This window comes from Pseudofrankia inefficax, assembly GCF_000166135.1.
GTDB lineage: Bacteria > Actinomycetota > Actinomycetes > Frankiales > Frankiaceae > Pseudofrankia > Pseudofrankia inefficax.
In genome coordinates, this window is the sequence record NC_014666.1 from 4,476,226 (window position 1) to 4,932,161 (window position 455,936).

A 455,936-nucleotide genomic window follows, 5' to 3' on the forward strand; every position below is an offset into this window, starting at 1 on the left:
GAGCGGCTGGCCGTGCTGCGTGGCGAGGACCGTCAGGCTAGCTGAGCCTGGGCGAACCCGCCTGGGGACGAGGACGCGAAAGAGGGGCACGGCCGTGGCCGTGCCCCTCTTTCGCGTCCGGTGCTGTGCCGGCGAAGGTCGGCCCGTGGGGTGATCGCCGTCTTGGCCCTCGAGTGGTCGCGATTCGGGTCTTTTCGTCACCATTCGGGGGCCAGGACGGCGATCATGTTCGAGGTTCGGCGCGGGCGGGCGGGACCGGGAGGGCCGGCGTTAGCTGTCGCCGGTGGCGGTCTGCTGGACGGGTGCGTCGACGGTGGTGGCACCGTTGGGGCTGGCGCCGTTGGCCGTTGTGGGTACCGCGGCTCCCCCGGTTGGTGTGGCCTTGGTCACCTGTGGGGCGGGCGCCGTCGGGGTGACGAGGGCCGGCTCGGGGGTCGGTGACGGTACTTTCACCGGCGGTGGCGGCGTGGGGCGCAGCGTTCCCGGTCCGCGGCGGCCGGAGGCGACGGCCCACAGGGCGGTGCGCCAGAACGCCTCGACGATGATGGAGCGGCTCATCTTGGAGGCGCCGCGTTCGCGTTCGACGAAGGTGATGGGGACCTCGGCGACCTGGAAGCCCTGGCGCCAGGCGGTCCAGGCGAGGTCGACCTGGAAGCAGTAGCCCTGGGACTGGATCTGGTTGAGGTCGCGGGCGCGCAGCACGTCGGCGCGGTAGGCGCGGTAGCCGGCGGTGGCGTCGCGCATCGGGATGCCGAGGGCCGCGCGGACGTAGAGGTTGGCGCCGCGGGACAGGATCAGGCGGCTGCGCGGCCAGTTGCGGACCTTGCCGCCGGGGACCCAGCGGGAGCCGATGACGAGGTCGGCGGTGGCGAGCCGGGCGAGCAGCCGGGGCAGCTCCTCGGGCTGGTGGGAGCCGTCGGCGTCCATCTCGACGACGACGTCGTAGCCGTGGCGCAGCGCCCAGGAGAAGCCGGCGACGTAGGCGGAGCCCAGGCCGGACTTGCCCGCGCGGTTGAGGACGTGGATCTGGGGGTCCTCGCGGGCGAGCTCGTCGGCGATCTGGCCGGTGCCGTCGGGGCTGTTGTCGTCGATGACGAGCAGGTCGACGGTGGGGTTGGCCTCGCGGAGCCTGCGCGCCGTACGGGTGAGGTTCTCCCGTTCGTTGTACGTCGGCACGCAGACAACTACCCGGTGGGCGTCCACGCCGTTCCTTTCCTGTCCGCGGCCGTCGGGCCGGTGGCCTGTCCGCGGGTCGGCCTGGGGCCCGCGCGCGTCGTGCCGCGCGGGGGAGGCGTCTCGCGGGGTGCCGTCGTGGTCAGGGCCGGTGTGCCGCGGACCGGTGGTGGTCGCTGGCCGTGGGCGCCGGCGCCCGGTGGCGATTCCAGCAATAATGGCCGCCGCTCCCAGGGCGGTCGCGACCGCCTCCGGGATGGCGCCGACCCGGTCGGCGAGGGTGCGGGCGGTGCGTAGTGGCAGTGCGGCGGAGAGTATGCCGGGTTCGTAGAGGCCGGTCTGCGCGAGGACGGTGCCGTCGGGGTTGATGATCGCGCTCTGGCCGCTGGTGGAGACCTGGATGGTGGCGCGGCCGTGCTCGACGGCGCGGATCCGGGTCATGGCGAGTTGTTGCTGGCTTTCGCCCTTGCGGCCGAAGGAGGCGTTGTTCGTCTGGACGACGAGGAGGCGGGCGCCCTGGTCGACGGATGCGCGGACGTTGCCGTCGTAGGCGACCTCGAAGCAGATGACGTCGCCGATGACGGTGTGGGCGGCGGGCAGGACGGCGGGGCCGGTGCCGTGGACGAAGTCGTTGGGCATCTCGTCGGCGAACCGTTTGATCAGTTTCTGCAGGACCGACCGGCCGGGGAGGTACTCGGCGAACGGGACGGGCCGGTGCTTGACGTACATCTCGCCGCTGAAGCCGGTGGGGGTCCACAGGAGGCCGGCGTTGCGGACGTGGCCGCGGCCGGGGCCGTCGAGGACGGCGCCGACGAGGACGTCGGTGCCGACGGCCTGGGCGGCCTCGTTGAGGAGGTTCGCGGCGTCGGGGTTGAGGAACGGGTCGACGTCGGAGGAGTTCTCGGGCCAGACGACGAGGCCGGGGGCCGGGATGTTCCCGGCGCCGACCTGGGCGGCGAGTTTCAGGGTCTGGTCGACGTGGTTGCTGGTGACCTGGAGGCGCTGGCCGAGGGCGTCGTAGCCGCCGGGTTCGTGGACGCCGCCCTGGATCGCGGCGACCCGCAGGGTGCCGTCCTGGGCGCCGGTGGGCAGCGGGACGGCGAGGCCGGCGACGGCGAGGGCGAGGATGCCGACGACCGGCAGGAGGGCGCCGAGGGCGATCAGGCGGCCCGTCGGCCGGGCGGCGGGCGGCTGGTCGGCGGGGGCGGAGCCGGGGACGCCGAGGTGGCGGGTGAGTGCCGCGCGGCCGGTGGCGGCCAGGGTGGTGAGGGTGAGGGCGAGCAGGGCGCCGGTGGCGGCGACGGCGAAGGTGAGGGTGGGGGCGCCGGCGACGGCGGCGAGGGGCGTGTAGGGGCTGTGGGGCTGGCTGAACGCGAGGCGGCCCCAGGGGAAGCCGCCGAACGGTTCGCGGCCGCGCAGGGCTTCCTGGCCGATCCAGACGCAGCCGACGGCGGCCCAGGCGTACCGGGGCTTCAGGCGCAGGGCGAGGGTCGTCGCGGGTCCGACGATCGCGAGGATGGCGGCTTCGCCGGCGGCCAGGACGATCAGGGCGTCCAGGCCGACGTAGTCGACGAACCGCAGCAGTGGCAGGAAGAACCCGAGGCCGAACAGGACGGCGAGGCCGTAGGCGCCGCGTAGCCGGCGGCCGCGGACGAGCAGGGTGAGCCCGGCGACGGCGACGGGGGCGAGTGGCCAGGCGCCGACCGGGGGGAAGGCGAGGTAGAGCAGGAATCCGGCGGCGAGCGCGGCGGCGGCGCGCAGCGCGGTGGCCGGGTGGGGTGGCCGCGGCCGGCGGCGTCGGGTGCGTGCCGGGCCGCCGGGGTCTGGGCCGTCCGCGGGGAGGCCGGGGGCCGGCGGCGCGCCGGGCGCGGTGGCGGCGGGGGTCGGGCCGGTGGGCGCTGGGGCTGCGGACGGCGGTGTCACGGGTCCCAGTTTGCTAGAGGCGGGGCCGGCGGTGTGCCGGAGTGTCCGTCCTGTCCGCGCGGGCCGGTCGCCGGTGGGCGTGGATGTGCCTGGGGGTGTTGCTGTGGCGCCCGGTTCGCCGGGTCGGGGTGGCCTTCGTTACCCGGGCCGGGTCCCGCTGGTCAGGGGGACGGTGGCGCAGTGGACGAGCGGACGCCGGGATGATCGGCGGGCCGGTCAGGGGGTGGGGTTGTCGTGCAGGACCGTGCCGGCCAGGACGGTGCGGACGCAGCGGGGGTCCGGGCCGGTGAGGTCGGGCAGGGCGGGGTGCGCCGGCGGGCCGGTGAGGCCGGTGGGCAGGCGCCAGACGGCGAAGGTCGCGGGCTGGCCGGCGGTCAGGGAGCCGTCGGTGCTGGCGCGGGCCGCGTGCCAGCCGCCGCGGGTGGCGGCGTCGAACGCGGCCGCGAGGTCGAGGCGGGCGGTGTGGGTGTGGTGGCCGGTGGCGGCGCGGATCGCGCCCCAGGGGTCGAGCGGGGTGACGGGGGCGTCGGAGGACAGTGCGACGCCGACCCCGGCGGCGACGAGGCCGGCGAGTGGGTTCATGGCGGCGGCCCGCGCGGTGCCGAGCCGTTCGGCGTACATGCCGTGCGGGCCGCCCCAGAAGGCGTCGAACGCGGGCTGGACGGCGGCGACGGCTCCGAAGCGGGCGAGTGCGGTGATCTGGTCGGGGTGGACGAGCTCGCAGTGCTCGATCCGGGGCCGGGCGGCGATGACCTGGGCGGGCCCGGCCGTGGTGGCGGCGGCGGCCAGGCCGGCGAGGACGGTGTCGACGGCGGCGTCGCCGATCGCGTGGAAGCCGGGCTGGCGGCCGGTGGCGACCGCGGTCAGTACGACGTCGCGGACGGCCGTGGCGTCGAGCATGGGCGGGGGACGGTGGCCGGGCCGGTCGGCGTAGGCGGCGCGTAGGGCTGCGGTGTGGGAGCCGAGGGAGCCGTCGACGAACAGGTCCCCGCCGACGCCGACGGCGAGCCGCCCGTCCGGGTCGAGGTCGGCGAGGTCGGCCGGGTCGCCGGCCCAGTAGCCGGCGATCACGGGGCCGGGTTCGGCGGCGGCGTGGGCGAGCAGCGCGGCGAGGTCGTCGGCGGAGGACACCTCGGGGCCGGCCATCTCGTGCAGCGCGACGAGCCCGAGGCCGGCGGCGGTGGACCGCAGCCGCCGCCACGCGTCCTCTCGCTGGCCCGGGGTGATCGTGTCGTAGGCGTGGACGCGGGCGGCGTGGTGGGCGTCGTCGCGGACGAGGCCGTCGCCGAGCCAGCCGGGCTGGCCCGCGGCGCCGGCCGCCGCGGCGAGCGGGCCTGAGATGACGGCGGTGTGGCCGTCGACGCGGGCGAGGTAGACCAGCCGGCCGGGGGCGGCGCGGTCGAGTTCGGACGTTGTCGGCGGGCGGCGCTGGGGCCAGCGGGTCTCGTCCCAGCCGGTGCCGAGCAGGGTGGTGGCGGCGTTCGCCCTGGCGGCGGCGCTGACCGCGTCGAGCGCGGCGCCGAGGGTGGGGGCGGCGGCGAGGTCGAGGCCGCCGAGCGCGAGGCCGGTCGCGGTCGCGTGCAGGTGGGCGTCGACGAACGCCGGGGCGACCCAGGCGCCGGCCAGTTCGACGACCTCGTCCGCGTCGCCCGGGGCGACGCCTGCGTCGGTGCCGAGCCAGGTGACGCGCCGGCCGACGGTGAGCAGCGCGGTGGCGCCGGGGACGGTGGGGCTGTGGACGTGGCCGCCGCGGTAAAGCACGGCCCGTTCCCGGTCCGGGTGGATCGGCGTCGGGTGGATCGGCCGTGGTGGGCGGTGTGGTGGGCGGCTCACGGCTGCGAGTCTGCCGAACGGCCGGCCGGGATCCCCGCCCACCCGCGCTGGTCGGCGCCTCCCGGCCGGTCCGCCCGAGGCGGATCGGCCGGCGTCTCATCGTGCGCCGGAACCTGGGCGTCTGGACTGAGCACGGGTGCGGTGGTTCCGGCGAGGGTGCGGAGGCGAGGGTGCGGGCGGATGACGAACGGGCGTTCGAGGAGTTCATGGCCCGGACGGCGCGGCGGCAGCTGCTGCGCGCGGTCCTGCTGACCGGCGGCGACTGGGCGTCCGCCGAGGATCTCGTCCAGGGCGCGTTCGAACGTATCTACCTGCACTGGCGCAAGATCGAGGAGGGCCGCCAGGAGGCGTACCTGCGCCGGACGCTGGTCAACGGGGCGACGAGCCGCTGGCGACGGCTGCGGGTGCGGGTCGACGAGGTGCCGTTGCTCGTCGACGGCGAGTGGACCGTCGACGAGCCCGAGGCGGCCGTCGACGCCGCCGACCGGCTGGCCCAGCGCGACGGCCTGCTGCGGGCGTTACGGGCGCTGCCGCCGCGCCAGCGCGCCGTCATCGTCCTGCGTTACGTCGAGGACCTCTCCGAGGCCGACGTCGCCGCGGCGATGGGCTGCTCGGTCGGCTCGGTGCGCAGCCAGGCCTCCCGTGGCCTGGCGAGGCTGCGTGACAGCGAGCATCTGCGCGATCTCGACCCCTACAACCGTGGCGCCGACCCCGCGGCGGGTCTCGACGCCGGGGCGCTGGACGTCCTGACCAACGAACCGCGGTCGCGGGCCGCGGCGGCGGCGTGGGAGGAGACGCGATGAGCCTCACCGACAGCGATCTGCGGACCTGGCTGCGTGCCCTGCCCGACGAGCTGCCGCAGCGGGACTTCGGACCAGGCCCGGACGCGGTGCGGTCCGGGGCCCGGCGCCGGCGGGCGCGGGCTCGGGCCGCGGGTGTCGTCGCGCTGGTCGTGCTGGTCGCCGCCGGGGTCGGCGTCCCGGTCGGCCTGCACGCGGCGGGAGGTGACGGGAACAGCCGGGTCGTGTCCGCGCGGCCGGCGGTGTCGACGGCCGGGGGTTTCACCCTGACCTGGCTGCCCGACGGGCTGACGCACTCCGGTGACGCCGCCGCCTCCCGCGCGGGCACGTCGGGCTTCGACTGGGGTCTCGTCGACGGGGCGGGCAGGCCGCTGCCGCCGGGGCAGGCCGCGAGGACACCGTTGCGGCTGCTGAGCCTGCTCGCCGCGAGAACGGACCCGACGAAGTTCGGCGCCCTGTTCACGGCCACGGGCGGCCATGCCAATCCGTCAACGGTGACGGTGACGGTGACCTGGCAGCCGACGTACGCGATGAACATCGACGCGCTGCGCGCCAACGTCACGCCGCAATCGTTGAGCGGCTACGGGCCGGTCGGCGTCACCGCGGACACCGTCGGTGGGCGCCCGGCTCTCGTCCTGCGCCACGACACCGCGACCGACCAGGGCGACGGCCTGACGGCGCCGGCGGTTCCGGCCGCGGCGCGCTACCAGCTGGCGTTGCTGTGGGTCGACGCGACGGGCGTGGTCCTCACCGTGGACCTGGCCGGGCCGAGCCCGCCCGACGTGGCGGTGGCGCACCGGATCGCCGGCGGCATCGTCCTGGGCACGATGCCGCCGTTGGTGGGCTACACCCCGCCGGGCGTGGCGCCGGCCCCGGTCGACGCGGTGACGGCGGCCGCGGTCACCGCCGCGATCGACACGGCCTACACCGGCGGGGTGCCGGATGACCGGTGGGCGGCCGCGGTGCAGGACGGCCCGCGGCTGGTCGCGGTCCGCGCGAAGACCAGGCAGCTGTTCCCGGGGCTGATGGCCACGTTGCAGCCGGCCGTCGACACCCTCAGCCGGGTCGACGCGAACACGGTCCGGGCGTCGGTGGCGCTGGCGTTCAGCGATCCGAACGTCTCGATCGCGGCCGCCCCGGCCGGGCTGCGCTTCGCCGTGACGGTCGTCCACACGGCGGCCGGTTGGCAGGTCACCCGGGCCAGCTACTGCGCCAACGTCGACCAGCTCGGGGTCTCGGCGCTGTCGCTGGCCTGCTGACGCCCAGGCGGCCGGGGGACAGCGAGCCGGGCGGCGTACGGCTACGTCGCGGGACCGGGATGTCACGACAGAAGGGGACAACGAATGTCAGACAGGGACGCGCCTGCCTCTCACGCCGGCCTGTCCGCCGGTCGCCGCCGGCGGCGGGTCGGCGTGAGGGCTGTGGTCGCGCTTGGGTGTGTGGCGCTGGCCGGCTGCGGCACGGGTACGGGCCAGGTGGTCGCCGCCGGGACCAGCCAGCCGGCGGCGACGGCGGCGGCACCGGCGGGCCCGCCGAAGGTGATCTACGGGGCGACGGTCGGCTGGTGGCCCGACGGCTACGTCGTGGTCGACGACCAGTTCCAGAACGTCCGCATACCCGTCGGGCTGGCCACGATGAAACCCGGGGCGACGGGCGCGCCGCCGATGGTGTGGTCGGGCTACACCGAGCAGTGGGTCGGGGTAGCCGGCTCGGCGGATCTCGCGGCGGTCCGCGCCGCGGACAAGCCCTATCTCGACGGGCCGCGGTACATGGTCGACGTCAGCCGCGGCCAGGTACGCACGATCGCGGAGATCAGGGCCGACGCGGCGAGGATGAAGATCGACGAGACCTTCCAGGACGTCACCGTCGCCGGCCATCCCGCGACGCTGGAGCACATAACCGGGGGGCAGAACCCGGCCAAGTGGGCCCTGATCTGGACGAGTGGCGCGGACACCTCGGTGGTGGTGAACGGGCCGGACGAGGCGGTCGTACGGCGGATCGCCGAGAACATCACGGTCGGCGCGCCGCCGGCCGGCCCGGCCGGCCCGGCCGCCGCGACCGCGCAGGTCCGGGCCGCCGCGCACACCGCGTTCCAGGGGACGACGGGTCTGGGCATGCTCGACGCCGTCGACGACCCCGAAGGGCTCGCCCGCCGGGCGGTGACGAAGTACCTGTCCGAGGACCCGAAGACCGGGGCCACCGTGCGGCTGGACAGCGTCGGCGACATCGTCTTCCTCGGCCCGACCGAGGCCGGCACCGAGGCGACGGTCCTCATCCCGGAGAAACCCGTGGGCGAGCTGCGCAGCGCCGTCCGCCTCACCCGGACAGCGGGCGGCTGGAAGGTCAGCAGGGAGAGCTTCTGCCTGGCCATGTCCACCGTGTTCCCCGGCTGCCCGACCATTCCCTGACGGGCGTCACAGGGCCGGGGGGCGGCCCTCGTAGGGGGTGGACAGGACGACGAGGGTGCGGGTGGAGACGTTCGCGGCGGCGCGGACCTGCTGCAGCAGCGTCTCCAGGTCGGCGGGTTCGGCGACGCGGGCCTTCAGCAGGTAGGACTCCTCGCCGGCGACCGAGTGGCAGGCCTCGATCGCGTCGAGGTGCGCGAGCCGGTCGGGCGCGTCGTCGGGCTGCGACGGGTCGATCGGTTTGATCGAGATGAAGGCGGTCAGGGGCAGTCCGACCTTCGACGGGTCGACCTGGGCGCTGTAGGAGGTGATCACGCCGCGTTGCTCGAGCCGGCGGACCCTCTGATGGACCGCGGAGACGGACAGGCCGGTGGCGCGGGCCAGGTCGGTGAAACTCATCCGCCCGTCCGCGCACAGCAGCCGGACAATCTGCCGGTCGAGATCTTCGAGCACAGCCCGGAGATTATGGCCTGATCACCGACCGGTTCCGGAGTGATCGGCGTAGTTGTGCGCGGGACTGGTCACTGATCGCGTCGGTATGCCGGACCGGCGCGGGAAGGACCACAGCCGAGTGGCACGAAGGGGCCCTGTTGCCTGGCTGTGGGCCTGGGAGTGGGTAACGGTGGCCGTTTCCTGCCGGTCCGGGGGCGTGTCGGCCGCCTGTTGCCAGTCCGGGCGGCGGTGCGGCGGGCCGGGCCGGCGGCCGGGACTGTCGGTGGGCCGTGCCAGGGTGGGCGGGTGAGCGCAGGAACGAGTGAGACCGCGTCCGAAGGGCCGGCGCGGCCGGTCCGCGAGCAGCCCGGGGCGGCCGGGCCGGGCGGCGGGCTGCTGCTGGTCGACACGCCGTCGCTGTACTTCCGGGCGTTCTACGGGGTGCCGCAGTCGGTGACGGCGCCGGACGGGATGCCGGTGAACGCGGTGCGCGGGCTGCTGGACGTCCTCGCCCGCCAGATCGCCGACCTGCGCCCGGCGCACCTGGTGTGCTGCTTCGACGGGGACTGGCGCCCGGCGTTCCGCGTCGAGCTGGTGGAGTCGTACAAGGCCCACCGGGTCGCCGACGTGCTCGACCCGGCGGCCGTGCCACCGTCGGTCCCGGTCTCGGCGGCGGCCACGCCCGGGCCGGCCGGCACCACCGAGGGCGTCGCGGCGGGCGCGGTGGCCGTCGAGGAGGTCCCCGACGAGCTGACCCCGCAGCTGCCGGTGATCGACGCGGTGCTGGACGCGTTCGGGATCTGCCGGGTCGAGGCGGCCGGGTTCGAGGCCGACGACGTGATCGGCACGCTGGCGACCCGGTTCCCGCACGGCGACGCCGCCGGCTGGGCGGCCCAGGACCGCGGCGAGGCACCCGCCGGCGGCGGCCCGTTCGCCGGGCCGGTGGAGATCCTCACCGGCGACCGGGACCTCTTCCAGCTGGTCCGCGACGACGTGCCGGTCCGGGTGCGGTACTCGGTGGAGAAGTTCGCGGCGATCGACGAGGCCGCGGTCAGCGCCCGCTACGGCGTGCCCGGCCGGGCCTACGGGGACTTCGCGACGCTGCGCGGCGACCCGTCCGACGGGCTGCCCGGCGTGGCGGGCATCGGGGCGAAGACGGCGGCCGCGCTGCTGACCCGGTTCGGGTCGCTGGCCGGCGCGCTCGCGGCGCTCGACGCGGGGCAGACCGACGGTTTCCCCGCCGGGGCGCGCCGCCGGCTGGAGGCGGCCCGCGACTACCTGGACCGGGCGGAGGTCGTCGTGCGGGTCGTCCCCGACGTGCCGCTGCCGGCGCTGGCCACCCGGCTGCCGGCCACTCCGGCGCACCCGGACGAGGTGCTCGCGCTCGCGGAGCGGTTCGGCCTGGCCGGTGCCGCGACCCGGCTGACCCGCGCCCTGACGGCGGCGGCCCGCCCGGCGTGACCCGCCGGGGCGCCAGGGCCGTCCCCGGGACCGGGGCCGGGCGGCGGGGTGCCGGCGTCGCCGCGGCCGGGAGATCTGGCCCACATCGGGGCAAAGCCGGCCGGGCGGGCGCCGACGCCGTCGCCGGGCGAGGCGGGCCTCCCGGACGGCCGGGCGGCGACGGTACAGACTGCGGGTGCTGGGCTCGTCGGCGGCCGGTACCCGGGCGGTCGCCAGCGGCCGGCCGGTTCGCCCCGGCCGGGCGCTGGCCGCGCCAGATGGCCGAGCCGGTAGTTTGACCAGTCATACTCCGGCCTGGGCAGCGCGTACGCGTGAACGTTTCGGCCAGGACACCGCTGTAGGTGTCCGGCCGTCGCCTACCGTTGCCCAGCGGATGTCAGTGGTGTAGTGGTCGCGGAGGTGGACGGGTGGGGCTGCGGGAGCGGCTCGCGGGCAGGCGTGTGTTCCTGACCGGGGTGACGGGGTTCGTCGGGGAGGCGCTGCTGGAGCGCCTGCTGTCGGACTTCCCGGACACCCGGGTCGTCGCGCTGGTGCGTCCCCGCGGCGGGCAGGACGGAGCGGCGCGGTTGCGCCGCCAGCTGCGCAAGCCCGCGTTCGCGGCGCTGCGGGCGTCGCTCGGCGACGGCGCGGTGGACCAGCTCGCGGCGCGGGTGGAGGTGCTGGCCGGGGACCTGGCGTCGATGCCGGACCTGCCGTCCGACATCGACCTGGTGATCCACTGCGCGGGTGAGGTGTCGTTCGACCCGCCGATCGACGAGGGGTTCGCGACGAACCTCGGCGGTCTGCAGGAACTGCTGCGCGCGCTCCGCGCCGGTGGCGCGTCGCCGCACCTCGTGCACGTCTCCACGGCCTACGTGGCGGGCCTGCGGTCGGGCCACATCGCCGAGGGCCGTCTGGCGCACGACGTCGACTGGGCGGCCGAGCAGGCGTCCGCGGCGCGGGCCCGCCAGACCGCCGAGGACGCCTCGCGCGCCCCGGAGCAGTCGGCGGCGTTCCTCGCCGACGCGCAGGCCAAGCACCTGCGGGCCGGCGCGCAGACGGTGTCGCGGGACGCCGAGGACCGCCGCCGCGAATGGGTCCGCGAGCGGCTGGTGCGCGCCGGGGCCGAGCGGGCGCAGGTGCTGGGCTGGACCGACAGCTACACGTTCACCAAGGCCCTCGGCGAGCGGTACCTGGAGGACGAGCACGGCGACCTGCCGCTGACGATCGTCCGCCCGTCGATCATCGAGTCGGCGCTCAACCGGCCGTTCCCGGGCTGGATCGAGGGCTTCAAGATGGCGGAGCCGCTGATCCTGGCCTACGGCCGGGGGGAGTTCCCCGACTTCCCCGCGTCGCCCGACGCGGTCGTCGACATCATCCCGGTGGACCTGGTCGTCAACGCGATCCTCGCGGCCGCGGCGGCGACCCCGCCCGTCGAGACACCCGCCTACTACACGGTCTGCTCCGGGTTCCGTAACCCGCTGCTGTTCCGGGAGCTGTTCGAGCACGTCCGCGCCTACTTCCGGGCGTTCCCGCTGCCGAAGCGGGGCCGCGGCGACATCGCGGTGCCGGACTGGCCGTTCGCCGGCGCGCGGGCCGCCGAGGCGAAGCTGCGCAACGGCGAGCGGGCGGCGGCGGTCGCCGGCCGGCTGCTGGAGCACGCGCCTCGGTCGGAGAAGGTCCGCCGGTGGGCGACCGAGTTCGACCGGTTCGAGTCCCGCGTCGGGTTCCTGCGCCGCTACTCGGACATCTACCGGGCGTACACGAAGGCCGAGCTGGTCTACGTCGACGACGCGACGAAGGCGCTGCACGACGCCCTGTCGGACGCGGACAAGGAGCTGTTCGGCTTCGACCCGGCCTGCTACGACTGGACGCACTACCTCGAAGAGGTCCACTTCCCCGCGGTCACGTCGATCCTGCGCAAGCCGCGGGACCCGGCGCCGGCCCGGCGCGCCGGGGTGAACCTGGCCGCGAACCCGGCGGCGCTGGCCGTGTTCGACCTGGACGGCACGCTGGTGACCTCGACGGTCATCGAGTCCTATCTGTGGCTGCGCCTCGCCGACGAGGCGCCGGGCGGGCGGGCGCGGGAGCTGGCGGGCCTGGCCGCGAAGCTGCCGAGCTACCTGCGGGCCGAGCGCACCGACCGGGGGCATCTGATCCGCTCGGTGTACGGCCGTTACGCGGGCGCGGACCCCGAGGAGCTGGCGCGGATCATCGACGAGGTGGCGGGGGACATCCTGCTGCGGCGGGTCAAGCCGGCAGCGATCCGCCGGGTCCGCGCGCACCGCGACGCGGGGCACCGCACGGTGCTGCTGACCGGGTCGGTGGACTTCCTGGTCCGCCCGCTGGCGCCGCTGTTCGACGAGGTCGTCGCGTCGCGGCTGACCGTCGGCGCGGACGGCCGGTTCACCGGGAAGCTCGCCGCGTCGCCGCTGGTCGGCGACGCGAGGGCCGCGTTCCTGGACCACTTCGCCGGCCGCGTCGGCGCGGACCTGTCCGCGTCGTGGGCGTACGGCGACTCGCAGTCGGACATCCCGATGCTGCGCGCGGTCGGCAACCCGGTGGCGGTCAACCCGGACCTGGCGCTGTTCCGCACCGCGAAGGCGAACGGCTGGGCTGTCGAGGAGTGGCCGTCAACGCCGGGGGAGCCACGCGCGGTCGCGCCGTCGCTGCGGGAACGGGGCCTGTTCCACGCGGCCCGTACCGCGGCCGCCCAGACCCGGGCGGCCGTCACAGGTGTGGGAGGTGCGCGGTGACCCGCGGGCTGGAGCTGTACCGGTCGGTGCCGCGCTACGCGGCGGCGCGGGTGCTGTCGAGCAGGCTGCCGTCGCTGGCGGGTGCCGCGGCGACAGCCGCCGCGCCGCTGCGCCTGGTCGACCACGGCGACCCGGCGCTGCCCGGGCCCGGCTGGGTGACGGTCCGCCCGAAGCTGTCCGGGATCTGCGGGTCGGACCTCTCGACGGTCACCGGCCAGTCGTCGTTCTACTTCTCCCCCCTGGTGACGATGCCGTTCACGCCGGGCCACGAGGTCCTCGGCGTGCTGCAGTCCGACGCGGCCGCCGCCGACGGGACCCCGCTGCGCGCCGGTAGCCGGGTCGTCGTCGATCCGGTCCTCGGCTGCGCGACCCGTGGGCTCGAGCTGTGCGGGAACTGCGCGGCCGGGCACCCGTCGCGCTGCGACCGGGTGACGGTCGGGCACGTGGCGCCGGGCCTGCAGACCGGTCACTGCAAGGACGTCGGGGGTGGCTGGGCGCGGGCGATGGTCGCCCATCACAGCCAGCTGCACCCGGTGCCCGACGACCTGTCCGACGAGCGGGCGGTGCTGGTCGAGCCGCTGGCGACCGCGGTGCACACCGCGGGCCGGGCCAGGGTCGCCCCCGGTGACCGTGTGCTGGTCATCGGCTCCGGTGCCATCGGCCTGTTCACGCTGCTGGCGTTGCGGGCGTACACCCCGGCCGCGCACATCACGGTCGTCGCCAAGTACCGCCGGCAGGTCGAGCTGGCGAAGGCGTTCGGCGCCGACGAGGTGCTGTCCCCGTCGGACACGCTCGGCGGGGTGCGTCGCGCGACGCGGGCGCTGCGGGCCGAGCCGGAGTTCGGCGGGTCGTTCCTGCTCGGCGGGGTGGACGTCACGCTGGACTGCGTCGGGTCGTCGTCGTCGCTGTCGACGGCGCTGCGGGTGACCCGCGCCGGTGGGCGGGTCGTGCTGTCCGGGGTGCCGTCGGGGGCGGTCGACCTGTCGCCGCTGTGGTACCGGGAGCTGGAGCTCGTCGGCACCTACGCCTCGTCGGGGCGCGCCGTCCAGTCCGCGGGCGAGGCGGCGCGGCCCGGTCTGGAGCCCGCCGGTTCGGCGCCGACGGCGGGCCTCGACGGGCCGTCCGGCGCGCGGTCGGACTTCGGCCGGGCGTTCGAGCTGGCCGCGTCCGCGCCGCTGGACGGCGTCGTCTCGGCGGTCTACCCGTTGGGCCGGTGGCGGGAGGCGCTGGACCACGCGCTGTCCGCCGGCCGCCTCGGCGCCGTGAAGATCGCGTTCGACCCGACCCAGACGACATGATCGTTACAATGGGCGGGGGTGCCGCGATGGACATCGCGGGCGCCGCCGCGTACACCACCACCAGGCCTGCCTGTCCGCGGGTGCGCGGCGCGGCCGGGGTGGGCAGGGCAACCGCAACGGCAACAGCCCGCGACGGCGAAGCACCGTCCGGGCCCGCGACGAGGGGAACGTGGCTGTGAGACCGGGGTTCGTGCTCGAGGTCGACGAGCGGACTCCCCCGCTGCTGGTGCACCAGGGTGAGGGCCTTCTGCTGGAGCAGTTCCCGCTGGGGACGCGGGTCGTCTACCCGCCGGAGTCGCTGCCCGGGCTGCCGGACGTCGACGCGGCGATCGCCGACGCGCTGGAGCATCCGCAGAACAGCGAGCCGCTGCGGGAGCTGCTGTTCGCCGGGATGAAGCTGACGATCGCGTTCGACGACCTGTCGATCCCGCTGCCGCGGATGCGCCGCCCGGACATCCGCCAGCGGGTCATCGAGCAGGTGTTGACCCTGGCCGCCGAGAAGGGCGTCGACGACGTCGAGCTGATCGTCGCGACGGCGCTGCACCGGCGGATGACGGCCGCGGAGATCGAGTACGTCGTCGGGGAGCGGGTGTTCCGGTCGTTCTGGCCGGACCACCTGTACAACCACGACGCGGAGGACAAGGACAACCTGACCCACGTCGGGCTGACCGACCACGGCGAGGACGTCGAGGTCAACCGGCGGGCCGCCGAGTCGGACCTGCTCGTCTACGTGAACGTCAACCTCGTCGCGATGGACGGCGGCCACAAGTCGGCCGCGATCGGCTTGGCGTCGTACAACTCGCTGCGCCACCACCACAACAGCCACACGATGCTGCACTCGACGTCGTTCATGGACCACACCCGCTCTGCGATGCACTCGTCGGCGTGGCGGATGGGCCGGCTGCTCAACGAGCACGTCAAGGTGTTCAACATCGAGTCGACGCTGAACAACCAGGCGTTCCCCGAGAAGTACGGGTTCCTGACCAAGCGCGAGTGGGAGTGGACGCGCAAGGACCAGGCGATGGCGTACGGCACGACGACGGCGCTGCCGAAGCTGCCGAGCCGTCAGCGGCACAAGTTCTTCCAGGGGATCGTCGCCGACTACCAGGTCACCGGCGTCCACGCCGGCGAGACCGAGGCCGTGCACGACAGGACGCTGGAGACCGTGCACCGCCAGCAGCTCGTCGAGGTCGAGGGCCAGTCGGACGTGCTGGTCTTCGGGCTGCCGTACCTCGGGCCGTACAACTCCGACGCGGTGATGAACCCGATCCTCGCGACCTGCATGGGCCTGGGCTACTTCTTCAACATGTACCGGGGCAAGCCGCTGGTCCGGCACAAGGGCGCGCTGATCCTGTACCACCCGGTGACGCCCGAGTTCACCCAGCTTCACCACCCGTCGTACGTCGACTTCTACGAGGAGGTCCTCGCCGAGTCCACCGACCCGGCGACGATCGAGGCGAAGTTCGAGAAGCAGTACGCGACCGACCCCTGGTACATCCACCTGTACCGGACCTCGCACGCCTACCACGGGGTGCACCCGTTCTACATGTGGTACTGGGCGACGCACGGCATGGACCACGTCGGGGACGTCGTCTGGGTCGGCGGTGACCGCAAGGCCTGCGCCCGGATGGGGTTCCGGGCCGCGTCGACGCTCGCGGACGCGCTGGAGATGGTGTCGGGGTCGGTCGGGCGCGACCCGTCGATCACCTATCTGCACTCGCCGCCGCACGCCATCGCGGACGTGCGGTGAGCGGCGTCGCCGGGAAGTCCGGCCGGGCGCTGCGGGTCGGCTCGGCCGCGCCCGCGCGCCGCCACCCGGGCCTGGGCCTGGGGGAGGTCGCCCGTGGGTTCCGCTGGACCGGGCGGCCGCTGGTCCCCGCGTCGGCGCAGCCGTTCCGCCCGCCCGTGGCGGGCCGGGAGTTCCCGACGGCGTGGGCGCGGGGCCCGGTCGCGCGGGCGACCCGGGCGGCGTTCCTCGGTGGGATCATGGACCCGTTGCTGCACTCGCAGCTGACCTGGCGGGTCGAGGGCGCGCAGGTGTTCGAGGACCTCGGCGAGCCGGCGCTGATCGTCGCGAACCACGCCTCGCACCTGGACGCGACGGTGCTGCTGTGCGCGCTGCCCGCCGCGGTGCGGGAGCGCACCGTGGTGACCGCGGCGGCGGACTACTTCTTCGAGTCGACGTGGCGGGGCCTCTCGACGGCGCTGGCGTTCGGCACGGTGCCGATCGACCGCAGCGGCGGCGCGCCGTCGACGACCCCGGTCGACCTGCTGCGCGAGGGCTGGAACCTGGTCATCTTCCCGGAGGGCACCCGCTCCGCGGACGGTGCGCGCGGCCGGTTCAAGCTCGGCGCCGCGTTCCTCGCGCTCAACGCCGGGGTTCCGGTCGTGCCGGTCGGCCTGCGGGGCACGTTTGCGGCGATGCCCCGCGGCCGGTCCTGGCCGGTGCCGGGCCGCCCGGAGGTGTCGGTGCGGTTCGGCCGGCCGCTGCGCCCCGGCACCGGCGACGACGTGCGCGGGTTCACCGCGAAGCTGGTCAGCGAGGTCGACCGGCTGGTCGCCGAGGGGGAGACGTCCTGGTGGGCGTCGCTGCCGCGGCCGGACGGCCCGACGGTGTCGGCGCGGGCGGCCCGCCCCGCGGCCGGCGGCGGCGAGCCGGCCCGGTGGCGCAAGGTGTGGGCGGCGACCGAGCCGCCCGCGCCCAGCCACCCCCGCTCGCCCTGGTCGTAGCGGCGCCCGGGCCCGGCCTTTCGGGGTCGGGCGCCGGGCCTGGGGGCTGGTCATGCGTTGTGGTGGGTTCGGGGTAGCTCAGTGGGTCCGGGGTAGCTCAGGCGACCGCAGATCCACCCGATCATGAAGGTCGGGCCCGAGGTCCGGACACGGTCTGTCAGCATCGGGTGGGTGCGTGGGCGTGGCTCGGGGAGCGGCTCTGCCGCTGTCCGGCGTCCCCGGTTCACCTCGACCGCCAGTGTGAGATGGGTCACATCAAGATCAAGATGTGGATAAGCCTGTCCACGACACGGTGGGTAACCGGGCGGCGGCTGGGGACCGCGGTGGGTACGGCTGGGGATTGCCTGTGGGGCGGGCACAACCCCGCCGACAGGCCGAAAGTCAAGGCATTGAAGGACGCCCGGCGGTAGGTATCACTGGGTGCATGGCCCTCCTGCACAGGCTCCGCCGCCCCGACGAGACGTTCGCCGACGACGTGGCGGCCGGCGTGACCGTGACGGCCCGTGACCTGGCTCCGGCCGGGTTCGCGTCCGCCGCGCCCCCGCCGGCCGGACGCGCGCCGGCGGGGACCGCCGCCGGCCGACCGGTCCCGACGCGGCCGGCCGGCGGGTCGCCGGCCGCCGTCGACCGAGCGGTGATGGCGCGGCCTGCCGCCGACCGGGGGCCTGCCGCCGTGCGGCGGGACGCACCCGCGCTGCCGCCCAGCGTGGCCCGGGTCGCCGCCCGGACCCGGCTGTCGGCCGAGCTGCTCGCCGCGATCCTGGAGGTCGACGCCCGGCAGCGGGCGACCCTCGACGACATCGAACGCGCCGACGCGCTCGCGCAACGGCTGCTCGCCCGCCGCGCGGACCGCCAGCGCGCCGCCGCCTCGGGCCGACCCGGCTCCCAGCCACGCGCCCGCCACGGCGCCGAGGTCCGGCTCGCCGGCTGACAGCGGCGCCCACGTGCCCGGGTCCCCGCCCGGGCGGACCGGTGCGACCGGCCGGGGTGGGCACCCGCTTCGGGACCCCTGTGGACGGGGCCGTGCTGTCCACAGCGGCGACCAGCCGCCGGACAGGCCGGCCGGCTCGGGTGACGCTCTGTTCCGCCTGCTGGGCGCGGCCAACGCCGTCCGCGGCCAGGAGGCTCCGCCGGGCAGGCGGCGGTGACGGACCAGGGCGAGGGGACTCGGCATGACGGACTGGAAGCGGCGCGGCGCGCGCCACACCCTGGGCAGGGGTGCGCGGTGAGCGCCGCCGGACTGCCACCCGAGACGGTGGGCGGTGTGGCACGGCGCCCGGCGGCGACGGACGAGGGCCCGGCCGACGTGCTGCACCTGAAGGTCGAGCAGGACGCGACGCCGGCCGGGGTGTCGCTCGGCCAGGGCAGGGCGCTGCTCGCCGGGATGGCCCGGCTGCTGCAGGCGGCGGCGATGGCCGTGATCGGCCCGGCGCCCCGGTTCGCCGGCCGGCGGCCCGACGTCGTGAAGGCGTTCGTCGAGCAGGACGTCCGATTCGCGCACACCGACGCGGCCGGCTCCCTGCTGGCCGTGTTCGTCCGCCTCGACGACGACCCGCCGGCCGCGCCCGACGAACCGGGCCGGCGGTCCGCCGGGAGCTGGCCCGCCGGCCCCGCGGCGGTGCGGCTCGCCCCGTTCCAGCGCCGCGCCGGTGTCCTGACGGCGGGTGCCCTCGTCGCGGTCGCCGAGGCGGTCGGCGAGCATCGCGCCGGGCGGCGACCCGCCCCGCCGGCGGGTCCCACCACCCCGACCGCGCCCGCGCCGGGCGCGGAGGCCGCGGGGCGGCGCGCGGAGGCGCTGCGCCCGCTGGTCGCCCGCGGAGTCAGCGCCGACCTGTGCGACGCGCTGCTCGCGATGGTGACCGCGCCACGGGTCCGGACGCTGGAGTTCTCCTTCTACTGGGCGCAACGCGCCGGGCTCGACACCCCGGCGGTCGTCCGGGCCGCCCTGCACCGCGCCGACGCCGACGCGCTGGCGCGGCTGCGTGACGAGCTCGCCGCCCTGCCCGAGCCTCGCCACCCGACCGCCGTCTACGGCCAGGTCACCCGGCTTGACCGCGGCGACGATGGCGAGGGCGGGGTCGCGACGATCCACGGGGTCGTCGGGCGGTCGACTCCGCGCACCGTGCAGGTCGCGGTGTCCGGACCCGAGTACGACGACGCGATCCACGCCTACCGGACCCGGACTCCGGTCGTCGCGACCGGCCGGCTGCTGCGCCGCCGTGGCGGCATCCACGTCCTGACCGGCCGGTTCAGCGTCGCGACCGCGATCGTCGGCGCTGGCCCGTGACCGCTCAGCCGGGCAGGCCGACCCGTTCGAGGGAGTAGTCCCACAGCTCGCGGGCCAGCCCGGGGTCGTTGGCCTGGCGGGCGGTGAACAACCGCTCGCCCTGGTGGAACCGCATCCGGAAGGTGCCGTTGAGGGCCTGCGGGTTGGGGCGCGTCGCGAGGTCGACCAGGGGCATGGCGCCGCTGTCCGAGGACCTGGCGCCGAAGACCTTCAACGGCCGCCGGTAGAAGGTCCGCACGAACCAGCTGTCCCGGCCGAAGCTGCTCAGCACCACTCCCGGGTGCACGGCGGTCGCGGTCGGACCGTCCGGGTAGCCGCGGCGGGCAAGCTCCTTGACGAAAAGGATGTTCGCCAGCTTGCTCGTCGAGTAGGCGACGAAGGGCCGGTAACGCCGGTCCGCGCAGCCCGGGTCCGTTTCCAGGCCGGTCAGGTCGATGCGGCCCTCCAGGTTCATGAAGCTGCTCGTCACGATCACCCGGGAGCCGGGCGTCTCGCGCAGCCGGGGCAGCAGCAGGCTCGTGAGCAGGAACGGAGCGAGATGGTTCACCTGGAACGTCAGCTCGTTGCCGTCCTCGGTCACCACCCGGTGCGGGAACAGCCCGCCGGCGTTGTTGACCAGCACGTCGATCCGCGGGCACAGCGCGGCCACCTCGGCGGCGGCGTGCCGGACGTCGGAGAGCCGGGCGAAGTCGGCGACGACCGGGGTCGCGCCGGTCTCCGCGGCGACCGCGGCCGTCTTCAGCGGCGACCGGCCGAGGGCGATGATCCGGGCTCCGAGCGCCGCCAGCTGGCGGACCGCCGCGGCGCCGATGCCGGCGCTCGCGCCGGTGACGACGACCGTCCGGCCGGCGAGCGGCTGGTCGTTCCCCGCGTCCCCGACCACCGGTCCCGGTGGTATCCGGGGTGCCGGCACCAGCGCCGGCAGCTGTTCCTCGTGTACCGGCCATGGGGTCTCGTCGACCAGCTGGCCCGTTCTCTCCTGCTGTCGTGCCACGCTTCCTCCGCCGTCGTCCCGATCGCCGCGCACGGGGCCGCGCGATCATCGCACGACTCGACGCGGCGCGCGCGGGTCCATCGGGTCCCGTACCGGTTCGGGACAGCCCGTCGCGAAAGCCCGCGGTTTCCAGGCAATCTTGACGGCGATCGGGGCGGGCGGAATGTCGTTCCGACGACAGGGACGGTCACCCGACAGCGGCCCGCCCCGGCGCCGGGCGGCCCCGGCGACGGAGCCGAGCCCAGCCCGGCAGGCTCGGCCGCGCGGTTGCGGGCAGGGGGAGGGCGACGGGGGCTGCCGGTCGGCTGGCCGCGGCTGGCAGCCCCACGGCCCTACCCCGGCAGGGCGGCCGGGTCGCGGGTCGTCTGCGCCTGGGCCGCTGGCCGGGTGGGGACTACGGCCGGGTCGGCCGGTGCGGGGACGCCGCCGGTGGCGGTCGAGCCGTGTGGGCCGACGACCAGGTAGACGACGACCGCCGCGGCGGCGAGGAAGCCGGCGCCGACGAAGCTCGCGACGTTGAACCCGTGCACGACCGCGGCCTGCGCGAGCGCCCGGGGCCCGCCGGCCGCGGCATGGTGGGAGCCGAGGTAGCCGGTCGTCGCGGTGCCGGCGATCGTGCCGAGCAGCGCCAGGCCCAGCGACGCGCCGATCTGCTGGAAGGTCATCACCGCGCCGCCGGCGACGCCCGCGTCACGGCCGGCGCCCAGGGTCGCGATGCTGTTCGCCGGCATCATGACCCAGCCCATGCCGAAGCCGAGCACGACCAGCGCGGGCAGCGCCCCCGCCCAGTAGGAGCTGTCCGGCCGCAGCAGGCCGATCAGTGTGAGTGCCGCGGCCGCCGACACGAGCCCGGTGACGAGCAGGTTGCGGATCGCCACCCGCACGATCAGCCGGCCGACGATGCGCGCCCCGGTGACGAGACCCGCGGTCAGTGGCAGGAACGCCACCCCGGTGCGGGTCGGCGAGTAGCCGAGCACCTCCTGCAGGTAGTAGGTGAGGAAGAAGAACCCGGCGAAGACGGCGACGCCGATCGCGAGCGTCGCCAGGTAGGAGCCGCCGCGGCCACGGTGCAGAACCACGCGCAGTGGCAGCAGCGGGCTCGGGACCCGCGCCTCGACCAGCACGAACGCGACGAGCAGCACGGCCCCGGCGACGAGCGAGGCGACCGTCCCCACCGAGGCCCACCCGTCGGTCTGGGCCCGGGAGAACCCGAACACCAGCGCCATGAGCCCCACCGTCGCGAGCAGCGCCCCGGCGACGTCGACGCGGCCTCGGCCGGGCCCCGCCGCGGCGGCACCGGGGGCGGCGGCCGGCGTGGAGCGGGGCACCGCGCTGACGGTCACGGCGGCCGCGACGAGGGCCAGCGGGACCGCGATGTACATGCTGTAGCGCCAGGACAGGTACCCGGTGAGCACCCCGCCGAGGATCAGGCCGATCCCCGAGCTGGACCCCATCACGGTCCCGAAGATCGCGAACGCGCGGGCCCGCTCGGCCGGGACGGTGAACGTCGTGCCCAGCAGCGCCAGCGCCGCCGGGGTGAACAGCGCCCCGAACACGCCCTGCAGGCCGCGGGCGGCCAGCAGCATGCCGGTGTCGACGGCCGCGCCGCCCAGCGCCGACGCGGCCGCGAAACCGGCCAGGCCGATGAGCAGCGCGCGGCGGCGGCCGAGCAGCTCGCCGACCCGGCCACCCAGCAGCAGGAAGCCGCCGTAGCCGAGCGCGAACGTCGTCAGCACCCACTGGCGGGTCGGATCGGACATGTGCAGGTCACGCTGCGCCGACGGCAACGCGATGTTCATGATCGTGAGGTCGGCGGCGACCATCAGCTGGCCGAGCGCCGCCGCGGCCAACGCCCGCCAGCGCCGGCTCTCGGCGCCGCCGGGTACCGCCGCGCCACCGGCGGCGGTCGCGGCCGGCGCGGGCGGGCCGCTGGCGGGACCTGGGCTGTCTGTCGTCATGGGTGTGCCTCTCCCGCCTGGCGCCGCGCGGGGCGGCGCCGGGGCCACGGTGTGGCTCGGTGAAACGCCCAGGCCACACCAGATTCATTGGACCGGCCAACGTTGGTGGCGCCAACAGTAACAAGATTTGTGGGTCGTGCCAACGAAATTGTTTAGACTCCGGAGCGTGGATCGCAGGCGGAACGTGACACCGAGCCCGGACGGCGGCCCGGACGCGGTGGCCGGGGCATGCGCCGACCCCGGTGAGCCCGACTGGGCGGCGCCGGGCGTCGCGAACTACGTGGCGACGTGGCCGACCCGGCTGAGCCGGCTGGCCACCTGGCTGGTGAACAAGACGGCGGCGCACTCCCACCGGCTGACCGCCGAGGCCTTCGCGGGCACCGGCGGCCGTCGCTACCACTACGCGCTGCTGGCCTCGCTCGCCGAGTTCGGCGCGTCCAGCCAGGCGAGCCTCGGCCGGCGGTGCGGCTTCGACCGCAGCGACGTGGCCGCCATGGTCAACGAGCTCGCGACGGCCGGCTACGTCGAGCGCACCCAGGACCCGGCCGACCGCCGCCGCAACATCATCGCGATCACCGGGGCGGGCCAGGCGCGGCTGGCGGAGTTCGACGTCATCGCCGAGGCGATGCAGGACAGGCTGCTCGCCCCGCTGTCACCCGCCGAGCGGGCCGAGTTCGTCCGGCTGCTCACCCGGGTGCTGAACCACCAGGCCGCCAGCCACGGCCCCAGCGGCGAGCCGATCATCCACCAGACCTGAGCCGGCGGCGCCCCTGAGCCGGGTCCGGCGGCGGGCCGGTCAGCCGGCGGTAGAGGCGAGCCGGGCCCCGATGCTCCACAGGACGGCTGTCTTGCCGGCGCAGGCGGCGGCCAGCAGCGCCCCGTCGCGGGAGAAGGCCAGGCCGTTGACGGCGCCGTAGCCGCTGGACAGCGCGGCGAGACGGTTCGGCCGCCCGGGGGAGGTCACGTCCCACAGCGCGACCGTGCTGTCGGCGGCGCCGGTCGCGACCCTGGTCGCGTCGGCCGTGACCGCCAGCGCCGTCACGGCCTTGCGGTGGCCGGTCAGCTCGGCGACGGGCTCCGGGTGGGCGGGGCTCGTGATGTCCCACAGCCGCGCGGTCCGGTCGGCGCCCGCGGTCGCCAGCAGCGTCGGCGTCACGAACCGGACCGCGTGGACCGTGTCGCGGTGCGCGGCGATCGTCGCGGTGCGGGTCGGGTGCCCGGGGTCGGCGACGTCCCAGAGGATCACCGTCTTGTCGTCGCCGCCGGACGCCAGCCGGCGGCCGTCCGGGCTGAACGCGACCGACCGCACGCCCTTGCGGTGGTCGGTCAGCACCGCGAGCACGCTCTGGCGGCCCGAGCGGCGCGCGTTCCACAGCGCGACGGCCTTGTCCTGCCCGCCGGTGGCGACGACGGAGGCGTCGGGGCTGAGCGCCACGGCCCGGATGTAGTGCTTGTGCCCCCGCTCGCTGAACACCAGCTCGGGTGCCGCCGGGTCGGCGAGGTCCCACACCGCGACCTGCATCGCGTCACCGACGACGGCGAGCCGGGTGCCGTCGGCGCTCGTCGCGAGGTCCCGGACCCACTCCTGGCTGTACCGGGCGCCGTACTCGATCTCGACCATCGTCGTCGGCCGGGCGGGCTTCGCGAGGTCGAACAGGCGGACCTTGCCGTCCTGCGCGCCGGTGACGAGCAGCCCGCCGGTCGCCGGGAACACCACGGCCCGCACCGGAGACGGGAACCCGGCCAGCTCGGCGAGGACCTCGACGCCGTCCTCGCCGGCCTGCGCCGGCACGACCGCGGCCACGGCCGGGACAGCCGCCGGGGGCGCCTCGGCCGCCGGGGGAGTCGTGGCCGGCGGGGCCGCCGCCCCCGCGGCGGCGGGCTCGGCGCGCAGCACGGCGAGCTGGCGGCGCAGCCACTCGCGGGCGACCGGCCGCTCCAGGCCGAACAGGTCGAAGGACACGACCCGGCTGAACCGGCCGGGCCGGCGGCAGTCCGCGACCCGGACCGCGACCAGCCGTCCGGCCGCCGCGTCGTCCAGCGTGTCCGCCGCGGCGCCGACCGCGGCCAGGTAGTCGTCGGACAGCACGACCAGCACGTGCTCGGCGTGGCCGGTCGCGGCGGCCAGCGCCGGGGCGGCGTCCTCGCCCGCGGCCGGGGCCAGCGGCGGCTCGGCGATCGCCCGCACCCCGGCGTCCTGCAGCTGCCAGACGAGCCAGTCGGCCCAGCCGCGGTCGGCCTCGACGAACGACACCGTGAAATCCCACCGGACGCCGTCCGGGGATCCGCCTGCCACGCTGGGGGTTGTCACAGGTCGAGACTGCCACGTCAGGACGGGCGTGGCCCAGCCGGCCCCACCTGCGTGCCCGGCGGCTACAGGCCGACCTGGCTCGACGGGTTGTCCCGGTCGAACAGCCGGCCGGCGCGCACGTAGCTGTCCAGCGACGAGGCCGACCGCCACCGGCCCTGGCGCATGATCGCCCGGTCGGAGGCGCCGGCGCGGGCCGCGGCCGTCGCGAAGCCCGAACGCAGCGAGTGGCCGGCGAAGTCGGCCGGGTCCAGCCCGGCCGCCCGCGCCCGGCGCTGCACGATCCGGGCCACCGAGCTGGTGTGCAGCCGCCCGGCGCCGACCTGGCCGTGCCGGTTGATGCCCCGGAACGCCGGCCCGTCCTCGACGCGGGCGGCCGCCGTCCAGGCCTGCCAGGACCGCACCGGGCAGGTCGGCCGGTAGGAGCCGTACGCGACGCCGACGAGCGCGCCGGCGGCCTGCTGGTCGGTCTTCGACGAGCGGACCGACAGCACCAGCCCGTCAGCGGTCACCTCGACGTCGGCGACGTCCAGGCCGACGAGCTCGGAGCGGCGCAGGCAGCCGGCGAACCCGACCAGCAGCAGCGCCCGGTCCCGGACGGCCGCGAGCGCCGCCGCCGGGCCCGCCGGCTCGGCCCCGGTGCCGTCCGGCTCGTCGAGCGCCGCGAGGACCCGGGTGAGCAGCGTCGTCTCCAGGGCGGCCTTGCGCTCGGGGCGGACCCCGTGGACCCGGCGGATGCCGTCCCACACGGTCGCGACCTCGACGGAGGCGGCCGGGTTCACCGGCGCCTTCGCGAGCTGGTGGGCGACCGAGAGCGCGGCGAGGCGGCGGCGGATCGTCGACGGCTTGTAGCCCGCGTCGGCGAGCGCCGCGAGGTAGCCGGCGACGGTCAGCGCGCTCGCCGGCACCGCGACCGGCGTGCCCGGCTGCGCGGCGCACCAGGCGCGGAAGTGCCGCAGGTCGGCGTCGTAGGCCTTCCACGTCGACGCCGCCCTCGCCGCCCGGGCGTAGTCGGTCACCCGGCCGGTCAGCCACGCCGTGAGCTCACCGTCGTCGGGGTCGCGCTCCCGGGGCACGGGCAGCGCGGCGCCGGCCGGTGCCGCGCCGGGCTGGCGCGACCGCTCGGGGCCGGCGGGGTCGACGGGGCCGACGGCCGGGCCGGGTCCGCTGGGCATGGTCGGAGTGTTCTCCCGCCTCTCACCTGGCGGCACCGACCTGGCCGCCGCTGTGGACAGTATGATGCCTGTCAGTTCAAACTGACAGCGTGAACGTTGACGCCCTCCTGGACCGGGTCCGCGCCGGCGACCCGGCGCTGGGGCTGCGCGCGGTGGGCGCGCTGCACCGGCTGGCCGAGCAGGTCGAGTCGGTCGCCGTCGTCGCCGCCCGTGACCGCGGCTGGTCGTGGGAACAGATCGGCGACGCCCTCGGGGTGTCACGCCAGTCCGCGCACGCCAAGCACGGCCGGTCCGCCGGCTAGCGGCGGCCGGGCCGAACACGGAGGGGGGAGGGGCGGATGCGACCGCGGTTCGGCCCCGGTGCCCGCGAGGTGATCGGCTCGGCGGTCGCCGAGGCCCGGCTGCGCGGCGACCGCCGGATCGGCACCGAGCATCTGCTGCTCGGGGTGCTGCGCCACCCGGACACCGCCGCGGCCCGCGCGCTGGCGGTGGACCTCGCCGACGCCCGCGCCGCGCTGGGGGCGCTCGACCGGGAGGCGCTCGCGGTCCTCGGCATCGACGTGAGCCCCGGGCTTCCCGCCCCCGCGGGCGGGCCGTGCCTGGCCCCCGGCGACCCGTGGGGATCCCCGGACGAGGAACCCGCCGCCGGCCGGCTCTTCGGCGGGCACCGGGCCCCGCCGAGCCCCGAACAGGTCGCGCGGCTGCGGGCGGCCCTGAGTTCGGGTGCCCGCGCGGTGCTGGCCGGCTCGATCGGCGCCGCTCCGCACGACCCGGCCGGACGCGTCACCCCGGAGCTCGTCCTGGCGGCGCTGCTCGAGCGGCAGCCACCGGACCCCGCGGCCGCGCTGCTGGCCCGCCTCGGTGTCGACCCCGCGGTGGCCCGCGCCCGGCTCACCGCGCCACACCCACGCCCACCCAGCGGCTGAGCCCGGCGCCCGGCCCAGAAAACGCTTTGACCTGAAGTGGAGTTGAGCTCGTAGTGTCCTCCTACGCCGACGGCGAGACACCCGGAGACCGGCGCCGTCCGGTCCTGGCCTGTCACGGCCGTATGGCAGCCTTGCTACCGCCGTCCGCGCCGTCGCCGAGAGGGATCACCGCCGCATGCTGATCCGAGTCCTGCGGGCCCACCTCGGGCCCTACCGCGGCCAGATCGCGGCGCTCGTCGTGCTCCAGCTGGCCGCCACCTTCGTCATGCTCTACCTGCCGACACTGAACGCCGACCTGATCGACCACGGCGTCGTCGAGGGGGACACCGGCTACATCGTGTCCATCGGCGGCATCATGCTCGCGCTCACCTTCGGGCAGGTCGTGTGCGCCTGCGGCGCCGCGTTCTTCAGCGCCCGCACCGCGATGGCCTTCGGCCGCGACGTCCGCGCCTCGGTGTTCAACCGGGTCCAGTCGTTCTCCGCCCGCGAGATCGGCCACTTCGGCGCCCCGTCGCTGATCACCAGGGCGACGAACGACGTCCAGCAGGTCCAGATGCTCGCCCTGCTGTCCGGCACGATGATGATCTCGGCGCCGTTCATGTGCATCGGCGGGATCGTCCTGGCGATCAACCAGGACGCCAAGCTGTCGCTGCTGCTGGTCGCCGTCGTCCCGATCCTCGGCATCGTCATCAGCCTGATCATCCGGCGGATGCACCCGCTGGGCCGGGCGATGCAGGAACGGCTCGACACGGTCAACCGGGTGCTGCGCGAGCAGCTGCACGGCCTGCGGGTGATCCGCGCGTTCGTCCGCGACACCCACGAGCGTGACCGGTTCGCCGTCGCGAACGCCGAGCTGACCGACACCTCGGTGCGCTACGGCCGGCTGATGGCGCTGATGTTCCCGTTGGTGTTCGCCGCGGTGAACATCTCCTCGATCGCGGTGATCTGGTTCGGCGCGCACCGGATCGACTCCGGCGGCATGCAGATCGGCGCGCTGACCGCGTTCCTGTCCTACCTGATGCAGATCCTCATGTCGGTGATGATGGCGACGTTCATGTTCGCCATGATCCCGCGCGCCGCGGTGTGCGCCGAGCGGATCTGCGAGGTCCTCGACACCGAGACGACGCTGCTCGCGCCGGAGAACCCGGTCACCGAGCTGGACCGCCACGGCGAGCTGGAGCTGCGCGGCGTCGGGTTCCGCTACCCGGGCGCCGAGGCGTCCGTGCTGCGCGACATCAGCCTCGCCGCCCGGCCCGGCCAGGTCACCGCGATCATCGGCTCCACCGGCGTGGGCAAGTCGACGCTGATGTCCCTGATCCCCCGGCTGTCCGACGTCACCGAGGGAACGGTGCTCGTCGACGGCGTCGACGTCCGTGACATCGACCCGGCGCTGCTCGCGAAGACCGTCGCCCTCGTGCCACAGAAGCCGTACCTGTTCTCCGGCACGGTCGCGTCCAACCTGCGCTACGGCGACCCGGACGCCACCGACGACGAGCTGTGGCGCGCGCTGGAGACCGCGCAGGCGAAGGGGTTCGTCGAGGCGATGCCCGACGGGCTCGCGACGTCGATCTCCCAGGGCGGCACGAACGTCTCCGGCGGGCAGCGCCAGCGCCTCGCGATCGCCCGCGCGCTCGTCCGCCGCCCCGAGGTCTACCTGTTCGACGACTCGTTCTCAGCGCTGGACTACGCCACCGACGCGGCGCTGCGCGCGGCGCTGGCCCGGGAGACCGCCGCCGCGACCGTGGTGATCGTCGCCCAGCGGGTCGCGACGATCCGCGACGCCGACCAGATCATCGTCCTCGACGCCGGCCAGATCGTCGGCGTCGGCACCCACCACGAGCTGATGGCCGACAACGAGACCTACCGGGAGATCGTGCTGTCCCAGCTCACCGAACAGGAGGCGGCCGCATGACCAGCCCGAACGGCCGGCCGGGCGGCGCGCCGGCGCAGCGGGCACCGGTGGGCGGGCCGCCGATGGCCCGGATGATGATGCAGGGCGGCAACGTCGAGAAGCCCACCGACTTCAAGTCCTCGACACGCCGGCTGCTGCGCCTGCTCAGCCCGCAACGCCACCTCGTCATCCCCGCCGTGGTCCTCACCGCCCTCGGCGTCGCGCTCAACGTGTCCGGCCCCCGGCTGCTCGGCCACGCGACCGACCTCGTCCTGACCGGCCTGCTGTCCAAGCACATCCCCGCCGGGGTCAGCAAGGCGCAGGCCGTCGCGCAGCTGCGCGCCCAGGGCCACGGCACCCAGGCCGACCTGCTGTCCTCACTGAACGTCCGCCCGGGCCACGGGATGGACTTCGACGCGATCGGCCGGGTGCTGGCGATCGTCCTGGCCGTCTACCTGGTCGCCCTCGTCTGCAACATCCTGCAGGCCAGGCTCATCAACGCCGCGCTGCAGCGGATCCTGTCCGACCTGCGCACCGAGGTCCAGGCGAAGATCACCCGGCTGCCGCTGCGGTACTTCGACCGGGCCCAGCGCGGCGAGGTCCTCTCCCGCGTCACCAACGACATCGACAACCTCGGCCAGAGCGTCCAGCAGTCCCTCTCGCAGCTGATCCAGTCCGTCCTGCTGATCATCGGCGTGCTGTCGATGATGTTCTGGATCTCCTGGCTGCTCGCGCTGATCGCGCTGGTCACCGTCCCGCTGTCGATGCTCGTCGCCGCCCGGGTCGGGAAGCTGTCCCAGCCGCACTTCGTCAACCAGTGGCGCACCACCGGCCGGCTCGGCGCCCACATCGAGGAGATGTACACCGGGCACTCCCTCGTGCGGCTGTTCGGCCGCCAGGAGGAGGCCGCGGCGACGTTCGCCGAGCAGAACCAGAAGCTCTACGAGGCCAGCTGGCGCGCGCAGGCCCTCGCCGGGCTGATGCAGCCCGCGATGATGTTCATCGGGAACCTGAACTTCGTGTTCGTCGCGGTCGTCGGCGGGCTGCGGGTCGCCTCCGGGGACCTCTCGATCGGCTCGGTGCAGGCGTTCATCCAGTACTCCCGGCAGTTCTCCCAGCCGCTGACCCAGGTCGCCTCGATGGCGAACCTGGTCCAGTCCGGCGTGGCGTCCGCCGAGCGGGTGTTCGAGCTGCTCGACACCGACGAGCAGAGCCCCGACCCCGAGGTCCCGGCCCGCCCCGAGCAGCCCCGCGGCCGGGTCGCGTTCGAGCACGTCGCGTTCCGCTACGAGCCCGACAAGCCGCTGATCGAGGACCTGTCCCTGGTCGCCGACCCCGGCGACACGGTCGCGATCGTCGGCCCGACCGGCGCCGGGAAGACCACCCTGATCAACCTGCTGATGCGGTTCTACGAGCCCACCAGCGGGCGGATCACCCTCGACGGCGTCGACATCGCGACGATGACCCGCGACGAGCTGCGGGCGACGACCGGGATGGTGCTGCAGGACACCTGGCTGTTCGGCGGCACCATCGCGGACAACATCGCCTACGGCGCCCAGGGGGCGACCCGCGAGCAGGTCGTCGAGGCCGCGAAGGCCGCCCACGTCGACCGGTTCGTCCGGCTGCTGCCGCACGGCTACGACACGGTCCTGGAGGACGAGGGCACCGGAGTGTCCGGCGGTGAACGCCAGCTGATCACGATCGCGCGGGCGTTCCTCGCCGACCCGCAGATCCTGATCCTCGACGAGGCGACCAGCTCGGTCGACACCCGCACCGAGGTCCTCATCCAGCGGGCCATGGCGCAGCTGCGCTCCGGGCGGACCGCGTTCGTCATCGCCCACCGGCTCTCGACGATCCGCGACGCCGACACGATCCTCGTGATGGAGCACGGCTCGATCGTCGAGCAGGGCTCCCACCACGAACTGCTCGCCGCCGACGGCGCCTACGCGCGCCTCTACCAGGCCCAGTTCGCCCAGGCGGTCGCCGAGGTCTGACGGTCCTAGCGGGGCCCCGGCCCCGCGTGCGCTGGCCGCTGGTCGCCGTTTCGGCCCTGGCGTGGTTGTGATCTGGCTGGCTTCACGACCATCCGAGGGCCGAAACGGCGATCTCGGCACGAAGGTGCCGCCGGTCGGGCCGGGGCCGGCGTGGCGCGACGGCGGGCCGCCGGTCAGCGGTCCGGTCCAGGCCGGCCGATGGGAGGCCGTCCCGCGGCCACGGCCAGCAGCAGGCAGGGGAGCGCGGCCGCGGCGAACAGCCAGCGGGGGGACAGCCACGCCGAACCGGCCGCGTAGAGGCCGAACGTCAGGATCGCGACGGCCTCCATGGCGGCGCCGGAGATCGAGCTGACCGTGGCCCGGACCGAGTCGTCGACCCTGTCCTGCAGCCGGGCGTCCGCCTGCGCGAGCGCCCAGTAGAAGATCCCGAACGCGGCGGCGACGCCGACGATCCCCACCGGCAGCCCGGTGCCCGCTCCCACCGCGAGCAGGACCGCCGCCGCCGCGAGCGCCGGGCCGAGCCATCGGACACCCCGACCGGCGAGCAGCCCGCCGACGGTCGACCCGGCGGTCACCGCGAGCACCAGCAGCGGCACCAGGCCCTGCCCGGCGCCGGTACCGCGGGCCAGCAGCGGCAGGTACTCGTCCAGGGCAGCGACACCGGTCAGCGTGGCCGTCAGCAGCAGCACCCGCCGGACCACCGCGGACCGCCGCACGACCCCGAGGCCAGTACGCAACGTCGCGAGCTGACCCCGCTCGCCGTCACCCGCGCCCTGGTCGTCAGAGCCCTGGCCGTCCGGCGCCGGCTCGGCTGGCCCGCAGGTCCCGCGCCGGGGGGTTCCGGGCAGCGCCCGGCCGGCCGCCGCGCAGGCCAGCAGCGCCAGCACGCTGCACACGCCGACCAGCCGGTTGCCGCCGGCGGCGATCAGGGGGGCGGCCAGCGCGGTCGCGAACAGCTCGGCGGCACCACCGAACGCCTGGGCGCGCCCGGACAGCCGGGCATAGGCACCAGCCGCGCCGATCCGGTCAAGCTCGGCGTAGACAAGCGCCTGCAACGTGCCGGACCGCAGCGCGGTGCCCGCCCCGAGCAGCACGAACCCGGCGGCGAACGACCAGAACTCCGGAACGATGATCCACAGCGCGTAGCCGGCCGCCTCCAGCAGCGGGGCGAGGATGACCAGCAGCCGCCTGGACACCACGTCCGCCCACACCCCGGACGGGATCTCCACCAGGAACGACGCGGCCGACCACAGCGCGAACAGCGCCGAGATGCCCGCCGGCGACACCCCCGCGTCCGCGAACACCAACGCGTACACCGGGTAGAACGGCACACAGTCGGCGAGAAACGCATATGTATACAGCCGTCCGGCCAGGGCCCGCTCCGGGGCCGGCCGCGGCTTGCCGCCACCGCTCGATCTGCCGGTGGTGGATCAATGTCGCCAGGTCACACCGGCAGGCTACGGCCTTCCGCCCGCCTCCGCACCGGATTTCGCCCGCCCGCACGGGTCTGGGGGAGCCGGGTCGCCGGCCGGTGGCGTGAATCCGGCGACATCTGGCATTTCCGCCAGGGTCGGGGCGGCCCGCGGGTGCATAGCGTCCAGGACGCGGCCTTCGTGCTGGTCGAAGGCCCACCGACGTCCCCGGTTCTGGGCCGGGACTCGGCCCTGTCCGTCCACGGAAGCCGGAGCGACCCACTCGTGACCAAGATCCTGCTCAGCCTGCACGTGCTCGCCGCGATTCTCACGGTCGGCCCGGTCGCCGTCGCGGCGAGCATGTTCCCGCGGTATCTGCGGCTCGCCGCCGATCCGGCGGCCAGCCCGGGGGAGAGCGCCCCGCTGACGGTCGCCCGGACACTGCACCGGATCTGCCGGGTGTACGCGCTGGTCGGGCTCGCGGTGCCGTTCTTCGGGCTGGCGCTCGCCGGCCCGCTGCACGTCTTCGGCCAGGCCTGGGTCATCGTCTCGATCGTGCTCACCGCCGCCGCGGCCGCGCTGCTGGCGGCCGTCGTGCTACCCGGCCAGAGCGCCGCCCTCGCCACGCTGAGCCACCCCGTCGCCTCGCCGGCCGGGAGCGTTCCGGCCGTGCCGGACTCCGCCACCACGTCCGAGCCTGGCGTGGGCGCGCGGCTCGCTGGCCGGCTGGCGATGACGACTGGCATGTTCAACCTGCTCTGGGCCGCCGTCGTCATCATCATGATCGTCCGACCCGGGTCGACCACCGGCGTCTGAGCCCGGCGGCCGTCCTAGGCCGCCTCTCGCGGACCAGCGGCCAGTCCTTGATCACCGTTTTGGCCCTGTCGTGGTCGTGACCTGGCCGTTTCTGTAACCACCCGAGGGCCGAAACCACGATCACCAGCACCAACGGGCCGACGCGGGCCCGGGCACCCCGTTCACCGGCATGATCCGGCGCCATGGACCGACCTGAAGATCTAACGCCTACGCCGCGCGGGCGGCCTCGGGGGAGCGGAACGCGCGGCGGTAGGCCTGCGGGCTGGTCCCGACCAGCCGGCGGAACCGGTCACGGAACGCGGCGGGAGAGCGGAAACCGACCCGGGCCGCGACCCACTCGACCGGATGGTCCGTCGACTCCAGCAGCTGCTGGGCGCGCCGCAGCCGGGCCACCGCCAGCCACTGCGCCGGAGTGGTGCCGGTCTGCTCCCGGAACCGGCGCGACAGGGTCCGCGTCGACAGAGCGGCCTCCCGGGCCATCTCGACGAGGGTCAGCTCCTCGTCGAGATGGCCGGTGAGCCAGCGCAGCAGCGGCTCCAGCGACACCCCGTCCGGCGCCGGCGGCTGGTGCGTGATGAACTGCGCCTGCCCACCGGCCCGCTCCAGCGGCATCACCGACAGCCGGGCAGCGTCGGCCGCGACCGCCGACCCGAAGTCCGCCCGGACCAGGTGCAGGCACAGGTCCAGCCCGGCCGCCGCGCCCGCCGAGGTCAACACCCGCCCGCCGTTGTCGACGAACAGCACGTCCGGGTCGACGTCGACCGTCGGGTAGCGGGCGGCGAGCTGCGCCGCCCCCAACCAGTGCGTCGTGGCCCGCTGGCCGTCGAGCAGGCCCGCCGCGGCCAGGATGAACGCCCCCGAGCAGATCGACGCGACCCGCGCCCCACCCCGGCCGTCCGCCCCGGCCGCCGCCGCCCGCAACGCGTCCAGGACAGCCGGATCCACCGGGGCGCCGACGTCGCCGGTACCGGGGACGACCACCGTGTCCGCCGCGGCGAGCACGTCCAGCCCGTGGCGGGCGCGCAGCGTGAAGGTCCCCGCGTCGACGTCGGCCCCCGGCCGGGCCGCGCAGACGACAACCCGGTAGGCCGCGCTCCCGTCGGCGAGCCGCGCCCGGCCGAACACCTCCACCGGCACCGCCAGGTCGAACGGAACCACCCCGTCGACCGCCAGCACCGCCACGAGCCGCGAGGCCGCTCCGGTTGTCATGGCCGAAATCTAGGCCACCGCCGGATTCCCGCCACCAGGGACCCAGGCAGACTCCCACCCGAGCCACCACCTCCAGCGCGCCCGCCGGTGGTTCGCGCAAACCGTCCAACCCGGGCAACCCCGGACCGACGGGGCAGCGTCTGTAGGGCGGGAGGTCACATGGGACCAGCGGACGGCGACGACGGGTTCGTCGCCTACTTCCAACCGCGCACCGCGGGACTGCTGCGGTTCGCCTACCTGCTCACCGGCGACGCGGGGGAGGCCGAGGACCTGACCCAGACGACGCTGACCCACGTCTACGTCGTCTGGCGCCGGGTGTCCGGCCACGCCCGGCCCGACGCCTACGCCCGCCGGGTCATGGTCAACGCGAACGTGAGCCAGTTCCGCCGCCGCCGCGTCCACCACGTCCTCGTCGAGCGGCCACCCGAGACCGCGCAGGCCTCGGCGCAGCTCGCCGCCGTCGAGGATCGCGCCGAGCTGGCCAAGGCCCTCGCGGCGCTGCCACCCCGCCAGCGGGCGGTCGTGATCCTGCGCTACTGCGAGGACATGCCGGAAGACGAGGTCGCGGCGCTGCTGCGCTGTTCGACGGGCACGGTGAAAAGCCAGGCGTCGAAGGGCCTCGCGAAACTGCGCGCGGACCCGGCCGTCGCTGCCCTTGGCCCACCGACGCTCGCGACGACACCACCGGGCCGGGTCACCCTCAGCAGCGCCGCCCGCGGGAAGGAGACCCCGTGAACCCCACCCGTCACCCCTCGGACCACCGCGACGACGACGCCGACCGCGCCACCGCCGACTGGCTGCGCACCGCCGCGGGCCAGGTCCACGCCACCGCGCCCGACAGGCTGCTGACCCGGGCGCTGGCCGCCGCCCCGGCGGCCCGGCGCCGCCGGCGCCTCGCCGTCGCGATCCCGGTGACCGTCACCGCGTTCACTGTCGCCGCGGTCGTCGCCGCGACGGTCCTGCTGACCGGCGGTGGTTCCGCGGTCAGCCACGTCTCCCAGCCCCTCGCGGGCCGGCCCGCCGGCACCCTCCCGCCGACCCTCACTCCCGGCATACCGGCGATCGTCGCGAGCGTGGGAACGAGCCCGCCGACGGTCGCGCCGACCCAGCAGGGCCCGCACACCACCGTCCCGCCCCCGGCGACAGCACCCCCTTCGCTGACCACGGTGCCCAACGTGGTCAGCAGAAACGGCACCGACGCGACGGCCACGCTGCGGGCCCTCGGCTTCACGGTGAGCCAGACGTCGGTGTGCGGCTCCACGGACAGCCCGGCCGGCCAGGTCCTCGCCCAGCAGCCCGCCGCGGGAACCCGGGCGGCCGCGACCGCGACCATCACCCTGCGGGTGGCCGCCGCATGCGCCGACGTGCCCAACCTCGTCGGAACCACCCCGGCCACGGCGAAGACCACCCTGGAGGCCGCCGGCTTCCAGGTCTGGCTGGACGGCCCGTGGACCTGCTCCACCGGCTACGGCAGCGTCACGGCCCAGAGCCCCACCGCCGGCACCCGCGCCGCCCGGGGGAGCACGGTCAGCATCACCTACGCCTGCGTGCCCCCAGCGTCCGTCGCCGCCAGCCCCTGACCGGTCACCACCTCGCTCGCCCTGTCCTGTCATCCCGCCTCTCCGGCTGACAGGACAGGGCGAGCCCCGCCCAGCTGGCGGGACGGCCACACAGCCAGCGGGCCGGTCTTGTTACGGTGCGGGAGGCCGCTACTGGCGCGGGTGGGTCACCACCGGGGAACGGCCGCGTGACCGTCGACGCCGACCGCCTGGGCCCGCGACGCGAAGGAACCCTTTCGCGTGAGGTGGGCGATGAACCTGCGGTACGGCATGAACCCCCATCAGCGGCCGGCGACGGTCGAACCCCTCGACGGCACCGCACCCGTCCGGGTCCTGCACGGCGAGCCCTCCTACATCAACATGCTGGACGCGCTCGGTGGCTGGCAGCTCGTCCGCGAGGCGGCCGGGGCCCTCGGCCGGCCCGCCGCCGCCTCGTTCAAGCACGTCTCACCGGCCGGAGCCGCGCTGGCCGGAGCCCTCGACGCGGCCATGACCGAGTCCTACAGGCTGGGCCCAGGGCCGGCCGGGGCGCTGACCAGCGCCTATGTGCGGGCCCGCGACACCGACCCGAAGAGCTCCTACGGTGACTTCGCCGCGGTCTCCGCGCCGGTCGACGCCGAGCTGGCCGACCTGTTGCGGCGGCTGGTCTGCGACGGGATCGTCGCGCCCGGCTACGAACCGGGCACCGTGGCGACGCTGTCCGCGAAGAAGAACGGCGCGTTCGTCGTCCTCGAAGCCGACCCGGCCTACCAGCCACCCACCCAGGAGGTCCGCGACGTGTGCGGGCTGCGTTTCGTCCAGCCACGGGACGACGCCGTCCTGGACCGGACGACGCTCGCCGACGTCCAGGTGGGGACGGTGCCCGACGGCGCGCGCGACGACCTGCTCCTCGGCCTGATCGTGGTCCGCCACACCCAGTCGAACTCGGTCGCCTACGTCCGCGACGGGATGACCCTCGGAGTCGGCGCGGGCCAGCAGTCCCGCGTCGACGGTGTCCGCCTCGCCGGCGCGAAGACCGACACCTGGTGGCTGCGCCGCCACCCCCGCGTCCAGGCGCTGACCACCGGCGGCGACCGGAAGATCCAGGACCGGATCAACGACCAGATCAGCTACCTCGACGCGGACCCCGCCATGCGTGAGGACGGCACCGGCCCGGTACCGCTGACCGGCGCCGATCGCGCACGCTGGCTGCGCCAGCTCGACCAGGTCGCGCTCGCCTCCGACGGTGCCCTGCCGTTCCCGGACAACATCGACCACGCCCACCGCCACGGCGTCCGCTACATCGCCGAACCCGGCGGGTCCACCCGCTCGGCCGACGTCGCCGCCGCCTGCCAGGACCGGGGGATCGCGCTCATCCACACAGGCCTGCGCCTGTTCCGCCACTGACCTTTTCCGCCACTGACCTTGCCAACGCCGCGCGCCGCGTTCCGCCGCTCCCGGCACGCCGTGATCGGGGTAGCTCTGGCTACCCCGATCACGGACGTGATCGGCCCAGGCCGGTTGCCAGCCGGGACCAGGCTTCATGATCATCGGGCGTGTGGGGGAGCGGAAGGCTCAGCGCCGCGGCCGTCAGCGGCTCGGCGGCCCCCTTGATCCCCGTTTTCGCCCTGGGGTGGCCGCGAAACATGCTCGGCGACGACCACCAGAGGGCCGAAACGGCGATCATGGGGACGCCGAAGGCGAGCGGGGCCGGCGTCAGCCGGCGGTCTGGGCGAGCTGGGCGGCGAGCGCGTCGGCGTGGCGTTCGGCGCGTTCGGCGCGGGACCGGGCGTCGGCGCGGGCCTCGGCCAGCACCGCCATCCGCTCCTCGGCCGCCGCCCGGTCGGCCTCCCGCGCCGTCGCCGCCTCGGCCCGGATCCGGCCGACCTCGGTGTCCGCCGCGGCCCGCACCCTGGCCAGCTCCTCCCGGCCCCGGCCGAGCTCGTCGGCGGTCTCCCGGCGCAGCCGGTCGGCCTCGGCCGCCGCCTCGGCCCGGACCCGGTCGAGGGTGGCCGCGGCACCAGCCCGGTCCGCCGACGCCGCCTCCCGCAACGCGGTCAGCTCGGCGCGCAGCTCCGCCTGCGCCTCGGCCGCCGACGCGGCGTCACGGCGGGCGCCACCGAGCTCGGCGTTCGCCGCGGCGAGCTGACCGCGCAACGTCGCCATCTCCCGTTCCGCGGTCGCCCGGATCGTCGCCAGCCGGGCCGCCGCGTCCGCGCGCGCCGACTCGGCCCGCTCGTCGGCCTCGGCCCGCGCGGTCGCGACCTCGGCCCGGGCCTGGGCCCTGGCCGTTTCGACCTCCGCCGCCGCCTGGGCGCGGATCTGGGCGATCTCCTCGGCGGCCCGGCGTTCGGCCTCTCCCGCGGCCTCCCGGGCGGCGAGCGCCGCGGCGTCGGCCACAGCGAGGCGTCGTTCCAGCTCGTCGAGCGCGGCGGTCGCCTCCGCGGTGACCGCCTCCGCGTCCGCCCGCGCCACGGTCTGCTCCCGGGCCGCCGCCTCGGCGCGGACCGCGCGGGCGGTCGCCTCACCCACCCGGCGGGCCGCGTCCGCCTCGGCCGCCTCCACCTGCGTCTCCGCCGCGGCGACGTCACCCAGCCGGCCCAGCGTCGCGGTGAACGCCTCCAGCGTCCGGCCGAGATCGGCGGCCAGCGTCCCGACGTGGGCGGCGAGCTCGTCGGCGCGCAGCCGGGCCACCGCCACCGGCCGGGTCTCGGACCGCCCGGGCGCACGGCTGGCCGGCACGCCCCCTCCGGCGGTCCGGCGCGGGCCGTCACCTGCCTCCGGCCCGCCGTCGGCCGCGGTCAGCGCGGCGATCTCGCGGCGGCGGCGGTAGGCCGACAGCCGGGTGTGCGCCGGGTCGTCGCAGTACGCGGGCGGCCGGCCGGGCCCGTCCGCCGGCGCGCACGGCCGCCCACACCCCGGATAGCCACACACCGCCCCGGGCACCCCGTCCGACGCGTCCCGGAGCGCGACGAGACGGCCGGCGTCGTCAGTGACGCCGGCCGCCTGACCGAACTCTCCCCCGACCTCCGCCCCCAAATCCCCACTGTTGTCCCGTGTCGCCGCCGCTTCCACCTTCGCGCCCCCTCCACCAGTTTCGTAACGTCCAGACCGTAGCAGAGACGAAACGCTACGACGGAACGAAACGCTATTGATCGGGAGACGAAAAGTCTGACGCGCGATAAGCTTCGATTCTCGGGCGTCAGAATCTGGACCGGGGGAGCAGCTTTCAGCCGCGCTGCGGACCGCACGGCGGCCAGGGCCCGACCAGTCGAGGTCGCGGCGATCGTCGCGGTCGTCGGTCATGTGTCGGCGCTGCTGGGACTATGGCTGCGCCTACGATCACGGGCACGTCAGGCCGACGCGCACCGGCGGGTGCGGACCAGGTCGCCGAGCGCGGTGCGACCGCGGTCGATGAGGATCTGGTCCTGGTTGCGCAGGCCGGTGGTCAGGTAGGACACGGCCAGCCGGGCGGTCAGCAGGAGCAGCAGCCGCTGCTCATCGTCGGTCAGGGGGCGGCCGTAGCCGTCGAGGTACGCCTCGCGCAGGTGCGGCTGGCTGGGCCACAGGGCGCCGCGGAGCCAGATCATGTCCTGGACGGCGAGGCCGTGTTCGGCGGTCTCGAAGTCGATCAGGGCCAGGGTGGTGGTGACCTGGTCCCAGAGCCAGTTGCGCGGTGCGGCGTCGCCGTGGAGGTAGACCAGCGGGAGGCCGGCGGCCAGGGCGACCAGGTCGTGGGCGACCTCGGCGACCAGTTCCCGCTCGTCGGGGTGCAGCAGTTCCTCGGTGGCCTTCAGGCACAGTGCCGCCTCGGCCGCCTGTGCGGTCATCGAGGCGGTGACCTCCTTCCGGGCGCCCTCGGGTGCAGTCTCGGGGTGGTCGTGCCAGCCCCGCAGCAGGGTGCCGCCCAGGTGGTGGACCCGGGTCTCGATATCGGGGTCCAGCGGCAGCCCGCGCACCACGGCGCCGGGGACCGCGGTGGTCAGCAGGGCGAGGGTGCGGGTGTCGTAGGCGATCAGGCGGGGGGCCGCGGTGGGGGGCAGTGCCGCCCTGGCGTGGCGGTGGGCGTGGATCTCCCGCTCGAAGGCGCGGCGTGAGGGGCTGATCTTGGCATAGACGCTGGTGCTCTCGCCGTCCACGCGCCAGACCTGGGAGGTGCCGCGCGGCCAGGAGGTGTCGGTGGCCCGGGTGGCGCCGGGCAGGTGCTGCTCGGCCCAGCGGTGCAGGTCCTCGGGGATCGGCGCGGCGGGGGTCAACAGGGTCTCCAAGGGTGCGGTCGATCAGCTGCTCCGGAGTCCACTCCAGCCGCACGCCGGCCACCCTAACTGGACGATCACGGCAGGTTAGACGCCAATCACCCAAACGGGCCGAGCGTTCGAGATGTCACTCAGAGCTACTTTGCGGCTGGTGACACGCACCCGAATCCCGGGCCGTCAACACAGCCATCTGAGGGCCGAATCGGCGATCAAGGCAGGCGGCTGCCGCGCGCCGGGATGCAGATGGCGTGTCGTGACGTCAGGGCCTCGGGGCGGCCAGCAGCTCCAGCTCGGCCGCGGTGAGCCGCAGGCCCGCGGCGGCGACGTTCTCCTGGAGATGCCCGGGGTCTCCCGTTCCCGGGATGGCGAGCACGTGCGGTCCCTGCGCCAGCGTCCAGGCGATCCTGACCTGGGCCGTGGACACGCCGTGGGTCGCGGCGACCCGGCGCACCGCCTCGTTGTCACCGCCGGCCGCCCTGGCACCGGCCGGGCCGCGAGCGCCGGCTATCGAGAAGAACGGCACGAACGCGATGCCCAGCTGGGCGCAGCGGCGCAGGACGTCCTCGCTGTCCCGGACCTCCAGGCCGTAGAGGTTCTGGACACAGACCACCGGGGTGATCGCCCGCGCCTCGGCGAGGTGCTCGACGGTCACGTTGGAGACGCCGATGTGACGGATGAGCCCGGCGTCGCGCAGCTGCGCGAGTGCGCCGACGTGCTCGGCGATCGACTCCTGCGAGGACCGGCGGAAGTTCACCACGTCGAGGTGGTCGCGGCCGAGCTGGCGGAGGTTCTCCTCGACCAGCCCGCGCAGCTGGGCCGGGGTCGCCGTGTACCACTCGCCCCACGGGTGGCGGCCGCCGCCGACCTTCGTCGCGATGACCAGGTCGTCCTGGTAGGGCGACAGCGCCGTGTGGATCAGCTCGTTCGCCGAGCGGAGCGAGGAGAAGTAGAACGCCGCGGTGTCGATGTGGTTCACACCGAGTTCCCGGGCGAGCCGCAGGACCTTGATGGCGGTGTCCCGGTCGCTCGGTGTGCCGAGGTCGAACGGCGCGCTGCCCGTCAGGCGCATGGCCCCGAAGCCGAGGCGGTGCACGGTCAGATCGCCGAGGCGCCAGGATCCGGCCGCCGACGCGTCGACGCTGGCGGTCATCGATGGGCCTCCCAAGGGTCGCGGTAGCCGTCGTCGCACAGGATCCGAGCCGGCCTCCCCTGGGCCGCGCGCTCAGAAGGCGGTGTTGGCGAGCCAGCCGGTCCAGAGGCCGTCATCGCCGACGATCTCCAACGAGCCGTCGTCGGCGGGCAGGCGGCGCAGCAGCGCGAGCAGCAGGTCGGCCGCGGCCGCGCGGACGGCGGTGTCGCCCTTGCCGTGGCCGTGGTCCCAGGTGATCCCGCCCGGCCCGCCACGAACCGTCCATTCCCCGTCGGAGCCGAGGCCGCCGTCGGTCGCGTGCAGGTGCAGCGTGGCGCCGTCGCGCAGGGCGGTGCCGTCGGGGCGGGCGGCGAGAAGGCCGAGCCATTCGGACACCCCGTCCGCCGCGAGCGCCGGCTCGACGGTGTAGCCCGTTCCCAGCGCGAGGGCGGCGTCGACGCGGTGGACGACCGCCTCGTAGAGCCGTCGCCGGACCCACCAGTGGGCCGGCCGCGGGCCGGTGAACGTCCACACCGGCGCGTCGGGATCGACGGCGACCGCGTCGAGCAGCAGCGCCGGGCTCTCACGCAGCCAGGCCACCGCGCCGTCGGCCGGTGGCTTGCCGCCCGCGACCGTGCGTGGGTCGATGATGTCGACGGCCCGTGCCTCGACCATCGCCGCGGCCCAGCGATGACCACGCCCGACGTGGCGCATCAACTGGGTCAGGTCCCAGCCCGGGCAGGTCGGAACCGGCGTGGCCAGATCGGCGTCGCCGAGCAGATCGGCGAACAGGTCGTTCTGCTCCACCAGAGCGGCAGCGTGGTCCACGACTGGCACCGTACGCCGATCAGGCATCCGGACACGCCGCGGGCCAGCCGGACTCGACGGGCCCGACGCGAGATGTCGCAAGGCCCGGGCGGTTAGAGAAGGTCCTCAAGCCGGGTCGCGACCTGGCGGTAGCGGCTGACCGGGACGAGGTGCACACCGGCGAAGGCGCCGCTGTCGCGCAGCCGCAGCACCTGGTCGCAGGCCGCTTCGACCCCGGCCGCCCGGTCCCGTTCGACCGCCTGGACGAGGTCGTCGGGGATGTCGATGTCGGGGATGGTCGCGGCGAGGCGGCGGGCCATCCCGGCGCTCGCGAGGACCATGACGCCCGCGTAGACCGGTAGTTCGACCGGATGGGCGTCGCGCCAGCGCAGCAGGGCGTCCACCGAGTAGCTGACCTGCACGAACAGGAAGTCGGCCGCTCGTTTCCAGGTGGGCAGTGGACGCAGGCCGGCCGCGGCGCCGACCCGGAACGCCGGCGTGTCCGCGAACACCGGGTCGGCGCTGGCCGCGCGGGCCTCGTCCATCATCGCGCGCACGGTCAGGTCGCTGGTCCGGTTCCCGGCGGTGGGTTTGTCGCCGTGGACGAACAGGAACTCCTCGACGCCGTAGGCAGCGGCGGTGAGCAGGTCGCGGCGGAAGCCGAGCAGGTTGCGGTCGCGGGAGTTCACGCACGCGATGCTGCGCCCGCCCATCGTCGCCACCTCGTGGGCGACGGCGATGCTCGACACCGTCGCGCGTCCGATGTGGTTGTCGGGAATCAGGAACGCGTCGGTGACGGGGCTCAGGACGCCGATCTGGTGTCGGGCGTGGGTCAGGTCCGGCCGGGTCGGCGGCTCGATCTCGCAGATCAGCTCGAAGCCGCGCTCCGGACGTTCGTGACCCGCCGTGGATTCCTGCACCCGGACAGGATAAGGCGCCACGATCCGCCCACCGGCCACGGCCACGGCGAGCCGGGCAGCGACTGCCGGTGCAGGCGGCCCGTGGCTGTTCCCCGCGCCGGGCCCGGACGGGTTCACGGGTCCCTCAAGGCCGATCCGGCCGACATCCGCGCCACTGTCGACGAGCTGCTGGCCAAGGGACTGCTCGTCACGCAGGGCCCGCACATCCGGCCCACGGACGCGGGGCACGCGCTGATGGCCACCGTCACCGCGGAGACCGCCCCGGTGACCGCCCGCGTCTGGGGTGGGATCTCCGCCCGGGAACATCGGTGCCGCCATCGGCATGATCGCCGTCTTGGCCCTCGCATGGTTGTGGGAAGACCCGATTCACGACCACCAGAGGGCGAAAACGGCGATCACCGCGTCGGGCCGGCCTTCCGCTCCGGCCGGAGGAGTCGTTCTCAGGTCCGGGTGAGGACGCAGAAGTCGTTGCCCTCCGGATCGGCCAGGACTGTCCACGGGACGTCGCCCTGCCCGACGTCGGCGGGCGTCGCGCCGAGGGCTGTCAGTCGGGCTACGTCCGCCGTCTGGTCGTCGCCGGGGTAAGGCAGCACGTCGAGGTGAACGCGTCCCTTCCAGGTCCGCGCAGCCGGCGTGCGGAGGAACTCCAGATAGGGGCCGACGCCCTGGGCGGCGCGCAGCCGGGCGTGGGCGTCGGTGATCTCGTGCACGGTCCAGTCGACCGCCTCACCCCAGAATCGGGCCAGGGCACGCGGATCCGCGCAGTCGACCACCACCGCGGCGATCGGACCGGTGTCCCGGTAGATCTCCCGAGGTTCCAGCACGCAGAACACGTTGCCCTCGGGGTCGGTCAGGACCGTCCACGGGACGTCGCCCTGGCCTATGTCGGCGGGCGTCGCGCCGAGCTCCCGCAGGCGGGCGACCAGCTCCGTCTGATGGGTGGCGGAGGTGGTCGCGAGATCGAGGTGCACGCGGTAGTTCACCGTCTCGGGGTCCGGGACCGTGACGACATCGACGCAGACCGCCTCAGGGTTCGGCCAGGTGAACCCCAGGGGTTCGAGGTTGGTCACCCCGGGTCCTTCGCTGGACATGCCCCAGCCAAGCGCCGCTGCCCAGAACCGGCCGAGCGCCGCGTCATCGCGGGCCTTGACGTTCACCTGCACCAGCCGCAGCGCCATGCCCTCGACCCTAGTGCCGCCTCCGACCGGGTTCGCCTCGTCCCGAGGCCGGCTTGATCGCCGTTTTCGCCCTCGCATGGCTGTAGTGGGCGCTCAGGGGTGGCCGGTCTCCGGGAGGTCGACGGTGTTGCGGCGGTACTGGATCTTCCAGCCGTCCGGGGTGCGGACGTGGCGGCTGTGGTGGTGGCCGAACCAGACGACGCGGGTCAGGCCGTCGTCCTGGGTCCGGCCGACGCCGTAGAGCATCGTGGAGCTGGCGGTGTCGCCGTCGAGGGTGATCCGCGGGTTCATCTCCATGTGGACGACGGCCGGCGGGTTCTTCGCCATCACGCTGGCGAGCATGTCCTTGATCGCGGCCCGGCCCCGGGCGACCCGGCCCGTGCTCATCTCGAACTCGCCGTCCTCGGCCCACAGCTCGGCCCAGGCATCCAGGTCACGGGTGTCGAGCAGCTCGCCGTAGTCGACCAGGCTCTGCGTGATCTCCGCCCGGTCCTCCAGTAGCCGCACACGCTCGTCGAGGCTCAGCTTGCTTGTGGTCATGGCGACCAGCTTGCCGAAAAAATTTGCACTCAGTCAAGAAATCGCGCAGGTCTCGGGTTCGTTCCTCTACTCCCCCGGGCGTTCGCCTAGATGATCTACGGGAGGGACCTAGCCTTGACGGTGGAAGGCGTCCGAGCCGTGAGGGGAAGCACCTGTGCGCAAGCTGACGAGCCAGGGCGAGCAGGTGGTCGCGGATCTCTCCGCCAGATACGGAGTCAGCGCCGACGCGGTGCGCGCCATGCTGGAGGCGGTCCGGCTCGGCAACGGCACCATGGCCCAGTTCTCCCACCCGGAGTTCGGCGGGCGCGGGCAGTGGATGGCTGGCGGCATGACCATGGTCGCCGACATGTTCAACCAGCGCCTGCAGGCGCTGGTCAGCGGCCTCGCCAGTGAGCTCGCGAGCCAGCTCGCCGCGGCCCCGCTGTACGCACCGGCTCCGGAGGCGGGCCCAATCCACCAGGCCAACCTGGAGTCCTGGTGGCCTGGCGAGCTGGGCCGGCCCGGGTCCAGCGGCGGCCAGAACGACTCCCGGTACGCCGTGTTCCCCCAGGCCAGGCGGCTGGCCGTGCAGAGCGGCGGCGGGCCTGTCCGCGTCCACGACACGCTCGACCATGTCATCGGCGGCGTGCAACAGCAGCAGGGCGCGGTACCGGGCACCTTGTCGTTCACCAGCCAGCACGGCACCTTCACCGTGGAAAGCCTGCCGCTGGCAGCCCCAGCCGCGGCACGGGCCGCGGCGGCGCCCGAGCCCGCCATGCCGCCCGCCCTGGCGGCCTCCGCGCCGGTGTCCGACGCCGACGCGGTGCTCGCGACCCTCGACCGGCTCGGCGACCTGCACCAGCGTGGCGTCCTGACCGACGAGGAGTTCGCCGCGAAGAAGGCTGAGCTGCTCGCCCGCCTGTAACCGCCACCCGGCGGGCGGTCGTTCGAGACCAAGGCTTCGAGACCAAGGCCATGCGGGCGCCCCACGCGGCCGGGTTTCCAGGCACCGTGGGGGCATGAGAGACGACTCGCCGGGTCCTGACCGGCCCGTGACCAGCCCGCGGCCGGTCTCGTCGAACGGTGGGACGGCGCCCGGCGCCGCGGCCTCATGACCTCGGCGGAGTCGCCGGACCCGGAACCCACCCGCGGCGGGCTGCGCGGGCGGCTGCGCGGGCTCGCGGTCGACACCCGGCCGCTGGCGATCCCCGCGTTCCGCCGGACCTTCCTCGGGCAGGGGACCGCGATCATCGGGACGATGGTCACGGAGGTCGCCGCCCCGGTCCAGATCTACGACATCTCGGGCTCGTCGTTCGCGGTCGGCCTGACGGGGCTGGTCGGGCTGGTCCCGATGGTCGTGTTCGGCCTGTACGGCGGGGCGGTCGCCGACGCGGTCGACCGGCGGACCCTCTACCTGTCGTCGTCGCTGCTGACCTGGGCGGTGACCCTCGCGCTGCTGACGCAGAGCCTGCTGGGCGTGCGGTCCGTCGCGCTGATCCTCAGCCTCGTCGCGGTCCAGGCGGCCGGTTTCGCCGTGTCGTCGTCCACAAGGGGTGCCGTGGTCCCCGCGCTTGTCCCGGTCGAGCTGGTCCCCGCGGCCAACTCGTTGAACTACACGGCGTTCACCGCCGGGGCGGTGATCGGGCCGCTCGTCGCCGGTCTGTTGCTCGGGTTCGACCACGGGTTCAGCTACGCCTACGCCGCCGACGCGGTCCTGTTCACCGCCGCGCTCTACTCGACGTTCCGGCTGCCGTCGCTGCGCCCGACGGTGTCGGCGGGGCGGCCTGGGCTGCGGTCCGTGCTCGACGGGCTGCGGTTCATCGGCGGGAACCCGGTGCTGCTGATGTCGTTCCTGGTCGACATCGTCGCGATGGTGCTGGCGATGCCGCGGGCACTGTTCCCACAGGCGGCCGCGACCCGGTTCCACGGCGGCGTCGGCCTGCTGTACTCGGCGATCGCGCTCGGGTCGGTGCTCGCCGGGCTGAGCAGCGGGTGGATCGGCCGGGTCCGCCGCCAGGGCGTCGTCCTGACCGTCGCGGTCCTCGGCTGGGCCGCCGCGATCAGCCTCGCCGGGTTCGCCCACGTGTACTGGCTGGCGATCGTGCTGCTCGCGTGCGCGGGCGCCGCGGACCTGGTCAGCGCGGTGTGCCGGCAGACGATCCTGCAGACCTACGTGCCCGACAACATGCGGGGCCGGTTGCAGGGCGTGTTCACCGTCGTCGTCGCGGGCGGCCCGCGGCTGGGAGACCTGCGGGCGGGCGCGATGGCCGCGGCGACGACGCTCACCATCGCCTGGTCGGGTTCGGCGATCCTCTGCGTCGTCCTCGTGCTGATCGCCGCCGTCGCGGTCCGGCCGTTCTGGCGCTACGACACCGCCGCGACCCTCACGGCGGCGCAGGTGGCCGACGCCGTGCCGGCGCCGACGCGGCCGGAGGACCGGGTCGAGACCGGCCTCGGCGCCTGACCCTCACCGCCGCCCTCGGCCAGCCGGCGGTGAGGGTCAGCCGAGGATGCCGCGCTGGTAGGCGACCGCCACGGCGGCCGCGCGGTCGCGGACCCCGAGCTTGTTGTACAGGTGGATCAGGTGGGTCTTGATCGTGGCCTCGCTGACGAGCAGCGCGCGGGCGGCGGCCTGGTTCGTGGCGCCGGCCGCGACGAGGCGCAGCACGTCGAGCTCGCGGGGGCTCAGACCGCCGGGTTCGCGGGCGCCGACCCGGCCCATCAGGGTGCCCGCGACCGACGGGGCGAGCACCGGCTGGCCGGCGTCGGCGGCGCGGACCGCCCGGATCAGCTCGTCGCGCCGCGCGTCCTTGAGCAGGTAGCCGGTGGCGCCCGCCTCGATCGCGGCGACGACGTCACGGTCGGTGTCGAAGGTCGTCAGGACCAGCACCCGGGCCGGATGGTTGCGTTCGCGCAGCCGGGTGATCGCCTCGACGCCGCTGGTCCCGGGCATCCGCAGGTCCATGAGGATCACGTCGACCTCGACGGTCTCGGCGACCCGGACGGCATCAAGGCCGTCGGCGGCCTCGGCGACGACCTCGAAGTCCGGGTCGCCGGCGAACACGCCCCGCAGGCCGTCGCGCACGATCGGATGGTCGTCGACGATCAGCAGCCGGATCGGCCCCGCCTGGGCGCGGCTCACCGGGCCACCTCTACCGACGCCGTCTCGCGTGCCGCTCCCCCGGTGCCCGGTGTCGCCTCGGCCGGTGTCGGCGTCAGCGGGAACACGGCGTTGACGGTGGTGCCGTCGCCGGGCGCGGACTCGATGCTCAGCGTCCCCGCGACGGACTCGGCGCGCCGGCGCATCCCGGTCACGCCGAACCGGGCCGGCGGCGCGCCCGCGCCCGGATGGAAGCCGGCCCCGTCGTCGGCGACGTCCAGCAGAAGCGTGTCGTCAAGGTAGCTGAGCGTGACTCGGGCGCGGGTGGCGTGGGCGTGCCTGGCCACGTTCGCGAGTGCCTCCTGCGCGATGCGGAACACCGCCATCTCCGTCTCCGCGGGGGCCCGGACCGGCACGCCCGTGGTCACGGCCTCGGCGGGGACCTGGGTGCGCCGTGACCAGTCCCGGGCGAGGTCGGCGAGCGCGTCGGACAGGCTGGCCTGCTCGAGCTGCTCGGGGCGCAGCGCCCGCACCGAGCGGCGGGCCTCGGTGAGGTTCGCGCGGGCGAGCCCGTCGGCGAGCTCGATGTGGCGGGACCACTCGGCCGGGTCGGCGTGCGCGCGCCGCGCCGCCTCCAGCTGGGTGAGGATCCCGGCGAGGCCCTGGGCGAGGGTGTCGTGGATCTCGCCGGCGAGCCGGCCGCGTTCCTCGGCGACGCCGGCCTCGCGGGCCTGGGTCAGCAGCTGCGCGTGCAGGCCGGCGTTCTCGTCCATCGACGCCTGGAGCTGGCGGTTCGTCTCGGCCAGCTCGGCGATCATCCGGCCGCGTTCGGTGTTCTGTTCCATGACGCGGTTGGTCAGGTTGACCATGAGGAGCACGGCGACGACGTTGAACGCCGCCATGATCAGGTAGGTGACGGTGTGGGCGTTCGAGCCGTTCGGGTAGCCGGCGGCCTGGGAGGCTGCCGACACGAGCGCGACGGCGACGAACCCGACCCGCCGGGCGTGGCCGCCCAGCTCGTCGGCGAGGAAGTAGCCGGTGAACGCGAAGACGCCGTACCAGGGGTTCAGCCAGACCAGCGTCGCCGCCAGCGTGAGGTGCACGCCGAACACCAGCCAGCGCGACCGCGGGGGCACACCGGTCACCGGGTAGCGGATCAGCCCGGTCGACCAGAGAGCGGCGACGGCGACCACCGCGACGCCGATCTCGACCCGGGTGTGCTGGGTGCGCACGGCCGGCAGCGTGATCACGGCCAGCAGGGTCGAGATGGCGAGCATCGGCAGCATCAGCAGCCGGGCGAGGCGGTCTGAGCGTTCCTGCCAGGTCACCTCGCCGGTCTGCCCCGCGGCCCCGCACCCCAGCGCGGCCCCCGGGCCGACGGCCCGCTCGGGGAGGTGGACGCCTCTCATGACGGTCATCGTGTCACTGCCAGCGGAAGCGGCGCGCCGCGATCGCGCCACAGACGGCGGCCCAGCCGACGAGGACCAGCAGCGCGGACGCGGCCGGCCAGTGCCCGTCCAGCGAGCCCCCGACCGCGCGGACCCCGGCGCCGAGCGGGCTGTAGTCGCTGATCGTGCGCAGGACGTGGTTCATCTCGGGGCGCGGGATCCACAGCCCGGCGAAGAAGATCAGCGGGAAGAAGGCCAGCATGCCCGCCGCGTTCGCGGCCCGGCTGTTCGGGACGAGCGCGGTGATCAGCAGGCCGATCCCCAGGGTCGCGGCGGCCACGAGCAGCAGGGAGAGCGCGAAGCCGACGGGCTGGCGGGGCGCCGGCGCGCCGAAACCGATCCCGATCACGAGGATGACCACGTCGATGGCGACGCCGAGCGTCAGGTAGATCAGCGCCTGCGCGCCGAGCAGCCGCGCCGGTGGCACGGGCGTCGTCGCCAGGCGGCGCAGGATGCCCTTCTCCCGGTAGCCGGCGAGCACCTCCGGCAGGAAGTTCACCGACGCCATGACGAACACGTACATCATCAGGATCGGCAGGTACACCTCCAGCCAGCTGCGGCCGTCGAACGAGGCGCTCGGGTGACGGGTCGCGGGCACGGCGCCGAGCACGACGACCGCCGCGATCGGCAGCAGCGCGGTCCACAGGATCGAGCCGACGGACCGGGCGAACAGCAGCGCCTCGACGCGGGCCAGCCGCCAGAACGGGTGACGGCGGGCCGGGACGGTGGCGGTGAGCGACGTCATGGCCTTCTCCTCGGTGGTGGTCGCGGCGGTGGGGTTCATGGCCGGGCCGGCGGCGGGGTGCGGGCGGTGAGCGCGAGGTAGGCGTCGTCGAGGCTGGGCTGCTCGATCCGCAGCCGCCGCGCGAGAACCCCTGTCCTTGCCAGGTGCGCGGTGAGGACCGACAGCGCGTCGTCGTCGCCGACGACGAGCAGCTCCTCGCCGTGGCGGCTGACCGACTCGACGCCGGGCAGAACGGCCAGCTCGTCGGCGCCGAGCGGCCCGGACGGGATGAAGCGGATCCGCTGGCGGGTGCCGAGGCGGGCGGTCAGCGCCGACGGCGAGTCGCAGGCGACGACCTGGCCGGCGTCGATGACGGCGACCCGGTCACAGAGCCGTTCGGCCTCCGCCATGAAGTGGGTGACGAGCAGGATCGTCACGCCCCGGTCGCGGACCGCCGCGATGAGCTCCCAGGTGTCGCGGCGGGCGGCCGGGTCCAGGCCGGTCGTCAGCTCGTCGAGGATCGCGACCTTCGGCGTTCCGACCAGCGCCAACGCGATCGAGAGCCGTTGGCGCTGGCCGCCGGACAGCTTCCCGAACCGGGTGCCGGCCTGCGCGGTGAGGCCGAGGGCGTCGAGCAGCTCGCCCGGGTCGGCCGGCCGCGGGTAGAAGGAGGCGAACAGCTCCAGCGCCTCACCGACCCGTAGGTTCGGCTGCAGCTCGCTGTCCTGCAGCTGGACACCGAGGCTGGCCGTGACCGCGGCCCGGTCCCGGGCCGGGTCGTGGCCGAGTACCCGCACCGCGCCGCCGTCGGGTGTGCGCAGCCCGGCGACGCACTCGACCGTCGTCGTCTTCCCGGCGCCGTTCGGCCCGAGCAGGCCGAAGATCTCCCCTTCCGCCACGGAGAACGAGAGGTCGCGGACCGCGACCCGATCCCCGTAGGCCTTGCGTAGCCGGGTCACCTCGACAACCGTCACCGGTCCGTCCCTTCCCTGCGAGCCCTTGTGCGGACGGCTCTGACGATCTCGCGAGGGCAGGGTGTGCCACATCGCCCCGGCGGCTACATCCCGGCCGCCGTGCGGTGGACGCGGCGCATCCACCGATCGGTCGATGCGGCGCCCTCGTGGGTGGGCTGTCACGATCGGGAGGGCACGGCCGCCTTGGCGGCGCGCCGAGGCGGGGCCGGGAGAAGGGGACGTCGTGGGCGAGGCACCAGAAAACGAGGCCGGCGCGGACGGCGCCGAGGTCCGGGCGGCCGGCGGGGTGGTCTGGCGGCCGGCGGCGGGCGGGGGCGTCGAGATCGTGCTCGTGCACCGGCCCAGGTATGACGACTGGTCGCTGCCCAAGGGCAAGGTCGACGGCGACGAGACGTGGCTGGCGGCGGCGGTCCGGGAGGTCGACGAGGAGACCGGGCTCGCCGTCGAGGTCGGGGTCCTGCTCGGTGACGTGACGTACCCCGTCCGCCGGCACGGGTCGGCGGACTCGCCGCCGGCGACGAAGGTCGTGCGGTACTGGGCGCTGCGCGTCACCGGGGGTGCGTTCACGCCGAACGACGAGGTCGACGAGCTGCGCTGGCTCCCGCCGGAGCAGGCAGCGGGGCTGCTGTCCTACGACCTCGACCGCGACGTCGTGGACCGGTTCCTCGCCCGCGGGAGCGGGGCCGTCGAGGAAGGGCCGGGCGGGGGCGCGTGACCGGGCCGGGGGCGGGTGGGCCGCCGTTCGTCGACGAGCACGACGTGTTCGTCGCCGCGCCGGCCGCCGCCGTCTGGGACGTCCTGGTCGCGCCGCCGCGGCGACGGCCCGGCGGTGCCCTGCTGACCCGGGCGCTACGGCTCTCGGACCCCGAGGCGCCCCGGCCGGGGTTCGCGGTCGCCGAGTCCGACCCGCCGCGCCGGCTGCTGTTCGCCGGGCATCACCGGTTCTCCGACTACACGCTGGAGTGGCGGCTTTCGGCGCGCGACGGCGGGACGGTCCTCGCGGCCAGGACCTGCGCCGCGTTCCCCGGCTGGCGCGGTCGGGTCTACCGCGCCCTGGTCATCGGTTCCGGTGGTCACCGTGTCGTCATGCGGCGCTGGCTGCGCGCGCTGCGCGACCAGGCCGAACGCGCCCCGGCGGACCGGAACACGCCCCATGACTGACGTGATCATCGCCGGGGGCGGGCCGACCGGTCTGATGCTGGCCGCCGAGCTGCGGCTCCACGGCGTGCGCGTCGTCGTCGTGGAGCGGGACGCCGTGCCGACGAGCCGGGCCCGGTCGCTCGGCCTGCACGCCCGCGGTGTCGAGGTGCTCGACGCCCGTGGCCTGCTGGACCGGCTCCTGCCCCACGGCACGCGCCACCCGCTGCGCACCTCGTTCGCCGGCCTCGTCCGGCCGGCGCCGGGCGTCCTGGACACCGCCCACCCGTACCTTCTCGGGATCCCGCAGCCGTCCGTCGAACGGATGCTGACCGAGCACGCCACCAGCCTGGGCGCCGACCTGCGCCGGGGCAGCGCACTCGTCGCGCTCAGCCAGAACGACGAGCGGGTGACCGCCGAGCTCGCCGACGGCACCCGGCTGGCGGCCCGCTACCTGGTCGGCTGCGACGGCGGCCGCAGCACGGTCCGGAAACTGGCCGGTATCGCGTTCCCCGGCGAGCCGGCCCGCCGCGAGACGCTGCTCGGCGAGGTGGAGATCGCCGTCCCCGAGCAGACCCTGATGGCCGTCGTGACCGAGGTCTACAAGACCCACAAGAACTTCGGCGCCGTGCCCCTCGGGAACGGGCTGTACCGCCTCGGCGCGCCCGCCGCCGGCCTCGCCGAGGACCCCACGGTCCCGCCGACTCTCGACGAGCTGAAAGCACAGGTCCGGGCCCTGGCCGGCACCGACTTCGGCGCGCACTCGCCGCGGTCGCTGTCCCGGTTCGGTGACGCCACCAGGCTCGCCGAGCGGTACCGGGCCGGCCGGGTGCTGCTGGCCGGCGACGCGGCGCACATCCACCCGCCGAACGGCGGGCAGGGCCTCAGCCTCGGCCTCCAGGACGCGTTCAACCTCGGCTGGAAACTCGCCGCCGAGATCAACGGCTGGGCGCCCGAGGGGCTGCTGGACAGCTACCACGCCGAACGCCACCCGGTCGCCGCCGCCGTGCTCGACAACACCCGCGCGCAGGTCGAGCTGACCTCGCTGGAGCCGGGCCCCCAGGCGGTCCGGCGGCTGCTGGCGGAGCTGATGGACTTCGACGCCGTGAACCGCCGCCTGATCGAGAAGATCACCGGGATCGGGGTCCGTTACGACCTCGGCGCTGGTCATGAGCTGCTCGGGCGGCGGCTGCGCGACATCGCGCTGAGGAGCGGCCGTCTCTACGCGTTGACGCACGCGGGCCGGGGCCTGCTGCTCGACCAGACCGGGCGGCTGTCGGTGGCCGGCTGGGCGGATCGGGTCGACCACGTCGTCGACGTCAGCGACGAGCTGGACGTACCCGCCGTGCTGCTGCGGCCGGACGGCCACGTCGCGTGGGTCGGCGACGACCAGGACGACCTGGGCGAACGGCTGTCCACCTGGTTCGGCGCGGCCCGCTGAGCGGCAGGTCTCCCAGTGGGGCGACGGGTGGTCAAAGCGCCTTGACGTACTCGCGGCGCGTGGACGAGATGGTGTTTACCTCGTACGGGGTTGCTGTGCCGGTCGGTACGAAGCCGCCTCGATCGAGGAAGGTCTGGCCCGGCTGTCCGAATGTTTCGATCAGGCCGGTCACGGCGTGCGTGCACTGCGGTTGTCGGCTCGCGGCGAGCTTTACCGAGAATTCGAGCAAATAGGTGCCCAGGCCCTGGTGTTGGCACTCGGGATCCACGAGAACGTAACCGATGTAGCACTGGCTCTGCTCCGGAAACCTCAGGATCAGGTCGGAGTAGCCGACGAGGCGACCGTCGGCGTCGAAGGCGCCTATGGGGAGCTTGTCATCCGGTGTGGAGGACGGCGGGCGGGCGATGAGGGTGCTGTGCGCCTCGGCGGGACCTGGCGGAAATCCGATCGTCTTCTCGCAGTACGAAGGCAACAATTCGAAAAGCCGCTGGAGGTTCGTGACGTCCTCGTCCGAGGCGAGTGCCCGCGCATGCGTCACGCGGCCGTCGCCGAGACTGAACGCCCAGTTCGGCTCCTGGATTCTCACCGATTCAGGCTACAGTCGCGCGCGTGTCCAGATACGGCACTAGTCGGACGCGGTGAACGCGCCGTCGGTGAGGACCGGGACGGCCTGGTCGACGTCGAGCGCGGCGGCGGCGGCGATGTCGTCGTCCCAGCCGAGGGCCAGCAGCTCCCGGCCGGACGCCGACGCGCGCAGGTCGGCGTGCAGGTCCGGTTCGGCGGCGAGGAACGCCGCCATCGCCGCCCGGGCCTCGGCGGAGAGCCGGTCCCTGGCCAGGCCGGCGGCCCGGACGGTGCGCGCGATGACCGCGCCGGCGCCGAGCAGGTCCTCGACGGCGGGGCGCAGCGGGCCACGGTGCGGGTCGCCGTACACGTCGGGCCAGCGTTCCCCGGAGGCGATCACCACCAGGTGGCCGCCGCCCGCGAGCGCCGCCGCGGCGGCGCGGCCGACCGCGGCCGCGTTGCGCAGGCAGCCGGCCAGCAGCCGGGACACCCCAAGCTCCAGAGCGGCGGCGGACAGGGTCGCGCCGTTCGGGGACGGCAGGACCAGGCGGGTACCCGGGGGGATCGCCGCGAGGTCGGTGGGGGACAGCGACCACGGGGCGTCCGGGTCCTCGCGGCGGCCCCCGAGCAGTGCGCCCCGCTCGGCGGCGAACCGGGCCGCGGCCTGGTCCCGCCAGCGGTGCGGCAGGACGTGGGCGCCGCGGCTGACGGCGACCGACACGGCGGTGGTGAACCGCAGCACGTCGACGATCACGACGACGTCACCGCCGGGCGCGAGCGCGGCGAGGTCGTCGGGGCCCCAGCCGAACCGGACCGCGAACGGCGCCTGGTCGGTGAACGCGCCCACCCGTTCATGATGCGCGCCGCACCGGCCGTCACGCCCGGTTCGCCGGGAACGTGGGCGCCGCTACGGTCCGCACGCCGGGGCCAGGCCGTCAGCGGCCGTCCAGGAGGTGGCGCAGGTAGCGGTCGGGGGCGGCGAGGAAGTCGCGGGTCATCCGGACCGGCAGCGCGTCGTCGTAGCCGACCGGCCCTATCGCGCCGTCGGCGTCGATCTCGTAGATCGTGGCACCGGGCAGCGCGAGCAGCACCGGCGAGTGGGTGGCGACGATCAGCTGGCAGCCGGCGGCGGCCAGGTCCGCGAACCGGGCCAGCAGCGCCATCGCGCCGCGGACCGACAGGGCGGCCTCCGGCTCGTCGAGGATGTACAGCCCGTCGGGGCCGAACCGGTGGGTGGCCAGGTCGAGGAACGACTCGCCATGGGACCGCTCGTGCGGCGACACCCCGCCGTAGGAGTCCAGCAGCCGCGTCGGCCCGTCGCTGTCGAGGCGTTCGATCTCGCTGGCGACGTTGTAGTACGACTCGGCGCGCAGGAAGAACCCGGTGCGTGGCTTGCGGGCCTCCCAGCTGAGAACCAGGTGGTCGCCGAGCGGGGACTCGGTGGCGCGGGTCGCGAACCGGAAGTTCTGGCTGCCGCCCTCGGGGTTGAACCCGGCCGCGACGGCCAGCGCCTCGACGAGCGTCGACTTGCCGGTGCCGTTCTCCCCCACCAGGAACGTCACGCCGGCGCCGAGGCGCAGCCCGTCGCCGCGGGCCAGCCACGCGACCGCGGGCAGGCTGAACGGGTAGCCGCCCGCGCCGGACGGAGCCGGCAGCCGTACCTCCCGGATGAAACGCCGTTGCGTCGCCACCCCCTGATCCTCCCGGCGCGCGGTGCCGGGTGGTCACGACGACCCACCCAGACCAGATACACAGCCGCACCTGCACAGGTGGAACTGGACAGTCTGGACTGTCGGTTTTAGGGTGGCGTCCGTGGCTGAGACGCTCAGAGACGACGGCACCGGCCAGCCGGACGGCGAGGCCACGGACGCGGCGCTCGCCGCGTCCGCCGTGACGGCGGCGCGGGACGTGCGGGTCGTGATCGGCCGGCTGCGCCGCCGGCTGCGCGAGGTCGCCGACGGCACCGCGGGTGGTGACCTGTCCCCCTCCCAGGCCTCCGTGCTCGCCCAGCTGTCCAGGGTCGGCGCGGGCACCGCCAGCGGGCTCGCGGCCAGCGAGCGGATCCGGCCGCAGTCGATGGCCGCGACCCTCGCGGCGCTCGACGCGGCCGGGCTGATCCGCCGCGACCCGGACCCGACCGACGGGCGCCGCCAGCTCGTCACCCTCACCGAGGCCGGCGTGGCCCGCGCCGAGGGCAACAAGAACGCCCGCCACGAGTGGCTCAACCGGGCGCTGCACGACCACTACACCGAGGCCGAACGCCAGACCGTCATCGAGGCGATGGCCCTGCTCGACCGGCTGGCCCAGCTCTGACCGACCCGCGGCCGTCCCTACCCCCTGGAGGGTTTTCATGACCGTCACCCGCACCGCGACCCTGGAGCCGCTCGCGACGAGCCACGCCTGATGGCCGCCCCGTACACGGCTACCCCGAACAACGCAGCCTCCGCGCCGGCTCGGACCGCGCCCGATCCGTACCGGTGGGTCGCGCTGACGAACACGACCGCCGCGGTGTTCATGTCGGCGCTCGACGGGTCGATCGTGCTCATCGCCCTGCCGGCGATCTTCCGCGGCGTGCACCTGGACCCGCTGGCGCCCGGGAACATCGCCTTCCTGCTGTGGATGATCATGGGTTACCGGCTGGTGCAGGCGGTGCTCGTCGTCACCGTCGGCCGGCTCGGGGACATGTACGGCCGGGTCAAGCTCTACAACGCCGGGTTCGCCGTGTTCACCGTCGCGTCCGTGCTGCTGTCGTTCGACCCGTTCGACAAGGCCCACGGGGCGATGTGGCTGATCGTCTGGCGGCTGCTGCAGGCCGTCGGCGGGTCGATGCTGACGGCGAACTCGGCGGCGATCCTCACCGACGCGTTCCCCGCCGAACGGCGCGGGTTCGCCCTCGGCGTCAACCAGGTCGCCGCCCTGGCCGGCCAGTTCGTCGGCCTCGTCGCCGGCGGGCTGCTCACCGCCTGGGACTGGCGGGCCGTGTTCTGGATCAACGTCCCTGTCGGGATCTTCGGCACGGTCTGGGCGTACGCGAAGCTGCGCGAGACCTCGGCCCGTGGCGGCGGCCGGATCGACTGGTGGGGCAACGTCACCTTCGGGGTCGGCCTGTCCGCGGTCCTCGTCGGCGTCACCTACGGCCTGCAGCCCTACGGCGGGCACACCATGGGCTGGACCCGGCCGCTGGTCGTCGTCCTGATCGCCGGCGGCGCCGCGCTGCTCGTCGCGTTCGCCGTCGCCGAGGGCCGGGTCACGGCGCCGATGATCAACCTGGGGCTGTTCCGCAATCGGGCGTTCGCCGCCGGGAACATCGGGTCGCTGTGCGTGTCGATCGGCCGCGGCGGGATGCAGTTCATCCTGATCATCTGGCTGCAGGGTGTGTGGCTGCCGCTGCACGGCTACGACTTCGCCGACACCCCGCTGTGGGCCGGCATCTTCATGCTGCCGCTGACGTTCGGGTTCCTCGTCGCCGGGCCGGTCTCCGGGATGCTGTCCGACCGGTTCGGCTCCCGGGGGATCGCGTCGGCCGGGGCGATCCTGTTCGGCGGCAGCTTCGTCGGGCTGATGCTGCTGCCCGTCGACTTCTCCTACTGGCCGTTCGCCTCGTTGCTGCTGCTCAACGGCATCGCGTCGGGCATGTTCGCCTCGCCGAACACGTCGTCGATCATGGGTTCGGTGCCGGTCGCGCAGCGCGGGGTGGCGTCCGGGATGCGCGCGACGTTCCAGAACACCGGGACGGCGCTGTCGATCGGGGTGTTCTTCTCGCTGATGGTCGCGGGCCTGGCCGGGAGCCTGCCACGGGCGCTGTCCGGCGGTCTCGCCCGGCAGGGGGTGCCGGCGGACGTCGCCGCGCAGGTCGGGCACCTGCCGCCGGTCGCGTCGCTGTTCGCCGCCCAGCTGGGCTTCAACCCGGTCGAGCACCTGCTGCCGTCGGGGACACTCGCGCGGCTCACCCCCGAGCAGCGGGCCACGGTCACCGGCCACGAGTTCTTCCCCGACCTGATCTCCGGGCCGTTCCACCACGGCCTGGTCATCGTCTTCGCGACGGCCGCGGTCCTCGCCGCCGTCGCCGCGGTGGCGTCACTGCTGCGCGGCGGGCGTCCCGACCCGAGCCCGTCCCTGGCCGCCGGCTCCGGTGTGGCCGCGGCGCAGGAGCCCGGCGAGCCGGCGGCCACCGTCGAGGCGACCGAGGCGCCGTCCCCTTCGTAGCCATCCGAGGGCGAGAACGGGGATCGCGGCCGGCTAGCGTAGGCCGGCCGCGTCCAGGAGGGTCGTCGCGGTGGCGACGGCGAGGCCGTCGAGTGGTCGGGCGAGGACGACGGCGCGGGCGCTGGACCCGTCGTAGACGATCGTGAGCGCGGCGGCCAGGCCGTCGGGGTCGGCGGCGCCGCCGCGGCGGGCCTCGGTGGCGAAGAAGCCGGTGAGGGCCTCCTTGTGCCGGCGGGCGACGACGGCGGCGGGGTGGTCGGAGTCCTTGACCTCGACGGCGGCCGCGACGAACGGGCAGCCGCGGAACTCCGGGTCGCCGCTGGCCGCCTCCAGGGCCGCGAAGACCGCCAGGACCCGTTCGCGCGGCCCGCCCGGGTGGTCGTCGGGCGGCCACATGAGCGCGCGGATCGTGTCGGCCCACTGGTCGAGGCCGGCGGCGATCACCTCGTCCTTGCTGGCGAACAGCTGGTACATCGTGCGCTTGGAGACACCGGCCGCGCGGCACAGCGCGTCGACACCGGTCGCGACGCCCTCCCGGTAGAACAGCGGCCCGGCCGCCGCGACCAGCCGGGCGGCGGGGTCGGAGCGGGCTTCGGGCGCCGTGGCATTGCTCACCCCACGAGCGTAGCCCCAGACCTTGCCGGTGGAAACCGATCGGTTTACCGTCGGGACCGACCACGAAAACCGATCGGTTTCCGGGTGTCGGTGGCGGGAGCCGCCGCGACGGCCCGGGGCAAGGAGCTGGCCATGACCTCTCTCGAAGGCGCCGTCGTGCTCGTCACCGGCGGCAGCCGCGGGCTCGGGCGCGCGTTCGTCGACGCCGCGTTCGACCGGGGCGCCGCCAAGGTCTACGCGACCGCCCGCGACCCGCGCACCGTCACCCACCCGCGGGCGATCCCGCTGGCCCTGGAGGTGACCGACCCGGCCGCCGTCGCCGCGGCGGCGGCCGCGGCCGGTGACGTGACGATCGTGGTGAACAACGCCGGCGGCTACCTCGGCGTGCCGTTCCTCGACGGCGACCTGGCCGACGTCCGCCGCGAGTTCGAGACGAACTTCTACGGCCCGCTGCTCGTCACCCGGGCGTTCGCCCCCGTGCTTGCCGCCAACGGCGGCGGTCATCTGCTGAACGTCGCCTCGGTGCTGTCCTGGTACGCGCAGGGCGGCTCGTACGCGGCGTCGAAGGCCGCCCTGTGGTCGCTGACCCAGTCGCTGCGCGCCGAGCTGCGGCCCCGCGGGATCGCGGTGACCGCCCTGCACGTCGGCTACATCGACACCGACATGGCCGCGAACGTCGACGCCCCGAAGGCCGACCCGCGCGTCGTCGCGGACCTGGCCCTCGACGGCGTCGAGGCCGGCGCGTTCGAGGTCCTCGCCGACGACACGACCCGCCACGTCAAGGCCGCCCTCTCGGCGGACCCGTCGGTCCTCTACCCGGAGCTCGCCGCGTAGCCCGCACCCGGGTCTGGTCGGAGCTCAGCGGACCGTAGCCAGGGTGCTCAGCGTTTGACGCGGTTGCGGACGGCGAGCAGGGAGAAGCCGAGAAACAGCGGTCCCAACAGCCGGGCGGAGATGTCGATGTACCGGCCCGCCGTGGTGAGCTGGTCGTCGGAGTCGCGGAAGATGGCCGCGTTCAGAGCGATCTCGACGGCCATCCCGATCCGGTCGCCGAACTGCGTGGTGGGGTCACGCTGGTGGATCGTCACCGCGATCGGCCGCGGGCCGGACTGGGTGGTCAGCGTGCCGTCGACCTTCAGGTCGACGGCCTGGGCCGGGAATCCCCACACGACGAGCGCGACGATCGTGGCGGCGATGACGAGGGCCAGGCAGCCGAGCGCGCGGCTGGCGCGCAGCGCATAGCCGGAGGTCGCCCAGTAGGCGTTCAACAGCCACCGCTCCAGGCGCCGTCCCCGCCGGGCGGCGGCGCGCCGCATCTCCATCTCGCCGTAGTAGAAGTCGGCCGCCCCGGGCTCGTTCCTGGTCTCCTCGAACGCCTTGCGCAGCTGCCGGTAGAGGACCTGCAGCCGTTCGGGTCCCACGACCTCGACACCTGGCGGCGCGGAGGCCCAGCGTGCGGCGCGCCGGCCCGGCTGGGCGTTTCGCCAGTGGTGTTCCTCGGCGAGGACCTGCCTGTTCCCGGCCGGGTCGGCGGCGAACACGCACTCACCGTCCAGCTTGATCAGGTCCAGCCGCTGGATCCCGGCGAACTGGCATTCGGACAGATCCACATCGGTCATCACCAGCCGCTCGGCGTCCACGCCACGCAGCGCCGTCACCTTCACGCCGTGGGCCTGGCCCGGTCGCCGGCGGCCCTGGATGGCGATCGGCCCGGTGAACACCGACTCCGAAAGATCCACCCGCGCTTCTTCAAGGTTCAGCGCCATCCGGCCCGGTACGCGCATCCCCGTGCCAGCGAGAGCGCCGACGGCGCCCTCGACCAGAAGCTCCCCCTGCACCTCACACCTGGTGAAGTCCAGCGACCCGGCAGCGCCCGACAGGCGTAAGACCCTGTTGACTTTCGTGTCCTCGAAGACGGCTCCCTGCTGGAAGGCCGTGTCCTGGAAGAAGGCGTTCTCGCGGAAGGCCGTGCGACGAAAGATCGCGTCCTGGGCGAACGTCGCGCCGCCGAACCAGGCTTCGCCGCCGAAGTCCACGGCGGCGAAGTAGGCGCCCTCGACGAAGGTCGCGCCAGCGAAACGCGCCTGGCCGTCGAAGGTGGCCGTGGTGAACACCGCCGGCTCTACGAAAGCCGCGTCGCTGAAGTCGACGTTGCGGAAACGTGGTCCCAGCTGGGTTCCTGGCGAACAGGCCCGCAGGAAACGCTCCAGAAGCCCGCCGGTGAAGGTCACTCCGCCGGCGTTGACGTCGGAACCCGGGCCGAGCGTGGCGAGGTAGGCGTCCAGGTCGGCGGGCGCCAGATGGGCCCAGCAACGGTCGAACGGCGGGTACACCGTGGCGCCGCACGCCCGCCCCGCCTCGGCCGCCGGGTTGAGCGAGGGATGGGAACACGGCGGGAGGCGGGTCTGGATGGGGAAGCCGACCATGTGGCCCACCTTCGGTCCTCATGCGCACGCCGCCGTCCGCCGTCCGCCCGCCCCTCGGGGAAACTACCCGGCGCCCTGATGGCACGGACCCGAACTCGAGACCGCGGCTACCGATCCTTACCGGAACTTATCGTCCGTTGGGGGGCCGGCCCGGGCCGGCGGACGGGTGGGGTCCTGCCCGATTCCGGGCAGGATCCTGGACTTCACCCGGGCCGGGAGGCCATCGTGGGCCGGGTGCCCGCGCCGCTGCCCGCCGACCTCGTCGACCATCTGGTCCGCACGACGGACCTGACGCCCGCCGAGGCGGCCCGGGTGGTCGCCGACGTGCTCGCGTACTACGACGAGTCGCCGCGGGCGTGGGTGCGCCGGCGGCACGGCGAGCTGCGCCGCCAGGGCCTGACCAACGACGCGATCTTCGAGCGGATCGGCCGGGAGCTGCCCGAGCACCGTTTCCGCGCGGAACCGCGCACGCCGCGCCAGCTGCGCCGTGTCGTCTACGGCTGACCGTCCGGAAGGACCGTCCGGCCAGAACGGAGCTGTCCATGTGCGGCATCGTCGCCTACGTCGGTCGCCGGCCGGCCGTCCCGCTCGTCGTCGACGGGCTGCGCCGGCTGGAGTACCGCGGCTACGACTCGGCGGGCCTCGCGATCCCGTCCAAGGACGGCGGGCTGACCGTCCACCGGGCCGCCGGCCGGGTCGACGAGCTGGCCGCCCGGCTGCCGAAACGCCTCGCCGCGACGACCGCGATCGCGCACACCCGGTGGGCGACGCACGGCGCGCCGAGTGACCGCAACGCCCACCCGCACCTGGACGCGGCGGGCCGGGTCGCGCTCGTCCACAACGGCATCATCGAGAACGCCGACCAGCTGCGGGCGAAGCTCGCCGCCGACGGCGTCGTCATGGCCTCCGACACGGACACCGAGGTGCTCGCGCACCTGATCGGCCGGGAGCTCGCGGCCGGCGAGACCGACCTGGCGAACGCGGTCCGGGTCGCGCTCGACCAGATCGCCGGCACCTACGGGATCGCCGTCCTCGACGCGGCGAACCCCGGCGAGGTCGTCGTCGCCCGCAACGGCAGCCCGCTGCTGCTCGGCGTCGGCGAACGCGAGGTGCTGGCCGCCTCCGACCTCTCCGCGCTGGTCGCGCACACCCGCCAGGTCGTGCACCTGGAGGACGGCGACCTCGCGACGCTGCGGGCCGGCGGCTACGAGGTCAGCCGCGACGGGGCGCTGACCAGCCGGGCGGCCGAGGTCGTCGACGTCGCGCCGATGGCCTACGAGCTCGGCGGCTACCGGCACTGGATGCACAAGGAGATCCACGAGCAGCCCGCCGCCGTCGAACGGGCGATCAGCGGCCGGATCGAGGACCGGTTCGCCACCGCGCACCTCGGCGGCCTGGACCTCTCACCCCGGGACGCCCGCGCGGTCCGGCGCGTCGTCGTCCTCGGCGCCGGGTCGGCCTACCTCGCCGGCCGGCTCGGGGCGCAGCTGATCGAGGAGGTCGCCCGCATCCCGGCCGTCGCGGAACCGGCGGCGGAGTTCCGCTACCGCAACCCGGTGATCGAGCCCGACACGCTCTACGTCGCGGTCAGCCAGTCCGGCGAGACCTACGACACCCTCGCCGCCGTCCAGGAGGTCCAGCGCAAGGGCGGCCGCGTCGTCGGGATCGTCGGGGTCGTCGGCAGCGCGATCGCCCGCGCCGCCGGCAGCGGGATCTACCTGCACGCGGGGCCGGAGGTGTCGGTCACCTCGACGAAGACCTACACCGCGACGGCGGTCTCGTTCGCGCTGCTCGCGCTGCACCTGGGCCGCGTGCGCGACCTGTCCCCCGCCGACGGGCGGCGCCTGCTCGGCGGGCTGCGCGCGCTGCCCGGGCAGATCGCCGAGATCCTCGCGGCCGAGGACGACGTCGCCGCGGTCGCCGCCCGCTGGTCCGCGTACAGCGGGATGCTCTACGTGGGCCGGGTCCGCGGCGCGGTCGTCGCCGCGGAGGGGGCGCTGAAGCTCAAGGAGGTCGCCTACATCCACGCCGAGGCCTACCCCGCGTCCGAGCTCAAGCACGGCCCGCTCGCGCTGGTGTCACCGGAGCGGCCGGTCGTCGTGGTCGTGCCCGACGACGAGCTGCGCGAGAAGAACCTCGGGACGATCGCGGAGATCAAGGCCCGCGACGGCCGGGTCCTCGTCGTCGGCCACGACCGGGCGCTGGCGGCGGTCGCCGACGAGGTGCTGGTGGTGCCGCGCAACGAGCCGGAGCTCGACCCGATCCTGCTCGGCATCCCGCTGCAGCTGTTCGCCTACCACGCCGCCGTCACGCTCGGCCACGACGTCGACCGCCCGCGCAACCTCGCCAAGTCGGTCACCGTCGAGTAGCGGGTCACGGGCCGCCCACGCCGGGGGCCCGCACTGGCGGGCCCCCGGCGTGGAGACAGGCTCAGCGGACGGAGAGCTTCGCGCCCTGGCGGGCCAGCTGCGCGCCGAGCGCCGCCTTCGGCTTCGAACCCTGGCGGAACGTGACCGTGACGGCGTTGCCCGCGGCCGTCGAGCCGTTCGGTCCGACGACGACCCGCACGGTGCCCAGGTTCGCGGGCCGGTTCGCGTTGGCCGCCCTCAGCGCCGAGATGTCCAGCGTCGTCCCGACCGGGACGGTGACGGTCAGGTGGGTGACCGCCCGGGACCGGACCGGGAACACCCCGACCACGGCGCCGGTCGTCGCGTTGCGGACCAGCACCGCCGTGACCGCCGCCGGGACGGGCTCGACGGTGATGTCGACGCGGACCTCCCGCTGGGCGGGCGCGCCGTGGACCGCGCTGGCCGGCCGCGTCGGCGCGGAGGTGGCCGCGCTCGCCGGCAGCGCCGCGGCACCCACGACGGTCACGCCGGCCAACGTCACGGCAAGGGAACGACGCAGATTCCTGGAAACGCGCACGGGATTTCTCCTCGATATTGTCGGGCTCGTTGGAAGCCGGTTCTCCGGACCCCTTTCCGCGGCCGCGACCGGGATTTGTCGTAAGGCGTTTTCCCAGGTCAGCCGCGTGGCCGTAACGCTAGTGAGTGTTTCTTGGGATGGGCCGTGGGAATCCTGTGCGCGGATAGGGGAACGCTGTGCGCCCGCTGTGCCGGCCGGCGCCACCCCCGCCACCGGCGGCGATCCCGGGGCCGGGCGGGGCGCGTCGCTACGATGGGGGTGTGAGCAGCCGCACGTACCGGGTGACCGTCCGGGGCATGTTCGACCAGCTGACCGAGCCCCAGCGGGCCGAGCTCCTCGCGGCCGCCGCCGAGCACGACGTGTTCCGCGCCGAGTTCACCGAGGCCGGCAACCTCACCTACGACCTCGCGGCCCGCCCGTTCTTCACGTTCCGCTACCTGGTCACCGCGACCGGCGGCGCCGACACGGACCTGGCGGCCGAGCCGGTGTCGGCCGCCGCCGACGGTGCCAGCGCCGCCGCGGCGTGGCTGGCCGAGCGCGGCTACGGCCACAAGAACCTGCGCGCCTCCGCCGACGGCGTCCCCGAGGCCCCGCTGGGCGCCCGCGCCCGCCGCCAGGCCCGCCGCGGCTGATCCCCGTCAGGACACGGTCTTACCGGCGATCACCGAGCCGCACAGCGGGTCGGCCCCCTGGACCAGGTGGAACGAACTGCCCTCGAACCTGGTGAACCACAGGCAGTTGTCCGAGCCGACTCCGCCCTTGCCCCGGTCGGCCATCGCGAAGGACATGGTGTGGCTGCCGAACAGCCCGGCGCCGTCGTAGTCGGAGATGCCGAGCATGGCCGTGATCAGTGAGGCCTGGGTCGGCCTGTCGCCCGCCTTCTTCAGACCGGCCACGAGGGCGTCGACGGAGAGGTACGCGATGTACTCGTTGAGGCCGCCCGGCTCGGTGAACCCGGCGTACTGCCTGAGTGCCGCCTGGAACTTCTCCGTGGCCGGCGTCCCCATCTCGGCGGGCTCGAAGGGCAGCTGGAAGTAGGCGCCCTGGGCGTCGCGCTGGGCGCCGGGACCGGCGTCGAGCAGGTCGGCGCCGTAGCCGCCGGTCAGCAGCGGAGCCTTCAGCGCCGCGCCCTGCTGGCCGAGGCCCTCGATGACGGCGAACGCGGTGTTCTGCTGCAGCAGGAAGATCGCTCCGTCGACCTTCGCGGACTTCATCGCGAGGACCATCGGGCCGACGTCGGTGCTCCCGAGCGGGACCTGCGCGTTGAGATAGCCCGTCTTCAGGCCGGCGGCGGTCGAGGACACCGCGGTCGCCTGGGCGGAGAGCGCGGCGCTGGGGACGACGCCGTAGGCGATCGCCCCGATGGTGGTCGCGCCGACGAGCTTGAAGAACTGGCCCGTGGTGGTCTCGACCTTGGTGTAGTCGGGGTAGCCGAAGACCGAGAACATGTTGCGGCTCGTCAGCCACTCCGGGCCGTCGATGTCGCCGCCGAAGACGGGCACGCCCTTGGCCGTGAGGAACGGCGCGGCGCCGTACCCGAGGTTGGAGATCAGGATGACCGCGAACACGTGGTCCTGGTTGACCAGCTTCTGGGCCGCCGTCCCGGCGCCGGCGGCCGTGGACTGGGTGTCACCGGTGACATACTGGATCTTGTAGCCCTCGGTGCCGGCGACGCCGATGCCGGCCCGGACCGCGGCCAGCACCTTCTTGCCCAGCGCCGACGACGGGCCGGTGATGTCCGTGAGGACACCGATCTTGTAGGTCTTCGTCGTGGTGGCGGTGGCGGCCTTGTCCGAGGAGCCTCCGCAGGCCGTCGCGACCAGTAACAAGGCCGCCAGGAGCACCGTGGCGCGCAGTCTCAGCCGGGTCGGTCCGCGCCTGACGGCGTCGGCGAGGGAGCCAGTGGGCATCTTCTTCTCCTTGTGTCGGATCCGCCGCTGCTGGTCGAACGGCTACGGATGGGCGATCTCGGGCCGAGGCAGCCCGAACTGACCGAGGACCTCGTCGGTGTGCGCGCCGAACCGCGGCGCCGGCCCCCGCGGGTCGACCAGGGGCGGCTCGCTGTGCAGCGGCGAACCGGGCAGGGTGTCGCCGGGCCGGGCCGTCACGAAGAAGCCGCGAGCGCGCAGGTGGTCGTCGGCGAGCAGCTCCGCGGGGCCGAGCACGGCGAACGCCTCCAGCCCGGCGTCCTGCAGCAACGCCGCCGTCCGGTGCTTGTCGCGGGTCGCCGTGTAGCCGGCGATCAGAGCCTCGGCGGCGGCGTCGTCGCGCGGCCCGGTCCTCGCCGCGCGGGCGAGCCCGTCGAGGCCGGTGACCTCCGCCAGGCGTTCCAGGTCCCGCCGGCCGGCCAGCCGGACGGCGATCCACGCGTCGTCCCCGGCGCACCGGAACACACCCTGCACGCCGCCGTGCCTGGAACGGTTGCCGATCCGCGGCGGGTCCTGCCCGGTGAGCGAGGCGGCGAGGATCTCCTCGCCGCACAGGGCGGCGTAGACCTCCAGCTGGGAGACGTCGAACCAGCCGCCCCGCCCGCTCGCGTCGCGGTCACGCAGTCCGCGCAGCGCCGCCAGCGCGCCGGCGAGGCCGCCGGTCGCGTCGGGAAGGGTGTGGCCCAGGCGCAGCGGCTCGCCGCCCGGATAGCCGGTCCGGCCCTCGACCGAGGACGCCGCCTCGATCGTGGGGCCGTAGGAACGCCGCGCCGCCCACGGGCCGCTGGCCCCGAACCCGGACAGTGACACGTAGACCAGTTCGGGATTCAGGGCGCACATCTCGGCCGGGCCGAGGCCGAACGCGGCCATCACCCCGGGCCGGAAGTTCTCGACCAGGAGGTCGGCCTCGGCGGCCAGCCTCCGCGCGGCCGCGCGGCCGGCGGCGGTCTTCAGGTCGAGCAGGACGCTGCGCTTGTTGCGGTTCATCTTGCGGTGGAAGACCCGCATGACCTCCGCGGTGAGATCCTGCGTGGTCCCGCCAGGCTCGGCGCGCGAGCCGGGCCGCTCCACCCAGACGACGTCCGCGCCGAGGTCGGCGAGCCACCGGGTCGCCAGCGGACCGGCCCAGAACGCCGTGAAGTCCAGCACGGTCAGGCCAGACAGGGGAAGCGCCCCGCGGTGGCGCGCACGACCGGCGCGGCGCCGGTCGGACCGGGGCGAGGAGCCGAGGGTCACGCCCGCCGGGACCGGGTCTCCCGGCATCCGCCCGCTGCCGCCCCGACCGGCCGGCTGGCGCCAGAAACCGCGGTGGGCGAGCTGCGGGTTGCGCAGGACCTCGTACGGGCCGACGACCTTCGCCGCGGCCACGCCGTGCTCGACCAGCACGGCCACGGCCTGCTCGGCGGTTCGGGCGCCGAGGAACGTGTCGAGCTCGGTGTCGAGCGCGTCGCGGTGCGCCCACCGGGCGGCCGCGTCGGCGAACCGCTCGTCGGCCGCGAGCTCCGCGCGCCCGACGGCGATGGCCAGCCGGTCGAACTCGGCGTCGGTCACGACGCCGAGCGAGACGTACCCGTCCAGGCACGGTCGGACCACCAGCGGATACACCTCCGTGTACCGGCCGGTGCGCTCCCGGACGATGCCGACGGCCAGCCGCGAGAACGTCGACTGGTGCACGCTCAGCATCGATTCCATCGTGCTGAGGTCGACCCGCTGGGGCTCGCCGGTGCGGGCGCGGTGGCGCAGCGCGGCCTCCGCCGCGATCGCCGCCGTGTAACCGGCGACGTAGCCGCACAGATGCTCCGGACCGATCAGCGGGGGCCGGTCCGGGTCACCGGTGATCCCGAGGTAGCCGCCGGCCGCCCAGTCCGCCAGCGGCCCCCCGCGCCAGGTCCGGTACGGCCCGGTCGTCCCGAAGCTGCTGGTCGTCACCCGCACGCAGCCCGCGGGCAGGTCCTCCACGGTCCAGCCGGCCGGCAGGCCGATGTAGGCGCCCCGGTCGAAGGTCAGGAACACGAGGTCCTCCGCGTCGACGAGCCCGGACGGCGACGCCGGGCACGGTAGGTGCTCCTTCCCGGCGTCGAGGTAGACCCGGAGAAGGTCGTCGCCCGTCGGGACCGGGGGGCCGCCGCCGCGTGGCCTGACGACGCGCAGCCCCGACCCGCCCATCAGCCTCGCCGCGAAGCCGCCGGCGACGTCGACGCTCAGATCCACGACCTTCACGCGACACGACCGGTGAGCGCGCGGCGAGGGCCGCGGGCGGGCCCGTCGGCGCCCGGCCGACCGGACCTCACGGCGCCGACCCGGCCGCACGGTCGCCGAGCGGCCCGTTCAGCTGCTGGAGGACCGCCAGGATCCCGGCCCTGGGCACGGTCGCCAGGTCGGTCGCGATCTGGACCGCCGTCGCCAGCTCCGCGCCGTCGGGCACCGCCCGGTTGGCGAGCCCGATCCGCACGGCCTCCTCGGCGCCGACCCGTCGGCCGGTCAGGAGGAGCTCCTTCGCGACGAGGCGGGACGTCAGCTCGGGCCAGACCAGGCGCAGCGCCGGCGAGGGCGCGAGGCCGTACCGCGCGTGCGGCTCGCTGACATAGGCGGACGCGGCCATCACGACGATGTCGCACATCGCCAACAGGGCGGCCCCGAAGCCGATCGCCGGCCCGTTCACCGCGGCGACCACGGGCAGCTCGCGGCGCAGCATCAACGTCAGCAGGTCCTCGTTGATGGTCGCCAGCTCGTCGGCGAGCCGGTCGTTGCCGGCGGCGAGCTCGCGGACGACGGCGAGGTCGCCGCCGGCGCAGAACGCCGTGCCGGCACCGGTCAGGACGGCGGCGGCGGCGGAGCCGTCCGCGAGGATCGCCCGCAGCGTCTCGAGCAGCCCGCGCTGCATCGCCGGGTCGGCGGCGTTCAGCTTGTCGGGACGGTTCAGCCGCACGACGCGGACCCGGCCGCGGGTCTCGGTCGTGACGCGGTCAGGCGCCATGGGACGGCCCGCCGGCCACGGGGACGGCGCACGGGCCGGCTACTCGGATGAGGGCCGAGGGCGGCACCCACGGGTCGTGATCGCCGCCGTCCGCCGCGTCTGAGCTGTCCTCGCGCTGGGTCACAGATCCTCCCGCTGCTCCTGGCAGCGGGACTGTAATGACGACCAGAACACCCGTCAAGCAGGAACACGAGCATGTACGGGCTACCAAGACACATGTTCGGTCCAGCCGCGCTGATAGCCTGCTGGCGTCCACGGGGTCTCGGCCCGTCGGGCACCGTGCCGTCCGCACCAGCCGAGGGTCTGGAGATGGGACATCGTGACGGCTTCCGCGAAACGCCAGGAGGGCGCGGTCCGCCGACCGCGGCTCGACGGTGTCGAGTTCGACGACCTGTCGACAGGCGCCCAGTTGCGTGAGATCGCGCTGGGCCTCTTCGCCGACCACGGCATTCAGGCCACGTCGATCCGGATGGTGGCCGCGGCCGCCGGCGTGTCCCCCGGCGCGATCCTGCATTACTACCCGTCGAAGAAGGCGCTGGAGTCGGCCGTCCGGGAGGAGGTCCTGCGCCGCGTCTTCCACCGGGCGCAGGCGGTGAGCCCGTCCGACGCCCCGCTCGAGGCGTTGGCGAACCGCTTCCGGGCATACGCCGAGGTGGTGCAGAGCCAGCCCGCGCTCGCCCGCTACATGCGCCGGGTGTTCATCGAGGGCGGCGAGGAGAGCGTCGAGCTGTTCCGGACGCTGGTCGAGGCACTGGGCGCCGAGCACTCGGCCCGGGTCGCCGCCGGCAGGGCCCGGGAGTTCGAGGACCCAGAGGTCGGCATCGCCCTGTACTTCCACCTGGTCAGCGCCCAGGTGCTCATCGGGCCCCTGCTCGAAGCGGTGGTCGGCCTCAACCTCGAAGATCCCGAGGATGTCGCCCGGCTGAACCGTGCGCTGATGGACCTGCTCAGCAGGGCGCTCTTCTCGCAGTAGGCCGGTCCTCGGCCCGACGGCCGTCCGGTCCCGCGCGGTACTTCGCGGCCCCCTGTCAGCTCAGCGGGTGAGGGCGCCGAGGTCGACCGACCGCAGCCGGTCCGGGCCCGACCAGGCGTCGATCGCGACGATCTGGCCCGCGAGGACGGTGAACGCCATGACCGCCGCCGGCTCGCCGCCGACCGTGACGACGACCCCGGTGGTGCCGTTGACCAGCACCGGGTGCAGCGTCGAGCGCGGGTTCGCGAACCGCAGCGCCTGGCGGGCGATCGCGTCGGCGCCGTGGCGGACCCCGCCCGCGGCCGCGGGCGCGCCGGTCGCGGCGCCGACGTCGGCGCGCAGCACGGCGTCCGGCGCGAGCAGCGCCAGCAGCCCGTCGAGGTCACCGCCGCGGGCGGCGGCGAAGAACGCCTCGACGACCGCCCGGCGCCGGGCGTCGTCACCGGCCACCACCCCGTCGCCCCCGTCGCCCCGGGCGTCCCCGGCGGCGCCGCGGACCCGGCGCCGGGCCCGGCTGGCGAGCTGGCGGGCCGCCTGCGGGGACCGGCCGACCATCGGCGCGATCTCGTCGAACGGCACGGCGAACAGGTCGTGCAGCACGAACGCGAGCCGTTCCGGCGGGTCCAGCGTGTCGAGGACGACCAGCAGCGCGACCCCGACCGCGTCGGCCAGCAGCGCCTGCTCCTCGGGGCCGGGCGCCTCGTCGGGCCGGGACACGACCGGATCCGCCAGCGTCAGCTCGGCCGGCTCCTCCCGGCGCGCCGCCCGGGCCCGCAGCGCGTTGAGGCACACCCGGCCGACGACGGTCGTCAGCCAGGCCCGCAGGTTCTCGATCGCGCCGGCGTCCGAGCGGGCCAGCCGCAGCCAGGCCTCCTGCACGGCGTCGTCGGCCTCGGCGCGCGAGCCGAGCATCCGGTAGGCCACCGACCGCAGGTAGGCCCGGTGCTCCTCGAACCGCCCCGCCAGCCACTCCCCGCCGCCGGCCTCCCCCCGGCCGGGCTCTCCAGGACCGGGCTCGGGCGGCAGGGGGCTGGTGGGACTGGTGTGAGGGCGGTCATGGTCGGGCATCGGTCACGTTCCTCCGTCCGGTCGGGTCACCGGACTGACCGTCCACGCCAGGCAGATGTGACCGTGCCTGGCCGGTGCCAGGAGGAGACCCATGCAATCGCGGATGAAGCACCCGGTGTACGTCGTTCCCGCCGCGCTGTCGGCGCTCACCGCCCTCGGTGACGCGGTGAAGGCGACGGGCCTCTCGGAGACGACGATCGAGCTGGTCAACCTGCGGGCCAGCCAGCTCAACGGCTGCGCCTGGTGCCTGAACATGCACGCCGGCGCGCTGCGCAAGGCCGGGCAGAGCGACGAGCGGATCGACACGGTGGCCGGCTGGCGGGACGCGCCGTACTTCACCGACGCCGAGCGGGCCGCGCTGGCCCTCGCCGAGGCGGAGACCCGGCTCGCCGACAGCCCGGACCCGGTCCCCGACGCCGTGTTCGCCGAGGCGGCCCGCCACTTCGACGAGACCCAGCTCGCGGCGCTGATCCTGACCGTCGCCCAGATCAACCTGTGGAACCGGCTCAACGTCACCACCCACCACGTCGCCGGCGCCTACTAGGCCGACGCCGGGCCCTCCGGACCGTCAGGGTCGCGGGTTCGACCCGTCTTCGCGAGATCGAAACGACCAGACGTCTAGCTAAGCCGAGTACTTGACACTGCCAAGTACTCGGCTTAGTTTTTGCCCATGGCACCGGCGCACGATCCGCAGCTCCTCAAGGGCGTCCTGTCGTTGCTGCTGCTCCGGCTGCTCGCCGAGCGCGAGTCCTACGGCTACGAGATCGTCCAGCGGCTGCGCGAACTCGGGCTCTCGGACATCAGCGAGGGCAGCGTGTACCCGGCACTGGCACGCCTGGAACGCGAGGGCCGGGTCCAGACGCGCCTCGTCGCCTCCCGATCCGGCCCGGCCCGCAAGTACTACCGGCCGACCGCGGCCGGTAGTCAGGCCCTGGCGGAAGGCACCGCGAGCTGGCTGTCGTTGGCCGCGGTGGTCCATCCCGTGCTTGTCCGAGGCCTCCCCGACCCATCCCCCGCAACGGAGGACACCTGAGATGGCCCTGCCACGGATGACTCTCGACCGGCTCCGTATCGAACGCGCCGTGTGGGCGGTGGACGCCCGGTTGCAGGACCTGCCGCGCAGGTCTCGGATCGCCAGGCGGCGGGAACTGCGCGCCAACCTGCTGGACTCGGCCGAGGACGTCGGGGCCCGTCAGGCCGTGCGTCAGCTCGGTGACCTGCGCGTCCTCGCGGCCGGCTTTCTCGCCGCCGAGTACGGCGAGCTGACGCCACGACCGTCCTGGACGGCCACCGTCGCCACACTCTTCCTCGTCGAGGCTGTCATGACGCTGCTCGAGCACACCGGCAGGGCCGCGTTCGACGCCGGGATCACCACGACCACCCCGCGTGCCACCGGCACCTTCCACTGGACCGGCGTCCCCTATCTGATCAGCGACGAGACCTTCGCCTACGTCAACGGAACCCACACCTCCGTTGGCGGAGCCTGGACCCCGCTCGTCTACGTCCTCATGTTCGCCGGGGCGTTCGTCACCGGCCGGATGTGGCGGCTGATACCGGCCCGGCGGCGGCACCAGCTGTCTTCGGCCGTCACCGAAGAGGGAGCAAGCGGTGGTCGGTCATGACCACACGACCCGGAAACCCTCGCGAACGAAAAACCGGCACCGCTCTCCCGGTCGCGGCGTTTCTCGTGACCGCGATGCTGGTCCCGTCCCTGCTGGCGGGGGCCGCGCCAGCCCTGGCCGGCCCGGCGACGCCCCGGGTCACCGAGTGGGACCCTGCGGCCAGGATCGACCCCGAGCTGCGCACCCTGCTGGACGGCGTCATCGCCGCCGGCGTCCCCGGCGCCCTGGTCCGGGTGGGGGACCACGGCCGGATCCACCAGGCCGCCGCGGGGGTCACGGACCTGGCCACGGGCGCGCCGTTGCGACCGCGGGCCCGGGTACGCGTGGGCAGCGTGACGAAGACGTTCGTGGCCACCGTGGTGCTCCAGCTCGTCGGGGAGGGCCGCCTCGCCCTCGACCGGCCGGTGGGACGGTGGCTGCCAGGCCTGCTGCGCGACGGCGACACGATCACCGTCCGGCAGCTGCTCAACCACACCAGCGGGCTGTTCGACTACACCGCCGACCCCGCGCTCCTGGCGGGCATCGTCCAGAACCGGGTCTTCGACCCGGCGGAGCTCGTGGCCCTCGCCGAGACCCACCCTCGCTCGTTCCCACCCGGGACCGGCTGGGAGTACTCCAACACCAACTACATCGTCGCCGGCCTGCTCATCGAGGCGGTGACCCGCCATCCGCTGGGCGAGGAGCTCCAACACCGGATCCTGCGGCCACTGGGCCTGGCCGACACGTCCTTCCCCGCCACCACCGGGGACCTGCCCGGCTACCACGCGCACGGCTACGTCCCGCCCGACCTCGTCCCCACGGCCGGCGGCAGGCCGTATGACGTGACCGGGCTCAATCCCTCGCATGCCTGGGCGGCCGGCGCCCTCGTCTCCAGCGCCAGGGACGTGTCCCGCTTCTACCAGTCCCTGATGGGCGGCGAGCTGCTGCGCGCCCCGCTGCTCGCGCAGCTGAGGACCACCGTCGCGGAGAATCCCGCCGCGCCGGGCTTCCGCTACGGCCTCGGCATCGAACGGGTCCAGGACCGCTGCGGCGTGAACTGGGGCCACAGCGGCGCCATCTTCGGCTACCAGACCATGGCGTTCTGGAACGAGGACACCGGCCGGATGGTCGTCATGGCCAGCACCCTCGACCCCGCGCCCGCCGCCGCCGAGGCCGCGCTCGCGAAGACGGCCGACGAGGTTCTGTGCGGGCCGTCCTCTCCCTGACGCCCACCGGCCGGCGACGCACCCGGCGCCAGGCCGGTCAGGTGGCGCAGAACTCGTTGCCCTCGGGGTCGCGCAGGACCCACCAGTGGCCGGCGGGGCCCTGGTCGTGCTCCCGGACCCGGGTCGCGCCGAGCGCCTCCAGCCGGGCGACGAGGGCGTCCCGGCCACCCGCCTGCGCGTGGACGTCCAGGTGCAGCCGGTTCTTGACCGTCTTCGGTTCGGGGACGTCCTGGAACAGCAGCCGCCGGCCGGCCCCGACACCACTGACCTCGTCGAACGGGTCGTCGGGATGGCGGACGGCGGCGAAGCCGCGGAACGTCCGCCGCCCGGCCCGCTCGGTGACGGCGTCCGGGGGTAGCTGCCCGGCGGCCAGCAGCCGCTCGACAAGGCGGCTCGGGTCCTCGACCACATAGCCGAGCGCCGCCGCCCAGAACTCGGCGAGCGTGGCCGCGTCCCGGCTGTCGACGACAAGCTTCCAGTGCAGAGGCGTCATACGGCCAGTGATACCGCCCGCCTGTGACAGTCCGCCGCCGCGCGGCCCGGGCGCCGCCGACCTCAGAGCCCGGCGAGGGCGGTGCGGGCCATCGCGACGAGGGGGTCGCGCGCGGCGGACGGGGTCTTCGCGGCCGAGGTGACCGACAGGTCGAGGACCTGGGTGCCACGGACCTCGACGACCCAGATCGTCGCGAACGTGATCCCGGCGAGGCTGGGCGTCGTGCCGTACCGGGCCGCGTCCCCGAGGCCGGTCACGTCCTGGGAGGCGCCGCGGCCGTACTCGCTGGCGCTGACGCTGTCGTCGAGCTCCTCGCGGGCCGACACCCCGGTGCGGCCGGCGTCGCGGACCCCGACGGTCAGCGCGCCGACCGGCACGAACCCGGCGGTGAACGCGCAGCTCAGGAACGTCTGCCCCTGCTTGGGCGCGGACATCGCGACCGAGCGCGGCGCGACCGGAGACCGGCCGGTGAGCCGCTCGACCGCGGCCATGTCAGCCAGGTCACACGCCGAGCGCGGCAGCCGGAACGTGGCCGGCCGCGCCGCGCCCGACGGGCCGGTGCCCGCAGTCCCGGCGCTCCCGATGGCGGTGGGTGTGCTCGCCGCCGCGGACGGGGCGCGGGTCGGCTGGTCGCTGGTGGAGACCGCGGAGCAGGCCGCCACGGCCAGCGCGCCGGCCAGCCCGGCCGCGACAGGCAGCGTCCGCGTCCTCAGGGTCTGTGTTCTCACGGTCCGCGTCCTGGCCGTCCGCGTCCACACAGTGGCACCTTAGCCGGGCCTGATCAGCCCGCGGGAAAACGAGTCGGCCGCCCGACAGGACCGTCCCCGATGTGCCGGTGTGTGCTGCGAGAGCCGTGTGCTCCCAGGCCGCTGCCCGCGGCCGCGTCGCGCCCGGTCACCCGGACACCCGGTCCAGGATCGCGGCCTCGACGGCCGGGTCGATGCCGACCGGCGGCCGGTCCGGCCGCCGCGGCGCCGGCCCGCCGAGGCCGCGCAGCCACGCCCAGGTGTCCGCGGCGGTGTCGGCGACCGGGCGGACCCGCAGGCCGGCGCCCAGCGCCCGGGTGACGTCGATGCCGTTGACGTAGTCGTACATCTCCCCGGGCGGCAGCCACATCGGCAGACCGGTCCAGGGACGCACCCCGGCGGCGAGAATCGGCTCCGGGTCGCTCCACACCAGCTCGGCCTCCGACCCGGTCACCGACAGGCAGGCCGCCAGCAGGCCGGCCATCGTGACGTGCCCGGGCGGGCAGACCACGTCGTACGCCCCGCCGGCCCCCGCCCCGGCGACGCCGGCCGCCGCGGTGTCCAGCAGCCAGGCGGCGAGGTCACGGACGTCGATGAACCGGGTCTCCAGGTCCGCCGGGCCGGGCGCCAGGACCCGCCCGCCGCGGGCGACCCGGTGCAGCCACCAGGGCAGCCGGCCGATGTTCTCCCCCGGGCCGAGGATCAGCCCGGGCCGGGCCAGCAGCGTCCGACCCTCCCCGAACGCCCGCAGCGCGGCGAGCTCGCCGCCGCGCTTCATCCGGTTGTACCCGGCGAGCCCGCCGTCCTCGGTGTCGTCCGGGTCGCCGTCCAGCAGCGGCCCGTCCTCGGCCGCGCCGGGCACCCCCGGGTAGGCGTAGACCGACCGGCTGGAGACGTAGGCGAACCACCCGGCCCGGTCGGCGAGCAGCGCCGCGGCGTCGCGGACCGCGACGGGCGCCCACGACCACGTGTCCACGGCGATGTCCCAGTCGCCCGCCGCGCCCGCGAGCGCGTCGAGCCCACCGGGCGCGGTCCGGTCGCCGCGCAGCACACCGACCCCGGGCGGCGCCGGGTGGCTGCCCCGGTTGAGGACCGTCACGTCCCAGCCGCGGGCCAGCGCGTCCTCGACGACCGCCGTGCCGACGAACTCCGTCCCACCCAGCACCAGAAGCCGCATACCGCGACTATCCCCGCCCGCCGCCACCCCGGGAAAGCTCCGCCTGCTGACGGCAGAACCCCGCGACCGGCCCCACCGCCTGGCGGGGGCCGGTCGCCCTCAGGCCGGCGGGCAGGTCAGGTCAGGCGCGCCCAGCGCGGAGATGCTCGAGCAGTAGCTGTCCCTGCTGACCTTCCAGCCGGTCGCCGTACGGACCGCCGACGCGGACGTCGAGTAGTCGTAGCGGGAGGTGGTGCCGATCAGGGCCGGGATCGTCGGGTCGGTGAACGACATCGTCAGGTTGGCGATCACGTGGTCGGGGCTCATCGGGATGAGGCTCCCGACGGTGACCTCGATCGTGTCGGCGAGCCGCGGGAAACGGGCGAGCACCTTCGCGCGGGTGGCCGTCAGCGCCGGGCCGTCCTCGGTGGCCGCGGCGAACGCGGCCGCGGTCGTGCCGTGGGTGAACACGGTGTGGAACACGGCCCGCACCGCCGCCGCGGTCGCCTCGTCCGGCGGGGCCAGGGTGTTCGCGACCGGTCCCGCCGACCAGGGGACACCCGGCGGCTGCGCGCCGACGGTCGTCCCGTCGGCCCAGGGCCCTGACCGCGCCGCGACCGCCGGCGCCGCGCCGCCCCGACCGGTCGCGAGGCTCACCGGCAGGCCGACGCCGAGCGCGACGGCGACGACGAGGGCCGCGCCACCGGCGATCCTGATCCGGGCCCGGCGCCGCCGGGCCCGGGCGCGGACGATCTCGGGGAACACGGTGCCGACGCCGCGGCGCGGCATCTCGGCGCGCAGCGCCCGCAGCTGCGCCCGCAGGTCCTGCTCGGCGCCGCTGCTCAGTTCGTCGGCCCACCGCGGCGCCGCCGCGGCGCCCGAGAAGGGGGAGCTCGGCACGTGGCCGTCCCCGCCGGGGGTACCCGGGCCGGTGGCACCGGCCAGGACGCCCGGCCTGGACAGTCCGCGTCGCCTGCGTGGCCCTGCGCTCACAGCGACCTCTCCCTCACCGGACGCGCCGCGTCGAAGGCCGGTGCCGCCAGCGGCGCCAGCGGGGACGGGACGCGGTCCTCGTCCCCGGTCTCGTTGGTCAGGACGTCGAGCCCGCCGGCGGGGGCCGGGCCGCGGGCCCGGGGCCGGCCGAGCCCGCGGATGTGCTCGCTCTCGCGCAGCCGCGCGAGGCCCCGCGACGCCTGGGAACGCACCGAGCCGACCGAGCAGCCCAGCGCGGCCGCGACGTCGGCCTCCGGCAGGTCGTCGAAGTAGCGCAGCACCAGCACGGCGCGCTGCCGCGGCGGCAACGTCCGCAGGGCGCGGACCAGGCCGTCGCGCTGGGACATCCGGTCGGCGTGGTCGAGGCCGTCCGCGGCGAGGTCGACGGTCCACTGGCCGTCCACGACCAGCGGCACCTCGCTGACCCGCGCCCGCAGCCGCCGCCAGCGGCTCGTCGCCGCGTTGACCAGCGCCCGGCGCACATACGCCTCGGGCTGGCCGTCGGCGATCCGCGCCCAGTGCCGGTAGGTCCGTTCGAACGCCCCCTGCAGCAGGTCCTCACCCGCGGCCCAGTCCCCGCCGACGAGCAGCACCGCGCTCAGCAGCAGCCGGTCGGCGGCCCCGGCGACGAACGCCTCGAACGCCAGCTCCTCATCGGCGCGCACCCTCGCCCCTTCCATGTCTGGCCTGTCCCAGTCGAAACGCAAGCGCCCCCCGCCACGATGAGCGGCCACCCCGGGCGGCCCCCGCGCGGGGCCGATTGACACCGCGCCGGGCACGAGTTAGAACCAGTTCCAGTTCTGTGGCGTGGCTCACGACCGGGACGGCCGGCCGCCCCGCGGCCGGCCCCCGAGGCGGACACAGCGGAAAGGGCTCGGCGTGCAGGCACAGGAACGCGACCCTGAGTTAACCCGGACCCGGCTCGCCGGCTGGCTCGCCCCCCGGCTCGCCGCCGGGGCCGGCGGCGTCGACGTCGGCCCACTGACCAGCCCCGAAGGGCTCGGCTTCTCCAACGAGACCCACCTGTTCGACGCCACCTGGGGCGACGGCACGGCCCGCACGACCCGCCGCCTCGTGCTGCGGATCGCCCCGACCGTCTACCAGGTGTTCCTGGAGGCCCGGTTCGCCGAGCAGTACCAGGTGATGGCCGCCCTCACCGGCGCCGACCCCGGGCTGCCCGTGCCCGAGCTGTTCGGCTACGAACCCGACCCCGCCCTGCTCGGCGCCCCGTTCTTCGTCATGGGCGCCGTCGACGGCCGCGCACCCAACGACAACCCGCCCTACCACGTCGGCGGCTGGCTACACGACGTCACCCCGGCCGACCGGGCCGCGATGTGGTGGGCCGGCGTCGACGTCCTCGCCCGCATCCACCGCCTCGACCCGCACGCCCTCGGCCTGGGCTTCCTCGACAGCCCCGAACGGGGCCGCACCGGGATCGACCAGCAGCTCGCCTACTACGAGCAGATGCTCACCTGGGCCGGCGCGACGGTGTTCGACACACCCCCCGAGCCCCTCGCCTCCGCCCGCGACTGGCTGCGCGCCCACCAGCCCGACGAACCCGACCCGCCCGTGCTCCTGTGGGGCGACGCCCGCATCGGCAACATCCTGTTCGACGGCGAGTTCCGCGCCGCCGCGGTCCTCGACTGGGAGATGGCCGAGCTCGGCGCCCCCGAGGCCGACCTCGCCTGGTTCCTGTTCCTCGACCGCCACCACTGCGACGGCTGCGACGCCCCCCGCCTCGACGGCTTCCCGTCCCGCGCCGACACCGTCGCCCGCTACGAGCAGCTGCTCGGCCGGCCGCTCCGCCACCTCGACTACTACGAGGTGTTCGCCGCCTACCGGTTCGCCGTGATCATGCTGCGGATCCTGGTGATGTTCGTCGAACTCGGGATGATGGACCCCGCCACCGACATGATCACCAACAACACGGTCAGCCGGATGCTCGCGACGCTGCTCGACCTGCCCGCCCCCGGCGCCCCACCCGACCGCGACACCCCACGGACCGCGCCCGCCGGCGCCCCACCCGCCGCCGGCTGAGACCTCCGCCCGGCCAGCCGCACCCGCGTCGCCGACGAACCCCAGGAGCACCCCGTGCTGTCGCCGCTCGACGACTACCCCGTCCACCAGACCGCCGCGCCGATCCGCGAGGTCGCCACATCGGACCGCAACTTCTACGACCGCTACTACTTCAACTGCGGCTCCCACAGCGGCGAGGAGTTCCTCGTCTTCGGCCTCGGCCAGTACCCGAACCTCGGCACCGCCGACGCGTTCGCGCTGCTGCGCCGCGGCAGCGAGCACCGCGTCGTGCGCGCCTCCGCCGAACTCGGCACCGACCGGCTCGACACCACCGTCGGCCCGCTGCGCGTCGAGGTCCTCGAAGGCCTCAAGAAGCTCCGGTTCGTCCTGGAGCCCAACGACTGGGGCCTGTCCGCCGACCTGACGTTCGACGCCGCCATGCCCGCGACCCTCGAACCCCGCCAGATCATCCGCGGCGCCGCGAACCGGATCATCATCGACGCCTGCCGGCTCGCGCAGACCGGCCGCTGGACCGGCAGCTTCACCGTCGACGGCCAGACCACCCAGGTCACCCCAGACACCTGGTGGGGCACCCGCGACCGCTCCTGGGGCATCCGCCCCGTCGGCGAACCCGAACCCCCCGGCCGGCCAGGAGAGTTCCACACCCTGTTCTGGCTCTACCTGCCGATCCAGTTCCCCGACCACTCGGTCATCGTCATCCTCCAGGAGGACGAGGCCGGTAACCGCGCCCTGGAGGAGGCACTCCTCGTCTGGCCCGAAGCGACCGGCCGGCCCGCCGAACAGCTCGGCCGCCCCGACGTCACGATCACCTTCCAACCCGGCACCCGCGTCCCGACGAGCGCGACGATCCGGTTCACCCGCCGCGACGACAAGATCCCCGAGATCACCGCCGAGGTCCAGCTCGCCGCCCACCTCGGCGTCGGCACCGGCTACGGCTTCGACCCCGGCTGGAAACACGGCATGTACCAGGGGCCGCTGACCGTCGACGGCGAGACCGTCGACCTCACCGACCCCGCCGTCGCCAGCCGCCTCGTCGGGATCACCGACAGCCTCGCCCGCTTCACCCGCGACGGCCAGGTCGGCTACGGCCTCTTCGAGCTCCTCGCGATCGGCCCCCACCGGCCCACCGGCCTCACCGGCTTCCTGTAGGATCACCCGGCGGGGGACCACACCACCGCTGGGTAGCGTCAGGGCCGAAGGCCACCCGACCGGGCGGCCCGCCGAGGAAGCCGCCTGCCTGCCGTGGACGTCGCCCGCTCCGCCGCCCTGTTCGCCCTCGCCGCCGTCTTCGAGATCGGCGGCGCCTGGCTGATCTGGCAGACCGTCCGCGAACACCGCGGCTGGGGCTACGCCGCCGCCGGCGTCGCCTCGCTCGCGCTCTACGGCTTCGTCGCGACCCTGCAGCCCGACGGCCACTTCGGCCGCATCCTCGCCGCCTACGGCGGCATCTTCGTCGCCGGGTCGATCCTGTGGGGCGCGCTCGCCGACGGCTACCGGCCCGACCGGTTCGACCTCGCCGGCGCCGCCGTCTGCCTCGCCGGCATGGCGATCATCATGTTCGCCCCCCGCGGCTAGAACCTCACCGGCGCTCTCATCGCACACCGCCCCGGCCGCGTCAGAACAGGAGCATTTCTGACATTCCGAGGAGGCGAGGGGTGCACGCAGATGAGGAACAGACCTTCGAGAAGTTCGTCGCCGCCGTTGCCGACCGGCTGCTGATGAGCGCGATCCTCCTCGTCGGCGGCGACCGGGCCGCCGCCGAGGACCTCGTCCAGGGCGCGTTCGAACGGACCTACCTGCGCTGGTCCCGGATCACCGACGGCCACCAGGAGGCCTACCTGCGCCGCGCCCTCGTCAACGGCGCGACCAGCCGCTGGCGACGGCTACGCGCCCGCGTCATCGAGGTACCACTCCAGGACGACGGCCCCTGGACCCTCGACGTCGCCGCACCGGCCGTCGACCACGCCGACCAGCTCACCCAACGCGCCAGCCTCATCCAGGCACTCGCCACCCTGCCACCGCGCCAACGCGCCGTCGTCGTCCTGCGCTACGTCGACGACCTGCCCGAAGGCGACGTCGCCGCCGCGCTCGGCTGCTCCGTCGGCTCGGTGCGCTCCCAGGCCTCCCGCGGCCTGGCCCGGCTGCGCGACAGCGAACACCTGCGCGCCCTCGGCCGCCCACCCCGCGGCCCGGACATCCTGACCAACGGCATCCGCCGCCACCAGCCCACCCCGTCGTACGCGGCGGCCCCCCAGCCCGAGGGAGAGCAGCGGTGACCCTCCGACGACCAGCCACGACCCTCACCGAACCCGAACTGCGCTCCCATCTGCGCGCCCTCGGCGACGGGCGGCCCACCCCGGGTTTCGGCCCTTCCTTCCCCGACCGGATCCGCGACGGCGCCCACCGCCGCCGCACCAACAGCCGGCTCGCCACCGCGTTCCTGCTCGTCCTGCTCGTCGTCGGCATCCCCGTCGGCCTGCTCGCCACCACCCGCGGCGGCCTCAACGCCAGCCCCGCGGCAGCGACCGCGACCCCCACCGCCGCACCCTCCGCCGTGGCCTCCTACGGCGGGGTCAGCGCCACCTGGCTGCCCGACGGCCTGGCCCACACGGTCGACAACGCCGTCGTCCCCGACACGTCCCCGCAGCAGGGCCCCCTCGGCCCGATCCGGCTCTACCGCCGCGACGTCGCCACACCGGGCCTCACCATCCACGGCGTGACCCTCGCCCCCGGCATGTTCCTCAGCCAGTTCACCGCGACCCACACCCCCGCCACCACGCCACCCACGACCGCGACGCCCAGCCCACCGCCCCTCGGCGCGGCCGCCGAGCCAGGACCCGACCTGCTCTGGATCACCGTCTCGTGGGCGCCCCCCGCCGGCGGCCTGAACACGCTGACCGACGCGCTGAAGAACTCGACGCCGCCGCACAACTACCTCGACAAGATCACCACCACCGCGCGGACCGTCAACGGCCGGCCCGCGGTCCTCGCCACCGACGACGCCCCGGGCCTGCCCGGCTGGATCTCCGGCCAGGGCTACAACCACGACGCGCTGCTCGGCTGGACCACACCGTCCGGCGCCATGCTCACCGTCGAGTCCATCACCGCCGGCCCGACCGACCTGGCCGCACTGCAACGCGTCGCCGACGGCCTCGTGCTCGGCACCCGCCCGCCGAACCCGACAGCCCCACCAGCGCCCGACGCCGCCACCACGACCACGGTCCTCGGCGTACTCCACGACGCGTTCACCGACAACGTCAGCGCCGACCGGTTCGCCGCGGCCGTACAGGGCGGCGACGCGCTCACCGCCACCCACACGGCCCTGCTCACCGACAACCCCCAGTTCGGCGGCCAGATCGAACCCCCGACCGACGCCGAGGCCGGGCGGGTCGAGCTCGTCGACCCGAACACGATCACCGCGATCTTCAACCTGGACTACGGCATCCAGATGCCCCTCTCGACCGCCCCGGGGGCCCCCACCCGCACCGAACGGGCCCACTACTACGGCAACGCGACCATCATCCATACCCCCACCGGCTGGCAGGTCAGCAGAGACACCTTCTGCGACGCGGCCAGCTCGATGGACGTCGAACCGGCCTGCCCACCGGCCTGACCGAACCCGCCCACCAGCCCGCCTGCCGGCTACGCCCACCCGCGTACCCGGCCGGCGGGCCTTTCCCGAACAAGACCCACCACGCCGGCCCCGTCAGCGGCGCCGGGACCCCCGGCCGAGCTGCGCCTGCCGGGCCGCGAAACGCGCCCGCGACACCTCCTGCCGAGCCTCCCGGCAGGACCGGCACTGCGTGTCCTCGGCCGGCACCGCACCGCACGTCACACACAGCACCACCCCGTCGCCGCCCGCCAGCGCCTCCGCGCGGAACTCCTCGACGCCACGCCGGCAGTAGCAGCCCAACGCCGGACCAGCCAGACCGGCCACCACCGGCAGCGCCGCCCCATCTACCGAACCAGACGACAGCCCGGCCGCCTCGCCGGCCCCCTCGGGCACCGCACAGCAGGTCACCCACACCGCCGTCGGCCCACCACCGAAATGCGCCGACCAGGCATGGCCACACAGCGAACAGCACGCCCGCTCACCACGGGACCCCACCTCCGGCTCGGCCACCCGCCCAGTCGACCACGCCGACCGGCCCACGCGCACCACCCCGCGCCAACCGCCAGCCCACCAGCCGTCACCCCCCCTTCCGCAGGGTGAACGTGCCGCACCGCTCGCCCCGGACCCGGCCAGTCAGCTGCTGGACCCCACCCTGCGACGTCGCGTAGGTGCCCGTCAGACCGACCATCAGATAACCGAACGGCCGCGACAGCCACACCTCCCCGTCGAGCACCACCTGGTCACCCACGAACGACCCCGACATCGTGTACGCCCCCGCCTGCACCCCCGGGTTGTCCGGCGGCGCGCTGAACGTGAACACCGCCGTCACCAGGCCCGGCGCCCCCACCACCGACAGCACGTCCAGCTGCAGCGCGGTGGCACCCTGCCCACAGCGATACGTACCGGCCCACCGGCCGGCCAGCCGGTCCACGACACCGGGACTCGCCGGCAACGACACCCCCGCCGGCGCACCGGACGTCGCGGCGAGCGACGCCACCACCGGCGTCGGCGACCCGCCCACCCCCGCCGCCGGCCCGCCGCCACCCCGGGTCGCCACCGCCGTGACCCCGGCACCCGCCAGCCCGGCGGCCAGCAACGCCACAACCGCCACCGCCACCCACCAGGACCGCCGCCGGCCCGGCGCCACCGCCGGCCCCGCCCGACCCCCGGCACCAGAGCCACCACCCACCGGCCAGGGCCCGGCCGGGATGGCCACCGGCGTCTCCCACCCGACACCACCACCCGGCCCGGACACCGCCCACGGCGACGGCCCCGGCCCGGCGACCGCACCGTGCACCACCCCCGGACTCCACAACCGGTCCAACACCCCGACCGTCGCCGACACCGGATCCACCACGTCCCCGACCAGGCCCGCCAACAACGCCCCCGCCGCCGGCCGCCGCCCCGGATCCCGCTCCAACGCCGCCCACAGCACCGGCAGCAACCGCTCCGGCACCCCCGCCAGATCCGGCGCCGCGTACATCGACCGGTAGACCAAAGCCTCCGCCGTCCCCGACCCGAACGGCGCCCGCCCCGTCGCCGCGAACCCCACCGTCAACGCCCACGCCCACACATCCGCCGCCGGCCCGACCCGGCCCCCGAGATCCGCCTGCTCCGGCGCCAGGAAACCAGGGGAGCCGACCATCGCCCCCGCCCGCGTCACCTCCGCCGCCGTCACCTCCCCCGCCCCCGGCAACGGCCGCGCCATCCCGAAATCGATCACCTTCGGCCCCGCCGCCGTGACCAGCACGTTCGCCGGCTTCAGATCCCGGTGCACCACCCCGGCCGCGTGCATCGCGACCAACGCCTCCGCCAGCCCCACCGCCAACGCCTCCACCGACGCCGCCGGCAACGGCCCACCCAGCTCCACGACCTCCGCCAGGCTCGGCCCGGCCACGTACTCCATCGCCAGCCACGGCCGCGCCGCCTCCGGATCCGCCGCCAGCACCCGGGCCGTACACGTCCCCGCCACCGCCCGCGCCGCGGCGACCTCCCGGCGAAACCGAGCCCGGTAATCCGGCAACGCCGCGATCCGCGCGTGCACCAGCTTCACCGCCACCAGCCGGCCAGCCTCACCCGACAAGCCCGGCCCCAGCTCCACCACCGCCGGGTCCTCCGCCACGCCGAGGAACACCACCCCCATCGCCCCGGCCCCCAGACGCGCGGTCAGCCGAAAGCCACCCACCCGCGTCGGATCACCCGCCTGCAACGGTCCCAGCGGCACAGGGCGCTCCCTCCGGCCATCGACCCAGCCCCCCGGCCACGACAGGGGCAGTATGTCCGGTCCCGACCCATACGCCGGCAACCACACACTTCATACCGCCACCCACCGACAAGCCCAGGCACCCCGACAACCACTGGCAGGATGGGGCACGCGTCCGACCAGCCCGGTCGCCGACCGCCAGCACCGACCACAACCGGCCGCACCGACAGCCCGGGAGGCGCCGCGATGCGCGACGGAGCGCTACAGATCGACGGCCTGTCCAAACGCTACGGCCACGTCACCGCGCTACGGGACATGACCTTCGAGGTCCGCGCCGGCGAACTGTTCGGCTTCGTCGGCTCCAACGGCGCCGGCAAGACCACCACCATGCGCATCGTCCTCGGCGTCCTGACCGCCGACGCCGGCCACGTCCGCTACGACGGCCAGCCCCTCACCATCGACACCCGCCGCCGGATCGGCTACATGCCCGAGGAACGCGGCCTCTACCCGAAGATGCGCGTCGGCGAACAGCTCGAATACCTCGCCCAGCTCCACGGCCTGACCGCCAGGGCCGCCCGCGCCGCCACCCACGCCTGGGCCGAGCGGCTCGCGATCGCCCACCGCCTCGGCGACGACGTCCAGGCCCTCTCCCTCGGCAACCAGCAACGCGCCCAGCTCGCCGCAGCCCTCGTCCACGACCCGGCCGTCCTCGTCCTCGACGAACCCTTCTCCGGCCTCGACCCGATCGCCGTCGACGTCATGAGCGACGTCCTGCGCGAACGCGCCGCCGCGGGCGTCCCCACCGTCTTCTCCTCCCACCAGCTCGACCTCGTCGAACGGCTCTGCGACCGCGTCGGCATCGTCTCCGCCGGCACCATGGTCGCCATCGGCTCCGTCGACGAGCTGCGCGCCGGCGGCGAGTCCGTCCTCGTCGTCGACGCCCCCGACGCCCCCACCGGCTGGGCCGACACCCTGCCCGGCGTCCAGGCCACCCGCCGCGACGACCGCGGCCGCACCGAGCTGCGCCTCGCCACCGGCACCGACGACCAGGCCATCCTGCGCGCCGCCCTCGCCACCGGGCCCGTCCGCGAGTTCGCCCACCGCCGCCCCACCCTCGCCCAGCGCTTCCGCGAGGTCGTCACCCACCAGCCCCCCGAAGCCGAACCCCCCGCCCGCACCCGCGGCCGGCGACGAGCCATCCCCACGCAGCTGGCCCGCGGCACGCGCCGACCGGCAGCCGCCGAGGACGGTCACGCATGAGCGACACCCTCGAACCCGACGACGACCAGCCCACCACCGACCCCGTCATCCCACCCGGCTCCGCCCGCGTGCTGTGGCTCATCGTCCGCCGCGAGATCACCACCCGGTTCCGCTCCCGCGTCTTCCGGATCATGACCCCGCTGTTCGTCGTCGCCCTCCTGCTCGGCATCGGCGCCGACGCCCTGTTCAGCGCGACCGGACCGACCCGCGTCACCGTCGGCCTCCTCGCCACCGACGGCCCCACCGCCACGGCCCTCACCGCCACCGGCAAGACCGGCGGCCTCGACGTCCACACCGTCACCATCACCGACCCCGCCGACGGCGAACGCCAGGTCCGCGCCGGCACCCTCGACGCCGCCGTCACCGCCACCGGACCCACCGGCCTGCGCGTCGTCGTCCGCCACAGCCTCGACGACCTGTCCACCGCCGTGTTCACCGCCGTCGCCCGCCAACAGGCCCTGCGCGCCCAGATCACCACCCTCGGCGGCGACCCCACCCAGATCGACACCACCGTCGCCGCCGCCGGCATCCACCTCGACGTCCTCGAACCCACCGACCCGCACGCGAACTCCCGCATCGGCCTCGGCGTCATCACCGGCATCCTCATCTACATCTCACTGCTGATCTTCGGACCGGCCGTCGCCCAGGGCGTCATCGAGGAGAAGTCCAGCCGCGTCGTCGAGCTCCTGCTCGCCACCGTCAAACCCTGGCAGCTCATGGCCGGCAAGGTCCTCGGCATCGGCACCGTCGCCCTGTTCCAGCTCGCCCTCTACGCCGCCATCGGCGTCCCGTTCGGCCTGCGGACCGGCGTCCTCAACCTGCCCGCCGCGATCGCCGCCAGCTCCGCGCTGTGGTCGCTGCTGTGGTTCCTGCTCGGCTTCGGCCTCTACGCCCTGCTGTTCGCCGCCACCGGCGCGCTCGTCTCCCGCCAGGAGGACGCCGCCGGCGTCACCACCCCACTCGTCATGATGATCATCATCCCGTACGTCATCGGGATCTCGATCCTGCCCGGCAACCCCCACTCCGGCCTGCTCGCCGTCCTGTCCGTCGTCCCGTTCACAGCCCCACTGATCATGCCGATGCTCATCGCCGCCGGCACCGCCGCGGGCTGGCTCATCGCCCTGGCCGTCACCGTCAACGTCGCCAGCATCGTCGTGCTCGTCCGCGTCGCCGGCCGCGTCTACGCCGGCGCCGTCCGCCGCACCGGCAGCCGCGTCCGCCTGACCGAAGCGCTACGCGCCCGCTGACGGGCCGCACCGCCTCACGACGAGTCCAAGCCCCGGTTTGTGGGGGCTGTCTTCAGTCCTTATGTTCGTGTTGTGATCTGCAAGATCAAAAAGAGAGTCTTGGCGCGTCAACATCGTTGACTATCTTGTGGTCGGCGCGGCGGGCTTTCACCTGACCGTCACGTTGGAGTCCGCCGCGGACCGGTCCGCGGCGGACTCCAACGGTCAGCCGGCCACCAGGCAGAACGGGTGACCGGCCGGATCCAGTAGCACCCGCCACCGGTCGCCGCCCGGCTGGTGGTCCGGCCTGACCGCGCCGAGCCCCAGTGCCGCCTTCTCCGCCGCGTCGAGGTCCTCGACTTTGAGATCCAGGTGGAACTGCTGCGGCATGTCCTGACCGGGCCACCGCGGCGCCCGGTATCCGTCGACCCGTTGGAAGCCCAGGTCGCAACCCGAACCATCGGTCAGGGCGACGAACCCGTCGGTGTCATAGCCGAGCTGCCTGCCTGTCAGCTCCTGGTAGAACCGGGCCAGAGCCCGGGGATCGGCGCAGTCCAGGGTCACGCCGCGCAGCGTGGCGATCGGCATCGTCCGCTCCTTAGTCATCCATGTTCAGTCATCCGTTTCGCGGGCCGGGCCAGGCAGGAGCAGCCGCCGGGCGGTCACGCCCCGGAGTCCGCCGCGGTCGACATGGGGAGTCCAGGCAGGCCGAGAGATCATGAAGCATCGTTCAGGTGCCGGGCGAAGAACCGGGTCCCCTCCTCCCCCTCGAACCGAGGGACGCCGGTGTGGCCACCCAGATTGGCGTGCAGGGTCTTCTCCCGGGAGCCGAAGGCGTCGAACAGGTCCAGGGCGGCCTGCCGGTCGTTCCCCTCGTCGTCCCACTGCAGCAGGACCTGCAGCGGGATGGTGACCCGCCGGGCCTCCTCGAAGATGACGCGCGGCACGAAGCTCCCGGCGAACAGCAGGGCCGCCGAGATCCGCGGCTCGACCACCGCCAGGCGGACGCCGATGGAGATCACCCCTCCCGAGAACCCGACCGGGCCGCCGATCTCGGGCAGCGCGAGCAGGGCGTCCAGGGCGGCCCGCCATTCCGGGACCGCCCTTTCGACGAGCGGGAGGACAAGGCGGTCGACGATCTCGGCGCCGACCGGCTCGCCGGCCTGCACCGCCCGGCGCAGATCGGCGCGGGCCTCCTCGGCGGCGGCGGACCGAGGCCGGTCACCGCTGCCGGGGAGTTCGATGGTGGCCGCGGCGAAGCCCGCGGCCACGGAGTCCCGGGCCCGGGACACCAGCCGGGGGTACATCATGCCCAGTCCGCCGGGGTGGCCGACCAGAACCAGCGGCACCGGCGCCGACGCGGCGGTGGGCGTCCACAGGATTCCGGGGATCTCGCCGAGGGTGAACGCACGTTCGAGGACGCCGTCGTCGAGACGCTGTTCGGAGGTGAATCGCATGGTCGTGCCTTCCGGGAGCGCTCAGGAACGGCGCTCCCGGACGACCTGTCGCCCGACCGTGACCCCGAAGAGGAGCACCCACGTCGATACTGCGATCACGGGTACCACCTCCTCGTCTCTCGCACGGCCACCGGCAAGCTAGCAGCGGCCGCCGCGATCCACCAACAGGTTTTCCTCTCCCCCGGTCAGGCCCGGTGCGCGCCTCGGCGGCGACGCCGCTGACGCCCTCGGCGGGTCACCAGGACGAACCCGGTCAGCACCACCACGGCCCCGCCACTCGCCGACAGGACGACGAGCAGCACCGACGGGCCCAGACGCAGCCCGGGGTGCTCGCCGGGACTCGCCGGGAACAGCAGCCTGACCGTCGCCGAGTGGTGCACCAGGCCACTGGACAGCTCCAGGTGCGCGGTCCAGGGGCCGAGCGGCAGGCTCGCGGTCACCGGGATCACCAGCCGGGCCGAGGCGCCCTTGCCGATCGTCCGGCCGCTCGGAACCGCGACCACCGGGGTCGTGAGGCCGGCGGGACCGTCGGCCAGGCGCAGGGTGCCGAGCATGTCCAGGGCCCGCTCGGCGGTGTTGCGGACGGTCGCGGCGACGTACAGCCCGCCGTCCACGCCGCGGCCGGCGGCGACGTCCGAGATCGCGAAGTCGGTCGGTGGTTCGCCGCCGGGGCCGATGTCCAGGTAGAGGCGCACCCCGACCCGGTTCACGACGGTCACCTGGCCGGGCAGCGCCGGCGGAGCGGGCTCGGCCCACACCACGCCGAACCGCTCCCCCGCCGTCGCCCGCCTCGGCACGCGCACGGTGACCGTGACCGTCGCCGCGGTCCGCGCCGGCACCTCGACCGCGCCGGGCGCGACCGTCACCCACGACGTCAGCTCGTCGCCGGTCCGCCCGGGGTCGACGTCGAACCCGTCGCCGTCGACCCGCGCGCCCGCCGCGTACATCGACACCCGCTGCGGGGCGGTCGTCGTGTTGGAGACCTCGACGTGGCGGACGATGGTCGCGCCGGGAGCGAGGTGGTCGACGATGTAGACGTGCGCCCGCGGGTCGTCGGCCCGGTCGGTGGGCGCGTCCAGCAGCCGGACCCCGATGCCGCCCGGCCCCCGCGTCGGCGGGGCCACCGGCCGGATGGGCACAGGCGGCGCGGACGTCACGGCCGCCGGCACCGGCGTGTCGACGGGCCCCGGGGCGCTCCCGGGCCGCGGCACGCCGACGGCGGCGGCCGGGCTGGCGGCCAGGACCGCGGGCAACGCCAGCACGATCACGAGGGCGCGACCGGGGCGCCGCGGCCGGCGGGCCGGCCGGGCGGGCGGCCTGCGCGCGCAGGCCGGCACCGGCCCGCGCACGGCGCCACGGCGCTCGGCCGGACCGCCCGCGGCGGACCGGCCGGCGGTCGTCGACGGCCGGAGCACGGTGGTCATGGACAGGTCGCCCGCCTACCTGTCAGGCGACCGAGTGGGTGACGGTGCCGGTGTAGGTACCCGCGACGGCGGCGGAGGGGATGTTCACGACCAGCGTCGGGTTCCACGTCGCCGTGTTGTTACCGACGATCGCGGTCGCCGAGAACGCCGTCAGGCCGGGCGCCGTCGTGCCCAGCGGGGCCGCGAGCCCCACCGTCGCCTGCCCGGGCGTGAACACCGCGGTACCCGTCGTCGACGTCGCGGTCAGCGACGCGTAGTTCACCGCCGTCGCCGCGATCGTCTCGCTCGGCGTCCCACCACCGGTGGTGAAGTTCGTGGAGAACACCGAAGCGGTCCAGGTGCCGAGCAGCGCGCCACGCGCGTCGGTCACCGTCACCGCGCCCAGCGAGCCCGACAGCGTCGCCGTGCCCACCGCCGCCGTCCCCAGGTTCGCGGTGGCCGGCGCGCTGATCGTGAGCGCCCCGCCGGTCAGGGTGAACGTCACCGTCGTCGTCGCCGCGTCCGCGGGCACCGCCGTCAGCAACGCCAGCCCAGCCGCCGTCAACACCGCCGGAACGATTCTCGGATTTCGTACCGTCCGTACCCGCACCGTCGTTTTCCTCTCACTGTGCGGCAGTATTTCGCCGCAGCCGTCCACTCGACCGCCATCCGTTTTTTCGGCGAGAACGCCGGGCGACGAACGCAACCTTAACCACGGGTAGTGGCGCCGCACTTGTGGTGACACGCCGCGGGCCGGGCGGCATAGGTCCCTTCGCGGGACACCGGGCCAGGCGCTTTCCGCGACATCGTCACCCGACCGGCGCCAGCCGCGGGAAAGCCGGCCAGCACGGTCACCCGGGAGAACATTCCGATCGGAACCCGAACCTGACAGGTGAGCCGCGACCGGAGAATTCCCCCGGCCTCCCGAACCGGCAACGGGCGACTCAGGAGACCGAGTGGGTGACGGTGCCGGTGTAGGTGCCCGCGACGGCGGCGGAGGGGATGTTCACGACCAGCGTCGGGTTCCACGTCGCCGTGTTGTTACCGACGATCGCGGTCGCCGAGTAGGCCGTCAGGCCGGGGGCCGTCGTGCCCAGCGGCGCGGCGGCAGCCAGCGTCGCCTGCCCGGGGGTGAACACGGCGGTACCGGTCGTCGACGTCGCGGTCAGCGAGGCGTAGTTCACCGCCGAGGCGGCGATCGTCTCGTTCGCCGTCCCACCGCCGGTGGTGAAGTTCGTCGAGAAGACCTTCGCCGTCCAGGTGCCGAGCAGCGCGCCACGCGCGTCGGTCACCGTCACCGCGCCCAGCGAGCCCGACAGCGTCGCCGTGCCCACCGCCGCCGTCCCCAGGTTCGCGGACGCCGGAGCGGTGATCGTGAGCGCCCCACCCGTGAGGGTGAACGTCACCGTCGTCGTCGCCGCGTCGGCCGGCACCGCCGTCAGCAACGCCAGCCCAGCCGCGGCCAACAACGCCAGGCCGACCTTTGGATTTCGTACCGTCCGTACCCGCACCGTCGTTTTCCTCTCGGTGTGCCGCGTCATTCGCCGTAGCCGTCGCGCCAACCGTCATCCGTTTTTCCGGATGCGCGTCGGGCACCCCGCCCCGCGTCAGCAAAAATGCAGGGACTGGGGACGCCACGGCCTTTCGACGAGCACGCCGGGCGACGAACGCAACCTTAGCCGCAGGTGCCGCGGGTAGGGCCGCCACCGGTGCCGTGACACGCCGTAGGCCCCGGGCCACAGGTCCTACTGGTCACGAGCGGCAGTCTGCGCCGGAATTTGCGACATCGCGGCGGAGAGGGCGCCACCGGCGAGGAAGCCGGGCGGCACGGACAATCGCGGAATCGGCGGAAAACCGCCGGCGCGGACGGCAGTTCCCCTGAGTATCGAGCGCAACCGGACGGTTCTCTGGAAATGTGTGCCGCATTCGCCGAGGTGGGCCTCGCCCCGCGTCCCGCGACAAAGCAAGATCGCCGAGTCCGCCCTCGCATGGCTGTAACCGCGCCAGTTTCGCGACCACGCGAGGGCCGAAACCGCGATCAAGCCGGCGGGCCGATCTCGCCAGGCCCCGGCATTGGCCGGCCTTCTCGCCGGCGGGACGCCGTGGGAGTCGGCACTCGCGGGCTCACGCGATCGGCAGAGATCAAGATCCTTAGCGGCGCCGAGTGGACGTCAACAGCGTGGACAACGGCGTAAGCGCGAGAGACGTGGAACCGGTCAGGACCGCGGCGGCGGGACGGTCCAGCCGGTGCCGGCCGCCCACGGCCGGGCCCGGGCGGTGATCTCCGCGATGATGGTCGACTTGGCCGCCGAGTAGTGCTGCGTGCTGGGCCAGTCGACGACCGCCAGGGCGCGTTTGGCCGCCTCGTAGGCGGCACGGTCGGCCGGGTCATGGCGCAGCCAGTCACGGAACAGCAGGTGGCGGTGCTCCCAGTCACCGCCGGCGGCGCACAGATGGACGTGCACGTCCTTCTCCGGCGTGCGGAACATCCAGTGCTCACCGCGCTCGCGCACCCGCACGACATAGCCGGCGGCGACCAGCCGCGGCACGAATCCCTCGTCGTCCGCGATGTCCGGCACGGCAACCAGAATGTCCACGATCGGCTTCGCCCCGAGGCCCGGCACCGACGTCGACCCGACGTGTTCGACCCGCACCGCCGTCGAACCGAGTGCCGCGACGATCCGGTCACGTTCGAACGCGAACCGCTCCACCCACTCGGGCCGGTACGCGGCGATCACGATCCGCCGTTTCTCCGGCCCGCCGATGAACACTTCCTCCTCGGTCAGAACCTCGCCGCCAGCCATCGGCCTCGTCTCCGCCACAGCTCCGGCCACCATAGGCCGGCGCGAACCCGTTGACCCCGGAGCATTCCGGGCCATCTCCCCCGTCACCTGCCCATTCTGCGCCGTGAGAAGACCACGGGCTGTCGCGAACATGCCTTTCCCGGTGCGCGACGACGACCAGTCCGGGCCCGCCGGACCGGTCCGGACCGGTGATTCCCCACGTCCGTCGGCGAATCCCACCGGCGGAAGGGGGCGTAGCCCCACCCCCGGTTCGGGGCCCAGCGCCCGTGTCCACCTGACGACAGGCCGCGACGATCGATCCCGACGCCAGTGCGACGCGACCCCGGGAGGTCCCCCGTCATGCCCACCACCACCGCCGCCCAGCCGGCGCCCAGCCGGCCACCCGCCCGGTCGCCCGCCACCAGCGGTGACCCGGCGATCCGGGCGCGCGGCCTGCGCAGGTCGTTCGGCGACGTCACCGTGCTCGACGGCGTCGACCTCGACATCGCCGCCGGCAGCGTCCACGCGCTGCTCGGCGCCAACGGCGCCGGCAAGACGACACTGGTCCGGATCCTCGCCACGCTGCTGCCCGCCGACGCCGGCACGGTGACCGTCGCCGGCCGGGACGTGCGCCGCGAGCCCCGCCGGGTCCGGGAGGTCATCTCGCTGACCGGACAGCATGCCGCCGTCGACGAGCTGCTCACCGGGGTGGAGAACCTGCGGCTGGCCGCGCGGCTGTTCCGGCTGCCCCGCGCCGACGCCCGCCGCCGGGTCGACGCGCTCATCGAGGCGTTCGACCTGGCCGGCTTCGGCGGCCGGCTGGTACGGACCTACTCCGGTGGCCAGCGCCGCCGCCTCGACCTCGCCGTGGGCCTGGTGGCCGACCCCGCGGTCATCTTCCTCGACGAGCCGACGACCGGCCTGGACCCACGCAGCCGCCAGGGCGTCTGGGACGTCGTCGCCCGCCTCGCCGACAGCGGGGCGACGGTCCTGCTGACCACCCAGTACCTCCAGGAGGCCGACGAGCTCGCCGACAGGATCTCGGTGCTGCACGGCGGCCAGATCGTCGCCGAGGGCAGCGCCTCCGACCTGAAGGCTAGCCTCGGCACCGAACGCGCCGAGCTGACCTTCCCCGACGACGACGCCTACACCCGCGCCCTCGACCGCCTACACGGCCCGCTGCAGCGCCCGACCACATCCGGCGCGGCGGCGCCTGCCGGGCTCGACGTGGACCGGGCCGCCCGCCGGGTCGGCGTCCCTACCGACGGCAGCGCGGGCGCGCTGCGCCGGCTGCTCACCGACCTCGCGGACGCCGGCATCGAGGTCACCCGCGTCGAGCTGCGCACCCCGACCCTCGACGACGTCTTCCTCACTCTCACCAGCGGAAAGGACCTGGCATGACGACCGCGGCCCCCGCCCTGCCCCACCCGCGGCCCGTCGCCCGCGGCCGCTTCGGCGCGGACTCGCGGGCGCTGATCGGGCGCAGCCTGCGCCGGCTGCCCCGCCAGCCCGACACCCTGATCATCTCGGTCGCGCTCCCGGTGATGCTGCTGCTGCTGTTCGTCTACGTGTTCGGTGGTGCCCTCAACACCGGCGGGCGCCACGCCTACCTGACCTACGTGGTCCCCGGCATCGTCGTGCTGGCCTCCGGCTGGGGGGCCGCGTCGACCGCGGTCGCCGTGGCGAGCGACCTGACGACCGGGATCGTCGACCGGTTCCGCTCGATGCCGGTCCGCGGCCCGGCGGTGCTCACCGGCCACGTCGTCGCGAGCCTGGCCGCGAACGCGGTCGCGACCGCCCTGGTCATCGGGATCGGGATCGGGATCGGGTTCCGGCCGCACGCCGGGGTCGCGGGCTGGCTCGGCGCCGTCGGCGTCCTCGCGTTCTACGTGCTGGCGATCACCTGGCTGTCGGTCACGCTCGGCCTGCTCGCCGGCGGGCCCGAGGCCGCGAACGGCATGACGTTCTTCATCCTGTTCCTGCCGTACGTGAGCAGCGGGTTCGTCCCGACGAGCACGATGCCCGGCGCGCTGCGGGCGTTCGCCAACCACCAGCCGCTGACCCCGGTGATCGACACCGTCCGCGGGCTGCTCGTGCACGGCAGCGCGTCGCGCGGCACGGCGGCGGTCGCGCTCGTCTGGTGCGCCGGCATCCTGGTGGTCAGCTACGTCGCCGCGGCGGCGCTGTTCCGCCGCCACACGGCCCGCTAGGCGCCCCCGCGGCCCGGCTCAGTCCATCGAGTAGGCGACGACGCCGCGGCGGACCGCGTCCATCGCCTCGCGGGCGGTGGCGCGCAGCCGCGAGCCGGGGGCGGCGACCTGGGCGAGCTGGTCCAGCAGGTCGAGCAGCTGGCGCATCCAGCGGACGAAGTCCCCCGCGGTCAGCTCGGTCGCGTCCTCCCCGAGGATGCGTTCGAGCGACCGGCCGTTGGCCCACCCGTACGCCGCTGTGACGAATCCCAGCTCCGGTGCCCGGACGAACCCGAGCCCGTGGCGGTCCTCGAGCGCGGACAGCGTCAGGTAGGCCTGCTGGGTGGCGGTCAGCGCCGTGCGCAGCGCCTCGTCGCCGGGCAGCGACGGCAGCGCCGAGTCGTCCCCGCGCGGCTCGAACACGAGCGCGGAGACGGCGGCGGCCAGCGCCGGGGCGCTCAGCGGCTCCCAGACCTCCTCGTCGACGCACACCGCGACGAGGAGGTCCTGCTCGGTGTAGATCCGGGCCAGCCGGCGGCCCTTCGCGGTCACCTCGTCGCCGTCGAGATAGTCGAGCTCGGCGAGGACCCCGCGGACCCGGTCGAACGTGCGGGCGACGGTGTTCGTCCGGCTCTCGACCTTGCGGGTCAGCTGCTCGGTCTCGCGGCCGAGCCGGGCGGCCCGCTCGGCTTTGCGCAGGTGCTCCTCGCGGCGCGGGCAGTCGTGCACCGGGTGGGCGCGCAGCGCGCGGCGCAGCCGGGCGAGCTCCACGTCGTCGGCCGCGGCCGAGCGGGCCCGGTCCCGGCGGCCGGGCTCGGCGCGCAGCTCCGCCGCGTGCAGCGACGACGCCAGGTCCCGGCGGGACCGGGCGTCGCGCGGGTTGAACGTCCGGGGCACCCGCACCCGCCCGAGCGGTTCGACGGCGACCGGAAAGTCGATCATCGACAGCCGCTTGACCTGATGGTCGGCGGTGAGCACCACCGGGCGCGGCTCGTCGCGGGCGTGCGGGTCGAGGTCCACGTTCAGCACGACCGCGAGGCCCATCCGCCGGCCAGCCGGAACCCGGACCACGTCGCCGGTGCGCAGCCGGGCCAGCGCCGCGGCCGCGTCGGCGCGGGTCTGGGCCGCGCCCTCCCGGGACAGCCGCTTCTCCCGGTCCCGGATCTGGCGGCGCAGCTGGTCGTACTCGAGGGCCGAGCCGCGGTCGCACTCGACCTCGGCGGTCAGCTCGTCGAGCGCCGCCTGGTTGCGCCGTACCTGCCGGGCCAGCCCGACGACGTTGCGGTCGGCCTGGAACTGGGCGAACGACGATTCCAGGACCGTGCGGGCCCGGTCGCCGCCGAGCCGGCCGACGAGGTTGACGGCCATGTTGTAGGACGGCCGGAACGACGACTTCAGCGGGTAGGTCCGCGCCGACGCCAGGCCGGCGACGGCCAGCGGGTCCAGGCCCGGCTGCCAGATCACCACCGCGTGGCCCTCGATGTCGATGCCCCGGCGCCCCGCCCGGCCGGTCAGCTGGGTGTACTCCCCCGGGGTGATCTCGGCCCGCTCGACGCCGTTGAACTTCGAGAGCCGTTCCAGGACGACGGTCCGCGCCGGCATGTTGATCCCGAGAGCCAGCGTCTCGGTCGCGAACACGGCCCGGACCAGGCCGCGGACGAACAGCTCCTCGACGACCTCCTTGAACGCGGGCAGCATCCCGGCGTGGTGCGCGGCGATGCCCCGCTCCAGCCCGTCGAGCCACTCCCAGTAGCCCAGCACCCGCAGGTCGGCGTCGGGCAGCTCGGCGGTCCTGGCCCGCACGTGCGCGCGGATCTCCAGGGCCTGCTCCGACGTCGTCAGCCGCAGCCCGGCCGCGACGCACGCCGCGACCGCCGCGTCACAGCCGGCCCGGCTGAACACGAACGTGATCGCGGGCAGCAGGCCCTCACGGTCCAGGCGCTCGATGACCTGCGGCCGGCTCGGCACCCACATCCGCCGCGGCCGGCCACCGGGGCGCCCGCCGGCCCGGCGCGGGCCCGACCAGTCCCCGCCGGAGCTCTCCAGCCGCGCGAGGCGCACCAGCTCCGGGTTGACCGGACGGCCGTTGGCGGAAGCCGGGCCAGCGGCGGCCTCGCCACCGCCGTCCCTCCCGCCGTCCTTCGCGGCGAACCGGTTGTCCCGCCCCGGCCGGCTGGAGGCCGGGCCGCGTCCCGGCCGGGCCGACCGGTCGGCGCCCGGCCAGCCGGGCGGCGCGTACCGCCCGCCGCCCGCGCGCCGGTCGTCGGCCGGCTCCAGCGCCCGCCCGACGCCCAGCGGGCCGCCGGGCAGCGCCGCCGCGTCCTCGACGAACAGGTCGTAGAGCGTCCGGTCGGCCAGGACGTGCTGCCACAGCGGGACGGGCCGGTCCTCCGACACGATGACCCTGGTGTGGCCGCGGACGGTGACCAGCCACTGGGCGAACTCCTCGGCGTTGCTCACCGTCGCCGAGAGCGACACCACCTGCACGTGCGCCGGCAGGTGGATGATCACCTCTTCCCAGACGGCGCCGCGCTGCCGGTCGGCGAGGTAGTGCACCTCGTCCATGACGACGTAGGCGAGGTCGTCGAGGCGCCGGCTGTTCTCCGGGGTCGCGTAGAGCATGTTGCGCAGCACCTCGGTGGTCATCACGACCACCGGCGCATCACCGTTGCGGGACGTGTCGCCGGTCAGCAGGCCGACGTTCGCGGCGCCGTGGGCGGCGGCCAGGTCGGCGTACTTCTGGTTCGACAGTGCCTTGATCGGCGTGGTGTAGAAGCAGCGTCGCCCGGCGCGCAGCGCGAGGAACGCGGCGAACTCCCCGACGATCGTCTTGCCGGCCCCGGTCGGCGCCGCCACCAGAACGCTCGCGCCTCCGGCGAGCGCCTCGCACGCCCCGACCTGGAACGGGTCCATCCCGAAGCCGTACCGGCCCGAGAACGCCGCGAGCGCCTCGGCCGGGTCCGGGACGACCAGCCCGGCCGGGCCCTCGTCCTCGGGCTCCAGTACCTCGGCCAGGTCGTCCGCGCCCGGCTCGGCCGCGCCGACGTCGGCCAGCTCGCCGGAGAAGGCGAACTCGTCGGGATCGCTCAGCTCGTCCGCGGCCGGGTCACGGTCGGGCGCCGTCATCTGTCAACCTCGTTCGTAGGCCGCGTTCGGAGGCCGTAGCCAGGCTCGTGAGCCAGCGGGACGGTCGGGCCTGCCCGGACTGTCACCCGTTCAGGTTACGGCGCTGGTCCGACAGTCCGCCGGGCTCACCACGGCCGCCGCGCCCAGGGCCCGGGCCGGGCCGGAGGCCCGCGGCGCTCAGGTGATGTCCGCCGACGAGCCGCCGGTGCCGCCCGCGTCGTCGCCGGACTGGGCCTGGGCCATCGCGGCGAGCTGGGCGCGGGCCTTGCGGCCGGCCCGGTCGTCCTGCTGGGCGCGGGCCGCGAGCGCGGCGCGCCGCGCGGTCTCACCGGAGTCGTCGAAGTCCAGCGGCGAGGCCTCGTCGTCGGCCAGGTCGCTGTACGCGGACGAGTCACCGCGGTTCTTCTTGCGCCGGTCGTTCAGCCAGCCCACGAACAGCGCCACCTCGTACAGGATGATCATCGGCAGGCCGAGGGCGAGCATCGTGAACGGGTCCTGGCTGGGTGTCACGATCGCGGCGAACAGGAACGTCAGGAAGATCTCCGAGCGCCGCCAGGCCCGCAGCTTCGCCGTCGGAACGACGCCGGCGAGGTTGAGCAGACAGACCAGCAGCGGTATCTCGAACGACGCCCCGAAGATCAGCACCATCGCGATGACGTAGCTGAGGTACTTGTTCGCGTCCAGGACGGAGACGATCCCGTCGCCGCTGAAGCCGAGCAGCAGGTTCAGCCCGGTCCGCAGCGTGATGTAGGCGAAGCAGGCGCCGACCGCGAACAGGCCCAGCGAGAGCGCCACGAACGTCAGCGACCAGCGCCGCTCGTGGCGGTGCAGGCCCGGGGTGATGAACGACCACAGCTGGTAGAGCCAGACCGGCGACGAGGCGATCGCGCCGGCGATCGCCGAGATCTTCAGCCGGATCATGAACGGGTCCAGGATGCCGAACACGTACAGCTGGCAGGTCTGGCCCTGGAAGCTGGCCCGTTTGTGCGCCGGCAGCGAGCAGTACGGGTGCATCAGGAAGTTCAGGATGTGCTGTTCGAAGAAGAAGCACACGATCGTCGCGAGGACGAACGCGATGAGCGCTTTCGCTACCCGGTTACGCAGCTCCCGCAGATGCTCGGTGAGCGGCATCCTGCTGTCTTCCACCGTGCGGGTGCGCCGTTGGTTGACATTGTCGGCGACCCGCCGCGGCGAGGGAATGCGTGGCACGGGGCTACGGCTCCTGGTCAGGGTCGGAAAGGTCTCCGGCGGGCGCGGCAGGCGGCCGCCGGAGGACCATGGGAGGCCCGGTTACGCGCGTTGGGGCTAGAGGGTCTTCTCGGCGTTGACGGGGGCGACGCCGTTCGAGGTCTGGGCCGGGGGGGCGGGGGCGATCGCCGGGGGCGCCGCGGCGGGGGCCGGGGACGCCTCGTCGTCGCGCAGGCCCTTGGTCTCCGACTTGAGGATCCGCAGCGAGCGGCCAACGGAACGCGCCGCCTCGGGCAGCTTCTTCGACCCGAACAGCACCAGCACGACGACCGCGATGATGATCAGCTCTGGCGTACCCAGGTTCGGCATGGCAGACGTCCTCCGGTGGTCGATGACCGGTACCACGACCGGTGCGAGCCTGATGCTACGTCGCGAGCATAGGTCGGAACAGACGTCGGTCATGTATCGCGCAGATGACGTCATCGCGCGTCATCGGATTCCACCAGGCGAATTGTCGGACGGGCACCGGCCCGGACCTGGAGGAACGGCTCAGCTCGCCCGGTCGGCGACCCGGGTCATGACCTCCGCGGAGTCGAGCCGGGCCGACAGCGCGGCCGTCTCCGCGGACAGGCCGGAGACCCGCGCGGACAGCTCCTTGGCGGTCGCCCGCACCGTCTTGACCTTGCGCCACAGCCCGACGGCCAGCGCCGCGAACACCAGCAGCGCCACGACGATCACGGCGGTGTCGACCAGTCCCCAGTGCATGGCCGCTCAGCCTACCGGCGGAGGCGCGGCGTCGTAGCCGGCCAGCGCCTTGCCCGCCGCCGCGTGGATCTCGGTGACCAGCGCCGGCGGGCCGACGACCCGGGCGTCGCCGCCGAGGCCCAGCAGCAGCCGGCGCAGCCACGCCGTCCCCGTCGCGTACAGCGTCACCCGCAGCCCGCCGCCGGGCAGCTCGTCGGCGGTCTCGACCGGGTAGTGGTCGGCGGCCCAGCGGGCGGCGGCGGCCAGGTCGACGATGGCGAGCAGGTCACCGGGGCCGGGGGTGAACACCCCGGCGCTGAGGTCGCGGACGGCCGCGGTCGGCGGCGGGGAGGCCGCGGCGGCGAGCACCGTGACGCCCGCGGCGCCCCCGACGATCGAGTCGAGCCGGAACATCCTGGTCGCCTCGGCCCGGTGGCACCAGCCCTCCAGGTACCAGTGGCCGTCCAGCGACAGCAGCCGCATCGGGTCGACGTCGCGTTCGGTGAGCTCGTCCCGCGACCAGACCAGATAGCGCAGGTGGACCCGCCGCCCGTCCCGCAGGGCCCGCTGCAGCAGGGTCAGCACCTCGTTCGGCGGGTCCAGCTGCACGCCGACCTGGTCGGCGGGGCGGCTGCCGATCGCCCGCTCGATCCGGGTCACCGCCTGCTCCAGCGCCTCCCGGCCGGCGAGGCCCGGCAGGTCCGCGAGCGCGCGGGCGGCGACGACCAGCGCGGTCGCCTCGTCCACGGTCAGCCGCAGCGGCCGGTCGAGGGTCTGCGGGTCGACGACGGTGATCTGCCCGCCCTCGTAGCTGATGTCGATCAGGTCGCCGGGCGCGCCACCGGGCAGGCCGCACAGGAACAGCAGCTCCAGGTCGTCGCGCAGCTGCCGGGCGGTGATCCCGAACGCGGCGGCCGCCGCGTCGACGGACACACCCGGCCGGGCCCGCAGCCACGGGACCAGCGCCAGCAGCCGGGACAGCCGGTCGTCCGACGGCGAGTCCTGGCGGGCCCGGCCGACCGCGGACCGGTCCGGCCCGGTCCCGTCAGGGCGGCGGCGACCGGCCGGGTCGCGCCCGGTGAGGTCACCGGCGGTCGACGGGACCGGGCCGTCTCCCGCCGGCCCGCCCAGGGTGTCCGGGGCCACGCCGGCCGACGGCCCCTCGCCGGCGACGGCGGACAGCCTGCGGACCACCTCGGCGCGCAGGTCCGGCGGGCCGAGCACGACGACGTCGGCGCCGTAGCCGGCGACCCAGCGGGCCATCCGCTCCGGGTCGACGAAGCCGATCCGGAGCACGTCCATGTCCGAGCCGGCCCCCGGCTGACCGTCGCCCGCGGCGGGGGTGACGGGACCCCGCGTGGCCGCGTCCGACCCGTCGGCCGGGAGCGGGCGGCCGCGGCGGCGCAGCGCGTGGCCGGCGCCGACCCGGACCGCCAGCGTCGCCGTACGGACCCGGTCGGGACTCGACGAGGTCGACATCGTGACCATCGACCGCAGGTCCACGCCGGCCGGCACCGTCACCGCGCCGGCCGGGCCGACCGGCCGCACCGGGCCGGCGACCCGCGACAGCCGGAACACCCGCGGCGCGCCCCGGCGGCGGTCGTGGCCGGCCAGATACCAGCGGCCGCGCCAGGACAGCACGCCCCATGGCTCGACCAGCCGGTCGGCCGCCTCCGGCTCGCCCGGCTTGCGGTACGGGAACCGAATGGCCCGGCGCTCCTGCAACGCCGCCAGGCAGGGCTCGAACGCCGGCTCGGCCGCGTCGACCCTCGGCTCCAGGCCGTCCAGGCCGAACAGCTCCGCGGGCCCGGGGCCCGGCGCCGTCCCGTCGCCGGTGGCGCGGGTTCCCAGGCCCGGGCTGGTCGCCGCGCCGCCCGCCGAGAGCTTGCGCAACGCGCTCGCCGCCGGCGCCGCGAGCGAGGCCGTCGACCAGAGCCGGGCCGCCAGCGCGAGGGCCGCCGCCTCGTCGGGGCTCAGCCGGATCTCCGGCAGCGCGTAGTCGTCACGGCGGATCCGGTAGCCGACCTCGTCGCCGTACCCGTCCTGGCCGGTCTCGAGCGGGATGCCCAGGTCCCGCAGGTACTGCTTGTCGCGCTCGAACATCCGGCGGAACGCCTCGTGGGCGTCGTCGTCGTGCCCGGGCTCGTAGCCCTCGACCATGTCCCCGATCTCGGACACGGTGAGGAAGCGCGATGTCGCCATGAGGCACATCGTCAGATTGAGCAGCCGCTCCAGCCGTCGCCGGGACACACCCAGTGAGGGTATCGGTTGGGCGGGCGAAGGGCGCTGGCGCGCCCTCTTCCGCCCAACTGGGCCGGGCCCCCAGGGGGCCCGGCCCGGCGCTGGACCGAGGTGGACGCGGATATCGGGGGCTGGCGCCGGTCCAGGGTCAGGACCCGTGGTTGGGTACAGGACCTCGGCTGGGCTCCGTACGCCGGCCGCGGACCGTGAGACGCCCGCCGGCCGCATCCGCCGGGAGCTTCGCCCGTTCTCGCCGTCCCCATGATCGCCGGTTCAGCCCTCAGGTGCTCGTTGCCGCCGCCTGTTCACGACCACCCGAGGGCGAAAACAGCGATCAAGACGACGGGCGGGCTCCGGCGGGCGGGACTAGCCGTTGGCCGCGGCCGTGCTGGTGGGGGTGGCGCCGGTGGGAGCTGTTCCGGTGGCCGCGGCGGTCACGTCCAGCAGGTCGACGACGAAGACGATCGTGTCGTCGGCCTTGATCGAGCCCTGGCCGCCCTGCGGGCCGTAGCCGAGCGCCGGCGGGATGACGATCTCGCGGCGGCCGCCGACCCGCATGCCAGCCACGGCGTCACTCACGCTGCCCGCGATGCCCTGGGCGAACCCGGGGATGACCTGGTCGAGCGGGAACGTCGCCGGCTGGCCGCCCGTCCAGGAGGCGTCGAACGTCTTCCCGGTGTTCCACAGCACGCCGACATAGTTGACCGTCACGGTCGCCGACGAGGTCGCCGGGGTGCCGGTCCCCGTGACCAGGTCCTTCACGACGAGCTTGGTCGGCGGCAGGCCCTGGCCCGCGCCGACGGCCGGCTGGACGGTCAGGTTCGTCGGGTTGCCGACCACCGGCAGCACGGTCGCCGGCACGGCGGCCACCGTCGGCGAGGGCACCGGAGCCGCGGCCGTGCCGTCGGGAGCGGTGCTCGAGCTGCATCCCGCGGCCGCGGCGACGAGCAGCACCACGGCCGCCGCCGGCACGGCGAAGGCCATCCGCGCGTGCGCACCACGGCCGCCGGTGGGCACGGACGCAAGCAGGGACACGGGACGAAGACTCCTGGTCACGGGCACGGAGGTCCTTTGGGGGAAGGCGACAGGACGGGGCGTCCGGGCCGCGCCGGACCGGCGACGGGGTTGCGGCTGGCTCGACGAGGTCGACCCGGCCGGGCCGCGAGCGGACCCGGGACGCGCTGCGACGATCAGCACGCATCCTCGCAGAACGACCGGCCGCCGCATGTCACCGTCCGCACCGCCCCGCGCCACCCCCGGACAACATTCGCCCGCCTCACCCACAAGCCCCCGCCCACCCGCGTGGTGGGCCCGCTGCTTGATCGCCGTCTTGGCCCTCGGACGGTCCTGTTCCCGCCCCGTCGACAACCACCCGAGGGCCAAAACAGTGATCAAGCGACCGCCAACGCACCGGAAGACGGGCGCTCTGCGCCCGTCAGACGGTGGCCGGCAGGGCTCGCGCCAAACCCGCGCACCAACGCGACCCATGGTCCCGACCATCGACCGCGGCCAGCCACCGTCATCCACACCAACCACGATCCAGCGTGAGACGGGCGCTCAGCGCCCGTCAGACGAATGCCGGGGAGGGCGCTCCGCGCCCTTTCCCCGGCATTCGTCACATGGAGGCGATCAGCTTGTCGACGCGGTCGTCGACGGAGCGGAACGGGTCCTTGCACAGGACGGTCCGCTGGGCCTGGTCGTTCAGCTTCAGGTGCACCCAGTCGACGGTGAAGTCGCGGCGCTTCTCCTGCGCCCGCTTGATGAACTCGCCGCGCAGCCGGGCCCGCGTCGTCTGCGGCGGCTTCGACTTCGCCTCGAAGATGTCCAGGTCACGGGTCACCCGCTCGACCAGGCCGGCCTTCTCCATCCGGTAGTACAGGCCGCGGTCGCGGTGGATGTCGTGGTATTTCAGGTCCAGCTCGGCGATCCGCGGCGACGCCAGCGACTCGTTGTGCCGCGCCCGGAACCGCTCGATGAGGACGTACTTCGTCACCCAGTCGATCTCCCGGGCGACCAGCTCCAGGTCGTCGGTCTCGATCGCCAGCAGGGTGCGGCCCCACAGGTCGAGCACCCGCTTCGCGACCGCGTCGCCGCCGCGGCGGTCGACGAACTCGACGGCCTTCGAGTAGTACTCCCGTTGGATGTCCAGCGCGGAGACCTCGCGGCCGTTCGCGAGGCGGATCTTGCGCTGGCAGGTCATGTCGTGGGAGACCTCGCGGATCGCCCGGATCGGGTTCTCCAGCGTCATGTCCCGCAGCACGACCCCGGCCTCGATCATCCGCAGCACCAGGTCCGTCGAGCCGAGCTTGAGCAGCATCGTCGTCTCGGACATGTTCGAGTCGCCCACGATGACGTGCAGCCGGCGGAACCGCTCGGCGTCCGCGTGCGGCTCGTCCCGGGTGTTGATGATCGGCCGCGACCGGGTCGTCGCGCTCGACACGGACTCCCAGATGTGCTCGGCCCGCTGCGAGATGCAGTAGACGGCGCCGCGCGGGGTCTGCAGGACCTTCCCCGCGCCGCACAGGATCTGGCGGCTCACCAGGAACGGCACCAGCACGTCCGCCAGCCGGGAGAACTCCCCGTGCCGGCCGACCAGGTAGTTCTCGTGGCAGCCGTAGCTGTTCCCGGCCGAGTCGGTGTTGTTCTTGAACAGGTGGATGTCGCCGGCGATGCCCTCCTCGCGCAGCCGCCGCTCGGCCTCCACCAGCAGGCCTTCGAGGATGCGCTCGCCGGCCTTGTCATGAGTGACCAGGTCGGGCACCGAGTCGCATTCCGGCGTGGCGTACTCGGGATGGCTGCCCACGTCCAGGTAGAGACGAGCCCCGTTCTTCAGGAACACGTTGGAGCTGCGGCCCCAGGACACGACGCGGCGGAACAGGTACCGCGCCACCTCGTCCGGGCTCAGCCGCCGCTGGCCGCGGAACACACAGGTGACGCCGTACTCGTTCTCGAGCCCGAAGATGCGGCGATCCACTCCTTGACCCTATGCGCGTCGGCGCTCTCGCGCGGCCGGACGCACGCGCCGCCCCGGGTAATTCGCCGCCGCCGGCCCCTCCACGTCACCTACGGCCAGAAGCAGGGCCAATCCGGCTACACCCGGCGACCATCCGGCAGGAACCGGTCCTGCGCCCCGGCCGCCGAGCCCGGTGCGACGCCGGGGGCCGCCGGGAACGTCGGCTCAACCGGCAGCGGGATGCCCGGGAAGCCGGCCGAGCTGGTCGGGGCCTCGCTCACCGGAACCTCACCGCGCCGGCCCCGCGGCCAGGGCCGACCATGCCAGCCCCGGGTGTCGCCGACCATGATCAGTGCCACCCCGAGCGCCGCCCACACGGTCAGCACCGCGGCCGCGTCCCCGCCGCCGGAACCGCGGAAGTAGGCCGCCGACCGCAGCAGCGTCACCCCGGCCCCCGGCGGGGCCAGCTGGCCGAGGGCCCCCCACGGCCGCGGCATCAGCTCGGGGGCCGACGACCACGCCGACAGCGCCGCCGCCACCACGAAGAACACGAACCCGCCGGTCAGGCCCACGGTCCCGGCCCGCGCGCCCAGGCCCAGCACGGTGCCCGCGACCGCCACCCCCAGCAGGGTCAGCACCCCCATCGCCGCCCAGTAGGAACCGGGCAGCACGACCAGGACGTAGCGCAGCGCCGCCGCGCCCGCCGCGCCCGCCGTCAGCGCCAGCCCCGCGAGACCGGCCAGCCGCGCGCCCCGGCGCGCCGTGGTGCGCGACAGCAGCACGCCCCCCACCGCGACCACCAGCACCAGCGGCAGGTAGCCCGCCGACAGGCCACCGCCGACATGGTCGGCCGGCGCGTTCGGGACCACGTCGACGACCGGGATGTCCGCCGTCGGCATCACCTGCGCGATGCCGCGCTGCATCGCCTCCGACACCGCCGGGCTCGCCGCCGACGCCACGTGCAGCGACAGCCCGCTGGGCCCGATCACGAACGCCGCGTAGGCCTCCCGCGCCCGCAGCGCCCGGTCGGCCGCGTCCCCGTCGGCGACCACCCGGACCCGCAGCGTCCCCGGCTCCGTCGTCGTCAGCTGCTCGGCCAGGGCCCGCGCCGGGCCCGACGGACCGGCGGCGAGCACCGGCAGGCCGTACGGGCGCAGGCTCGTCACGGTCCACCCGTACAGGCAGGTCAGCACCCCCACCAGCAGCGCCACCCCGACGACGACCACCAGCAGCCGGCGGGTCTCCCCCGCCGGCCGGCGGTCTCCGGCGCTGATCTCGTCCGTCTCGCCCGAGTCCGCCGACCGGGCCGCCGTCGGCGCCGAGCGCGGGCCGGTGATCCGGATCCGCGGGCCCGTGCCCCGGCCGACCGCCCGATGCCGGGCCCCGCCGCTCCCGGACGTCACCGCGTCCCCGTCCTCGCCGCCGTCGGAGACACGCCGCTCGCTTGTCAGCACCGGTGCTCCCGCTCCGCGGTGCGCGACCACCCCACCCAGGCGCCCGCTGCCACCACTATCCGTGACCGTCCGGGCCGATCCTGTGGCAGCCGGCCGGCGACTGCACGCCTGGCCCGGCGTGTCGCCGACAACCCGCGGCAGAGTCCCGGCAGAGGCCCGGATAGCGAACCGAGCCGCGCGTAGCCCGCCTACGCCGGCCTTCGCCGGGCAGCCCGGACGACCCGCGACACCGCAGCGCCAGGACGGCGAGGATGAGGGGCATGTCCCAGGTCCCCACCTCAGCCGTCGACCTCACGGCGGCGGACGGCACGCCGCTCACGGCCTGCCCCCCGGCCGGCGAGCGCCACGGCGGCGTCATCGTGATCCACGACGCCCGCGGCATCACCCCGTACCTGCGCTCGGTCTGCGAGCGGCTGGCCGCCGAGGGCTGGCTCGCCGTCGCGCCGCACCTCTACCACCGGCAGGGCTTCGCCGAGACCACTCGGGACGACAGCTGGGCGAGCGCGGCGACCGACATGCTCAGCCTCGACGGCACCGAGATCAGCGCCGACGTCGACTCCGCCCGCGGCTATCTGGCGACCAGCGAGGTCGGCGGGGCCAACACCGCGATCATCGGCTTCTGCATGGGCGGCACCGTCGCGCTCGCCACCGCCGCCCGCGCCTCGCTCGCCGCCGCGGTGTCGTTCTACGGCGGTGCCGTCAGCACGCCGTACTGGGCGGGCGTCGCGCCCCTCGTCGAGCTGGCCCCGGCGCTGCGCGGGCCGTGGCTCGGCCTCTACGGCGACGAGGACGCGCTGATCACCCCGGCCGAGATCAGCGCCCTGCGCGCCGCGGCCGCCACCTCCGCCGGCCCGACCGAGCTGATCTCCTACCCCGGCGCCGGCCACGCCTTCCACAGCGACGACCGCCCGGCCGTCTACCGCCCCGAGGCCGCGGCCGACGCCTGGGCCCGCGCCCTCGCGTTCCTTCGCCAGCACGCGGGCATCCAGGCTTGATCATCCCGCCGGCGCCGGCGGGTCAACACCGTAGACAACGCCGCGTTCCCATGACCGGGGCCAATGTCGTTCGTAGGTCGCCGCCCGCTGGTGGTCGTGGCCTTCCACGACCACCAGCGGGGCGCGACGGCGGCCGTCAGCGTCGGCACGGCCGCCGGGAGGCGGACTAGGCGCTCGCCGCCGTCTCGGCCAGCAGGCCCTCCAGCTGCGGGCCGGTGACCCGCTTGAACTGGCGGCGCGGGCGGTTGCGGTCCAGAACCGCCACCTCGAGGTTCCCCGCCGACAGCACCCGCTCACCGTTCTGCGCCGCGGCGCCCGGCGCCCCCGGCTGCGTGCCGGCACCCAGCGCCCGCACCGCGACCCGCAGCGCCTGAGCCAACGGCTCCCCCGCCGTGTGGTGCTCCCGCAGCGAGGCGTTCACCTGCTCGGACTGGCCACCGATCGCGACGAAACCCCGCTCGTCCGCGATCGAACCGTCATAGGTCAGCCGGTAGATCTGGTCCGACTCGGGCGTCGAGCCGACCTCGGCCACCACGATCTCGACCTCGTACGGCTTGATCGACTCGGTGAAGATCGTGCCGAGGGTCTGCGCGTAGGCGTTCGCCAACGCCCGGCCGGTCACGTCCCGCCGGTCGTAGGTGTAGCCCTTCATGTCCGTCAGCCGGATCCCGGCCGTGCGCAGGTTCTCGAACTCGTTGTACTTCCCGACCGCGGCGAACGCGATCCGGTCGTACACCTCGCTGATCTTGTGCAGGGTCACGGACGGGTTCTCGGCCACGAACAGGATGCCGTCCGAGTACGTCACGATCACGACGCTGCGGCCCCGCGCGATGCCCTTGCGGGCGTACTCCGACTTGTCCCGGACCCACTGCTCCGGACTTGCGTAGCCGCCGAACGGCATGGTCACGTCATCCTCCTGGGTTCGTCAGCCGGTCGGCGACAAGGGCGTCCACCACGGCCCCCACCTCGTCGTCCGCGTACCGCCGGAACCCGTCGGTGGTGACGGCAGCGACGACCGGGAAGATCCGGCGGGCCATGTCCGGGCCGCCGGTCGCCGAGTCGTCGTCCGCGGCATCGTAGAGCGCGTCCAGGCTGATCCGGACCGCGTGTTCCTCGGACAGGTCCGCCCGCCACGTCTTCTTCAACGCGCTCTTGGCGAACACCGAACCCGAGCCGATCGAGTGGAAGCCCTGCTCCTCCGAGCGGGCCGCGGCGATGTCATACGAGAAGATCCGCCCGACCCCCCGGTCGAGGTCATAGCCCGCGAACAACGGCACCACCGCCAGGCCCTGCAGCGCCATCGGCAGGTTGCTCTTGACCATGAAACCCAGCCGGTTCGCCTTCGCGTCCAGCGAGAGGGTGTCACCCTCGATCTTCTCGTAGTGCTCGAGCTCGACCTGGAACAGCTTGATCAGGTCGGCGCCGACGCCCGCCGTGCCGGCATAGCCGACCGCCGAGTACTCGTCGGCGTGGTGGACCTTGTCCACGTCCCTCGTCGCGATCAGGTTCCCCTGCGTCGCCCGCCGGTCACCGGCCATGATCACGCCGCCGGGGAAGGTCACCGCCACGATCGTCGTCCCGTGCGCCACCTCGATCGCCGGGCCGGGCAGCTGCTGGCGGTTGCCCGGCAGCAGGTCCGGCGCCGCGAGCGACAGGAACTCGGTGAACGACGACGTTCCCGGCCTCATGAACACAGACGGTAGACGTCCGGCCACGCTAGATGGATCTGGCACGCATCCCCCTTCAAGGTCACGCGGCGAGCAGCTGATCCCACGCCAACAGATAGTTCAAAGCCCCGTACACCCGGTCCAAGTCGTCGCCGAAGCTTCCCAGCCCGGTGTTGCAGCCGGAACACAAGATGCCACGAACCGCACCGGTCAGGTGGTCATGGTCGACGTGTTCCGCCGGGCCCGTCAGGCAGATCACGCACACCCCGCGCTGCACCTCCAGCATCTCGGCCAGCCTCCGCTCAGACAGGCCGTATTTGCGTTCGACATGCCTGAGAGCGTGCGCGCTGCGCCCGGTCGGAGCCGAACGCGGCTCGCCGCTCGGCAGCGTCGGCCGTTCCGGCAGAGGACCTGTCGGCAAGGGCTCTAGCGTGCGAAGCAGGTACAACGCAGCGTTGCAGATGACGGCCAGGTCGTCCCGGAGCTGACCAAGTCCGACATTGCAGGTGAAGCAGAGGAGCCCGCGGACCTCACCGGTCGCGTGGTCGTGGTCGACGTGCTCAGCGGGCTTCTCCCGACAGATCGCGCACCGGCCACCCTGATCCGCGATCAGGGCATCGACTTGCTCGGACCTCAGGCCATAGCGCACAAGCATGTTGCGGTTCCGCATCGAACCGTGAAGACGATCGACGCTTGCGTACGCGCGGACGTTGTTGCAGGGGCGGCAATAGGTGTGCAAACCGTCGGACGCCCGCCGCCTCGCGGCAAACTCCGAGGCCGGCTTGCGCTGCCCGCAGTCCGGGCAGGTCCGGTAGCCGTCAGGCTCCAACGGACGAGTCCGCCGGTTGTCCCGCAGGTCGCCTCCCTTCCTCCGGTGGTACCGCTCGCGGTTACGCCGCCGATAGCACTCGATGCAGTAGTTGTGCCGCCCGTCGGCCATCTGCGGGTGCGGGTGGAACTGGTCGAGCAGCTTCTCGACGCCGCAGTCGCGGCAGACCTTCCGACTCATGCACCCTGTCTACTCCGACAGCCCAGGCGTCTCGGTCAGAGACCCAGCCCGGTCGTTTGACAGAAGCGCACAACGCGTGGTACGCTAGAAGGTTATTCCCCTCCCTTCTGTATGTAGCCCTTGACAAACTCCTCGGCGTTTTCCTCGAGAACGTCGTCGATCTCGTCGAGGAGGGAGTCGACGTCCTCGGAGAGCTTCTCGTGGCGCTCCTTGAGGTCGGAGCCGGTGCTCTCCTCGACCTCGGCCTCTTCGGTCTCGTTGTCGCGGCGGCTGCCGTGGGTCTGGCCGCCACTGTCCCTGCTCGGCATGTGCCCTCCTGTCGTCTCGGGCGGCGTCGCTGGACCCCGCCCGGCCAGGCAACCGCCACGCCGGGTGCGGGCCGGGAAGCCGTGGAACACGGCCCCTCTGGCCTGCGCCTCAGGACGCTGCCTTTGATCACACTATCCCGGCCCACCGACAGCTTCTGGCAGTTCGGGACAGCATTACTCCACCACGACTCCATCACGAACGCCCGGCCACGTCGCCCCGTCCGCCGTCAGCGGAACGCGGATCACCAGGCCAAGGCGGCCGCGACCAGGCCCGCACTCACGCGGGATCCCCCGCGGCCATGGCTCCGCTACTCGCAGGAGGAGGCCAGTGTGGCCTGGCTCGGAAGCAGGCCAGTGTGGCCCGGCGCGGGCTCCGCGCTCGTCGGGAGTCGCCCTCGGGGTGCGCGCCCTCGGGCTTCCCCCGGTCAGGCACACCCGTCCGGGCCAGCGGACGCCAAGGTGGCGGCGCGGGCTCCGCGGTCGCCGAGGGTCCCCCAACGGCGCGCCACCCCGGGGCTCCTTGTCTGGGTCAGCCACACCGGTCTGGGTTCCCGCACGCCGGGGAACCGCATCCCGGCGCCACACTCGAGGCCTTGATCATCCCAGCAGCACCGTCAGGCCTTGATCGACGTCTTGGCCGTGCCGTGGTCGCATCTCGGCTCGAAACGCAGCCACCCGAGGGACCAAACCGGCGATCAACGACACCCCAAGGCCGACGCCGATCCCGAATCAGCGGGCGATGCAGCCAGCCGCAACGCCACCAAGCCCGGCCCGAGGGCCCGCCCTCACCAGCGCGACGCAACCAGGCACGACACCCCAGACCCGCCGAGGCGACCACGAACCCAGCCGCCAACGAGCCCACCCCCGGGTATCCACCCCAGCCCCGATACAGCGCAGGGAGGGCGCTCAGCGCCCGAGGCGGCCGGGGTCCCTGCCGGATCGGCGAAGCCGATCTGGGAGATCAGCAGAGGCGCGGAGCGCCGTCTCTGGCCCGCGCCTTACTTGCCGGAGAGGGCGTCTACGAGCTCGGCGGCGGTGCGGCACCGGTCGAGCAGAGTGCCGACGTGGTTCTTGGTGCCGCGCAGCGGTTCGAGGGTCGGGACGCGCTGCAGGGAGTCGCGGCCGATGTCGAAGATGACCGAGTCCCAGCTCGCCGCGGCGACCTGCTGCGGGTACTTGGCGAGGCAGCGGCCGCGGAAGTAGGCCCTGGTGTCCTCGGGTGGCTCCGTCATGGCCCGGGTGACGTCGTCCTCGGTGAGGAGCCGTTCCATCCGGCCGCGGGCGACGAGGCGGTTGTAGAGGCCCTTGTCGAGGCGGACGTCGTGGTACTGGAGGTCGACGAGCTGGAGCCGGGGGTCGTTCCAGGGCAGGTTGTCCCTGGTCCGGTAGCCCTCGGCGATGGAGAGCTTGGCGACCCAGTCGAGCTCGCGGGCGCAGCTCATCGGGTCCTGCTCGAGGCGGGTCAGGACCGACTCCCAGCGGGTGAGGATGTCGGTGGTCTGGGCGTCCGCGTCGGCGCCGAACCGGTCCTCGACGTACTTGCGGGCCTGCTCCAGGTACTCCATCTGCAGCTGGATGGCGGTCATCTTGCGGCCGTCGCGCAGGGTTACCTGGTGGCGCAGCGTTGGGTCGTGGGAGATCGCGCGCAGCGAGGCGACCGGCATGTCGACCGAGAGGTCGACGGTGAACCAGCTGTCCTCGATCATCGACAGGACGAGGGCGGTGGTGCCGACCTTGAGGTAGGTGGCGATCTCGCTCATGTTGGCGTCGCCGATGATGACGTGCAGCCGGCGGTACTTCTCGGGGTCGGCGTGCGGCTCGTCGCGGGTGTTGATGATGGGCCGCTTGAGCGTCGTCTCGAGGCCGACCTCGACCTCGAAGAAGTCGGCGCGCTGGGAGATCTGGTAGCCGGCGGTGCGCCCGTCGACGCCGACGCCGACGCGGCCGGCACCGCAGTAGACCTGGCGGGTCACGAAGAACGGCGTCAGGTGGCGGACGATCTCCCCGAACGGGGTGGAGCGGGCCATCAGGTAGTTCTCGTGGCAGCCGTACGAGACGCCCTTGTTGTCGGTGTTGTTCTTGTACAGGTTGACCGGGTGGCTGCCGGGGACCTGCAGGGCGCGCCGGGCCGCCTCGGCCATGACCCGCTCGCCGGCCTTGTCCCACAGCACGACGTCCCGGGGGTTGGTGACCTCGGGGGCGGAGAACTCGGGGTGGGCGTGGTCGACGTAGAACCGGGCGCCGTTGGTCAGGATGAGGTTCGCGAGGCCGAGGTCGTCCTCGTTCGCGGGGGCGCTGGGGTCGACGATGGGTTCCCGGGGCGTCTCGAAGCCCCGGGCGTCCCGCAGCGGCGACTCCTCCTCGAAGTCCCATCTGGCCCGGCTGCCGCCGCTGGCCGTGCGATTGGCGTAGGAGTTCACCACCAACGACGAGGCCAGCATCTGGTTGGTGTTGGGCTGGCCAGGCACCGAGACCCCGTACTCGGTCTCGACTCCCATGATCCGGCGAACGCTCACTCCCTCAGCGTAGGCGGTCAGGCGCCACTTGGACGCCCGGACGGGACCGTTGTTCCTCTGTCGCTGGTTCGCTCTGTTTCTGGTTCGCTCCGTCCGGGCGCGGCGCTCCGCGGCCGTCCTCGCCTGGCGCCGACCTCCCAGATCGACTTCGTCGATCCGGCAGGGACCCTGCGGACGACCACTCCGCGCCGCATCCTCCTCCGCTGTGACATCGGTTCGCTCCGTCCGGGCGCGGCGCTACGGCCCCTCACTCGCTTCGCTCCCGAGGGACCTCCGCGCCGCGTCCTCCTCCGCTCACGTGCCCTCCGGCGACCTCCGCTGCGGCTCGCCCACGTCGCTTCGCTCGTGGGCGTGCCTCCGCGCAGGCACGCCTCCGGGCCGCACGGTCGCCCGCCGCTGCACGTCACCCACCCGCCGGAACCTCCTCCGGGGGTGTCCCTCGCTCCGCTCGGAGACAGCGATCTGGCCCCTAGCACCTGGCGAGCGAGCAACTGGCCGCAACGGCCGAAAAGCCGGCCTCCCCGGTGGGGAGAGGCCGGCTTCGCGGTCTTGGCTGTCTTACAGGTACTGGCCGGTGTTGGCGATGGTGTCGATGGAGCGGCCGGCCTCGGTGCCCTTGGTGCCGGTGACGAGCGTGCGGATGTAGACGATCCGCTCGCCCTTCTTGCCCGAGATGCGGGCCCAGTCGTCAGGGTTGGTCGTGTTCGGGAGGTCCTCGTTCTCCTTGAACTCGTCCAGGCAGGCCTGCATGAGGTGCTGCATCCGGATTCCCTTGGCGCCGCCCTCGATGAACTCCTTGACGGCCATCTTCTTGGCCCGGGCCACGATGTTCTCGATCATGGCCCCGGAGTTGAAGTCCTTGAAGTACAGGACTTCCTTGTCGCCGTTGGCGTAGGTGACCTCGAGGAAGCGGTTGTCCTCGCTCTCGGAGTACATCCGCTCGACGGTCCGCTGGATCATCGCCTGGACGGTGGCCTCGCGGTTCTGGCCGTTCTCGGCGAGGTCGTCCGGGTGCAGCGGGAGCTCGGCGAGGACGTACTTGGCGAAGATGTCCTTCGCCGCCTCGGCGTCGGGCCGCTCGACCTTGATCTTCACGTCGAGCCTGCCGGGTCGCAGGATCGCCGGGTCGATCATGTCCTCGCGGTTGGAGGCGCCGATGACGATGACGTTCTCCAGGAGCTCCACGCCGTCGATCTCGGCGAGCAGCTGCGGGACGATCGTGTTCTCGACGTCGGAGGACACGCCCGAACCGCGGGTGCGGAAGATCGAGTCCATCTCGTCGAAGAACACGATGACCGGCATGCCCTCGGACGCCTTCTCGCGCGCCCGCTGGAAGACCAGCCTGATCTGCCGCTCGGTCTCGCCGACGTACTTGTTGAGCAGCTCGGGGCCCTTGATGTTGAGGAAGAACGCCCGGCCCGAGCTGCCGCCCTGCAACGCCTCGACCTTCTTGGCGAGGGAGTTGGCGACGGCCTTGGCGATGAGCGTCTTGCCGCAGCCGGGCGGGCCGTAGAGCAGCACGCCCTTCGGGGGCTTGAGCTGGTGCTCGACGAAGAGGTCCTTGTGCAGGAACGGCAGCTCGACGGCGTCCCTGATCATTTCGATCTGGCCCTTGAGGCCGCCGATCTGCTCGTACCCGATGTCGGGGACCTCTTCGAGGACGAGCTCCTCGACCTCGGACTTGGGGATCCGCTCGAACGCGTAGCCGGATCGCGGCTCGATGAGCAGCGAGTCGCCCGCGCGCACCGGCCCGTCGAGCAGCGGCTGGGCCAGCATGACCACGCGCTCCTCGTCGGTGTGCCCGATGACGAGGGCCCGGTCTCCGCTCTCGAGTACCTCCTTGAGCAGCACGATCTCGCCGTGCCGTTCGTAGGCGCGTATCTCGACGACGTTGAGGGCCTCGTTGAGCATGACCTCCTGGCCTGGCCGCAGTCCGTCGACGTCGACGTTCGGCGACACGGTCACCCGGAGCTTTCGGCCCTGGGTGAACACGTCGACCGTGCCGTCGTCGTACGGGTGCAGGAAGATCCCGTACCCGCTCGGCGGCTGGGCCAGCCGGTCGACCTCCTCCTTGAGCGTGACGATCTGGTCACGCGCCTCGCGGAGGGTGGCTACCAGCTTCTCGTTGTGCGCCGAGGCGCTCGCCAGGTCGGACTGGAGCTCCGCCAGACGTTCCTCGAGTACCCGAACCTGTCGGGGCGACTCGGACAGCCGCCGTCGCAACATGGCCACTTCCTCCTCGAGGAAGGCGACCTGGGTCGTGAGTTCGTGGACTTCTTTCTGGTACGCCGACGTTCGTGCCGTTTCGGCGTCTCCAGGACGACCCGAGCTCTCATCGGAGCCAGAGCCCGAAAGGGGACCGGACACCGCGCCTCCACCTCCCCCGTGCTGACCGGGACGCACCCAACACTACCGTTGTGACCGCTGCTTTCAGGCAAGGTCCGCAAGGACGGCCCGGCTTGGCCGTAAACAGCGGGTTACGGTGCCATGGTGACAGACGATCGGAGCGGCGTGGCAACTCCAGCGAACTCCAGTGTTTCGGGTGGACTCCGGGTCCGGGTCGACCAGGCCGCGTGCACCGGTGACGGTCTGTGCGTGACGCGTGCGCCGTCCGTGTTCGAGCACGACATCGACGGCCTGGCGTATGTGAAGACCGACACGGGTGAGCTGCTGACGCAGCCCGGCGCCAGGGTGATCGTGCCGCTGCCGCTGCTGGACGCGGTGATCGACGCCGCCGACGAGTGCCCCGGTGACTGCATCTACGTCGAGCGCCCCGACGGCACGCTGGAGGCCGGCCCTGGGTCGTGACCCGAGGGTCTCCCGGCCCCGGGCGGCGGCCGGCCGCCCCGGGCCGCTGGGCCCGGGCAGGGGACGTCCGCGTGTCGGGGTGGCCGGCATGAGTCTCTACTCTGCCGTGGCAGGTGTTCCGCCGCCATCCGAGTCCGCGGCGGCCTGGATGACCGCCGGGGCGGACGCGGCCAGGGTGTCGAGCGGTTCGGCGCCGGCGGGTCGCGGCGCGGCGGTCGGCGTGTCCACGGCGTCCGTGGCGGGCTGGCCGGAGGCCTCGGGGCCGACGGCGTCAGCGCTGGGGGTGTCGGTCTCGCCGTGGGCGCCCTTGGCGGGACGCCGCCGCCGCGGCGGCGCGGTGACGCCGTCGGCGAGCCTGCGGGCGGTGACCAGGAAGCCGGTGTGGCCGACCATCCGGTGCTCCGGGCGGACCGCGAGCCCGTCGAGGTGCCAGTCGCGCAGCATCGTCTCGAAGGCGTGGGGCTCCGCGAACGCGCCGTGCTCGCGCAGCGCCTCGCAGGTGCGTGACAGCTGGGTCGCGGTGGCGACGTAGGCGCACAGCACGCCGCCGGCGACGAGCGCCGCCGCGGCCGTGGGCAGCACCTCCCACGGGGCGAGCATGTCGAGCACGACCCGGTCCATGTCGGTCTCGGTCGACTCGGCGAGGTCGCCGACGTACAGCCGGTGGGCGGGGTGCGGGCCGCCGAAGAAGGTCTCGATGTTGCGCTGGGCGACGGCGGCGAAGTCGTCCCGCCGTTCGTAGGAGACCAGCAGGCCGCGCTCGCCGACGGCGCGCAGCAGCGAGCAGGCGAGCGCCCCGGAGCCGACCCCCGCCTCGAGCACCCGCGCCCCGGGGAAGATGTCGGCATAGCCGACGATCATCGCCGCGTCCTTCGGATAGACGACGGCGGCGCCGCGCGGCATCGCCAGCACGAAGTCGGCGAGCAGCGGCCGCAGCGCGAGGTACGGGGTCTTCCCGGTGGAGCTGACGACGATGCCCTCGGGCTGGCCGAGGAGCTCGTCGTGGGCGACGGCGCCGCGGTGGGTGTGGAACTGCTTGCCGGGCTCCAGCACGACGGTGTGCTTGCGGCCTTTGGGGTCGGTGAGCTGTACCCGGTCCCCCTTGGTGAACGGCCCCCGCCGTCGCGCCGCCTCCCCCGTCGCGGGCGGGATGGCCGGCTCGGCCGCCCCCTCCGGGTGCTCGTCGAGGGCGCGGTCGATCTCGTCGGGGGTCACGCTTTCCGGGGTCCTTCCAGGCAGGTGGGAGTCCCGGGTGGCCACCGGCCGGTCCGGGCGAAGGGCGAACGGCGCGACAGTTCGGGCGTTCGCCGTCTCGGCAGGTTACCGGCTCGCGACGCGCCGCCGTCGCCGCGGAGCAGCCAGCGGGCCGTCGAGCCGTCGGCACGGCCGCGCTACCGGCAGGCGGGACGTCCGGCGGGCCGCCGGGGCGCGGGTTCCGCTACTTGCGGGCCATCCGCGTCGCGGCGCTGCGGTTGAGGCGCGCGACGAGGTCGACCAGCACGAGCACCCCGACGGGACGGCCGTCCTGGACGACGAGGTACTCGGGGGCCTGGTGGCGCCGGACGTGCTCAAGCAGCTCCTCGCCGGCGAGGTCGGCGTCGAGGATCATCGTGGGCTCGATGGTCCGGCTGACGTCGGCGATCCCGACCCAGGGCCGGCGGTGCTCGGGCAGCGCGTCGACGGACGCGCCGTTCATGACCATCTGCGGGTTGCCGGTGGCGTCGACGACCGCGATGGCGGTCGCGCCGGCCTCCTGGGCGGCCCGCAGCGCCTCCGCGAGCGGCACCGAGCTCTCCACCGGCAGCGTCTTGCGGATCAGCCGGCCGGCGCGCAGCTCGGGCAGCTTCTCCCGCAGGTCGGCGGCGCGCAGCGACTGGTAGGCGCCGAAACCGACGAACGCGGCCAGCGCCAGCATGTACAGGTTGCTGAAGCTGTTGGCCGGCCGCAGGACCGTGTAGCCGACGATCGCGGCGGCGACGACGAAGCCGCCGTAGGCGCCGGCCCGCAGCCCGCGCACTCGGTTGCGGGTGACGCCCCAGACGGCGGCGACGACCACCCCTCCGCCGTCGAGCGGCAGCCCTGGCGCGAGGTTGAGGACGAACAGGCCCAGGTTGAGCAGGCCCAGGTAGAGCAGCACCGCGCCGAGGGAGGTGTGCGCCGAGACTCCCTGCAGCACGCCGAAGCACACGCCGGCGAGCAGCCCGTTGACGAGCGGCCCGGAGAACGACACGACGAACTGCCGGCTCGCGGTCTGCGGCTCCTTCTCGTGCTCGGTGAAGCCTGCGAAGCCGTGCACGGTGACCGAGCGGACCCGCAGGCCGAACCGGTCGGCTGTCACCGCGTGCCCGATCTCGTGCAGGATGATCGAGCCGACGTAGCCGACGGCGGTGATCACCGCCAGCAGCAGGATGTGCGAGTCGCTGGCGTCGGGCAGCTGGTTGCGCTGCCAGTTCTGGGCCAGCGAGGCGATCAGGATGCCGAAGACGAGGGCGAGCGGCGAGAGGTAGATCGGGACGCCGCGGACCCGCCCGATCCGCAGCCCCGGCGCGCGCGTCGCCGGTGTGTTCGGGCCCGAAGGGTCCGACTGGTCAACCATGACCCCGATGCTACGGACAGTTTCGAACACAATCCCGCCGCTGCGACGGATCCTTAGCATCCACTCAGCCCCTGGCGGCCCGTTTGTCGGACCTGGCCCCTAGGGTCCGTGACATGACGACCACAGCCACCGGCGCCGTACCCCGGGCCGACGGTCAGCCGGCCGACGGTCAGCCGGCGTCACCCGACGCGGTCGAGGACGCGGCCCTGGGCGCCTCGCCCACCGGCGAGGGGGCCTCGGGCGAGGGTGCCGTGGGCAGCGGGCCGGCCGCGCCCGGTGACGCGTCGGTGCCGGGCCAGCGGTTCGTCGGGTCGTTGTCGCCGTCCCGGGCGGCCGACTTCGTCAGCTGCCCGCTGAAGTACCGGTTCCGGGTGGTGGACCGGCTGCCGGAGCCGCCGAGCCCCGCGGCGACCCGGGGGACGATGGTGCACTCGGTGCTGGAGCGGCTGTTCGACCTGCCGCCGGCCGGCCGGACCCCGGAGGCCGCGGTGGAGCTGCTCCCGGCGGCGTGGGCGGACCTGCTGGCGCGGGAGCCGGAGCTGGCCGCGATGTTCCCCGACGGCGAGGCGCTGGAGGCGTGGCTGGCGTCGGCCCGGGAGCTGCTGGCCGGCTACTTCGCGCTGGAGGACCCGCGCCGGCTGGCGCCGGCGGCCCGGGAGCTCTACGTCGAGCACGTGCTCGGTTCGGGGCTGCGGCTGCGCGGCTACGTCGACCGGCTGGACGAGGCGACGACGCCGGACGGCCTGGCGCTGCGGGTCGTCGACTACAAGACGGGCCGGTCCCCCGGGCCGGCGTTCGAGGGGACAGCGCTGTTCCAGATGCGGTTCTACGCGCTGCTGCTGTGGCGGATCCGGGGCGTGGTCCCCCGGGAGCTGCGGCTGTACTACCTCGGGGACCGCACGTGGCTGCGGGTGACGCCCGACGAGTCGGACCTCCTGGCGACCGAGCGGCGGGTGCAGGCGCTGTGGGCGGCGATCGACCGGGCGCACCGGACCGGTGACTGGCGGGCCACCCCGAGCAAGCTGTGCGGCTGGTGTGACCACCAGTCGCGCTGCCCCGCGTTCGGCGGCACGCCGCCGCCGCTGCCGGTGGCCGTGGGTGCCGGCGGCCCGCTGGTCGACGACGCCGACCCGGCCGTGTGCGAGGCGGCGGGCTGACCGCGAGCGCCGGCAGCTCTTGGGTTGGGTCAGGCACGATACGTAGGTGTCGTGTGCCCTGGACCTGCTCGTCGGAACTGTCCGACGAGCTGCGTTGACTCACGGCTATCACCCTGAGGGGCGCTTCGCGACCGTCGGTGGCGTCGCGCCGACGCGTGCTGGATCATGCGGGTTGCCCGCTACGGCCGCGCGCGCCCAGAGCCGGGCGGGTGTGGAGCTTTTGGCGGAATCGGGCACGATGCGTAGATATGGCAGCGTCTCGTCGCACCGGCGCCGGCCGCCGACGGTGACCGTCCAGGCGGCGACCGGCGGCGGCCGTGGCATCCGTAGGCCAACCAATCGGGAGAGCGGCGCGTCCGACAACCTGGCGGTTCTCGTGTCGGTGGGAAAGGAAGATCGATGAGCCCCTTGCGCGGACGGGCCGCCGACGACCGGGGCGGCGGTCGCTCCGGTCAGTCGGACCTGGCCGCGCGAGCGGAGCGGGTCACGAAGATGTACGGCGCCGGCGACACCGAGGTCGCGGCGCTGCGTGGCATCGACCTGGACTTCCCGCGCGGCCGGTTCACCGCGATCATGGGCCCGTCCGGGTCGGGCAAGTCGACGCTGATGCACTGCCTGGCCGGGCTGGACACGATCTCCGGCGGCCGGGTGCTGATCGGCGAGGTGGACCTCTCGCGGCTGTCCGACCGGCAGCTCACCCAGCTGCGCCGCGACCGGATCGGCTTCATCTTCCAGCAGTACAACCTGCTGCCGACGCTGACCGCGGCGGAGAACATCACACTGCCGTTGGACATCGCGGGGCGGCGGCCGGACAAGAAGTGGATGAAGGTCGTCGTCGACGCGGTGGGCCTGGCCCCGCGGCTGAACCACCGGCCGACGGAGCTGTCGGGCGGCCAGCAGCAGCGGGTCGCCTGCGCCCGGGCGCTGATCACCCGGCCGGACATCATCTTCGGCGACGAGCCGACCGGCAACCTGGACAGCACGTCGGGCGCCGAGGTGCTGTCGTTCCTGCAGGACTCGGTCCGCGAGCTCGGCCAGACGGTGGTCATGGTCACCCATGACGCGAAGGCCGCCTCCTACGCCGACGAGGTGATCTTCCTCGCGGACGGCCGGATCGTCGACACGATGCTGCGCCCGACGGCGGACGCGGTGTTCGACCGGATGAAGAACCTCGACCGGCCGGCCGGTCGAGGCGCCCGGCGGCCCACGATGCCGCCGCCGCGCGGCGCCGACCGGGAGCCCGGCCGGGACCGGGGCGGCTGGGACGACCCGGACGGTGGCCGGCGGCGGGTGCCGACCGGGCCGGGTGGGCGGCGCGCGACGGCCCCCGGCGCGACGCGGGTGCCCACCGGCGGCCAGCCGGCGCGGCGGCGCGGCACCGACGGCGAGGCCATCGGGGGTCGGGGCGCCTACGGGGCGGACGGCGCGGCCGCGACAGGCGGCCGGGGCGCGCCGGGGCGGCGCGACACCGGCGGCACCCGCGGCCAGCGGCCGGTGCCGGCCCGCGACGGCGGCTACCCGGCGGACGAGACCGGTGAGCTCCCGCCGGCGCGGCGCGACACCGGCGGCTACCCGCCCCGCCGCGACACCGGCGGGGCGGCACCGCGCCGAGGGACCACCGGCGGCACCGCGGCGCGGCGCGGCACCACGGGAGGCGTGCCGGCCCGCGGCGCCCAGCCTGTCGCCCCCTATCCGGCGGCCGACGAGACCGGGGAGTACACCGCCGTCCCCGGCGGCTACCCTGCCGCGCGCGACGACCCGGGCGATGCCCCGCGCGGCTACCGGCGCGCCGCCGACGGCTACGACCCCCCGGCCGCCGCCCGCCGGTACGCCGACGGCGGGTACGCCGACGACGGCCGGTACGCGGACGGCGGGTACGGCGGCACGCCGGCGGGCGCCGGGGGCTACCCGGCGGACGGCTACGCCCAGGAGCCCGACCGGTACGGCCCGGCCGTCGAGGTGACCGGCGGCTACGACCAGCCGAACGGCTACCACTCGCCCGAGGGCTACGACCAGCCGAACGGCTACGACGCGCCGAACGGCCACGGCGGCGCCCGGCGGGGACGCGGGGCCGGCGGGTGGCGCGACGACGAGCCCGACGGCGACTACGAGGCCGGCGGCTACCCGACCGGCAGCTGGAGGTAGCCGATGCTGCGCGCCACGCTGCGCAGCCTGTTCGCGCGCAAGCTGCGGCTGCTGCTGTCCGCCCTGGCCGTCGTGCTGGGCGTCAGCTTCGTCGCCGGCACGCTGGTCCTCACGGACACGCTCAACGCGACGTTCAACTCGTCGTTCGCCGCGCAGACCAAGAACGTCGCCGTCGCCGTCCGCGGGATCAACCACGTCTCCACCGCCGACACGGACGACCGGGCCCTGCTGCCGGCCGCCCTGGAGACCACGCTGAAGACGAAGGTGGACGGCGTGGCCGACGCCGTCGGCCAGGTCAGCGGGTCGGCGCGGCTGATCGGCCCGAACGGCAAGCTCATCGAGGCCGGCACGGCGGCCCCGCAGGGGATCAACTGGACCGGTGACCGGCCGACCTCGGCAGAGACGATCGCCGACGGCCGCGCGCCGAAGGCGACCGACGAGATCGCCGTCGACAAGGGCACCGCCGACCGGGCGAAGCTGCGGGTCGGCGACCACCTCTACGTGATCACGACGGGGCAGCAGACCAAGGACCCGAGCGAGCGGTTCACCCTCGTCGGCACGTTCCGCACCGGCGGGCAGGACAGCCCGTCGGGAGCGATGGTCACCGCGTTCTGGACGCCCGACGCGCAGCGGCTGCTGCTGACCCAGCCGGACACGTTCACCGCGATCTACCTGGCCGCGAAGCCGGGGGTGACGCAGCAGGCGCTCGCCGCGAAGGTCCAGGCGTCGGGGGTGCTGCCGCAGGGCGTCGAGGCGATCACCGGCACGGCGCTCGCCGCCAGCCACGAGGACACGGTCAAGCAGTCCCTGTCGTTCCTGTCGACGATGCTGCTGATCTTCGCGGGGATCTCGCTGTTCGTCGGCGCGTTCATCATCTTCAACACGTTCACGATGCTGGTGGCGCAGCGGGTCCGGGAGCTCGCGCTGCTGCGGGCGCTCGGCGCGAGCCGGGCCCAGGTGCGGGTCTCGGTGCAGGCGGAGGCCCTGCTGGTCGGCATCGTCGGCTCGACGATCGGCCTGGTCGCGGGGGTGTCGCTCGCGCATCTGCTGCACGCGGCGATGGGGGCGTTCGGGGTGGTCCTGCCGCCTGGCGGGACGGTGTTCCGGGCCCGGACGGCCGTCGTCGCGTACGCGGTCGGGGTGCTGGTCACGTCGGCCGCGGCGGTCGTCCCGGCGTACAAGGCGGCGACGGTCCCGCCGATCGCGGCGCTGCGGGACACGTACACGATCCCGTCCCGGTCGCTGCGGACCCGCGCCGCGGCGGGGGTGACGGGCGCGGCGCTGGGCGCGGCGCTGGTCGTCTACGGCCTGTCGAAGTCGGGCGGGGCCGGGCTGGTCGGCGGCGGCGCTGTGGCGATCTTCCTGGGGATCGCGGCGCTGTCGCCGGTGGTGGCCCGGCCGGTGACCCGGGTGATCGGGGCGGGCCTGCCCCGGTTGTTCGGGGTGACCGGCCGGATCGGCCTGCAGAACGCGATGCGCAACCCGCGGCGCACCTCGGCGACCGCGTCCGCGCTGATGGTCGGCCTGGCCCTGGTCAGCGCCTTCGCGATCTTCGGGCAGTCGATCAAGGAGTCGGTGCGCGTCACCGTCTCGGACAGCCTGCGCGCCGACTACTTCCTCAACCCCACCAGCACCACCGACCAGATCAACGACTCGGTGGCCCAGACGATCGCCGGCCTGCCCGGGGTGGCGAAGAACGGGGTCGTGCCGATCCGGGGCGGCCTGATCACGATCGACGGGATCAAGGGCCCGGTGAGCGTGCTGGCCGCGGACCCCCAGGCCGTCGCGTCGGTGTTCGAGCTGCGGACGACCGGCGGGAAGCTCGCGCTCGGCGACGGGCAGATCGCGATGGACGAGGCCCAGGCGTCCAGGCTGCACCTGGCCGTCGGGCAGCCGGTGCACGTCACCTTCGGCACGACGGGGGCGGCGACGCTGACGCTGGCCGCGACGTTCACCGGCAGCAGCGCGCTGGTGAAGTTCCTGGTGTCGACGTCGGAGTGGGCCAAGCACACCCCGTCGACCGCGGACGCGATGGTGCTGGTGAAACGGGCGCCCGGCGCCGACCCGGCGACCGTCCTCGCGGCGTTGCAGAAGGTCGTCGAGCCCTTTCCGAACCTGCTGCTGACCGACCAGACCGGGTTCGTCGCCCAGCAGGAGAAGACCGTCGACCAGCTCATCGGCCTGGTGTACGTGCTGCTCGCCCTGGCTGTGATCATCGCACTGTTCGGCATCGTGAACACGCTGGCCCTCTCGGTGATCGAGCGGACCAGGGAGATCGGGCTGCTGCGCGCGGTCGGGCTGCGCCGCGGCCAGATGTGGCTGGTGATCGTGCTGGAGTCGGTGGTGATCGCGCTGTTCGGGGCGACGCTCGGCGTCGGCGTCGGCAGCTTCCTCGGCTGGGCCCTGGTCTCCGCGCTGAAGAGCCAGGGCATCACGACGTTCGCCTACCCGGTGACCACGATCGCCGGCGTTCTGATCATGGGCGGCATCCTGGGGGTCGTCGCGGCGCTCGCCCCCGCCCTGCGGGCAGCAAGGATGAACGTCCTGCACGCCATCTCGACCACCTAGGCGGGTCGGCCTCAGCTGCCGGCGGAGCCTCGGCGGCGGAGGTAGCGCTCGAACTCGCGGGCTATCGCGTCGCCGGAGGCCTCGGGCAGCGCGGTCTCGGGCTCGCGGGACTCCAGCGAGCGGACGTACTCCGCGACCTCGGTGTCCCCCGCGGCGAGCTCGTCGACCTGGCGCTCCCACTGGCGGGCCCGCTCGGGCAGGTCCCCGAGCGGGATCTCCAGGTCGAGCAGGTCCTCGACCCGGCGCAGCAGCGCGAGCGTCGCCTTCGGGCAGGGCGGGTTCGCGACGTAGTGCGGGACGGCCGCCCAGAACGACACGCTCGCGAGCTCCGCGCGGGCGCAGGCGTCCGAGAAGACCCCGACGATGCCAGTTGGGCCTTCGTATCGGGACGCCTCCAGGCCGAGACGGGCCGCGGTCGCCGGGTCGCCGGCGGTGCCACTGATCGGCACCGGGCGGGTGTGCGGCGAGTCGGCCAGCAGCGCCCCCAGGGTGACGACCATGTCGGCACCGAGCGCGTGCACCGCCTCGATCAGCTCGTCGGTGAAGCCCCGCCACCGCATGTTCGGCTCCAGGCCCCGGATGAGCACCAGGTCGGTGTCCGACTTCGGCGGGCGGGCCACCGACAGCCGGGTCGTCGGCCAGGAGATCTTCCGGGCCATGCCCTCGACGCCGCTCACGGTCGGGCGGTTGACCTGGAAGTCGTAGTAGTCGTCCGGGTCGATGGCGCCGATGACCCTGGCGCCGAAGATCGTCTCCAGATGCTCCACCGCCGCGGAACTCGCGTCGGCCGCGTCGTTCCACCCTTCAAAGGCGGCGACCACGACCGGCGACCGGAGCTGCCCGACCCCGGAGAACTCGATCACCTACCACCTCCCGCCGCCAGGCCGGCGGCTCTCGTGACAGAGCCACCGTACGTCTTCCCGGCTGATCTGCCCGAGGAGAGGTCAGTATCCCCCCGGATCGGACGAATGCACCCGCTGGCGGGCGTTTCTGGCCGCGGCGCGCCGCGGTGTGGCCGGCGCCCCGGTCAAGTCTGCCGCGCCGGGCGCGGTCGCGCCGCACCGACAGCCCGGTATGGCTGGCTCCTCCCCCCAACCCGCCCGAGAAGTCCCGGATGTCCGTCCGCCGGGCCGCGAGCCCGGGTGCCGTCGATAGGCTCGCGAGGTGCGCCCCACCCTGGCTGACGCCCAGTGACCGCTGCCGAGACGCCTGCCACCGAGACGCCTGCCTGGCCGGCGGCCGTGCTGCTGGACATGGACGGCCTGCTGGTCGACACCGAGCACCTGTGGACGATCTCCGAGGAGGAGCTGGCCGCCCGGTACGGCCGGGAGTTCACACCGCGGATGAAGCAGGCGATGGTCGGCCACGGCATCGACACCGCGGTGCCGCTGATGCTGTCGATGCTGGGCGTCGACGCGGACCCGGCCGACGCGGGCCGGTTCCTGGTGGAGCGCACCGTCGAGCTCTTCCGTACCCCGGGCCTGGTCGAGCGGCGGCCGGGGGCGCCCGAGCTGCTGGCCAGGCTGGCCGAGGCCGGGGTGGCGACCGCGCTGGTGTCCTCGTCGTTCCGGTCGCTGATGGACCCGGTGCTCGACACGCTCGGCCGGGAGTTCTTCACCGTCACCGTCGCCGGTGACGAGGTGGCGCGGCGCAAGCCGTACCCCGACCCCTATCTGATCGCCGCGGCCGCGCTCGGCGTCGACCCGGCCCGCTGCGTGGTGCTGGAGGACAGCACCACGGGGGCGCTCGCCGGTCTGCGGGCCGGCTGCGTGACGGTCCTGGTGCCGTCGATGCCGAACCTGCCGACCCTCGCCGAGGTCGCCGCCAACACCGAGGCCGCGCTGGCCGCCACGGCCGCGCCTGGGCCCGGGTACGCCGACACCGTCGAGCTGGCGGACCGGCTGCTGCGCGCCGAGACGCTGCACGACGTGACGCCGGGCTTCCTCGCCGGCCTGGTCCCGGCCGCGACCTAGCGCCGCCACCGGCAGGTTCTCCCGTTCCGCCCGTTCCATGATCGCCGTTTCGGCCCTCTGACGGTCGTCACCGGGCCTGTTTCGTAGCCATCAGAGGGCGACAGCGGTGATCAAGGGACGCGCGGATCTTGGTGGTGGCGGCACGAGGCAGCCCGCCGCTAGCTAGGCGGGCCCTGGGCGACGGGCGACGGTCAGGGAGCTGGATCGCCGTCGGCGACGATCTCGACGTCGATGATCTCCTGGTCCGCGGCGCGGGGCGGTCCCGCCGGCGGGCTGACCGGGGTGGCCTCGACCGGGTACAGCTCGCCGTCCAGGACGTCAGCGCCGGCCGGGAACGTGCCGTGCGGCGCGCGCCGGCGGCCACCGGATAACGGGCTGCCGCCGGCGGCGGCGCGGCGCGTCGACCCGGCGCCGGGCGGCCCGGACGGCGCCGATCGCGGCGGCGGGGCGCCGGCGGGTCCCGGGCCGGCAGGCGCCTCGCCGGCCGCGCGCGAGCCGGCGGCGCCGTTCGGGCTGGCGCCGTTCGGGCCAGCCGCGTTCGGGCCGGCGGTGGCGTGTGAGCCGGCCGCGGGGCGCGACCCGCCGGCCGCCGCGTCGGCGGCCCGCGGGTCGGCGCCGGAGCTGGCCAGCTGCGCGACCGTGCGCTCGAAGTCGCCGGAGCCGACCATGCCGCGCAGCCGCAGCAGCGCGCCGAGCAGCTCGCCCTGCTGGCGGCGCACCGCCTCCAGCGTCGCCGCCGCCTCGACGATCTTCGCCTCGAGGTCCTCGTGCCGTTCCTGGGCCAGCCGGCGGGACTCCGCGGCGGCCTCGGCGAGCAGCTTGTCGGCCTGCTTGCGGGCCTCCTGGACGATCGGATGCGTCGCGCCGGCGTCGCGGACCGCGTCGTAGAGGGTCTGCTCGGCGGTCAGCCGGGCACCGCCGACGATCTCGTCGGACATCTGCTGGGCGATCGCGAGCATCCGCCCGATCCGGACGCCGGCCTGCGCCGGGTCGGTCAGGTCGCCCGCGGAACGCCGGTCACGCTCGTGGCGCAGCGCGGCCTCCGCGGCGGCGACCCGCGCGGTCAGGTCCGCGCAGTAACGCCACAGCGCCTTGATGTACCCGTCGACCTGTGCGGGGTCGTACCCACGGGCGACCAGGTCGAATTCGGCGCGCGGCGCGGCCGGCCCGTCCCCGGGCGGGTCGCGGTGACCCTGCGCCATCGTCAGCTCCCGTTCGTCTCCACTTTTCCAAGGTCTACACCGAGCAGCGCATCGACGAGCAGGCGGGTCAGCTCAGGCGCGGCCGTGTCGCCACCACCGGTGCCCGCGAGTGCCGTGGCGGCCCAGCGGTCGACGGCGCCGAGCGCCGTCGGCGTGTCCAGGTCGGAGGCCACGGCGGCCCGCACCTCGGCGAGCAGGCCGGTCGCGTCCGGGCCGGCGGGCAGCGCGACGGCCGCGCGCCAGCGGCCCAGCCTGGCCTCGGCGGCGGCCAGCTCGCCCTCCGTCCACTCCCAGTCGTCGCGGTGGGAGTGGGCCAGCAGCGCCAGCCGGATCGCCGCCGGGGCGACGCCGCGGGCGCGCAGCCGGGAGACGAGCTCCAGGTTGCCGCGCGACTTCGACATCTTGTGCCCGTCCAGACCGACCATGCCGGTATGGACGTACCGGCGGGCGAAAGGGTTGTGGCCGGTGGCGACCTCGGCGTGCGCCGAGGAGCACTCGTGGTGCGGGAACACCAGGTCCTCGCCGCCGCCCTGGACGTCGATGACGTCGCCCAGGTAGCGCCGGGCGATCGCCGAGCACTCGATGTGCCAGCCGGGCCGGCCCGGGCCGAACGGCGACGGCCAGCTCGGTTCACCGGGCTGCTCGGCCCGCCACAGCGGCGGGTCGAGCGGGTCCTTCTTGCCGCGCCGGTCCGGGTCGCCGCCGCGCTCGGCGGACAGCGCGCGCATCGCGGCCGCGTCCAGGCCGGAGACGTAGCCGAACCGGGGGGCGGCGGCGACCGAGAAGTAGACGTCGCCGTCGAGGGTGTAGGTCGCGCCGGCCGCGACGAGCTCGGTGACCATCTCGACGATCAGCGGGATGGCCTCCACGACGCCGACGTAGTGGTCCGGCGGCAGTACCCGCAGCGCGGTCATATCGGTGCGGAACAGCTCGGTCTCGCGTTCGGCGACCTCGGTCCAGTCGACGCCGTCGCGGGCGGCCCGCTCCAGCAGCGGGTCGTCGACGTCGGTGACGTTCTCGACGAACCGGACCTGGTAGCCGGCGTCACGCAGCGCGCGGTTCAGCAGGTCGTAGGTGACGTAGGTGAACGCGTGACCCAGGTGGGTCGCGTCGTACGGGGTGATCCCGCACACGTACAGCGACACCGACGGCCCGGCGGTGCCTGCCGCGGCGGGCAGCTCGGGGCCGACCGGCTCCAGCCGGCCGCGCGAGGTGTCGAAAAGGCGTGGCCGCTGACCCCGTCCGGGGAGGGTGGGAAGGGGACAGGCTGGCCAGGACCGCATGTCAGCCAGCGTAACCGGGGCCAGGAGCTGCCCGGGGCACTCCGGACAGGCACGATCAAGCCGGCGTTCGGGTGGATTCCCACCGGTCCCGGACTGGCGGGCCGCCGTGGTGCCCGGCCGGGCCGGGCACGGTCGGAACCGCCCCGGCCCGCGGACCCGGTCGGTACGGTGAGGGCCCCGGGCGGCCCGCGGCCGGGGCGGACCGGACTCGGGAGGCACGCGGTGACGACAGTGCTGCTGGTACGGCATGGGCTCACCGCGCTGACGGGCAAGCTGCTGCTCGGCTGGACCCCCGGCGTGGGGCTGGACGAGCGCGGCCTGGCGCAGGCGAAGGCGGTCGCCGGCCGGCTGGCGAAGGTGCCACTGGACGCGGTCGTCTCCAGCCCGCTGGACCGCTGCGCGCAGACCGCCGCCGAGATCGCCGCCGTCGGCCCCGACGGCGCTGCCCGCCCCGCCGTCGCGCTGGACGACCGGATCGGCGAGTGCCACTACGGCGACTGGACCGGCCAGGAGCTGGCGACGCTGGCGAAGGACCCGCTCTGGAAGGTCGTGCAGGCCCATCCGAGCGCGGTGACGTTCCCCGGCCCGCAGGGCGAGGCGCTGCGCGACACCCAGGCGCGCGGTGTCGCCGCCGTGCGCGACTGGAACGCCCGGCTCGGCCCGGACGCCACCTGGCTGCTGTGCTCGCACGGGGACGTGATCCGGGCGATCGTCACCGACGCGCTGGGCATGCACCTGGACATGTACCACCGGGTCAACGTCGACCCCTGCTCGCTGACGGTGATCCGGTACACCGAGACCCGGCCCTTCGTGCTGCGGGTCAACGACCTCGGCGGGACCGTCGACGACCTGCTCCCGAAGCCCAAGGAGGCGGCGGCCGAGGACGAGGCCGGCACCGAGGCGGCCGACGGCGCGGCGAGCGAGTCGGTCGTCGGCGGCGGCGCGGGCGTCTTCACCCCGGCCTGAGCCGTGACCGGCGGTGGCGGCGCGCGGAGTGCGTCTCGTCACAGCTGTGAAGATCCCCAGGCGGGGGCGGGAGACTAGGACGGTGGACCCAGCTGTGAGCGGCCCCACCTCCGCGGCCCACGGTGGCGGCGGAGGCCGCGCTCCTGACGTGACGGCCGCCCCGGGCCCGGCCCTGCCGGCCGCGCGGGGCGGGCCCGCCGGCCGGTCGTGCCTGGAGCCCAGCGACGCCGGCGGGCTGGACGCGGCCGGCGCGCTCGCGCTGCTGCGGACCGGGGAGCTCTCGATCGAGGGCCGCCTGGTCGAGGCGAGCAACGCCACCCTGTTTTGCGCGATCAGCGGCGGCGGCGTCGAGGCTCGCTGCGTGTACAAGCCGGTGCGCGGCGAACGGCCGCTGTGGGACTTCCCGGACGGGACGCTCGCCGCCCGCGAGGTCGCCGCCTACGCGCTGTCCGAGCAGCTCGGCGCCGGCCTGGTCCCGCCGACGGTGCTGCGCGACGGGCCGTTCGGCACCGGCATGGCCCAGCTGTGGATCGACGTCGACGAGACGGTCGACGTCGTCCGGCTGGTCCAGGGCGGCGACCGGCGGCTGCGCCGGATCGCGCTGTTCGACGCGGTCATCAACAACGCCGACCGCAAGGGCTGCCACCTGCTGCCCGCCCCGTCCGGCCGGGTCTACGCGATCGACCACGGCGTGACGTTCCACGGCGAGGACAAGCTGCGGACCGTGCTGTGGAACTGGCGGGGCAAGCGGTTCGACGCCGCCGAGCGGGCGCTGCTCGACGAACTGGCGGCGGCGCTGGCCGGCCCGTTCGGCGACCAGCTCGACGACCTGCTCACCCGCGCGGAGGTCGCCGCCCTGCGCGCCCGGATCGACCGGCTGCGCGCCGGCGACCGCTTCCCGCAGCCGTCCGACGACTGGCCGCCGATCCCCTGGCCGCCGTTCTAGCGGTCCTCCGGTGGGCCGCGTCGCCTCGCGGTCGTGGCTCAGATCGCCGCACAGTGTCGCTGGATGCACAGTGCCGCTGGTTACGCTTCGGGCATGCCGGAGGCGTCCTCACCTGTCCCTGACCCGCTGTTCGCCGCGTTCTGCGCGGCGGGGCTGTGGCCGGGGCTCGGGCGGACCAGCGCCGAGCGGCTGCCCGCTGCGGGAATCCGCTCCCCCGCCGACGTCGACCTGGCCAGGCTGTCGGCCGTCGAGGGGATGACGGGGCCGCGGGCCCGCCGGCTGCTGGATTCGTTCCGCGCGTCGACGGGCCGTTACGAGGTCGCCGGCCTGCTCGCCGACGCCAGCCTGCCGGTGCGGCTCGCCCGGGGGGTCAGCGACGAGCTCGGCGCCTCGGCGGCCGACGAGCTGCGCGCCGACCCGTGGGCGCTGCTCGCCGGCGGCGAGGCGGACCTCACCCACGCCGACCGGCTGGCCCGCTCGATGGGCCTCGGCCGCGACGACCCGCGGCGCGGGCCGGGGGTGCTCGTCCACCTGCTCACCCAGGCGGCGTCGCGCGCCGGTGACACGGCCGGGCCGGTCGAGGCCCTGCTGACGGGCGCGGGCCGCGAGGGCGTGCCCGACCCGGCGGCGGCGCTGGAGAGCGCGGTCGAGGACGGGCGGCTGCTGCCCGTCGGCGACCGGGTCGGGCTGGAGCGCTACGCGATGGCCGAGCAGGCGGTCGCCGACGGCGTGGAGCGGCTGCTGGCCACGGCCGAGCCGCTGCGCCCCGGCGAGCCACGGCGCCGCCGGGCGAAGCCTCCGGGCGTGGCCGCCCAGGCCGGCACCGACGCGGCGGCCGACGACGACGAGAGCCACCAGGCCGCCGAGCTCGATTTCGGGCTGGGCGACGACTCCGCGGACGAGGCCGACCACGAGAGCGACGAGGAGCTGGCCGGCGGCGCGCAGGGCGCGGATGGCGGCCCGGCGGCGCTGGCCGACCCGTCACCCGCGCCAGGCGGTGACGACGGGGTGGACGAGGCCGTCGCGGGCCTCGACGAGGTGCAGCTGGCGGCGGCGCGGCTCGCGCTGGAGTCCGGCGTCAGCGTGCTCACCGGCGGACCGGGCACCGGGAAGAGCCGGACCGTCGCCGCCGTCGTCCGGCTCGCCCAGGCGGCCGGCGCCGAGGTCGCGCTGGCCGCGCCGACCGGCCGGGCCGCCAAGCGCCTCGAGGAGCTGTGCGACACCCCGGCCAGCACGCTGCACCGGCTGCTGGGCGCCCAGGGCAAGGGCGGCGGGTTCGCCCGCGGCGAGCACTACCCGCTCGACGCCGAGCTGGTCGTCGTCGACGAGGCGTCGATGGTCGACGCGGAGCTCGCCGCCGCGCTGATCGAGGCGCTCGCCGACGGCACCCACCTGCTCGTCGTCGGCGACCCGGCGCAGCTGCCGAGCATCGGCCCCGGCCAGCTGCTCGCCGACCTGATCGAGTCCGGGGTCGTGCCGGTCACCGAGTTGAGCCGGCTCTACCGGCAGTCGGCCGGCGGGGCGATCGCGCAGCTCGCGACGGCGGTGCGCGGCGGCGAGCTGCCACCGCCGGCCGGCGGGGAGGACCGGGAGGTGGTCGTCGTCGCCGCGCGCTCGGCCGCCGAGGCCGCGCACCGGGTCGTGCAGCTGGTCACCGACTCGATCCCGCGGGTGCTGGGGATCGTGCCGGCCGACGTGCAGGTCGTCACCCCGGTGCACGCGGGCCCGGCCGGCACGGTCGCGCTGAACGCCGCCCTGAAGGACCGGCTGAACCCGGGCCCCGGCAAGGTCAGCGGCTTCGACGTCGGCGACCGGGTCGTGGCGACCGCCAACCACCTCGACGTCGGGTTCGCCAACGGCGAGATCGGCGTCGTCACGAAGCTCGCGGACCGGGGCGGTTTGCTCGTGACGTTCCCGGGAGGGACGCTGGAGGTGCCGGCGACCGCGCTCGGCGACCTGCGCCACGGCTGGGCCGTCACGGTGCACCGGGCGCAGGGCAGCGAGTGGCCGGCGGTCATCGCCGTTTTCCCACCGGAGGCCGGCCGGATGCTCAACCGCCCGTTGGTCTACACCGCGATCACTCGCGCCCGCGGGCACCTGTCGGTCGTCTGCGTGAACGGCCCCGCGCTGCGCCAGGCGGTGCGCTCGGCGGGCGGGCGACGGCGGGTGACGTTGCTCGCGCCGCTGCTGGCCGGCGCCGAGCTGGGCGAGCCCGACGGCGACGACGACGAGCGGGACGCGGCGGGGGCGCCCCTGCGCGAGACCGAGCCGGTCGGGTGAGCGGCGACGCGAAGGCCGCGTCCCGGCCAACTGGACGCGGGCAGGGATGGCGGGAACGTTGGGGCCGGTGGGGCCTGGGTAGCGTGCCTGGGGTGACCATCGACCCTTCCACCCCCCCGGCCCTGTTCTCGTCGGGTGACGAGCCGACGCTCGACCCGGACGCGCCACGCGCGGCGACCGCCACGGTGCCCCGCCAGGCGGCGCCCGTCGACCCCGACCCGGGCACGGCGCTGCCGCTGGTTCCGGCGCTGCCCGACGACCTCGGCCTCGGCGATCCGGCGCCCGACGCCCGCGTCGAACCACCGAGCGCGGACGCGGCCCCCGGCGGGTGGCCGTGGGCGGTCCCCCGCCCGCTGGCGCCGGTGGAACGGCTCGCCCGGCGGGTCGCGGCCAGCCCGCTGGCCGCGCGGGCCTGGCGGCACGCGCCGGTCGTGCTCATCGCCCTCGCGGTCGCGGTGGGCGGGGTGCTGCGGTTCGCGACCCCGAGCCACCTGTGGCTCGACGAGGCGCTCACGGTCGAGATCGCGCGGCGGCCCGTCGGCGGGCTGCTCACCGCGCTGCGCCACGACGGCTCACCGCCGCTGTACTACCTGCTGCTGCACGTCTGGATCAAGATCTTCGGTGACGGGGACGTCGCCGTGCGGGCGCTGTCCGGGGTGCTGTCGCTGGCGACGCTGCCGCTGGCCTGGCTCGCGGGCCTCCGGGCGGGGGCGCTCGCGACCGCGCACGGCAACGGCGACGCCGGCACGCCACGGCGGGTGGCCCGGGCGACGCTGCTGCTGTTCGCCAGCTCCCCGTACGCGATCCGGTACGGCAGCGAGACCCGGATGTACTCGATGGTCGTCCTGCTGGCGCTGGCGTTCGGGCTGGCGGTGGTGCGGGCGCTCGAGAAGTCGTCGGTGCGGCGCCTCGCGCTGGTGACGCTGGCGACCGCGGCGCTCGTCTACACCCACTACTGGACGTTCCTGCTGGTCTTCACCGTCGCGGCGTTCCTGCTGCTGCAGTCCCGGCGGCGGGCGGCCTACCGGCGCCCGACCCTGCGGGCGTTCGCCGCGATGGCCGCGTCCGCGATCCTGTTCGCGCCGTGGATGCCGTCGTTCCTGTTCCAGATGCTGCACACCGGCACCCCGTGGGCGCCGCGGGTGCAGGCCCAGGTCCTGCTGGACACCGTGTTCGACTGGGCCGGCCCGCAGTCGACCGGGGCGCTGCTCGGGCTGCTCCTGCTCGGCGGGGCGCTGCTGGGCCTGACCGCGCGGCCGAACGGCCGGGAGCTGGCCGTCAAGATCTCCGGGCGGATGCCGGGGCGCTACCTCGCGGCCGTGTGGCTGGTGCCGCTGACCCTGGCCTGGTTCGTCAACATGTTCGGCGGCAGCGCCTACACCGAGCGCTATACCGGCATCTCGCTGCCGGCCTGCCTGATGCTCGCCGCGCTGGGGCTCTCGCTGCTGACGTCACGGCGCTGGCGCAGCGGGGTCCTGGTCGTGGCGACGGCGTCGGGCCTGATCGGCGGGTTCCAGCTGTCCCGCGTCGAGCGGACCCAGGCCGGCGAGATCGCCGCGGCGATCGCCGCCCAGGCCCGGCCGGGTGACGTCGTCGCGTTCTGCCCGGACCAGCTCGGGCCGGCCGTGTTCCGGGCGCTGAACCGGCTCGGGGAGACCGACCTGCGGGAGTACTCCTACGCCGACACGAGCGGCCCGGCGCTGGTCGACTGGGTCGACTACGCCGCCCGGATGCAGCGGGCCAACGGCGCCGACTTCGCCCGGCAGATGAACACCGTCGCCGGCCCCGACCACGCCATCTTCCTCGTGAAGGCCGACGGCTACCGGTTCCTGGAGAGCTCGTGCAGCCTGGTCTCCGAGCAGCTCGGCGTCGTCCGGGACGGCAGCGTCCTGGTGAACAAGCTCCCCCTGTTCGAGGGCGCCGGCCTGGAACGCTTCTCCACGCTCCGTTAGAGAAGGTCGGTGGGCCCTAGTCCTGCGTTGTGGTTGATTCTGCCGTGTGGGCTGCGCCATGGCGCAGGACTGAAGGAGCCTGCCCGGCCGGGCTGTCGCCGCGGCCCAGCGTTGTCGCGGTGGCGAGGATGAGCAGGGCCATGGGCAGGGTGTAGTGGTTGAAGAAGGACTGCTTGTTCAGCTCGACGACCGTCAGCAGGACCAGCGCGCCGCCGGCCGCGAAGCCGGTGGCGTCGCCGCGGGCCCGCCAGGCCAGCAGGTAGGCGACGGCCAGGGCCACGGCGGTCACCCCGAAGCCGACGTGGATGCCGTAGTGGTCCGCCCAGCCGGGGACCGACAGCGAATGGTCGAGCACCGGGTAGTCGAGGTTCGCGCGGACCGCGTCGTGGAAGAACGCGGCCGGGTCGTCGAGCACCCAGGGCGCGACGATCGCGAAGCCCAGGCCGCAGGCCGCCGCCGTCCGGCGCGGCCCGAACGCGGGCCACAGCGCGGCCACGGGGACGAGCAGGGCCACGTGCTGCTTGGTCGCCAGGGCGACCGCGAACGCGACGACGGCGAGCGCGCCCCGGCCCGAGCAGGCCGCCCACATCATCACCGCGAGGCAGCCGACGAGCAGCGGCTCGGTCCAGGACTGCTCCAGCGCGTAGCAGTACGACGGGAAGATCAGCACGAGCAGTGGCAGCACCGGCATCCAGGGCGCCGAGGCCGCGCGCGGGGCCAGCGCCCGGGCCGCGCAGACGGCGACGACGAGCGCGGCGAGCAGGCCGTAGCGGACGTCGCCGACCAGCAGCCGGAAGGGCGCCAGGAGGATCGACGTCGCCGGCAGGTACGGGTAGACGTCGGTCAGCCCGCCGTGCAGGTCGCCGGGCCGGCCCGTGGCCCAGACCTGGTGGTACATGTTGACGCCGTCGCCGAGGCCGGCCGAGGACTCCTGCAGCAGGTGGAAGACGTCGATCCGCGGATCGGGCGCGGCGAGCACGGTCGCGACGCCCGCGCCCGTGGCCAGCAGCAGCACCGCCGTGAACGCCCGCCGGCCGCGCAGCGCCGCCCACACCCAGGCCGCCGCCGGGCTCGCCGGGCGGGACGGCCGGGCCAGCGCCGCCAGGACGCCCGCGGCGGCGAGCAGGCCGGCGGTGATCTGCAGCCACTTCGCGACGCCGACGAACTCACCGTGGCCGTAGTAGTGCGGGTGGCGCAGCGGCGGGCCCAGGCCGACGAGCAGGGCGACGGCGACCCAGGTGACCCGCCACGACAGCCACGGGGTCGGACGGCCCAGCCGCCGGGCCGCCAGCCGCACCGGCCGGCCGAGGACGCTCGCGGCCGAGCCGTTGCCCGCGAGCAGCGCGACGGTGGCCGCGACGACGGCCCACCCGACGAGCACGGCCGTCATCGCGTAGCCGCCGTAACGACCGTCCTTCGCCGCGATCCCGACCGAGAGCGCGGCCCAGCCGGCCAGCAGCCCGGCGACCCGCGCCGCCACCGGCGCGGCCAGTTCGCCCCCAGGCTCCCTCTTCGGCCCGGTCGGCTCGCTCACCGGCGCACGCGGCTCGGCGCCCTGCTGGGCCCCGTGCTCGGCCAGCGGCTCGGCCGGCTCAGGTGGCTCGGCCGCCGGGCGCAGCGGCACGCTGCGCGCCTCGGGGACGGGAGTGGCCATGACGGCACCATGCCAGACCCGGGCGGAACCGGCCGCGACCGGGCGTCTCGCCACTCCGCCGCCGAGACCACCACCGACCCCGTCACGGACACCGCGACCGACACCCCGGCCGACACCGGCCGCCGGCCCGGTCGCGGTCGGCCCAGCCCCCGGACGCACCCGAGGCGACGGGGCGATCACGACTGGTACGGAAGGACTGCGTACCGCCCCGACCAGGCAGGGCCCGGCCGTGTCGCGTTGGCGACGCATGCGAGACTGGGCGCGCACACCGGCCATCGCCGGTCGCGCCACCGCGCCCTGCCGCTCGGGCCCCGACGTCGGCAGACGCGGCGGCGCGTCAGGGGGGACGCGGGCCGCGGTGAGACGCCGTCGGCACCAGCGACTCTGCGGGACTCAGTGACTCGGCGGGACCAGTGACTCGGCAGGACCAGCGGGTGGCGCACGCCCCCGACGGACAGGGACGGAGAGGACTGACCGTGACGGACGTCGCGGTCCGGCCGGCGGAGCGCATCCCCGAGCCGGTCGACACGCCGAACAGGCGCCCCACCCGGGCGGACCGGATCTTCCAGGCCGTGATGCTCGTCATCCTGGCCGCCGCCGTGCTCGTGCGGTTCTCCGCCAGCCAGGACCTGTGGCTCGACGAGGCGCAGAGCGTCGCGATCGCGAAGCTGCCGCTGACCGGCCACGGGCCGACGATGTTCACCGGCCTGCGCGAGGACGGCTCCCCGCCGCTCTACTACCTGTTCCTGCATTTCTGGGTCAGCGCGTTCGGGACCGGCAACGTGGCGGTGCGGACGCTGTCCGCGCTGTTCAACCTGGCCGCCGCCGGGCCGCTGTTCCTGCTCGGCCGCCGCCTCGTCGGGACCAGGGCGGCGCAGGTCTCGGTCGTGCTGTACATCACCTCGCCGTTCGCGCTGCGGTTCGCGACCGAGACCCGGATGTACAGCCTGATCGTGCTGCTGACCGCGCTCGGCGGCCTCGCCGTCGAGCGGGCGCTGCGCAGGCCGTCGCTGCTCTCCGCCGTGTACGTCTCGCTGTGTGCCGGTGGGCTGGCGCTCACCCACTACTGGTGTCTGTACCTGCTGCTCACGGTCGGCGGCTGGCTGGTGCTGCTGTGGTGGCGCCCGCCGTTCCTGTTCCGCGCGGACCGGGCCAACGCGGCGCGCGCCGCCGCGGGCGGGCCAGGCGTCGACGAGGCGACCGAGGACGCCGTCGCCGACGCGCTGGAGCTCACCGGGCTGCCCACCGACCCGAGCCTGCTCACCGCCGTCGGCCCGCCCGACGCGGCGGCCCGCGCCGCTCGGCACTCGGCGATCGCCAGCGCCTCCCGCGACGCGGCCGCCGGTCTTCGGCCACGGTTCCCGGCCGGGGGCCGCCGTGGGGCGTTCACCGCGCTGGCCGGCATCGTCGGCGGCGCGATCGTCTTCTCGCCGTGGCTCTCCGAGTTCCGCTTCCAGTCGAAGCACACCGGCACCCCGTGGGGCGAGCCGGCGAGCTACGCGGCGATCTCGCACGCCTACGGGCAGTGGGCCGGCGGCCCGTCGACCGTCGGGCGGATCCTGCTGCTGTTCGTCACCTGCCTGGTGGCGCTCGGCATCGCGGGGCGCGGGCTCGGCGGGCGGTTCGTGCTGTTCGACCTGAAGGGCTCCGAGCCGGCCCGGACGCTGTTCTTCCTCTCGACGGGCACCCTGTTCGTCGCCGTCACCGCCGGGCAGGTCGTCGGCAACGCCTGGGCCGACCGGTACACCGCGACGGCGTTCGTGCCGTTCCTGCTGGTGATCGGCCTGGGCGCCACGGTCGTGCGCAGCGAGCGGTTCTTCCGGGTCACCGTGGTGATCTGCGCGTTGGCCGGCGTCGTCGGCGGCTTCAGCGACGTGAGGATGCAGCGCACCCAGGCGAACGAGGCCGCGGCGCACCTGCGGATCGACGCCAAGCCCGGTGACGTGCTGCTGATCTGCCCCGACCAGCTCGGTCCCGGCCTGGCCCGCACGATCCCGGCCGGGCTGAAGGCCCACCTGATCCCGACGTGGGCGCCGCCGGACCGGGTCAACTGGGTCGACTACGAGCAGCGCAACAAGGCCGCCGACCCGGTCGCCCTCGCGCAGCGGGCCGTCGCCGAGGCGGGCCCGGACCACCAGATCTTCCTCGCGGACTCGAACAGCTACCGGACCTACGAGACGCTGTGCGTGGACATCCAGGACAAGCTGCGCGCCCTGCGGCCGAAGGCGACGCTGGAGATGGGGCAGGGCGAGCCGGCGAAGGTCTACGAGAACTACCAGCTCGTGCGGTACCAGCCGTAATGCCCGCGCTGCGGACCGGGCAGCCGGGCGCGCACCGGGCGGCCCGCCGGCCCGCTGACGACGCCGACACCACCGTCGGCGCCGTCAGCGCACCCGCCGACCCGCCGGACGGCTCCGGGCCGCCACGGCGCCAGGGCCTGACCGGTCCCGGGCCGGAGGGCAGCCTCGCGGACCGCTGGTACCTGCGGGAGGCGGCTGCGGCGTGGGTCGGCGGCCGGATCGTCGTCGCCGCCGCGCTCGGGCTGGTGCACTTCCTGGTCGGCTCGGTCGCCGACAACCACGGGGTGCTCAAGCACACCGGCCTGCTGGGCTGGGACGCCGGCTGGTACCAGGAGATCGCCACCCACGGCTATGGCGGCGCCGGCGAGGAGAGCCGCCGGTTCTTCCCGCTGCTGCCGATGATCGGGCGGGTGCTCGGAGCCGTCGTCGGGCACCAGGGCGCGATCCTGCTGGTCGTGGTGAACGCGCTCGCGTTCGCGTTCACCGTGCTGCTCGCGCGCCTCGCCAGCCAGGAGGGCTTCGACGACGCGACGGTCCGCCGGGTGATCTGGCTGTCGGCGCTGGCCCCGCCCGCGTTCGTCCTGGCGATGGGCTACGCCGAGGCGCTGGCGCTGACGCTGTCCGTCGGGGCGTTCCTTGCCGCCCGTAACGGGCGGTTCGGGCTCGCCGCCGTGGCCGGCCTGCTGAGCGGGCTGTGCCGGCCGCTGGGCCTGCTGCTGGTCGCGCCGATGGCGATCGAGGCCGCCCGCGGGGCCCGTGGCGCCGGGCCGCGCGGCTGGCTGACCCGCCTGGCCGCCGCGGTCGGGCCGGCGGCCGGCGCCGGGATCTACCTGGCCTGGTCGGCCGCCACCTACCATGACGGGCTCGCGCCGCTGACCATGCAGCGCGACGCGGCCCGCCACGGCGCGACCGGCAACCCGGTCTCCGTCGTCTGGCACGCCGCGACCGGTGCCCTGCACGGCAACGTCGGCACCTCGCTGCACGTGCCGTGGCTGCTGCTGGCGATCGCCGGCCTGGTGGTGATGGCCCAGCGGCTGCCGGTCAGCTACACGGCGTGGTGCGGGCTGATCCTGCTGACCGTGCTGACCGGCTCGAACCTGGACTCGACCGAGCGCTACCTGCTCGGCGCGTTCCCGTTCCTGTTCGTCGCGGCCCTCATGACCGGTCACCGCACCGTATGGCCGCTCGTCCTGACCGCGTCGACCGCGATGATGACCGTGTACGCGACGCTCGCCTTCACCCTGGCGTACGTGCCGTAGCCGACCACCCTGGCGTACGGGCAGTAGCGACGGGCCGTGACGGGGCCGCCAGCCTGGGCGGACACCACACCGTGGGACGCGTCACCGGTTCGTCGAGTGCACCCGAAACACGCCCCGGCGGGCTACCCGGCCGTTACCGTGTCGACACCGACTACCCCGCCGGTCCCGGTCAGCCCCCGTTGGGCCCGGCGGCCGGCAAGGACGCGGCCTCACCTGGAGGCGTCCGTTCCCCTCGGAGGATGCGGATGGATTTGGAGTACCAGCGGCTGTACATGCCGGCGGGCACCGACCGCCGGACCGCGCAGCAGGTCCTGACCATGCACGCCGAGTTCGGTGACTGGGAGCTGCACCGGCTGCGGCTGTTCCCCGACGGCTCCCGGCGCGTGGTGCTGCGCCGCCGTCGGCGCCCGGGCAGCCTCCCCGGTTACCTGCCGACCTAGGGGGCCACGGCCGGGTCAGGCCGAGATGCGGGTCGCCACGTACTCCAGGGCGTCGCCCGCATGGCCACAGGCCGCGGCGATCTCGTCCAGGGAGATGCCGAGGACGGCGCCCAGGGCGGCGACCGTGAAGAACGCCGGGGTCGGGATCCGGCCCGACTCGATCTTGCGGATCGTCTCGGCCGACACGCCGGCCAGCTCGGCGACGCGCACCATGCTGCGGTCGCCTCTCGCCGCCCGCAGCAGAGCCCCGAGCCGCTCCCCGCGCGCCCGTTCGTGGCTGGTCAGCGGTGTCCGCACCATGCGACGCATCCTAGTCCCGTGATAGTTATCCCGCTTCGCGCGCCGGCCCCGTTAACACGACCGTTGCATGACCCCGACGGGCACCCTCGCGGCGCCGACCGGCGGCGGCCGGACTCTGGGCCCGTATACATGGCGCGTATACATGCTATGTATAGTCCGTCGCATGTCGATCGGACACACGCTGCTAGGTCTGTTGGAGAGCGGGCCCCGGCACGGCTACGACCTGAAGCGCGGCTATGACGAACGGTTCGGCCACGACCGGCCGCTGCACTACGGCCAGGTCTACGCGACCCTGTCGCGGCTGCTGAAGAGCGGCCTCGTCGAGGTCGACGGCGTCACCCCCGGCGACGGGCCGGACCGCAAGCGGTACGCGATCACCGCCGCCGGCGTCACCGACGTCGAGCAGTGGCTCGCCCAGCCCGAGCGTCCGGAGCTCTACCTGCAGAGCGGGCTCTACACGAAGCTCGTCATCGCGCTGCTCACCGGCCGGCCGGCCGCCGACATCCTCGACCGGCAGCGCGCCGAGCACCTGACGGCGATGCGGGCCCTGACCCGGCGCAAGCTCGACGGCGACCTGGCCGACCAGCTGGTCTGCGACCACGCGCTGTTCCACCTGGAGGCCGACCTGCGCTTCCTGGAGACCGCCGCCGCCCGGCTGGACGCCCTCGCGGCCGAGATCAAGGAGGCGCGGCCATGACCGCCCCCGAGCACGCTCCGGCCGTGACGCTCGCCGAGGCGCCCCTAGCCGGCCCTGGCGCGCTGCTGGCCGCCGTCGAGGTGCGCAAGGCGTTCGGCGCGACGACGGCCCTGGCCGGGGCGAGCCTGCGCGTCGACGCCGGCGAGGTCGTCGCGCTGATGGGGCCGAGTGGCTCCGGCAAGTCGACGCTGCTGCACTGCCTGGCCGGGATCGTCCGTCCGGACGCCGGCGAGGTCCACTACGGCCCGCACCGCCTCTCGGCGCTGTCCGAGTCGGCCCGCAGCGCCCTGCGCCGCGGCGACTTCGGCTTCGTCTTCCAGTTCGGACAGCTCGTCCCCGAGCTGACCTGCGCCGAGAACGTGGCCCTGCCGCTGCGCCTGGCCGGGGTGGGCCGGCGGGATGCCCGTGCCCGGGCGCTGGCGGCCCTGGGCCGGCTCGGCGTCGAGGACGTCGCCGCGAAGCGGCCCGGCGAGGTCTCCGGTGGCCAGGGGCAGCGTGTCGCGGTCGCCCGGGCGCTGGTGACCGAGCCGAAGGTCGTCTTCGCCGACGAGCCGACCGGGGCGCTGGACTCGCTCAACGGCGAGCAGGTGATGCGGCTGCTCACCGAGGCCGCGCGGGAGACGTCCGCCGCGGTCGTGCTGGTCACCCACGAGTCCCGGGTCGCGGCCTACTCCGACCGGGAGGTCGTGCTGCGCGACGGCCGGACCACGGACGCCGCCTCATGAGCACGGCGACCGCCCCCACCCGGCCCGTAGGCGACCTCACCGGTCCGGGCCCGCGCGGCTGGCTGACCGAGCTGCTGCTCGGCGCGCGGCTGTCCCTCGGCGGCGGGCGAACCGCGTGGCTGCGCACCGCGATGACCGGCCTGGGAGTCGGGCTCGGCGTCGCGCTGCTGCTCGTCGCCGCGGCGGCGCCGTCGATCCTCGCCGACCGGGACCACCGCCGCGACGCCCGTACCTGGATCTCGAACGCCACCGCCGCGCGCACCGACGCCACCGTGCTGATCCGCGCGTACGAGACGCGGACCCACGGGAAGATCATCGACGGCGCCGTCGTCGCCGCGGACGGGGCGCACCCGCCGGTACCGCCCGGCCTCGCCGCGCTGCCCGGGCCGGGGCAGATGGCCGTGTCCCCCGCGCTGGCCCGGCTGCTGGACTCGCCGCGCGGTTCGCTGCTCGCCGAGCGGCTGCCCTACCAGCGGGTCGCCGAGATCGGCCGGGCCGGGCTCGCCGGGCCCAACGAGCTCTACGTCTACCTCGGCGCGGCCCCTGGCGCCCTGCCCGACCCCGGCCCGGCCGGCGAGACCGCCCGGATCGACCACTTCGGCACCCCGCCGGCCTCACAGCCCGTGCCGCAGGCGCTGACGGTGCTCATCGTCGTGATCGCGGTGGCGCTGCTGATGCCGATCGGGGCGTTCACCGCGACCGCCGTCCGGTTCGGCTCGGACGCCCGCGACCGCCAGCTCGCCGCCGTCCGCCTGGTCGGCGCCGATCCGTGGATGGCGCGGCGGATCGCGACCGGCGGCGCCCTCACCGGGGCGTTCGCGGGCCTGCTGGCCGGCGCGGCGCTGTTCGCGGCCAGCAGGCCGCTGGCCGAGCACGTCATCCCGTTCAGCACCGGGGTCTACGCCGGCGACATCCGGCCGAGCCTGACGCTGGCGGTGATCGCCGTCGCCGCGGTGCCGCTGGCCGCCGTGGCGGTCACGTTGTTCTCGCTGCGCCGGGTCGTCATCGAGCCACTCGGCGTGGTGCGCCGGGGCCGTCCGGCCCGCCGCCGGGTCGCCTGGCGGGTGCTGCTGCCCCTGCTGGGCCTGGCGCTGCTGTGGCCGGTGCACGCCACCGGCACGAGGGCGATGTCCGGGACGACGACGGCGCAGCTGGCGGCGGGCGTCGTGCTCGTCCTCGCCGGGGTGGCGGTGCTGCTGCCGTGGGTCGTCGAGGCGGCGCTGCGCCGGCTCGGCGGCGGGCCGCCGGCCTGGCAGCTGGCCGTCCGGCGGCTGCAGCTCGACAACGCGACGACGGTCCGGGCGGTCGCCGCGATCTCGGTCGCCGTCTCCGGGGCGATCGCCCTGCAGATGGTCTTCACCGCGGCCGAGCACCGCTTCACCACCCGCGCCGACACCACGATTCCGACCGGCGCCGAGCCCGGCACCACGCGGCTGCTCATCCAGACGGACACCCCCGGCTCGACCGCCACCCGGCTGGGCCAGCGGCTGGCCGGCGTGGCCGGGATGAGCCGGGTTTGGTCCTTCGCGTCGGGGACCGTCAGCGGCGCCGACGGCGACGCGGACAGCGGGCCGAGCGGGGGCCTGGCCGTCGCCGGCTGCGCGACCCTGCGGACGCTGGCGACGCTGCCCTCCTGCGCCGACGGCGACGTCTTCCTCGCGGCCGAGCCGGTCACCGGACCGCGCGGCGCGATGCCCGGCGCTCCCCCGCTGAGCGCCGGCCCGGCCGCCGCGGGCTGGATCCCGGCGCCCGGCGGGATGCTGCCCGGCCCGGGCACCCGGGTGACCGTGGGGACGCCCGGCGCCGAGTCGCTCGGCGCCTGGACGATCCCGGCCGGCGCGCGGACCGTGCCGGCACTGCGCGAGACCCCGAGCTACACCGCGGTGCTCGCGACCCCGGGCGCGCTCCCAGCGGGGGTGCTCGACGCGCTGACGGTGACCGCCTACGCGGACCTGCCGGACGACCTGCCGGACGGCCTCGACCGGGTCGAGAACGCCGTCGCCGCCGTCGACCCGTTCGCCACCGTGTACGGGCGGGACGCCGACCTGGTCCTCCCGCTGTTCGGGCAGGTCCGCATGGTGATGTACGTCGGGATCGTCGCCGTCCTGGCGCTGATCGGCGCGAGCCTGCTGGTGGGCATCGTCGAGCAGCTGCGCGAGCGGCGCCGGGTGCTCGCCGTGCTCGTCGCGTTCGGTGCCCGCGGCCGGACGCTGGCGGCGTCGGTGCTGTGGCAGACGGCGGTGCCGATGGCGCTCGGGGTCACCGTCGCCGTCGGCGTCGGGATGGGGCTCGGGTCGGCGCTGCTGCGCCTGGTCGGGCTGCCGACCAGCTTCGACTGGGCGAACATCGCGACGGTCGCGGCGACCGCCGCCGGCGCCGTGCTGGTCACGACGGCGGCGAGCCTGCCGGTCCTGCGCCGGCTGATGCGCCCGGACGGCCTGCGCACCGAGTAACGGCGAAGCCGGCCCCGGGCACCGCGGCGGCCAGGAAAGGGCCTGAAGGTCACGTGGCTTGGCGGCCGGCGGGCGGGTATCACCCAGGCGGCCCGCCGGCACCAGGCGACGGCGCCAGGGACGCGGCCCGGACCGTCCGCGCCGCCGCGCCCGCCGCCGACCATCGCACCGGCCGCCGCCAGCCACCGCCCGCGACCCGGCCACTGGCGTCCGGCCGGAGCCGTCCAGCAGAGGAGCCACATGACCACCGCACGCGACATCATGCACCGGGACGCCACCTGCATCGGATCGACCCAGACGCTGCTCGACGCCGCCCGCAAGATGCGGGACCTCGGCGTCGGCGCGCTGCCGATCTGCGGCGAGGACGACCGGCTCCAGGGCATCATCACCGACCGCGACATCGTCATCCGGTGCCTGGCCTCCGGGGGCGACCCGGGGACGACGCCGGCGAGCGCGCTCGCCCAGGGGACCCCGCTCTACGTCGACGCCGACGCCAACCTCGACCAGGTGCTGGCCCGGATGAGCGAGAAGCGGGTCAAGCGGGTGCCGGTGATCGACAACCACCGGCTCGTCGGCATGATCAGCGAGGCGGACCTCGCCTCCTGCGGCCGGCTGTCCGAGTCGCAGCTCGGCCAGCTCGTCGAGGCCGTCAAGTCCGGCCCGGCCGACCGCCCCCTCTGACCAGCGCGGCGAGGCCCGCCGTGACGGCCGCCCGTCCCCCGGGCGGCCTCGCCGTCCGGGACCACCCCGCCGTCGAGGGCCATCAGGGCGAAATGTCGGCGAGGTAGGGTCCGGCGCGTCATGGCCGATCTCCTGCTGCACTCCGCCGCCGCCGTGGTCACCATGGACGGCCCCGCCGGGACCGGCCGCGGCGTGCTCGACGGTGGCTGGGTCGCCGTCGACGGCGGCCGGATCGCCGCCGTCGGCGGCCCCGGCGACCCTCGGCCCGACGCGCGCGAGGCCGTCGACCTGACCGGGCACGTCGTGCTGCCGGGGCTGGTCAGCGCGCACCAGCACTCGATGGACTACCTGCTGCGGGCAAGCACCGCCCAGCCGGCCGACTTCCCGGGCTGGCTGTTCGGCGTCTACTACCGCGGCGTCGCCGCGATGACGCCGGACGACGCCCGGCTGGCCGCGGCCCTGTCGGCGCTCGCCAGCCAGCGGGCCGGCGTCACCACTGTCTGTGACAACTGGGGGGTGGCCGGCGGGGCCGCGCCCGGCCACGTCCTGGACTGCGCCGACGCGACACTCGACGCCTACCGCCAGGCCGGCGGCCGGGTCGTCCTCACCCGGATGCTCGGCGACGTCGTCCCGTCCGCGCTCGCCGAGGCCGCCGCCGCCCACGGCGTCGACCCGTCGGTCCTGGTCGCCCCCGCCGGCCGGGTGCTCGGCGAGCTGCGCGCGCTGATGGACCGGTTCCCGGCCGGCGGGCGGGTCGTCGTCTGCCCGGCCCCCGAGCTGCCGGAGATGGCTTCTCCCGGGCTGCGCACGGCCGTCGTCGAGCTGGCCCGGAGCCGGCGGGTGCCGTTGTGCACCCATCTGGCCGCGTCGCCGCCGAGCGCGGCCGCGGCGCCGCTGGCCGAGCTGGACGCCGCCGGCGTGCTGGGGCCCTGGCTGCTCGGCGCGCACGCGGCCGCCGTCGACGCCGAGGACGTCGCGCTGCTGGCCCGCCGCGACGTGCGGGTCGCGCACTGCCCGACGGCGTCGGCCGCGCTCGGCGGGCCGGTGACCCCTGTCGCCACGCTGCGCCGCGCCGGCGTCACCGTGGGCCTCGGGGTCGACAACCCGAGCCTCAACCCTGACGCCGACCTGATCGCCGAGGCGCGCTGGGCGGCCCGGCTCGCCCGCCTGCGTGCCGGCGACCCGCGGGCCGGCGGGAAGCTCGACGAGACGGCGCTGCTGCGGATGATGACCGTCGACGGCGCCCGCTGCCTGGGCCTCGATGACGAGATCGGCCGGCTGCGCCCCGGGCTGCGGGCCGATGTCGCCGTCCTCGACGCGTCCGGCTCGCACTGGTGGCCCCGGGTCGCCGACTGGCCGGCGGCCGTCGTGCGCCACGCCCGCGCGTCCGACGTCCGCCACGTGCTGGTCGACGGCCGCTGGGTGCTGCGCGACGGCGCCCCGACCTGGCTCGGCGGCGCCGCGCTGGGCGCGCTGCGGGCCGACGCCGACCGGGCGGCCACCGGCCTGCTCGCGCGCGCGGGACTGACATGACGGCACGGCCGTGGCGAACCGACGAACAAGTGATGAGGGAGCAGCCGAGATGGCGGACGAGCGGGCGACCTACCGCGCGACGGTCGGGTCGCAGGAGATCGAGCTGCCGCTCACCCGGATCTCCGAAGACCTGACCGTCGCGCTGCTGATGACGATCGACGTCGGCGTGGCGTTCCTCCAGCGGGCGGGCACCGACCTCGCGGCGCTGCTGGCCCCGAGCCGGCCCCAGGTCGTCGTCTCGGCGGCCACCCTGGGCATCCCGGTCGCGATCGAGGTCAGCCGGGCGCTCGGGCTCGACGACTACGTGATCCTGCAGAAGACGCCGAAGGCGCACCTCGCCGACGCCCTCGCCGAGCCGCTCCAGTCGATCACGACCGGGGTGCCGCAGCGGCTGCTGCTGGACCGGGCCCGGGTGCCGGCCGTCGCCGGGCGGCGGGTGGCGCTGGTCGACGACGTCATCGCGACGGGCGGCTCGATCGCGGCGTCGCTGCGCCTGCTGCGCGCCGCCGGCGCCGACGTCGTCACGATCGGCGCGCTGCTCGTCGAGGGCGCCGCGTGGGGGCCCGCGCTGGGCGCGGACGCGGCGCTGGTCACCGCCCTCGGCCGGATCCCGGTCTTCCGCCCGACGGCCACCGGCGGGCTCGCCGAGGACTGGGACTGAGCCCCGTGCGCCAACGCCGGTGGCGTCCGACGGTCAGCGCCGGACGACGAGCAGGGTCTTGCCGACGGTGGCGCGGGCGGCGATCGCGACGTGGGCCGCGGCGGCCTCCTCCAGCGGGAAACGCTGCCCGATCAGGGGGCGCAGGCCACCCGCCGCGGCCGCCGCGAGCGCCGCCCGCAGGTACCGGCGGTTGTCGGCCGGACTCGGCCGCCCCCGCACGACCGTGACCCCCCGCTCCGCCGCCTCCTCGTCGGTCACCGCGGCCCAGCTGCCGCTGGTCAGCCCGTAGCAGAGCAGCCGCCCGCCGGGGGCGAGCAGGTCGAACGCGGCCCGGCCGACCGCCCCGCCCACGCCGTCGAGGGCGACGTCGACGGCGCCCACCGCGTCGCGCACCTCGTCCGGCCAGGCCTCGCGCAGGTAGTCGACGCCCACCTGGGCACCGAGATCCGCGGCCAGCGCCACCTTCGCGGCACCGCCGGCCGCGGCGACGACCGTCGCTCCGGCCGCCCGGGCCAGCTGCACCAGCATCGAGCCGACCCCGCCCGCCGCGCCGTCGACCAGCACCCGCTCGCCGGGGGCGACCTTCGTCGCGTCCAGCAGCCAGCTGGCGGTCCGGCCGTCGGCGAGCACCGCGGTCGCCACGTCGACGCCGAGACCGTCGGGCACCTCGACCAGGCTGTCGACGTCGGCCGCCACCCGTTCGGCGTAGCCACCGGAACCACCCAGGCTGGCGACGACCGGGCGGCCCAGCAGCCCCGGGTCCACGCCCGCGCCGACCTCGGCCACGACACCGCCGACCCCGTTGCCCGGGATGACCGGCGCCGTGACCTGGAACGGACCAGGGGCACCCGAGCGGATCAGCGTGTCGAGGAACGTCACGTTCACCACCTCGACCTGGACGACGACCTGGCCCGGCCCGGCGACCGGGTCCGGCGCCGTCCCGGCCACGAGCATCTCGGGGCCACCGAACTCCCGCAACCACACCGCGCGCATGCGTCTCCCTCAGGTCGGCCGGCCCTACCGGCCCAGTCGACAACCTCAAGCCCGGATGAGGTCAACGGGCCGCGCGCAGAAGTTGTCGGTGGCCTTGGTGACAATGTCGGCGGCGGAGCACCGGCGGGCCGGCGACGCGGGCCGGCGACGGCTCGCGGCCATGGCGCCGGGTACGCGGCGCACGGCGAGGGAGGTCTGGCGATGGCGTTCGACGCGGAGCTGGCGGAGCGGGTCCGGGACGTGCTCGGGCCGCGAGCCGGGCTGGCCGAGAAGCGCATGTTCAGCGGGCTCGCGTTCCTGCTCGACGGGAACATGGTGTGCGCCGTGATGTCCAGGGGCCTGATGCTGCGCGTCGGCCCCGACGCCTACCCGACCGCGATCATCCAGGACGGGGTGAGCCCGTTCGAGATGCGGGGCCGCGCGATGAACGGCTGGGTGCTCGTCGACCCCGCGGCCGTCGCCGGCACCGACGCGCTGATCGACTGGCTCGACCAGGGCGTGCGGTTCGCCGGCGGCCTCCCGCCCGGGGGCACCGCCAAGAAGAAGGCGAGCAGGCGGACGGCCCGCGGCGCGGCCTCGTAGGTCCGGACGCCACCGCGCGCCGGCACCGCTCAGACGCGGGCAATTCAGCCCTTCGCGACATAGCGCAGTAATATGCGCGCCACAGTTCTTGCACCTCCCGCGAGGTCCGGCAGGCCGGGCGACGTCACCGTGACGCGCGCCCGCGGCCCGGCCGGGCTGACGCGCGGCCCAGCCGTGGCGACAGACAGGTGGACCGGGAAACACCCCACCGGCCGCGGGGACGGCGCCGACCGGCACCAGCCGGATGAACCAGGACATCCGGGGCGCTACCGTCCCGGCGCCCGACCGGGGCGCCGCGCCCCGGGCCGACGAAGGGGGAGCCGTGACAGACGACGTGGCCGAGGACCCTGACGCACCGGGCGAACCGCGGCCGGGCCGCGCCCGGCGCGCCAGGAAGGGCCAGGACGACGACCCGTTCGCCGACCTGGTGCTGGACGAGTCGTTCGTCAAGGGCGCGTCGGTCTACGAGGCCCCGGCCCGCACCCGCGCGGCGGTCCGCCGCTACTCCGCCGACGGGCCGGCCACGTCCGGGACCCGCCGCCGGACCCGGCGGACGAAGACGCCGGCGCCGGCGACGTCTCCCCGTGACTGGAGCCCGGCCGAGGAGCCCCGCTCCAGGCGGCGCGGCCGGCTGCTGATCGGTGTCGGCACGGTCCTGGTCCTCGTGCTGGGCGCCGGATACCTGCTGTTCGGCGACGTCCTGCACCACTCGCCGCGTTCGGCGCCCGCGGCCGCCGCCACCCCGGCCGGCACGCTGACCGCGAGCCCCACGGCCGCGACGGACCCGCCGGCCGAGCTGGCCGACCGCGCCTACCAGCGCGGGCACTGCTACCTGTGGGACCAGACGGCCGACCTCGCCCGCGTCGACGAGGTGACCTGCGACAGTCCACACCTGTTCGAGGCGGCGGCCGACGGGACCGTCAGCATCGCCGACGAGTTCCCCCTGCGCGCCGGCTACCCGACTGAGGACCAGTGGCAGGACATCGAGAAGCGCTACTGCCTGGCGACCGTGGAGAAGTTCCTCGGCTACCCGCTGGACCCCCACGGCCGGTTCCACAACGGGGCGATCCGCCCCGCCGAGGACAGCTGGCAGGCCGGGCGCCGGGTCCTGCACTGCGGCCTGAACGGCTCCGTCCCGGGTCAGGTGGTGACGAACGGCGACCAGCAGCTGTTCTCCGGGAAGATCGAGGGCGCCGACCAGGCCTGGGTCTACCCCGTCGGCACCTGCGTGTCCGCGCCGGACGCCAGCCAGACCACCCATGTGGTCCCCTGCGCCGAGCCGCACCGGTCGGTCGCGATCGGGACCGGCCGCCTGCCCGACACCCCGGACGGCGCGCCGCCGTCGCTGGCCTCCTTCGTCCAGCAGGCCGCGGCGCGGTGCGCGGCCGTCGCGCGCGGCGCTCTCGGCCAGTCGTTCCGCGAGACGACGACCGAGCGGATCGGTTTCTACCCGATCGACCCCGAAAGCTGGCGGGCCGGAACCCGGGAGTTCACCTGCACCATCGACTACACAACTGCGGCAAACCAGCCACGGACGGTGACAGGCGACCAACTTCACCCCGCGCAGGGCGTCCTCGCCTGACGAATCTGGCAAGACTAGGACCGGTGGCCGCGTCCCGGCCGCTCCCCCGTTCACCGCCGAACAGAGGTTGAGAACCAGGTGACTGACTGGAAGCCCTGGCGACGGTCGTTCTGGTGGGGGCGGGGCGCGGTCGGGCTGGACGTGGTGCTCGTGCTCGCCGCGGTCACGGTCGGCGTGCTGGCGTTCGGCCCGACCGGGCGGCACGACGCGACCACGGCCGGCGACGACGGAGCGGCCACCGCGACGACGGCGCCCGAGCCGACCGCCACCGGCGACGTCACCCTCGACCACCTCGACTTCCGGCGCGGCGACTGCTACCGCTGGGCCCAGGGCACGGCTCGCGACGGCGCCGCCGAGCACGTGCCGTGCGCCGAGCCGCACCTGTTCGAGGCGGTGTCGACCGCGACGCTCGACCCCGGCCTGTACCCGGCGGGCGGCGCCTACCCGACGGAGACCGGCTGGGCCACGATCACCGACAGGCTGTGCGCCCCGGCGGCGTCGGAGTTCCTCGGCTACCCGCTGGACCCGGACGGCCTGTTCGCGACCGGCGCGGTCCGGCCGTCGACGAGCAGCTGGGACGAGGGTGACCGCGGCCTGGTCTGCGGGCTGCGCAAGCGCTCGCTGGTCGCCGACCCGGCGGCGGGCGAGCTGCCGGCGTTCACCGGGATCGTCGAGGGCGCCGACCAGTCGCTGGTCTACCCGGCGGGCTCGTGCCTGGCCGAGACCGCCGACGGGGTCCGGGGCACGGTGCCCTGCGACGCCCCGCACCAGGGCCTGGCCGTCGGCGCGATCACGCTGCCCGCGCGGCCCGGCGAGGTCGCCCCCGACACCAGCCAGTTCCAGCTGCTCGCCGAGCCACGCTGCATGGCCATCGCCAAGACCTACCTGGGCCAGGACTTCCACGACTCGCCGACCGCGCAGACCGGCTGGGTCTGGATCTCGGCGGCCAGCTGGAAGGCGGGCTCCCGGTCGTTCACCTGCACCGTCGACTACCGGACCGCGACCGGCTCCCCGCGGACGGTCACCGGCGCGCCGACGGGGCCGGCCCTGCCGGCGAACCCGGCGGCGCCGCCGGGCGCGCTCACCGGCACCCTGGCGGCCTAGAACCGCCTGCCGGCGCGCGCCCGGATCGCGCAGGTGGCACGATCACGGCGTCCGGCGCGCCGAGTCCGGCGAGCCGGCCGACCACGCCCGCCCGTCGGTGTCGGCCGACAGCCGGGCCGCTCGGTGGCAGGCACGGATCTCACGGTGGAGGGGCGATGGACTTCGCGCGGTACCGGTCGCTGGACGCGACGGCGATGGCCGAGCTGGTGGCCGGCGGCGAGGTGAAGCCGGCCGAGCTGCTCGCCGCGGCCCGCGACCGCGCCGCCGCCGTCAACCCACGGCTCAACGCGATCATCCGGCCGATGGACGACCTCGCCGACGCCCGCCTGGACGAGGAGCTGTCCGGCCCGTTCGCCGGGGTGCCGTTCCTACTGAAGGATCTCGGCCAGGACTACGCCGGTGTGCCGACGTCGGCGGGGTGCCGGGCCCTGAAGAACTACATACCGACCGAGCACGCGACGGTCGTCCAGCGCTGGCTCGACGCCGGCCTGGTGATCTTCGGCAAGACCAACACCCCCGAGTTCGGCTCCAAGGGCATCACCGAGCCCGCGCTGTGGGGACCGACCCGCAACCCGTGGAACCTGGCGCACACACCCGGCGGGTCCTCCGGCGGCTCCGCGGCCGCGGTCGCCGCCGGGATCGTGCCGGTGGCGGGCGCGAACGACGGCGGTGGGTCCATCCGCATCCCGGCCGCCTGCTGCGGCCTGTTCGGCCTGAAGGCCGGCCGTGGCGTCGTCCCGCACGGCCCCGCCGAGGGCGACGGCAACGCGATGTCGGCGCAGGGCGTGGTCTCCCGCTCGGTCCGCGACACCGCCGCGATGCTCGACGTCCTCGCCGGCGCCGACCCGTACGCCCCGTCGCTGCCGGCCACCCTGCCGCCCGGCAGCTACCTGGCCGAGGTGGGCCGCGAACCGGGCCGGCTGCGGATCGGGGTGCGCACGACGTCCGCGCTCAACCCGACGCCGTCCCCCGAGGCCGTCGCCGCGCTGGACGACGCGACCGCGCTGCTGCGCGAGCTGGGCCACGACGTCGAGGCCGTCGAGCAGGTCGTCGACGAGAAGGCCCTGGCGACGGACTTCCTGACCGCCTGGTACGTGAAGACCGCGCATCTGGTCGCCCAGGCGCGGGCCGCCGGCGGTGACGGCTTCGAGACGGACACGTTGATCATCGCGGAGCTCGGCCGGACCACCGACGCGCTGTCCCTGGAGCTGGCCCGGTCGCGCTGGCACGGCTACACCCGGGCGCTGGTGGACTTCCACCGCCGCTACGACCTGCTGCTCACCCCGACGCTCGCCCGCGAGCCATTGAAGGTCGCCGAGGTCACCACGTCGGCGCTGGAGACGGCCGCCGGCATGGCCCTGGTCCGGCTGCGGGCCGGCACGCTGCTGCGCCGGCTCGGGGTGATCGAGAAGGCGGTGCTGGCGAACCTGAGCTGGGTGCCGTTCACCCAGCTGGCGAACCTGACCGGGCGGCCCGCGATGAGCGTTCCGCTGTACTGGACCGCCGGCGGCCTGCCGCTCGGTGTGCAGTTCGTCGCCCCGCTCGGCGGCGAGGGCACGCTGCTGCGCGTCGCCGCCCAGTTGGAGGCCGCCCGTCCCTGGTTCGACCGGGTACCCGACCTGGCCTGATCATCCGGGCAAGATCATCGAGCCGGTCGGCCGTGGCTCGTCAACGGCGTGGACAACGACGTTAGAACAGAAAAATGAGATGCGACGGACGCCGGGGCCGGGCGATCCTTGTTCTCATGCACACCGAGACCGAAAGAGCTGGGTCGCGCGGGCCCTGGCGAAAACGAGCCAGGGCCCGCGGCCGCCGGGCACGCGCGCGGCGTCCGGTAACGGCGGACGGCCTGGCCGGTGCTCTCGCGTCCACGCCCGGTCCGCAACCAGCCGGTCCACAATCAGCCGGTCCACAATCAGCCGGAAATGCCCGCACACCCGGCCAGCCGGCCGTGGACGGTAAGCCCGTCCAGTCGGGCGGGCACGCGGGCCTTCGTTCCTATCTCCGCTTCATGTGGACGTTCCGCCGGTCGGTGCTCGCCGTCGTCGCCGTCTTCGTCGTCGCCGACATCGCGCTCGCGGTCATTCCGCTGTTCATCGGCCGGTTCGTCGCCGCGCTGGCGAGCACCCCGCACGGCCATGTAGTCGCCTTCACCACGGCGCTGATCGCCTGCAGCGTCTGCCACGACCTGTTCTGGCGGTCCGCCGAGCTGATGTACATGAAGTGGCTCAACCCGCGGGGCTACGACTACCAGAACCTGCTGTTCCGCCGGGTGATCGACCAGGAGTACCCGTACTTCGCCGGCCGGGCCACCGGCAAGGTGAGCGGCTACGCGCGCACGCTGGGGCAGGAGTTCCGGGACTTCCTGGACAATGTCTGCTTCAACTACGTGGAACTGGCCGTCAAGCTGCCGTCGATCGTGCTGATCATGTTCACGGTGAACCTGCCGACCGGCCTGCTGTTCAGCGCGGCCATTCTGGTGATGCTTCTGGTCGGGCGGCGGACGGCGGCCCGTTCGGCCCGGGAGGAGAAGCGTTCGACCGACGTCAACGCGGAGATGGAAAGCTACATCATCGACGTCGTCGCGAACTTCGTCAGCGTGAAGTCCTTCCGCCGGGAGAATGACGAGCACCAGCTGGTCGTCGAACGCCGCCGGGACGTGGTCAGCGCGTCCAACCGGTCGATGTTCTGGGCCATCATGTTCTGGGGCTCGATGAGCCTGGTCGTGCGTTACCTGGTCTGGCCCGGCGCGCTTCTGCTGAACCTCTACCTCTATCTGCACCACGAGCTGACGATCGGCCAGCTGACCACCTTCCTGTCGGCGCTGCTCATCTTCTCGGACTTCATCTGGGGCGCGATCTGGGAGACCTCCCAGCTCAACCTGCGGCTGGCCCGGGTGGAAGAGGCGTACGCCTACCTGTTCGGCGACCGGGACGTGCTGGACGACGACGCGTTCCCCGACCCGGACGCTCCGGGCCCGGAGGAGATTCCGGCCCAGGTGGCGGCGGACGTCCCCCGCCCGCCGGTCGCCGCGGTCCCGGCCCCGGCCGGGGGCGGCTCGCGGCCGCTGGGCCGCCTCGAACTGCGCGACATCACGTTCGCCTATCCGGACAACCCGGCGATCCGGGTGCTGGACGGGGTGACGCTGACGATCGAGCCCCGGGAGAAGGTCGGCGTCGTCGGGCGGTCGGGCAGCGGCAAGACGACGCTGCTCAAGCTGCTGCTCGGCTACTACCGGCTGCCGCTCGGGACGGTCGCGCTGGACGGCCGGACGATCCCGAACCGGCGGCTGGCCGCGGCGATCTCCTATGTGCCGCAGGACATCTCGCTGTTCCACCGGTCGATCCGCGACAACATCACGTACGGGGCGCCCGGGGACCTCGAGGACGCCGACGTGCACGAGGCGGCCCGCCGGGCGCACGCGCACGAGTTCATCGTCCGCGCCGCGCAGGGCTACGACACGCTGGTCGGCGAGCGGGGGATCAAGCTGTCCACCGGCCAGCGCCAGCGGATCGCGATCGCCCGCGCGCTGCTCGACCAGAAGCCGCTGCTGGTGCTGGACGAGGCGACGAGCGCCCTGGACAGCGAGAGCGAGCGGCTGGTCCAGCACGCCCTGGAGGGTCTCTGGGCGGACCGGACCGTGATCGCCGTCGCGCACCGGCTGTCCACGCTGCTGCGGATGGACCGCATCGTCGTCGTCGACAACGGCCGCATCGTCGAGCAGGGCAGCCACCAGCAGCTGCTGGACGCCCGGGGCGACTACCACCGTCTCTGGCAGCAGCAGTCCGGCGAAATGCTGGTCAGCGACTGACCGAGTCAGCTTCCCGGCCCCGGCTATTCATCGTTAAACTGCGGTGTTTCCAATAGCCGGGGTATCGGGGGGCCGAAATGACCGGGTCAGGAACTGGCGGGACGGCGTCATCGAGCCAGCCGGGTGGCAGCGCGCCTGCCCAGGACGTCAACGCGGACGGCGCGGTCTCGGCCATCGAGATGATGAGCGGCTGGATCAACAACGCCGACGGCAAGATCGGCATCCTCGCCGCGGCGCTCGCGGTCCTCGGCGGCGCGGTGGCGAAGGACAAGGACACCATCTTCCGGATGTTCGGCGATCTGACCGGGCATGGGCACGGCGCCTTCGCCGTCCGCAACGGCCTGGCCGTGGCCTTCTTCTGCCTCGGCGTGATCGCGCTCGCGGTGGCCGCCTACAGCCTCTACCGCGGGATCCGGCCGCGCACGCCGAACGACGGCCCGAGCCGCTTCTCCTATCCCCACCTGTCGACCATCACCGTCCAGGACGCGCTGGCGCTGTCCCCGGCGACCCAGCGCGAGGAGGCGTGGCGGCAGGCCCACACGCTCGCGGTCATCGCCATGGCGAAGTTCGGCAACTTCCGGCGCGCCCTCACCTTCGCCGGAATCGCCGCCCTGCTCTTCCTGGTCTGGATGTTCGTCCTGCCCAGCTGATGCCCCGGTGACCGCGACCGGGCCGGTCGTGCGCGCCGGTCCGGCGGTCAGTGGCCCCGGTCGAGCCAGCTCTGCCTCGCGGGAGCCTCCGCGCCGATGGTGGTCGCGCGGCCGTGGCCGGTGCGGACCGTCGTCGTCGCGGGCAGGCCCAGCAGCTGGCTCGTGATCGAGTCGATGATGGTCGGGAAGTCGGAGAACGACCGGCCGGTCGCGCCCGGGCCGCCCTGGAACAGCGTGTCGCCGGTGAACACCGTGTTCAGGTCGGGCGCGTGGAGGGACACGCTGCCCCAGGTGTGGCCGGGCGTGTGCAGGGCGGTCAGGGTGACCGCGTCCGCGCCGGTGCCGACGGTGAACGCCTGGCCGGCCTCGATCTCGTGGTCGGGGGCGCGGCCGGGGTGGGTGCGGTCCCACAGCTCGCGGTCGGCCGGGTGCAGCCAGATCTGGGCGCCGGTCGCGGCGGCGACCGCCAGGGCCGCGTCGACGTGGTCGTCGTGGGCGTGGGTGCACAGGATCGCCGCGAGGTGGCGGTCGCCGACCGCGGCCACGATCGCCTTCGCGTCGTGCGGGGCGTCGAGGACGACGCACTCCTCGTCATCGCCGATCAGGTAGACGTTGTTGTCCACGTTCCACCGGCCGCCGTCGAGCGAGAAGACCCCCGAGGTGATCAGGTGGTCGATCCGGACCCGCCCGCCCGGCTGCGCGCCGTGCGCCGTACGGGCCCAGGCGACCGTGCGCGCCGAGTCGCCCGCCTCCGGCGCGGCCTCGGCCCCGTTCGAGGCGGCATCGCGGGCGTCGGGGCTCCCGTCGGCCGACACGGCGGCGGACCCGTCGGCGCCGCGCTCCCCCGGGGCGCACATCAGAGCATCACCACCGAGCGCAGGACGTCGCCGCGCTTCATCGCGTCGAAGGCGGCCTCGACGTCGGTGAGGGCGATCTTCTCGGAGACGAACGTGTCCAGCGGCAGCCGGCCCTGCAGGTAGAGGTCGATGAGCATCGGGAAGTCGCGGTCGGGCAGGCAGTCGCCGTACCAGGAGGACTTCAGCCGGCCGCCGCGGCCGAAGACGTCGAGCAGCGGGAGCTCCAGCGTCATGTCCGGCGTCGGGACGCCCACGAGGACGACCGTGCCGGCGAGGTCGCGGGCGTAGAACGCCTGCTTCCAGGTCTCCGGGCGCCCGACCGCGTCGATGACGACGTCGGCGCCGAAGCCACCGGTCAGCGCCTGGATGGCGGCCACCGGGTCGCCGCTGCGTGAGTTGACCGTGTGGGTCGCGCCCAGCGTCGTCGCGAGGGCCAGCTTCCGGTCGTCCACGTCCACCGCGATGATCTTCGCGGCGCCGGCGAGACGCGCGCCGGCGATCGCGGCGCCGCCGACGCCGCCGCAGCCGATCACGGCCACGCTGTCGCCCCGGCCGACCTCGCCGGTGTTCATCGCCGCCCCGAGGCCGGCCATGACCCCGCAGCCGAGCAGGCCGGCGACCTCCGGCGGGGCGGCCGGGTCGACCTTGGTGCACTGGCCGGCGGCGACCAGCGTCGTCTCCAGGAACGCGCCGATCCCGAGCGCCGGCGACAGCGCGGTGCCGTCCTCGAGGGTCATCTTCTGGGTGGCGTTCGCGGTGTCGAAGCAGTACCAGGGCCGGCCCCGCTGGCAGGCGCGGCACTGCCCGCAGACGGCGCGCCAGTTCAGCACCACGTAGTCCCCGGGCACGACGTTCGTGACGCCAGGGCCGACCTCGCTGACGACCCCGGCGGCCTCGTGGCCGAGCAGGAACGGGTAGTCGTCGGAGATCCCGCCCTCGCGGTAGTGGAAGTCGGTGTGGCAGACCCCGCAGGCCTTGACGTCGACACTCACCTCACCGGGGCCGGGATCCGGCACGACGACGGTGCGCAGCTCGACCGGCGCGCCCTTGCGCATCGACACGACGCCCTTGACCTGACGGCTCACCGCTCGTCCTCCGCTCGCCTCGACCGCGTGATGGCGTTCACCCGGTCCTTGGTCATCGTCACGTGCTGGCCACGCCGAAGCAACGTCCGCGTGTCCCGCGGCGCGAAGTCGGCCGTGCCCCGAGGGCCCCAGTGCCGGGAGTGGACGGTGCTCGGCGCGGACGGGCGCCGAGGCGGCCGGTCCGCGCGTGGCCCGGCGTCGACGGGCCCGGCCGGCCGGGCCCAGATTACGCAAGATCGGCCTGAAACAATAGAGCAGTATTCCCATCAAGTATGTTGACAAACAACTGACTTAACTGCTTCAGTGGGCACGTCAAAGCGCCGGCCGATCCGTCGGGCGCATTCCCCCAGCCGCGCCGGGGCGCCGCGCGGTATTCCACCCCTCCCAAGGAGTCCCGTGGTCACGCCTGCCCTCCGGGCCGGCCGAGGCCGGTTCGCGCCGGCCGTTTTCCGGCCTCGGCACCCAGCCAGGCCGGCGGCGGCCCGGCCGCGCCGCGCCGTCGTCCTGGCCGCCCTCGGCGCCTTCCTCGCCGTCACCGCACTGGCCGCCTGCGGCTCCAGCTCCGGCTCCAGCGGCTCGGGCGGCGCCTCGGCGGCCGCGACCAGCTACCCGACGGCCATCCCGGCCGGGACCAGGCTGCGCGTCGGCGACCAGAGCCAGCTGAAGCCGGCGCTCGACCTGTCCGGCCAGAGCGCCGGCACGCCGTACGCGCTCAGCTGGTCGACGTTCGCGTCCGGCCCGCTGCTGCTGGAGGCCTTCCGCGCCGGCGCCGTCGACGTCGGCTACGTCGCGGACACCCCGCCGGTGCTCGCGGCGGCCTCCGGCCAGGACCTCGCGGTGATCGCCACCTGGCACAACCCGCCGGGCCAGCTGGTCCTCGCCACGAAGCCGGGCAGCGACATCCACTCGGTGGCGGACCTGAAGGGCAGGAAGGTCGCGATCACCACCGGCACCATCCTGCAGGCCTACCTGCTGCGCTCGCTCGACGCGGCGCACCTGGCCCAGAAGGACGTCAGCCCGGTCAACCTGGCGATCACCGACATCTCCAGCGCCCTGGCCCGCGGCGACGTCGACGCCGGCGTCGTGCCCGAGCCGCTGGCCAGCACGTACCTGAGCGCCAACCCGACCGCCCACAAGGTCACCGGCGCCGACGCGTCGCCGGTCACCCAGTACCTGATCACGACCCACAAGGTGCTGTCCGACCCGGCGAAGGCGGCCGCGCTCGGCGACTTCGTGGCGCGCTGGGTGAAGGCCGCGGGCTGGCGCGACGGCCACACGTCCGAGTTCATCCAGAAGTACTACGTCGACCAGCAGAAGGTGCCCGCGGCCACCGCGAAGGTCCTCGTCGGCACCGGTGTGCCGTCGGCGTTCGTCCCGATCGACGCGACGAGCGTCGGCGCCGCCCAGAAACTCGCCGACCTTTTCTTCTCCAGCGGGGTTCTCCCCAGGAAGGTCGACATCTCCAAGGTTTTCGACGCCCGTTACAACGCCGCGGTCAAGGAGGCCCAGCAATGACGCTCACCCAGGAATCCGCCACGTCGGTCAGCCTCGACGTGCGGCCGTTGTCCGGGTACATCGGCGCCGAGATCCACGGCGTGGACCTCACCCGGCCGCTGGCGCCCGAGGTCGTCGCCGAGATCCGGGCCACCCTGCTGAAGTGGAAGGTCGTCTTCTTCCGCGACCAGCACGTCACCCCGGCCCAGCAGATCGCGTTCGGCCGCCAGTTCGGCCAGGTCACGCCGGGCCACCCGACGCTGCCGACGCTGGAGGGCCACCCGGAGATCTTCCCGCTGGACAGCAAGAGCTACGACGCCGCCGAGGGGATCAGCGTCAAGAGCCTCTGGCACACCGACGTGACGTTCGTGCACAACCCGCCGATGGGCTCGATCCTGCGCGGCGTCGTCATCCCGCCGTACGGCGGCGACACCCAGTGGACGAACCTGGTCACCGCCTACGAGACGCTGTCCGAGCCGCTGCGCGCGTTCATCGACGGCCTGCACGCCGTGCACGTCAACCAGCTGCACCTGGAGCACGGTGATGGCGCGAAGCTGCTCGCGATGTTCTCGAAGAAGTCCTTCGAAAGCATTCACCCGGTGGTGCGGGTGCACCCGGAGACCGGCGAGCGGGCACTGTTCGTCAATCCGAACTTCACCCAGCGGATCGTCGAGCTGAGCAACACCGAGAGCGCGCAGATCCTGAGCCTGCTGTACCAGCACCTGGCCACGCCGGCCTTCACGGTCCGGTTCCGCTGGGAGCCGGACAGCGTCGCGTTCTGGGACAACCGGGCCACCGCCCACCTCGTCCCGACCGACTACGGCCACCTCGGCCACGAGCGGGTCATGCACCGGATCACCCTGGCCGGCGACATCCCGGTCGGCGTGCACGGCGAGCAGTCCGAGACCCGCGAGGGCGGGTCGTTCGCGTGACGTCGCTCGCCCTCGACGGCTCCGGCCGCGCGGCGCCGGCCGGGCCGGCCGGCGCCGCGGCAGGGGATCCGGCGGCGGCCGGCCCGGCGGCGGGGCTGGTCGAGATCGCGCTGGCGGACCCGCTGCGGCCGGCCCGCCGGCCGGTGCCGAAGTCGCTGCGCCGGCTGCTCGGGCCGGTGCTGCTGGTCGCGTTCTGGCAGCTCGGCTCGTCGACCGGGCTGATCCAGCCGGACATCCTCGCCGGGCCGTGGACCGTCCTGCACACCGGCTACTCGCTGGCCGCCGACGGCACGCTGGGGCACAACCTGGCGATCTCGCTGCGGCGGGTCGCGCTCGGCCTGCTGTTCGGGGTCGCCGCCGCGGTGGTGCTGGCAGTCGTGGCCGGGCTGTTCCAGCTCGGCGAGGACCTCGTCGACGCGCCGGTGCAGATCCTGCGGGCCGTGCCGATCCTCGGCCTGGTGCCGCTGGCGATCCTCTGGTTCGGCATCGGCGAGCACGTGAAGGTCTTCCTGGTCGCGCTCGGCACCGCGTTCCCCGTCTACATCAACACGTTCGCGGCCATCCGCGGCGTCGACGGGCGGTTCGTCGAGCTGGCCCGCACCGTCCGGCTCGGCCGGCTCGCGCTGATCCGCCGCGTCGTGCTGCCGGGCGCGCTGCCCGGGTTCCTGGTCGGCCTGCGGTTCGCGTTGACCATCTCGTGGCTGATCCTCGTGGTCAGCGAGCAGATCAACGCCTCCAGCGGCATCGGCTACCTGATGGACCAGGCCCGCACGTTCGGCCAGACCGACGTGATCGTCGTCGGCCTCGCCGTCTACGGCGTGCTCGGCCTGCTCTCCGACGCGCTCGTCCGCCTGCTCGAACGCCGCGCGCTGGCCTGGCGCCGAGGCCTGGAGGCAACATGACCACGCAGACGACGTCCCGCGCGCCCGCCCTCGCCGTCGTCCCGGCGCCCGCTCCCGCACCAGCCGCCGCGGCCGGTGACCCGGAGGGGCCCGCGGTGCGGGTCCGGGACGTCCGCCGCGAGTTCGGCGGGCGGGTCGTACTCGACGGGATCGACCTCGACATCGCGGCGGGCGAGTTCGTCGCGCTGCTCGGCCGGTCCGGCTCGGGCAAGAGCACCCTGCTGCGGATCCTCGCCGGCCTCGACGCCGGGGCGACCGGGCGCGCGACCGTGCCCGAGCGCAACGCGGTCGTCTTCCAGGACCCACGGCTGCTGCCCTGGGCGCGGGTGGCCGACAACGTGACCCTCGGTCTGAAGGGCCGCGAGGCCCGCGGCCAGGCCCGGGACGCGCTCGCCGAGGTCGGCCTCGCCGGCCGGGAGCGGGACTGGCCGGCGACGCTGTCCGGCGGCGAGGCGCAGCGCGCCGCGCTCGCCCGCGCGCTGGTCCGCTCCCCCGGCCTGCTGCTGCTCGACGAGCCGTTCGGCGCGCTGGACGCGCTGACCCGGATCCGGATGCACCGGCTGCTGCGTGACCTGTGCCGGCGGCACCGCCCGGCGGTGCTGCTCGTGACCCACGACGTCGACGAGGCGATCCTGCTCGCCGACCGGGTCGCCGTCCTCACCGACGGGCGACTCTCCTACGACGAGCGGGTCAGGCTCTCACATGACGAGCAGGGGCGGCTCTCACACGACGAGCAGGGGCGGCTCTCCGGACCGCGCCACCGGTCCGACCCGGAGTTCGCCGCGCTGCGGGCCCGGCTGCTCGCCGAGCTCGGCGTCACCGACGACGAGGCCGAGAGCCGCCCGGGCGCCGCACCCGGCGCCGCGGCGGAGATCGGGGACGCCTAGGCTGCGGGACGGGTTAGCGACAGGCGCGCCCGCCGGCGATCCGGAGCGGACCGTGACCGACACGTCGAGGGCGACGCCGCGCGCCGAGGGCCGCCCGCGCGCCGGGCGCCCGCCGGCCGCCACGGCCGCGGACGACCCGGCGGCCGCCGGGCAGCGGTCGCGGGAGGCCAGAGAGCGGCTGCTGCTGACCGCGGAACAGCTCTACGCCGAGCAGGGCATCGCCGCGGTGTCGCTGCGCCAGATCTGCCGGGCCGCCGGCAACGGCAACAACAACGCGGTGCAGTACCACTTCGGCGACGAGCGCGGGCTGTTCGAGGCGATCATCGCGCACCGGGTCCCGCGCCTGGACCGGCGCCGCGCCGAGCTGCTGGCCGCGGCCCGCGCGGCCGGCCTCGACCAGTCCGTGCGCGGGCTGGTGGACGTGCTGTTCCGGCCGCTCGCCGAGGAGGCGCGCCGGCTGGACAGCAGCTACGTCGGGTTCCTCGGCCGGTTCGTCTCGGCGCCGCCTGACCGCCACCCGTGGTTCGCCGGCGGCGAGCCGGCCGGGCCGGTGGGCCACGAGGTGTCCCTGGCGATCCTGGACCGCCTCCCGCAGGCCCCGGCGGCGCTGCGCGGCCTGCGGCTGCGGCACGTCGTCGAGCTGTGCCTCGCCGCCCTCGCCGGGTTCGGCCAGCTGCCCGCCACCAGCGGCAGCGAGGCCGTCGCGTACGACCTCTTCGTCACCGACCTTTTCGACATGGCGGCGGCCGCCCTGACCGCCGCGTCCTCGGCCGTCGATTCCCCCTCTCACGGGGTCGCCGAAAACAGTTGACTTAACAGTGGTCGGCGCCATGCTGGGGTGACCAGGGAGGCGCAGCCGTGACAACTGTGAACGAGAACTCCGACGCGACCGAGGCCCGGCCGGGGCCGACGGCCACGCTGGACGTCCGGCCGATGTCCGGGCACATCGGTGCCGAGATCTTCGGCGTCGACCTTTCCGAGCCGCTCGCCCCGGCGGTCACCGCCGAGATCCGGGCCGCACTGCTCGCCTGGAAGGTCATCTTCTTCCGCGACCAGCGGCTGACGCCGGACCAGCACATCGCCTTCGGGCGGCTGTTCGGCGAGGTCGGCCCCGGCCATCCGACGCTCCCCACCCTGGAGGGCCACCCGGAGATCCTGGCGCTGGACACCCGCGCGTACGCCGGCCTGGACTCCTCGGGCGACCGGCGCGGCGACGGCGGCATCCGGATCAAGAGCCTCTGGCACACCGACGTGACGTTCCTGCGCACCCCGCCGATGGGCTCGATCCTGCGCGGCGTGCTCGTCCCGCCGTATGGCGGCGACACGAACTTCCTGAACCTCGTCACCGCCTACGAGACGCTCTCGGCGCCGCTGCGTGACCTCGTCGACGGGCTGCACGCCGTCCACGTCAACCAGCTTCACCTCGACCGGGGTGACAGCAGCAAGCTGTCCGCCCTGTTCGCCAGCTCGCCGCTGGAGGCGGTCCACCCCGTGGTCCGGGTCCACCCGGAGACCGGTGAGCGGGCGCTGTTCGTGAATCCGACCTTCACGACCCGGATCGTCGAGCTGACGAACACCGAGAGCGCCCACGTGCTGAATCTGCTCTACCAGCACATGACGAACCTGGAGTTCACCTGCCGGTTCCGCTGGCAGCCCGGCGACCTGGCCTTCTGGGACAACCGGGCGACAGCGCACCTGGTGCCCACCGACCACGGGACCGCCGGGTTCGACCGGGTGATGCACCGCATCACGATCACCGGCGACGTCCCCGTCGGCGTCGACGGCGTCGAGTCGACCGTGCGGGACGCCAGCGCCCTGACCTGAGGCTCAGCGCCCTGACCTGAGGCTCAGCGCCCTGACCTGAGGCTCAGGCTTCCGGGCGGCCGATGCGGACGTCGACGCCCGGGGAGTAGTGGACCAGCGGCTCGCCGGCCGGCGCCGGCAGGCCGGCGGCGGTCAGCAGCGCGTCGTCGAGGTCGAGCAGCTCGGCGCTGTGCAGCGGCCACGGCAGGTGCCAGGCACGGGCGGTGCGCGGGGCACCCGACCGGACCGGGCTGAACAGCCGGAACCGCGCGGTGAGGAAGTGGTCGCGGTCGTCCAGCCGCGCCGGGGCGATCGGCTCCCCCGGCCGGACCACCACCCGGCTCGTCGCGTCCGCGCGGCTGGCGGCGCCGCCGGGCCCGGGCCAGCGGCGCCGGCAGGTGTAGGTCGTCGTGCCCGCCACGGCGTCCCCGTCGGGACGGTCCTCGTCGAGGCGCATCGCGGACCAGAAGTACGGCAGCCGGTAGGTCGTCCTCGCGGTGGCGACCGCGCCGAACCGGGCCGCGTCCAGCGAGAAGAACCAGATCCCCGGCCGGCCCTGCTCGTCGCGCACGTACGTCCGGACGTTGGTCTCCGGGAAGTACGACGCCCACGGCACCCCGAGGCCGCGCCGCCCGGTCGTCACCCGCATGAAGAACGGCACCAGGCTCACCCACGCCGCCCCGGCACAGGTCTCGGCCTCCAGGCCGGCCGGCAGCAGCGCCTGGACCGCGGCCGGCTCGTAGGCCCAGTGCAGGAACGTCAGCCGCTCCCAGCGCTGGCGCATCACCGGCCGCTCGACCGTGAACGGGCACTCGCCAGGGCCGGCCCCCGCGGGCACGCTCTCGACCGTCATGGGGCCATCCTCCGCCGTGACGGTCGGCCGACCAGCGCCGGGACCGGGACCGCCGGCACCGGCCGGGCGGCTGGTCGGTCCCGGACCACAACGAGGGTCACCCCGGCCCCCGGATATGCCGACAAGAACCGAGTGCTGCCGTTACGGTCGGTAAGGACGCGCCGGGGCTGACGACCGGCGCGCCACCACCGCGCGTACCCGGGGGGAACGTGACCGTCGCAGTCGTCCCCGAGGCGCGGGCCTGGTGGGCCATCGCGGCGGCGAGCGCCCGGTCCCACGTCGCCTACCGGGTGACCGTCGCCGCCTCGGTGCTGTCGAACGTGACGCTGACGGTGCTGCGCGGCTACATCGCGCAGGCCGTGTGGACGGCCCGGCCGGGGCTCGCCGGCTACGACGTGACGCGGGCCGTGACCTTCGTCGTCCTCGGGCAGGCCCTGACCTCGACGTTCGCCGTCTTCGGCGGCATGATCGACGTCCCGTGGCGGGTCGAGAACGGCGCGATCGCCGTCGACCTCGCCCGGCCGTTCGGGTTCCTGCGCTGGTGGCTGGCCCGGGAGATCGGCCGGGCCGGCGTCTTCCTGGTCAGCCGGGCGGTGCCGGCGGGGCTCGTCGGGCTCGCGGTCTTCGGCGCCCGGCCACCGGCGTCGACGGCGGCGGCCCTGGGGTTCGCCGCGAGCCTGCCGCTCGCGCTGCTCGTCGCGTTCGCCCTGCGTTACCTGGTGGCGCTGACGGCGTTCTGGATCACCGACGTGCGCGGCGCGCTCGCGGTCTCGTCGCTGGCCCTGATGTTCTTCTCGGGCGCGGTGCTGCCGTTGACCATCTTCCCCGGCGCCTTCGGGGCCGTCGCCCGGGCACTGCCGTTCGGCGCGGTCGTCCAGGTGCCGATGGACATCTACCTGCGCCCGACCGGCGGTCCCGGGATCGGCCACGAGCTGGGGTTCCAGGCGGTGTGGGCCGTCGCCCTGCTGCTGGGCGCGCGGCTGGCCACGGGGCGGGCGCTGCGCCGCCTGGTCGTGCAGGGCGGCTGAGCGATGCCTCCCGGGAACCCCGGCCCGCCCACGTCCGGTCTGGATTCGCCCGGTGGCGTCGACCATGACGTGCGGACCGACTGGCTGGTCGGGCGCGGTCGCCTCCTGCGGGACGAGACCAGGGCCTACCTGCTGCTGGTCCGGGTCGCGTTCCGGGAGGCGGGCCAGTACCGGGCGTCGCTCGCGCTGCGCTCGCTGACCGAGGCGGCCGCGACCGTGCTCGACCTGGCCACGATCGGGATCATCTTCGCCCAGCTGCCGAGGCTCGCGGGCTTCTCGCTCGCCGAGGTCGCGTTCCTGTACGGCACGTCGGCGCTGGCGTTCGCGCTGGCGGAGGCGTTCGTCGGCCCGCTGGACCGGCTGGGCTGGCACATCAGCGACGGCCGGTTCGACATCGTGCTGATCCGGCCGGTCAGCGTCCTCGTCCAGACCGCGACCATGGCCTTCGCCCCGGCGCGGGTGGCCCGGGTCGTGCAGCCGCTCGTCATCGTCGTCGTCAGCTGCGTCGCCCTGCCGGTCCACTGGACCGCGGACCGCGTGCTGCTGGTCCCGGGGATGATCGCCTGCGGGGCGGTCATCGCGACCGGCGCGTTCGTCGCCACGGCCGCGGTCCTGTTCGTCGCCCCGGACGCGACCGTCGCCGTGTCGGCCAGCACGCAGGGCTCGGCGCTGGCCGCCCGCTACCCGCTGACGATCTACGGCCACCACCTGGCGCTGCTGCTGACCGTCGTGCTGCCGATCGGCTTCGTCAGCTGGCTGCCGGCGCTGCACGTGCTCGGCCGGCCCGACCCGCTCGGCCTGCCCACCGCCCTGCGCTTCGCCTCCCCGGCGGTCGCCGCCGCGACCAGCGTGGTCGCGGCGCTCGCCTGGCGGGCCGGGGTCCGCCGCTACCGCAGCACCGGGAGCTGAGCCGCCGCATGACAGCCGACGAGGACGGTGACCGGCCGGTCGTCATCGAGGTCGAGGGGGCGACGAAGACCTTCGTCCAGCGCCGGCGGGTGACGCGGCGGGGCCTGCGGCGCGAGCGCCTCGACGTCCACGCGGTCCGCGACGTGTCGTTCACCGTGCGGGCCGGCGAGATGGTCGGCTACCTCGGGCCGAACGGCGCCGGGAAGAGCACCACGATCAAGATGCCGATCGGCATCCTGACGCCGACGACGGGCCGGCTGCGGGTCGCCGGCCTCGACCCCGCGCGCCAGCGGCTCGCGCTGGCGCGCCGGATCGGCGTGGTGTTCGGGCAGCGGTCCACGCTGTGGTGGGACCTGCCACTGCGGGACAGCTTCGAGCTGGTCCGTCACCTCTACCGGGTCCCGGCCGACCGGTACCGCGCCAACCTCGACCGGTTCGTCGACCTGCTGGACCTCGGCCCGTTCCTGGCGACCCCGGTGCGGCAGCTGTCCCTCGGGCAGCGGATGCGCGGCGACCTGACCGCGGCCTTCCTGCACGACCCGGCCATCGTCTACCTGGACGAGCCGACGATCGGCCTCGACGTCGTCTCGAAGGCGGCGGTGCGTTCGTTCCTCGCCGAGACGAACCGGGAGCACGGGACGACCATCATGCTCACGACCCACGACACCGCGGACATCGAGCAGCTGTGCCGACGGGTGCTCGTGATCGACCACGGCCGCCTCGGCTTCGACGGCGACCTCGCGACGCTGCGCGACCGCCTCGGCGGCGACCGCATGCTGATCGTCGACCTGCCCGGCCCCGTTCCCCCGGTCTCCGTCACCACGCCGGGCGCCCGGGTGGTCCGCGTCGACGGCCCCCGCCAGTGGCTGTCGTTCCCGGCCACCGCGAGCGCCGCCCCGCTCATCGCCGAGGTCGCCGCCCGCTACCCGGTCGTCGACCTCTCGATCCGCGAGCCCGCCATCGAGGACGTCATCACCCGCCTCTACACCAGCGGCCCCATCCCCACGGCCCGCCAGCCCACGACCCCGACCGACCATTCCAACGCCTCAGCGGTCGGCGAACCGTGACCGCGCGAGCGCCCTCTATTGGCGCCGGTTCCGGCGACGCCGGTCCGCCGGCTTGATCGCCGTTTCCGCCCTCCCCTGCTCACAAAACCGCCGCAGTTACAGCCACCCGAGGGCGAAAACAGCGATCTTGCCAGTCGGTGGCCCGGTCGCCACCTGATCGCCACCCGGGTGTAAACCGTGCGTCGCCGGTCGGCGCGACAATGTCTCTTCTTCGACAGCGCAGTGGGAATTCACTGCTACACGCCAGTGGAAATGACGCCGGTATCGCCCGGGTGGCGCGTTGATTTGTCGCCCGTCTGACATTCAGGGCGCGACCGGTCGCCACGGCACGGAGCCACCACCTAAAGTGCGATACCGGCTCACTGCGCATTGGCCGGCTTCCTGGAGGTTCGCTGTGAGATGGGTCGCGCCACGAGCGGCCAGGCCGTGAACGACGCCTCCAAGCCAACGGCGCCCAAGCCGACGGGGCCCGAGCCCACCGCGCCCAGGCCGACGCCGACCATGGGCGCCGGTCGCGTCGTCGTCATCACGGGCAGTGTCGGCGCGGGCCATGACGGTGCCGCCCGGGAATGGGCCCGGCTGCTGCGCGACCGCGGCTACGAGGTCGAGGTCCACGACTTCCTGGACATCCTGGGCCGGGTGCTCGGGACCGGGATGCGCTCGGCCTACGAGACGATGCTGTTCCGCGCGCCCTGGCTCTACAGTCTGATCTTCTGGGTCGCGGCGGTCCCACGCGGGGTCTCGCTGCTGAGCCGGACGGTGCTCGCGCCCTTCCGGCCCCGGCTGCTCGCCCTGTTGCCCGCCGACACCGTCGCGGTGCTGGCGACCTACCCGCTGGCCGGCCAGCTGATCGGCCGGCTGCGCCGCAAGCGCCTGCTGCCCGTGCCGGCGTTCACCTTCCTGACCGACTTCTCGGTGCACCGCCTGCTGGTCGCGCCGGGCATCGACGCGCACTACGTGCTGCACGACGTCAGCGCCGCCCAGGCCCGGGCGCTCGGCGCCGCCGGGATCGTGGTGACCGGCCCGGTGGTCTCGCCGCGGTTCGGCCCGGCCTCCGCGGCGGGCCGCGCCGAGGCCCGGGAACGCTTCGGGCTGCCGGCGGGGGGCCGGCTCGCCCTGCTGGTCGCGGGGTCGTGGGGTGTCGGCGACGTGGAGCGCACCGCCGCCGAGATAGTCGCGACCGGCGCCGCCACCCCGGTGATCGTCTGCGGGCGCAACGAGGCGCTGCGGGCCAGGCTGTCGCAGGCGGGGCTCGGCCACCCGCTCGGCTGGGTGTCCGACATGCCGGGGCTGATGCGGGCCGTGGACGTGCTGGTGGAGAACGCCGGCGGGCTCACGTCGCTGGAGGCGATGGCCAGTGGCCTGCCGGTCGCCAGCTACCGGTCGATCCCCGGCCATGGCCGGGCCAACGCCGCCGCGCTGCACGCCGCCGGCGTCTCGTACTGGATCCGCCGCCGGCGCGAGCTGGGGCCGGCCCTCGCCGAGCTGGTCGACGGTCCGCGCGGGCGCCGGCAACGGACCGCCGGGCTCGCGTTGTTCCAGGACGACCCGTCCGACCTGGTCGGGCGCGCGATCGAGGACGCCGCCGCGGACCGGCCGGCCTCGCTGGACCGGGCCAGGGTGTCCCGGGCGCTCGCCGCCGAGGGGCGGCGCCGCTGGCCCAGGCGGGCGGCGTTCGCCGCGGCGACGGTCGGCTTCCTCGGCTGGAACGCGACGTTCGGGACGTCGATCGCGGTCGCGCACGGCCTCGACTCGGCCCGCCCGGCGCGGCCGGAGGCGATCTACCTGGTCGTCCACCCGAACGAGCACACCGACGTCACACCGGCGACACTGGCTCTGCTGCGCGACGCGCACGCCGCCGTCGCGATCGACGCCGAGCTCATCCGCCACGACCCGGCCCTGGCCCGGCTGCTCGCCACCTCCGGTCTGCAGGTGGTGAACGCCGGCGGGGGGACGCCGTACCGGACCGGGCTCGTCGGCGGGCGCACGGCGATCGGGCACACCGCGTTCGCGATCCACCGCCTGGGCGGGCCCCGGCCGGTGTCGTTCCTGAGCAGCGGCGACCTGGACGCCGTCGACCTGGCGACCGTGTCGTACCTCGACGAGACGATCGTCGTGCCCAACGCACGGGTCCGGGGCGGGGCGCCGATACCGCCGCTGGGCCGAGGGGGGACCGTGCTCATCGAATGCCCGGCCGCGCCGGACTGCGGCCTGACCGTCACGCTGGCCCAGCGAGACGGCCTGATCGTCGGCCAGAAGCTGCGGGCTGGCACGCTGAGCAGGCACGAATGAGCGGCCGCAGGCCCGGCACCGTGATCGTCACCCGGAGCCGGGGCCGCCGGGCCGCGACCGCGGGCGGGATCGCCGCCGCCGCGGCGGTGGCCGCGGTCGCGGCGGGCTACGCGAGCCCGGCCGTGACGTCCTGGCCGCTGCTGCGGGCCCGGCTGCTGCCCGGGCTCGCCGGCCTCGGCGAGCCCGACCACGTGGCGCTGACGTTCGACGACGGGCCGGACCCGGCGTCGACCCCGGCCTTCATCGCGGCCCTCGCGGAATCTGGGACGAAGGCGACGTTCTTCCTGCTCGGCTCGATGCTCATACACGCCCCGGAGGTCGGCCGCGAGCTGGTCGACGCCGGCCACGAGGTCGCGGTGCACGGCTGGGAGCACCGGTACACCACGTTCCGGACCCCGGCAGCGCTCTACGACGACCTGGCGCGCGCCCGCGACCTGATCGCCGACGTGACCGGGCGGCAGCCGGTGTACTTCCGCCCGCCCTACGGCGTGCTCAGCGCCGGCTCGCTGTCGGCCGCGCGGCGCCTGGGGCTGCGGCCCGTGCTGTGGACCGCCTGGGGCCGGGACTGGGAGGCGCGGGCGACGCCGGAGTCGGTGCTGGCGACGATCCGCAAGGACCTGGCCGGCGGTGGCACCGTCCTGCTGCACGACTCGGACTGCACGTCGGCGCCGCTGTCCTGGCACGCGGCGCTCGGCACCGTACCGCTGCTGCTGGCGGAGTGCGCGGGCCGCGGGCTGAGGGTCGGGCCACTCGGCGAGCATTTCGCCCCGGCCGGGGCCGGCTCGGGCCGCGGGTGAACTGGCCGGCGATCCTGCTGGCGCTGCTGGCGGCGGCCACCTTCGGCGCCACCTCGGCCCTGCAGCATCACGCCGCCAGCCAGGAGGAGCGGCACGGGGCGCTGGACCCCCGGCTGGTGGCCCGGCTGGCCCGCCGGCCGCTGTGGCTGGCCGGGGTGATCTGCGACGGCGGGGCCGTGCTGCTGCAGACGGCGGCGCTGGCGCTGGGCCCGCTGTCGCTGGTCGAGCCGCTGCTGACGGGCGGGCTGTTCCTCGCGGTCCCGTTCGAGGCAGCGCTGGACCGGCGCCGGCCCCACCCCCGGGACCTCGCGGCGGCGGCGGTCGCGACGGTCGGGCTCGTCGGGTTCCTGCTGGCGGCGAACCCGCGCGGCGGCGCGTTCACGCCGTCCGCGCGGACCTGGCTGCCACCGGCGGCGGTCCTCGGCCTGCTCGTCGCCGCCGCGCTGGCCGCCGGCCGGGGCGCGCCGCCGACCCGGCGGGCGACCTGCCTCGGCCTCGCCAACGGGCTGATCTTCGGCCTGACCGCCGGGCTGCTCAAGGCCTGTACCGACCTGCTGGCGAGCGACCCCTGGCGGCTGCTGACCAGCTGGCCGCTCTACGCGCTGGCCGTGCTCGGCGCCGTCGGGTTCGTCCTGAGCCAGGCGTCGTTCCAGGACACGCTGACCGCCCCGCTGATCGCGATGACGCTCACGGAGCCGGTCGTCGGCCTGGCCCTGGGTGTCGCGGTGTTCCATGAGCACCTCGCCGCCACCGGCCCGCGCGCCGTCGGGCTGGCCCTGGCCGGCGTCCTCATGGCCGTCGGGACCTGGCTCGCCGTCACCTCGCCCGCCCGCGCCGCCGAGCCTGGGCAGACCCTCCCGGGAGGGCCCGCCCAGGCCGCGGAGGTCTGATCCGCGGCAGGCACGAGGGTCAGGCGGCGGCGCGCTCCAGGATGTGGACGCCGCAGGCGTTGCCGAGGCCGATCACGTGGGCGAGGCCGACCTTGGCGTTCGGCAGCTGGCGGTCGCCGGCCTCGCCCCGCAGGTGGGTCGCGATCTCCCAGACGTTGGCGATCCCGGTGGCCGCGATCGGGTGGCCCTTCGACTCCAGGCCGCCGGAGACGTTGACGGGGGTCTTGCCGTCCCGCCAGGTCGCGCCCGAGTTGAAGAAGTCGACCGCGCCGCCCTCCTCGCACAGCCGCAGGTTGTCGTAGTGCACCAGCTCGGCGGTGGCGAAGCAGTCGTGCAGCTCGACGAGGTCCAGGTCCGCCGGGCCGATGCCGGCCTTCTCGTAGGCCTGGTTCGCGGCCTGGCGGGTCAGCGTGTTGACGTTCGGCAGGACCTGGCAGGCCTCCTCGTACGGGTCGGTGGTCAGGATCGACGCGGAGATCTTCACCGCGCGCCGCTGCTGCTCCAGCGAGAGGGTCTTCAGCTTGGCGCCGGAGACGAGGACGGCGGCCGCCGCGCCGTCGCAGTTCGCCGAGCACATCGGCCGGGTGTTCGGGTAGGCGATCATGACATCGTTCATGATCTGGTCGAGGGTGAACCGCTTCTGGTAGGAGGCCAGCGGGTTCAGCGTCGAGTGCGCGTGGTTCTTCTCGGAGATCTTCGCGAACAGCTCGAAGGACGTGCCGCCGTACTTGTGCCCGTACTCCAGGCCGATCTGGGCGAACACGCCCGGCATCGTCTCGGTGCCGATCCGGCCGTCGATCGGGCCGACGGCGCCGAACCGGCCGGAGGGCTGCCAGGTGTTCGCGTCCCCGCCACGGCTGCCACCGGCGAGCAGGCCCGCGCCGGCCAGCTTCTCGACGCCGACCGCGATGCCGTAGTCGACCTCGCCGGCCTTGATCGCCATGTTGACGACCCGGATCGCGGTGGCGCCGGTCGCGCAGGCGTTGGAGACGTTGTAGACCGGAATCCCGGTCTGGCCGATCTGCTTCTGCAGGCTCTGGCCGGCGACCCGGCCGAGCAGCGAGCCGAACGCCATCACGCCCATCTCGCGCATGGTGACGCCGGCGTCGGCGAGCGCCCCCATCGTCGCCTCGGCCGCGAGGTCGATCACGTCCTTGTCGGGGTGCTTGCCGAACTTGGTCATGCTGATGCCGAGGATCCAGACGTCGTCGCTGGCCATCTCCGCCGCTCCGCTTCTCGTGTCGGGGTGAAAGTCGTTGAGGGGCGCCACCCGCTCCTGGGCTGGCGCCGCGTCGTGGCCGCCGGGCGGCCTGGGCTCAGCGCTGGGGCTCGAAGCCGAAGTTGACGGCCTCGGTGCCGGCCTCGTCGGTGCCGACGGACTGCAGCGCGAAGCGGACCTTCATGCCGACGTGCACGGCGTCGGGGGTCGCCTCGACGTTGATCAGGTTCGCGCGGACGCTGGTGCCACCGCAGTCGACGGTCGCGGAGACGAACGGGACCGGGATGCCGGGCGCGGCCAGCGAGACGATCGTGAACGCGCGGACCTCACCCTCGGTGGCGACGTCGACCTTGCGGAACTCGGTGCCGAAGCAGCCCGCGCAGGCGTTGCGGCGGTCGAAGAACCGGGCCCCGCAGGTGACGCACTCGTTCGCGACGAGATGCGGGCTGTCGCCGAGAACGAGGTAATCGACGAACGGAATCGACTGCGACACTTCGCGCGCTCCTAGACGGTGAGGCCCCGGTGGCCCGGCTCCGGGCTCGGGGCCGGTCGGGACTCGGGGAGAACAGCAGGGTCAGCGGGACGGTGGATGCCGGCTCGACGGGGTGGCCTCGCCGAAAGCCACCCGATGGTCGGCCCAGCCGGGCCTTGCGGAAACCTGCTTCTAGTCCCGCCCCCGACACGGTCCGCCCGGTTCCGGCGCCCCCTTGATCGCCGTCTCGGCCCCGCGGTGGTCGTAACCAGGCCTGTTTCGTAGCCACCAGAAGGCGACAACAGCGATCAAGGGGCGGTCAGAGATTGACGGTCACGGCTTCTAGTCCGGCGTATCACTCCGCTCAGCCCGAAGGCAACCGTTCGAGGGCCGGTACGACCACCCCATATGAGTTCATATCTCGAACTCAGATCGTGGCACAAGCGGCGGGCCTGTGAGATCCGCCGCCGGCTCCGGGCCGGGCCGACGGCGCGCGGTGGTACCGGTTCAGCGGTCGGCGCGGCAGGCGGCGATCAGCCTCGCGCGGGCGGCGGCGGCCTCGGGGATGGGCGCCAGCGGGTAACAGTGCGGGAGGCCGGGCGCCTCGTGATAGTCGATCACCAGGCCGGCCTCGGCGGCGAGGCGTCGGCTGTCGGGCAGCAGGACGTCGTGGGTGCCGCACAGCACGGTGAGCGGCGCGAGGCCGGCGAGCGGGCCGTTCAGCGGGCTGACGAGCGGATCGGCCGGATCGAGCGGGCCGGCGTAGCAACGCCCCGCCTCGGCCAGGCCGTCGATCCGCAGCATGTGGTCGTGGCGGGCGATGGCCGGCTGGTCGGGGTGGGTCATCGTCACGTCGAGCCACGGGGAGATCAGCGAGATCCGGTCGGGCTGGGGACGGCCGCGGGCACGGGCCGCCTGCGCCGAGGCGAGCGCCAGCCCGCCGCCGGCCGAGTCGCCCATCAGCACCAGCCGGCCGCCGGCCGCGCGGGCCTTGCCGAGAAGCTCGTCGAGAAGATCGGCCACGCCGGACACGACGTCCGCCGGGAGCCCCCACCCCGCCAGGGGGTAAAGCGGCATGACCACCCGGGCCGGAACATCCCGGGCCAGCCGCGCGACCAGCAGCCAGTGCCACGCCACCGGCTCGGCGATGTAGCCGCCGCCATGCAGGTAGAGCACGGTGACCGGCCCTGAAACGGCGCCGGCCGGCCCGGCGAGCGGGGTCAGCTCGTGGACCGGCCAACCGGCATGCTCGGCGACGGTGTGCCGGGCGAACCGGCCCAGCCACCCCGGCGCCCGGACCACCGCCGGGCGCGCCGCCTGGGCCGCGACCCGGGCGCGCACGTCCTGGGCCGTCCACGACCGCCCCCGCAGGATCGGGAGGGCGACCGTGTCAAGAAGCCGTGCCCGCAGGCTCGGCATGCGATCAGAACGCGATGAAGAGGATCTCGTCGCGGCCGTAGTCGAGATCGGGGTGCTTCTCGCGCAGGTGCGCCTGGGTCTTCTCGACGAGCTCGTCCTCGTCCTTGCCGACGACTCGGGTCCCGCACGGGCAGTCGAGGGTCGTCTTCATGCCGCCTCCTGTGCCAGCTGTGGCCATCCGCGGCCCGGGGCCTCGGGGTGGGCCGTGTCCTCTCGGCCAGACGCGGGCGTTATTCCCACCGGCCAGATCGTTACTGGCCGGTGCCCGCTGGCCGCCGAAGCCGGCCAGGAGCCCGGCCACCCGGTGGGCCGCGCCTGTCACGGTCATCCTAGTGCGGGGCGATGTCGCCAGGCAGCAATCGTTTGCGGTAGAAAACGCGCTCGAGCCCGTCTTCGCCCCGGCGTTCGGTCTCGACGTAGCCGCGCGCTTCGTAGATCCGCTGGTTCTCGGTCATCGAGACGTGGGTGAACAGCCAGACCGACGTCGCGCCGAGGGCCACCGCCCGTTGTTCGGCCAGGTCCAGCAGCAGCCGGCCGAGGCCGCGTCCCTGCTCGGACGGGTCCACGGCGATGTTCTCCAGCAGCAGCTCGCCGTCGCCCGGGACCAGCACGACGAAGGCCAGCACCGCGCCACCCGGTCCGTCGATCACCCAGACCTCGTCGTGGCGGACGGCGTGGGCGTAGTCGGCATCCATCGGCCCCGGCCGCCTGCCCGCCATCCTGGCCAGATACGGCCGATAGGCGCGGTCCGCCAGCCGAGCCAGCTCGGGAACGTCACCCGGCCGCGCCCGGCGTGGCTTCTGTTCGGTCACCCGGTCAGTGTCACCCGGTGCGGGGCAGTGGGCTCAGGCCGAGGTGGTCGCGCAGGGTGGTGCCGGTGTACTCGGCGCGGAAGACGCCGCGTTCCTGGAGCAGGGGGACGACGGTGTCGGCGAACTCGTCGAGGCCGCCGGGGACGAGGTGCGGGACCAGGATGAAGCCGTCCGAGGCCTCGTCCTGGACGAACCGGTCGATGGTCTCGGCGACGGTCGCCGGAGAGCCGACGAACGACTGCCGGCCGCTGACCGCGATGACGAACTCGCGAATGGAGAGGTTCTCGGCCTCGGCCCGCTCCCGCCACTCCTTCGCCGTCTTCAGTCGGTCGCCGAACATCCGGGTCTGCGCGCGGCCCTTGACGACGGTGTTCTCGCCCTCGACCGGGTCGACGCCGGGCAGCGGGCCGTCGGGGTCGTAGCCGGACAGGTCCCGGTTCCAGACCTGTTCGAGGAACCGCAGCGCGGTCTGGCCGCTGGTCTGCTGGCGGCGCACGACGTGGGCCCGCTCCTGGGCGTCCGCGTCGGTGTCGCCGAGGACGTAGGTGGCGGCCGGGAGCACCTTGAGCGAGTCCCGGGACCGGCCGTACTTCGCCAGCCGGCCCTTGACGTCGGCGAGGAAGGCGCGGCCGGCGTCGTAGGTGGCGTGGCGGCTGAAGATGGCGTCGGCGGTGGCGGCGGCGAACTCCCGGCCGGCCTCGGAGTCGCCGGCCTGGAAGATGACCGGCCGGCCCTGCGGGCTGCGCGGCACGTTGAACCGGCCGGAGATGTCGAAGTGGTCGTCGCGATGGGCGAACGTGCCCGCGGCCGGGTCCTTGAGGAAGACACCGGCTGCCTTGTCGGCGGCGATCTCGTCACCGTTCCAGGAGTCGAACAGCTCCCAGGTGGTGCGCATGAACTGCTCGGCCCGGGAGTAGCGGTCGGCCTCGGCGAGGAAGCCGCCGCGGCGGAAGTTCTCCCCGGTGAACGCGTCCCACGAGGTGACGACGTTCCAGGCCGCGCGGCCGGCCGACAGGTGGTCGAGGCTCGCGAACTGGCGGGCCACCTCGTAGGGCTCGTTGAACGTCGAGTTGATCGTGCCGGCGAGGCCGAGACGGTCGGTGACGGCGGCGAGCGCGGCCAGCACGGCGAACGTGTCCGGGCGCCCGACGACGTCGAGGTCGTAGATCCGCCCGGCGGACTCGCGCAGCCGCAGGCCCTCGGCGAGGAAGAAGAAGTCGAACTTGGCCCGTTCGGCGGTGCGGGCGAGATGGGCGAACGACGAGAACGCGATCTGGCTGCCGGACTCCGGCTCGCTCCAGACGGTGGTGTTGTTGACGCCGGGGAAGTGCACCGCCAGGTGCACCTGCCGCCGGCCGGTCGGGTCGCTCATCGGGAACCTCCGGAGACGGGAAACCGCCGAGGACGGCGTCAGGCGGCCTGGGCCCAGGCCTTGGCGAGCAGCTCGTAGGACCGCACCCGGTCGGCGTGGTCGTGGGTGATCGTGGTGATCAGCAGCTCGTCCGCGCCGGTCGCGGCGACCAGGGCCCGCAGGCAGCGCACGACGGTCTCCGGGCCGCCTACGAACTGGCTGTCGACCCGGTCTGCGACCAGGGCGCGCTCGGCGTCGGTCCACACCTTGGCCGCCGCCTCGGCCGGTGACGGATAGGGCATCGCGCCCTCGCCCGCGCGGATCGACAGCACCCAGGCGCCGTAGCCGCGGGCCAGCTCGGCGCCGTGCGCGTCGTCGTCGCCGACGACGACGTCCGCGGAGACGAGCACGTAGGGCCGGTCCAGCTCGGCGGACGGGCGGAAGGCGGCGCGGTAGGCGGCCACCGTGTCCAGGACGCCCCAGGGGGCGACGTGGTAGTTCGCGCCGAGCGGCAGGCCCAGCTCGCCCGCGGTCCGCGCGCTGTCGCCCGGGGACGAGGCGAGCACCCAGATCCGCGCGTCCGCGCCCTCGGTGGCCGGGGAACGCAGCAGCTGGCCGTCGGAGCCCCGGGCGTCGCCGCGGAACAGCGCCTGGATCGCGCCGATCCAGGCCGGGTAGTCCTCGCCCTCGTCCTCCCGGTGCCCGACGAGCTTCGCCTGCTCCAGGATCCGCGGCAGGCGCTCCGGGGTGAACATCCCCTTCGGCTGGGTCGGGATGAGCAGGCCGTCGACGATCCGGCCCTTCCCGTCCGGCGCCGGCACGCCCGGCGGCTCGGCGGCGGGGGTGGACGGAGCCGGGCCGGCGGGGGCCGAGCCGGCGGCCCAGCGGCTTGCCAGCTCGGCGAGGCGGTTGAGGTTCGAGCGCCCGATGCCCAGGTCGATCCGGCCGGGATGCAGGTGGGCCAGCAGGCCGAACTGCTCGGCGACGCCGACCGGGGTGTGGTGTCCGGTGAGCACGGCACCGGAACCGACCCGGATCCGGGCGGTGGCGGTGGCCACCGCGCCGATCAGGACCGACGGCACGGCCGACGTCACGCCAGGCGTCAGATGGTGCTCGGCCAGCCAGAACCTGGTGTAGCCGAGCCGCTCGACCTCGCGGGCCAGATCCAGGCAGTTGCGCAGGGCCTCGGCTGGAGTCGAGCCGGAGACCAGCGGAGCCAGGTCGAGGACAGAGAGCGGGACAGAGACGTCGGGAACGGCAGAGACGTCGGGAGTGGCAGAGACATCGGGAGTGGCAGAGACATCGGGAACGGCAGGGGCGTCGGGAGTGGGCACGGTGGCGCCACCTTTCGCGGTGGTCACGGGCAGCGGCCGGTGGGGCGCTGGCGAACCAGGCCGACGCTCACCGACAGCGGCTGGCCGCCAGGTGCCCGAAGTCGAGGTAACGCCGACGCGTCAGCCACGAGTACGACCGCATGTCACCGACTTTGCGCAGGCGGCCTTGTCCAGTCAAGCAGTGAACAAAGGGTCTGGCTCACAAGTCGGCCTTTTCGGCCAGCGCCGGCCAGCGGGCCGGGCGGCACGGCCCGCCAGGGCATCGGCCACCGGAGCTACGGGCCCCCGGGCCGGCGGCCGACCGAGATGGCTGGTCCCAGCCCTGCCCGAGGCTCGGCCGGATGTCGCACAGACGACCGCGCGGGCCCGGAACCAGGCCGTCCGGCCGGCCGTTGGGCGAAGTGCGAGCTGCCCGACCCCCTGTCCCGGGCCGGTCCCCCGGGTCCTCCCTCCCGGAGAAAGACCCTCGGCCCGCCGCCGCGACTCCCCCACCGTGGCGGCGGGCCGGGCTTTCGGGGCCGAACGCTCGCCGCGCCCGTCAGGTCGCGCGGTACCCGTCGGCGGTGCCGACCCGGTCGCGCGGGAGCCGCGGGCTCAGCGTCCCTGGTCCGGCCGGGCCGCGCGGGTGATCGTCGCCACCGTGTACGGCTTGCCGGCGGGCCCATGGGACGTGACCCGGTAGACGGACAGGGCGCGGCCGCGGTGGACCACGCTCGCCGTGAAGATCACCGGAGCGGTCAGCACCGCCGGGCGCAGCAGGTTCATCCGCACCGATGTGGAGTAGTCCGCCGCCGGCGAAGACGTCAGCGCACCGGCCAGCGCCGCCGCGGCGAGATCCGAGCAGGTCAGCAGCAGGCCACCGTGCATCGTGCCGCTCGCGTTGCCGAAGGCCTCGACCGGCGGCACCGCCAGACTGGCCACCGACGCCTGGAGCACGGCGACGGCGGCCCCCGCCGAACCGTTGGGCCGGGCGGCGAGCGGCGGGGCCTCGGCGCTCGGCCTGGGCGCCGGGATCGGGGAGACCGCGTGCTGGCGAGCGATCTCCGCGTCGGCCGTCAGATCGGGGTCGAAGGTGAGCGCCCCCGCCAGGTCGGCGACCCCGAGGACCTCCAGCAGGTCGCGGTGGTCGGCGGGCGTCACCCGTGGCGGCGGGTCCAGCTCGAGCGCGGCGGCGGCGGCGTGCATGCCCTCGGCCGGGACGAACCGGCTGCGCCCGGTGCCGATGGCCACCAGCTGCCCGTCGCCCGCCCGGATCTCGGCCCGGGACACCCCGTCGGCCGGGCCGACCCCGGCCACCCGCGAGGTCGCCAGCAGCTCGGGACCCGACCAGGGCGGTGGGACGATGATGTCCAGGGCCAGCTCGGTGGTGACCGAGTGGGTGCCGGCGGGGCGGTGGTTGTGCACCTCGACGCCGACCGCGTCGTCGAGGATCACTCCGAGCGACCCGGCGGTCGGCACGCCGTCCGGCCCGTTCATCCAGGGGCCGACGAGCATCGACACCCGCAGGCCGTCGCCCCGGATCGTGGGGCCCACCCGCATCCTGGTCTCCGGGAACTCCCTCGCTTCCGGGTGCTCCCTGGCCGCCGCGCGCGCCACGCCGTGCCTCCCCGCCCACCCCGGCCCGCGCCGATCGCCCGGGACTCCCAGTCGATCATGCCCCGAGTTCCGCCGAACCGGCCGGCCTTGTGCCCAACGACTCACCTGACCAGCCCGAATCTCCCCACGGCTGGCCTCGGCCGACGGGTGGCCTCGGCGGGCCGGCCGGGCGCGCCCCACCCGGCCGGTGGCGCTCAGCCGTGGTGCGTGGCGCAGTAGCGGTCCCGGGACGCGGCCAGGCCGGCGTTCAGCAGTGGCGGGTAGCCGAAGGTCGTCTGGACGGAGCGGGCCAGGACCACGGACTCGGTCTCGATGCTCGCCGCGACCGCGGACCGGGCGGCCGGGGTCCGCGCGTCGACGAGGCGCTGCGCATTGAGCCAGGCGTTCTCCCGCCAGCCGACGATGATGGCCATGAACGCGTCATAGGTGATGCCGAACGGGCTCTTCAGGTCGTTGACCGTGGGGTCGAACCTGGCCGCCTCCTCGTCGAGCAGCGAGGTGACGATCATGTTCAGGAAGACGTTGACCTTCTCGTGGTCGGAATGGCGGCTGGTGCCGTCCGGGGCGACCAGGCCGAGCCCGGCGAGGATGTAGGGCAGGTCCCTGTTGATGTGGGCGTTCATCCCCAGCAGGATGTCGCCGAGGCCCGACATGGTCCTGTCCCGCGCGGCACCGAAGGCGATCTGCCAGGCCTGTGGCACGGCCGCCGGGTCGCCGGCATTCCAGTGGTCATACGCGCTGAAGAAGTACGCGGCGAAGAACGCGTCCTCGACGTTGACGAAACGCGGGTCCTGGAAGAAGCCCGGCTCGGCGGCGACGGTCTGGTACTCCTGGGTGGTCCGCAGGTAGGCGAGCGCGAACGGCGCCAGGTGGTCGCAGGCGGCGGCCCGCGCGTCGAGGATCGCGCTCATCCGGCCGATGGTGACCGGGACGCAGTCGTCGCTGCCCGCCAGGCAGTCCTCGACCTGGTCGGGCGTGTACCAGGGTGCCAGGGACGGCTGGTAGTCCGCCAGGCCGGTGAGCGGCACCGGGCCGTCCGCCCGGGCCGGCGAGGCGGCGAACGTCACCGTCGCCGCCACGGTGACGCCGAGAACGAAAGCCATCGACGTGGCGGCGGGCCGCCGCGCCGGTGCCCGGTGCCTGCCCACACTGCGTATTTGCCTGTTCGAATCCCCCATTGCGCCACCCTAGGACCGCGCCGGGCCGATTCACGCCTACGGCGCGGAAGGACAACGCGAGGCCACGTCCGCGCAGGTCGGCCGGCTTTCCCGCGACCGGGAGACCCGGCCCTCCCATTCCTCGCGGACCGTCCGTCGAATACCCTCGGCCGGCCCTCGGTGTGAGGCCTTGGCCGCGCGTGGCGAACCCGGGAGGCGCCGTGAACGCGTCACGTCACCGGCGACGGCACGCCGGGAATGACGCGGCCGCGGAATTGTCCGCGTTACCCATGACCAACTGGCAGGTTTTCGACGCGGGATATCGCGGGACCTGCGCGCCAAGGCGGGCCGCGCCCGGGACAAGCCTTCCCAGACGCGGCCCCAAGGTGCGAACCGGGTACGCGCGGGCACGGATCCGTCCAGCGTCGTGACGACGCACACGGCGAGCGCGTACGGTGTCGAAACGGTATCGAGCCGCGCACCGTTCTGCGCAGGCGTTCCGGGCGGGTCCGCGCGCGGTCTCGCCGGCGCCGGTCGATGCCAGAGGAGGCGGGGACGGCGTGGGCATGACGGACGCGGTGGGACCCGGTTCCGGGCGGGCGGACCCAGGCGCCGCTCACCGGGGCGACGGGACGGACGCGAACGGCCACCCGCCCGCGCGCGACGCCGCCGGGCCTGGCCACCCGACCGGCCCCGGTCCGGACCAGGACGGCACCGGCCCCCTCCCGACCGCCGGGTTCGGCGCCTGGCGCGCCGCGTTCGCCGAGCGCAGCGACGGCCCGGCGAGCCCCGACGACCACCCGGGCGCCGGCTCGCCCGCCGCGCCGTCCGGCCCGGTCCCGCTCGGCTACACCCCGCCCGCCGCCCTCCCGCCCGCGCCCCGGCCCGCGGCCGGTTTCGCCCCGCTCGGCTACACCCCGCCCGCCCAGGGCCCGGTGAGCAACGGTCTCGCCGGCCAGCTGGTCGGCGCCCCGCTCACCCGGCCACCCCAGAACGGCACCGGGCGCTCTCCGAGCCCGCCGGACGACGACGCCACGCGAGCGGACTTCCCGCCGCCGCGCCAGCTTCCGGCCGCGCCGGCCAGCCCCGGCGTGCCGCCCGTGGCGTCGACCTCGCTGGCGACGGCGGCACTGAGCCCGGTGCGCCTGGCGCCCCCCGCCTCGCGCCCGCCGGCCAACCAGCCGGACCCGCCCGTCGACCCCACCGGGCCGCTGTCCGTCGGGCTCGCCGCGCTCGACCTGCTCGACACGCTCGCCGAGGTCGTCTTCCGCACCGACGCCGAGGGCCGCTGGACGTACCTGAACCCGGCCTGGACCCGGCTCACCGGGTTCGACATCGACGCCAGCCTCGGGAACCGGTTCATCGACTACGTCCACCCCGAGGAGCTCGAGCACACCATCGCCCTGTTCATGGCGGTAGTCGTCGGCGGCGCGGACCACTGCCACCACGAGACCCGGTACCGCACCGCCGACGGCTACCGGCGGGTCCAGATCCGGGCCAAGGTGCTGCGCGACGACGCGGGCGAGGTCGTCGGCAACATCGGCACGATCATCGACGTCACCGAGTCCCGGTTCGGCGCGGAGATGGCCACCGAGCAGGGCGCGCTGCTGGAGCTGATCCCGACCGGCGGCCGGATCGACGACCTCCCGGTCGGGATCGTCATCTACGACCCCGACGACACGGTGCGCCGTGCCTCCCGGGTGGTCGACCGGCTCGCCGGTGCCCGCACGCAGGTCGGCGACGCGCTGGACGCGCTCACCGCCCACGTCCGCCCCGCGGTGGTCGGCGGCCCCGCGCTGGACGGCCCGTGGGGCCTGGTCGCCACCGCCCGGCGCACCCAGACCGCCCAGATCGGCGACTTCGACGTGCTGTCCGGCGCCGGCGCGGCCGCCGTCGCCGAGACCGGGGCCGCCGGCCGGCCCGAGGAGGCGCGCGCCGCGCTCGGGCCGCGCCGCTCGCTGCGGGCCACCGTCATCCCGATCGAGGAGAACGGCGAGACCCGGGTCGCCGTCATGCTCTCCGACGTCACCGACCTGCGCCGCGCCGAGCGCCAGCAGGCGGCGCTCGCCTACCTAGGCCAGCGGGCGCTGACGACCCTGGACGTGCCGGCGCTGCTGCGCGAGGCCGTCGAGCTGGTCGCGACCACTCTCGGGGTCGAGCGCTGCGACCTGATCGAGTGCGTCGAGATGGCGTCGGCCCGCGGCCAGACCCGCCGGCCCACGTTCGACGGCGCGGGCGGCGTCGTGGTCGCCCGCCCCGGCCCGGACGGCGGCGACGTCGAGGAGGGCAAGTCCAGCGGCGGCGTCTACGCGCACGTGCGGACCTGCTACGGCCGTCACGGTGGCGCCTGGGCCGCCGGCGCGGTCTCGGCGGCGGCCGACTCGTTCGTGTCGCAGGTGCTGTCGTCCTGCCAGCCGCTCGTCATCGACGACCTGCCGGGCCGCGCCGACCTCAGGCTGGAGGGCTGGCTGCAGGGCGACGGCGCGGTGGCGACCGTGGGCGCGCCGATCGGCGTCGGCAGCCGGGCGTTCGGCGTCCTGACCGCGCACAGCCACACCCACCGCCGGTTCACCCGCGACGAGGCGCACTTCGTCCAGTCGGTCGCCAACGTCGTCGCCGCGGCCGTCGAGCTCGCGCAGATGCAGGAGGACCGGGCCCGCCTCGCCGTCTTCGAGGACCGCGACCGGATCGCGTGCGAGCTGCACGACCTGGTCATCCAGCGGCTGTTCTCGGTCGGCCTGCGGCTGCAGTCGCTGGTGCGGCAGGTGCCCGAGCCGGGCGCGGTCCGGATGTCGACCGCGATCTCCGATCTCGACGAGACCATCGACGAGGTCCGCCGCACCATCTTCGACCTCCGCCCGCCGCACGCGTAGCCGTCGGGGTGGCCCGGCCCGAGCCGGGCCGTACGGCGGTCAGCCGAGTCGAACGGACACCCGGAACCAGGTGGTCGAGCATCGGATGTCCGTTGTGGCGCTACCGGGGCCGGACGAGGATGATGCACGCTGTGACAATCTGGGCGAGCCAGGAGCTGCGTGAGTCCTCGCGGCGATTCGGGCGGGCGACGCCCGGACGCGGCCATCGACCTGCGGCTGTCGGGCTGATCGCGGCGCTCGTCGCGCTCGCCGTCGCTGGCTGCCAGCCCACGACGCTGGTCGGATTCAACGGCTCACGGGTGGCGCTGTACGAGGACCGGGACGTGGCGTATGCGTCGGTTTCGCCCGCGCAGCGGCTGGACCTCTACCGGCCGCTACACCCGGACGGCAAGCTGCCGGTCGTCGTCCTCATCCACGGCGGCGGCTTCATCGGCGGCGACAAGTCGGACCTCGACGACACGGCGGCGTCGCTCGTCACGCACGGATATGCGGTCGCCAACGTGAACTACCGACTCGTGCCCGAGGGAGTCTTCCCGGCGCCCGTCGTCGACGTCAAGGCGGCGATCCGCTGGCTGCGCGCCAACGCTGCCGGCTACGACCTCGACCCTGCCAGGTTCGGCGCGCTCGGCGAGTCCGCCGGCGCCTACCTCGCCGAGATGGTCGGTACCTGGGGCCACGTGGCGTCGCCCGACGACGCGGCATTGGGGAACATCAACGTCCCGAGCACGGTCAGGGCCGTCGTCGACCTCTTTGGCCCGGTCGACTTCACGGCGATCGATGGTCAGCTGCGAGCGGACGGATGTCCGGCCAGCGCCCTGACCCACGACAGCCCGAGCGGCTACGAGTCGAGGCTGCTGGGCCACCAGATCACCACGGTTCCCGGTCTCGTGTGGCTGGCCAACCCGCTGACCTATGTCGGTTCCGGTCAAGTGCCTCCGCCGTTCGACATCGAACACGGCCAGGCCGACTGCACGGTCCCGTATCAGCAGTCCGAGGAGCTTGCGAACGGGCTGCGCGCCGCCGGCGGCCAGGTCGACCTGACCGTCGTGCCGGGCGCTGGGCACGGCGCGAGCTACCCGCGGGGTGACCGATTCCCGGCCATCGTCGCCTTCCTCGACAGGTACGTACGCTGACCGACCTGGCCCAGGGCCTCCACCGGCCCGGCTGTTCCGTCTGGTAGCCCAAGATCAATACTGGCCCGCGCGGGATGTCCTGTCGGGGAGTCGTACCGAATCTGGTCCGCGAGCCTCGATAGCGACAACCCGCCGGCCAGGTCGCCATGACGCAACCATGCGCGACGAGACGGACACCGGCCGCGGCCCCCGCTTCCGCCGGGGCCCAAAGTGGTTGACAACGATTAGTCAGGACTGGATAGTTACTACTGACGGATCGTGGCGCGGGCGCCGACAAGGCAGGATGGGAGGTGACAAGGGTGTCGGAGGGAGAACGGGTTGGCCGCGCGGCGCAAGGTCGGCAACCTGCTGGGGCTGGCGGTCCTGGCCTACCTGAGCCGCGCCCCGATGCACCCGTACGAGCTCAGCCGGACCCTGCGCGACCACGGCGACGACCGCAGCATCAAGTTCAACCACGGCTCGCTGTACATGGTCGTTCAGCAGCTGGCCAAGGCCGGCTTCATCACCGAGCTGGCGACGACGCGCGAGGGCCAGCGTCCCGAGCGGACCGTCTACGCCATCACGCCCGCCGGGCGCGACGAGCTGCACGACTGGCTGCGGGAGCTGGTCGCCCGGCCGGAGCACGAGTACCCGAGCTTCGTCTCCGCGCTGTCGCTGGTCGGCGCGCTGCACCCGGACGACGTTGTCGAGCAGCTGCGCGCGCGGCTGACCGGCCTCGCCGCGCGGCGGGCCGAGATCCAGAAGATGATCGACGACTCGCTCGCCGAAGGGGTTCCCGAGCTCTTCCTGATCGAGGAGGAGTTCCGGGCCGCCCAGCTCGACACCGAGGCCGCCTTCGTCGAGCGCCTGATCACCCGGATCGCCGACCCGGACGTCGGCTGGGGCCCGGCCTGGGCCGCGTTCCACACGGCCCTCGCGGCGGAGACGCCGGCCCAGCCGAACGCCTGACAACCATTCCGTGCTCTAGAACCCTTCGCTTGCTCTAGAACCCCCCGGCGTCAGAACCCTCTGCCAGCCTGAGAATCCTCAGCCGGCCTGAGGCCGCTGCGCCGTCGCGCCGCGAAGTTGACGCCCACCTCGGACTGCCGGGTACCCCGCGATCGGCCAGGCTTTCGCCTGCCGCCGACCCGGCGTAGCCGCCACGAGCCGGTCACCCGGCTGACCACCATCACCCACTTTCAGGGACGGCGACTCCCTGGGCCGTGCCTTGCCCTGCTCACAACCGGGCGACGGTGCCCGCCGAGAGGGGTCCGCCGGCCTGCCCCCGCTCGCTCTGCTGCTGTGAAAGGCGGATTCACCATGTCCACAATCAGGAGCGCCATCGTCGTCGGCGGTGGGATCGCCGGGCCGGTGGCCGCGCTCGCCCTCGGCCAGGCCGGCATCGAGGCCACCGTCTACGAGGCGTACGACACGACCGCCGACGGCGTCGGCGGCACGCTGAGCATCGCGCCGAACGGCCTGGACGCCCTGGCCGCGGTCGGCCTGGGCGGCATCGTCGAGGAGCTCGGCTCCCCGATCACCTCGATGGTGATGCGCAACGGCAAGGGCCGCCGGCTGGCCACCCTCGGCTCGCCCGCCGGCCTGCCTGCCCAGCGGCTGCTGTGGCGCCCCGACCTCTACCGGGCGCTGCGGGACGCGACCGCCAGCCGCGGTGTCCGCGTCGAGTACGGCCGGCGGCTGACCGCCGTCGACCAGGACGCGGACGGTGTCACGGCCGTGTTCGCCGACGGCACCACGGCCCGCGCCGACGTCCTCGTCGGCGCGGACGGCATCCGGTCCCGGGTTCGGTCACTGCTCGACCCGGCGGCGCCCGCGCCCCGGTACGTCGGCCTGCTCGGCTTCGGCGCGCGGCTCGGTCCCGGCCCGGTCGACGCCAGCCGGATCGGGACGACCGGGTCCGAGATGCACTTCGTCTTCGGCCGGCGGGCCTTCTTCGGCTATGTGCTCGACGAGGACGGCTCGGGCGGCTGGTTCGCCAACCTGCCGCGGGCGGCGTCGACGACGGCGGCCGAGGCGCGCGCCACCGAACCCGCCGGCTGGCTGAGGCTGCTGCGCGAGACGTTCGCCGGCGACGGGCTGCGGATGGACGACCTGATCGCCCGGACCGACCCGGCGGACCTGATCTGCGTCGGCGGCATGGAGGACCTGCCGACCGTCCCGGTGTGGCACCGCGGCCGGGCGGTCCTCGTCGGCGACGCCGCGCACGCCACGTCGCCCAGCTCCGGGCAGGGCGCGTCGCTCGCCCTGGAGAGCGCCGTCGAGCTCGCCCGCTGCCTGCGCGACCTGCCCTACCAGGAGGCGTTCGCGGGCTACGAGAACCTGCGCCGCGCCCGCGTCGAGAAGATCATCAAGATGGGTGAGCGCACCAACAGCGACAAGGCCGCGGGGCCGGTGGCCCGGGTGCTGCGCGACCTGATGATGCCGGTCGCGATGAGGCTCATGAACCCCGAGTCGTTCTCGTGGCCGATGCGCCACCACATCGACTGGGACGCCCCGGTCGACGGCGCCGCGGTGACCGTCCAGGCCCCGGCCAGGGCCGGGTGACCCGGCCGGCGCGGCTACGACAGCGTCGCGATCTCGAGGTGGCTCACCCCGCCGGTCAGGGCGAACTCGTAGCCGGCCGAGTCCTGGCCGATGGTCTGGGTCAGGGAGCCGATCGGACCCTGCCGGTGGCCGTCGACGACGACGTCGCTCGCGCCGCCGCGAATCCGCAGGCTGACGGACACGCCGGCGGGACGTTCGAGGCGCAGCGACTTCGCGCCGCCGGTCAGCGAGACCCGGGCGCCGCGGGCGGGCGGGCCGAGGCGCAGCCTCAGGTCGTTGGCGCCACCGGTCAGCGAGAACGACCGCGTGGTGGCGCCGGCGAGGTCGACGGCGAGGTGCTGGGCGCCGCCGCGGACGTCGACGGCCCAGGCGACCCGTGGGTTGAGGGTGAGCGTCGAGGCTCCCGCGCCGGCCCGCCAGAGCGTCCGGCCGCGCCGGCCGAACTGGACGCGTACCTCGGTCTCGTCCGGGCGCACGAGGACCTCGCTCGTCGGGGCCGCGCCGGCGAAGTCGCCCTGGTAGAGGCTGTCGGCGGGGAAGTCCTTACCGCCGGCCACGACTCGCAGCTGCCTCAGCCCGCCGGCGAGATGCAGCCGGGCCTGGGTGGCCGTGCCCAGCGGCGCCCCCAGGGTCACCGGGGTGGCGCCGACCCCCGGATCGTCGCGCAGGGTGTCGGTCTGGTCGCGCAGCATCTCGGTGGTCGCGACCAGGAACCGGGCGACGGTCGCCTGCTCGGCGGGGCTGAACTTCGCCTGGATGGCGGCCGCGGCCTCGGTCATCGGCCCGAACATGACGTCGAGCGCGGCGAGGCGCTCGGCGACGGCCGTCACGACGACCCGGCGCCGGTCGCCGGGATCGGGCAGCCGGGTGACGTAGCCACGCCGCTCCAGGCCGTCGAGCACCCGGGTGATCGCGCCGGTCGTCAGGTGGGTCGCCACGGCGAGCTGCCCGGCCACCCGGGGGTTGGAGCGCACGATCGCCAGCACCGCGAGCTCGGTCGGCGTGAGCCGCGCCCGCAGCCCGGCCGCCGACTGGAACAGCTGCGCGGCGGACACCAGCTCCCGCAGCAGCGCCTCCAGGTCGACGTCGGCGTCCCGCGTCTGCCGCTCCATCACCGTTACCTCCCTGCCGGACCGGGTGCCGACGCCGTCCGGTCCCACCCGGTCGGGCCAGTGCGATCCGGGCACGCCGCGCGGACGCGGCGAAACCGGGCCTTGACACCGTGACCAACGCTATCTCACTATCGCATTGCCTTACTCACTCAGACAAGTTCCATGCAGGAAAACGATCCGAAACGGACGCCACATGATCACAACCCAGGCGCTGCGCCGGGAGTTCCGCCGGTCCCGGCGCGCCGACCCGGTCGTCGCCGTCGACGGCATCGACCTGGTCGTCGACCGTGGCGAGGTCTTCGGCCTGCTCGGCCCGAACGGCGCCGGGAAGTCGACCACCATGCGGATGCTGACCACCCTGCTGCCGCCGACCTCGGGCACGGCCCTCGTCGCCGGCCACGACGTGGCGAAGGAACGGGCCGCGGTGCGCCGCCGGATCGGGTTCGTCGCGCAGGGCGGCGGCACCGACTCGGCCGAGACCGCCCGCGCGGAGCTGGTCATGCAGGGCCGGGTGTTCGGCATGTCCAAGACCGACGCACTGACCAGGGCCGACGACCTGCTCGCCCGGTTCAGCCTCACAGACGCGGCCGACCGGCGCCTCGGCACCTGGTCGGGCGGCATGCGCCGCCGCCTCGACATCGCCGTCGGGCTGGTCAACTCACCCGAGCTGCTGCTGCTCGACGAGCCCACGACCGGGCTGGACCCGGCGAGCCGAGCCGAGGTGTGGGCCGAGCTGCGGGCCGTCCGCGAGGCCGGGACCACGATCCTGCTCACGACCCACTACCTGGAGGAGGCCGACGAGCTCTGCGACCGGGTCGCGATCATCCACCAGGGCAAGGTCGCGCGGACCGGGCCACCGGACGAGCTGAAGAGCCAGGTCGCCGGCGACGGCATCGTCGTCACGCTGCCCCCCGGCGGCCCCGAGGCGGTCAGCCCGACCGTCCGCGAGCAGCCCTGGTGCCGCGACGTCGAGGCCGTCGACGACAGGACCCTGCGGGTGTACGTCGAGGACGGCTCCCGCGCCGTCACCGACCTGCTGCGCCTGCTCGACGGCCTGTCGACCCCGGTCCTCACGCTCACGCTGACCCGGCCGAGCCTCGACGACGTCTTCCTGACCGCCACCGGCCACCCGCTCGCCGCCGCCGGCGTCTGACCAGCGCGGACCGGTCTCACCGCCGGGTCACGGCCGCCCACCCGGGTGGCCACCCCGGCCCGCCCACGTTCGCTCGACTTCCTGACTCCTCGACTGGGAGCCCCTCCATGCGTTTCTTCTCCGACGTCCGGCTCACCTACGCCCGCGCCGTGCGCGCGGTGCTGCGGGAACCGAGCTGGATCATCATCGGGCTCGCGCAGCCGCTGTTCTACCTCTACCTGTTCGGCCCGCTGCTGAAGAACGGCGGCGTCACGCGCGGCCTGCCGGCCGGGACCAGCAGCTGGGACGTGTTCGTGCCCGGCCTGCTGGTCCAGCTCGTCCTGTTCAACTGCGCGTTCAACGGGTTCGCCCTGCTGTCCGAGATGCGGGCCGGGGTGCTGGAACGGCTCTCGGTGACGCCGATCAGCCGGCTGGCGCTGCTGCTCGGCCGCGCGCTGCGCGACGCCACCCTGGTCGTCATCCAGGGCGCGATCCTCGTCGGCCTGGCCGTGCCGCTCGGGCTGCACCTGCACGCGGGCCTCGTCGTCGCCGCCGTCGTGCTGATGGCGCTCGGCGTCGGCCTGTCCTGCCTGGGTTACGGCCTCGCGCTGGTGCTGCGCAGCGAGGACGCGCTGGCCCCGGTCATCCAGGGCTTCTCGCTGCCGCTGCTGCTGCTGTCCGGGATCTTCCTGCCGCTGTCGTTCGCCCCGACCTGGCTGGACGACACGGCCGACGCCAACCCGCTGCGCCACACCACCGACGCGGTCCGGGCCCTGATGCTCGGCCACGGCCGGTCCTGGGTCGGGATCGTGGTCACCTGCGCGTTCGCCGTGCTCCTCGTGATCTTCGGGACCCGCCGCTTCCACAACACCGAGGACCTGCGCATCACCTGATCTGGGCGGATTTCGCGGCCACCCCGCCGGACCGGTCCCCCGACCGGCCCGGCGCCGGCAGAATGCGACCCATGAGCGAGGCGGCACCGGTGAGCCAGTTCCACTTCGACCCCGAGACCTACCTGGCGATGGTGCTCAGCGAGGTGCCCGACTACGAACGGCTCCAGGACGAGGTCGCGGCGGCCAGCGCCGGCCGGGCCGTGGCGCGCGCGCTCGACCTGGGCGCGGGCACCGGCGAGACGAGCCGGCGCGTCCTCGCCGCCCACCCGGCCGCGGCCCTGGTCGCCCTCGACGAGAGCGACGGCATGCTGGCCGCCGCCCGCGAGCACCTGCCGGCCGACCGGGTCGACTTCGTCGTCGGCCGCCTGGAGGACCCCCTGCCCACCGGCCCGTTCGACCTGGTCGTGTCCGCGCTGGCCGTCCACCACCTCGACGGCCCCGGCAAGCAGGAGCTGTTCGCCCGGGTCGCCGGCGTGCTCGCCCCCGGCGGCCGCTTCGTCCTCGCGGACGTGGTCGTCCCCGACGACCCGGCCGACGTCGTCACTCCCGTCGACGACGAGTACGACCAGCCCAGCCGCCTCCCCGACCAGCTCGCCTGGCTCCGCCAGGCCGGCCTCTCCCCCACCGTGACCTGGCACCACCTGGACCTGGCCGTCCTCACCGCCGACCACCCGGCCTGAGACAGCGGACGGCCACCTCCGAAGACTCCTTGATCGCCGTTTCGGCCCTCCGGTGGTCGTACGCGGGCCTGATTCGCAGCCACCAGAGGGCTGAAACGGGGATCAAGGCGACGGGGCCGGCCGTGGCGGTCACGGGTAGTGGCGCGGTTGGGGGGTGTTCGACGGTGGGAGGGCGGCGCCGGGGTTGAGGATGTTCAACGGGTCCAGGGCGTTCTTGACGCGCCAGCTCAGGTCCAGGACGTCGGGGCCGAGCTGGTCGGACAGCCAGGGCAGCTTGAGGCGCCCGACGCCGTGTTCACCGGTGATCGTGCCGTCGAGGCGCAGCGCGAGGGCCATGATCTCTCCGAACGCCAGGTCCGCGCGCCGCGCCATCTCCGCGTCGGTCGGGTCGACGACGATCAGCGGGTGGGTGTTGCCGTCACCCGCGTGCGCGACCATGGCGATCGTGACGTCACGAGCGGCCGCGATCGCCTCGACTCCGGCGACGAGCTCGGGGAGGCGAGGGAGCGCGACCCCTACGTCCTCGAGCAGGAGCGTGCCCAAGGGCTCCAGCGCGGTGATCACCGCGCGCCTGGCGGCGACGAAGGCCTCGCCCTCGTCCGGGTCGTCGGTCGCGACGACCTCGGTGGCTCCGGCCTTCTCGCAGGCCTCGACCATGACGCGCAGCTCGTCCGCGCCGGACTGATGCTGGGCGTCGGTCCGGGCGACGACCAGCGCGGCCGCGGACCGGTCCAGTCCCATCCGGAACAGGTCCTCGACCGCGTTGATCGAGGTCCGGTCCATGAGCTCCAGCATCGCGGGCCGCAGCTGGGCGGTGATCGCGAGGATGGCGGCGGTCGCGGCGGCCATCGTGGGGAAGGTCGCGACCAGGGTGCAGGTCGGCGGTTGCGCGGGAAGCAGCCGCAAGGTCGCCTCGGTGACGATCCCGAGGCTTCCCTCGCTGCCGACGAACAGCTTCGTCAGCGACAGCCCGGCGACATCCTTCAGCCGGGCGCCGCCGAGCCGGACCGCCGCGCCATCGGCCAGGACGACCTCGAGGCCCAGGACGTAGTCCGTCGTCACCCCGTACTTCACGCAGCACAGACCACCGGCGTTCGTCGCCACGTTGCCGCCGATCGAGCAGATCTCGAACGACGACGGGTCGGGCGGGTACCACAGCCCGTGCGTCGCCGCCGCGGCCTTGACCTCGACGTTCAGCGCCCCTGGCTGGGCTACCGCGACCCTCGTCACCGGGTCGACGTGAACGGACCGCATCCGCTCCAGCGACAGCACGATCCCACCGTCGACAGCGGTCGCCCCGCCGGACAGGCCGGTGCCGGCGCCGCGCGCGACCACCGGCACCCGGTGCCGCGCGGCCCAGCGGACCGCGGCCTGGACCTGCTCGGTCGTCTCGGCGCGCACCGCCGCGAGCGGGGTTCCCGCGTTCGGGTCGGCCGCCCGGTCGCGCCGGTACTTCTCCAGCAGCTCCGGCTCGGTCGCGACGACCCCCGCCGGCAGCGCCCCCACCAGTTCCGCCAGCATCTCGTGCACGCCGCCTCCACCGCCCGCCTCGCCACATTCCACCCGGCGACCCACCGTAGGCCGAGTTCGACGGCCTATGCAGACGATCCGCCGCCCGGTAGCCCGGGGTTGGGCGACGGAGCTGGCTCCGGGACACTCTTGCCGGGGGGCCTGATCAGTGTGGAGAGGGCATGGGATGAGCGGCGAGACGAGGTCCGGTCCGGGAAGTCCGGTCGGCTACCTGTGGATTCCGGCGACCGACCTGGCCGCGGCGGCCGCGTTCTACCGGGACGTGTTCGGCTGGAGGGTCGACGAGCCGGGCCCGGGCGCCGGCGCGGTCGGCTTCCAGGCACCGGGCCTGATTGGCCAGCTCACCACCGATCTGCCGGTCGGACCGGGCGGGCCGCTGCCGTGGCTGATGGCCGACGGCCTCTACCGGACGCTGGGTCTGGTCGAGGCGCGCGGCGGCCGGGTGCTCGGCCGGCCACGGCTGCAGGGAGGCGTCCGCTACCTCGTCCAGGTCACCGACCCGGCCGGCAACCGGCTGGGCATCGCGGTGCCGGCCGGCCCGGCTCGGCCGCAGCCGCTGGTCGTCGCGGGGGACGTCGAGGCGTCCAGCCGGTGGTACCAGGAGCTGCTCGGGCTGCGTTCCGACCACGGCGGCCCCGACTACGAGCGGCTCGTCACGGCCGATGGCGCTCTCGTCCTGCAGCTGCACCGCCGGGAGGTCGAGCACGGCCACGGCCAGCTCGCCGATCCGGACGTGCCGGTCGGCAACGGCGCCGTGGTGTGGTTCGGCGAGTACGCCGACTTCGACGGCGCGGTCGAACGGGCCGGCCGGCTCGGCGCGACCGTCGTCCACCCGCCGATGCGCAACCCACCCAGTGGCCAGGGCAACGGGCCCGGGCACCGGGAGATCTGGCTGAAGGACCCCGACGGCTACACGGTCGTGATCGCCAGCCCCGACGGCGAGGACTTCGAGCCGAGCTAGGGCCGGGCCAGCGCCCACGCGGACCCCGAACGGAACGCCGACGCCCCCGGCCGCTGGGCCGGGGGCGTCGGGACGCAGGAGCGGTCAGTGCGCGGCGACCGCGCCCAGGACCTCGTCCATGCAGGCGTGCCGGTGGTGCAGACCGGGCTCGTTGCGGCCGAACGTGAGGTTCGGCCGCGCGCCGGACTCCATGTTGGCCTGGACCTTGGCGGCCAGGGGGTAGTCCTCGTCACGGACGCTGGAGTGCGCGTACTCGAAGATGTCGTCCGCGCCCTTGCGCCCGGCCTCGTCCGAGACGTCCAGCGTCGTCGCGTTCTGGTGCACGGTGATCGAGTGGCCGGCCTTCTCGCCCGGGTAGACGCGGAAGATCTCACCGTTGATGAAGGTCACCGACATCACGATGTTCGGGAAGATCGCGTAGATCACCACGAAGTTGTGCAGCGGCTCCCACTCGCTCTCCGGCTTGTCCGCGAGCTCGGTGATGTTCTGCAGCGGGAAGATCAGCCGGTGGTGCGGGCCGTAGGTGTCGAACAGCGCGCAGTTGCTGCGGGCCAGCAGCGCGAAGGTGTTCTGGTGCACCGAGGCGAAGTGGTAGTTCTCGCCGAACGTGTCGAGCGCGAGCTTCCAGTTGGCCGGCGCGTCGAGCACCTTCTCGCCGACCGAGTTCCAGTCGCCGATGCCCCAGGACGCGAGCTCGGGGCCGAGGTCGCCGAGGTGGGACGCGATGTCCAGCGGCCCGCCGTCCGGGTCGAGGCCGACCCAGAGGAAGCCGGCGTGCTCGGCGGCGGGCAGCTCGGTCAGCCCGGCACCCTTCATGGCGGTCGGGAAGCCGTCGCGGCCCGGGGCGCTGACCAGCGCGCCCACCTTGTTGTAGCTCCAGGCGTGGTACGGGCAGGTGAACCGCTCGGCGACACCGCAGCCCTCGGCGACCTTGGCCTGCCGGTGCGCGCAGACGTTCTGGAAGGCGCGGACGGCGCCGTCGTCGTCGCGGGTCAGCAGCACCGCGACGTCCATCACCTGCTTCGTGGTGTAACTGCCGGGCTCGGGCAGCTCGGAGCGGTAGCCGACGAGCTGCGGGGCGCGGCGGACATACTCGCGCTCGCGCTCGAACAGCTCCTGGCTGGTGTAGATAGCCGCCGGCACGATGCGCTCGCTGGGCATCATGTCGGTCGTCTTGTCCATCGAGATCTTGAGCGCTCGCCGCGTGATGTCGATGAGCTCGTTGCGGTCGATCGGAGGCCTCCCTGGCGCGGCGGTGCTGGCGTTCTGTCAGCAAGCGAGCGGACAAGGCCGCCGGCGCCGCCGGCGAGCCTGACTGGGCCTTGGCTGGCGTGTACCCGGCGTCAGCACGCTTGACTCGGCAACGCCCTTGTGTCGGCGGCGTCCCGCGGCGGCCTCTTTGCCCCCCTACGACCTACCTTAACGTGCTGCCAGAAGCCCCGATTGACCCCATTGGGGTCCGCTCGCCGACACCTTCGGCCATGTCCGTTAGGTCCGATGGCCCAGGTCGGCGCGAACCCCAGCGGCCGCAGGCCTCCAGGCCCCGGAGGCCGGGCACGGGCGGCCGGGTGGACGGGAGCGGCGGCCGCCGCCGTGACGTGCGCCGCACGACCGCGGGCCGCCGCGACTTCAGCGCGACGGGGCTGGCCGCCGGCGCCCGTCGGGCAACGAAAAACCGGCTGTCCGGCGCGGTACGGGGGGAGCCGCGCCGGCGCAGCCGGCATTGGGTTCTATGATGGCCGATCGCCCGCGAAATGTCGATTGGTTGGCCAGTTTTTGTCCACTTGACCTACTCGCCGGTAGCGCCCCCGGGTCCTGGGCCGGTGTCGTCGCCGGGCCGGGCCGGGGCGGCGACGGGGGTGAGGTAAGTCCACGGCGTGACCGCCGGGTCCAGCGGCATCGGGACGTGGACGACCGTCGGGCGGCCGGTGGCCAGCGCCCCCGCGACCGCGTCGCGCAGGCCGTCGGGGCTCTCAGCCCGCACGCCGTCGGCGCCGAACGCCTGGGCCAGCGCGACGAAGTCCGGGTTGCGCAGCACGGAGCCGACCTCCCGGCCGAACAGCCGGTCCTGGTCGGCCTTGACGTTGCCGTAGGCGCCGTTGTCGAAGACGACGGTGACGACGCCCAGCCCGTGCTGGACGGCGGTGGCGAGCTCCGCCGCCCCGAACAGGAAGCCGCCGTCGCCGGTCACCGAGACCACCGCCCGGTCCCGGTGCGCGGCCTTCACCCCGAGCGCGGTCGGGAAGCCGAAGCCCAGCGTGCCCTGGTGACCGGCCGTGACGAAGTGGCGCGGCGCGTAGACCGGGAAGGCGAACAGCGAGGCGAAGCCGACCTGGGAGATCTCCTCGACGAAGTAGCCGTCCTCGGGCAGCGCGGCCCGGATCGCGGCCAGGTAGTCGGCGTGCGGGCGCAGCCGGCTCGCGACGTCGGCACGGAACCCTTCCTTGACCGCCGCGAACCGCCTCGCCCGGGAGGCCCGTGGCGCGGGCGGCGCCGGCTCCCCGGCCGCCCGCTCCCCCGGGTCGGCCCCGCGCGGGGCCTGGCCTCCCGCGTTCCGGTCCCGCAGGAGGCCCACGAGGGCGGCCGCCGCGTCGCGGGCGTCGGCGGTGACGGCCACCGCCGGGGCGCGCCAGACGTGCTGGCGCGGGTCGATGTCGATACTCACCAGGCGCGGGCCCGGGGTCCGCTCGGGCCAGCGGAACCAGGTCAGCTCGCCACGGGTGCCGAGCATCAGCAGCACGTCGGTGTCGGCCCACCGCGCGAAACCGGCGGCGCCGGTGAAGGCGTACGGGTCGTCGTCGCGCAGCACCCCGCGGCCGCCGCGCTGCGCCACCACCGGCGCCCCGAGCAGCTCGGCGAGCGCCCGGACCTCGGCGCCGGCGTGCCGGGCGCCGCCCCCGATCATGATCATCGGGTCGCGTGCCGCGGCCAGCAGGTCCGCTGCGGCGCGCACGGCGGGCTCGTCGACGGGTGGCGGCGGGTCCGGCGGCCGGACCCGCGGCGCGGGAACCTCGGCCGCCATGCCGAGGACGTCCCAGGGGGCCTGCAGCACCACCGGGCCGGGCCGCCCCGACACCGCCCGGGCGAACGCCTCGGCGAGCAGGGCCGGTGCCTGCGCCGGGTGGCGGATCGCCTCGGCCCATTTCACGAACGAGCGCACGGTCGCCAGCTGGTCGGGCATCTCGTGCAGATGGCCCATGCCTCTGCCTGCGTAGGCGGTCGGCACGTCCGAGGTCAGGCAGACGACGGGGGTCCCGGTGCCGGCCGCGGTCAGCAGGCCGGCGGCGGCGTTGAGGATGCCCGGGCCCGGGACGACGGTGCACACGCCCGTCCGCCCGCTGGACTGCGCGTAGCCGAGGGCCATGTACGCGCAGGCCTGCTCGTGGCGGGCGCCGACCAGCGCGATCTCGGCCGACCGCTCGCCCAGCGCGTCGAACAGCGCATAGGTCTGCACCCCTGGCAGCCCGAACACGGTGTCCACGCCATGGGCGAGCAGCCCGTCGACCAGCGCCTGCCCGGTCGTGCGCCGCTCGCCCATGCCGTCACCGTAACCGTCAGGTCACCAGAACCGCCTGGCGCGAACCGGTCTGGGCCCGGCCCTCGCGGTGGCGGGGCGAGCCACGATCAGGCCGTCACTCGGCCGCCGCGGCGACGGCGTCACCGGTGCCGGGCTCCAGGCGCAGCGCACGGGCGGGCGGGGCCGCAGGGAACGGCCGGCGCGGCTCCCGGACGCCGGCGGAACCGCCGCCGGCGCGGACCCACAGGCGGACCGTCGCTCCGGCGTCGACGCGGGCGCCGGCCTCCGGGGCCTGGCTGGAGACCACCGCGCCCGGCTCCGGCGTGATCGCGACCAGCGGCGCACCGGGCCCGTCGCCGAGGCCGACCGCGACGCCCACGAACCCTGACTCCGCGAGCTTCCGGCGGGCCTCGTCGATCGGCAGGGTGACGACGTTCGGCACGATCGACGTCCGGTACCGCCGGCCTCGGCGCTTCGTGCCGGACCCGGGCGGGTCCTCGCCGGCAGCGTCGGACGGCAGCGGTCGCGGGCCGCCGAACGCCTCGGCCGCGTCGTCCCGCAGGGACCGCTCGGCGAGTTCGCGGGCCCGCCTGGCGATCTCGGCCCTGGCCGCGTCGTTCAGCACGGCCGTCTCGACGTCGTCGCCCGGCGCCGGTGTCCGCTCCGGCAGGTCCTCGTCCAGGTCGCGCCATCGTTCCCAGGCGGACTGGCGGGTGACGCCGAGCCGGGTCGCGATCTCGGCCCAGGAGCGTCGGTGGCCGCGGGCGGTCCGCACCGCCGTCAGCTCCGCCTGGTCCAGCAGCCGGCGCAGCGTCCCGACGTCGCTGAGCGCGTCCAGCGCCGCGTTCCCGAGGTCGGCGTCCCCGGCGCGACCGCGCCGGTCGCGCCAGCGCTCCAGCCGCTCCCAGGCCCGGCGGCCCTCGGGCCACGGCCCGTCCTTGTCCCCCGCGGCGTCCCCCGCGGCCCAGCCCCTGGCCATCCAGACCACCCCTGTCCGAGCGCCCCGCGTCCCGAACGCTCCCGCCGGAACGCTTCCTTCTGTCAGGATAGCCTGACGGCGCCCGAACTGCGACATACGCGGATACCAGGGGCGCAGACAGGTGGCTGACCTCGTCACGCCGACGGGCGCCCACTGCCGATGACCTGCCGGACATCCGGGCGACATCTACTCGGAAATGGCCGTGGTGCGGTCACCGTTCCGCCGCATGGTCAACGCCGCCGGTTCACCGAGCGTTCAGGCGTGCCCGCGATGGTCTTGGTTCGTGAACGAACGCCGGTCCGGGTGGGGGGCCGCCGCAGCGGGTGACCGGGCGACACGGCCGGCGGGGCTCCCGCCGACGAACGCCGCCGTGAGGACGCCCGGCCGCGTGCCGCCCGGCGCGAACTGGGGGCCTTAGAGCCCACGGCCCGGGCCGTGGCGACGCCGCCCGGCTCTCCGCCCCGTACCGCTTCGTCCCAGCACTGCCTGCTCGCCCTGCCCGGCCGACCAGCCCGGCCACCTTGACCAGCCCGCCACCAGCGGGCCGGCGCCACCTGACCCAAAACCCACTAAACCGGTTCCTGAGGGGGAAATCGAAGTGATCAGAAGGCTCCGTACCTCGGCGATGATCGCCGGTGTCGCCGCGCTGTCGCTCGCGGCTGTCGCCGCCTGTGGCTCGTCCGACGGCGGCAGCACCACGGCCGCCAGCTCCTCCAGCCCCGCCGAGACGGGCACCTTCGCCGACAGCCCGGGGACGATCGTCTTCGCGACCGTGCCCGACCAGGCCGGTTCGGACTCGAACTGGAAGCCGCTCGAGGAGTACATCGCCAAGCAGACCGGCTACAAGGTCAAGTTCTTCCCGACCAGCGACTACACCGCGCTCATCGCCGCCGCGGTCGCCGGCAAGGTCGACGTCGCCGCGTTCTCGGGCCTGACCTACGTCAACGCCACCAACAAGGGCGCGAAGCAGCAGGTCGTCTCGGCCGTCATCGCCTCGGCCGGCCTGACCGACCCGGGCTACTACTCGGAGGCCATCGTCCCCAAGGGCTCGGACATCACCTCGGTGGCCGGCTTCAAGGGCAAGACGGTCTGCTTCGTCTCGAAGAGCTCGACCTCGGGCTTCCTGTTCCCGATGCTCGCGCTCAACAAGGCCGGCATCAACATCGAGGCCTCGGGCGCGGACGCCAGCGGCAACCCGACCTTCGCCGACTTCAAGGCGTCCTTCGCCGGTGCTCACGACAAGTCGGTCCAAGCCGTCGCGTCGAAGCAGTGTGACGCGGGCTTCGCCGAGGACTCCGAGGCCGAGGCCGCCGCGAAGGACGGCTCCGTCACCGTCCTGGACAAGCAGTACGTCCCCGGTGGGCCGATCACCATCTCGACCGCGCTGCCCAAGAGCGTCCAGGCCAAGCTCACCTCCGCCCTGAGCAGCGTCACGCTTGACCAGATCTCGGCCGCGGGCATCACCGTCACCGACGGCTTCAAGAGCAGCTTCCAGGCCGCGAAGCCCGAGACCGACGCCTACTACGACACGATCCGCAGCATCTGCACCAAGGTCACCGCCGCGAAGTGCGCCAAGTAGCCGAAACCAGCCCCGAGAAAAGTAGGTAGCGGGACATGAACAGCGCGGCGGCCTCCCCGGTCATCTCTGTCAGTGGCGTCACCAAGAAGTTCGGCGCCACGCAAGCACTCCACGACGTCAACCTGACCGTGGAACCCGGGGAGGTCGTCGTGCTGCTCGGGCTTTCCGGCTCGGGCAAGTCGACCCTGCTCCGGCATCTCGACGGCCTGGAGTTCCCCACCTCGGGCACGGTCGAGGTCCTGGGCAGCAACGTTCCCAAGCTGCGGCCCAAGGCCCTGCGCGCGCTGCGCGGGCGGGTCGGCATGATCTTCCAGCAGTTCGAGCTGGTGCCGTCCCTGACGGTGCTGGAGAACGTGCTGACCGGCGCGCTCTCACGCCTGACCGGCCCACGCCTCGGGATCTGGGCGTACCCCAAGAGCTTCCGGCTCGCCGCGCTGAACCACCTGGACCGCGTCGGCCTGCTGGAGAAGGCCTATCAGCGGGCCGACCAGCTCTCCGGCGGCCAGCAGCAGCGCGTGGCGATCGCCCGGGCGCTGATGCAGAATCCCGAGGTCCTCCTCGCGGACGAGCCCGTCGCGAGCCTCGACCCCGAGTCCAGCGGCCAGATCATGCGGCTGATCCGCGAGATCGCCGCCGACGACGGCCTGACCGTCGTGTGCAGCCTGCACCAGGTCGACCTCGCGCTGGACTGGGGCGACCGGATCGTCGGGCTGCGCCGGGGTGAGGTCGTCCTGGACACCCCGACCGAGGGCCTCGGCAAGGCCCAGGTGATGGAGATCTACGGCCGGGTGACCACGTCGACCGCCGAGCTGAACGCGATAGAGCGCGAGCTGACCGGGGTGCCGATCGAGGTGCCCACGCAGGAGGACGGCACCGCCGAGGCCGCGGACACCTCCGTGCCCGTTCAGGACGGCACGGTATGACCACGATCGAGGCGCCGCGGGCGGCGGGCCCAGGGCCTGGGCCGGGGTCCGGCGTCACGGAGCGGGCGCCCCGCCGTCCGGTCCCGGTCGCCAAGATCTCCGGTGGCGTCCTCATCGTCGCGATGCTCGGCTTCTCGGTCTACTCCCTGACCACGCTCGACTTCTCGTGGCACAACATCGTGTCGAGCGCCCGGAACGCCACGAAGGTGTTCCACCAGATGGACCCGCTCAGCATCCCGGGCCCGAAGGACCTGTTCTACCTGATCGGGCTCACGCTGGGCATCGTTCTGCTCGGGACGCTGATCGCCGCTCTCATCTCCGTCCCGGTGGCGTGGATCGCGGCCGAGAACACGACTCCGGCCCCCTGGCTGCGCCCGGTCGGCCGGGCGATCGGCGTCGTGACCCGCGCGATCCCCGACGTCGTCATCGCGCTCGCGCTCTCGCTGATCTTCGTCCTCGGCAGCCCGCTGCCCGGCATCGTCGCGATCGGCATCCACTCGATCGGCATGATCTCCAAGCTGTTCGCCGACGCGATCGAGCAGAGCGACGACGGCCCGCGTCTCGCCATCCGCGCGGCCGGCGGGTCGCGGGCGCAGGAGTTCTGGTCCGGCGTCTTCCCGCAGGTGCTGCCGTCGTGGATCGCGACCGTTCTGCATCGTTTCGACATCAACCTTCGCGGCTCGGCCATCCTCGGGTACGCCGGGGTGGGCGGCCTCGGCTACGCGATGAGCATCGCCTTCGAGGACTTCCCGCAGGGATACGGCCGCGGCCTCGGCATCGCGCTCGTCATCTTCGTGCTCTGCGTCGTCCTGGAGATCATCTCGTCGACGATCCGCCGCAGCCTGCTTGGCATCCAGCCCGTCGGCAACAGCCTCGGTGACCGCATCGGGCGGGCCCGGGCCAGGAACCGCCCCGCGCCCGAGCCGACGGCCAGCAGTCAGGTCATCGCCGCCAGCGTCGAGTCGATGACGAAGCGACCGTGGACCCGGGACCGGGTCCGCAACACGAGCTGGCTGCTCGCGGCGCTCGCGCTCGCCGTCGGCAGCTACTTCATGGCGCACGTCAACTTCGGCGACATCACCTGGAGCTACGTCCGCCCGACGCTCAAGAGCTTCTGGCCGCCGAACTTCGGCAACCACGACTTCAGCGAGTTCGCGAACGCGCTGCTCATCACCATCGAGGTGGCGTTCAGCGCCGCCGTCCTCTCGCTCGTCTTCGCGCTGGTCTTCGGCTCCCTCGCCGCCCGCAACGTCGCTCCGAACGGGCACGTGCGCAGCGCCTTCCGGGTGCTTCTCGTGATCTTCCGCGGGGTGCCCGAACTGGTGCTCGCGATCTTCCTGATCATGGTCACCGGCCTCGGCAACCAGGCGGGGGTCGTCGCGCTGGCGTTCGGCGGGGTCGGCCTGCTCGGCAAGCTCATCGCCGACTCGTTCGAGGAGGTGCCGGCCGGGCCGGAGCGCGCGCTCACCGCGGCGGGCGCGACCAGGGGCCAGCGCTACCTCGCGGCGACCTGGACGCAGGGTCTGCCGTCGTTGATCAGCAACTCGCTGTACCTGGTCGACACCAACATCCGGGCGGCGACGATTCTCGGCATCGTCGGCGGCAGCGGCGTCGGCTTCTACCTGACGAACGCCTCGCCCGTGCTGAAGCTGCACGGCCAGGTGACGACCCTCGTGATCATGGTGTTCGTCACCGTGCTCGTCGTCGAGGGCATCGCCACCTGGCTGCGGCGGGTCTTCCGCTGACCGGCGGCGCGGCCGGGCGAGACGCCCGACCGCGCCTAGCGACCACTCCCGATCCGCCCGGCGGCTCGCCCCAGCCGCCGGGCACTGCCGTCTGTCCGGCCGCCGCCGCCACCGCCCAGCCCGGCCGGCGCGCGGCGCCGGATGGACGCCCCCACCGGCCGATGCGCCGGGAATTTACGTACGCGCAGGTCTGGCGACTGGAAGTTAACGCCGCCGATCCGGGAATGCGACACGTCCGCTCCATGATCCTTCCAATACCTGTCATCTGACAGGTATCCTTGATCATGGGAGGTGACGTGGTGAGCACGTCGGAGGTCGTCGCACCCGGCGACATCATCGGCCAGCTCGGCTACAAGCAGGAGCTCCATCGCGGTGTCGGGACCTTCGCGTCCTTCGCCGCGGGCTTCTCCTTCGTCTCGATTCTCACCACCGTCGTCCAGCTGTTCGGGCTGGGCTTCGGCATCGGCGGGGCGTCGTTCTTCTGGACCTGGCCGATGGTGTTCGCCGGCCAGCTGCTCGTCGCGCTGTGCTTCTCCGAGCTCGCGGCCCGCTGGCCGATCTCGGGCGCCATCTTCCAGTGGTCCAGCCGCCTCGGCGGCACGACGGCCGGCTGGTTCATCGGCTGGACGATGATCATCGGCCAGATCCTCACGGTCGCCGCGGCGGCGATCGCCCTGCAGGCGGCGCTGCCGGAGATCTGGTCGGGCTTCCAGATCGTCGGCGGCTCGCACGCCGACCCGACGCTCGTCTCGACCACCGGCGCGCAGAACGCCGTCCTGCTCGGCTGCCTGCTGCTCGTCGTCACCACGATCGTCAACATCCTGGGCATCCGGGAGACCGCGCGGGCGTCGAGCATCGGCGTGATCTGCGAGATCATCGGCGTCGCCGTCCTCGTCATTGCGCTGTTCTGCCTGCCCAAGCGCGGGCCGGAGATCCTCGTCCACAACACCGGCTGGCCGGGTGGCGGGCACTACCTGCCGGCCTTCCTCGCCTCGTCGCTGATGGCCGCGTACGTCATGGTCGGCTTCGACTCGGCCGGTGAGCTGTCCGAGGAGACGCTCAGCCCGCGCAAGACCACCCCGAAGACGATCCTGCGGGCACTGGTCACCTCCGGCATCGGCGGCGCGCTGCTGATCATCTCGGCCCTGATGGCGGCGGCCAGCGTGGACGACGGCAAGCTCGCCTCCGGCGGCCTGGCCTACGTGCTGACCGACCGGCTGGGCAGCGTGCTCGGCCGGCTGCTGCTGTGCTTCATCGCCGTCGCCGTGTTCGCCTGCACGCTGGCCTGCCAGACCTCCGGGGCCCGGATGATGTACTCCATGGCCAGGGAGGGCGCGCTGCCGTTCCACAAGTACCTCGGCAAGGTCTCGCCGCGCACCGGCACGCCGATCATCACCTCGATCGTCGTCGGCGTGCTGGCCGCCGCGGCGCTGCTGGTCAACATCAACCAGTCGGCCATCTTCCTGGCGCTGTCCAGCCTCTGCATCGGGATGCTCTACCTGGCGTACCTGGGCGTGACCCTGCCGCTGCTGGTCGTGCGGATCAGGCACCGCAAGACCGACGGCTTCCCTGGCGGCGTGGACGAGGACGGCAAGCCGCTGTTCTCGATGGGCCGCTGGGGCATCCCGCTGAACGCGATCGCGGTGCTCTACCAGGCCGGGATGGCGGTCAACCTGATCTGGCCGCGCGCGGAGATCTACGACCTCGGCGGCAAGGGCTGGTGGCTGCGCTGGAGCGCGCTGCTGTTCATCGGCATCGTGCTGGCGATCGGCGGGGCCTACTTCGCCGCCCGCCGCCTGCACACCAAGATCGACCTTCCGCACGTGCCGCACACCGCCACCCCGGAGGCCCTGCCAGAGGCCGCCTAGGACCCGCACCTGACCACGCGGGGGACGCGAGGAGGAAGGAACCACCCATGACGATGGCCGGCGAGACCCGCGGCGCGCCGCCGCGAGACGAGCACCTGACCGACAGCGTCCGCAACGCCCGGGCCGACGCCCGGGCGCAGGGCGGGCAGACGAGCGCGTGGATGCCGTACCTCCCGGCGTCCAGCAGCCCGTTCTGCCCAGCAGACGTCGATCCGGCCACGTTGGTCTGGGCGGAGACGGTCGCGCCCGGCGGCTACACCCACAAGGTGCTCGCCGCCGGCTCGCGGCTGCGCTTCGACGACCCGACCGGGGACGCCTGCGCCCACGTGATCGTCTACAACGCGGCCGAGCCGGTCGAGCGCCTCAACGTCGCCGACACCCAGAAGATCCCCTGGCAGGCCTACCTGGGCGCGGGCCACCCGCTGCTGTCCGGAGACGGCCGGGTGCTGGCCACGATCGTGGCGGACAGCTCCGGCCACCATGACGCGTTCTGTGGCACCAGCACCGACGCGTTCAACGAGCGCAAGTACGGCGACGCCCGGCCGGAGGGCCCAGCGCCCTCGGGCCGGGCGCTGTTCGTGAAGGCCGCGGCGAAGCACGGCCTGGCCCGGCGCGACCTGCCGCCGAGCGTGTCGTTCTTCCAGGGGGTACGGGTCGCCGCCGACGGCGCGCTGGTCTGGCGGGGGTCGGCCGGCGCCGGGACCCACGTCGAGCTGGTCGCCGAGCTGCCGCTGCTGGTCCTCGTCGCGAACGTCGCCCATCCGCTGGACCCGCGCGCCGACTACGTCGTCGGCCCGTTGCGGGTGCATGCCTGGCGCGGCGCGCCGACCGGGCCCGCCGACCCGCGGTTCGCCGCGACGCCCGAGCTGCACCGGGCCTACCTGAACACCGTCGACTACCGGGAAGCGCGAGGGCTGTGATGACGGCGAGCTCAGAGGTCCGCCCCTACCCGACTGTCGCGGGCGGGACCGTCGGGTCGACCGTCCCCGTCGGCGCGACCTACGCGCCGGGGTCGGTCCTCGACTGGTCCGAGAGCCTCGTCGCCGGGACCGTCGTGCTCGACGAGCGGGTCGCGCCCAACGCGCCCTGGTCTGGCGTCGTGCGGACCGGCCAGGTGCTGACGATCGTCGACGTGGGCGGCAACCAGTCGGCCGACTGCCTGCTCTACAGCGCCGCCGACCCCGAGGAGCGCTACAGCGTCCCGGACACGCTGGCCTGGCAGGGCAACGCCTACGTCCGGACCGGCACCGTGCTGCGCAGCAGCGAGGGCCGGGCGATGGCCACCGTCGTCGCCAACGAGATCGACCGGCAGGACACGATCGGCGGGGCGTGCTCCAAGGAGTCGAACACCCTGCGCTATGGCCATCATGTGATGTTCCACCACGGCTGCCGGGAGAACTTCCTCGCCGAGGCGTCCCGGCACGGCCTCGGGGTGCGGGACCTGGTCTCCAACCTCAACTGGTTCATGAACGTGCCGGTCGAGGCGGACGGGGCGCTCGGCATCGTCGACGGCCTGTCTGCGCCGGGCCGCCGCGTCGCGTTCCGGGCCGACCTGGACGTGCTGGTCGTCGTCTCGAACTGCCCGCAGATGAACAACCCGTGCAACGACTTCAACCCGACTCCGCTGCGCATGATCGTCGTGGAGCCCGCATGAGCGCGGTGGTGCTGGTAGCCAATCGTGGGGAGATCGCGCGGCGGGTGATCCGGACGGCGCGGCGGATGGGGCTGGGCACGGTGGCGGTGTTCTCCGACGCCGACCGCGCCGCGCCGCACGTCCGCGAGGCCGACCACGCCGTGCGGCTGGGCCCTGCCCCCGCCCGCGAGTCCTACCTGCGCGCCGACGCCGTCCTCGAGGCGGCGCTGCGCCACGGTGCCGGGATCATCCACCCCGGCTACGGCTTCCTGTCGGAGAACGCGGCGTTCGCCCGTGCCGTCGAGGCCGCTGGGCTGCGGTTCGCCGGGCCGACCGCCGACCAGATCGTCGCGTTCGGCGAGAAGCACACGGCGAAGGCGCTCGCGAAGGCCGCCGGGGTCCCGCTGCTCGCCGGCACCGAGCTGCTCGCCAGCGCCGCCGAGGCGGTCGCCGCGGCCGAGACGATCGGGCTGCCGGTGATGGTGAAGGCCACCGGCGGCGGGGGCGGCATCGGCATGCGGGCCTGCTTCACCGCCGGCGAGGTCCGGGACGCGTTCGCCGCGGTCGAGGCGCTCGCGGCGCAGAACTTCGGCTCGGCCGGGGTGTTCCTGGAGCGGCTGGTCCGCCCGGCGCGCCACGTCGAGGTGCAGGTCTTCGGCGACGGCGCGGGCCGGGTCGCGGTGCTGGCCGACCGGGACTGCTCGCTGCAGCGGCGCAACCAGAAGGTCATCGAGGAGGCCCCGGCGCCGGCGCTGCCCGGCCACGTCCGCCACCTGCTGCACCAGTCGTCCCGGGAGCTGCTGGCCTCGGTCGGCTACCGGGGCGCTGGCACGGTCGAGTTCGTCTACGACCCGGTGCGCGAGGAGGCCTCGTTCCTGGAGGTCAACACCCGGCTGCAGGTCGAGCACCCGGTCACCGAGGCGGTGCTCGGCGTCGACCTGGTCGAGCTGATGCTCACCCTGGCCCGGGATGGCCGCGTCGAGGACGACGTGTTCACCCGGGCCTGGGAGCCCGCCGGCCACGCCGTCGAGGCCCGGGTCTACGCCGAGGACCCGGCGAAGGACGCGCTGCCGTCCTCCGGGCTCGTGACGAGGGCGTTCTTCCCCGGCCAGGACACACCGGCGATCCCCGGGGTCCGGGTCGACGGGTTCGTCGAGACCGGGCTGGAGGTCTCCCCGTTCTACGACCCGCTGCTGGCCAAGGTCATCGCGGCCGGGCCGACCCGGGACGAGGCGCTCGACCTGCTCGGGGTGGCGCTGGACGCGAGCCGGGTCGACGGCATCGTCACCAACCTCGGGCTGCTGCGCGCGCTGACCGACTCCCCCGAGCTGCGCGCCGCCACGCACGCGACCACGACGCTGACCGTGCTGTCCGACCCGGCGCCCCGGATCGACGTGCTGGCGGCCGGCCCGCTGACGACCGTGCAGGACCTGCCCGGCCGGCTCGGCTACTGGCACGTCGGGGTGCCGCCGAGTGGCCCGTTCGACCCGGTGTCGTTCGCCGAGGCGAACCTGGCGGTCGGCAACCCGCCCGGGACACCCGCCCTGGAGGTCACGGCCGGTGGGCTGCGCCTGCGGTTCTCCACCGCGTCGACGGTCTGCGTGACCGGCGCGCCCGCGCCGATCACCGTCACCGGCCCGCTCCTGGCCGCTGGAGACCCCGGCGTCGACGTTCCGCTGTGGGAGCCGGTCGAGGTGCCGGCGGGTGGGACGCTGACCCTCGGCGCGGCCACCGGGCCGGGGCTGCGCGGCTACCTGGCCGTGCGCGGCGGGCTCGACGTGCCCGCCTACCTGGGCAGCGCGTCGACGTTCACCCTCGGCGGGTTCGGCGGTCACGCGGGCCGGGCCCTGCTCGCGGGCGACGTGCTGCGCCCGGGCGGCACCGTGGCCGCCGGCCCGGCCAGGCCCACCCCGGACGACCGGCGGCCGGCCCTGACCGGGCGCTGGGAGATCGGCGTCACCGAGGGCCCGCACGCTGCGCCGGAGTTCTTCACCCGCGCCGACATCGACACCCTCTACGCCACCGACTACGAGGTGCACCACAACTCGGCCCGCACCGGCATCCGGCTGATCGGCCCGAAGCCGGCCTGGGCCAGGGCCGACGGCGGCGAGGCCGGGCTGCACCCGTCCAACATCCACGACACCGCCTACGCCGTCGGCGCGCTCGACTTCACCGGCGACACGCCGATCATCCTCGGCCCGGACGGGCCGTCGCTGGGTGGCTTCGTCTGCCCGGCGGTCGTCGCGTCCGGCGAGCTGTGGAAGCTCGGCCAGCTGCGGCCCGGCGACACCGTCCGGTTCGTGGCCGTCCGGGAGTCCGAGGCGGCGGCGCTCGATGACCACCGGGCGTCGCGCACGGTCGCGAGCACCGGCGGGGACGGCGACGACGGCGTCCTCGGCCGGCTGGAGGCCACCGACGCCCGCCCGAGTGTCACCTACCGGCGCGACGGCGACGACAACGTGCTCGTCGAGTACGGCCCGATGACGCTGGACATCGCGCTGCGGATGCGGGTCCACGCGCTGCGGGAGACGCTCGCCGCCCACGCCCCGGCCGGGATCGTCGACATCACCCCGGGTATCCGGTCGCTGCAGATCCACACCGACGCGACCGTGCTGCGGGCCCGCGACCTGACCGCGCTGCTGCGCGAGCTGGAGGACGAGGTGCCGGCGACCGAGGCGCTCGTCGTCCCGTCCCGGCGGGTCCGGCTGCCGCTGTCCTGGGACGACCCGGCGACGCGGCTGGCGATCGAGCGGTACATGGCCGGCGTGCGCGCCGACGCGCCCTGGTGCCCGTGGAACATCGAGTTCATCCGCCGGATCAACGGGCTGGACTCGGTCGACGACGTGTACCGGACCGTGTTCGACGCCCGCTACCTGGTCCTCGGCCTCGGCGACGTCTACCTCGGCGCCCCGGTCGCGACCCCGCTGGACCCGCGCCACCGGCTGGTCACGACGAAGTACAACCCGGCCAGGACCTGGACCGCGGAGAACTCGGTCGGCATCGGCGGCGCCTACCTGTGCATCTACGGGATGGAGGGACCGGGCGGCTACCAGTTCGTCGGCCGTACCGTCCAGGTGTGGAACCGCTTCCGCCGCCGCGGGATGTTCGCCGAGCACCCGTGGTCGCTGCGGTTCTTCGACAGAATCGAGTGGTACCCGGTCAGCGCGGACGAGCTGCTGGAGCTGCGGGCCGAGACCGACGCGGGCCGCGGCACCTGCGAGACCGAGGACGGCACCTTCTCGATCGCCGAGTACGACGCCTTCCTGGCCGCGAACGCGGACTCGATCGCCGCGTTCCGGGCCACCCAGGCGGCCGCGTTCGAGGCCGAGAAGGAACGCTGGCGGGCGTCCGGAGAGTTTGATCGCAGGGACGAGCCCGTCGTCGCCACGGGTGTTGAGGTTGAGGTGCCGGCGGGCGCCGTCGCGGTGACGGCCCCGTTCACCGCGACCGTCTGGCAGCTGGCCGCCGCGCCGGGCGCCGTCGTCGCGGCGGACGAGCCGGTGCTGTCCCTGGAGGCGATGAAGATGGAGACGAAGGTGACCGCGCCGGTGGGCGGAACGCTGTTGGAGATCTACGTCCGGCCTGGTGAGCAGGTCGCCCCGGGTCAGGTCCTCGCGGCGGTCCGCCCGTGAGCGACTCGGGGGTCAAGCCCGTCGAGCGGGTGGAGGCTGCGTTCGCGCGGCTCGCCGAGGTCGACCGACCGGAGGTGTGGATCACGCTGCGGGACCGGGACGAGGTGCTCGCGGAGGCGGCGGGGATCGACCCGGAGCTGCCCCTGGCCGGGATCGTCGTCGCGGTCAAGGACAACATCGACGTCGCCGGACTGCCGACGACCGCGGCGGCCGCGTCGTACGCCTACGAGCCGGCCGCGGACGCGACCTCGGTCGCCCGGCTGCGGGCCGCCGGCGCGCTCGTGCTCGGCAAGACGAACCTGGACCAGTTCGCCACCGGCCTGGTCGGCACCCGCTCCCCCTACGGCGCGGTGCGCAACGCCTGGGACCCGGCGCGGATCTCCGGCGGGTCGTCGTCCGGGTCAGCGGTCGCGGTGGCGCTCGGGATCGTCGACGCGGCGCTCGGCACCGACACGGCCGGCTCGGGCCGGGTGCCGGCCGCGCTCAACGGCCTCGTCGGGGTGAAGCCGACGAAGGGCCTCGTGCCGGTGACCGGCCTCGTCCCGGCCTGCTACAGCCTGGACTGCGTCTCCGTCTTCGCCCGGGACCTGGGCCTCGCCCGGGCCATCGCCGAGATCATGGAGGGGCCGGACCCGGCGGACCCGTGGTCACGGACCGGGCAGCCCGCGCCGCCGGCACCGGCCCGGCCTCGGGTGGCCGTGCCGACGCCCGAGCATCTCGACGGGCTCGCCCCCGGCTGGGGTGAGGCGTTCGCCGCCGCGGTCGCCCGGTTCGCGGCGACCGGCGTCGAGATCATCGAGGTCGACATCGCCCGGCTGCTCGACGCGGCCACGCTGCTCTACGGCGGCGCGTTCGTCGCCGAGCGCTATGCCGCCGTCGGCGCCCATCTGGAGGCGCATCCCGAGCTCGTCGGCACCGACCTCGACCCGACCGTCGCCACGATCATCCTGGGCGGCAAGGCCCGGACGGCCGCGGACTGGGCCGCCGACAGCGCCCGGCTCGCGGCGCTCGGCGCGGCCGGCCGCGCCGCGCTCGACGGCTGCGCGGCGCTGCTCACCCCGACGACGACCTGGCACCCGACGTTCGCCCAGGTCACGGCCGACCCGGTCGGCGCCAACTCGCGGATGGGCCGGTTCACGAACTTCGCCAACCTGCTCGACTACGCCTCGTTGGCGGTCCCGGCCGGGTTCGTCGACGGGCTGCCCTTCGGCGTGATGCTCACCGGCCCGGCCTTCTCCGACCGGACGCTCGCCGGTCTCGCCGAGCGGTTCGCGAACCCCGGCCTGGAGCTGTTCGTCGTCGGCGCGCATCTGACCGGCCAGCCGCTCAACGCCCAGCTCGTCGCCGCCGGCGGCACCCTGGTCGGCCCGGCCCGCACCGCGGCGGCCTACCGGCTGCACGCGCTGGAGACGGTGCCGACGAAGCCCGGCCTGGTGCGGGTCACGCCGGGCACCGACGGTGCGAGCATCGAGGGCGAGCTGTGGCGGCTGCCGGCGGCCGGGCTGGGGACGTTCCTCGCGGCCGTGCCCGGGCCGATGGCGCTGGGCAGGGTCGGCCTGGTCGACGGCCGCGAGGTCACCGGGTTCCTGGTCGAGCCGTTCGCCGTCGCGGGCGCGCCGGACATCAGCGCGCACGGCGGCTGGCGCGCCTACCTGGCGTCGCGGCCGGACCGGCAGGGCGGCTGATGGGAGCAGGGGCGGTGGACCAGGCAGCGGCGGTGGACCAGGCAGGGCCGGTGTCGCGGGCGGGCCGGCCGCGGCACCGGCCGCAGGCGGCCAGCGGCGTCCCGGCGCGGGCGCAGATCCTCGACGCGGCGGCCGCGCTGTTCACCGAGCACGGCTTCGCGGCGACGAGCACCCGGATGATCGCCGAGAAGGTCGGCATCCGCCAGGCGTCGCTGTATTACCACTTCGCCACCAAGGACGAGCTGCTCGTCGAGCTGCTCTCCACGTCCGTGCGGCCCAGCCTGGACGTGGTCGAGCAGGTCGGCGCACGCGGCCCCCAGGTCAGCGCCGCGGCCGCCCTGTACGCGGTCGCGGTCGCCGACGTGCGGACGCTGGTCACGGCCCCGCACAACATCGGCACGCTCTACCTGCTGCCCGAGGCGCAGGGCGACGTGTTCGCCCCGTTCCGCGCCGAACGCCAGGAGCTGCAGGACGCCTACGGCCGTCTCGGGGCGGCGGCCGCGGCACCGTCGGTCGCGGCCGAGCTGCCAGCGGGCCAGCTCGGCGAGCTGCTCATCCAGCTCGTCGAGGTCGTCATCCAGATCCGGCGGGCCCGCCAGCCCACCGCCGAGGACGCCACCGCGATCGCGGCGTCCTGCCTGCGGCTGTGCGGCCTGGACGCGGGCGCCGTCGCCACCGCCGCGACCGAGGCCCGCGCCCTGCTCGCGAGCCTGGGCTGAGCGCCCGACGACCGTGACCGACCGACGACCGTGACCGCCTGACGACGACAGGAAGGTTCCGCCGGCATGTCCCCCGACCCGATCGGTCCGCCCGAGGCCACCCAGGTGCCGCGCTACGCCGGACCAGCCACGTTCGCCCGGCTGCCCCGGATCGACCAGGTCACCCGCGCGGACGTCGCCGTCCTCGGCGTGCCGTTCGACGGCGGGGTCAGCTACCGGCCCGGCGCGCGGTTCGGCCCCGGCCACGTCCGCGAGAGCTCCCGGCTGCTGCGCCAGTACAACCCGGCGCAGGACGTGACGCCGTTCGCCACGCAGCAGGTCGTCGACGCCGGCGACGTCACCTGCAACCCGTTCGACATCCCGGAGGCCCTCGACGCGGTCGAGCGCCAGGCCCGCGAGCTGCTCGACGGGGGCGCCCGGCTGCTGACGATCGGCGGCGACCACACGGTCGCGCTGCCGCTGCTGCGGGCGGTCACGGCCCGGCACGGCCCGGTCGCCGTGGTGCACTTCGACGCGCACCTGGACACCTGGGACACCTACTTCGGCGCCGCCTACACCCACGGCACCCCGTTCCGGCGGGCCGCCGAGGAGGGGCTGATCGACCCGGAGGCCAGCATGCACCTGGGCATCCGCGGCCCGGTGTACGCGCGGTCGGACTTCGACGACGACACCCGGCTGGGCTTCTCCGTGGTGACCGCGCCGTTCGTCGAGCTGGAGGGCGTGGCCGCCGCGGTCGAGCGGCTGCGGGCCCGGGTCGGCGACCGGCCGGTGTACGTCTCGGTCGACGTCGACGTGCTCGACCCGGCGTTCGCCCCCGGCACCGGCACCCCGGAGGCGGGTGGGCTGACCACCCGGGAGCTGCTGGTCATGCTGCGGGCGTTCGCCGACCTGAACCTGGTCTCCGCCGACGTGGTCGAGGTCGCCCCGGCCTACGACCACGCGCAGATCACCGGCATCGCCGCGGCCCACCTCGGCTACGAGCTGATCTGCGCCATGACGCCACGCCCGCCGGCCCCACTCGACGGGGCCCGACCTGACGAGGCCTGATCTGACGGCCTACACCCATGATCGCCATCTCGGCCCGCTAGCGTGCCGGCAGGTTCCTTCAGCCCGCGAAGAGCGCACGTGTCAGCGGGCTGACCTTGGTGGGTCGTCCTGGGTCGGAGTGGCCTCCGCACGGGATGTCGGCAGCGGCAGGCGGGGCGCCCGGGACGGCTGACCGAGCAGGCCGGCGGGCAGTGGTCCGCTCAGGACGCTCCGCACGGCCAGGCCCGCGGCCAGCGCCCAGAAGGCGGCGCCGACGCTCAGGATCGTCACCCCGCTGCCGGCCACGACGAAGGTGACGACGGCGGGGATCCGGTCGGCCGGCTCGGCCAGGGCGCCGGTCAGCGACGAGGCGAGGGTGGCCAGCAGCGCGAGCCCGGCGAACGCGGAGGTGACACCCGCCGGAGCCGCCGCCACGACGGTGACCAGCACGGTGGAGCCCGCCGCCAGGACGAGGCCGGTGCACCCGGTGGCCTGGGCGACCAGCCAGCGCCGTCGCGGGTCCGGGTGGGCGTCGGGACTGGCCGCCATCGCCGCCGTGATCGCCGCCAGGTTGATCGCGTGGCCGCCGGCGCCCGCCCCGGCGAGGGTACCGAGGCCCGTGACCGTCATCGCCTCCCGCCACGGCGCGGTGTACCCGTAGGACGACAGCACCGCGACGCCGGGGACGTTCTGCGACGCCATCGTGACGACGAACAGGGGGACCGCCAGCGACAGCACCGACGCCCAGGTCCAGGCCGGGGCCGTCAGCTCGGCCCGGGGTAGCAGCGGCCCGGACAGGCCGCCGTGCAGGCCGAGCCAGATCCCGATGGCGGCCACGGTGACGACGAACGCCCCGGGGACCGCCCAGCGCGGCGCGAACCGCAGCAGCAGGAGCCAGGCGACGACCACGGGCGCGACGAGCGCCGGCTGCGTGGCCAGGCCGTGCACCGGGGCGAGGCACAGCTCCAGCAGCACCCCGGCGAGCATCGCCTGGGCGATCGGCGTCGGGATCGCCGCGATGAGGTCGCCGAGCCGCGGCCAGGCCGCGGTGAGCAGGATGAGCCCGCCGACGATGAGGAAGGCGCCCACGGCGGCCGGCCAGCCGCCGTGCACGGCGCCGGTCGAGGCGAGCAGCGCGGCGCCGGGCGTCGACCAGGCGAGCACCACCGGGATCCGGTGGCGGCGCGACAGCCAGATCGTGCCGAGCGACTGGGTCACGGTGAGGGCGAGCAGGCCCGACGCCGCCTGGCCGGTGCTAGCGCCGACACCGCGCAGCCCGGTCAGCACCACCACCGAGGCGCCGAGGAACCCCACCAGCGCGGTCACGACGCCGGCGCTGACGGTATGCCGCATCCGCTGTTCCATATACAGAACCTACGTGACCGTTCCACGGACAGAACGCTCGTTAGGGTGTCGTTCATGGACTCCGAGGTCGCGGCCGCCGTCGGCGCCCGGCTGCGGGCGACCAGGCAGGCCCGCGACCTGTCCGTCGGCGCTCTCGCGGCCCGGGCCGGCGTCGGCAAGGGATCGCTCTCGGAGATCGAGAACGGCGTGCGCAACCCGACGCTGGGGACGCTGTACGCGCTCGCCGGGGCGCTCGAGGTCCCGCTCGCGACGCTGCTCGCGGACCGCCCCGGCGTCGAGGTCGCCTCGCCGGGCATCGGCGCCCGGCTGCTCGACGCGACCCGCCACCCGGACGGCACCACGGTCGAGGTGTACCTGCTGCACCTCGACGTCGGCGCCCGGCACCGCTCCCCCGCCCACGGCGCGGGCGTCGTCGAGCACCTGCTGGTCACCCACGGCCAGGCGCTCGCCGGGCTCCCCGGCCGGGAGACCGCCGTCGGCCCCGGCCAGACCGCCGTCTGGGAGAGCAGCGCCGAGCACGGCTACACGGTCCTCGGCGACGCCCCGGTCGAGGCGGTCCTCACCATCCGCTCCCCGGCCTGACCGGCCCTCCTGCCCAGGGCACTGGCGGCGGTCGCCCGCCTGCCGAGGTCCCGGGCATCCCGCCCAAAGGCGTCGACGCCGCCGTCGGCGCGGTTATCGTCCCTGGCATGGAGAGCGACGCGGCCCGGTGGGAGCTGGCGCAGGTCAACATCGCGAGGCTCCTCGAACCCCTGGACAGCCCACGGCTCGCCGGCTTCGTCGCCGAGCTCGAACCGCTCAACGCGCTCGCGGACGCCGCGCCCGGCTTCCGGTGGCGGCTGCAGGACGAGGACGGCGACGCCACCGCGATCCGGGCCTTCGACTGGGATGCGGGAACGAGCGCCGGAGTCATCGTCAACCTCACGGTCTGGGCCTCGGTCGAGGCCCTCGCCGCGTTCGCGTTCTCCGGGCACCACCGCGCGGTGATGCGCCGGCGCCGCGAGTGGTTCGAGCCGATGCGCGAGGCCTACCTGGCCCTGTGGTGGGTCCCGGCGGGCCACCGGCCGACCACCGCCGAGGCGGAGGAGCGCGTCCAGCACCTGCGCGCCCACGGCCCGACGCCACGAGCCTTCACACTGCGCGACCAGTTCCCGCAGCCCGGCCTGCCGGACGCCCTTCCCACGGTCAGCGACGACTGGAAGTGCCCGGCCTGACGCCGGTCGGCCGCCGTCTTGGACGACAGGTCGGGCGGCGGCCGGCGCGGTGGCGGGGGTCAGCCGGTATACGGGCGTTCGGCGCGTAGCTCGCGGCGGGCGATGGTGCGGCGGTGGACGGCGTCGGGGCCGTCGACGATGCGCAGCGCGCGGGCCCAGGCGTAGAAGGCGGCCAGCGGGGTGTCGTCGCTGACGCCGGCCGCGCCGAAGACCTCGATGGCCCGGTCGATCACCGCGGTGGCGACGGCCGGCGCGGCGACCTTGATGCCGGCGATCTCGGTGGCCGCGCCGCGGGCACCGTGGTTGTCGATCAGCCAGGCGGTCTTCAGGACGTAGAGGCGCGCCTGGTCGATCTCGATGCGGGACCGGGCGATCAGCTCCTGGACGACGCCCTGGTCGGCGAGCGTCGACCCGAACGCGGTCCTGCTCTTGGCCCGCTCGACCATCAGCGCCAGCGCCCGCTCGGACATGCCGATCGCCCGCATCGCGTGGTGGATGCGCCCCGGGCCCAGCCGGGCCTGGGAGATCGCGAAGCCGTCGCCCTCGCCGGCCAGCAGGTTCGCGGCGGGCACCCGGACGTCCTCGAACAGCAGCTCGGAATGCCCGTGCTGGTCCTGGTAGCCGAACACGGGCAGGTGCCGCAGGATCGTCAGGCCCGGGGTGTCGCGCGGGACGAGGATCATCGACTGCTGCCGGTGCGGGGCCGCCTCCGGGTTGGTGCGGCCCATCACGATGAAGATCTCGCAGCGCTCGTCGGCGACGCCGGTGATCCACCACTTGCGGCCGTTGATGACGTAGTCGTCACCGTCGCGGACGATCGAGGTCTGGATGTTCGTCGCGTCCGAGGAGGCCACGGCCGGCTCCGTCATCGCGAACGCGGACCGGATGCGGCCGTCCTTCAGCGGCTCCAGCCAGCGCAGCTTCTGCTCGGCGGTGCCGAACAGCTCGAAGGTCTCCATGTTGCCGGTGTCCGGGGCCTGGCAGTTGATCGCCTCGGGGGCGATGACCGGGGACCAGCCGGTGATCTCCGCGACCGACGCGTACTCGACGTTCGAGAGCCCGGACCAGGACTTCATGAACAGGTTCCACAGGCCGCGCTTCTGCGCCGAGGCCTTCAGCTCCTCCATGACCGGCGGGTAGGCGTGGTCGCCGTGCTCGCGCAGGTAGCCGTGCCACACCGGCTCGGCGGGGAACACCTCCTCGCGCATGAAGTCCCACATCCGCGCACAGGTGTCCGCGGCCTGCGCCGACAGTTCGAAGTCCACGCTCATCCCTTCCAGTGGTCGAGGCCCTCGGCGGCGAGCCGCTCGGCCTCGCCGGACAGATCACCGAAATCCTGCCCGGCCATCACCCCGGCGGTCGCCCGCGCGTAGACACCCTGCACGATCGCGGCGAACTTGAAGTGCGCGTAGGCCACGTACGCGGCCAGGTCGGCGAGGTCGGCGCCGCTGCGCTGGGCGTACCGCTCGGTGAGGTGCGCCCGGCCCGGGAAGCCGTCCTGCGCCGTCACGGCCGGAATCAGCAGCGGGGACCGCTCGCCGGCCTCGGTCCAGTAGAACAGCAGCGTTCCGACGTCGGCGAGCGGATCGCCGAGCGTGGAGAGCTCCCAGTCGAGCACCGCGCCCACCCGGCTCGGGTCGGCCGGGTCCATGAGCACGTTGTCGAGCCGGTAGTCGCCGTGCACGATCGACGGCCGGGCCGGCTCGGCGAACGGGTACGCCGCGAGCCGGCGGCCGAGCTCGTCCATCGACGGCGCGGGCCTGGTCCTGGTGGCCTCGAACTGGCGGGACCAGGTGCGGACCTGGCGGCCCATGAAGCCGGTCGGGCGGCCGTAGCCGTCCAGGCCGATCGCGTACGGGTCGACGGCGTGCAGGTCGGCAAGCGTGTCGATCAGCGCGTTCGTCAGCGCCGTCCGGCCGACGGCGTCCTCGGCGTACCCGTCCGGCAGGACGTCACGGATCGCGTAGCCGTCGATCTTCGCCATGACGTAGAACGGCACGCCGAGCGGGCCCGTCTCGTCCGCGGAGTAGAGCACCCTGGCGACCGGGACGTCGGTCCCGGCGAGCGCCGCCTGCACCCGAGCCTCCCGGCCCATGTCGTGGGCGCCGCGCAGGATGTGCCCGGACGGCGGACGGCGCAGCACGACCGACCCCGCGGCGCAGGCCAGCTCGAAGGTCAGGTTCGACTTCCCGCCCGAGATCAGCCGGACCTCGGGGTCCCGCCACGCCTCGTCGCCGAGGATGCCGGCCAGCAACGGGCCGACCAGGTCAGGCCGCGTCAGGTCGTCGAACTCGCCCACCATCCACCTCACTACCGCACACTGGGCCGCACCGCCGCAGGTCGAGCCGGCCCCACCATCCACCGCGGGCCACGCGACCGGCCACCGCGGGCCACGCGACCGGCTCGGTCAGCAGGATCGTGCCCGCTTCCGCCGCGATCGGCCAGCGATGTGCCGAGAGGCCAGCGTCTCACCCGAGACCCGCCCATCATCGGGGCCGCACGGGGTAGGAAGTCCCGCGTGCCGGACGAGTCCGCCCTCGGCCCAGAGGTTTCGCCCTGCCCGCCGCCCCCGGGTGGCTCTACCAGCTAGACCTACTCTCGTGGCAGATCAGCTCTGCGTGTCAGCTCTGCGCGGCGGCGGCGAAGGCGGCCAGCTCCCGCCGGACGTCGGGCCCGGTCGGGTTGTAGATCACTTCCCGGTAGCCGGTGGACGCCAGGTTCCCCAGGTTGCGCGCGATGCGGGCCGGGTCGCCGACCATGGTCCTGGTGTCGATGTGGCCCAGCAGGAGCCGGTCGCGGTCGGTCAGGTGCGTCACGTGGCCCTCGAAGGTAGCCAGGTGGCGTTCGCCCTCCGGGGCCGCCGCCTCGAGGGCCTCGCGCCAGGCCCGCCCGCCGGGCAGGGCGTCGACCCGCTCGGCCCCGCCGTGGGCGTAGGCGTTGTGCCAGTCGAGGACCCGCCACGGCCCGATCGCCTCGCGGACCCGGGCCGAGCCCGGCTCCTCCCCCGGGTCGAGCACTGTCCCGGAGATGATCGTCGCGGTCGGCAGGGCTGGGTGCGGCGCGCCGATGATGCCGTCCGCCAGCTTCTCGGCCAGCGCGACGCCGCGCGGGCCGAAGACGCTCAGCCACAGCGCGACGGCGATCGGCCGTGGGGCGGCCAGGTCCGGGCCGTGCAGCATGCGGACCGGCTTGCCGTCGACGACGGCCGTGTCACCGGCGAGCAGCTGACGCAGCGCCGTCAGGTACGCGGCGAGCGCGTCGATCGTCATCGGTCGTTGCCCGATGGTGAGCCGCGCGGTGTAGCCCGTGCCGAACGCGGCCCGGAAGCGGCCGCCGGAGATCCGGGCGACGGTCGCGATCCCGCTCGCCATCGCCATCACCGAACGCTGCTGCGGGATCAGCACCGACGCCGCGAGGCCGATCCTGCTGGTCCGCGTCGCGGCGAGCGCCAGGTGGACGAACGGGTCCTCGTACAGCGCCGCCGAGTCGAAGACCCAGACCCGGGCATAGCCGAGCTCCTCGGCGAGCGCGGCGAGGCCGGCGAAGTCCGGCCCGGGCGCCAGGCCACAGGACAGTTCGAGCCCAACGGACGCGTCACCCATGGCGGGCTGCTCCTTCACGGCGGTTCGAGGGTCACGGCTTGATCGAGGGTCACGGCTTGATCGAGGGTCACGGCCGGATCGGGGGTCACGGCTGATCGGGTGTCGCGGGTGGATCGTGGCGCCGGCCGGGCCCGCGACCGCCTGGACCGCCGGTCCGGCCCGGCGGTTACGGTACGGACCGGCCGTTGGACCAGCAAGATATCCACGCCCGGAGGCGCCCGGGCCCCGGGCGGCCCGACCGTCTGGAGGCGGTTCGCCGTGATCAAAGTCGTGGTGCTGCTCAAGCGCAGGCCGGGGCTGAGCCTGGCCGAGTTCATCGACCACTACGAGACGGTCCACGTCCCGCTCGCGACGAGGCTCTCGACCCGGGCGCTGCGCTACGAGCGCCACTTCCTGCACCCGATCCCGAACATGGTCGAGGCCGGCCCGTCGGTGGAACCGGAGTACGACGTCGTCACCGAGATCTGGTACGACGACCTGGCCGCCTTCGACGCCGACCAGCGGGACGCCCGCGCCCGCCCGGAGCAGGTCGCCGCCGTGATCGCCGACGAGAAGGTCCTGTTCGACCGGGCGAAGACCCGGATCGCCCTCGCCGAGGACCGCGTCTCCGACCTCACCGCGGGCTGATCCGTCCGGTTACGCTCGTCGTGTGATCGAGATCGGGAGCCGGCGGCGCAGCCAGCCCGCTCCACCGCACGTCATCTTCGAGGCGCTCACCGAGCCCGACCGCGACCCGACCCGGCCCTGGCTGATCCTGCTGGCCGACGAGCAGCGCCCGCGCGTCCTCGCCTCGACCTGGCCGCGGGAGCTGACCTGGTCGTCGCTGTGGACCAAGCGCCCCGACGCCACGATCCACTTCGAGCTGCCACCCTGCGCCACGGACGGCGGCACCGACCTGCGCTGGACCCTGCGGGTCGACGAGCCGCTGCCCGACCCCGGCCTGACCGGCCACCTGCGCTATCGGATGAACCAGTTGATCAACGCGAACCTCAGATACACCTTCGGGTAACACCGTCGCGGGTCGGGCGCCGGCTTGGCCGGCGGGACGGCCGTAGGCTGGCGCCCGTCATGGCGTGGGAGGCGTACCGGCGGGTGCTCGCCCGGCCAGGAGCGGGACGGGTCCTGGCGGTCGGGGCGCTGGTCCGGGTGGCGACGACGTCGACCTGGCTCGTGCTGACGCTGCGGGTCGTGCTGCCGGGCCGCTCCGGCGGGCTCGGGCTCGGCTACACCGAGGCCGGGCTGGTGGCCGGGCTCGTCGCGGTCGGGACGGCCATCGGGTCGCCGTTCGTCGGCCGCGGCGTCGACCGGTTCGGCGCGCGGGCGGTCCTTGTGGCGACGGCCGGCTTCCAGGCGGTCTTCTGGGCGGCCGCGACCGTGCTGCCGTTCGCGGCGCTCGCGCCCTGCGCGTTCGCCGCCGGGCTGGTGTACCTGCCGATCGTGCCGGTCGGCCGGCAGGCGCTCGCGGCGCTCGTCCCCGAGGCCGAGCGGCAGGCCGCGTTCGCGATGGACATGATGTCGTTCGACGTGGCGTACGCGCTCGGGCCGCTGCTCGGGGTCACGGTCGCCACTCAGGCAGGCTGCCGAGTCGCGCTCGGCCTGGTGGCCGTCCTGCTGGCGGCGGGCGGGGCTGTGCTCGGCGCCGTCGTCGGGCCGTCGCTGCCGCCGGCCCGGTTCCAGACCGCCGCCGTCGACGGCGTCGCGACACCGGCCGGGCCGGAGGCGGCCGGCGCGGTCACCGCCGACCCTGGCGGCGTCGCCAAGGCCGGCAGGCGGCGGGCGACCGGCTGGCTGCGGCCGAGACCGGTCGCGATGCTGCTGGTCGGGGCCGGGTCGACGGCGACCCTGGCCGGCACCGACGTGACGCTGACAGCCAGCATGCGATCGTTCGGCGTGCTGCCGCTGCTCGGCCTCGTCGCCTTCCTGTGGACGGTCGGCTCGATCATCGGCGGGCTCGTCTACGGCGCGCTGCACCGGCCCGTGCCTCCCGTGCTGCTGCTGGCGGGGCTGGCCGTGCTCACCGCGCCCGTCGCGTTCGCGCCGTCCTGGGGCTGGTTGGCGGTGCTGCTCGTCGTCGCCGGCCTGTTCTGCGCGCCGGTGCTGTCCGCGGCCGCGGACCGGCTGATCCAGGTCACCCCGCGGGACGTCCGCGGCACGGTCCTCGGCGCCCACGCCTCCGCGCTGTCGGTCGGCAACTTTCTCGGCGCGGACGCCGCCGGGCTCGTCATCGACCACGCCGGTCCCAGCCGGGGCTTCCTGGCCGTCAGCACGCTGGGCGCCGCCCTCGCCCTGGCCGCCGTCGCGACCGACCCCGCGGCCCTGTTCACCGGCAGGCGTGGCGGGCCGCGTCGCGGCCCGGCCGCCCAGCCCCCGCCCCTGCCGGAGCCCCAGCCGCAGCCGCTTGACCTGCCAGGCCCGGAACCCGTCCCCCCGGCCTGACCGCCGCACCCTTCCAGCGATCGCCGTTTCGGCCCTCAACTGGTTACGTTCCAGCCCCTTCTACGACCACCCGAGGGCCGAACCACCGATCATCGAGCGGCCCGAGCGGCCGCAGTGGCGCTGGCAGCGCCGGAGGCGCGGGCGGTCTCGGTCGGCGGGGCGGCCGGTGGCGGGAAAGGTGGTGGGTGTGTCCGTTCCCGCCGTTGTGCCGGTGGGTGCCCGGCGGCGAGCATGGAGCCATGACGACGACGCCCGCGCCGATGGCCGACCGGCCGCGCACGGTCGTGATCGTCATGTTCGACGAGGTGCAGAGCCTCGACGTGACCGGGCCGCTGGAGGTCCTGACCGCCGCCGGACGGGCCGCCCGGCCCGACCCGGGGTACCGGGTGCTGACGGCGAGCCTCGACGGCCGGCCGGTCCGGTCGTCGTCGGGCCTGGTCCTGACCCCGCACGCGGACCTGCGGGCGCTGCCCCGCCTGGACCGCGACCGGCCGGACGTGCCGGCGCTCGACCTGCTGCTGGTCTCCGGCGGCAGCGGGGGCCGGGCGCCGGGGGCGGACCTGGTCGCCTGGGTGCGCAAGCTCGCGCCGCGGGCCCGGCGGGTCGCGTCGGTGTGCACCGGGGCCTTCCTGCTGGCCGAGGCGGGGCTGCTCGCCGGCCGGGCCGCGACCACGCACTGGGCGCACTGTGCCGAGTTCGCCCGGCGCTTCCCCGAGGTGGAGCTGCGGCCCGACGCGCTGTTCGTCCGGGACGGCAACGTGCTGACGTCCGGGGGCGTCACCGCCGGCGTCGACCTGACGCTGGCGCTGGTCGCTGAGGACCTCGGCCGGGAGGTCGCCCTCACGGTCGCCCGCCACCTGCTGGTCGACCTGCGCCGGCCGGGCGGGCAGGCGCCGTTCGGGACCGGCCCGGCACCCGGCCGTTCCCAGCCGGCGACACACGCCGGGCCGCTGGCGGAGCTGCGCCAGTGGATCGACGAGCATCCGGTCGCGGACCTGTCGGTGGCGGCGCTCGCGAAGCGGGTGAGCCTGTCCGAACGGCAGCTCACCCGCGCCTTCCAGGCCGAGGCCGGAGTGCCGCCCGGCCGGTACGTCGACGAGGCCCGGCTGCGCGCCGCCTGCCGGCTGCTGGAGGAGACCTCCGACGGCGTCGAGAGCGTCGCGCGGCGCAGCGGGTACGGCTCCGCGGAGGCGATGCGCCGCGCCTTCGCCCGTTCGGTCGGCATCCCACCGTCCGAGTACCGCCGCCGGTTCTGACACCGGTTCCGCTCCGCCGGGCCCGATTCCGGACGTCTCGTCCGGGCGCGCGCCGCCCGGCTCATCCTGTCGTGCCGTCGGTCGACGGCTCCCTGGGAAGGACGCACCATGCAGATCGCCATCCTGCTGTTCGAGGGGATCACCCCGCTCGACGCCGTCGGGCCCTACGAGGTGCTGCGCAGCCTGCCCGGCGCCGAGGTCGTCTTCGCCGGCCACCGGGTCGGCCCGGTCCGCTCCGAGGGCGGCCGGCTGGGGCTGATCGTCGACGCGGAGCTGGCCGACGTCCCGGCGCCCGACGTCGTGCTGGTACCCGGCGGGCCGGGCCAGGTCGCGCTGATGGACGACGAGCCGGTGCACGCGTGGCTGCGCGCCGTGGACGCGACCAGCGTGTGGACGACCTCGGTGTGCACCGGGTCGCTGGTGCTGGCCGCCGCCGGCCTGCTCACCGGACGGCGGGCGACGTCCTACTGGCTGGCCCTCGACCAGCTCGCCGAGCTCGGCGCCGTGCCCACGGCCGAGCGGGTCGTCGTCGACGGCAAGTACATGACGGCGGCCGGGGTCTCGGCCGGCATCGACATGGCGCTCACCCTCGCCGCCCGGCTCGCCGGCGACTCCGTCGCCCAGGCGCTCCAGCTCGGCGTCGAGTACGACCCGCACCCGCCGTTCGACGCGGGCTCGCCGCGCACCGCGCCACCCGAGATCGTCGCCGCGCTGCGCGCCCGGAGCCGTTTCATCCTGCAGGGAACGGCCTGACGGGCCCGCCTGTCCGGGGCGTCAGAAGCGGTCGGGCAGGTCGGAGCCGTACACGACGAGCCTGCCGGCTCGCTCCCGTTTCGCCGCGTACATCGCGAGATCGGCCTGATGAAGCAGGGTGTCGGGATCCGGCGGGCGGGCGGCGCCGTCCAGGGTGACCAGCCCGAGGCTGGCCCGTGGGACATACGTCCGCCCGGCCAGCCGGCAGGGCGCCTGCACCTCGGTGGCGAGGCGCTCGGCGACGTGGCGCGGGTTGTCGTCGCCGCGGCTGTCGAGGATGACGCCGAACTCGTCGCCCCCGAGGCGGGCGACGGTGTCGACGGCGCGGGTCGCGCCTCGCAGCCGCGCGGCGCTGATCCTCAGCAGCTCGTCGCCGGCGGCGTGCCCGAAGGCGTCGTTGACCCGCTTGAAGTGGTCGAGATCCACGAACAGGACCGACAGCGGCCCGTCCCGGCAGCCCGACGCCCCGTCGCGGCCGGGCTCGGCGCCGACCGCGCGCTGCAGCCGCCGGGTGAACAGGGCCCGGTTCGCCAGACCGGTCAGCGGGTCGTGAAACGCCTGGTAGTGCAGCTGGCTCTCACGCTCCCGCAGCGCGGCGAGCAGGTGGGTGTTCTCCGCGATGGTGATCATCTGCCGGGCCAGTGCCAGCACCAGCAGGCTCACCATGCCGTAGGCCTCGACCCTGTCGAGCGGCGCGCCCGTCGCCAGCTTGCCGAGGGTGAGCAGGCCCGCGGCGCAGAGCACCGCGTAGGGCAGCGCCGCGTGCAGCCACATCGCGCGCGGCCGCGGTGGGGCCAGGCTGTCGAGGTCCGCGGGGGCCGGCGAAGGCACCAACGCCGCGAGGGCAACGAGCAGCAGGGAGACCGTGTAGGCGATCAGACTCCAGGGCGGAAGATCGTGATGTCCGGCGGCGACACGGTAGACGAAGAGGCTGTCCGTCAGTGCGTAGAGCATCAGACCGCAGCCGAGCAGGGCCAGGGTCCCCGGCGACCGCGGCCGGCGGAAGCTCGCGATCAGGAGCACCGCCGCCGCGAGGCTCAACGTGGCCACCTGCTGCAGCAGGGTGGAACCGAACTCCGCCGCGTTGGGCGCCCGCGCCCGCAGGATCTCGTCGACCCCCGTCCGCCACTCCAGCAGCACGAGCGAACCGACGATCAGCAGGCAGTCCAGCAGGATGACCGCGTGCCAGCGACGCGGGCCACGCCCGCTGCCCACCCTCCCCGCCACGGGGTAGGTCGGCACGGCGAGCAGGCCCGCCAGGCCCAGCCCATAGAAGAAGACCAGGCCCGCGTAGACCGACGGGGTGCGGGCGACCAGCGAGCCGCCCATGAACAGCGTGATCAGGGTGATGACATTGGCGCTGGCCAGCCCGCCCGCGAGCACGGCGATGAGCACCCGCCATCGCCGATCGTCGACGCCGGCGCGGCGGGCACTCCACAGGCAGGCCACCGCGGCGGCGACCTCGGCGGCGAGGGCCGCGAACAGCGCCGCGTACAGGCCATCCCGCAGGCTCAGCAGCGCCGTGCAGGCGACCGCCAGGCCTACGAGCAGCACACACGCGAGCGCGGCGCGCTGGAGAAGCCGCGCGGGCGGCCCCGAACGGGCCGGCCGCGGAAGGCCTGGCGCATCGCCCCCGAACCCGCGCAGCCCAGCCATCACCCCTCCCAGGCCAGCTTACCGTAGCAAGTTGAATTCGGAACGTGACGTCACCCGCCATACCCGGTCGAGGACGCCTCCACGCGGCGCCGCCCGCCAGCGTTCGGGCGCGGCGGTCGGTTGACCGTGCCCGGGGCCGCCGTCAAGGCTGGCCGGCATGCCCAGCACCGAACCGACCCGGCTGCCCGACCTGATGTCCCGTGACCGCGCCGAGCTCGACGCCCTGCTGGCCTCGGCCGTCCTGGGACATGTCGGGCTGGTCGACGAGGAAGGGCACCCGGTGGTGATCCCGACCGCGGTCGTGCGCTGGGAGGACCAGCTGGTCATCCACGGGTCGACCGGGTCGCACTGGATGCGGCGGGTCGGCGCGGGAGCACCCGTGTCGGTGTCGATCGCCGCGATCGACGGGGTGATCGTGGCGCGCTCCGCGTTCGAGTCCGCGGTGATCTACCGCAGCGCCGTGTTCTTCGGCCGGTTCGCCCCGCTGGACGGCGCCCGCAAGGAGCGGGCGCTCGACGTCGTGACCGACCGGCTGCTGCCCGGGCGGGTCGCGGAGCTGCGCCGCCCCACGGCCCGGGAGCTGGCCGCGACCTCCCTGCTGGCCATGCCGATCGTCGACTGGTCGCTGCGGATCCTCGACGAGTTCGCCGCGGACCCGGCCGACGACGTCGCCGGCCCCGCCTGGGCCGGCCAGCTTCGGTTCGGCCCGGCGGCGGCGACGGTCGTCCCCGCGCCGGACCTGCGCCCGGGCGTGCCGGTGCCACCGTCGGTCACGTCGGTGTTCGGCCTGCGCTGACGGGGCCGCGCGGCCGGCTGGGGCTCAGAGCGCGGCGGCCCACGCGTCGGCCGTGGTGACCTGCGCCTGGCGCGGGAACACCTTCTCGGTCAGCACGCGGTGCACCTCCGCGTCGGCGTCGGCACAGGCGTCGGCGAGGACGGTCAGCCGGAAGTCGAGGTCGGCGGCCGCCCGCAGCGTGGAGAGCACGACGCCGCTGGTCGCGATGCCGGCCAGCACGAGGGTGTCGGCGCCGGCGCCGCGCAGCAGCACGTCGAGGTCGCTGCCGCTGAACGCGCTGACCCGCCGCTTGGTGACCACGGGCTCGTCGGGCCGCGGGGCGAGGTCGGCGTGGATCTGGGTCGCCGGGTGGTCCTGCGTCAGGGCGTCGCCGGACTGGGCGAGCCGGGCGAACGTGGAGTTGGCCGCGGCGGCCTCGGGGTAGCCGGGGCGGAAGGCCACCCGGACGAACATCACGGGGATCTTGTGGGAGCGGGCGGCCTCGATCGCGCGGCCGGCGGCCGCCAGCACGGACGGGTCACCGAGCCGCTCGACGATGCCGTGCTGGAAGTCCATGACGAGCAGGACGGGGTGGGAGTCGGACATCGGCGCGGTTCCTCTCGGTGGTGGGTCAATCCGGTCCGTCCACGGTCCCGGCGAGCGGCGCGGGCGCCCGGGAAGGGCGCTTCGTGGGCGCCGCGACCGGCGGCGTAGGGTGCCTCAACCGGGCTCTGGTGTTCCCGTACGAGTGGGGGTGACCCGTGGCCTTCCGTCCGAGCCAGCGGCTGCGCCGGCCGCCGGCCTTCCCCGCCGGCTACCAGTCGCGCCGGCGCCGCCCGTCGTGGTGGTCCCCGGTCGCCGCGTGGGCGGGCACCCACCGGGTTCTCACCGGCGTCGGCCTGACCGGCCTCGTCTGCATCGCCGTGGCGCTGGTCGCCGGCGGCCTCATCGGCCACCCGTCGACGCCGTCAGCGTCGGCGACGATCACCTCCGCGCCGCCGGCCGACACGCCGACGGTCGAGAACAGTATCCTGCCGCCGATCGAGCCGCCCCTGGCGCTCGCCGCCACGGCGGACGTCGCGCCGCCGGCCACCACCGGCCCGGTGCGCGCCTCGGCCACCCCCACCCGGCCGCGGGTCGCGCCCACCACCGCCTCGCCGCGGCCCACCGTCCGGCCGGCGACGACCACGCCCGTCCCGGCGACCACGCGGCCCGTGGTGCCGACGCTGACCGCGACCCCCTCGGCCACCGTGTTCGTCCACGCCGGTGACCCCTGCTCGCCGGTGGGAGCGACCGGAGTCACGGAGCTCGGCACGCAGCTGGTCTGCGGCACCACCGTCACCAGCCCGACCCGCGCCCGCTGGCACAGCGCCTGACGGGCAGCCACCCGCAGGAGGCGCCGGCCGCCGGCCGGCCCGCGGTCACAGCCTGCCGGCGGCCTCCGTGGCGGCCTGGCTGATCGTGGCCAGGGCCGCGGTCGTGTAGGACTCGACCGTCTCCTTGACCACCCCGAGCCCGGTCAGGACTCCGGGGCCGTTCTCGAGGCTCTCCTGCTCCAGCAGCGCGAGCAGGAGGTGCTCGGTGCCGACGTAGTTGTGGCCCAGGCGCAGCGCCTCGCGGAAGGTCAGCGTCAGGGCCTTCTTCGCGCGGGCGTCGAACGGGAGCAGGGCCGCCGACGGCGCCGGCCCGGCCGCGGCCGGCAGCGCGGCCGTGGCGGCGACGCGCGCCTCGTCGAGGGTCACCCCGGCCGCGACGATCGCCTTCGCCGCGATCGCGTCCGGGTCGACGAGCAGGCCGAGGACCAGGTGCTCGGAGGTGATCTGGGCGCTGCCGGCCGCGGTCGCCGCGTTCTGCGCGGCCACCACGGAGTTGCGGGCCCGCGCGGTGAACCGGTTGAAGCCCTGGCTGGGGTCGAGGTCGCCCGGCTCGCCCGGGTCCTTGGGCACGAAGCGCTTCTGCGCGGCCTGCTTGCTGACCCCCATGCTGCGGCCGATGTCCGTCCAGGAGGCGCCGGAGCGGCGCGCCTGGTCGACGAAGTGGCCGATCAGGTGGTCGGCGATGTCGCCCAGGTGGTCGGCGGCGAGAACCGCGTCGGCGAGCTGGTCGAGGGGGTCCGGATGCACCTTCTTGATGGCGTCGATCAGGTCGTCGAGCCGCACCGGTGCCGTCATGGGAGTGGGTTCGCTCATGCGTCAACCTTAGGTTGACGCAGCCGGATCGTCAACCTTTGGTTGACGCCGCTTCGCGCCGGCGGGCGGATCCCGGGCGCCCCGGCGGGGAATCCCCCGCCGGGGCGCGCACGGATGTTCGCGGCCGGCCGCCGCGCGGGCTCAGCCCTCCTTCGGGCCCAGCGCCGCCAGCTCCTGCCGCACGCGCTCCTCGTGCTCGGCCAGGTCCTCACGCGCCTTGCGGGGGCTCCAGCGACCGGCCATCAGGAAGATGAACGGCAGGAAGAGGATCTGGCCGGCGAAGCACAGCCACCACCAGGTCCGCCACTGGTTCGGCGAGTCCTTCTGGGCCTGCAGCACCTTGGGCCCGTTCTCCTGGATGTACGCGAGGTCCGCCTTCGGCACCGCCTTCAGCGCGAGCAGGCGCTTGATCGCCTCCTGGAGGTCGACGTTCGCGCCCTTCTGCACCTCACCGGCCGCCTTCAGCCCGGCCGCGGTGTCGTTCGGGTTCTTGCTCAGCGCGGCCGACGTCGCCGGGTCGATCAGCTGCGCGGTCGCGATCTGCTGCGGGTACTTGGCGAGGATCGACTGGGTGGCCGGGCCCTTGTCGACCAGGACGGAGGTCGCCGTCTGCGTCACCGCGAGGATCGTCAGGACGATGGCGACGACCGTGCGCAGCACGCCGCCCCAGACCGCGAGGCCGGTCGCGGTCGCGGCGGGGTTGTGCCGCTCGACGGTCTCGGTGAACGACGCCATCCAGGTGGCGTAGGCGATGCCGCCGCCGGCCGAGATGATGACGAAGATGAGCGCGAACGTGTAGTAGCTGGTCGAGGCGTCATGCGCCTTGATCGCGAACAGCGCGATACCGACGGCGCCGACTATTCCACCGAAGACCATGAACGGTTTGCGGACCTTCAGCCAGTCCGAGACGATGCCCGCGATGATCAGCGCCAGCGCGTTCGTGATCCAGTACCAGTTGGCCAGGCTGTTGCCGCGGTTCAGCGAGTAGCCGAAGTTCGTCGCGAAGTAGGTGACGATGAACCCGACGGCCGTGTAGTAGAAGATCAGCATCAGGCTGACCGCCAGCGCCGACCCGATGACGTCGAGCTTGAGCATCTGGCGCCAGCTGCCCTGCAGGGCCTGCTCCGGGTCGACGCCGCGGGCCTTGGCCTCGATGAGCACCCGGTCGCGCAGCGTGACCATGAGCTGGTCGCGCAGCCGGGGCGACAGCTCCCGCAGCCCGATGAACGCGATCACCCCGACGGCCAGCGCGGCGTACCCGGAGTACCGGATCTGCTGCTCCCAGTGGTTGCCGTGGAAGGTGTGGCTGGAGACCTCGGTGACGACGAGGCTGCCGACGACCGGCCCCAGCGTCCAGAACCCCATCGCCGACGCCCGGCCGAGCTGCGGCGAGTAGTCCCGGACCAGCGCGGGCGTCGCGACGAGGATGACGCCCTCCACCGCGCTGAGCGCCGCGAACAGGATCAGGTAGACGAGCTTGCTGTTCGCGTTCGGCAGGCCGACGACCATCAGCACGCCGGTCAGCAGGACGCCGTAGGTGACCAGGTTGGCCCGGCCCCAGCGGTCGGCGAGCCCGGCGGCGAGCGAGGCGAGCGCGCCGGTCACCCCGCCGGCCACCGAGATGTACACGAAGTACGTGAACGACATGTCGAAGCGGGTGATGATCGACGTCGCGACCGCGCCCTGGATGTACAGCTCGTAGTACAGGACGATCGTGGTGAGGACGACGATCGCCAGGTAGAACGCGCGCGGCGCCGTGGCGGGGTAGTGCGCGAGCTGCCGGCCCCAGATACCGCCCTTGACCCTGGGTAAGCCGTCGTCGGCGGTCGGCTGATCGCTCCTGACCGAGGTGTCGCTGGACAACTGATGCTCCCTCTTCTCGCGCGCGGCGGCGGCGTCGCCTGCCGCGCGCAGGCCGGCTCAGGTCTGGCAGCTCAAGAATGTGACGAACCGTACATTCATGCGCCGCTCGCAGGATCTACAATGCGCCGGCACCAGTCAAGAGATCGGCCGCTATTTACCGCTTCTTGGCCGCGCGACATCCGCCAGCCCCGCCACAGCGGTCCGAGCGCCTGGCAAACCAGACAAAAGCCGCCACCGGCACCCCGGGAGGCCACCAGGCGCCCACAGTCGGGCACGGCCCGCAGCGGTCTCCCGGGACGGGCGCATGCCGGAACCCGCGTCAGCGAGAGCCGGACGCGGGTCAGCGAGGGGCAGACGTCGGTCAGCGAGGGGCGAGGTCGCGACAGGCCTGGAGGGGGTCTACGCCCGGCGCGGGCAGGACGAAGATCACGGGAACGGTCACGCCGTGGGCGACGTACTGGGCGAGGTGCTCCCGGCAGGCCTCCGGCGGCCCGTGCACGATCAGCTCGTCGACGACGTGGTCCGGGATCGCGGCCAGCGCGCCGGCCCGGTCACCCGCGGCCCACAGCTTCCACATCGGCTCCAGCGCGTCGCGGCCGAGGTCCTGGTGGAAGGCCTTGTAGACGCCGACGTTCAGGTAGGCGGCGATAGCCCGGCGCCCGATCCGGCGGGCGGCTTCGGCGTCGGCCGTGGGCACGACCATCAGCCGGGCGACGATCTCGCGTCGCGCCGCCGGGGTCACTCCGGCCTGGCCGAGGACCGCCGGGGCGATCCGGGCGACGTCGGGCGCGGACAGCCAGTTGAGGATCGCGCCGTCCGCCTCCGCGCCGGCGAGCGCGAGCATCTTCGGCCGCAGCGCCGCGACCAGGAGCCCGGGCGCCGGGTCGGGGATGATCGCCGACCGGAAGCCGCGCACGGCGAACGTGTCGAACTGCTCGTCGATCCGCTCGCCGGCCAGCGCCCGGCGCAGGAACCGCAGAAGGTCCCGGGTCCGGGCCAGCGGCCGGGTGAACGGGACGGCGTTCCAGCGTTCCACGATCACGTCGGACGAGGACCCGAGCCCGAGCGAGAACCGCCCGGGGGCGGTCGCCGCCAGGGTCGCCGCGGTCTGGGCGAGCAGGGCCGGGCCGCGGGTGAACACCGGGGCGATCGCGATGCCGAGGTGCACGTGCTGGGTGACGGCCGCGGCGACCGCCAGCGGGGTGAACCCGTCCGTCGAGGTGCCCTCGCCCGTCCACAGATCGGTGTAGCCGAGGCCCTCCAGCTCCCGGGCCACCTCCGCCTGGCGGTGCAGTGGCACCCCGTCGACGGGAATCGTCATCCCCCAGCGCGCACTGCCAGTCACGAGCCCTCCGACCGTCCGGGAACAACCAACCCCAAGCCAGGCAGCCGCATTAAAGCAGCCGGCCGCACGGACCGTCAGATTTGATCGGACGCGCGCGGCTCCGCTCCCGATCAGGCTTCCGACGTCGCCGCCGTTGAGGCCCGCGAGGCGCGAGCGCGCAGCGGCGCCGCGATCACGAGCGCCGCGGCCACGGCGGCGAGCGCCAGGATGGCGATCGTCACGGCGTTCTGGAACTGCGAGACCTGGGCGTTCGTCCAGTGCGGGCTGGCGATGTCGCCCACGAAGATCGCGGCGAGGACCGTCCCGCTGACGGCGACCCCGATGGCGTTGCTGACCTCCTGCGCGGTGTCGCTGAGAGCGGCGCCGAGCGACGTCCGTTCCGGCGGCAGTCCGCGCAGCACGTTCACGGCCGAGGTGATCATGACGACCCGCATGCCCGCGGAGACGAGCACCAGGGCGACGGCGATCCACCCGTAGCCGGATCGGCCCAGCAGCCCGTAGATGGCGAGTCCCGCGACCACGGCGGTCGCGCCGAGCGTCGTCGAGCGACCCGCGCCGAGCCCGTCCACGATCCGGTCGACGAACGGGCCGATCACGATCATCGTGATGACCAGCGGGAACATGCCCACCGCGGCCAGGGCCGGCGACCATCCCCAGGCCAGCTGCAGCTGCAGGGTGACGGTGTAGGTGAGTCCAGCCGTCGCGAGGCCGAGGGCCGACTGGTAGGCGAGCCCGCTCGCGACCAGCGGGCGGGCGACGAGGCGCAGGTCGACGAGGGGATGGCGGGCCGCGCGCTCGCGCAGCACGAAGCACCCGGCGCTGACGACCGCGCCGGCGGCGCAGGCCCACGCCAGCCGGGAGCCCGCGCCGATCTGCACGAACAGGGTCGGGGCGACCAGCGCGAGCGCGATCGTCAGCGTGCCGAGCACCGCGCCCGGAACGTCGATCGGGTCTCGGTGCAGGTCCTCGGCCGTGTCGGCCGGAATACCCGCGCGGATGCCGATGGCCGCGAGAACGGCGACCGGCGCGTTGACCACCAGCAGGACCTGCCACGGCGTGACCGCGAGCAGCAGGCCCGCGACGGTCGGGCCGACGGCGACGCCGACCAGGCCGACCGAGGAGATGACGGCGCTCGCCCGCATGCGCAGCGCGTCCTGGTCGAACAGCCGGAAGGAGAGCGCCATCGAACCGGGCGCGGTCATGGCTGCCGCGGTTCCCATCACCAGGCGGACGACGATCAGCTCGTCGGCGGTCCGCACGAACAAGGTGCCGAAGCTCGCCACGGCCAGCAGGCCCAGGCCGACGAACATCACCCTGCGCCGCCCGAACCGGTCCGCGACGGCGCCGAAGAACAGCATCAGACCGCCGAAGACGACCGTGTACGAACCGGTCACCCATTGCAGCTGCGTGGTGGACGCCCGCAGGTCCCGCCCGATCGTCGGCAGCGCGACGTTCAGGAGGGTGTTGTCCAGCATCTCCACCAGGAAGACCGCCGAGAGGCCCACCATCGCGGGCCACACCGCGCGCAGGGACCGCGGCGCGCCAACGGCATCGGACGTCAGAGCCTGCGTCATTCCCACTCCTTTTCTTCGCCAGGGCGGGGCCGCGCAGACCCGCCTGCACGACCGGGGCCGGCGTCGTCGCCGGGTTCCTCGCGCGGCCCTCTGGAACAGCGTTCCATCGCGACACTCTGGAACAACGTTCCAGCCATGTCAAGATGGTGCCCATGGCGACCAGGGCGCAGCGGACCGACCGGCGCGCGGACGCGCTGTCGAAGGAGCGCATCGTCGAGACCGCGATCGAGATCCTCGACACCGAGGGCGAGAGCGCGCTGACCTTCCGGGCGCTCTCGGCCCGCCTGGCGACCGGGAGCGGGGCGATCTACTGGCACGTCGCCAACAAGGAGGACCTGCTCGCGGCGACCACCGACGACGTCCTCGCCCGGGTCGTGACCGGCGAGGTCACCGGCGCCCCGCCGCAGGAGGCGATCCGGGCGATCGCCCTCGGGATCTTCGACGCGATCGACGCGCACCCGTGGGTGGGCGCCCAGCTCTCCCGCGCGCCGTGGCCGTCCGCGATGCTGCGGATCTTCGAGAGCGTCGGCCGGCAGCTACAGGCGCTCGGCGTCCCCGAACGCGCGCAGTTCGACGCCGCGACCGCGCTCGTCAGCTACATGGTCGGCGTGGCCGGCCAGAACGCCGCGAACGCCCGCCGCGTCGCGCCAGGCACCGACCGATCGGCCTTCCTGGGGACGGTCGCCGCCCAGTGGGCGCGGCTCGACCCCGCGCGGTACCCGTTCGTGCGCCAGGTGGCGACGCAGCTGGCCGAGCACGACGACCGTGCGCAGTTCCTCGCCGGGGTCGACCTCTTCCTCGCCGGCGTCGCCACCCTCTGACAGCCGGTCACGGCGGCTCGCGCACCGCGCATCGCACTCGCAATGCTGTTGTTGCTTCGCCCTGTTTGTCATGACACGCTGCTCGCCAGGTTCGTCACGCGATCGGCGCGGGTGGTGCGGCAAGGCCCCGGGTGGGCCGGGCCCGCCCGAGCCGGTCGCCGGCGGTGGCGAACGTGGCTCGGAGAGATCCGCAGCCGGATTCTCGCGGCGTAATCCGACGCCGTCGTGTCGACCTCCCTCTCGCGCGGAGCTGTAGCCATGTCCATTGCGCCACCGCAGACCTCGTCCGTCATCGTCAAGGACCGCCTGTTCGTCGGCGGAGAATGGGTCGCGCCGGCGGGAACCGGCACGATCGACGTCATCTCGCCGCACACGGAGCAGGTCATCGCGACCGTCGCCGACGCGAACGGCGCCGACATCGACCGGGCGGTCGCGGCCGCCCGCACGGCCTTCGACGACGGCCCGTGGCCGCGGACCTCCCCCGCCGAGCGGGCCGCGATGATCCGGGCGATCGGCGCGGCGATCCAGGCCCGCGCGCAGGAGTTCGCCGACACGGTGACCGCCGAGATGGGCGCGCCGTCGACCTTCGCCCTGTTCGGCAACACCCTGGCCGCGGCCATGGTCCTGGACGGCTACGCCAGCGTCCTGGACACGTTCCCGTTCGAGGAGGAGCGCCCGGGCCTGCTCGCGCCGGTCACCGTCATCAAGGCCCCGGTCGGCGTCTGCGCGGGCATCGTCCCGTGGAACGTGCCGCTCTTCCTGATCGCGACGAAGATCGGCGCGAGCCTCGCCTCCGGCTCGACGATGGTCATCAAGTCGGCGCCAGAGACCCCGCTGACCGGCTACCTGCTCGCCGAGGTGCTCCAGTCCGTCGGGCTCCCGCCCGGCGTCATCAACATCATCACCTCCGGCCGGGAGAACAGCGAGCTGCTGGTCCGCCACCCGGGGGTCGACAAGGTCTCCTTCACCGGCAGCTCCGCGGTCGGCCGCCGGATCGGCGGGATCTGCGGCGAGCAGCTCAAGCGCTGCACCCTGGAGCTCGGGGGCAAGTCGGCGGCGATCATCCTCGACGACGCCGACGTCTCGACCGCGCTGCCCGCGCTGATGCCGGCCGTGTTCATGAACACCGGCCAGGTCTGCGCCGCCCAGACCCGCGTCCTGGCCCCGCGTTCCCGCTATGCCGAGATCGTCGACGGACTGGCGGACCTCGTGGCCGAGACCAGGGTCGGCGATCCCGCCAACCCGGAGACGGTCGTCGGGCCGCTCGTCGCCGAACGCCAGCGGGACCGGGTCGAGGGCTACATCCACGCCGGCGTCGACGAGGGCGCCAGGCTGATCCGCGGCGGCGGGCGGCCCGCGCTCGACCGGGGCTGGTACGTCGAGCCGACCCTGTTCGCCGACGTCGACAACGGCATGCGGATCGCCCAGGAGGAGATCTTCGGCCCGGTCCTGTCGGTGATCCCGTACGACACCGAGGACGACGCCGTCCGCATCGCCAACGACTCGAACTACGGCCTGTCCGGCTCGGTGTGGACCGGCGACCCCGAGCACGGGGCCGCCGTCGGCAGGCGGGTCCGGACGGGCGTCATGGCGATCAACTCGGGCACGGTCGTCGAGCTGAAGAACCCGTTCGGCGGGTTCAAGCAGTCCGGCATCGGCCGCGAGATGGGCGCCGAGGGCATCGCCGCCTACCTGGAGACGCAGACCCTCGTCCACCCGCACGGCTAGGGCCGCGTCTGCCGAGGTCCGCCTCGTCCCGGACCGGCAAGATCGCCGTTTCCGCGCTCGTGTGGCTGTGACCGCGGCGGTTTTGTGACCAGGTGACCCCCCCGGGCCGGCCGGCGTGGGGGCCGCGACGCGCCGCGGCGGCCCGGCACCGAGCCTTGGTTACTCTGTGTAACACTCGGGCCCGTGGTGCGGATGGCGGGGGGTCGCCGGCTGCCGCGCGGGGTCCTCGCCCGGCGCCTCGGGCTGCTGGCGGTGGCGGTCGGGCTGGCGGCGGCTGGCCTGCTGACGTCGTTGCCGGCCGGGGCCGTGGGCACTCTGGGTCCCGGCCAGGACACCGGCTCGACCGGAACAAGCTTCACGCTCACGCGGGCCGACGCGGCGAGCATCGGCCTAGCGGCGTTTCCCCAGCTGGCGTCGTCGTTCGCCTCGGCCGGCGTCGTCCTGCAGTTCCGGTACACCGTGACCAACACCGGTGCCGTGCCGCTGACCGGCGTCACGCTGCTCAGCTCGCTGGCCCGCGCCTCCGTCCGCTGCGAGGGGACGACCCTCGCGCCCGGCGCGTCGACGGTGTGCGTGGCGACCTATACGACGACCCAGGCTGATGTCGCGGCCGGCGGCGTCACGAACGTCGCCACCGCCACCGGCCAGCCGCCGACCGGCCCGGCCGTCGACTCGGCGCCGGTGTCGGTCACGATCCCGGCTCGCGCCGTCCCCGGGCCGTCGTTCGTGTTCATCCCGGTGCCGTTCCCGGTGGGCGGGCAGCCCGGCACTGCCGCGGGCGTTCCGGGCGCCGGCGTCATCGGGGGCGCGGGGGCCTGGGCAGTCGCCGTCGCGCCGGCCGGGACCAGCCCGCTCGGCAGCCAGCCGGTCGCGGTCACCGGCTGACCCGGCGCTCGTCTTTCGGCTCGACCGGCGCCGAAATCGGTGGCCGGCCGTTGTCCCGGCATTTCCGGCTCCGCGTCCCGCGTCCCTGGCGGCGGGCTTCCCGCAAACGGCTATTCCGCAGCTCGCCGGAGGTCCGCGCCGATCGGTTTCGGCGGGACGGTTCCGTCACCTTTCAGTGATCGCCGTCCTGGCCCTGAAGTGGTCGGGGTCGGCGACTTTCCGCGACCACTACCGGGCCAAACTCGCGATCACATGCGCTGAACTTTTGCGGACCGGACCGCGCGGACGGAAGCTGTCGTGAAGGAAACCATCAGCTGACCGTCGGCGAGCTCCGGGCCGAAACCGGTTCTCGGGCCGCCGGAAAGCTCGGCGCGCAGGTCGGCGACAACGGCGTCCCGGTCGGCGGCGGGCGTCAGGATACGGTCGAGCGGAAGTGTTCCGCGCTGGCCCAGCGCGCTGGCCGCGAGCGGGCCGAGCCGCGAGCGCAACTGCTCCTCGAGTTCCGGGTAGAGCAGCGCGCGGGCGTGCGAGGGGTCGAGCTTGCGATGCAGCGCGTCGAACGGTTCGCGCAGGTCAGGGCTCGGCGCGACCATGTCGGAGATGGCCACGGACCCGCCCGGCCGGCACACCCGGACCATTTCCGCGACCGGCTCCCCCGGCCGCGGGAAATGATGCAGCGCCGACCGGGAGAACACCAGGTCAAAGGATCCCTCGACGAACGGCAGCCGCGCGGCATTGCCCTCCTGCAGCAGGACATTGGTGATACCGGCCGCGCCGAGCCGGTCCGCGGCCAGCCCCAACAGGGTGCCCGTGAGATCCAGCCCGATGACCTGGCGAACATGCGGGGCCACCTGTTCGGCGAGATGACCGGCGCCGCACGCGACGTCGAGCACAATCATGTCCGGGCGCAATGCCCCGAGCCACGATGGTGCCGGTGCCAGCGGGGCGGCGAAGACGGCGTCATTCCCGGTGAACAGCTTCGTCTGCTGGTCGAAGGAACGGCGCACCGTCACGTCGTGGTCGTCTCCGGCGGGCTCGACTGATGGGCCGCCCCGATCGGCGCGCCGCGTTTCGCTCATGACCTGATGTGTACAGGCAGAAAGTCGCCCGCGTCTCCGCCCGTTCGGCCACAGATCGCGCTCAACTGGCCAGGACCCGAGAGTCGAGCCGACGCTGCGCGAAGCACCCAGGCTCGCTGGCGGGCCCAGGCGGTGCCGGAAGTCGCCGGCCCGGTCGAGGCTGCCCGTCGGTGCCCAACCCGCGTACGCCGCTGTTGGTCGTGGTAAGCAGCAGGACGGGCGCGGTCAGGACGCACGCTGCGGCTCGGGCCACCACGCGCCACGACGTTCGCGCGGCGGCGAACGGGCGCCCACCCAAAGATAGGTGAGGATATCCTCACGTTTTAGAACACTGACCTCGATCAGGAGACCGTAGATGCCGCGTGACGTCGGAGTGCGGGTACACGCGCGGCAGGCGCGCAGTGCCGCCACGCTCGAGCGGATCCTCGAGGCGGCCGGCGGGCTGTTCGACGAGGTGGGCGTGGACGCCACGACCATGGACGCGATCGCCGACCGGGCCGGCGTCTCGATCGGCTCGGTCTACCGGTTCTTCGAGAACAAGACCGCGCTGAAGACGACGCTGTCCGCCCGGTGGGCTGACCACCTCCGGCAGGCCGTCGAGCCGCACCCGATCGGGGACACGACCCCGGCCGCGGGACTGCGCGCCGGCCGGCACGCGCCGCCGCCGGCCGGGGCGGACGGCGCCGACGACGCCGACCCTATGGCCGGCATCGACAAGTCGGTCGCACGGTTCGTCACCGCCCTGCGCCAGGTGCTCGACGAGCTGCCCGGCGCGAAGGGCCTGCTGGCGACCACCCTGCGCGAGCCTCCCGGCGAGACGGGCCCCTGGATCACCTACCTCGACGGCTACATCGCCCACTACGCCCCGAACCTGCCGGCCGAGCGCCGGGCCACGGCCACCCACGCCTACCTGACGATCACCGCGGCGCTCATCCTGTCCGCCGTCAGTGCCGGTCCGGCGCTCGACCGGCACCTCGACGAGGTCCGGACGGTGCTCGCCGGCTACACCCGCGAGCTCGCCCGGGAGTCCGCCGCGGCCCGGGCCGGCTAGCCCGCGCCGCCCGAGGCCGAGGCCGTGCCCGGGACCAGTCGCTGGCCGCACCACTGCGCCGACCCGTCGGGCTTCTTGATGACGTCGAAGCCCGTCGCCGCCGCGTTGACGCGCACGAAGGCGTAGCAGGTGTTGGCCCTGCCGCGGTTGTCGGAGAGGTCGATCGCGCCGGGGACGAGGCCGCCGGCGTCGTAGTCGCGCACGGCCCGCAGGTTCTTGATGAAGGCCGCGCGGGTCGGGCACGGGCCGGCCGCCTCCAGGCCCCGCACGAACAGGTCCGTGCTGATGTAGGACGCGACGGCGACCTCCTGGTCGGGCTCCGCCAGCTCAGGGGCGAACTGCGCCATCGCGCTCTCGTAGTTGGCGATCGCCGGCGACTTCGCCTCGAACGGCGTGTAGTTGAGCCAGATCGTCAGTCCGGCGATCGAGGGGCCCTGCTGGCGCACGAGCTGCGGGTCGTAACCGGTCGGGCTCAGTACGACCTTCGGGTTGCCGCCACGGGCCCGCACGGCGGCGAGCGTCTCGGCGATGCTGCTCATCGCGACGGTGCCGACGATGACGTCCGCCTTGCTGGCCAGGATCTCGTCGGCGGCGCGGGCGGCGCTGCTCTGCCCGGTCGTGTACCCGACCCGCTTGACGGTCGTGATTCCCTGGCTGGCCAGGCTCGCCACCAGCTGGTCGGCGATCCCCGCCGAGGCGCCGGCGCCGTCCTGGAGTACCGCGGCCTTTGTCCCGCCCTGGGCCTTCGCGTATTCGCCGAAGGTGCTGACCAGGGAGCCGGAGACGAACAGGTAGGAGAACGAGAACATATTGGCGTGGTCGTTCCAGAGTGACTCAGCCGTCAGGCCGGTCACCGGAATTCCGTGCTGGTCCAGATATCCCGCGGACCCGGAGACGGCCGTGCTCAGCTCGATGAGCCCGAGAACTCCCTGGTTCTCGACCAGGTCCTCGGCAGCCGAGGCGTTGACGCTCGAGGTTCCCGCGTCGTCGCGCCATTCGAGCTGAATCTGGCGCCCGTCGACGCCCCCATTGGCGTTGGCGAGACCGATGCGGCCTTCCACGGCGCTGCGCGCCGATTTGAACGCCTCAGTCAGGGAGCCGGTGTCCGGATAGATCAGCCCCACCTTGATCGTGTCACCGCTGACGCCCGGAGTTGTGCAGTCCGCGGCCCGGGCGTGGGTCGCGCTCCCCGGCCCCGCCGCACACCCCGCGGCGACCACCGCCGCGAGGGAGGCACCGAGGACGACGGCGCGCCGTCCCGGGCGCGTGGCCGGTAAGGCCGGGACGGAGTCACCGCCCGCCTGGGACCGGACCGGTTCCGACCGGCGACGCGGGCCTCGGCCACCACGCGCTTTCCCCACAGGCCTACCTCCAACTGTTGAGCCATTGTTGATTCGCCGCCCAACGGCCGCGCCGGGGTCCACCGCGCGATCACAGCGCGACTGACACCACCGTTAGACAATCTGAAACATGAGTTCATCCTCAGCTATCGTAGGGATGTCGCCGAAGCCCGTCCAGCCGTGCCGATTGAGTGAAGATGGGGTGAGCGGTCACTATCTTTGACGCGAGAATATGATTCTCATCTCGCGTGATTCGCGCGCGGCTTAGGACGCGTCCCACACGGCGCGATCAGCACGATTAGCGCCGGCCCAGGCTCTATCCGCAGCGCCCGCGGCGAACCTGGCCGCGTGTGCGAGCCGTTCGGCCCGAACTCAGGCCAAGACAGAGGGGCCGCCACCGATCCCGGCGACGACCCCTCGTTTCTTGATCACTATTTGCGCGCCCGGACGGCCGCCTTCGAGGCTGAGCGCGACCGTCTCAGCCCCGACGCCGCGACCATGGCCAGCGCACGCCAGCCGTCCGGCGGTTCGCTCAGGCGAACGCGGGCAGGACCTCGCGCTCGAACAGCCGCAGGCTCGACCAGGCAAGGTCGATCGGCATCCCGCCACAGAACGGGTGGAAATGCGCGAACGGCACCGGCGCCGCCGCCAGCTCGCCGATGTACTGCTCCGGCGTCAGCACCCGCAGCCGCCCCGCCGCCCGCAGGGCCTCAAGGTCGGACACCGTCCGGTACGGGCTCGCGAGGTCGTCCTGCGCCTGCCACGCCCCGTAGGCGTTCGTGTGATGCAGAAAGTACGGCCCCATCCGCTCCCAGCCCCGGTCGGCGTCCTGCGCGAGCGCCACGGTCTGGGACGAGCCGGTCGGGCTCGGCCCCGGGTCCGGCCGCCCCAGCAGCCGCACCTCGTCCCGGTAGAACTCCCAGACCCCCGGATCGGTCGGCACGAACCCGTCGGCGATCCGCGCCGCCCGCCGCGCCGCCGGCTCACTGCTCCCGCCAAGCTTGATCGAAGGCCCACCAGCCCGGAACGGCGCCGGGGTCACCTGCACCTGACGACCGCGGTACTCGAACGGCTCCCCGGTGAACGCCGCCTTCAACGTCGTGACCAGCTCGGTGACCCGCCGAGGCCGCTCCTTCATCGAGACGCCGTACATCGCGAACTCCTCGCGCACATACCCGCCCGCGACGATGAGGTCGACCCGGCCCCGGCTCAGGTTGTCCAGGACGACCAGGTCCTCGGCCAGCCGCAGCGGGTCGTAGAACGGCGCGATCAGCGCGGTGATCGCGAAGCGCACGTTCGTCGTCCGGGCCGCCATCGCGGCGAGCATCGGGACCGGGCTTGGTAAGTACCCGTCCGCCGAGCCGTGGTGCTCCGCGACCGTGATGTTCACGCAGCCCAGCTCGTCCGCCCACTGCACCATGTCCAGCGCCGCGGCGTACCGGTCCGCCATCGCGGTCCGAGCGAAGTCCGGGTTGCGGAAGTCAAAGTGCAGGCCAAACAGCATGCCGGCATGCTACGAGAGCTGCGGTTCCGTGGCCATAGTTTGACTTCGCCTAATTTCTGTGTCGTGGACTGGGCGTGTCGGCAGCCCCGCATCGGGGGCCGCGTCGCTCGCCCGCGGACCCTGACCTCCACGACGCCACCATCCACCACGGCGCCGGTTCGGTCGCGCAGCACCGGGCACAGTCGGAAACGCCGACCTCACCGCCACGACGCCGACGGCGATCCCGGCCCGCGCTGACCGCCGTGGAGCCAGCCTCCCGGAGAGCCGACGGATGCAGCGCGGAATCTCCTCTATCAAGCCTCCGCGACGTCCGCCGTACCGTTAGGTGGTGGATCTCGACGACGCCATAGATGCGCTGGCGATGCTCCGGATGGCGTCTCGCCAGGGCGCACAGCTGCCGTATCAACCGCTAGTGCTGCTGTGGGCGGCAGAGCGCGCCGCGACAGAGGACACTCGACTGACCCGGTGGTCACACGCCCGGGCCGACCTGGCCGCGATGCTCGCGACGAACAGCGACGAGGACCGAAGGCGGGCAGCGCCGGAGTATCCCGTCGTCGCGCTACGTGGCTCGCCTCTGTGGGAGATCGAAGCCAGCTCGCCACCGCCTCCTGCGCATAGTTCGCAGCCGCGCCGCTGGCTGGACCGCGAGGATCCCGCGTTTGGTCTCTCCGCACCTGCCTTCGAGCTCCTGCGCGACGCACAGTCGCGCGAACGGTTTGTCACGGCGCTCCACGAAGTCGTAGAGCAGTCCCGGCCTCCGACCGCAGATCTCGCGCAACGGAACGACGCGTCTGCGCCTGTCGTCGCGGACGCTGAGGGCCGTGCCTGGAGCCTGCTCACAATCGACGAGTCCGAGCGACAGTTTTCCGGCAACCTCGGTTACTCCGACGTGCTTGGCAGCACCTACGTCTGGGACAGCACTGTAGCCAATCACCGGGCCGTCCAAGCCGGGAGCTTGGCGGTTTTGCGCGATAACCGCATGGTACTCGGTACCGGTTGGATTGACGAGGTGGGCACGACGACATCGGTCAAGATCCGCCGGCGCTGCCCCTCCTGCGGTGCTACCTCCTTCAAGACGCGGCGCACCGTCGCGCCCAGATACAAGTGTTCACCTTGCGGAACCGTATTCGATAATCCCAGTGAGGAGCAAATCGACGTCACGGTCTACGTAGCGGACTACGCACGGACATGGCGGCCGGCCGAGAGCCTGACAGTAGCGTCTCTTGAACCTGTCTACATGAACCAGAGCAAGCAGCAGTCAATCCGCCCGCTCAACTTCGCGAGGCTTAAACCGATCATCTCCATGTCCGCCGGTTTGGGCGCGCGCTGGTGGACAGACGCGACTCCGGCCCACGTGCCTGGTGGCCACGGCTTGGCCATCGGCAAGGTGCGCATCGGTCAGACAAAGTTTCGTGCGGCTCTGCGTCAGCGTTTCGGCGACGCGTGTGCAATCACAGGCGTTCAGCCGCCGGACGCTATCGAGGCCGCCCACCTCTATCGATTTAGCGACACGCCAGTCCACGATCTGAGCGGCGGGTTGTTGCTCCGACGGGACCTGCACGCCCTCTTCGATCACTTCCAGGTGACTATCGACGCTGAGACCTGGACGGTGCGCGTCGCACCGTCCCTGGCGGCGGACTTTCCCGATCTAGCCAAGCTCGATGGCGCGCCGCTGGCCATCCCTCCCCACCTGCGACCGCGAGGTGACTATCTCCGCGTTCACATGGCCTGGGCACTCGACCAGTGGGCAGCGCATCCAGACTGAGGCTCTGGACAGCCCTGGGTAGTCAACAATGCGCTGGACGTCCAGCCGACGCCCGCAGACATCACCGGAGGTTGGGGACCACGTGATCGGGCGGTTCGGCCTAGGGTCCAAGAGGCCCCGATGGGGAACCAATGTCGGCGCGAGCCGCCTCGATCATTTCTTGAAGAGATCGCCGCAGGTCATTCCAGACCTGCGAGGTGCGGATAAATGCGTCTGCCTCCTCGCTTACGGTTGCCTCACTCATGTGGCGCAGCAGGCCGGTCACCGCATCGAGAGAGTCGCTGCCGGCCTTTGCTGCCGCCGCGGCCTCGTCTGAGCCGACGACCTGAATCTCAATCACCTGCCGGGCGACCTCACGAGAGACGACAGCCAGGTCCTCCAGGAGCGCTCTTTGCTCCCGAGTTGGATCGTTCGTTCTCGTATAGCTGTCGGCAAGCAGACTATCCAATAGTCTACTGTACTGGTCCGCCGCCTTTTCCAGGCTTAGCACTATTGCGGAGTACAGTAGGCGGCGCTCCTGGCGCAGCCACTTATGGTGGTCCTGCCGGTACTGCCGCTCGGCACGCTGCTCCTCGACCACAGTTCTTCGGCGTTCCCTGTACTCCGCCAGTATCCCGGCAATAGAAACGCCGGACAGCGTTGCGGCTGACGAGATTATCAAGGGTGCGATCGCCGTTCCCACAGGACAGAAGTCTGTCAGATTCATCCACCGCCGTGACCGGATCGAGGCGATCGGGACGGCCCACTGGCCAGTACCCACAGCAGAGTCCGGACCGCGCCACGGCAGGCATCGGCGACGCCTCCTGGAGGTTGGCCGACGGCGCACGCACTGCTCGTCGACCGCGGTGGGCCTGCCCCAACTGTGACGGCGGCCCGCACTCCGACAGACGACAAAAGCTGCCACGGGCTGACAGGTGTGCATCCCTGCGAACCGCGCGTCCGGTCGACGGACGTCCGTCCGCAGCCCGCGATCGGAGGATCCCCGCATTTCTGAGGCGCCGAGATCAGACTGTCCTACGCTGTGCTGGTCCTCACCAAAGGCGCGGAGACCCCGGATGGCCACGTCCTGCGACGAGGAGGGAGTGGCGGCCCGTTCCAGTGGGGCCACGTCCGGGAAGCGCTCCGTCGATCGCCGCCCTCGTCGTGTCAACGCTCATCGCAAATCGTCATGCAAACGCGGCCGACGGCGCCGATCGTATTCCGTTCATCCTGGAGGTCTTCGGCAAGTTCAGCTCCGGGAAGTCCATCGACGACCTTCTCCTGATGTCGGCAAGATCGCTTTTCCGCCCTCGCATAGTTGTGTCCGCGGCGTGTTGTGACCACGCGAGGGCCGAAACGGCGATCAAGCCAGCGGGCGGACCTAGCCGGACACGGCAATAGATGGCGACGTCCAACATGCTCGTCAGCTACGCGTGTGGCCGGCAGCAGGATTGGCCGGCCGCGTCACGGCTTGGCCGACACCGAGACCGACACCGACCTCGATGCAAGCCATCGCTCGACGTTTGTGGACCTGCCGACGAAGCCTACGGAACAGAAGGTTGAGACAGCCTGGACCCGGCCGGCAGCCTCAGGTCGCCGTCTGGTAGGTCGCGAGGTCAGAGCTGCCGACCTCGGCCGGCAGTGCGTGCAGCGCGGTGAAGTCGCCCTTGAGGTAGGCGTCGAGGAACGCGGTTTCGGAATGGACGAGGGCCTGGCCGGCCGGGCCGTAGAAGATTGTCACGTGGTTGGCGCCGTGCAGGGTCAGGAAGTAGCGCGGTCCGCGCAGCGTCGTGAAGATGTCGGTGCTCTTGGCGACGGGAACGGTCTGGTCCTGGTCGCCGTGCAGGAGGAGCAGCGGTATGGGCGGGTTGCCGTCGAAGGTTCCCTTGAACGCGGCGAGGGTTCCCGCCATCGATACGACGGCCTTGACTCGGGGGTCACGGCAACAGGAGAGGTAAGCCGTCGCTAGCGTGGTGGCGGCGCCGAGTGAGTGGCCGGCGATTGCCAGGCAGTTCGCCTGGACATGGCCGGCCAATGGCGTGCCCGCTGTCGCGCTCCACGTCGTCAGCGATGTGATGACGAAGCTGACGTCGGCTGGCTGGTTGGGCAGATCGAAGATGGTCCCACCCGGGCCGCTGGAAAGCGGGAACGTCGGCGAGGCGACGACATAGCCCTGGCGGACCAGCGGCGCCGCGATGACGGCTGCCACGTTGGCGCCGGTCGCGGTGACCCCGTGCGACAGCACGACCAGGGGGAACCGGCCCGGGGCTGGACCGGCGCCCGCGACGGCCGGCGCGTCCGTTGCCGCGCCGGGCACCGCGGTGGTCGGGTAGGTCACGACTACCGGGATCGTGCGGTCGGGCTTGCGGGGCAGGTTGCGGTCCGGGGCAGCGTCCGTCGGCCGGCTGTGGTCGACGAAGGTGACCTCGGTCTGGCCGACGCCGTAACCGCCCCGCACCGAGGCAGCCGGATCGCCGGCTGGCAGGCATCCCTGTTGGGCGACCGAAGTCGTCGCCGCTGGCCGCGCCGGCGCACCGGAAGCCGACGTACTGGAGCACGAGGCGACCAGCAGGAGCCCGAGGGTGGCTATCCCGCCGACTACCGGTCTCCGCGAAACCCGTCGGTGTAGTCCGACCATCCCGATGCTCCTCGCCGCGTCACAGCAGCCCGTGCCCGACCGAGTCCGATCAACGACCGCCTCGGTGACGATAGCGGGGGCCGGCGCCACGCGTCCGCCAGTCCGTCAGGCCGCCACGTGCCCGCTGCAAGCCTGTGCCGAAAAACCGTTCACGCCGGAGCGACCCCGGGTGGCTGGAAACTACCGGCCCTGCACCTCCGCGGGATCGACCGAGCTCCGGCCCGCGAATAGTCGGCCTGGCGACTTCTTCGCCGCAGCGCCGTCTCGCCTCATGGGCAGTAGACATTGCCGCCGACCGGTGGGGTCGACACGTATCGTGCAAGCTCGCCATCGGCGCAGTACTGCGGGTGTCTTTCCGCATAGACGAGAACGAGCGCACTCTGGGTTGATCAGCAGCGTGAATCGAACGGTAGGTCGACGGTTACTCAACGGCAGTAGAAGAAACCGCCAGTCGGCGAGGTCACGATGTATTGTTCGCGGCTCACATCGGAACAAGACTGCGGATGCCGACCCGCATAGACGAGGAGCAGAAGCACTCCCACGATCAGCATCAACAGCGAGAGCGCGCCGAGTATCCGATCCCGGCGCGGCCGAGATAGCGAACCGACCTTGGCCGTGGCGCTCCCGTTGACTTCTTCAGTCGACTCGGTGGGTCTTTCCCTCACACCTTTGGGCTTGAGTTCCACCTGTGAAGCACCTCCGGGCGCGGCCTCCGGATACGGCTCCGATCGCCGAACTGGCAGCATAACTCTGCTGGAAGGCAAGGTCCAGCGTGCTGGTCAGCCGCGCCGACCATCAGCGGCAGCGCCCGCCGGGCGCCCAGTCCAGCGCGGTTTCTGCGGGGTCCAGGGCGGATTCCATACCCAACTGGCGATCAACGTGGCCTTGCACCGTAGGGTGTGAGGGATGATCGCGGGTCGGGTATGGAAACGGTCGCCCGGCGCCCCATTTTGCCGGATTTATGCATACCAAGCTGGCGATCATGACCGGAGATTCGGCTGAGACTGGCCGGAGATCTCCAGCTGGGTATGCGATTTGGCCCAGGCGAGCTGAATCGAAGTCCGAAAGGGACGTCGGCTTACTCGCGGGCGGCTGCGGCCAGGAAGGCGCTCGCCTGCGCGACGGCCGCGACGGCGGGGGTGGTGTCGTGCAGGGCGTTGAGCATGACGAAGTCGTGGATGACGCCGCCGTAGCGGGCCGCGGTGGTCGGGACGCCCGCGGCGCGTAGTCGAGCGGCGTAGGCCTCGCCCTCATCCCGCAGCACGTCGGCTTCGGCCGTGATGACGAGTGCGGGCGGCAGGCCAGCGAGTTGCTCCAGGCTCGCCCGCAGCGGGGATGCGGTGATCTGCGCGCGTTCGGCCTCGTCGGCGGTGTACTGGTCCCAGAACCATTTCATGCCGTCACGGGTCAGGAAATAGCCCTCGGCGAACCGCTCGTACGAACCGGTGTCGAACGCCGCGTTGGTGACCGGGTAGAAGAGCACCTGCCGGACGAAGCGGACGTCCCCGCGTTCCTTCGCCAGCAGGGTGAGCGCGGCGGCCATGTTGCCGCCGACCGAGTCGCCGGCCACCGAGAGATGCGAGGCGTCGAGCTTGTTCGCCGCGCCCTCCCGGACGATCCAGGCGGCGGTCGCGTAGCACTGCTCGACGGCGGTGGGATATCGCGCCTCGGGCGAGCGGTCGTACTCGGGAAAGACGACGGCCGACTGTGCCCCGAGGCAGAGGTCGCGCACCAGGCGGTCGTGGGTGTGCGCGTCGCCGAAGACCCAGCCAGCCCCGTGCACGTAGAGGATCACCGGCAGGATTCCCTGCGACCGCGGCGGCCGGACGATCCGGACCCGCAGCGGCCCGGCCGGGCTGTCGATCTCGGTCCACTCCTCGTCGACCAGCGGTTTGAAGATCTCGCTGCTCTGAACGTCGTCCACGGCACGGCGCCCCTCGGCGGGCGGCAGCTGGTAGAGGAACGGCGGGTTCCCGGTGGCCTCCGCGAAGGCCTGCGCCGCGGGCTCGAGGGTGAGGCCGTGCGGGTTGGCGGGCATACGGCGCCTTTCGCGAGTCGGACGGCGGGAGCGCGCGCCCGGGGCACGCCCGACCGGCTGTGCCATCGTCACGCCACCGGGCCAGGACCGCCACGCGGCGGACTCGCCGGCCCGACCGGCCTGGGCGCCGTGACCGGGCTCTGGACAGGTGGTGTTCGGGACGCAGCGGCGACGGTCCGCCCCGGTGGGGGTCGTTCGAACGGAACTCATATGTTCATCGGATGAGGTGGCCGGGACGCTGACACGGCGGCCAGAGACACGGTGACCAGAGACACCGTGGCCAGAAGCGAGGTCGGGGGCGGCATGGCGGGGGACGGGCCACGGCTGCTGGTCGTCGACGACGAGCCGAACATCCTCGACATGCTGCGGATGGCGCTGCGGTTCCACGGCTTCGACGTGGTCACCGCGCGGTCGGGCCACGAGGCCACGGCCGAGGTGACCGCTCGGCGCCCCGACCTGCTGGTCCTGGACATCATGCTGCCCGACGGCGACGGGCTGGAGCTGTGCCGGCGGTGGCGGGAGCAGGGCGTCGAGGTGCCCGTCGTGTTCCTGACCGCGCGCGACCGGCACGCCGACAAGATCGCCGGGCTGACGTACGGCGGCGACGACTACGTCACGAAGCCGTTCTCGATCGACGAGCTGGTCGCCCGGATCCGGGCCGTGCTGCGCCGGACCCGTCGGGAGCAGGCCGCCGACACCGGGACGGCGCCGCTGACCTTCGCCGACCTCACCCTGGACGAGACGACCCACAGCGTCACCCGGGCCGGCCAGCACGTCGAGCTGGCCCCGACCGAGTACCGGCTGCTGCGCTACCTGCTGGTCAACCCGAACCGGGTGCTGTCGCGCGAGCAGATCCTCGACGCCGTGTGGGACACGGACTACCGGGGCGGAGCCACCGTGGTCGACCAGTACGTCAGCTACCTGCGGCGCAAGCTCGCGCCCTACGGGCCGCCGCTCATCCACACCCAGCGGGGCTTCGGGTACGCGCTGCGCGACGGGCAGCCCGGCCCCGGTCCGGCGTGACCGGGCAGGCGCCGTGACACTGCGGGTCCGCCTCATGCTCGGGCTGCTGGTCCTGCTGGCGATCTGTCTGGGGACGGCCGGGACGGCGAGCGCGCTGGCATTGCGGTCCCACCTGACCCAGGAGACCGACGACCGGCTGGAAGGGGCGCAGAACCTGATCGACACCCGGGGCGTCGCGCTGCTGACCCGGGTCGTGCCGCTGCTCAGCGGCGTCGCCGCGCAACGGGTGATCACACCGACCGAGTTCGTGGTCGAGCTGCGCCAGGCGAACGGAACGACGGTCACGCTCGCGGGAGACACCGCCCAGCCCGCGACCGGCGGCCGGCTGCTGGCCGCCGTCCCCGACCTGGACCGCCGGATCGCGGCGGGCGCGCCGTTCACCCTCGTGGCGGCCGGTACGCGGTACCGGGTGGTGGTCGGCGCGCTGCCGGGTGGCATCACGGATCTGGTCGCGCTGCCGCTGCGGCCCGTCGAGGCGACGACCAGCCGGCTGGTCGCGGTCGAGGCGGTGGCCGCCGCGGTCGTGCTCGCGGTGGGCGGGGTGGCGGCCTGGTTCCTGCTCGGCCGGGGCCTGCGCCCGTTGCGCGACATCACCGGCACCGCGGCGGCGATCGCGGCCGGCGACCTGGAACGGCGCGTCCCGCACGGCCGGTCGCGCACCGAGACCGACCGCCTCGCCGCCGCCCTCAACATCATGCTGGCCCAGATCGAGACCGCGTTCGAGGGTCGGCGTCGCTCCGAGGAACGCCTGCGCCAGTTCGTCGCCGACGCGTCCCACGAGCTGCGGACTCCCCTGACCTCGGTGCGCGGCTACGTCGACATGCTGCGCCAGGGCATCGTGCCGCCGTCGGGCACGAACGACGCGCTGCGCCGGGTCCAGGACGAGACCCGCCGGATGAGCACCCTCGTCGACGACCTGCTGTACCTGGCACACCTCGACGAGGCCCGGCCGCTAAAGCTGTCCGCCGTCGACCTGGCCGCGATCGTCCGGGACGCCGCCGCCGACGCCGCGGCCGTCGAGCCGGACCGTCCCCTGTCGGTCCAGGTGCCGCCGGAGTGCCAGGTCGTCGGCGACCCGGACGCGCTGCGGCAGGTGATCGGCAACCTGCTGGCCAACGTCCGGGTCCACACCCCGCCGGGCACCCCCGCGACAGTCAGCCTCGGCACGGCCGCCGATGGCGACATCCACCTGGAGGTCCTCGACGAGGGTCCGGGCCTGGCCGCAGCGGACCTCGAACGGATCTTCGACCGGTTCTACCGTTCGGCGGACGGCCGCGACCGAGGCCGCGGGCGCGGCGGGAGCGGCCTCGGGATGTCCATCGTCGCGGCCGTGGTGGCGGCGCACGGCGGCGGTGTCACGGCCACCAGCCCGCCCGGACAGGGCCTGACGGTGCGGATCTCGCTTCCGGCGCCGTAGCCGGGGCCGGGCCGGACTGCCGCCGAATCCCTCACGTCGTTGCTGGGCGGCTCACATCGAACCCGCATGAACCGGTGGTCTGCTCGACGTCATGGGGCATCCCGGCACCGACACCGCGCAACGCGACGACCCGGCACTCCCCGACGGCAGCGACGACCGGGACGACCGCGAACACCAGGACGGCCGGGCACGCCGCCTCGGCGGACGGGGCACCCGGCTACTCCAGCTCGGCGGGGCGCTGGTGGTGCTGCGGGCGGTCCAGGCAGTCGTCGCGGTACTCGCGGTCACGGCCGTCGGGGTGTCGCGGCTCGTCCGGCCCGCTCCGGGGCTGCACGTCAGCGGACTGGCCGAGGTCGCGCCGACTCCGCTGACCACCGGCACAGCGCTGGCCATGGTGGTCGTCGCCGCCGGCCTCGCCCTCATGCTGCTCCCCCGGCGCCAGGTGTTCGCCGCGTTCGCGGGCGTGAAGGCCCTCGCGCTGGTGGTGGCCTCCGCGTTGACCGGGGCGTTCGCGCCCGGCTCCGCCGCGCTCCGGGTCGCCGTCGCGGCGCTCGGCATCGGCGTCGCCGTCGGGCTGTGGCCACTCGCCAGGCGGGCGGCGCTGCGCGTCCTCGTCGCGGCCGGGCTGCCACACCCGCCCGGCCGCGCGGGCGACCTCGCCCTGGCGCTGAAGATCGCTCTGCTCGTGGCCCTCGTGGCGGTCCCACGTTGACCGCGCGCGCTCGCCCGTCCCACGGCGGCGACCCATGGACCGGCCCCGCCGTCCCCCGCTGCACCGATGCCCCGACCAGGACAGACCAGTTTCCGATCATGGAGGACAGCACGCGATGACGCCACCCGCTGCCACCGCTCCCCCCACCTCGCGGCCACGGGCCGTCGGCGAGGTTCCCGGCCAGTCCGGCGGCCCGCTGGCCGCCGTCCGGAGGCTGCGCGCGGACCCGCTGACCAGGCTCACCCAGCTGCGCGACGAGCACGGGCCGATCGTGCGGCTCTCCACCTGGCCGGTGTCGGCTTTCCTGGTGTCCGATCCGGCGGCGGCCGCTGACGCGCTGGTCAGCGGGCATCGCGCGTACGCCAAGGGCGCCGTCGTGCGCGGCGCCGGCTCCCGAACGAACGTCACCCAGCCGTTGACCTATCTTCTCGGCGACGGCCTGCTGACGAGCGCCGGTGACGTGCACCGCCGGCAACGGCGGCTGATCCAGCCGCTGTTCCACAAGCACCGCATCGCCGAGTACGGCGAGCGGTTCGTCTCCGTCACGGACGACACCGCGGCGACCTGGCGGGACGGCCAGCGGCTCGACCTGCACGCCGAGATGACCGAGATGACGTTGGCGATCGTCGCGCGGACCCTGTTCGACGTGCCGCTCGACGACGAGGTCGTCAACGTGGTCCGCGACGCGGTGGCCCGTAACCTGCCGGCCGCCCGGCGCGCGGCCATGCCCGGCTTCACCCGCGTCGAACAGCTCCCGGTGGGCGGGCCGGCGCGCCGTCGCGACAGCCGGGAGGCACTCGACCGCGCGGTCTACGAGATGATCGCCGATCGACGCGCCACCGGGGCCACCGGCTCCGACCTGCTGTCGCTGCTGCTGGACACCCAGGACGCCGACACCGGTGAGCGGATGGGTGACAGCCAGATCCGCGACGAGGCGATGACGCTCCTGCTCGCCGGCCACGAGACGACCGCGAACGCGCTGGCCTGGACGTTCCACCTGCTCGGCCAGGCCCCGGACGTGGCCGCGCGGCTGCACGCGGAGCTGGACACGGTCCTCGACGGCCGGTCCCCCACGTTCGAGGACCTCCCCCGGCTGGCCTACACCAACGCGGTCTTCTCCGAGTCGATGCGGCTGTTCCCGCCGGTCTGGGCGATGGGCCGCCATCTCGTCGAGGACCGGGAGGTGGCCGGGTACCTGCTGCCCGCCGGGTCGACCCTGGTCTTCAGCCAGTGGGTGATCCACCGCGACGAGCGCTGGTGGCCGGACCCGACCCGCTTCGACCCGAACCGCTGGCTGGACGGGGACGAGCCCGGCGACACCGGTCAGTCGGGCCTGGCCGGCGGTCCGCACGCCCCTGGCCGGCCGCGGTTCGCCTACTTCCCCTTCGGCGGCGGGCCCCGCCAGTGCATCGGGAACACCTTCGCGGTGGCCGAGGGCGTCCTGGCGCTGGCGACGATCGCCCGGCGCTGGTCCTTCACGGCCGCGACCGGCGATCCGGTCGTGCCCGAGCCGCTGGTCACCCTGCGCCCCAAGGGCGGGCTGCCGATGATCGCCCACCTGTGGCGGTGAGCGCTGACTTCTCCTCGCACTCGCTCGCGGCTCACACGGCCCTCACATGTGGCTCGCAGTCACCGCGCATCCGGCACTGGTGTGGTGATCGCACTGGTCGCCCCATCAGGCCGGCGGCCAGCCATCCTTCGCCATCCACGTTCGGGAGAGATGCGTGAACAGTCGGAACCGGGTCCTTGGCCGTTCGATCCTGCTCGCGGGCGGGCTTCTGCTGCTGGTGCCCGGATGCCGGGCCGGCGCCACCGCGGTGTCGACGGCCGGCTCCGCCCCGGCCAACGTCCCGGCCTCGGCAGCCGGGTCCAGCGCTCCCGTCGGGGCCGGGACCGGCGGCGCCGGCTCGTTGACGCTCGGCATCACGAGCCCGATCGCCGTCGCGGGCCACGTCGACACCGCCGTGAGCTGTCAGATCGCCGGGCGACGGTACGCCGAGTCCGCGACCGGCTCCGTCGGCGGGTCGACCGTGGCCGAGAGCGTCCGCGTCGCCAGCTACACCGGCCCCGGCTCCTACTCGGCGCTGGTCACCGTCTCCCTGGTCGGACCCGACGCCGCCCGGTACGCCGTCGACGCGGTACCGGCGACCGTCACGATCACCTCGGCCGGGGGCTCGGTCTCGTTCAGCGCCAGCACCAGCGCCGGTCGCACGCTGGCGGGGTCGATCAGCTGGGCCTGCTCCTGACGTCACGGCCTCCACCGGCCACGGTCAGGTGGCGGCCGCGCGGCCGGCCGCCAGGCTGCCCGCCGCTGTCAGGGGACCGGCTGGGCCCAGTCCAGGAGGCGGGCGCCGAGGACCGCGGTCTGCAGGACGTAGCGGTCCGTCGGCGCGGTCGGGTCGTGGCCGGTGAGCTCGTGGACGCGGGCGAGCCGGTAGGTGAGGGCCCGGGCCGACAGGTGCAGCCGGCGCGCGGCGGCGAGCGTGACGCCGCCCGTCGCGAAGTAGGCGTCCAACGTGTCCAGCAGCGGGCCCGCGCCGCCACGGGCGGACCGCAGCGGGCCCAGCACGCTGTCGACCAGCTCGATCAGGGGCTCACGGTCGCGCAGCAGCACCTTGAAGATCAGCAGGTCGTCGGTGTGGGTCGGCTGGCGCACGAGTCCGAGGCGGCCGGCGAGCTCCACGACCGAGGACGCCTCGGCGAACCCGATCCTCGTGCCGGTGACGCCGATGCGCGGCCGGCTGACACCGACCCGCCACGGCGGTGAGCCGGCCGCCGCCGACAGCGCGGCGGTCAGCGCCCCGAGCGCCCGAGGCGCTCCGCTGGAGGCGGTGGCCGCGTCCCGCAGCGGGCTGAAGAACGAGGAACCGCCGACCGCCCCCGTCCGGCCGTCCCCATCCGGGCTCCGCGGACGGGCGCCGCGCGGTCCAACCTTGCCGGTCCCGGTCCCGGTCCCGGTAGCGGTAGCGGTAGCGGTAGCGGTGCCGGTGGCGGTGCGGGTCGCGGCCTCGGCACCGATCCCGGTCCCCGTTCCGGTCCCGGCGCCAGCGAGCGAGCCTGCGCTGGCCGTGCCCGGCGGGCCGGGATCCGCCGTCGCGTCGTCAGGCGTCTCCTGCGGCACCACGCAGACGAGCAGGCCATCCTTGACCGCGACGAGCGGCTCGGTGGCGCAGGTCGAGCGCAACGCCGCGTCCACCGCGCGGCTGGTCCCCCGGCCGTCGACGAACCGGCGCTCGCCGGCCGCGACGAACACGACGTGCGGGGCCTCCAGGTGCAGCCCGAAGGCGGCGGACCGTTCGAGCACCAGGCCCGGCTCGGTCGACGTCCCGGTCAGCAGGTCGTCGATCAGCTCGCGGCGCAGCGCCTCCTCGGCCCTGGCCCGCGCCGACCGGGCGGCCTCGTAGCCCTCGCACACGGCGGCGACCGCGTCGTCGCTCGCCCGCAGCACGGCGGCGGCCGCCGCCCGCGTCCGGTCGGCCTCGTTGCGGGTGCCCGCGGCGCGCACGGCGGGCAGCGACGGCCAGGCCCGCCAGGTCGCGGACAGGTAGAGGTCGACGAGCGCCCGCAGCGACGCGCCGGACTCGGCCGCCGCCTGGCCGAGGGCGTGGAAACGGGCCAGCTCCGCCGCGGCGAGTCGGCGGCCGGTCTGCGCCGCCGACGCGAGCGTCGGCAGGTAGTCGCCGAGCAGGCTGGCCGGCAGCCGGGCGTCCTGCGCGGCCAGGACCGCCGCGCGGGGAAGCCTGGTCAGGCTGGTGCCGGGCAGGCCCGGCGAGCCCTCGGGCTCGTCCTCGACCGGCATCGTCACCTCCGTTCCGCTGTCTCCGCACCGCCACGCGGCCCGGATGACCATCGCTTCCTGCCGAGTCTCGGCAACCAGATCCTAGGCAACGTCGCGCACATCGCGCCCTTGCTGCCGTGAGTCCGCAAGGCCGTCGCCCGTTGAATGGGACGTGGGCCAGTTGGCCCGCCACCGACTACCCGGACTCACCGACTACCCGGACTCACTGGAGGAACGGTCATGCACGTCCCCATCTGGGCCTGGGCAGCCTTCGTCGCCGCCCTTGTCGCCCTGCTCGCCATCGATCTGCTCGCGCACCGGCGGGCCCACGTGATCAGGTTCCGCGAGGCGGCGCTGTGGAGCGCGCTGTGGGTGAGCCTCGGCCTGGGCTTCGCCCTCGTCATCTGGGCCTGGCAGGGGCCGACGGCGGCCGGGCAGTACACGGCGGCCTGGCTGCTGGAGAAGAGCCTGTCGGTCGACAACCTGTTCGTGTTCGCCCTGATCTTCGGGTACTTCAAGGTGCCCCGCCAGTACCAGCACCGGGTGCTGTTCTACGGGGTGCTGGGCGCGCTGGTCCTGCGGTTCGCGTTCATCGCCGGCGGCATGGCGCTGCTCAACGCCTTCCACGTCGTGATCTACCTGTTCGGCGCGTTCCTGGTCTACACGGCGATCAAGATGGTGCGCGGGTCCGGCGAGGTCGACATGGACCCGGGCCAGAGCAGGGCGGTCCGGCTGTTGCGCCGGGTCATCCCGGTGACGGACCAGTACGAGGGCCAGCGGTTCCTGCTGCGCCGCCGGGGCGTCCTCGTCGCGACGCCGCTGCTGGCCGTCCTGGTCGCGGTCGAGACGGCCGACGTGCTGTTCGCCTTCGACTCGGTCCCGGCCGCGCTGGGCGTCACCGACCAGACGTTCCTGGTGTACACGGCGAACGCGCTGGCCATCCTGGGGCTGCGGTCGCTGTTCTTCCTGCTGTCCGGGGCGCTCGACCGGTTCCACCACCTGGGCACCGGGCTCGCCGTCATCCTCGCGTTCATCGGCACGAAGATGCTGCTCACCGACGTCGTGCACATCCCGATCGCCGTCTCGCTCGGCGCGATCGGGGTCGTGCTCACCGCGTCGATCATCTGGTCGCTGCTCACCCCGGCGCCGGAGAAGCCGGCCGGGCCGGAGTCCTCGGACGAGCCCGGTGACCCGCCCGCCGCACTGCGGGACGGGACCGAGCCGGCACTCGACGGGGAACTCGCGGGCTCCCCCGCCGGCGACCCGCAGCCGGTCGGGCACGGCGCGGGCGGCCTCGTCCAGCGGTAGCCCCAGTGCACGGGCCGGGTGGTCGCCGGAGCAGCCGACCACCCGGCCCGCATTCACGCCCATGATCACCGTTTTGGCCCTCCGGTGGCCGTGGAAGGACCCTCAGCACGACCACCAGAGGGCCCACTCGGCGATCTGCGGCTCTCGTCACCCTTGCGTCGAATAAATAGAGCGCAATATGGTTGTGCACGATCGATCGACTCGCGATCGACCACCGGCGATCGGAGGAACCATGGAAGCGATCTACACCGCCACGGCCACCGCCTCGGGCGACGGGCGCAACGGTCACACCGAGAGCGACGACGGCCTGCTCTCGGTCGACGTCCGGATTCCCAAGGAGATGGGCGGGCCTGGCGGGGCCACCAACCCCGAGCAGCTGTTCGCCGCCGGGTACGCCGCCTGCTTCCACTCCGCGCTCAAGCTCGTGGGCGGGTCGGAGAAGGCCGACCTGGAGGGCTCGCAGGTCTCGGTCAGCGTGTCCATCGGCGCCCGGCCCGACGGTGGCTTCGGCCTGGCCGTCGAGATCGACGTGCACGCCCCCCGGCTCGACCGCGAGACCACCACGACGCTTGTCCAGAAGGCGCACGAGGTCTGCCCCTACTCGAACGCCACCCGGGGCAACGTCGAGGTCGCGCTCACCGTCGTCTGACCACGCCCGGCCGCCGCCGGCTAGCCGATCTTGAAGCCGGTGTAGCCGGCGGCGGCTATCTCGTCGCAGCGCTGGCGGAACGACGGGAGGCCGGCGACGTAGGTGGTGTACATGCGCTTCTTGCCGGGGACGTTGGCGCCGTTGTACCAGGAGTTGCAGTCCGGGTGCATCAGGACGCTGCCGTTGACCAGCGCGAGGATCTCGTCGATCCATTCGGCCTGCGCGGACGGCAGTGCCTCGATGGTCCGGTGGCCGCCGGCGCGCAGGTGGGCGACGCAGTCCGTGATCCACTCGATGTGGTGCTCCATGGCGGCCAGGAAGTTCGACGCCGCCGACGGGCTGCCCGGGCCCTGGACCAGGAACAGGTTCGGGAAGTCGGAGACCTGCAGGCCGAGGTAGGCGACCGGGCCCTCGGTGGCCCAGACGTCGCGCAGCAGCGCGCCACCGCGACCGCGCACGTCGATGCGGGTCAGCGCGCCGGTCAGGGCGTCGAAGCCGGTCGCGAACAGGATCGCGTCGAGCTCGTGGTGCGCCCGCTCGGTCCGGATGCCGGTCGGGGTGATCTCCTGGATGGCGTCCTTGCGCAGGTCGACCAGGGTCACGTTGGGGCGGTTGAAGGTCTCGTAGTAGCCCTGGTCGATGATCGGCCGCTTGCAGCCGAAGGGGTAGGTCGGGACCAGTGACGCGGCCGTCTCCGGGTCGCGCACGATGCGGGCGACCGCTTCGCCGTAGAGCGCGGTGGCCATCCGGATGGCCTCGGGGTCGAACATGACGTCGCTCCAGTAGAGCGCGCCGACGACACCCTTCTCCTCGACGGCGCGCAGCTGCGCCTCGCGTGACGCGGTCCGCAGCGCCGGCAGGCCGCCGAGGTTCGTCAGCACCGAGAACGCGCTGGTCCGGGCCGCGCCGACGTGCGCGAGCAACTGGGCCGCGCGGATCTCGTCGTACCGGGACCGCAGCTCCTCGAACTCGCCCGGCTCGTACCGCCGGGCCGGCGACGGCAGCGTGTACGCGGCCGAGCGCTGGTAGACGTACAGGTGCTCGGCCTGCTCGGCGACGACCGGGATCGCCTGGACGCCGGTCGAGCCGGTACCGATGACGGCGACCCGCTGGCCGGTGAAGTCGTGGCCCTCGCGCGGGAACCGGTTGCTGTAGAGGGTCGTGCCGCGGAACGTCGCCAGGCCGGGAATGCCGGGGTCCAACGGCGCGGACAGGATGCCGGTCGCGGCGACGACGAACGGCGCGACGAACCGCTCGCCGGCCTCGGTCGTCACCAGCCAGGTCTGGTCGGCCTCGTCGAAGGTCATCGCGGCGACCCTCGTGTCGAACTGGATGTCGCGGCGCAGGTCGAGCCGGTCGGCGGCGAAGTTCAGGTAGGCCTCGATCTCGGCCTGGCCCGGCAGCAGCTCGCTCCAGGTCCATTCCTGCTGGAGCTCGGTCGAGAAGCTGTACGAGTACTCGATGCTCTCGATGTCGCAGCGGGCCCCGGGGTAGCGGTTGAACAGCCACGTCCCGCCGACCCGGTCCGCCGCCTCCAGGACCCGGACCCGCAGGCCGAGCTCCCGCAGCCGGTGCAGCGCGTAGAGCCCGGAGAACCCGGCGCCCACGACGACAGCGTCGAGCCTCCGGACCTCGTCGCCGCCCGCGCGGGACGCTAACGCCCGCGCCGTGCCCGCCGCCGCGTCGACCAAAGCTCGCTCCTCACCAGACTCCCACCGACCCCGATAAATCTATATATTTCAAGCTGGCGGCAGCGGCGTCAAGGCCAGCGACAGGGGCCTGCGGCGCCCGGCCGCCGTGGTCAGGCCTGTGCCACCTCGGCGACGAGGTCGGCACGGGCGGGCCGCCCGCAGGACCAGCCGAGCGCGCCGAGAGGGACGGGACATGAACGTCGAGGAAGCCGCCCAGGTGTTCACCGACCCGCGGGCCTACGCGGACGAGGACCGGTTCCACGCCGCCTGCGCCCTGCTGCGCCGCGAGTCGCCCGTGCACTGGGTCGAGTCCGACAGCCTGGCGCCGTTCTGGGCGATCACCCGGTACGACGACGTCATGGAGATCTCCCGCGACTCCGAGACCTGGCACAACGCCCCGCGGACGGCGGTCAACCAGGACCCGGCCGCGCCCCCGCCGCCGGTGCGGACGCTGGTGCAGATGGACCCGCCGGACCACCTGGTCTACCGGCACGTCAGCGCCGACTGGTTCAAGCCGGCCGGTGTCCGCCGGCTGTCCGGGCGCATCGAGGAGCTCGCGAAGCGGTTCGTCGACCACATGGCGGCGCTCGGCGGCGAGTGCGACTTCGTCGCCGACGTCGCCGCGCACTACCCGCTGTACGTCATCCTGTCGCTGCTCGGGCTGCCGGAGGACGACTTCCCCCGGATGCTCAAGCTCACCCAGGAGCTGTTCGGCGCGAACGACGCGGACCTCGCCCGCAACGCCAGCGACTCCGCGGCCGCGGAGACCCTGCTGGAGTTCTTCGAGTACTTCCAGGGCGTGACCGAGGAACGGCGCAAGAGCCCGGGCGACGACCTGGCGTCCGTGATCGCCAACGCGTCGATCCACGGGGAGAGCATTGGCATGCTGGAGGCGGTCGGCTACTACGTGCTGATCGCCACCGCCGGGCACGACACGACGAGCGCGGCGATCTCCGGCGGGCTGCACGCCCTGCTGACCCACCCGGACCAGCAGCGCCGCCTCGCCGCCGACCCGGGCCTGGTCACCACGGCGGTCGACGAGATGATCCGCTGGGTGTCGCCGGTGAAGCACTTCATGCGGACCGCGACCAGGGACACCGAGGTCCACGGCGTCCCGATCGCCGCCGGCCAGGCCGTCCTGCTCTCGTACCCGTCGGCGAACCGCGACGAGGACGTCTTCGAGCACCCGGACACCTTCGACGTCGGGCGCACCCCGAACAAGCACGTCGGCTTCGGCTTCGGCGCGCACTACTGCCTCGGCACCCACCTCGCCCGGCTGGAGGGCCGCGCCCTCTACGCCGAGCTGGTCCCGCGGCTGCGCTCGGTCGAGCTGGCCGGTGAGCCCGAGTACATGCGGACCCTCTTCGTCGGCGGCCCCAAGCGCCTCCCCATCCGCTACACGCTGACCTGACGGCGCGGCGCTCGGCCAGGCCGACGGCCGGTCCGCCGGTCGCCTTGATCGCCGTTTCGGCCCTGTGGTGGTCGCAAAATGGCTGCAGCCACGGCCACCGGAGGGCCGAAACGGCGATCATGAGCCCTCCGGGTGATCTACCCGGCCAGGACAGGCGTCAGGACGTGAGCAGGTCCAGGGTGCCGAGGTCGCGGATGGCGGCGCAGGCGTTGGCGGCCATGGACAGGAACATCTGGTCGGAGCGCTCGGTCGGGGCGCTGGCGCTGTACATGCAGCCCAGGACGGTGATGAGCGGGCCCTGCGGCATGCCCAGCCGGTAGTCCGTGAAGCAGTCGTCCAGCGAGTAGTCCGCGACGCCGTACCCGACCAGGGCCTCGTGGTAGGCCCCGACGAGCGCCTTCTGGTCGGTCCGGCGCAGCGCCGGCGGGAGCGCGGTCGACAGGAAGTAGGCCAGGTCGCGCCCGGGGAAACCGACCTCCAGCGACTGCCAGTCGACGGCCGTGACGTCGTCGGCGCCGGCGAACAGGAGGTTGTCGAGCCGGTAGTCGCCGTGGATCAGGGAGTGGCGCCCCTCGATGCGCCGGCCCCAGCCGGACATCGCGGCGGCGGTCTGGCGCAGCGTGTCCGCGTCCTCGGGGGCCAGCCTCGCGGCGAACCGCTCGACGAAGCCCGCGGTCGCGGTCACCAGCAGGCGCCCGAAGTTGGTCAGGGCTCGTTCGTCGCCTCGGCGCAGCCAGGGCAGCCCGTCGCCGGTCAGCCGGTCGTCGTTCCAGAACGACGCGTGCAGGCCGGCGAGGTTGCGGACCGCGGCGGCGGCCTGCTCGACGGTGCACCCCTCGACCTGGCTGCCGGGTAAGGCGGGGTGGGCGTCCTGGAGCACGAGGGTGAACTGGCGGGCGTCGGCCGTGATGTCGGCGCTCCAGCAGCGCGGGACCCGGATCTGGGCCGCCGGGGCGAACAGGCGGTAGAAGTTGACCTCAGTGCGGTAGCCGAGGCCGATCAGGTCCCTGACCTCGGTCGGGCCGGTCGCCATCTTGAGCACCACGGTCCGCGGCGCGTAGTCGTCGGCGCCGGCATCGAGGACGAACCGGTAGCTGGCGCCGAGCTGGCCGGTGCCGATCGGCTCGTACGACAGTCCGGTCACCTCGAGGTCGGTGCCGCCGGCGCGCAGCACGCTGGTCATCCACTCGGGGGTGACCTCGGCCGGGTCGTCGACCACCCAGACGCCGGGCGCCGCCTCCGGCTCGTCCAGGGGGGTGTCCGACAGGTTGCCGCTCTTCATAGGTCCCTCACCTGGGTGTTCAGCGCCGATGGGTCACGACATTCGGCCGGGGTTCAGGGCGTCAGACCGGGCCCGGCTGTTCCCGGCGCGGCGACACCGGTGGCAGCCGGGCCCGGTCGCCCTGGACCGCGTCCATCCGGGCCTCGCACAGCCGGACGTCGCCGGCCAGCAGCTCACCGGTCGAGCGGATGCGCCCGCCGTCGAGCGACCTGGTCAGCACGAAACGCAGGTCGGTGAGCACCGGGGTGGGGCGGCGGTAGCGCAGCTCCAGCCCGGCCGTCTTGCCGGCCACGCCGGCGTCGCAGTTGTGGTGCTGGATCGCCGCGTCGAAGAAGAGCGCCAGGAAGCCGCCGTGCACCAGGCCCGGCGGGCCCTCGTAGGCGACGGGAAAGTTGACGGTGCCCGTCGCCTGGTCGCCGTCGACGACGATCTCGTACTCCGGGAAACCCGGGTTGAACGCGCCGATGTGACGCGAGTGGTCCAGGTAGACCCGGCCGTCGCCGTCCACCGCGGCGCCCACACGGGGCGCCGGGTCGGCCGAGGCGAGCGGCGCCAGCCGCCGCTCCGCCTCGGCCAACGCGTCGAGGAGCGCGTCCAGCTCGGGGGCCGCGTGTTCCAGCGACAGCGCGAGGCCCGTGACCCGCCGTAGCCGGGCGGCGAGCTCGACCGTCTGCGCGAGGGGCGCGACGCCGAACGTCCAGCGGTCGACGCCCGGCGTCGGCACGTCGTCCTACTTCGGGGCGAAGCGCTGGCCGCCGTCAAGCCGGATGGTGGAGCCGTTGAGCATCGGGTTCTCGATGATCCCCACGGCGAGGCGGGCGTACTCCTCGGGCCGGCCCATCCGCTTCGGGAACGCCGCGTCCTTGGTCAGGACCTTCTCGAACTCCTCCGGGATCCCGGCGGTCAGCCCGGTGTGGAACAGGCTCGGCGCGATGGCGTTCACCCGGATGCCGAGGGAGCCGAGGTCGCGGGCCATGGTCAGGCACATGGCCGCGACCCCGCCCTTGGCGGCCGTGTAGGCGATCTGCCCGATCTGGCCCTCGAACGCGGCGATCGACGCGGTGTTGATGATCACGCCGCGCTCGCCGTCCTCGTTCGGCTCCTGCTTGCTCATCTGCCAGGCGGCGAGCCGGGCCACGTTGAACGTGCCCGTGAGGTTCAGGTCGATGACCTTCTGGAACTCCTTGAGGGGCAGCGGCCCGTCCTTGCTGATCGTCCGGATCGACCGGGAGCCGCCGGCGGTGTTCACCACCGCGTCGATCCCGCCCAGCGCGCCGGTGGCCGCCGCCAGGACGCCTTCGACGCCCTCGAAGTCCGTGACGTCGCAGACGTGGAAACTGCCGCCGAGGTCATCGGCGACGGCCTGTCCGGCGCTGGTCGGCAGGTCCAGGATCGCGACCTTGCCGCCACGCGCGACGACCAGTTCCGCCGTCGCCTTGGCCATGCCCGAGGCACCGCCTACGACGACCGCCCGCAGGCCCTTGAGCTCCACGCGTCGTTCCTCCCTGTTCGGGTCCCGGCAGGCACGAGCGCGGGGTATCCGACCGCTCGTGGCTGACCTGCCGGAACAACTGGATCTTTCCTGCCGGCCGGGCGCCGTCCTACGTCCTGGCGCCCGCCGCCTCTTGGTACGACGGATAAAGTATGCGTTTGTGCCCGCTGGCGCCCGAGCCGCGTCGCCCGCCGGTCCGCGCGGCCGGCGGCCCGCCTCGGCCCGGTCAGGCGGGGTCGGTCAGGCGCACGGTCGCGACGGTGCTCAGCTTGCCGACTCCGACGTCGGTGATGCGCACGACGGAGAACCGGCCGTCGCCCTCGGCCACCGCCCGCGCCGGGCCGGTCGAGATCGGCCGGAAGTACCGCACGTTCATCGCCTCCACCACGACCGGGCCCGCCACCAGCGAGGACGCGGCCTCCTCCGCGGCGAAGGAGACGAGGCCGCCCTGAATCGCGCCCGTGGCGTTCAGCCCGTCGGGACGGCGCGCCATCTCGAACGTGCCGGGCACGACGATCCGGCCGCCGACCCGGTCGGCGAGCGGCTGGGCCAGGAGCGGTGGGTTGCCCCAGGCCCTCGGGAACCCCTCGGGAAACACGTCCCGCGGGTTCGGCGACGCGATGAACGAGATGAGCGCGACCGCCAGCGGCGCGCCCGACGCCTCGTCGTGGAACCGCGTCTCGCTGACGACCACCGTGCGGCCGACCTTCAGCAGCCGGGCGGCGACGCCGATCCGGGCGCCGCTGCGCGCCTGGGCGTACAGCTGGATCTCCAGGTCGAGCGTGAGCGGGATCCGGGGGCTGAGCGCCTCGCCCACGACGGTGCCGGCGATGACGTCCGCCCAGGTCGCCAGCACGGAGGTGCGCAGCGTCGACGTCCCCGGCACGCACAGGTGCGGTGTGACCTGTGCGTGCCCGTGCAGGGCGCCCTCGCCGTCGGTCAGCCGCAGGCCGAGCTCGGTGACGATGTGGCTGGTCGGCGGGGCCTCGTCGCGGGCAGCCTCATCGTGGGCGGCCGCCCGCGCCGCCGGAACCTCGCCACTCCCGCCGCTGGCGGGAACGGCTGAGGCCGGCGCCGGGTGCGCCCCGGGCCCGGACCGTGCTGCGACGTCCATGGGCCAATCCTCGCATAAAGGGTTAGATATTTTCAGGCCGCCTCCGGCCGGCGCGGGCACGGTTGGGCCGCCGCCGGGTCCCGGATCGGAATTCCTCACGTGGCGCGCACGAGCGCCTACTTTACGTTTACCTTCGGGTGACACACAGTGACTTCATGCGCTACAGCAGAATGTCGGCCGTCACGACCGGCCTGATCATCGCCCTCGTCCCGCTGGCCCTCGCCGGCTGCGGCTCCACGACGGACCCGTCGGCCGCCGCCGCCACACCCTCGGCCTCGGCCTCGCCCTCGACCAGTTCGACGCCGTCGCCGCCGCCGGTCCTGACGGTCCCGCCCACGGTCGTGCTCACCCGGTTCGCCCGGTACAGCCCGGACGCCAAGGCCGTCACCTACGACCCGGCGCGGGTCCCGGTCGACGCGGACGTCGCCGTCGTGTCGGCGCAGGCCGCCGGCCACACCGTCACCGTGCTCGCGGTCCGCGGCCTGCCGCCGAACCAGCATTTCGGCGCGCACGTGCACCAGAACGCGTGCGGCCAGAGCCCCGAGGACGCCGGCTCGCACTACCAGCACCAGGTCGACCCGAAGCAGCCGTCGGTGGACCCGGCCTACGCCAACTCCCAGAACGAGATCTGGCTCGACTTCACCACGGACTCGACCGGGTCCGCCCATTCCGACTCCACCGTCAACTGGGTCTTCGACTCCCGCCCGCACAAGTCGATCATCATCCACGCCATGCCCACCGACACCGCCCCCGGGCACGCGGGCCAGGCCGGCGACCGGCTCGCCTGCGTCGATCTCTGACCGGGCCCGCCGTGTCCGGTGTGGTGACCTCGGGCCGGCCCTCCCCGGTCCGTGACCAGGGCCGCGTCAGCGCGTGGATCGAGCCCGCGCGGTGGCACGGCTGGGCGTCAGGCCGAAAGACGGACGTCACCTCGTGACCGCCGCGGCGCCGGCGACCCCCTCGGGCCGCCGGCGCCGCTCACCCGCGGCCCGGCCACCAGGTCGCGGGACGGATCACGCGATTCGCCCACCGGCCCGCGAATCCGGGCTGATCGTCGGAGCCCGGCTGCCAGAATCGCCTCGTGCTGCACGGGGTTTTCTTCGATCTTGACGACACGCTCGTCGACCAGCGGACGGCGGCCGACGCGGCCGTCATCGGGTGGGCGGCCGGGCACGGCATCACCGACCCGCAGGCCTGCGAGCGCTGGGCCAGCATCTCCGAGGTCCACTACGCGCGTTACCAGCAGCGGGAGATCACCTTCACCGAGCAACGGCGCGCCCGGGTGCGCGAGTTCCTCGCGCGCGCGGTGACCGACGGCGAGGCGGACAGCCTGTTCGCCGGCTACCTGTCCCGCTACCGGGCCGGCTGGGCGCTGTTCGACGACGCCGTCCCGGCGCTGCGCCGGGCCCGCACGGCGGGGCTCACGGTCGCGGTCCTCACCAACGGGGACGAGGAGCACCAGCGGCTCAAGCTGCGCGAGGTCGGCCTGATCGAGGAGATCGACGTCCTGGTCGCCTCCTCGATGCTCCCGGTCGGGAAGCCGGACCCACGCGCCTTCGCGGGCGCGCTCGCGATCGTCGGCCTGAGCGCCGGGGAGGTGCTGATGGTCGGCGACTCCCTGCACAAGGACGTGCGGGCCGCCCTCGACGTGGGCATCAGCGCGATCCTGCTCGACCGCTACGGCGCCCACCCTGGCGTCGACGTCCCCCGGATCCGCAGCCTGCACGAGCTGTCGTTCGCCGACCGGCGCTGGGCCGTGGCGGGCCGTCCACGGTGACGGACGGCCGCGCCCGCCGCGGTGAGGCTCCCCGCGTCCCACGGGGTCAGGCGCGCGGGCCGATCACGTCGTAGCGGGCGCAGGTGAAGGACCGGTTGCGCGCGACCTCGACGAGGCGCAGGTCCAGCCGGCGCGGGAGCAGCGGGCGGCCGGCGCCGAGGGTCACCGGGGCGATCGAGACGATCACCGCGTCGAGCAGGCCCGCGTCGGCGAACTGGCCGGCGAGGTCGCCGCCGCCGACGACCCAGACGTCCTTCCCGCCGGCGGCCGCCGTCGCCTCGGCGTGGACCGGCCGGATGCCGCCGCGGGCGAAGCGAATGTCGGCCCCGCTGATCGCCCGCAGGTCGCGGCTGGTCATGACCCAGGTCGGCTGCCGGTAGTCCCAGGTCCCGCCGGTGGCGATGTGGTTGTCCAGCAGCCACTGGTACGTGGACGAGCCCATGACCAGGGCGCCGACCTCGCCGAGGAACTCGTCGTGGTTCATCGGGCCGGCCGGGTCGACGTCCTGGGTGAGCAGCCAGTCGAGCGAGTGGTGCTCGTCGGCGATGAAACCGTCGAGGGTCGTCGCGGTGTAGTAGGTCGTGCGGCTCATCGGTCGGCTGCTCCTGTCGTCTCGGCGGACCGCGTGCGGGTGCGCGGGCGGCCCGGGGCGTGCGGCCAGTCTGTCGGGCGCGGACGGCTCGACGCCCGACCGATCTTGCTGCGCGGCGGGCCGGCCGCCGGTGCCGATCCGGGCCCAGCGACTCGCCGATACATCTAGATGTCTTGGCGCGGTTGCAGTAGAAACGAGGTCTGAGGGGACCGCTGTGCCGCCCCGGCCAGCCGTCCGGTGCGGAGGTGCCGATGGTCCACGACGACGGTGCGGGCGCGGTGTCACGACCGGTCGACGCCGACAACCACTACTACGAGCCTCTCGACGCGTTCACCCGCCATCTGGACCGCAAGCTGCGCCACCGCGCGGTGCGAGTGGTCCAGGACGGGTCGCACGCCGAGATGGTCATCGCCGGCAAGGTCAACAACTTCATCCCCAACCCGACCTTCGACCCGGTGATCGTCCCGGGCTGCCTCGACCTGCAGTTCCGCGGCCAGATCCCGGCCGGTGTGGACCCGCGCAGCCTGACGAAGGTCGAGCCCATCTCCCCCGCCTACCGGGACCGGGACGTCCGGATCGCGACGATGGACACCCAGGGCCTCGACGCGGTGCTGCTGTTCCCGACGCTGGGCTGCGGCGTCGAGCAGGCGCTGACCCACGACGTGCCGGCGACGATGGCGAGCCTCACCGCGTTCAACCGCTGGCTCGAGGACGACTGGGGCTACGCCTACCAGGACCGGATCTTCGCCGCTCCGATGATCTCGCTGGCCGACCCGGCCGCCGCCGTCGCGGAGATCGACCGGGTCCTCGGGCTCGGGGCCCGGGTCGTGCACGTCCGCCCGGCACCGGTGCCGACCGGTGGCGACCGGGGCCGGTCCCTGGGCGACCGGGCGCACGACCCGGTCTGGGCCCGGCTCGCCGAGGCGGACATCCCGGTGGCGTTCCACCTCGGCGACAGCGGCTACAACCGGATGGTCGGCGCCGCCTGGGGCGGGCCCGAGGACTTCGCGCCGTTCCGCGCGCCGGACCCGCTCGGCAGCGTCCTCATCGCCGACCGGGCCATCCACGACACGATGGCCAGCCTGATCGTCGGCGGCGTGTTCACCCGGCATCCGACGCTGCGGGTGGCGAGCATCGAGAACGGCTCCGACTGGGTGTATCCCCTGGTCAAGGGCGTGCGCAAGCTCGCCAACCGGGCGCCGCGCCTCGTTCCCGAGGACCCGCTGGACACGCTGCGCCAGCACGTCTGGGTGACGCCGTACTACGAGGAGGACCTGCGCAAGCTGGCCGACACGATCGGGGTCGAGCGGGTGCTCTTCGGCTCCGACTGGCCGCATGGCGAGGGCCTCGCCGAGCCGGCGTCGTTCGTCGACGAACTCGGCGCCTTCACCCCCGACGAGGTGCACCGGATCATGCGGGCCAACTGCGCCGAGCTCATCGGCCTGCCCGGCTGACGGCCCCACACCGGCGGCCGGGTACTCGGTGGACACCACGAGCGGCCTCGTGGTTAAGTGGCGAAACTCACTGAATGTGACGTCAGTCTCGTGGCGGGGGGCCGTCCGGATCGCAGTACCAGCGCATCGCACGACCTGACTGACGAGTTTCGGCACGGAGCGTCACCGCGACGTCGGCGCTTCCTGGTAGACGGCAAGGCCGCTCCCCTCGACGGCAGGGCCGCGGACGCACTCAGAACCCACTTCGAACGGGCGGGAGCTGGATCCTTCGCCGCCCGGCATACGCGCAGATTCTTGGTCGTCCATGCCGACCCACCACGAAGAAAGGGAACCGATGATCCGCAAACGACGGACCATGTTAGGCGTAGCCGCAACCGCATCGGCGTTACTCTTAGCCGCCGGCTGCGGCTCGTCGAGCTCCGGCGGGGGTAACGCCTCCGCCTCCGGCAAGCCGGCGAACAAGACCATCACGATCGGTGTGCTCACCGACGTCACCGGGCCGGCCTCCTCCGGCAACAAGACGTTCGTCGACGGCGTGAAGGCCGGCGTCGTCTACGCCGCCCGCAACGGCTACAACATCAAGCTGGAGATCGCCGACACCGCGACCAACCCGACGACCGCCCTGGCCGCGGCCCAGAAGCTCGTCACCCAGGACCACGTCTCGGCCGTGTTCGGCCAGTCCGCCATCTTCTTCACCGCGTCGAACTATCTGACGGCGCACAACGTCCCCGTGATCGGCATGAGCGAGGACGGCCCTGAGTGGATCACCGCGAAGAACATGTTCTCGGTGGCCGGACCGCTGCAGCAGACCAAGGTCGCGGAGACCACAGGGAAGCTGTTCAAGCTGCTCGGCGTCACCAACGTCGCCGCGCTCGGGTACGGGGTCTCACCGGTCTCGGCCGAGGGTGCCGCCTCCGGCGCGGCGTCGGCCGAGGTGGCGGGTCTCAAGGTCGGCTACATGAACGGCAAGTTCCCCTTCGGCAGCACTGACGTCGGACCCGAGGTCCTGGCCATGAAGTCGGCCGGAATCGACGGCCTGTACCCGACGGTCGACCCGAACACCGCCTTCGCGCTGATCACGGGCCTGCGCAACCAGGGCGTCACCCTCAAGGCCGCGCTGCTGCCCACCGGCTACGGCGGCGACCTGCTCCAGGCCGGCCCCGGCGCGCTCAACCAGGCCCAGGGCGTCTACTTCACGCTCGGCTATGAGCCCGTCGAGATGCAGACCGCCGCGACCAAGCAGCTGCAGGCCGACTTCAAGAGCGCCGGCATCACCGAGGCGCCGACCTACGCCGCCTACAACGGCTACGTCTCCACCGGCCTGCTGGTCCGTGCGCTGAAGGCCAACGGCAGCAACACCGCCGCGGCGTCGATCATCGGTGCCCTGTCGAACATCCACGACTGGGACGCGATGGGCCTGTTCGGCAGCCACAAGGCCGACATCAACGACCGCGTGAACATCGTCGGCGGAGCGGACAACTGCACCTGGGTGACCAAGCTGGAGGGCGACAAGTTCACCCTCGTCAAGGGCGCGACACCCATCTGCGGCAAGCTCGTCCCCGGCAAGACGGTGGCCGCGGCCTCCTGACCGTGCCGCTCGGGCCCGCCGGCCAGCTGGCCGGCGGGCCCGAGCTCGTCATCCGTCCGCCGGCGGGCCGTCCGCGGGGCGGGGCCAGGGGCGGCCGCTGCGCCGTTCGATGCCGGCGTTGAACCTCTTCAGGAAGGCCGCGAAGGCGGCGACCTCCTCGGCTGTCCAGTCCTCGACCACCCGGTCGATGCCGGCGATGATGTCGGCCCGCTGCCGGTCCAGGCGGCGCGCCCCCTCGGCCGTGATCCGGAACTTGCGCGCCATCCCCCCGTCGGGGTCCGCGATCCGCTCGACCAGGCCCTCCCGGCGCATGGCCGCCGTCTGGCGATGCAGCGTCGAGACGTCGAGACCGAACGCCTCGCTGAGCTGCCCCAGGGACATCGGGCCCTGCATCCGGATCCGGCTCAGCAGGATGTAGGCGCTGCGTTCCAGCCCGCCCGGCCGCTGGCCGCCCCGCGCGGACAGATGCGCGTACCGGCCGAGCAGCATCCCCTCGTACTCGATCAGGTGCGTGGGCCGGTCCATCTCGTTCCTCCCCGCGCCACCCCGCCGTGTGTCCAGGATGCTCCGTTTCTCCGGCATCACGGTTTCTACGGCATCACGTGCACCCCGTCGAGTTTGCATCATACAAACTGCTTGTAGTGTGCAAACTCGTCGACGGCGGCGTGCCGCGGGAAGAGCGAGGTACCTGTGAGCAGCAGCTCCGCACCGACCAGCCGACCAGGACCGATCGTGGCCGTGCTGGCCGCGGGCGGCATCGTCGCCACGCTCATGCAGACCCTGGTCGTGCCGCTCATCGGCGAGCTGCCCAGGCTGCTGGGGACCAGCGCCGGCGACGCCTCGTGGGTGATCACCGCGACGCTGCTCGCCGGATCGGCGGCCATCGCGGCGATCGGCCGGCTCAGCGACCTGCTCGGCAACCGGCGGATGCTGCTGGCCTGCGTGGGCTCGCTGCTCGTCGGCTCGGTGGTCTGCGCGCTGTCCGGCTCACTGGCCCCGATGGTCGTCGGGCGAGCCCTGGAGGGCGTCGGCCTGGGCGTGGTCCCGGTCGGCATCAGCGCGCTGCGGGAGCTGGTCCCGCCGGAGCGGCTCGGCTCGTCCATCGCGCTGATCAGCTCGTCGCTCGGCATCGGCGGCGCGCTGGGGCTGCCGTTCGCCGCGGTGATGGCCGAGCACGCCGGGTGGCACGCGGTTTTCTGGGTCGCGGCCGGCCTGAGCGCGGTGGTCGCCGCGCTGATCTGGCTGCTGGTCCCCGTCCTGCCGCCGCGCGCCACAGGCCGGTTCGACGGCGTCGGCGCGGTCGGGCTCGGCTTCGGGCTGGTGTGCCTGCTGCTCGCCGTCTCCAAGGGCGCCGACTGGGGCTGGACCAGCGGCACGACGGTCGGCCTGATCGGGGGCTCGCTCGCGGTGTTCGCCGCGTGGGGCTGGTGGGAACTGCGCACCACGGACCCGCTGGTGAACCTGCGGATCGCGGCACGGCGCCAGGTCCTGATGACCAACCTGGCGTCGGTCGTGCTGGGTTTCGCCCTCTACGCCTCGCAGCTGATCCTGCCCCAGCTGCTGCAGCTGCCGAAGGCGACCGGCTATGGCCTCGGCCAGTCGATGCTGGCCATGGGGCTGTGGATGGCGCCGTCGGGGCTGCTGATGCTGCTGGTCGCGCCGATCGGCGGCCGGCTGTCGCAGGCGCGCGGCCCCAGGGTCACGCTCATCGCCGGCAGCCTGATCATCGCGGCCGGCTACGGATCGTCCCTGATCCTGCTGTCGACGGCGTGGGGCCTGCTGATCGTCTCCTGCGTCTGCATGGTCGGCGTCGCGTTCGCCTACGGCGCGATGCCCGCCCTCATCGTCAGCGCCGTGCCCTCCTCGGAGACCGGGTCGGCCACGAGCTTCAACACCCTGTCGCGCTCGATCGGCATCACGATGGCCTCGGCGGTCGTCGGGGTCGTCCTCACCCAGCGGACCACCCTGCTGGGGACGCGGACCGTGCCGTCGGAGGGTGGCTTCCGGCTGGGGCTGCTGATCGGCTGCGGGGTCGCGGTGGCCGCCGCCACGGTCGCGCTGGCCATCCCGTCCCGTCCGGGTCAGAACCGGACCAGCGCCGCCTCCGTCGTCAGGCCAGGGCCGAACGCGATCAGGATGGCGTTGTCGCCCGCCGACGGCGGTTCCCCGGCCTCGCCCGACATCAGCCGGCGCAGCGCGAGCAGGACCGTGACCGACGAGCAGTTGCCGTAGTCGCGCAACGTCTCCCGCGACGGGCGCAGCTGGGCGTCGGTGAGCCCGAACGCGTCGCCGACCGCGTCGATGATCCGGGGACCGCCGGGATGCAGCACCCAGTGGCGGATGTCCCCGGGACTCAGCCCGGTCCCGGCGAGCAGGCGGTCCACGAAGCCTGGCGTGCCGGCCCGGATCAGCGACGGGATGGCCGGCGACAGCCGTAGGCGGAAGCCCTCCTCGTGGATCCGGATCGACATGTGCTCGGCCGTGTCGGGCACGACCTCGGTCCGGGTCGCCAGCACCCGGGCACCGATCGCGACCGCGACAGCGCCCGAATCCGGGCCGTCGACCGGCCCGCCCGGCGTGATCGGCCCCGCCGGCACAGCCGCCGCGATCGGCGCCGGGGTGGGCCCCGCCTCCGGGCCGGTGTGGCCCGGGACCGCGCCGAGCAGCACGCTCGCGCAGGCGTCGCCGAACAGGCCGTGGACGACGGCCTGTTCGCGGGTCGCCTCCCCGCGCAGGTGGGCCGAGGTCACCTCGACGCAGGTCAGCAGCACCAGTTCGTCAGGCCGGGCCGCGAGCGCGTCGAGGGCGGCCCGCAGCCCGACCAGCGCCGCGTAGCAGCCCATGTGGCCGACGAACACCCGCCGCACGTCGGGGCGCAGCCCCAGCTCGGCGACCAGCTGGGAGTCCGGGCCGGGGCAGACGTAGCCGGTGCTGCTCACCATGACGAACGTGCCGACCTTCGAGCGGTCCCGGCCGGCCAGCACCGCGGGCAGCGTGCGCCGGCCGAGGTCGAGGGCGCACTGTTCCCAGGCCTCGACGCGGGGGCCGACCGGCGGGAAGCCGTCCCGGAACGCGGTGCGCGGATCCCAGTTCAAATGCCGGCGCTCGACGGTGTTCGCCTCGACGAACAATCGGCGCGCGTTCGGGACGCCGGCGAAGACCGCGGCGTAGAACTCGTCCCAGATGTCGGTCTGGGCGATAGGCGCGCCGGGCGCGGCGGTACTCACGGCAAGCAGCGTGGGAAACATTTCTGCGGGCATCTCGGCTCCGGATGGACGTGACCTGACGGGTGCCGTGGTGAACAAGAAGGAAACACGCGCGAGATGCGCCGGCGGTCGCCATCGGGCCTGCGGCGTCGCAGGTCCCGGCGTCCTCTTGGCGCCAGAACCGGGCGGCGGCAAGCACGGCCACCCACGGGTCACGGGCCACGGCGGAAAGGAGAAAGAGAATGCGTGGGAAGAACGAGCTCATCGCCGCGCCGCGGCGCGTAAAGCCGTCACCGGGCGTCCGGTGACGGCGTGCCGAAATTACCCCCTGTTTTCGCAGGCCAGATCGTAGGACGCCCGGCGAGGCCGTCGCGGGTGTTCCGAACACATTGGCCCATCAATGTGACCCAGCTCTCAGGGGCTGGCTCGCCTGCGTCCGTTCCGCCATTGGCGTGGGCGCGTGCCAGGATGGCTGGCGTACGGCGGCGCCGGCCAGAACGCTCCGTCGCGGGTCGGCGTGGCGCACGTCGTACGCGATGTCCCTGTCGTCCGGTCGGAGGTACCAGCCAGATGAGCACGACCTGCACCCACCTGGACACCGTCGAGGTCACCCAGCTGCCCGCGGCCGTCGCCGGCTGCGCGGACTGCCTGGAGATCGGCGGGAGGTGGGTCCACCTGCGCATGTGCCAGGCCTGCGGCCGGATCGGCTGTTGCGACAGCTCCCCGAACCGCCACGCCTCGGCGCACGCCCGCCGGGAGCAGCACCCGATCGCGCGCTCCGCCGAGCCCGGCGAGGACTGGAGCTGGTGCTACGTGGACGACGTCGCCTTCGTGCTCACCGAGTCCTGACCGGCCCGGCTCCGGCTGGCCCGGCTCAGCCCTGACCGGACGGGCACGGGGTGGGCGGGGCCGCCTTGGGCAGCACCACGTCCGCCGCGGTCGCCGTCAGCGAGAGGCCGGACGCGTCGGTCGACGCCTGGTTGACGGTGAGCCGGAACGGCAGCTCGCCGACCGGCAGCGCGATCGACGGGAGCAGCTGGCCCAGGCCGCCGAGGGGGATGCTCAGGTTGAGCGCCCCGCGCAGGGTGATCTCCGTGGGCACCAGGGTGAGCTGGTTGTCGTGGATCTCGAACGTCGTGATGCCGCCGACCTGCTGCGGCCCGATGATCGGCACGTCCGCGGTGCCGGTGATCTCCAGGCGCCGGCCGCCGTCCGCCGGGTTGACCCGCACGTCGCCCGGCTGGCCGGCGAGGTAGGTGTTCAGGTCGTCGTAGCGGACCCGGACCGTGGCCTGAACCTTGTCGACGCGCACCTCGCCGACGCTGTTGGTCAGGATCTGGTGCAGCGGGACGTGCACTCCCTTGAGGTTGGCCTGCACGAACGCGATCCGCGGCCCGGGCGTGGGAACGTTCTCGACCGTCACGCCGATGTTCGTGAACTTCCCGAACAGGATCTGGGTGAGGAACGGGAAGCCGCCGATACTGACGTTCTTCACCGTCGGCGGGGCGGTCCCGCAGGCCAGGCCCTGGGTGACGCTGGTCCGCAGCTGCTTGGCCATCTCGGTCTCGGCGACCGACACCGCGATCCGGTCGACGATCACGAACAGCAGGACGAGCACCATCGCGATCGCGGCGATGATCGTCGCGAGCCGCGGGGGCCGGCGGCGCCACCACGGCGACGGTTCCGGGGCCGACGTCCCGCTGTAACCGCCGGGCGGTGGCTGCCCGTCGTCGTCCTGGCCCAGCGCGGCGCCGAAGCCGCCGGACCCGCCGGTCGGGTAGCCCGTTCCGGGGTCGTCATAGGGCCGGGTCGGGCGGACCGGCCTGCCCGGCTCGTCGAACGATCCGGTGGCGGTGGGTCGCGCCACCTGGCCGGGGCGGGTGGCACTCGCGTCGGCCGGGCGCCGCCAGCCCCAGGACGAGTCGGGAGTCGCGCCGTCGGTGCCGTCTCCGGGGCGCTGCCCGTCCGCGCCGCGCTCCTGGTTCACCGGATCGTCTCCCGATCTCCCCGCCACCGGGGCCTGCGACCTCGCGCGCCGTCGCGGGGGCCCGACCGCCGCGCCCCCGCGCCGTCCGCCGTGGCCGCCGTTCGTCGCGTTCGTCCGGCCGGCGATGCCGGCGCACAGCGACCACTCTCGCACCCAGCGTCGGGAGCCCGACGGTGCAGTCGGCTTTACGTCCGCAACGGGCCCGATGTCGGCCCGCGCGGCCGGCCGGCCGCCCGGATCGCTCAGACGGTGGCGACCTCCTGGAGCGCGTCGGCGACGGCCCGGGGCTCGGTGATCATCAGGTCGTGGCCGGTGTCGATGTCCCACAGCCGGCCGGCCGCGCGTGCCTTCCCCATCAGCTCCGGGTCCCGGGTGGCCAGGGTCGAGGTGCAGACGATGTGGTACTGCGGGATCGCCCAGAGCGCGGTCTCGTTGGTCAGCGCCAGCGGCTGCTCGAAGCACCGCCACGGGTGCGGGGTGAGCCGTTCGTCCATCCAGGCGAGGTCGCCGGGGTCGGTGACGCCGTAGAAGGCGCCCGCCTCGGGGAACGGGATGAGGACGAGCTCGACGCCGTCGACGACCTTGCCCGTCGGGCGGGTCGCCTGGATGATCGGCCCGGCGACGTCGACCAGCGACTGGCCGTTGACGGGGTTGGCCGCGTCCAGGTAGACGAGGCGCCCGACCCGGTCCGCGGCGCGGTCGGCGATGCCGGTGATGACCATCCCGCCGTAGCTGTGCCCGACGAGGATCACGTCGCGCAGGTTCTCGTGGTGCAGCAGCGCGACGACGTCCTGGATGTGCAGGTCGAGGTCGACGTGCGGGCCGACCAGGTGGGCCCGCTCCCCTAAGCCGGTCAGCGTCGGCGCGTACACCTCGTGCCCGGCCGCCCGCAGCAGCCGCGCGACGGGCTGGTAGCACCAGCCGCCATGTCCGCCCCCGTGCACCAGGACGTAGGTCGCCATGATCCCGCCTCCTCGCGGTCGGCGCGCCGGTCGGCCGGGAACCGGAGGAATCATCCGGAAGCGGGACCAGACGCGAGTAACACGGTTACCGAAGTAACCACGTTACTGTAGAGGTGTCAAGAGAACCTCGGCCCGCGTGGAGCGCGCGGCGGTGGGTGCCCGTCGGAGACGTGAAGGCAGGCCAGGTGGCGGAGTCCGAGACGTCCGACCTCATCGTCGACGTCGTCCTCGCGCTGCTCGAGTCCGAGGGCTACGACGCCGTCCAGCTGCGCACGGTGGCCCGCGACGCCCATGTCTCGCTGGCCACGATCTACAAGCTGTTCCGGACCCGCGACGAGCTCGTCGTCACCGCGGTCGGACGGTGGCTCACGACCAACGGCTGCGCGCCCGTCCCGCCGCCCCCGCCCGGCGAGAGCCTCTACGACGGGCTGATGCGGGTGTTCCGCCATGTCTTCGAGCCCTGGGAACGCAGCCCCCGGATGCTGGAGGCCTACCACCGGGCCCGGTCGACGCCGGGCGGGGAACGGCTCGAACAGCAGACCATGGCCGTGATCGAGCCGGCCGGCCGGGCGGTGCTGGCGGACGGCGAGCCCGGCTACATGCAGGACATCGCCCTCGTCCTGACCAACGTCGCCTACGCCGTCGTGGCCCGCTTCGCCGCCGGCGAGCTCGACATCACCGCCATCCTGCCGACGCTCGAACGCGCCGCCTACCGGCTGACGGCGAACAACGAGCGCGAGGCCCGAGCGGCCGGCGGGCCCTCCCCCGAGCCCCGGCGACGCCGGCCAGAACAGCGACACGACGCGACCTAGTGCTGATCCGGCCCGGGCCCAGGCCGGGCCGGATCGCGCGGGGTGGGTCAGGCGCCGAGGGCGGCCAGGGCCTTGTCTGCGTGGGTGTTCATGTTCAGCTCGCTGTTGATGACCTCGATGATGGCCCGGTCCGTGCCGATCACGAAGGTGGCGCGCTTGACGCGCAGCAGGTCGAGCGACCGCTTCACGCCGAACTCCTTCGACACGGTCCCGTCAGCGTCCGACAGCAGCGGGTAGTCGAAGGAGTGCTTGTCGGAGAACTCCTTCTGCTTGGCGACCGTGTCGGTGCTGATCCCGATCCGCTGGGCTCCGGCCTTGGCGAACTCGGCCGCGAGGTCGCGGAAATGGCAGCTCTCCGCCGTGCAGCCCTTCGTCATCGCGGCCGGGTAGAAGAAGAGCACGACCGGCCCGTCCGCCAGCAGTGTGGACAGCTTGCGGGGGGTGTTGGTCTCGTCCGGCAGCTCGAAATCCGGCGCGGTGTCGCCGACGCGCAGCATCGTTCGCGTTCCTCTCGCTGAGGCCGGGCCTCGGGCGGGGTCCGGCGCCCCTGGCCACCGGGTTCGGCAGCCGCTTGTGCACGATGTTCTTTTGCACAATAGTCCGATTCGGTCGCGGCCTGCCACGGGCCGCGGGCCGCGCTGGGCGCACAGACTTTGTTCAGGTGCTGCTCAGGTATCACCCCTACTGTCGCGTTTATGGCCCGCGCGTCCAGCACCCGAGCCCTGCTCGGGCTGCGCGGCGGGCTGCGCGGCACCCGGGTGCTGCTGGGCGTCTGCGCCGTTCTCGTCGTCGCCGTGGCCGTTCTGGCCGGCGTGCTGGTCGGCCGGTCCGGCGGGAGCGCGCGGGCGCAGGACGCCCCGGCCGCGACGCCGAGCCCGACCGCGAGCGGCTCCCCCAGTGTCGCGGACATCTACCAGAAGATCGGGCCCTCGGTCGTGGTCGTCGAGACCGCCGACGGCTCGCTCGGCTCCGGGGTGATCGCCGCCGACGACGGCACGGTCCTCACCGCCGACCACGTCATCGCCGACGGCGGCGCCATCACCGTCATCTTCTCCGACGGCACCCGGTCGACCGCCACGGTGGCCTCGGCGGACGCGAAGACCGACATCGCGACGCTCACCCCGGCGACGCTGCCGCAGACGCTCATCCCCGCGACCCTCGGCGGCGGCGCCCAGGTCGGCGGCCCGGTCGTCGCGATCGGCAACCCGCTCGGGCTGACCTTCAGCGTCTCCTCGGGCGTCGTCTCGGGCCTGAACCGAACCGCGACCACCGCCAACGGCAAGTTCTCCGGGCTGATCCAGTTCGACGCCGCGGTGAACCCCGGCAGTTCCGGCGGCCCGCTGCTCGACGCGAAGGGCCTGGTCATCGGGGTCGTCGTCTCGATCGCCGACCCGAGCGACGACGACTCGTTCGCCGGCATCGGCTTCGCCGTGCCGATCGCCGGCGCGCTCGGCGGCGGTGGCGGGGCCGGCGGCGGCCGCGGGCCGCAGATATGACCGCCACACACGACGCCGAGCCCCCGCGGGCCGAGCGCCCTGACGGCCCGAGAACCCCGGCGGAAGGAGCCAGATGACCGCGGTTGCCCCACCGTCGGCGAACCCTCTTGAGCAGGTGCTGTTCGAGGTCAAGCGCACGATCGTCGGCCAGGACCTGCTGCTGGAGCGGATGGCGGTCGGGCTGCTCTCCGGCGGCCACCTGCTCGTCGAGGGCGTCCCCGGCCTGGCCAAGACGCTGGCGGTGAAGTCGTTCGCCGCGACGATCGGCGGCCAGTTCCAGCGCATCCAGTTCACGCCCGACCTGCTGCCGGCCGACCTGGTCGGCACCCGGGTCTACCGGGCGCACACCGGCGAGTTCGAGACGTCCCTCGGCCCGGTCTTCACCAACCTGCTGCTGGCCGACGAGATCAACCGGGCCCCGGCGAAGGTGCAGAGCGCGCTGCTGGAGGTCATGCAGGAGCGCCAGGTGACGATCGGGCGGGAGACCTTCCACGTCCCCGACCCGTTCCTGGTCATGGCGACGCAGAACCCGATCGAGTCCGAGGGCACCTATCCGCTGCCCGAGGCCCAGGTCGACCGCTTCATGATGAAGGTCGTCGTCCACTACCCGACCCCGCCCGAAGAGCACACGATCGTCGACCGGGCGCTGCGGCCACCGGCCCCGCCGCAGGCGGTCATCACCCCCGAGGACCTCGTGCGGATGCGCGAGCGGGTGGCCCAGGTCTACGTCGACCCGGCGATCGTCAACTACGCCGTCCGGCTGGTCGCCGCGACCCGCGCGCCGGGGTCGGTCGGCCAGACCAGGCTGGACCGCTACGTCACCTACGGCGCGAGCCCGCGCGCGACGATCGCGCTCGTCCTGGGCGCGCGGGCGCTGGCGTTCCTGCGCGGGCGGGAGTACGCGCTGCCGCACGACCTGCGCGAGCTCGCGTTCGACGTGCTGCGCCACCGCATCGTGCTGTCGTACGAGGCGCTCGCCGACGACGTCGACCCCGACAAGGTCATCGGCAGCGTGCTGGCGGCCGTGCCGATGCCCGAGGTCCCGCTGCGGGACCGGTGAGCCGTGCGCCAGCGCAGCCGCGACGGCCGCACCCAGGACCCGGCGACCAGGAACCGGGCGCGATGACGACCGCGCCCGACCGGCTGCTGCTGCGGCTGGAATGGAAGGTCATCCGCCGCCTCGACGGGCGGGTGCTCGGCGGCTACCGGACGGCCTACCGCGGCGCCGGCCTGGACTTCGCCGGCCTGCGCGGCTACGTGGAGGAGGACGACGCCCGCCACATCGACTGGAACGCGACCGCCCGGCTGGACGAGCCGCAGGTCCGCCAGTTCACCGAGGACCGTGAGCTGACGCTGTGGCTGGTGCTCGACCGGTCCGCGTCGATGACGGTCGGGCGGCCGGGCCAGGGCAAGCACGACGTGCTGGCCGAGCTCGCGCTGACCCTGGCGCGGCTGTTCGGCCGCGGCGGCAACCGGGTCGGCGCGCTGCTCTACGACGGCGCCACGACCCGGGTGGTGCCGCCGGGCATCGGGCGTGGCCACGTGCTGCGGATCGGCCACGAGCTCGACCGCACCGCGCAGGCGCCGCCGGCCGGCGGCACGACCGACGTCGCCGCGATGCTCGGCGCCGTGGCGTCGCTGGCCCGGCGCAGGTCGTTGGTCATCGTGGTGTCCGACTTCCTCGCCGCCGGCGCGTGGGACCGGCCGCTGCTGCGGCTGGCGCACCGGCACGACGTGGTGGCGCTGCGCGTCGTGGACCCGGCCGACGACGACCTGCCCGAGGTGGGCCTGGTCCTCGTCGAGGACACCGAGACCGGGGAGCAGCTGCTCGTCGACTCCGGCGACCCGCTGTTCCGGGCCCGGCTGCGGGCCGGGGTCGACGAGCGGGAGGCCGCCCTGGCCGCGGGCATGCGGCGCGCGGGCGTCCCGCTGCACCGGGTCGAGACCGGCCGTGACCCGGTCGAGTCGCTGGTCGACGTCGTCGCGAGCACCCGCTGGAGGCGTGGATGAGGCTCGCGTCCCCCTGGCTGCTGGTCCTCGGCCTGCTCGTCGTGGTCGCCCTGGCGGCCGGGGCCCGGGCGGCGGCGCGCCGGCGCCAGGCGGCGCTCGCCGCGGCGGGCGTCGACGCGGCGCTGGGCCGGCGCGTGCCCCAGCTCGGCACCTGGCTGAGCCTCGCGGGCATCGCGGTGCTCGCGCTCGCCTGGGCGCAGCCGGCGGCGCGCGTGCCCGTCACCCGCGCCGCGGGCACCGTGATCGTCGCCGTGGACGTCTCGAACAGCATGGCCGCGACCGACGTCGCGCCGACCCGGCTGGGCGCGGCGCAGAAGGCCGCGACCGCGTTCGTCGACGCCCAGCCCTCCAGCGTCAACGTCGGGGTCGTCGCCTTCGAGAACGGGGCGCTCACCACCGACCTGCCCAGCGCCGACCACGCGGCGGCCGACGCGGCGATCGCGCGGCTGAAGGTCTCCGGCGGCACCTCGCTGTCGGCGGCGATCCTGACCTCGCTGTCCGCGATCACCGGGAAGACGGTCGCGCTGGGCCGGGACGGCGCGGTGCCGAACATCGGCTACTGGGGCTCGGCGACGATCGTGCTGTTCTCCGACGGCGAGGACGGCGGCGCGGAAGGCGCGTCCGGCGGCGGTGGGGGTGGCGGCACCGGCGCGACCGAGGCCGCGGCCGACACCGCCGAGGCCGCCGGGGTGCACGTCGAGACGATCGGCGTCGGCACCACGGCCGGAGCGACCGTCGACGTCGGCGGCTACCGGCTGCACACCGCGCTGGACGAGGACACGCTGAAGGCCATCGCCCAGACGACTGGCGGCTCCTACCACCCGGCGTCGAGCACCGCCTCGCTGGACGGGATCGCCTCGACGATCAAGCTGCGGCTGACGACGCACCGCGAGGACCTGCCGCTGGCCGGGGCCTTCATCATGGTCGCGGTCCTGCTGCTGGCGGCCGGCGGGCTGGTCACCGTGATGCGCACGGGAAGGCTCGTCTGATGTCCCTGACCTGGCCGTGGGCGCTCTGCACCCTGCTCGCCCTGCCGCTGCTCGCGGCCGTTGCCTGGTGGTCCCGGCGACGGCGGCGGCGGGCGGCGGTCCGGGTCACGTCGATCGCGCTGGTCCGGGGCGCGCTGCCGGGCCGGCCGCGGTGGTACCGGCGCGTCCCGGCGGCGCTGCTCGCGCTCGGGCTGGTCGCGCTCAGCATCGGCGCGGCCCGCCCGCAGGCGACCGTGCCGATCACGTCCAACTCTACGACGATCATGCTCGCGCTCGACGTGTCCGGCTCGATGTGCTCCACCGACGTGCCGCCCAACCGGATCACCGCCGCGGAGAAGGCCGCGACGGCCTTCATCAAGGCCCAGCCAGCCGGCTCCCGGATCGGGCTGGTCACGTTCTCCGGCATCGCGGGGCTGCTCGTGCCGCCGACGACCGACAGCCAGAAGCTGCTGGACGCGCTACAGAACCTGACGACGTCACGCGGGACCGCGATCGGCCAGGGCATCCTCACCTCGATCGACGCGATCGCGGACGCCGACCCGTCGGTCGCGCCGACCGGCTCGGCCGTCAGCGGGAACGGGACGGGCCCGTACGCGGCCGACGTCATCGTCGTGCTCACCGACGGCGCCAACACCCAGGGCGTGGACCCGCAGACCGCAGCGAAGCAGGCCGCCGCCCGTCGCCTGCGCGTCTACACGATCGGGTTCGGCACGACGACGCCGGCGCCGATGGTCTGTGGCAGCTCGCAGGTCGGGGGGTTCGGCGGGTTTGGTGGCTTCGGCGGGTTCGGTGGGGGTGGCCGGCTCGGCGACCGCAGCCCGCTGGTCATCGACGAGCAGGCGCTGCGCGACGTCGCGGCCACCACCGGCGGCACGTACTACCGCGCGCAGAACGCGGGCCAGCTCCAGGACGCGCTCGGCACCCTGCCGCGGAACATCACCGTGACGCACAAGCACAAGGACATCGCCGCCTGGTTCGCCGGCCTCGGTGGGCTGCTCGTCGCCGCCGCGGTCGGCCTCTCGCTGTGGTGGAACCGGGTCCGACGCCCACCGGGTGCCGCCGGGTCACCTGGGCTGCCGGCCAGGGACGAGGGACGAGCGCTCCAGGTGGGCCGCTGATCAGCCGCGCCGGCCAGCGTTAGCGGCGGCGGGACTCCGGGAGGCGGCTGGGGCCGACGTGATCGTCCAGCCAGGAGGTCAGGCGGCGCATGTCCCGCCACGCGGTGGCCACCTGCTCCACACAGCTCGGTTCGGCCAGCCACGGCGGCTCGCCGAACTCGCGGTGAGCGGTCAGCGTCTTGTGCCGGAGCAGCTCGATCCGCGGGTGGTCGGCGTCGTAGCCGCGCGGCCGGGTCTTGAGCACGGTGCCCGACACGTCGTACCCCGCCGCGCGTAGCTGCCCGACGAGTGCTTCCAACCCCGGTCCGAGGAGGTCGTCGGCGATGGCCGCCCGCAGCCGTTCGACCTGGTCGGGGGCGGTCCGCCAGTAGCCGGAGGCGGCCATCAGCCCGTTCGCCGAGACCTGGACATAGCCGCCCCGGTCGCAGTGCGCGCCGATCGCCGTCTTGTACGGCGACTTGTCCTTGGAGAACCGCACGTCCCGGTACGGCCGGAACACGTGCGGCTCGCCGAACTCCGGCTCCAGGGCGTCGAGCAGGGCGAGCATCGGGCCCCGCACCGCCGTCTCGTAGACCTCCCGGTGATCGGTCCAGTAGGCCTTGCTGTTGTCCGCCTCGAGCCCGTCGAAGAAGATCAGCGCCTCGGCGGGAAACCCGCTGAACTCCGACACCAGGCCTCCTAGACGAGCGACCGCCACCGACAGCAATCCTAGGACCGCCCACCGACAGCCCACGGCCCACGGCCCGGCCCCGGCATTGGCCCCGGCCCGGCCCGGCCCGGCATTGATCATGATCGCCGTTTGAGCCCTGGGATGGTCGCGAAGACGTCCCCGCTACGACCATCCCAGGGCCAAGACAGCGATCAAGCCCACGCGAGAGCACCCAGGGTCGCGATCAAGCCGGCGCCGGACTGGCGAACCCGCGAGGCACGGCGCCATCACCGCCTCGACCGCCGCACTGTCGACTTGGACACTGTCGGGTAAGTCAGATACCGTCGGCCCAACAGCGATCAGCACTGGCGCACAGGAGGCGAAGAATGGTCAGCGGTAAGACGACGACCGTGGACCTGCCCGACGCGCTCGTGCGCGAGGCGCAGGACGTCGCACGCGCCGAGGGCACGACGCTGCGGGCTCTCCTCGAGGATGGCTTGCGCGCCGTGCTCGCTCGGCGCCGATCGGCGACCCGGTTCGAGCTCCCCGACGCATCGATGGAAGGCAACGGCCTACGACCCGTGTTCCGCGACGCCGACTGGGAGGATCTGCGAGCCGCGAGCTACGGCGGCCCTATGTGATCGCGGTCGACACGGACATCCTCGTGTGCTGACCGCACCGCCGCGCGCCCCCGTGGTGGTTGTCGGGGGATCGGCGACCGGTCAGGGGTGCTCCGCTCTTGGACACTCGTCGTCGGCGCGGTCCCAGGCCGGGGAGGGGGTCGGGGTGTAGCGGACCGGCGGGGCGGCGTGGGCGATCAGCGCGCGGCTGGCGCCTAGGGAGTCCTCGACGGCGCCCAGCGCGCGCGCCTGGGTCAGGACGGTCCCCCAGGACGCGGCCTCGGTCGGGCCGGCCAGGACGGGCAGCTCGCAGGCGTCCGCGACGAGCTGGCAGAACAGCGTGTTCGCGACCCCGCCGCCGACGAGATGCAGGACGCGGACCGGCCGGCCCGACAGCTCGGCCGCGGTGCGCACCGCGCGGCGGACGGCCAGAGCCAGGCTGTCGAGGATGCAGCGCGCGACCTCGGCCCGGCTGTCGAGCGTGACCCCGCTGACCCGCGCCGCCGCCGCGCGCACCCGGGCCGGCATGTCCCCGGGCGGGGTGAGCTCCGGGTCCTGGACGTCGATCACCGCTCGAAGACCGCGGACGTCCGCCGCCGCCGCGACCAGGCCCGGCAGATCCACGTCGCCGCCGGCCTCCCGCCAGTGCCGCACGCACTCCTGCAACAGCCAGAACCCGGTGACGTTGCGCAGGAAGCGGGTGGTCCCGTCGACGCCGAGCTCGTTGGTGAAGTTCGCCGCCCGGCTCTCCGGCGTGATCACGGGCTTCGGCAGCTCGACCCCGACGAGCGCCCAGGTCCCCGTGCAGACGAAGGCGAAGTCGTCTCCGTCCGCCGGAATCCCCGCGACGGCGGCGGCGGTGTCATGGGACGGCGCGAGCACGACCTGGGGCCGCTGGGCCAGGCCGAGGTCGGCACGCACGAGGCCGAGCGGCGTCCCGGGCGCCGCCAGCGGCGGGAACAGCCCGACCGGGACGCCGAGCCGGCCGGCCAGGTCCGTCGACCACTCGGCCGTGCGCGGGTCGAGCAACTGGGTCGTGGAGGCGTTCGTCAGCTCGGTGCGCAGCTCGCCGGTCAGCCAGTACGTCATCAGGTCCGGGATGAGCAGGGCGTGGCGGGCGGCGGCGCTCTGCGCGGTGTCGCGGCGGGCGAGCAGCTGGAACAGGGTATTGAACGGCTGCAGCTGGGTGCCCGTCGCGGCGTAGAGCTCGTCGGGGCTCAGCTCGCCCAGCACGGCGGCGACCGCCGACGAGGTGCCGGCGTCGCGGTAGCTGACCGGGTTGCCGAGCAGGTCGCCGTCCGCGTCGAGCAGGCCGTAGTCGACGGCCCAGCTGGCCACGCCGACGCTGTCGAGGCCGGCGCCCGCGAGGTCGGCGGTCAGGCCGATGCCCCGGCGCAGGCCCTCGACCACGCCGCCGAACAGGGCGAGGACGTCCCAGCGCAGCCGGCCGCCGGCGCGGACCGGCGTGTTCGGGAAGCGGTGCACCTCCCGCAGGTCCACGCCCGCCGCGCCGATCCGGGCGACGGCGACCCGGCCGCTGGACGCGCCCAGGTCGACCGCCGCGATCGCCGCCTGCCTCATCGCGCGGCCGTGGTCATCGCAGGAAGGCAGCTCATCGTAGGAAGGCCGCGGCCACGCCCGAGTCGACCGGGAGGTGGACCCCCGTCGTGCGGGTCAGGTCGCCGCCGACGAGGGCGAAGACCGCCGCGGCGACGTGCTCGGGCAGCACCTCGCGGCCCAGCAGCGTGCGCTTGGCGTAGAACGCCCCGAGCTCCGACTCGTCGACGCCGTACACCGCCGCCCGCTTCGCGCCCCAGCCGCCGGCGAAGATGCCCGACCCACGGACCACGCCGTCGGGGTTGATCCCGTTGACGCGGATCCCGTGCTTGCCGAGCTCCGCGGCCAGCAGCCGGACCTGGTGGGCCTGGTCGGCCTTGGCCGAGCCGTAGGCGACGTTGTCGGGGCCGGCGAAGACGCTGTTCTTGCTGGCGATGTAGACGAGGTCGCCGCCGAGGCCCTGCTCGACCATCAGCCGGGCCGCCTCGCGGGCGACGAGGAAGCTGCCCTTGGCCATGACGTCGTGCTGCAGGTCCCAGTCGCGTTCGGACGTCTCCAGCAGCGGCTTCGAGATCGACAGGCCGGCGTTGTTGACGACGAGGTCGACGCCGCCGAAGGCCAGCGCGGCCTCCGCGAACGCGGCCGCGACCGCGCCGGGCACGGAGACGTCCGCGCTGACCCCGACGGCCCGGTCGGGGCCGCCGATCTCGGCGGCGACGGCCGCCGCCTTATCGAGGTCCAGGTCGGCGACGACGACGCAGGCGCCCTCGGCCGCCAGCCGCAGCGCGATCGCGCGCCCGATGCCGCTCGCGGCGCCGGTGACCAGCGCGACCCGGGTGGCCAGCGGCTTCGGCGCCGGCATCCGGCGCAGCTTGGCCTCCTCCAGCGCCCAGTACTCGATGCGGAACTTCTCCGCCTCGTCGATCGGGGCGTACGTCGAGACGGCCTCGGCGCCGCGCATCACGTTGATGGCGTTGACGTAGAACTCGCCGGCGACCCGGGCGGTCTGCTTGTCGCGGCCGAAGCTGAACATGCCGACGCCGGGCACGAGGACGATCGCCGGGTCGGCGCCGCGCATCGCCGGCGAGTCCGGGGCCGCGTGACGCTCGTAGTAGGCCCGGTACTCGTCCCGGTAGGCGGCGTGCAGCTCGCGCAGCCGGGCGGTGACCTCGTCCAGCGGCGCGGCCGGCGGCAGATCCAGGACCAGCGGCCGGACCTTGGTGCGCAGGAAGTGGTCCGGGCAGGACGTGCCCAGCGCGGCGAGGCGCGGGTGCTCGGTCCCGGCGAGGAAGTCCAGGACGACGTCCGCGTCGGTGAAGTGGCCGACCTGCGGGTTGTCCGTCGAGGCCAGGCCGCGCACCAGCGGCGCGAGCGCGGCGGCGCGGGCGCGGCGCTCGTCCGTCGGCAGCGGCGCGAAGGCGGGCAGCGCCGGCCCGAACGGCTCGGCCTTGCCGCGCTCGGCCAGGAACGCCTCGGCCGTGCGGATGATCTCCAGCGAGTGGGCCTCGCAGGACTCGCTGGTGTCGCCCCAGGCGGTGATGCCGTGGCCGCCCAGGATGCAGCCGATCGCCTGCGGGTTGGCCTCCTTGACCGCCGCGATGTCCAGGCCGAGCTGGAAGCCGGGCCGGCGCCAGGGCACCCAGACGACGCGGTTGCCGAAGCACTCCTTGGTCAGCGCCTCGCCGTCGGCCGCGGTCGCCAGCGCGATCCCGGAGTCCGGGTGCAGGTGGTCGACGTGGCTGGCCTCGACCAGGCCGTGCATCGCGGTGTCGATCGACGGCGCGGCTCCGCCGAGGCCGTGGCGGCAGAAGTCGAACGCGGCCACCATCTCGTCCTCGTGCTCGACGCCCCGGTAGACCCCGGGCAGGGCCCGCAGCCGGTCGAGGCGCAGGACGGCGAGGCCTGCCTCGGTGAGGGTGCCGAGGTCGCCGCCGGAGCCCTTGACCCACAGCACGTCGATCGGCTGGTCGGTCACCGGGTCGGTCAGCGCGCCCTTGGCGGAGGTGTTGCCGCCGGCGTAGTTGGTGTTGCGGGGGTCGGAGCCGAGCCGGTGCGACCGCGCGACGAGCTCGGCTGGCGTGTCGGCGGCTGGCGTCTCGGCGGCTGGCGTGTTGGCGGTCATGCGCCCCACCCGGCCTGCTGGCCGCCGGTCCGGTCGGCGACGATCCGCTCGGCGTAGCCGGAACGGGCGTACGCGCCCATCGGATCGGGATCGAGCCCTTGTGACTGCCGCAGCTCGGCGAGCAGCGGCCGGACGTCGGTGTTGTAGGCGTCCATCAGGACGGCGTTCGCGCCGAGGATGTCACCGGCGCGCTGCGCGGCCCCCAGCGCGTCGACGTCGACGAGCAGGGCCTTCGCCGTCGCCTCCTGGACGTTCATCACCGAGCGGATCTGCCCGGGGATCTTGGGCTCGATGTTGTGGCACTGGTCGAGCATGAAGGTGATCTCCGAGCTTGCGGCCAGGCCGCCGGCGGCGGTCACCTCGAACAGGATGCGGAACAGCTGGAACGGGTCGGCGGCACCGACGATGAGGTCGTCGTCGGCGTAGAACCGCGAGTTGAAGTCGAAAGCGCCGAGCTTCCCGGCCCGCTGCAGCACCGCGACGATGAACTCGATGTTCGTGCCCGGCGCGTGGTGGCCGGTGTCGACGCAGACCTTGGCCTTCTCACCGAGGGTGAGGCAGTGGGCGTAGGCGGTGCCCCAGTCCGGCACGTCCATCGTGTAGAAGGCCGGCTCGAACAGCTTGTACTCCAGGATCAGCCGCTGCGACGCGCCGAGCCGGGCGTAGACGGCGGCCAGCGCCTCGGCCAGCCGGTCCTGCCGGGCCCGGATGTCGTCCTGGCCGGGGTAGTTGGTGCCGTCGGAGAACCAGAGCTTCAGGTCGCGCGAGCCGGTCTGGTCCATCACGTCGACGCAGGCCAGCAGGTGGTCGAGGGCCTTGCGGCGTACCCGGGGGTCCGGGTTGGTGACGCTGCCGAGCTTGTAGTCGTCGTCCTGGAAGACGTTGGCGTTGACGGTCCCGAGGGAGATCCCCGCGTCGCTGGCGGCCTGGCCGAGCTTGGCCCAGTCCTCGACGGAGTCCCACGGGATGTGCAGGGCGATGCTCGGCGCGACGCCGGTGAAGGCGTGCACCTGGCCGGCGTCGGCGACCTTCTCGAACGGGTCGCGCGGAACGCCCGGCTGGGTGAAGACCTTGAACCTCGTCCCCGAGTTGCCGAAGGCCCAGGACGGCAGCTCGATCCGCTGCTGCGCCAGGGCCGTCGTGACGGCCTGTCGATCGACCATTACGGACCTGCTCTCCAAACTTTGACGTGACGTGTGACGCGCGGGGGTCGTGGGTGGGGACTAGCCCGGCCCCACCTCCACGACGCCGATCCCGAGCAGGTCCGCGGCCGCCCGCACCCTGGCGCCGAGATGGCCGACGCACAGCGCCCAGTGGTGCGAGATCCCGGTGGCGCTCCAGGCGTCGGTCCACCCCCCCGGGTCCCGGCCGAAGTCGACCCGGGAGGTCGTGTTGCCGATCTGGAGCAGCGGGCCGGGCACGGTGCGGCCCTCGGAGATGACGAACCGCAGCTCGCCGCCCGGCAGCTGCGCGAGGCCGAGCAGGGTGACCGGGCCGTGCCGGACGTCGAACTCGACGGAGACGCCCCAGCCGCGCTTGCCGTGGAACGTGCCGAGGCCGCGCAGCATGGGCCTGCTCTCGCTGACCGCCAGGTGGGCCGGGCCGTCGTGGCCCATCTCGACGACGCCGGCCTCGAAGTCGAGCGCCTGCAGCTCGGTGAACGAGCCGCCGCCGCCGAGCCGGTCGGCGACGAGCATCGCGATCGAGGTCCGCAGCTCGTACTCACCGGTCGCCGGGACGCCCCGGGCGGTCAGCAGCGACGCACCGAGGATCATCCCGGCGCCGAGCCGCTCGTGCTGCTCGCCGTCGAGGCCTCGGTGGTAGTAGGCGAGGCTGTCGAGCCCGAAGTCCTCGACGAGCCGGTCGAGCCCGACGGAGACGCGGGCGGCCCACTCGAAGTCGTCGTCCACCACGCTCCGGTCGATCTCGAAGATCTCCCGGGCCAGGGCCATCCGCGCGCCGGCCTCGGCGTCCGTCACGCTGGCGACCCTGACCCGCAGGTCGTCGAACTCCAGGACCTCGATGTGGCCGCCGAGCTTGCCGGACAGCAGCGCGAGGTCGGCGGAGACGTCGAGCATCCCCGGGTAGAGGTGGCCCATCAGTCCGTGGCGGCCGTGGCGCAGCGCCCCGCGCACGCCGGCGGCCTCGACCCAGCGGCCGATCTTCGCCCAGGCCCGCTCGTCGTCCAGGTAGCCGGAGACCGAGCGGAACGGGACCCCGGCGCGGGCGAAGGCGTTCGCCATCTCGGGCAGCGGGCAGGCGCCGCAGTAGGCCAGCCACTGTCCGGTGTCGAAGCTGGCGTGGTCCATCTTCGCCGTCGGCTGCAGGTTGATCAGCAGCATCGGGGCGCCGGCCCGCTGCGCGATCGGCACCAGCATCGAGGCCGTCATGTAGGTGGTGAGGAAGCCGACGATCAGGTCGCAGCCCGCGGCGCGCAGCTGCTCGGCGGCGCGCGCGCCGTCGGTGGCGTCGGAGATGAAGCCGACGTCGACGACCTCGCAGTCCATTCCGCGCATCCGGGCGCTGACCCGGTCGGCGGACCGGCGCCGCGTCGGCAGCAGGTCCGGGAACTGCGGCCAGTAGGCCCCGAGGCCACCCGCGACGAGACCGACCAGAGGACGCCGGCCCCGAACCCGGTCCAGCTCGGGCATCGACGTGAGAAACGCGCCCGCTGTCGTCATCGAAGTCTCCGTTCCGCTAGGCCTTGATCGCCGTTTTGGCCTGAGACCGCCCGGGCCCGACGCCGCCCGGCCCGACGCAGCTGAGGCCTGAGACCGCGCGGGCCCGACGCCGCCCGGGCCTGAGGCCGCCGGACCCTCTCCCGTGGATCTTGGTGTCCCCATGGCGGCCCACCACCTCCGTGCCTTGATCGCCGTTTTGGCCCTCGGGTGGTCGCGAGGCAGTTCCGATCACAGCCACGCGAGGGCCGAAACGGCGATCACTGGCACCGGGGTGGTGGTGGTTCGCCGCGGGGGCGCCGGGATTCATGGGATGCGCCTTTTAGTGCGCAGCGTTTGTGGCCGCGAGCTGGCCGTCGAGGTTGAAGATCTCGTCGAGCAGCTCGAAGCCCTCGTCCGGACGCTGGCCGTCCAGCCCGACGAAGAACCGGCCCATCTCGGCCTGCCACCGGGCGTTGACGGCCGTGGTGGCCATCGCGGCCTGCGCGGCCGCGAGGTCTTCGGCCTCGACGTAGCCGACGACCAGCCCGTCCGGCCGGGCGAACAGCGAGTAGTTGTGCCAGCCGGCGTCGGCGAGGGCGCGCAGCATCTCGGGCCAGACGGCCGCATGGCGGGCCCGGTACTCGTCGAGCAGTTCCGGGCGGACGGTCAGCAGAAAGCAGTAGCGGTTCATGGCTGGACCTGCTCCATTTACGCCTCTCCCTGTTCGGGCCAGTCCCAGGCCGGGGCGGCAGGGGGAAAAGGTTCGCCCGCCGCCCGCTGGATGGTCCGGTGGGTGCCCGTCTTCCCGGGACAGGCACCCACCGGAGGTCAGGCGGGATTTCCGCGATCGCGACCGGCTGAGTTCAGGGCCGGGCCACACTCAAAATCCGGCCACGCTCAGAATCCGGCCCGGCCAGAATCCGGCCGCGATCAGAATTCGACCGGGCTCAGAACTTGAACTGGTCGATGTTGGTCGAGTCGAACACCGTGGGCGGGCCGAGCACGACCGACGGGCCGTTGCTCCCGCTGCCGGCGAGCACCTTGTACGAGCCGAGCGTGCCGGCCGTGAAGGACGAGCCCGCGTCGAGCGTGGCAGTGCCCGAGGCCAGCGAGGCGGCGGCGTAGCCGGCCAGGTAGCCGAGGTTCGACGGGTTCCACAGCTCGAACTGCTTGACCGTGCCGTCCTTGACATAGGAGCGCATCTCCGACGGCAGCCCGAGACCGGTCAGGGTGACCTTGGACGCCACGTCCTTGTGGGTCGAGAGGTACTGGGCCGCGGTCGAGATGCCGACGGTGGTCGGCGAGATGATGCCCTTGAGGTCCGGGTAGGCCGAGAGCAGGCCCTGCAGCACCGTCAGCGAGGTGGCCGGGTCGTCGTTGCCGTAGACCGTGGAGACCAGCTTCATGTTCGGGTACTTGGCGAGCTGCTGCTTCATGTAGCCGATCCAGGCGTTCTGGTTCGTCGCGCTGGCGGCGGCCGAGAGGATCGCGATCTGGCCGGTGCTGTTGATCTCCTTGGCGAGCAGGTCGACCTCGGACGTGCCGATGGTCTGGGTGTCCGCCTGGTTGATGAACAGGTGCGCCGGGCTGTTGCCGCAGCTGATGTCCGAGTCGAACGCGATGATCTTGATCTTGGCGGCCGCGGCCTGGTTCAGCGACGGGCACAGCGCGGACGGGTCGTTGCCGGCGATGACGATCGCGTCGGCGTGCGCCTGGATCGCCGCCTGGATCGACGGGATCTGCGCGGCCGCGGTGTCGGAGGTGCCGCTGCTGACGACGACCTTCCCGCCGAGCTCGGACAGCGCCTTCTGGCCGCCCTGGTCGGCGAGCACCTCGTACGGGTTCTGGGTGTCCTTCGGGATGAAGTAGACCGTGAGGCCCTTCTTGATCCCACCGGAGGACGAGCCGCCCGAGGAGGCAGCGGTACCGCCCGAGGACGACCCACAGGCCGCTAACACCGTTCCGAGCGTCGCCACCGTGATGGCGACGGTCGTTCTCCTTCGTGCTGACGAGATTCCGAGCATGGTGAACGTCCCTTTCAGTGATGAGCTACCGGCGCAGGCCCGCGCCGTGAGGAAAGGAGGAAGGACTGGGGAGTCGGGTGCGCCTACGCCCGGGGTCTTGTGCGGCTGACGAGGCGGCCGGCGATCCGGGACAGGTTCGGCACGACGACGCTGGCCAGCAGCAGGAGGCCGACGACGATCTTCTGGACCTCGGGCTGCACGCCCATCTGGGTGAGGGCCTGCAGCAGCGCGCCGAAGGTGACGGCCGACAGCGCGACGCCGAGCACGGTGCCCTTGCCCCCGAAGATCGACACCCCGCCGAACAGGACGACCGCGACGACGTCCAGCTCGAGGCCGGTGCCGGCGTCGTAGCTGGCCGAGGAGTTCTTCAGCGTGAAGAGGATGCCGGCCAGCGCGCACACCAGCCCGGACAGGACGTAGAGGCCGAACGTGATCTGGTTGACCCGGACGCCGGAGAACCGGGCGGCCTCGGGCTGGGTGCCGATCGCGACGATGCGCCGGCCCAGCGGGGTCGCGTGCAGCACGACGCCCGTGATGATGGCGAGCCCCAGGAAGATCGCCGCCGAGTAGGAGATCTCGGTCCCCGGGATCGGGACGACGCCGATCTTCGTCAGCGAGATCGGGAACCCGGTGATGATCCTTGGCGCCAGGACGATCTCGGCGATGCCGCGGAACAGGGTCAGCGTCCCGATCGTGACCGCGATCGACGGCAGCCCGACGACCGCGATGAGGAAGCCGTTCAGGGCCCCGCCGAGCGCGCCCACCAGCAGCGCGATCGCCATGGCGAGCCAGATCGACAGGCCGGCGTGGAACAGGTCACCGGTCACCGTCCCGGCCAGGCCGAGCATCGACGCGACCGACAGGTCGATGTTGCCGGTCATGATGATGAGCAGGAGCGGGAGCGCCATGATGGCGACCTCGCCCTCGTTCGTCCCGATGAAGAAGAAGTTCGAGCCGTTCAGGAAGCTCGACGAGTGCGCCGTCCCCATCGCGAAGACGCCGATCAGCAGGACGACGAGCGCGCTCTCCCACCGCAGCGCCCCGCGCCACAGCGGGCGGGACCCGTTGTCGCCGGCCGGGCGGGTCGGCGTGGCCTCGGGCCGGATGGCGATGTCAGACGTCACGTCGAGCTCCCTCGGCCGAGCGCAGGCTTCGCGCGACCCGCAGGCTCAGCCAGCGGTCGAAGGCGATCGCGGCCAGCAGCAGGGCGCCGGCGATCGCCTGGTTCCAGAACGGCGAGACCTTCGTGGCGACCAGCGCCTGGTTGATGGTGTTGAGCAGCAGCGCCCCGAGCGCCGCGCCGACGACCGTCCCGCTGCCGCCGAAGATCGCGACCCCGCCGACGACGACCGCGGCGACGACGGTCAGCTCGTAGCCGTTGCCGCCGGTCACGTCGATCTGGGCGTGCTGGGCCAGGAACAGGGCCCCGCCGAGACCGGCCAGCGCCCCGCTGACCAGGAACGCGGTGAACACCCGCTTCCCGGCCGGGATGCCGGCGAGCGCCGCCGCCTCCGGGTTCGAGCCGATCGCGTAGAGGTCGCGGCTGGCCCGGAACGACCGCATCAGGTAGCCGGCGACCGCCACGACGACGATCACGATGATCGCGAGCCACGGGATGCCGAGGACGGACTCGTAGCCGACCTTCTGGTACGCCTTCGGGATCGCGGCCGGGTTGATGGTCTTGCCGTTGACGATCACGCCGTCGACGCCGCGGACGATGTAGAGCATCGCCAGGGTGACCACCAGGCTCGGTACCCGCGTCGTCGTCGTGACCAGCCCGTTGACGGCGCCGACCAGCGCTCCGACGGCGATGCCGAGCACGAACCCCAGCACCACCGGGAACCCCGGATGGTGCTTGAAGACCGACCCGACGATGTACGCCGACAGGCCGACGACGGAGCCGACCGACAGGTCGACGTTCCGGGTGATGATCACGAGCGTCTCGCCGACGCCGAGCAGGGCGATCAGGGCGGCGCCGGTCAGCAGCTGCTGGACGCTGTTGCCGCTGGCGAAGTGGTGGTTCTTGATCGTGGTCCCGACGAACACCAGCACGATGACCAGGGCGATGCCCAGCTCGCGGGCCCGCAGCAGCGAGGAGCCCCGGGCGAAGGTGGGCCTGGGTGGGGTCGGCGCCGATGTCTCGGGCGCGGCGAGGGCGGTCATGCGGCGGCCCCCGTGGCGACGTTGCCGGTGGCCGCGCGCATGACCGACGCCTCGTCGGCCTCGGCCCGGCTCAGCTCGGCGGTCAGCCGGCCCTCGTGCAGGACCAGCACCCGGTCGGCCATCCCGAGCACCTCGGGCAGGTCCGAGGAGATCATCAGCACGGCCATCCCGCCCGCGACCAGCTCGTCGAGGATGCGGTGCACCTCGGCCTTCGTGCCGACGTCGATGCCCCGGGTCGGCTCGTCGATGATCAGCAGCTTGGGCTGTCGGGCCAGCCACTTGCCCAGCACGACCTTCTGCTGGTTGCCGCCGGACAGCGTCGACACGGGGTCGCGCAGGTCGCCGGACTTCAGCCGCAGCCGGTCGCCCCAGGTACGGGCCAGCGCCCGTTCGTCCGAGCGCCGCACCAGCCCGAACCGGCGCAGCCCCGCGAGCGAGGCGAGGGCGACGTTGTGGTCGATGCCGAGTTCCATCACGAGGCCCTGCTGGCGGCGGTCCTCCGGCACCAGCGCGACCCCGGCGGCCATCGCGGCCTGCGGGGAGCCGTTCGGTAACACGCGGCCGTCGACGCGCACGGTGCCGCCGGTGCGCCGGTCGATCCCGAAGATCGCCCGGGCGACCTCGGTGCGACCGGCCCCGACCAGGCCGGCGAGCGCGACGATCTCACCGCGGCGCACCGTCAGGGAGATGTCGTCGAACACCCCGACGCTGCTGAGGTGCTCGACCTCCAGCACGACGTCGCCCGGGGCGGTGTCGGACTTCGGGAAGAGGCTGTCGAGGTCGCGGCCGACCATCGAGCGGATGATGTCGTCGACCGTCAGGTCCTCGATCGGGTCGGTCCGCACGAACGCGCCGTCCCGCATGACGGTGACGCGCTGGCAGCTCGCGAAGACCTCCTGCAGGCGGTGCGAGACGAACAGCACCGCCGCGCCCTGCGAGCGCAGGGTCCGCATGACCTCGAACAGCCGCTCGACCTCGACGTTGGTCAGAGCTGCGGTCGGCTCGTCCATCACCAGGACGGTCGCGTTGCGCGACAGCGCCTTGGCGATCTCGACGATCTGCTGGTCGGCGACGGACAGGCCGCGGGCGAGGCGCTGCGGGTCGAGGCGGACCCCTAGCCGGGCGAAGACCTCGGCAGCCGCCCGGTTCATCGCGCCCCGGTCGATCACGCGGCCCCGGCCGAGCTGCTGGCGGCCCATGAAGATGTTCTCCGCGACCGACAGGTCGGGGAACAGCGTCGGCTCCTGGTAGATGATCGAGATGCCGGCGGCGCGGGAGGCGTTCGGGCCGTTGAAGGTGACGGGCTCACCGCCGACGACGAGCGTTCCGCCGTCCGCCTGGTGCACGCCGGCGAGGATCTTGATGAGGGTCGACTTGCCCGCCCCGTTCTCGCCGAGCAGCGCGTGCGCCTCGCCCGGGTACAGGGTGATCGAGCCGTCGACCAGGGCCTTCACCGGACCGAAGTGCTTGGTCGCTCCCTGCAGCGACAGGGCCGGGGTCGCCCCCTTAGGCGACAGCGCCGGGGCTTCCGCCGCGTCCCCCGCGGTCTTTTCCATTCGATCAGGCATCGACGGCTGGCCCCTCCTCGTCGACTCAGTGAAACCTTTCACGTTCGGAGTGCCCAGAAGCTAACCGGACGGCCGCAACAGGGTCAAGGGGCAAGTTGCCGGATCGTTACGACATGCCGCCCGCGGCACAACTACCGAGATCTGGGGGCGTTGGCCCAGCTCGGTGGCGTAACGTCGCGGTCGGTCGGGCGCTTCCGACGACGGCAACCGGACGCTAGCGGTTGATACGGTTCAAATCGGTCTTCGCGGAGGGAGGGACATGGCCGACTCGGTCAGCGTCGTCGATGTCGCCCGGCGCGCCGGGGTGTCCGTCGGCACCGTCTCGAACGTCCTCAACCGCCCGGACCGGGTCTCCCCGGCGACCCGCGACCGCGTGCTCGCCGCCATCGAGGAGCTCGGGTTCGTCCGCAACGAGGCGGCCCGTCAGCTGCGGGCCGGCCGGAGCCGGACGATCGGGCTGATCGTGCTGGACGTACGCAACCCCTTCTTCACGGACCTCGCCGCCGGCGTCGAGGCGGCCGCGGCGGGCGAGGGCCTGTCGGTGATCCTCTGCGACTCCGGCGACGACCCACGCCGCGAGGAACGCTACCTGAGCCTGCTCCAGGAGCAGCGCGCCTACGGGATCATGATCACGCCGGTCTCCGAGGACCGCGGCCGCATCGAGGAGATCCGCCAGCACGGCACGCCCGTCGTGCTGGTCGACCGCGCCTCCCACGGCGGCCAGTGCTCGGTGTCCGTCAACGACCTGGTCGGCGGCGAGCTGGCGGCGGCGCACCTGCTGGGCCTCGGGCACCGCCGGATCGCCTTCATCGGCGGCCCGCCCACCATCCGGCAGGTGGCCGACCGGCTCGCCGGGGCGCGCCTCGCGGTGACGAAGGCTGGCCTGGTCGGCGAGACGCTGACGCTGGTCGAGACCGCAGCGCTCAACGTCGACGCCGGCCGCCAGGCGGGCGTGCGGGTCGCGGAGATGCCGGCGTCCGTGCGGCCGACCGCGGTGTTCTGCGCCAACGACCTGATCGCCCTGGGCGTCCTGCAGGAGATGACCCGCCGGCGGCTCAAGGTCCCCGAGGACCTCGCCATCGTCGGGTACGACAACATCGACTTCGCCGCCGCCGCGGCCGTCCCGCTGACGTCGGTGGCGCAGCCGCGGGCCCAGCTGGGCCAGACCGCGGCCGAGCTGCTCATCGACGAGGTGTCGGCGCACCGCACCCACCGCCACCGCCAGGTCGTCTTCGAACCGGACCTGGTCGTACGAGAATCCACCCAGCCCTGACCCGGCCGGGCACCCGGATCGTTGTCGCTGACGCGGGAGGGCCCGTGAAGATCGCGCTGTTCGTGAGCTGCCTGGTCGACGGGCTGTATCCCCAGGTCGGCCAGGCCACCGTGCGGCTGCTGCGCCGCCTCGGCCATGACGTCGAGGTGCCGTCGTCGCAGACCTGCTGCGGGCAGATGCACGTCAACACCGGCTACCCCCGCGAGGCGCTGCCGCTGGTGCGCAACCACGTCGACACCTTCGCCGGGTACGACGCGATCGTCGTGCCGAGCGGTTCGTGCACCGGCGCGATCCGCCACCAGCACGCCGACGTCGCCCGCCAGTTCGGCGACGAGGCGCTCGCCGAGCGGGCCGAGCAGGTCGCGGAACACACCTACGAGCTGTCCGAGCTGCTGGTCGACGTGCTCGGGGTGACCGACGTCGGCGCGTCGTTCCCGCACCGGGTCACCTACCACCCGACCTGCCACTCGCTGCGCCTGCTCGGCGTCGGCGACCGGCCGCTGCGGCTGCTGCGGGCGGTGCGCGGCCTCGACCTGGTCGAGCTGCCGGCGGCCGAGCAGTGCTGCGGCTTCGGCGGGACGTTCGCGCTGAAGAACCCGGACGTCTCGACGGCGATGCTCGCCGACAAGATGGCCGGCATCCTGACGACCCGGGCCGAGGTCGCCACGGCCGGCGACGCGTCCTGCCTGATGCACATCGGCGGCGGCCTGTCCCGGCTGCGCAGCGGGGTGCGCACGCTGCACCTCGCGGAGATCCTCGCCTCGACCGAGCAGGACGCGCCGGCCACGACGGCGGGCGCGGCGGCGGCCACGACGGGAGCCCGGTCATGACGTTTCTCGGGCTGCCGACCGCGCCGGCCGGCGTCGGGCACCTCACGGGCACCCAGACCTTCCCCGCGGCGGCGCGGACGGCGGTCGCGGACACCCAGCTGCGCCGCAACCTCGGCAACGCCACCTCCACGATCCGGGCCAAGCGGGCGTCGGTGGTCGCCGAGCTGCCCGACTGGGGCGAGCTGCGCGCCGCCGGTGCCGCGATCAAGGACGACGTGCTCGCCCACCTGGACCGCTACCTGCTCCAGCTGGAGGAGCGGGTCACCGCGGCCGGCGGGCAGGTGCACTGGGCCCGCGACGCCGTCGAGGCGAACCGCATCGTCACCGAGCTGGTCGTGGCCACCGGCGTGGACGAGGTCGTCAAGGTCAAGTCGATGGCGACCCAGGAGATCGGCCTGAACGAGGCGCTCGCCGCGGCCGGGATCGCCGCGATCGAGACCGACCTCGCCGAGCTGATCGTCCAGCTCAGCGACGACCGGCCCAGCCACATCCTGGTGCCGGCGATCCACCGCAACCGGGCCGAGATCCGCGAGATCTTCCTGCGCGACATGCCGGGCGTCGACCGGGACCTGACCGACGACCCGGCGGCGCTGGCCGCGGCGGCCCGCACGCACCTGCGGCACAAGCTGCTCACGGCGAGCGTCGCGGTCAGCGGCGCGAACTTCGCCGTCGCCGAGACCGGGACCCTCGCCGTGGTCGAGTCCGAGGGCAACGGCCGGATGTGCCTGACCGTCCCGCGCACGCTCATCACCGTCATGGGCCTCGAGAAGGTCGTCCCGACCTGGCGTGACCTGGAGGTCTTCCTCCAGCTGCTCCCCCGCTCCTCGACCGGCGAGCGGATGAACCCGTACACGTCGATGTGGACCGGGGCGACCGAGGGGCAGACGTTCCACCTCGTGCTGCTCGACAACGGCCGGACCGCGACGCTGGCCGACCCGCGCGGCCGGGCCGCGCTGCGCTGCATCCGCTGCTCGGCGTGCCTGAACGTCTGCCCGGTCTACGAGCGGGCCGGCGGCCACGCCTACGGGTCGGTGTACCCGGGGCCGATCGGCGCGGTGCTGTCGCCGCAGCTCACCGGCCTGGGCGGCGACGGCGCGTCCGGCGGGATCAACGCCAGCCTGCCCTATGCCTCGACGCTGTGTGGCGCCTGCCTCGACGCGTGCCCGGTCGCGATCGACATCCCGTCGATGCTGGTGCACCTGCGGTCCCGGGCCGTCGACGCCAAGCGGGAGGTCCACCGGCTCCCGTCGGCGGAACGCGCGGCGATGACGGCCGCAGCCTGGGTCATGAGCGACCCGGCGCGCTGGACCCGGGCGCTGCGCGCCGGCCGGCTCGGCCGCCTGCTGCGCGGCCGCCGCGCGCTGCCGCCGCCGCTGTCGGCCTGGGCCGGCGCCCGCGACGTCCCCCAGCCCCCGGCGGAGACGTTCCGCGACTGGTGGGCCCGCGAGGGGAACACGACCCCATGAGCGCCACCGCCCGCGCGGGCGCCGGCCGCCCCGCGCCGAAACGAACGGGAGAACCCGTGACGTCTGCCCGAGACGAGGTGCTGGCGCGCATCCGGTCGGCCCTGTCCGACGACACCCCGGACCAGTCGGTCCCGCGCGGCTACCGGCAGGGCCGGGCCGACTCGGCCGGCGACCTCGACCTGTTCGCCCGTCGGGTGATCGACTACCACGCGACGGTGACCTTCATGGCGCCCGACCAGCTGCCCGAGGGGATCGCCGCGCGGCTGGACGAGAACCGCGTCGGCCGGCTGGTCGCGCCGGACGGCCTCCCGGCCGGCTGGACGGCCGACCTGCGCGCGACGGTGCTCACCGACACGCCTCCGCTGTCCGTCACCGAGCTCGACGCCGCCGACGGCACCCTGACGACCTGCGCGGTCGCGGTCGCCGAGACCGGCACGATCGTCCTGGACGCCGGGGCAGGCCAGGGCCGACGGGCGTTGACGCTGATCCCGGACTACCACCTGGTCGTGGTGCGAGCCGACCAGGTCGTCGCGACGGTCCCGGACGCCGTGGCGCTGCTCGCCGTGGCCGGGCCGGCCCGGCCGCTCACCTGGATCAGCGGTCCCAGCGCCACCAGCGACATCGAGCTGAACCGAGTCGAGGGAGTCCACGGCCCGCGAACGCTCGACGTACTCGTCGTCCGCGCCGACGCGTAGCTCACGCGGGCGACGGACAAGATCGCTGTTTGGGCCCTCGGGTGGCTGTAACCGCGGCGTTTTCGCGACCAGCTGAGGGCCGAAACGGCGATCAAGCCAGCAGGCTGACCTCGCCGGACCCCGGCGCTAGCCGGCGGTACGTGTGCGGGCGGTCGGGCCCGGCGCCGGGGTGGCCGCGCGGGTGTCGCGCCGCGGTGACGAGTCGTGCGGGCGACCGGAGGCGGGCTGTCGCGGTGGCCGGACGGCCGCGCGCGACGCGATCGCTTCCTAGGCGCGGCGAGGCCGGGGGCGACGGCGAACGGGGGCCGGCCTGGCGGGGTTGTCCGCGACGGGCCGGCGGAAGGTGGTGGGCTCGGTCTCCGCGACGTCGCCGCCCTCAGGGTCAGGCCCGAAGTCGGGCGCCTGGAAGAGGTCGACCGACGGACGCGGCGCCTCCCGCCGGGGCGAGGAGCGCGCCGGTTCCGACGCGGAGAACAGTGGGTTGGGCGTTGTGGCGATGAGAGGTCTCGCTTCTGGGGTGGGAGGTCGCCTGGATCGACGGCGCGGCACACCGGCGGCGGAGCCAGGCTCCGCCGCGGACCCGGCGCTCGGTGCCGTCAGAGGTGCGACATCTTGCTGAACGGGCTCGGGATGCGTTCCTGCTGCGACCCGAAATCGACCAGCACGGCGATGTCCTGCTCGACCCCGATGACCTGGCCGAGACCGTACGTGTCGTGGATGACGCGGTCACCGATGGCGAAGCGATCGCACGGCGGAATGACCGGATCCTTGAAGGGGCTGGTGGGCAGACGGCGCTTGGGTACCGCTGACTTGGTCATTGGCTCCAGTATGCGCCTACCGGGGGTGACGCCGCGCCGGTAGCCGCCGAAGTGCGGCCGATCCGAGGCCCCTCGCCGGAGGTTCCGCGTCCGGGCGGGCCTTTCGTGGGTAGGCCACGCGATGCGGTCGCCGCCGCCGGACGGCCGGTGGACCCGCCGGCCGGGCCAGCCGGCGGGCACCGACGCGGGCCGCCATCGATGCCTTAGTAAACGCTCACTTGTCACCTCGGGTTTCGCGGGCTACCGTCGCCCAGGTCCCCCGGCGTCGGTGCGAGGAGCGGGATGAGCGAGCGTCGAGGCAGGGTCGAGGGCAAGGTCGCGATCGTCACCGGTGCCGGTTCGACACCCGGGCCCGGGATGGCCACCGGCCGGGCCTGCGCCATCGTCCTGGCCCGCGAGGGCGCCCAGGTCCTGCTCGCCGACGTCGACGGCGCGCGGGCCGAGGAGACCCGGGAGATCATCGAGGGCGAGGGCGGCCAGGCGGCCGTCTTCGCCGGGGACATGACGAAGGCCGCGGACTGCGCGGCCATGGTCGCCGCCGCCGTCGACGCCTTCGGGACGCTGGACATCCTGGTCAACAACATCGGCGTCTCGATCGCGGGCAACGTCGTCGACACCGACGAGGCCGACTGGGACCGGGTGCTCGACCTCAGCCTGAAGACGATGTTCCTGGCCAGCAAGAACGCCGTGCCGGTGATGGCGGCCAAGGGCGCCGGGGCGATCGTGAACATCGGGTCGATCGCGGGCTCGCGCGGCGGGAACTACGTCGGCTACGCGGCGGCCAAGGGCGGGGTGAACGCGCTCACCGTCGACATGGCCTTCTCGCACGGCCGCCAGGGAATTCGGGTCAACGCCGTCGCCCCCGGCCATATCACCACTCCCCTGCTGTTCTCCGTCCTCGGCGTCACCCCGGAGGCCGACTACCGCCAGCGGCTCGCCGCCGCGGCCAACCTGCTGGGCACCGCCGGTGACGGCTGGGACGTCGGGTGGGCCGCGACCTTCCTGGCCAGCGACGAGGCCCGCTGGATCACCGGCGCGATCCTCCCGGTCGACGGCGGGGTGATGGCCGTGACGCCGCTGATGATGGCCGCCGGCCTGCGGGCCGAACCGCCGCCCGCCTGAACTTTTCTGCCCGCGCACCCACGTTCAGCCGAAAGCGAGCACGCCCATGAGCACCGGACCGGAATCGCCCGACGCGGAGTTACTGGCGGCCACCGACGAACAGATCGACGACGCCGTCCAGTACGCCGACCCGATGGCACTGCGCGGCCTGCTCTACCAGCTCACCGGCGACGAGTCCGTCGCGGCCACGAAGGTCGGGCCGGTCCCAGGCTATGTCGGGGGAAACCTCTCGTTCGGGCTGACGGACCCGGCGGACATCGCGTTCCTGCGGGCCCGGGCCGCGCGTTTCCTGAAGGAACGCCGGGACGGCGGCGCGCCGCCCATCGGGCCCGGGCCGGTGGAGCGGCTTGCGCGCAGCCTGGCCCTCGCGGGAGGCATGGCCGAGCTACCCGCCGAGGACGTCGAGCTGTGGGTGGAGGAGCTTTCCCTCGACCCCTGGGCTCGTGGCCTGACCTGGGAGCGGCCGCCGGAGCCTGACCGGCTCGCGGAGTTCTCGGTCGTCATCATCGGCGGCGGGATGGGCGGCCTGAACGTCGCGGCCCAGCTCAAACACGCCGGCCTCACGTTCACCCTGCTGGAGAAGAACTCCGGCGTGGGCGGAACGTGGTACGAGAACCGCTATCCCGGCGCGCGGGTCGACTCGCCGAGCCGCGCCTACACCCACATCCTCGGCGTCGAGTTCGACACGCCGTCGCCGTGGTGCTCCCAGGGCGAGAACGAGACGTACTTCAACTGGTTCACCGACCGGTTCGGCCTGCGTGAGCACATCGAGTTCGACACCGAGGTCACGACGGTGACCTGGGACGAGAGCGGCGCGTTCTGGGAGGTCGTGGCCGACGGTCCGGGTGGGCGCCGGGTGCTGCGGGCCAACGTGGTCATCAGCGCCGTCGGCCTGCTGTCGCGCCCGAGCCTGCCGCGGATCACCGGGATGGACACCTTCGCCGGCCGGTCCTTCCACACCGCGCGCTGGCCGCAGGACTTCGACCCGGACGGCCGGCGGGTCGCCGTGATCGGCACCGGGTGCTCCGGGGTCCAGCTGGTTCCGGAACTGGCGAACCTCGCCGGGCACGTGACCGTCTTCCAGCGGACCCCGCAGTGGCTCTTCGAGCACGACGGCTACCGGTCGCCGTTCCCGGACCAGGTCCGCTGGCTGGACCGGAACTTTCCCTACCACCCGCACTTCATGCGGTTTCGGACCAACTGGCTGCTCGGCCCCTACCTGTCCGGGCCGCTGCGGGAGATCGACCCGGACTTCGTCGACCCGTTCGCGCGCAGCGCCGTCAACAAGCAGATCCGTGACGAGCGCATCGCGTTCATCGGCAAGAAGCTGGCGAGCCGGCCGGAGCTGGTCGAGAAGATGATCCCGCCGCACCCACCGTTCTCGACCCGGCCCGTCCAGGTCGACTCCCGGTACAACATGTACGACGCGATCATGCGCGACGACGTCACCCTGGTGACCGAGGGAATCGACCGGATAACGCCGGCCGGGGTCCGCACCGTGGACGGGGCCGAGCACGAGGTCGACGCGATCGTCTACGCGACGGGATTCAGGGCGAACGAGTGCCTGTGGCCCATGGAGGTGCTCGGCCGGGACGGACGGTCCGTCCACGACCTGTGGGCGAAGGACGGCCCGCGCGCCTACCTCGGCGCGATGCTGCCCGGCTTCCCCAACTTCTTCCTCATCTACGGGCCGAACATGAACCCGTACGGCGGCCTCGGCGTCGTCAACCACCAGGAGATGGTCACCCGTTTCCTGCTGGACTGCGTCAAGGAGGTGCTCGTCACCGGGAAACGCTCCGTCGAGGTCACCGAGGCGGCGTACTGGGACTACAACGACCAACTCGACGCGCGCGAGAAGTACAAGATCTACAAGGACGAGCGGGCGAACAGCTACTACCGCAACGAGCACGGCCGGTCCGTGACGAACTGCCCGTTCCCCGGCAACGAGATGTGGCACCGCCTACGCCACCCGAACTTCGACGAGGTCCTCGTCCGCTGACGGCGGTGCAGGTGAGCTTCATTTCCACCACCGCACCCTGGATTTCCCGATCGTCCTGCTGCCCGGGTACTGTCGATAGACCGCGTATGACCGCAGTTGCCCCAGGATGATACCGAAGGTCTCCGTCAGCCAGACGAAAATAAATCCAAGGTAGAGACCCGACACGAATGAGGAAGAAAGATATCTTTCGGCCAGAAGAAAGGCAGGGATCCCGAGGAACACACGTCCGAGCGCCGGCAACAGGCCCCAGTGGTCGCCTCGGGGCCAGACCAGGAGAATGGATACCAGCAACCCCGCCGTCTTCTCGGCAGGGTTGATGGACACGGCCTGCAGGAAGAGGCAGGCGCACGCGTAGAGTCCGAGCACGATGGCGGACGTCCGCTTCATGGTCCGCGAGCGGACGGCGGTCGCGAGATGCATCGCGACGACCAGCGTGATCGGATGGCCGCTGCCGACGACCTCCCGGCTTCGCGCGAGGGTGGCCTCCCCCAGCCGCCGCGCCGCCGCATAGTGGCCCGTCGACCACAGCGTGACCGCCAGGTTCCCCGCGGCGCGCAGGGTGTGCGGGTGGTTCTCGCCGAGAATCTCCCGGCGGCGGGCCAGCACGCCCTCCTCCAGCTCCCGCGCCGCCGCATAGCCGCCCATCGCCCACAGAATGACGGCCAGGTTCCCCGCGGCGTACAACGTGTCCGGGTGGTTCTCACCGAGAATCTCCCGGCGGCGCGCCAGCACGACCTCGGCCAACCTGCGGGCGGCCGACCAGTCACCCAGCTCCCCGAGCGTCGCGGCGAGGTTGCCGGCGGCTGTCAGCACCTCCGGGTGATCCTCACCGAGGACCTCCCGGCGGCGCGCCAACACATTCTCCTCCAGCGCCCTGGCCGCCGAATAGTCCCTCAGCTCGCGCAAGGTCGCGGCGAGCCCGGCTCCCGCCGTCAGCGTGTCCGGATGATCCTCACCGAGGACCTCCCGGCGGCGCGCCAACACGTCCTGCGCCAGCCCTCGCGCCGCCGCATAGTCACCCAGGGACCGCAGGGTGACGGCGAGGTCCGCCATCGCGGTCAGCGTGTCCGGATGATCCTCTCCGAGGACCTGACGGCGGCGCGCCAGCACGTCCTCGGCCAACTCCCGTGCCGCCGCGTAGTCCCCCTGCCCCAGCTCCCCAAGGGTCGAGGCGAGGTTGGCGGCGGACGTCAGCGTATCTGGATGATCCTCACCGAGAATCTCCCGGTTACGGGAGAGGGCCCGTTCTGCCAGTGCGCGACTACTCGGCAGGTCGCCCCGGCTCAGGAGATACCGCGTGAGCCTGCTGATCATGGCGCGGCTGTCCGGGTCGTCGTCGTCCACCAGCTCGACGGCCGACGCGTGCGCGTACAGCAGCGCGAACCGGGGCCAGGCGTCCGGTCGGTCCCACGCGTCCGGGCGGCCGTGCGCCAGCAGCCGGCGGGCCGCCGTGCGCAGCACCGGCCGCAGGTCGGCGGGCGTGTCCTCGCGCAGCACCGCACCGGCGAGACGATGCATCACCACCGCGTCGTTGTCGTCGGTGCGGCGGACCAGGGCGAGAGCCAGCAGGCGGCCGACGGTTTCCGCCCACCCGATCCGATCCGCCGAGGCGCGATCCAGCGGGGCGGGAAGCAGCACCGCGACCTGCGGGCGCACCAGATCCAGCGGGATCGGCTCCGGCCCGAAGTGCGCCCACAGCCGAGCGAGCATCACCGCGGTCGGGTCTTCAAGCTGGTGCAACGTCACGGTCCAGGTGGCGGCGACCGGCCGAACGCCCTCCGGCGCACCTCGGCTCATCAGCTGCTGAAGCTCGGTGGACAACAGCCCGGCGTACTCGCCGGGCCTCATCGACGTTTCCGCGAGAAAGGCCCCCGCCTGCTCGACCGCCAGCGGAAGGTTCCCGAGCGACTCCGCGATCCGCGCCGCGTCCCGGTCGCCGATTCCCGGGACGCGGGCGCGCAGCAGCGCCACGGCGTCCATCGACGGCAGCACGTCGACCCGCACCGACTGGGCCACCCCCGACCAGCGATGGTCCCGCGATGTCACCAGCACATGCCCACCCGAGGCCGACGCCGCCCGCAACAACCCGAACAAGTCACCCGGCGCGCCCGCGTTGTCCAGCACCAGCAACCAGCGCGCGAACCGCGTTCCCGACCCCAGCAACGCCACCAGCGCCCGCACCGACTCCTCGGCGGCGCCCGCCACCGCCACCCCGATCCGCTCCGCCAGCCACACCAGACCAGCCAGCGTCGTCGCGGGTTCCTCGGCCGCCACCCACCACACGAGGTCGTACTCCCGGCCGAACCGGTAGCAGTACTCCGCCGCCATCTGCGTTTTCCCCACCCCGCCCAGACCATGCAGCGCGACCGGCAGTACCGCGGCCGCGCCGGACCCGACCAGCTCGGCGCGCAGGACCGCCAGCTCCGCGTCCCGCCCGGTGAAAAGCGGGTTGCGCGGCCAGCCCACCTCCCACACGGCTCCCGTCCCCGCGCGGCCCGACGACTGGCCGGTCGTGCCGGCGAAGACGGGGTGAGCCGGGTATTGCTCGCGGGCGAGGGTCAGCAGCCGCTCCGGCCCACCCGCGACAATGCCGTCGGCGAGCAGCGTCGCGACCGCGGTCCAGAACACCCGCGGGCTCGCGGTCGTCCACGGAAGGTCACCCGCCGGAATCCCGGCTTCCCGCACCACCTGCCGCGCTGAACCGGGGTCGGTGAACACATCGGCAAGCGCCGCTATCTGCTCACCGGTCAGACCTGCTTTCACGCCACCCCCGGCAGCCCTGTCGGCCCGAACGGCAACCCCGCCGTTCCCGCCCCGCAGCATCCCACCCACATTCCCTCCAGCCATCGACGGCCGCTCCGGCGCCGAACGCCTCCGGTTTCTCCGAACGGGCGCGAGGCCGAGAAGGAGTGGGCGATACTGAAGATCGTCATGGTTTGCCACTTTTCTCCGGGGGCTGGGTGAACGGGTCGACAGGCCGGTCGGGATTGACGTTTCGCGCACCCCCTACCGGTCCGGAGTCGGCCCGAGCAGGGTCCGCCCCACCGGGCGGCCGGCCGCCGCGGCGGCGGCGCAACGACCCCGCCCAGTACGACGACCTCGCCGACCAGTGGTGGCCCACGCACGGCCGGTTCGCGGCCCTGCACTGGCTGGCCGAGGCGCGGGCGCGGCTCATCCCGCCGCCCCCGAGCAAGGGCGCTCCGTTGCTCGACCTGGCCTGCGGCGCCGGCCTGCTCGCCCCGGTGCTGACCGGCGAGCTGGCGGGCTGGCGGCATGTCGGCGTCGATCTCTCGTCGGCCGCGCTGCGCCAGGCCCGCGAGCACGGCGTCACCACGGTCCGGGCGGACGTCACCCAGCTGCCCTTTCGGGACGGGCAGTTCTCCTGTGTCGTGGCCGGCGAGCTCTTCGAGCACCTGGAGGACCTCGACGCGGCCTGCGCGGCGATCGCGCGGGTCCTCGCGCCCGGCGGAACCGTCGTGATCGACACGCTCGCGGACACGCTGTTCTGCCGGATCGCCCTGGTCCGCATCGCCGAGCGGCTGCCGGGCGGTCCGCCGCCGCGCCTGCACGACCCCCGGCTGCTGGTCTCGCCCGACCGGCTGGGCGCGGCGCTGAAGCGGTCCGGCATCGACCTGCGCGTCGTCGGCGGGCTTCGTCCCTCGTTTCGTGACTACCCCCGTTGGCTGGCGCGTCGCGCCGACTCGGTCCGGATGGTCCCCATCCGGTCGACCGCGGGCGTCTACCAGGCCGTCGGCACCCGGTCGTGACGAGAGGACGACGGCGATGAGCGTGGAACTGGACGGCCTGGTCGACGGCGCGCGGGTCGACGGCGCGGGGCTCGCCCGCGGGGTCGTCGCGGCGATCGCCGCGCGAGCGGGCGAGGCGGATCGCCTCGGCGAGCTGCCGGCGGCCGACCTCGACGACCTGCGCGCGGCGGGCCTGCTGGGCCTCCTCGTACCCCGGCGTCTCGGTGGCCTGGGCGGCACGTTCGCCGACTGGGCCGACGCCGCCCGCGTCCTCGCCGAGGGCAGCGGCTCGACCGCCCTCGCCCTGAACATGCACACCTCCGTCGTCGGCGCCCTGGCCGGGACCCCGGACGAGCTGGCCCGGGCGATGGGCGCGCCGGAGTCCTACTTCGCCGCGCGCGACCGGGTGCTGGCCCAGGCCGCCGCCGGGTCGTTCGTCGCCGTCGCGATGAGCGAACGGGGCGCGGGCTCCCGGCTGTCCGCGCTGCGGACCTCCTACCGCCCCGAGGGCGACGGCTACCGGATCACCGGCCTGAAGTCGTTCTGCTCGGGCGCCTCGCACGCGGACCTCTACTTCGTCGCGGCCCGCGCGGCCGACGAAGCCACGGCCGGCGACGCCACGGGCGAGAGCGACGGCCAGCCGGCGGGAAAGGTCAGCCATTTCCTCGTCCCCGCCGGGGCGGGGGTGACCGTCGAGCCCAACTGGGACACCCTCGGGATGCGCGGCACCGGCAGCCATGACCTGCGCCTCGACGTCCGCGTCCCGGCGGACGCGCTGATCGGCGGCCTGGAGGGCCTGAGCCTGCTGATCGCGCAGATCATGCCGCAGTGGCTGGTCGCGTCCTACGCGGCCGTCTACGCCGGGGTCGGGCGCGCCGCCTTCAACGCGGGGGTCGAGCACGCCCGCGGCCGCGCCGCGCCCGGACTGCCGAACGGCCTGGTCGGTCTGCCCGCGGTGCGGGCCAGGTTCGGCCGGGCCGACGCCGCGCTCGCCGCGCTCGACCTGGTGGTCGACGAGTGCGCCCGACGGGTCGACGCCGATCCCGGCTCCCCGGCGGCGAACAGCTGGGTGTGGCGGGCGAAGCTGCTGGCCGGGCAGACCGCCCAGGACGTCGCGACCTCCGTCGTCGAGGCCTGCGGGACGGCGGTCACCCGGCGTGGGCATCCGCTGGAACGGCTGTACCGCGACGCCCGGTGCGGGTCGCTGCAGCCGGCCACCTCCGATGTGTGCGCCGACTGGCTGGGCCTCGCGGCGCTGGGCGGCGACCCGGACGCGGACGCCGACGTGCCCCGGTGGTGACGACGCGGCTTCGGGGCGCGGCGCGGCCCGCGGGCACCGGCCCGGCCGCCGTCATCGCCGGGATCGGGACCGCCTTCCCCGGGCTCCTCGACCAGCAGAACCTCTGGGACGAGTACTTCGACCGCCGGTGCGGCGGTGACCGGGTCGCCCGCCGGATCTTCCTCGGGTGCGGGGTCCGGACCCGGCACGCGGTCGTTGACCCGCGCGACGAGGACGTCAGCGGCTGGTCGACGGGCGCGCGGATGCGCCGCTACGTCCGGGACGCCCAGCCGCTCGGCCTGCGGGCGGCCACCGCGGCGCTCGCCGACGCCGGCCTGAGCGCCGCCGACGTGGGACTGTTCGTCGTCGTCTCGTGCACCGGCTACAGCACTCCCGGCCTGGACATCCAGCTCGCCCGTGAGCTGGGCATGTCGGAGCGGGCCCGACGCCTGGTGATCGGCCATATGGGCTGCTACGCGGCCATTCCGGGGATGGGAACGGCCGCCGACTTCGTCCGGGCCCGCGGTCTGCCCGCGCTGGTGCTGTGCGTGGAACTCACCTCCCTGCATGTCCAGCCGGTGCCCGAGGGGGGCGGGCGTGACCTGGAGCAGGTCGTCGCGCACGCCCTGTTCGGCGACGCGGCCGCCGCGATCGTCCTGATGCCCGACGCCGCCGGCCTCGAGGTCCTCGACACCACGGCCGCGACCGCCCCGGCCAGCGAGGACCTGATGACCTGGGAGGTCACCGACCACGGGTTCCGGATGGGCCTGTCCTCGAAGGTCCCCGACGTGCTGGCGTCCCACGTCGAGGCGGCGACGACGGCGTTGCTGGACCCGTTCGCGCTCGGGCTCGCCGACGTCCAGGGCTGGGCGGTGCATCCGGGCGGGCCGCGCATCGTCGACGTCGTCGAGGAGCGGCTCGGGCTGGACCGGGCGCGGACCGACCCGAGCCGCCAGATCCTCGACACCCGCGGCAACTGCTCGTCGGCGACCGTGCTGCTCGTCCTCGAACGGCTGCGCGGCACGCTCGACGTCGGCGCCCCCGCCGTCGGGATGGCGTTCGGCCCGGGCCTGACGTTGTGCCTGGCCCTGCTGCGCCGCAGGTGACCGCCGGTCTCAGCCGTTGCGGGCCGACTCGGGACCGGTGAGGCGGGTCAGCAGCGGCAGCGTCGACGCGATGATCCCGAGCGACAGGGCGAGGCCGGCGACGACGAACGCGTAGTAGGTGACGCCCGGCGGGACCAGGCCGTAGCCCAGCTGCGATCTCAGGAACATCGCCGACGCGGCGAAGCCCGCGCCGGTCGCGAGCAGCGCCGCCGAGAGCAGCGGCAGCACGCTCTCCATGCCGACGACGCGGCGCAGCACGGCCAGCGGCGCCCCCGCGAGGCGCAGCATCGCGAACGGGCGGCGACGGTCCGACAGGCCGGCGACCACGCTCACCGCGAGGCTGCAGCCGGCGATCGGCAGCGTCGTCGCCAGCACCACGTTCGCCAGCTGCCGCCAGCCGGCCAGCACCCGCTGCTGCTCGGAAGCCCAGTCGTTGACCATCCGGACCTCCTGCTGGGGGTATGCGACCGTCAGCAGTGTCCGGGTCCGCTCCATCGCCGCGGTCGACCCGTCGGTGGTGACGTAGAGCATCTGCACGGGCAGGCTGGTGATCGCGGCGCTGCTGATCGGGGCCGTCGGCCACACCTGGTTCGGCGCGGACTCGAGGTTCAGGAAGGCGTCCAGCGCGACGGCCGCGACGCTCGCCCCGGCCGAGCAGTGGCCGATGACGACGAGGCGGGCCAGGTCCGAGCACGCCACCAGGCCATCCGGCACCGTGGGAACCTCCGCGAGCAGCGGGTCGCCAGGAGCGGCCCGGGTCACCGGGGTCCCGGGATCGCTCGGCGGGCCCGAACGGACCTCCAGCACCTTCCCGATCTTGTCGGGATCGGCGTGCACGACCGCGAGGCCGGCAAGACCGGGGACGGCACGAAGCTGGGCGACGAGCCGGTCCGGCGTCGCGCCGGTCAGCGGCGCGTCGGACAGCGAGCCGTCCTGCACCGCGGTCCTCGTCTGCGCGTCACCGGCCAGCGAGCCGCGATCGGCGTTGATGGTGCCGATGATGCTCACCGTCGCGGTGGTCACGAACAGGGCGAGGACCAGGCCGCTGACCGAGCGGAAGCCGGCCTTCGGGTCGTCGGCGAGCCGGCGCGCGGCGATCAGCGTCGCCGGCCGGCGGGCCCGGCGGGCACCCGCCCGCGCGGCGGCCATCGTGAGCCATGGCCCCGCCACCACCAGCCCCAGCATCACCAGCAGGAAGCCGGTGAGATACGCCGCCGCCTGGCCGTTCGTGCTCGCCGGCCGCCGGCCGAGGAAGAACGCGAGCTCACCGAGCCCGGCCACGAGAACGAACAGCCGCCAGACCTGGGGCGGACGTGGCGTCACCCGGCGGGTCACGCCGAGCGGGGAGATGGTCACCCGCCGCAGCGCGACCCGCGCCGCCACCGCCGCCGCCACCGGGACGCCCAGGGCGACCACCACGGCCTGAAGCGCCGTCAGGGTCAGGTCCGCGGTGAAGAACCGGTCACCGGTGAAGGGAACGGTGGCCACGGCCGGGCGCAGGAGGAAGAAGAGGCCGAAGCCGACGACGAGACCAGCCCCGGCGGCCACCGTCGACTCGACCGTCGAGATCACCGCGACCTGGCGCGGCGTGGCGCCGACCAGGCGCATCGCGGCGTACCGCTGCTCGCGGGTCGCGGCGGACAGCCGCGTCGCGGAGCCGATGAACATCAGGACCGGGAACACCAGCGCGGCCGCCACCACCGAGAAGATCAGCGTCAGCGCGTCGCCTCGCACACCGGACGCCGGGCAGTCGTCGCCGCAGACGGGTGGGAACGTACGGGCGAGCGTGGTCACGGACCGCGCGTCGGGCCCGGCCTTCACCTCGGCCTGGGTGCGGCCCAGCACGGCGACCAGCGCGTCCGGCGAGGCCAGCGCGTCGTCGCCGACCAGCCCGGCGAGGCGGCCGGGGAACCGGTCGCCGAGCTGGTCGGCGGGCGTCGCGCGCAGCAGCCGGGCCAACGCCGGTGAGGCGTAGTACTGACCGGCCGCGGGCACCCTGGCCAGGCCGGGCGGTACCGGCGCGGTCGGTCCGGTCGCGGCGACGTCGACCTCGACGATCGACCGGCCGTCGTAGTAGTCGGTGTGCGCCCGCCACAGGAGCGGGTCGACCGGGGCCGTCTCGGTCCGGCTCGCGGCGCCGCTGTCGAGCCAGATCTGGCGGTCGTTCTGGTGCCCGACGGCGTTGCTGGCGGCGAGTGTGGACAGCAGCAGCCCGACGCCGACGGCGACAGCCGCGGCGATCATGACGAGGCGCCCGACCGCGGACCGCCCGCCGCTGACCGCGAGGCGCAGCGCGAAGGCGATCACGAGCCGACCCGTTCGACCGTCAGCGGGCTGGTCCGGCCGTCGCGGACGATCACCTGGCGGTCGGCGTAGGCGGCGACCCGCGGCTCGTGGGTGACCAGGACGACCGTGCTGCCCTGTTCCCGTGCCGCGTCGACCAGCAGGTCCATCACCTGCTCGCCGGTCAGCGAGTCGAGGGCGCCGGTCGGCTCGTCGGCGAAGAGCACCCTGGGCCCGGTCACCAGGCCGCGGGCCAGCGCGACGCGCTGTGCCTCGCCACCCGAGAGCTCGCCGGAACGGCGCCGGTGCAGGCCGTCGAGGCCCAGCCGGGCGAACCACGGCCTCGCCTCGGCGAGGGCCGCCGCCCGCCTGCGCCCGCCCAGCAGCAGCGGGAGCGCGACGTTCTCCTCGGCGGTCAGCTCCGGGACGAGCTGGCCGAACTGGAAGACGAAGCCGAACGTGTCGCGCCGCAGGGTGCTGCGCCGCTGCTCGTCGAGGGAGTCGATCCGCTGCCCGTCGACCCACACCTCCCCCGCGTCGGGCACGAGGATGCCGCCCAGGCAGTGCAACAGGGTGGACTTGCCGGAGCCGCTCGGCCCCATGATCGCCACGACGTCGCCGGTCTCGACGGTCAGGCTCGCGCCGCGCAGGGCCGGGGTCCCACCGAAGGAGACCTCCAGGTCGCGGGCCTCGATCAGGGCGGTCATGCGCGCACCTTCGCGGCGAGCTGGTCCAGGCGGCCCGTCGTCGCGTCGATCCAGCGCAGGTCCGCCTCCAGGTGGAAGAGGCCGTGGTCGGCGAGCAGCACGTCGACGATCTCGCCGGTCCGGCGCAGGTCGGTCAGCTCACGCATGCGCCGCAGGTGGGCCAGGCGCTGGGTGTCGAGGTAGCCGTGCGCGTCGCGGCCGAGCATCAGGGCCAGCACGACCTTGGTGAACAGCAGCGACTGCAGGTTGGGCTCGGGCGTCACCGCCTCGGTGAGCCACGCCTCGAACTCGGTGGCGCCCGTCTCGGTGATGACGTAGCGGCGGCGTTCCGGCCCGTCGCCGGGCTCGGCGTCGCCGGCGAGGACCTTGCCGTCGCGGGCCAGCCGGCCCAGCGTCGAGTAGACCTGGCCGTACGGCAGGGGCTTGCCGCGGCCGAAGAATGTGTCGTAGTCCCGCTTGAGGTCGTAGCCATGGCTCGGCTCGCGCTCCAACAGGCCCAGCAGCGTCAGGGGAACACTCACAAGGTCACTATACACCGGGTATCTATCCCGGGTGTAGGTCCCTGGTGAGTACGGGCGGCGAGCGCGGCCGTTGTACACGGGCCCGCTGCCCGTCCCGGCGGCCCCTGTCGGCTGCCTGACCCCATCCCGCCAGACCGTCGCCACGAATCACGGGTGACGGCGGGCTGGGGCCGAGGCGTCGCTGGGGCGCCCCGGAGTCGCTCGCCACCCGAGATACGCGTGCTCGCACGCGACTGACACACGCGACTGACAAGGTGGCCCCGGATGGCATTCGACGTTGACAGCTTCGCGCGCACCGCCGCGCCCGTGCGTACCGACGACCTGGGTGACCTGGCGGAGCGGTTCGCCCGCCGGCCGCTGTCCGACGAGGGCCTGCGCTGCCTGCGCTACATGCACGACGTCGAGAGCCACACGGTCTGCTACCTGCGCGACCTGCTTCTGACGCCGTCGCACCGGGACCCGCGGATCACGACGTTCCTCACCGTGTGGAACTACGAGGAGCACTCTCACGGCGTGGCGCTCGGCTCGGTGCTCGCCGCGCACGGCGAGCCGCACGGCGACGAGCGCAACGCCGCGGTCCGCGCGCGCCAGGGACGCTTCGAGGGGCTGAAGGCGATGCTCACCGCGGCCGCGGCCGCCGCCGTCGGCGAGGACTTCGTCGCCGTGCACATGAGCGTGGGCGCCGTGAACGAATGGACCACCCGGTCCGGCTACGCCCGGCTGATCGAGCGTGAGCAGCACCCGGCGCTGACCGCGCTGCTGACCCGGATCATGGCCCAGGAGAGCAGGCACATCGCCTTCTACGCGAGCGAGGCCAGGACCAGGCTGGCGGCGAGCGCACGGGCCCGCCGGGTCACCCGCTGGGCGCTGCGCCGGAAGTGGGCCCCGGTCGGCTCCGGGGTCATGCCCGCCGAGGAGACGGCGTTCGTGCTCGGGCATCTGCTGGACGGGGAGTCCGGGCGGCGCGAGGCGAGCCGCATCGACGCCCTGATCGACCGGCTCCCCGGCCAGGCCGGGCTCGGCCTGATGACCGGCACCGCCGACCGCTACGCGACCGCGGTCCGGTAGTCCCTCCTACGCGGAGCGCGCGACCCGGAACCCGACATCGTCGATCCGGAAGGTCGGGTGACTTCGGCGGCGTACCGAGGCCCGGCAGCTCCAGTGCTCGTCAAACCAGCCGCCACCGCGGAGCACCCGGTAGGCACCGTAGACCTCGGCGTCGTACACGTCCCAGCACCACTCCCAGACGTTGCCCAGCAGGTCGAAGAGGCCCCACGGGTTGGGCTGTTTGCCTCCCACCTCGTGGATCCGCTCGCGCGAGTTTCCTCGATACCAAGCGATCTCGTCGAGCTGTCCATACCGTGGACCGGCCGTGCCCGCGCGGCAGGCGTGCTCCCACTCGGCCTCCGTCGGCAGCCGGTATCCATCGGCGGACGCGTCCCATTCGACGCTCTCGAGATCGGCGTCGAGGCGGTACGCGGGCGCCAGCCCCGCACGCTGGGACAGCAGGTTGCAGAACCGGACCGCGTCCCACCAGGAGACGTTCTCGACCGGCAGCTGATCGCCTCGCGTGGTGCTCGGCCGCTGGCCGGTGACCTGGGCGTATCGGGCCTGCGTGACCGGCACGGCGCCAAGCTGGTACGGCGCGAGCTGGACCGGCCAACTGCGCCGGGATCGCCGGTCCGACAGGGTCACCTGGCCCGGCAGGACGGCCAGCATCTCGTCTCCGGCCCACGCGTCCACAGGTGGATGATCCCACCGGCACCTGTCCTGGATGGCCGCGAAGGTCGACCGCGTCGGTTTCTTCGCTCCCAGTGCTGCCAGTGCCGTGGCCGCCTAGGTCAGCCCAGCGGAATGATCGCCGTCTTCGCCCTGAGGTGGTCGCGAATCGGGCCTTGTCACAGCCGCCTGAGGGCCTAAACGGTGATCATGTCGGGGGCTCGGAGCGAGCTGACCGCGCGTGGGCGCCGCTGGCCGAGACGCTGCTAGCCGAAGGTGAAGGAATAGGCGGTCAGGCCTGGCGACAGGGTGACCGTCAGGGTGTCGCGTCCGGGGGACGGCCGGTCGGCCAGCGTGTAGATGTTGGGAGCGCCCGAGACCTGGTACGTGGTGGTCTTCCCGTCCAGGGTCGCGGTGATCGTGCCGGTCCCGCCGACGTCGAGATAGGCCGCCGAGGCGAAGAAGCTCAGCTCGATGCCGGCGTTCTCCTCGGCGGTGAGGGCTTCCTCGCCGACGGTCCAGGTTCCCGTGAGCGCGAACGCGTCCTCCGGGAGGGCCTGCGGATAGCTGAAGGTTCGCCGGCCCGAACCCAGTGGTTCCTGGACGCCGTTCGTCACCCGCTCCGCGCCGAGATAGGTCTCCGGCGTCTGGTCCGGGTCGTCGGGCGTGGTGTCGGCGACGTCGGTGCTCGCGGGCAGCGTGACGGCTGGGTGCGCGGCGGTCAGGAGCTGGCGGATCAGCGACTCGGTGGTGGAGTAGTCCCCCTCGCCGATGGCGACATGCCGCACCTGGCCGGTCGCGTCGATGAGGTATTCGGCGGGCCAGGAGTCGTTACCGAAGTTGTTCCAGGTCGTGTACCCGTTGTCCACGGCGACCGGGTAGGTGATGTGCAGCCTTCTCGCTCCGGCCGCCACGTTCGCGGGGACGTGTTCGAAGGCGTACTCCGGGGTGTGCACGCCGATCACGACCAGGCCGGCGGCCTTGTACGCGGAATACCACGCCTGCACGTGCGGAATGGCGCGCTGGCAGTTGATGCAGGAGTAGGCCCAGAAGTCGACCAGCACGACCTTTCCGGCGAGGTCGGCCGCGGTCACCGGGGCGCCGTCCGGGGTGTTCAGCCATTGTTGGATTCCCGAGATGGCCGGTGCCTTGCCGCAGTTCTGCGGGACCGGCCGGGGCTCCTGCGCACAGGCCGTGAGCCCCGCGGCCTGGTCGGACCCGAGCGCCGCCGAGACGCCGGCGCTGTCGAGATCCTTGTTCAGGCTGGCGGTGTAGTCCGGAACGGTGCGCTGCAACGCGTCGGTGACATTGAACGTGAGCGCCACGGCCAGCGCGATCATCACCGCGCCGGCGACGAGGCGCACGCCGCGTTCGCGGTCCCGGAAGGCGCGAACCCGCTCGGCGACCCCGCGACCGGCCAGCGCGAAGCCGAGCAGCGGCAGCGCGGTCCCGCAGGCGAAGGCCACGGTGAGCGCGACCGTGCCCAGCCCGATCCGGCCCGTCGCGCCGGCGACGGTGATCGCCGCGAGCACCGGGCCGGCGCACGGCACGTAGACGGCCCCGAGCGCCAGGCCGAGGACGAATCCGCCGTGCTCGCCGCTGACCTGACGTTGGCCGATGCGGGCGAAGGGCCGTTCCAACAGGTGCTGGACCGAAGGGAACATCATCGCGACCCCGAGCAGCACGAGCGCGACCAGACCGGCCCAGCGCACGATGTCCGTCGGCAGCGGCAGAACGCTGAGCACCAGCGTGCCCAGGAGGGTGAAGGCACTGAAGCTCACCGCGAGCCCCGCGACCACGAGGTACGGACGACGACTCGCCCGCCGCTCCACCCGGCCCCGCCGACCCGGTCCAGGCACAGCCTCACCAGGTGCGGATACAGCCTGGCTGGGCGCGGCCGCTGCCTGATCGGCTCGGGGTACAGCCTCGCCCGCCGCGGGCGCGGCGTGACCGGACGCGGGCGCGGCCCGGCGGGATCGGGTGTCCTGGACCCCGCCGGCGAGGAAGACGACCGGCAGCACCGGCAGGACACAGGGCGAGATGCCGGTGATGATCCCGCCGACGATCCCGATCAGCACGAGCGTGATCAGCGCAGACCTCCCACCGCCGGCCGGCCCGCGGGTTCCGCGCCGACATCCTCGTCGTGCCGCGATCTTAGGTCCCGACCCTGTGCGTCGCGTTACGCCAAATCTTTCCATTCGCGGATCCCCGCCGACCCGCCTCGGTGGCCGGCCCCGTGGAGCCACGCCCCTTCGCCCCGCGGCGACCGGACCGTACCGAACCGCGGTCGGGTCCCCGCCCGGCCGGCCCCGCCGCCCTGGCCGCTACCAGCCAAAGACGCGCCGGGCTCCCGCGCCCTGGCTTTCGCCCCGGCGGCTCAAGGTCGACGTGCGCGCAATTCCTCCCCGCATAAGGATAGCCTTACCTCACCGGTGTTCAGGGATTTTCCGCCGGCGGTGCCCGCCCCAATCTGTGGAAATATCTCGGCTATGCGGCGGCATTCGGGATTCCAGCACAGGGCCTTCGCCTTGACGGCGCGCCCGGCAGCTTCTAGGAAATGCTGGCGGGGCGGACCCGCGATGCTTTCTGGAACGCGACGCCGACCGAGGGAGATCCCATGCAGCTACCGATGATTACGAAATGCGCCGTCGACGCCTGCGCCTACAACCGCGAGAAGGCCTGCCACGCCCCGGCGATCACCGTCGGCGACACGGGCGCCATGGTGGCGCATTGCGACACGTTTCACGTGGCCCCGATGAAGGGCGGCAATCCGGCCGAGACCGGCCGGGTCGGCGCCTGTAAGGTCTCCGACTGTTCGCACAACGAGAATCTGACCTGTCACGCGCAGGGAATCACTGTCGGGTTCCAGAGCAACGGCGTCGACTGCCTCACCTACAAGGCCCGCCGCTAGCAACGTCCCCGGAGGGCGACCGGCGGCCGGACGTGGCCGCCGGCGGCGCGGCCCGCGAAACCTGCCCGAGCTCGGGGGCGACGGCGGTCGCGGGTCGCGTCGGCGGACCGAGTGGGCGGCCGGGATCGGCGAGCGGGAGCGGACGGGCCCGGGAGCGGACAAACGACGGCGAAAGCCCGATCCGTCCCGAAATCGTCAACAGGCCGCGACCCGCGCCAATGCCATTTCTCGCCCGGCCTCTGGCCGTCCCGTAACAATTCCGGCCACCCGCCGCAAAGGACACGCCGCCACGGGGCCGACCCGTACGCCAACGGCACCGTTTCCGAGAACCGGCAGCTTAAGGCCGTGGACTGATGATATCCTCCGGAACCGGTGGGCAGGGCTGGCGACGTAAAGTCCGGGTGAGAGCATGTCCAATCAGGAGAACTGGGCTGACGTTTTTATCAGTCAGCTCATGTACCCAGCCCTCGAAGTCCTCGTCAACACGGTGCTCCTCGGGCTCTCCACGTACTACGTGGTGCACGCGTTCAACGACAACGTCTCGCTGGGTGCCCGGACGGCCGCCGTGACCCTGATCCCGCTGATCGTCGTCACGTACCTCGTGAAGAACCTTCGCCAGCCGCTGGCCAGGGCCGCGTCGGCGGGCTCGCCCCGGGTGACGTTCGCGCTGACGACGGTCGTCGGGTTCTCCGCGTTCCTGGTCCTTCGGCAGTCCACCTCGCTCGCGCTCGACGGGTTCGTGCTGAGCCTCGTCTTCTCCGCGCTGATCGGGGTGCGGGCGAGCCTCCAGGAGGACCGGAGGATCTCCTACCTGTTCGGCGCCGCTCTCGGCGGCCTGCTCGCCGTCGCGACCATCGGCCTGCCGGGCACGTGACCGCCCGCCAGGCCACGCCAGGCCAGAGCGGGTCACGGCAGGCCAGGCCGGTTCCGCGGTGCTCCCCCGCCGCCGCGCCGGCGGCTCCGGCTGACGGCGGCCCGCCGCCGCGACCGTCGGCGGCTGGCCGCCACCTTGATCGCCGACCACGCCCTCGGGTGGCTACGAAACAGGCCCGGCGACGACCACCGGCGGGCCGAAACCGCGATCGTGGGGACGCGGACGGCGAGCGGACCGTGGGAGCTCGTGGGAACCAGCCCTAGTCGCCGGCTCGGGTCGCGGTGACGAGGAGGCCGGTCGACTCGGTGCCGTCGGGCTGGCGCCAGACGGCCTGGACGTGGCCGGCCCGTTCGTCCACGACGGCGGGGCGGGCCGGGAGGGCGCGGGCGATCCGCACGACGAGGGCCGCCCCCGCCCCGCCGGCCCCGGAGGTCGAGATCCGCATCCTCGTCCCGTCCGGTCCGTTGCTGGCCAGCGTGCACGCGGACACGACGAGGTCCGCGCCGGGGAGGACCGGTGTGCTGCGCACCGACGGGTCCGGGGTGTCGGAGAGGCTCTGCGCCTGCGGTACGGCCTGGCCCTGCAGCAGGGCGATGAGCTGGGTGGTGAAGACCCAGTCGTGCGTCGCGTCGTAGACGTACCTGGTTCCGAGCACCCCGTGCTCGGTGGTCCCGATGAGGCCGGCCTCCGAGCCTGTGGGCGGGGTCCCGCGGTAGGTCATGGGCACGTGGTAGGTCACCGGTCTGCCGCCGGCCAGGTCCGTGGCGAGCATGAACTCGATCCCGACCTCGCCGGCCGGGTCGTCGAGCCGGAAGCCGCCCACCTTGGTCAGGCGCGGGGCCTGGCCGGCGTCGAGATACCACGGCTGGCTGGGAAGCCAGGCCGTCAGCAGGTCCAGCTTGGACGGAACCAGCGTCGTGTTGTGAATCGTCGCCATGGTCGGATTGTCCTCCCGGTACCTGGTCCGTCGCGCCACCGGCCGGCCCGCGGCGGGCCCGGACCGGCCGCCGCCCCAGGACCGCGGCCCGCCGCCGGCCGAGCACCGCGCGGGAGGCCGGTCAGTCCGGCAGCGCGTAGGCCCCGGCGGCGATGTCCTCGAACAGCGTCGGGCCGGTGGGCGTCCAGCCGAGCAGCTCGCGGGTGCGGTCGTTCGACGCGGCCACGTCCAGGCCGAAGAAGCGCGCGATCCAGCCGAAGTGGGCGTCGGCGTCCGCCGGTGCGACCGAGCCGGTCGGCAGGCCCAGGTAGTCGCCGAGGGCGGCGGCGATGTCGCGGGAGGGCAGTCCGGTCTCGGCCACCGCGTGCACCCGCGCACCCGCCGGCGCCTTCTCCAGCGCGAGGCGGACCAGGCGGGCCGCGTCGGAGCGGTGCACGGCCGCCCAGCGGGTCGAGCCGTCACCGATGTAGCCGGCGACGCCGTGCTCCTTGGCGATCTTCGCCAGGACCGAGGTGAACCCGTGGTCACCCATGCCGTGCACGGTCGGCGAGAAACGCAGCGCCACCGGGCGGACACCGCGGCCGGCTGCTTCGAGGGCGAGGTTCTCGCTGCCGCCTCGCAGCGAGTCGGCGCCGTGGAACGGCGACGGGTCCTCCTCGGTCAGCGGCCGGCCCATACCTGGCGAGGCCACCCCGGAGGCGAGCAGGAACGGCCGGTCGCTGCCGGCGAGCGCGTCGAGCATCCGCGCGACGGCGGCGTGTTCGGTCCGGCCGGCGCCGGCGTAGTCGGAGAAGTCGTGGTTGAAGGCGAGATGGACGACGCCGTCGCTGGCCGCGGCCGCCGCGGCCAGGCCGTCGGGGTCGGTGAGGCTCCCGCGGTGCACGTGAGCCCCCTTCGCCTCCAACGCGGCGGCCGCGTCGTCGGAGCGGGCGAGGCCGACGACCTTGTAGCCGTTGGCGAGGAGCTCGTCGGTGACGGCGGAGCCGATCCAGCCGGAGGCACCGGTGACGAAGACACGCATGGCTGACTTCCTTCGACGAGTATGTCAGTGACTGACATCGACACTAGCACGCCATGTCAGACACTGTCATCACTACACTCGGCGTGTGGGTCGTTGGGAACCGGACGCGCGCGGGCGGATGATCCGCGCCGCGGTGGAGCTCTTCGCCGAGCGCGGCTTCGAGCAGACCACCGCCGGCGACATCGCCGAGCGCGCCGGCGTCACCGAACGCACCTTCTTCCGGCACTTCGCCGACAAGCGCGAGGTCCTCTTCGACGGTTCGAAGACCATGGTGCAGACCGCGTACGAGGCGATCCTGGCCGCGCCGGCCGAGCTCTCACCCCTCGACGCGGCCCTGGCGGGGATCGTGGCGGGCGGCAGCCTGCTGGGCGAGATCCGCGATCACTCGGTGCGCCGCTCCCAGATCATCGCGGCGAACCCGAGCCTGCAGGAACGCGAACTGCTCAAGCTCGCGGCGATGACCGAGACGATCGCCGAGGCGCTGCGGGCCCGCGGGATCGGCGAGCCGACCGCCAGCCTGGCCGCCCACAGCGCGGTGACCGTCTTCCACGTGGCCTTCGCCCGCTGGATCTCGGCCACCGAACCGCCCAGCTTCGCCGGCTGCGTCGCGGAGGCGGCGGACGCCCTGCGCGCCCTGATCTGACCGGACGTACGCGCCGGCCGGACGGGTGGGGCGCCGGTTCAGAGGTCCTTGATCAGCACGGCCCGGGTGTAGAGCAGGTCGAAGCCGAGGCGCTGCACGTTCTGCTGGGATCTGGAGCCCGGCTGGGTCGTGACGACCGCGATGTCGCAGCCCGGTGCGTCGGCGAGCCGCGCCGCCAGGAGCGCCGACTGCACGCCGCGGCGGCGGTGCGCGGGCGCGGTCGCCGCGCCGGTAAGCTGCGCGACGCCCTGGGCCGTGCGCATGCTCGCGCCGCCGGCGACCACGCCGTCGCACCGCGCGAGGTAACGGCGGACGCCGGCAGCCGCCATGTCGAGCACGGCGCGCCGCAGGATCTCGCGGGGGAACTCCTCGTGGGACGGGACCCCCTGGGTGTCGGGGTGGGCGAAACCGTCGACGACGACGTCGAGCCACGGCTCGAACTCGTCGTCCCCGCTCGGCCGGATCTCGACGCCCGGCGGGCTCACCGGCCGCGGGCCGCCGTCCAGGGACCGGCCGAGAACGTTCTCGAACGACACCAGCCGGTACCCGCGGCCGGTCAGCAGCGCGCCGACCCCCGGGTCGGCCAGCTGGGAAAGCTCCACCTGAACCGGTGCGCCGCAGGCGGCGAACGCCTTCTCCACCTGCTCGAGGTCGGCCACGTCGGGTACGCCCGCGAAACCCAGCCCGACGATCTTGTTCAGCGGCGAGCCCTCCTCGGCGAAGCTCGCCACGCCGCCGGCAACGGGCCTGACGAAGCCCGGCGTGCCGGTCTGGCGGAGCCCGGCGGCCTCGCTGCCGCGGGCGATGAGCTGCGCCTCGGCCCGTTCGATCCGCTCGGCCAGGGCGACGTCACAGAAAAGGGAGGAGTGGACGATCATCGGGCGTCCAGGTCGTATCGGAAGACGATCATGTCCCGCATGACGATGCCGTGGTCACGTATCGGGGGTCGCACGTAGGCGAAGTAGTCGGGTTTCACGGCATGCATGCGGAACCCGCATTTCTGGTAGAAGGCGATGTTGTCGAGCGCCGAGTTCGCCGTGCCGACGAGGAGCGACCTGCCGTGCGCGGGCAGCTCGGCCTGGATCGCGGCGACGATCTCCCGGCCGTACCCCTTCCCGCGCTCGTCTGCGGAGACCGCGAGGTAGAGAATCTCGGCCTCGGCGCCCGGTTCTCCCCAGCGCACGACCGCGGCGCCCACGTCCGCTGCGTCGAGGGTCGCCGCGTAGGTGGCGCAGGCCGGGTCGCCCAGCGCCGCCCGGACAAGCTCGTCGTCCTCTTCGGCGTCACGCAGGATCGGCATCAGCCGCGCCGCGGCGGCGCCGTACACCCGCGCGCAGCGCAGCGTCATGGTTCGCCTTTCGCCTGTTCCGCGCACACCGCGCGGTCGCCCCGAGAGTCGCCCACAGCGGGTCCGCGGGCGTGGCCGTCTGGCACGGCGTTCGGCGCGCGGCCGGCAGACAGATCGGTACCAGCGATCTGTCTGCCGGCCGCGCGCCAGGCCGCAACACTCGCACTCTGGATCCGGGTGGGCAACCGGTTATCGCGGGCGCCGGCCGAGCCCCGCGCCGCGAACCGTTCCTTGGGAATGGCGCCTTGGCCGCCCGCGGGTCGTCCCTGGATCCCGCGACCTTCCGGGCTGGGTCAGTCCGACAGGCGGCGCCCCAGTGCCGGTGGCTCCTTCCCGGCCAGCAGCCAGCCCGCCGCCGCGGCGACCAGCGGGATCCCCACGAGCAGGACCAGCGGGTAGCCCGGCGGTATCCGCCCGAAGACCGCGAGATCATGCCGGTACACCGCGACCAGGCCGAGCCCCGCGCCCGCGGTGCCGAGGATCCCGCCGAGCAGCGCGAGCCCGCCGGCGGTGGCCGCGGTGAGCGTGCGCCTGATGCCGGCGCTGGCCCCGGTCGCGGTCAGCGTGCGCAGGTCGGCGGCGGCCTCACCGCGGATCAGGCCGACGGTCATGGCCAGGACCGCGAGCGCGAGCAGCAGCCCACCGGCCGTGGCGCCGGCCCGGACCGTCCGCACGCCCGGATGACCGTCGCGGAACTCGACGGTCAGCCCGGCCGCGGCGGCGATCCGCCGCGCGTCGGCCCGCTGCGCGTCGGTCAGCGGCTGCGCGGACTCGACCAGCCAGCCGGCCCGGACCGGGGTCAGGTGGCGGCGGGTGAGCGCGCCCGACGTCAGCAGCGTGTCGGGCAGCGACGTGAAGCGGGGGCCGCTGACGTGCGTGCTGGGCGGCTGCCGCGCGTCGCGCCCGGCGTCGAAGATGACCAGGGGCCCGGCCCTGGCGGTGACCACGTCCGTGGCCGGAGGGATCCGCACCCCGTCGGCGCCGACGAGCCGCAGCAGGTCGGGCGTGGCGACGTACGCCGGGATCCCTTCGTACTCGCCGCCGCCGCGCGGCCGGTCGACCTCCAGGGCGCGCCGGACGGGCTCGTTGCCCTGCAGGCCCAGCTCCGGGCTGGCCGCCGGATCGTAGGCCAGGTCAAGCGGGATCACGGTCGGACGTGGGAGCAGCGCCGCGAGCTCGTCGACCTGCGCGGCCAGGCCCCGTAGCTGGGCGTCGGTTCGGATCGGCACGAGGCCGGGCGGGTCGCCGGGCCGGGCTATCCCGACGAGCAGCTGGTGATCGCCCAGGTTCCCGCCCGTCGGGCTGCCCTGGATGCCCGTCGTCACCACGACGATGGCGGCGGCGATGCCCACCGCGAGGCTGATCGCGGCCAGCGCGGCCCCGGACCGGGCCTGGTGGCGGCCCAGGTCGCGCAGCGCCAGCCGGACGGCGACCGGGGCCCGCCCACCCGCCGCGGCGAGCAGCCTGATCGCCGGCGGGCCCGCGAACAGCATCGCGAGCGCCATCGCCACCGTGCCGGCGACGATCAGCGCCGGGCTCTTCTTCTCACCGGCCGCCAACAGTCCCAGCCCAACCGCGAGGAAGAAGACGCTGACCAGCGCCGGGCGGTGCGACGGCCTGGGCGCGGGCGGCCGGCCGGACAGCGCGAGCGTGACCGGCAGGCGCGACACCGCACGGGCGGGCCACCAGGCCGCGGCCGTCGCCATCAGCACCGCGAGCAGCCCGACGCCGGCGACCAGCGGCCAGGGGATGTCCAGCCGGTCGACCCGGTGCCCGACCGCCGGCTCCAGCCAGGCGGCCACCGCCGGCCACAGCGCCAGCCCGAGGGCGGCTCCGGCCCCTGCCGCCAGCCCGCCGACCAGCAGGCCGGTGACGGCCATCATCAGCCGGATGTGACGCGCGGTGGCACCGATCGCCGCGAGCATCCCGAGCTGGCGCAGCCTGCGGTGGGCGAGCACGGCGAACCCCGCGGCCGCCACGAACGCGACGAGCAGCAGCAGGACCGTCGCCCCGCCGAGGACAAGGGTCGTGATCACCAGGTGGTCCGTATTGGGCCCCTGCCCCATCACCTGGCCGACGGTCGCCAGGCCCAGTCCGCCACGGTTGGAACCCGTCGTCCGGACGAACACCGACGCGGTCTGCGGCGGCGAGTCCGCCGAGGGCGCGATCAGGACGAAGTCGTCGGTCAGGTCGCTCGGGTCCTCGGCGATGCCGACGATCACCCGCGAGTGGCCGTCGAGCGCGACGGTGCCACCGAGCCGCAGCCCGAGCAGCTTCGCCACCCCGGTGGTGACGGCCGCCTCGTTCGGCCCGGCCGGGTACCGCCCACGGTGGATGGCGAGCAGCTGCCCGGTGAAGGTGCCGTGCGGCGCCTGCTCCCGGTAGTCGACCGCCTTGGCCAGGCCCGCGACGCCGTACCCGGAGTGGCCGATCACGTCGATCGTTCCGAACGCCCGGCGCAGGGTGGCGACGTCGGCCGCCAGGTCCGCCGCACGGCCGTTCTGCCCGTTGAGCACGTACACGGCCCCGGCCGTGCCGAGCTTCGGATCGGCCTGCCGCGGCACGTTGTACAGCGTGGTCCCGCCGCAGACCGCCACGGCCACCGTCAGCAGCAGCAGGAGGGTCACGAGGACCTGGGAGCGCCACTCGCGGCGCAGCATCCGCCAGGCCCATCGCGTCATCGCTCGCCGGGCCGCGAGGCCGCCGTCCGCGGGGGCCCCCGACGGCCGGGTCCGCGACCGGGGCGGCGTCTGGACGGTCACCGCGGCACGTCCGCCGTGAGCAGCGACTCGGGGCCGGCGGCCGGGCCGGCCTGGTCCACGGCCACGCCGTCCCGGACGAACACGACCCGGTCGGCCCACGCGGCGAGCTGGGCGTCGTGGGTCGCCAGCACGGCCGCCGCGCCCTCCTTGCAGGCGCTGCGCAGCAGCCGCATGACGTTCTCGCCGGCCTGGGAGTCCAGCGAACCGCTCGGCTCGTCGGCCAGCAGCAGCCGGCGCTGGCCGACCAGTGCACGGGCGATGGCGACCCGCTGGCGCTGCCCACCGGACAGCTCGTCGGGGAAGCTGTCCGCCCGGTCCGCCAGGCCGAGCCCGTCGAGGGCCCGGCGCGCCGACTCGGCGGCCTTCCTGGCCTTCAGGCCGTCGAGCTCCAGCGGCAGCGAGATGTTCTCGGCGGCGGTGAGCCCGGGCAGCAGGTTGAAGTCCTGGAAGACGTAGCCGATGTGGCGTCGTCGCATCCGGGCCCGGTCGGCGGCCGACATGCCGGCCAGCGAGGTGCCCTCGACCAGGACGTCGCCGCTGGTCGGCTGCTCCAGACTGCCCGCGATGGTCAGCAGGGTGGACTTGCCGGAGCCGCTGGGGCCCATGATCGCGACCATCTCGCCGGCCCGGACCGACAGGTCGACGCCCGCCAGCGCGTGGACCTCGGTCGGCCCCGAGCCGTACACCTTGGTCACGGCGCGCAGCTCGAGGACGGGCGCGGTCGGGACGGCATCCGCCGGGACGGCGTCCATCGAGGTCGTGGTCACCGGGCCGCCCTCGCGGTGCGCCGAGCCGGGGCCGGGGCCGGCGCCGCGGGGGACGCCACGGGTGGGCGGTGCCGCAGCCGGCCTTCCGCCGCGTCCAGCCACCGGACGACCGCCTCCAGCCGGAAGATCTCGGCGTCGGCGACCAGCAGCAGCCCGAGGTCGTCCTCGGCGGCGTCCTGCTTCAGCCGGGTGTAGCGGCTCATCGTCTCGATCAGGTGCCGCCGGTGGCTCTGGAGGATTCCGGCGACGTCGGCCTCGGGCAGCCGCGCGGCCACCAGCACCTTGATGACCAGCTCGTCGCGGGGCGGCGCGTCGGCGGTGGGTGGCGTCGTGAGCCAGCGGGCCAGCTCGGCGCCGCCCTCCGGCGTGATCCGGAACGTCTTCTGCGGCCCCGGCTCGTCGCCGTCGTCCGAGGCGACCAGCCCGTCGCGTTCGAGCCTGGCCACGGTCGTGTAGACCTGCCCGACGTTGAGCGGCCAGACCTCGCCGGTCCGCGCCTCGAACTCCTGGCGCAGTTGCAGGCCGTACTTCGGGCCCTCGCTCAGCAGGGCCAACAGGGCATGTCGCACGCTCACGGGCGCCCGTCCTTTCGGAGAATACTCGGTATCATACCCGGTATACACCGAGCCTGACGAGAGCCCCGTGTCAGCGCGTCAGACTCATTCCTCGACGGAGCCGTCGGGACGGGCCGCGCTCGCCCGTCCGGCCGCGAAGACCGCATAGGCGGGACGCAGCTCGTCCCGCAGGTCGCCGAGCGGCTCCACCACCAGCGGCCCGCACAGGTCCAGCAGAACGTCGGGACGGGCCGGCGCCTCGGACCGGACGTCCGAGCCGCCATCCGGGGCCGGCGCGGTCCAGAACGCCGCCGGGGAGCTGGGCAGCGGTTCCAGGGTGTCGCCCGCGGTCCCGTCGCCTGGCTGGGCGGGCGATCCCCACGGCCATCCCCCGGACCGGGCGTGGGTGCCGCCGCCGGGGCGGGACGCCGACGCCGGCCGCAGGCGCCGGATGCCGGCGAGGACCGCGTCGCGTTCCCGGCCGCGCAGCGCGAGCAGCGCGAACGCGTCGAGGTCGATCGACTCGCCGAGCCGGTGGCAGGCCGCGACGAGGTGCGCGCACGGCCGCTGCCAGTCGGCGCAGGTGCAGTCCATCGCCAGGTCGTCGGCCCGGGTCGGCAGCAGCGAGAGCCCGAGCACGGCGAAGGCGTCCTCGACGTCTGCGGGCATCGAGCCGGCCAGCAGCGCGGCGGCGTAGCGGGCCTGCGACGCGAGCGCCCGCTCGATCCGCCCCCAGTCCATGTCCCCGAACGTCCGGACCGCCAGCCGGGTCTTGTGCAGGTCCTCGTTCTGGTCGCGGACCATCGCGACGACGAGGTTGCCGGACCGCCGGACGCTGAGCACCGCCTCGGTGCGGGCCAGGGCGCGGCCGGCTCGCAGTGGCTCGGGCGGGCTCATGCCCTCGATGAGCGCGAGGAACCGGGACGACCACCAGGCCTGGTCAGCCATCGACGGCCTCGGGGGCGAGCGCGACGAGGTCGCGCAGCTCGTCGGTGTTCAGCGCCGCGAGCCAGCTCTCCCCGCCGCCGACGACGGTCCGGGCCAGCGCCGCCTTGTCCACCAGGATCCGGTCGATCCGCTCCTCCAGCGTGCCCATGCACAGCAGGGTCCGCACCCACACGTCCCGGCGCTGCCCGATCCGGTGCGCGCGGTCGGTCGCCTGCGCCTCGACCGCCGGGTTCCACCAGCGGTCGACGTGGACGACGTGGTTCGCCGCCGTCAGGTTGACGCCGGTGCCACCGGCCTTGAGCGACAGCAGGAACACCCCGGGACCGGTCCCGGTCTGGAACCGTTCGATGAGCGCGTCGCGCTCGGCCGCGCGCAGGCCGCCGTGCAGGAACGACACCTCCACCCCGAGCCGGGTGGACAGGTAGGGCGCGAGCATGGCGCCGAAGCGGGCGAACTGGGTGAAGCACAGCGCCCGCTCGCCGCCGGCGACGACCTGCGTGAGCAGCTCCTCCAGCCGGGCCAGCTTGCCGGAGCGCCCGGCCAGCGCCGAGCCGTCCCCGAGCAGGTGCGCCGGATGGTTGCAGACCTGCTTGAGCCTCGTCATCGCCGCGAGCACCACGCCGTTGCGCCGGACCGGGGACGAGGCGTCGCGCAGCCGTTCCATCATGTCGTCGACGACGGCCCGGTACAGCGCCGCCTGCTCCGCTGTCAGCGTGCACAGCTGGCGCAGCTCCACCTTGGCCGGCAGGTCCCGCAGCACGGCCGGGTCGGTCTTCACCCGGCGCAGCACGACCGGGCGGATCCGTCGGCGCAGCCGGGCGGTCGCGTCGGGATCGCCGTACCGCTCGATCGGCACCGCGTAGCGGGCGTGGAACGAGCTGGCCGAGCCGAGCAGGCCCGGATTGACCGCCCGCATGATCGACCAGAGGTCGCCGAGCCGGTTCTCGACCGGGGTGCCGGTCAGCGCGACCCGGTGGCGCGCGGTGAGCCGGCGGACGGCCCTGGCCTGCGCGGTCGCGGCGTTCTTGATCTGCTGTGCCTCGTCGAGGACGAGCCGGTCCCAGCCGACCTGGCGGAACGTCTCGACGTCGCGGGCGAGCTGCGTGTAGGTCGTGAGGACGAGGTCATGGCGGCCGGCGGCCTCGGCCAGCGGACTGCCGTCGCCGCTCGCGTGGTGGGTGTGGACCGTGAGGCCGGGCGCGACCTGCTCGGCCTCACGCCGCCAGTTGCCGAGCACGGAGGTCGGGCAGACCACGAGGGTCGGCTCCCGCCGGGCACCGGCCCGGGCGAGCAGCTCCAGCGCCAGGACCTGGATGGTCTTGCCCAGCCCCATGTCGTCGGCGAGGACCGCGCCGACGCCGAGCCGGTCGAGCAGCGCGAGCCAGGCCAGGCCGTGTTCCTGGTAGGGCCGCAGCCGCACGCCCAGCCCGGCGGGCGGCTCTACCCGCGTCAGCCCGGCGCGGTCCGGGCCGGGCTCGCCGACGGCTCCCGCGAGCAGGGCGCCCAGCCAGCCGTCCGCGACGACCTCCACGTCGCCGGAAGCCTCGGCGGGGCCAGGCTGGAGACCCGTGTGCGCGAGGACGTCGCGGACGGTCAGCCGGCCGCCGGCGGACTGCCGGGCCAGGTCGAGGCCGGCCAACTCGCGCGGGCTCACCCGGGTCCAGCGGCCCCTGAGCCTGACCAGCTCCGTCTTGGCCGCGGCGAGGGCGTCAAGCTCGACGTCGGTGAGCTCGACGTCGCCCAGGCTGACGGCCCAGCGGAAGTCCACGATCCGGTCAAGGTCCGTCGTGATGTCCCGCAGCACCGGCGCCACCGGGTGCACCGCGCGCACGGTGAGCCGCGACGCGGAGCGGGGCGGCCGGGTCCACCACGACGGGACGAGTACCCCGAACCCCTCCTGTTCCAGGGCACCGGTGAGACGCAGGAACTCCTGGGCCTGGTCGAGGTCGAGGTCCAGTCCGGTCGGCCTGGCCTCGCGCAGGGCCCGGCCCAGGCCCGGCCAGACGGCGACGGCTCGCCCCAGGCCGGCGAGCAGCGACTCCTGCGCGTCGGTGGCCCAGCTCGTCGGCCCGGCGGGGCGGCGGGTCCAGACCTCGCCGGCCAGCACCTGGACGCCGGGGTCGGCGACCGCCTGCAGCAGGAAGTCGACCCGCCAGGCGTCGACGTCGCCGGGCGCCGTCCGCGACAGCGCGCCCGGTTCCCCCAGCCGGAAGCACAGCCGCGTCGGCCAGGACCGCCCGCCGCCCGCCCGCCACGCACCAACCTTGGTGGCCAGCTCGCGGACCGGGGTCCCGGCGGCGGTGAGCCCCGGGTCGCCGTCAAGGGCACGCAGCCAGTCGGCCGCCGCACCCGCCAGGCCCGACCGCTTGGCCTTCGGGACCCGGGTCTTCGGGGCCGGGGCCGCCGAGTCTCCGGCCCTCGGGTCACGGCCGGCCCGTCGGAGCCGGTCACGGGCGTGGGCGTCCACCAGGTCGTCGAGTGCCGCGCTCAACGCGTCGGCCGGGCCTGTCTCGGGCGTGTCCCCGTCCACGGCGGCCCGGAACGCCGGTGGCATCGCGACGCCCAGGGCGCCGAACCGGTCGGCATCCGGCCCGGTACGGACAGGCAGCCACCGCGCCACCGCCCCGGCGCCGTCGCCTCCGACAGCGGGCAGGACGCGGCCCCGGTCGACCAGATCGGCGGCGAACCCGTCAACCGCCAGCAGGAACAGCGCGGACGCGCCAAGCCGGAACGCCTCGCCAGCGCCGAACCTGAGCGGGACGCCTGGTCGGACCATGTCGACCAGCCAGCGTCGCAGCGCCGGGCTGTTTCCCACCGCCGCCGGACCACCCGACGCCGGCCCGGCTTCGGCCAGGGCGGCCGTCAGCTCCGGCGACGCGACTGGTCCCGTGGCCGTGGTCGGCAGCAGGACCGTGCGCTGCCCCGCCCCCGCCGAGCTGTCACCGGCTGATCTGGTGGCAGGGCCGACTCCGGCCCGCTGGCCGGTTACGAGGGCCGCCAGGTCCGGGCCCGCGGCCGCGAAGGGATGGCGGGCGCCGCCTTCCGGGGGTGCCTCGTCCCGGCGCCGCGTGTCCTCGGCCCACAGCCGGACGCCGTCGGCGGCCGTGCAGACAGCGTGCACGACCAGCATCGACACCCCCAGGGCCGGACCGGAGCCCCGGCCTCTGGCCTCTCCAGGGCTCTCGGCCCCGAGCTTACGGAAGGCCTCCGACCCGTTTCCGGATCCGGTCGAACCGGCCGGCGGCCCACCGGGCAGGACTCGCGGGCCGCCCGCCGATGAGTCCTGGCGTCCAGGCCGGTCGTAGCAGTCATGGAGACCACCAACCTCGCCACCCTGTACGACTCGCCACTGCTCGACTGGTCCGGGATCGAGGCCCGGCTCGGGCGGGGCCTGCCCCAGGCGCCCCACGCCGGCGGCCCGGACCGTCATACCTGCTGGCTGGCCACGATCAACCCGGACGGCAGCCCTCACGTCACCGGCATCGGCGCGCTGTGGACCGGCGGCACCTTCTGGTTCGAGACCGGGCGGGGCACCCGCAAGGGTCGCAACCTCGCCCGTGACCCGCGCTGCACCCTGAGCGTCGCCACCCACGAGTTCGACCTGACCGTCGAGGGCACAGCCGATCTGGTCACCGATCCGGCCACGGTCTCCGAGCTCGCGGCGCTCTGGGCCGCCCAGGGCTGGCCGGCCCTGGTCGACGACACCGGCCTCGCGCTCACCGCCGAGTTCAGCGCCCCGTCGGCGGGCCCGCCGCCCTGGCACGTGTACCGCCTGACGGTCCGCGCCGCGACGGCCCTGGCCACCGTCGACCCCGGCGGCGCCACAAGGTGGCGCTTCTAGTGCCGCGCGGCACGAGACCCGACCCCCACAGGTCTGGATGGACGATCGAGGTGCACCCCGGCCACCGCCAGGCGCCCCAAGATCGCCGCTTCGGCCCTCCAGTGGTCGTGACCCGGCCTGTCTCGTAGCCACCAGAGGACGCAAACAGCGATCAAGGTGACGGGGCGCGCGTCGACGGGGCGAGCGCGGCGAGCCTCGGGCCTCGGGTCAACAGGCCGCCGGTTCCGAGGTGGCCGCCGCGGGCCGGGGTGTCTCGATCGGGTAATGCCAGGACCGCGCCGGCTCTCGCAGCGCTTCCGGCACCTCGTCGCCGGCTGGCAGCGGGCGGTGCGGCTGGATCCGGCCGGACCGGATGTTGTCACTCCAGTCGCCGATGCCGCGGGTGAAGGGGCCGTGCCCGAACCGGCCGTACTCCGTCATCGTCGGTTCCCATGGCACGTCCAGGAAGGCGCACAGGCGCCGCGCGACGTCCGCCGGGTTCGTGGTGAGCTCCTCATAGCGGACGGTCAGGCCGGGGAGCTCGGCGCGGGCCTCGTTCATCGACCGCACGAACCCGACCGTCCGGCCCACCGGATCCATGTCGACCCGCCCTTCCCAGGCGCGGGCCAGCGACGCCGCGATGCTGGCCGGATGCCGGACGAGGTAGATGTAACGCGCGCCCGGCCAGCATTCGGCGACGCGGCGCCACGTCAGCACCTCGTTCGTCGTCTTGTTCACGATCAGGCGTTTGCCGCTGCGCGCCAGCTGGCGGTGCAGGAGGCGGTCCCACAGAAGGTGCTCGAGGTCCCGCAGCGTGAGACCTAGCGCGTCGATCGCGATCTCGGCGTAGCGCTCGGCGTGGCGGCCCGCATTCCATTCCCTGGTCTGCACCGCCAGCAGTGACAGGTGCAGCTCGTGCGGAGCGTGAATCTCCGAATGACTGTCGAGAACGGTCCGCAGGAGTGTTGAACCGGAGCGCGGCGGCGAGAAGATGAAGATTGGCGACGCTACCAGCCGTTCCATGTCCCGCCCCTCGGTCCTGCGTGGTCGCTTTCTGGTCAGGGAATGTTTCCCCGCCGTTCGCGTGACGTCACGCCGAATCGGCGGAATTCGCGCCGCCGGCTCGACCAGCAGGCCGACACGTTATCGACGGTCCTCGGCCGGGTCCATGGCCAGAGTCTTATCGATCCATCGCACATTGGTGCAGCGCGAACTTTCGCGGCGCCGGAAAATGAGACCGCCGTCCGGACCGGCGCCACGAAGGAAGCGGACCTCATGACCTCTGGCCAGCTCGGGAACGTCGTGCCCGACGCGCTCGACCTGTTCGACAGCGCTCATCGCCTCGACCCGTACCCGGGCTACGGCCGGCTGCGGGACACCCCCGGCCGGGCCGCCGTCCGGCTCGGGGACACCGAGGTCACGCTGCTGTCCCGGTACGCCGACTGCGCCGCCGTGTTGCAGAGCCCGGCGTGGGGGCACGGGAACGCCGACCGGCTCAGCCCGTTCTGGGACCAGGAGACGAGCCTGCCGGGCTCGTTCATCCGGATGGACCCCCCGGACCACCGGCGGCTGCGCGCCCTGGTCAACAAGGCGTTCAGCGCCCGGATGGTCGCCGACCTCGCCCCGATGATCACACGCCTGGTGGACAGCCTCGTCGACCACGCCATCGCGGCCGGAGGGCTCGACGTCGTCCGGGACCTGTCCGCGCCGCTCGCCCTGGCGATGGTGGGCCAGCGGCTGCTCGGCGTGCCGGCGCGGGACGCGGACCTGCTGCGCGCGTGGGAGCTGGCGATCGCCCGCGGCACCGACCCGGAGCCGCTGCTGTCCGCCGAGGAGATCGCCGGGCGCGACGAGGCCGGCGCGGGCGTCGTCGGGTACCTGGCGGACCTCGTCCGGCGCCGCCGCGCCGAGCCCCGGGATGACCTGCTGAGCCGGCTCATCGCCGTCGAGGAGGCCGGGGACGCGCTCAGCGCGCCGGAGGTCATCGGCATCTGCGTGCTGCTGCTCATCGCCGGGATGGAGACGAGCATCAACCTGGTCGGCAACGGCGTCCGGGCGCTGCTGGCCCACCCCGACCAGCTGGAGTTGCTGCGCCGCCGGCCCGAGCTCACCGGCTCGGCCGTCGAGGAGATCCTGCGCTACGACACCCCGACCCAGTTCACGATGCGGGTCGCCCTGACCGACACGACGGTCGGCGGCCGCGCCTTCCGCCGGGGTGACGGCGTCATCGTGCTGATGGCCTCGGCCGGCCGGGACGCCGCGGTCTTCGCCGAGCCCGACCGGCTCGACCTCACCCGCTACGCCGAGCCCGGTCGCTCGCCCCGCCACCTCGGCTTCAGCCTCGGGGCGCACTACTGCCTCGGGGCGCCGCTGGCCCGCCTGGAGGCCTCGACCGCGATCGGGACCCTGGTGCGGCGGGCCCCGGGGCTGCGCCTGGCCACCGACGAGCCGGTGTCCTACCAGCCGAGCATCATCCATCGGGGCCCGCGTTCGCTGCCCGTCGAGCTGACCACCACCGCGGCCTGACGGCGCCGACGCCCGTCGGGGCGCTCGGGGCCCCAGCAGGTCGCGTGTGGGTGGCCGTTCCGGCCAGAATCGGAGCAACGCTGACGGTCAGCGCCGATCCGCGCCCGCGAGGAGCAGCTCATCACCGGCACCGAAGTCCCCGAAGCGGACGGGTCCGTGACGCCCGAAGGCGGTCGCGCCGAAGGCGGCGGCGCGCGGCCACCGCTGGTGGTCCTCGTGCACGGCGCCCGCGACCAGGGATCGAGCTTCGCGCGCGTCACCGCGCTCCTGGACGACCTGGAGGTGCTGTCCTACGACCGCCGCGGCTGGGACGACGACCCGGCCTGGGACGGCGTCCCCGCCGGCGTCGACGGCCACACCGACGACCTGCTCGCCCTGCTCGGCGAGCGGCCCGCGACGGTCGTCGGGCACAGCTGGGGCGGCCACGTCGCCGTCGCCGCGGCCATCCGGCGGCCCGACCTCATCGCGTCCGTCGGCCTCTGGGAGACGGCGCTGCAGTGGGAGCCCTGGTGGCCGGCGGACCACCGGCAGCTCATCAGCAACGCGGTCGCGCGGCTGCGGGAGAAGCCACCGGGCACGCCGCGGCAGAACCGCGAGCGCCTGCTGTTCGTCGCCGAGGCGACGGAGATGTTCACCGCGCCCTACGACCTGGGCCGGCTGAAGGCCCGCTGCATCGTCGGGTACGGCGACGCGCCCTTCCCCATCTTCGAGCCAGGGGTGCGCGCCTTCGCCAAGCTCATGGACGCCGAGCAGTTCACGCTGCCCGGCGCCACCCACATGGCGCACCGCGAGAACCCGGCCGACTTCGCCCGTTTCGTCCGCCGCGCGGTCGCGCTGGGCCGGCCCGGCGAAGCCGCCTGACCGGAACGGCCTGACCGGCCCTGCCAAACCTGTCCGGCCGGGCCAGGCTGCCTGACCGGCCCAGCCCGACCGGCTCAGCTCGTCGAGCAGGTGACGACGGCGTCGCGCAGCTCGTAGCTCATCAACCCGTCGCACCAGGTCATGTCCGGGACGCGGGCGAGGCGCACGTCGGGCAGGCGCATCAGGGCGTCGAGGAACACCCGGGTCTCGGTGATCGCGACCTGGGCGCCGGGGCACCGGTGGCTGCCGTCGCCGAAGCTCATGTACGAGCCGACGGCCTTCTCGCGCCTGGCCCGGTCGGGGTCGACCGCGTGCGGGCACTGTCCGACCGTCGCCGGGTCGACGTTCGCGGCCCGGATGTTGACGGCGAGCAGCTCGCCCGCCTTGACCGAGTCGAGCCCGAGGTCGGCGTCCTCGGTGGAGCGCCGGTGGAGCATCGCGGCGACCGGTTCCAGGCGCAGGATCTCCTCCAGGATCGCGGTCTGGTCGGCCTCGTCGCCGGCGGTGAAGCGGGCGCGCAGGGCGTCGTCGTCGAACAGGTGCCAGGCGGCCATCACGATGAACTCACGGGTCGTCACCATCCCGGCGACGGCGTAGGTCATGCACTCGATGAGGATCGCCTTGTCCGGGTAGCCCTCGTCGAGCAGGTGCGAGATGACGTCGTCCTGCCGCCGCTCGCGCCGGGACCTGATCGCGGGGCGCACGTCCCGGACGAAGAACCGCATCGCGTGCACGGCGGTCAGGGCCTGCAGGCCGAAGCGCACGACGGGGTGCGCCCCGCGCAGCCGGGTGCCGAGCAGGGTCGCCTGGATGCGCTTGGCCATCCCGGCCTGGTCGCTGTCCGTCAGACCGACGATCTCCGCGGCGACCGCGACCGCGAGCTTGTAGCTGAGCTTGTCGAGCTGCCCCGTGCCGGTGGCCCGGACTCCCCGCAGCAGCTCCTCGGTCGTGCGTTCCATGACCAGGCGGTGGCGGGCGCTGATGGCCTTCGGGGTGAAGAACCGGGCGATCGCCGTGCGCCGGCGGCGGTGGCTGTCGCCGTCGAGGAAGAAGACCGGGCAGAACTCGTCCTCGGGGTCCATCTGGTCGGAGCTCGCGCCGGCCTGCCGCATCTGCGCGCTGCGCAGGATCGCGCGGCCCAGCTCGAAGCTGCCGACGACGCGCGCCCCGGCGTCGGCGTGCACCCGCTGCGCCGCCAGGGCCGCCGACTTGCGGTCGTCGCGGGTCGGATCCAGCGCACGCGCGGGGAGCTCCGTAGTGGTCACAGCCGCCTCCAGGCCTTGGCCGATCTGGTGGGCCGATCCGGTGGGCCGAACCGGTGGATCTCAGGCAACCCAGGCACAGCGTAGGGCATCTCGTGCAAGCAGTCTTGCACGAGTTACGGTGCCGCCAAGAGTCGCCCGGAGCGCGGAGGGCCGCGTCTCCCGGGGCGGCGATCTCGACCTGCGAGGATCGGGCGACTAGGTTCGGGCGACCAGGTTCGACCCCGGACGCGCATGGAGGAGAAGACCCGATGGTGGCCGGCGGCTCAGGCAGCGGTTCGGCCCCCGACGGGACGCGCGGCGCCGCCCGGCAGGCCCCGAAGGCGCGCTCGTACGAGAACTCGCAGCGCTCCCGGCAGGCCGCGGCGACCCGGGAGCGCATCGTCGCCACCGCCACCGACCTGGTGCACGAGCTGCCGAACTGGGACTGGCGCAACCTGACGGTCCGCGCGGTGGCCCGGCGGGCCGGGGTGAACGAGAGCACGGTCTACCGGCACTTCGCCACCGAGCGCAACCTGCGCGACGCCGTCCTGCGCCAGCTGGAGACCGAGGCGGGCGTCGAGCTGGAGAACCTGACCCTCGACAACTTCGGCCAGACGATCGCGCAGACGTTCGCCTATCTGGCGACGTTCCCCATCGGCAGCCGGCCGATCGAGGACCCGACCTTCGCGGCGCTCGACGAACGCCGCCGCCACGCGCTGCGGGCCGCGCTCACCGCGTCGGCGGCCGACTGGACCGACGAGGAACGCGAGATGACCGCCGCGGCGCTGGACGCCTTCTGGAGCGTCGGGACCTTCGAGCGCATGGTCACCACCTGGGACCTCGACCCCGAGAAGGCGACGAGCGCCGCCACCTGGGTCATCGGCCTCATCGAGGCCGCGGTCCGCGACGGGCGCGGCCCCGGCCAGGCCGCCGGGGCCTAGAAACGCCGGCGCCGACCTCACGGTCGGCGCCGGCGCCGCTCGCACGAACTGGGCCGCGCCCCTGGGGCACGACGAGTGGGGACCTACCGCACCTCGATGACCATCGCGGCGCCCATGCCGCCGCCGGCGCACATCGACACGACGCCGAGCGAGTTCCCGCGCCGGCGCAGCTCGGCGACCATCGTCACGACCATCCGGGCGCCGGTGGCGGCGATCGGGTGGCCGAGGCTCGCGCCGCTGCCGTTGACGTTCACGATCTCGGGCCTGATGCCGAGCTTGCGGATCGTCGCGACCGGCACCGAGCAGAACGCCTCGTTGACCTCGAACAGGTCGATGTCCGCCAGTGTCAGGCCGGCCCGGTCGAGTGCCTTCGGGATCGCCAGCGACGGGCCGAGCCCGGTCAGCGCCGGGGCGAGGCCGACCGAGGCCCACGAGCGGATCCGGGCCAGCGGCGCCAGGCCGTGCGCCGCCGCGTACTCGCCGCTGGCGACGGTGACGGCGGCCGCGGCGTCGTTCAGGCCTGCGGCGTTGCCGGCGGTCACCGTCGCGTCCGGCAGCTCGGGGTGCAGCAGGCGCAGCTGGGCGAGCGTCTCCACGGTCGTGCCGCGGCGCGGGAACTCGTCGGTGTCGAACACCTTCGTCGTCCCGTCCGGCTGCGGCACGTTGACGGGCACGATCTGGTCGACGAAGTAGCCGCCGTCGATCGACGCGATCGCCTGGCCGTGGCTGTAGGCGGCCCACTCGTCGACGTCGAGGCGGGTCAGGCCCAGCTCGCGGGCGGTGTTCTCACCGACGGTGATCGACATGTCGAAGGCGGGGGCGTCCGGCGTCTCCGGGTGCGACGCCGACACGAAGGTCATCGGGTTCCCGTCCGGGCCCCGCTTCGTCGTGGTCATCGCGCTGTTGGTCAGGCTCTCGGTGCCGCCGGCGATGACCACCTGGTCCATGCCGGCCCGCACGCTGCCCGCCGCGATCGCGACGGCCGCGAGGCCCCCGGCACAGTGCTGGTTCGTCGCGATCCCGGCGACGTCGGCCAGGCCCAGGCGCACCGCGACGTTGCGCGACAGGACACCGCCGCCCTGGTAGGCCTCGGCCAGCACCAGGCCGTCGACGTCGCGGGCCGGCACCCCGGAACGCTCCAGCACGGCGGGCACGACGACCTCGGCGAGCTGGAACGCGTCCAGGCTGACCAGCGACCCCTTGCGGGCCCGCGCGATGGGCGTACGCGCGGTCGAGACGATGACTGCGTCGGTCACGGTGAACTCCTCGGAGACGAACGCGCCCCGGACGCCGGGACGCTGTCAGACTGCTGCTGGTCGAGACCCACCGCCGGAGAAGGTCATCGTCGGCGGCGGACGCAGCACACCCCGCCTGGCACCGCCGCCGTGATACATCTACATATAACAGGCCCCCGGTGGGGTGCGTACATCGATCGGCCCGCGACCGCCGACACACCCTGCCCGGCCTCGCGATAGAACCGATCCGTTCCGGGGGCGGCCACGCCCTCGCCCGCCGACTCCCGAGGAGCGACCACCGTGCGGCTTCTTCCGCAGCTGACACCGGCGAACACCTCGTTCTGGACGTCCGGTGCCGACGGCCGGCTGCGGATCCAGGGCTGTTCCGACTGCGGGACGCTCGTCCACCCGCCCGTGCCGATCTGCCCGAAGTGCCGTAGCCGCGCGCACGCGCCGACCGAGGTCTCCGGGCGCGGCACGGTCATCGGCTTCACCGTGAACGCCCACCAGTGGCTGCCGGGCTTCGAGCCGCCCTACGTCATCGCGGTCGTCGCGCTCGCCGAGCAGGCCGACGTGCGACTGACGACGAACATCGTGGGCTGCGCGCCGGACGAGGTGCACATCGGCCAGGAGGTCGCGGTCCGGTTCGAGCAGCACGAGGACGTGTGGCTGCCGCTGTTCGAGCCGACCGGCGGCACCGACCCGGTCGACCGCGTCCCCGAGCCGAGCCGGCCGGTCCCCCGCCCGCCGGTCAGCGACGAGCGGTTCGAGCACCGGTCCGTGCTCTCCGGCATCGGGCGCTCGGCGATCGGCCGGCGCCTCATGGTCGACCCGCTGTCGCTGACCGTCGACGCCTGCCTGGAGGCGGTCGCCGACGCGGGCCTCACGCTCGCCGACATCGACGGCCTGTCGACCTACCCGGGCGGCGACGGCGCCCTGGGCGGGATGAGCGAGGGCGGGGTCACCGCGGTCGAGGAGGCGCTGCGGCTGAACCCGACCTGGATCAACGGCGGCATGGACATTCCCGGCCCGGGCGGCGCGGTGATCGCCGCGATGATGGCCGTGGCGAGCGGGCTGTGCCGCCACGTGCTGTGCTTCCGGACGGTCTGGGCGTCCACCTCCGCCGCCCTGGGCATCCACGCGGGCGGCGGTGGCCGGGTCTCCGGGATGTTCGAGTACCGGGGGCCGTTCGGGGCGATGTCGGCGGCGAACTGGATCGGCATGAACGCCAACCAGTACCTGCACCGCTACGGCGCGACCCGGGAGCTGCTCGGCGCCATCGCGGTCAACGCCCGGGCGAACGCGGCCCGCAACCCGGCCGCGATCTACCGCACCCCGATGACGATGGACGACTACTTCGCGGCCCGGCCGATCAGCTCGCCGTTCGGCCTGTACGACTGCGACGTGCCCTGCGACGGCTCGATCGCGATCATCGTCTCGGCCGCCGAGACCGCGGGCGACCGGCCCCGCCCGGCGATCCGGGTCGAGGCCGTCGGCACCCAGATCAACGAGCGGGTCTCCTGGGACCAGGGCACCCTCACCCACGAGCCGCAGGTCCTCGGCCAGGCAGCGCACCTGTGGACCAGGACCAGCCTGCGCCCGGCCGACGTCGACCTCGCGCTGCTCTACGACGGCTTCACCTTCAACGCCGTCTCCTGGCTGGAGGCGCTCGGGTTCTGCGGGCTCGGCGAGGCGCAGGACTGGATCGACAAGGGCCGCCGGATCGCGCTGGACGGCGAGCTGCCGGTGAACCCGCACGGCGGCCAGCTCTCCGAGGGCCGCACGCACGGCTTCGGGTTCCTCTACGAGGCGGTGGCCCAGCTGCGTCACGAGGCCGGCGCCCGCCAGGTCGCCGACGCCCGCACCGCCGTCGTGACGACCGGCGGCGGCACCCCGTCCGGCGTCCTCCTGCTGCAGCGCGACGGCCACTGACCCGCGACGGCCACTGACCCTCGACGGCTACTGACTCGCGACGCCTACTGACCGCGACGCCTACTGACCATGGCCCTCGGGCCTGTCTCTGATCGGGGAGAACGACGATGGACGAATCGGCACCGGCGCCGGTAGCGGTGGTCACCGGAGCGGCGAAGGGCATCGGCCGGGCGGTCACCCACCGGTTCATCGCCGACGGCGGGCGGGTCGTCGCCGGCGACGTCGACGAGGCCGGCCTAGCGGCGCTCGCCGACGAGCTCGGCACCGACGCGCTCGCGACGATCCGCTGCGACGTCACCGTCGAGGACGACATCGCCGCGCTCGTCGAGCTCGCGACGGCGCGGTTCGGCCGGCTGGACACCGCGGTCGCCAACGCCGGCGGCGGGACGCTCAGCGAGATCGCCGACCACGACTTCGCCGAGTGGCGCCGCGTCGTCGACCTCTGCCTGCACGGGGTGTTCCTGACCGTCAAGCACGCCGGCCGGGTGCTGCGCGACGCCGGCCACGGCGGCTCGATCATCGCGCTCGCCAGCCTCAACGCCATCCAGGCCGGCCGCGGCATGGGCGCGTACTGCGCCGCCAAGGCCGGCGTCGTCGCGCTGACCGAGGTCGCCGCGCTGGAGCTCGGCAGCCACGGCATCCGGGTCAACGCGCTCGCTCCCGGGCTGGTCCGGACGGCCCAGACCGGCGGCGTGTGGGCGCTGCCGGGCGTCCTGGACGAGTTCGTCGAGAACACCCCGCTCGGCCGGTTCGCCGAGCCGGAGGAGATCGCCAACCTCGTCGCGTTCCTCGCCTCCGACCAGGCGTCGTTCATCACCGGCGCGCTTTACAGCATCGACGGCGGCGCGCGGACCAGGCGGTACCCGGACATGGTCGCCGGGGTCGAGCGGCTGCTCACCGCGGGAGCTCCCGCCACCGGCTGACCGTCGCCGTTCTATCGCCTCACCTCGATGACCTCGATATCTTTCAAGTGAGCGTTCAATCCGTCGGGGCGCGCCGGCTATCCGCGCCGCCGTCGTACCGACAACCGAAGGGGTTTCTCCATGGGCAAGCTTGAGGGCAAGGTCGCCTTCATCACCGGCGCAGCGCGCGGCCAGGGCCGCAGCCACGCGATCCGCCTCGCCAGCGAAGGCGCGGACATCATCGCCATCGACCTCTGCGAGCAGATCGCCAGCGTCCCCTACCCGCTCGGCACCCCCGAGGACCTCGCCCAGACCGTCAAGGAAGTCGAGGCCCTCGGCCGCGGCATCGTCGCGGTGAAGGCGGACGTCCGGGAGCGGTCCCAGCTGAAGGCCGCCGTCGACGAGGGCATCGCCCGGTTCGGCCGCCTCGACATCGTCCTGGGCAACGCGGGCGTCTGCCCCTGGGACGACTTCACCCTCGCCAGCGGCTTCGTCGACTGCACCGACGTCGACCTCATCGGCGTCATGAACACCGTCGCCGTCAGCCTCCCCCACCTCACCGCCGGCGCCTCGATCATCCTGACCGGCTCCACCGCCGGCATGATGAAGGGCACCACCGAGGTCATGGGCAACACCGGCGGGGTCGGCTACTCCTGGGCCAAGCAGACCGTGGCGCGTTACACCGAAGTCCTCGCGTTGCAGCTCGCGCCCCACAACGTGCGGCTCAACGCGATCCACCCGACGAACGTCAACACCAACCTGCTGCAGAACGAGCGCATCTACAAGACGTTCCGCCCCGACCTGGAGAACCCCACCCGCGAGGACGCGGAGCTCGCGTTCCCCGTGCTCCAGTCGATGCCGATCCCCTACATCGAGCCGAACGACGTGAGCTCGCTGGTGCTGTTCCTCGCGTCCGACGACTCGAAGTACATCACCGGCCTCAACCTGCGCCTCGACGCGGGCGGCATGCTCAAGGGCGAGCCGGCCTTCTGACGGTTCACCGAACCGCCGCCGGCCCTGGGCCGGCGGCGGTTCGTCGTTTCCGGTGGCCGGGCTCCCGGTCAGACCTTGGGCTGGGTGGCCCAGTCGTCGCGGTTGGCCCGGACCGCGTCCAGGACGCGTCCCCAGCCGGGGAGGGTCTCGGTGATCCGCATGTCGAACGGGCTGGTCGTGCGGAACTCCAGGATCTCCACGCCGTCGGGGCCGGCGGTGTAGGTGTACGGGCGGTCGGCCGGCTGGAAGAAGCCGTCGCCCTCGCCCAGCACGGTGGCGCCCATCCGCAGCTCGCCGCGGGTCACGTAGTACAGGCAGTCGGCGCTGTGCGAGTGACGCGGCAGCACGTAGCCCGGGCTGAACCGCGACCACACCAGGCTGGTGCCCCCCGACTCCGGGTCACCGAACAGCACCTTGACGACCTGGCCACCGCCCGAGACCCATTCCAGGAACTGCTCGGGGGCCTCCGGCGACATCACCGGCATCGACATCATGCCGGACTCGTGCAGCGGCAGCGCCTCGGCGAACCGGAAGGTCTCCCGCCGGTGTGCGCCTCGCGCCGTCTCCTGCGCCACCGTCTCCTGGGTCGTCGTCTCACTCATGTCGGTACCCGCCTCCTGCCGGCTCGGGGCGACCGCCCGGCCAGCGGCTCCAGTTATGGATACAGTATGCGTCTTGAGGTCCCCGCGTTGATAGGTCTACATCTTTCCACTTAAGCTGCGCACGTGGACAGCACCTGGGCCTCTGTGGGCCATCGACGTTCCCCGCTCGCGCGCCACCCGGCCGGAGGCTGAGGTGGACCTCGGCATCCGTGACAGCGGGTTCGTCGTCGTCGGCGGCACGGCGGGGATGGGCCTCGCGACCGCGCAGGTCCTGGTCGCCGACGGCGCGCGGGTCGTGCTCGTCGGCCGGGACGCCGACCGGGCCAAGGCCGCCGTCGAGCGGGTCGGCGACCGGCGGGCGTCGGCGGTGGTCGGCGACGTCAGCCGCCCCGGCGAGGCCGAGCGGATCCTCGCCGAGGCGGTCGAGGCGCTCGGGGGGCTCGCCGGCCTCGCCGTGACCACCGGGACCTCGACGGCCGGGCACCGCAACCTGGAGACGGCGTCGGACGACGTCTGGGCCGAGGCCGTCGACGACGTGCTGATGGGGACGGTGCGCACGGTCCGGGCGGCCGTCCCGCACCTGGTCGCGGCCGGCGGCGGGACCATCGTGACGACCGGGGCGTACGGCATGCGCGCCTACCATCCGGACCGGCTGCCGTACCTGACACTGAAAAGCGGCGTCGCCGCGTTCACCAAGACCATCGCCCGGGCGTACGGCGGCTCGGGGGTACGGGCGAACTGCGTCTGCCCCGGCGCGATCGAGACGGGCTCGCTCGCGGCGATGCGCCAGGCGCTGGCGCAGCAGCGCGGCGTGCCGCCGGAGGGCCTCCTGGAGCAGGTCATGGTCGACGAGTGGCATATGGACGTCGCCCTGCGCCGCCCGGGCACGCCCACCGAGGTCGGCGAACTGTTCGCCTTCCTCCTCTCGCCCCGCGCCGGCTACCTCACCGGCGCCGTCATCAACATCGACGGAGGCACCCAGTTCTGACCGGCCCTGGTCGGCGGCGGTGACCATTGGCGAATCGGTTCTCGGACGCAACGCGGCCGAAACCGGCTCGCGATGTCTCCGGTGTTCGCTCAGTACGCGGCCGAGTGGGTAGCCGGCGGTTCCGCACCGCCTCCGCGCGGCCATCGGAGGACAGTCCCTGCCATGAGGGCCGCCCTACAGAACTCCACCACCGGAGAGAACCCGGACCGCGTGACGCGGCATGACGGGCCCGACCATCTCGTGGTCTCCGAGCATCCGGTCCTTCGCCGCTTCTGGTACGCGGCCTGCTTCGCGCACAACGTAAACGCGGAACCGGTCGCGGTCACGATCCTGAGCACTCCCCTGGTGCTGTGGCGGCCGTCGCCGGACGCCCCGGTCAGCGCGGCGCTGGACCGGTGCGCGCACCGGGACGCGCCGCTGTCACGCGGCTGGGTCGCGAACTGCCATCTCGTCTGCCCGTACCACGGCTGGGAATGGGACCGGGCCGGGCGCACCCAGCGGATTCCGCAGTTCCCCGACGCTCCGCACCCGACGCGAAGCGGCCTGACCATGGTCTCGGCCCGCGAACGGTACGGGATGGTGTGGATCTGCCTGTCCGACGATCCGGTCACCGACATCCCGCCGGTTCCCGAATACGACGACCCCGCCTGGCGACGGGTGCCGGAATACGAGTTCGACTTCGACTGCACCGCCATGCACCTGCTGGAGAACAACTTCGACCCGGGCCACGTCGCCTTCGTCCACCGCAACACGTTCGGCAATCCGGACCGCGCCGAGCTCACCGACACCGAGGTGACCCGCGAACCCTACGGCCTGCGCACCTTCGGCCAGGTGAACGTCGATTCCAGGCCCGGCGAGCTCGGCACCACCACCCGCACCACGGTCTCCACGCTCTACGCGCCGTTCTTCGGGCACATCCACATCACCTATCCGGACGGCCTGCGGCATCTGATGGTCAAGGCCATCACGCCGGTCGACGACGAGAGCTGCCGCCTGGTGCAGCTGGTCCTGCGGACCGACACCGAACAGGACCGGCCGGCGGCCGACATCCTCGCGTTCGACGTCGCGGTGGAAAGCGAGGACCGTGCCCTGCTCGACCTGCTGCCGACGCCGTTCCCGCTCGCTCCGCACCTGAACGTCCACGCCCGCGCCGACCGCAACAGCCTCGCGATCCGGCGCCTGTGGACCGACCTGGTCACCGGCCGCTGGCTTCCTTCCTGGTAGCGACCTGGCGGCCTGGCAGCCTGGCGCGGCCGGGATCGCTGGCTCAGCCCGCGCGGTCCAGCCTGGTGCCGGCGTCGTGGGCCTCGCGGGCGTCGAGGAGCTGGTCCCAGTGCTCCGCCGTCCAGGCGCAGGCGGCAGCCATCGGCTCCAGCAGGCTACGGCCGAGGCCGGTCAGCTCGTACTCGACGTGACGGGCCGCCTCGGGGCGGACTGTGCGAATGACCAGGCCGTCGCGTTCCAGGGCCCGCAGCGACTGGGTGAGCACCTTGGGAGTGACCCGGCTCAGCGGTACGCGCAGCTCGGAGAAGCGGCGCGGGCCGTCTTCGAGGCAGCGGATGACGAGCGCCGTCCATTTGTCACCGAAACGGATCGGGTTGAGCGACGACGGGCAGAGCTCGTCGAACAGGTCGGCGGGCAGCGGGTCCCTCATAGACTCACCGTAGCCGGTATCCGGTTGGTAACCATCGTCCCGCATAACGTCCGCCTGCCGGCCGGCGCAGGAAGCGCAGGCCCTGGAGATGGGCGGTTTCCAGCATGAACATCGTGGTGTTCGGCGCGGGTGGACGGGCGGGGCGGCGGGCTGTTTCCGAGGCGCTTCGGCGTGGCCACCAGGTCACCGCGGTCGTCCGTGACCCGGCGAGACACAGCCAGGTTCGGGACGCCTCGGTGATCGCGGGTGATGTCACCAGCGCCGCGGACGTCGAACGGGCGGCCGCCGGTCAGGAGGTCGCCATCAGCGCCGCCGCGGACCTGTCCGTACCCGCGCACGAGTTCTTCACCGCGTCATCCCGAGCGCTGGCGGCCGGACTGGCGAAAGCCGGCGTCGGCCGACTGGTCGTCGTCGGTTTGGCTTCCGTCCTGCCCGGAGCGTCCGGTTCCGCGTTGATGGACGAGCCCGGTTACCCGAACGAGTATCGGTCCTTCTCGCTCGGGCACGCGGCGGGTCTCGACGAGCTTCGGACCTGCGGCCTCGACTGGGTCTACATGGCGCCCGCGGGGGATTTCGACCACGAGGGCCCACGCACCGGCCGCTACCGGATCGCCGAGCACGGCGACGCGAACAGCCGGATCACCTATCCGGACTTCGCGGTCGCGCTGCTCGACGAGATCGAGAAACCGCGCCACCACCGCAGCACGGTCAGCGTCCGCTAGCGCCCGCGCGCCCGCTTGCGCATGATCGCCGTCTGGGCCCTGAAATGGTCGCAATCGCAGCCCGACAACAACCAGTCAAGGGCCAAGACGGCAATCATGCGCGAGCGTGAAGCCGGCAGGGACGCGGCGGACACCGCAACGGCGCGAACGCGGTCACTGCTCGAAGAGCACGCGCTTCATGTAGGACGTGTCGCAGTACTCGCGGACGGAGACGATCAGGCCGTCGCGTACCTGGAACAGCACCGCGTAGTCATTGTCGTAGGCCGCGCCCGAGCGGGCCCGGGCGTGACTCGTCCACTCGGCGACGGCGTACTCGCCATCGGCGACGATCCGGTGCAGGGTCTGCGTCACCGCGACCTCGGGGTCCAGGGTGGCGACGACCTGGGCGAGGAATCCGTCCAGGATCTCGTCGGCGCCGGTCCAGGTGCCGGCCACCGGAAGATCGCCGCGGATCGTCCAGGTCGCCTTCGGCGCGAAGCTCGCCCGCAACGCGGTCAGGTCACCCCGCCCCAGCGCGGCCACATAGGCGGCGACGACAGCACGGGTGGTCTCGGTGGCGCTCATGGGAGAACGACCTTTCACGGGAGCGGTACGTGAATGCGTGGCTGACGATCTGTTGGCCGTGAGGTGACGTCACGGGAACAGTGGACCCGCATCCTGCGCCCGCTTCAACGGCCAAACCTCCGCCGCTCTCATCACTGTCAATGATGAGTCGACTCGGTGAACCACCCTCCGACGACCTGGGCCTACTCCCGGCCAGACACGCTGGCCCCTCTCGAGCCCGACCGCGGGACAGTGCGACGACGTGGACGTTGTGCGGTATTTCTTTCTGTATGTAGGCCTGGCGGCCCTCTGCGGGTTCGGTGCCGCCCGGGCCAACTCCTGGGAGTGACTGTCTTCGGCTCTCCCATTTGTCGTCCCATCCCCCCATGTGCGCCGAACTTGGCGCATTAGTAGGCGCGCTTGATTCCGGCCGAATTCCGTTAGACCATTGGAATCGCCGGGGAATGGGCCGTCAATGTTACCCGCCGTGCGACGCTGCCCGTCTGCTCGCGCCTGACGGTCGCGGTCACGCCGGGTTCGCGTCCGCTGCGCCGACCGGGTCGCAGGGCGTACTGACGGACTCCGCGGGCGTTGGTCGGCTGATCGCGCGTGCGGCGAGATACTGGACCACGGCAGGCAGCAGGTCGTGCTCAGCCGCGAGGACTCGGCTGGCGAGGCTCTCGACGGTGTCATCCGGGTGTACCGGGAGTTCGTGGCGGGCGATGACAGGCCCTGTGTCGTACTCGGCCGTGACGAGATGGACCGAGGGGCCGGTCATGGGATCGCCGGACGCGAGGACGGCTTCATGCACAGCGCGGCCATACATGCCTTGGCCGCCGTGTCGCGGCAGCAGGGACGGGTGAACGTTGATGATCTGGCCGGCGTAGGACGCAAGTGTCAGCGGACCGATCTTCTTCAGGTAGCCGGCCGTAACGATCAGGTCGACCAGTTGCTCGCGCAGGAGAGCGCAGATGGCTGCATCCAGCTCGACGGGATCGGGATGGGTCAATCCTGACAGGTGCGCGGCCGGTATGGCATGGGTTCGGGCATAGGAGAGCGCGCCGGAGTCCCTGTTGTTACTCAGGATCAGAGCCACGCTGTATGCCATGCCCGGTTCGAGGGAGGCTCGGTGCAAAGCCCGCAGGTTGGTCCCCTCATGTGACGCGAACACGGCAACGCGAAACTCAGTCACGACCTGGCACCTCGGTGCCCCGGACCCGTCGTCGTGACCATGGAAGGTCCGAACTGGAACGAAAGAGCGACCATGCACAGAGTTTATGCGTGGTCTCAGACCGTTACTCTGTGCGGACCCGCGTCGGTCGGACCAGCGAGACGGCGTGGCGCGCTCCCAGCCGCAGATTCTTGACGACGCGCCGACGCATCGTGGCAGACGACACGTCCGGGGCGCCGAGCGGGGCGAGGCGGGGCCTTGGCGCGTGGCGGGCCGACGGTCCCAGCCGAGCACGGCGCGCGCCCCGGACGGGCGCCTTGAATCCCGCACAGGAGGTACAGGTATTGGTAACAATCTTGAGTCGGGTCTCGTCGGCCGGTGTGTTGGTCAGTCTGATCGCGGTGTGAGGGATGGTGTCGGGGCGTCAGGAATGTCGGAGATCAGGTCGTTCGGGTGGGCCCGGGTCGTCCGGGGTGGCACGTGAGCGAGGCGCGCTTTCCCGAGGGGGGTCGAGGCGTTCTCGGCTCCGGTGGCTGCCAGCAGGTGCTGACGGGCCCGCCTCGGGTTGTCCAGCTCAGTGTGTCAACGCCATGATCGGACCGGAGGTGGAGACCGTGTTCATCGTCGGTGATCGCGTCTTCACCGTGCGAGAGTGTCGAGTCGACGCTCCGCGCAGCCTGGTCGTTACCGTCACGATGGACGGCGGGTTCGAGTGGTCGTTCGAGGAATCGGGCTGGCGCCCGCTGTCCTTCGGGGCCGTCGACGGTGCGCTGTGGGTCTGGTCTGCGCGGGGGCTGCTCGCGTTTCCGGGTTCAGGCATCGGCAGGCCGGACGTAATCAGGGTCGACGAGGACCTGCTCTATTCCTTCCGGTGTGACGCCGGCTGGCTGCTGGTCTGCGAGACCTCCGTCCGCCGGCATGTAGGCGGAAGCGAGACGGATCGCTTCGATCTCGGCGAGGTCGTGGAACGTGCCCGATGGGATGGTGGCCGATTGTGGCTCCTCGACGCTGCCGGTAGGGAGTACCGACTCCAGGTCGCCGGGACCAGGCTGACTACCTGAGCGAGAGTCGGCACCGCCCGAACAGCCTCGCCCTGGTCACCAACTCCGTTGCCTACCGCTGGAGACTCGCCGGGAGGACCATCCGTCCAGGTTGACCGTCGCCGCGAGCCTCGCAAAGCGCGTGAAAATCTCGCGACTTCTCGCACGCCATGAGGGCGTGAGATGAGCCAGGAAGGTGCTGGCTGTCCCCTGGTCCGTCGCTGTCTGAACTCCCGGTCGCCTCGTCGACCTCGACCTCGCCGGCCTCGACCTCGCCGGGCTCGACCTCTTTGACCTCGGCGCCGGCCGGGGCTGGTGTCTCAGGCTTGAAGCCGCGGCATTGGACCATACGACGGCGCGCCATCTTTTCGGTCAGCGATTCCGGCAACCGGTCCATGGAATTTCATTTTCATCGCGAATAGGCGGTTTCGGGCATCGACATTCCGTAGGCACACGCCACCATTCCCGCCGCTTGCACATTTCTGGCCCGGCGGTATCATGAATTCATGTTCGAATCGGTCGCGGCCTGCACCCCGTCGTCCGCTATTTCCTGTCCTGTTTCCCAGCCATCCACACCTCCGCTTCTCGGTCGCCCGCCCGAGGCCATTCCCCGAAGTGGTGTCGGGCCCGGCGCCGACCTGACGGAACAGCTGGATGCGGTCGACGCGGTCTTCGACGAGGTGCTAGGCGGCTTGGCCTTCTTTGACGCGTCGGCGACGTTGGCGGCGGCGCGCCGGTTGGCGCGGTTGACCGCTCGGTTGGAAGGGCTGACGATTCATGCCCAGGTGCAGTTGGCCAGACTCCGCCCGCCCAGTCCCGACAGCGGCCATGACGAGGAGGGCGACCCGTATTCGGGTTTCGCTGCCGACGAACTTGCCGCCGAGATTGGCCAGTCACCGCGCACGATGTCCTCCCGGCTCGCCACCGCCTGGGAGATCGCCCATCAACTGCCTGACTCGCTCGCCGAACTGACCGCCGGCCTGCTCGACCGCACCCGGCTCATGGCGTTGCACCGGCTCACCGCCTGCCTCACCGCCGGGCAACGTGCCAAGGTCGAGGCGACGATGCTCGCCGGCAGCAGACTCGCCTCTCCGCCCCAGTGGCGCCGCAAGATCCACCGACTCGTCGCCCGGATCGACCCGGACGCCGCCGCGAAACGACGCCGGCAGGCCAAGTCCGAGCGCAGGATCGATATCCAGTCCCTCGACGACGGCCTGGCGCTCCTGACCGCGGTCCTCACGGCCGAGGACGCCCAAGCGATCTACGACCGGATCCATCGGATCGCCGGCACCGACGCCCACGCTGACGGCGACACCCGCCCGATCGACGCCCGCCGCGCCGACGTCCTCACCGCCCTGCTCCTGGGAAACCGCCGGGAGTTCGTCAGCGTCGAACTCCAGGTCATCGCCCCTGTCGGCACGCTGGCCGGCTTGGACGAGGATCCCACGGAACTCCTCGGATACGGCCCGATCCCGGCCGAGGTCGGCCGCGCACTGGCCGCCGACGCCCATTGGCGCCGCGTCCTGACCGACCCGGCGACCGGGACCGTTCTCGATCTCGGCCACCGCAGAGTTCCCACCCCAGCGCTCGCCCGCCTGATCCGCCACCAGCAGACACGATGTCTCTTCCCGGGCTGCGGCATGCCCGCGGTTCACACCGACATTGACCACACCATCGCCCACTCCGACGGCGGCCGCACCGCCCTGAACAATCTGGGCCTCCTCTGCAGGCGCCATCACCGTGCAAAACACATCGGCGGCTGGACTCTCGATCAGCCCAAACCTGGCGTCTTCGTCTGGACCAGCCCGGCCCACCACACCTTCACCACGGACACGACAACGAACGAGGAAGAAGCGGCCGCCTTCATTGACTCACCCGACAACGACCACACCGGCCTGCGACGACCCCGACCAGAAGTCCCTGCCCAGGGAGCCCCCTCCGAGGTCCGCTGCCCATTCTGATCGCCATATCTGTCGGCCCGACTCCTCGTTCAACCAGCCCATCGGCCGGTAGGACGCGTCCCGTTAACGCGCCGCCACCGGTGTGCCGTATCGCCAGGAAACGACTCACGGAAAGGACGGTCCTGGTACATGGACGACTCCGCGTCGCTGCTGGCCGCGCTGCTGGCGGAGATTGGCGAGGAAGGCGAGGCGGCACGCTCGCCGGTCCGGGGCTGGGCGATGTCCGGCGTGGAACGGGTCCGGCTCCCGTCCGGCGGCCAGGTCATCTTCAAATACGTGCGGGAGCCATTCACCGGCGAAGCGGGCGTTCTGCGGGCACTCGCGCGGCAGGACGTACCGGTTGCCGGTCTACTGGCCAGCGTGCAGCGCGACGCGCATCTCGGGATGTTGCTCCAAGACCTCGGCGACCCGGAACGCGAGGCCACGGACGCCGAGGGTGCGGTCGGCGCGGTGGTCACCCACGGCGCGAGGCCGCCGGCCGGCCTGCCGGTCCTCGACGTCGCGGCCTTGGCGGACCTGCCCGGGCGGGCGTTGACAAGCTTGATGGAACTGCGGTCGCGGGGCCGCTGGCTGGACACCGACGATCTCGGCGTGCTGCTGGGCGTTCTCGCCGCGGTCGCCGACCAACGGGCAACGGGCGCGGCCGTGCCGCCGTTCGGCCTGTGCCATTCGGAGTTCCACCCGTCCAGCCTGCACATCGGCCAGGCGGGGTGGCGGCTGCTCGACTGGGCGCGGGCCTTCGTCGGTCCTGGGCTCCTCGACCTGGCGTCCTGGCAGGGGACGACCGGGCCGCCGGACGTCGACGCGCTCGACCGGCTGATCAGTGCGTATGTGGCCGCCGGCGGCGCGCCGGAGGCGACGCTGCCTCGGGGCCGCGTGCCGGCGGCGGCCTGGGCGCTTGGCTGGCATCGTCTGTGGGTCATTGAGTGGTATCTCGAACAGGCAACCACCTGGATCGACGACCCATCCCAGGACGGCATCGTGGAGCCGGTGGTCCGGCGGCACCTGAAGGAGGCAGCGGAGTACCTGGCGCTGACGTAGCTCGCGCGGTCCGGCCGGCGGCCCTGGACATGCAGGCACGAGGCCGGATCAGACGCACGGGCTCGGCGATCGGCCGGCGCCCCGCGAATTCCCGCTGGTCCCGGAACGACGCGGCGCCGGTTCGCCATCGGCGGCGCGATGCCCGACAGTCGGGCATGCTCGGGCGTGTGTGCGTTTTCGTGGTCCGGGAAGCTCGGCCCGACGACTATGACGCCATCGCCGCGGTCACGGACGACTGGTGGGGACGGCCCGTCCGCGGAGCTCTCTCGCGCCTCTTCCTCGACCACTTCCATCGTTCGAGCCGCGTCGTTGAGGATGACAGCGGGCTGGCAGCCTTCCTCGTCGCCTTCCACTCGCCGTCGCGGCCGCGCGTCGCCTACATCCATTTCGTCGGCGTACGGCCCGATCGTCGCGGCACCGGACTCGCCCGCTCGCTCTACGAGGACTTCTTCCGAAGCGCGACGGCCCACGGCTGTCGCGAGGTCGAGGCGATCACCGCGCCCAGCAACGCCGGATCCATCGCCTTCCACCGCGCCCTCGGCTTCACCGTGGACGGCCCGATCCCGGATTACGACGGCCCCGGCAAACCCATGATGAAGTTTCGACGCGCCTTGGTGGATTCTGGCTGACGCCGACGCCGGGCCCGACCGGACGGTGATGGAGCGACGACGATGCCTCCAGCGCGCCTGGGGAGGATCGGGCGACACGCGGTTTTTCGATGGACGCCACCGGTACGTAACGCCGGCGGCAGAGAGTCGGGAGCCACGCGACAGGACGGAGGTGTGCCGGATGACCCAGGATCGGATGACGCAGGATCGCAGCGTCGACATGCGCCGCCATGTTCACCGGCACGCCTGGACTCGCGGACGGATCGCGCACGGCGCCTGAGGGGCTCTGACCGGCCTGGCTCAGCGGCCCCCTCGGCCTCGGCCCTCGTGCCGACCGGGCCCTCCGGACGACCGGGCCCTCGGGACGACCGGGCCCTCGGGACGACCGGGCCCTCGGGACGACCGAGGCCTCAGGCGGACCTGGGCTCGGGCCGACCCGGGCTCAGGCCGGCCGGGCACTCATGCCGGCCGCATCTCGTGCCGTGGCCGGCACCAGCCGATCCTTCCGTCCCGCGTTGCTCACCGCGCGGCTCACATCCTGCGAGGCATTCCGATGGCCGACGTTCTCACCGCGCCCGCCGCGCCGGTGACGCTGCCGACCGACTGTTCCTTCGAGCCCGACGACTGGGCGATCCTCGCTCAGCACTGGTATCCCGTCGCCCTGTCCCGGGAGGTGGGCGACCAGCCGGTCGCGGCCCGGCTTCTCGACGAGCGACTGGTCATCTACCGGTCCGGCGCCGAGGTGGTGGTCGCCCGGGACATCTGCCCACACCGCGGGGTCCCGCTGTCGATGGCCACCGGTGACGGGCAGAGCATCGCCTGCGCCTACCACGGCCTGCGGTTCGGGGCCGCGGGTGCCTGCGTGGCGATCCCGGCGCATCCTCAGGCGAAGATCCCGGCCCGGATGGCGTTGACGACGTTTCCCGCCGTCGAGCGCTACGGACTGGTCTGGACCTGTCTACGCCCCGGCTGGGCCGAGGGCGGCGACGACGGCACGGCCGATGCGACGGCCGACGGCACGGCGATTCCGCGGATGCCGCACTGGGACGAGCCCGCGTTCCAGCGGGTGACCTGCCCGCCGTTCGACGTCGCCGCGTTCGCCGGGCGCCAGGTGGAGGGCTTCCTCGACGTCGCGCACTTCGCCTTCGTGCACACCGCCACCTTCGGCGACCCGAACGACACCGAGGTTCCCGAGTACTCCCCCACGCCGACCGAGAACGGCTTCGCCGCCGACTACTGGAGCACTGTCGGCAACTACCCGCACGGCGGCCGTCGGGGCGAGCCGGGGTTCCGCTGGCTGCGGCACTTCGAGGCGCACCTGCCGTTCACGGCCACGCTGGTCGTGCACTTCCCGGGCGAGGGCCGCCTGTCGATCATGAATGCCGCCTCGCCGGTGTCCGCCCGGCGGACCAGGATGTTCGCGCCGATCGCGAAGAACTTCGACACCGGCCAGCCCGACCAGGAGATCTTCGACTTCAACCTGCGGATCTTCGAGGAGGACCGGGCGATCGTCGAGGCCCAGCGGCCCGAGAACCTGCCGCTGGACCCTCGCATCGAGGTCAACATCCCCGCCGACCGCAGTTCCGTCGCCTACCGCCGCGGTCTGCGCGCGCTGGGCCTGAGTCATTTCTTCACCGCCTGACAGGGAGAGCCACCCCGCGTGAACGCCAACACCAGCAGCACCGGTCCCGTCACCACCACGCTTACCGTCACCCTGCCGGCCTGGGTGGACGAGGAGGTGCGGGCCGCCGGCTCCGTGCTGCCCGACGTCGAGGACCGGATGCGCCTCGTGCACCGGCTGGCGGACCGGAACCACCGCGAGGGCCACGGTGGGCCGTTCGCCGCGGTCGTCGCGAGCCCCGACACCGGCGAGATCCACGCGGCCGGCGTCAACCTCGTCCTCGACACCGGGCTGTCGTCGATGCACGCCGAGGTCGTCGCCCTGTCCTTCGCCCAGGCCCGCCTCGGGCGCTGGGACCTCAGCGCCGCTGGCACCCCCGTCGAGCTCGTCGTCAACTGGCGGCCCTGCGTCATGTGCTACGGAGCGACCATGTGGTCCGGCGTCCAGCTGCTCACGATCGCCGGGTCGGGTGACGAGATCGAGACGCTGACCGGCTTCGACGAGGGCCCGATGCGCGAGGACTGGGCCGAGCAGTTCGCCGGCCGCGGCATCACCGTGCGGACCGACATCCTGCGCGACGAGGCCCTGAAGGTCTTCGCCGACTACGGCCGCCGCCCGGACGTCGTCGTCTACAACGCCCGACGCGGCGGCGCCTAGCGCCCGGTTCCGGCGCCTCAGAAGCGCGGTACCGCAGAAGCTCCGCGCCGCAGAAGCACGGTTCCGCGTTCCATGATCGCCGTTCGGCCCTCCAATGGTCGTAACCAGGTCCGTTTCGCAACCACCCGAGGGCCAAGACGGCGATCAAGGCGACGCGTGGACGTTGACCGTGAGTGCGCTATGCCGCCGGCTGTCCGTCGCGGGTGGCGACGGCGAGGAAGCGGTGCGGCGGGTCGTCGTAGCCGTCCAGCCGCCACCCGGCCGCGGCGAGCAGGGGTCCGAGCCGGGCGGCCGAGAGTGGCTCGTCGGGCCGCAGGGTCCGGCCGTGCCGGGCGGCGAGCGCGGCCCGGCCGGACGGGTGGAAGATCGCCAGCCGGGCGCCGGGGCGGCTGACCCGCGCGAGCTCGGCTACACCCGCGGCCATGTCCGGCAGGTGATGGACCAGCCCGGCGGCGAACACGGCGTCGAGGGACTGGTCGGCGAGCGGCAGCCGGCGGGCGTCGGCGAGGACGAGGCTGGCCGCGTCGCCGCGCCCGGCCTGGCGGGTCGCGGCGAGCATCTCCGGGGTCACGTCCAGGGCGAGAACCCGGCCGGCCGGCCCGACGGCCTCCCGTAGGGCGGGCAGGGCCCGTCCGGTCCCGCAGCCGGCGTCGAGCACGGCCGCCCCGGGCCGCACCCCGAGCTCGCGGACCGCCGCGGCGTAGGCCGGGAGGTCGTCGCCGAACTTCGTGTCCCAGCCGGCGGCCCGGATGCCGAAGAACGCCTGGCTCTCCCGGACGTGCCAGCGCCCGTCGCCGCCGAGACCGGCCGCGACCCGGCGGATCACCGGCCAGTCCGGATCGTCGACGTCGATGACGATGTCCGCCGCGCGCCCGTCGTGCGCGCGGCGGCTGTACCGGCTGCGCAGCCGGATGACGACGTCCCAGCCGGCCGCGGGGTCCTCGGCTGACACGGCGGAGCCCACGGCCGACATGGCGGGGTCTGCGGCCGACACCGCGGGGTCTGCGGCCGACGCCGCGGGGTCTGCGGCCGACGCGGCGGGGTCCACGATCAGCGCGGCCGGCCCGGCGCAGGCACGCTCGTCACCCGCCAGGCGGTGGCTGTCCCGGCCGGCCTGGCGCAGGCCCTCGGCGAGCCCGTCGGCGACGGCGCCGGTCAGGCCGCCGTCCTCGACGCCGTCCACGAGCACCCCGACGCCACCGGCCGGCAGCAGGCCGACGAGCGTGCTCAGCATCGTCTCCCACCGCCTGGTCTGTTCACCCGTCAGCGCCGGCCGCACCGATGCGCCTGCTTCCTCCCCAGCCACCACCAGGCCATGATGGCGCGGGCCGCGACCCAGGCGAATGCCAGTCCGCCATCTCCGGTCGCGGCCCGGCCACGTCAGCGTTGGGCGAGCAGGTCCGGCGGCGGCGGTCCGTAGCGGCCGCGCAGGAAGTCCGCGAGCGCCCGCAGCCGGGCCCTGACGTTCCAGTACGGTCCGCGCCGGGCCGGCAGGACCGCGCCCGTGGCGAGGTCGAGCAGCGCGATGCAGAAGCGGATGAACACGTGGTAGCGCCCGGAGTGCTCTCGCACCATCAGCAGGGTGTTGCGCAGCTGCAGGTAGTCGATCACCGCGGCGGTCGAGCCGACGTAGGCGTTCTTGACCATCGCGCCCCGGACGAGGCCGGACTCCCAGCCGGCGTCCCGCGCCCGCAGCGCCAGGTCGGCCTCCTCGCAGTACGCGAAGTAGCGCTCGTCGAAGATCCCGATCTCGTCGAGGCAGGCCCGCCGCGCGAGCATCAGCGTGCCGTGCGGGTGGCCGACCTTCTCCCAGCCCGCGTCGACGCTCGCGGGCACGAGGATCCCGCCGAAGTAGGGGTCCACGACGGGCGTCGTCCCGTCGCCGACGTCGGCGCAGGCCAGCCCGGCCCGCGGCTGGTCGGCGAGCACCCTCAGCATGTGGCTCAGGCAGGTGGGCTCGGGCAGCGCGTCGTGCGGCGCGAGCACCACCCATTCGCCCGCGTCCGGGTCGGCGAGGAACTTGCGGTAGCCGATGTTGGCCCCCGGCCCGAACCCGAGGTTGCCCCCGGTCAGCACGACGGCCACGTCGGCGGCCTCGACCGGCGGCACGACGGTGGATCCGTTGTCGACGATCGTGATCGCGACAGGGAGGTCCTGCGCGCGGAACGCGTCGACCGTGTCGACGAGTCGCTCCGGCTGGTTGCGGTGAACGATGACGACCGAGAGAGGCTGCACCAACCAAGTGCTACCTCAACGGGCGGGCCGGGCGGAAACAGGGGGCCGTCCGCGAGGCGACGCGAGCCCGGCAGGTCGCGTTTCCACGACCCACCGGGCTCGCCTGGGTTGCCTGAGTCACCGGGCGTCTGAGGGACGGTCAGGAGGCCGGTGACGGTGTGGCCACGGCCGCCGGGCGGGCCGCAGCCGGAACCCGCACCTTGCCCGCGAGCCGTTCGGCCAGCGCGCCGAACGCGAGGCCGAGCGTCGCCCACATGATCATCTGGGCGATGATCGAGTACAGCCGGAACTTGAACAGGACGTCCGCCGGGAAGCCCGGATAGACGATCTTCCCGTCCGGTGCGAGCAGCGGCTGGGGGGTCTCGGTCGCGTGCTTGCCGTACTGGGCCTCGTTCAGCGGGAAATGCCCCAGTGCCGGCAGCAGTGCCATCGCCACCGAGATGACGACGACGAACCCGAGCGCCGCGAGCAGACTGGCGTTCCAGGTGCCGAAACGCCCGGCCAACCGGTGCCCGGCCACCATCGCGAGAATGAGCGCGACGACCGAGATGCCGACCATCGCCAGATAGACCGCGCTGCGGTCACTGATGGTCTCCGAATGGCCGATCGCCGGCGGGTTCGCCGGGTACTTCACGAACGGCACCAGGTACACGCCGACGAAACCGCCGGCCGCGACGAGAGCGGCGAGCACCCGCGGCCGAAGCCCCGGGAAACGGCGCGACAGCATCAGGTAGGCGACGACGAAAAGGCCACCCATCGCCAGCCCGAACAGGACCATCCCGGTGGCGATACCGAGGTTGCGCTGCACTCCCCGGCTGAAGATCTCCGGGTCCGCGGTTCCGACCGTCACGCCCGCGGCCTTGTCGAGCGCCTCCTGCGCGGCATCCCGGCCCGACTCGTAGTCGATGGCGTCCTGGATGAACGGTTCGGCGAAGATCCGCGCGAACACGAACGCCAGCAGCCCGCCGAGGGCGCCGACGCCGAGAGCACGGTAAATGAAACGTGACTCCATGTCGGCTCCCCCGCTCAGTGGCAGGGGAAGCCGAGGAAGTGCCGCGAGTCGTGGACGAACTCGTGGATGTGGTGGTCGGCGCCAAACAGCGACGTCGCGCCCTGGTCGACGCCAATGAAGTAGTACAACGCCAGCGAGAGAATCAGGACTCCCCCCAGCCACAGCGCTCGCGCCGTGATCGGTGAGGAAATCGACTGGCCATACGCCTCGGTGCCGGGCGCAGCAGTGCTCACGGTAGCCCCCTTCGGGATCACGCGTCCCTGAACAATCGGACTCGACCGGCAGGTGGGTCTGACTCCCGAGCCACCACCCCGACGGGCGGGAGGCTCGGTCACAGTGGCGCGACCGCGCCGGACTTGCACCGGCTTCCACCCACAGATCGCGTTCGCAGTGTGCGGGGCGTACCAGAAACTGTCAACGTTCTGCCGATCAGCTCACACCAGCGCCAACCCACCCCAAACTGGCGGAGGGCTGCGCGCCGGCCGTCCCGCGGCTCAGGCGGGCAGCGGAGCGGCGAGTGCCGCGGCCACCGCGTAGGGCAGGTGACGGGGCCAGACCAGCAGGCCGCGCGCCAGCGATCGGACGCCCGGCCGCAACGGCGTCAGCCGGTCCACGCAGTGCCGCCAGGCGCCCACCTCGTCACCGGCGAACCGGGTCCCGACCAGACCAGCCCGGAACCGTCGCGCGTCGCCCCCGTCGTCGCGCCACGACGCGAGGAACGCCCGGACCTCGGCGTCGGACGACGGCAGCGTCCAGCGTCGCAGGCGCTCCGCGACCTGTCCCCCGGCGGCGATCACGAACCCGTCCGGGCCGCCGCCGGCGATCGAGTGCACCCGCCCGTAGCTGCGCGCGCCGGCCCGGATCGACGCCGAGCTGAACCGCGCGGCGACGGCGAGCGCCGCGACCGCGTGGCCGGCCTCGTGCCAGGCCGTCGTCACCGCCTCGGCGCGGGCCGGCGCGTAGGTCCCGGCGAACCCGCCCTCGTACCGCTGCCGGATCCAGGTCTCGTGGACCAGCGACTCGTCGTCGTAACGGACCAGCCGCGCGAGCTCGGCCCGCACGGCCTCCAGCGTCCGCCGCTCCCCCGGAGTCACCCGGCCACGATAGGCGTGCCCGCGCCTCGGAGGTCAGGGAGAGCCTCACAGGTCATGGAGCAGGGTCATGGCGGGACGCCTGGCGAGGTGGCTCGCCCCGGCGGCGACGCCGACGAGGGCGACGACGGCGGTGGCGGCCGTGGCGAGCAGGTAGGCCCAGGGGACGGCGAGCGATGACGGCGGCGGGTCGAAGACCCCGGTGAGCACCTTGACCAGCATGAACGACAGGCCGGTGCCGGCGGCGGCCCCGGCGAGGACCCCGACGAGGGACACGGCGGCGGCCTCGCTGAGGATCAGCGCGCGCAGGTGCCGGGGCCGGGCCCCGAGCGCGGTGATGACGGCGAACGTACGGCGTCGTTCGCTCAGCCCGAGCCCGAAGGCCAGGCCGCCGGCGGCCGCGGCGAGGACGAGGGCGAAGGCCAGCTCGACGCGGGTGAGCCCGGCGAGGTCGACGGACGTGAGGCTGGAGCCGACGCTGTGGCGGACGGTCGTGATGTCGGTGACGGTCGCGGACGGGCCGGCCAGCGACGCGACAGCCCTGGCGACCGTGCCGGTGTTCCGGCCCCCGGTGTCGATCAGGAACGCGCCGACCGCGGCGTCGCCGGTCTGGTGGGCGACGTAGTCGGCGTTGGCGACGAAGAAGCTGTCCTTCGGCGCCATCGGGAACTCGCTGACGACGCCGGCGAAGCGGAACCGGACCGGGACCCGCTGGCCGGAGCCGCCCGAGAGCAGCCGCAGGGTCAGCGTGTCTCCCGGTGTGAGCTGGTAGTCCCGGACGGTCTCGGCCGAGACGAGGATCGCGTCCGGCTGGGCGGCCAGCAGGTGGGTCAGGCCGGCGGCCGTACCCCCGCTGAAGTAGGAGTCCCGCAGCGCGGTCGCGTGCCGGATGGTGTCCGGCCGCACGCCGTAGAGGTCCTGGAGGTCCGGCCCGACGTAGGCGAACCGGTGCTGGACGGGTTCCACCGCGCGCACCCCGGGGATGGCCGCGATTCGGCCGGCGAGACCCGCTGGCGGCGTGGTGCCGGGCGCCGGGACGGCGGTCACGTCGGCGCCGTTGGTCAGCTGGGCGTCCGCCTCGGCCTGCTGGCGGTAGGTGGCGTTGAAGACCGCGGTCGATCCCGCGAAGGAGAGCGCCAACGTCAGCAGGACGATCGCCAGCGCCAGCGGCCGGCGCTGGCGGGCCATCCCGCTGGCGATGGTCGTGTGGAGACGGCCGGTGAACGGTCCCAGCCCGGCGGCGACGAGGCGCCGGCCGCGGCCGAGCAGCAGGTCACCGGCGCGCCACACCAGCAGGCCCGCGCCGAGCCAGAGCAGCGCGGGGCCGGCGAACGCCCAGTAGGAGACCGACAGCATCGGGACGCCCTCGGGGGCGACGACCAGCTGGTACCCGTTGCGCCCGCTCGCCGAGAACACCAGCCCGGCGACGACCAGCGCCACCGCGTCGAGGCCGTACCGCGCCCAGAGCGGATAGCGCGGCGTCGTCACGCTCCGGCGGGCCGACGCGACGGTCACGGCGCGCAGGTCGCGCCAGGCCGGCACCAGAACGGTCAGGATCGCGATGAGCAGGCCCGCGACGGCCGCGGCGGCGCCCCAGGCGACGGCGGTGCCCGTCGTCGTGCCGAACCGGGCCGTGCCGAACGCGCCCGCTCCGACCGCGGCGGCGGTGGCGAGGCCGACGACCGCGCCCAGGCCCGCGACCACCGCGGCCTCGACCGCGGCGAGGCGGGTCAGCTGGCTGGTCGTCGCGCCGCGGGCGCGCAGCAGTGCCTGTTCGAGGCGGCGGCGGTCCCGGCCGGCCGTCGCGAGGACGGCGGTGAGCAGCGCCGCGAGAATCGCGCCGGGCAGCCCGAGGAAGAGGAACAGCACCTGCGCGTAGGCGGCGTCCTGGCGGGCCGCGTCGAGGGTGGCAGCGAGGTTGTCGCCGACGGCGGCCGTGCCGGCGGCGTGGGCGAGGACGTTGTTCGCCGCGCCCGTCGCGGCGGTGTAGGCCGCGGCCGGGTCGGTGGGCAGCGCCCGTGTGGTGGCGACGTGGAACTGCGTCGTCACCAGGTCCGGGCGGGCCGCCGCCAGCGGCTCGAAGCTGGACTGCCACAGCCCGCTCGGGAGCAGCAGGACGTTGTCCGGCGGGGCGGTCCGCTGCGCCGTCGCCGGGGCGCCGACCACCTGGAACAGCGAGTCGGCCAGCGGGAGCTCGACCACGCCCGCGATCCGCGCCTGGACCGGGGGCAGCCCGGCCCGCCCGACGGTCACGACGTCACCGGGCCCGGCATGCAGGTTCGCCGCGGTCTGCTGGGCCAGCAGCGGCCCGTTCAGCGTGCCCGTCAGCAGGCGCAGCTCGCCCGGGAAGGTCCGCGGGTAGGCCGGGTCGAGGCCGAGCACGACCCCGGGGCCCGTCGTCTGGGTGCTGCCCGCGGTCTCGGCCGACAGGCCGCTCGTCGCGGCGATCCCGACCCGCACGGAGGCGGCGACGGCCGGGGTGTCCCGCAGGAGCTGCCCGACCTTGGCGGGATCGGCGCCGGGCTGTACCTGGACCTGCCAGTCGACGGCGACGCCGTGGATCGCGCGGGAGGTCATCGTCGCCTTGGCGTGCGCGAGGAAGGCGCCGAGCGAGGCCAGCAGCGCGACCGCGATCGCGACGCCGAGCCCGGCGGCGGTGAGCCGGCCGGCTCGGCGGCGCAGGGAGCCGAGCAGCCAGAGCCGGATCATCGGGCCACCCGCTCGGCCGGGCTCGACGTGCCGGTGACCGCGCCGTCCCGCATGACCCACCGCCCGGACAGCCGATCGGCGATCAGCGGGTCGTGGGTCGAGACGACCAGCGCCGCGCCGAGCCGGGCCCGGGCGTCCAGCAGGCTGGTCATGACGACGTCGGCGGCGGCGTGGTCCAGCTGCCCGGTCGGCTCGTCGGCGAGCAGGAGCCGGGGCTGGCAGACCAGCGCGCGGGCGACCGCGACGCGCTGCGCCTGTCCGCCCGACAGCTCGTCCGGCACCCGCGCGGCCAGAGTCCCGATGCCGACGGCGTCCAGAGCGGCGCGGGCCCGGCGGATCGCCTCGGCGGGGTCGGCGTCGGCCATCAGCAGCGGCAGCGTCACGTTCTCCACGACGTCGAGCGACGGCACCAGGCTCGGCCCCTGGAAGATGAAGCCGATCCGCCCGGGTACGCCGAGCGGGTGGCCGCCGAGGCCGGGCCAGCCGACCGTTCCCGCGGTGGCGGGCCGCAGGCCGCCCAGCAGGTGCAGGAGCGTGGACTTGCCGGAGCCCGACGGCCCCATCACGCCGATCTGGTCGCCGGGCCAGACCTGGAGGCTCACGCCGTGCACGGCCACGACGGCGGCCTCGCCCGTCCCGAAGGTGCAGGCCAGGTCGCGGCACTCCACGAGCGGAGGCTGTTCGGCCCAGGCCTCGGCCTCGTCGGGCTCTCGCTCGCTACCCGCTCCGGTCTGGGCGGGCAGGTGGCGTCGTCTCACGGGGCAAGCCTTCCGTCGGTGAGGGTGAGGACCCGGTCGGCCGCGGCGGCGACGGCCGGGCTGTGGCTGGCGATGACGACGGCGATCCCGCCGCGGGCGCGAGCCCGCAGCAGCGCGAGCACGTCCCGTTCGGTGGCCAGGTCGAGCTCGCCCGTCGGCTCGTCGGCGAGCAGCACGACCGGGTCGTTCGCGAGCGCGACCGCGAGCCCCGCCCGGGCCAGCTCGCCGCCGGACAGCTGCGCCGGGTACGCGCGGGCCCGCCGGCCGAGACCGAGCTGGCCGAGCAGGTCCTCGGTCCGCGTGCTCACCGGGCCGCGGGCGAGCCGGCGGACGAGTTGGACGTTCTGCGCGACCGTGAGGTGGGCCAGCAGGTTCGAGCTCTGGAACAGCAGCCCGATCAGCCGCGCGCGCAGCCGGGTGCGCTCGGCCTCGAGGCGGTGGCTCAGGCGCTGGCCGGCGACGAGGACCGTGCCGCCGTCGGGTTCGTCGGTGCCCGCCAGGCACGCGAGCAGGGTCGACTTCCCGGACCCGGACGGCCCGGCGACGGCCAGGATCTCCCCGGGCGCCACGGCGAGGGACACGCCCCGCAGGGCCAGCGTCTCCTCGTCGCCGGCTCGGAAGAAGCGGTAGAGCGAGCGGGCCGCGAGCGCGGGCTGGTCCGGTTCGACGCCCACGGCGGAGGTGTCCACGGCGGCTGAGGTGTCCACGGCGCGGCCGGCCTCAGCGCCAGCGGAACGAGTCGGTGACGCGGCGCCAGGGATCGACGTTGTCCGACCCGACCGGCGCCGCGAGGGTCAGGGCCACCTCGGTCCCGCCGCGGAAGAACTCGTAGCGTTCGACGTCCTCGACCGCGACCTTGCCTGTCACCGGGTTCGGCGGCGAGACGGCACGGTAGGTGATCAGTACGGCCTCGCCGGCGGAGCGCCTGACCGAGCTGACCTTGTCCTGCGCGAAGCCGTTGGTCGCGGCGCGCACGGCGGCCAGCTCGGTCGAGCGGGCGTAGGCGACCGGGTCGGTCGGCGACGCCTTGCTGACGGCGATGACGATCCGGTTGTACTTGTCGGAGAACGTCACGCCGCCCGCCGAGGCGGTGCGGGCCCAGCCTTCGGGGACCTCGACGCCGTACGGCCCGCCTGGCGGGGCGTAGGTGACGAACGCCTGGGAGTCGGGGATGTCGCCGGCCGGGTTCGACTCGGTCGCCGGGCCGGTCGGCGTCGAGGCCACGGTCGCGGAGGCTGCTCCCGTCGCCGCCGGGGCAGCCGCGCCGCCCGACGCGGCTGGCGTGGACCCGCAGGCCGCGGCCGCCACCGCTATGAGCGCCAGTCCCGCCGCGGTCCTTGCCCGAACTGAAGGCGCCATCGCCATCCGGAGCCCCTTTCCCTGGTCGCCCGTGGTGTGGTCGCTGACGCTAGGCAGGGCTGGGACAGGGGACTGCTCGCCGAAGGCAAGCGGATGGCAAACGATCCGGGCCTCGGCGCCGCGGACGCCAGGCTGGCCGTAGCGTCGACAGCGCTGGTCGAGCTGCCCCCAGGGAGGTGCGGATGCGCGCACGCGTCGTCGCGCTGGCCGTGCAGTCGGCGGCCGTGGCCATCGCCCTGTTCGCGATCCCGCTGGCCATCGCGGTCGCCCGGTACTTCGTCGACGCCGAGCACACCGAGCTGTTGCGGGCCGCGGAGACGGCGGCCGTCGCCGTCTCCGGAGACCTGACCGCGCGTCCCGCGCCCGCCTTCGCGGTCGATCCCGATCTGCGGATCGTCGTCTACGACGCCGGCGGGGCCCGGGTGCGTGGCGTCGGACCGGCCCGGCCGCCGTCGATCGCGCACGCGGCGCTCGGCGGGCGGGTCGCCGCAGCGACGCTGGACGGGCGCTACGGCGTCGCCGTGCCGGTCAGCGACGGAGACTCCGTCGCCGGGGCCCTCGTCGCGACCGCCGACCGGACCGAGACCTACCAGCACATCGGGCTGGCCTGGGCCGCGATGGCCGGTCTCGCGGCGGCGGCGCTCGGCGCGGCCTGGTTCCTGGCGCGTCGCCTGTCGCGACGCCTCGCCGCGCCGGTGGAGACGCTGCGCACCGCGGCCGACCGTCTCGGGGACGGCGACTTCAGCATCCACGCGGCGGGCAGCGAGATCGCCGAGATCGACTCGCTCGCCGCGTCACTGAACAAGACCGCGCGGCGCCTCGGCACCCTGCTCGACCGGGAGCGGGCCTTCGCCGCCGACCTGTCACACCAGCTGCGCACCCCGCTGACTGGGCTACGCCTGGCCCTGGAGACCGCGAGCACGGACCCGGTTGCCCGGGACCGCGCCCTCGCGACCGCGCTGGCCGCCGCGGACCGGCTGGACGCCACCATCGGCGACCTGGTCACGCTCGCGCGCGACACCGGGCAGGGCGGCGATCCCGTCGACCTGGCCCGCCTCATGGCCGAGATCCGGGAGCGCTGGCACGGCCCGCTCGCCGCGCGCGGCCGGCGGCTTCGGCTGCTCGCGCCGCCGGAGGCGGCCCGGCCGCGGATGTCGCACGCCTGCGCCCGCCAGATCGCCGAGGTCCTGCTCGACAACGCCAGCGCCCATGGCCGCGGCACGGTCACCGTCCGGCTGCGCGAGATCGCGGACACCGTGGCGCTGGAGGTGAGCGACGAGGGCCTGGAGCTGACCGGCGACTCCGCCGACCTGTTCCGCCGGCGCTCGACGGGGGCGGCGGGGACCGGCATCGGGCTCGCCCTGGCCCGCAGCCTCGCGCTCGCCGAAGGCTCGCGGCTGGCCGTCACCCGGCGCGCCCCGCCGACCTTCACGCTGTTCATGGCCGGGGACGACGCCGACGGCTGAGCGGGCCGACTCTCACCCGGCGCGGCCCGCCGACTTCACGCTGTCATGGCCGAGGACGACGCTGGCGGCAGGGCGGGCCGACTAGGCCGAACCGAGACGGTAGCCCCGGCCGCGTACCGTCACGATCTCCGGGGCGACGGCCAGGGCCTGGTCCGCCGCGGCGGCGAGCTTGGCCCGCAGCGCGGACACGTGGACGTCGAGCGTCTTCGTCGAGCCGAACCAGTGCTCGTCCCACACGTCGCGCATCAGCACGTCGCGGGTCAGCACCCGGCCCGGCTCGGACGCCAGCCGGGCCAGCAGGTCGAACTCCCGCGCGCGCAGCACGATCTCCACCTCCGCGAGCCAGGCACGCCGAGCCGGGCCGTCGACCCGCAGCCCGCCGACGACGAGCTGTCCCACGGCCTCGGCCGACGCGTCGCCGCGCCGCAGGTGGGCCCGGATGCGCGCCGCGAGCTCGGCGGACCGGAACGGCTTCACCAGGTAGTCGTCGGCGCCAGCCTCCAGGCCGACGACGACGTCGATCTCCTCGTCGCGGGCGGTGAGGATCACGATCACCGTGCCGGGGAGCCGGGACCGCAGGTCGCGGCAGACCTCGAACCCGTCCCGGTCCGGAAGGCCGAGGTCCAGCAACACCAGGTCGAACGAGGCCCGCTCGCCGACGGCGACCGCGTCGGCGCCCGTCGTCGCCAGCGTGACCGCGTGGCGGTGGGACCGCAGCGACGCCTCCAGCGCGTGGCCGATGGTCTCGTCGTCCTCGACCACCAACAGCTCCGCCACCGCGCCGCCTCTCCCGCTCCGCGCTGCTCACACGATCCTCACATCGAACGCTCCTTAGGTTCCGGTCTATCCCGCCGGGGCCACCCGGCCGCGGCGGGCTGACGTCCGGATCACGGGAGGAACCGACCAGGTGAGCGCGATCAGTGCCGGACAGGCAGTCGTCCTCGGCGTCGTAGAGGGGCTGACGGAGTTTCTGCCGGTGTCCTCGACGGGCCACCTGAAGATCACCGAGGGCCTGCTGGGGATTCCCGTCGACGACACCGCGGTGGTCGGCTTCACGGCGGTGATCCAGGCCGGGGCGATCCTCGCGGTGCTCGTGTACTTCTTCCGCGACATCCGGCGGTTCGCGCTCGCCTGGGGGCGCGGCCTGCGCCACGCCGACGCCCGGCGCGACCCCGACTACTCGTTCACCTGGTGGGTCATCCTCGCGACGATCCCGGTCGTCATCGTCGGCCTCGCGGCCAAGTCGCTGATCAAGGGACCGCTCGGGTCGCTGTGGGTCGTGGCCGGCTCGCTGCTGGTCGGAAGCGCCTACATGTGGGCGGCGGACCGGTTCGGGCGGCACAAGCGCGGCGAAGACGACATCACGCTGCCCGACGCGATGATCGTCGGATCGTCGCAGATCCTCGCGCTGCTGTTCCCAGGCTTCTCACGGTCCGGCGCCACGATCTCGACCGCGCTGTTCCGTGACCTCGACCGGGTCGCGGCCACCCGGCTGTCGTTCTTCCTCTCGATCCCGGCGCTGACCGGCGCCGGGCTGTACGAGCTCAAGGACGCCGCGAGCGGCGCCGTCTCCCTGCCCGCGCTGGCGATCGGCACGATCGTCTCATTCGGGGTCGCCTACGCCTCGATCGCCTGGCTGCTCAGGTTCGTCGCCGGCCACACGTTCGGCGCGTTCGTGGCCTACCGCGTCGTCGTCGGCCTGCTCCTGTTCGGCCTGCTCGCCACCGGAGCGCTCAACGCCTGACAGCCGCGTTCGGACCCGGGGCCGGCCGGCCCCGGGTTCCGGACCTGGCACGCGTCCTGCCGCCGTCCCGTCCGAAAGGAACCAGTATGTCCGCGTCGCTCGCGGTCAACGTCCTCGATCCCGCCTCGCTCACCGCCACCTTCGGCCTGACCGGGCTGATCCTGGTGGTCTTCGCCGAGACCGGCCTGCTGATCGGCTTCTTCCTGCCCGGCGACTCGCTGCTGTTCCTCGCCGGCGCCTACAGCGCGACGGCCGCGACCGGGGACCAGCCGCACTTCCACATCGGCGCCGTCCTCGTCGGCGTCGCGGTCGCGGCGATCCTCGGCGCCCAGGTCGGCTACCTCATCGGCCGGCGGACCGGCCCACGGCTGTTCAACCGGCCGAACTCCCGGCTGTTCAAGCAGGAGAACGTCCTGCGGGCCCAGGAGTTCCTCGAGCGCTACGGCTACGGCAAGTCGATCATCCTGGCCCGGTTCGTCCCGATCGTGCGCACCTTCATGAACCCGGTGGCCGGCGTCGTCGGCGTGCCGGCGCGCACCTTCCTGGTCTACAACGTCATCGGTGGTCTGGTGTGGTCGCTGGGCGTCACGCTGCTCGGCTACGCCCTCGGCCGGGCCATCCCGATCGACCGGTACATCATTCCGGTCACGCTAGTCATCGTGCTGCTCTCCGCGATCCCGGTGCTGCGCGAGTTCGCGAAGCGGCGCGGCGCAGGCGGCCGGCACAGCGCGGTCGGGCGGGCCGGGGACGCGGAAGGCTCCTAAGGTGCGAGCCAGGCGGGTGACGGACGGGCCCAGCCGCGGGATGGACTGAGAGCCGGTGGGGATGTCGCTTCGGATCCGGCTGACGGCGCTGTTCGGCCTCGGCACGGCGCTCGTCCTGGTCGGGGTCGGCGTCCTTTTCTACCTGCAGCTGCGGGCGAGCCTGTCGCACTCCCTGGACGCGATCCTCGCGACGCGGGCCGAGGCGCTGCGCTCCCGGGTCGTCGGGAGCACGTCGCCCGACGACGCGTTGGCGGCGGCCAGCCCGCTGGCCCAGCTCGTCGACGCGAACGGGCACGTGCTCGCCGCGTCGCCCGCCACCGCGGCCCAGCCGCTCGCGGGCGCGGGCGTCGTCGAGGCGGCGCGGACCAGGCGGGTGCTGGTCACGGTCGAGGTCCAGGGGGCGAGGACGCGGGTCCTCGCCGAGCCCGTCGACGCGGCGCACGGCAGCGGGCTGGTGCTCGTCGTCGGCGCCTCGCCCGAGAGCCTCGATGACGCGGAGGACCGCATCCGTGACGTGATGTTCTTCGCCTGCCTGCCGCTGGTCGCGCTGTCGGCGCTGGCCGCGTGGTGGCTCGCGGGCGCGGCGCTGCGGCCCGTCGAGCGGATGCGCGGGCAGGCCGCAGCGATGGGCGTCGCCGACCTCGGTGGGCGCCTGGAGATCCCGCCCACCCGCGACGAGCTGGCCGCGCTCGCCACCACGATGAACGACCTGCTCGACCGCCTGCACGTCGCGAGGGCCCACGACCGGGCCTTCGTCGCGGACGCCGGGCACGAGCTGCGCACCCCGCTGACGAACCTCAAGGCGGAGCTGGAGCTCGCCTCGCGGCCCGGGCGCAGCCGTGACGACCTCGCGGAGGCGCTGACCTGCGCCGCCGTCGAGACCGACCGGCTGATCCGGCTGTCCGAGGCCCTGCTGGTGCTCGCCCGCTTCGACGCCGATCCCGGCCAGCTCGTTCACCGCGAGCGGATGTCGCTCGCCCCGCTGCTCGAACGGGCGGTCGCCGCCGCGCTGCCCGCCGCGCGGGCGGCCGGCGCCGAGATCCGGCTGGACGTCGCGAGCTCCGTCGTCCTCGACGCCGACCCGGACCGCCTCCGCCAGGCCGTCGACAACCTGCTCAGCAACGCCGTGCGGTTCACGAAACCCGGCGGCCTGATCGAGGTCACCGCCAAGCGCGTCCCGGGCGACCCGGCCGGCGGTCTCGACCGGCCCGCCGTGACGATCACGGTCCGCGACCGCGGGCCCGGGTTCCCCCAGGAGTTCCTGCCCCAGGCGTTCGAGCGGTTCGCCCGCGCCGACCCGGCCCGTGGCCGTGCCGACGGCGGCGCGGGCCTCGGGCTCGCCATCGTGGCCGCGGTCGCGGCGGCCCACGACGGCCGGGCCACCGTAGCGAACCATCCGGAGGGCGGCGCGGTGGTCACCCTGGTGCTGCCCGCGGTCAGTCCTCCGCCGCGTCGGCGTTGACCCGCAGCCGGTAGCCGGCACCGCGCACGGTCTCCAGCTGCGCGACCCCGAACGGCTTGTCGATCTTGCGGCGCAGGTAGGCGACGTACTGGTCGACCACGTTGGAGTTCCGGTCGTACGCCAGGTCCCACACGTGGTCGAGGATGGTCGTGCGGCTGAGGACCTGGCCGGGATGACGCATCAGGTACTCCAGGAGGGCGAACTCCTTCGGGGACAGGTCCAGCTCGACGCCGTCGCGGCTCGCGGCCCGGACCGTCGGGTCCAGGCGCAGCCCGTCGATGTCCAGCACGACCGGCCGTTCCTGCGCGCCGCGGCGGATCAGCGCCCGCAGCCGGGCCGACAGCTCGTCGAAGCTGAACGGTTTGCCCAGGTAGTCGTCGGCTCCGACGTCGAGGCCCCGCACCCGGTCGACGACCTCGCCCCGGGCCGAGAGCATGAGCACCGGCGCCCAGCGCTCGGCCGCCCGCAGGCGCCGGCAGACCTCGAACCCGTCGAGCACCGGCAGCATCAGGTCCAGAACGATCACGTCGTAGGTGATCTCGCTGGCCTGCCACACCGCGTCGCCGCCGTCCGCCACGACGTCGACGGCGAAACCCTCCTCGGCCAGCCCGCGCCGCAGCAGCGCGGCCGTGCGCGGCTCGTCCTCGACCACCAGCACCCGCATGACGTCACGATAGGGCTCGCCGCCTGAGACGCAGGCGGCGAGCCGGTCGGGTGGGGTCAGCCCATCCAGACCGTCTTCTGGTTGCAGAACTCCCGGATGCCGACGGCGCCCAGCTCGCGCCCGTAGCCGGAGCGCCGCACCCCGCCGAACGGCAGCTCCGGGTACGAGGTCGTCATGCCGTTGATGAAGACGGCGCCCGCCACCAGCTCGTTCGCGAACAGCTCCTGCTCGGCCGGGTTGGTGGTCCACGCGTTCGAGCTGAGCCCGAACGAGGTGGCGTTGGCGATCTCGACGGCCGCGTCGAGATCGGGCGCCCGGTAGAGGGTCGCGACGGGCCCGAACGTCTCCTCCAGGTACAGCCGCATGGCGGGGGTGACGTCGGCGACGACCGTCGGGGGGAAGAACCAGCCCGGCCCGTCCGGAGCCGTGCCGCCGCAGAGCACGGTCGCGCCCTTCGCGACCGCGTCGGCGATCAGCTCCTCCAGGTCGGTCCGGCCCTGCTCGGTGGCGATCGGCCCGATGTCGGTGCCGTCCGCCAGCGGGTCGCCGACCGTCAGCGCGGCCATCTTCGCGGCGAACAGGCCGGCGAACTCGTCGTAGACGGCGTCGTGGACGATGAACCGCTTGGCGGCGATGCAGGACTGGCCGTTGTTCTGGCAGCGGGCCGTCACGGCGACCGAGGCAGCCTTCTCCAGGTCAGCGGACGGCATGACGACGAACGCGTCGCTGCCGCCGAGCTCCAGCACGGTCTTCTTGATCTCGTCGCCACAGATCGCCGCGACCGACTGGCCGGCGGGCTCGCTGCCGGTGACGGTGGCCGCGGCGACCCGCGGGTCACGCAGCACCGCCTCGACCTGTCGCGCGCTGATCAGCAGGGTCTGGAAGGCGCCCACCGGGAAGCCGGCCCGGGTGAACAGGTCCTCCAGGTAGAGCGCGCACTGCGGCACGTTGGACGAGTGCTTGAGCAGGCCGACGTTGCCGGCCATCAGCGCTGGCGCGGCGAACCGGGTCACCTGCCAGAGCGGGAAGTTCCACGGCATCACGGCGAGCACCGGGCCGATCGGCTGGTAGCGGGCGAACGCCCGGCGCGCGCCGACGACGGACGGGTCGTCAAGCGGCTCGTCGGCGAGGAACCCCTCGGCGTGCTCGGCGTAGAAGCGCATCGCCTTGGCGCACTTGGCGGCCTCGGCCGCCGCGGAGGCGACCGTCTTGCCCATCTCGTTCGTCATCGTGACGGCGATGTCGCTCCGCTCGGCGTCGAGCAGGTCGGCCGCCGCGCGCAACTTGGCGGCGCGCTCGGCGAACGTCGTACGCCGGTAGCTCGCGAACGTCGAGGCCGCCCGGGCCAGCTTGGTCTCGATCTCGTCGGCGCCGAGCGGGTCGAAGGTCTTCAGGACGGCGCCGGTCGCTGGGTTGATGCTTTGGATCGCCATGCCACTCACTCCTTGACGGCCTAGATGCGGCGTCCACTACCCGGGGGGTTCACGACAAAGCTAGGTGGAGCGGGCCGTTCGGGGCGCGACCGCGGCCTAGGCGTCCGCGAGCAGGGCGGGCGGCAGGCCGATGCTGCGGATCTCCAGGAAGTTCGCCAGCCCCTCCGGGCCCAGCTCACGGCCCAGCCCAGACTGCTTGAAGCCGCCGAACGGCACCAGCGGGAACGGCGGGTAGGCGCCGTTGATCGCGATGCTGCCGGTGCGGACCCGCTTCGCCACGGCGAGGCCGCGGGCCGGGTCGCCGGTCCAGACGCCGCCGGACAGGCCGTACTGCGAGTCGTTCGCGATCCGCACCGCCTCGTCGACGTCGCCGTAGGCGATGAAGCTCAGCACCGGGCCGAAGATCTCCTCACGGGCGACCCGCATCCCGTTGTCGACGTCGCCGAGGATCGTCGGCGCCACGTACCAGCCCCTGGGCAGGTCGGCGGGACGCCCGCCGCCGGCCACCACCCGGGCGCCGTCGGCGGCCGCGCCCTGGATGTAGCCCTCGACCCGGGTCCGCTGCCGCTCGGCGACCAGCGGCCCGACGACGACCGCCGGGTCGTGCGGGTCGCCCACCGGGATGGTCTCGGCCGTCGCGCCGGCCGCGGCCAGCGCCTCGGCGTAGCGCGACCGGGGCACCAGCACCCGGGTGTGGGCGCCGCAGACCTGGCCGGACAGGTGCATGCCACCCTTCACGACCGCCGGGATGACCGTGGCCAGGTCGGCGTCGTCCAGCAGGATCGAGGCCGACTTGCCGCCGAGCTCCAGCGAGACCCGCTTCACCTGCTCGCCACACAGGCTCATGATCCGCATGCCGGCGCCGGTCGAGCCGGTGAAGGCGACCTTGTCGACGCCCGGGTGCGTGACGAGGTGCTCGCCGACCTCCCGGCCGCCCGGCACGACGTTGACCACGCCGGGCGGCACGCCCGCCTCGGCGCAGGCCTCGGCGAGGACGTAGTTGGACAGCGGCGCCTCGGGCGGTGGCTTGAGGACGACCGTGCAGCCGGCGGCGAGCGCCGGGGCGACCTTCCACGCGGCCAGGGTGACCGGCGCGTTCCACGGCACGATCGCGGCGACCACGCCGACGGGCTCGGACGTGACCAGGCCGCCCCTGGCGTCGACGCGGACGAGGCGCTCGAACTCGTAGCCCCTGATCAGCTCGGCGTAGTACTCGAAGACGGGGGCGACGAGGCCGGTCTGGGCCTGCGGCGCCTGGCTGATCGCGCAGCCCATCTCGTCGACGGTGATCCGGGCGATGTCGTCGGAGTGCTTGCGCAGCGCGGCGGCCACCCGGTCGAGCACGTCGGCCCGCTCGGCCGGGCTCAGCCGGGGCCACGGCCCGTCCTCGAACGCGGTCCGGGCAGCGGCGACCGCGCGGTCCAGGTCGGCCGTCGTGGCCAGCGGCACCGCGCCGACGGGCTCCTCGGTCGACGGCGAGATGACCGTGAACGACTCCCGGCTTGCCGGCTCCGTCCAGGCGCCGTCGATGTAGAACGTCCGCCGGTACATCAGCTGGTCCGACACGTCGCCTCCCTGGCAGGTACTCCCCCGGCGGACCGTAGCATCCGGAGCGAACGCTCGCTACCAACCCAGGCGTCGCGACCAAGCCTTTCAGCGTGTATTGCGCTTCAAGCCCTGCAGGTTGGCCGTCACAAATGAGCATCTGCTCACTTAAGGACGGCGGACGCCTCAACCCTGGACGGGGAGTCGTCGCGCGGCGGCGTCAGTGCTGGGCGAACTGGGTGCTGGTGGTCTGGACGGCGCCGGGCGTCAGGTTCACGGTGCTGACGATCTGCTGGCCGTACAGGTCGGTGACCCGCACCGTGAAGGGGCCGGGGCCGAAGCCCTCGGACTCGAAGTAGTTGTACATCTGGCGCGCCACCGCGACCCACTGCCCGCCCCGCTGGATCTCCAGGGACACCACCGGGTTGCGGTGGTTACGGACCTGGAGGGACACCCACCACTGGGAGGACTCCTTCTTGACCTGGAACTGGAGCGGGCCGATGTCGCCCGGGCTCACCAGCCGCCAGGTCACCTTGTCGAGGCCGCCCTGGGCCCCGCCCGCGATCCGGTCGAACGCCTGCTGGCTGAGGTCGAGGGCGCCGACGGGGCACTCCGGGCAGCGGTCGACGACCTTCACGACCGTGGTCCCGCCCGGGCCCGTCACCTGGAGGTAGGCACCGCAGGAGCGGGCGTTGTCGTAATCCACCTCGTTCATCGCGACCACCTGCATGGCGGAGTCGCTGTCGCCGAGCAGGCAGTTGCCGTCGCCGCTGCCCGCGTCGTGCTCGGTGGCCCGGCCGGAGTAGACGACGCCGGGCCGGATCCGGCCCGCGGTCACCGGCACGCGAGGCGCCGCGGGGCTGTTGGTGGTCGGTGCCGCGGTGGGCGGGGCCGGCGACGGGGTCGGAGACGGAGCGGTCGGGCTCGCCGTCGGGGTCGGCGTCACGGTCGGGCTCGCCGCCGGCGGGGTGGTGGCGGCCAGCGCGTCCACGACCGCGAACCGGGTCGGGATGGCGGCCGCGGCGACGCTCGGGGCCGGATCGACCGTGCCGTCACCGGCCGGCGCACCGCAGCCCGCGAGGGCCAGGATGGCGACCAGGAAGCCGGCGAGGGCGAGCGTCACCCGGCCCTTCGCGGCACGGCGGGGCCAGGTCGGGGACACAGAGCACCCTCCTGGCCGGTACGACGCGGGATTACCACTCGTCATCCGACGCTAACCGGTGTCGATCGCCGGCTGTCCGGCAGGGCGCAAACCTGGCAATCCATGGCGAACCGTTGTGCTCGGATCGGCCTGTCGGTGACTGTCGCCGGGCCGCCGGGGCAGCGCCGCCACGCTCGCCACGCGGACAAATCACCCTTTACCACCCGGCCGCGCACGCAGCACGATTTAGTGGCGGGACACACGATGACCAGGCATGATCTGGATGGCCTTCAGGGTGGCACCCGATCTCGGGAGCGGGTCCGCCGCGGGCACCCAGCGATGCCCGGCGACGCGGATCCGAGTCATGACCCTCGGACGGATCTTCCCTCTGGAGGCGGCACATGAGGATCTCAGGCGGTTCCACCCTTCGCACCACCGCGATCATCGCGGCCATGGCGGTCGGATTACCCGCGGCACTGACCGGCTGCGGGGTGTTACCCGGCTCGGCCTCGACCCAGACGAGCGCCTGCCCCACCCGGACGCCAGGGGTGACCGCGAACTCCGTAGAGCTCGGGTTCATCTTCCCCGACACCGGGCCGGCCGAGATCGCCAACGTCTTCAAGGCGGCCCGCAGCGGCGCCACGGCCCGCATCGACGCCCAGAACCGCGCGGGCGGCGTGTACGGCCGCCAGCTCCACCTGGACTGGGGCGACGACCGGTCCGACACGCAGACCTTCTCCCTGGTCGCGCACGACCTCGTCGACAACAAGAAGGTCTTCGGCCTGATCGCCAACACGATCGTGCTCGACGGCTCGGCCGGCTGGCTCGCCGACCAGGGCGTGCCGGTCACCGGGACCGCCACCAGCGCGGCCTGGAGCGACTACCCCAACCTCTTTCACTCCGGCAGCCTGTTCAACAAGGGTGGGACCACGGTCTTCGGGGACTTCGTGAAGGCGCAGGGCGGCAAGCGGGCCCTGCTCGTCATCGACCCGAACGTGCCGACGTCCAGCAGCCTCGCGGCGCAGCTGGTGCCCAGTCTGGAAAGCCGGGGAATTCAGGTCGTCGGCGCGGTCACCTTCACCGAAGGGGTCACCAACGCCGCCCGCGTCGCCGACCAGCTGAAGAAGTCCGGCGCGGACACGCTGGTCGGGGCCGCCCAGTCCGGCCCGTTCATCGACATCTACGCGGAGGCGAAGAAGCTCGGGGTCAAGCTGAACGTGGCCCTGAACTCCAGCGGGATCAGCACGGCCCTGGTCGCCCAGCGCGGCGCCGACATGGCCGGGATGTCGGTGACGTCGCCGGTCGCCGCGAAGGGCTCCCCGGCGAGGACCGCCTACGAGAGCGACATGAACACCTACGCCCCCGAGGTGGAGGACCCGTCGGACGAGCTCGCCATCGGCGGCTACGTGGGCGCCGACGAGATGATCGAGGGGCTGCGGCTCGCCGGGGCCTGCCCCACCCGCGAGTCCTTCATCACCAGCCTGCGCAAGGTGACCGCCTACTCGGCCAACGGGATGATCTCACCCGTCGACCTCGCCCAGCCGAAGCAGCCGGAGCTGTGCCAGAACTTCATCAGCGTCGACCCCAGCGGCCACACCTTCGTCCCGGTGCCGCCGCCGGCCGCTGTCGCCCGCGACGGCTACTGGTGCGGCAGCGTCCTGCAGTAGCGGCGCGCCCGGCCGGCGGGTCGGGTTCGCCGCCTGGCCAGGCGGGTAGCAGCGTCCCGTGACGATCGTTTCGCCAGCCACCCCGACAGGCCCGGTCGCGTTCGTGATCGGCGGTGGCGGGGTGCTCGGCGCCGCCGAGGTCGGCATGCTCGGCGCGCTGCTGGAAGCCGGCCACCGGCCCGACCTGATCGTCGGGACCTCGGTCGGGGCCATCAACGGCGCGGCGGTCGCCGCCGACCCCACGCCCGCGGCCATCGGGCGGCTGACCGAGCTGTGGTCCGACCTGGGCAGCTCCGACGTGTTCGCGGGCGGCCCGGCGAAGCGCCTCGCGACGGTCGTCCAGCACGGCTACCTGCACTCGAACGCGCCGCTGCGCCGGCTGCTGCAGGACCATCTCGCCGCCACGTTCGAGGAGCTGCCGGTCCGCTTCCAGTGCGTCGCCGCCAGCATCGAGCGCGCCGCCGCACGCTGGTTCGGCGCGCGGACGGGTGACGAGCCGGTGCCGCTGGTCGACGCGGTGCTGGCCTCCTGCGCCGTGCCGGCCCTGCTCCCGGCCGTGAAGATCGGCGACGAGCACTTCGTGGACGGCGGCCTGGTCGAGAGCACCCCGGTCGGGCGGGCGGTGGCTCTCGGCGCGCGGACGGTCTACGTGCTGCACGTCGGCCGGATCGAGCGGCCTCTGCGGCCGGGCCGCTGGCCGTGGGAGGCGGGGCTGGTCGCCTTCGAGATCGCCCGTCGCCGCGGGTTCACCGACGCGATGGCCGCCCTGCCGGCGGGCGTGACGGTGCACGTCCTGCCGGTCGGCGACGGGAACGCGGCGCCGCTGCTCGGCCTGCGCTACCGGTCCGCCTCCGGCGTACGCCGCAGGATCGAGCGGGCGCACCAGGCCACCGCCGCGTACCTCGAACAGGTCGCGGCCGGCGACCCCATCACCTCGGCCGACCCGACCGACCGGACGGAACGTTCCGGCCTGGACGGCCCGGCCCGCGAGACCGCGCGGCCGGCCGACGCCGACGCGACCACCGGATCCACGGGATCCGGCCGGTCGGGCGGCGCGCGGTGAAGGTGCCGCCCCGCGCCGTCCGCCGTCTCGTCATCGACCCGTTGTTCATCCCGGTCGCCGTCGCGGGGGCCGCGCTCGGCGCCGGGGTGACGCTGCTGGGGCTGGCCGGCGCGCCGGTGGACCGGCGGCTGCGGCTGAGCCGGGTCGCCGCCCTCGCCGCGACCTACCTCGCCGCCGAGGCCGTCGTGATCGTGGCCGGTTTCGGGCTCTGGCTGGTCCAGCCGCTGGTGCGGTCACGGTGGGACCGGGCACATCTCGCGCTGCTGCGGGCGATGCTGGGGCTGCTGCGCTCGGCGGCCGGGCGGCTGACGCGGTTCCGGATGGTCGTCCACGAGCCGCCGGCGGGGACGTTCGCGTGCGGCGGCGGCCCTGTCCTCGTGGCCAGCCGGCATGCCGGCGCCGGCGACTCGTTCGCGCTCGTCGACCTCGTGCTCAACCGCTACCGGCGCGCCCCCCGGGTCGTCGGGCTGGCGAGCCTCCAGCTCGACCCGGGGATCGACATCCTGCTCGGCCGGCTCGGCGCCTGCTTCGTGCGGACGGACGGCGCCGACCTCACGGCGACCGCCCGGGTGCACGCGCTCGCGGCCGGGTTGACCGGCCAGGACGCCCTGGTCATCTTCCCGGAGGGCGCGAACTTCACCGCCCGGCGCCGCCGCCGCGTCATCGTGGGCCTGCGCCGCCGCGGGCACAACGCGCGGGCGCGGGTCGCCGAGGACCTCACCCACGTGCTCCCGCCGCGGCCCGCCGGGGTGCTGGCCGTGCTGGACGCGGGCACCGTCGCCGGGACGGCCGTGGTCGCCCACACCGGGCTGGACCAGTTGGTCACCCCGGGCCAGATCTGGCGGGCGCTGCCGCTGGCCGAACCGATGCGGGTCCGCTGGTGGTGGTTCCCGGCCGACGAGCTGCCCGCGCCGGGCACCGACCGCTCGGACTGGCTGACCATGCAGTGGGCCGTCGTGGACGCCTGGATCGACGCGCACCGCCCCGGCGCGGCCCAGCCCGGCGAGCCGGCCCACCAGGCCTGACGCCCGGGGCCGTCAGCCGGCGTGGCAGCAGACCTCCAGCTCCATGCCGTCCGGGTCGCGGAAGAACAGCGACCATTCCGACCCGAGCCGCTGGATCTCGCCGATGTCCGCGCCGAGGTCGCGCAGCCGGTCGCGGGTGGCCTCCAGCGTGGCCAGCGAGTCGACCGCCAGGCCGAAGTGGTCGACCGGGCCTCGCCCGCCCTGGCGGCGCCGGTCCCCGATGATCTCCTCCGCCGGCACCTCGAAGACGTTGAGGGCGGCGCCTCCGCCGAGGTCGAGGATCACCATCCGGGGATGACCCTCCTTCGCGGCCATCTCGAACGTCGTCTCGGCCCCGAACGCGTCGGTATAGAACTTCACGATTCTGTCGACGTCGGCGGTGAGCGTGGCGACGTGGTTGAACCCCGTGGTGAACGGCACCTGTGTCCTCGATTCGGATGACGCGACTGCTGCAGTTCCTGACGGTAAGACCTCGAGTCGCCCTGAGGTCAACCTTCCGGACCGTGCACCGGTTCACGGGAATGCGCCCGGCGGCGGTTGACGGTGAACCTGGCGGCGAGCGCCAGAGCGGCCGCCACCGCGAGCAGGGCGGGGACGAGCGACGCCACCGCCGAACCGACCGGCTCGGAGCGCGTCCGTTCGACGGAGTCGGCACCGGCCACGCCGGCCGGCCGGGGCAGCCCGTCCCGTGCCGCGAAACCGGCCGCCGGCACGTACACGTACATCCGGACCCCGGCCCGGTTGACCGTCCGGATGCCGCCGGGTATCGACCCGCCAGGCGCCGGGTCGGCTCCCGTCGACTCGGCCCAGACGACGCCGTAGCGCTCGCCGGGCCGGGCGTCCGCCGGCACCGCGATGGTCACCTGGACCGTGACCGGGGACCCTCGCGACGGGGCCACGGCGGCCCGGTCGAGCGTCGTCCAGCTGGACAGGTCGTTCGCGGTCCGCCCCGGCGCGAACTCGAAGTCCCCGTCGGCCACGGCGGCGCCGGCCGGGTACACGGACAGCGGCAGGCGCTCGGCGTCGTCGGCGAACACCTGGACGGCGCGGGTCAGGACGGTCCCTGGCCGGACGTCCTCGACGATGTACTGCGCCGACCGCGGGTCGTCGGCCCCGGCGCCGGCCCTCGTGGGCGCGGGCAGCGGCTCGATCCCGAACGACGGCGGCCGACCGGCCGCCCGCGCGCCCGCGGTCGGGACGCCCGTCCTGGCCTCCGGCGTGGCGGCTGTCGCCGGGCCGGCCACCGCGCCGGCGAGCACGGCGCCCACGGCCAGGGCAAGCAGGCGGCGGCGAGCGGTGCGACGCTCCCGCGACACCTGACGGGCCGTTGTCCAGGGTCCTTGTGCCATGCCCACCACCTCCAGTAACAATCTGAAGTCATCGGTAGACGAAGCGTGAACACGGCGCGCCGCCAGGTCCCAGACTTTCCCGGGGCGACCGGACTTTCCCGGGGCGAGAAGCGCGGTCGCGACCGGAGCGGAGGCTGGACGACAGTGCGGACGGTCAGCGCGCCGACCCGGCAGGGCGGCGCCGGCAGCCGGCGCGGTTCGCTGGGAGCGTTCGCCCTGGCCGGGGCGCTGCTCGCCCTCGCGCTGTCGGCGAGCCTGCCGGCGCGGGCCGCGGTCAGCATCACCGCCCCGGCGACCGCGTCGCTGGGCTCCCGGCCGACCGGCGGCGGCACCCTGAGCGTGCAGCTCGGGACGGTGACGGTGACGAACAACGCCCTGATCGGGTCCTGGACGGCGACCGTCTCCTCGACCAACTGCACCACCGGGGGCGCCACCGCGAACGAGACCATCTCCAACGCCGCGCTGAGCTACTGGTCGGGCCCCGCGACCGCGACGACCGGGTCCATCGCGCTCTCGACCCCCGGCCAGGCGACCGCCGCCCAGGCGCAGTCACTGAGCACCTCACGCACGGCCTTCTCCGCGACGACCATCTCACTGGGGGTCGGGACGCTGTCCTGGGCGCCGACGCTGTCGGTGACGGTCCCCGCGGCGGCCGTCGCCGGGGCCTATACCTGCACCCTGACCCACTCGGTCGCCTGAATCTCAGCCTCGCGCCGCCGGACGTGAAAGCGCGAAACCGCAGGTAGCCGCCCCCGGCCGAAGAAATGGCGAGGCACCTTGGCGCGCCGGTTCTTTTCTCGGGCGGTGCCGGTCGAATAGCGCCGAACTCCTCGGGTATGCAGGACGTGATCGTCTCCAGCCCGGAGGCACGGCCGAAGGGAGCACACGATGGGTATCGGTGCCGGCATCTTCCTCATCGCGGTCGGCGCGATCCTCACGTTCGCCGTCAATGTCTCGATTTCCGGTCTCGACATCGCCGTGATCGGCGTCGTCCTGATGCTGGCGGGCGCCGCCGGCATCATTCTCGACATCTTCCTGTTCGCCCCGCGCCGGCGGCAGCGCGTCGTCTACCAGGACAACGCGCCGGTCACCTACCCGGACCAGGAGCCCGACGTCCAGGTCTACGACAACGTCCCGGTGAACCGCGCCGCGCGGATCCGCCGCCGGGTGACCACCACGAACTACCGCCCGATGCCCTGAGCCGGCCGGCGCCGCCGCGAGGCGGCCGGCGGCGCCGGCGCCGGCCGGTCGGGGCGCCCTCCACCGGGTCTCCGGCCGTGTCCGGTCGACCGGCGGCGGCCGCCGCCGACGGGCCCCGCCTGGGCCGGCTCACCCCGTCCGACCGGGCTCAACGTCCTTGAATCGGTGTACGGTCGGATACCAGGTGATCGACAGGCACGCACGTGATCGACAGCCCTGGGAGCGCCAACCCGGGGGACGCACAGTGACCGCCCGAGCGAAAAGCTGCGCCGGCGGTCCCCGCACGGGGGCGAGCGAGGTCTAGGGGACGGTGGGGAGCTCGGCGGCCGCGGACGGGGAGATCCTCGTCGATGTCTCCATCGACGCGGACAGCGACGCGAGAGCCGTGTCGCGCTCGCGGCGACTGGTCGCGGCGACGCTGTCCGGCGCCGAGCCGTCGCTGCGCGCACTGCAGATGGACGTGGCCCTGGTCGCCGGCGAGCTGCTGACGAACGCGCTGCTGCACGGCGCGGCGCCGGTCACCCTGCGGCTGCTGAGCACCCGCCTCGGGCTGCGGCTGGAGGTCGCGGACGCGAGCCCGGTGGCCCCGCTGCGCGGGCGGGCGGGCGCCGAGTCTCTGACCGGGCGCGGAATCCTGATCCTGGACGAGGTGGCGACCCGCTGGGGCACCACGGCCGACGGCGGCGGGAAGGTCATCTGGGCCGAGTTCGCCGCCGGCGCGGCCGCGGTGGCGCCCAGGCGGGGCTACCGAAACGACGGCGCGGCCGAACTGGGCCCGACGCCGATTGACCAGGTGCCAGGCCCGGCCGGCGCCGAGGCCGACGCCGCCGACCGGGCGGCGGCGCGGACCGAGGTGCGCCCGCAGCAACGCTTCCGGGTCCGGCTCGGCGACGTCCCGACCGACCTGCTGCTGGCCGCCAAGGGCCACGTCGACAATCTCGTCCGCGAGTTCACCCTCGCCTCCCGTGGCGCGGCCAGCGGCGAGACCGCGGCCGTCTCGCCGCGGCTGACGGAGCTGATCTCCGTGGTCGCCACGACGTTCGTCGAGCCGCGCCAGGCGATCCGCCGCCAGGCGCTGACCGCCGCCGCGTCGGGCCGGCCGCGTACCTCCCTGGAGCTGGTGCTGCCGGTGTCCGCGGCGGACGCGGCCGAGGAGTACCTGGCCGCGATCGACCGGGCGGACGAGTACGCCCGGGCCGCCCGGCTGCTGACCGTGGAGACCCCGCCGACCCACCGGGCCTTCCGCCACTGGTACATCTCCTCACTCGTCGCCCAGCTGCGCGCCGCCGGCCGAGGCGAGCAGCCCCCTGTGACACCGACCTTCGAGGAGTTCCTGCTCGGCGCCCTGACGGAGGCCTCCGCCGCCAGGAGAGCCGCCGAGCGGGGCTCCAGCCTGCAGGTGGTCACCGCCGCGCTCGCGTCCACGACGCGGCCGGAGCAGGTCGCCGAGGTGGTCCTGACCGAGGGGGTCGCCGCGCTCGGCGCGAGCGGCGGCAGCCTGCTGGTGCCGCAGGGCCCCGAGCTGCTCGCCGTGCCGGGCGCCGTCGGGTACCCGCAGGAGCTGGTGGCCCAGCTGCGCGCCGAGCGGCGTGACGCCGCGCTGCCGGCCGCCGAGGCGATCCGCGAGGGCGAGGCCGTCTGGCTGGAGTCCGTCCACGAGACGCGGGACCGCTACCCGCTGCTGCGCGAGCTGGAGCCGGGCACCGTGTCGCTGTGCGCGCTGCCGATGGCCGCCGGCGGCGAGGTGCTCGGCGCCTTGCGGTTCTCCTTCGACTACCCGCGCCTGTTCGGCCCGCAGGACCGGCTGTTCGCCGAGACGCTCGCCGCGCAGTGCGCGCTGGCGCTGGAACGGGCCAGGCTGTTCGCGGCCGAGCGGGCGGCCCGGGCCAGGATGAGCTTCCTCGCGACGGCGACCAAGCGGCTGACCGCCCGGCTCGACGAGGGCGAGACCCTGCGCCAGCTGGTCCGGCTCGTCGTCCCTGACCTCGCCGACTACGCCGCGGTGTACCTGCACGAACTGGACAAGGAGCCGTGGCTGGCCGCCGAGACGGGCGCTGGCGCCGAGGGCGGCCAGGCCCGGCCGCTGGATCCGCGCCAAAACCCGGCGATGCGCCTCGCGGCCCGGCGCGGCACGTCCGTCAGCGCGCCGGCCACCACCGTTTCCCCGTCGGCCCAGCCGTCCGCACCCGCCGGCGAGCCCGGCGCCGCGCCCTCGGGTGAGTCGCCCGGGGTGCTCGCCGTCCCGCTGCGGATCGGCGGCGTGACGGTCGCCGTGCTCGGGCTGCGCCGCTCGGCCGGGTTCCCGGCGGACGACGTCAGCCTGCTGGGCGACGTCGCCGACCGGGCCTCGGTGGCGCTCGCGCACGCCCGCCAGTACCAGCAGGAGCGCCAGACCGCGCTGACGTTGCAGCGCATCCTGCTGCCCCAGCGGCTGCCGCGGGTCGACGGCGTGGAGTTCGCCTGGCGCTACCTGCCGGCCGGCGCCGGCTCGCTCGTCGGCGGCGACTGGTACGACGTCCTGACCCTGGAGGACGGCACGATCGCCCTGGTGATCGGCGACGTGATGGGCCGTGGCATCCAGGCGGCGGCGACGATGGGCCAGCTGCGGGCGTTCGCCCGGGCGAACGCGGCCGCCGGCCTGCCGGCCGAGACGGTCCTCGTGCAGCTGGACGCGGCGGTGAGCCGGCTCGAACAGGAACAGATCACCACCGTGGCGATGGCGGTCCTCGACCCCGCGGCCCGCGAGCTGCGGGTCGCCTCGGCCGGCCATCTGCCACCCCTGGTGGTGCCCCCGCACGGCGAGCCGCGGTTCGTGACCGTCGAACCAGGGCCGCCGCTGGGCGCCGGGGAGCCTGGCACGAGCTACTCCGAGACGCTGGTGCCGTTCGCCGCCGGCAGCATCCTGCTGCTGTACACCGACGGCCTGGTCGAGGACCGGGACCGGTCGGTCGACGACGGGATGGCCCTGCTGCGTAGCGCCGCCGCGGGAGCCACCGGGCCCGAGGACCTGTGCGAACGGGCGCTGGCCGCCCTGACCCGGGGCAGCCACGACGACGACACCGCCCTGCTCGCGGTCTCCCTCACCGCCTGACGCCCGGGCGGGCACCCGTCATCGGGCCGGCCTGCTCGGGCGCGAGGGTGCCGGCGTACAGGGCGAGCAGGCCCGCCACGGTCTCGCCCGGCAGCGGCCGACCCGTGCGGACGTCCTGGTGGCGGGGGAATCCGTCGACCAGCAGGGCCCGGAACGCGTCCCGGGTGGTGCGCATCGCCCGGACCAGGGTGGCCGGCAGCTCCTGCCCCGCGTCGGCCGCGACCATCTCCCCGAGCACGTCGCGGGCGCCCGCGTCCCTGACGGCGCGGACCTGTTCCGGCAGGAGATGGCGCACGGCGTCCGACCACGACCCCGCTGGTTTCCGGTACCGGTGGGTTCTCGACCTCGCTGCGCACCCGCCACAGTCCCGAGTCCGCGTGATAGGGCTCGCCCTGCGCCGAACAGAACCTGATGTGGGGCAGCATTCCGTTGGGCCACTGCCCGGCGAACAGGGACATCACCTCGTCGGCGGCGCGTTCGACGTCCACCTGACGCAGGCCAATGGCGACGAAACAGCTGTCCCAGAGCCACTGATGCGGGTAAAGCCGCGCGGACGGCCTGGTGAATCCCCCGCCGTCGTTGGCACGCAGCACCTCGAGCGCGCGCGACCGCGCGGCGTCGACCTGGGGAGGGCTCGTGGTCGGTGCGGGCGTCCCGCCCGGTGAGGACGAGTCCCGCGTCGTTGTCACGTGCCGCCCCTTCGCAGATTCACCTCGCCTGAGGGGTTCGTCCCCGAAAGGGCGTGGCGCACACCCACCCAGACCAGAACCACCCGCGCACCGTGCCCGACCTGGCCGCCCGCGCGTCGGGACGGTCACCCCTCGGGGTGGAGTCCCCCGGACCTGATTTCACGCGGGGGAGATTCCGGCGTTTGCCCCCCAAAGTCCCGGGTACCGGTGCGGACGTAACGGGCGAACGTGACAGGCAGGCAGCGATCGTACGGAGGAAACGCCGTGTCGGCATTGGGATGGATTATTCTGGCGCTCTGTGTGATTGCGCTGGCGGTTCTCGCCGTCGTATTCGCGCACCGGCTCGTCCAGCGCGGCGGCGGTACGCATGCGCTGCGCCGCAGGTTCGGCCCGGAATACGACCGCGCCGTTGAACAGACCGGCGACCGGCAAAAGGCCGAGCGCCGGCTCGCCGAAATCGCGCGCCGCCGTGACGGTCTCGAAATCCGCCCGCTGGACGAGAGCGAGCGCGCGGACTACACCGCCCGCTGGGACGAGCTGCAGGCCTTCTTCGTCGACGACCCGACGGCGGCCACCCGACAGGCGGACCAGCTCATCACCGAGGTCATGCGGACCCGGGGCTACCCGGTCGAGAGCTTCGACGAGCGTGCCGAACTGCTGGCCGCCGACCGGCCCGCCGTCGTCGGGCCGTATCGGCAGGCCAACGCCGAGGCGACCAGCGAGGGCGTCGGCGAGGGCACCGAGCACCTGCGGGCCGCCTTCGTCCACTACCGGGAGCCGTTCAGCTGGCTCGTGGACGGTGCCGCCAAGCCGGCGACAACCGAGAGCTCGAACCGCCCGGCGGCCCTGGCCTGACCGGACCGCCGAGCCGCCTGACGGCCGGGCCACCAAGGCCTCGGCCACGGTCCGGCCGACCACCTTTTCCTAACCCGAGCACAAGGAGAACACGTCATGAGCCTGTCGGACCGCCTGCACACGACGGACGAAACAGAGTCGCCGCTCCCGCCCACGGGCGAGGACGCCGTCGCGGAGCCGCCGTTCGCCTACCCGGCCCGGACGGCGGAGCAGCAGCCGGCGTCGCGGACCGCGGCCGTCGACACCGTCGAGACCCCCGGCAGCCGGGTGGACGAGCCGGAGGCCGGGGCTCGGAACGACGAGCCCCTGGACGAGACCCCGGCCGACAAGAATGCGGGTGCCACGCCGTTCGGTGAGCCCGTGGCCGTCGCCCCCGCCGCGCCCTTCGACGAGCCCGTGATCGTCAACTCGTCGGACCACGAGGCGCCGCCGGCGGATGAGCCGGTTGCCGCCGCGGCGCCGGTGGACGAGGCCGTCGTCCCGAGCGACAGCTATGGCGACGAGCACGTCGTCGCACCGGTCGAGACCGACCCCGTCGACGGGACGGACCCGATCGACGCGCGGGCTTCGGCGCCGCCGGTCGGTCTCGGCACCACCGCCGGGGACAGCCGGGTGGACGAGCCCGTCGCGGACGACTTCGTCGCCGGCCCGCCGGATGGCCCGGCCGTCGCCGTCGCCGCGGCCACCGGCACCGGCACCGGCACCGGCACCGGCGGACCCGAGCAGCCCGCGGCCGGCGGCAAGGAGGCGCCCGGCGACTGGCGGCAGGTGCTGATGGAGTTCGTCGACCACCCGCGTGAGGCGGTCGAGAAGGCCGACCAGCTGGTCGAGGACGCGGTGCGGGCGCTGACCGAGCAGATCAACCGCGAGCACACCGGGCTGCGCGACGCGTGGCGCACCCACGGCGAGCCCTCCACCGAGGACCTCCGCAAGGCGCTGCGCGGCTACCGCGACTTCTTCGAGAAGGTCCTCAGCAACCGCTGACATCCCGCCGAACGAACCATCCCTGTCGCCCCGCATCGCGGCCAGGACCCGACCACCGGGTCCCCTTGGCCGGGGTGCGGGGCGACAGGCTGTCTGGGCCGCCGTCGTGCTCCGCCGGTTGCTGTCAGCTCCGCGCGAGCTGCCGGGCGAGGGCGGCCCGGTCGAGCTTGTGGACGGCGGTCAGGGGCAGCGACGCGACGACCCGGACGTCCTCGGGAAGCTTGTAGCGGGCCAGCACCGGGGCCAGGTGGGCGCGCAGCTCAGCCAGCGTCGGGGCCGCGGCGCCGTCGCGCAGGACGACGACGGCGACACCGATCTCGCCCATCACCGGATCGGCGCGCGGGATGACGGCGCACTGCGCGACGGCCGGGTGGGTGCCGAGCGCGGCCTCGACCTCGGCCGGGTAGACGTTGTAGCCGCCGCGGATGAACATCTCCTTGCGCCGCCCGACCAGGCGGACGAGGCCGCGCTCGTCGAGCCGGCCGAGGTCGCCGGTACGGACCCAGCCGTCGACCAGCGTGGCCGCCGTCGCCGCCGGGTCCCGCCAATAGCCCTCGAAGGCGCTCGGGGTGCGCAGCCACAGCTCACCGACCTCGCCGTCGGGCGCCGCCCGGCCGTCGTCGTCCCGGATCTCGCACGCGATGCCGGGCCGCGGCCGGCCGATCGTGAACAGCGCCTCGTCGTCGTCGGCGTCCGGCGCGGTGCCCAGCCCGCAGCCACCGGACTCGGTGGACGAGTAGCGCACGCTGTACGGGGCCCGCAGCCGGCGACGGGCCTCCTCCACGAGCGCCGGCGGGGACGCGGCGGCCCCGGCGACGATCAGTGTCACAGCGCTGAGGTCGAACGTGTCGAAGTCGGGCACCCGCAGCAGCAGCGCCAGCTGCGGGGCGACGGCGTTGACGGTCGTCATCCGGTGCTCGGCCAGCAGGGCGAGGGTGTCCCGGGCCCGCCAGCGGCCCTGGATGAGCATCCGCAGGCCACGGCGCAGGTACCAGGGCAGCTTGGTCATGAACCCGACGTGGGCGAACTGGGTGGCGGCCAGCGCCGGCTCACCCGGCCGGTCCGCCCAGGCGCCGCCTGTGTCGATCTCGGTGACGGCCCGCAGTTGGCGGTTGGTGAAGACCGCGGCCTTCGGCGTCCCGGTCGTGCCCGAGGTGAACACGATCGCGACCGGCCGGCCGGCGTCCGCGGGCAGCGGGACCGGTGGCGTCGCGGTGCCCGCGGCCAGCAGCCTGGCACCGACCGCGGCCAGCTCGTCGACCTCGGCCGGGTCGCTGAGGACCAGGCGCGGGTCCGCGAGCTCGGTGAGCCGGTCCTGCTCGGGCGCGGCGAGCACCGGGTTGACCCCGGCCGTCACGGCGGCGAGCTTGGCCGCGGCGGCGTAGGCGAGGACGTACCGGCTGGTCGACGGGAGCCGCAACACCAACCGGTCCCCCGGGCCGAGGCCGCGGGCGGCGAGCCCCGCCGCGACCGCGTCGGACCCTTCGTCCAGGCCGGCGAACGACAGTGGCGTCCCGTCCGGGTCGACGAACGCCGTCGCCGCGCCGAACCGTAGCGCCGCCGCCCGTACCGTCTCCGCGAGCATGAACCGAAATGTATCCAATATGCCGTCATGGCACCCGAACCCTGGTAACGATCTTGAAGATCCACCCAGGTCCAGCGGGTTCGTCCGGCCGGCGACGCTCCTTCTCCCCCCACCCGGGCATATGCGGTTTGATAAGGCGACGCCACGCGAGGAGCACCCTGAAGGAGGCAGATCATGAAGGTCGTCGTCGACTTCGACGTCTGTGAGAGCAACGCGATCTGTGTCGGACTCGTCCCGTCCGTTTTCGAGCTGGACGACAACGAGTACCTCTCCGTCGAGGAGGAGCCCGACGAGTCGCTGCGGCCCGACATCGAGAAGGCCGTGCGGGCCTGCCCGAAGCAGGCCATCAAGATCGTCGACTAGCTCTTCCCTCGCCGCCGCCTCCGGGCGGCGGCGGTCTCGGACGTTCGGCGCGGCCGGGCTGATGCCGGTAACCCACACCGGCACCGGCCCGGCCGCGTCGCGTGTGACCCGACTCCGAACACTGGCAGGAGGCTCCATGACCGACCATGTGCTGACCGAGACAGCCGGCGGGGTGCTGACCGTCCGGATCAACCGGCCGGACAAGCGCAACGCGATCACCCAGGACATGTACCAGGCGCTCGGCGACGCCCTCGTCGGCGCCGAGGCCGACCCGGCCGTCCGCGTCGTCGTCTTCACCGGCAGCGGGGGCGCCTTCACCGCCGGCAACGAGCTGGCGGACATCGCCGAGCGGGACGTGCTGGAGCCTTCGGGACCGACGGCCCGTTTCATCCGGGCGCTCATCGACACCTCGAAGGTCCTGGTCGCCGAGATCGACGGCGCGGCGATCGGCATCGGCACGACCATGCTGCTGCACTGCGACCTCGTCTACGCGACGGCCCGGTCGAAGTTCGGGATGCCGTTCGTCAACCTCGGGGTGGTGCCGGAGGCCGCGTCGTCGGTGCTGCTGCCGCGGGTGGCGGGGCCGGGCCGGGCCGCGGGGCTGCTGCTGTTCGGGGACACGTTCGGCGCGGCGGCGGCCGCCGAGGCGGGGATCGTCACCGAGGTGCTCCCGGACGCCGAGGCGCTGCGCGCGCGGGTGGCCGACCGGGTCGAGGCGCTGCTGGCCCGCCCCGCCGGGGCTCTCGCGGCCGTGCGCCGGCTGCTGCACCCCGAGGCGCTGGTCGCCGAGCTGCACACCGCCGCCGCGCTGGAGGGCGTGGTCTTCACGGCGACCTCCAAGACCCCCGATGCCCAGGCCGCGATCGCCCGCATCACCAAGCGTTAAGCCGGTGGACCCGAACCAGAAGTAGTACCCGAGTACTCCCCCTGGTACAGTTCGGCCCGTCCGGGCTCCGGCCCCGATCGGTCAGGCCACGGGTCAGGCGTTGTGGCGCAGGCGGTTCGCCGTGAGGCGAGACCGTCCACGACGCGGCCAGGCCGGCCGACCGGGCAGCGCGCCCGGCACCCGCTGTACCAGGGAGGGGTCGCCGTGCCGGTCGAGCGTCTGTTGCCGTCGGACGAGGCGCGTGAGCTGGTCGAGCTCGCCGCCGAGATCTGCGCCAAGGAGCTGGAGCCCCGCACGGCGCAGGACGAGGCCGAGGCCCGCTTCCCCCGCGAGGTGTTCCGGACGCTCGGGCAGGCCGGGCTGCTGAGCCTGCCCTACCCGGAACGCTTCGGCGGCGGGGAGCAGCCCTACGAGGTGTACCTGCAGGTCCTCGAGGAGATCGCCTACCGGTCGGCGTCGGTCGCCGTCGGGGTGAGCGTCCACTCGTTGTCCTGCTACCCGCTGGCGACCTTCGGCACCCCGAAGCAGCAGGCCGAGCACCTGCCGCGGATGCTGGCCGGTGACCTGCTCGGCGCCTACTGCCTGTCCGAGCCGCATGCCGGTTCCGATCCGGCGGCCCTGCGCACCACCGCCACTCCCCCGACCACGACCGGCGGCGACTACGTCCTGTCCGGCACCAAGGCCTGGGTGACCCACGGCGGCGCGGCCGACTTCTACACCGTGTTCGCCCGCACCGGCGAGGGCCGGGGCGGCATCTCCTGCTTCCTCGTGGACGCCAGCACTCCCGGCCTGATCGTCTACCCGCCCGAGCGCAAGATGGGCCTGACCGCCTCGCCCACCACCCAGATCGGGTTCGAGGACGCGCCGGTCGCCGACTCCCGCCTGGTCGGGGTCCCCGGGCAGGGCCTGCCGATCGCGCTGTCGGCGCTGGACTCCGGCCGTCTCGGGATCGCCGCCGCCGCGACCGGCCTGGCCCAACGGGCCCTCGACGACGCCATCGCCTACGCCCGCGAGCGCGAGGCGTTCGGCCGCCCGATCATCGACCACCAGGGGCTCGGCTTCCTGCTCGCCGACATGGCCGCCGCCGTCGAGTCCTCACGGGCGACGATGCTGACCGCGGCCCGGCTGCGCGACGCCGGCCGCCCGTTCTCGAAGGCCGCCAGCATCGCCAAGCTGGTCGCCACCGACGCCGCCATGAAGGTCACCGAGGACGCCGTCCAGGTCTTCGGCGGCGCCGGCTACACCAAGGACTATCCGGTCGAGCGCTACATGCGCGAGGCCAAGGTCATGCAGATCTTCGAAGGCACCAACCAGATCCAGCGGCTGGTGATCAGCCGGCACCTCGCGCGGGCCTGATCTGCCTGCGTATTCGCAGGTCACAGTCCCCCGCCGGGCTCCGGAAGGTCGACGTCCGGTCGCGGGACGCTGTTCTCGGGTGTCTGGTTCGGTCCGGTTGTAGCCGGCGGCGTCCGGCTCTCTGTGACCACAGTGTGGACGCGATCTTGGTCCGAGCAGCACGCGGACGCTGTGCCCGGCCCACTCGGGGACCTGCCTGGGTCGGGCTCCGGGCAGGCCCACCGAGGCGTCGTAGTAGAGACAGCCCTCCGGCTGGTCACTGGGTGAGTCGGCGTTCGGACTATGTCGGCGATGTGCAGACGTGACGGCGGCTGGTGCTGCCTGTGGCAGGCTGTCCGCATGGTCACGGGGGGAGGCTGGCCGGATGCGGTCCGGACCGGTGATGTTGCCGATTTCTTCGTGTCGTACGCGTCCGCGGACGAGGCGTGGGCGCAGTGGGTCGGCTGGCAGCTGGAGGCCGGCGGCTGCGGCTGTCGGACGTCCGCGACCGAACCGCGCCCCGCCCGCTCGGCGCCACACCCACCGATGCCGACAGCCGGGTCAGCTCGGTGGCGTTCGGCCCGGACGGCCTGCTCGCCTCCGGCAGCGACGACGGCGCCGTCCGGCTGTGGGACACCAGCGTGCTCCAATACCTGCGGAACTCGGCAGTCCAGGTGGCCTGCCAACGCGCCGGCCGGGGCCTGAACGAGCAGGAATGGACCCGCTACCTGGCCACCGAGCCATACCGGAACACCTGCCCCGACCAGCCGTCATCCTGACCCACCGGCCGATGCCGTCAACACCGTGGACAACGGCGGCTCGTGAGGACGTCAGCCTCCTGGCCACGGTCGAGGGATCTCTGCCCGGCGTGCCTTCACAGCTGACCCACGCGACGGCGTGACGTCAGGTGGGGCGGCGCGTCCTGCCGGCGGAGGGGGCGGGGTTTCCTCGGCGGTTGGCGCCGGGTCGCGCGCCGGAGTCCCGGCCGGGCCGTTCGGGGCGCAGGTTGAGGGGCTGGCCGGCGATGCGGGTGCGGGTCAACGCCCGCTGGGCATCCTTGCTCAGGTCGGCGGGGAGTTCGACAAGGCTGTAATCAGCCCGGATGTCGATACGGCCGAAGTCCGCGCGGTCCAGGCCGCCCTCGTTGGCGAGCGCCCCGACGATCTGGCCCGGGGTGACCCGCTGGTAATGCCCGACCCCGATCCGGTAGGAGGCATAGACCGGCCGTGGTCTGCCCGCGCCGCGGGCGGGCTTCTCACGGGCAGGCGGGGCGGTGTCCGGTGGGAGGAGGAACTCCCCCGGTTCCTGGCGGGTCATCACGGCCAACGCCGCGGCGATGTCGGCGAGCGGCACGTCATGCTCGCCGACGTAGCCAAGGACCAGGTCCCTGAACACGGCGTGGGCTGGCGCGTCGAGCGCGGCGGTGATCGCGTCGTGGAACTTCGCGACCCGCCGGGCGTTCACATCCGCCGGGGTGGGCAGTTCCATCTCGGTGAGCGGCTGACGGGTCGCCTTCTCGATCGCGGCGAGCAGACCCTTTTCCCTGGGGGTGACGAGCAGCAGCGCCTCACCGCTGCGCCCGGCGCGGCCGGTACGGCCGATGCGGTGGACGTACGACTCCGGGTCGGTGGGGATGTCGTAGTTGACGACGTGGGTGATCCGTTCGACGTCGAGGCCGCGGGCGGCGACGTCCGTGGCGACGAGCAGGTCGAGAGTGCCGTCGCGGAGCTGGGCGATGAGCTTCTCACGCTGCGGCTGGCTGAGGTCGCCGTTGATCGCCTCGGTGGCGAACCCGCGGCTGCGCAGCCGCTCGGCGACGTCCTCCGTCGCCGACTTCGTCCGCACAAAAATGATCATCGCTTCGAACGGCTCGACTTCGAGGACCCGCGTGAGCGCGTCCATCTTGCGCGGCCCGGCGACGGTCAGGAACCGTTGCCGGGTGTTCGCGGCGGTGACGGTCCGGGCCCTGACGGTGATCTCGACCGGGTCACGCAGATACTGCCGGGAGATGCGGCGGATCGGCGCGGGCATCGTCGCGGAGAACAGCGCGACCTGCTTGGCATCTGGGGTGTCGGCGAGGATCCGGTCGACCTCCTCCTGGAAGCCCATCCGGAGCATCTCGTCGGCCTCATCGAGGACCAGCATGCGCAGGCCGCCCAGGTCGAGTGTCCCGCGTTCCAGGTGGTCGATAACCCGCCCGGGAGTGCCGACGACGACCTGCGCGCCGCGGCGGAACCCGGCCAGCTGGGGCGCATAGGCCTGCCCTCCGTAGACGGGCAGCACATGCAGGCCGGTGAGGTGGTGGGCGTACCGGCCGAACGCCTCGGCGACCTGCAGGACCAGTTCCCGGGTCGGCGCGAGCACCAGCGCCTGGGTGGCGGTGCTGCGCGCGTCGATCCTGGACAGGATCGGGAGAGCGAACGCAGCGGTCTTGCCGGTCCCGGTCTGGGCGAGCCCGACGACGTCGCGGCCGTCGAGCAGGGCGGGGATCGTGCCGGCCTGGATCGGCGACGGCACCTCGTAGCCGAGTTCGGTGAGGGCCCGCAGGACTGGGGAACCAAGCCCTAGATCATGGAACGTCGGCTGGTCTTCGGACTCGGTCACACCTGAGAATACGGTTCCGGCACGGCAGCCTGGTGAAACCGGGGCTCAGGCGCCCGGGCCGCCCTCCGGCGCACCACCCAGCCCGCAAGGCACATTGAGGGTGGGCGGATGGATGGCGAGGGCGGACCGCGGCTCGAACTGCTGGCCGACGATGACCGTCCCGCTGGCTGGCTGATGCTGATGGACCAGGTCCGGCAGTCCTACGTCGATCCGCGCTGACACCGCCTTTGACTTTGACGGTATTCCCGGTGGCGAATGTCGCGAGCGCGACCGAACGAGCTGGCGTCCGAGACGCGACTGCGGCGGGACGCTTCGCGCGCCGCGACCTGCACTGGTTACATGACGGTTTCCACGCCCTCGCCTATGCATGCGCACGCACAGGCCGGCGCCCGCACCGGTCGTCAGCCACGGCAGCGTGGCGACGGCCGGCGGGCCGCCTCCCCATGCTCGCGCCGAGCCATCCGGCGGGCCGCCCCGGTGATCCGCGAGCTGAGGCCCGACGACGGGACGATCCTCGACGAGGTGTTCGCCGGCCTGTCCGAACGCAGCCGCTACCTGCGGTTCCACTCGCCGCTGCACCGGCTCTCCGACCGGTTCCGCGCGACGCTGCTGGACGTCGACGGCCGCGACCGGCTGGCGCTCGTCGCTCTTGTCTGCACCCCGGACGGCCCTCGCCCGGTCGGCATCGTCCGTCTCTCGCGCACCGGCCCCGGCGACGCGGACATCGCCATCGCCGTCGCTGACGCGATGCACCGCCAAGGCGTCGGCCGCCAGCTGCTGACCGCGCTCGGCGACCGGGCCGCCGAGCTCGGCCTGACGCGGCTGACCGCCGAGATCCTCCCCGAGAACACCGCCGCCGCGGCGCTCTTCCGCGCCGTCTTCCCGCACGGCCCCACCCGCCGGGGTGGCGGCATCCTCACCCTCACCTGCCACCCGGCCGAAGGTGCCCACCACTCGTCGTGAACGACCGAAACGACACCGCCGCGCGGACAAACACCGCCCCCATCGGCGCGGCCTTCCGGACCGCGCCCACGTGGCCTACGCCGGGCTGAACCGCTTCGCCAGCGCGCTGAGCGTGGCCGAGATCCCGTCGCCGTTCCTCGCCGGGTAGCCGAAGACCTCGAGGGCCCTCGCGCCGCGCGCACGGGTGTAGTCGAACGTCTCGGTCACCCGCGTCGCGCCCGCACCGACCTCCTCAAGTTCCCACCGCCAGCGGTGACCGAGCGGGTGACGCCACTCGATCACACGGCCCTCCCCGAACTCCGTCACGGTCGACGTGATCCGATACGGAAAGCCGAACTGCCTCATCCCCACGCTGAAGCGAGCCCCTTCGCTGAGACGGTCAGGACCAGTGACCCGCGAGTCCCGCACGGTCCCCGAACCATCCAGCTCCGGGTGACGCCGCGGATCAGCGACCAGATCGAAGATCAGGACAGCGGGCGCCGACACCACCGTCCGTCGAGCAACCTTGCGTTCCCCGACCGAGACAGCCGTCACCACAGCGTCCGACATGGATCTACTGTAGGCACGGGCCCCAGGGCGGCGTCAGGTCGCCCACGGGCACGATCAGCCCGTTCCTCGATGGGTCGTCCGTCGATGTCCGTCATCAGCGCGACGATCCGCGGGCAGGCGACCGTGGCGTTCCTACGCTTCTGGCGGAGCAACGATGCACGGTCCGTGGGACGCCCCGCAGGCCGAACGCCCAGATCAGCTCCGCGTTGGGTTGCGAGTGTCCCGCCCCCGCCCGGCTGGAGGAGTTCGTGGTGGTCCCCTTCTCGTCGTTCGCGTGCCGCCTGGTCCCGGTGGCAGCGGCTGTCGCCGCGGTCGTCGCTGTCGCGAGCTGTTCTGGCGATGTCGACGCGCCAGCCACAGCTGGAACGGCCTCATCGCGGCCAGCCTCGTCGGACCCGACAACGGCCGAACCCGGAAAAGGTGCGACGGGCGCGCCAGCGGCCAGCGGGGCGGCATCGACGCCACTCGGGGCGCCGCCAGCCGGGGCGCACCCGGCGGTCGATGGCGATGTCGATGGTGACGGCCGGCCCGACGTGCTGAGCGTCAGCGGTACCCAGCTGCTCGTCCACTACTCCGGCGGCGGGACGGACAGCGTCGCCTTCCAGGCCGGCGACCCCACCAGCGCGCGCCTCCTCGGCGCCTCTGACGCCGACTCCGACGGACACGCCGAGGTGTTCGTCCAGGTTGACCAGGGGGCCGCGCAGCAGGTCTCGACGCTCTTCCGGTACGTCGGCGGCCACCTGCGCCTGGTCACCCTCGACGGCAAGCAGGCCACCCTGGCGTACGGGGGCTCGACCGGGTACGTCGCTTCCTGGTCCTGCCGGCCGTCGTCGTCACCGAACGCCGCGCTGGCCACCGCGACGGGGCCGAGCACCGGCCCGAACGTCTACAAGCTCACGGTGACCAACTACCAGTTCGACGGCACACGGCTGGTGACCCTGTCGACCAGGACCCTCGCGCCAGCCGGCCTTGACACGCTGCCGATCGACCATGACGCGGTGTCGGGCAAGGCTGGCTGCGGCCCCGTCCTGCTAGGCCAATGAGCCTGCCTGCTCTCACACCGCGCGCGTAGAACCGGCGCACCGGCCGTCGCGGCGCATGTCGGCGAGGCGCATAAGCTGCTGATCGCCAACGGATACCCGTCGGCGCCGCTCCCGGGCAGGAGACGACTTGTCCGCCACGCCGTCGCGGTCGCCGGTCAGCGGACCCTACGACGACGCGTTCGCCACGCTGCTGGCGGAGAGCTACCAGCGTGTTGTCGGCACTGCGCCGCCGTTCAGCGAGAACAGGCTGGCTACCGCCCGCTGGCTGTACGCCGACGCGCCGTTCGGGGTCCTGGCACACGACGGCGCGGCCGACCCACGCTTCGTCTACGCGAACGCCACCGCGCTGCGGATCTTCGGGTACAGCTGGGACGAGATGGTCGGAATGCCGTCACGGCTGTCCGCTCCCCCGGCCGACCGCGGCGAGCGCGAGACGCTGATGAAAGGCGTCCTGCGTGGCGGGTACACGAACGACTACCGCGGCCGGCGGGTCACCCGGTCCGGGCGCCACTTCTGGATCGAGGACGCGACGGTCTGGAACATCGTGGATCACGAGGGCACGCTGCGGGGGCAGGCCGCCCTCATCCGCGCGTGGACCGACGCCTGACCAAACCTCAGGTGGATGCGCGGCGACCAGTCCGGGAGTGCGTGAGGACGTGCTGACCGAGGACTTGTGGAGCGGCTCGCGCCGCCGTTGCCCGAGCGGCCGCCACGCGCACGGCCGTCAGGGCCCGCCAAGCTGGTCCTGGTGGATCGCCTGGCGCGCGACCGCGGTGCCGGGCATGGTGGGCTTTGGGGGCTTGCTGTTCGGCCGGTCGACCTTCCGCACCCAGGAGCGCGCGCTGGCGCCCAGGCGCTGCTCGATCTCGGGCTCGCTGAGGCCGACGAGATCCAGGCCGGGAATCTCGGTCAGGATCTCGGCTGGCTCACAGTCCCGGATGCGGACCGTCGCGATGGTGCTCCAGAAACGGTCCGGGTCATGCTCCCATTCACGCTTCCACACCTCGCCGAACGGGTTCGACTTCAGATAGTCCGGCGAGAGGATGACCAGCCACCGCCGCGAGAGCCTCATAATCCCGGTCATCTCGGCGGTGTCGGCGTAGCTCAGGTCGCCGAGGTAGACCCGATAGCCTTCGTCGGTCAGCAGGGAGGCGATCCATTCGGCCCAGTTCGACTCGGCACGCACCGCGGAGATGAAGAAGTCATAGCGCGCCAGCTCCAGGATCCTGCGCCGGCCCTGGGCGAGCGCTCCGTTCCGGAGGCTGAGGTTGACCTCACGCCAGAACGCGGCCGGGGACGACTGCCGCGCGGCCGGGTTCGCCTGGTCCGGCGACAGGAGCCGCATGTTCAGCCCGGCCTCCCGGAGGACATTCAGCGCGCTGGTCCGCCCGTCATAGATTTCCGCCAGCCCCGCCAGCTCAGCGTCGGTCAGGAAGTCGACGGGTGACGTCGCGGCGGCGCCTCCCGTGTTCAGGAGCCAGGCCTGGCTCCTGAAGTTCCGCACCTCCACGTCGACCTTCCGGTAGTCCCCCGGCCGGAGTCCCTGCTCGCCGTTGAGCACCGCGCCCTTGAACATCTCGGGTGACATGATCAGAGCAAGGTCGACGGACGGCTGGTCCCTGACCACGTTCTTGAGCGGGGCGGCTTCGAGGAGCCGGGCGCACTCGTCTACCGGGTCCCCGCTCCAGCTGTCGTCGAAGTCCACGTCCCCGCAGTGCAGGGCGACGCGCAGGCGGATACGGCCGTCGCCGTGGCGGTAGCGGTTGTAGTATTCGAGCTGGACAGCGATCTTCGCCACGACGTCGGCGGCGACGACATCCTTGTGGATCCTGGAGCCGAGGAACGCGACGAAACCACCGTCACCGCGCTCCTGCCCGCCCGGGTCGGTGTGGTTGTCCGCGCCGATACGCGCCTTCTCGCAGGCCTTGCCGAGAATACTCGGCCAGGCCTGCTGAATTTCTTTCTTCTCGTGCGGGTCGCGGTCTGTGTACCCGACCACATCGAGGCCAAGGATGGTCACCGGCAGCCGCCGGTCGGCTCCCGGCGTGAACCATCCGGCCGGTGCGCCGCCCCCGTTTGACAACTATGCCACCCCCGGCGGTGCTGCCTGTCGGCCCTCGGTCCTCATCTGCTAAGCCCGGCCCGGGAACGGCGGTTTGATCTGCGGCCGGTAGGAGCTGTCGTCCACCGCGCGGCGGACCGCCAGCTGGAGATACGTTTTCGCGTCGTCCTCGTCTCGACCGACCAGGTCGATATACCGCACGCCTCCCAGCATTCCGTCCGGGTAGCACGGTGCGACCCGCACCGGGATCAGCTTTTGTCGGGCACCGGTCGCAGCCAACCCCATGGTGATCTGCCAGCTCGTGCGGAGGCGCTCGGAGCTGAGATAGGCCGGCGACAGAACCACGATTGTCCAGGTAGCGGAGTCGACCGCGTCCTTCAGGACGCCGACCGAGCTGTTGCCCGCGACAAGGTCCCAGGACTCGAGTCGCACCGTGTAGCCGTCCTCGGCCAGCTGCCAGGAGATCCAGTCGGCCCAGTTCGCGTCCTCCTCGGCGGCCGACACGAAGAAGTCCCACTTCTCGCCGGCCGCCGCGCGTCTCGGTGCCGTCCGCTCCGGGTCGGGCGCCGAGCCATCGGTCTGTTGCACCGCCGGATCGCCTGGCGCGGCGAAAGGCCCGGAGACAGCCCGGCCGAGTTGGACTACCTGGTCAGGGATCATGAGCCAGGCGCGGGCCCGGAACGCCTTCGCCTCCACCTCGACCTCGACCTCGCGATACAGCGTCGGGTCAAGCCCGCGCCTGCCGTGCGCAACGGCGGACCGGTACAGCTCGTCGGACAAGATTAGGCCGAGGTCCGCGTCCGGTCTCGTCTCCATCGCGGTTCGAAACGGGGCGGAATCGAGAAGTCTGACGGCAAGCACGATCGGTGCGCCGGACCAGCCGTACGCGCTCGGCACGACGTGCCCTTCATGAAGCGCCAGGCGGAGCCGGAGGCGGTCCTGGGAGCCGCGCGTCCCGTTGTGTTTCCGAAGGGCGGCCCGCAGCTCGTCCACGAGGCCCGACACGACACGCGAGACCGGCACCACCGACGGAATGAAGACGAGGAAGCCATCACCATGGTCCTGCGACTGGATCTGCCCTGACGGAATCCCAGCGGCCACGGCGGAGGTTGCGAGAAGCTCGGCCAGCGCCCTGTTCGTCGTGAGCCGGGCGATCAGGCCGTGCGCGCTGAAGCGGACGATGTCGATGGCCAGCACAGTGCCGTGAACGGATTCCGGATAGGCGTCGGTGGACTCGCCGCCCGACACCACTCGGGAATTGCCGAGCCGCAGGCCGTCAGGAGCGATGGAAGAAGTGGTCGGCGCCGTGTCATTCGTGGCGGCGGTGCTCCGGAGGTCGGCTAGCTGTCGAACGAACACCGGGTTCGCTGGGTAGTCTGCTGCGGCCCGAGCAAGAATTTTACGGCGTCCACCCGGGAACGCGCCCTGGTCGAGCAGCGCCGCGACCTGCTGCCAGTACCTCAGCGAGTAGTCGAAACCCGTCGGAAGTTGATACTGGTCGATACCGGCGGCCGCGAGCAGCTGGCTGGCCGCGACCGGGTTCCAGTAAACCCTCGCGAGCTCTTCGACCTCCTCGTCGCTAAGCCGCTCCGACATCCTCGCCCCCGTCCCGATGCGCCGGGTGTTTATGCTACCGCGTTGCGTGTCCCATCTTGATCGGCTCGCGGGACTCGTCCAAGGCGCCCAGCTCACCCTCAGCTCTTTGGTGGCGGCCAAGGCCGGCGGGCTTGGCCCGAACGGCTTTGGCCGCAATCCGCGGGGAGACCGGCCAGAATCGCACCAGCCGGGACCTCGCGCGTGGGGAGCGCTGAGCTGTGCTCGCTGGACGCCGCCGCGCACTCCCAGCGCCCCCCACGACGGTCGTCGTGCCGCGGCGGCGGCTGTTGGCGCTGGCACTGGCAGCCCAGGTCTTCCTGGTGGTGCCACCGCTCCCATGGCCTCACGGCATCCACGCCGGCCTGCAGATCGCACCAGGATGCCATGGCCCAGGCGTACCGGCTCTGGTCCACGATCGGCACGCCCAGGGCCTGGGTCCGCGTGACCGCCAGTCGGGCCTATGCCCGCCGGCTCCTGACCATCCGCGAGGTCCCAGTGAGCCCTCTCGACCTGACGGGCCCACCACCTCTGGTGAGCTCGATGCGGGCCTTGAGGAAGACACAGTCCTTGCCCTGCTTAGCCAACTGCCTCCCCGCCAGCGGCAGGTCATGGCCTTTGCCTTCGACGGTTACACCCCGAAAGAGACTGCCATCAGCCTCGGTATTCCCGCCGGGACGGTCCGGCTCTCCCTACACAAGGCCCGCGCAACGCTGGCCGCGCAACTAACCACACGTGATCTGTCTCGAGTGCCTACCGGCCGCAGTCATGATTGGCCAGTAACGGTGGCCGCCTCGCTGCGGTCACCGCGTCGCGAGGAAGCGCAGCAGCCGGTCGTAGGTGTTGGCGGAGGCGACGGCGTCGGCGGCGATCGTTCCGCCGAGGTTGGTGGTGAGGCCGGTCGAGGTCGTCGCGTTGGTGGACGTGACGCTGATGTATGGAACAGCGCCTCCGACGCTTGAACAGGCCACCCTCGGAGCCGCCGACGAGGACGACCCCTGCTCTGCGGGTGGTCGTATGTGCCGGAAGGAAGACGTCGCCGTGGATCCCGGTCGCGGCCGAGCGTTCGTCATGTTCGGTGACGCCTGTGGCGGAAGGGGTCTGCCTGCTCAGGGTCGTCGTGGCGACGGTCGTCCCGTCGACGGTTGCGCGGGGCGACGGTGAAGCCGGCCGTAGGCGGATGGAACAGCGACGCCGAGGTCGAGTGAGTTGGGATCATCAGTGCGAGCAGGCCCATCGGGTTGATCCCCGTGTAGCTGCCGCCGTGGAAGCCGCGGACAGCGACAGTGTTCCGCTGGGCGTCCCTGCCGACCTCTTCGTGATCCACATCGGCAACATCGACGCTCCGCGACCCCTCCCAACGGGGTCGCCAGGATCGGGCCCTTCGATCAGCCCTCCGGAGGCGCATCAACCGAGACGCCCGTGGGTGCGCCGGAGTTCACGGCGCCAACGAGCGACGCTCCGGCCCCGAACCACCACACCAACGCGATGACAACCGATACGGCTACCCCGACTGCCAGCCGCCGCGGCGTGAGACTCGCCGCCGTCACCGGCCCGGCCGCGCTGTTGGCCTCCGGCAGTTCGATCGCTCGGCCGGGTGCCCCTTCCAGGTTCGCACCGCCGGAGGAACGCCGCCGCGTGACCCACGGTAGCCCGGCAGCCCGGCCGGGAAGCCGTCGTAGGAACAGGCGCCCGAACGGGCTCACAATGAGACCCGGTCCGGAAAAGGCACCGATCCCGGCCAGGCCGGCCGACCAGCACACGCCTATCGAGAGCATGCCGAAGGAGACCAAGCCCAGCGCCAACTGGCCCACCACGACTCCACCGCGGGCCAGCTGGCCGATGGCCACGACGCCGGTGGCGACCTGCCCGATGGCAACCACGCCCGTCGCCAGCTGACCGACGGCCACCACACCGGTGGCGCTCTGGCCGACGGCGACGATCCCGGTCGCCTGGACGCCGATGGCGATCAGGCCGCCTGCCTGCGGTCCTACCGCCATGATCTGCACGCCGGAAGCATACGGAGGCCGCGGAGGCGGCGGCGGCGGGCGTAGAGCGGCCAAAGCAGGGCGGACCTATTCCGGCAGGTCACTCGGCTGTCGGGCGACGTGACCGAAGCCGGCTACGGTGACCGGGGTGGACATTCCTGCCGGTTCGGCTGCGTTGGAGTGGCAGCGTGGGCTGCCGCGTAAGCGGATGGCCGCCGCGGTCATCCTCGTGGACGACGCCGACCGGGTCCTGATCGTGCGGCCGACCTACCGGCCAGGCTGGGACCTCCCGGGCGGTGTCGTCGAACAGGATGAATCGCCTCATGCGGCGGCGCGCCGGGAGTTGTTCGAGGAACTGGGCCTCGACCGGCCAGTCGGTGGCCTTCTCGCGGTCGACTGGGTGCCAGCGACGGCCGAACGCACCGAGGGACTGATCCTCGTGTTCGACGGCGGGCCGCTGACCGCGATCGACACCGCGGCGATCCAGCTGCAGGCCGACGAACTCGCCGCCTGGAGGTTCGCAGCGATCGACCAACTGCCCGGATTGATGGTGCCGCTGCTGGCCCGACGGGTCACCGTCTGCCTCGCGGCCCGCACGACTGGTGTGACCGCCTACCTAGAAGACGGCACACCGCTGCGCTGACCCCGGCACCCACTGAGGGGTCATCCCCGCCGGCCGGCGCCGAGACCTACTGGTGCACACCGCCGGAAACACCGATCACGACCCAGCCCCCTGCGGCAGCCTGCATCGTGATCTTGAAACAGTCCCCGGTAGCGAGTGAACCTACGAGCCCAGTCGTGGTACCTGCGGCACGATAAGAGGTGAAGATGTGGCCGTGACCTCCTCGCAGCGGGCTCGCAACTTTGACCCCGAGCCGGACCCGGCGGCCATCGCGAGTCCGCCCGCCGAGGCCGCTGGCTCTCTGGGCGCGCCGGGGTCCGCCCCTGATCACCGCTACCTCCTGGACAACGCCCAGGCCGAGGCGGGCGAGCGGTTCGTCGCGCTGGGCGAGCTGTTCGACGCCGTGACGCGCGGGCACTTCGACCGCCTGGGGGTGGGGCCGGGCTGGCGGTGCTGGGAGGTGGGGGCCGGAGGCCGCAGCATCCCCGAGGCGCTCGCCGAGGCCGTAGGACCGACGGGGTACGTCCTGGCGACGGACATCAATCCAGCGTGGCTGGACCCGCACGGGGCCTACGAGGTTCGCCGGCACGACATCGTCGCGGATCCGCCGCCGGGGATGTTTGACCTGGTGCACGCCCGGCTCGTCCTCGTCCATGTGCCCGACCGCGCTCGGGCTCTGGCAACGATGGTGGCGGCGCTGCGGCCCGGCGGCTGGCTCCTGGTGGAGGACGCGGACACCGAGCTGCAGCCGTTGGTGTGCCTCGACGAAAGCGGCCCGGCGCAGCGGCGCGCGAATCGGCTGCGGCGCGCCTTCCGGGAGTTGATGACACGCCGCGGCGCCGATCTGCGCTACGGCCGTACGCTGCCGAGGACATTGCGCGAGGCCGGCCTGGTCGACGTCGCGGCGGCGGGCAGTTTTCCGGTCGGCGGCGCGGTCTGTGACCGCCTGGAGATCGCGACGATGCGGCAGGTCCGCGCCGAGTTGGTCGCCTCCCGGCTGGCCGATGAAGCCGAGATCGACGCGCACGTCGCGGCCGTCGGCGCCGGCGAGCTCGATCTCACCCTCGCACCGCTGATCTCGGCGTGGGGCCGTCGCCCCAACTAAGGCGATCTTGACGTGGGTTGAGGTCCTTCGGGAATCCGTGGTCGGGATTCTGGACCCATCCGGACTACGTCTGGCACCAGCTGGGTCGCTGACCGACTTCGCCGCGACGCCCTGCGACTTGGCTGCTTCTTCCACGAATACCGACGAGCACCCTCGGCACGCCCGCGACCAATCGGATCATTCACCTTGCACCATGCAGGGTGCCGTGCGGCATTTTTCGCGGACACGCCGGCCTGCTCGACACAAAGCGGATCAACAGAATACTTGGGCCGCTCCTGACTACGATCTCAGTCGATCACTGCCGATCAAGGTCTGCCGAATGCCGGCCGCGCCGAGATCCGTGCAGGTCGCTTCTGAATCGGAGGCCCGATGTCCTCGGACCTGGGACATTCATCCCCGTTTCTCCACGAGAAGGGCGGGCAGCGCAGGACGCGGGCGCGCGCGCTCCGGGCCGTTCCGGCCGCCGCGCTGGTGTTCACGGTCCTTGCCGTGCCCGGCCAGGCGGAAGCTCTCGGGGACCCCAAGATCTACGTGGCCAACAGCTCGGGAAACTCGGTTTCCGTGGTGGACGCCGGCAGCAACACGGTGGTCGCCACCATTCCCGTCACCGAGCCATACGACGTCGCCACCACCAGCTCTCCCACTCCCCGGGCCTATGTCACCAGCTCCGCGGGCACCGTGACGGTCATCGACACGACTCGCGACGTCATCGTCGGAACCATTCCGGTCGGCGGTCAGCCCACCGGGGTGGCGATCTCCAACGACCTCAGGCGTGCCTACGTCACCAACTACGCGGCGCCCTTCGTGACCGTGATCGACACGACGACGAACTCCGTGGTCGGCACCATCCCGCTCGGGGCGACCTCGATGGACATCGCCATCCTGGACGCCAGGACCTACCACGTCGCTTACGTCACGAACTACGAGGAGGGCACCCTCTCGGTCATCGACCTCACCCACAACACCGTCGCCGGAGCGATCCCGGTCGGCCTTTTCCCCGATGGCGTGGCCGCGAGCGACGATCTGTCCAGTCCGCGGGTGTACGTCGCCAACTCCGGCGAGACAACCCTGACGGTCCTCGACGCCAGGCTCGGCATCACGACCGTCAACCTCGGCACTCACGCCCTCCCCAGGAGCCTGGCCATTGACACCGACGCGTTCGACCCGCGGGTGTATGTCGCCGGTCCCGCCCTCCAGCAGACCGCCTTTCCCACCGTCACCTTCTATCAGGACGCCGTCGCCGTCATCGACGCCGACACCAACACCGTGGTCCGCCGATTCGACAGCCCTTCGGCGACGGCCGTCGCGATCTCCGAAGGCCTCGCCAGCCCGCGCCTCTATGTCCTGACCAGCGATCCGGACGTCATGAGAGTGCTCGATCCGGCGACCGGCTCTACCGTCGCCACCGTCCCCGTCGGCGCCGGGCCCACCGCGCTGGCGATCCAGCCCTGACGCGGTGGGTTCACCCACCACGTCGAGCACAGCACCCGACGTATTTCCGCGCCGTGGCCGATGAACCGGACGAAGCCCGCGGCGGCCACCCAGCCCTCGTCGACTTTCCTACAGGTACGGGCCCTCAGGGCACGTCAATCGGGAGGCAGCCGGCGATGTGCTTCCACGGGATCGCCATCCCGTACCTGTCGCCGAGGTGGCCTCGGTACAGGCCGACGACCCGGCCGACGTCGTCGACGAGGACCGCCCCGGAATCGCCTCCCGCACCGATGGTCGGCTTCGGGCAGGCCGGATCGAGCCGCACGAGCAGGTAGGCGGGGGTGCGGCGTCCGGACGAGTCCCACGTCACGATCCGGTTGTACCCGATGATGTGTCCCCAGGTAAGTCCGGTGGTCCGCCCGCGCTTGGAGACCTTGACCAGGTTGTAGGGATCTATCTCCGGGATGTCCAGAACGGAGCCGGCGACCGGTCCTATCTCAAGAATCTCCAGCTCCGGAGTGATCGACTCGCGGAGCTCGAAGATTGCACAGTCGTAGTCCAGATTCCAGTCGGTCAGGCCCCCGATGACATTGGCCGGCTCAGGACTGCCCCCGGCGACGCGCGCGGGTTGGCAGACCGCGTCACCGATTCCATAGCCGGCGAAGCACAGCACATGCGCGCAGGTAAGCCCGCAGAGCACATCCCGTTCCGTGTGCCGGACCACCATGCCGAGCGTGCCACTGGAGCCGACGTCCAGGTCGCCGTTCTCAATCTCGCATCCGGCGATCAGTGGATCGTAACGCGCGAGATCGGGTAGAGCGTCGAGTTCGAGCCGACCCTCGAGAATATTGGTCGGATAGCCGTCGAAGTCGGTGGGCAGCTGGCCGTCCTCGACGCTCGAAAGATCATTGACATAGATCCGGATCGCATAGTCGGTGCTTAGCTCGTCCCCGTACTCCGCGAGGCCAACATCCCAGCCCGTGACGTCGGGTAACGCCAGAATCTCCTCGCTGTGGGCCTCGGCGACCTCAAACATCTCTTCCGGAACATCCACGTGAGACCTCATGTCAGGCGTACGTCGGGCATGCGACGCGACCGCTCGGCCGTCGCCGCTATACTGACGTAGTTGGTCCGGTTACGCTAGCCTTGGCGCCGGTCCGTGCGCGCGAACCGGCCGCCGGACGTCGGCGAACCCAGCCAATGAACGCCGGATGGCGCGGAGGCCAACAGATGACGATCATCCCGCAGGTCCGGCGGATCATTTTCAATGACGAAGAGATCGGTATGGGTTTCAACAGCCAGACAGGACTGGCTGTCGGCACCGCTCTCGAGGGTTTCACCGTCGGCACCCCGCCAGAGGCCAGCGGGCAGGAGGTCACCGCGTCGATCGACATGGTCAACTCCTACGAGCAGATGATGGAATCGCTCGGCATGTCGTTCGAGGCTCAGGGCCGTTACGGCTTCGTCTCCGGCTCGGCGAAGGCAACGTTCGCGGAGAACTCGAACTACAACTCCACGTCGACCTTTGTCGTTGCCCGGGTGATCGTGCAAAATCCACTCACGCGCGGGAAGAACTTCGCCGTGACACAGGCCGCGAAGGATCTGCTCACGGCGCTGCGGTTTGACGAGTTCCAGCGAGCCTTCGGCGACAGCTTCGTTCGCGGCATCCAGACAGGCGGCGAGTTCTTCGCCATCGTACGCATCACCTCGGTGTCAGAGAGTACTCAGACCGAACTGGCCGCCAGCCTCGCGGCCGAGGCGAACGGCCTGCTGGCCAGCGGCAGTTTCAAGGCATCCTTCACCAAGGCGTCGAGCGACGCGTCCACCCGCTCTGAATACATCGCGACGATGTACCAGAACGCCGGCTCGGGCATCACCATCGCTCCGACCGTCGAGATCGGCGAAGTCATCAGCCGACTGAAGGCGTTTCCCGAGATAGCGAAGAACAACCCGGCGGCCTATGAGACCGAGGTCGTCACGTACGACACCATCCCGTTGCCGCTCCCGACGGCGGAGGAGCGGGAGGACTTCGTCTTCGCACTCGCCGACGCGCGCGAGCGGAAGCTTCGCTATATCCAGACCCGCAACGATCTCGAATTCGCGCTGCGCAACTCCGCGTTCTTCGTGGACCTTCCGCCCACGAACGTTCTCCAGGCCGCCGTGGGCACCTACACCCAGCTCATCAACGCCGTCATGGGCCACGCGGTCAGACTCACGCGAGGCGAGATCACGCCGCCAAGGATCTTCGACCCGGCCGCCGTCACACCGCCGATCGTCGAGCCGGCCCCGATCACGCTCCGCCGGGCACCAGGCTCCCCCGCCGATCTTGTCGAAATACCCAACATGATCGGCCAGTACACGGGCGACGTGATAACAGATCCCTACTTCGACCAGCTCCGAAACGATCTGCAGCTGGTCTACACGAGGGGTCGGCCGGCGGTCGGCCCGGTGGACGGTGGCGGCATCATCTACGAGCAGCATCCTTCAGCTGGCCAGAAGGTAGCCAAAGGCTCACAGTTCGAGCTCGTGTTCACCACCGGCCCGTATGCCCCTGGTGGCGCGTAGAACGCCTGACGACGGGCCTGCGCCGCGCCCCCACCAGTTCGACATCGACGGGCCGCCATCGGGAAAGCCGGCGACCCCCGCGTCGTGGGACAGGTGCTCACGAGGCCCGGATCAGCCCCTAGAGCAGTGCGCCGGCGAGCTCGCGCCACTCGTCGCGGGTGGGCCGACCGGTGCGGGTCGCGGCGCTCGCTCCCGGCACGAGGACCTGGACGACGACGTGATCCGCACCGGCGTCGAGATGCTCTTGCACGCGCCTGGCAACCTGGTCGGCGCGGCCGCGGGCGACGACTGCGTCGACGAGCCGGTCGCTGCCGTCAGCGGACACGTCGGACTCGGTGAAACCGAGGGCGAGCAGGTTGTTCACGTAGTTCGGAAGCCGCAGGTAGTAGGCCACGGTCGCGCGCGCCAGCGCTCTGGCCTCGGTCGGGTCCGCGGTGAGCACGACCTTCTGCTCCGGCGCGAGCAGCGGCCCGGCCCCCAGGATCTCCCGCGCGGAACGGGTGTGGTCGGGGGTGGTGAGGTACGGGTGTGCCCCCGCCGATCGCCGCCCGGCCAGCCGGAGTGCCTTCGGCCGGAGCGCGGCCAGCACCCGGCGGTCGGCCGGGACCGGTCGCGGCGCGGCGTCGAGCGCGTCGAGGTAGTCGGTGAGGAACCCCAGCGGCCGGGAGTAGGTTCGGCCCAGCGCCTGCACGACCGGTGCGTGGCTCGCGCCGAGCCCGAGCACGAAGCGGCCTGGATGGGCGTCGTCCAGGCGGTGATACCGGGCCGCGAGCTCCTCGGCCTCGACCGTCCACACGTTGACGATGCCGGTGGCGACCACGATCCGGCCGGTCGCGGCGAGCAGGCGTTCGGCAAGCCCCAGCCCCGGGTCGGCGGACCCGAGCCACAGCGCGCCGAAACCGAGCGAGTCCAGCTCGGCCACCGCCTCCCGCGCGCCGTCGACCAGGGCGCCGGCTCCATCGGTCCAGCCGTAGGACGAGCTCCAGATACCGATCCGGCCGAGGTCCAGCGTCACGAGGCGCTCCTTTGCCACTTGCTCGGGTTCGGCTGACCGCCAGCGGTCCAGCCCGCAGTGTTCGATCGGAACCGAACACTGCGGACTGTACGATACGGATCGAACACCTGCCAAGCGTCGGAAGGAACCGTGATGACGCCCGCGGCGCGACGCGCACAGAACCTGCGGCACACCGACCCCGACGACGTGGCGCTGCAGGACGCGCTCGACGCCCTGGCCGACCCGGTCCGCCGGTCGATTCTGCGGACCCTCGCCGGGGAGCCGGAGTTCTCGCGCGCCTGCGGAACCTTCGATCTCCCGGTCTCCAAGGCGACGGCGAGCCATCACTTCGCCGTGCTGCGCGCCGCGGGCCTGCTGGAGCAGGTCGACCAGGGCTCCCGGCGACTCAACCGCCTCAGGCAGGCCGAATTCGACGCCCGTTTCCCCGGCCTGTTGGCCCTCGTACTCGCCGAGCCCGCCACCCGCCAGGCCGGCCCGGCGGAGTGATCGCCGGTTCCGCCCCCAGGTGGTCGTGAATCGGGTCTTCTCACAACCCTTCGAGGGCCAAAACGGCGATCACGTTGAGGTTGCGGAGCGGCCGGACGTCGGCGTCGGCGGCGGCGGCACTGTTCAGTTGGCGGCTCGGCGGGTCCGACGGCGGCGGCCGAGCGCGAGGCCCGCGGTGGTGAGTCCGAGGCCGGCGGCGAGGGTGGCGGCGTTGAGAAGCCAGTAGGTCGCGTTGATGTCGCTCGGGGTGTCCGCGTGCACGACGACGGTCTGCACCGCGAGGACGACCGCGAAAAGGATGACGGTGGCGAGGTAGGCGGTTCGGCGGCTGACGAGGTAGACGCCGATGGGAACGGTGAGCAGCAGCATCGCGATCTGGGCCATGACGGTCTCCTTTGTTACGGGTCGGGTGGCTGGCCGGCGCGGCCCCGACAGGCGGTGGGCGTGCCTCGCTGGCCGGAATCCCTTGAGCGGCAGCGTTGATCACGTCGCCACAGGAGCAGGTTACTACACTTGTAGTCGAAAATACTATGGGTGTAGTGTGCGTTCATGGCCAGTCGACGGGATGACCTTCTCGACGCGGCGATCGACCTGCTCGGGGAGCAGGGAGTTCGCGCGTTGACCCACCGGGCCGTGGACGCCGCGGCGGGGCTCAGCGCGGGGTCGACGTCCAACTACTTCCGGACCAGGGAGGCGCTGTTCGACGCCATCGTGGAGCGGTTCGCGGCGCGCGAGCGGGCGAACTGGGAGGAGCTGGCCGCGCACCTGGAACCCCGAACGACAACAGACCTGGCCAGGGCCCTGGCCGTCTTCGCCCGCGACAGCGCGGGCCGCGACCGGGCGCTGACCTTGTCCCGGTACGCGATCCTCGTCGAGGCCTCCCGCCGGCCCGAGCTACGGGCGCAGCTCGGGGCCACCGGCGCGCGGGTGAACACCTGGTTCGTCACCTGGCTGCGCCTCGTGGGCTCGACGGACCCCGATCACCATGTCCACGTCGTCGGCAACTACCTGACCGGACTCGTCCTGCACCAGTTGGCGATCCCCGATCCGGACTTCGACCCGACGGCGCATCTCGACGCCCTGCTGACGTCGCTGGTCCAGACCCAACGCGAGCGGGAATCGCGGGACAGCGGCTCCTGAGGCGCCTGGACACCAGGCGCCCCGACGCGGTGGACCGATCACGGTGACGAGCACGACCTGCGCGCCTTGTCTCACCGTGCCGCCCGGACGGTCGCGGCACGGACACTCCGCAAGGTAGGGAGAACGCCCATGCACGCCGACGAGGTCTGGCAGGCCATCGACACCCAGCGGCTACGAGTCGCCGACATGCTGGAGCAGCTGACCGACGACGAGTGGCGCGCGCCCTCGCTCTGCGGTGGCTGGACCGTGCGGGAGGTCGCGGCTCACCTGACCCTGCAACAGACAGGGCTGGGCGGGGCGCTTCGGATGGCCGCGCGGTCGCCCGGCGGGATGAAACGAGTCATCCACCGTTCGGCGTGCCTGCACGCGGCGACACCGACCGCGCAGATGATCGCCGAGATCCGCGGGATGGTCGGCTCACGGAGACACAACGCCGGCGTCACCTGTCAGGAGACCCTCATCGACATCCTGGTGCACGGCCTGGACGTCGCCATTCCCCTCCAGCGGCCGCTCGCGCTACCCACCGACGCCGCGGCCGTCGCCGCCGACCGGGTCTGGTCCGTCGCCTTCCCGTTCTTCGGCTACCCGTTCTTCCCCCGGAGACGGCTCAGGGGGCTGCGGCTCACCGCGTCCGACACGGAATGGGCCGTGGGCGAGGGAGCACCCGTCGACGGCCCGATCGACGCGATCCTGCTGCTGCTCACCGGCCGCCTCGCCGCCTTGCCGCGACTGTCCGGCGAAGGGGCATACGCCCTGCACGCCAGACTCACGTCCGCCCAGGAGCCCCGATGACGGCACGGTCCGCCCCGTGCGCACGCGCGCGCGATGCCGGGATCGGCTGACGTCAGCGACGCTGACGGATCACGCGGTCGCGTCAGTTCGGGTCCCCGCCGGCCTCGTGCGCCCCATCCGCGCCGTCATCGCCGGCGGTCACGGCGGGGATGCGGACCTCGAACCGGGCGCCGGGCAGTTCGGGAGCCGCCGTCGTGACGCGGACTGTTCCGTCGTGGGCGGTGAGGACCTCGCGGACGATGGCGAGGCCGAGTCCTGAGCCACCGTCGGATGGGACTTCCCCGCCGAGGCGGGTGAACCGGTCGAAGATTCTCTCCCTGTCGGCGGTGGGGATGCCGGGTCCGTCGTCGGCGACGGTGAGGACGACCACGGCACCGGTGGTACGCAGGGTCACCTCGACTCGGCTGCGGGCGTGGCGTGTGGCGTTGTCGAGCAGGTTGTGGACCACCCTGGCCAGCGCGGCCGGCTCGCCGAGCACCTGCCCGGCGGAGACGCCGCCGGTGGCGACGGCGATCGGTCGCGCGAGGCGGACGCGGCGGGCTTCGTCGAGTACGACGTCGTCGAGGTCGACGGGGCGCAGGCTCAGCCGGGGACGGTCGTCCAGGCGGGCCAGGTGCAGCAGATCGTTGACGAGATCGCTCAGGCGCCCGGCGTCCGCGAGCGGTCCCCGCAGGTCGTGCGCTGGGATCGTCGCCGGCGGCTGGGTCGCCGCCGCCACCTCAAGCTGGGCCTGGAGGGAGGCGATCGGGCTACGCAGCTCATGCGCGGCGTTGGCGACGAACTCGCGCTGGCGGCGAGTGGCGGCCTCCAGCCGGCCGAGGAGGTCGTTGAATGTGGCCGCGAGGTTGTAGACCTCGTCGCGTGAGAGCGGCAGGTCCAGCCGCCGGTGCAGGTCGGTCGCGGTGATCTCGGCCGCCTGCCGGCGCAGCTCGTCGACGGGACGCAGCGCGCGGCCGACGAGCCGCCAGGTGATCGTCGCGAGAACGGCCAGGACGATGGGCAGGCCGACGGCCAGCGCTCCGCCGAGCGCGGCGACGGTGTCCGCGGCGTCGTCCGCGGGCACCGCCACATAGACGACGATCGGGCTTCCGCCGATCGTGATCTCCTGCGCGGCCACCCGGTAGGAGTCAGCGCTGTCGTGCAGAGGCAGCCGAGAGGTCGCTCGCAGCACTCGCGCGCCGGGCGACGGTACGAAACCGAACATCGGCCGCGCCGGATCGGCCGTCGGTGAGCTCGACAGGACTTCGCCGTCGGCGCCGATCACCTGCACGATGACGTCGCTGTCACGGCTCGGCGGCAGCGGGCCGGTCGCGTCGGCGGCCCGCAGCACCCCGACCGTCTGGTCGAGCCGCTGGGTGGCGTTGCTGTTCGCGACGCGGATCAGTCCCGCGTGGAGGCGTTGGGCGAGGAACGCCGCGGCGACGCACAGGGCGGCGGCGATGACCACGGTCGCGGCCGCGGTCAGCCGGGTCCGCAGGGAGCGGCGTCCCCACCACCGGTGGACGCGCGAGGCTTCAGTCATCCGCGGGGACCAGGTAGCCCGATCCTCGGATGGTCAGGATCGACCGCGCCTGAAACGGTCTATCGATCTTTCGGCGGAGGTAGCCGATGTAGACCTCGACGATGTTGGGGTCGCCGTCAAAGTGTTCGTCCCAGACATGGTCAAGCAGTTCGGACTTGCTGATCACGCGGCCTTGGTGGCGGACCAGGTACTCCAGGACGGCGAACTCGCGGGAGGTGAGCGCGATGTCGTCCTCGCCGCGCCGGCAGCGTCGGGCCGCCGGATCCAGCGTCAGCCCGGCCGCGTGGAGAAGCGGGGGCCGTTCGGTGGCACCTCGTCGCAGCAGCGCACGCAGGCGGGCGAGAAGCACGACGAGGGAGAAGGGCTTCACCAGGTAGTCGTCCGCTCCGAGGTCCAGCGCGTCGGCGATGTCGTACTCCCCGTCCTTGGCCGTCAGCATCAGTACCGGCAGCCAGATCTCGGCTTGCCGCAGCCGGCGCACGACCTCGTACCCGGACAGGCCCGGGAGCAGGATGTCGAGCACCATCGCGTCGTAGCTGCCGTGCTCCGCGCGCCACAGGCCTTCGGCTCCGTCGTGGGCCAGGTCGACCGCGAAACCGTCCCGGGTCAGCCAGCGCCCGAGCGCGACCGCCAGTCGTCGCTCGTCCTCGACCACGAGCACCCGCACACTCGCCACCCCCACCGTCCGGACGGCCTCCGTGACCAGTGTCGTGCCGGTTCGGGCACGGCGGTACAGGCCGCCATAGCTGATCTTTCAGCCCGCATTCAGCCGCCGAGGCCCAGGCTGCGATCCACCGCCGATGGGCTTTCGAAAGGGTGCGATGCGGATCTTTCATGGACACCGTCCTGCGCCAGCGCGCGGTCCTTCCCGCATGCCTGCCCGGGCCGGACGGGCGCGGGCCGGGATGCGGTCCTCGCCTTCCGGCGGCCGGCGGGGCCTCCTACCGGCGCTGGTAGCGCTGGGCGCCCGCGGGTGCCGATGAGCGCCGCCGCGCTGGAAGCGGTGGAGCTCGCCCGGTCCTACGGCGCTCGCACGGCCCTGGCCGGCCTCACCTTCAGCGTGGATTCCGGGGAGATCCTCGGCCTGCTCGGGCCGAACGGCGCGGGCAAGACCACTACCATCCGGCTGCTGACGACGATGCTCAGGCCATCGAGCGGGACGTTCTCGGTCGCCGGGGTGCCGTCGACGAGGCCGGTCGATATCCGCCGTGTGGTCGGCGCCCTCCCAGAAAGCGCCGGCTACCCCGAGCACATGACGGGCCTGGAGTACCTGCGTTACCACGGGCGGCTGTTCGGGCTGTCCCGTGGGGACGCGTCTCGGACCAGCGAGCGGCTGCTGAACGAGGTCGGCCTGGCGGAACGCGGGCTGTCCCGGATAGCGACGTACAGCCGGGGCATGCGTCAGCGTCTCGGAATCGCGCGCGCACTGGTGAACAACCCCGCGGTCGTCTTTCTCGACGAACCGACCCTGGGCCTCGATCCGGCCGGACAACGCCAGGTGCTCGGTATCGTCCGCGACATCGCCCAGCGCCGCGGCGCGACGGTCGTCCTCAGCACCCATACCCTCCCGGACGTCGAGGAGGTCTGCACGAAGGTGTTGATCCTCGCGCGCGGCCGGGTGCTGAGCGCCGGCACCGTCGACGAGGTGACCAGAGTTGCCGCCGCGCCAGGGACCGCGCTGCTACGCGTGCCCACCGACGGGATCCATCGAGCCATGGGCGCTCTGACCGCGGTGCCCCACCTGACGGTGGAGGCCACCGAGGGACATCCCGACGTCCTGCGGCTATCCCTGCGGGAACGACCGGATGATCACCCGGATTCGGCCAGCACCGCGCTGAACGCGGCGTTGCGGGCCGTGCTGCTGGCGGACGTGCCGGTTCGTTCGTTCGAGATCGAAGGCAGCCGGCTCAGCGACGCCTTTCTGAGCATGACCCGACGGAGCGAGCGATGAAAACCGATGTTGACGGCGAGCCGTCGAGCGTGACGCCCCACGAGCGGACCGCATCCGGCCAGAGCTCCGCGTCGGCTCCCGGTCCGCGTGGCTGGCGCGTCGTCGCCGAACAGGAGTTCATCGATCTGTGGGCGACGGGCCGCGGCCCGGTCCTCGTCTTCGCCTTCAGTGTGCTGCTGAGCGTCATCACCTACCTGGCCGGAACCAACCAGGCCCTCAACTTCCTCGAACAACGCGAAGCGGTGAACCTGACTCTCCAGCTGGCCGTCGCGGTCGGCACCCTGGTGACGATGGTGGTGAGCGCCGACGCGATCAGCGGAGAACGCGAACGGGGAACGCTGGAGAACCTTCTTCTCGCTCCCGTCTCCCGTCGCACCGTCGCGGTGGGTAAATTTCTGGCGGCTCTGTCGCTGTGGCTCGCCTCATGCGTGGTGAGCATTCCTTACATCTGGGTACTCGGTCGAGGCTCGTCGATCGTCTGGCGCGCGCTTCTGCTCGACCTCGCCGTCGGAACGCTGCTCGCCGCCGCGCTCGCCGCACTCGCCCTCCTCGTCAGCGCCCTGTCCCAGTCGAACAAGGTCAGCCTTTCGGTCAGCCTCTTTCTGCTCCTCTCGCTTTTCGCGCCGACGCAGCTACCCGCGGGAGCCACCCGCGGCTGGTTCGGGACCTACCTGGACCGGCTCAATCCCATCGCGGCCGGAACCCACTACATGACGGCTCTCCTCGTCAACGGGCACGGCTGGGCTCGCGACCTCTCCTATCTCGCGTCGCCGCTGGTCACCATCGTCCTGGCGGGCGGTGCCCTGCTGGTCGCCGGGCCCCGCATCATCAGCCTTCACGCAGGAACGAGCAGAGGATGAATCGCCCGCGCACGCTGGCCGGACTACTGCTCGCGCTGATCACCCTCGTCGTGTTCGCCGCACCGAGCTCGGCCGCCCCGTCGACACCGCCACCGGCCGTCACCGTGGCCTTCGACCACGGGGAGGTCCGCGCGGCCGTGGGTGAGCGGTTCACCCTCCGAGCTCGCATCAGCGACATCTCCGCGGCGCCAGTCGGGCCCTCGATCGCCCACCTGAACGTGGCGAGCCTGACGAGCGATGTCTATGTCGACCCCGAGGACTGGTCGTCGGACCGCAGCCGCCCGGTCGCCGCGATGGCCGCCGGCGACGGCACCTGGCTCGACTGGGAGATCCAAGCCGTCACCGCCGGCAGGTTCGACGTGTACGTGGTCGTGCTGCCGACTGGCCCGGACCGGGCCGGCAGCGGCGGGCCCGGACCTGCGCCTCTCGTCGCGAGCGCACCCGTCCACGTCACGGTGACGCCTCGACGCACGCTGACCGCGGGCGGTTCCCTGCCGACCGCGATCACGGTGCCGCTGCTGCTCGGCGCCGGCGCGCTCGCGACGCGCCGGCGCGCTCGCCGCGCCTCCAACCTGGCGCAGACCGGCGGGCCGAAGACCTAGCGTCTCGCGTGCGCCGACACGGGGTGGGGCCCGGAGGCCCACGGCAACGGTCAAACCGGCCCTGAGCCGCCGGGACGACCACGCCCCTACGCCGCACCCCACCTCGCTCGACGCAGCCTGCTCCGGGCCAATCCGGTCCACCGAATTCTCAACGAGCCGGACGGCGGCCCGATCGCGATGCGAAGAGGGCGGCAGTTCTCAGCGCGCCGCAGCCATGAGTCTCATGCGGCGGCGGCGTTGCGCGCCCGGTTCATACTTCGGGGCCGCTTACTATTCGGCCGGCCGGACGCCTGCCGCGGACCGCGGGTCGTTCTTGCCTCAGTACCGTTCGCACCCGCATTTCGGGAACGTACGGTCCGTCCGAACCGTGCGCGGAGGCAGGATGACGAAGGTGGCGGCAGTCGACCAATCTGGCGTCCTCGACGCCAGGTGCGCGGTGAAGAAGCTTCCGGAGATCACGGCGATCTTCTGGATCATGAAGATCGCGGCGACGACGCTCGGCGAGACCGCCGGCGACCTGCTGGCGCAGACCCTCCGGCTCGGATATTTCCTGACGACGGGGGTGCTGTTTCTCGTCTTCCTGGTGACCCTTGCCGTCCAGCTGAGGTCGAGGTCCTACAATCCGTTCTTCTACTGGACCGTCATCCTGTCCACCAGTACGGCCGGTACCACCATCTCCGACTTCATGAATCGCGACGCGAGCGAGAAGTATCTGGCTGAGGGAACCAGCTCGCTGGGCTGGGGGCCGCAGGGGCTCGGCCTGGGCTACCCCGTCGGCGCGGCGATTCTGATCTCGCTGCTGATCGCCATCTTCGCCGCGTGGAAGCTCACTGGGCTGACGTTCGTGATCCGAGACATCGACTCGCTGCGCGGCGAGAGCTTCTTCTGGTCGGCCATCCTCGTGTCGAACACCCTCGGAACCTCCATGGGCGATTTTCTGTCGGACAGCTCCGGACTCGGCTACGCGGGAAGCGCACTGCTCATACTGACGCTTCTCGGGCTGCTGCTGGCCCTCAAGTACGCCCCCGTGCCGCCGAATGTGCTGCTTTTCTGGCTCGCCTTCGTACTCACCCGCCCACTCGGTGCGACCGTCGGCGACTTCCTGACGAAACCAGCCGCCAAAGGAGGCCTCGCCCTCGGCACCGCGGGGTCGTCGACGGTCCTGCTCGCGCTCCTGCTCGGCCTGGTGAGCGTCGCCCACGCCCAGGAGAAGCGCCGGGTCGGCACTGCCGCGGCCGACGTGGCGCCGGTCCGCGTGTCCTAGGACGGACGTACGCGATTCGTGTGACCCGGGCTGGACGGGCGTCGTGGCTGGCGCGCACGGTTCGGTGCCGGGTGATCAGGCATCGTTTGATCGTCGGGTTGGTCGCCCGCACCGCACCTGCGCGGTGCCGAGGTTGGGAGACCAGGCCTAGCGCACGAGGGGTCGATGAACCCGGTCCCCGGCCCGACGGCCGATTTCCACGCGGGAGTCGCTGTGGAAATCGGCCGCCGGGACTCGCGGTCGCTCAGGCCGCGAGGTTCGCCGTGGCGTGCACGACCTGAACGATCCAGGCGTGGCCGACGACGACCTGAGCGAACTCGGTGACGTCGTGGCCGCCGTGGAGAAAACGCGCCGGCCGAGGAAAGACGACCGTTCCGTCCGGCGCCGTCTTCGCCCGGGCACGGTAACCCGCCCGCAGGGCCGCGTTGACCTCGCGGTGCCTACCGACCCGGAGGATCGTTTCGGCGTCGCGAACAACCTGGTTCCGGAGCGCGAGGAACTCGGCTTCCGCTCGGGCGGTTGTCCTTTGCCGCCACTCCGCCTGACGCGCCCGATATTCCAGGTCGGCCTCGATGTGCTGGAGCGCATGCCGACCGATCAGGTTGTCGGGAACGAGCCTCGCGAAATGCGCCACCTGCTCGGACTGCGGCGCCTCACGCAGCCTGGCGTCCCGGTCCACCTGCGCGCCAGCCCACCGGGTGAGCGGACCGGTCTTGTCGGCAGCCCGGCGATTCCAGACGAGCCGCGTGATGTCCCGAGCCCGGCGCCGCTCCTCGAAATCCGCCTCGAAACCCGTTTCCACGACGTCAGCCAATGCCGATGCGGGGGCACCGTCAAAGGCCGTACGGCGGGCGATGACGAGCAGATCCCGCTGGCGGGTGCGCTGACGCCGGTGAACCCGACGCCGCTGTTCCCGGGCGGACGTGCGCGCGGTCGAGGGCAGCACCGACTCGGCCATGTCCTTGACCTTCTCGCCATGGTTCCGCATCGCGTGAGCACCTCCCTGCCGCACTATTCCGGGACGACGTGTCCCGGCGCCTTCCTTCTTCCCCGGCGCGGCACAGAATGCCCGAAAAGTCAGCATCCGTGCAAGGCATTTTGCGCCCTCGCAGTCGGCCTGGCCGGCAGCGAACTGCCAGGCGTTCTGGCATGCCTGCGCCGCCGGGCAGCGACGGACCGCCGAACGTCTTCCTCGCCGCCGGCGCCCGGCTCGACTGGGTACCCGACTATGCCGAAGGCACACCGCTGGACGCCGCCCGCGGCCGCGGCACCCGCCGCGACAACGTCATCAGCTGGCTAGAGGAACAGGGCGCCCGCTCCGAGGCTGCGGGACCGAGCTGAACCCTTCGCTGAGCCGGAGGCGCATCTGGCAATGCTGGCCTCGGCCCGAGACCAACAAGATCGTTGATTTCGCCCTCGCGTGGCTGTGACCGCAGCGGTTCGGTGACCGGGCGAGGGCCAAAACGACGATCAGGTCAGCGGGCCGACCTCGCGGGACCCGGCACCGGCCCCTGGTCGCGGGCCGGGTCGCCGGTCCGGTCGCGGCAGCGGGGCCTGTGCCCCGCTGCCGCTCTAGCTGGTTGGGCCCTGTTCTTAGCGTCCGGCCGTGGCGATCTGCCTGTTGAGCTTGATGGGCGGTGTGTTGAAGTCGAACGGTGGCTTGGGTACCCAGCTTCGGATGACGCCGCGCTGGAAGATCAGGCAGTGGGTGGAGCCGCCGTACTGGAAGTAGCCGATCTCGTCGCCCTTTTGCACCTTCTGCTTCTCGCTGACCTTGATCACGCAAGAGGAGATCTCGGCCATGCCTACGAAGACGCAGGCCACGGTGCCCACCCGCTGGTCGCCGGTGTCGATCACGATGACCGCGCGGGCGGCGACCTGGCTGATGTAGCCCTGGGAGTCGTCGGGACCGCCGGGGTCGAGGCCTTCGGCTTCGAGGTCGGAGTAGTAGGTGCCGTCCAGCGGGTAGGCGGCGACGATGGTGCCGGCTACGGGTGCGTGCCAGCGGTGGTAGTTGTAGGCGCTGAGGAACGCCTGGTAGACGTCGCCGCCGACGAACTGCTCGGCGAGTGCCTGGCGTGAGCTCGTGAAGATGTCGGCAAGGGAGTAGGGCTGGGCCTTCATCCAGAAGCGGTCCGTGAGCTGCACGTTGTTCTGGATGTTGTAGGGGGTGGCCTCGCAGGCGCTCACGACGACCGTGTTGTCGGTCGGCCCGTCCACGGGCCGGGCGCCGGCCTTGAACTTGCGGGTGAAGAAGTCGTTCCACGACTTGAAGTCGTAGTACGGCTTGGTGGGGTCGCAGACGAATTCTGACATGCGGAGGTAGGAGAGGGCCTCCGGAGAGAACCATCCCGGCGGTTCGGGGATGAGGTAATACCGCGAGTCGGGCCCGCTCAGGAAGTCGCACCAGTACTGCAGCACGGCCTTGAGCTTCGCGTTGAGCGCCGGCGAGCGGAACAGCGGGAAACCGGCGGGCATGCACATGGGCCAGTCGAGCAGCGCGTTGAGCGGACAGCCGACCAGCTCGGTGGTGTCGAACGGCGGCGCGTAGGTCATGATCACGTTGATCAGGGCCATCAGTTCGTCGATGTTGCGGTAGCCGAGGTCGTAGCCGGCCGCGATCGCCTGCTCGATCGCCTGGGTGAAGTACATGCGCAGAACAGGATCGGTGTTCACGAGATTCGCGAGGTCCTGCACGGGCGGCGTGAGCGGCGCGCCGGGGCCCCGCTTCCTGGCCTCCTGTGCGAATTTGTGCCGGAAGGCGACGAGCACTTCTTCGCGGACGGGCAGCCAGTGCCCACGCCGGCTGGCCCGGACCGCGATGGTATCGGCATCAATGTTCATGCGGTGTGTCCCTCACTTCCCGATGGAAAGCGGAATGACTTATAACGCCCGCGACCGGCCGTGCCCTCTGTCCCACCTGTCACAATGTCGACGACCGTTTTTGCTCGATCGTCTGCGACCTCGCCGCGCGGCGCCTGACGCTAACACGGGAACGCTGGGCGGCGATTCCGGGAAGGCGTTACCCACATAGGCGCCTTTCAGCTGTCGTGCTCCGGTGATACGGATGTCGTCGTCACGGGCGACGCCGTCCGGGCGAGGCGTGGGAGTGTTTGTGGTGGCCCGAGCAGGTCGCCCTGGCCGAGCTCGCAGCCGGCGGTGCGAAGCGCGGCGAGCTGGGGTTCGGTCACGATTCCGTCCGCGGCGACCGTCATCCCGGTGGCCGTGGCGATGCCGATGAGCGCCGAGCGCACCGCTCTCAGTCGGCGTTCAGCTGGTTGATCGGCCGCGAGCAGGTCAGCGGACAGCTCCGGGGTGAGTTTGATGAGGGTGAGGGGCCATTTGTGCAGTGCGCCAAGCGAGCTGTCGTCGGCCCCGACGTCGTCGAGCGCGATACGCACACCCATCCTCGCGAGCTGTTCGAGGTAGGGCCTGGCGGTGGCGAGGTCCGGAACGCGAGCCGCGCTGGCGATTTCCAGGACGAGTGCGTGGGCATTGAGGTGATGGCGGCGCAGGGATTCCCGGACCAGATCGGCGAGCGCCTCGTCGTCAACGCGCTCCGGCGGCACGTTGACGTGCAGGCGGACGGGGGCGCGCAGTCGCTGCCGGACGACGCGCAGGTCATGGCAGGCACGGTCGAGCAGGCGGTTGTGGAGCTCGTCGGTCGAACCGTCGCGTTCCGCCGCGGTGAGGAGGTCGGGGGCGGGTGGCGCAAGGTCGCAGGAACCAGCCCTGCACAGCGATGCCTCGACGGCGACGATCCGGCCGTCTTCCAGGCACCGGATTGGCTGATAGCAGACGGCGAGGCTCCCCATGGTGGCGCCGCTGGCGAGCGTCGCGACGGCGGAATCGCTGACCTCGCGGATCCTGACCGCGGCGGGCCGGTGGAGATGGTCGCGGACGAGACCGCCTTTGGCACCGCGTTTGGCGGCGTACATCGCGCTGTCGGCCCGATGCAGCAGCTGTTCGGCGACCTCGACCGGCGCCTCGCTGTCGGCCATCGCCAGACCGACGCTCGCATGCACGTTCCTGCGGTGCCCATGAAGGGAGAACGCCGGACCCATCGCGGCAAGCACTTTCTGACCGACGCGGTCGGCGGTGATCGCCGGATCACAGGCCTGATCCGCCTCGGCGAGCAGAACAGCGAACTCGTCACCCCCGAGGCGGGCCACGAGATCGTTGCCTCGCACGGCTCCCCGCAGCCGATCAGCCACGCCCGCCAGCAGGTCGTCGCCCGCGGCGTGGCCAAGGGTGTCGTTCACCGACTTGAAGTCGTCCAGATCGACGAACATCACCGTCACCGGCCGGCCAACCGACCGATGCTCGCCGACAGCCCGTTCGAGCTCGCCGGTGAAGTACGCACGGTTCGGCAGCCCGGTGAGCAGGTCATGGAAGGCCTGGTAGCGAAGCCGGACCTGCGCGGCCTGGACCTCGACGAGAAGGCGGACGTTCTGCGCCACCGTGACCAGCTGGCGGAACGCGACGAGCATGGCCAGGATCAACGCCAGGTAGAGCAGGACGCCGCCGAGGGCGGCGCCGCTGGCAGCGAGTCCCAGGATGATCGCGACGGTCACCGTCAGCGGCAGGTACGGCACGTACACATGGATCCACGGCCACGACGGACGCCCTAACCACGAAGGCGTGATCAGGGCCTGGTCTCGGGTGCGCTGGGGCGAACGTCGACGCTCGGGCACGACGAGCCCCAGGGCGATCAGCAGCGGCGCGATGGCCAGGCCCGCCCAGTACGGCGCCGTGGTCTCGACCGATTGCGCACGATGGAGTGTGAGGATCACGACGGCTGAATCAGGAAGTATCTGTATGGCCAGGCCAAGACCGATCAGCAGCAGCGCCCTGCCGTTGCGCGGCGGCCGGAAGGCCCCCAGCAGCACCACCTCGGTCACCGCGAGCATCCCCCACAACGGGAACGCCATCGCGGTCACGAACGGCCACCCGTGCACCCCGCTGCCGACGATCCGCCCCAGGGCGGCGATCCAGACGATCAACAGCATCGACGCGACGACCACCAGGCCGTCGAGCACGACAAGAGCATCCGAATACCGCGGCCGCCCCTCGCGACCCGGCGAGAGGGCAGGATCGTCGCGGCGGCCGGACTCGACCGGCAGCCACAGCAGCCCGGCCAGCGCGAGCGCGGCCGGCACCAGGAACAACGCCTCGGCGGGACCCAGCGGCATGGTCTGATGCTGGCGCGGATATCGATATGTCCAGTCCGCGGCGCCGAAAACGACAAAAATGAGGAACAGTTCCAGCAACGCCCGCCAAAGACGCTCACGTCCCCGGGTACGCGCCACCCCCACGGCACCGACCACCGCCGCGGCCGCCGCCGCGCACGACAACACCGCGCTCTGGGCAATCAACATCGACTGGCCGCCGAAGAGTACCGGGACAAGGACGGCAGTCAGGGCCAGCAGCACGGCACCAGCCCCAAGCCGCCTAAATGTGCGCTCGGAAACCGGCTGAACCCCATCAATGCTCGAATTCTGGGGCACACCAGCCCTACGCCGTCGCATGGGTCACGCCTCCTCCGACAAAGATGTCGCCCCCACGCCGACCGTCACACGTGGACGCACAGATCGGCTGGCAGGAAGCGGCGAGAAGCGACCGGGCCGCAGCCGGCGTCGGCGCCCGCGGCCCGCGGACGACCATGACCATCACCTATGACGAGCTGACACGCCGAATCACCAGGATCCGCACCGTCCGAGCCGGACCTGACGCGGCGGACCCCGTCCAGGACCTGCGCTCAGCTACGACACCGTCTACTCGGTGGCGTTCTCGCCGGACGGGCGTGTTCTGGCCGCTGGCAGCTCCGATCACACCGCACGGCTATGGGAAGCAACATGACCCTCGGCTTGGCCCGGTGATGCTGGGTCGCCATTTCCAGACTCGGCACCAGGAAGCCGCTGGCCCGCCGCCCGACGGGTGCTCCGGCGAGTGAGGTGTATGGCTCAACCGCGGAGCTTCAAGGCAGGCAGCGTTGTATGCGTAGCAGCGTCGCGGTGATGGCCGTGCCCGCGGACACGTCGTCGATGAGGCCGAGGGCCAGGACATCGAGGATGACCGTGACGACGGCGGCTCTGCTGGACAGCGCGGCCGAGTCCAGAGCCTGTGCGAGGACGTGGCGGCGCTCCCCGGCGGGCAGGTGAGAGGTGAGCTGGACCAGGGCCGCCGCTCGCTGGTCCGGCTCGTCGATCGACGACGCCGCGGCCAGCGCGCGGGTGAGAAGCGGACCCCGCTGCTCGGTGTTGAGTATGGGGATCAACGCCGTCAGCCCAGCGGCACGGATGGCTGGCTGTTCGATGGCCATCGCCGCGGCGAGCGCGTCGTCAAGGAGCGGTCCACGTTCTCCGGCGGGTATGTAGGGCACGAGGCCGGTCAGTGCCGCTGCCCGTGCGTCCGGCGGGCCTATGGCTGTCGCGGCGCGTCGTGCACCGCGGACCAGGTCGGCAGGCAGGTGCGGGGCCAGTGTCCGCAGCGCCGTCGCCCTGTCGTGCGGCTGGTCAAGGGTGACGGCTGCGGCCAAGGCCTGAGCGAGTAGGTCGGGAGGCAGGTGCGGGGCCAGCAACTCCAGGGCCTCGACCTGGCCCCGCGGCCAGGTGAGGTCCATACCGGCCTTCAATGCCTCCGCGAGCATCCGACCACGCTGCTCAGCGGGCACGAGCGGCGCGAGCGTGAGCAGCACCACCAGGCGGTCGGCCGGCCAGGGGATTGCCGCGGCAGCCCCGGCGGCGTCACCGAGGACCCATCGGCGTTCGCTGGCCGGTAGGCGGGCGGCGAGCGCGCTGAGAGCAGCGGTGCGGCGGTGGGCCGGGACGATGGTCGCGGCGAGGTCGCGGGCCGCGCTGATCAGCCTGTCGGGAAGGTGCGGCGCGATCCCTGCCAGAACGGCCGCCCGGTCGGTCGGGTCCTCCAGGCGGGACGCCGCGTCGAGTGTGCGGGCGAGCAGTTCGGCAGGCAGGTGCGGAGCCAGCCAGCGGAGCGCCGCCGCCCGCTGGTCGGACCGGTCGATGGTGACAGCGGCGTCGAAGGCGTTGCCGAGGAGGACGGGGGGTAGATGCGGTGCCAACGCCTGAAGCGAGTCCGCGCGCATCCGCGGCTGGTCAATCAGGGTGGCGGCGGCGAGCGCCTCGGCCAGCAGCGGGCCGCGTTGTTCCTCGGGCAGGTGCGGGGCGAGGCCGCCGAGCGCTGCCACCCGGTCATGTGCCTGGTCGATGGCGACGGCGGAGCTGAGTGCCTGTGCGAGCAGGTCGGCGGGAAGAAACGGAGCCACCCCGGCCAGCGCGGCGGCGCGCAGCGCCGGCTGGTCGATGGAAGTGGCGGTAGCCAACGCCACGGCGAGCAGTCCTCGACGGGAGCGCAGGTAGGGAGCGATGTGAACGAGCGCCGCCACGCGGTCGGTCGGCCAGGCGAGAGCGACGGCTTCCAGCGCCTCGGCGAGCAGCGGTTCCTGCTGGTCAGCGGGCTGCAACGGAACCAGCGCCGTCAGCGCTGTCGCTCGGGAGGCCGGCGCCGTGATCGAAGCGGCGCTGTCGTGAGCAAGCAGGAGCGCCTGGCCTCGCCGCGGGTCGGCGAGATGCGGCCCGAGGGCCGTCAGCGCCGCGGCGCGGCTGTGCGGCGACGAGATGGCTGTGACAGCGTCGAGCGCTTCGGTGAGCACCGGCCCGCGCTGGGCGGCCGTGAGGCTCGGAAGTAGCCCGATCAGCGTCGCGATGCGGTCGGACGGTCGGTCGCCCGCGCTGGCGGAGGCGAGCGCCGACACCAGGACGGCAGTAGGCAGATGCGCCGCGAGAGACGCGAGCGCGGTGGTCCTTTCGGCCGGTAGGTCGATCTTCGTCGTGCTGACGAGCGCCTCGGCGACGGCTACGTCGCGAGTATCCGCCGGGAGATATGCGGCCAGTCCAGCCAGCGCTGAGACGCGTGCGGTAGGCCTGGAAATGGCCTTGGCGACGCCGAGCGCGCGGCGGAGCAGGTTCGGTGGCAGCAAGGGGGCAAGCCTCGACAACGCCCTCGCGTTGCCGGTCGAGGTGTCAATCGCCTTGGTGGCGTCACGGACCGCGTCATCCGAGGGCCCGGCTGCCGCGGACCGGTCGGCCATGGCCGCCAACGCGTCCGCGAGCGCTGCTGTGCGCTGCCAGGTGGGCAGATGGGGGGCCAGCGCGGTCAACGCCGTGAGACGGGCCGCCGGCCTGTTGATCGACCGCGCCACCGCCGCGGCTTCGACGAGCTGCGTCGGCGGCAGATGCGGGGCCAGCTCGGCGAGCGCGGTCGCGCGCCGTTCAGGCGGCTCGAGGCCGGCCGCTGCGCCCAGCGTCGTGCGCAGCAGAGCGTCGCGCTGGTCGACCGGTAGCCGCGGGATCAGCGCGGTGAGCGCGGACACGCGGGCGGCCCGCGGGCCTATCGCGCGTGCTGCCGCGACTGCCTCGGGGAGCTGATCGGCAGCCAGATACGGAGCCAGGTGGATCAGCGTGGCGGCGAGGTCGACGGGCTCATCGACGGCCAGCGCCAGCGCCAGCGCGTCACCGAGCAGATCTGGCGGGAGGTGCGGTGCCAAGATGCCCATGGCGACGGCCCGACGGTCGGGCTGGTCGATCGCGCTCGCGGTCGCAAGCGCGCGCCGCACGAGGCGGCCGCGGTGGTCAGAGGGCAGGCTCGGCAGCAGGGCGGTCAGCGTCGCTATTTGCTCGTCTGGGTTCTCGAGACTATCGACGGTGGTGAGACCGTCGGCGAGCACCGGTGCACGTTGCTCGGCGGGCAAATAGGGCGCCAAGGTGGCGAGTTCCGCCACTCTGGCGCCGGCCGGGCCGATCACGGCGACCGCCGCGAGCGCCTGCTGGACTACGGGCGCGCGGTAATCGGGCGGCAGGTGACCCAGCAACTCGGTGAGGGTCACGGCTCGGGCGTCGGGTCCGGTGCCCGCGGCCGCCGTGAGCACCGGGCCGATCAGCTCGCCGGGCAGGTGCGGAACCAGGCTGGCGAGCGCGCGGTGTCTCTCGTTGAGCCGGTCGATGGCGAGGACGGCGGCCAAGGCTTCGGCGAGCACCGGCCCGCGGCCATCCTCGGTCACTTGCTGCGCAAGGTCCGTCAGCGCACTCGCGCGCGCTGCTGGCGTGGTGATCTCTCTGGCAAGGACCGTTGCCTCGCGGAGGAGATCAGTCGACAGGTACGGGGCGATCGCCGCCAGCGCAGCCGCCTGGTCGTTCGGCCAGGTGACAGATCCGACCGCGGCGAGCACGGCGGCGAGCAGCGGGCCCCGCCGCTCGACCGCCACTCGCGGGGCCAACGCCGTCAGCGCCGCTACACGAGACAGCGGCCTCTCGATGGCCCCAGCGATCACCAACGCCTGATCAAGCAGTCCGCCGGACAGGTAGGGCGCCAGGCCGACCAGAGCGGTTTCCCGGTAGTCCGACCGCACGGAAGCAGTAGCCGTCTCCAGCGCCTCGCGCAGCAGGTCGGCGGGCAGACAGGGCGCGAGCCCTACAAGCGCTGCTACTCGATGGTCCGGACGGTCGACGGCGCTAGCGAGCGCAACGGCTCTCGCCTGGAGCGTGCCCGCCGGACTGGCGGTCAGATGCGGGACCAGCTCGGTCAGCGCCGTGACTTGCTGATCCGGACGGCCGATGGCCGCCACGGCGGCCAAGGCGGCACCGAGCAGCGAGGCACGTTGTTTCGGCGCCAGATCGTCGGCCAGGCCGGTCAGGGCGGCGGCCCGGGCAGCCGGGTCGGGAATCGCCTGGGCGTAGGCGAGCGCCCTGGGCGGCGGCCAGAGCCCGGCCTTCACGGCGTGGATCAGCAGCGGAGGGGGAATGTTCGCGGCCATGCTGGTGACCGACCCGATGAGCAGCGCATAGCCAGCCAGACGGACGAAGACCTCGGCGTCCGGGTGCGGCCTGGTCTGCGCGTCGTTCCAGGCCGCGCGGATCGTCGCCAGGTAGGCGGCCGTACTGCCCAGTCCCTCGTGGACGGTGTACCAGACGTTCTCGGCCCGTCCGCCGGCTGTCGACCGCTCGGCGGCCAGGAGCCGGTCGACCGACGCGGCATCGTCGGCGGCCAGCAGATGGGTGACGGTCGCGGCGAGGGCATAGTGATCTACCTCGTCGAACGCCGCGGCCTCGGGTATCTGGCGAAGCCCGGTCGAGAGACCACCCCACCGTTGCATCAGCCACTGGCTGAGCAGCCTGTGGGCTGCACGTCGTTGACGGTCGGGCAGGGTGATCCGGGCATAGTCGATCAGTAGGTCATGCAGCTGGACCGTCTGCGAGACCGGGTCGATGCGCACCAGGGAGTGTCGGGCGAACAGGTCGAGGAGATCCTCGGCGTCGAGCTCGTCGAGCCCACCCGTTTCCCGCCACAACGCTGCAACGGCCGCCGCCGGAAGATAGCCCCGGGCCTCGACCACCGCCAGTTCGCGAAACCGCAGCGCGTCGGCCTCGGGAAAGGCATTGACCGACGCCTCCAGCGCGGCCAGTAGCGTCGGATGCGGGTAGCCGGGGAATCGGCTTTTGATCGCGGCGAGGTCGGCACGGCTCAGCCGCTCCGCGACGGTCCGCCAGCGCCGCCCGGTGCCCACCATCGCGCCGACCAGCGCCAGCGCCAGCACGAGCCCGCCGCACCGGCGCACGATTCCGTCCGACTCGGCCGGCAGGTCGGCGACCTCGCAGCGAGCGTAGGAGGCCAGCACCCGCCGCGACGTCTCCGTGTCCGCCATCGTCAGCTCATGAAGCGCCGCATCGCCGAACAGAGCGTCCTTCGAACGCGTCGTCACCAGGAGCCGCACCCCCGGAGGGACCCTGAAAGCCTCCAGTACGACGACGTCCCACACGTCGTCGAGCACGATCAGCGCGCGGGCACCGTCCAGGACGCCACGCAGGCGCCGGGTGCCCTCGGCGACGGCCGGGACCGGCGCATGGTCCGCGAAAGCCGCGAGCACATCGGCGATCTTCTCGGCGAGGATCGGCTCGCGTCCGATGGCGACCCAGGCGATGCCGTCGGGGAACTTCTCGACGACGTTCGCGTCCTGGACGAGCGCGGCGGCCAGCGTCGACTTCCCGACGCCGCCCATGCCGACGATGGCCACGACCTGCCCGGGCGGCCGCGCGCACAGCAGATCGCGCACGGCGGCGGCGTCCGCGGTTCTGGCGACGAAATGTGCGGGCACCACGGGTAGGAGATCGCGCGAGGGCACTGCCCGGAAAGGACGCGTCGCCTCCCAGCCAGCAGCAAACACGCTGCTATCCGGACAACGGGCCGCCGCAGCCGTCAACAGCCGACGCCGGCCATCCCGGACCGCGCCGTGCTCCAGCTCGGCGGCCACCTCCTGCCAGAACTCGAGCGCGTTCCTGGCCCGCCACGACGGGACCAGCTCGGCAGACCAGCCGGTGGCCGCCAACAGGTGCGTGGCCGATCCGGCATCCGCGAAACGCCTGGCGAGCTCCCGAATCTCGATCTCCGAGAGGCGTTCCACCCCCGCGGCCTCCCCCGCAACGATTCCCGGCGACCACGTACCGGACGAGAAACCCATCATCGCACTGGAAGGTTTCGGATCGGTCCGCCCCGGCTGGCGGGGCCACGATGCCCCGCTGAGACGGTTGGTCTGCGGGTCCGTCGCCCACGCGGCACCGGCCCGATTCAGCCTGACGATCGTCGAACATCCGACCGTCCGGTTCGGGCTCTACCGCGATGACGGTGCGTCACGACCGCCGGCAGAGGCTCCATGGTCGATCCCGCCACCCGATGAAAGGAAGTTAGGAAACGCACCGCAGTATAGTCACTTCGCGACCGGCGGCGCAGCACAGGAATTCGTCGTTCCATGTCAGGCGGCTGATCGGACCGTTGATTCTGAGCGAAGAGACCGCGACACCTCCGGCGACGTCCCAGATCCGGATTGTTCCGTCGTGACCGCCACTCGCCAGCAACTCGCCGTGCGGCGAGAACGCCACCCCGGCTACGGCGCCTCTATGGCCGGTAAGAACCCGGCCCGCGACACCTGTCATCGCGTCCCACAGTCTCACCGTCCCGTCGGCGCTACTCGTGGCGAATAGTCCGCCTACAGGCGAAAACAGTCCCCCGGTCACCGGCCCGCTGTGGCCGGCGAGGACGGTTTTTTCGGCACCGGTCACCACATTCCAGAGCTGTACGGTGCAATCGGGGCCACTGACAGCGAGAAATCGACCATCCGGGGAGAAGGCCGGCCTGGATTTCATCCTGTCGGCGCCGTGGAGGACAGCGCGGTCGGCGCCTGTGGCGACATCCCACAAGCGCACTGTTCCGTGCGCGCCGCCGGTGGCGATTGTCTGGCCGTCTGGCGAGAAGAGAACAGTCAGGATACGACCGCTGTGACCGACGAGAGCCCGACGTTCGACTCCAGCCTCCGGATCCCACACTCGCGCTGTACGGTCGTGGCTGCAGGTTGCGAGCAGACTTCCGTCCGGCGAAAATGCCGCACCGGAGATGGGCCGGGTATGCCCGACAAGAACGGCGCGCTGGGCTCCGGAGGCTGGATCCCACAGCCGCACTGTGTTGTCGAAGCAATCGGTGGCGAGCAGGCGCCCGTTGGGCGAGAACGCGACGACGTTACCCCAGCCGGCGTAGCCATCGAGGGCCGGGTGTTCCGCGCCAGTTTCGACGTCCCACAGCCGCACCGTCTTGTCGTCGCTACCGGTGGCGATCAAGCGGCCGTCCCGTGAGAATACGGTTTCTGTCACCTGGTGGGTGTGGCCGCCGCGGGCCTGATGGTCGGCTCCGTCCGCCACATCCCAGATCAGCGCGTAGGTGTCATCGCTGCCCGTGGCGAGGACCTGGCCATCGGGCGAGAACGCCAGCCCGTTGACGGGCCGCCCGTGGCCAGAAAGGATGGCGTTCGCGGTGCCCGTCGCGGAGTTCCATAAGCGGACCGTCCAATCCTCGCTACTCGTGGCGATCACCCTGCCGTCAGGCGAGAAAACGGCGCCCGACACTCCACCCGTGTGGCCAGCGAGAATCGCGTGTTCGACCCCGGTCGCGAGGTCGAACAGCAGCACGGAGCGCGCGTGGCCTACGACCGCGAGCAGCCGCCCGTCGGGCGAAAACGTCACACCGGTTACCCGGCCTTTATAGTCGGTGATGACGGTCAGTTCATCACCGGTCGCCGCATCCCAGAGCCGTACTGTGCGGTCATATCCTCCGGTGACGACCATACGCCCATCCGGGGAAAACCGGACCACCTTGATCGAGCCGGCGTGACCCGTGAGGACAACCGGTTCCGCGGTCGCGCCGGGCCTCCAGATGCGTGCCGTTCTGTCGGCGCCTCCGGTAACCAGGAGGCGACCATCCGGCGAGAACGCCATCGTGGTCACCGCACCGACGTGGCCGGTAAAGGCCGCTCGCTCGGCGCCGGTGACGACGTCCCACAGTCGTGCTGTTCCGTCCTGCCCGCCGGTCGCTACCAGGATTTCTTCCGGCGAGAAGACGAGCGCGTTCACCGCCCGATCATGCCCAGCAAGGCATGCGCGCTCGGTTCCTGTTCCCGCGTCCCAGAGGCGCGCTGTCCCCTCAGCACCATAGGTCGCGAGCGTGCTGCCGTCAGGTGAAAATGCCACGGTGGTAGCGGTGCCGCCATACCCGGGGAGAACCGCGCGCACAACTCCGGTGGCGACATCCCACAGTCGCGCTGTGCCGTCACTGGCGCCTGTCGCCAACAGACGACCGTCAGGTGAGAAGACGACCATCCCGACCGGCGCGGTGTGCCCGGCAAACGCCCGGAGCTGCGTGGGATTCTTTCTGTCTGTGGACCAGCCGAAACCGAGATAGGGGCGGGCCAGGGTTTGTGTGTACGCCCGCGCGCTCGTGGCAAGTCCTGGGACCGCGGCGGCGCAGGCGGCCAGGGTGGGGCCGAGGCCACCGGGCGGGGGCGGGCCGGTCAGCAGATGGGCGTTCTGAGCAAGGGCGCGCGCGAGCAGCGGAGCCTCGTCCCCGCCGACCGTGGCCAGGTCATTCTCGGCCGTCAAGGTCGAACTGGTACGGCGGATAGACGCCGCGATCCAGCGCAGATCCCGGGCAACCGCGGCGGCCTCATCGACCTGGCCGGCGGCGAGAAGGTGCCCGGCCAGGCGCCGGGTCAGGTAGTCGCTCGCCCGACCGTCGGGCAACGCCCACCAGGCGCCTGGGGCTTCCTGTGCAGTGAGGCGCGCACGGATGCCTGTCAGCAACGCCTGATGGGTGAGGCGTAGCCCGTCCACGCCGAGCTCGCGGCGCAGGTGGGCGCGAACGACGTCGTGCAGGGCGATCACAGCTCCGGAGCCGGTCCACCGCCGTCGGATCAGCCGTAGGTCAAACAGCCGGTCGCAGAGCTCGTCGGCCTCGAACGCGTCGAGCCCGCCTGACCCCTGCCAAAGGAGGCCGACGACCTCGACGGGCACATCGTCGTCCTCGGGAAAGACACTCAGCTCCAGATAGCGGCGCTGGTTCTCAGGGTGAAGGAGCGACAGGCTGGCCCCGACCGACTGGCGGACGCTGACGCTGCGGCTGCGCTCGTCTCCGATATCGAGAGTCGCCGGTCCGGCGCCCTGCAGGCGCAGGACCAGTTGTTCAGCGGCCAGGGCAGGAGCGGCATGCTCGGCCACATCCTTGGCGAGCTTGCTCGCTGCCAGGCTCAGGAGCAGCGGCCAGTTGCCGGACACCGCTCGCAGCCGAGCCACGACCTCGTCGGGGAGCTCACCGATTCCGGCGCACAGCACGTCGCGCGCTTCCTCATCGGTCATCTGTTCGACGATTACCGATCTGGCGGTGGGCGGCAGTGTGGATGCACGGCGGGTCGTGATCAACAGCTGGCAGGCTCGGCCTATCTCCAGGAACGGCGCCAGCTGAGACCGCCGCCAGATGTCGTCGACGACCAGGAGCGTGCGCGGCCGGCCCATGAGCAGCTCCGCGAGCGCACCCGCGGCCTTGCCCGGGTCTGACAGACCCGTTCCGGAGCCGGTGAGGGTGATCACCAGGTCATCGATGAGAGCGGTCAACGCGGCGCCGTCGCGTTCTTGGCCGACTTCCGTCCATAACAGGCCGCCCCGGAACGCCTCGCGGACCTCCGGCCGGCTACACACCATTTGGGCCAGTGTGGTTTTCCCGAAGCCGCCCTCCCCCTGGATCCCGGTCGTCATTCCGACGACGGGCGCCGCGGGGTCCAGCAGGGCTTCGAGGAGGTCGGCCTCGGCCAAGGGTCTCGGCACTATGGGCGCCGCAGGCGGTGGAAGCATCCACAACCGGCCTGGGAAGCCCGCTGGACCCGAGGATGTCCGTGTTCCGGCCGGCATCGCGGGACCGGCCGCCGGTTTCGCCCGGCCGCCGGACAACGCGAGCCGCGCCGCCGCGACCAGCCGCTTGCGCGCGTCAGGCTCCGCGATGTCGAACAGGTCCACGCCTGCGACCTGGGCGAGCAGGCCCTCCCGTGGGCAGTCCTCAAGGCGCACGGGAAGCAGCTTCCGTCCCCGCCCGCCAGGAACCTCGACGAACGCCGCCTGCCACTCGACGGCGACAATCATTGAGGTGCAATAGGCCGCGGAGACCATCGCGATGGTCCGGCGGGCCCGCCGGACAGCTTGGTCCAGCAGGGAGGGCCAGCTCGTGCCCGGCGTCATGTCCCAGGCCTGCAGGAGCACCGCGTAACCAACGTCTTCGAGCTGCCAGGCGGCCCACTCCGCCCAGGCCCGATCCGACTGCACATAGGACACAAAGAAGTCCCAGCCATCGGCCTCGCCGTCAGAGCGGCCGACAGTCCCCCCGTCGCGCATGTCCCGATCGTCTCACCGCGGTCCGAACTGGATCGTTCGGCTCGTTCCTGCGGGGTCCGCCACAGGGACGCGGGGGCGGTGCGAGCCGCGTGGCTCTGCCGTGGGCGTCTGGCTGTGGCGGACCTCGGGCCGCGGTTAACCTAACCTCGATATTTCATGGCCGAACGGGAACAGTGACCCGCGCCCGCCAAACACCGAGGGACGGGCGCTAGGCCGGCGGCGGGTCGAGGCTGTGCTCCGGGTCGGCGGGCCAGGGGCCCGCCTTGCCGTGGGAACTGACGTTGACCTGCGCCCCGGCCTCGCCGACGCGTGGGCGCGGAACGAGCGGGGCCCGCGGCTCGGCCGCGACTTCCAGATCGTCGCTGGGACGAGGTCGGGCGCGGTCGTCTCTGCCATCCGTGGTCGAGTCCGGGTTGTCCGGCTCCAGGTATCCCCAGGCGCGGGCAACGGCACGCAGTTTGGGTGGAATCGACGGGGGCGGCTGGGCCGGTGGCTGAATCCGGCCTGATCGGATCTTGTCGCGCCAGTCGCCGATGCCGGGAACGAACTGGTCGCGGCCGGCGCCGTAGTCGAGCATGGCCGGCTCGAAGTCGACGCCGATGAACGCGCAGAGGTCGGTCATGACCTCCGCCGGCCGGGTCGCGAGATCCTCGTAACGCACCGTGCGGCCGGGCAGCGCCTGCCGGGCCGCCTCCAGCTTTGTCATGAACGGTTCGATGCCGATCTTCAGGTCCCGCGCGTGGCCTCCGATCACCAGGCGGACGGCGTCCTGGGTGATGTCGCGGGCATACTTCAGGCGATCTCTCGCGCCAAAGCTCTTCACCGCCGCGACCGCGGACTCGGCCACGGCCGCCGGATGGCGGATGAGGAAGATGAAACGGGCGTCTGGCCAGCACTCGACGATTCGCTCCCACATGTACACGTTGGTGGGCGTCTTCTCGACGATGATGTCCTTGCCGCTGGCGACCAGACTTCGGTGCAGGAGGCGGTCCCAGAGGAGGTGCTCCGCGCCTCGGAGGGTGAGCCCGGAGACCTTCAAGGACGTCTCGCCGAACGAGGAGAAACATTTCACCCGTTGCATGTCCAGGTATAGCTCGTGCGGCGAGTGGATACGGCTGTGGCTGTCCAGAATGCATCGCAGAAGGGTCGACCCCGACCGTGGCGGCGACAGCAGGAAGATCGGAAATTGCACCAGTCTGTCGCGCATGCGCTGGTCCTTCCGGCAGCCGATCCCGATGCCAAGGCTGGGGCCTGAGCTTGCCTGAAAGGTACCAAGGAGTACGGGCGGCATTTCCGCGGGCGCGCTCACGCCACGCGAACGAGCATTTGATTCGCGACCTTGAGGACCACTGAACCTCGCCCGGCCGGAATGGTATCGACATCCGAGGCCTACTGCCCTCGTCAGGGAATACCAAGGCTTTCCCGGGAAAAGGCGGAGGCTGGGAGATCAGCTCCGCGCCCGAGGTCCTCATCGCGCACGCAGCGGCGCGAACGGCGGACGCAAGGAGCTGACCTCGCCGGGCCCCCTTAACTTGATCGACCAACGCACGTGTCCCTCGACCCCTACCGCACGTCCTCCGTCAGCGCGGGCTCGGACGGGCTGGCCTGGCTTGGCACCGCGGGGGCCGTCGGTGGCGGGGTATGGCCGGGCAGGATCGCGAGGGCCAGCGCGGCTCCGGCGAGGCTGATGCCACCACAAAGCCAGAGCGTCAGGTCCATGCCGTGGACGAAGGCCGTCTGGACCGAGGTGAGCAGCGCGGGGTCGTGCAGCCGGTGTGCCACGGCGACGCCAGAGGTCACGCTGTCGCGGGCGGCGGTGTCGCCCGCGGCGCCCGGGAGGTCGAGGCCGCCTCGGTAGCGGGCCAGCGCGAGGGTGCCGAGGATCGCGACGCCGACCGTGCTGCCGAGCTGGCGCGTCGCGAAGACGAGGGCGGACCCAGCGCCTGCGCGGGCCTTCTCCAGGGAGCCGACGGCCGCGAGGGTCGCGGTCGGGATCGAGAGGCCGACGCCGAGGCCGAACAGCGCGAACCACACCGCCGCTTCGCCGTAGCTGGTGGCGGTCGTCGTGAACGCACCGAGGAACAGCCCGGCGGACGTGACCAGGAGGCCCACCGTCACGATCGCCTTCGGCCCGATCCGCTGGACGACTCGGGTCGCGGTCTGGACGCCGACCATCATCGCCCCGAGCATGGGCAGCAGCCGCAGGCCCGTGCCCAGAGAGTCGGCCCCGAGCACCCCGCGCAGGTACTGCGGAGTGTTGAACAGGACGCCGAACAGCGCGAAAGCCATGATCGTTACGAGGATGGTGCCGGCGGTGTAGGCGCGGGCCCGGAACAGCGCCAGGTCGATCAGCGCGTCCCGGGTCCTCGCCACGCGGCGCTCCACCACGATGAACAGACCGAGGATCACCACGCCGCCGATCAGTGGCCCGAGCGACCGGACGTCGGTCCAGCCACGATCACCGGCCTCGATCACGCCGTAGGTCACGCCGACCATGCCGGCGGCGGACAGCGCGATGCCGAACGGGTCGAGCCCGGAGGCGTCCGGGTTACGCGACTCCGGCAGCAACGTCGCCACCGCGATCAGGCCGACGACCGCCACCGGCGCGTTGATCAGAAACACCGAGCCCCACCAGAAGCCGTGCAGCAGCAGGCCACCCGCGATCGGCCCGAGCGGGATGCCCACCATGCTGCCCAGCGTCACGACCGCGATGGCCCGCGGCCGCTCCGCCGGCTCGAAGAGGACCAGAACCCCGGCGACCACGAGCGGGATCAGGAAGGCCGCGCCAACGCCGAGGACGGCACGAGCCGCCGCCAGTTCCCCAGGCGACGTCGAATAGGCGCTCCAGACGGAGCCTGCGCCGAAGACGGCCAGCGCGCCCATGATGAGCCTCTTACGCCCGTAGCGGTCACCCAACAGGCCGGCCGGCAGCAGCAGGGCGGCCAGTACGAGGTTGTACGAGTCGGTGATCCATTGGAGCTCGCTCGTCGACGCTCCGAGTGTCGTGCTCAGTGTGGGCAGCGCCGTGTTGAGCACGGTGGTGTCCAGACCGACAGCAAGCAGGCACAGGGCGACGCGCCGAGCGCCCACCACCGTCCCGCGCTTCCCACAGACATGCGGCTCCCAAGTAAGAGACAGTGTGTATCTCATCCGGGAGGTACCGTACCTCGATAAGAGCCACAGTGAACCCTAAGGGAAAGAGATGAGCAGCACCGTCGGCCCAGTCGGCGCGGACGCCGCCACACCGGCCGACGACGCGGGCTCCTCCAGCGCTCAGCGGACCGGCACGCGCCGGCGGGGCGCCGCGCTCGAGCGGGCGATCATCGCCGCCGTGTGGGAGGAGCTGGCCGCGGTCGGCTACTCGGGCCTCACGATCGAAGGCGTCGCGGAACGCGCCCGCACCAGCAGAACCGTTCTGTACCGCCGCTGGTCCACCCGGGCGCAGCTCGTCGTCGCGGCCATGACGCAGTCGATCCCGGAGCCGGCGGACCTGCCCGACACCGGCGACCTGCGCACCGACGTGATCACACTGTTGACGCGACTCGAAAGCCGGTTCGAGGGGCTGCCCGCCGACGCCGTACGCGGGTTGCTGTTCGAGGTTCTTCAGGATCCGGAGGCGATCGCGATCCGCGATCAGGTCGTCCAGCCGCAGTGCACCGACCTGGTCATGATCCTTCTTGGCCGCGCGGCCTCCCGCGGGGAGATCGACCCGTCGGTGATCAGGCGTCGTGTCGCCAGCCTGCCCAAGGACCTCGTCCGCGCCGAGTACCTGACCAGGAAGGACGGCCGCGTCCCCGAGGACGTCATCGCCGAGATCGTCGACGACGTGTTCCTCCCGCTCGTGAGATACCGGCCGTCGGGCGGCGGCTGAGACGGGCGGCCCGACGACCGATCGCCGCGAACACCGAGGTGATCTGGGCGGTACGGCCGCGGGCGCGACGCTGACCAGGGTGTAAAGAAGGAGAGTGGCCGGCCGGGTGATCGCTGCGACGATGCGCGGCTACCGGGTGGGATGGCTGCGGCGTGACGTCGTGGCCGGGCTGATGCTCGTCGCGATCGCCGTGCCGGAGCAGATGGCGACCGCGGGCCTGGCCGGCGCGCCGGCGGTCGCGGGACTTTACGCGTTCGTGGCCGGGTCGGTGTTGTTCGCGCTGCTGGGCCGTCATCCCCAGTTGTCCGTCGGGGCGGACTCCACGATCGCGCCGGTGATGGCCATCGGTGTCGGCGGCGTCGCGACGGTCGGAACGCCTGGCTACGCGCACCTGCTGGCAGTCCTCGCCCTGCTGGTGGGCGGACTGGTCGTCGCCGTCGGCCTGCTGCGCCTCGGGTGGATCTCGCAGTTCCTGTCCACCCCGGTGGTCACGGGTGTGCTGGCGGGGATCGCGGCGCAGATCCTGGTCCATCAGCTCCCCGCCGTCCTCGGGGTGCCCGGCGGTGGCACGACGACGATCGGGCGGGTGCGGGCCATCGCCGCGCAGCTCGGGCACGTCACCGGCTGGGCGGTGGGAATCGCCCTCGGCGTGCTCGCGATCATTGTTCTCACCGAACGCGTCGACCGCCGGATTCCGGGCGCGTTGATCGGCGTGGTCGGCTCCATTCTGGTCGTCTTCGGCTTCGGCCTCGCCTCGCACGGCGTGGCGGTCGTCGGCGCGATCGACACCGGCATGCCGAGCTTCGGCCTGGCCTCGGCGTCGCTCGCCGACGTGCGCGCCCTGGTCGGACCGGCGTTGACCGTCGCGTTCATCTGCGTCGTCCAGTCCGCGGCGACCGAGCGAGGGTCCGGAACCGCAGCTCGCGGCTCCGAGAGCTTCAACCGCGATCTCGTCGCTGTGGGAGCCGGAAGCCTCGCGTCCGGCCTCACCGGCTCGTTCGCGGTCAACGCGAGCCCGCCGCGGACGGAGGTCGTCGTCTCGTCGGGTGGGCGGTCGCAGGCCGGGTCACTCGTCGCCGCCGGTCTCGTCGTCGTGCTGCTCGCGACCGCCACGCAGTCGCTCGAATACCTGCCGCGGGCCGCGCTGGGCGCCATTCTGGTCTTCGTCGCGTCTCGGCTGCTGCGGGTGGGCGAGTTCCGGTCGATCCTGCGCTTCGACCGGCTCGAGTTCGTCCTCGCCATCATCACCGCGCTCGCCGTCGCGCTGGTGGGAATCGAACAGGGCGTCCTCGTGGCGATGCTGCTGTCGCTCGCCGATCGGACCTGGCGAGCCGCCCGTCCCCGCGACGCCGTCCTCGGCCGCGAACCCGGCACGGAACACTGGATCCCGTCCGACGTCGGCCAGCCGGTCGAGCAGGTGCCCGGCGTCCTCGTCTACCTTCCCTACGCGCCACTGTGGTACGGCAACGCCGAGTTCATCGCGGTCCGCCTGCGGGCCGTCCTCGACGCGACGACACCGCCGGTCCACGCCTTCGTCCTCGACGCCAACGGAATCTCGGACATCGACTACACCGGAGCCCGGATGCTCGGCGAACTGGCGACGGAGCTCCGGCACCGGGGCGTGACGATGGGGGTCGCCCGCTCCTCCCACCTGGTCCACCATGACCTCAAGCACGCGGGCCTGGTCGACGCCATCGGACCGGAGCGCATCTACGCGACCGTCGACCAGGCCGTCGACGACCTGACCGGGCCGCCGTCGCGCCCAGCCGACGACGATCGCCCCGAGAGGCCCGCCACCGGTCGGTAGTGGTACGTCAGCGCTGGTCGGTCAGCGGCTGGCCAGATCGCGACGACCGAACAGCGTTGTCGCGGCGGCCGCGGCCGCCACGCCGACGGCCGCCAGGATGACCGCGGCGACGGGCCGGAACGGTTGGGCCGGGACCAGTCCGACATGGGCGAACGGGCTCAGGTCGACCACCCACTGGGGTGGGCCGAGCAGCGAGGCGACGAGCTGCCACCCGAAGGCCACCACGAGACCGCCGTAGGCGAGACCGCTGCCGGCCCGCGGGGCAAGGGCGTAGGCGAGGGCGGCGAGGCCAAGGAACAGCACCGCCGTCGGAAGGCTGTTCGCTCCCGCCTCCAGCATCCTGGGCAGGGAGATCCGCACGCCCCCGACGATCGCTCCGGTCCAGGCGAAGAACCCGGCGGTGAGCGCCAGCACGGCAAGGACCGCTACGGCGAGAGCGAGGCGGCCGGCCAGCCACCGGGACCGACGGACCGGCTGTGCGAGCAGCGTCTCCAGACGCTGGTCGAGTTCCTCCTCCCGCGCGGCGCCCACCTGCGCGCACGCGCACGCGCTGACCGCGACGACCACGAAGAGGAACAGAAAGGCCAGATAGCCGGCCGGGGTCGCGATCGATCCGGTGCCCAGCTTGGCGATCTCGTCCTGGGTGCCCTGGGGAATGTCCGACGGCGAGATGCTCCGGGAGACGACGCCCAGAATGAACATCAGCACCGCCATCGCCGCGACCCAGGTGGCGACGGCGCCGAGCTGGGTGCGCAACGCCTGCGCCGTCGGCGAGGCCAGCAGGAACCGGCGCGCCGGAGCACTGTCGCGCCGCGGCAGCAGCCCGGTGCCGAGGTCGCGCCGTGACGCCAGCCGCGCGCTCGCCCAGAGCAGGGCGGCGGTCGCCGCGAGGGGCAGCAGGAGCACCAGCGGGCGCGGCGCCGCGAAAGGTCTGAGCAGTTCGGCCCACCCCAGTGGCGTCGCCCAGCGCAGCCCAGCCAGGCCCGGCACGGTGTCGGCGAGGACGCGGACGGCGAACAGGAGGGCCAACACCGCGAAGCCCAGCCCGAGGGCACCCCGTCCGGTGGGCGCGAGCTGGCTGGCCAGGGCGCCGACACCGGCGAACACCGCGGCGACCGACACGGTGGCCAGCGCCAGGTAGGCCGCGCCCGTCACCGGCACGCCACCCGCGACCAGGCCGAGGAACTCCGCCGCCCAGAGCAGCCCAGCTCCCACCGCGACGGCGGCTACCGACCCCCAGTAGGCACCGCCGCGCGCGACCGGGCCCGCGAGGATGACCTCCAGCCGCCCGGACTCCTCCTGAGCGCGCAGTGCGCGCACGGCCGCCAGCACGCCGAACGCGGCGGCGGCCAGGGCCAGCACACCGCCGACCCGCCAGGCCGCGTAGCCCGGGACCGTGCTGACGTCGTGGGGCTGCCCGTAGAGCAGCCGCAGCCCCTTGTTGACCGCGAAGCTGTCGGCGAAGCGCAGCCGGGAGGCCCGGTCGGGAAAGCTGTGCCGGTAGCCGACCGGCTGCACGAAGGAGTACACCGCGAACAGGTAGACGAACACGGCCGTGCGAATCCTGCTGTCCCGCAGCTCCCGCCTCGCCAGCAGCCGCATCATGCCTGGGGGTCCCGGTAGTGGTGCAGGAAGATCTCCTCCAGCGACGGGCCGCGGCTGGACATCGTCGCGACGTCATGCCCGGCGAGGGCGTCGACGAGCGGGGCGATGCTGCCGGCGACCTCGAAGTGCAGCGCGTTCGCGCCGGCTGGTCGCGTGCGCACCCCGGGCAGGGTGTCCAGTCCGGGCGGTGGCGGTCCGGTGAAGGTGACCTCGACGGTCTGGGTGTGCAGATGGCGCAGCTGCGCCAGGCTGCCCTGATCGACCAGCCGGCCCTGGCGCAGGATGCCGATCCGGTCGCACAGCGCCTCCACCTCGCTGAGGATGTGCGAGGACAGCAGAATGGCCTGGCCACGGCCCTTCGCCTCCAGCGCGCACTGGCGGAACGTGACCTCCATCAGCGGGTCCAGGCCACTGGTCGGCTCGTCGAAGATCAGCAGGTCCGCGCGGGTGGCCAGCGCCGCGATGAGCTGCACCTTCTGCCGGTTGCCCTTCGAGAGGGCCCGCACCTTCTTGCTCGGATCCAGCTCGAACCGATCGACCAGCTCGGCGCGGTAGCCCGCGTCGGCACCCCCTCGCAGGCGGGCGAGGAACTCCAGGGTCTCGGCGCCCGTCAGCGAGGGCCACAACAGCGGCTCCCCCGCGACGTAGCCGACCCGCCGATGGGCGGCTGGCGCGTCGGCCCACGCGTCGAGGCCGAACAGCAGTGCCCGGCCGGCGCTCGGGCGGTGCAGGCCGAGCAGGAGGCGGATCGTGGTCGTCTTGCCGGCGCCGTTCGGCCCCAGGTACCCGTACACCTCGCCCGGCGCCACCGTGAGATCCAGCCGGTCCAGGGCGACTGTGTCCCCGTACCGCTTGGTCAGGCCCTCGGCGTAGATTGCCTCCATGGTCGTCACACCCTACAGAACTTTCAGGAAACTGTGAACACTCAGACCGATGACCGTGACCCAGCCGAGGTCCGCGACTTCGTCGAGCGCTTCGCCGCCGCCCTCGTCGACGCAGGCATGCCCCGGATGCCGTCCCTGGTCTTCGTGGCACTGCTCGCGACCGACGACGCCCGGCTCAACGCGGACGAGCTGGCCGCCAGGCTGGGGATCAGCCGAGCCGCGGTCTCCGGCGCGGTGCAGTACCTGACCCACGTCGGCATGATCCGCCGCGAGCGCCAGCCGGGCTCACGCCGCGACTACTACGTCCTGCACGACGAGAACTGGTTCGAGATCGTCGCGCGCCGCGAACAGATCCTGCGCCACTGGGCCACGGCCGCCGACCACGGCGTCGCCGTGCTGGGCGCCGACACCCCGGCCGGACGGCGCGTGGCCGAGTCCCGGTCCTTCTTCGAGTTCCTCCTCGCCGAGCTTCCCGCCCTGCTCCAGCGGTGGCGGGCGACCCGCTCTCAGGTCACCGGCCAGGCCCCGGGTTCCTAGCCGGCCGCGAGACCGGCGCCTGTCATCGCGGCGGCCGGCTCGGCGGCCGGCACCGCGTCGCCGTCGGTGTGGACGACGGCCGTGTCGCAGGCCGCGTACAGCACGCACTGATGGCTGACGGAGCCGATCAGGAGACGGGCGAAACCACCCAGACCGCGGCTGCCGACGACCAGCAGCTGCGCGTCGCGCGACTCGCGCAGCAGCGCCCGCACGGCCGGGTCGGGTGCCAGGACAGTGTCCACGGCCAGATCGGCGGCACCGTCGAGGCCGAGCGTCACGGCGTGGTCGAGGATGCCCTCGGCCTGACGGAGCAGAGCGCCCTGCGCGGTGACGAGCGCCTCGGCGTACATCTGGTCCAGGCCGCCCCAGGCATGCACCACCCGCAGCGGCGCCCCGCGCAGGGCCGCCTCGTGCGCCGCCCAGCGCAGGGCACCCAACGACAGGTCCGAGCCGTCGACCCCGACGACGACCGGGCGATCGGCCCGCCGCGCCGACGCCGCCGGCGCGCTGTCGCGGCGAGCGACCACGACCGGAATCGACGAGTGGTGCACGACGCCCTGGCTGACCGAGCCGGCGGTCCGCCGGTACAGGGGCGTGTGCCCGTGCTCGCCGACGACCAGCAGGTCGTAGTTCCTGGCCGCCCCGGTCAGGGCCTGCGTCGCCTTGCCCCGCACGACCAGCCGACGCAGCTCAACCGCCCCGTCCGGCTCACCGACCCGCTTGATCGCGCGTTCGAGCATCTCCGCCGCGGCAGCACCGAGCGTCCCCTCGTCGGTCTGCTCCGCGGCGCGGAGCACCCCAGCGGGCAGGCCCTCGCCCGTCCAGGCGAGCAGCGCCGTCACGGTGCACGCCGGGCCACCGGCGTCCGGCCTCCCGGCCCGCAGGGCCGCTTCCGCCAGCGCCCACCGCAGGGCGGCCTCGGAACCCGGGGAGCCGTCCACACCAACCAGAATTCGCAGCGAGTTGCTCATGTCCCACGCTCCAGGTCCGATGATCGGGTTGATGGGACTGTTCCATCGGCACGGTCGGGCGACCCTCGGCCATCTGGCGGCCGTGGCCAGTCCGTTGGGCCGGGACCGGCGGGCCTGTCGGCCGGAAGGCAGCCGGTGTCCGATGGGGCGACGACGGGTAGGCCCTACGGGTGGCCAACCTGGCGCCGCCGCGCCGAACCTCCTGTCTGGGGCCTCGCTCGGAGGTTCCAGAGGTTCCGGAGCCCTGGACGGTCCTCGCCCAGTTGCTCGAGGTGCTGCGGCTCCGTCTCGGGATGGATTTCGCCTGGCTTGGGCGGCTTGACGGGGATCTGCTCACTCTTCAGGTTGTCAGCGGTGACAGCACTGGCTTCGGGCTGGCGCCGGGCACCGGCATCCGCCGCGCCGATTCGCTGTACGCACGGGTCCTGGCGGGGGACCTGCCGGCGTTGCTCCCCGACGTCCGGGCGGATCCGAGCACCCGCGACGTGACGGTGGTCCGTGAGCTGGGCATCGGCTCGTACGCGGCGACTCCGGTGACGGACCTCGACGGGCAGGTGTACGGCATGCTCGGCTGCCTCGGCAGGCGGCCCAACCCCGCGCTACACCAGAGCGATGACGGGTTCCTCCGGTTGCTCGCCTCGTTCCTCACCGAGTTCGTCATCGATCTGCGCCGGCTGTGGGACAACCGAAGCGCGGTCTGGCGGCAGATCCGCGACCTGCTCGACCAGGGCGGCCCGAGGATGGTCTTCCAGCCAGTCGTCGACCTGGCCAGCGGGCGAACCGTGGCGGTCGAGGGATTGTCGCGGTTCCGGGTCGGCCTGCCGGGAGCGGAGGACCTCTTCGCCGCCGCGGCCGGCGTCGGACTGGGCGCCGAGCTGGAGCTGGCCGCCGTTCGCAACGCTCTGCGGGTGCTCCCGACCTGCCGCCCGGTGTGATCCTGGCGGTGAACGCGTCGCCGAGCACGGTGACGGGCGACCTGACCGACCTGATCGTCGGAACGGGAGCCGCGCAGCGCGTGGCGGTCGAGATCACCGAGCACGAGTACATCCACGACGAGGCCGACCTGATGCTGGCCGTCGAGGTACTGCGGGGGCACGGCACGCACATCGCGGTCGACGATGTTGGAAGCTGCTACTCGGGGCTGGAGCAGCTTCTGCACCTGCGGCCCGAAGTGATCAAGATGGACCGCTTCATCACGCAGGACATCCATCTCGACCCGGCGCGCCGCGCCGTGGCCGCCGGGCTGACCAAGGTGGCGGCGGAGATCGGCGGTCGGGTCGTCGCCGAGGGCATCGAGACCAGCGAGGAGTTCGACGCCGTCGTCGAGGCTGGCATCCACTACGGTCAGGGGCACCTGCTCGGTCAACCGGTCGCCGAGATACGCGATGCCTGCTCCAGCAGACCGGTGCCCGCCGGTCATGGCCGAGCGCAGGAGCCTCAGCCCCCGCGGCCGTGATCGGTGACGTGGTCCGCCACGGTCTCGTCGCCGCGGTTCACGATTCCCGGTCTGCTCATAGGGTCCTCCCAGCCAACTCCCAGCTTGCGCCGCCACTGTTCGTGGCATGAGCGCCAGACCCCGCCCGTCGGACCCGACGAGGACGCCCCCAGGCAGCACAGCACCGCTCGGGATCACCCGTGTCCCCACCTCCGGTGGATTGCCGGCGACGCCCGGCCGGCGCGCGGGCGCCGGCGTGGACACGCTGGTCCGGCAGGCGGACACCCGGCGCTCGGCAGGCGGAGACGGCTCCGGCGCGGCGTCGGGGGGATGGGTTCCACGGCGGTCGCCGGGCTGGCGGGGGCGACTCGCCGTTCGGGCGGGTCTCACGGGCTGGAGCCTCCTGGTCGTGGCCCTGTGGTGGACGAGCACGACCGCGCGCAGCGTGCACGGCGGCGCCGCCGTGATGACCGATCTCGGGCGGGTCAGTGGGCTGCTCGCGGCCTATCTGATGCTGGTCGAGGTGCTGCTCATGGCGCGTGTGCCGGTGCTGGAACGCGCCGTCGGGCTGGATCGGCTGGCGGCCTGGCATCGCGGCCTGGGGACCAACATCGTCGTGTTGATGGTCACGCACGTGTTGCTGGTCGTCTGGGGATATGGACTGAGCGACCATCATCAGCCGGTCTCCGAGCTGTTCACCGTCGTGACCACGTACCCGGACATGTGGAAGGCGACGATAGGCACCGTCCTCTTCGTCGCTGTCGGAGTGGCCAGTGCCCGTCGTCTCCGGCCGCGGATCTCGTATGAGCTCTGGTATCTGCTTCACCTGACCGTGTACGGCGCGGTTCTCCTGGTCTACGGCCATCAGGCGGCGAACGGTGCCGAGTTCGTTGGCCATCCGATAAATCGTGTGCTGTGGCAGCTCATGTACGTGGCTGTCGCGGTCTGCCTGGTGGTCTGGCGTCTCGTTCTCCCGCTGGCCAGGATTGCCTGGCATCGGATGCGGGTGGAGCGGGTGGTCGAGGAAGCTCCGGGGATCGTGTCGATCTGGATACGAGGCCAGCATCTCGACCGTCTGGGCGTCCGCTCCGGCCAGTTCCTGCTGTGGCGGTTCCTCGCTCCGGGGCATTGGTTGACCGCCCATCCGTACTCGCTGTCGGCCGGGCCGCAGCCCGACCGACTGCGCATCACCGTCAAGGCGGCCGGCGACCACTCGGCCGCGATCGCCCGTCTTCGCCCCGGCACCTTCGTCGTCGCCGAGGGCCCGTTCGGCCACTTCACCGCGGCGCGGGCGACTCTCGGCAAGGCGCTTCTCGTCGCCGGCGGCAGCGGCATCGGACCGGTGCGGGCGCTCGCCGAGGACCTGGTCGCGCGAGGTGACGACGTCGTGGTCGTCCACCGGGTCCGCACCTCCAAGGACCTCGCCCTGTGGCGGGAGCTTCGCCGAATGGCCCAGCAACCGCGACTGCTGGTGCACGGCGTCGTCGGCTCCCGCGCGGAGCTCGGCTATGACCCACTGGCCGCCGACCTCATCGCGGCGTCCGTGCCGGACGTCGTCGAACGGGACGTCTTCATCTGCGGCCCGCCCGGCCTGACCCACGGTCTCGTCCGGTCGCTGCGGCTCCTTGGCCTGTCGGACGAGCAGATCCACACCGAGGAGTTCTCGCTCCGGTAGTGCCCTCCCCCGCCGATGGGTCCGTGGCGCGATGGGCCACCGCTTGTAGGGCGGCCTTACTTCATTTCTCTGCTGGAAGGAGGCAAGCGGCGTCTGGCACCAGTTCCAGTGTGCTGGGCGTCGTGACCTCAGATGAATCTCAATGCCGGTAAGACGTACCGGGCTCGGCTTGGTTTCGCCGGGCTGCTCGGCGCGGTTGTCGTGGTCGTCGCGGGCAGGGCAGCGACGGGACAGGGCGGGCAGCTCGCCGCGGCGACCTCCATGCCCGGGGCGACGACAGCGGCGCCTCAGCAGACCGCGAGCGGAGTACCCAGTCCCACCGCGGCGGCCGCCGCCACCGCGTCGCCCGCGGCCACGGGCACGCCCACCGCCGGCGCGGCGAGTGGCTCGGCGGGCGCGGCCTCGTCCACCCCCAGGACCGTGATCGGAGACGTGGAGGGCACCCACTACGGACCCGTGCAGGTTGAGATCGTCATCACCGGCAACACGATCACGAACGTGATCACGCTGCAGGTGCCGAACCGGGAACGGCGCGACGTCGAGATCAATGACCAGGCCGTGTCGATCCTGCGCCAGGAGGTCCTCGCGGCGCAGAGCGCCAAGATCGACGCCGTGTCCGGTGCCTCGTTCACCAGCAGCGGCTACGCCTGGTCGGTGCAGTCCGCGATCGACAAGGCTGGGCTCTAGCGGTGGCCGACGTTCCGACAGGCACCATCCGAGGTGACGAGCGGACGCGCCGCGTGCATGCCGAACCGGTGATGGGCACCGTCGTCAGCATCGACGTGCGCGTCCCGGCCGACCCGATCGCCAAGGCAGGGTCCGGGCCCGTGAACCCTCACCCGGATCTCACCAGCGCGGCCGTCGACGCGGCGATCGCGTCCGCGGTCCGCGTGCTGCACCGGGCCGACGACGACTTCAGTACGTTCAAACCCACGTCGTGGGTGTCTCGGCTCCGCCGGGCCGACATCGGTGTCGACGACTGCCCCGAGCACGTGCGGGAGGTGCACCGGCTCGCCATCGCCTGCCGGGAGCGCACCAGCGGCTATTTCGATCCCGGCTGGCGGGGCGACGGCACCCTCGACCCAACCGGCCTGGTCAAGGGCTGGGCCGCGGACGCGGCGTCCGCCGCGTTGACCGCGGCAGGATTCGCGACTCACTGCGTGAACGCCGCTGGAGACCTCCGCGCCAGCGGACAGGCGGCGCCCGGGCGGCCGTGGCGAGTCGGGATCGCCGACCCCATCCGGCGCGGCCGGTTCGTGGCCGTCCTCGAGTGCACGGATCTCGCCGTCGCGACGTCCGGTGTCGCCGAGCGGGGCGATCACGTCGTCAACCCGAGGACGGGCGCGCCTGCCTCGGGACTCGCCTCCGTCACGGTGGTCGGGCCTGACCTGACCTTGGCCGACGCGTATGCCACCGCTGGCCTCGCCGCCGGCCTGGAAGCGTGGGACCTGCTCACGGACCTCGGCCACGACGGATGGGAGTGGCTGACCGTCGAGGCCGCCGGCCGGTTGCGATGCTCACCCGGTCTTCGCCGGCACCTGGCGCGCCACGCGTGACCCGGAGCTGGCGCTGCCCCGGGCGCCTCTCACCGACGCGCGGGCAGTGGGCGGCGCTCTCGCCCGCGGCCGAGCGCCCGGCGCCGGAGCCCGCGGTCGGCGGGCTGGGCCAGGTCAACGAGTCGCTCACCTGGACAGGTAACACTGGGTGGGTGATGGCGCGAGTGAACCCGTCGACGGGTGATCTGCCGGTGACCCCGGATTCGACCGTGGACGTGGGGAAATCGCGGGTCCGGGTCCTGGTGGTGGACGACGAGGAGGCCATTACCGACCTCGTCGCGATGGCGCTGCGCTATGAGGGTTTCGAGGTCGAGACGGTGCGCTCCGGGCAGGCGGCGCTGACCAGGGTCGCGCTCGACCCGCCAGACCTCCTGGTCCTGGACGTGATGCTCGGTGACATCGACGGGTTCGCGGTGTGCGAGCGGCTGCGCGGCGCCGGTCACGGCGTCCCGACGCTGTTCCTGACCGCGCGGGACACGACCCAGGACAAGGTGCGCGGCCTGACCCTCGGCGGCGACGACTACGTGACCAAGCCGTTCTCCGTCTCCGAGCTGGTCGCACGGGTCCGCGCCATCCTGCGGCGCGCCGGTTCACCGGTGACCGGTGACGGCCATCCGGCCCCGCTGCGGTTCGCCGACCTGGAACTCGATCCGAGGACCCGGGAGGTCCGCCGCGCGGGCCGTCTTGTCGAGCTCACGGCCACCGAGTACCGGCTGCTCCAGTTCCTGCTGGCCAACGCCCGCGCCGTCCTGACGAGGGCCCAGCTCCTCGACCACGTCTGGGGACACGACTTCAGCGGGGAAGGAGGGGTGCTGGAGACCTACATCAGCTATCTCCGCCGGAAGGTCGACAACGTCGAGCCGCCGCTGATCCACACCGTCCGTGGAGTCGGCTACGTCCTGCGCCTGCCCCGCTGAGCAGGACCTTCGCCATGTCGCTGCGCGCCCGCCTGCTGCTGGCCCTGGTCGGGCTCCTCGCGGTCGGCCTGTCCCTGGGCGCCGTCGGCACCCATCTCGCGTTGCGGTCCTACCTGATGGGCCGCCTCGATCAGCAGGTCCGCGACGCGCATCCGGTGATGGAACAGACCCTGCTGCGGGGCACGCCCTACGGGGACAACGACCCCTACAGCTCGGCGGCGGGCGCGCGCGGGCAGGGCGACCCCGACGACCGCAACCCGCGGTTCGGCAGCTCGTACCTCGTCGGCACCTACGGCGCGCTGTATGACCGGACCGGACGCCGGTTGCTGGAGTCCAGCCCCGGGCCCGGGGGCGCCCGGACGCCGACCGAGCGTCCGACCGTCACCGTGAGCCAGCTGGCCACCGCCGAAGTGCGGCCCGATCTGGCGACGGTCCCGCTGTGGACGGTGCCGGCCGCGGACGGCCACGACGACCAGTTCCGGGTGCTGGCCGAACGCTACGACAGCGGGGACGTCCTCATCGTCGCCGTTCCGTTCACGGAGCTGGACGCGACACTCGACCGCGTCACCCGCATCGAGATCGTCGCGAGCTCCGTCGTGATGGCGGCCCTGGCCGCACTGGCCTATCTCCTCATCCGGGTCGGGCTACGCCCGCTGACCCGCATCGAACACACGGCGGACGAGATCGCCTGGGGCGACCTGACGAGACGGGTCACCGACACCAACCGCCGCACCGAGGTCGGCCGGCTCGGCAGCGCCTTCAACGCGATGCTCACCCAGATCGAGGCGGGCTTCCGAGCACGCGAGGCATCGGAGCAGCGGCTGCGCCGCTTCGTCGCCGACGCGAGCCACGAACTGCGCACCCCGCTCACCTCGATTCGCGGCTACGCCGAGATGTTCCACCGCGGCGCCGACAGCAGGCCGCAGGACCTCGCCATGGCGATGCGACGCATCGAGGAGGAATCCGCGCGCATGTCAGGGCTGGTCGACGACCTCCTGCTGCTCGCGCAGCTCGACCAGGGACCACCCAGCGAACGCGAACCACTCGACCTCGCCGCGATGGTCCGAGACATCGGCACGGACGCCCGAGCCGTCGCGCCCAACCGCCGCATCGACGTCGACACGCCGCCCTTCCTCGAGATCACCGGCGATCAGGGCCGGCTACGTCAGGCGGTCGGCAACCTCGTGCGCAACGCCCTCGTCCACACCCCGGCCGGCACCCCGCTGTCCCTCACCCTCACCACCACGGTCGGATCCACCTCACCGCTACCGAACGCAGAGCCAGACCTCTCGGGAGCGGCGACACCAAAGCCCACGTCCTCCGAGGTGGTGATCTCGGTGATCGACCACGGTCCCGGAATCCCGGCGGAAGCCGCGGACCACGTGTTCGAGCGGTTCTTCCGTGCGGATGCGGGGCGGTCCCGGGACGTCGGTGGCGCCGGTCTGGGCCTCTCCATCGTCGCCGCGGTCGCCGCCGCCCACGGCGGCCGCGCCGACTTCGAGCCGACGCCGGGCGGCGGCGCGACCTTCCGCCTCACCCTCCCCCGGTCCGCGGCGCCGCTCTGACGCACCGGCCATGTCGGTATTCCTCGTGCTCAGGTCGGCCGCGGTCCGCGGGGCGACGGGTGGGCGGCCCGGGCGGGCTCGCCGTCGGGACCGCTCGCGGGGTCGCGGGCCAGCGCGTAGGAGGCCAGCAGCGCGAGCTTCTCCGCGGCCGGCGAGCCGGCGGGGGCGTGCCACAGCGCCAGGACCTGCCCCGCGGTCCCGGGGAGCGGCAGCTTCTCCCGGTAGAGCGTGAGCGCGCCGGCCTCCGGGTGGTGCACGGTCATGGTGGTGCCCTCGCGGCGGACGACGTCCTGGCGTGCCCAGAGGGTGCGGAAGAGGTCGCTGGCCAGGGACAGCTCGCCGACGATCTCGACGAACCGCGGGTCGTCGAGATCGCTGCCCACCGACGCGCGGAACCCGGCGATGATGCCCCGCGCCGAGTTCTCCCAGTCGGGGTAGAAGTCCCGTTCGGCGGGTTCGAGGAAGAAGTCGCGCACCCGGTTGCGCCCGACGACGAAACGCGGTGAGAGGACAGCCGCCAGCGGGTTCGCGGCCAGGATGTCGAAGTACCGGCTCTCCACGAAGGCGGGGAACGTGACGGCGTCCAGCAGGGCGTGGATGTTCTCCGGCACGGCCTCGCGGCGGCGCTCGCGGCGCCGTGGCCGGCGGGGCCGGCCGTGCGCGAGGCCGAGCAGGTACTCCAGCCCGGCCGCGTCGAGCCGCAGCACCCGCGCCAGCGACTCCAGGACCTGCGTCGACGGGCCGCGGTCGCGCCCCTGCTCCAGCCGCAGGTAGTAGTCGGCGCTGATCCCGGCGAGCATCGCGACCTCCTCGCGCCGCAGCCCTGGCACCCGGCGCGCCCCGAGCTGCGGGATGCCGGCCTGCTCGGGGGTCACCAGCGCGCGCCGGGCCCGCAGGTACTCGCCCAGCGCGTTCGGTCCGTCGCCCACCCGTCGACCATAGGTCGGCCGGTGCCGGCCAGGGGTGGTCCTGCCACTCCCAGGAACGCCCGGGCACTCCCCGGCCCGCGCCGCCGCCCGCAGGCTCGGCTGGAGCAGCAACACGACGGAAGGAACACCATGACAACCGATCTGGCCCTGGTCACCGGTGGGTCCGGGTATGTGGGCACCCAGCTGATCGCCGCGATGTTGCGTGCCGGAACTCCCGTGCGCGCCACGGTGCGCTCGCTGGAACGCGCGGACGGGCTGCGCGCGGCCGTGCGCCGCGGCGGCGCGGACGACGGCGGCCTGGAGCTGGTGGCCACGGACCTGACCGCGGACGACGGGTGGGCCAGGGCGATGACCGGCAGCGTCGAGATCTACCACGTCGCCAGCCCGCTGCCCTACGTCCAGCCGGAGAACCCGGACGACCTGATCGTGCCCGCCCGCGATGGCGTGCTGCGGGTCCTGCGGGCCGCGCGCGACGCGGGCGCCCGCCGCGTCGTGCTGACGTCGTCGTTCGCCGCGGTCGGCTACACGCCCAAGCCCGGCGCCGAGTTCACCGAGGACGACTGGACCGACCCCGACACGCCCGGCCTCGCGCCCTACCCACGGTCCAAGACGATCGCCGAACGGGCCGCCTGGGACTTCATGGCACGTGAGGGTGGCGACACGGAGCTGGTCACCATCAACCCGACGTTCATCCTGGGCCCGACCCTCACCTCGGACCTGCGCTCGTCCACGCAGCTGATCAAGGCGATGATCGACGGCACGATGCCGGTCGCGCCCCGCGCCCGGTTCGGCCTCGCCGACGTCCGGGACGTCGCCGACCTGCACCTGCGGGCGATGGCCGCGCCGAACGCCGCCGGCCGGCGCTTCCTGGCCGTCGCCGACGGGCCGACGATCAGCTATCTGACGGTGGCACAGACCCTGCGCGCACGCCTCGGGTCGCTGGCCGAAGCCGTGCCGACCGAGGAGGCACCCGGCGCCGAGCTGCCTCAGCCGATCATCCACAACGACCGCGCGCGCACCGAGCTCGGCTGGCGGCCGCGCCCCGTCGAGGCGACGATCGTCGACACGGCCGAGAGCCTGCGCGAGCTCGGCCTCCTGGCCCAGACCGGCTGACCGAGCCGCGGTCCGGGGAGGCGAGCCGCTCCCCCGTCAGCCGGCCAGGCCACCGGCCAGTCCGTCCGACCTGCAGGTCAGCCGAGATGAACGCGCAGTGCACTCCTTGCACCTGCGCTCAGCGCGAGGCCAATATGTAACAGTGGCGTCAGCTGATCGGCTGGCTGCATGGCGGGCGGCCCTCGCGCTGGACCACGTGTCAGCTGTGGATCATCTGTCCACGAGCGAAGGTCGCCGCAGACGCGTTGGACGGGCTCGGGCTCCTGATCTTCAGGCGGCCCGCGCCGCGATGATCCACTCTACGAGGAGGGCAGCTTCCCATTCCTACATACTTGAGCTACCCGGTATTTGACGCCGACAACCACATGTACGAGACGACGGACGCGTTCACGAAGTATCTCCCGGCGGAGTACGAGAACCTGGTCAAGTACGTTCAGGTCAACGGCCGGACGAAGATCGCGCTGCGGAACGTCATCAGCGAGTACATCCCCAACCCGACCTTCAACAAGGTCGCCCCGCCCGGTGCGCAGGAAATCGAGTTCCGCCTCAAGAACCCGTCTTCCAAGCACACGATCGGGACCGGCTTCACGCTCGGCAAGTCGAAGAACGAGCAGATCGCCGAGCGGGTGGCAGGAATGCCGCCGCGCTACATCGAGTCACCGTCGTCGTTCTTCGACCCCGCCGCCCGGCTGCAGCTGATGGACGAGCAGAAGGTCGACCGGGCCATGATGTGGCCGACGCTGGCCAGCCTGCTCGAGGAACGCCTGGCCGACGACCCGAAGGCGACCGCGGTCGTGGTCCACGCCCTGAACGAGTGGATGCACGAGCACTGGACCTACAACTTCGAGAACCGGATCTTCGCCACGCCGGTCATCAACCTGTCGATCGTCGACGAGGCGATCAGGGAGCTCGACTACGTCGTGGAGCGCGGCGCCCGGGCGGTACTGATCCGGCCGGCGACCGTGCCCGACTTCGGAGCGCGGCGCCGGTCCTTCGCGCTGCCGGAGTTCGACCCGTTCTGGGCCCGGGTGCAGGAGTCCGGCATCCTGGTCGGGATGCACTCCTCCGACGACGGCTACACCCGTCACACGAACGAGTGGAACGGCATCACCGACGAGATGAAGCCCTTCGCCGGGCGGAACAAGTTCACCGAGCTTGTCAGCAGCGAGTACCGCAGCATTCGTGACGCCATCTACTCGATCATCGGTCATGGTCTGGCGACCCGGTTCCCGGACATCCGGTTCATGCCGGTCGAGAACGGCAGCCAGTGGGTGCCGACGGCCATCAAGCAGTTCAAGAAGGTCTACGCGGTCGACCCGGGGAGCTGGGACGAGGACCCGATCGTCGCGCTGCACCGTTCGATCGTCGTCCACCCGTTCTTCGAGGAGGACGTGATGGCGATCGTCAACGCGATCGGTGTCGACAACGTCGTCTTCGGTTCGGACTACCCGCATCCCGAGGGCATGGCCGACCCGACCTCCTTCGTCGAGGAGCTCGACGACTCCCTTTCCGAGGGCGACAAGGCCAAGATCATGGGCGGGAACCTGTCCAAGCTCATGAAGTGCGACCCCACCGAGAAGGTCATCGCCGCCTGACTCGACGGGCCCGCTCATAAGGCGGGTTCTGGGTCGGTGCTCGGCTGGGCGTGCGGCAGCGCGCCCGGCCGGGCCAGGCTCAGGGGCTACCGACGAGTTGGCCAGGGCGTGCGGGTGCCGGAGTTCTGGACGGTCGGGGTAGGGAAAGCCGCAGAATCCTCCGCCATACCTCGGCGGTCTGGCGTGAGAGTGACCCCGTGGTGTAGGGGATGCCGAATCGTTCACACAGGGCGCGCACCTGTGGGGCTATCTGGGCGTACCTGTTGCTGGGGAGGTCGGGGAACAGGTGGTGCTCGATCTGGTGGCTCAGGTTGCCGCTGAGGATGTGAAAGAGCGGGGAGCCCTCGATGTTCGCGGAGCCCCGTAGCTGACGCAGGTACCACTGCCCGCGGGTCTCGCCGTCGAGGTCCTCCGCCGTGAACGTCTCGGTGCCGTCCGGAAAGTGCCCGCAGAAGATGATGGTGTGGGCCCAGAGATTGCGTGCCAGGTTCGCCGTGAGGTTGGCGGCCAGCACGGGCAGGAACACGGGCCCGGCGAGCGCCGGGAACAGCACGTAGTCCTTGAGTACCTGCCGCCTGACCTTGCGGAGTGTCGCACCGAGATCGGCCCGGGTTTCCCGCCAGCTCCTGTCCCCTGACCAGAACCGATCGAGCTCCAGATCGAAGATCGCGATTCCCCATTCGAACGTGATCGCGAGTCCGAGGTTGTACAGCGGCTGGGCGAGGTGTATCGGGCGCCACCGCTGGGCCGGCGTCATCCGCAGGATGCCGAAACCGAGATCCCGGTCCTCGCCCTCGACGTTGGTGAACGTGTGGTGGCGATAGTTGTGGGCCCGCCGCCACTGGTCCGACGGCGACACGGAATCCGACTCCCAGGCGGTGGAGCGGATCGCCGGATCGCCCATCCAGTCCCACTGGCCGTGCAGCACGTTGTGGCCGATCTCCATGTTCTCCAGGATCTTGGCCGTCGCGAGCATCATCGTGCCCGCGAGCCAGGCGGGTGGCAGGGCGGAGGCGAACAACGTCGCCCGGCCGCAGGCCTCCAGGAGACGCTGAACGCCGATCACCCGCCGGATGTAACGGGAGTCGTCCTCCCCGAGGCTGGCCAGCACCCGGGTCCTTATCTGGTCGAGCTCGCGGCCGAGTTCCTCGACGTCCGCCGCGGTCATCCCGAGCGCACCCCGGCCAGCGTGGGACCCGGCGCCGTTGAAGGCGCCCAGCCGGCCGCGGCGCGGGACAGGTCGTTGCGGATCAGTCACCATGTCTACTACACGCTACTACAAACCGGGGGATGGGCCGGCCGCCAGAGGTCACGCGAGAGGTGGGCCGACTCCAGGCGGGGTGTCGCCAGCGGTGGCGGGCCGGCGCGGCAGGTGGCGGCGCGCCGCGGCGGCGAGTCTGGTCAGTGGGTGTCGCCAGCTGGGCCAGACCAGGAACGCCTCGGCTTCGAGCATGGCCAGCGCGATGCGGGGCAGGTCGGTGCTCGCGGGGTAGCAGATGTAGCGGGGCTGCCAGACTGGCTGGAACTTGGCGTTGAACCGGTAGAGGCTGTCGATCTGGAACCAGCGGGACAGGAAGAGGAGCAGCCCCCGCCAGCCGCGGATGAACGGCCCCGCGCCGAGCCGTTCGCCGTGTTCGAGCGCCGACCGCAGGAACGCGAAGTTCAGCGAGACCTTGGTGACACCCAGGTCGGCGGCGTGGCAGAGCGTGTGGACGATGAGGAACTCGTTCAGGCCGTTGTCCGCAGACCGGTCTCGGAGCATGGCGTCCAGCGACAGGCCCGTGTGGCCCCAGGGCACGAAGTGCAGCAGCGCGCGTGGCTGAGGTTCCCCACCGTCCGGGTCGGCGCGCAACGCCGTCACGGCCACGCAGTCGCCGTCGGCGGTGTCGCCGAGCCGCCCGAGGGCCATCGAGAAGCCTCGTTCCGTCTCGGCCCCCCGCCACGCCGCGGCCTTCCGCGTGAGCTGCTCGGCCTCGTCCGGCGGTATGTCGCGCATCCGGCGGGCCAGCGCGGTGTAGCCGGCACGTTCCACCCGGCCTGTCGCCTGGCGGACGTTGCGCATCGACCGGCCCTGCAGGGTGAAGCTGGCGGTGTCGATGACCGCCTCGTCGCCGAGTTCCAGGACGGACAGGCCGGTGCGTTTCCAGACGACGGCACCAGCCTGCGAGCAGCCGATCACCGCCGGCGTCCAGGCATGGTCAGCCGCCTCGCGAAGGAACTCCTTGATCGCCGCCGGCCAGGCCTCCGAGTCCCCCAGTGGGTCGCCGCTGGCCAGCATGACGCCGGAGACCACCCGGAACGCGACACCGGCCTTACCGGTGGGCGACCAGATCACCGACTTGTCGCGGCGCAGCGCGAAGTACCCCAGCGAATCGGCGTCGCCGTGCCGATCGAGCAGATCACGTACCCGCATCTCGTCCTCGTCGGTCAGGCGAGGACGCGGCTGGGGTGGCCGTAGCGCCAGGTAGCCGGTCGTCACGACGGTGAGCCCACCCATGGCCAGGAGCACCCGGGTCGCGAGGTCGCCGAACCAGTCCGAGGTGTAACGCAGCGGTCCCGGGATCCCGACGAGACCCCCGAGGATCTGTTCGAGCTCGGCGGACAGGGGGTGCGGACCGGCGATGTGATTCGACCGGGCGTGCAGGAGCAGCAACCCGATACCGACGGAGATGACGGTGAGCGTCACGCCGACGCCGAGCGCGCGCCAACGCGTCGTCGGGTCGCCCTTGGCCTGGAACTCCCGTCGGGTCACCAGCAGAACTCCGAACA

General features: G+C 73.3%; 393 protein-coding genes, 5 pseudogenes and 1 riboswitch (2 of these 399 only partly in view). Of the genes and pseudogenes, 211 read left to right on the forward strand and 187 right to left on the reverse strand.

What is annotated here, in order from left to right; genetic code table 11:
• Positions 1-45: the final stretch of an RNA polymerase-binding protein RbpA gene (locus FRAEUI1C_RS18120; protein ID WP_013424776.1), read on the forward strand. The gene continues 300 nt to the left of window position 1, outside the view; the window shows 45 of its 345 coding nt (coding positions 301-345); the start codon falls outside the window, past its left edge; the stop codon is at positions 43-45.
• Between the two features lie 225 nt (positions 46-270).
• On the opposite strand, the gene lnt is transcribed toward FRAEUI1C_RS18120, so the two are convergent.
• Positions 271-3,096, reverse strand: coding sequence for an apolipoprotein N-acyltransferase (gene lnt / locus FRAEUI1C_RS18125; protein WP_013424777.1), 2,826 nt, complete (start codon positions 3,094-3,096; stop codon positions 271-273).
• Positions 3,097-3,312: 216 nt separating this feature from the next.
• Positions 3,313-4,857, reverse strand: coding sequence for an amidohydrolase (locus tag FRAEUI1C_RS18130; RefSeq protein WP_013424778.1), 1,545 nt, complete (start codon positions 4,855-4,857; stop codon positions 3,313-3,315).
• A 242-nt stretch (positions 4,858-5,099) separates the two neighbouring features.
• Between FRAEUI1C_RS18130 and FRAEUI1C_RS18135 the strand changes: the two genes are divergently transcribed.
• The 3 genes from FRAEUI1C_RS18135 (at position 5,100) to FRAEUI1C_RS18145 (ending at position 8,137) form a co-directional block, all read left to right on the forward strand.
• Positions 5,100-5,732 (forward strand): SigE family RNA polymerase sigma factor, encoded by a 633-nt coding sequence (locus FRAEUI1C_RS18135; RefSeq protein ID WP_013424779.1) that lies wholly within the window; start codon positions 5,100-5,102, stop codon positions 5,730-5,732.
• Entirely contained in the window at positions 5,729-6,988 is a 1,260-nt protein-coding gene (locus tag FRAEUI1C_RS18140) for a hypothetical protein (RefSeq protein ID WP_013424780.1), read from the forward strand. The genes FRAEUI1C_RS18135 and FRAEUI1C_RS18140 overlap by 4 nt, the downstream gene beginning before the upstream one ends.
• Before the next feature lie 162 nt (positions 6,989-7,150).
• Positions 7,151-8,137: a hypothetical protein gene (locus tag FRAEUI1C_RS18145; protein WP_157734976.1), complete on the forward strand. Its 987-nt coding sequence runs from the start codon at positions 7,151-7,153 to the stop codon at positions 8,135-8,137.
• Positions 8,138-8,143: 6 nt separating this feature from the next.
• On the opposite strand, the gene FRAEUI1C_RS18150 is transcribed toward FRAEUI1C_RS18145, so the two are convergent.
• Entirely contained in the window at positions 8,144-8,587 is a 444-nt protein-coding gene (locus FRAEUI1C_RS18150) for an Lrp/AsnC family transcriptional regulator (protein WP_013424782.1), read from the reverse strand.
• Positions 8,588-8,872: 285 nt separating this feature from the next.
• Between FRAEUI1C_RS18150 and FRAEUI1C_RS18155 the strand changes: the two genes are divergently transcribed.
• The 7 genes from FRAEUI1C_RS18155 (at position 8,873) to FRAEUI1C_RS18185 (ending at position 19,077) form a co-directional block, all read left to right on the forward strand.
• Complete coding sequence (locus FRAEUI1C_RS18155; RefSeq protein WP_013424783.1) at positions 8,873-10,027, forward strand: 5'-3' exonuclease; 1,155 nt, start codon at positions 8,873-8,875, stop codon at positions 10,025-10,027.
• Positions 10,028-10,434: 407 nt separating this feature from the next.
• Entirely contained in the window at positions 10,435-12,762 is a 2,328-nt protein-coding gene (locus FRAEUI1C_RS18160; RefSeq protein ID WP_013424784.1) for an HAD-IB family hydrolase, read from the forward strand.
• Positions 12,759-14,060, forward strand: a complete 1,302-nt coding sequence (locus FRAEUI1C_RS18165) for a zinc-dependent alcohol dehydrogenase (protein WP_013424785.1) — start codon at positions 12,759-12,761, stop codon at positions 14,058-14,060. Before FRAEUI1C_RS18160 ends, FRAEUI1C_RS18165 begins: the two co-directional genes overlap by 4 nt.
• A 169-nt stretch (positions 14,061-14,229) precedes the next feature.
• Positions 14,230-15,810, forward strand: a complete 1,581-nt coding sequence (gene larAH, locus FRAEUI1C_RS18170; protein ID WP_013424786.1) for an NPN-dependent hydroxyacid isomerase, LarAH14/15/16 family — start codon at positions 14,230-14,232, stop codon at positions 15,808-15,810.
• On the forward strand, positions 15,807-16,790 hold the full coding sequence (locus FRAEUI1C_RS18175; RefSeq protein ID WP_013424787.1) for a lysophospholipid acyltransferase family protein: 984 nt from the start codon (positions 15,807-15,809) through the stop codon (positions 16,788-16,790). The genes larAH and FRAEUI1C_RS18175 overlap by 4 nt, the downstream gene beginning before the upstream one ends.
• A 424-nt stretch (positions 16,791-17,214) precedes the next feature.
• Positions 17,215-17,721: a hypothetical protein gene (locus FRAEUI1C_RS42175; protein WP_013424788.1), complete on the forward strand. Its 507-nt coding sequence runs from the start codon at positions 17,215-17,217 to the stop codon at positions 17,719-17,721.
• 294 nt (positions 17,722-18,015) lie between these two features.
• A complete protein-coding gene (locus FRAEUI1C_RS18185; protein ID WP_013424789.1) occupies positions 18,016-19,077 on the forward strand; it encodes a hypothetical protein in 1,062 nt (353 codons plus the stop codon).
• Positions 19,078-19,081: 4 nt separating this feature from the next.
• Here the strand turns inward: FRAEUI1C_RS18185 and FRAEUI1C_RS18190 are convergent, their stop codons facing one another.
• Together FRAEUI1C_RS18190 and FRAEUI1C_RS18195 are read right to left on the reverse strand one after the other, a co-directional pair.
• Positions 19,082-20,071 (reverse strand): SDR family NAD(P)-dependent oxidoreductase, encoded by a 990-nt coding sequence (locus tag FRAEUI1C_RS18190; RefSeq protein ID WP_013424790.1) that lies wholly within the window; start codon positions 20,069-20,071, stop codon positions 19,082-19,084.
• Between the two features lie 332 nt (positions 20,072-20,403).
• Complete coding sequence (locus tag FRAEUI1C_RS18195; RefSeq protein WP_013424791.1) at positions 20,404-22,029, reverse strand: MFS transporter; 1,626 nt, start codon at positions 22,027-22,029, stop codon at positions 20,404-20,406.
• 166 nt (positions 22,030-22,195) lie between these two features.
• On the opposite strand from FRAEUI1C_RS18195, the gene FRAEUI1C_RS18200 reads away from it, so the two are divergent.
• A complete protein-coding gene (locus FRAEUI1C_RS18200) occupies positions 22,196-22,786 on the forward strand; it encodes a MarR family winged helix-turn-helix transcriptional regulator (protein WP_232425036.1) in 591 nt (196 codons plus the stop codon).
• 39 nt (positions 22,787-22,825) lie between these two features.
• Here the strand turns inward: FRAEUI1C_RS18200 and FRAEUI1C_RS18205 are convergent, their stop codons facing one another.
• Entirely contained in the window at positions 22,826-24,325 is a 1,500-nt protein-coding gene (locus FRAEUI1C_RS18205; RefSeq protein ID WP_232425037.1) for a toll/interleukin-1 receptor domain-containing protein, read from the reverse strand.
• Between the two features lie 77 nt (positions 24,326-24,402).
• The gene (locus FRAEUI1C_RS18210) at positions 24,403-25,512 is read right to left on the reverse strand and encodes a site-specific integrase (protein ID WP_013424794.1); all 1,110 of its coding nucleotides are present in this window, start codon (positions 25,510-25,512) and stop codon (positions 24,403-24,405) included.
• 89 nt (positions 25,513-25,601) lie between these two features.
• Here FRAEUI1C_RS18210 and FRAEUI1C_RS18215 point away from each other — a divergent pair, with 89 nt between their 5' ends.
• From FRAEUI1C_RS18215 to FRAEUI1C_RS18230, 4 genes are all read left to right on the forward strand, one after another.
• Complete coding sequence (locus FRAEUI1C_RS18215; protein ID WP_013424795.1) at positions 25,602-25,814, forward strand: hypothetical protein; 213 nt, start codon at positions 25,602-25,604, stop codon at positions 25,812-25,814.
• 36 nt (positions 25,815-25,850) lie between these two features.
• Entirely contained in the window at positions 25,851-26,438 is a 588-nt protein-coding gene (locus FRAEUI1C_RS18220; RefSeq protein WP_013424796.1) for a Clp protease N-terminal domain-containing protein, read from the forward strand.
• A 175-nt stretch (positions 26,439-26,613) separates the two neighbouring features.
• Positions 26,614-28,350: an ABC transporter ATP-binding protein gene (locus FRAEUI1C_RS18225; protein ID WP_013424797.1), complete on the forward strand. Its 1,737-nt coding sequence runs from the start codon at positions 26,614-26,616 to the stop codon at positions 28,348-28,350.
• Positions 28,347-30,323: an ABC transporter ATP-binding protein gene (locus FRAEUI1C_RS18230; RefSeq protein ID WP_013424798.1), complete on the forward strand. Its 1,977-nt coding sequence runs from the start codon at positions 28,347-28,349 to the stop codon at positions 30,321-30,323. Before FRAEUI1C_RS18225 ends, FRAEUI1C_RS18230 begins: the two co-directional genes overlap by 4 nt.
• 173 nt (positions 30,324-30,496) lie before the next feature.
• On the opposite strand, the gene FRAEUI1C_RS18235 is transcribed toward FRAEUI1C_RS18230, so the two are convergent.
• Positions 30,497-31,654, reverse strand: a complete 1,158-nt coding sequence (locus FRAEUI1C_RS18235; protein WP_157734978.1) for an MFS transporter — start codon at positions 31,652-31,654, stop codon at positions 30,497-30,499.
• A gap of 366 nt (positions 31,655-32,020) precedes the next feature.
• Between FRAEUI1C_RS18235 and FRAEUI1C_RS18240 the strand changes: the two genes are divergently transcribed.
• Positions 32,021-32,551 (forward strand): hypothetical protein, encoded by a 531-nt coding sequence (locus FRAEUI1C_RS18240; protein WP_013424800.1) that lies wholly within the window; start codon positions 32,021-32,023, stop codon positions 32,549-32,551.
• Positions 32,552-32,758: 207 nt separating this feature from the next.
• Here FRAEUI1C_RS18240 and FRAEUI1C_RS18245 read toward each other — a convergent pair whose 3' ends face one another.
• Positions 32,759-33,760, reverse strand: a complete 1,002-nt coding sequence (locus tag FRAEUI1C_RS18245) for a GlxA family transcriptional regulator (RefSeq protein ID WP_013424801.1) — start codon at positions 33,758-33,760, stop codon at positions 32,759-32,761.
• A gap of 159 nt (positions 33,761-33,919) precedes the next feature.
• Between FRAEUI1C_RS18245 and FRAEUI1C_RS18250 the strand changes: the two genes are divergently transcribed.
• The 3 genes from FRAEUI1C_RS18250 to FRAEUI1C_RS18260 all read left to right on the forward strand — a co-directional run bounded on the left by FRAEUI1C_RS18250 (position 33,920) and on the right by FRAEUI1C_RS18260 (position 36,705).
• A complete protein-coding gene (locus tag FRAEUI1C_RS18250; RefSeq protein WP_013424802.1) occupies positions 33,920-34,495 on the forward strand; it encodes a SigE family RNA polymerase sigma factor in 576 nt (191 codons plus the stop codon).
• Entirely contained in the window at positions 34,492-35,340 is an 849-nt protein-coding gene (locus tag FRAEUI1C_RS18255; RefSeq protein WP_013424803.1) for a PASTA domain-containing protein, read from the forward strand. Before FRAEUI1C_RS18250 ends, FRAEUI1C_RS18255 begins: the two co-directional genes overlap by 4 nt.
• A 118-nt stretch (positions 35,341-35,458) precedes the next feature.
• Positions 35,459-35,541, forward strand: a riboswitch (ZMP/ZTP riboswitch).
• Between the two features lie 18 nt (positions 35,542-35,559).
• Positions 35,560-36,705 (forward strand): phosphoribosylaminoimidazolecarboxamide formyltransferase, encoded by a 1,146-nt coding sequence (locus FRAEUI1C_RS18260; protein WP_232425038.1) that lies wholly within the window; start codon positions 35,560-35,562, stop codon positions 36,703-36,705.
• Between the two features lie 309 nt (positions 36,706-37,014).
• Here FRAEUI1C_RS18260 and FRAEUI1C_RS18265 read toward each other — a convergent pair whose 3' ends face one another.
• The 7 genes from FRAEUI1C_RS18265 to FRAEUI1C_RS18295 form a co-directional block, all read right to left on the reverse strand.
• Positions 37,015-38,337, reverse strand: a complete 1,323-nt coding sequence (locus FRAEUI1C_RS18265; RefSeq protein ID WP_049806939.1) for a hypothetical protein — start codon at positions 38,335-38,337, stop codon at positions 37,015-37,017.
• Positions 38,338-38,651: 314 nt separating this feature from the next.
• Positions 38,652-39,554: an aminoglycoside phosphotransferase family protein gene (locus FRAEUI1C_RS18270; RefSeq protein WP_013424806.1), complete on the reverse strand. Its 903-nt coding sequence runs from the start codon at positions 39,552-39,554 to the stop codon at positions 38,652-38,654.
• 259 nt (positions 39,555-39,813) lie between these two features.
• On the reverse strand, positions 39,814-40,704 hold the full coding sequence (locus FRAEUI1C_RS18275) for an aldo/keto reductase (protein ID WP_013424807.1): 891 nt from the start codon (positions 40,702-40,704) through the stop codon (positions 39,814-39,816).
• Positions 40,705-40,776: 72 nt separating this feature from the next.
• Positions 40,777-41,511: a maleylpyruvate isomerase family mycothiol-dependent enzyme gene (locus FRAEUI1C_RS18280; protein WP_013424808.1), complete on the reverse strand. Its 735-nt coding sequence runs from the start codon at positions 41,509-41,511 to the stop codon at positions 40,777-40,779.
• A gap of 92 nt (positions 41,512-41,603) precedes the next feature.
• Entirely contained in the window at positions 41,604-42,410 is an 807-nt protein-coding gene (locus FRAEUI1C_RS18285) for a methylenetetrahydrofolate reductase (protein WP_041261017.1), read from the reverse strand.
• 440 nt (positions 42,411-42,850) lie between these two features.
• Positions 42,851-43,588, reverse strand: coding sequence for a VOC family protein (locus FRAEUI1C_RS18290; RefSeq protein WP_013424810.1), 738 nt, complete (start codon positions 43,586-43,588; stop codon positions 42,851-42,853).
• 93 nt (positions 43,589-43,681) lie between these two features.
• The gene (locus FRAEUI1C_RS18295) at positions 43,682-44,128 is read right to left on the reverse strand and encodes a nuclear transport factor 2 family protein (RefSeq protein WP_013424811.1); all 447 of its coding nucleotides are present in this window, start codon (positions 44,126-44,128) and stop codon (positions 43,682-43,684) included.
• A 154-nt stretch (positions 44,129-44,282) separates the two neighbouring features.
• Between FRAEUI1C_RS18295 and FRAEUI1C_RS18300 the strand changes: the two genes are divergently transcribed.
• Positions 44,283-45,032: an SHOCT domain-containing protein gene (locus tag FRAEUI1C_RS18300; protein ID WP_013424812.1), complete on the forward strand. Its 750-nt coding sequence runs from the start codon at positions 44,283-44,285 to the stop codon at positions 45,030-45,032.
• A gap of 186 nt (positions 45,033-45,218) precedes the next feature.
• Positions 45,219-46,571: an MFS transporter gene (locus tag FRAEUI1C_RS18305; RefSeq protein ID WP_013424813.1), complete on the forward strand. Its 1,353-nt coding sequence runs from the start codon at positions 45,219-45,221 to the stop codon at positions 46,569-46,571.
• 36 nt (positions 46,572-46,607) lie between these two features.
• Here the strand turns inward: FRAEUI1C_RS18305 and FRAEUI1C_RS18310 are convergent, their stop codons facing one another.
• From FRAEUI1C_RS18310 to FRAEUI1C_RS18325, 4 genes are read right to left on the reverse strand one after another with little or no spacing between them, the layout of a single operon-like run.
• Positions 46,608-47,249: a response regulator gene (locus FRAEUI1C_RS18310; protein WP_013424814.1), complete on the reverse strand. Its 642-nt coding sequence runs from the start codon at positions 47,247-47,249 to the stop codon at positions 46,608-46,610.
• On the reverse strand, positions 47,246-48,616 hold the full coding sequence (locus tag FRAEUI1C_RS18315) for a sensor histidine kinase (RefSeq protein WP_049806940.1): 1,371 nt from the start codon (positions 48,614-48,616) through the stop codon (positions 47,246-47,248). The genes FRAEUI1C_RS18310 and FRAEUI1C_RS18315 overlap by 4 nt, the downstream gene beginning before the upstream one ends.
• Before the next feature lie 13 nt (positions 48,617-48,629).
• Complete coding sequence (locus FRAEUI1C_RS18320) at positions 48,630-49,439, reverse strand: ABC transporter permease (protein ID WP_013424816.1); 810 nt, start codon at positions 49,437-49,439, stop codon at positions 48,630-48,632.
• Complete coding sequence (locus FRAEUI1C_RS18325; protein WP_013424817.1) at positions 49,436-50,353, reverse strand: ABC transporter ATP-binding protein; 918 nt, start codon at positions 50,351-50,353, stop codon at positions 49,436-49,438. The genes FRAEUI1C_RS18320 and FRAEUI1C_RS18325 overlap by 4 nt, the downstream gene beginning before the upstream one ends.
• A gap of 223 nt (positions 50,354-50,576) precedes the next feature.
• Here FRAEUI1C_RS18325 and FRAEUI1C_RS18330 point away from each other — a divergent pair, with 223 nt between their 5' ends.
• The 3 genes from FRAEUI1C_RS18330 to rox are packed head-to-tail and all read left to right on the forward strand — an operon-like array spanning position 50,577 to position 52,931.
• Entirely contained in the window at positions 50,577-51,068 is a 492-nt protein-coding gene (locus FRAEUI1C_RS18330; RefSeq protein ID WP_013424818.1) for an NUDIX hydrolase, read from the forward strand.
• The gene (locus FRAEUI1C_RS18335) at positions 51,065-51,514 is read left to right on the forward strand and encodes a hypothetical protein (protein ID WP_013424819.1); all 450 of its coding nucleotides are present in this window, start codon (positions 51,065-51,067) and stop codon (positions 51,512-51,514) included. The genes FRAEUI1C_RS18330 and FRAEUI1C_RS18335 overlap by 4 nt, the downstream gene beginning before the upstream one ends.
• Entirely contained in the window at positions 51,507-52,931 is a 1,425-nt protein-coding gene (rox, locus tag FRAEUI1C_RS18340; RefSeq protein WP_013424820.1) for a rifampin monooxygenase, read from the forward strand. The genes FRAEUI1C_RS18335 and rox overlap by 8 nt, the downstream gene beginning before the upstream one ends.
• A 31-nt stretch (positions 52,932-52,962) precedes the next feature.
• Here rox and FRAEUI1C_RS18345 read toward each other — a convergent pair whose 3' ends face one another.
• The 3 genes from FRAEUI1C_RS18345 to FRAEUI1C_RS18355 form a co-directional block, all read right to left on the reverse strand.
• Positions 52,963-53,517 carry a GNAT family N-acetyltransferase gene (locus tag FRAEUI1C_RS18345; RefSeq protein WP_013424821.1) on the reverse strand — a complete coding sequence of 185 codons (555 nt, stop codon included), beginning with the start codon at positions 53,515-53,517 and terminating at the stop codon, positions 52,963-52,965.
• 39 nt (positions 53,518-53,556) lie between these two features.
• Positions 53,557-54,342, reverse strand: coding sequence for a 2-phosphosulfolactate phosphatase (locus tag FRAEUI1C_RS18350; RefSeq protein WP_013424822.1), 786 nt, complete (start codon positions 54,340-54,342; stop codon positions 53,557-53,559).
• Positions 54,343-54,430: 88 nt separating this feature from the next.
• On the reverse strand, positions 54,431-55,186 hold the full coding sequence (locus FRAEUI1C_RS18355) for an AAA family ATPase (protein ID WP_013424823.1): 756 nt from the start codon (positions 55,184-55,186) through the stop codon (positions 54,431-54,433).
• A gap of 121 nt (positions 55,187-55,307) precedes the next feature.
• Here FRAEUI1C_RS18355 and FRAEUI1C_RS18360 point away from each other — a divergent pair, with 121 nt between their 5' ends.
• A complete protein-coding gene (locus FRAEUI1C_RS18360; RefSeq protein WP_013424824.1) occupies positions 55,308-55,808 on the forward strand; it encodes a MarR family winged helix-turn-helix transcriptional regulator in 501 nt (166 codons plus the stop codon).
• Between the two features lie 90 nt (positions 55,809-55,898).
• Entirely contained in the window at positions 55,899-57,701 is a 1,803-nt protein-coding gene (locus FRAEUI1C_RS18365; RefSeq protein WP_013424825.1) for an MFS transporter, read from the forward strand.
• Positions 57,702-57,734: 33 nt separating this feature from the next.
• Here FRAEUI1C_RS18365 and FRAEUI1C_RS18370 read toward each other — a convergent pair whose 3' ends face one another.
• Positions 57,735-58,316: a TetR/AcrR family transcriptional regulator gene (locus FRAEUI1C_RS18370; protein ID WP_013424826.1), complete on the reverse strand. Its 582-nt coding sequence runs from the start codon at positions 58,314-58,316 to the stop codon at positions 57,735-57,737.
• Between the two features lie 132 nt (positions 58,317-58,448).
• Between FRAEUI1C_RS18370 and FRAEUI1C_RS18375 the strand changes: the two genes are divergently transcribed.
• Positions 58,449-59,150 carry an SDR family oxidoreductase gene (locus FRAEUI1C_RS18375; protein ID WP_013424827.1) on the forward strand — a complete coding sequence of 234 codons (702 nt, stop codon included), beginning with the start codon at positions 58,449-58,451 and terminating at the stop codon, positions 59,148-59,150.
• A gap of 47 nt (positions 59,151-59,197) precedes the next feature.
• On the opposite strand, the gene FRAEUI1C_RS18380 is transcribed toward FRAEUI1C_RS18375, so the two are convergent.
• Positions 59,198-60,742 carry a pentapeptide repeat-containing protein gene (locus FRAEUI1C_RS18380; protein WP_013424828.1) on the reverse strand — a complete coding sequence of 515 codons (1,545 nt, stop codon included), beginning with the start codon at positions 60,740-60,742 and terminating at the stop codon, positions 59,198-59,200.
• Positions 60,743-60,976: 234 nt separating this feature from the next.
• Between FRAEUI1C_RS18380 and FRAEUI1C_RS18385 the strand changes: the two genes are divergently transcribed.
• Together FRAEUI1C_RS18385 and glmS are read left to right on the forward strand one after the other, a co-directional pair.
• Positions 60,977-61,246: a hypothetical protein gene (locus FRAEUI1C_RS18385; protein ID WP_232425039.1), complete on the forward strand. Its 270-nt coding sequence runs from the start codon at positions 60,977-60,979 to the stop codon at positions 61,244-61,246.
• A 38-nt stretch (positions 61,247-61,284) separates the two neighbouring features.
• Entirely contained in the window at positions 61,285-63,111 is a 1,827-nt protein-coding gene (gene glmS, locus FRAEUI1C_RS18390; protein WP_013424830.1) for a glutamine--fructose-6-phosphate transaminase (isomerizing), read from the forward strand.
• A 61-nt stretch (positions 63,112-63,172) separates the two neighbouring features.
• On the opposite strand, the gene FRAEUI1C_RS18395 is transcribed toward glmS, so the two are convergent.
• The gene (locus FRAEUI1C_RS18395; protein ID WP_232425040.1) at positions 63,173-63,616 is read right to left on the reverse strand and encodes a transcriptional regulator; all 444 of its coding nucleotides are present in this window, start codon (positions 63,614-63,616) and stop codon (positions 63,173-63,175) included.
• A 311-nt stretch (positions 63,617-63,927) separates the two neighbouring features.
• Here FRAEUI1C_RS18395 and FRAEUI1C_RS18400 point away from each other — a divergent pair, with 311 nt between their 5' ends.
• On the forward strand, positions 63,928-64,299 hold the full coding sequence (locus tag FRAEUI1C_RS18400) for a DUF6204 family protein (RefSeq protein ID WP_041259473.1): 372 nt from the start codon (positions 63,928-63,930) through the stop codon (positions 64,297-64,299).
• Positions 64,300-64,305: 6 nt separating this feature from the next.
• On the opposite strand, the gene FRAEUI1C_RS18405 is transcribed toward FRAEUI1C_RS18400, so the two are convergent.
• The 3 genes from FRAEUI1C_RS18405 to FRAEUI1C_RS18415 all read right to left on the reverse strand — a co-directional run bounded on the left by FRAEUI1C_RS18405 (position 64,306) and on the right by FRAEUI1C_RS18415 (position 68,572).
• Complete coding sequence (locus tag FRAEUI1C_RS18405; protein WP_013424833.1) at positions 64,306-65,577, reverse strand: ABC transporter substrate-binding protein; 1,272 nt, start codon at positions 65,575-65,577, stop codon at positions 64,306-64,308.
• A gap of 42 nt (positions 65,578-65,619) precedes the next feature.
• Positions 65,620-67,806, reverse strand: a complete 2,187-nt coding sequence (locus FRAEUI1C_RS18410) for a CaiB/BaiF CoA-transferase family protein (protein WP_157734979.1) — start codon at positions 67,804-67,806, stop codon at positions 65,620-65,622.
• 76 nt (positions 67,807-67,882) lie between these two features.
• Positions 67,883-68,572 carry an enoyl-CoA hydratase/isomerase family protein gene (locus tag FRAEUI1C_RS18415; protein ID WP_013424835.1) on the reverse strand — a complete coding sequence of 230 codons (690 nt, stop codon included), beginning with the start codon at positions 68,570-68,572 and terminating at the stop codon, positions 67,883-67,885.
• Positions 68,573-68,891: 319 nt separating this feature from the next.
• Between FRAEUI1C_RS18415 and FRAEUI1C_RS40235 the strand changes: the two genes are divergently transcribed.
• Positions 68,892-69,545, forward strand: a complete 654-nt coding sequence (locus FRAEUI1C_RS40235) for a TetR/AcrR family transcriptional regulator (protein WP_013424837.1) — start codon at positions 68,892-68,894, stop codon at positions 69,543-69,545.
• Between the two features lie 60 nt (positions 69,546-69,605).
• Here FRAEUI1C_RS40235 and FRAEUI1C_RS18425 read toward each other — a convergent pair whose 3' ends face one another.
• The gene (locus tag FRAEUI1C_RS18425) at positions 69,606-70,613 is read right to left on the reverse strand and encodes a sigma-70 family RNA polymerase sigma factor (RefSeq protein WP_013424838.1); all 1,008 of its coding nucleotides are present in this window, start codon (positions 70,611-70,613) and stop codon (positions 69,606-69,608) included.
• Between the two features lie 91 nt (positions 70,614-70,704).
• Here FRAEUI1C_RS18425 and FRAEUI1C_RS18430 point away from each other — a divergent pair, with 91 nt between their 5' ends.
• From FRAEUI1C_RS18430 to FRAEUI1C_RS18445, 4 genes are all read left to right on the forward strand, one after another.
• Positions 70,705-71,157, forward strand: coding sequence for a carboxymuconolactone decarboxylase family protein (locus FRAEUI1C_RS18430; RefSeq protein WP_013424839.1), 453 nt, complete (start codon positions 70,705-70,707; stop codon positions 71,155-71,157).
• 126 nt (positions 71,158-71,283) lie between these two features.
• Positions 71,284-71,646 (forward strand): PadR family transcriptional regulator, encoded by a 363-nt coding sequence (locus FRAEUI1C_RS18435; protein WP_013424840.1) that lies wholly within the window; start codon positions 71,284-71,286, stop codon positions 71,644-71,646.
• Between the two features lies 1 nt (position 71,647).
• A complete protein-coding gene (locus tag FRAEUI1C_RS18440) occupies positions 71,648-72,235 on the forward strand; it encodes a hypothetical protein (protein ID WP_013424841.1) in 588 nt (195 codons plus the stop codon).
• A 74-nt stretch (positions 72,236-72,309) separates the two neighbouring features.
• Entirely contained in the window at positions 72,310-73,440 is a 1,131-nt protein-coding gene (locus FRAEUI1C_RS18445) for a serine hydrolase domain-containing protein (RefSeq protein ID WP_232425041.1), read from the forward strand.
• A gap of 37 nt (positions 73,441-73,477) precedes the next feature.
• Here the strand turns inward: FRAEUI1C_RS18445 and FRAEUI1C_RS18450 are convergent, their stop codons facing one another.
• The 5 genes from FRAEUI1C_RS18450 to FRAEUI1C_RS18470 all read right to left on the reverse strand — a co-directional run bounded on the left by FRAEUI1C_RS18450 (position 73,478) and on the right by FRAEUI1C_RS18470 (position 77,493).
• Complete coding sequence (locus tag FRAEUI1C_RS18450; RefSeq protein ID WP_013424843.1) at positions 73,478-73,933, reverse strand: VOC family protein; 456 nt, start codon at positions 73,931-73,933, stop codon at positions 73,478-73,480.
• 62 nt (positions 73,934-73,995) lie between these two features.
• On the reverse strand, positions 73,996-74,661 hold the full coding sequence (locus FRAEUI1C_RS18455) for a hypothetical protein (protein WP_013424844.1): 666 nt from the start codon (positions 74,659-74,661) through the stop codon (positions 73,996-73,998).
• A gap of 166 nt (positions 74,662-74,827) precedes the next feature.
• Positions 74,828-75,856, reverse strand: coding sequence for a Rossmann-fold NAD(P)-binding domain-containing protein (locus FRAEUI1C_RS18460; RefSeq protein ID WP_013424845.1), 1,029 nt, complete (start codon positions 75,854-75,856; stop codon positions 74,828-74,830).
• 99 nt (positions 75,857-75,955) lie between these two features.
• Positions 75,956-76,828 (reverse strand): hypothetical protein, encoded by an 873-nt coding sequence (locus tag FRAEUI1C_RS18465; protein ID WP_013424846.1) that lies wholly within the window; start codon positions 76,826-76,828, stop codon positions 75,956-75,958.
• Positions 76,825-77,493 (reverse strand): SigE family RNA polymerase sigma factor, encoded by a 669-nt coding sequence (locus FRAEUI1C_RS18470; protein ID WP_063747999.1) that lies wholly within the window; start codon positions 77,491-77,493, stop codon positions 76,825-76,827. The genes FRAEUI1C_RS18465 and FRAEUI1C_RS18470 overlap by 4 nt, the downstream gene beginning before the upstream one ends.
• A gap of 214 nt (positions 77,494-77,707) precedes the next feature.
• Here FRAEUI1C_RS18470 and FRAEUI1C_RS18475 point away from each other — a divergent pair, with 214 nt between their 5' ends.
• The 5 genes from FRAEUI1C_RS18475 (at position 77,708) to FRAEUI1C_RS18495 (ending at position 82,478) form a co-directional block, all read left to right on the forward strand.
• Complete coding sequence (locus tag FRAEUI1C_RS18475) at positions 77,708-78,865, forward strand: phosphotransferase family protein (RefSeq protein WP_013424848.1); 1,158 nt, start codon at positions 77,708-77,710, stop codon at positions 78,863-78,865.
• Positions 78,866-78,919: 54 nt separating this feature from the next.
• On the forward strand, positions 78,920-80,014 hold the full coding sequence (locus tag FRAEUI1C_RS18480) for an Rv3169 family protein (protein WP_013424849.1): 1,095 nt from the start codon (positions 78,920-78,922) through the stop codon (positions 80,012-80,014).
• A gap of 93 nt (positions 80,015-80,107) precedes the next feature.
• Positions 80,108-80,440, forward strand: a complete 333-nt coding sequence (locus FRAEUI1C_RS18485; RefSeq protein ID WP_013424850.1) for a YnfA family protein — start codon at positions 80,108-80,110, stop codon at positions 80,438-80,440.
• 80 nt (positions 80,441-80,520) lie between these two features.
• Complete coding sequence (locus tag FRAEUI1C_RS18490) at positions 80,521-81,141, forward strand: SigE family RNA polymerase sigma factor (protein ID WP_013424851.1); 621 nt, start codon at positions 80,521-80,523, stop codon at positions 81,139-81,141.
• Entirely contained in the window at positions 81,138-82,478 is a 1,341-nt protein-coding gene (locus FRAEUI1C_RS18495; RefSeq protein ID WP_013424852.1) for a hypothetical protein, read from the forward strand. Before FRAEUI1C_RS18490 ends, FRAEUI1C_RS18495 begins: the two co-directional genes overlap by 4 nt.
• A gap of 93 nt (positions 82,479-82,571) precedes the next feature.
• On the opposite strand, the gene FRAEUI1C_RS18500 is transcribed toward FRAEUI1C_RS18495, so the two are convergent.
• Complete coding sequence (locus FRAEUI1C_RS18500; protein ID WP_157734980.1) at positions 82,572-82,886, reverse strand: hypothetical protein; 315 nt, start codon at positions 82,884-82,886, stop codon at positions 82,572-82,574.
• 169 nt (positions 82,887-83,055) lie between these two features.
• On the reverse strand, positions 83,056-84,702 hold the full coding sequence (locus FRAEUI1C_RS41670; RefSeq protein WP_013424854.1) for a serine/threonine-protein kinase: 1,647 nt from the start codon (positions 84,700-84,702) through the stop codon (positions 83,056-83,058).
• Between the two features lie 225 nt (positions 84,703-84,927).
• Between FRAEUI1C_RS41670 and FRAEUI1C_RS18510 the strand changes: the two genes are divergently transcribed.
• Entirely contained in the window at positions 84,928-85,941 is a 1,014-nt protein-coding gene (locus tag FRAEUI1C_RS18510) for an ABC transporter ATP-binding protein (RefSeq protein ID WP_013424855.1), read from the forward strand.
• Positions 85,938-87,188: an ABC transporter permease gene (locus FRAEUI1C_RS18515; RefSeq protein ID WP_013424856.1), complete on the forward strand. Its 1,251-nt coding sequence runs from the start codon at positions 85,938-85,940 to the stop codon at positions 87,186-87,188. Before FRAEUI1C_RS18510 ends, FRAEUI1C_RS18515 begins: the two co-directional genes overlap by 4 nt.
• A gap of 204 nt (positions 87,189-87,392) precedes the next feature.
• Here the strand turns inward: FRAEUI1C_RS18515 and FRAEUI1C_RS18520 are convergent, their stop codons facing one another.
• From FRAEUI1C_RS18520 to FRAEUI1C_RS18545, 6 genes are all read right to left on the reverse strand, one after another.
• The gene (locus FRAEUI1C_RS18520) at positions 87,393-87,755 is read right to left on the reverse strand and encodes a VOC family protein (RefSeq protein WP_013424857.1); all 363 of its coding nucleotides are present in this window, start codon (positions 87,753-87,755) and stop codon (positions 87,393-87,395) included.
• Between the two features lie 128 nt (positions 87,756-87,883).
• Positions 87,884-88,624, reverse strand: coding sequence for a hypothetical protein (locus FRAEUI1C_RS18525; RefSeq protein ID WP_013424858.1), 741 nt, complete (start codon positions 88,622-88,624; stop codon positions 87,884-87,886).
• Between the two features lie 185 nt (positions 88,625-88,809).
• Entirely contained in the window at positions 88,810-90,048 is a 1,239-nt protein-coding gene (locus tag FRAEUI1C_RS18530) for a hypothetical protein (protein ID WP_013424859.1), read from the reverse strand.
• 22 nt (positions 90,049-90,070) lie between these two features.
• Positions 90,071-90,595: a hypothetical protein gene (locus FRAEUI1C_RS18535; RefSeq protein WP_232425042.1), complete on the reverse strand. Its 525-nt coding sequence runs from the start codon at positions 90,593-90,595 to the stop codon at positions 90,071-90,073.
• Positions 90,596-90,971: 376 nt separating this feature from the next.
• On the reverse strand, positions 90,972-91,538 hold the full coding sequence (locus tag FRAEUI1C_RS18540; protein WP_013424861.1) for a hypothetical protein: 567 nt from the start codon (positions 91,536-91,538) through the stop codon (positions 90,972-90,974).
• A 705-nt stretch (positions 91,539-92,243) separates the two neighbouring features.
• The gene (locus FRAEUI1C_RS18545) at positions 92,244-92,831 is read right to left on the reverse strand and encodes a GrpB family protein (protein WP_013424862.1); all 588 of its coding nucleotides are present in this window, start codon (positions 92,829-92,831) and stop codon (positions 92,244-92,246) included.
• A gap of 339 nt (positions 92,832-93,170) precedes the next feature.
• Here FRAEUI1C_RS18545 and FRAEUI1C_RS18550 point away from each other — a divergent pair, with 339 nt between their 5' ends.
• Together FRAEUI1C_RS18550 and FRAEUI1C_RS18555 are read left to right on the forward strand one after the other, a co-directional pair.
• Positions 93,171-94,211 (forward strand): ABC transporter ATP-binding protein, encoded by a 1,041-nt coding sequence (locus tag FRAEUI1C_RS18550; RefSeq protein ID WP_013424863.1) that lies wholly within the window; start codon positions 93,171-93,173, stop codon positions 94,209-94,211.
• Positions 94,208-95,020 carry an ABC transporter permease gene (locus FRAEUI1C_RS18555; protein WP_013424864.1) on the forward strand — a complete coding sequence of 271 codons (813 nt, stop codon included), beginning with the start codon at positions 94,208-94,210 and terminating at the stop codon, positions 95,018-95,020. Before FRAEUI1C_RS18550 ends, FRAEUI1C_RS18555 begins: the two co-directional genes overlap by 4 nt.
• A gap of 18 nt (positions 95,021-95,038) precedes the next feature.
• On the opposite strand, the gene FRAEUI1C_RS18560 is transcribed toward FRAEUI1C_RS18555, so the two are convergent.
• The 8 genes from FRAEUI1C_RS18560 to FRAEUI1C_RS18595 all read right to left on the reverse strand — a co-directional run bounded on the left by FRAEUI1C_RS18560 (position 95,039) and on the right by FRAEUI1C_RS18595 (position 106,705).
• Positions 95,039-98,125, reverse strand: a complete 3,087-nt coding sequence (locus tag FRAEUI1C_RS18560; RefSeq protein WP_013424865.1) for a DEAD/DEAH box helicase — start codon at positions 98,123-98,125, stop codon at positions 95,039-95,041.
• Positions 98,126-98,302: 177 nt separating this feature from the next.
• Entirely contained in the window at positions 98,303-99,334 is a 1,032-nt protein-coding gene (gene tatC, locus FRAEUI1C_RS18565; protein WP_013424866.1) for a twin-arginine translocase subunit TatC, read from the reverse strand.
• Positions 99,335-99,430: 96 nt separating this feature from the next.
• Complete coding sequence (gene tatA / locus FRAEUI1C_RS18570; RefSeq protein WP_013424867.1) at positions 99,431-99,682, reverse strand: Sec-independent protein translocase subunit TatA; 252 nt, start codon at positions 99,680-99,682, stop codon at positions 99,431-99,433.
• Between the two features lie 180 nt (positions 99,683-99,862).
• Positions 99,863-100,078, reverse strand: coding sequence for a hypothetical protein (locus tag FRAEUI1C_RS18575; protein WP_013424868.1), 216 nt, complete (start codon positions 100,076-100,078; stop codon positions 99,863-99,865).
• A 6-nt stretch (positions 100,079-100,084) separates the two neighbouring features.
• Complete coding sequence (locus FRAEUI1C_RS41935) at positions 100,085-102,259, reverse strand: helix-turn-helix transcriptional regulator (protein WP_368411112.1); 2,175 nt, start codon at positions 102,257-102,259, stop codon at positions 100,085-100,087.
• 405 nt (positions 102,260-102,664) lie between these two features.
• Positions 102,665-103,333 (reverse strand): FKBP-type peptidyl-prolyl cis-trans isomerase, encoded by a 669-nt coding sequence (locus tag FRAEUI1C_RS18585; RefSeq protein ID WP_013424870.1) that lies wholly within the window; start codon positions 103,331-103,333, stop codon positions 102,665-102,667.
• Positions 103,334-103,913: 580 nt separating this feature from the next.
• The gene (pafA, locus tag FRAEUI1C_RS18590) at positions 103,914-105,272 is read right to left on the reverse strand and encodes a Pup--protein ligase (protein WP_013424871.1); all 1,359 of its coding nucleotides are present in this window, start codon (positions 105,270-105,272) and stop codon (positions 103,914-103,916) included.
• Between the two features lie 116 nt (positions 105,273-105,388).
• Complete coding sequence (locus tag FRAEUI1C_RS18595; RefSeq protein ID WP_013424872.1) at positions 105,389-106,705, reverse strand: hypothetical protein; 1,317 nt, start codon at positions 106,703-106,705, stop codon at positions 105,389-105,391.
• Between the two features lie 260 nt (positions 106,706-106,965).
• Here FRAEUI1C_RS18595 and FRAEUI1C_RS18600 point away from each other — a divergent pair, with 260 nt between their 5' ends.
• Entirely contained in the window at positions 106,966-107,700 is a 735-nt protein-coding gene (locus tag FRAEUI1C_RS18600; RefSeq protein ID WP_013424873.1) for a dienelactone hydrolase family protein, read from the forward strand.
• A gap of 166 nt (positions 107,701-107,866) precedes the next feature.
• Here FRAEUI1C_RS18600 and prcA read toward each other — a convergent pair whose 3' ends face one another.
• The 6 genes from prcA to arc all read right to left on the reverse strand — a co-directional run bounded on the left by prcA (position 107,867) and on the right by arc (position 115,567).
• Positions 107,867-108,607 (reverse strand): proteasome subunit alpha, encoded by a 741-nt coding sequence (gene prcA, locus FRAEUI1C_RS18605; RefSeq protein ID WP_013424874.1) that lies wholly within the window; start codon positions 108,605-108,607, stop codon positions 107,867-107,869.
• Position 108,608: 1 nt separating this feature from the next.
• Positions 108,609-109,433 carry a proteasome subunit beta gene (gene prcB / locus FRAEUI1C_RS18610; protein WP_013424875.1) on the reverse strand — a complete coding sequence of 275 codons (825 nt, stop codon included), beginning with the start codon at positions 109,431-109,433 and terminating at the stop codon, positions 108,609-108,611.
• 16 nt (positions 109,434-109,449) lie between these two features.
• The gene (locus FRAEUI1C_RS36455) at positions 109,450-110,376 is read right to left on the reverse strand and encodes an endonuclease VII domain-containing protein (RefSeq protein WP_013424876.1); all 927 of its coding nucleotides are present in this window, start codon (positions 110,374-110,376) and stop codon (positions 109,450-109,452) included.
• A 92-nt stretch (positions 110,377-110,468) separates the two neighbouring features.
• On the reverse strand, positions 110,469-110,684 hold the full coding sequence (locus FRAEUI1C_RS18625; RefSeq protein WP_013424877.1) for a ubiquitin-like protein Pup: 216 nt from the start codon (positions 110,682-110,684) through the stop codon (positions 110,469-110,471).
• Between the two features lie 998 nt (positions 110,685-111,682).
• Positions 111,683-113,200: a depupylase/deamidase Dop gene (dop, locus tag FRAEUI1C_RS18630; protein WP_269724357.1), complete on the reverse strand. Its 1,518-nt coding sequence runs from the start codon at positions 113,198-113,200 to the stop codon at positions 111,683-111,685.
• A 558-nt stretch (positions 113,201-113,758) separates the two neighbouring features.
• The gene (gene arc / locus FRAEUI1C_RS18635; protein ID WP_013424879.1) at positions 113,759-115,567 is read right to left on the reverse strand and encodes a proteasome ATPase; all 1,809 of its coding nucleotides are present in this window, start codon (positions 115,565-115,567) and stop codon (positions 113,759-113,761) included.
• A 144-nt stretch (positions 115,568-115,711) separates the two neighbouring features.
• Here arc and FRAEUI1C_RS18640 point away from each other — a divergent pair, with 144 nt between their 5' ends.
• On the forward strand, positions 115,712-116,008 hold the full coding sequence (locus FRAEUI1C_RS18640) for a ferredoxin (RefSeq protein WP_041259483.1): 297 nt from the start codon (positions 115,712-115,714) through the stop codon (positions 116,006-116,008).
• A gap of 96 nt (positions 116,009-116,104) precedes the next feature.
• Here FRAEUI1C_RS18640 and FRAEUI1C_RS18645 read toward each other — a convergent pair whose 3' ends face one another.
• Positions 116,105-117,208 (reverse strand): tRNA (adenine-N1)-methyltransferase, encoded by a 1,104-nt coding sequence (locus tag FRAEUI1C_RS18645; protein ID WP_083819742.1) that lies wholly within the window; start codon positions 117,206-117,208, stop codon positions 116,105-116,107.
• Between the two features lie 238 nt (positions 117,209-117,446).
• On the reverse strand, positions 117,447-118,604 hold the full coding sequence (locus FRAEUI1C_RS18650; protein ID WP_049807214.1) for a site-2 protease family protein: 1,158 nt from the start codon (positions 118,602-118,604) through the stop codon (positions 117,447-117,449).
• A 113-nt stretch (positions 118,605-118,717) separates the two neighbouring features.
• Here FRAEUI1C_RS18650 and FRAEUI1C_RS18655 point away from each other — a divergent pair, with 113 nt between their 5' ends.
• The 3 genes from FRAEUI1C_RS18655 (at position 118,718) to FRAEUI1C_RS18665 (ending at position 124,474) form a co-directional block, all read left to right on the forward strand.
• Positions 118,718-119,761, forward strand: a complete 1,044-nt coding sequence (locus FRAEUI1C_RS18655; RefSeq protein WP_013424883.1) for a RecB family exonuclease — start codon at positions 118,718-118,720, stop codon at positions 119,759-119,761.
• Positions 119,762-120,160: 399 nt separating this feature from the next.
• Complete coding sequence (locus FRAEUI1C_RS42180; RefSeq protein ID WP_013424884.1) at positions 120,161-121,906, forward strand: ATP-binding cassette domain-containing protein; 1,746 nt, start codon at positions 120,161-120,163, stop codon at positions 121,904-121,906.
• A 3-nt stretch (positions 121,907-121,909) separates the two neighbouring features.
• Positions 121,910-124,474 (forward strand): ABC transporter permease, encoded by a 2,565-nt coding sequence (locus FRAEUI1C_RS18665; RefSeq protein ID WP_013424885.1) that lies wholly within the window; start codon positions 121,910-121,912, stop codon positions 124,472-124,474.
• Between the two features lie 11 nt (positions 124,475-124,485).
• Here the strand turns inward: FRAEUI1C_RS18665 and FRAEUI1C_RS18670 are convergent, their stop codons facing one another.
• Positions 124,486-125,337: a PAC2 family protein gene (locus tag FRAEUI1C_RS18670; RefSeq protein ID WP_013424886.1), complete on the reverse strand. Its 852-nt coding sequence runs from the start codon at positions 125,335-125,337 to the stop codon at positions 124,486-124,488.
• Between the two features lie 327 nt (positions 125,338-125,664).
• Between FRAEUI1C_RS18670 and FRAEUI1C_RS18675 the strand changes: the two genes are divergently transcribed.
• The gene (locus FRAEUI1C_RS18675; RefSeq protein ID WP_013424887.1) at positions 125,665-126,447 is read left to right on the forward strand and encodes an HAD family hydrolase; all 783 of its coding nucleotides are present in this window, start codon (positions 125,665-125,667) and stop codon (positions 126,445-126,447) included.
• A gap of 191 nt (positions 126,448-126,638) precedes the next feature.
• Here the strand turns inward: FRAEUI1C_RS18675 and FRAEUI1C_RS18680 are convergent, their stop codons facing one another.
• Positions 126,639-127,649, reverse strand: a complete 1,011-nt coding sequence (locus FRAEUI1C_RS18680) for a DivIVA domain-containing protein (RefSeq protein WP_013424888.1) — start codon at positions 127,647-127,649, stop codon at positions 126,639-126,641.
• Between the two features lie 2 nt (positions 127,650-127,651).
• On the reverse strand, positions 127,652-128,932 hold the full coding sequence (gene mshC / locus FRAEUI1C_RS18685; RefSeq protein WP_013424889.1) for a cysteine--1-D-myo-inosityl 2-amino-2-deoxy-alpha-D-glucopyranoside ligase: 1,281 nt from the start codon (positions 128,930-128,932) through the stop codon (positions 127,652-127,654).
• 222 nt (positions 128,933-129,154) lie between these two features.
• Here mshC and FRAEUI1C_RS18690 point away from each other — a divergent pair, with 222 nt between their 5' ends.
• The 4 genes from FRAEUI1C_RS18690 (at position 129,155) to FRAEUI1C_RS18705 (ending at position 135,076) form a co-directional block, all read left to right on the forward strand.
• Positions 129,155-129,898, forward strand: a complete 744-nt coding sequence (locus tag FRAEUI1C_RS18690) for an MSMEG_4193 family putative phosphomutase (RefSeq protein WP_013424890.1) — start codon at positions 129,155-129,157, stop codon at positions 129,896-129,898.
• Between the two features lie 82 nt (positions 129,899-129,980).
• Positions 129,981-130,844 (forward strand): SCO1664 family protein, encoded by an 864-nt coding sequence (locus FRAEUI1C_RS18695; protein WP_013424891.1) that lies wholly within the window; start codon positions 129,981-129,983, stop codon positions 130,842-130,844.
• A 93-nt stretch (positions 130,845-130,937) separates the two neighbouring features.
• Positions 130,938-133,124 (forward strand): AAA family ATPase, encoded by a 2,187-nt coding sequence (locus FRAEUI1C_RS18700; protein WP_013424892.1) that lies wholly within the window; start codon positions 130,938-130,940, stop codon positions 133,122-133,124.
• Between the two features lie 92 nt (positions 133,125-133,216).
• The gene (locus tag FRAEUI1C_RS18705; RefSeq protein ID WP_232425045.1) at positions 133,217-135,076 is read left to right on the forward strand and encodes a glycosyltransferase family 39 protein; all 1,860 of its coding nucleotides are present in this window, start codon (positions 133,217-133,219) and stop codon (positions 135,074-135,076) included.
• Positions 135,077-135,092: 16 nt separating this feature from the next.
• Here the strand turns inward: FRAEUI1C_RS18705 and FRAEUI1C_RS18710 are convergent, their stop codons facing one another.
• Positions 135,093-136,730, reverse strand: coding sequence for a glycosyltransferase (locus FRAEUI1C_RS18710; protein WP_198318598.1), 1,638 nt, complete (start codon positions 136,728-136,730; stop codon positions 135,093-135,095).
• Between the two features lie 476 nt (positions 136,731-137,206).
• Between FRAEUI1C_RS18710 and FRAEUI1C_RS18715 the strand changes: the two genes are divergently transcribed.
• The 3 genes from FRAEUI1C_RS18715 to FRAEUI1C_RS18725 all read left to right on the forward strand — a co-directional run bounded on the left by FRAEUI1C_RS18715 (position 137,207) and on the right by FRAEUI1C_RS18725 (position 140,729).
• Positions 137,207-139,030, forward strand: coding sequence for a glycosyltransferase family 39 protein (locus tag FRAEUI1C_RS18715; protein ID WP_013424895.1), 1,824 nt, complete (start codon positions 137,207-137,209; stop codon positions 139,028-139,030).
• On the forward strand, positions 139,030-140,289 hold the full coding sequence (locus FRAEUI1C_RS18720) for a putative hexosyltransferase (RefSeq protein ID WP_013424896.1): 1,260 nt from the start codon (positions 139,030-139,032) through the stop codon (positions 140,287-140,289). Before FRAEUI1C_RS18715 ends, FRAEUI1C_RS18720 begins: the two co-directional genes overlap by 1 nt.
• A 245-nt stretch (positions 140,290-140,534) precedes the next feature.
• On the forward strand, positions 140,535-140,729 hold the full coding sequence (locus tag FRAEUI1C_RS18725; protein ID WP_013424897.1) for a DUF5703 family protein: 195 nt from the start codon (positions 140,535-140,537) through the stop codon (positions 140,727-140,729).
• Positions 140,730-140,744: 15 nt separating this feature from the next.
• On the opposite strand, the gene FRAEUI1C_RS18730 is transcribed toward FRAEUI1C_RS18725, so the two are convergent.
• Positions 140,745-141,029 carry a helix-turn-helix domain-containing protein gene (locus FRAEUI1C_RS18730; RefSeq protein ID WP_013424898.1) on the reverse strand — a complete coding sequence of 95 codons (285 nt, stop codon included), beginning with the start codon at positions 141,027-141,029 and terminating at the stop codon, positions 140,745-140,747.
• Between the two features lie 163 nt (positions 141,030-141,192).
• Between FRAEUI1C_RS18730 and FRAEUI1C_RS18735 the strand changes: the two genes are divergently transcribed.
• The 6 genes from FRAEUI1C_RS18735 to FRAEUI1C_RS18760 all read left to right on the forward strand — a co-directional run bounded on the left by FRAEUI1C_RS18735 (position 141,193) and on the right by FRAEUI1C_RS18760 (position 147,779).
• Positions 141,193-141,726, forward strand: coding sequence for a PadR family transcriptional regulator (locus tag FRAEUI1C_RS18735; protein WP_013424899.1), 534 nt, complete (start codon positions 141,193-141,195; stop codon positions 141,724-141,726).
• Positions 141,723-142,451, forward strand: coding sequence for an ABC transporter ATP-binding protein (locus tag FRAEUI1C_RS18740; protein WP_013424900.1), 729 nt, complete (start codon positions 141,723-141,725; stop codon positions 142,449-142,451). Before FRAEUI1C_RS18735 ends, FRAEUI1C_RS18740 begins: the two co-directional genes overlap by 4 nt.
• Entirely contained in the window at positions 142,448-144,904 is a 2,457-nt protein-coding gene (locus FRAEUI1C_RS18745) for an FtsX-like permease family protein (protein ID WP_013424901.1), read from the forward strand. The genes FRAEUI1C_RS18740 and FRAEUI1C_RS18745 overlap by 4 nt, the downstream gene beginning before the upstream one ends.
• A 240-nt stretch (positions 144,905-145,144) precedes the next feature.
• Positions 145,145-145,585 (forward strand): CBS domain-containing protein, encoded by a 441-nt coding sequence (locus FRAEUI1C_RS18750; RefSeq protein WP_013424902.1) that lies wholly within the window; start codon positions 145,145-145,147, stop codon positions 145,583-145,585.
• Positions 145,586-145,705: 120 nt separating this feature from the next.
• Positions 145,706-147,118, forward strand: a complete 1,413-nt coding sequence (locus FRAEUI1C_RS18755; RefSeq protein ID WP_013424903.1) for an amidohydrolase family protein — start codon at positions 145,706-145,708, stop codon at positions 147,116-147,118.
• 49 nt (positions 147,119-147,167) lie between these two features.
• Entirely contained in the window at positions 147,168-147,779 is a 612-nt protein-coding gene (locus FRAEUI1C_RS18760; protein ID WP_013424904.1) for a phosphoribosyltransferase family protein, read from the forward strand.
• A 33-nt stretch (positions 147,780-147,812) separates the two neighbouring features.
• On the opposite strand, the gene FRAEUI1C_RS18765 is transcribed toward FRAEUI1C_RS18760, so the two are convergent.
• Positions 147,813-148,772 (reverse strand): zinc-binding dehydrogenase, encoded by a 960-nt coding sequence (locus FRAEUI1C_RS18765; RefSeq protein ID WP_013424905.1) that lies wholly within the window; start codon positions 148,770-148,772, stop codon positions 147,813-147,815.
• Between the two features lie 201 nt (positions 148,773-148,973).
• Between FRAEUI1C_RS18765 and FRAEUI1C_RS18770 the strand changes: the two genes are divergently transcribed.
• The 7 genes and pseudogenes from FRAEUI1C_RS18770 to FRAEUI1C_RS18795 all read left to right on the forward strand — a co-directional run bounded on the left by FRAEUI1C_RS18770 (position 148,974) and on the right by FRAEUI1C_RS18795 (position 156,501).
• Entirely contained in the window at positions 148,974-149,354 is a 381-nt protein-coding gene (locus tag FRAEUI1C_RS18770) for a TfoX/Sxy family protein (protein ID WP_013424906.1), read from the forward strand.
• A 322-nt stretch (positions 149,355-149,676) separates the two neighbouring features.
• A complete protein-coding gene (locus FRAEUI1C_RS18775) occupies positions 149,677-150,936 on the forward strand; it encodes a septum formation family protein (RefSeq protein WP_157734982.1) in 1,260 nt (419 codons plus the stop codon).
• Positions 150,937-151,014: 78 nt separating this feature from the next.
• Positions 151,015-152,040, forward strand: coding sequence for a septum formation family protein (locus FRAEUI1C_RS36460; RefSeq protein WP_013424908.1), 1,026 nt, complete (start codon positions 151,015-151,017; stop codon positions 152,038-152,040).
• Between the two features lie 155 nt (positions 152,041-152,195).
• The gene (locus FRAEUI1C_RS18785; protein WP_013424909.1) at positions 152,196-153,668 is read left to right on the forward strand and encodes an amidase; all 1,473 of its coding nucleotides are present in this window, start codon (positions 152,196-152,198) and stop codon (positions 153,666-153,668) included.
• Between the two features lie 383 nt (positions 153,669-154,051).
• A pseudogene (locus tag FRAEUI1C_RS42185) lies at positions 154,052-154,867 on the forward strand (ABC transporter transmembrane domain-containing protein); the annotation flags it as partial.
• Between the two features lie 240 nt (positions 154,868-155,107).
• Positions 155,108-155,851, forward strand: a complete 744-nt coding sequence (locus FRAEUI1C_RS42190) for an ABC transporter ATP-binding protein (RefSeq protein ID WP_438270031.1) — start codon at positions 155,108-155,110, stop codon at positions 155,849-155,851.
• 77 nt (positions 155,852-155,928) lie between these two features.
• Positions 155,929-156,501 carry a Pycsar system effector family protein gene (locus FRAEUI1C_RS18795; protein ID WP_013424911.1) on the forward strand — a complete coding sequence of 191 codons (573 nt, stop codon included), beginning with the start codon at positions 155,929-155,931 and terminating at the stop codon, positions 156,499-156,501.
• A gap of 47 nt (positions 156,502-156,548) precedes the next feature.
• Here the strand turns inward: FRAEUI1C_RS18795 and FRAEUI1C_RS18800 are convergent, their stop codons facing one another.
• A complete protein-coding gene (locus FRAEUI1C_RS18800; protein WP_013424912.1) occupies positions 156,549-157,358 on the reverse strand; it encodes an MBL fold metallo-hydrolase in 810 nt (269 codons plus the stop codon).
• On the reverse strand, positions 157,358-158,443 hold the full coding sequence (locus tag FRAEUI1C_RS18805) for an S-(hydroxymethyl)mycothiol dehydrogenase (RefSeq protein ID WP_013424913.1): 1,086 nt from the start codon (positions 158,441-158,443) through the stop codon (positions 157,358-157,360). Before FRAEUI1C_RS18805 ends, FRAEUI1C_RS18800 begins: the two co-directional genes overlap by 1 nt.
• Positions 158,444-158,839: 396 nt before the next feature.
• On the opposite strand from FRAEUI1C_RS18805, the gene FRAEUI1C_RS18810 reads away from it, so the two are divergent.
• From FRAEUI1C_RS18810 to FRAEUI1C_RS18835, 6 genes are read left to right on the forward strand one after another with little or no spacing between them, the layout of a single operon-like run.
• Positions 158,840-159,958 carry an aliphatic sulfonate ABC transporter substrate-binding protein gene (locus tag FRAEUI1C_RS18810; protein WP_013424914.1) on the forward strand — a complete coding sequence of 373 codons (1,119 nt, stop codon included), beginning with the start codon at positions 158,840-158,842 and terminating at the stop codon, positions 159,956-159,958.
• Positions 159,955-160,869, forward strand: a complete 915-nt coding sequence (locus FRAEUI1C_RS18815; RefSeq protein ID WP_013424915.1) for a TauD/TfdA dioxygenase family protein — start codon at positions 159,955-159,957, stop codon at positions 160,867-160,869. Before FRAEUI1C_RS18810 ends, FRAEUI1C_RS18815 begins: the two co-directional genes overlap by 4 nt.
• Positions 160,866-161,771 carry an ABC transporter permease gene (locus FRAEUI1C_RS18820; RefSeq protein WP_013424916.1) on the forward strand — a complete coding sequence of 302 codons (906 nt, stop codon included), beginning with the start codon at positions 160,866-160,868 and terminating at the stop codon, positions 161,769-161,771. The genes FRAEUI1C_RS18815 and FRAEUI1C_RS18820 overlap by 4 nt, the downstream gene beginning before the upstream one ends.
• Entirely contained in the window at positions 161,768-162,658 is an 891-nt protein-coding gene (locus tag FRAEUI1C_RS18825) for an ABC transporter ATP-binding protein (protein ID WP_013424917.1), read from the forward strand. Before FRAEUI1C_RS18820 ends, FRAEUI1C_RS18825 begins: the two co-directional genes overlap by 4 nt.
• Positions 162,659-162,710: 52 nt before the next feature.
• Positions 162,711-163,469: a TetR/AcrR family transcriptional regulator gene (locus tag FRAEUI1C_RS18830; protein WP_013424918.1), complete on the forward strand. Its 759-nt coding sequence runs from the start codon at positions 162,711-162,713 to the stop codon at positions 163,467-163,469.
• Between the two features lie 47 nt (positions 163,470-163,516).
• Entirely contained in the window at positions 163,517-164,482 is a 966-nt protein-coding gene (locus FRAEUI1C_RS18835; RefSeq protein ID WP_013424919.1) for a TauD/TfdA dioxygenase family protein, read from the forward strand.
• A gap of 43 nt (positions 164,483-164,525) precedes the next feature.
• On the opposite strand, the gene FRAEUI1C_RS18840 is transcribed toward FRAEUI1C_RS18835, so the two are convergent.
• A complete protein-coding gene (locus FRAEUI1C_RS18840; protein WP_013424920.1) occupies positions 164,526-165,314 on the reverse strand; it encodes a YqjF family protein in 789 nt (262 codons plus the stop codon).
• 209 nt (positions 165,315-165,523) lie between these two features.
• Between FRAEUI1C_RS18840 and FRAEUI1C_RS18845 the strand changes: the two genes are divergently transcribed.
• From FRAEUI1C_RS18845 to FRAEUI1C_RS18870, 6 genes are all read left to right on the forward strand, one after another.
• Positions 165,524-166,342, forward strand: coding sequence for an ABC transporter permease (locus FRAEUI1C_RS18845; protein ID WP_013424921.1), 819 nt, complete (start codon positions 165,524-165,526; stop codon positions 166,340-166,342).
• Positions 166,343-166,345: 3 nt separating this feature from the next.
• Positions 166,346-167,251, forward strand: a complete 906-nt coding sequence (locus tag FRAEUI1C_RS18850; RefSeq protein WP_013424922.1) for an ABC transporter permease — start codon at positions 166,346-166,348, stop codon at positions 167,249-167,251.
• Positions 167,252-167,259: 8 nt separating this feature from the next.
• Complete coding sequence (locus FRAEUI1C_RS18855) at positions 167,260-168,318, forward strand: ABC transporter ATP-binding protein (protein WP_013424923.1); 1,059 nt, start codon at positions 167,260-167,262, stop codon at positions 168,316-168,318.
• Positions 168,319-168,717: 399 nt separating this feature from the next.
• Complete coding sequence (locus tag FRAEUI1C_RS39065; RefSeq protein ID WP_013424924.1) at positions 168,718-170,610, forward strand: MGDG synthase family glycosyltransferase; 1,893 nt, start codon at positions 168,718-168,720, stop codon at positions 170,608-170,610.
• Entirely contained in the window at positions 170,607-171,407 is an 801-nt protein-coding gene (locus tag FRAEUI1C_RS18865; protein ID WP_013424925.1) for a polysaccharide deacetylase family protein, read from the forward strand. The genes FRAEUI1C_RS39065 and FRAEUI1C_RS18865 overlap by 4 nt, the downstream gene beginning before the upstream one ends.
• Complete coding sequence (locus FRAEUI1C_RS18870; RefSeq protein WP_013424926.1) at positions 171,404-172,297, forward strand: DMT family transporter; 894 nt, start codon at positions 171,404-171,406, stop codon at positions 172,295-172,297. Before FRAEUI1C_RS18865 ends, FRAEUI1C_RS18870 begins: the two co-directional genes overlap by 4 nt.
• A gap of 19 nt (positions 172,298-172,316) precedes the next feature.
• Here FRAEUI1C_RS18870 and FRAEUI1C_RS18875 read toward each other — a convergent pair whose 3' ends face one another.
• From FRAEUI1C_RS18875 to FRAEUI1C_RS18910, 9 genes are all read right to left on the reverse strand, one after another.
• Positions 172,317-173,516 (reverse strand): thiolase family protein, encoded by a 1,200-nt coding sequence (locus tag FRAEUI1C_RS18875; protein WP_013424927.1) that lies wholly within the window; start codon positions 173,514-173,516, stop codon positions 172,317-172,319.
• 97 nt (positions 173,517-173,613) lie between these two features.
• Positions 173,614-174,009, reverse strand: coding sequence for a Zn-ribbon domain-containing OB-fold protein (locus FRAEUI1C_RS18880; protein ID WP_013424928.1), 396 nt, complete (start codon positions 174,007-174,009; stop codon positions 173,614-173,616).
• 486 nt (positions 174,010-174,495) lie between these two features.
• A complete protein-coding gene (locus tag FRAEUI1C_RS18885) occupies positions 174,496-175,407 on the reverse strand; it encodes an alpha/beta hydrolase fold domain-containing protein (RefSeq protein ID WP_013424929.1) in 912 nt (303 codons plus the stop codon).
• Between the two features lie 4 nt (positions 175,408-175,411).
• On the reverse strand, positions 175,412-175,558 hold the full coding sequence (locus tag FRAEUI1C_RS37220) for a DUF1059 domain-containing protein (RefSeq protein ID WP_013424930.1): 147 nt from the start codon (positions 175,556-175,558) through the stop codon (positions 175,412-175,414).
• A 178-nt stretch (positions 175,559-175,736) separates the two neighbouring features.
• On the reverse strand, positions 175,737-176,219 hold the full coding sequence (locus FRAEUI1C_RS18890) for a GNAT family N-acetyltransferase (RefSeq protein WP_013424931.1): 483 nt from the start codon (positions 176,217-176,219) through the stop codon (positions 175,737-175,739).
• A gap of 10 nt (positions 176,220-176,229) precedes the next feature.
• Positions 176,230-177,591, reverse strand: a complete 1,362-nt coding sequence (locus tag FRAEUI1C_RS18895; protein ID WP_013424932.1) for an NtaA/DmoA family FMN-dependent monooxygenase — start codon at positions 177,589-177,591, stop codon at positions 176,230-176,232.
• A gap of 38 nt (positions 177,592-177,629) precedes the next feature.
• A complete protein-coding gene (locus FRAEUI1C_RS18900) occupies positions 177,630-178,904 on the reverse strand; it encodes an LLM class flavin-dependent oxidoreductase (RefSeq protein WP_013424933.1) in 1,275 nt (424 codons plus the stop codon).
• Between the two features lie 594 nt (positions 178,905-179,498).
• The gene (locus FRAEUI1C_RS18905; protein ID WP_013424934.1) at positions 179,499-180,500 is read right to left on the reverse strand and encodes a PaaI family thioesterase; all 1,002 of its coding nucleotides are present in this window, start codon (positions 180,498-180,500) and stop codon (positions 179,499-179,501) included.
• A 194-nt stretch (positions 180,501-180,694) separates the two neighbouring features.
• Positions 180,695-181,603, reverse strand: a complete 909-nt coding sequence (locus tag FRAEUI1C_RS18910) for a DUF5995 family protein (protein WP_013424935.1) — start codon at positions 181,601-181,603, stop codon at positions 180,695-180,697.
• 620 nt (positions 181,604-182,223) lie between these two features.
• On the opposite strand from FRAEUI1C_RS18910, the gene FRAEUI1C_RS18915 reads away from it, so the two are divergent.
• The 4 genes from FRAEUI1C_RS18915 (at position 182,224) to FRAEUI1C_RS18930 (ending at position 188,207) form a co-directional block, all read left to right on the forward strand.
• Positions 182,224-184,530, forward strand: a complete 2,307-nt coding sequence (locus FRAEUI1C_RS18915) for a PAS domain S-box protein (protein WP_198318599.1) — start codon at positions 182,224-182,226, stop codon at positions 184,528-184,530.
• 122 nt (positions 184,531-184,652) lie between these two features.
• Positions 184,653-185,663 (forward strand): alpha/beta hydrolase, encoded by a 1,011-nt coding sequence (locus tag FRAEUI1C_RS18920; protein WP_013424937.1) that lies wholly within the window; start codon positions 184,653-184,655, stop codon positions 185,661-185,663.
• Positions 185,664-185,981: 318 nt separating this feature from the next.
• The gene (locus FRAEUI1C_RS18925) at positions 185,982-186,611 is read left to right on the forward strand and encodes a PadR family transcriptional regulator (RefSeq protein WP_013424938.1); all 630 of its coding nucleotides are present in this window, start codon (positions 185,982-185,984) and stop codon (positions 186,609-186,611) included.
• Positions 186,612-186,962: 351 nt separating this feature from the next.
• The gene (locus tag FRAEUI1C_RS18930) at positions 186,963-188,207 is read left to right on the forward strand and encodes an FAD-dependent monooxygenase (RefSeq protein WP_013424939.1); all 1,245 of its coding nucleotides are present in this window, start codon (positions 186,963-186,965) and stop codon (positions 188,205-188,207) included.
• A 14-nt stretch (positions 188,208-188,221) separates the two neighbouring features.
• Here FRAEUI1C_RS18930 and FRAEUI1C_RS36470 read toward each other — a convergent pair whose 3' ends face one another.
• Positions 188,222-189,319, reverse strand: a complete 1,098-nt coding sequence (locus FRAEUI1C_RS36470) for a MarR family winged helix-turn-helix transcriptional regulator (RefSeq protein WP_013424940.1) — start codon at positions 189,317-189,319, stop codon at positions 188,222-188,224.
• A gap of 193 nt (positions 189,320-189,512) precedes the next feature.
• On the opposite strand from FRAEUI1C_RS36470, the gene FRAEUI1C_RS18940 reads away from it, so the two are divergent.
• From FRAEUI1C_RS18940 to FRAEUI1C_RS18950, 3 genes are all read left to right on the forward strand, one after another.
• Positions 189,513-190,472 carry a daunorubicin resistance protein DrrA family ABC transporter ATP-binding protein gene (locus tag FRAEUI1C_RS18940; protein WP_013424941.1) on the forward strand — a complete coding sequence of 320 codons (960 nt, stop codon included), beginning with the start codon at positions 189,513-189,515 and terminating at the stop codon, positions 190,470-190,472.
• 107 nt (positions 190,473-190,579) lie between these two features.
• Entirely contained in the window at positions 190,580-191,344 is a 765-nt protein-coding gene (locus FRAEUI1C_RS18945) for an ABC transporter permease (RefSeq protein WP_013424942.1), read from the forward strand.
• A 71-nt stretch (positions 191,345-191,415) separates the two neighbouring features.
• Positions 191,416-192,024 (forward strand): class I SAM-dependent methyltransferase, encoded by a 609-nt coding sequence (locus FRAEUI1C_RS18950; protein ID WP_232425047.1) that lies wholly within the window; start codon positions 191,416-191,418, stop codon positions 192,022-192,024.
• Positions 192,025-192,153: 129 nt separating this feature from the next.
• On the opposite strand, the gene FRAEUI1C_RS18955 is transcribed toward FRAEUI1C_RS18950, so the two are convergent.
• On the reverse strand, positions 192,154-193,545 hold the full coding sequence (locus tag FRAEUI1C_RS18955) for an FAD-binding oxidoreductase (protein WP_041261069.1): 1,392 nt from the start codon (positions 193,543-193,545) through the stop codon (positions 192,154-192,156).
• A gap of 175 nt (positions 193,546-193,720) precedes the next feature.
• Between FRAEUI1C_RS18955 and FRAEUI1C_RS36475 the strand changes: the two genes are divergently transcribed.
• Positions 193,721-194,515, forward strand: coding sequence for a VOC family protein (locus FRAEUI1C_RS36475; RefSeq protein ID WP_013424945.1), 795 nt, complete (start codon positions 193,721-193,723; stop codon positions 194,513-194,515).
• Positions 194,516-194,599: 84 nt separating this feature from the next.
• On the opposite strand, the gene FRAEUI1C_RS18965 is transcribed toward FRAEUI1C_RS36475, so the two are convergent.
• From FRAEUI1C_RS18965 to FRAEUI1C_RS18975, 3 genes are all read right to left on the reverse strand, one after another.
• Entirely contained in the window at positions 194,600-195,697 is a 1,098-nt protein-coding gene (locus tag FRAEUI1C_RS18965; protein WP_232425048.1) for an aromatic ring-hydroxylating oxygenase subunit alpha, read from the reverse strand.
• A gap of 607 nt (positions 195,698-196,304) precedes the next feature.
• Positions 196,305-198,053, reverse strand: coding sequence for a thiamine pyrophosphate-dependent enzyme (locus tag FRAEUI1C_RS18970; protein ID WP_013424947.1), 1,749 nt, complete (start codon positions 198,051-198,053; stop codon positions 196,305-196,307).
• A gap of 94 nt (positions 198,054-198,147) precedes the next feature.
• On the reverse strand, positions 198,148-199,011 hold the full coding sequence (locus tag FRAEUI1C_RS18975; RefSeq protein WP_013424948.1) for a PASTA domain-containing protein: 864 nt from the start codon (positions 199,009-199,011) through the stop codon (positions 198,148-198,150).
• Positions 199,012-199,609: 598 nt separating this feature from the next.
• Between FRAEUI1C_RS18975 and phnD the strand changes: the two genes are divergently transcribed.
• The 10 genes from phnD (at position 199,610) to speB (ending at position 213,842) form a co-directional block, all read left to right on the forward strand.
• Complete coding sequence (gene phnD / locus FRAEUI1C_RS18980; RefSeq protein WP_013424949.1) at positions 199,610-200,590, forward strand: phosphate/phosphite/phosphonate ABC transporter substrate-binding protein; 981 nt, start codon at positions 199,610-199,612, stop codon at positions 200,588-200,590.
• Between the two features lie 35 nt (positions 200,591-200,625).
• Positions 200,626-201,513 (forward strand): phosphonate ABC transporter ATP-binding protein, encoded by an 888-nt coding sequence (gene phnC, locus FRAEUI1C_RS18985; RefSeq protein WP_013424950.1) that lies wholly within the window; start codon positions 200,626-200,628, stop codon positions 201,511-201,513.
• On the forward strand, positions 201,510-203,258 hold the full coding sequence (locus FRAEUI1C_RS18990) for a PhnE/PtxC family ABC transporter permease (protein WP_013424951.1): 1,749 nt from the start codon (positions 201,510-201,512) through the stop codon (positions 203,256-203,258). The genes phnC and FRAEUI1C_RS18990 overlap by 4 nt, the downstream gene beginning before the upstream one ends.
• A 299-nt stretch (positions 203,259-203,557) precedes the next feature.
• Entirely contained in the window at positions 203,558-205,126 is a 1,569-nt protein-coding gene (locus FRAEUI1C_RS18995) for an APC family permease (RefSeq protein WP_198318600.1), read from the forward strand.
• A gap of 47 nt (positions 205,127-205,173) precedes the next feature.
• Positions 205,174-206,046 carry an urea amidolyase associated protein UAAP1 gene (locus FRAEUI1C_RS19000; RefSeq protein ID WP_013424953.1) on the forward strand — a complete coding sequence of 291 codons (873 nt, stop codon included), beginning with the start codon at positions 205,174-205,176 and terminating at the stop codon, positions 206,044-206,046.
• Positions 206,046-206,780, forward strand: a complete 735-nt coding sequence (locus FRAEUI1C_RS19005; RefSeq protein WP_013424954.1) for an urea amidolyase associated protein UAAP2 — start codon at positions 206,046-206,048, stop codon at positions 206,778-206,780. Before FRAEUI1C_RS19000 ends, FRAEUI1C_RS19005 begins: the two co-directional genes overlap by 1 nt.
• Positions 206,777-210,391 carry an urea carboxylase gene (gene uca / locus FRAEUI1C_RS19010; RefSeq protein WP_013424955.1) on the forward strand — a complete coding sequence of 1,205 codons (3,615 nt, stop codon included), beginning with the start codon at positions 206,777-206,779 and terminating at the stop codon, positions 210,389-210,391. The genes FRAEUI1C_RS19005 and uca overlap by 4 nt, the downstream gene beginning before the upstream one ends.
• A complete protein-coding gene (locus tag FRAEUI1C_RS19015; protein WP_013424956.1) occupies positions 210,388-212,076 on the forward strand; it encodes an allophanate hydrolase in 1,689 nt (562 codons plus the stop codon). Before uca ends, FRAEUI1C_RS19015 begins: the two co-directional genes overlap by 4 nt.
• A 14-nt stretch (positions 212,077-212,090) precedes the next feature.
• Positions 212,091-212,795 (forward strand): helix-turn-helix domain-containing protein, encoded by a 705-nt coding sequence (locus FRAEUI1C_RS19020; protein WP_013424957.1) that lies wholly within the window; start codon positions 212,091-212,093, stop codon positions 212,793-212,795.
• Positions 212,796-212,861: 66 nt separating this feature from the next.
• Positions 212,862-213,842, forward strand: a complete 981-nt coding sequence (gene speB, locus FRAEUI1C_RS19025) for an agmatinase (protein ID WP_013424958.1) — start codon at positions 212,862-212,864, stop codon at positions 213,840-213,842.
• A gap of 81 nt (positions 213,843-213,923) precedes the next feature.
• Here speB and FRAEUI1C_RS19030 read toward each other — a convergent pair whose 3' ends face one another.
• On the reverse strand, positions 213,924-215,174 hold the full coding sequence (locus tag FRAEUI1C_RS19030; RefSeq protein WP_232425049.1) for a benzoate/H(+) symporter BenE family transporter: 1,251 nt from the start codon (positions 215,172-215,174) through the stop codon (positions 213,924-213,926).
• Positions 215,175-215,240: 66 nt separating this feature from the next.
• Between FRAEUI1C_RS19030 and FRAEUI1C_RS19035 the strand changes: the two genes are divergently transcribed.
• Together FRAEUI1C_RS19035 and FRAEUI1C_RS19040 are read left to right on the forward strand one after the other, a co-directional pair.
• Positions 215,241-215,768: a helix-turn-helix domain-containing protein gene (locus FRAEUI1C_RS19035; protein WP_013424960.1), complete on the forward strand. Its 528-nt coding sequence runs from the start codon at positions 215,241-215,243 to the stop codon at positions 215,766-215,768.
• Positions 215,769-215,875: 107 nt separating this feature from the next.
• Positions 215,876-216,400 (forward strand): DUF3291 domain-containing protein, encoded by a 525-nt coding sequence (locus tag FRAEUI1C_RS19040; protein WP_013424961.1) that lies wholly within the window; start codon positions 215,876-215,878, stop codon positions 216,398-216,400.
• 59 nt (positions 216,401-216,459) lie between these two features.
• Here FRAEUI1C_RS19040 and FRAEUI1C_RS19045 read toward each other — a convergent pair whose 3' ends face one another.
• From FRAEUI1C_RS19045 to FRAEUI1C_RS19055, 3 genes are all read right to left on the reverse strand, one after another.
• Entirely contained in the window at positions 216,460-217,671 is a 1,212-nt protein-coding gene (locus FRAEUI1C_RS19045; protein ID WP_013424962.1) for an acyl-CoA dehydrogenase family protein, read from the reverse strand.
• Positions 217,668-218,699 (reverse strand): phosphotransferase family protein, encoded by a 1,032-nt coding sequence (locus FRAEUI1C_RS19050; RefSeq protein WP_013424963.1) that lies wholly within the window; start codon positions 218,697-218,699, stop codon positions 217,668-217,670. Before FRAEUI1C_RS19050 ends, FRAEUI1C_RS19045 begins: the two co-directional genes overlap by 4 nt.
• 322 nt (positions 218,700-219,021) lie before the next feature.
• Complete coding sequence (locus FRAEUI1C_RS19055) at positions 219,022-220,002, reverse strand: LLM class flavin-dependent oxidoreductase (protein ID WP_013424964.1); 981 nt, start codon at positions 220,000-220,002, stop codon at positions 219,022-219,024.
• Positions 220,003-220,260: 258 nt separating this feature from the next.
• Here FRAEUI1C_RS19055 and FRAEUI1C_RS19060 point away from each other — a divergent pair, with 258 nt between their 5' ends.
• The 5 genes from FRAEUI1C_RS19060 (at position 220,261) to FRAEUI1C_RS19080 (ending at position 224,447) form a co-directional block, all read left to right on the forward strand.
• Entirely contained in the window at positions 220,261-220,629 is a 369-nt protein-coding gene (locus FRAEUI1C_RS19060) for an EthD domain-containing protein (protein ID WP_013424965.1), read from the forward strand.
• 22 nt (positions 220,630-220,651) lie between these two features.
• Entirely contained in the window at positions 220,652-221,011 is a 360-nt protein-coding gene (locus FRAEUI1C_RS19065; protein ID WP_013424966.1) for a hypothetical protein, read from the forward strand.
• A 59-nt stretch (positions 221,012-221,070) separates the two neighbouring features.
• Entirely contained in the window at positions 221,071-222,438 is a 1,368-nt protein-coding gene (locus tag FRAEUI1C_RS19070) for an MFS transporter (protein ID WP_013424967.1), read from the forward strand.
• Between the two features lie 239 nt (positions 222,439-222,677).
• Positions 222,678-223,694, forward strand: coding sequence for a GlxA family transcriptional regulator (locus FRAEUI1C_RS19075; protein WP_013424968.1), 1,017 nt, complete (start codon positions 222,678-222,680; stop codon positions 223,692-223,694).
• 108 nt (positions 223,695-223,802) lie between these two features.
• On the forward strand, positions 223,803-224,447 hold the full coding sequence (locus FRAEUI1C_RS19080; RefSeq protein WP_013424969.1) for a DJ-1/PfpI family protein: 645 nt from the start codon (positions 223,803-223,805) through the stop codon (positions 224,445-224,447).
• 21 nt (positions 224,448-224,468) lie between these two features.
• Here the strand turns inward: FRAEUI1C_RS19080 and FRAEUI1C_RS19085 are convergent, their stop codons facing one another.
• On the reverse strand, positions 224,469-226,103 hold the full coding sequence (locus tag FRAEUI1C_RS19085) for a GGDEF domain-containing protein (protein WP_013424970.1): 1,635 nt from the start codon (positions 226,101-226,103) through the stop codon (positions 224,469-224,471).
• 157 nt (positions 226,104-226,260) lie between these two features.
• Here FRAEUI1C_RS19085 and FRAEUI1C_RS19090 point away from each other — a divergent pair, with 157 nt between their 5' ends.
• Positions 226,261-226,899 (forward strand): pyridoxamine 5'-phosphate oxidase family protein, encoded by a 639-nt coding sequence (locus FRAEUI1C_RS19090; RefSeq protein ID WP_013424971.1) that lies wholly within the window; start codon positions 226,261-226,263, stop codon positions 226,897-226,899.
• Between the two features lie 24 nt (positions 226,900-226,923).
• Here the strand turns inward: FRAEUI1C_RS19090 and FRAEUI1C_RS19095 are convergent, their stop codons facing one another.
• Positions 226,924-227,484, reverse strand: a complete 561-nt coding sequence (locus FRAEUI1C_RS19095) for a cysteine hydrolase family protein (protein WP_013424972.1) — start codon at positions 227,482-227,484, stop codon at positions 226,924-226,926.
• Between the two features lie 155 nt (positions 227,485-227,639).
• On the opposite strand from FRAEUI1C_RS19095, the gene FRAEUI1C_RS19100 reads away from it, so the two are divergent.
• Positions 227,640-228,254 carry a hypothetical protein gene (locus tag FRAEUI1C_RS19100; RefSeq protein ID WP_013424973.1) on the forward strand — a complete coding sequence of 205 codons (615 nt, stop codon included), beginning with the start codon at positions 227,640-227,642 and terminating at the stop codon, positions 228,252-228,254.
• Between the two features lie 45 nt (positions 228,255-228,299).
• Here the strand turns inward: FRAEUI1C_RS19100 and FRAEUI1C_RS19105 are convergent, their stop codons facing one another.
• The 4 genes from FRAEUI1C_RS19105 to FRAEUI1C_RS19120 form a co-directional block, all read right to left on the reverse strand.
• On the reverse strand, positions 228,300-229,067 hold the full coding sequence (locus FRAEUI1C_RS19105; RefSeq protein ID WP_013424974.1) for a Clp protease N-terminal domain-containing protein: 768 nt from the start codon (positions 229,065-229,067) through the stop codon (positions 228,300-228,302).
• Positions 229,068-229,208: 141 nt separating this feature from the next.
• The gene (locus FRAEUI1C_RS19110; protein WP_013424975.1) at positions 229,209-230,930 is read right to left on the reverse strand and encodes an MFS transporter; all 1,722 of its coding nucleotides are present in this window, start codon (positions 230,928-230,930) and stop codon (positions 229,209-229,211) included.
• Positions 230,931-231,291: 361 nt separating this feature from the next.
• Positions 231,292-232,275, reverse strand: a complete 984-nt coding sequence (locus FRAEUI1C_RS19115; RefSeq protein WP_013424976.1) for an LLM class F420-dependent oxidoreductase — start codon at positions 232,273-232,275, stop codon at positions 231,292-231,294.
• A gap of 110 nt (positions 232,276-232,385) precedes the next feature.
• Complete coding sequence (locus FRAEUI1C_RS19120) at positions 232,386-233,849, reverse strand: MFS transporter (protein WP_013424977.1); 1,464 nt, start codon at positions 233,847-233,849, stop codon at positions 232,386-232,388.
• Positions 233,850-234,001: 152 nt separating this feature from the next.
• Here FRAEUI1C_RS19120 and FRAEUI1C_RS19125 point away from each other — a divergent pair, with 152 nt between their 5' ends.
• From FRAEUI1C_RS19125 to FRAEUI1C_RS36480, 3 genes are all read left to right on the forward strand, one after another.
• Positions 234,002-234,670 (forward strand): TetR/AcrR family transcriptional regulator, encoded by a 669-nt coding sequence (locus FRAEUI1C_RS19125; RefSeq protein WP_198318601.1) that lies wholly within the window; start codon positions 234,002-234,004, stop codon positions 234,668-234,670.
• Positions 234,671-234,928: 258 nt separating this feature from the next.
• The gene (locus FRAEUI1C_RS19130; RefSeq protein WP_013424979.1) at positions 234,929-236,398 is read left to right on the forward strand and encodes an aldehyde dehydrogenase; all 1,470 of its coding nucleotides are present in this window, start codon (positions 234,929-234,931) and stop codon (positions 236,396-236,398) included.
• A 192-nt stretch (positions 236,399-236,590) separates the two neighbouring features.
• Positions 236,591-237,283, forward strand: a complete 693-nt coding sequence (locus tag FRAEUI1C_RS36480) for a CLIPPER-2 domain-containing protein (RefSeq protein WP_013424980.1) — start codon at positions 236,591-236,593, stop codon at positions 237,281-237,283.
• 248 nt (positions 237,284-237,531) lie between these two features.
• Here the strand turns inward: FRAEUI1C_RS36480 and FRAEUI1C_RS19140 are convergent, their stop codons facing one another.
• A complete protein-coding gene (locus tag FRAEUI1C_RS19140) occupies positions 237,532-238,362 on the reverse strand; it encodes a methyltransferase domain-containing protein (protein WP_063748001.1) in 831 nt (276 codons plus the stop codon).
• 355 nt (positions 238,363-238,717) lie between these two features.
• Between FRAEUI1C_RS19140 and FRAEUI1C_RS36485 the strand changes: the two genes are divergently transcribed.
• A complete protein-coding gene (locus FRAEUI1C_RS36485) occupies positions 238,718-239,413 on the forward strand; it encodes a TetR/AcrR family transcriptional regulator (RefSeq protein ID WP_013424982.1) in 696 nt (231 codons plus the stop codon).
• Here FRAEUI1C_RS36485 and FRAEUI1C_RS19150 read toward each other — a convergent pair.
• Together FRAEUI1C_RS19150 and FRAEUI1C_RS19155 are read right to left on the reverse strand one after the other, a co-directional pair.
• Positions 239,410-240,537 carry an ABC transporter substrate-binding protein gene (locus tag FRAEUI1C_RS19150; protein WP_232425051.1) on the reverse strand — a complete coding sequence of 376 codons (1,128 nt, stop codon included), beginning with the start codon at positions 240,535-240,537 and terminating at the stop codon, positions 239,410-239,412. The genes FRAEUI1C_RS36485 and FRAEUI1C_RS19150 overlap by 4 nt on opposite strands.
• Before the next feature lie 748 nt (positions 240,538-241,285).
• Positions 241,286-242,257: an LLM class flavin-dependent oxidoreductase gene (locus FRAEUI1C_RS19155; protein WP_013424984.1), complete on the reverse strand. Its 972-nt coding sequence runs from the start codon at positions 242,255-242,257 to the stop codon at positions 241,286-241,288.
• A 328-nt stretch (positions 242,258-242,585) separates the two neighbouring features.
• Between FRAEUI1C_RS19155 and FRAEUI1C_RS36490 the strand changes: the two genes are divergently transcribed.
• Positions 242,586-244,022 (forward strand): HNH endonuclease, encoded by a 1,437-nt coding sequence (locus FRAEUI1C_RS36490; RefSeq protein WP_157734984.1) that lies wholly within the window; start codon positions 242,586-242,588, stop codon positions 244,020-244,022.
• A gap of 100 nt (positions 244,023-244,122) precedes the next feature.
• Here FRAEUI1C_RS36490 and FRAEUI1C_RS19165 read toward each other — a convergent pair whose 3' ends face one another.
• The 4 genes from FRAEUI1C_RS19165 to FRAEUI1C_RS19175 form a co-directional block, all read right to left on the reverse strand.
• A complete protein-coding gene (locus FRAEUI1C_RS19165; protein WP_157734985.1) occupies positions 244,123-244,704 on the reverse strand; it encodes a hypothetical protein in 582 nt (193 codons plus the stop codon).
• Between the two features lie 885 nt (positions 244,705-245,589).
• On the reverse strand, positions 245,590-246,459 hold the full coding sequence (locus tag FRAEUI1C_RS19170) for an alpha/beta hydrolase family protein (protein ID WP_232425052.1): 870 nt from the start codon (positions 246,457-246,459) through the stop codon (positions 245,590-245,592).
• A 605-nt stretch (positions 246,460-247,064) separates the two neighbouring features.
• Entirely contained in the window at positions 247,065-247,325 is a 261-nt protein-coding gene (locus FRAEUI1C_RS39655) for a hypothetical protein (RefSeq protein ID WP_013424988.1), read from the reverse strand.
• Between the two features lie 392 nt (positions 247,326-247,717).
• Positions 247,718-248,677: an alpha/beta hydrolase gene (locus tag FRAEUI1C_RS19175; protein ID WP_013424989.1), complete on the reverse strand. Its 960-nt coding sequence runs from the start codon at positions 248,675-248,677 to the stop codon at positions 247,718-247,720.
• 303 nt (positions 248,678-248,980) lie between these two features.
• Here FRAEUI1C_RS19175 and FRAEUI1C_RS19180 point away from each other — a divergent pair, with 303 nt between their 5' ends.
• From FRAEUI1C_RS19180 to FRAEUI1C_RS19200, 5 genes are all read left to right on the forward strand, one after another.
• Positions 248,981-249,700 carry a response regulator transcription factor gene (locus FRAEUI1C_RS19180; protein ID WP_013424990.1) on the forward strand — a complete coding sequence of 240 codons (720 nt, stop codon included), beginning with the start codon at positions 248,981-248,983 and terminating at the stop codon, positions 249,698-249,700.
• Positions 249,701-249,713: 13 nt separating this feature from the next.
• Entirely contained in the window at positions 249,714-251,117 is a 1,404-nt protein-coding gene (locus tag FRAEUI1C_RS19185) for a sensor histidine kinase (RefSeq protein ID WP_013424991.1), read from the forward strand.
• Between the two features lie 91 nt (positions 251,118-251,208).
• On the forward strand, positions 251,209-251,829 hold the full coding sequence (locus tag FRAEUI1C_RS19190; protein ID WP_013424992.1) for a hypothetical protein: 621 nt from the start codon (positions 251,209-251,211) through the stop codon (positions 251,827-251,829).
• Between the two features lie 115 nt (positions 251,830-251,944).
• Positions 251,945-253,399: a cytochrome P450 gene (locus tag FRAEUI1C_RS19195; protein ID WP_013424993.1), complete on the forward strand. Its 1,455-nt coding sequence runs from the start codon at positions 251,945-251,947 to the stop codon at positions 253,397-253,399.
• A gap of 154 nt (positions 253,400-253,553) precedes the next feature.
• The gene (locus FRAEUI1C_RS19200; RefSeq protein WP_013424994.1) at positions 253,554-254,075 is read left to right on the forward strand and encodes a hypothetical protein; all 522 of its coding nucleotides are present in this window, start codon (positions 253,554-253,556) and stop codon (positions 254,073-254,075) included.
• Positions 254,076-254,143: 68 nt separating this feature from the next.
• Here the strand turns inward: FRAEUI1C_RS19200 and FRAEUI1C_RS19205 are convergent, their stop codons facing one another.
• Positions 254,144-255,628: a PucR family transcriptional regulator gene (locus FRAEUI1C_RS19205; protein ID WP_013424995.1), complete on the reverse strand. Its 1,485-nt coding sequence runs from the start codon at positions 255,626-255,628 to the stop codon at positions 254,144-254,146.
• A gap of 219 nt (positions 255,629-255,847) precedes the next feature.
• Here FRAEUI1C_RS19205 and FRAEUI1C_RS19210 point away from each other — a divergent pair, with 219 nt between their 5' ends.
• Both FRAEUI1C_RS19210 and FRAEUI1C_RS19215 read left to right on the forward strand, forming a co-directional pair.
• Positions 255,848-256,915: a TerC family protein gene (locus FRAEUI1C_RS19210; protein ID WP_013424996.1), complete on the forward strand. Its 1,068-nt coding sequence runs from the start codon at positions 255,848-255,850 to the stop codon at positions 256,913-256,915.
• Between the two features lie 232 nt (positions 256,916-257,147).
• On the forward strand, positions 257,148-257,564 hold the full coding sequence (locus tag FRAEUI1C_RS19215; protein WP_013424997.1) for an organic hydroperoxide resistance protein: 417 nt from the start codon (positions 257,148-257,150) through the stop codon (positions 257,562-257,564).
• 20 nt (positions 257,565-257,584) lie between these two features.
• Here the strand turns inward: FRAEUI1C_RS19215 and FRAEUI1C_RS19220 are convergent, their stop codons facing one another.
• Entirely contained in the window at positions 257,585-259,255 is a 1,671-nt protein-coding gene (locus tag FRAEUI1C_RS19220) for a flavin-containing monooxygenase (protein ID WP_013424998.1), read from the reverse strand.
• Between the two features lie 193 nt (positions 259,256-259,448).
• Here FRAEUI1C_RS19220 and FRAEUI1C_RS19225 point away from each other — a divergent pair, with 193 nt between their 5' ends.
• Positions 259,449-260,666: a cytochrome P450 gene (locus FRAEUI1C_RS19225; protein WP_013424999.1), complete on the forward strand. Its 1,218-nt coding sequence runs from the start codon at positions 259,449-259,451 to the stop codon at positions 260,664-260,666.
• A gap of 157 nt (positions 260,667-260,823) precedes the next feature.
• On the opposite strand, the gene FRAEUI1C_RS19230 is transcribed toward FRAEUI1C_RS19225, so the two are convergent.
• The 4 genes from FRAEUI1C_RS19230 to FRAEUI1C_RS19245 all read right to left on the reverse strand — a co-directional run bounded on the left by FRAEUI1C_RS19230 (position 260,824) and on the right by FRAEUI1C_RS19245 (position 264,554).
• On the reverse strand, positions 260,824-261,948 hold the full coding sequence (locus FRAEUI1C_RS19230; protein ID WP_013425000.1) for a phosphotransferase: 1,125 nt from the start codon (positions 261,946-261,948) through the stop codon (positions 260,824-260,826).
• A 61-nt stretch (positions 261,949-262,009) separates the two neighbouring features.
• Positions 262,010-262,672 carry a hotdog family protein gene (locus FRAEUI1C_RS19235; RefSeq protein ID WP_013425001.1) on the reverse strand — a complete coding sequence of 221 codons (663 nt, stop codon included), beginning with the start codon at positions 262,670-262,672 and terminating at the stop codon, positions 262,010-262,012.
• Positions 262,673-262,678: 6 nt separating this feature from the next.
• Positions 262,679-263,440 (reverse strand): SDR family oxidoreductase, encoded by a 762-nt coding sequence (locus tag FRAEUI1C_RS19240; RefSeq protein WP_013425002.1) that lies wholly within the window; start codon positions 263,438-263,440, stop codon positions 262,679-262,681.
• Between the two features lie 226 nt (positions 263,441-263,666).
• Positions 263,667-264,554, reverse strand: a complete 888-nt coding sequence (locus FRAEUI1C_RS19245; protein ID WP_013425003.1) for a PaaI family thioesterase — start codon at positions 264,552-264,554, stop codon at positions 263,667-263,669.
• A gap of 155 nt (positions 264,555-264,709) precedes the next feature.
• Here FRAEUI1C_RS19245 and FRAEUI1C_RS19250 point away from each other — a divergent pair, with 155 nt between their 5' ends.
• Positions 264,710-265,354, forward strand: coding sequence for a superoxide dismutase family protein (locus tag FRAEUI1C_RS19250; RefSeq protein WP_013425004.1), 645 nt, complete (start codon positions 264,710-264,712; stop codon positions 265,352-265,354).
• Positions 265,355-265,635: 281 nt separating this feature from the next.
• Positions 265,636-266,331 carry an HAD family hydrolase gene (locus FRAEUI1C_RS19255; protein ID WP_013425005.1) on the forward strand — a complete coding sequence of 232 codons (696 nt, stop codon included), beginning with the start codon at positions 265,636-265,638 and terminating at the stop codon, positions 266,329-266,331.
• A 46-nt stretch (positions 266,332-266,377) separates the two neighbouring features.
• Here FRAEUI1C_RS19255 and FRAEUI1C_RS19260 read toward each other — a convergent pair whose 3' ends face one another.
• Positions 266,378-266,923 (reverse strand): dihydrofolate reductase family protein, encoded by a 546-nt coding sequence (locus tag FRAEUI1C_RS19260; protein WP_013425006.1) that lies wholly within the window; start codon positions 266,921-266,923, stop codon positions 266,378-266,380.
• 251 nt (positions 266,924-267,174) lie between these two features.
• Here FRAEUI1C_RS19260 and FRAEUI1C_RS19265 point away from each other — a divergent pair, with 251 nt between their 5' ends.
• Both FRAEUI1C_RS19265 and FRAEUI1C_RS19270 read left to right on the forward strand, forming a co-directional pair.
• Entirely contained in the window at positions 267,175-268,377 is a 1,203-nt protein-coding gene (locus FRAEUI1C_RS19265; RefSeq protein WP_013425007.1) for an amidohydrolase family protein, read from the forward strand.
• A gap of 334 nt (positions 268,378-268,711) precedes the next feature.
• Complete coding sequence (locus FRAEUI1C_RS19270) at positions 268,712-269,965, forward strand: ABC transporter substrate-binding protein (protein ID WP_013425008.1); 1,254 nt, start codon at positions 268,712-268,714, stop codon at positions 269,963-269,965.
• Positions 269,966-270,013: 48 nt separating this feature from the next.
• Here the strand turns inward: FRAEUI1C_RS19270 and FRAEUI1C_RS19275 are convergent, their stop codons facing one another.
• Positions 270,014-270,490, reverse strand: coding sequence for a MarR family winged helix-turn-helix transcriptional regulator (locus tag FRAEUI1C_RS19275; protein ID WP_013425009.1), 477 nt, complete (start codon positions 270,488-270,490; stop codon positions 270,014-270,016).
• A 165-nt stretch (positions 270,491-270,655) separates the two neighbouring features.
• Between FRAEUI1C_RS19275 and FRAEUI1C_RS19280 the strand changes: the two genes are divergently transcribed.
• A complete protein-coding gene (locus FRAEUI1C_RS19280) occupies positions 270,656-272,197 on the forward strand; it encodes an MFS transporter (protein ID WP_013425010.1) in 1,542 nt (513 codons plus the stop codon).
• Here FRAEUI1C_RS19280 and FRAEUI1C_RS37635 read toward each other — a convergent pair.
• Positions 272,113-273,225: pseudogene (locus tag FRAEUI1C_RS37635) on the reverse strand (type III polyketide synthase); the annotation flags it as partial. The gene FRAEUI1C_RS19280 and the pseudogene FRAEUI1C_RS37635 sit on opposite strands and share 85 nt — an antisense overlap.
• 516 nt (positions 273,226-273,741) lie before the next feature.
• Here FRAEUI1C_RS37635 and FRAEUI1C_RS19295 point away from each other — a divergent pair.
• Positions 273,742-274,020 carry a UBP-type zinc finger domain-containing protein gene (locus FRAEUI1C_RS19295; RefSeq protein WP_013425012.1) on the forward strand — a complete coding sequence of 93 codons (279 nt, stop codon included), beginning with the start codon at positions 273,742-273,744 and terminating at the stop codon, positions 274,018-274,020.
• A 25-nt stretch (positions 274,021-274,045) separates the two neighbouring features.
• On the opposite strand, the gene FRAEUI1C_RS19300 is transcribed toward FRAEUI1C_RS19295, so the two are convergent.
• Both FRAEUI1C_RS19300 and FRAEUI1C_RS19305 read right to left on the reverse strand, forming a co-directional pair.
• Positions 274,046-275,158 (reverse strand): LmeA family phospholipid-binding protein, encoded by a 1,113-nt coding sequence (locus FRAEUI1C_RS19300; RefSeq protein ID WP_013425013.1) that lies wholly within the window; start codon positions 275,156-275,158, stop codon positions 274,046-274,048.
• A 242-nt stretch (positions 275,159-275,400) separates the two neighbouring features.
• Entirely contained in the window at positions 275,401-276,120 is a 720-nt protein-coding gene (locus FRAEUI1C_RS19305; RefSeq protein ID WP_013425014.1) for an alpha/beta hydrolase, read from the reverse strand.
• Between the two features lie 185 nt (positions 276,121-276,305).
• Here FRAEUI1C_RS19305 and FRAEUI1C_RS19310 point away from each other — a divergent pair, with 185 nt between their 5' ends.
• Positions 276,306-276,932 carry a TetR/AcrR family transcriptional regulator gene (locus FRAEUI1C_RS19310; RefSeq protein WP_013425015.1) on the forward strand — a complete coding sequence of 209 codons (627 nt, stop codon included), beginning with the start codon at positions 276,306-276,308 and terminating at the stop codon, positions 276,930-276,932.
• Positions 276,933-276,979: 47 nt separating this feature from the next.
• Here FRAEUI1C_RS19310 and FRAEUI1C_RS19315 read toward each other — a convergent pair whose 3' ends face one another.
• Positions 276,980-277,429 carry a peroxiredoxin gene (locus FRAEUI1C_RS19315; protein ID WP_013425016.1) on the reverse strand — a complete coding sequence of 150 codons (450 nt, stop codon included), beginning with the start codon at positions 277,427-277,429 and terminating at the stop codon, positions 276,980-276,982.
• A 198-nt stretch (positions 277,430-277,627) separates the two neighbouring features.
• On the opposite strand from FRAEUI1C_RS19315, the gene FRAEUI1C_RS19320 reads away from it, so the two are divergent.
• From FRAEUI1C_RS19320 to FRAEUI1C_RS19340, 5 genes are all read left to right on the forward strand, one after another.
• A complete protein-coding gene (locus tag FRAEUI1C_RS19320) occupies positions 277,628-278,428 on the forward strand; it encodes a S1C family serine protease (protein ID WP_013425017.1) in 801 nt (266 codons plus the stop codon).
• A gap of 73 nt (positions 278,429-278,501) precedes the next feature.
• Positions 278,502-279,488, forward strand: a complete 987-nt coding sequence (locus FRAEUI1C_RS19325; RefSeq protein ID WP_013425018.1) for an AAA family ATPase — start codon at positions 278,502-278,504, stop codon at positions 279,486-279,488.
• Between the two features lie 62 nt (positions 279,489-279,550).
• Entirely contained in the window at positions 279,551-280,438 is an 888-nt protein-coding gene (locus FRAEUI1C_RS19330; RefSeq protein WP_013425019.1) for a DUF58 domain-containing protein, read from the forward strand.
• Complete coding sequence (locus FRAEUI1C_RS19335) at positions 280,435-281,427, forward strand: VWA domain-containing protein (protein WP_013425020.1); 993 nt, start codon at positions 280,435-280,437, stop codon at positions 281,425-281,427. Before FRAEUI1C_RS19330 ends, FRAEUI1C_RS19335 begins: the two co-directional genes overlap by 4 nt.
• Positions 281,427-282,545, forward strand: a complete 1,119-nt coding sequence (locus tag FRAEUI1C_RS19340) for a VWA domain-containing protein (protein WP_013425021.1) — start codon at positions 281,427-281,429, stop codon at positions 282,543-282,545. The genes FRAEUI1C_RS19335 and FRAEUI1C_RS19340 overlap by 1 nt, the downstream gene beginning before the upstream one ends.
• A gap of 19 nt (positions 282,546-282,564) precedes the next feature.
• On the opposite strand, the gene FRAEUI1C_RS19345 is transcribed toward FRAEUI1C_RS19340, so the two are convergent.
• Positions 282,565-283,215, reverse strand: coding sequence for a DUF2461 domain-containing protein (locus FRAEUI1C_RS19345; RefSeq protein ID WP_013425022.1), 651 nt, complete (start codon positions 283,213-283,215; stop codon positions 282,565-282,567).
• Between the two features lie 365 nt (positions 283,216-283,580).
• On the opposite strand from FRAEUI1C_RS19345, the gene FRAEUI1C_RS19350 reads away from it, so the two are divergent.
• Complete coding sequence (locus FRAEUI1C_RS19350) at positions 283,581-283,835, forward strand: DUF2191 domain-containing protein (RefSeq protein ID WP_013425023.1); 255 nt, start codon at positions 283,581-283,583, stop codon at positions 283,833-283,835.
• 81 nt (positions 283,836-283,916) lie between these two features.
• Here FRAEUI1C_RS19350 and FRAEUI1C_RS19355 read toward each other — a convergent pair whose 3' ends face one another.
• The 9 genes from FRAEUI1C_RS19355 to FRAEUI1C_RS19395 all read right to left on the reverse strand — a co-directional run bounded on the left by FRAEUI1C_RS19355 (position 283,917) and on the right by FRAEUI1C_RS19395 (position 295,896).
• Positions 283,917-285,395, reverse strand: coding sequence for a rhamnulokinase (locus FRAEUI1C_RS19355; protein WP_013425024.1), 1,479 nt, complete (start codon positions 285,393-285,395; stop codon positions 283,917-283,919).
• A 31-nt stretch (positions 285,396-285,426) separates the two neighbouring features.
• A complete protein-coding gene (locus tag FRAEUI1C_RS19360; protein ID WP_041261088.1) occupies positions 285,427-287,493 on the reverse strand; it encodes a bifunctional rhamnulose-1-phosphate aldolase/short-chain dehydrogenase in 2,067 nt (688 codons plus the stop codon).
• Entirely contained in the window at positions 287,490-288,656 is a 1,167-nt protein-coding gene (gene rhaI, locus FRAEUI1C_RS19365; protein ID WP_013425026.1) for an L-rhamnose isomerase, read from the reverse strand. The genes FRAEUI1C_RS19360 and rhaI overlap by 4 nt, the downstream gene beginning before the upstream one ends.
• A 60-nt stretch (positions 288,657-288,716) precedes the next feature.
• Entirely contained in the window at positions 288,717-290,174 is a 1,458-nt protein-coding gene (locus FRAEUI1C_RS19370) for an L-fucose/L-arabinose isomerase family protein (RefSeq protein ID WP_013425027.1), read from the reverse strand.
• Between the two features lie 319 nt (positions 290,175-290,493).
• Entirely contained in the window at positions 290,494-290,844 is a 351-nt protein-coding gene (locus FRAEUI1C_RS19375; protein ID WP_013425028.1) for an L-rhamnose mutarotase, read from the reverse strand.
• A gap of 256 nt (positions 290,845-291,100) precedes the next feature.
• Positions 291,101-292,111, reverse strand: a complete 1,011-nt coding sequence (locus FRAEUI1C_RS19380; RefSeq protein ID WP_198318602.1) for a substrate-binding domain-containing protein — start codon at positions 292,109-292,111, stop codon at positions 291,101-291,103.
• A 149-nt stretch (positions 292,112-292,260) separates the two neighbouring features.
• Positions 292,261-293,301, reverse strand: a complete 1,041-nt coding sequence (locus FRAEUI1C_RS19385) for an ABC transporter permease (protein ID WP_013425030.1) — start codon at positions 293,299-293,301, stop codon at positions 292,261-292,263.
• Positions 293,291-294,340 (reverse strand): ABC transporter permease, encoded by a 1,050-nt coding sequence (locus FRAEUI1C_RS19390; protein WP_013425031.1) that lies wholly within the window; start codon positions 294,338-294,340, stop codon positions 293,291-293,293. The genes FRAEUI1C_RS19385 and FRAEUI1C_RS19390 overlap by 11 nt, the downstream gene beginning before the upstream one ends.
• The gene (locus FRAEUI1C_RS19395) at positions 294,337-295,896 is read right to left on the reverse strand and encodes a sugar ABC transporter ATP-binding protein (protein ID WP_049806945.1); all 1,560 of its coding nucleotides are present in this window, start codon (positions 295,894-295,896) and stop codon (positions 294,337-294,339) included. The genes FRAEUI1C_RS19390 and FRAEUI1C_RS19395 overlap by 4 nt, the downstream gene beginning before the upstream one ends.
• 271 nt (positions 295,897-296,167) lie before the next feature.
• Between FRAEUI1C_RS19395 and FRAEUI1C_RS19400 the strand changes: the two genes are divergently transcribed.
• From FRAEUI1C_RS19400 to FRAEUI1C_RS19415, 4 genes are read left to right on the forward strand one after another with little or no spacing between them, the layout of a single operon-like run.
• Positions 296,168-297,181 (forward strand): LacI family DNA-binding transcriptional regulator, encoded by a 1,014-nt coding sequence (locus FRAEUI1C_RS19400; protein ID WP_013425033.1) that lies wholly within the window; start codon positions 296,168-296,170, stop codon positions 297,179-297,181.
• A gap of 44 nt (positions 297,182-297,225) precedes the next feature.
• On the forward strand, positions 297,226-298,011 hold the full coding sequence (locus tag FRAEUI1C_RS19405; protein WP_013425034.1) for a (Fe-S)-binding protein: 786 nt from the start codon (positions 297,226-297,228) through the stop codon (positions 298,009-298,011).
• Positions 298,008-299,477 (forward strand): lactate utilization protein B, encoded by a 1,470-nt coding sequence (locus tag FRAEUI1C_RS19410; RefSeq protein WP_013425035.1) that lies wholly within the window; start codon positions 298,008-298,010, stop codon positions 299,475-299,477. The genes FRAEUI1C_RS19405 and FRAEUI1C_RS19410 overlap by 4 nt, the downstream gene beginning before the upstream one ends.
• Before the next feature lie 56 nt (positions 299,478-299,533).
• Positions 299,534-300,172: a LutC/YkgG family protein gene (locus FRAEUI1C_RS19415; protein ID WP_041259505.1), complete on the forward strand. Its 639-nt coding sequence runs from the start codon at positions 299,534-299,536 to the stop codon at positions 300,170-300,172.
• A gap of 596 nt (positions 300,173-300,768) precedes the next feature.
• Here FRAEUI1C_RS19415 and FRAEUI1C_RS19420 read toward each other — a convergent pair.
• Positions 300,769-300,990: a hypothetical protein gene (locus tag FRAEUI1C_RS19420; protein ID WP_041259508.1), complete on the reverse strand. Its 222-nt coding sequence runs from the start codon at positions 300,988-300,990 to the stop codon at positions 300,769-300,771.
• Between the two features lie 282 nt (positions 300,991-301,272).
• Here FRAEUI1C_RS19420 and FRAEUI1C_RS19425 point away from each other — a divergent pair, with 282 nt between their 5' ends.
• Both FRAEUI1C_RS19425 and FRAEUI1C_RS19430 read left to right on the forward strand, forming a co-directional pair.
• A complete protein-coding gene (locus FRAEUI1C_RS19425) occupies positions 301,273-302,112 on the forward strand; it encodes an SDR family NAD(P)-dependent oxidoreductase (protein WP_013425038.1) in 840 nt (279 codons plus the stop codon).
• 46 nt (positions 302,113-302,158) lie between these two features.
• A complete protein-coding gene (locus tag FRAEUI1C_RS19430) occupies positions 302,159-304,111 on the forward strand; it encodes a flavin-containing monooxygenase (RefSeq protein WP_013425039.1) in 1,953 nt (650 codons plus the stop codon).
• 18 nt (positions 304,112-304,129) lie between these two features.
• Here the strand turns inward: FRAEUI1C_RS19430 and fxsT are convergent, their stop codons facing one another.
• The gene (gene fxsT / locus FRAEUI1C_RS19435) at positions 304,130-306,874 is read right to left on the reverse strand and encodes an FxSxx-COOH system tetratricopeptide repeat protein (RefSeq protein ID WP_232425053.1); all 2,745 of its coding nucleotides are present in this window, start codon (positions 306,872-306,874) and stop codon (positions 304,130-304,132) included.
• A gap of 224 nt (positions 306,875-307,098) precedes the next feature.
• On the opposite strand from fxsT, the gene FRAEUI1C_RS19440 reads away from it, so the two are divergent.
• The 3 genes from FRAEUI1C_RS19440 to FRAEUI1C_RS19450 are packed head-to-tail and all read left to right on the forward strand — an operon-like array spanning position 307,099 to position 310,242.
• Entirely contained in the window at positions 307,099-307,878 is a 780-nt protein-coding gene (locus FRAEUI1C_RS19440) for a class I SAM-dependent methyltransferase (RefSeq protein ID WP_049806946.1), read from the forward strand.
• Positions 307,879-307,894: 16 nt separating this feature from the next.
• Positions 307,895-309,157, forward strand: coding sequence for an acyl-CoA dehydrogenase family protein (locus tag FRAEUI1C_RS19445; protein WP_013425042.1), 1,263 nt, complete (start codon positions 307,895-307,897; stop codon positions 309,155-309,157).
• Complete coding sequence (locus FRAEUI1C_RS19450; RefSeq protein ID WP_013425043.1) at positions 309,154-310,242, forward strand: type III polyketide synthase; 1,089 nt, start codon at positions 309,154-309,156, stop codon at positions 310,240-310,242. Before FRAEUI1C_RS19445 ends, FRAEUI1C_RS19450 begins: the two co-directional genes overlap by 4 nt.
• Positions 310,243-310,251: 9 nt before the next feature.
• On the opposite strand, the gene FRAEUI1C_RS19455 is transcribed toward FRAEUI1C_RS19450, so the two are convergent.
• From FRAEUI1C_RS19455 to FRAEUI1C_RS19465, 3 genes are read right to left on the reverse strand one after another with little or no spacing between them, the layout of a single operon-like run.
• Positions 310,252-312,549: an FtsX-like permease family protein gene (locus tag FRAEUI1C_RS19455; protein WP_013425044.1), complete on the reverse strand. Its 2,298-nt coding sequence runs from the start codon at positions 312,547-312,549 to the stop codon at positions 310,252-310,254.
• Positions 312,546-313,232, reverse strand: a complete 687-nt coding sequence (locus tag FRAEUI1C_RS19460) for an ABC transporter ATP-binding protein (RefSeq protein WP_013425045.1) — start codon at positions 313,230-313,232, stop codon at positions 312,546-312,548. Before FRAEUI1C_RS19460 ends, FRAEUI1C_RS19455 begins: the two co-directional genes overlap by 4 nt.
• Positions 313,229-313,753 carry a PadR family transcriptional regulator gene (locus FRAEUI1C_RS19465; protein ID WP_041259510.1) on the reverse strand — a complete coding sequence of 175 codons (525 nt, stop codon included), beginning with the start codon at positions 313,751-313,753 and terminating at the stop codon, positions 313,229-313,231. Before FRAEUI1C_RS19465 ends, FRAEUI1C_RS19460 begins: the two co-directional genes overlap by 4 nt.
• Before the next feature lie 264 nt (positions 313,754-314,017).
• Here FRAEUI1C_RS19465 and FRAEUI1C_RS19470 point away from each other — a divergent pair, with 264 nt between their 5' ends.
• Complete coding sequence (locus tag FRAEUI1C_RS19470; protein WP_013425047.1) at positions 314,018-314,821, forward strand: hypothetical protein; 804 nt, start codon at positions 314,018-314,020, stop codon at positions 314,819-314,821.
• 6 nt (positions 314,822-314,827) lie between these two features.
• Here the strand turns inward: FRAEUI1C_RS19470 and FRAEUI1C_RS19475 are convergent, their stop codons facing one another.
• Both FRAEUI1C_RS19475 and FRAEUI1C_RS19480 read right to left on the reverse strand, forming a co-directional pair.
• Positions 314,828-315,472 (reverse strand): formylglycine-generating enzyme family protein, encoded by a 645-nt coding sequence (locus FRAEUI1C_RS19475; RefSeq protein WP_013425048.1) that lies wholly within the window; start codon positions 315,470-315,472, stop codon positions 314,828-314,830.
• A 266-nt stretch (positions 315,473-315,738) separates the two neighbouring features.
• On the reverse strand, positions 315,739-317,550 hold the full coding sequence (locus FRAEUI1C_RS19480) for a cytochrome c biogenesis protein DipZ (protein ID WP_013425049.1): 1,812 nt from the start codon (positions 317,548-317,550) through the stop codon (positions 315,739-315,741).
• A gap of 539 nt (positions 317,551-318,089) precedes the next feature.
• Between FRAEUI1C_RS19480 and FRAEUI1C_RS19485 the strand changes: the two genes are divergently transcribed.
• Positions 318,090-318,383, forward strand: coding sequence for a DUF1540 domain-containing protein (locus FRAEUI1C_RS19485; RefSeq protein ID WP_013425050.1), 294 nt, complete (start codon positions 318,090-318,092; stop codon positions 318,381-318,383).
• Between the two features lie 409 nt (positions 318,384-318,792).
• Entirely contained in the window at positions 318,793-319,257 is a 465-nt protein-coding gene (locus FRAEUI1C_RS19490; protein ID WP_013425051.1) for a hypothetical protein, read from the forward strand.
• A 259-nt stretch (positions 319,258-319,516) separates the two neighbouring features.
• Here the strand turns inward: FRAEUI1C_RS19490 and FRAEUI1C_RS19495 are convergent, their stop codons facing one another.
• Positions 319,517-320,194: a maltokinase N-terminal cap-like domain-containing protein gene (locus FRAEUI1C_RS19495; protein ID WP_013425052.1), complete on the reverse strand. Its 678-nt coding sequence runs from the start codon at positions 320,192-320,194 to the stop codon at positions 319,517-319,519.
• Between the two features lie 121 nt (positions 320,195-320,315).
• The gene (locus tag FRAEUI1C_RS19500) at positions 320,316-321,215 is read right to left on the reverse strand and encodes an SDR family oxidoreductase (RefSeq protein WP_013425053.1); all 900 of its coding nucleotides are present in this window, start codon (positions 321,213-321,215) and stop codon (positions 320,316-320,318) included.
• 85 nt (positions 321,216-321,300) lie between these two features.
• Here FRAEUI1C_RS19500 and FRAEUI1C_RS19505 point away from each other — a divergent pair, with 85 nt between their 5' ends.
• Positions 321,301-321,858 (forward strand): TetR family transcriptional regulator, encoded by a 558-nt coding sequence (locus FRAEUI1C_RS19505; RefSeq protein WP_013425054.1) that lies wholly within the window; start codon positions 321,301-321,303, stop codon positions 321,856-321,858.
• A 38-nt stretch (positions 321,859-321,896) separates the two neighbouring features.
• Here the strand turns inward: FRAEUI1C_RS19505 and FRAEUI1C_RS19510 are convergent, their stop codons facing one another.
• The 7 genes from FRAEUI1C_RS19510 to FRAEUI1C_RS19540 form a co-directional block, all read right to left on the reverse strand.
• Positions 321,897-322,736: a GNAT family N-acetyltransferase gene (locus FRAEUI1C_RS19510; protein ID WP_013425055.1), complete on the reverse strand. Its 840-nt coding sequence runs from the start codon at positions 322,734-322,736 to the stop codon at positions 321,897-321,899.
• Positions 322,733-323,206, reverse strand: a complete 474-nt coding sequence (locus tag FRAEUI1C_RS36495) for a GNAT family N-acetyltransferase (RefSeq protein WP_013425056.1) — start codon at positions 323,204-323,206, stop codon at positions 322,733-322,735. The genes FRAEUI1C_RS19510 and FRAEUI1C_RS36495 overlap by 4 nt, the downstream gene beginning before the upstream one ends.
• Positions 323,207-323,499: 293 nt before the next feature.
• Entirely contained in the window at positions 323,500-325,968 is a 2,469-nt protein-coding gene (locus FRAEUI1C_RS19520; protein WP_013425057.1) for an FtsX-like permease family protein, read from the reverse strand.
• Positions 325,965-326,735, reverse strand: coding sequence for an ABC transporter ATP-binding protein (locus tag FRAEUI1C_RS19525; RefSeq protein WP_013425058.1), 771 nt, complete (start codon positions 326,733-326,735; stop codon positions 325,965-325,967). Before FRAEUI1C_RS19525 ends, FRAEUI1C_RS19520 begins: the two co-directional genes overlap by 4 nt.
• Positions 326,732-327,310: a PadR family transcriptional regulator gene (locus tag FRAEUI1C_RS19530; protein WP_013425059.1), complete on the reverse strand. Its 579-nt coding sequence runs from the start codon at positions 327,308-327,310 to the stop codon at positions 326,732-326,734. The genes FRAEUI1C_RS19525 and FRAEUI1C_RS19530 overlap by 4 nt, the downstream gene beginning before the upstream one ends.
• A gap of 84 nt (positions 327,311-327,394) precedes the next feature.
• Positions 327,395-328,237, reverse strand: coding sequence for an SWIM zinc finger family protein (locus FRAEUI1C_RS19535; protein ID WP_013425060.1), 843 nt, complete (start codon positions 328,235-328,237; stop codon positions 327,395-327,397).
• Positions 328,230-331,367, reverse strand: a complete 3,138-nt coding sequence (locus tag FRAEUI1C_RS19540) for a DEAD/DEAH box helicase (RefSeq protein ID WP_013425061.1) — start codon at positions 331,365-331,367, stop codon at positions 328,230-328,232. The genes FRAEUI1C_RS19535 and FRAEUI1C_RS19540 overlap by 8 nt, the downstream gene beginning before the upstream one ends.
• Positions 331,368-331,547: 180 nt before the next feature.
• On the opposite strand from FRAEUI1C_RS19540, the gene FRAEUI1C_RS19545 reads away from it, so the two are divergent.
• Positions 331,548-332,078, forward strand: a complete 531-nt coding sequence (locus tag FRAEUI1C_RS19545; protein ID WP_013425062.1) for a pyridoxamine 5'-phosphate oxidase family protein — start codon at positions 331,548-331,550, stop codon at positions 332,076-332,078.
• Between the two features lie 207 nt (positions 332,079-332,285).
• Here FRAEUI1C_RS19545 and FRAEUI1C_RS19550 read toward each other — a convergent pair whose 3' ends face one another.
• A complete protein-coding gene (locus FRAEUI1C_RS19550; RefSeq protein WP_013425063.1) occupies positions 332,286-333,080 on the reverse strand; it encodes a sulfotransferase family protein in 795 nt (264 codons plus the stop codon).
• A gap of 252 nt (positions 333,081-333,332) precedes the next feature.
• On the opposite strand from FRAEUI1C_RS19550, the gene FRAEUI1C_RS19555 reads away from it, so the two are divergent.
• Together FRAEUI1C_RS19555 and FRAEUI1C_RS36500 are read left to right on the forward strand one after the other, a co-directional pair.
• Positions 333,333-334,583, forward strand: coding sequence for a cytochrome P450 (locus tag FRAEUI1C_RS19555; RefSeq protein ID WP_013425064.1), 1,251 nt, complete (start codon positions 333,333-333,335; stop codon positions 334,581-334,583).
• A 156-nt stretch (positions 334,584-334,739) separates the two neighbouring features.
• On the forward strand, positions 334,740-335,444 hold the full coding sequence (locus FRAEUI1C_RS36500) for an alpha/beta fold hydrolase (RefSeq protein WP_013425065.1): 705 nt from the start codon (positions 334,740-334,742) through the stop codon (positions 335,442-335,444).
• Between the two features lie 74 nt (positions 335,445-335,518).
• On the opposite strand, the gene FRAEUI1C_RS19565 is transcribed toward FRAEUI1C_RS36500, so the two are convergent.
• Entirely contained in the window at positions 335,519-336,709 is a 1,191-nt protein-coding gene (locus FRAEUI1C_RS19565) for a cytochrome P450 (RefSeq protein WP_013425066.1), read from the reverse strand.
• Between the two features lie 248 nt (positions 336,710-336,957).
• Between FRAEUI1C_RS19565 and FRAEUI1C_RS19570 the strand changes: the two genes are divergently transcribed.
• Positions 336,958-337,629: a TetR/AcrR family transcriptional regulator gene (locus tag FRAEUI1C_RS19570; RefSeq protein ID WP_013425067.1), complete on the forward strand. Its 672-nt coding sequence runs from the start codon at positions 336,958-336,960 to the stop codon at positions 337,627-337,629.
• A gap of 83 nt (positions 337,630-337,712) precedes the next feature.
• Here the strand turns inward: FRAEUI1C_RS19570 and FRAEUI1C_RS19575 are convergent, their stop codons facing one another.
• Positions 337,713-338,885, reverse strand: a complete 1,173-nt coding sequence (locus FRAEUI1C_RS19575; protein ID WP_013425068.1) for a thiolase family protein — start codon at positions 338,883-338,885, stop codon at positions 337,713-337,715.
• Positions 338,886-339,164: 279 nt separating this feature from the next.
• Between FRAEUI1C_RS19575 and FRAEUI1C_RS19580 the strand changes: the two genes are divergently transcribed.
• The 3 genes from FRAEUI1C_RS19580 (at position 339,165) to FRAEUI1C_RS19590 (ending at position 342,691) form a co-directional block, all read left to right on the forward strand.
• On the forward strand, positions 339,165-340,796 hold the full coding sequence (locus FRAEUI1C_RS19580) for a thiolase C-terminal domain-containing protein (protein ID WP_013425069.1): 1,632 nt from the start codon (positions 339,165-339,167) through the stop codon (positions 340,794-340,796).
• Positions 340,797-340,903: 107 nt separating this feature from the next.
• On the forward strand, positions 340,904-341,719 hold the full coding sequence (locus FRAEUI1C_RS19585; protein ID WP_013425070.1) for an SDR family NAD(P)-dependent oxidoreductase: 816 nt from the start codon (positions 340,904-340,906) through the stop codon (positions 341,717-341,719).
• A 120-nt stretch (positions 341,720-341,839) separates the two neighbouring features.
• Positions 341,840-342,691: a mycofactocin-coupled SDR family oxidoreductase gene (locus tag FRAEUI1C_RS19590; RefSeq protein ID WP_013425071.1), complete on the forward strand. Its 852-nt coding sequence runs from the start codon at positions 341,840-341,842 to the stop codon at positions 342,689-342,691.
• A gap of 68 nt (positions 342,692-342,759) precedes the next feature.
• On the opposite strand, the gene FRAEUI1C_RS19595 is transcribed toward FRAEUI1C_RS19590, so the two are convergent.
• The gene (locus FRAEUI1C_RS19595; protein WP_013425072.1) at positions 342,760-343,293 is read right to left on the reverse strand and encodes a cupin domain-containing protein; all 534 of its coding nucleotides are present in this window, start codon (positions 343,291-343,293) and stop codon (positions 342,760-342,762) included.
• A gap of 193 nt (positions 343,294-343,486) precedes the next feature.
• Here FRAEUI1C_RS19595 and FRAEUI1C_RS19600 point away from each other — a divergent pair, with 193 nt between their 5' ends.
• Positions 343,487-344,281: an SDR family NAD(P)-dependent oxidoreductase gene (locus tag FRAEUI1C_RS19600; protein WP_013425073.1), complete on the forward strand. Its 795-nt coding sequence runs from the start codon at positions 343,487-343,489 to the stop codon at positions 344,279-344,281.
• 162 nt (positions 344,282-344,443) lie between these two features.
• A complete protein-coding gene (locus FRAEUI1C_RS19605) occupies positions 344,444-345,505 on the forward strand; it encodes a Rieske 2Fe-2S domain-containing protein (protein ID WP_013425074.1) in 1,062 nt (353 codons plus the stop codon).
• A gap of 43 nt (positions 345,506-345,548) precedes the next feature.
• On the opposite strand, the gene FRAEUI1C_RS19610 is transcribed toward FRAEUI1C_RS19605, so the two are convergent.
• Complete coding sequence (locus FRAEUI1C_RS19610) at positions 345,549-345,935, reverse strand: winged helix-turn-helix transcriptional regulator (protein WP_013425075.1); 387 nt, start codon at positions 345,933-345,935, stop codon at positions 345,549-345,551.
• 104 nt (positions 345,936-346,039) lie between these two features.
• Here FRAEUI1C_RS19610 and FRAEUI1C_RS19615 point away from each other — a divergent pair, with 104 nt between their 5' ends.
• A complete protein-coding gene (locus tag FRAEUI1C_RS19615; protein ID WP_013425076.1) occupies positions 346,040-346,657 on the forward strand; it encodes an NAD(P)-dependent oxidoreductase in 618 nt (205 codons plus the stop codon).
• 153 nt (positions 346,658-346,810) lie between these two features.
• Here the strand turns inward: FRAEUI1C_RS19615 and FRAEUI1C_RS19620 are convergent, their stop codons facing one another.
• Positions 346,811-347,221, reverse strand: coding sequence for a nuclear transport factor 2 family protein (locus tag FRAEUI1C_RS19620; RefSeq protein WP_013425077.1), 411 nt, complete (start codon positions 347,219-347,221; stop codon positions 346,811-346,813).
• A 505-nt stretch (positions 347,222-347,726) separates the two neighbouring features.
• Positions 347,727-348,392, reverse strand: a complete 666-nt coding sequence (purN, locus tag FRAEUI1C_RS19625; protein ID WP_013425078.1) for a phosphoribosylglycinamide formyltransferase — start codon at positions 348,390-348,392, stop codon at positions 347,727-347,729.
• A gap of 569 nt (positions 348,393-348,961) precedes the next feature.
• On the opposite strand from purN, the gene FRAEUI1C_RS19630 reads away from it, so the two are divergent.
• The 6 genes from FRAEUI1C_RS19630 (at position 348,962) to FRAEUI1C_RS19660 (ending at position 355,299) form a co-directional block, all read left to right on the forward strand.
• The gene (locus FRAEUI1C_RS19630; protein WP_041259518.1) at positions 348,962-349,432 is read left to right on the forward strand and encodes a hypothetical protein; all 471 of its coding nucleotides are present in this window, start codon (positions 348,962-348,964) and stop codon (positions 349,430-349,432) included.
• Positions 349,433-350,196: 764 nt separating this feature from the next.
• Positions 350,197-351,372 carry an HNH endonuclease signature motif containing protein gene (locus FRAEUI1C_RS19640; RefSeq protein WP_232425054.1) on the forward strand — a complete coding sequence of 392 codons (1,176 nt, stop codon included), beginning with the start codon at positions 350,197-350,199 and terminating at the stop codon, positions 351,370-351,372.
• 129 nt (positions 351,373-351,501) lie between these two features.
• On the forward strand, positions 351,502-352,413 hold the full coding sequence (locus tag FRAEUI1C_RS19645; RefSeq protein ID WP_013425081.1) for an aminoglycoside phosphotransferase family protein: 912 nt from the start codon (positions 351,502-351,504) through the stop codon (positions 352,411-352,413).
• A gap of 167 nt (positions 352,414-352,580) precedes the next feature.
• Positions 352,581-353,042 carry a GNAT family N-acetyltransferase gene (locus FRAEUI1C_RS19650; RefSeq protein ID WP_232425055.1) on the forward strand — a complete coding sequence of 154 codons (462 nt, stop codon included), beginning with the start codon at positions 352,581-352,583 and terminating at the stop codon, positions 353,040-353,042.
• A gap of 532 nt (positions 353,043-353,574) precedes the next feature.
• Positions 353,575-354,663: a Rieske 2Fe-2S domain-containing protein gene (locus tag FRAEUI1C_RS19655; RefSeq protein WP_013425083.1), complete on the forward strand. Its 1,089-nt coding sequence runs from the start codon at positions 353,575-353,577 to the stop codon at positions 354,661-354,663.
• Between the two features lie 18 nt (positions 354,664-354,681).
• On the forward strand, positions 354,682-355,299 hold the full coding sequence (locus tag FRAEUI1C_RS19660) for a nucleoside deaminase (protein ID WP_013425084.1): 618 nt from the start codon (positions 354,682-354,684) through the stop codon (positions 355,297-355,299).
• 178 nt (positions 355,300-355,477) lie between these two features.
• Here FRAEUI1C_RS19660 and FRAEUI1C_RS19665 read toward each other — a convergent pair whose 3' ends face one another.
• The 9 genes from FRAEUI1C_RS19665 to FRAEUI1C_RS19705 form a co-directional block, all read right to left on the reverse strand.
• Entirely contained in the window at positions 355,478-356,608 is a 1,131-nt protein-coding gene (locus FRAEUI1C_RS19665) for a class I SAM-dependent methyltransferase (RefSeq protein ID WP_232425056.1), read from the reverse strand.
• Between the two features lie 71 nt (positions 356,609-356,679).
• A complete protein-coding gene (locus tag FRAEUI1C_RS19670) occupies positions 356,680-357,534 on the reverse strand; it encodes a glycosyltransferase (protein ID WP_041259525.1) in 855 nt (284 codons plus the stop codon).
• A 139-nt stretch (positions 357,535-357,673) separates the two neighbouring features.
• The gene (locus FRAEUI1C_RS19675; RefSeq protein ID WP_013425087.1) at positions 357,674-358,546 is read right to left on the reverse strand and encodes a CbtA family protein; all 873 of its coding nucleotides are present in this window, start codon (positions 358,544-358,546) and stop codon (positions 357,674-357,676) included.
• Between the two features lie 14 nt (positions 358,547-358,560).
• Complete coding sequence (locus FRAEUI1C_RS19680; protein WP_013425088.1) at positions 358,561-358,779, reverse strand: CbtB domain-containing protein; 219 nt, start codon at positions 358,777-358,779, stop codon at positions 358,561-358,563.
• Between the two features lie 261 nt (positions 358,780-359,040).
• Positions 359,041-359,640 carry a hypothetical protein gene (locus FRAEUI1C_RS19685; RefSeq protein WP_013425089.1) on the reverse strand — a complete coding sequence of 200 codons (600 nt, stop codon included), beginning with the start codon at positions 359,638-359,640 and terminating at the stop codon, positions 359,041-359,043.
• A gap of 45 nt (positions 359,641-359,685) precedes the next feature.
• On the reverse strand, positions 359,686-362,346 hold the full coding sequence (locus tag FRAEUI1C_RS19690) for an FtsX-like permease family protein (RefSeq protein ID WP_013425090.1): 2,661 nt from the start codon (positions 362,344-362,346) through the stop codon (positions 359,686-359,688).
• Positions 362,343-363,104, reverse strand: a complete 762-nt coding sequence (locus FRAEUI1C_RS19695; protein WP_013425091.1) for an ABC transporter ATP-binding protein — start codon at positions 363,102-363,104, stop codon at positions 362,343-362,345. The genes FRAEUI1C_RS19690 and FRAEUI1C_RS19695 overlap by 4 nt, the downstream gene beginning before the upstream one ends.
• A complete protein-coding gene (locus FRAEUI1C_RS19700) occupies positions 363,101-363,778 on the reverse strand; it encodes an ABC transporter ATP-binding protein (protein ID WP_041261103.1) in 678 nt (225 codons plus the stop codon). The genes FRAEUI1C_RS19695 and FRAEUI1C_RS19700 overlap by 4 nt, the downstream gene beginning before the upstream one ends.
• A gap of 46 nt (positions 363,779-363,824) precedes the next feature.
• The gene (locus tag FRAEUI1C_RS19705) at positions 363,825-364,328 is read right to left on the reverse strand and encodes a hypothetical protein (RefSeq protein WP_198318603.1); all 504 of its coding nucleotides are present in this window, start codon (positions 364,326-364,328) and stop codon (positions 363,825-363,827) included.
• Between the two features lie 317 nt (positions 364,329-364,645).
• Between FRAEUI1C_RS19705 and FRAEUI1C_RS19710 the strand changes: the two genes are divergently transcribed.
• Entirely contained in the window at positions 364,646-365,929 is a 1,284-nt protein-coding gene (locus FRAEUI1C_RS19710) for a HAMP domain-containing sensor histidine kinase (protein ID WP_013425094.1), read from the forward strand.
• Between the two features lie 81 nt (positions 365,930-366,010).
• Here FRAEUI1C_RS19710 and FRAEUI1C_RS19715 read toward each other — a convergent pair whose 3' ends face one another.
• On the reverse strand, positions 366,011-366,706 hold the full coding sequence (locus FRAEUI1C_RS19715; RefSeq protein ID WP_013425095.1) for a response regulator transcription factor: 696 nt from the start codon (positions 366,704-366,706) through the stop codon (positions 366,011-366,013).
• A gap of 130 nt (positions 366,707-366,836) precedes the next feature.
• Between FRAEUI1C_RS19715 and FRAEUI1C_RS19720 the strand changes: the two genes are divergently transcribed.
• The 3 genes from FRAEUI1C_RS19720 to FRAEUI1C_RS19730 all read left to right on the forward strand — a co-directional run bounded on the left by FRAEUI1C_RS19720 (position 366,837) and on the right by FRAEUI1C_RS19730 (position 369,899).
• A complete protein-coding gene (locus FRAEUI1C_RS19720) occupies positions 366,837-367,673 on the forward strand; it encodes an undecaprenyl-diphosphate phosphatase (protein ID WP_013425096.1) in 837 nt (278 codons plus the stop codon).
• An 86-nt stretch (positions 367,674-367,759) separates the two neighbouring features.
• A complete protein-coding gene (locus FRAEUI1C_RS19725) occupies positions 367,760-368,437 on the forward strand; it encodes a DedA family protein (protein ID WP_013425097.1) in 678 nt (225 codons plus the stop codon).
• 61 nt (positions 368,438-368,498) lie between these two features.
• Positions 368,499-369,899 carry a sensor histidine kinase gene (locus FRAEUI1C_RS19730; RefSeq protein WP_013425098.1) on the forward strand — a complete coding sequence of 467 codons (1,401 nt, stop codon included), beginning with the start codon at positions 368,499-368,501 and terminating at the stop codon, positions 369,897-369,899.
• On the opposite strand, the gene FRAEUI1C_RS19735 is transcribed toward FRAEUI1C_RS19730, so the two are convergent.
• The 4 genes from FRAEUI1C_RS19735 to FRAEUI1C_RS19750 all read right to left on the reverse strand — a co-directional run bounded on the left by FRAEUI1C_RS19735 (position 369,874) and on the right by FRAEUI1C_RS19750 (position 374,703).
• On the reverse strand, positions 369,874-370,563 hold the full coding sequence (locus tag FRAEUI1C_RS19735) for a response regulator transcription factor (RefSeq protein WP_013425099.1): 690 nt from the start codon (positions 370,561-370,563) through the stop codon (positions 369,874-369,876). The two genes, FRAEUI1C_RS19730 and FRAEUI1C_RS19735, sit on opposite strands and share 26 nt — an antisense overlap.
• Before the next feature lie 56 nt (positions 370,564-370,619).
• Positions 370,620-371,996 carry an NADP-dependent succinic semialdehyde dehydrogenase gene (locus FRAEUI1C_RS19740; RefSeq protein WP_013425100.1) on the reverse strand — a complete coding sequence of 459 codons (1,377 nt, stop codon included), beginning with the start codon at positions 371,994-371,996 and terminating at the stop codon, positions 370,620-370,622.
• Between the two features lie 96 nt (positions 371,997-372,092).
• Complete coding sequence (locus tag FRAEUI1C_RS19745; RefSeq protein WP_013425101.1) at positions 372,093-373,562, reverse strand: aldehyde dehydrogenase; 1,470 nt, start codon at positions 373,560-373,562, stop codon at positions 372,093-372,095.
• A gap of 199 nt (positions 373,563-373,761) precedes the next feature.
• On the reverse strand, positions 373,762-374,703 hold the full coding sequence (locus FRAEUI1C_RS19750; RefSeq protein ID WP_013425102.1) for an expansin EXLX1 family cellulose-binding protein: 942 nt from the start codon (positions 374,701-374,703) through the stop codon (positions 373,762-373,764).
• A gap of 380 nt (positions 374,704-375,083) precedes the next feature.
• On the opposite strand from FRAEUI1C_RS19750, the gene FRAEUI1C_RS19755 reads away from it, so the two are divergent.
• Genes FRAEUI1C_RS19755 through FRAEUI1C_RS19765 form a run of 3 tightly spaced genes read left to right on the forward strand, consistent with a single transcriptional unit; the run spans position 375,084 to position 378,437 of the window.
• Positions 375,084-376,349, forward strand: coding sequence for an ABC transporter substrate-binding protein (locus tag FRAEUI1C_RS19755; RefSeq protein WP_013425103.1), 1,266 nt, complete (start codon positions 375,084-375,086; stop codon positions 376,347-376,349).
• A 58-nt stretch (positions 376,350-376,407) separates the two neighbouring features.
• Positions 376,408-377,412: a patatin-like phospholipase family protein gene (locus tag FRAEUI1C_RS19760; protein ID WP_013425104.1), complete on the forward strand. Its 1,005-nt coding sequence runs from the start codon at positions 376,408-376,410 to the stop codon at positions 377,410-377,412.
• Complete coding sequence (locus tag FRAEUI1C_RS19765; RefSeq protein WP_013425105.1) at positions 377,409-378,437, forward strand: 1-acyl-sn-glycerol-3-phosphate acyltransferase; 1,029 nt, start codon at positions 377,409-377,411, stop codon at positions 378,435-378,437. The genes FRAEUI1C_RS19760 and FRAEUI1C_RS19765 overlap by 4 nt, the downstream gene beginning before the upstream one ends.
• A 12-nt stretch (positions 378,438-378,449) precedes the next feature.
• Here FRAEUI1C_RS19765 and FRAEUI1C_RS19770 read toward each other — a convergent pair whose 3' ends face one another.
• Complete coding sequence (locus FRAEUI1C_RS19770; protein WP_013425106.1) at positions 378,450-378,857, reverse strand: VOC family protein; 408 nt, start codon at positions 378,855-378,857, stop codon at positions 378,450-378,452.
• A 68-nt stretch (positions 378,858-378,925) separates the two neighbouring features.
• Positions 378,926-379,786, reverse strand: a complete 861-nt coding sequence (locus FRAEUI1C_RS36505) for a hypothetical protein (protein ID WP_013425107.1) — start codon at positions 379,784-379,786, stop codon at positions 378,926-378,928.
• Positions 379,787-379,930: 144 nt separating this feature from the next.
• On the opposite strand from FRAEUI1C_RS36505, the gene FRAEUI1C_RS19780 reads away from it, so the two are divergent.
• The 3 genes from FRAEUI1C_RS19780 to FRAEUI1C_RS19790 all read left to right on the forward strand — a co-directional run bounded on the left by FRAEUI1C_RS19780 (position 379,931) and on the right by FRAEUI1C_RS19790 (position 384,077).
• The gene (locus tag FRAEUI1C_RS19780; protein WP_013425108.1) at positions 379,931-380,485 is read left to right on the forward strand and encodes a hypothetical protein; all 555 of its coding nucleotides are present in this window, start codon (positions 379,931-379,933) and stop codon (positions 380,483-380,485) included.
• A 189-nt stretch (positions 380,486-380,674) separates the two neighbouring features.
• Positions 380,675-380,986, forward strand: a complete 312-nt coding sequence (locus FRAEUI1C_RS19785) for a DUF6458 family protein (protein WP_013425109.1) — start codon at positions 380,675-380,677, stop codon at positions 380,984-380,986.
• Positions 380,987-381,296: 310 nt separating this feature from the next.
• Positions 381,297-384,077: a SpoIIE family protein phosphatase gene (locus FRAEUI1C_RS19790; protein WP_013425110.1), complete on the forward strand. Its 2,781-nt coding sequence runs from the start codon at positions 381,297-381,299 to the stop codon at positions 384,075-384,077.
• Here the strand turns inward: FRAEUI1C_RS19790 and FRAEUI1C_RS19795 are convergent.
• Both FRAEUI1C_RS19795 and FRAEUI1C_RS42195 read right to left on the reverse strand, forming a co-directional pair.
• Positions 384,067-384,372: a hypothetical protein gene (locus FRAEUI1C_RS19795; RefSeq protein ID WP_041259530.1), complete on the reverse strand. Its 306-nt coding sequence runs from the start codon at positions 384,370-384,372 to the stop codon at positions 384,067-384,069. The genes FRAEUI1C_RS19790 and FRAEUI1C_RS19795 overlap by 11 nt on opposite strands.
• Positions 384,373-384,451: 79 nt before the next feature.
• Positions 384,452-384,895 (reverse strand): annotated as a pseudogene (locus FRAEUI1C_RS42195) (MGH1-like glycoside hydrolase domain-containing protein); the annotation flags it as partial.
• 171 nt (positions 384,896-385,066) lie between these two features.
• On the opposite strand from FRAEUI1C_RS42195, the gene FRAEUI1C_RS19800 reads away from it, so the two are divergent.
• Both FRAEUI1C_RS19800 and FRAEUI1C_RS40245 read left to right on the forward strand, forming a co-directional pair.
• Positions 385,067-385,621 (forward strand): hypothetical protein, encoded by a 555-nt coding sequence (locus tag FRAEUI1C_RS19800; protein ID WP_232425057.1) that lies wholly within the window; start codon positions 385,067-385,069, stop codon positions 385,619-385,621.
• 96 nt (positions 385,622-385,717) lie between these two features.
• Positions 385,718-386,605, forward strand: coding sequence for a hypothetical protein (locus FRAEUI1C_RS40245; RefSeq protein WP_013425112.1), 888 nt, complete (start codon positions 385,718-385,720; stop codon positions 386,603-386,605).
• 124 nt (positions 386,606-386,729) lie between these two features.
• Here the strand turns inward: FRAEUI1C_RS40245 and FRAEUI1C_RS19810 are convergent, their stop codons facing one another.
• Complete coding sequence (locus FRAEUI1C_RS19810) at positions 386,730-388,190, reverse strand: class I adenylate-forming enzyme family protein (RefSeq protein ID WP_013425113.1); 1,461 nt, start codon at positions 388,188-388,190, stop codon at positions 386,730-386,732.
• 174 nt (positions 388,191-388,364) lie between these two features.
• Here FRAEUI1C_RS19810 and FRAEUI1C_RS19815 point away from each other — a divergent pair, with 174 nt between their 5' ends.
• The 5 genes and pseudogenes from FRAEUI1C_RS19815 (at position 388,365) to FRAEUI1C_RS19830 (ending at position 391,553) form a co-directional block, all read left to right on the forward strand.
• Positions 388,365-388,553 (forward strand): ferredoxin, encoded by a 189-nt coding sequence (locus FRAEUI1C_RS19815; RefSeq protein ID WP_013425114.1) that lies wholly within the window; start codon positions 388,365-388,367, stop codon positions 388,551-388,553.
• A gap of 136 nt (positions 388,554-388,689) precedes the next feature.
• Positions 388,690-389,439 carry an enoyl-CoA hydratase-related protein gene (locus FRAEUI1C_RS19820; protein WP_013425115.1) on the forward strand — a complete coding sequence of 250 codons (750 nt, stop codon included), beginning with the start codon at positions 388,690-388,692 and terminating at the stop codon, positions 389,437-389,439.
• A 204-nt stretch (positions 389,440-389,643) separates the two neighbouring features.
• Positions 389,644-390,795 (forward strand): acyl-CoA dehydrogenase family protein, encoded by a 1,152-nt coding sequence (locus tag FRAEUI1C_RS19825; RefSeq protein WP_013425116.1) that lies wholly within the window; start codon positions 389,644-389,646, stop codon positions 390,793-390,795.
• A 339-nt stretch (positions 390,796-391,134) separates the two neighbouring features.
• Positions 391,135-391,245, forward strand: a pseudogene (locus FRAEUI1C_RS42310) (toll/interleukin-1 receptor domain-containing protein); the annotation flags it as partial.
• Complete coding sequence (locus FRAEUI1C_RS19830) at positions 391,230-391,553, forward strand: WD40 repeat domain-containing protein (RefSeq protein WP_041259532.1); 324 nt, start codon at positions 391,230-391,232, stop codon at positions 391,551-391,553. The pseudogene FRAEUI1C_RS42310 and the gene FRAEUI1C_RS19830, both read left to right, overlap by 16 nt.
• A 124-nt stretch (positions 391,554-391,677) precedes the next feature.
• On the opposite strand, the gene FRAEUI1C_RS19835 is transcribed toward FRAEUI1C_RS19830, so the two are convergent.
• Positions 391,678-393,378 (reverse strand): DEAD/DEAH box helicase, encoded by a 1,701-nt coding sequence (locus tag FRAEUI1C_RS19835; protein ID WP_013425117.1) that lies wholly within the window; start codon positions 393,376-393,378, stop codon positions 391,678-391,680.
• A gap of 477 nt (positions 393,379-393,855) precedes the next feature.
• On the opposite strand from FRAEUI1C_RS19835, the gene FRAEUI1C_RS19840 reads away from it, so the two are divergent.
• A complete protein-coding gene (locus tag FRAEUI1C_RS19840) occupies positions 393,856-394,341 on the forward strand; it encodes a GNAT family N-acetyltransferase (RefSeq protein ID WP_232425058.1) in 486 nt (161 codons plus the stop codon).
• Positions 394,342-394,416: 75 nt separating this feature from the next.
• Here FRAEUI1C_RS19840 and FRAEUI1C_RS42200 read toward each other — a convergent pair whose 3' ends face one another.
• Positions 394,417-394,890 (reverse strand): SRPBCC family protein, encoded by a 474-nt coding sequence (locus tag FRAEUI1C_RS42200; protein ID WP_013425120.1) that lies wholly within the window; start codon positions 394,888-394,890, stop codon positions 394,417-394,419.
• A gap of 290 nt (positions 394,891-395,180) precedes the next feature.
• On the opposite strand from FRAEUI1C_RS42200, the gene FRAEUI1C_RS19850 reads away from it, so the two are divergent.
• Complete coding sequence (locus FRAEUI1C_RS19850) at positions 395,181-395,933, forward strand: FG-GAP repeat domain-containing protein (RefSeq protein ID WP_368411227.1); 753 nt, start codon at positions 395,181-395,183, stop codon at positions 395,931-395,933.
• Positions 395,934-396,060: 127 nt separating this feature from the next.
• Complete coding sequence (locus FRAEUI1C_RS19855; RefSeq protein WP_013425122.1) at positions 396,061-396,540, forward strand: MEKHLA domain-containing protein; 480 nt, start codon at positions 396,061-396,063, stop codon at positions 396,538-396,540.
• Between the two features lie 117 nt (positions 396,541-396,657).
• On the opposite strand, the gene FRAEUI1C_RS19860 is transcribed toward FRAEUI1C_RS19855, so the two are convergent.
• Both FRAEUI1C_RS19860 and FRAEUI1C_RS36515 read right to left on the reverse strand, forming a co-directional pair.
• The gene (locus FRAEUI1C_RS19860) at positions 396,658-397,953 is read right to left on the reverse strand and encodes a TIR domain-containing protein (protein ID WP_013425123.1); all 1,296 of its coding nucleotides are present in this window, start codon (positions 397,951-397,953) and stop codon (positions 396,658-396,660) included.
• Positions 397,954-398,064: 111 nt separating this feature from the next.
• Positions 398,065-399,591, reverse strand: a complete 1,527-nt coding sequence (locus FRAEUI1C_RS36515; protein ID WP_013425124.1) for a toll/interleukin-1 receptor domain-containing protein — start codon at positions 399,589-399,591, stop codon at positions 398,065-398,067.
• 323 nt (positions 399,592-399,914) lie between these two features.
• Between FRAEUI1C_RS36515 and FRAEUI1C_RS41950 the strand changes: the two are divergent.
• Positions 399,915-400,304: pseudogene (locus FRAEUI1C_RS41950) on the forward strand (RNA polymerase sigma factor); the annotation flags it as partial.
• Positions 400,305-400,391: 87 nt separating this feature from the next.
• Here the strand turns inward: FRAEUI1C_RS41950 and FRAEUI1C_RS41160 are convergent.
• Both FRAEUI1C_RS41160 and FRAEUI1C_RS36520 read right to left on the reverse strand, forming a co-directional pair.
• Entirely contained in the window at positions 400,392-400,559 is a 168-nt protein-coding gene (locus tag FRAEUI1C_RS41160; protein WP_013425125.1) for a hypothetical protein, read from the reverse strand.
• A gap of 417 nt (positions 400,560-400,976) precedes the next feature.
• On the reverse strand, positions 400,977-401,597 hold the full coding sequence (locus FRAEUI1C_RS36520; protein ID WP_049806951.1) for a hypothetical protein: 621 nt from the start codon (positions 401,595-401,597) through the stop codon (positions 400,977-400,979).
• A gap of 127 nt (positions 401,598-401,724) precedes the next feature.
• Between FRAEUI1C_RS36520 and FRAEUI1C_RS19875 the strand changes: the two genes are divergently transcribed.
• The 3 genes from FRAEUI1C_RS19875 (at position 401,725) to FRAEUI1C_RS19885 (ending at position 404,755) form a co-directional block, all read left to right on the forward strand.
• Positions 401,725-402,219, forward strand: coding sequence for an NUDIX domain-containing protein (locus FRAEUI1C_RS19875; protein ID WP_041259534.1), 495 nt, complete (start codon positions 401,725-401,727; stop codon positions 402,217-402,219).
• A 193-nt stretch (positions 402,220-402,412) separates the two neighbouring features.
• Positions 402,413-403,303, forward strand: a complete 891-nt coding sequence (locus tag FRAEUI1C_RS19880; RefSeq protein WP_232425059.1) for a methyltransferase domain-containing protein — start codon at positions 402,413-402,415, stop codon at positions 403,301-403,303.
• Between the two features lie 369 nt (positions 403,304-403,672).
• Positions 403,673-404,755 (forward strand): YncE family protein, encoded by a 1,083-nt coding sequence (locus tag FRAEUI1C_RS19885; RefSeq protein WP_013425129.1) that lies wholly within the window; start codon positions 403,673-403,675, stop codon positions 404,753-404,755.
• A 124-nt stretch (positions 404,756-404,879) separates the two neighbouring features.
• Here FRAEUI1C_RS19885 and FRAEUI1C_RS19890 read toward each other — a convergent pair whose 3' ends face one another.
• Positions 404,880-405,788 carry a S1 family serine peptidase gene (locus tag FRAEUI1C_RS19890; protein ID WP_013425130.1) on the reverse strand — a complete coding sequence of 303 codons (909 nt, stop codon included), beginning with the start codon at positions 405,786-405,788 and terminating at the stop codon, positions 404,880-404,882.
• Between the two features lie 176 nt (positions 405,789-405,964).
• On the opposite strand from FRAEUI1C_RS19890, the gene FRAEUI1C_RS19895 reads away from it, so the two are divergent.
• On the forward strand, positions 405,965-407,299 hold the full coding sequence (locus FRAEUI1C_RS19895) for a PASTA domain-containing protein (RefSeq protein WP_013425131.1): 1,335 nt from the start codon (positions 405,965-405,967) through the stop codon (positions 407,297-407,299).
• 118 nt (positions 407,300-407,417) lie between these two features.
• On the opposite strand, the gene FRAEUI1C_RS19900 is transcribed toward FRAEUI1C_RS19895, so the two are convergent.
• Positions 407,418-408,314: an LLM class F420-dependent oxidoreductase gene (locus FRAEUI1C_RS19900; protein WP_013425132.1), complete on the reverse strand. Its 897-nt coding sequence runs from the start codon at positions 408,312-408,314 to the stop codon at positions 407,418-407,420.
• 132 nt (positions 408,315-408,446) lie between these two features.
• Between FRAEUI1C_RS19900 and FRAEUI1C_RS19905 the strand changes: the two genes are divergently transcribed.
• Positions 408,447-408,800, forward strand: a complete 354-nt coding sequence (locus FRAEUI1C_RS19905) for an ArsR/SmtB family transcription factor (protein WP_013425133.1) — start codon at positions 408,447-408,449, stop codon at positions 408,798-408,800.
• A gap of 123 nt (positions 408,801-408,923) precedes the next feature.
• Here FRAEUI1C_RS19905 and FRAEUI1C_RS19910 read toward each other — a convergent pair whose 3' ends face one another.
• Positions 408,924-409,184, reverse strand: coding sequence for a hypothetical protein (locus tag FRAEUI1C_RS19910; RefSeq protein ID WP_013425134.1), 261 nt, complete (start codon positions 409,182-409,184; stop codon positions 408,924-408,926).
• Between the two features lie 165 nt (positions 409,185-409,349).
• On the opposite strand from FRAEUI1C_RS19910, the gene FRAEUI1C_RS19915 reads away from it, so the two are divergent.
• Positions 409,350-409,940 (forward strand): TetR/AcrR family transcriptional regulator, encoded by a 591-nt coding sequence (locus FRAEUI1C_RS19915; protein WP_013425135.1) that lies wholly within the window; start codon positions 409,350-409,352, stop codon positions 409,938-409,940.
• Between the two features lie 129 nt (positions 409,941-410,069).
• Positions 410,070-410,732: a maleylpyruvate isomerase family mycothiol-dependent enzyme gene (locus FRAEUI1C_RS19920; RefSeq protein ID WP_013425136.1), complete on the forward strand. Its 663-nt coding sequence runs from the start codon at positions 410,070-410,072 to the stop codon at positions 410,730-410,732.
• An 82-nt stretch (positions 410,733-410,814) separates the two neighbouring features.
• Here FRAEUI1C_RS19920 and FRAEUI1C_RS19925 read toward each other — a convergent pair whose 3' ends face one another.
• Entirely contained in the window at positions 410,815-412,254 is a 1,440-nt protein-coding gene (locus FRAEUI1C_RS19925) for a sensor histidine kinase (protein ID WP_013425137.1), read from the reverse strand.
• Entirely contained in the window at positions 412,247-412,936 is a 690-nt protein-coding gene (locus FRAEUI1C_RS19930) for a response regulator transcription factor (protein ID WP_013425138.1), read from the reverse strand. Before FRAEUI1C_RS19930 ends, FRAEUI1C_RS19925 begins: the two co-directional genes overlap by 8 nt.
• Positions 412,937-413,233: 297 nt before the next feature.
• On the opposite strand from FRAEUI1C_RS19930, the gene FRAEUI1C_RS19935 reads away from it, so the two are divergent.
• The 4 genes from FRAEUI1C_RS19935 (at position 413,234) to FRAEUI1C_RS19950 (ending at position 416,931) form a co-directional block, all read left to right on the forward strand.
• Positions 413,234-414,205 (forward strand): ABC transporter ATP-binding protein, encoded by a 972-nt coding sequence (locus tag FRAEUI1C_RS19935; RefSeq protein WP_013425139.1) that lies wholly within the window; start codon positions 413,234-413,236, stop codon positions 414,203-414,205.
• Positions 414,202-415,065 carry an ABC transporter permease gene (locus FRAEUI1C_RS19940; RefSeq protein WP_013425140.1) on the forward strand — a complete coding sequence of 288 codons (864 nt, stop codon included), beginning with the start codon at positions 414,202-414,204 and terminating at the stop codon, positions 415,063-415,065. The genes FRAEUI1C_RS19935 and FRAEUI1C_RS19940 overlap by 4 nt, the downstream gene beginning before the upstream one ends.
• Positions 415,062-415,667 carry a hypothetical protein gene (locus FRAEUI1C_RS19945; protein ID WP_013425141.1) on the forward strand — a complete coding sequence of 202 codons (606 nt, stop codon included), beginning with the start codon at positions 415,062-415,064 and terminating at the stop codon, positions 415,665-415,667. The genes FRAEUI1C_RS19940 and FRAEUI1C_RS19945 overlap by 4 nt, the downstream gene beginning before the upstream one ends.
• 382 nt (positions 415,668-416,049) lie before the next feature.
• Entirely contained in the window at positions 416,050-416,931 is an 882-nt protein-coding gene (locus FRAEUI1C_RS19950) for a COG4705 family protein (RefSeq protein ID WP_013425142.1), read from the forward strand.
• 244 nt (positions 416,932-417,175) lie between these two features.
• On the opposite strand, the gene FRAEUI1C_RS19955 is transcribed toward FRAEUI1C_RS19950, so the two are convergent.
• A complete protein-coding gene (locus FRAEUI1C_RS19955; protein WP_013425143.1) occupies positions 417,176-417,919 on the reverse strand; it encodes a hypothetical protein in 744 nt (247 codons plus the stop codon).
• A 161-nt stretch (positions 417,920-418,080) separates the two neighbouring features.
• Here FRAEUI1C_RS19955 and FRAEUI1C_RS19960 point away from each other — a divergent pair, with 161 nt between their 5' ends.
• A complete protein-coding gene (locus tag FRAEUI1C_RS19960) occupies positions 418,081-418,272 on the forward strand; it encodes a hypothetical protein (RefSeq protein ID WP_041259541.1) in 192 nt (63 codons plus the stop codon).
• Between the two features lie 252 nt (positions 418,273-418,524).
• Here FRAEUI1C_RS19960 and FRAEUI1C_RS19965 read toward each other — a convergent pair whose 3' ends face one another.
• Together FRAEUI1C_RS19965 and FRAEUI1C_RS36525 are read right to left on the reverse strand one after the other, a co-directional pair.
• Positions 418,525-419,775, reverse strand: coding sequence for a phosphatidylserine decarboxylase family protein (locus tag FRAEUI1C_RS19965; protein ID WP_013425144.1), 1,251 nt, complete (start codon positions 419,773-419,775; stop codon positions 418,525-418,527).
• Positions 419,776-419,972: 197 nt separating this feature from the next.
• On the reverse strand, positions 419,973-422,363 hold the full coding sequence (locus FRAEUI1C_RS36525; protein ID WP_198318605.1) for a putative bifunctional diguanylate cyclase/phosphodiesterase: 2,391 nt from the start codon (positions 422,361-422,363) through the stop codon (positions 419,973-419,975).
• A 349-nt stretch (positions 422,364-422,712) separates the two neighbouring features.
• Here FRAEUI1C_RS36525 and FRAEUI1C_RS41955 point away from each other — a divergent pair, with 349 nt between their 5' ends.
• Entirely contained in the window at positions 422,713-422,790 is a 78-nt protein-coding gene (locus tag FRAEUI1C_RS41955) for a WD40 repeat domain-containing protein (RefSeq protein ID WP_083819744.1), read from the forward strand.
• A 118-nt stretch (positions 422,791-422,908) separates the two neighbouring features.
• Here the strand turns inward: FRAEUI1C_RS41955 and FRAEUI1C_RS19975 are convergent, their stop codons facing one another.
• From FRAEUI1C_RS19975 to FRAEUI1C_RS19990, 4 genes are all read right to left on the reverse strand, one after another.
• The gene (locus tag FRAEUI1C_RS19975) at positions 422,909-428,407 is read right to left on the reverse strand and encodes an NB-ARC domain-containing protein (protein WP_013425146.1); all 5,499 of its coding nucleotides are present in this window, start codon (positions 428,405-428,407) and stop codon (positions 422,909-422,911) included.
• 280 nt (positions 428,408-428,687) lie between these two features.
• Complete coding sequence (locus FRAEUI1C_RS36530) at positions 428,688-432,707, reverse strand: WD40 domain-containing protein (protein WP_013425147.1); 4,020 nt, start codon at positions 432,705-432,707, stop codon at positions 428,688-428,690.
• A gap of 208 nt (positions 432,708-432,915) precedes the next feature.
• Entirely contained in the window at positions 432,916-433,914 is a 999-nt protein-coding gene (locus FRAEUI1C_RS19985) for a sulfotransferase family protein (RefSeq protein WP_013425148.1), read from the reverse strand.
• Positions 433,915-434,270: 356 nt separating this feature from the next.
• On the reverse strand, positions 434,271-435,797 hold the full coding sequence (locus FRAEUI1C_RS19990) for an MFS transporter (RefSeq protein WP_157734989.1): 1,527 nt from the start codon (positions 435,795-435,797) through the stop codon (positions 434,271-434,273).
• Positions 435,798-435,909: 112 nt separating this feature from the next.
• Between FRAEUI1C_RS19990 and FRAEUI1C_RS19995 the strand changes: the two genes are divergently transcribed.
• Together FRAEUI1C_RS19995 and FRAEUI1C_RS20000 are read left to right on the forward strand one after the other, a co-directional pair.
• The gene (locus FRAEUI1C_RS19995; RefSeq protein ID WP_013425150.1) at positions 435,910-436,578 is read left to right on the forward strand and encodes a TetR/AcrR family transcriptional regulator; all 669 of its coding nucleotides are present in this window, start codon (positions 435,910-435,912) and stop codon (positions 436,576-436,578) included.
• Positions 436,579-436,684: 106 nt separating this feature from the next.
• The gene (locus FRAEUI1C_RS20000; protein ID WP_157734990.1) at positions 436,685-438,385 is read left to right on the forward strand and encodes a SulP family inorganic anion transporter; all 1,701 of its coding nucleotides are present in this window, start codon (positions 436,685-436,687) and stop codon (positions 438,383-438,385) included.
• Between the two features lie 21 nt (positions 438,386-438,406).
• Here FRAEUI1C_RS20000 and FRAEUI1C_RS20005 read toward each other — a convergent pair whose 3' ends face one another.
• Together FRAEUI1C_RS20005 and FRAEUI1C_RS20010 are read right to left on the reverse strand one after the other, a co-directional pair.
• The gene (locus FRAEUI1C_RS20005; RefSeq protein ID WP_157735475.1) at positions 438,407-439,987 is read right to left on the reverse strand and encodes an efflux permease Rv1217c-related protein; all 1,581 of its coding nucleotides are present in this window, start codon (positions 439,985-439,987) and stop codon (positions 438,407-438,409) included.
• Positions 439,987-440,874: an ABC transporter ATP-binding protein gene (locus FRAEUI1C_RS20010; protein ID WP_013425153.1), complete on the reverse strand. Its 888-nt coding sequence runs from the start codon at positions 440,872-440,874 to the stop codon at positions 439,987-439,989. Before FRAEUI1C_RS20010 ends, FRAEUI1C_RS20005 begins: the two co-directional genes overlap by 1 nt.
• A 33-nt stretch (positions 440,875-440,907) precedes the next feature.
• Here FRAEUI1C_RS20010 and FRAEUI1C_RS20015 point away from each other — a divergent pair, with 33 nt between their 5' ends.
• Positions 440,908-441,411 carry a GbsR/MarR family transcriptional regulator gene (locus tag FRAEUI1C_RS20015; RefSeq protein WP_013425154.1) on the forward strand — a complete coding sequence of 168 codons (504 nt, stop codon included), beginning with the start codon at positions 440,908-440,910 and terminating at the stop codon, positions 441,409-441,411.
• Here FRAEUI1C_RS20015 and FRAEUI1C_RS20020 read toward each other — a convergent pair.
• Positions 441,408-442,382, reverse strand: coding sequence for a universal stress protein (locus FRAEUI1C_RS20020; RefSeq protein ID WP_013425155.1), 975 nt, complete (start codon positions 442,380-442,382; stop codon positions 441,408-441,410). The genes FRAEUI1C_RS20015 and FRAEUI1C_RS20020 overlap by 4 nt on opposite strands.
• 170 nt (positions 442,383-442,552) lie before the next feature.
• Here FRAEUI1C_RS20020 and FRAEUI1C_RS41960 point away from each other — a divergent pair, with 170 nt between their 5' ends.
• From FRAEUI1C_RS41960 to FRAEUI1C_RS20050, 7 genes are all read left to right on the forward strand, one after another.
• Complete coding sequence (locus FRAEUI1C_RS41960; protein ID WP_368411114.1) at positions 442,553-443,317, forward strand: sensor domain-containing phosphodiesterase; 765 nt, start codon at positions 442,553-442,555, stop codon at positions 443,315-443,317.
• An 8-nt stretch (positions 443,318-443,325) separates the two neighbouring features.
• Positions 443,326-443,838 carry an EAL domain-containing protein gene (locus FRAEUI1C_RS41965; RefSeq protein WP_368411115.1) on the forward strand — a complete coding sequence of 171 codons (513 nt, stop codon included), beginning with the start codon at positions 443,326-443,328 and terminating at the stop codon, positions 443,836-443,838.
• Positions 443,839-444,073: 235 nt separating this feature from the next.
• Complete coding sequence (locus FRAEUI1C_RS20030) at positions 444,074-445,492, forward strand: ferredoxin reductase family protein (protein ID WP_013425156.1); 1,419 nt, start codon at positions 444,074-444,076, stop codon at positions 445,490-445,492.
• Between the two features lie 132 nt (positions 445,493-445,624).
• On the forward strand, positions 445,625-446,179 hold the full coding sequence (locus FRAEUI1C_RS20035; protein WP_013425157.1) for an FMN-binding protein: 555 nt from the start codon (positions 445,625-445,627) through the stop codon (positions 446,177-446,179).
• Between the two features lie 53 nt (positions 446,180-446,232).
• Positions 446,233-447,048: an FAD:protein FMN transferase gene (locus FRAEUI1C_RS20040; RefSeq protein ID WP_013425158.1), complete on the forward strand. Its 816-nt coding sequence runs from the start codon at positions 446,233-446,235 to the stop codon at positions 447,046-447,048.
• A gap of 155 nt (positions 447,049-447,203) precedes the next feature.
• Positions 447,204-447,965 carry a response regulator transcription factor gene (locus FRAEUI1C_RS20045; RefSeq protein WP_157735477.1) on the forward strand — a complete coding sequence of 254 codons (762 nt, stop codon included), beginning with the start codon at positions 447,204-447,206 and terminating at the stop codon, positions 447,963-447,965.
• A gap of 14 nt (positions 447,966-447,979) precedes the next feature.
• Positions 447,980-449,530, forward strand: coding sequence for a sensor histidine kinase (locus tag FRAEUI1C_RS20050; RefSeq protein ID WP_013425160.1), 1,551 nt, complete (start codon positions 447,980-447,982; stop codon positions 449,528-449,530).
• A 29-nt stretch (positions 449,531-449,559) separates the two neighbouring features.
• Here the strand turns inward: FRAEUI1C_RS20050 and FRAEUI1C_RS20055 are convergent, their stop codons facing one another.
• The gene (locus FRAEUI1C_RS20055; RefSeq protein WP_013425161.1) at positions 449,560-450,459 is read right to left on the reverse strand and encodes a helix-turn-helix domain-containing protein; all 900 of its coding nucleotides are present in this window, start codon (positions 450,457-450,459) and stop codon (positions 449,560-449,562) included.
• 129 nt (positions 450,460-450,588) lie between these two features.
• On the opposite strand from FRAEUI1C_RS20055, the gene FRAEUI1C_RS20060 reads away from it, so the two are divergent.
• Complete coding sequence (locus tag FRAEUI1C_RS20060) at positions 450,589-451,572, forward strand: NAD-dependent epimerase/dehydratase family protein (RefSeq protein WP_013425162.1); 984 nt, start codon at positions 450,589-450,591, stop codon at positions 451,570-451,572.
• A gap of 332 nt (positions 451,573-451,904) precedes the next feature.
• Positions 451,905-453,167, forward strand: coding sequence for an amidohydrolase family protein (locus FRAEUI1C_RS20065; RefSeq protein WP_013425163.1), 1,263 nt, complete (start codon positions 451,905-451,907; stop codon positions 453,165-453,167).
• Between the two features lie 79 nt (positions 453,168-453,246).
• Here FRAEUI1C_RS20065 and FRAEUI1C_RS20070 read toward each other — a convergent pair whose 3' ends face one another.
• Positions 453,247-454,428, reverse strand: a complete 1,182-nt coding sequence (locus tag FRAEUI1C_RS20070; protein WP_013425164.1) for a fatty acid desaturase family protein — start codon at positions 454,426-454,428, stop codon at positions 453,247-453,249.
• A gap of 48 nt (positions 454,429-454,476) precedes the next feature.
• Positions 454,477-455,936, reverse strand: partial view of a phosphatidylglycerol lysyltransferase domain-containing protein gene (locus FRAEUI1C_RS20075; protein ID WP_013425165.1) — the 3' portion only. Its footprint extends 544 nt past the window's final position; the window shows 1,460 of its 2,004 coding nt (coding positions 545-2,004); its start codon lies off the right edge, out of view — the gene reads right to left on this strand; it ends in the stop codon at positions 454,477-454,479.

Coding starts and splice junctions, on each gene's coding strand:
- FRAEUI1C_RS18140 (WP_013424780.1), top strand. CDS start 5,729: ATGAGCCTCACCGACAGCGATCTGCGGACCTGGCTGCGTGCCCTGCCC.
- FRAEUI1C_RS42175 (WP_013424788.1), top strand. CDS start 17,215: ATGGCCCTCCTGCACAGGCTCCGCCGCCCCGACGAGACGTTCGCCGAC.
- FRAEUI1C_RS18195 (WP_013424791.1), bottom strand. CDS start 22,029: ATGACGACAGACAGCCCAGGTCCCGCCAGCGGCCCGCCCGCGCCGGCC.
- FRAEUI1C_RS18210 (WP_013424794.1), bottom strand. CDS start 25,512: ATGCCCAGCGGACCCGGCCCGGCCGTCGGCCCCGTCGACCCCGCCGGC.
- FRAEUI1C_RS18220 (WP_013424796.1), top strand. CDS start 25,851: ATGCGACCGCGGTTCGGCCCCGGTGCCCGCGAGGTGATCGGCTCGGCG.
- FRAEUI1C_RS18225 (WP_013424797.1), top strand. CDS start 26,614: ATGCTGATCCGAGTCCTGCGGGCCCACCTCGGGCCCTACCGCGGCCAG.
- FRAEUI1C_RS18230 (WP_013424798.1), top strand. CDS start 28,347: ATGACCAGCCCGAACGGCCGGCCGGGCGGCGCGCCGGCGCAGCGGGCA.
- FRAEUI1C_RS18245 (WP_013424801.1), bottom strand. CDS start 33,760: ATGACAACCGGAGCGGCCTCGCGGCTCGTGGCGGTGCTGGCGGTCGAC.
- FRAEUI1C_RS18250 (WP_013424802.1), top strand. CDS start 33,920: ATGGGACCAGCGGACGGCGACGACGGGTTCGTCGCCTACTTCCAACCG.
- FRAEUI1C_RS18275 (WP_013424807.1), bottom strand. CDS start 40,704: ATGACCGCCAGCGTCGACGCGTCGGCGGCCGGATCCTGGCGCCTCGGC.
- FRAEUI1C_RS18290 (WP_013424810.1), bottom strand. CDS start 43,588: ATGGCGCTGCGGCTGGTGCAGGTGAACGTCAAGGCCCGCGATGACGCG.
- FRAEUI1C_RS18295 (WP_013424811.1), bottom strand. CDS start 44,128: ATGACCACAAGCAAGCTGAGCCTCGACGAGCGTGTGCGGCTACTGGAG.
- FRAEUI1C_RS18305 (WP_013424813.1), top strand. CDS start 45,219: ATGACCTCGGCGGAGTCGCCGGACCCGGAACCCACCCGCGGCGGGCTG.
- FRAEUI1C_RS18315 (WP_049806940.1), bottom strand. CDS start 48,616: ATGAGAGGCGTCCACCTCCCCGAGCGGGCCGTCGGCCCGGGGGCCGCG.
- FRAEUI1C_RS18320 (WP_013424816.1), bottom strand. CDS start 49,439: ATGAACCCCACCGCCGCGACCACCACCGAGGAGAAGGCCATGACGTCG.
- rox (WP_013424820.1), top strand. CDS start 51,507: ATGACTGACGTGATCATCGCCGGGGGCGGGCCGACCGGTCTGATGCTG.
- FRAEUI1C_RS18365 (WP_013424825.1), top strand. CDS start 55,899: ATGGCCGCCCCGTACACGGCTACCCCGAACAACGCAGCCTCCGCGCCG.
- FRAEUI1C_RS18375 (WP_013424827.1), top strand. CDS start 58,449: ATGACCTCTCTCGAAGGCGCCGTCGTGCTCGTCACCGGCGGCAGCCGC.
- FRAEUI1C_RS18380 (WP_013424828.1), bottom strand. CDS start 60,742: ATGGTCGGCTTCCCCATCCAGACCCGCCTCCCGCCGTGTTCCCATCCC.
- glmS (WP_013424830.1), top strand. CDS start 61,285: ATGTGCGGCATCGTCGCCTACGTCGGTCGCCGGCCGGCCGTCCCGCTC.
- FRAEUI1C_RS18405 (WP_013424833.1), bottom strand. CDS start 65,577: ATGCCCACTGGCTCCCTCGCCGACGCCGTCAGGCGCGGACCGACCCGG.
- FRAEUI1C_RS18415 (WP_013424835.1), bottom strand. CDS start 68,572: ATGGCGCCTGACCGCGTCACGACCGAGACCCGCGGCCGGGTCCGCGTC.
- FRAEUI1C_RS18425 (WP_013424838.1), bottom strand. CDS start 70,613: ATGCCCGACCATGACCGCCCTCACACCAGTCCCACCAGCCCCCTGCCG.
- FRAEUI1C_RS18430 (WP_013424839.1), top strand. CDS start 70,705: ATGCAATCGCGGATGAAGCACCCGGTGTACGTCGTTCCCGCCGCGCTG.
- FRAEUI1C_RS18435 (WP_013424840.1), top strand. CDS start 71,284: ATGGCACCGGCGCACGATCCGCAGCTCCTCAAGGGCGTCCTGTCGTTG.
- FRAEUI1C_RS18440 (WP_013424841.1), top strand. CDS start 71,648: ATGGCCCTGCCACGGATGACTCTCGACCGGCTCCGTATCGAACGCGCC.
- FRAEUI1C_RS18445 (WP_232425041.1), top strand. CDS start 72,310: ATGCTGGTCCCGTCCCTGCTGGCGGGGGCCGCGCCAGCCCTGGCCGGC.
- FRAEUI1C_RS18450 (WP_013424843.1), bottom strand. CDS start 73,933: ATGACGCCTCTGCACTGGAAGCTTGTCGTCGACAGCCGGGACGCGGCC.
- FRAEUI1C_RS18460 (WP_013424845.1), bottom strand. CDS start 75,856: ATGCGGCTTCTGGTGCTGGGTGGGACGGAGTTCGTCGGCACGGCGGTC.
- FRAEUI1C_RS18510 (WP_013424855.1), top strand. CDS start 84,928: ATGCGCGACGGAGCGCTACAGATCGACGGCCTGTCCAAACGCTACGGC.
- FRAEUI1C_RS18515 (WP_013424856.1), top strand. CDS start 85,938: ATGAGCGACACCCTCGAACCCGACGACGACCAGCCCACCACCGACCCC.
- FRAEUI1C_RS18520 (WP_013424857.1), bottom strand. CDS start 87,755: ATGCCGATCGCCACGCTGCGCGGCGTGACCCTGGACTGCGCCGATCCC.
- FRAEUI1C_RS18525 (WP_013424858.1), bottom strand. CDS start 88,624: ATGCGATTCACCTCCGAACAGCGTCTCGACGACGGCGTCCTCGAACGT.
- FRAEUI1C_RS18530 (WP_013424859.1), bottom strand. CDS start 90,048: ATGACCACCGTGCTCCGGCCGTCGACGACCGCCGGCCGGTCCGCCGCG.
- FRAEUI1C_RS18545 (WP_013424862.1), bottom strand. CDS start 92,831: ATGGCTGGCGGCGAGGTTCTGACCGAGGAGGAAGTGTTCATCGGCGGG.
- FRAEUI1C_RS18550 (WP_013424863.1), top strand. CDS start 93,171: ATGCCCACCACCACCGCCGCCCAGCCGGCGCCCAGCCGGCCACCCGCC.
- FRAEUI1C_RS18555 (WP_013424864.1), top strand. CDS start 94,208: ATGACGACCGCGGCCCCCGCCCTGCCCCACCCGCGGCCCGTCGCCCGC.
- FRAEUI1C_RS18560 (WP_013424865.1), bottom strand. CDS start 98,125: ATGACGGCGCCCGACCGTGACCCGGCCGCGGACGAGCTGAGCGATCCC.
- tatA (WP_013424867.1), bottom strand. CDS start 99,682: ATGCCGAACCTGGGTACGCCAGAGCTGATCATCATCGCGGTCGTCGTG.
- FRAEUI1C_RS18575 (WP_013424868.1), bottom strand. CDS start 100,078: ATGCACTGGGGACTGGTCGACACCGCCGTGATCGTCGTGGCGCTGCTG.
- FRAEUI1C_RS41935 (WP_368411112.1), bottom strand. CDS start 102,259: ATGGCGACATCGCGCTTCCTCACCGTGTCCGAGATCGGGGACATGGTC.
- FRAEUI1C_RS18600 (WP_013424873.1), top strand. CDS start 106,966: ATGTCCCAGGTCCCCACCTCAGCCGTCGACCTCACGGCGGCGGACGGC.
- FRAEUI1C_RS36455 (WP_013424876.1), bottom strand. CDS start 110,376: ATGAGTCGGAAGGTCTGCCGCGACTGCGGCGTCGAGAAGCTGCTCGAC.
- FRAEUI1C_RS18625 (WP_013424877.1), bottom strand. CDS start 110,684: ATGCCGAGCAGGGACAGTGGCGGCCAGACCCACGGCAGCCGCCGCGAC.
- FRAEUI1C_RS18650 (WP_049807214.1), bottom strand. CDS start 118,604: ATGGTTGACCAGTCGGACCCTTCGGGCCCGAACACACCGGCGACGCGC.
- FRAEUI1C_RS18655 (WP_013424883.1), top strand. CDS start 118,718: ATGACGACCACAGCCACCGGCGCCGTACCCCGGGCCGACGGTCAGCCG.
- FRAEUI1C_RS42180 (WP_013424884.1), top strand. CDS start 120,161: ATGAGCCCCTTGCGCGGACGGGCCGCCGACGACCGGGGCGGCGGTCGC.
- FRAEUI1C_RS18665 (WP_013424885.1), top strand. CDS start 121,910: ATGCTGCGCGCCACGCTGCGCAGCCTGTTCGCGCGCAAGCTGCGGCTG.
- FRAEUI1C_RS18680 (WP_013424888.1), bottom strand. CDS start 127,649: ATGGCGCAGGGTCACCGCGACCCGCCCGGGGACGGGCCGGCCGCGCCG.
- mshC (WP_013424889.1), bottom strand. CDS start 128,932: ATGCGGTCCTGGCCAGCCTGTCCCCTTCCCACCCTCCCCGGACGGGGT.
- FRAEUI1C_RS18700 (WP_013424892.1), top strand. CDS start 130,938: ATGCCGGAGGCGTCCTCACCTGTCCCTGACCCGCTGTTCGCCGCGTTC.
- FRAEUI1C_RS18710 (WP_198318598.1), bottom strand. CDS start 136,730: ATGGCCACTCCCGTCCCCGAGGCGCGCAGCGTGCCGCTGCGCCCGGCG.
- FRAEUI1C_RS18720 (WP_013424896.1), top strand. CDS start 139,030: ATGCCCGCGCTGCGGACCGGGCAGCCGGGCGCGCACCGGGCGGCCCGC.
- FRAEUI1C_RS18725 (WP_013424897.1), top strand. CDS start 140,535: ATGGATTTGGAGTACCAGCGGCTGTACATGCCGGCGGGCACCGACCGC.
- FRAEUI1C_RS18730 (WP_013424898.1), bottom strand. CDS start 141,029: ATGGTGCGGACACCGCTGACCAGCCACGAACGGGCGCGCGGGGAGCGG.
- FRAEUI1C_RS18735 (WP_013424899.1), top strand. CDS start 141,193: ATGTCGATCGGACACACGCTGCTAGGTCTGTTGGAGAGCGGGCCCCGG.
- FRAEUI1C_RS18740 (WP_013424900.1), top strand. CDS start 141,723: ATGACCGCCCCCGAGCACGCTCCGGCCGTGACGCTCGCCGAGGCGCCC.
- FRAEUI1C_RS18745 (WP_013424901.1), top strand. CDS start 142,448: ATGAGCACGGCGACCGCCCCCACCCGGCCCGTAGGCGACCTCACCGGT.
- FRAEUI1C_RS18750 (WP_013424902.1), top strand. CDS start 145,145: ATGACCACCGCACGCGACATCATGCACCGGGACGCCACCTGCATCGGA.
- FRAEUI1C_RS18755 (WP_013424903.1), top strand. CDS start 145,706: ATGGCCGATCTCCTGCTGCACTCCGCCGCCGCCGTGGTCACCATGGAC.
- FRAEUI1C_RS18760 (WP_013424904.1), top strand. CDS start 147,168: ATGGCGGACGAGCGGGCGACCTACCGCGCGACGGTCGGGTCGCAGGAG.
- FRAEUI1C_RS18765 (WP_013424905.1), bottom strand. CDS start 148,772: ATGCGCGCGGTGTGGTTGCGGGAGTTCGGTGGCCCCGAGATGCTCGTG.
- FRAEUI1C_RS18770 (WP_013424906.1), top strand. CDS start 148,974: ATGGCGTTCGACGCGGAGCTGGCGGAGCGGGTCCGGGACGTGCTCGGG.
- FRAEUI1C_RS18785 (WP_013424909.1), top strand. CDS start 152,196: ATGGACTTCGCGCGGTACCGGTCGCTGGACGCGACGGCGATGGCCGAG.
- FRAEUI1C_RS18795 (WP_013424911.1), top strand. CDS start 155,929: ATGACCGGGTCAGGAACTGGCGGGACGGCGTCATCGAGCCAGCCGGGT.
- FRAEUI1C_RS18800 (WP_013424912.1), bottom strand. CDS start 157,358: ATGTGCGCCCCGGGGGAGCGCGGCGCCGACGGGTCCGCCGCCGTGTCG.
- FRAEUI1C_RS18815 (WP_013424915.1), top strand. CDS start 159,955: ATGACGCTCACCCAGGAATCCGCCACGTCGGTCAGCCTCGACGTGCGG.
- FRAEUI1C_RS18825 (WP_013424917.1), top strand. CDS start 161,768: ATGACCACGCAGACGACGTCCCGCGCGCCCGCCCTCGCCGTCGTCCCG.
- FRAEUI1C_RS18840 (WP_013424920.1), bottom strand. CDS start 165,314: ATGACGGTCGAGAGCGTGCCCGCGGGGGCCGGCCCTGGCGAGTGCCCG.
- FRAEUI1C_RS18850 (WP_013424922.1), top strand. CDS start 166,346: ATGCCTCCCGGGAACCCCGGCCCGCCCACGTCCGGTCTGGATTCGCCC.
- FRAEUI1C_RS18855 (WP_013424923.1), top strand. CDS start 167,260: ATGACAGCCGACGAGGACGGTGACCGGCCGGTCGTCATCGAGGTCGAG.
- FRAEUI1C_RS39065 (WP_013424924.1), top strand. CDS start 168,718: ATGGGTCGCGCCACGAGCGGCCAGGCCGTGAACGACGCCTCCAAGCCA.
- FRAEUI1C_RS18865 (WP_013424925.1), top strand. CDS start 170,607: ATGAGCGGCCGCAGGCCCGGCACCGTGATCGTCACCCGGAGCCGGGGC.
- FRAEUI1C_RS18875 (WP_013424927.1), bottom strand. CDS start 173,516: ATGGCCAGCGACGACGTCTGGATCCTCGGCATCAGCATGACCAAGTTC.
- FRAEUI1C_RS18885 (WP_013424929.1), bottom strand. CDS start 175,407: ATGCCGAGCCTGCGGGCACGGCTTCTTGACACGGTCGCCCTCCCGATC.
- FRAEUI1C_RS37220 (WP_013424930.1), bottom strand. CDS start 175,558: ATGAAGACGACCCTCGACTGCCCGTGCGGGACCCGAGTCGTCGGCAAG.
- FRAEUI1C_RS18895 (WP_013424932.1), bottom strand. CDS start 177,591: ATGAGCGACCCGACCGGCCGGCGGCAGGTGCACCTGGCGGTGCACTTC.
- FRAEUI1C_RS18910 (WP_013424935.1), bottom strand. CDS start 181,603: ATGGCTTTCGTTCTCGGCGTCACCGTGGCGGCGACGGTGACGTTCGCC.
- FRAEUI1C_RS18915 (WP_198318599.1), top strand. CDS start 182,224: ATGACGGACGCGGTGGGACCCGGTTCCGGGCGGGCGGACCCAGGCGCC.
- FRAEUI1C_RS18920 (WP_013424937.1), top strand. CDS start 184,653: ATGCACGCTGTGACAATCTGGGCGAGCCAGGAGCTGCGTGAGTCCTCG.
- FRAEUI1C_RS18930 (WP_013424939.1), top strand. CDS start 186,963: ATGTCCACAATCAGGAGCGCCATCGTCGTCGGCGGTGGGATCGCCGGG.
- FRAEUI1C_RS36470 (WP_013424940.1), bottom strand. CDS start 189,319: ATGGAGCGGCAGACGCGGGACGCCGACGTCGACCTGGAGGCGCTGCTG.
- FRAEUI1C_RS18940 (WP_013424941.1), top strand. CDS start 189,513: ATGATCACAACCCAGGCGCTGCGCCGGGAGTTCCGCCGGTCCCGGCGC.
- FRAEUI1C_RS18945 (WP_013424942.1), top strand. CDS start 190,580: ATGCGTTTCTTCTCCGACGTCCGGCTCACCTACGCCCGCGCCGTGCGC.
- FRAEUI1C_RS18950 (WP_232425047.1), top strand. CDS start 191,416: ATGAGCGAGGCGGCACCGGTGAGCCAGTTCCACTTCGACCCCGAGACC.
- FRAEUI1C_RS18955 (WP_041261069.1), bottom strand. CDS start 193,545: ATGCTGGCGGAACTGGTGGGGGCGCTGCCGGCGGGGGTCGTCGCGACC.
- FRAEUI1C_RS36475 (WP_013424945.1), top strand. CDS start 193,721: ATGAGCGGCGAGACGAGGTCCGGTCCGGGAAGTCCGGTCGGCTACCTG.
- FRAEUI1C_RS18965 (WP_232425048.1), bottom strand. CDS start 195,697: ATGGACAAGACGACCGACATGATGCCCAGCGAGCGCATCGTGCCGGCG.
- FRAEUI1C_RS18970 (WP_013424947.1), bottom strand. CDS start 198,053: ATGGGCGAGCGGCGCACGACCGGGCAGGCGCTGGTCGACGGGCTGCTC.
- FRAEUI1C_RS18975 (WP_013424948.1), bottom strand. CDS start 199,011: ATGGCCAGGGGCTGGGCCGCGGGGGACGCCGCGGGGGACAAGGACGGG.
- phnC (WP_013424950.1), top strand. CDS start 200,626: ATGAACAGCGCGGCGGCCTCCCCGGTCATCTCTGTCAGTGGCGTCACC.
- FRAEUI1C_RS18990 (WP_013424951.1), top strand. CDS start 201,510: ATGACCACGATCGAGGCGCCGCGGGCGGCGGGCCCAGGGCCTGGGCCG.
- FRAEUI1C_RS19000 (WP_013424953.1), top strand. CDS start 205,174: ATGACGATGGCCGGCGAGACCCGCGGCGCGCCGCCGCGAGACGAGCAC.
- FRAEUI1C_RS19005 (WP_013424954.1), top strand. CDS start 206,046: ATGACGGCGAGCTCAGAGGTCCGCCCCTACCCGACTGTCGCGGGCGGG.
- uca (WP_013424955.1), top strand. CDS start 206,777: ATGAGCGCGGTGGTGCTGGTAGCCAATCGTGGGGAGATCGCGCGGCGG.
- speB (WP_013424958.1), top strand. CDS start 212,862: ATGTCCCCCGACCCGATCGGTCCGCCCGAGGCCACCCAGGTGCCGCGC.
- FRAEUI1C_RS19030 (WP_232425049.1), bottom strand. CDS start 215,174: ATGCGGCATACCGTCAGCGCCGGCGTCGTGACCGCGCTGGTGGGGTTC.
- FRAEUI1C_RS19035 (WP_013424960.1), top strand. CDS start 215,241: ATGGACTCCGAGGTCGCGGCCGCCGTCGGCGCCCGGCTGCGGGCGACC.
- FRAEUI1C_RS19040 (WP_013424961.1), top strand. CDS start 215,876: ATGGAGAGCGACGCGGCCCGGTGGGAGCTGGCGCAGGTCAACATCGCG.
- FRAEUI1C_RS19045 (WP_013424962.1), bottom strand. CDS start 217,671: ATGAGCGTGGACTTCGAACTGTCGGCGCAGGCCGCGGACACCTGTGCG.
- FRAEUI1C_RS19055 (WP_013424964.1), bottom strand. CDS start 220,002: ATGGGTGACGCGTCCGTTGGGCTCGAACTGTCCTGTGGCCTGGCGCCC.
- FRAEUI1C_RS19070 (WP_013424967.1), top strand. CDS start 221,071: ATGGCGTGGGAGGCGTACCGGCGGGTGCTCGCCCGGCCAGGAGCGGGA.
- FRAEUI1C_RS19075 (WP_013424968.1), top strand. CDS start 222,678: ATGACGACGACGCCCGCGCCGATGGCCGACCGGCCGCGCACGGTCGTG.
- FRAEUI1C_RS19080 (WP_013424969.1), top strand. CDS start 223,803: ATGCAGATCGCCATCCTGCTGTTCGAGGGGATCACCCCGCTCGACGCC.
- FRAEUI1C_RS19085 (WP_013424970.1), bottom strand. CDS start 226,103: ATGGCTGGGCTGCGCGGGTTCGGGGGCGATGCGCCAGGCCTTCCGCGG.
- FRAEUI1C_RS19090 (WP_013424971.1), top strand. CDS start 226,261: ATGCCCAGCACCGAACCGACCCGGCTGCCCGACCTGATGTCCCGTGAC.
- FRAEUI1C_RS19095 (WP_013424972.1), bottom strand. CDS start 227,484: ATGTCCGACTCCCACCCCGTCCTGCTCGTCATGGACTTCCAGCACGGC.
- FRAEUI1C_RS19105 (WP_013424974.1), bottom strand. CDS start 229,067: ATGAGCGAACCCACTCCCATGACGGCACCGGTGCGGCTCGACGACCTG.
- FRAEUI1C_RS19120 (WP_013424977.1), bottom strand. CDS start 233,849: ATGACGCAGGCTCTGACGTCCGATGCCGTTGGCGCGCCGCGGTCCCTG.
- FRAEUI1C_RS19125 (WP_198318601.1), top strand. CDS start 234,002: ATGGCGACCAGGGCGCAGCGGACCGACCGGCGCGCGGACGCGCTGTCG.
- FRAEUI1C_RS19130 (WP_013424979.1), top strand. CDS start 234,929: ATGTCCATTGCGCCACCGCAGACCTCGTCCGTCATCGTCAAGGACCGC.
- FRAEUI1C_RS36480 (WP_013424980.1), top strand. CDS start 236,591: ATGGCGGGGGGTCGCCGGCTGCCGCGCGGGGTCCTCGCCCGGCGCCTC.
- FRAEUI1C_RS19140 (WP_063748001.1), bottom strand. CDS start 238,362: ATGAGCGAAACGCGGCGCGCCGATCGGGGCGGCCCATCAGTCGAGCCC.
- FRAEUI1C_RS36485 (WP_013424982.1), top strand. CDS start 238,718: ATGCCGCGTGACGTCGGAGTGCGGGTACACGCGCGGCAGGCGCGCAGT.
- FRAEUI1C_RS19155 (WP_013424984.1), bottom strand. CDS start 242,257: ATGCTGTTTGGCCTGCACTTTGACTTCCGCAACCCGGACTTCGCTCGG.
- FRAEUI1C_RS19175 (WP_013424989.1), bottom strand. CDS start 248,677: ATGCCCGCCAACCCGCACGGCCTCACCCTCGAGCCCGCGGCGCAGGCC.
- FRAEUI1C_RS19180 (WP_013424990.1), top strand. CDS start 248,981: ATGGCGGGGGACGGGCCACGGCTGCTGGTCGTCGACGACGAGCCGAAC.
- FRAEUI1C_RS19190 (WP_013424992.1), top strand. CDS start 251,209: ATGGGGCATCCCGGCACCGACACCGCGCAACGCGACGACCCGGCACTC.
- FRAEUI1C_RS19195 (WP_013424993.1), top strand. CDS start 251,945: ATGACGCCACCCGCTGCCACCGCTCCCCCCACCTCGCGGCCACGGGCC.
- FRAEUI1C_RS19205 (WP_013424995.1), bottom strand. CDS start 255,628: ATGCCGGTCGAGGACGAGCCCGAGGGCTCGCCGGGCCTGCCCGGCACC.
- FRAEUI1C_RS19210 (WP_013424996.1), top strand. CDS start 255,848: ATGCACGTCCCCATCTGGGCCTGGGCAGCCTTCGTCGCCGCCCTTGTC.
- FRAEUI1C_RS19215 (WP_013424997.1), top strand. CDS start 257,148: ATGGAAGCGATCTACACCGCCACGGCCACCGCCTCGGGCGACGGGCGC.
- FRAEUI1C_RS19225 (WP_013424999.1), top strand. CDS start 259,449: ATGAACGTCGAGGAAGCCGCCCAGGTGTTCACCGACCCGCGGGCCTAC.
- FRAEUI1C_RS19230 (WP_013425000.1), bottom strand. CDS start 261,948: ATGAAGAGCGGCAACCTGTCGGACACCCCCCTGGACGAGCCGGAGGCG.
- FRAEUI1C_RS19245 (WP_013425003.1), bottom strand. CDS start 264,554: ATGGACGTCGCAGCACGGTCCGGGCCCGGGGCGCACCCGGCGCCGGCC.
- FRAEUI1C_RS19250 (WP_013425004.1), top strand. CDS start 264,710: ATGCGCTACAGCAGAATGTCGGCCGTCACGACCGGCCTGATCATCGCC.
- FRAEUI1C_RS19260 (WP_013425006.1), bottom strand. CDS start 266,923: ATGAGCCGCACGACCTACTACACCGCGACGACCCTCGACGGTTTCATC.
- FRAEUI1C_RS19265 (WP_013425007.1), top strand. CDS start 267,175: ATGGTCCACGACGACGGTGCGGGCGCGGTGTCACGACCGGTCGACGCC.
- FRAEUI1C_RS19270 (WP_013425008.1), top strand. CDS start 268,712: ATGATCCGCAAACGACGGACCATGTTAGGCGTAGCCGCAACCGCATCG.
- FRAEUI1C_RS19275 (WP_013425009.1), bottom strand. CDS start 270,490: ATGGACCGGCCCACGCACCTGATCGAGTACGAGGGGATGCTGCTCGGC.
- FRAEUI1C_RS19295 (WP_013425012.1), top strand. CDS start 273,742: ATGAGCACGACCTGCACCCACCTGGACACCGTCGAGGTCACCCAGCTG.
- FRAEUI1C_RS19305 (WP_013425014.1), bottom strand. CDS start 276,120: ATGGCGACCTACGTCCTGGTGCACGGGGGCGGACATGGCGGCTGGTGC.
- FRAEUI1C_RS19315 (WP_013425016.1), bottom strand. CDS start 277,429: ATGCTGCGCGTCGGCGACACCGCGCCGGATTTCGAGCTGCCGGACGAG.
- FRAEUI1C_RS19320 (WP_013425017.1), top strand. CDS start 277,628: ATGGCCCGCGCGTCCAGCACCCGAGCCCTGCTCGGGCTGCGCGGCGGG.
- FRAEUI1C_RS19325 (WP_013425018.1), top strand. CDS start 278,502: ATGACCGCGGTTGCCCCACCGTCGGCGAACCCTCTTGAGCAGGTGCTG.
- FRAEUI1C_RS19330 (WP_013425019.1), top strand. CDS start 279,551: ATGACGACCGCGCCCGACCGGCTGCTGCTGCGGCTGGAATGGAAGGTC.
- FRAEUI1C_RS19335 (WP_013425020.1), top strand. CDS start 280,435: ATGAGGCTCGCGTCCCCCTGGCTGCTGGTCCTCGGCCTGCTCGTCGTG.
- FRAEUI1C_RS19340 (WP_013425021.1), top strand. CDS start 281,427: ATGTCCCTGACCTGGCCGTGGGCGCTCTGCACCCTGCTCGCCCTGCCG.
- FRAEUI1C_RS19350 (WP_013425023.1), top strand. CDS start 283,581: ATGGTCAGCGGTAAGACGACGACCGTGGACCTGCCCGACGCGCTCGTG.
- FRAEUI1C_RS19355 (WP_013425024.1), bottom strand. CDS start 285,395: ATGAGGCAGGCGGCGATCGCGGCGGTCGACCTGGGCGCGTCCAGCGGC.
- FRAEUI1C_RS19360 (WP_041261088.1), bottom strand. CDS start 287,493: ATGACCGCCAACACGCCAGCCGCCGAGACGCCAGCCGCCGACACGCCA.
- rhaI (WP_013425026.1), bottom strand. CDS start 288,656: ATGGTCGATCGACAGGCCGTCACGACGGCCCTGGCGCAGCAGCGGATC.
- FRAEUI1C_RS19370 (WP_013425027.1), bottom strand. CDS start 290,174: ATGACGACAGCGGGCGCGTTTCTCACGTCGATGCCCGAGCTGGACCGG.
- FRAEUI1C_RS19375 (WP_013425028.1), bottom strand. CDS start 290,844: ATGAACCGCTACTGCTTTCTGCTGACCGTCCGCCCGGAACTGCTCGAC.
- FRAEUI1C_RS19390 (WP_013425031.1), bottom strand. CDS start 294,340: ATGACCGCCCTCGCCGCGCCCGAGACATCGGCGCCGACCCCACCCAGG.
- FRAEUI1C_RS19395 (WP_049806945.1), bottom strand. CDS start 295,896: ATGGAAAAGACCGCGGGGGACGCGGCGGAAGCCCCGGCGCTGTCGCCT.
- FRAEUI1C_RS19400 (WP_013425033.1), top strand. CDS start 296,168: ATGGCCGACTCGGTCAGCGTCGTCGATGTCGCCCGGCGCGCCGGGGTG.
- FRAEUI1C_RS19410 (WP_013425035.1), top strand. CDS start 298,008: ATGACGTTTCTCGGGCTGCCGACCGCGCCGGCCGGCGTCGGGCACCTC.
- FRAEUI1C_RS19420 (WP_041259508.1), bottom strand. CDS start 300,990: ATGACCAAGTCAGCGGTACCCAAGCGCCGTCTGCCCACCAGCCCCTTC.
- FRAEUI1C_RS19425 (WP_013425038.1), top strand. CDS start 301,273: ATGAGCGAGCGTCGAGGCAGGGTCGAGGGCAAGGTCGCGATCGTCACC.
- FRAEUI1C_RS19430 (WP_013425039.1), top strand. CDS start 302,159: ATGAGCACCGGACCGGAATCGCCCGACGCGGAGTTACTGGCGGCCACC.
- FRAEUI1C_RS19445 (WP_013425042.1), top strand. CDS start 307,895: ATGAGCGTGGAACTGGACGGCCTGGTCGACGGCGCGCGGGTCGACGGC.
- FRAEUI1C_RS19460 (WP_013425045.1), bottom strand. CDS start 313,232: ATGACCGCCCTGATCGAGGCCCGCGACCTGGAGGTCTCCTTCGGTGGG.
- FRAEUI1C_RS19470 (WP_013425047.1), top strand. CDS start 314,018: ATGGCATTCGACGTTGACAGCTTCGCGCGCACCGCCGCGCCCGTGCGT.
- FRAEUI1C_RS19475 (WP_013425048.1), bottom strand. CDS start 315,472: ATGCTGGCCGTCCTGCCGGGCCAGGTGACCCTGTCGGACCGGCGATCC.
- FRAEUI1C_RS19485 (WP_013425050.1), top strand. CDS start 318,090: ATGCAGCTACCGATGATTACGAAATGCGCCGTCGACGCCTGCGCCTAC.
- FRAEUI1C_RS19490 (WP_013425051.1), top strand. CDS start 318,793: ATGTCCAATCAGGAGAACTGGGCTGACGTTTTTATCAGTCAGCTCATG.
- FRAEUI1C_RS19495 (WP_013425052.1), bottom strand. CDS start 320,194: ATGGCGACGATTCACAACACGACGCTGGTTCCGTCCAAGCTGGACCTG.
- FRAEUI1C_RS19500 (WP_013425053.1), bottom strand. CDS start 321,215: ATGCGTGTCTTCGTCACCGGTGCCTCCGGCTGGATCGGCTCCGCCGTC.
- FRAEUI1C_RS19510 (WP_013425055.1), bottom strand. CDS start 322,736: ATGATCGTCCACTCCTCCCTTTTCTGTGACGTCGCCCTGGCCGAGCGG.
- FRAEUI1C_RS36495 (WP_013425056.1), bottom strand. CDS start 323,206: ATGACGCTGCGCTGCGCGCGGGTGTACGGCGCCGCCGCGGCGCGGCTG.
- FRAEUI1C_RS19535 (WP_013425060.1), bottom strand. CDS start 328,237: ATGGCTGACCAGGCCTGGTGGTCGTCCCGGTTCCTCGCGCTCATCGAG.
- FRAEUI1C_RS19540 (WP_013425061.1), bottom strand. CDS start 331,367: ATGCTGGTCGTGCACGCTGTCTGCACGGCCGCCGACGGCGTCCGGCTG.
- FRAEUI1C_RS19545 (WP_013425062.1), top strand. CDS start 331,548: ATGGAGACCACCAACCTCGCCACCCTGTACGACTCGCCACTGCTCGAC.
- FRAEUI1C_RS19550 (WP_013425063.1), bottom strand. CDS start 333,080: ATGGAACGGCTGGTAGCGTCGCCAATCTTCATCTTCTCGCCGCCGCGC.
- FRAEUI1C_RS19555 (WP_013425064.1), top strand. CDS start 333,333: ATGACCTCTGGCCAGCTCGGGAACGTCGTGCCCGACGCGCTCGACCTG.
- FRAEUI1C_RS19570 (WP_013425067.1), top strand. CDS start 336,958: ATGGTGGCCGGCGGCTCAGGCAGCGGTTCGGCCCCCGACGGGACGCGC.
- FRAEUI1C_RS19585 (WP_013425070.1), top strand. CDS start 340,904: ATGGACGAATCGGCACCGGCGCCGGTAGCGGTGGTCACCGGAGCGGCG.
- FRAEUI1C_RS19590 (WP_013425071.1), top strand. CDS start 341,840: ATGGGCAAGCTTGAGGGCAAGGTCGCCTTCATCACCGGCGCAGCGCGC.
- FRAEUI1C_RS19595 (WP_013425072.1), bottom strand. CDS start 343,293: ATGAGTGAGACGACGACCCAGGAGACGGTGGCGCAGGAGACGGCGCGA.
- FRAEUI1C_RS19605 (WP_013425074.1), top strand. CDS start 344,444: ATGAGGGCCGCCCTACAGAACTCCACCACCGGAGAGAACCCGGACCGC.
- FRAEUI1C_RS19610 (WP_013425075.1), bottom strand. CDS start 345,935: ATGAGGGACCCGCTGCCCGCCGACCTGTTCGACGAGCTCTGCCCGTCG.
- FRAEUI1C_RS19615 (WP_013425076.1), top strand. CDS start 346,040: ATGAACATCGTGGTGTTCGGCGCGGGTGGACGGGCGGGGCGGCGGGCT.
- FRAEUI1C_RS19620 (WP_013425077.1), bottom strand. CDS start 347,221: ATGAGCGCCACCGAGACCACCCGTGCTGTCGTCGCCGCCTATGTGGCC.
- FRAEUI1C_RS19630 (WP_041259518.1), top strand. CDS start 348,962: ATGATCGGACCGGAGGTGGAGACCGTGTTCATCGTCGGTGATCGCGTC.
- FRAEUI1C_RS19645 (WP_013425081.1), top strand. CDS start 351,502: ATGGACGACTCCGCGTCGCTGCTGGCCGCGCTGCTGGCGGAGATTGGC.
- FRAEUI1C_RS19655 (WP_013425083.1), top strand. CDS start 353,575: ATGGCCGACGTTCTCACCGCGCCCGCCGCGCCGGTGACGCTGCCGACC.
- FRAEUI1C_RS19675 (WP_013425087.1), bottom strand. CDS start 358,546: ATGGAGTCACGTTTCATTTACCGTGCTCTCGGCGTCGGCGCCCTCGGC.
- FRAEUI1C_RS19690 (WP_013425090.1), bottom strand. CDS start 362,346: ATGATCCGGCTCTGGCTGCTCGGCTCCCTGCGCCGCCGAGCCGGCCGG.
- FRAEUI1C_RS19710 (WP_013425094.1), top strand. CDS start 364,646: ATGCGCGCACGCGTCGTCGCGCTGGCCGTGCAGTCGGCGGCCGTGGCC.
- FRAEUI1C_RS19725 (WP_013425097.1), top strand. CDS start 367,760: ATGTCCGCGTCGCTCGCGGTCAACGTCCTCGATCCCGCCTCGCTCACC.
- FRAEUI1C_RS19730 (WP_013425098.1), top strand. CDS start 368,499: ATGTCGCTTCGGATCCGGCTGACGGCGCTGTTCGGCCTCGGCACGGCG.
- FRAEUI1C_RS19735 (WP_013425099.1), bottom strand. CDS start 370,563: ATGCGGGTGCTGGTGGTCGAGGACGAGCCGCGCACGGCCGCGCTGCTG.
- FRAEUI1C_RS19740 (WP_013425100.1), bottom strand. CDS start 371,996: ATGGCGATCCAAAGCATCAACCCAGCGACCGGCGCCGTCCTGAAGACC.
- FRAEUI1C_RS19755 (WP_013425103.1), top strand. CDS start 375,084: ATGAGGATCTCAGGCGGTTCCACCCTTCGCACCACCGCGATCATCGCG.
- FRAEUI1C_RS36505 (WP_013425107.1), bottom strand. CDS start 379,786: ATGGCACAAGGACCCTGGACAACGGCCCGTCAGGTGTCGCGGGAGCGT.
- FRAEUI1C_RS19785 (WP_013425109.1), top strand. CDS start 380,675: ATGGGTATCGGTGCCGGCATCTTCCTCATCGCGGTCGGCGCGATCCTC.
- FRAEUI1C_RS40245 (WP_013425112.1), top strand. CDS start 385,718: ATGAGCCTGTCGGACCGCCTGCACACGACGGACGAAACAGAGTCGCCG.
- FRAEUI1C_RS19810 (WP_013425113.1), bottom strand. CDS start 388,190: ATGCTCGCGGAGACGGTACGGGCGGCGGCGCTACGGTTCGGCGCGGCG.
- FRAEUI1C_RS19815 (WP_013425114.1), top strand. CDS start 388,365: ATGAAGGTCGTCGTCGACTTCGACGTCTGTGAGAGCAACGCGATCTGT.
- FRAEUI1C_RS19820 (WP_013425115.1), top strand. CDS start 388,690: ATGACCGACCATGTGCTGACCGAGACAGCCGGCGGGGTGCTGACCGTC.
- FRAEUI1C_RS42200 (WP_013425120.1), bottom strand. CDS start 394,890: ATGTCGGACGCTGTGGTGACGGCTGTCTCGGTCGGGGAACGCAAGGTT.
- FRAEUI1C_RS36515 (WP_013425124.1), bottom strand. CDS start 399,591: ATGTCGGAGCGGCTTAGCGACGAGGAGGTCGAAGAGCTCGCGAGGGTT.
- FRAEUI1C_RS19885 (WP_013425129.1), top strand. CDS start 403,673: ATGTCCTCGGACCTGGGACATTCATCCCCGTTTCTCCACGAGAAGGGC.
- FRAEUI1C_RS19895 (WP_013425131.1), top strand. CDS start 405,965: ATGACGATCATCCCGCAGGTCCGGCGGATCATTTTCAATGACGAAGAG.
- FRAEUI1C_RS19905 (WP_013425133.1), top strand. CDS start 408,447: ATGACGCCCGCGGCGCGACGCGCACAGAACCTGCGGCACACCGACCCC.
- FRAEUI1C_RS19910 (WP_013425134.1), bottom strand. CDS start 409,184: ATGGCCCAGATCGCGATGCTGCTGCTCACCGTTCCCATCGGCGTCTAC.
- FRAEUI1C_RS19915 (WP_013425135.1), top strand. CDS start 409,350: ATGGCCAGTCGACGGGATGACCTTCTCGACGCGGCGATCGACCTGCTC.
- FRAEUI1C_RS19920 (WP_013425136.1), top strand. CDS start 410,070: ATGCACGCCGACGAGGTCTGGCAGGCCATCGACACCCAGCGGCTACGA.
- FRAEUI1C_RS19925 (WP_013425137.1), bottom strand. CDS start 412,254: ATGACTGAAGCCTCGCGCGTCCACCGGTGGTGGGGACGCCGCTCCCTG.
- FRAEUI1C_RS19935 (WP_013425139.1), top strand. CDS start 413,234: ATGAGCGCCGCCGCGCTGGAAGCGGTGGAGCTCGCCCGGTCCTACGGC.
- FRAEUI1C_RS19940 (WP_013425140.1), top strand. CDS start 414,202: ATGAAAACCGATGTTGACGGCGAGCCGTCGAGCGTGACGCCCCACGAG.
- FRAEUI1C_RS19945 (WP_013425141.1), top strand. CDS start 415,062: ATGAATCGCCCGCGCACGCTGGCCGGACTACTGCTCGCGCTGATCACC.
- FRAEUI1C_RS19950 (WP_013425142.1), top strand. CDS start 416,050: ATGACGAAGGTGGCGGCAGTCGACCAATCTGGCGTCCTCGACGCCAGG.
- FRAEUI1C_RS19955 (WP_013425143.1), bottom strand. CDS start 417,919: ATGCGGAACCATGGCGAGAAGGTCAAGGACATGGCCGAGTCGGTGCTG.
- FRAEUI1C_RS19960 (WP_041259541.1), top strand. CDS start 418,081: ATGCCTGCGCCGCCGGGCAGCGACGGACCGCCGAACGTCTTCCTCGCC.
- FRAEUI1C_RS19965 (WP_013425144.1), bottom strand. CDS start 419,775: ATGAACATTGATGCCGATACCATCGCGGTCCGGGCCAGCCGGCGTGGG.
- FRAEUI1C_RS36530 (WP_013425147.1), bottom strand. CDS start 432,707: ATGCGCGACGGGGGGACTGTCGGCCGCTCTGACGGCGAGGCCGATGGC.
- FRAEUI1C_RS19985 (WP_013425148.1), bottom strand. CDS start 433,914: ATGCGCGACAGACTGGTGCAATTTCCGATCTTCCTGCTGTCGCCGCCA.
- FRAEUI1C_RS19995 (WP_013425150.1), top strand. CDS start 435,910: ATGAGCAGCACCGTCGGCCCAGTCGGCGCGGACGCCGCCACACCGGCC.
- FRAEUI1C_RS20005 (WP_157735475.1), bottom strand. CDS start 439,987: ATGCGGCTGCTGGCGAGGCGGGAGCTGCGGGACAGCAGGATTCGCACG.
- FRAEUI1C_RS20010 (WP_013425153.1), bottom strand. CDS start 440,874: ATGGAGGCAATCTACGCCGAGGGCCTGACCAAGCGGTACGGGGACACA.
- FRAEUI1C_RS20020 (WP_013425155.1), bottom strand. CDS start 442,382: ATGAGCAACTCGCTGCGAATTCTGGTTGGTGTGGACGGCTCCCCGGGT.
- FRAEUI1C_RS20035 (WP_013425157.1), top strand. CDS start 445,625: ATGAATCTCAATGCCGGTAAGACGTACCGGGCTCGGCTTGGTTTCGCC.
- FRAEUI1C_RS20045 (WP_157735477.1), top strand. CDS start 447,204: ATGGCGCGAGTGAACCCGTCGACGGGTGATCTGCCGGTGACCCCGGAT.
- FRAEUI1C_RS20050 (WP_013425160.1), top strand. CDS start 447,980: ATGTCGCTGCGCGCCCGCCTGCTGCTGGCCCTGGTCGGGCTCCTCGCG.
- FRAEUI1C_RS20060 (WP_013425162.1), top strand. CDS start 450,589: ATGACAACCGATCTGGCCCTGGTCACCGGTGGGTCCGGGTATGTGGGC.
- FRAEUI1C_RS20070 (WP_013425164.1), bottom strand. CDS start 454,428: ATGGTGACTGATCCGCAACGACCTGTCCCGCGCCGCGGCCGGCTGGGC.